Below are 454,849 nucleotides of genomic sequence, written 5' to 3'. Positions count from 1 at the left end.
CCAACCATCAAAAGCATCGATGCGATGCAGCCGATTGAGAATGTGACAGCGTCACTTAAAGCCGTGCTGCGTCAGTGGCTGGCAGGTCAGGCGGCATGAACTGGTATCCGTGGCTGAACCAGCCGTACCGACAGATCATTGCCCGCCATCAGAGTGGACAGGCACATCATGCGCTGCTGATTCAGGCCATCGACGGCATGGGCGACGATGCGCTGGTGTGGGGCGTCAGCCGCTGGCTGATGTGTCAGCAGCCGCAGGGACTGAAAAGCTGCGGCCAGTGTCACGGCTGCCAGCTGATGCAGGCGCACACCCATCCGGACTGGTATCGGCTGGAAGCGGAAAAGGGAAAAGCCTCGCTCGGCATTGATGCGGTTCGCGACGTCAGTGAGAAGCTGTACCATTTTGCCCAGCAGGGTGGCGCGAAAATTGTCTGGCTGCCGGATGCGACGCAACTGACCGAAGCCGCCGCCAACGCGCTACTGAAAACGCTGGAAGAGCCGCCCGCTAACTGCTGGTTTTTCCTCAGCGTGCGCGAGCCGTCGCGACTGCTGGCCACGCTGCGCAGCCGCTGTATGACGTGGCATCTGTCGCCGCCGGAAGAGACGCACAGCCTGCAATGGCTGCAGAAACAGCAGCCGCAGCCGGAAGCGATTCTGCGCGCGGCGCTGCGTCTGAGCAACGGTGCACCTGCTGCGGCGCTGGCCTTGTTACAGCCGGACCGCTGGCAGGCACGGCAAACGCTGTGCGACAGCCTGAACAGCGCACTGAGCGGCGATATTCTGCAGCTGTTGCCGGCGCTCAACAGCGACGATGTGGCGGTTCGCCTCGGCTGGCTGCTTTCGCTGCTGGTGGATGCGATGAAAGTGCAGCAGGGCGCCAGCAACTGGCTGAGTAATGGCGATCGCCCGGACGTGGTGACGCAGCTGGCGCAGCAGTTCAGCAGCAGCGCGCTGAATGCCAGCGTGCAGCAGTGGCTGCAGTGTCGCGAGCAGCTGCTGCACGTAGCGGCGCTTAATCGTGAACTGATTCTGACCGACTGTCTGCTTGCCTGGGGACGTTTGCTGTCTCCCGCGACGGTCGGCTAAGAGTAAAAGAGAGATCTATGTTTATTGTTGATTCGCACTGCCATCTTGATGGCCTTGATTATGAAACCCAGCACCGCGATCTGGATGACGTGATTGCCAAAGCGGCGGCGCGGGATGTGAAATTCATGCTGGCGATTGCCACCACGCTGCCGGATTACTACAAAATCAAACAGCTGGTCGGCGATCGCGACAACATCGCGCTGGCCTGCGGCGTGCATCCGCTCAATCAGGAAACGCCGTATGACGTGGAAGAGTTTCGCCGTCTGGCGGCGGAAGAGCAGGTGATTGCACTGGGCGAAACCGGGCTGGATTATTTTTACCAGCAGGAGACCAAAGCGCAGCAGCAGGCCTCGTTCCGTGAGCACATCCGCACCGGCATTGCGCTGAATAAGCCGATTATTGTGCACACCCGCGATGCGCGCGAAGACACGCTGGCCATTCTGCGTGAAGAGCAGGTAGAGCGGTGCGGCGGCGTGCTGCACTGTTTCACGGAAGACAAAGAGACGGCGGCGCAGCTGCTGGATCTTGGGTTCTACATCTCCTTCTCCGGCATTGTGACCTTTCGCAACGCTGAACAGATCCGCGAAGCAGCGCGCTATGTACCGCTGGATCGCATTCTGGTTGAAACCGATTCACCCTATCTGGCACCAGTACCGCATCGCGGCAAAGAAAACCAGCCGGCCTTCACCCGCGACGTAGCTGAGTATATGGCCGTGGTGAAGGGCGTCGATCTTGCTACCCTGGCGGCCGCCACCACGGAAAACTTCTCCCGCCTGTTTAAGGTGCCGATGAGCCGACTCGGCGGCTAACGCGCTTTATTTCAAACTCTGTAATTAATCTGAAATCACTCATCTGCGCTGCGTGTTTCGCGGCGCAGGCAGTGATTTATTGCTGTTTATAGCAGCAAGTCAGTAAGAAATGACTGAAATTTCAGCACTGTGTTTGGTGAAACGTGATAGCCGTCAAAGTAACGTGTCGTCATTTATTTTACCCTTCGTAATAAATCAAAAGACGCTCAGCGTCACCCCGGCTAAGGATCCTCCCCCTTTGCCATGCGCACTGCGCTAAAAAATGCACTCATACTCAGGAGCTTCTATGTTCAAGAACGCATTTGCGAACCTGCAAAAGGTAGGTAAATCGCTGATGTTGCCGGTATCGGTTCTGCCGATTGCCGGTATTTTGTTAGGTGTTGGTTCTGCTAACTTCAGCTGGCTGCCGGAAGTGGTTTCCCACGTGATGGCCGAAGCGGGTGGATCGGTGTTTGCTAACATGCCGCTGATCTTTGCGATCGGTGTGGCACTGGGCTTTACCAATAACGACGGCGTGTCGGCGCTGGCCGCCGTGGTCGCCTACGGCATTATGGTGAAAACCCTGGCTGTGGTCGCGCCGCTGGTTCTGCATCTGCCGGCAGCCGAGATTGAAGCCAAACACCTCGCCGATACCGGGGTGCTGGGCGGCATTATTGCCGGTTCGATTGCAGCCTATATGTTCAACCGCTTCTACCGTATCAAGCTGCCGGAATACCTCGGCTTCTTTGCCGGTAAGCGCTTTGTGCCGATCATTTCCGGTCTGACCGCGATTTTCACCGGTGTGGTGCTGTCCTTCATCTGGCCACCTATTGGTACCGCTATTCAGGACTTTTCGCAGTGGGCGGCCTATCAGAACCCGGTGGTGGCGTTCGGTATTTACGGTGTAGTTGAGCGTGCGCTGGTGCCGTTTGGTCTGCATCACATCTGGAACGTTCCTTTCCAGATGCAGATTGGTGAATTCACCAACGCGGCTGGTCAGGTCTTCCACGGTGACATTCCGCGCTACATGGCGGGTGACCCGACTGCCGGTAAACTGTCTGGCGGCTTCCTGTTCAAGATGTACGGTCTGCCGGCTGCGGCTATCGCCATCTGGCATTCTGCTAAACCTGAAAACCGCGCCAAAGTGGGCGGTATCATGATCTCCGCTGCGCTGACCTCGTTCCTGACCGGTATCACCGAGCCGATCGAGTTCTCGTTCATGTTCGTGGCACCGATCCTGTATGTGATCCATGCCATCCTGGCGGGCCTGGCGTTCCCAATCTGTATTCTGCTGGGCATGCGAGATGGCACCAGCTTCTCACACGGTCTGATCGACTTCATCGTGCTGAGCGGCAACAGCAGCAAAATCTGGCTGTTCCCGATTGTCGGTATCATCTACGGTCTGGTGTACTACACCGTATTCCGCGTGCTGATCGCTAAACTGAATCTGAAAACCCCGGGTCGTGAAGACACGGCGATGGAGCAGAGCAGCGCGACCGGCAGTGAAATGGCGGGCAAGCTGGTCACGGCGTTCGGTGGCAAAGAGAACATTACTAACCTTGATGCCTGTATTACCCGTCTGCGCGTTAGCGTGGCGGACGTAGCGAAGGTGGATCAGGCTGAACTGAAAAACCTCGGCGCGCGTGGTGTGGTGGTGGCCGGTTCCGGTGTGCAGGCGATTTTCGGCACCAAGTCCGATAACCTGAAAACCGAGATGGATGATTATATCCGCAGTATGTAAGTGACATGACGGCAGGCCGGGCCGGTGCGGTGAAGCGGCGTCAGATCGTAAAGACGCCAACACCATCCCTGGGGCTCGGCCCGCGACATCCCTGTCGCGGGACGCTTTACTCCTCTGCCGCCGCTTCACCGCACTGCAACTTCGGTGCGACAAAACCCCTCATCCGAGGGGTTTTTTATTTTACTGCCGCCAGACACCGCCGGCCGCGCCGCGCCAGCGTGAAAAAGTGATGCAAAGGCAGCCATTTAATGAAGAAAAGTGGTCCTGAGGTTGAAAGAAACGGAATTCCTCACGCATACTGCCTGACTGAACTCAGGCTTAAGGAACTGCACCATGGCTGAAGAAACCATTTTCAGTAAAATCATTCGTCGCGAAATTCCCGCCGACGTGGTTTATCAGGACGAACTGGTCACCGCCTTCCGCGATATCGCGCCCAAAGCGCCTACCCACATACTGATTGTCCCCAATGTACTGATTCCGACCGCCAACGATGTACAGGCGGCGCATGAGCAGGCGCTGGGCCGCATGGTGACCGCCGCCGCAAAAATTGCCCGCGATGAAGGCATCGCCGAAGATGGCTATCGCCTGATCATCAACTGCAACCGTCACGGTGGGCAGGAGGTTTACCACATTCATATGCACCTGGTCGGCGGACAGCCGCTGGGCCCGATGCTGGCCATCTAACCTCAGGCGGACCTTGTGATGCGTCAATGGCTGAGCGGCTTGCTGTTGCTGACCCTGGTGGGCTGCAGCAGCGATAAGCCGATGATCAACACCTCCCAGTCGCTGGTGATGGAGTCTGCCGTACTGTCGGCGGGCATCATCACCGATGAGCCTGCGCTGACCAGCCGCGACGGCCAGCAGCGCGCCGCCAGCGTGCTGCAAAATCTGCGTGAAACGCCGGTCACCGTGCACTATCGTTTCTACTGGTACGATGACAAAGGGCTGGAGATTGAGCCGCAGGAGCCGGCGCAGACTCAAACCGTACCGGCGCACGGCAGCGTAGAAGTGGCCTCGCAAATGGGTAACCCGACCGCCAGCAAGGTGCGTCTCTATCTTTATCTTTGAGGAGTAACCTGTGATTCGCAGTGTACAACGTTCCGGCGCGCTACTGTTTGCGCTGATGCTCACCGGTTGTGTGGTGAAACAACAAACCCCGGCGCCGGTTGAACCGACGCAGCCGACCACGCCAACCCAGCCAGAACAACCGCCCGCGCAGCCGGTGCCGCCGCCGCAAACTGTGCCGCAGCCGCCGAAGCTGAAAACCATCAACTGGAACGCCAGCGTCCAGCCGTTAGTCGCCAATATGGTGCAGTCGGCGGGCGTCAATCCGGGCAGCGTGCTGCTGGTGGATCGCATCAAAAACAGCACCAACGGCTCGCTGCAAACGGAAAAAGCCACGGCAGCGATTGAGAACGCGCTGGCCAATAACGGTAAGTTCAGCCTGGTCTCAAACGATCAGCTTAATCAGGCGAAGCAAACGCTCGGCCTGTCGCCAGAGGATAGCCTCAACTCGCGCAGCAAAGCGATTGGCCTGGCGCGCATCGTCAACGCGCAGTATGTGCTGTATAGCAACGCGCAGGGCGATGTGAAAGCTCCTACGCTGCAAATGCAGCTGATGCTGGTGCAGACCGGCGAAATCATCTGGTCGGGCAACGGCGTTGCACAACCCTGATCCCCGGCTGCAGCATCTGGTTCAGCAACAATGGCCGACGGCGCAAGCTGCCGGTCATTTTTTCGCGCTGCCAGGACTGAGCGGTAACAGCGTGCAGGTACGCAGCGAGCAGGGCGATCTGCTGGCGCGCCGGACACCGTCGCAGCCCATCCCGTTTGTCGATCGTCAGCGCGAATACCGCATCCTGCGTCAGTTGCGTACTACGGCGCTGGCGCCGCAGCCGCTGACGTGGCAGGCGCCGTGGCTGCTGCAGCGCTGGCTGCCGGGCGAGGTGCTGTCGCCGGATCAGTTCAGCGCGCAGCGCGCAGCGGTGCTGACGCTGCTGCTGCGCCTGCATCACCAGCCGCTGACCGGTTATCGCTTACGGCTGGCACCGTTGCTGCAGCGCTACTGGCAGCTGTGTCAGCAGCGGCACTGGCGCTGGCAGCGGCGCTTAAACCAGTTGCTGCAGCGCGGCGAACCGTCGCCGCTGCGGCTGGCACCGCTGCACATGGACGTCCACCCTGGCAATCTGATTGCCACACCGGATGGCCTGCGTTTAATTGACTGGGAATATGCTGCGGATGGCGATGTGGCGCTGGAGCTGGCCGCTGTCGGCGCGGTGGATGGCGCTGAACACGATCACTGGATAACCGACTATGCCGCCGAGGCGCGGCTGTCGGCAACGGCGCTGCGGCGTCAAAGCCGGCGCTGGCAGCCGTGGCTGCAGCTGCTGATGGCCAGCTGGTATCAGCTGCGCGCGGAGCAGAGCCATGACCAAACATTGCAACGGCTGGCGCAGGCCAGCTGGCAGGATCTTTAATTCAGGAACCGAAACATGACGATGACAACGCCCGGACCGCTGATGCTGGACGTCGAAGGCTACGAGCTGGACGCCGAAGAGCGCGAAATTCTGCAACATCCGCTGACAGGCGGACTGATCCTGTTCGCCCGCAACTTCCATGATGTTGCGCAGCTGGCGGAGCTGGTACGCCAGATCCGCGCGGCGTCGCGCAACCGGCTGCTGGTGGCGGTCGATCAGGAAGGCGGACGCGTGCAGCGCTTCCGCGACGGTTTTACTCAGCTGCCGGCGATGCAATCGTTCGCCGCGCTGCATGACATGGCACGCGCCGGCGAGCTGGCGCAGCAGGCCGGCTGGCAAATGGCGGCGGAAATGATCGCCATGGATATCGATATCAGCTTTGCGCCGGTGCTGGATATCGGCCACATCAGCGCGGCCATCGGCGATCGCGCTTTCCATGCCGATCCGGCGATTGCGCTGCAGATGGCGCGCCAGTTTATCCACGGCATGCACGAAGCCGGCATGAAAACCACCGGCAAGCACTTCCCGGGCCACGGCGCGGTCAGCGCGGATTCGCACAAAGAGACGCCGCGCGACACGCGCGATGTGGCCACGCTGCGCCAGCACGACATGGCAATCTTCCAGCAGCTGATTGATGAGCAGCTGCTGGATGCGGTGATGCCCGCGCATGTTATCTATACTGAAGTGGACCCGCTGCCGGCCAGTGGTTCGCCTTACTGGCTGCAAACGGTGCTGCGGCAGGAGCTGGGCTTCAACGGGGTGATCTTCTCAGACGATCTGTCGATGGAGGGCGCGGCAGTGATGGGCAGCTACGCGGAACGGGCTCAGCAGTCGCTGAATGCCGGCTGCGATATGATCCTGGTGTGCAATCAGCGTGCTGGCGCGGTGAGCGTGCTGGATAATTTGACGCCGATCCAGGCGACGCGCGTCACGCAGTTATACCATCAGGGACGTTTTGACCGTCAGAGTTTGCAGGCCAGCGAGCGCTGGCGGCAAAATCAGCGTCAGCTCAGTGACCTGCAGGATCGCTGGCTGGCGCACAAAGCGTCGGGCAGATAATCGCCGCTGCCCGGATCTCACTCCACGCTGAGGATAATCATGATCATCTATCTGCACGGTTTTGATTCCAACAGTCCGGGCAACCATGAAAAGGTGCTGCAGCTGCAGTTTATTGACCCGGACGTCAGACTTATTAGCTACAGCACCCGCCATCCGAAACACGACATGCAGTTTCTGCTGAAAGAGTGCGACAAACTGCTCCAGCAGGGCAGCGATGAGCATCCGTTGATTTGTGGCGTCGGCCTGGGCGGCTACTGGGCAGAACGCATCGGCTTCCTTTGCGGCATGCGCCAGGCGATATTCAATCCCAACCTGTTTCCCGATGAAAACATGGAAGGCAAGATCGACCGGCCGGAAGAGTATCTTGATATCGCCACCAAATGCGTCAGCAACTTCCGTGAAAAGAACCGCGACCGCTGCCTGACCATTTTGTCACGTCACGATGAAGCGCTGGATAATCAGCGCAGCGCGGCCGCATTGCACCCGTACTATGAGATCGTGTGGGACGAGGAGGCCAGCCACAAATTCAAAAATATTGCCCCGCATCTGCAACGCATCAAAGCGTTCAAAACCCTTGCCTGAGTGCTGCTGCGCCGTGTGATGCGGCGCACAAAACGTGTAACATTCTGATAATGCAGTGCAAAGATTGATGTACATCAATTTTCTTATGTCCGGATGATTATGCCGTGCTATTCTGCCCTCAGCTCGCGATTAAATGTCGCCAACCCTATGTTTATTAAGGTTTTATATAACCATTAATTAACTTTTGGTTTACAACTTTGAGGGGGTCTTCATTGACTACAAGCATGGAAAAAATCGTCATCGTCGGTGGCGGTGCCGGAGGGCTGGAGCTGGCAACGCAGCTCGGCCATAAACTCGGCCGCAAAAAAAAGGCGGAGATCATCCTGGTCGATCGTAACCACAGCCATCTGTGGAAACCGCTGCTGCATGAAGTGGCGACCGGTTCGATGGATGAAGGTATTGATGCGCTCAGCTATCTGGCGCATGCGCGCAACCACGGTTTCCAGTTCCAGCTGGGTTCGCTGACGCAAATTAATCGCGACACTAAAACCATTGAACTGGCTGAGATCCGCGACGCGGAGGGTGGGCTGCTGGTACCGCAGCGCGAACTGGCGTATGACCGTCTGGTAATGGCGCTGGGCAGCACCTCGAACGATTTCGGCACGCCAGGCGTGAAAGATCACTGCATCTTCCTCGACAACCCGCATCAGGCGCGTCGGTTCCATAATGAGATGCTCAACCTGTTCCTGCGCTTCTCTGCCAGCGAAGGGCAGCTGCAGAAAGTCAATATCGCCATTGTCGGCGGCGGCGCGACCGGCGTCGAGCTGTCGGCAGAACTGTATAACGCAGTGAAACAGCTGCACAGCTACGGCTATAAAGGTCTCGATAGCAGCGCGCTCAACGTTACGCTGGTGGAAGCCGGCGAGCGTATTCTGCCTGCGTTGCCACCGCGCATCTCCGCAGCGGCGCATCAGGAGCTGAGCAAGCTTGGCGTGCGCGTACTGACGCAAACCATGGTCACCAGCGCAGCAGCCAACGGTCTGAATACCAAAGGGGGCGAATTCATCGAAGCCGATCTGATGGTGTGGGCGGCGGGTATTAAAGCGCCAGACTTCATGAAAGAGATTGGCGGGCTGGAGACCAACCGCATTAATCAGCTGGTGGTCAAAGAGACGCTGCAGACCACGCTGGACGACGATATTTACGCCATCGGCGACTGCGCCTCCTGCGCGCTGCCGGGCGGCGGATTCGTGCCGCCGCGCGCGCAGTCGGCGCATCAGATGGCGTCGCGTGCGCTGGAAAACATCCTCGCCCAGCGCAAAGGCAAGCCGCTCAAAGCCTACGTGTATAAAGATCACGGCTCGCTGGTGTCGCTGTCCCGCTTCAGTACCGTCGGCAGCCTGATGGGGAACCTGATGCGCGGTTCGATGATGGTGGAAGGGCGTATTGCGCGTTTTGTCTACATCTCCTTGTACCGTATGCACCAGATTGCGCTCCATGGATACTTCAAGACCGGTCTGATGATGCTGGTCGGCAGCCTCAACCGCGTGCTGCGTCCGCGTCTCAAACTGCATTAATCGCTGGCGGGCGGTCACCCCCGCCCGCTGCGTGCCCGGCTGCCGTAACCGGCTGATTGCCGTTCATTCAGCGCCAGGTTACGGTGCAATGACACTGCCGCTCAGAACTCTCCTAAAAGCTGGTCCTGCTGGCTTTCCGCTGCGTTTCCTCCATTAATCTGATGTTGCATTTTCGGACCATCTGTAAAACTTATGCCAACGAACACGGCGCGGCGCGCACGCCGGTTATGCCTCGGTAACCCGGGATCGGGTTGCGGCAGGAATGCGCGGTAACAACTTCAGGAGGACATTCCTGTGAATAAATCAATGTTAGCGGGTATTGGAATCGGCGTAGCAGCAGCGTTGGGCGTGGCCGCCGTCGCCAGCATGGATGTGTTTGATCGTGGCCCGCAGTATGCTCAGGTGCTTTCGGCAACCCCAATTAAAGAGAGCATCAAGCAACCGCGTCAGGAGTGCCGCAACGTTACCCTCACGCACCGTCGTCCGGTGCAGGATGAGAACCGCATCGCCGGTTCCGTACTGGGTGCCGTGGCCGGTGGGGTGATTGGTCACCAGTTCGGCGGTGGCCGCGGCCGGGATATCGCGACCGTAGCCGGTGCGCTGGCAGGCGGCTACGGCGGTAACCAGGTGCAGGGTGCGCTGCAGGATCGTGACACTTACACCACCAGCGAGCAGCGCTGCAAAACCGTGTACGATAAACAGGAAAAAATGCTGGGTTATGACGTGACCTATAAAATAGGCGACCAGCAGGGCAAAATCCGCATGGAGAATGACCCTGGCACCCGCATCCCGCTCGACCGTAATGGTCAGCTGATCCTGAATTCGAATCAGGCCTGATTGGGCAAAGCTACTTCACAGCAGCAGTAACAAAAAAAGCGCCGCAAGGCGCTTTTTTTATGCTCAGGCTCCCGCACCGTACGCAGCAGCGCGTCGCATAGCGCTGCTGCGTAACGGCTGGGCGATCAAACCCGGTTCTTCGCCAGCTCGGCGACGAAATTCTGCACCCATTCCATGCGCGTTTTGCGTTCGCTCAGATCGCGGGTGAATTTCAGTCGCGTCGGGCCATCCAGCTTCCACTGCTTCGCATCTTTCTGCAGCAGGCCGATCAGCCAGCCGGGATCGACCTGATTCTGCGGTGCGAACTCAAAGAAGCCGCCTTTTTCGCTGGCTTCGATTTTGCGCAGCCCCAGCTGGCGCGCCACCAGGCGCAGCGCGGCGATGTCGAGCAGGTTACGCGCGGCGTCGGGCAGCTTGCCGAAGCGGTCGATCATCTCAATTTTCAGCTCGGCCAGCTCCTGTTCATCGGCCGCACTGGCGATGCGTTTATACAGCGACAGGCGCGTATTGACGTCCGGAATAAAATCATCCGGCAGCAGGGCAGGCATGCGCAGCTCAATCTCGGTCTGATTGCTGGTGAGATCTTCCAGCGACGGCTCACGTCCGGCCTTGAGTGCATCTACCGCGTTTTCCAGCAGCTCCATGTAGAGCGTGAAACCAATGGTCTCCATCTGACCGCTCTGATCTTCACCCAGCAGTTCACCGGCACCGCGAATCTCCAGATCGTGCGTCGCCAGCGCAAAGCCAGCGCCCAGATCCTCCAGCGAGGCAATCGCTTCCAGTCGCTTCTGGGCATCGGTCGTCATCGCTTTCGGGTGCGGCGTCAGCAGCCAGGCATAGGCCTGATGGTGCGAACGGCCGACGCGGCCACGCAGCTGATGCAGCTGCGCCAGACCGAAATGGTCGGCGCGCTCAATGATGATGGTATTGGCGCTCGGCACATCGATCCCGGTTTCGATGATGGTGGTGCACACCAGCACGTTGAAACGCTGGTGGTGGAAATCGTTCATCACCCGTTCCAGATCGCGCTCGCGCATCTGACCGTGGCCGATGGCGATGCGCGCTTCCGGCACCAGCTCGGCCAGCCGCTGCGCTGCTTTCTCGATGTTCTCGACGTCGTTGTAGAGATAGTAAACCTGGCCGCCGCGCAGCACTTCACGCAGGATCGCTTCGCGCACCACCAGGCTGTCATACTCGCGCACGAAGGTTTTCACCGCCAGACGGCGCGCTGGTGGCGTGGCGATAATCGACAGATCGCGCATGCCGCTCATCGCCATGTTCAGAGTACGCGGAATCGGCGTTGCGGTGAGCGTCAGAATATCGACGTCAGCGCGCATCGCTTTAATGCGCTCTTTGTGACGCACGCCGAAACGGTGCTCTTCATCGACGATCAGCAAACCGAGATCGCGCCACTTCAAATCGCTCATCAGCAGCTTGTGGGTGCCGATCAGAATATCAATTTTGCCCTCGCTGGCCTGTTCCAGCACCTGCGCCTGCTCTTTGGCGCTGCGGAAGCGCGACAGCATCTCAATGCGCACCGGCCAGTTGGCGAAGCGGTCGCGGAAGTTATCGTAATGCTGCTGCGCCAGCAGGGTAGTTGGCACCAGCACCGCCACCTGTTTGCCGTTCTCCACCGCAAGGAAGGCAGCCCGCATCGCCACTTCGGTTTTACCAAAGCCAACATCGCCGCACACCAGGCGGTCCATGGCCAGCGGCTGGCACATATCGCTGAGCACGGCGTTAATTGCCTGCGCCTGATCCGGCGTGGTTTCAAACGGAAAACCTTCGCAGAACAGCTGATACTGCTCGCGGTCGTGCTTAAAGGCAAAGCCGGCCTTGGCCGCGCGCTGGGCGTAGATGTCCAGCAGTTCAGCGGCCACGTCACGCACTTTCTCCGCCGCTTTCTGGCGCGCGCGTGACCAGGCATCGCTGCCCAGTTTGTGCAGCGGCGCATTTTCATCGGCGCCGCCGGCGTAACGGCTGATCAGATGCAACGATGACACCGGAACGTAAAGTTTGGCATCGCCGGCATAGGAGAGCATCAGATACTCGGCCACGATACCGCCGGCTTCCAGCGTGGTCAGGCCGATGTAGCGCCCCACACCGTGTTCAAGATGCACCACCGGCTGGCCCGGGTGCAGCTCGGCGAGGTTACGAATCAGGACGTCCGGATTGATGGTGCGGCGATTGTCCTGACGCCGCCGGCTGACGCGCTCGCCGAGCAGATCGCTTTCGCAAATCAACGCGCGCTGGCGCTGGGTGTCGATAAAACCGCGCTCGCTGGCGCCAATCATCAGGCTGTACGGCTGCTCATCGGCCTGCTCGAAGCGATCGATCGGCTGCGGGCGCAGTTTGATGCGGGACAGCAGCTCCTGCAGGCTTTCGCGGCGACCTTCGCTTTCTACTGAGAAAATCACCTGACCGGTAAACTGCTCGAGGAACTGACGCAGCAGATCGAGCGGCGCTTTGGCCTGCGCCTGCACCGTCAGCTCCGGCAATGGCTGATAGCCCAGATTACTGTTCGCGGCTTTCTCCGGCAGCGTCTCAGCGCTGAGCTGCATGCGCGGCCAGTTTTTCAGCTCGCTCAGCAGCGCATCCGGGCGCAGCCATAGCGTGGCCGGCTCCAGCAGCGGGCGCATAGGATCGATGCGGCGATTTTCATAGCGTGCGTTAGCATCCTGCCAGAAACGCTCAGCGCTGGCGTGCAGATCGCCGCTGTTCAGCACCAGCGTGCTGGCGGGCAGATAGCTAAACAGGGTAGGCAGTTCCTGCTCGAAAAACAGCGGCTGCCAGTACTCAATCCCGGCCGGCAGCGTGCCTTTGCTCACCTGCTGATAGACGTGCTCGGGTTCGCGCCGCACGTCGAAGGTTTCACGCCAGCGGCTGCGGAACAGCTCAATGGCCGCTTTGTCGGTGGGAAATTCATGCGCCGGCAGCAGGTTGATGGCGCTCACCGCCTCCAGCGTGCGCTGCGAGTCGACGTCAAACAGGCGCAGGCTGTCGATCTCATCATCAAAGAAATCGATGCGGTAAGGCTGATCGCTGCCCATCGGGAACAGGTCGAGCAGCGCGCCGCGCGTCGCGTACTCGCCATGCTCCATCACCTGATCGACATGGCGATAACCGGCCTGCTCCAGCTGGTCGCGCAGCGCATCGCGCGATAGCTTCTGGCCCTGCTGCATCACCAGCGCATGGCCGTGCAGGAAGCTGTGCGGGCAAACGCGCTGCATCAGCGTATTGACCGGCAGAATCAGCATGCCGCGCGTCAGGGTGGGCAGCTGGTACAGCGTAGAAAGACGGGCGGAAATAATGTCCTGATGGGGCGAGAAGCTGTCGTAGGGCAGTGTTTCCCAGTCAGCAAGATTGGTGACAGGCAGATCGGTAAATTGCCTGATCTCCTCCTGCAGCCGCAGGGCCGATTGCATATCCGGGGTGATCATTAACACCGGACCGCTGTGGCGTTCGGTGATGCTGGCACACTCAACCGCCTGCGCGGCGCCGACCAGCTGACCGAGCTGACGATGGTCGCCTGCTTTAGCAGGCAGGGTATAACGACGCTGTTCCGACATAAGGTCCGACATTCTCTCCTCAGTTTCCAGGGCGTCATCATTCCACATTCCGCCGTGAGGATCATCTCTCCTTTCTGAGTTTATGTCAGGGTGCATGAATGCGCACCTTACATCAGCGGCACCCTGAAGGGCCGCCAGTATGGCCAGTTGCCAGGTCGTCATTGATGGCGACCTGGCCGCGTCACGTTATTTACTGGATTGCTGTGTGTAGTGCATGCGTGGACGATCCACATTGGCCCATGACAGCTCGCGCTCGACATGGTAGCTGTTGTTGCCATCGTCCCACTTCACATAATAACCGGTTAGCGCGTCTCCCTGCTCAAAGACATTGACCACTTCGCCTTTAATCTCGCCAGATTTATGTTTAACGATACTGCCTTTAGGAAACCTGCTCATGGTAAGAACCTCCGTACTGCGCTTACTGTGATGCGAAAACCGGTACTGCAAGCTAAGTCTAACCCACCTGCTGACGAATAATCGTACTAATAGCGTCACTATTTTGTCGTAATTTTGTGCATTGTCGCGCAGCAGGACGCATTTTGACGCAACTTTGCAACTGACTCAGCGGGTTAGAGGTTTCATAAAGCAGACGGCTCCTTTATCATCGCTCTACTTAATTTTGGGCAACGGCCAAGACGGATCTCATGTATCAACCAGTCGCGTTATTCATCGGTTTGCGCTACATGCGTGGACGTGCTTCAGACCGTTTCGGTCGTTTCGTCTCCTGGCTCTCGACTATTGGTATCACGCTCGGCGTGCTGGCACTGGTGACGGTGCTGTCGGTGATGAACGGCTTTGAGCGCGAGCTGGAAGGCAACATTCTCGGCCTGATGCCGCAGGCGCTGGTGACCAGCGACACCGGCAGCATCAATCCGCAGCAGATGCGCGCACAGGATCTCAAACTGCAGGGCGTGACGCGGATCGCGCCGCTGACCACGGCCGATGTGGTGTTGCAGAGTGCGCGCAACGTGTCGGTGGGCGTGATGCTGGGCATCAACCCTGACGAACCGGATCCGCTGACGCCTTATCTGGTCAACACCCAGCAGAGCGTGCTGCAGCCGGGCCAGTATAAAGTCATTCTCGGTGAACTGCTGGCCTCGCAGCTGGGCGTGAAGCGCGGCGATCAGCTGCGCCTGATGGTGCCATCGGTCAGTCAGTTTACCCCAGTGGGGCGCGTGCCGAGCCAGCGCATCTTTACCGTTGCCGGTACCTATGCGGCCAATAGCGAAGTCGACGGCTATCAGATTCTGGTGAACCAGCAGGATGCCTCGCGCGTGATGCGCTATCCGCTCGGCAACATTACCGGCTGGCGCCTGTGGCTGGATAAGCCGCTGAATGTCGATGCGCTCAGCCAGCAGCCGCTGCCGCAGGGGCTGACATGGAAAGACTGGCGCGAACGCAAGGGCGACCTGTTCCAGGCGGTGCGCATGGAGAAAAACATGATGGGGCTGCTGCTCAGCCTGATCATTGCCGTGGCCGCCTTCAATATCATTACCTCGCTGGGCCTGCTGATCATGGAGAAGCAGGCGGAAGTGGCGATCCTGCAAACCCAGGGCTTAACGCGGCGGCAAATCGTCGCGGTATTTATGGTGCAGGGCGCCAGCGCCGGTATTATCGGTGCGCTGCTCGGTACGCTGCTGGGCGTGCTGCTGGCCAGCCAGCTCAACAATTTAATGCCGGTGATCGGCCTGTTCCTTGATGGCGCGGCGCTGCCGGTAGATATCAATGTCTGGCAGGTGATCACCATTGCGCTGGTCTCGATGGCCGTGGCGCTGCTGTCTACCCTTTATCCGTCATGGCGCGCTGCCGCCGTTCAACCCGCTGAGGCTTTACGTTATGAGTAATACCCCTTTGTTGCAGTGTCGTGACCTGTGCAAACGCTATCAGGAAGGCAGCGTGCAGACCGATGTGCTGCGCAATGTGGCTTTTAGCCTGCAGCCGGGCGAACTGACGGCCATCGTCGGCAGCTCCGGCTCCGGCAAAAGTACCTTACTGCACCTGCTGGGCGGGCTGGATGCACCGACCTCCGGTGACGTGGTGTTTGACGGGAAATCGCTCAACGCCATGTCATCGGCGGCCAAAGCAGAGCTGCGCAACCGGGAACTCGGCTTCATTTATCAGTTTCACCATTTGCTGCCGGACTTCAGCGCGCTGGAGAACGTAGCCATGCCGCTGCTGATTGGCAAAACCGGCAAAGCCGAAGCGGAAGCGCGCGCACGCGAGATGCTGGCGGCGGTTGGCCTGGAAAAGCGCGCGGCGCACCGGCCTTCTGAGCTGTCGGGCGGTGAACGTCAGCGCGTGGCGATCGCCAGGGCGCTGGTGAACCGGCCGCGGCTGGTGATGGCCGATGAGCCCACCGGTAACCTCGATGCGCGCAACGCCGATGCCATTTTTGAACTGCTCGGCGAGCTCAACGTGCAGCAGGGCACCGCGTTTCTGGTGGTGACGCACGACCTCAACCTGGCGAAGCGCCTGAGCCGGCAGATGGAAATGCGCGACGGCCAGCTGAGCGATCACCTGACGCTGGGAGCGATCTGATGGCGTCCTCTTTATCCCTGCTGCTCGGGCTGCGCTTCAGCCGCGGCCGGCGGCGCGGCGGCATGGTGTCGCTGATCTCCATTATCTCGACCATCGGCATTGCGCTTGGCGTGGCGGTGCTGATCATCGGGCTGAGCGCGATGAACGGTTTCGAGCGGGAGCTCAACAACCGTATTCTGGCCGTGGTGCCGCACGGCGAAATTGAGGCGGTTAACCAGCCCTTTCGCAACTGGCAGCCGATGATTGCGCCCATCGAACAGGTGCCGGGCATCGCCGCGGCGGCGCCTTACGTTAACTTTACCGGATTGATTGAGAGCGGTGCGAAGCTGCAGGCGCTGCAGGTGAAGGGCGTTGATCCGCAGCAGGAGCCGCGGCTCAGCGCGCTGCCGCGTTTTGTCAGCGGCGATGCCTGGTCGCAGTTCAGCGCCGGCAGGCAGCAGATCATTCTGGGCGGCGGCATCGCCAAATCGCTCAACGTGAAGCAGGGCGACTGGATCACCATCATGATCCCGAATAATGATGGCGAGAACAAACTGCTGCAGCCAAAACGCATTCGTCTGCAGGTGAGCGGTATTCTGCAGCTGAGCGGCATGCTGGATCACAGTCTGGCGCTGGTGCCGCTGGCCGATGCGCAAAAGTATCTGGATCTGGGCGACAGCGTCAGCGGCATTGCGCTGAAGATGAGCGATCCGTTCCAGGCACAGAAGCTGGTGCGCGATGCTGGCGAAGCCACCCACTCCTATGTCACCATCCGCAGCTGGATTGGCACTTACGGATATATGTATCGCGATATCCAGATGATTCGCGCCATCATGTATCTGGCGATGGTGCTGGTGATTGGCGTGGCCTGCTTTAATATCGTGTCGACGCTGGTGATGGCGGTGAAGGACAAGAGCAGCGATATCGCCGTGCTGCGCACGCTGGGCGCGAAAGACGGCCTGATCCGTGCCATCTTTATCTGGTATGGCCTGCTGGCCGGGCTGCTGGGCAGCGTCAGCGGTGTGGTGGTCGGCGTGCTGGTGGCGCTCAATCTGACGCCGGTGATGCGCGTAGTGGAGCACCTTACCGGGCATCAGCTGCTGGCGGGCGATATCTATTTTATCGACTTTCTGCCGTCCGAGCTGCACTGGCTGGATGTGGCCATCGTGCTGGCGACGGCGATTGGCCTGAGCCTGATTGCCAGCTGGTATCCGGCGCGGCGCGCCAGCCGCATCGATCCTGCCCGCGTGCTGAGCGGTCAGTAAAGACAAAACACGCAGCCGCCTTCGCGGCTGCGCACATTTTCAGCGTCTGCGGCATGCAGCCGTCATACCCAGCCGCTATTATCGGGTCTGAGTAACCCGGAAAACACCCGCAGCGCGGCGTTCAGCGCCGCAGATTAAGGAGCCTTTATGCGCCAACCGCGCCGCCGCCTTCGACTCGCCCGCTACAAAAAGAACCGCCGCAAAGTGCATCAGCGCTTTCGCCAGCGCATCTTTGAGCGCGATCGTCAGGTCGAACTTGCCGCCCATCCGCAGCCGCACGTGGTGGTGCTGACCGGTGCCGGAATTTCGGCAGAATCCGGCATTCGCACGTTCCGCGCGGAAGATGGCCTGTGGGAAGAGCATCGCGTGGAAGATGTGGCGACGCCCGAAGGCTTTCGCCGCGATCCGGCGCTGGTGCAGGGGTTCTACAACGCGCGCCGGCGTCAGCTGCAGCAGCCAGAAATCCAGCCTAACGCGGCGCACAAAGCGCTGGCCGAACTGGAGCAGGTGCTGGGCGATAATTTCCTGCTGGTTACGCAGAACATCGATAACCTGCACGAGCGCGCCGGCAGCCAGCGCGTACTGCATATGCACGGTGAATTGCTGAAGGTGCGCTGTGAGCACAGCGGTCAGGTGCTGGCGTGGACGGAGGATGTCGGTCCGGACGATCGCTGTACCTGCTGCCAGTTCCCGTCGCGGCTGCGTCCGCACGTGGTGTGGTTTGGTGAAATGCCGCTCGGCATGGAGGAGATTTATCAGGCGCTGGAACAGGCCGATCTGTTTATCGCCATCGGCACCTCAGGCCACGTCTATCCGGCGGCAGGATTTGTGCACGAGGCGAAACTGCAGGGTGCGCACACCGTGGAGCTGAATCTGGCCCCCAGTCAGGTCGGTAACGAATTTGCTGAAGCGCATTACGGCTTAGCCAGCGAAGTGGTGCCCGAATTCGTGCATACTTTTTTACGCGGCTTGTATAAATAGTCAGTGCGCTGCGCGTTTCCCCTCATCCCGGCCTTCTCCCGGCGGGAGAAGGGGAAAAACGCGCCGGACTGAAACTCAGGCTGAATCCAGTAGGGTCTTTCCCACAGGCTGAACCCGGCACGCATGAACCTTCTCCCAATGCCGAATCCGGCACAAATGAACCCTCTCCCTCTGGGAGAGGGCAGGGTGAGGGCCAGGCCGCACAATCTCCACCTCAGAACCTCACCGTCCCGCTTTCAGCTTCTGGAACAGCGTTTCGTACTGCACGCTGGCGGCACCGACATCGTTCTGCCACTCGCCGTTTTTGATCACTTCAGCCGGCGGATAGAGTGACGGATCGCTGGCCACCTCGGGCGATAGCAGCTTTCTTGCCGCCAGGTTGGGCGTCGGATAACCGATGGTTTCCGCCACTTTAGCCGCCACATCCGGGCGCAGCAGGAAGTTAATCAGCTTCAGCGCGCCCGCTTTATTTTTCGCATTCGCCGGGATCGCCAGGTTATCCATCCAGAAAATCCCGCCCTCTTTCGGCCAGATAATCTGCAGCGGCGTGCCAGCCTGGCGCGCTACCCAGGCGGAGCCATTCCAGATCATGCCGACGTTGACTTCGCCTTCCATAAACGGATTACCGGGATTATCCGAGTTGAACGCCAGTACGTTTGGCATCAGCTTTTTCAGCTCTTCATAGGCGGCTTCAATCTGTTTTGGATCCTGCGTATTACCGGAGTAGCCGAGCTTGCGCAGCGCCATCTGGAACACTTCACGCGCGTCATCGGTCAGCAGCAGGCTCTGCTTATACTGTGGTTTCCACAGATCGGCCCATTGGGTCAGGGTTTTCGCATCCACCTCGTCGGTGTTTACACCAATGGCGGTTGCGCCCCAGATATAGGGAATGGAATAGTCGTTGTTCGGATCAAACGGCTTGTTCAGCAGGGCGGGATCGAGGTTGCGGAAGTTGCTCAGCTGTGACTTGTCGATCTTCTGCAGCATGCCCTCGTTGCGCATTTTGGCGATGAAGTAGGTCGACGGCACCACCAGATCGTAAGCGCCTGTTTTCCAGGTTTTCAGCTTGGCGTACATGCTTTCATTGGATTCATAGGTGGAATAAATCACCTTGATGCCGGTCTCTTTGGTGAACTGCTCCAGCAGCCCGGGCGGCACATATTCGGTCCAGTTATAGAAGTAAAGCGTGTTGTTGTCATCCGCCTGAGCGCTTTGCATACCCAGTGCCAGCGCCCCAGCCGCCAGCCAGTGAGACCACTTTTTCATCGGTTATCCTCTATTTGGTTTTATCACGCAGCAACAGCTGACTGGCTGCCACCAGCAGCAGCGACAGCAGCATCAAAATGGTAGCCAGCGCGTTCACCTCCGGCGACACGCCCACTTTCACCATGGAATAAATTTTCAGCGGCAAAATTTCGAAGCCGGGACCGGTGACAAATGACGACACCACCACATCATCCATCGACAGGGTGAAACTCAGCAGCCAGCCCGCGGCCACTGCCGGCAGCGCCAGCGGCAGCAAAATCTTACGCAGAATAGTCACTTCGCTGGCGCCGAGATCTTTTGCCGCCTCCAGCATGCGCACATCAAAGCCTTTCAGGCGCGAATAGACGGTAATCACCACAAACGGCAGGCAGAAAGTAATGTGTGAAAACAGCAGCGACCAGAAGCCGAGCGAAACCCCCAGCAGCATAAACAGCACCAGCAGCGAAATCGCCATCACAATATCCGGCGACATCATCACCACAAATAGCATACCGCTGACAAACGGCTTGCCGCGAAAACGGTAGCGGTACAGCGCCACGGCGGTGAGCGAGCCGATCAGCGTCGCGCAGCTGGCCGACAGCACGCCCATGATCAGCGAATGCTGCGCCGCCTGAATCAGGCTGTCGTTATTGACCAGCAGGCGATACCACTGGGTGCTGAAGCCCTGCCAGTTGATGCCGAAGCGCGAGGCATTGAAGGAGTTGACGATCAGGATGATGATCGGAATGTAGAACCAGGCATAAATCACGGCCATGAAGCCGTAGCGTAATCCGCGCGCCATCATTGCAACGCCGCCTTGTGATTCAGCAGACGCGCTGCGCGCCAGTAAACCAGCAGCATCAGCCCCATCAGCAGCGTCATGACAATGCTGGTGGCGGCACCAAACGGCCAGTCACGAATATTGAGGAACTGGCTTTTGATTACGTTACCGATCAACAGGTTCTTTGCTCCGCCCATTAAATCCGCTACGTAGAACAGCCCCATCGCCGGGATAAATACCAGTAGCGCGCCGGCAACGATACCGGGCAGGGTCAGCGGCAAAATGATACGGATGAAGGTCTGTAGCCTGCTGGCGCCAAGATCGCGCGCCGCTTCCAGGCAGGATTTATCCAGCTTCTCAAGGCTGGAGTAGAGCGGCAGCACCATAAACGGCAGCAGAATATAGATCAGTCCGAGGATCACCGCTTCCGGGGTAAACATGATGCGAAACGGCTTGTCGATGACGCCGAGCCACAGCAGAAATTCATTGAGCCAGCCGCGCGTGCTGAGAAAAATTTTCAGACCATAAATGCGAATCAGAGAGTTGGTCCAGAACGGCACAATCAGCAGAAACAGCATCAGCGGACGCAGACGCGCCGGCAGTCTGGTCAGGCACCAGGCAAAAGGGTAGCCGAGCAGCAGGCAGCACAGCGTGGCGATGCAGGCCATGTTGAGCGAGTGCAGCAGCACGTCGGCATACAGCGGATCGAGGAGCCGGCCGTAGTTGTTCAGGGTGAACACCATGCTGACAAAGTGCGCGTCGTCGCGCGTCAGAAAGCTGGTGGCGAAGATCATCAGATTCGGCAGCAACACGAACAGCGTCAGCCAGCCGACGATCAGCGCCACAATGGCTTTCTGCAGACGATTACGCATCCGTTTCATACGGCAGCACCACCTCCCAGTTTGGCACCCAGCTGACCGCCATTTTCTGGTTCAGCGAGTGGTCAAAATCCGGATCGTCCTCATTAAAGAACTCGCTGACGGTGAGCAGCTTGCCGTTCTCCAGTTCGACGGTGGATTCCAGCGTCATGCCTTTATAGTTGCGTTCGCGCACATAGCCGATCAGGTTTTCGCTGCGGCTGTCGTGATCGATCTCCTCGACGCGCAAATCTTCCGGTCGCAGCAGCACATGCAGCCGATCGCCGGGTTTGACCGGGAACGGGCAGTGAATATCACACTCGCGGCCTTCGAGGCGAGCCCGTACCTGCGGCGCGTGCGCGCTGCCGATCACTTCCGCATCAAACACATTGATTTCGCCAATGAAGCGCGCCACAAACAGGTTCGCGGGCTCTTCGTAGATCTCGCGCGGCGTGCCGTCCTGCTCGATGCGCCCGTCGCGCATCACCACGATGCGATCGGACATGGTCAGCGCTTCTTCCTGATCGTGCGTGACAAACACAAACGTGATGCCCAGCTTGCGCTGCAGCGCTTTCAGCTCGTTTTGCATCTGGCGGCGCAGTTTGTAATCCAGCGCGGAGAGCGACTCATCAAGCAGCAGCACTTTGGGCCGGTTGACCACCGCCCGCGCAATCGCCACGCGCTGCTGCTGGCCGCCGGAGAGCTGGTGCGGCCGGCGCGCGGCAAAGCTTTCCAGCTGCACCATCGCCAGCGCCTCGTTGACGCGCTGCGTCAGCTCTGCCGCCGGGGTTTTCTGCATGCGCAGGCCAAACGCGACGTTTTCAAACACCGACATGTGCGGAAACAGCGCGTAGCTCTGAAACACGGTATTGATATGGCGATGCTCGGCGGGCGTTTCAGTGATGTCGCTCTCATCCAGATGGATACGTCCGCTGTCGGCGTTTTCCAGCCCGGCGATCAGGCGCAGAATTGTGGTCTTACCGCAGCCGGAGGGGCCAAGCAGGGTGATAAATTCGCCATGACCGATGGTCAGGTCAAAATCCGGGATGATGGTTTTGCCATCGAAAGCTTTACTGATGCCAGAAAGCGTAACCAGCGCCTGCTGCGCGCGTGTTTGCGTCATTTTAGTCACTCAGTCTGATGAGAATCAGGTTACAGCATAGCCGCCGGCGACAGCTTGCCGTGATGAAGGGCGCGATAATACCTGAAAAATGCGCCATTGCCATGTTCAGACACGGAATAACCTTGAAAAGTCTGCAAATTGCTGGAGTATGCTCATCGGGCCAGCCGGACGGGTGGCTGGCAGGGCGAATTTCAGCGCACGATTGGGCTGAGAGGGCTAACCTGAAGGATAATGATTTGACGCAACATGGCGATAATCAGGCCCCATGATAATAATGCAGGTTCTTTAGAGGGATGACAGATGGATCAATTACTTGAGCGTTTTCTCAGTTATGTGGCAGTAGAAACCCAGGCAAAACCTCAGGCGCGGCAGGTGCCGAGCAGCGAAGGGCAGTGGACGCTGGCGCGTCAGTTACAGGAAGAGCTTATTGCGCTGGGTTTTGTGGACGTCACCTTAAGCGATCATTGCTGTGTGATGGGCACTCTGCCGGCAAACGTCGACTGGCCGACGCCGGTGATCGGTTTTATTTCCCACATGGATACCTCGCCGGATTTCACCGCGAAAAATGTCAATCCGCAGATCATTGAAAACTATCGTGGCGGTGACATCGCGCTGGGCAACGGAGATGAAGTGCTCTCGCCGGTGATGTTCCCGGTGCTGCACAAGCTGACCGGGCATACGCTGATCACCACCGACGGTAAAACGCTGCTGGGCGCTGATGATAAAGCCGGTATCGCTGAGATCATGACGGCGATGGCCGAGCTGGCCAAAGGGGATGTGCCGCACGGCGCCATTCGCGTGGCCTTTACCCCGGATGAAGAGATCGGTCGCGGCACGTCGCACTTCGACGTTGAGGGGTTTGCGGCTGACTGGGCTTATACCGTTGACGGCAGCGATCTCGGCGAGTTTGAGTTCGAGAACTTTAATGCCGCGACGGCGCTGGTCAAAATCACCGGTAACAACGTGCATCCCGGCAGTGCGAAAAACGTGATGGTGAACGCGCTGGACCTGGCGATGCGCTTCCACGCCGAGCTACCTGCCAAAGAGAAACCGCAGTTTACCGACGGCTATGAAGGCTTTTTCCACCTGCACACTATTAAGGGATCGGTAGAGCACGCCGAGCTGATGTACCTGATTCGCGATTTTGATGCCGACAGCTACGAACAGCGTAAGCAGCTGCTGCAGGAGATTGGCCGCCGCGTCAGTAAAGGCCTGCAGGCTGAGTGCTCCATCAAGGTGGAGATCAGCGACAGCTATCGCAATATGCGGGAGAAGGTGGAACCGCATCCGCACATCATTGAGCTGGCGCTGCAGGCGATGCGCGACTGCGGTATTGAGCCGAACGTGAAGCCAATTCGCGGCGGCACCGACGGATCGGCGCTGTCATGGAAAGGACTGCCGTGTCCGAATCTGTTTACCGGCGGCTACAATTACCATGGTAAACATGAGTTTGCGTCGCTGAATGTGATGGCGAAGTCGGTTGAGGTGATTGTGCGCCTGGCCGCGCTCGCGGCGGAGAAGAAGTAAGGGCGGATAGGGGCTGAGCGGGGCTTGCCCTCACCCTAACCCTCTCCCGCTCGCGGGAGAGGGAACCGATCAAGCGGGTATCAGGTTTTGTTTATTGCCTTGAACCCTGTTTGTGCCCCTGTTTTCTTACGCATCTTATGGCCGGCGCTTTACTGTAATCGTCGCGCGGTTTTCTCCCTCTCCCGCGTGCGGGAGTGGGGACCGATCGAGCGGGTATCAGGCTCTGTTTATAGCCTTAACTCCTGTTTATGCCCCTGTTTTCTTACGCATCTTTTTGCCTGCACTTTACTGCAATCGTCGCGCGGTTTTCTCCCTCTCCCGCGGGCGGGAGAGGGCCGGGGTGAGGGAAACGGGCGCAGAGGACCTGATCAACTCAATCAGCAAAAAACCAGTACCCGCTGTTCACCAGTGCCGCCAGCTGAGCCAGCAGCGAAGGGTCATCCAGCGCATCGCCGAAATCTTCCAGCGTCAATACGTGTTTGTGTGCCAGCGCAGCCAGTACCGACGGATGCGCGCACTCAACGCGCTCACCGTTGACGTACACCGCGTCGCCCAGCGTCAGCACGCGCAGGCCGCCGAGGCGCGTCAGCGCATCACCCTGCTGCAGCGCGTCATAAATCTCATCCGGCTGATACGGCGGTTCCGGCGGAGCCACATCCAGCTCGTGACGCGACTGGGAAATAAATTCGCCAAACCACTGGTTAAACTGCTCCGGCTGATTAATCACATCCAGCATCACTTTGCGGATCCCTTCTACTTCCGACGGCAGAATCCGCGATGGGCAGTCACGCGCCGGCACATCCGGATCGCTGAAGCGGTAGCTGCCCAGCTCATGCGCCAGCATGTAATCCGCAAAGCCGCTGATTAGCTCGCGTCCGTTAGGTGCGCGGAAGCCGACTGAATAGTTGAGCGCGTTCTCCAGCGAATAGCCTTCATGCGGGAAACCCGGTGGAATATACAGAATGTCGCCTGGTTCCAGCTCTTCATCGATGATGGCGTCGAACGGTTCAACCTGCAGCAGATCCGGATGTGGGCAGTGCTGTTTCATCGGCACTTTTTCGCCTACGCGCCAGCGACGGCGGCCAGTGCCCTGAATAATAAACACATCGTATTGATCAAAGTGCGGGCCTACGCCGCCGCCCGGCACTGCGAACGAGATCATCAGGTCGTCGATACGCCAGTCGGGCAGAAAGCGGAACGGACGCATCAGCGCAGCAGAAGGTTCATGCCAGTGGTTCACCGCCTGTACCAGCAGCGACCAGTTGCTTTCACCCAGGTGATCGTAGCTTTCAAACGGACCATGGCTGACCTGCCACTTGCCGTTGTTGTGGCTGACGAGGCGGCTGTCCACCTCGTTTTCCATTGCCAGACCGGCCAGCTCATCCGGAGAAATCGGATCAATGAAGTTTTTGAAACCCCGTTTCAGCACCACCGGGCGTTTTTGCCAGTAGCGCTGAATAAAGTCGGGCCAGTTGATGTCGAGCTGATAGTCCATGCGAGGATTCCGGTTAGGGCCATAATTGCTGCCAAGTATAACAGCCCGCGTCCGGTTCTACTCGCGGTGATGTTCAACTTCCTGCCGCTGAAAAATCACCTCCATGCGTGCGCCGCCGAGCGGGCTGGTCGTGGCGATTACCTGACCGGCATACTGCTCGAGAATATCGCGCACTACCGCCAGTCCCAGTCCCTGACCGGGACGCAGCGTATCGGCACGCTGGCCGCGCACAAAAATCAGATCGCGCTTGCTTTCGGGAATGCCGGGGCCGTCGTCGTCAATGAACAGATGCAGCGCGTTTTCCGTCTGGCGCGCGCTGACCTCAATAAATTCGAGGCAGTATTTGCAGGCGTTATCCAGCACGTTGCCCAACACTTCCATAAAGTCATTTTGATCGCCGATAAAGGTCAGCTCCGGCGAAATATCCAGCGTGATCTCAACGCCCTTGCGCTGATACACCTTATTGAGCGCGGAACACAGGCTATCCAGCAGGGCCGAGACCGAATGCAGATCGCGCTGTAGCGGGTTGTGATCCGCCTGCATGCTGGCGCGATGCAGGTAATAGCCAATCTGCTGCGAGATGCGGCTGATCTGCTCGAGCATGACCGGCTCAGCCTGTTCGATGGTCAGCTCTTTGCCACCGCGCAGCGAGCGCAGCGTACTTTGCAGCACCGCCAGCGGCGTTTTCAGGCTGTGCGTCAAATCCGACAGCGTGGTGCGATAGCGCGTGTAGCGCTGCCGTTCGTTGGTGAGCAACAGATTGAGATTGCGCACCAGGCTGCGCAGCTCCTGCGGCGGGTTGTCGTCGAGATTTTCCCGGTGGCCGGTTTCCAGCTCGCGCACCTGCGAAGTCAGGTGGCCAATCGGACGCAGGCTCCAGTGTGCCGCCAGCCACAGCAGCGGAATCACCAGCAGCAGATTGGCCGCCAGCACATAGCTAAACCACGACCACACCACGTCTGAGTGCTGCAGCTCCTGCGGGATCGAGTCCACCACCACAATGGTCAGCGCCGGGAGATTGGTAGTCGCGTCGTAGCGGTTCACTGCCACCGAGTGGGTGAAGGTGTCATTGCTGTCACTGTCCAGCGCGTGCAGCCGCTGCTGTGCCTGCGGATTGTTACCCATCGCCGCCATACTGGTGCGATTGCTGGTATCGATCTCGTAAAAATCTGGCTTCATCAGCCAGTCGCGGCGAATGTTTTTGCGGATTTCCGGCACGTCGCGCTGCTGCCACAGCAGCTTACCGCGCTCGTCATAGATGAACACCAGCGTCGGGAAATTGAGCGTCATGCGTTCCGGCTGGGCGATGGTGAGCTTGTTGTCTTTCCACTGCGCGAGGGTGAAGAACAGATTGCTCTCGCCGCGCATCACGCGATAGGTATTTTTATCAAAGCTGACGACGTAGCCAATAACCGCCACCATGCCATACGACAGCGACAAAAACAGCACGATCGCCGCCGTCGCCAGCAGGAAACGCGCGCGTAAGGAGAAAGGGCGCTGACGGCGGAGCAGCTTCATAAATCAGAGATCAAAGCGGTATCCCTGGCCACGCACGGTGTTGATCACTTCGGTCGGGTGCAGCGCGAGAATTTTTTTGCGCAGCCGGCCCATCAGTACATCAATGGTGTGGCTTTCGCGCAGTTCCGCATCGGGATACAGCTGCAGCATCAGCGAGTCTTTGCTGACCACTTTACCGGCATTGCGGATCAGCGTTTCAACAATGGTGTACTCAAACGCGGTTAGCTTGACCGGCGCGTCGTTCACCGTAAGCTCGCGGCGCGACAGGTCAACCTGGAACGGCGGCATGGAGATAATTTGCGAGGCGTGTCCGCTGTTGCGGCGCATCAGCGCCTGTAAGCGGGCGGCGACCTCTTCAATGTGGAACGGCTTGGTCACATAGTCATCGGCACCGGCTTCCAGCGCTTCAACTTTCGCCTGCCAGCCTTCGCGCGCGGTCAGCACCAGAATCGGCTGACGAATGGCATCGCCACGCCAGCGGCGAATCAGCGACATGCCGTCTTCGTCGGGCAGGCCGAGATCGACCAGCGCGATATCGGGAATGTGTTCCTGCAGGAAATAGTCGGCTTCTTTGGCGTCTTCGGCGGCATCCACCTGATGACCCATGTCACGTAACTGGACTGCGAGGTGATGGCGCAGCAGGGCATTATCTTCCACAACCAGAACACGCATAGAATTTCCTTACCTTCAACTCAGTGATGATGGCGAAAAGTATACGCCACGCCAGCTAAACCGCAGATTAACACTCCGCTGTGATGCACTGGCAGGGGAACCTCAGCCGCCACGTGACGTGCGTGACTGAGGTAACACCAACTTGCCATAGCCTGAGTTTTCAGAGCAAGGAATTACTTCAGGTCGTCAACCATCTGAATCGCGCGGCCGAGGTAGTTGGCTGGCGTCATCTGCTTCAGGCGCACTTTCTCTGCTTCCGGCAGCTCCAGGCTGTCGATAAACGCCTGCATACCGGCTGCGTCCACGCGCTTGCCGCGCGTCAGCTCTTTCAGCTTCTCGTACGGCTTTTCAATGCCGTAGCGGCGCATCACGGTCTGGATCGGCTCTGCCAGGACTTCCCAGTTGTGATCCAGCTCGTCCAGCAGGCGATCGCGGTTCACTTCCAGCTTGGAGATACCTTTGAGCGTGGCCTGATAGGCGATCAATGCATAGCCGACGCCGACGCCGAGGTTACGCAGCACGGTAGAATCGGTCAGATCGCGCTGCCAGCGTGATACCGGCAGTTTGCTGGCCAGGTGCTGCATCACCGCATTGGCCAGCCCCAGATTCCCTTCGGAGTTTTCGAAGTCGATAGGGTTAACCTTGTGCGGCATGGTTGAAGAGCCAATTTCGCCAGCAATGGTTTTCTGTTTGAAATGGTTCAGGGCGATGTAACCCCAGATGTCGCGGTCAAAATCAATCAGGATGGTATTGAAGCGCGCGATGCAGTCAAACAGCTCGGCGATGTAGTCATGCGGCTCGATCTGCGTGGTGTACGGGTTCCAGCTGATGCCCAGTGAGGTCACAAACTGCTCGCTCAGCTGATGCCAGTCCACTTCCGGATATGCGGCGATGTGCGCATTGTAATTGCCCACCGCGCCGTTGATTTTGCCCAGCACTTCCACCTTGCTCAGCTGACGCAGCTGGCGTTCCATGCGATAGGCCACGTTGGCCATCTCTTTGCCCATGGTGGACGGCGTTGCCGGCTGACCGTGGGTGCGCGACAGCAGTGGAATGTCGCGATACTCCTGCGCCAGGCCCTTCACGGCGGTAATGATCTGGTTCCAGAACGGCACGACCACGTCGCGGCGTGCGGTTTCCAGCATCAGCGCGTGTGACAGGTTATTGATATCTTCGGAGGTGCAGGCGAAATGGATAAACTCAGACACCGCGTGCAGCGCCGGCACGTTGGCTACTTTCTCTTTCAGAAAGTACTCGACGGCTTTCACGTCATGGTTGGTGGTGCGCTCAATGGTTTTGATACGCGCTGCATCTTCTTCGCTAAAACCGGCGACAATTGCATCAAGGAAAGCGTTTGCGTCGGCATCAAATGCAGGAACTTCCTTGATCTCTGCGGTCGCGGCCAGTTTCTGTAACCAGCGAACTTCAACCTCAACGCGGAATTTCAGCAAACCGAACTCGCTGAAAATCGCACGCAGCGGGCTGACTTTATCGCCGTAACGACCATCGACAGGTGAGACGGCGGTCAGAGAGGATAATTCCATCAGTGCAACTCCTGAATCGTTAACAATATAGGGCAGGGCGGCGCTTAATACGCCGGACCCAGCCGGGATAAAAGGGTTTTCGCTTCGCGCAGCAGACGCTGGCGCGCAAACATCAGCTGCAGACGACCGCCGCCGACCTGCTGCCACAGCACCGCCGCGCGGATACCGGCCAGCAGCGCAGCGCGAACTTTGCTCTGCACCTGCGAATTCTGCAGCACCTGCGGTGAGCCGGTCACCTGAATGCGCGGGCCGAGCGGGCTGATCACATCGACGTAAATGCCGGCCATGGCGCTGGTGATGGTGTCTGATTCCAGTTCGTAATGCGCCAGCTGACGATCAAGCTGGCTGATGCGCTGTGCCAGGGTGTTTAGCGCGGTTTTGTTACCGTGCAGTTTACGCTCCAGCACCATCAGGCTCAGGGTGTAACGCGTCAGGTCGGCGCTGGCACCCTGCCGGCTGCCGCTGTTCAGCACCGCCATCAGTGCTTCCAGCCCGGGGCGCAGGTTGGCTTCATCGTTGCCAAACACCGCCAGCGTTGAGCCTGGATTTAAATCCAGCAGGCTGCGCAGCGACACCTGCAGCGCCGCGTTGTTGCAGTGCCCCTGGTGTGCCAGCTGTTGCACCAGATGGGCTGCCTGGCAAACGCCGGCCAGCGCCAGCGTTATCTCATAATAGTTTTTAGCCACGCTTCACTCCTGTAGACGCGTCGGCAGTGCCGACTCAGGCCTCTGTCAGCGGCAGGCGCTGTTCAATAATACCGCCACCAAGGCACACGTCACCGAGGTAAAATACCGCGGACTGGCCCGGAGTGACGGCCGCGACCGGCTCATCGAAACGCACTTCAATGCGATCGTCGCCGTGCGGAATGATCTCGCAGGGAATGTCGCTCTGACGATAGCGGGTTTTCACCGTGCAGCGTAGCGCAGCGGTCACTGGCTGGCGATCGACCCAGTGCAACTGCTGTGCTATCAGGCCCACCGACATCAGGCGTGGATGATCGCCGCCCTGTGCCACAATCAGCGTATTGCGCGCGACATCTTTGTCGACCACATACCACGGATCGTCATTGCTCTCTTTGCGTCCGCCGATGCCCAGCCCTTTACGCTGACCCAGGGTGTGATACATCAGCCCCTGGTGTTCACCGACCACTTCACCGTCAACGGTTTCGATGACGCCCGGCTGAGCCGGCAGGTAACGACCGAGGAAGTCGCGGAATTTACGCTCGCCGATAAAGCAAATACCGGTGGAGTCTTTTTTCTTCGCCGTAATCAGATCGAGCTGTTCGGCGATGCGGCGCACCTCAGGCTTCTCCAGTTCGCCGACCGGGAACAGGCTCTGTGCAATCTGCTGGTGGCTGAGCGTGTAGAGGAAATAGCTCTGATCTTTATTGCCGTCGAGACCGCGCAGCAGCTGGCTGGTGCCATCGACATCGGCACGGCGCACATAGTGGCCGGTGGCAATGTAGTCTGCGCCGAGATCGTCTGCAGCGAATTCGAGAAACGCTTTGAACTTGATCTCTTTGTTACAAAGAATATCCGGGTTTGGCGTGCGTCCGGCCTTGTACTCTTCCAGAAAGTGCTCGAATACGTTGTCCCAGTACTCAGCGGCAAAATTGATTTTGTGCAGTTTGATGCCGAGCTTGTCACACACGGCCTGTGCGTCAGCCAGATCGTCAGCGGCGGTGCAATACTCCTCGCCATCGTCTTCCTCCCAGTTCTTCATGAACAGGCCTTCAACCTGATAGCCCTGCTGCTGCAGTAACCAGGCGGAAACGGAAGAATCGACGCCGCCGGACATCCCGACGATCACTTTTTTCTGGCTGTTGTCAGACATGACGCACTCTTGATTACGATAAAAACAGGCGGCGCATTCTATCACGCGGAAGCGTTGTGCGCACCCTCATGAAACGGCCACTGATACGGGGCTATCAGCTGCAGCGGATAGCGGGCCCCCTGCTGCCACAGCCGCACGCTTTCGGCCACCAGCGGCGAACGCAGCGTCTCTGCGCTGAGAATCTGCGCGGGCGACAGCCACCAGCAGCAGTCAATATCGTTGTCGTGTGGCGTGGTGGTAACGGTGGCAGGCAGATCGAGGCCAAACAGAAAACGCACAAAAGGTGTATGGTCCGGGGCGATCCACTGCTGCACGCCGAGAAAATAGTCGGGCTGCGCGCTGATGCCGGTCTCTTCGTACAGCTCACGTTGCGCGGCTTCCAGCAACGTTTCATCGGCCTCAAGATGACCGGCTGGCTGATTCCAGGTAACGCGGCCGTCAACGCGCTCTTCCACCACCAGTAATTTGCCCTGCGCGTGCACCATACAGGCGACGGTTACATGAGGTTTAAACATCGTTCCTCCCAAATAGTTAACCTGACGTTATCGAAATGTATAAATTACGTCCGGTCGCTGATGTCGCGCCATTCGCCCGGTGCCAAATCCTGCAGCTGGTAATCACCCATGGCAAAACGGATCAGGCGTAATGTCGGAAAGCCAATGTGCGCCGTCATCCTTCGGACCTGGCGATTGCGCCCTTCATACAGCGTGATTTTCAGCCAGCAGGTGGGGATGGCTTTACGCTCGCGAATCGGCGGGGTACGCGGCCACAGCCACGCGGGTTCAGGCACCACTTCTGCGCCCGCCGGCAACGTTGGGCCATCGTTGAGGGTGATGCCACTGCGCAGGCGGGATAAATCTGATTCCTGCGGCACGCCTTCCACCTGAACGTAATAGATTTTGCCGGTGCGCTTGCCCGGCTGCGTCAGCTGCGCCTGCAATGCGCCATCGTTGGTCAGAATCATCAACCCTTCGCTGTCGCGGTCGAGACGGCCTGCGGCATACACCTCGCTCACCGGCACAAAATCTTTCAGCGTGCGGCGGCCAGCCTCATCGCTGAACTGCGGCAGAACATCGAAAGGTTTGTTAAAGAGTATGACGCGACGCGGACCTTTTGGCCGCGTGTCACGCCGCGCGGGCTGGCGCGCCGGGGCAGCAGGGCGCTTATGCTGGTGAATTCGTTGAGAAGTTTTTCGCATGGGCTTTGCAGTTGGTAACAATCGGCGCATTATAGCGCGAAACTGCGGTGATTGGCGTGGCGGAAATATTCAAGTAGTATTGACGCGCATCTTACAAATCATTAACAAAAAATCGCTCGAAGGAGAGGTTAATGGAAAGCAAAGTAGTTGTTCCGGCGGAAGGTCAAAAAATCACCCTGGATCAGGGCAAACTGAATGTCCCGAATAACCCGATCATCCCCTACATTGAAGGTGACGGTATTGGGGTTGACGTTTCCCCGGTGATGCTGAAAGTGGTTGATGCCGCTGTGAAGAAAGCCTACAACGGCGAGCGAAAAATTTCCTGGATGGAAATTTACACCGGCGAAAAATCCGTCGAACTCTATGGCCAGGATGTCTGGCTGCCGCAGGAAACCCTCGATTTAATCAAAGAGTACCGCGTAGCCATTAAAGGCCCACTGACTACCCCGGTAGGTGGCGGTATTCGTTCCCTGAACGTGGCACTGCGCCAGGAACTGGATCTGTACGTGTGTCTGCGTCCGGTACGTTACTACAAAGGCACGCCAAGCCCGGTTAAACGTCCTGAAGATACCGACATGGTGATCTTCCGCGAAAACTCCGAAGATATCTATGCCGGTATCGAGTGGAAAGCCGGTACGCCGGAAGCGGACAAAGTGATCAAATTCCTGCGTGAAGAGATGGGCGTGAAGAAAATTCGCTTCCCGCAGCAGTGTGGTATTGGCGTGAAGCCGTGTTCAGAAGAGGGCACGAAACGTCTGGTGCGTGCCGCGGTTGAATACACCATCACCAATGACCGTGATTCCCTGACGCTGGTGCACAAAGGCAACATCATGAAGTTCACCGAAGGCTCTTTCAAAGACTGGGGCTACCAGCTGGTGAAAGAAGAGTTCGGCGGCGAGCTGATCGATGGCGGTCCGTGGATGAAGTTCAAAAACCCGAACACCGGTAAAGAGATCATCGTTAAAGATGTGATTGCCGACGCCTTCCTGCAGCAGATCCTGCTGCGTCCAGCCGAGTATGACGTTATCGCCTGTATGAACCTGAACGGTGACTACATTTCTGATGCCCTGGCGGCACAGGTAGGCGGTATTGGTATCGCACCGGGCGCCAACATCGGTGACGAGTGCGCACTGTTCGAAGCCACCCACGGTACGGCACCGAAGTATGCGGGCCAGGATAAAGTGAACCCAGGTTCCGTGATCCTGTCTGCAGAAATGATGCTGCGTCACCTGGAGTGGTTCGAAGCGGCTGACCTGATTGTTAAAGGCATGGAAGGCGCAATCGCTGCCAAAACCGTGACCTACGACTTTGAGCGTCTGATGGACGGCGCTAAGCTGCTGAAATGTTCAGAGTTTGGTGACGCGATCATCGCGAATATGTAATTTGCCCTGAGCAAATGCAATATGAAAGGGAGCCGCAGGGCTCCCTTTTTTATGCTGGCAGCGGGAAGGACTTCATGTCACCGCCGGTTTGCCATGCATGACGACTGTGCGATGCGTGGCTTTATTCCGCCGGAGGCTGTAACTGACCGATCTGGCTATCGCGCGCCTGCGATAAACGCCAGAAATCATTGCCGGCCGGATGCTGGTAAATCCGCAGCGAAAACTGACCGACAATGGCGTAGATGAATTCAAATATCGCCGACTGGGAATTCTCGTAATCGACCCACAGCACCGAGGAGGTAAAGCAATAAACCTCTACCGGCAATCCCTCCGGTGAGGGTTTCATCGCGCGCACCACGATATACATATCTTTTTTAATATCGTCGCGCTGCGCCAGCCAGGCGGTGAGATAGTGACGGAACACCGTGAGGTTGGTAATGCCGTTTTCGGCAAACCAGCGGTCACCGACCACGCTGCTATCGCGGCCATCCATCAGGATTGAAAGCTGCTCACTGACGCCGCGAATCTGGCTCATCTGCTGCACCATTTGCTGATCGAGAAAGCGAATCGAGGTCTGGTCGAGATGAAAGCTGCGCATGATACGCCGCGCGCCGGAGGAGAACATCGCCTGCCAGTTGGTGTAGGTTTCAGTCAGGAAATTTTTGGTCGGGATGCGCGACAGCGTGTTGTCCCAGTTGCGGATGGTAATGGTATGCAGAGCGATATCAATCACTTCACCGCTGATGCCGTTATCCGGCATTTCAATCCAGTCGCCAAGCTGCAGCACATCGTTCGATGACACCTGAATATTGGCCACCAGCGACAGCAGGGTGTGCTGAAACACTAACATCAATACCGCCGCGACCGCACCCAGACTGGAGATAATGATCACTGGCGATTTGTTCGACATGATAGCCAGAATCATGATGGCGGAGATGATGTGCACCAGGATCTTACCGATCTGGATATAGCCTTTTATCGAGTGGTTCTTACGCTTCGACTTACGCGAATAGGAGTTATTAACGATCTCCAGCACTTCGTTAAAGAACAGCGACAGATAAACAAAAAACAGAATGCCGCAGATGGTTTTCACCGCGATCAGCAGATGCTCGGGCAGGTCCGGCATAAACTGCAGCAGGTAATAGACGGTGATCACCGGAATAAAATTCGACAGCTTTTCTGAGAGCCGGACGTCTTTATCCAGCGGCACCTGGTTTTTATGCGTGCTGAAGAACACGCGACGCACCACTTTCACCACAAAGAACTTACAGATCAGGTGGGTGACCATGCCGACAACCAGCAAAAGCAGCAGGCTGAAGGTGGCGGAGAGAACGGTGTTGCCTTCAATAAACGTTTGTATGTCGCGTAAGTAATTCATTTTAACCACATGCCGGCCGGTTGAGGCGGGAATTCAAACATAAAGCGGCTACGGACGATAAGCGACGCGTGCGCAATAGTGTTGCTACGAGACCAGCGCTTTGCGCGCCGCCTCGGCAAGAAAATGGCTGCGGCTGCTGTAGCGCGCATTATTACTGACCATCTTATCGATCTTCTCAATCAGCAGATGCGGCATAGTGATATTGATGCGCTCGGATTTGCCCAGATAGCGGGTGACATCAATATCAACGTAGATCCACACGCCGGGCTGGCTAAATTCACGCTGCCAGTGCTGCGCCGGCTCCGGAATCAATAAGCCTTTCTCCGCCATCAGTTCAAAGTGGGCATGCAGCGCAGATTGCGCATCCTGCAGCGTTTGCTCGGGCGTATCACCGGCAAAATAACAGCCGGTGACATCCGGGAAATAACCACTGGCCGAGCCGTCAGCGTCAATCTCTACCAAAGCGGGAAACAGCATCATGTCACCTCTGAGCAAGCGGAATAAAACCAGCATGGATCAATCCAGCCTGGCGTCTTTCAGAATCTGCATCAGCGTGCCTGTCTTCATATCCTTCTGCGGATGCGGCACGGTGATCAGATGAGCAAAATCCGGGTGCGAGAACTGATGATGACTGCCGCGTATGCGCTCCAGCTTCCAGCCATTCTTTTGCAGCAGTTTAATCAGCGTCGCGCTCTTCATCGGACTTCCTGTAGGTGAAATTATACACACAATACACACTGATGCAAGGCGGTCTCTGCCATCACATCGGCGGGTCATGGCCAAACTAACCGGGACGGCCGCGACAGGCACCCATTGATGCTGCGTTCTGCGTGCTGTTTTCCACGGCTTTTTCCCGCTGCGATAGTGGTTTGCGTAAAACTTTGAAATAGTTAACATCCCGGCACCGGCGCGCGTGCCATTTGCGGGCTGAACCGCTATCTTCAGCCTTCATCAATCCGGAGGTGCTATGCAAGGTGTGATCAAGTTTGTAAAAGGCTGGCTGATTTTTTCCCTGCTGTGGGGCATTTTCATGTGGTTTGTATCCTGGCAGGCACAGGGCAAAACGCCGGGCATGATGATTGTCATGAGCCTGTATGCCGGTTTGATTTATCAGGCATTAATGACCATGGTGGCGCGTTATAAAGCGCGGCGCGCACAGGCCTGATTATTCACAACTGCCGACATAGCTTTGCGTCGCGCTGACGCTAATTTGCATGCCATCCGGCAAGCTGAGCGCTCACTAATCAGCGTGTAAGGCGGGCAGGATGGGAAGAACGTTACTGACGGGATGGTTTTTTTTGCTGCTATCACTGGCGGCCAGTGCACAATTACCGGTGGGGCCTGTGGTGATAGCGGGGCAGCATGGGCGCCACCTTGCCGGGCACAGCAGTACGGCAGATGTCGCCGAGACGCCGGATGAACATATTCAGGAACGACGGGACGGCGTGCCGCAGCGGCATTGAGTATCGGGGCCGCACGGGCCCCGATCGCCGGGGATTATTTACGGCCCAGCAGGAAACCGACAATCACGCCGATGCTGGCGGCAACGGCCAGCCCGGTCGCCGGGTTGTCGCGTACCGATCTCACCACGCAGTCTGCTGCATCCTGCACCGCATAACTGGCCTGCGCCGGATAGCGTCGCGCGGCACCGCGTGCCTGATGGCGGCGTGAACCGGTGAACTCGCCAAATTTTTCCTGTACGGCACCCGCCGCTTCATTCAATTTTGCTTCCGCTTTATCGGTCATATTGACTCCCTGAGAGTGGTGAATGTCTCTTTCAGCGTAGACAGAGAAGTGCAGACCGGCAACCTGGTGGCTTTTCAGGATGTAACAGTGGTTTGCAGGAATCGGCATTGCTGTCCATACCTGGTAAGGACCACGTTAAGCTGCGCCAACCTCACGCAGCGCTCACTGAACGGAGGAGAAATGAAACGCGATATCCTGAATGAAGACGATTACGATGAAGTTTGCCGGGTGATTGGCGATGCGGTAATTGTCCTTTCCGAGTGCGGTCATGAAACCAGACGGGAGGAGATTGCCCGTTTGCTGCAGCGTACGCGCCACGATCGCGCCCACGACGAACGCGATGAACAGCGTATGCTGGAGCACGCGATTCGTCTGGTACGGCCGTAAGAGCAGGGCGTCACGCGGACGCCCTCACTGCTGGTCGCGATACGCCGGGTACCAGCTCACCAGGAAGTGGCGCAGATGATCAAAACACCATTCGGCATCGTCCGCCTGCTGGCAGTAATAGCGAATGGTGACCTTCTCATAGCGGCGATGGCGCTGCTGCAGCGGCGACCAGCTCCAGTCCAGCACCGCGCGCGCATAGTTGACCAGCGCGTCACGCGGCATGCTGTGCTGCTGCTCCTGGCGGCGCAGATACATCTCAAAGAACTGATCGAGGCTCTGTGTTTCTTCGCTGCTACAGTCCAGCGTGGGGCGGAACGCCACATCGAGAAAGCCGCACACGCCATCTGCGCGCTGCTGCCAGTCACAGGCCAGCGTCATAAACAGGCCATCCTGCAGATTGACCTCTTCCAGCAGACGACGCAAATTTTCAGAATGTTTACCGGCGGCGATCTCATCAATGCGATCGGTTTCCAGCGTCAGGTCAAAACCGCACGGGTTGACCGAGCCATCCGCGTCTCGGGTGGCCGGAAAGGGGAAATCGATATAACCGTTATTGTCCAGACTCTTTTCCATAATGCAGGTCCGCAGCATGACAAACGCTGACAATAAACCATCTGCGCGCGCCACGCACGGCTTATGGACACGTCCAGGTAATCATGGTGTTACGCGCCGGGTTGATCAGGCGGAACTGCTTGTCGCTCAGCCGCTGTGCATAAAAGCCTTCCGGCGTCACGGCAGATGGAACATAGCGGAAACGGTCGGTGGAGTGCAGTGCGCCGCTGCTCAGCGTTACGCCATCGCGCGCCACCGAAAACGAATTCACTAAATCGAAAATGCGCCCTTCGGTGTGGCCCAGCGGCTGACCATAGAGCGTTGCGACCTCGCCGGGGCAATCGATGCCTTTCGGCGTGGAGCTGCAGCCAGCCAGCAGGATAAGTGTGAGTAGAAAACTGAGTCTTAACATGGTCCTGTTCCTGGTGCATTCCCTGATTTATGCTGGCCTGACGATGCGCGCCACTGATCCGATCATAGCATGTCTGACGCCACTGCCCATTTGCCATTTGTTTAATCGTTAAGCGGTAAGCATGTAAAGGGGTGACTTTGCTAGCAGATAAACGTTATTCTTGCCAGCGTTGCGCACCAGGTAAGCAAAACAAGGGTAAATCCATGAGAGAAGAAGAAGCCAGTTTAATGATTCTTCAGCACGCGATTGATAAGTTAGACGCCGACAAAAAACAGCAGGTGATGAACTGCGTGACGGCGATCCATGAAGTTATGCAGCGTTTCGATCCAGACGATGCCGGACTGGCGCTGATGCTGGTGGCCGCGCAGGTCGCGGCAGAGTAGCGCCATCCCATCCCGGTCTTAACCATTTATTTCACCCACCAGCCAGCGGTGAATCACCCGCACCATATATTGCTGCTGCTCTGCCGTTAACGGCTGATGCGCAGCAATGCCATGCCATTTTGCCAGACAGCCGCGGCAGCAGGTTGCCGTGGCGTGCTGGGCGATAAATACCGGATGGCCGCGCATTGGCGTCTGTTTGCCATCATTCTTTGGTTCGGCTGCGGCCAGCCTTTGCTGGATAAAATCGGCCGCGTGTTGGTCGATCACCGCCGGGCCTTTCTCAATACAGTACTGTCGCTCTTTCGCGCCTAAATGGAAGCGGCGGCGAAACGGCGATTGCGCCAGCCGCGCGAATAATGCCTGTTCGTCTCGCATAACATCCTCCTGACGCGATCTTAGCGCATTTAACTTAACTCGTTACAAAGATATCCCGAACGCATAAAACCTCACAAAATCAGTGATGTGGAGGCGTTCTTCCTGCTCGCACTGGCTGACCCGCGGTCACAGATTACCGCACCGGCGGCGGTTGTATGTTACCCTCTGGCCAATTAAATTCCTGTAAAATCATGATCTAACCTCAGTGGAGAACACCCATGAAGGCGATAACCCTTGCTGCGCTCCTGATGGCCTGCCAGATTGCCCCCGCGTGGAGCGAAAGCGAATTCCAGATCACCTGCCCGGGCCGCCCCACCATGACGGTATCGCGTGCCGCTTACGGGCTCAGCACGCTGATGTGGCCAACCCGGCATTTCCAGATTGCCGCCGGGCAGCAGCGCACGCGTCTGCAGGACGGCGATAAGGTCGCCATTACCCGTTTCCGCAATGGCGATCAGTTGATCGTGAATAAAAACAGCGGCGAAACCTTTTTCGTCTACGCCGACAGCGATAAGCTGTTGCCATGCAACCGCACGGAAAAACGCGATGCTGATATTCTGTCGCTGGAACGCTACGACGACCGCCAGCACCCCTCTTCATAATGCCGCCAAAAGGAGCCGACCATGCAATTAAGCGTTACGGATAGCGTCACGCATCAGGATCTGGATGAAATGCGCCTCGGCCTGAACGCCTTCAACAGCCGCTTTATTGATATCAATGAGATGAAAGCCATCGGTGTGTTCATTAAAGACGGCGCCGGGAAAAAGCTGGCGGGACTGACGGGCTCAACCTACGGCAACTGGTTACGCATTGATATGCTGTGGGTCAGCGATGGGTTACGCGGGCAGGGCGCCGGCAGCCAGCTGATTCAGGCTGCCGAACAGGAAGCCCGCGCACGCGGCTGCCGTTACGCGCAGGTGGATACCGCCAGCTTTCAGGCGCGGCCGTTTTATGAAAAGCTTGGCTATACGCTACGTTTTAGCCTTGATCACTACCCGCGCGAACATCAGCGTCACTATCTGAGCAAGACTCTGTAATCACAGCAGTGGCTGCTGGCGCAGGTCCAGCGGCGACTGTTCCGCTTCATCAATCGCGGCCAGCCAGCTCTGTAAATCGACCTTCGCCCAGGAGAGATGCCCGCGCGTGGTGCTCATCAGCACCACATCCGGACGCAGCGAGCGGTACAGCTCCAGCGACTGCTGCAGCTCCGCAGGATTACTGTCCGGCACCAGCACGCTAATCCAGCGATGGTAATCCCGCGTCAGGGTGTCGCCGACAAACAGGTAGGTCTGGCCGAGCGGTGAGTGATACAGGTAGCTGCAGCTGCCCGGCGTGTGGCCCGGCGTGGGCAGCAGGTGAAAGTCGCCAAAGTGCACGTCCTGATGCATGAAGGTTTCGTCCGGCTCAATCACCAGGCTCACCGGGCCGAGCGATCGGCTGTGGCAATACAGCGCACTATTGAAGCGCTGCTGAATGGCCCGCGCGCCCGGCGCGGCTTCGTGCCAGTGGGTAAAATAGTGGCGAATCACGCCGCCCGCGTCCGCGAGCACTTCATGATCCAGCAGCTGCTCAACGCGACCAATCAACAGGTTGCCGCGCGGATGGCGCAGCATAAACCCGTGCATCATTAAATCATTTGCCGTCTCTTCGGCGGGAAATTCCGGCGTGGAGATCCACAAGTCTTCGTACAGCGGCTTCAATAGCGGTCTCCTGCGGCAACACGTCAGCGCAACGTCGGATGGCCGGTAAAGGCTAACCGCGCGGCGCCCTGGTCAATCTCAAGCGTGGCGCTGGCGCCGAGCGGCAGCGTCACGGTATCGGCATCATGGCCAAACGGCAGATCGCTGATCACCGCAATCTGGTACTCATCACGCAACCGCTGCCACACCGTGGCGAAATCAAAGCCGTTGTCGTAATCGGACAGGGCGGTGCTGGTGAAGCTGCCGGTGACAATGGCGCGCTGGCGCGCCAGAATACCGCTCTGCTGCAGCTGAATCAGCATACGCTCAATGCGGAACGGATGCTCATTCACATCCTCGATCACCAGAATGCCGTCTTCAATCTGCGGCAGCCACGGCGTGCCAATCAGGGAGCAGATCATCGCCAGATTGCCGCCCCACAGCGTGCCCTGCCAGCGGCCGCGATCCGGACTGGCGCTGTGCCACGCCAGATTGACTGTAGGAGATGTTAGCGCCTGCCAAAAGTGGCTGACGGTAAATTCAGATAAAGCCTCCGCGCCAAAATTGCCGGCCAGCATCGGTCCGCTGAAGGTGATCAGCCCGGTTTGCGCCAGCAGCGCCAGCTGAATAGCGGTGAAATCACTGTGGCCGCACAACGCGACAGGCTGATTAAGCAGGCGACGCTGCAGCGCCACATAGTCGAGGTGATCGAGCAGGCGAGAGGCACCATAGCCGCCGCGCACCGCCAGTACGATATCCGGCAGCGACGCCAGCGACGCCAGCGCATTCACATCCTGCAGGCGCTGCGCGTCATCACCGGCAAAACGCTGCCAGCGGCGCGTAATGGCTTCCGGGTTTTGCAGTTGATGGCCCTCCGCCTGCAGGCGCTCCACCGCGCGCCGGGCGGCGTCCTGATTGTGGCAATAACCGGAAGGGGCGATGAGGCGTATTGAACGAGGGGCGAGCATAACTTCCATCCTGCTGTCTGTTGGCCTGCCGATGATGACGAAATGCGTTACCGAAGTCACGGTAGCACAAGGTTTTTTACGTATTTAGGATAAACGGTAATTTTACCTTTTACCGTCATGGTTATGATAGCTTGCGCCAATCTTATAGCGGAACCGAAAATCATTGAAAATTCGACTACTTATGCTGTCTGCTTTGCTGCTGGCTGGCTGTGCCAGCGAGCCGGAAAAACCGGTGACGCCGGAGAAGAATACGCCATTAACCCAGGCGCCGCCGTCGAAAGTGAATGATGCATGGTCACTGTTTACCGAAGATGCCGCCAGTCATTATGGCGTTGATGAGAAGCTGATCAGCGCCATTATTAGTGTCGAATCCGGGGGCAACCCAACCGTGGTAAGCCGTTCTAACGCGGTCGGGCTGATGCAGATCAAAGCCGCCACCGCCGGACGCGAGGTGTATCGCGCACAGGGACGCCACGGCCAGCCGAGTAACTCCGAACTGCGCGACCCGGCGAAAAATATTGATATCGGCGCGGCCTATATCCGGATTCTGCAGGATTCCGCCCTGGCGGGCATTCGCGATCCGCTGACGCTGCGCTATGCCACCATTGTTTCCTATGCCAACGGTGCCGGCGCGCTGCTACGTACCTTCTCGCGCGACCGCGATCGCGCCATTGCAATGATCAACGCCATGACGCCGGATGAGTTCTACCAGCACGTGCAGAACAAGCATCCGGCCGCCCAGGCGCCGCGCTACCTGTGGAAAGTCACCACCGCCTATCGCACCATCGGCTAATGCCGCTGGCGGGACTCAGTGCTGTGCGCGCTCTGCCGCAGCCTCATTTGAGGCATCGCTGAGGTTAATGCGCGGCAGCACGCCGCCGGTGAACTCCACGCGGCGCATCGGGAAGGCGAAACGAATCTGTTTCTGCTCCAGCTGCGCCATCAGTTGCAGGTTAATCTCCTGCTGAATGTCCATGTATTTGTTGTAATCGGCGCTCAGCACGAAATAGACCACCTCAAACGTCAGCTGCGATTCGTCAAACGACAGGAAATGGGCGCGATCAAAACGCGTGTCCGGCACGCCTTCAATGATGCGTTGCACCATGCCGCCAATCTGCCGCACTTTCTCCGCCGGCGTGCCGTAATTAATCCCGAACTTAAACACGATGCGTCGCTGCTGCATGCGTTTGTAGTTGTGGATGGTTTGCTGCAGCAGAATAGTGTTGGAGCAGACAATCTGTTCGCCGCCGAGACTGCGCAGCCGGGTGGTTTTCAGGCCAATGTGCTCAATGGAGCCAGCGATGTCGCCGAACACAATAAAGTCGCCGTGCTCAAAGGGCTTATCGAAGCCAATCGCCAGCGAAGCGAACACATCGCTCAGCACCGTCTGAATCGCCAGCGCGATGGCGATACCGCCGACGCCGAGGCTGGCCACCAGCGCGGTGATATTGATCCCCATATTGGAGAGGATCGCCAGCAGCATCATTACCCACACCACGACGCGCAGCAGAATACCGAGGATCACCGTGGTGACCGGATTGCGCACGTGCAGCGGATCGCGCAGCAACGAGTGCAGCCACAGGCGAATGCCGCCGTCAATCCACAGCGTGAGCTGCAGAATCAGCGCCAGGAACCAGCCGTGGGCGATGGCGACGCTCCAGCTGTCCGGCAGGTCGACAAATTTCAGCGTGATCAGCAGCGAGAAGATCAGCAGCAGCAGCTGACTGGTGCTGCGCAGAATCTCCACCAGAATGCCGGTGAAGCGCACGTGGCGCTGTTCGCTGTAGTGGGCGATACGGTTAGAGACAAAACGAATGACGGTGCGCAGCAGCCAGTAAACAATCAGCGTGCCGAACACAATGATGGCGCTATTAATCCAGAAGTTTTGATTGAGAAAGATAAGTTGTAAACGATGGGCAGAAAGCCAGTTTTCCATTGGGGAGAATCTCCTTGCTGGGAGCCGGTGAAAAGAATGTGCAAGGAGAAAGCATAGACTACGCTGGCGTCGCGCGGGACGCCGGCGGTTTACTGGAAGCGATTGGCCTTGTCGCGCGCCAGCCGTTCCAGCGCAAAAATCACCTGCTGCAGCTGACGCTCCTGCACCGGTTCGATGGCGGTAAAACGGAAGCTGAGTCGCGGCGTGATGCGGGTTTCGTTCTTGCTGGTCACGGTGCTGCGCTCGCCGATGTGCAGCAGCTGTGCGGTCACTTCGAACTGGCCATACTCGCCCAGCTCAACGCGCAGCTTTTTGAAGGTATCGCCACGGTTAAGACCTTCCGGCAGCGCCTCATCCAGCAGCACGCCGACGCCGCCGAGCGACAGATCCTGCAGGCGAAAGCGCGCGGTGCTGCCGTCCGGCCACTGGCTGTGGCAATAAAATACCGGTTCGAGCGGCGCGTTGACGCGAAAGAATTCCCGGCGCTGAATCTGCCACACCAGGTCGGGCAGCGCGGCGGCAAAGGCGGGCAGGCCGTCATAATCGATGCGGGTTAATCCCTGCAGCCCAAACTCCACTTTGGCACCGTGGGTTTCGGCCGCAATATTCACTTCGCCACCCTGCAGTGCCAAATCATTGTCCAGCGCGTTGCTGCCAAGATCAAAAACCACCCGATCTTCATCCGCGGCCAGCAACCGGCTGATGAACTGACCACGGGAGAAATTGACCATCAGCAGGGTTTGATAACGCAACAAATCCTTCATCACGTTCAACACCGCCAGCGTACCGCGCTTGAGATATTGTTCTTTATCGGCGTCTTTCACGTCCTGCTCCACCTGTCCGATTGCTATTTTACGAGTGCCACTGCTCTTCGTCGGTTATCGACCGGGGCGGTAAAAGCTTTAGCCGGCGTGAACGAATTCATCATGATGTTGATGTAGCAGAGAAAAAATTCCCGGCTATACTTAGCGCGATGAACACCTTGATTCATAACGTAAGGAGCAGCAAATGGGTATTCTTTCATGGATTATTTTTGGTCTGATTGCCGGGATTATCGCTAAATGGATCATGCCAGGTAAAGATGGCGGCGGATTTATTTTGACCGTGGTACTCGGGATTGTCGGTGCGGTGGTGGGCGGCTGGATCAGTACCCTGTTCGGCTTTGGCCGGGTTGACGGCTTCAACTTTGGCAGCTTTGTGGTCGCGGTGATCGGTGCCATTGTGGTGCTGTGGATCTACCGTAAAGTCCGCAGCTGACGCCAAATCACGATTCAACAAGATCCGCAGTCCCGTCCGGGGCTGCGGATTTTTTTATGTCGTCAGAAATCGTAGCCGATTGTGGCGGTCAGCGTCCGCTCCGCGCCGCGATAGCAGTAACCGGTGCCGTAGCAGGCTGCCAGATACTTTTTATCCGTCAGATTGCGGGCATTCAGCTGCAGCCAGGCACCTTTCAGGCTCGACTGCCACGCGCCCAGATCGGCGCGCAGTGAGGCGTCAAACAGGGTCACCGACGGCAAACGGGTGGTGTTTTCGTTATCGGCCCACTGGCGGCCAATATAGCGCACCCCGGCACCCGCGCTCAGGCCGTAATCAAACTGATAATGCCCCCACAGCGACGCCATGCTATTTGGCGTGACGTACGGCGTATGGCCATCGTTGCCGTCCACGGAATCCTTAAAGCGCAGATGGTTGAGCGTATAACCGGCGACGGTGCTGAACCGTTCGCTCAGCTGGCTGCGCGCCTCCAGTTCAATGCCCTGTGCATGCACTTTGCCGGACGGGGTGTAGGTGCCGTCCTGCACGTTACGGTTGGCCACATCGTTCTGCGTCAGATCGTACAGGGCCACGCTGTAGAGATCGCGCGTGCCGTTCGGCTGGTATTTCACCCCGGCTTCATACTGTTCTGAGGTGGTCGGTTTTAGCTGATTCCCGTCGGGATCGGTCAGCGAAGCCGGGGTAATCGCCTGGCTCCAGCTGACGTACGGCGACACGCCATTATCAAAGGCGTACAGCAGCGCGGCGCGGCCGCTGACGTGATCGTCCTGACGACGACTATTGCCATTCTCTGACACGATGCGGTCATAGCGACCAGACAGATCCAGATGCCAGCGCTGCCACGCCATCTCATCCTGCAGATAGAGGCCGCTCTGATAGTAGCGGCGCGTCTGCGCTGTCCAGAGGTAATCCGGCTGGCTGCCGATGGCCTCGCCGTTCCAGGCATTCAGCGGTGAGGCAGCGCCGCTGGCGTCGCTCAAATCATTTTTATAGCGGTGATACTCCGCGCCGAGCGTGACGCGATGCTGCAGCGCACCGCTGGCAAACTCCGCCTGCAGCTGGTTATCGGTCGCCCATGCGCTGAGCGAAGAGCGCTCACCGGAGTAGTAGCGGTTGAGCAGGTCCGGATTGTCGCTGTTCCAGCCAATCTGGTACACCTGATCAAGCGCCACGTTGGAATGGCTGTAGCTGCCGGTGCTGTGCACCGACCATACCTCATCGAAACGGTGCGAGAAGTCGTAGCCGTAAATCTGCTCATGACGTTTGAACTGATCCAGCGCGCTGTCGCCCTCATAAAAACCGTCGCTCAGCCAGCGGCCATTGTGGCTGTACAGCGTGCCTTCCGCCGGCACCGAGCCATGATAGCCGCCTGAGGGATCCTTTTCCAGATAAGCACGCAGCAGCAGGCTGGTGTCTTCATCCGGCTGCCACAGCAGCTGGGGTGACAGCGCGTATTTCTCTTCGCGCGTGTGGTCGTACTGGGTATCGCTGTTGCGCGTGATGCCGGTCAGGCGGTACGCCCATTGATCGTTAATCGCGTCGGTGTAATCAAAGGCGGCGCTGTTACTGGCATTGCTGCCGGTGGCGAAGCGTAAATGGCCCTGTGAAGCAAACTGCGGCCGCTTCGTGACCATGTTCACCAGCCCGCCTGGCACCGTCTGACCATAAAGGGCAGAAGAGGGGCCTTTAATTACGTCGATGCGGTCAAGGAACCAGTTATCCACCTGCAGGATGTTGAAGCTGCCGCCGTCGCTCATCACGCGCAGACCGTCAAGGAAGGTGTTGTCGACGTCACCGCCGTGGAAACCGCGCAGCGAAATGGTGTCGTAACGCGTGGCCGCGCCACTAAAGTTGGTGAAAACCCCCGGGGTATAGCCCAGCGCCTGGTTCAGATCCTGCGCGGCCTGATCGTCAATCTGCTGACGCGTCACCACGGAAATGGACTGCGGCGTGGTGACGAGTGGACGATCGCTTTTCGTGGCGCCGCTGCGGGTGGCGAGATAGCCCGTCGTGGGCGAGGTGGCGCTCTCCTGCGGCTGTGCGGTGACCACCAGAGAGGGTTCGGCAACGCCGAGTGCCGGAAACGCCAGCGCCAGCGCGCACAGCAGCCGGCCACGGTTGAGGGGGTAAAGCGCGGTCATAATGATTCCTTTGGCAGAGAACAAAAGCCGCACCACACCAGCGCGGCGGCTAACGATGAGAAAAAGAGTCATTTTAAGATTGAGAATTATTATCTTTTAGTAAGGGGTGTTTCAAGGTGTAAAAGATAAGTAATGGAAAAGTGTGATGCGCAGGGGATGCCGCAGCGCCGGGCATGGTCATCGCCTGGCTGTGGCATCGGGCCTGAGAAGCAGGTGCGCACGGCGGCGCACCTGACGTCAGGGTTATTTCGCCGCGTTTAGCGTCGGCATTGATGGGATGTCGCGCGTGCTGTTACAGGTTTTATCTTTCGGACAATACTTATCCAGCAGCTTCAGCGTTACGCCGTTGGTCCAGCCAAAGCCGTCCTGCAGCGGATACTCACCGCCGCCACCACCGCCCAGTTGGGTACCGTCGACCACATACTTCTCGACCAGCTTGTGCTCGCGATCGTAAGTTTGCTGCACATTTTGCAGGAAGCGCTGACCGATCTGCTGTGCCAGCTGGTTCTGCTTGTAGTGCTCCAGACCTTCGACCGCTACCCACTGCAGCGGGGCCCAGCCGTTAGGCGCATCCCACTGCTGGCCGTTGTTTACCGTCGTGGTGACCAGCCCGCCTGGTTTCAGCAGCTGTTTTTCCACTGCGGCAGCGGTGCGTTCCGCCTGTTTGTCGCCCGCCAGCTGCATATACAGCGGGAACAGCGTGGCGGCGGTGAGCTGATTGTGCACCTGCTTTTTCTGGACATCGTAGTCGGCATACCAGCCCTGTTTGTCATCCCACAGGTAACGATTGATCGCCGCCTGGCGCTTCTCTGCATCCGCCGCAAACTGCTGCGCTTTGTCATTCTGCTTTGCCTGCTTCGCGGCTTTCGCCAGCGTCTGCTCCAGGTGGAACAGCAGGCTGTTGAGGTCCACCGGGGCCAGCTGGGTGGTGCGAATCGAGGCCAGATTGTGCGCATCGGTGAACCAGCGTGAGCTGAAGTCCCAGCCCGAGGCGGCGCCCGCGCGCAGATCGCGATACACCTGCTGTTTATTGCGCTCAGGCGCTTTTTTCGCGGTGTTGACATCGTCCAGCCAGGATTCGGTGCGCGGCACGTCACGGTCATCCCAGTAGCGATTGAGCAGGGTGCCGTCGCTCAGCTTCACCACGCGCTTGCTCGCCTGGCCGGCAGCCACCTTATCGCTGTCCGCCATCCAGTAATCATACTCTTTTTGCAGCTGTGGCAGATACTGGCGGTAGACATCATCTCCCTTGTGGCTGGCCAGCAAATCCACCATCAGGCTGAAGAACGGCGGCTGCGAGCGGCTGAGATAGTAGCTGCGGTTACCGTTAGGGATGTGGCCGTACTTGTCCAGCTCGCTGGCGAAGTTATCCACCATATCCTGCACCCGATCCCAGTGGCCGCTCTCTGCCAGCCCGAGCATGGTGAAGTAGCTGTCCCAGTAATAGACTTCGCGGAAACGCCCGCCCGGCACCACGTACGGTTTCGGCAGTGGCAGCAGCGAATCGTACTGGCTGGCCGTTGGCGTGCTGCGCGTCAGCACCGGCCACAGGCCATTAATGTGCGCGCGCAGGCTCTGGCCGGCGGGCGGCACGTATTTATCCTGCGCTTTGGGCAGGATGAAGTTGGTGTCCACGAAGCGCCTGAGATCGAAATTACGCTGATTTTTCTGCATCTGCCAGTCGGCGAGAATCGACGCCGGGTCATATTTGGGGACCGCATCGGCAAAGGTTTTCTGGTCCGGATAAAATCTGGCCTGCTGCACGGCACTGAATAGTGGGCCGAGTCGCACATCCGGCGGCTGCGGCTGGGCGCTGAGCATGCGGCTATTATCCTCAGCGTGCACAGCAGACGCGCTCAGCAGCGCCGCGCTGAGCAACAGGGTAAGACGCGCAGGCGTAAACACTACATTTTTTATCATCGGTTTTTCTCCTTGTCCGAAAAGGTGGTGCGCTAACGCATTGACCACCCGAACAACTTTAGACGTTAACGCGCCGCTTAGCCTTTTGCAGCGGCGGAAATGTGAAGCCTTCGCGAATAATCGCCGGAAAATTGCGGTGCCGCGCGGGTTTTTACTTGCCCTGCGCCGCTATTTGACTGAGGCTGAAAGAAAAAAAGGAGAGCAGTATGGAGATCATCTGGTATCACCCGTCACTGAATCCGCAGCCGTGGCTGGACGGCATGCGCCAGCGACTGCCGGAAGTGCGCATCCGCCACTGGCAGCCGGGCGACAGTGCGCCTGCCGACTACGCCATTGTGCGATCGCCGCCGGTGGAGATGCTGGCGGGACGGGCGCTGCGTGGCGTATTCGCCATGGGGGCCGGCGTGGACGAAATTTTGCGGCAGCTGCGCACGCACCCTGAGATGCTGGCTGCTGCGGTGCCGCTCTACCGGCTGGAAGACACCGGCATGGCACGCCAGATGCAGGAGTATGCGAACTGGTGCGTGCTGGGCTGGTTTCGCCGCTTCGCCGACTATCACCAGCAGCAGCGACAGGCGCTGTGGCAGCCGCTGCCGGACCGCGAACGTGCTAATTTTACCATTGGCGTGCTGGGGGCAGGCGTACTTGGCCGTAGCGTGCTGGAGAGCCTGCGCCAGTGGGGCTTCCCGCTGCGCTGCTGGAGCCGCTCGCCGAAGCAGATTGCCGGTGTCACCACCTTTCACGGCCGCGACCAGCTGGCGGATTTTCTCGCTGACAGTCAGGTATTAATTGATTTGCTGCCCGCCACGCCGGAAACCAGCAACCTGATCGATGGCACGTTTCTTAGCGCGCTACCGCGCGGCGCCTGTTTCCTCAACCTCGCGCGCGGTGCGCACGTGGTAGAGGCCGATCTGCTGGTGGCGCTGGAGAGCGGTCAACTGGCCGCCGCCGCGCTGGACGTATTCTAGGTGGAACCGCTGCCGGCCGCGAGTCCGCTGTGGTCTCATCCGCGTGTCATGATTACCCCGCATAATGCCGCCACCACCTTGCCGCATGAGGCGATGGACTATATCGCCGGTGCCATCACGGCACTGGAGCAGGGCCAACAGCCGCGCGGTCTGGTCGATCGCCAGCGTGGCTATTAATTCAGCAGAGGAGAAGAGGATGTATCCCGTCGATTTACATATGCACACCGTGGCCAGCACCCATGCTTACAGCACGCTGCACGATTACGTCGCTCAGGCGAAACAGAACGGCCTGAAGCTGTTCGCCATTACCGATCACGGTCCGGACATGGCCGATGCGCCGCACTACTGGCATTTTGTCAATATGCGCATCTGGCCGCGCGTGATTGACGGCGTCGGCGTGCTGCGCGGCATTGAAGCCAACATCAAAAATCAGCAGGGTGAGATTGATTGCAGCGGGCCGATGCTGGATGCGCTGGATTTGATCGTCGCCGGCTTCCATGAGCCGGTCTATGCGCCGCGCGACAAGGCTCACCACACCGAAGCGATGATCGCCACCATGGCCAGCGGACTGGTACACATCATCAGCCATCCGGGTAACCCGAAATTCCCGGTGGATATTCGCGCCATCGCGGAAGCCGCCGCGCACTACGATGTGGCGCTGGAGATCAACAACTCGTCATTTACCCATTCGCGTCCGGGCAGTGAACCTAACTGCCGCGCGATTGCGGAAGCGGTGCGTGACGCCGGTGGACGGTTGGCGTTTGGCTCTGATTCGCACACCGCCTTTACGCTCGGCGATTTCGAACACTGCCTGCGTATTACGCGCGAAGTGGATTTTCCGCAGGATCGCGTGTTAAATGTCACGCCGCGTCGCCTGCTCGACTTTCTCGAACAGCGCACTGGCAAACACATTGCGGAATTTGCCGACTTTTAACTTTTTTGCCTCAAGGAATTCTGTTGCATGAATGAGTTTTCCATTCTCTGCCGCGTCATCGGCTCGCTGTTTAATCGCCAGCCGCAGGACCCGCTGCTGGTGCCGCTGTTCACCCTGCTGCGCGAAGGCAAACTGAAAGATCAGTGGCCGCTGGAGCAGGATGAACTGCTGACCCGGCTGCAGCAGAATAGCGATCCGCAGGCGCTGGCGGCGGATTACAACGCGCTGTTCGTCGGCAGCGACTGCAGCGTACCGCCGTACGCCTCACAGTGGCCGAACGGACCGCAGGAAGCCGAGGTGCGGGCGTTTTTAACCTCACGCGGTATGCCACTGAGCGAGTCGCCGGCCGATCACTTTGGCGTGCTGCTGCTGGCGGCCTCCTGGCTGGAAGATCAGTCTGCGGAAGATGAGGCGGCGGCCCAGTTGGCGCTGTTCGATGACTACCTGCTGCCGTGGTGCGGCGCCTTCCTCGGTAAAGTGGAAGCCCACGCCACCACCGCGTTTTATCGCACGCTGGCGGCGCTGAGCCGTGAGGCGATTCAGGCGATGTATGACGAACTGCGTGAAGAGGGCGACGACGCCTGAGTCGTCACCAGCAGGGATGGCTGCTGCCGGGCAGCTGCGCCGGTGCCGCGCACAGCATCGGCGTACCGGGCAGATAAGCCGCGGCGCGCAGGCGCTCGCCAATTCCCCAGCGATTGATCTCCAGCGCGCTCAGCGCATCGTGCGGCTGCGGCGTAATGCCGCGCTGTTCGCCTTGTGGCGCTGCACCGTGCTGCTGAAGCAACAGCGCGGTACGCGCCAGCGACAAACGCGCCTGCCAGCCGGTGCCGTTAATTCGGCGCTGGCGTAATCCTTCCAGCACCGCGGCCGCCATCATATAGCCGGTGGCGTGATCCAGCGCCTGCACCGGAAGCGGCGTCGGTTTAACGCCTGCCTGCCAGCGCATACCCTGTTCGGCGATGCCGCAGGCCATCTGCACCAGGCTGTCAAAACCGCGCCGGTTGCGCCACGGCCCGTGCCAGCCCCAGGCGTTGAGGCTGATATCCACCAGCCCCGGCGCCAGCCGCTGACGGCTCTCCGCATCCAGCCCCAGCTTTTCCAGTGCGTCCGCGCGGTAGCCGTGCACCAGCACGTCCGCATGCTGTAGCAGCGTAATCAGCCGATCGCGCCCGGCGCGGGTTGTGATATCCAGCTGCGCGCAGCGTTTGCCGCAGTTGATCTCCTCTTCCAGCGTCGGTTCACGCCAGCCGGGCGGATCGATGCGCAGCACCTGCGCGCCGAGGCTGGCCAGAAAGCGGGTCGCTACCGGTCCGGCAATGATGCGCGTCAGATCCAGCACCCGCACGCCCAGCAGCGGTCGCGCCGGCAGCAGCGCCCAGCCCGGCGTGGGCGCTTCGCCGGTTGCCCGTTGGGCAATCAGCGCTTCTTCGCTTACCGCCAGCCCGTGCGCGTGCTGCTGCCACTGCTGTGCGCTGCGCATCCAGGCGGCACAGCCGCCGGCGTCGACCACGGCCTGCTCCAGCGCGTGTCCCTGCCAGCGTGCCACCACCGCCGCCAGCGATGACCGATCGGCGTGCTCGCCCAGCACGCTTGCCATGGCGGCGCGATGATGCGGTGCGTTGGTGTGCAGGCGGATCCAGCCATCCTCGCACGGATAGTCACCGGCCAGCGCGTCCCACTGGTCGGCTGGCGGACGGTTTAGCGGCGTCAGGCTGGGCTGAAACCAGCGCGAGGCCAGCCGGACGTTGACGCTGACCGGGGCCGGACGCCCCAGCAGATCGCTCAGCGCCTGGCTGGCGAGGCCGATGCTGGTGGCGGCGAGTTCGCTAACGGCAAAAGCCGAGGGGAAGCTGTCGGTCTGAAGAAAGTGGATCGTCGGCGCGTGTTCCGCACCCCGCAATCCCTGCCACAGTTGCTGCCACAATGCGGCAGCGCGTTGAGAATCCATGCTAAACCTCCGGAAAACACGCGAGCTTCAAGCATAGCAGAGTGGATTAGCGGCGGCGCAGACGCGGAAAGCGGGCATGCATGCGCAGGTTACGCAGGTTAATCACCGCAATCGCCGTCCCCAGCACCACCAGCGACGCACCCAGAATTTTGAAGCTGTTCATGCTGTCGCCCAGCACCAGCACGCCCATCAGTACCGCCAGCACCGGCGTCAGCAGCGAGTAGGGCATGATCAGGTTGACGTTATATTTTTTCAGCAGCGCGTACCACAGCGTGTAGGCGACAATTGACGAGGCGAGGGCGCTGTACAGGATGCCAAACCAGCCGCGCCAGCCGGCGTGGCTCAGCGCGGTAAACTGCTGCGATTCGGTCAGCCACGAGGCCGCGCCGACAATCGGCACCGCAAGGAAAGAGATCCAGCCGGTGAGCGTCAGCGGTTTAATCGGCGGTGACTTTTTCACAATCATGTTGCTCACCGCCCAGCCAGTGGCGCTGCACAGCAGAATACACAGCACCCACCACGCCGGAATTGTCGGGCTGCCGGAGAGCACTACCACCCCGGCCAGCGAGATGGCGATACCGCACAGCTGCACCAGCCGCAGTTTCTCCTTCAGCACTACCATCGCCAGCAGCATGGCAATCGGCGTGCCCAGCTGGACCACAATGGCCCCGGTGCCGGCATCGGTATAGCCCATGCCGACAAACAGCAGCGAAAAGTGCATGAAGCCAAAGGTAAACGCCAGCGTCAGCAGCCACGGCAGCTGGGCGCGCGTGATGCGGCAAAACGGCACCAGCACAATAGCCACCACCACAAAGCGCATCCAGGTCAGAAACAGTGGCGGAAGCTCCAGCAATCCCCATTTCACCGCCACGTTATTGAAGGCCCAGATGCAAACTACCATCAGAACCAGAAAAAAATGCCGCACCGCCACGCTGCTGTCCTTGGTTTGAGAAAGGTTGTCACCGTCTAATGATGGCACGAAGGCGATCGGTTAGCGCACGCGGGCGACGCTTTTTTTCGTAATGGCATTAGCTTATGCCGAAAAATCCAGGACAGGGGGCAAATTTACTGTCAGAGTGGATGTCCGAAACACGATCATTTGAGGACCGTATTCGGCATGACACAGACCCGCACCTTACCCCTTGCTCTGATTCAACTCGAAACGCCGCCGCCGCAGGTGGTGGCAAAAATTGGTGAACAACCGCAGTGGTTTATTGAAGCCCTGGCGCTACAGCCGGATGATTATGTCATTGTGCGGCCGCATCTCGGGGAAGAGCTGCCGGCTTTCTCTGGCATCAGCGGTGCGATTTTCAGCGGTTCGTGGGCGATGGTGACCGATCACGCCGACTGGAGCGAGCGTACCGCCGCCTGGATTCGTGCGGCCATCGACGCGCAACTGCCGCTGCTCGGCGTTTGCTATGGTCATCAGCTGATGGCCTATGCGCTGGGCGGTAAAGTGGGCGATAACCCCAACGGCTGGGAGCGCGGGCTTAAAACCCTGGCGCGCACTCCGCATCGCGATCCGTGGCTGGCACAGTTGCCAGAGGCCTTCCCGGCATGGTTGTCGCACCGCCAGTCGGTGCTGGTACCGCCGCCGCAGGCACAGGTGCTGGCGCGTTCAGCGCTGGATGGTTGTCAGATCCTGCGCTATTCGCCGCAGGCGCTGTCGGTGCAGTTCCATCCGGAATTCGACCATAACATCATGACCGCCTGTCTGCCTTCCGGCGTCAGCGATGATGGCGCGCAGATGTCAGGCGAAGACTGGGCGCGCGAGCTGCTGCGGCGTTTCTGGCAGCAGACGCGCCCGCAGGCGCAGGCTCAGGGCGCGTAATGCCGCGTGCAGCGATAAACCCAGGCGGGGGGCATATTTTTCAGCACCCGCTGGCGCTGCCAGGTGAAGTAGCGTGACAGGCTGGGCTGCGTCAGCGAGGTGTACTGAAACTGGACAAACACGCCGCGTGGTCCCAGTCCTTCATGCACCGCGCTGAGAATGGCGTCGCGCGTTGCGGGCGGCAGCGACAGCAGCGGCAGGCCGGAAAAAATCACGTCGTACTCCCCGGACAGATACTCTGCGGAGCAGGCGCGCACCTGCATGCGCGCATCGTTCCAGCGGCGTAACCCTTTTACCAGCTCGGGACTGATTTCAAACACATCCAGCTGCGCCTGCGGTGCCATATGTGCCAGCAGATGACGGGTCAGCACGCCGTCGCCGGCGCCCAGCTCGGCAATGCGCAGGCTGTGCTCCCAGTTGACCGTTTCACACATGGCGCGACACAGGGCGGCTGAAGAGGGCGTGATGCTGCCCATTTTGCGCGGATTGCGGATAAATTGCTGAACGAAGTTCGCTTTGGCGCGCATTACCATCAGGGCTGAAGCCAGCATCTTGTTCTCCTGTTCACGGGTCTGCTTCATATTGACCGCACAAATCGCACATGTTCCGCTTTTCATCACGCTTATGGCCAAACTCGGAATTATCTGTCTGCGACAGGCGCAGGTTAAGGCGTGATGGCAGGGCCGTTTCTTAATGCCCTCTTTTCCTTCGATGCGGTCACAGTTTCCCGCTGAGCGATCTGACAGGCTGGCATTGTTCGCTCAATGTTAATAGCAAGTTTAAATGTTGTTAATCGCTACTCTGTCCCGCAAGGAGAAACACCATGCGTTACGCTGCTCCGGGAGAAACCGGTTCTCTCATCCACCTGCAATCGCGTTATGGCAACTTCATCAACGGCGAATTTGTTCCGCCGGTAAACGGTAACTATTTTGTTAACACCACGCCGATCAACGGTTCGACCATCGGCGAATTTCCGCGCTCGGATAAACAGGATATCGACAACGCCGTGGCCGCCGCGCAGGCCGCTGCGGACGCATGGGGCAAAACCTCGCCGCAGGCGCGTTCGCTGCTGCTGCTGAAAATTGCCGACCGGCTGGAAGCCAATCTGGAAGCCATCGCGGTCAATGAAACCTGGGATAACGGTAAGCCGGTGCGTGAAACCCTGGCGGCTGATTTGCCGCTGGCGGTTGACCACTTCCGCTACTTTGCCGGCTGCGTGCGCGCCCAGGAAGGCACCGCGGCAGAGATCGACGAATTCACCGCCGCCTACCACTTTCATGAGCCGCTTGGGGTTGTCGGACAAATTATTCCGTGGAACTTCCCGCTGCTGATGGCGGCGTGGAAACTGGCGCCGGCGCTGGGTGCCGGTAACTGCGTGGTGCTGAAGCCCGCCGAACAGACGCCGCTCTCCATTACCCTGTTGATGGAGCTGATTAAAGACCTGGTGCCGCCGGGCGTGATTAACGTGGTGCACGGCTACGGCAAAGAGGCCGGCGAGGCGCTGGCTTCGCATCCGGGTATCGCCAAAATCGCCTTTACCGGATCGACCGCCACCGGCGGCCACATTCTTGAGCTGGCGGCCAAAAGCCTGATCCCGTCCACCGTCGAGCTGGGCGGCAAGTCGCCCAACATTTTCTTCGAAGACATCATGCAGGCGGAGGAGAGCTTCATCGAAAAAGCGGCCGAAGGCGTGGTGCTGGGCTTCCTCAATCAGGGCGAAGTCTGTACCTGTCCGTCACGCGCGCTGGTGCAGGAGTCGATTTTTGAGCCGTTTATGGCGGCGGTGATGAAGCGCATCCAGACCATTAAGCGTGGCGATCCGCTCGATACCGAGACCATGATCGGCGCGCAGGCCTCGCAGCAGCAGTTCGACAAGATTCTCTCTTATCTGGAGATTGCGCAGCAGGAGGGCGCACAGGTGCTGCACGGCGGCGGGGTGGAGAAAATCGGTGAGGCGTTTGCCAGCGGTTACTACATTCAGCCGACGCTGCTGAAAGGCGATAACAGCATGCGCGTCTTCCAGGAGGAGATTTTCGGACCGGTGGTCGGCGTGCTGACCTTTAAAGATGAAGCGGAAGCGATTGCCATCGCCAACGATTCGATTTACGGCCTCGGTGCGGGCGTGTGGACGCGCGATATCAACCGTGCTTACCGCGTAGGTCGCGCGATCAAAGCCGGTCGCGTCTGGACCAACTGCTATCACCTCTATCCGGCGCACGCCGCGTTTGGCGGCTATAAAAAATCCGGTATTGGCCGTGAAACCCACAAAATGATGCTCGATCACTATCAGCAGACCAAAAATCTGCTGGTCAGCTACAATACGCAGCCTCTCGGCTTTTTCTGATTTAACCGGCAGCGGTGCGCGCCGCTGCCGCCTTCATGGCAACGTCACACAGCCCTGTCACAGTGCTGACAGAAAAAACAGATTATTCCCCCTGTTATTAAGACGCGTCTTGTCGATATTAAGAGACGTGAGTTTATACAGTAACGCACCGTTTTTAAGGAGAGAAGATGAACACCCTGTACCACTTTCAGGAGCAGCACGACGAAGTGCTGGATGCGGTCGAAGAGAATATCATTACCGTAAATCTGCCGGGCCGCCAGGCGATCTACGTGATTGGCCAGAACGACGACGATGCCGATCTGTTGCTGGACGTGCAGCTGCGCGGTGTGTGAGCGCAGCAGGGGCTGGCAGACAAAAAAAATCCGCAGCTTTTACGCCGCGGATTTTTTTATTGCAGGCCGGCTTATTTCACGCAGGCAGCACACTGGTTGTGGATCTGCTGGAAGAAGTCGTTGCCTTTGTCATCCACCAGGATGAACGCCGGGAAGTTCTCCACTTCAATTTTCCAGATCGCTTCCATGCCCAGTTCGGCATACTCCACGCACTCCAGACTCTTAATGCTTTGCTGCGCCAGCACCGCCGCCGGGCCGCCAATACTGCCCAGATAGAAGCCGCCGTGTTTATGGCAGGCATCGGTGACCTGCTGGCTGCGGTTACCTTTGGCCAGCATCACCATGCTGCCGCCGTTAGCCTGCAGCAGATCGACGTAGGAGTCCATGCGGCCGGCGGTGGTCGGACCGAGTGAACCGGACGCGTAACCTTCCGGCGTTTTCGCCGGGCCCGCATAGTACACCGGGTGATCTTTGATGTACTGCGGCAGACCTTCGCCGTTGTCGATGCGCTCTTTCAGTTTGGCGTGCGCAATATCACGCGCCACGATGATGGTGCCGTTCAGCGACAGACGCGTCGCCACCGGGTAAGCGGAGAGCTGGGCGAGGATCTCGCTCATCGGGCGATTGAGATCGACGCTGACCACTTCGCCTTCGCCCTGCTGACGCAGCGCTTCCGGGATATAGCGACCTGGGTTGTCTTCCAGCTTCTCGATCCAGATGCCTTCGCGGTTAATTTTGGCTTTGATGTTGCGGTCAGCCGAGCAGGAAACGCCCATGCCTACCGGGCAGGATGCGCCGTGACGCGGCAGACGCACCACGCGGATATCGTGAGCAAAATATTTACCGCCAAACTGCGCGCCGAGGCCGAGTTTCTGCGAGGCTTCCAGCAGTTCCTGTTCCAGCTGCACGTCGCGGAACGCCTGACCGTGTTCGTTGCCTTCGGTCGGCAGCGAATCGTAATAGTGGGTTGACGCCAGCTTGACGGTTTTCAGCGTGCTCTCAGCGGAAGTGCCGCCAATCACAAACGCAATGTGGTACGGCGGACAGGCCGCCGTGCCGAGCGACATCATTTTATCAATCAGGTAGTTTTTCAGCTTCGCTGGTGTGATCAGCGCTTTGGTTTCCTGATACAGATAAGTTTTGTTAGCAGAACCGCCACCTTTGGCGATGCACAGGAATTTGTATTCGTCGCCGTCAACGCTGTAGAGATCGATCTGCGCCGGCAGGTTGGTGCCGGTGTTGACCTCTTTGTACATATCGAGCGGCGCATTCTGCGAGTAACGCAGGTTATCTTCGATAAAGGTGTTGTAAACGCCCTGAGATAGCGCGGCTTCATCGCCGCCGCCGGTCCAGACGCGCTGGCCTTTTTTACCCATGATGATGGCGGTACCGGTGTCCTGGCAGGTCGGCAGCACACCTTTGGCGGCGATTTCCGAGTTGCGCAGGAATTGCAGCGCCACATATTTGTCGTTCTGGCTGGCTTCATCGTCCGCCAGAATCGACGCCACCTGCTGCTGATGTGAGGCGCGCAGCATAAAAGAGGCATCGTGGAACGCCTGCTGCGCCAGCAGCGTCAGCGCTTTCGGGTCGACTTTCAGGACTTCTTCGCCGTCAAAGTTGGCCACCGAAACATGGTCGCGGCTCAGCAGATAGTACTCGGTATCATCTTTGGCGAGAGGAAAGGGATTCTGGTAGTAGAAGGGTTTGTTCGACATGTTGGCTCACTTAGCTTCGTGTTGCCCGCCAGCATGACGGGCGACAAATTAGGCGATCTGTTATTCGATTTTCTCTCGCCAGTCCGCGGCAAGAGCTGACTGGCGAGTATCATACCACTTTAACGTTATTACGCGGCTGCGTTTTTAACATCAAAGCAACATCATCAGAACATCATCACCATCCACGGGTAGGCAATGACCATCAGCGCCACCAGGAACAGGGCACCAAAGATGGTACCGAGACGCCAGTAGTCTTTGGTTGGCAGGTAGCCGCTACCGTAGTAAATCGGGCTTGGGCCTGTGCCGTACGGGGTGATAATGCCCATCACACCCAGTGAGGTACACATCATCAGGCAGAACACCGGCATGTTGATGCCCGGAATCGAGGCGGCAATGGTCAGCATGGCAGGCAGCAGGGCGGTGGTGTGCGCCGTGGTGCTGGCAAACAGATAGTGCAGCAGGTAGAAGGCCACCAGCAGTACCACCGCAGAAACCTGCGGGTCGTAGCCGTGCAGCAGCAGCGCACCCTCTTTACCCAGCCAGGCGATGAAGCCCACGCGCGCCAGTCCATCAGCCAGCGCGACCAGCGTGGCAAACCAGGCAAAGGTGTTCCAGGCGGCTTTGTTGCTGGTGATATCGTTCCAGTTCAGCACGCCGGTCCACAGCATCAGCACGATAACCAGCAGGGCGGCCATCGCCGGTTCAATCCACGCAGTGGCGAAGATCCACATCATCAGCGCGGCGACCACGAACACCAGCAGCAGAATTTCATTGCGCGACAGCGGACCCAGTTTCTCCAGCTCGGCTTTGGCCCAGCGTGGCACTTCGTCATTCACTTTTACTTCTGGTGGATAGAGCCAGTAAGCCAGCAGCGGCATGGTGAGAATCAGCAGGATACCCAGCGGCAGGAAGGCGAGGAACCACATGCCCCACGAGATATCAAAGCCAACCACGCTTTTTACCAGCGCCAGCGCCAGCAGGTTAGGGGCCAGCGCGGAGAGGAACATTGAGCTGGTGATACAGGCGGCGGTGATAGCAACCCACATCAGGTAAGAACCAATTTTGCGCGCGCTTGGGTCGTTAGGTTTAGAACCGTACAGCGGCGGCAGGTTGGCAATGATGGGGTAGATCGTCCCGCCGCTGCGCGCGGTGTTGGATGGCGTAAACGGTGCCAGCAGCAGGTCGGCAAAGGTGATGGCATAGCCGAGCGTCAGGCTGCGACGGCCGAGATATTTCACCAGAATCAGCGCCAGGCGGCGACCGAACTGGGTTTTATCGTAGCCGGCGGCAAACATGAAGGCGCCGAAAATCAGCCACACGGTGGAGTTGCCGAAGCCGCTCACCGCCCATTTAAACGCCTGTCCGGCCGTTTTGAACTTCGGATCGGCCAGTTCTGCCGGGCTGAACAGCACGTACTGGCTGAACAGCGCGATGATCACCACACCGGTCAGGCCGATGACCGCGCCCGGCAGCGGTTCGAAGATCAGGCCGACAATCACCCCGACGAAGATGGCGAAGAAGTGCCATGCATACGGCTCCAGCCCTGCAGGGGTAGGTACCAGCAGCAACAGCACGGCAACCACGATCGGCAGGCACAACATGACGAGCCGGTTCTTTTTCCCCGGTGCGGCAGGTGGCGCCTTTAGGGGTTCACTCTGGGTTGTTTGTGTATTCATAGTTTTGGTCTGCAAGTTATGGGAATGCGATTGACGGCCCGGTCGGGTTGATTTTTTTAGTTACGAAACGCTTGTAGCAGATCAACCGGGACGTTTTAAAGTGTCTTTTACATGAATCTTCGTTATTGCAATTTTGCTTCGCGAATTATCAATTGAATGACGCTATGATGCGATTAATTAAAATATCTATTTTGATCTGGATCAATAAATTTATTAGCGGGTTTTTTGTTTTAACGTTTTGCGCCGTAATAAATGAACCAACAGGTGTAAAATATGTGTTAAAAGTGAACGGAACGGCAAAAATAGCGCCAGAATCAGGCGAAAGGTGCTTTTTATCTCTTTGATATTACGTTATTTGTTTTAAATGTAAGGAAAAAGTTGATTTTTGTCAAGTATTGGTTAAAACTTAGCGGAGCGCGGATTTCAGCAATGAGCAATAAAAAGTATTTTCACGCGTAAAACTTATATAACTAACATTCTGGGTTATGTAACTAAATAAAATGGTATATTTACACCATGAAGTCGGACCACTTAAATTAATTATAAAGACCTCCGAACTGCCAAAGAATTGAATACACGATTTCTTAATTCTGGAGTTGCTCATCATGAATACGCTCACCCCGATTCTTAATCCGCTGACATTACCGAAAGGGGCGGTGCTGAAAAACCGCCTGGTGATGGCCCCGATGACCACCTGTACCGGCTATTACGACGGCGGCGTGACCAGCGATCTCGTTGAGTATTATCGCGTGCGTGCCGGCAGCATCGGCACCGTGATCGTCGAGTGCGCCTTTATCGATAACCGCGGTCCGGCGTTCCCGGGCGCTATCGGCATCGACAGCGACAACAAAATCCCTGGCCTGGCCAGAATCGCGCACGCCATCAAGTCCCAGGGTTCTAAAGCCATTCTGCAGATTTACCACGGCGGCCGCATGGTTGAGCCCGCGCTGATCGGCGGGAAAACCCCGGTCGCGCCCAGCGCTATCGCCGCGCCGCGTGAAGGTGCCAGCACCCCGCAGGCGCTGACGGCGGAAGAAGTGGAGGTGATGATCACCAAGTTTGGTGATGCGGTGAACCGCGCCATCAAAGCCGGCTTCGACGGCGTGGAGATCCACGGCGCTAACACCTACCTGATTCAGCAGTTCTACTCGCCTAACTCTAACCAGCGCGACGACAAATGGGGCGGCAGCCGCGACAACCGCGCGCGCTTCCCGCTGGAAGTGCTGGAAATCACCCATAAAATGGCGGAGCGCTTCGCCGCAGCGGATTTCATCATCGGCTATCGCTTCTCGCCGGAAGAGCTGGAAGTGCCCGGTATCCGCTGGGACGACACGCTGTACCTGCTGGAAAAACTGGCGGCGCGCGGGCTGGATTACGTGCACTTCTCTGTCGGCCAGCTGCTGCGTCCGTCGATTGTCGACACCCAGGATCCGACGCCGTTAATCAGCAAATACATTGAACAGCGCTCGGCAACGCTGGCGAAAGTGCCGGTGATTGGCGTTGGCGGCGTGGTGAACAAAGAGGATGCCGAACTGGCGCTGGCCTCGGGCTTCGATCTGGTGGCGATTGGTAAAGCCTGTATTGCCTATCCGGACTGGGCCGATCGCATCATCAAAAACGAGCACATGGATCTGTACATCGACAGCACCAAACGCGAAGCGCTGACCATTCCGGAACCGCTGTGGCGCTTCTCGCTGGTGGATGCGATGATCCGTGACGTCAGCGATGGCCATCGTAAGTACAAAGCCGGCGTTTACCAGGCGAAAGTGGAAGCCGAAGCGCTGAAGCTGAAAATCAACGTAACGCTCGACACCGACCGTATCACCGACATTTCGCTGGTGCCGGATCCTAACCTCGACGTCGATTTCACCAGCACCTTTGAAAGCCTGCGTGAACGTATTCTGGTGGCGAACAGTCCGCACGTCGATGCCATCACCGGTGCTACCACGCAGAGTGAGGCGCTGAAGAAAGCAGTATCGCGCGCGCTCACTACCTCCAGCAAAGAGTATGTGATTGAAGAGGGCGGTAACCCGAATGCGCCGGTCAATTACGATGTGGTGGTGGTTGGTACCGGCGGGGCCGGTCTGGCGGCGGCGATTCAGGCGCACGATGACGGCGCGCGCGTGGTGATCATTGAGAAGATGCCCACCATTGGCGGTAACACCATCAAAGCGTCGGTGGGGATGAACGCGGCGGAAACCCGTTATCAGAAACTGAAAGGCATCGAAGACAGCAAAGAGCTGTTCTACGAGGAAACGCTGAAAGGCGGCAAATTCAAAAACAACCCGGTGCTGCTGCGTGAATTCGTTGAGCGTGCGCCAGAAGCCATTGAGTGGCTGGCGGCGAAAGACATTGAGCTGAGCGATATCACCATCACCGGCGGCATGAGCATTGACCGTACGCACCGTCCGGAAGATCGCTCGGCGGTGGGCGGCTTCCTGATTAGCGGCCTGGTGAAAAACGTTAACCAGCGCAACATCGAAGTGCTGCTGGAAACCTCAGTGGCCGAGATCCTGTTTGAAAACGGTGCGGTGACCGGCGTGAAAGTGGTCGATGAATATAACGACAGCCGCATCCTGAATGCGAAAAGCGTGATTGTGGCCACCGGTGGCTTCAGTGCCAACCGCGAGATGGTGGTGAAATACCGTCCGGAGCTGGATGGTTTCGTCACCACCAACCACAAAGGCGCCACCGGCAGCGGTATCGCCATGCTGCAGAAAATTGGCGCTGAGACCGTCGACATGGGCGAAATCCAGATTCACCCAACGGTTGAGCAGACCACCTCGTACCTGATTTCCGAAGCGATGCGCGGCGGCGGGGCGATTCTGGTCAGCCAGGCCGGTAAGCGTTTCTACAATGAAATGGAAACCCGTGACAAAGTTTCTGCCGAGATTATCGCGCTGCCGGAAAAAAGCGCGTGGATCGTGTTCGATGAGCAGGTACGTGCCAACAACAAAGCGGCGGACGAATACATCGCCAAAGGCTTTGTGATTAGCGCACCAACGCCACACGAGCTGGCGGTGAAACTCAACATGGATCAGGAAACGCTGCAAAGCACGCTGGGCCGTTACAATGAGTTTGTGATTAACCAGAAAGACGAAGACTTTGGCCGTGCCACCGCACTGCGTCATCCGCTCAATCAGGGTCCGTTCTTCGCGATTCGTATCGCACCGGGCGTGCACCACACCATGGGCGGCGTGACCATCAACACCGAGACCGCAGTGCTTGACGCGCAGAAACAGGTGATTCCTGGTGCCTGGGCGGCGGGTGAAGTGGTCGGCGGCATCCACGGTGCGAACCGCATCGGCGGTAACGCCGTCGCCGATATCATTATCTTTGGTATCAAAGCGGGCCGTAATGCCGCTAAACTGGCGTTAGGTAACTAAGCTATCACGATGCCCGCGCCCTGCGGGCATCGTTCTCTTGCGGGGCCACAATGACAAGCGACGCTGGCGTCCATTCCTATTCTGCCGTCCTCATGGGTTCGCCCATTCTGCTCAAACTGTTCGAAGACAATCCTACGCTGGCCAGCCAGGTCTTTCGCCTGATCAAACAGCAGGAAAACCTGTTTACCGTCAACCGCGCCGAATCCGAAGTGATGGCCATTAATCAGGCCGCCGGACGCCATCCGGTGGTGGTGAGCGCGCCGGTTTTTGCGCTGATTAGCGTGGCGCACGCGGTGAGCATCCTGCCGGACAGCGCGTTTAACTTAACCATCGGTCCGGTGGTGAAACGCTGGAAGATTGGTTTTCAGGGACGTGAAGTGCCGCCTGCAGCGGAGATTGAGGCGCTGCTGCGCCTGACCGATCCGCATCAGGTGGTGCTGGATGCTGAACAGCACTCGGTGTTTCTGCCGCTGCCGGGCATGGAGATCGATCTGGGCGCCATTGCGAAAGGCTACATCGCCGATGTGGTGCAGGCATTTCTGCGTCAGCAGGGTGTTGCGCAGGCGCTGATTAATCTCGGTGGCAATGTGCAGACGCTCGGCAGCCCGCCGCATCAGCCGCAGGGCTGGGGCATCGGGCTCAAGAAACCGTTTGGCCGGGACGATGAACTGCTGGGTACGCTGCAGGTGCAGGGCAAATCGGTGGTGACGTCCGGGATTTATGAGCGCTACTTTGAACGCGACGGCCGCTGCTGGCATCACATCTTTGATCCGCGCACCGGCTATCCGCTGGACAATGCGTTATTGAGCGTGACGGTGATTGCCGATCGCTCGCTGGATGGCGATATCTATACCACGCTGCTGTACGGCATGGGCGTAGAGCAGGGGCTGGCGTATCTCGCCGGCCAGCCTGACATCGACGCGGTGTTTGTCACCCGCGATCGGCAGATTATCTGCTCGCCGGCGCGCCATTTCCGCTTCAGCCAGCTGGATTTCAGCTGGCAGCTGCGTCACTGACAGTACTGCTGCAGCAGCGAATGGTACTCCGGCTGCAGGCGATAGCGATACACCGGGCGCCCGGTGGCACCGTAGTGAATGCTGGTGAACAGAATATTAATCTGCGCCAGCCAGATCAGGTATTTGCGACACGAAACGCGCGAAATGTTCACCTCTGCCGCCAGCTCGTCGGTGGAAAACTCATGGCCGGGATGGGCGTCAATCCACTGACACAGCGTGCGCAGCGTCTGCGGCGTTAAGCCTTTCGGCAGCCGTTTGTTGTCGTGCTGGGTGGCCGGGCTGCCGTGCATCAGCAGATCGAGGTCCGACTGCTGATAGTAGTGCTGATTGTCCATCAGCGATTTTTTCTGCCGCCAGCCGGTCAGCGCCTCTTCAAAACGCGGGAACTGGAACGGTTTGATCAGGTAGTCGACTACGCCGTAGTGCAGCGAGGTTTTAATGTTCTCCGCGTCGGCCGCTGACGAAATGATGATCACTTCTACTGAACTCTGCGCCTGGCGCAGCTCCGGCAGCAGATCGAGCCCGTTCTCCTGCTGCATATAGATATCCAGCAGCACCAGGTCGATCGGCGTTTCGCTATTAAACAGGAACTCGCGCGCCTGCTGCAGCGTTGCGGCGGTACCCACGCAGTGAAAGCCCGGCACCTGGCCGATAAAGCTGCGGTTCAGCTCGGCCACCATGGCGTCATCGTCGACCACTAACACGTTAATCATGCGGTTTGGTTCCTCCATCCCACGGAAGTTGGACTAAAAATTGGGTGAACACGCCGGGCTCGGACTCCACGCTGACGCTGCCGCCGAGATGCTCCGTCTGCTGTTTCAGCAGGAACAGGCCGACCCCGCGATCCTCGCCTTTGGTGGAGAAGCCCTTGTCGAACACGGTTGCCAGATGCTGCGGCGCAATACCCGGTCCGTCATCGCTCACTTCACAGGTCAGCCAGCCGTTCTGGTAGTGCAGCATGACGTGGATTTCGCCCTCGGTCTGCTCGCTCATCGCATCCAGCGCATTCTCCACCAGGTTGCCGACCACGGTGATCAGCGCCGCCATCTGCTGCTCGTTGCCGCTGTCCGGCAGGTAACTGGCATCGCTGATGGTCAGGCGATGGCCGCAATCAGAGGCGCGGTTAATTTTGCTGAGCAGAAAACCGGCAATCACCGGTGATTTGATCTTCTCCAGCAGGAAGCCGATTTCCGTCTGATAGTTATTAGCGGTCTTCAGAATATAGGCTTCTACCTGCGCATAATTTTTCATGTGCAGCAGGCCGAGGATCACGTGCAGCTTATTCATGAACTCGTGCGAGCGCTCACGCAGGGCATCAACATAGTTTACCATGCCGGTCAGACGCTGCATCAGCTGGCTGATTTCGGTCTTGTCCCTGAAGGTGCAGACCGCGCCGATAATGCGTCCCTGACTGCGCACCGGCACGGTGTTGCTCAGCAGCAGACGGCCATTGACGTTGAGCTCCTCATCGCGCCGTGCGCGACCGCCGTTGAGCACTTCCTGCAGATGCTGATCAATCACTGAGGCATCATAAATGCGCGCGGTACTCACTATGCTGCTGCCCATTTTATCGCTCAGCAGCTGGCGCGCCGCCTGATTGACCAGCGTCACCTCGCCCTGATCGTCCATCGCCACCACGCCTTCCTTGACGGAGTTGAGGATCGCCTGGCGTTGCTCAAACAGGGTGGAAATTTCGTAAGGCTCAAGGCCGAACAGGATGCGCTTCAGCACGCGCACCAGGATAAAGGTGCCAACCGCGCCGGCAAAAGTGCCGATCAGAATGGTCCACAGAATGCTCCAGCGACTCTGGTTGATCTGGTCGGTGACCGCCTCCAGCGAGATGCCGATAGCCACCACGCCAATCTGCCGCTGCTGGGCGTCATACACCGGGGTAAACACGCGCAGCGATTTGGCCAGCGAGCCCTGATTCACGGAGACATTCTCGTTGCCGCGCAGCGCCGGTTCGATGTCCGGGCCGATAAAGTGTTTGCCCACCAGCTCCGGATTACGGTGCGAGTAGCGGATGCCATCCATGTTGGTGATGCTGATAAACAGCAGATGGTTGCTCTCTTCCACCGCTTTGGCGATGGGCTGGATAGCGGCCCGATCGGGCGGCAGGCGCAGCGCCTGCTGAATTTCGGGGGATTTCGCCAGCGTGCGCGCTACCGCCATGGCTTTATCCTCCAGCTGGCTGCGCGTCGCGGCCCCAATCTGGAAGAAATAAAACATGTGTACGCTCAGCAGCACCAGCACAATCACCGCGCTGAGCATTAGCGTCACCAGGGTGTTGAGCTTCATCGGTCGCCTGCGCGCCGGCGTGGCTTGCTGTGGAGAGGTCATGATCGTGCTCTGCGGAAAACGGGGGGCTATTATGACGGATAATCCGCAGCGGGTCGCGCTAAATGCAGGAAGGCCGTCAGCGATGACGACCTTCCGTGGGGGAGAGCGGGCGGGTTAACCCTGTTTCACCCGGTTAGCGAAGCTTTTACGCAGTTTCTGCAGCTTCGGCGGGATCACCGCCAGGCAGTAACCGTTGCGCTGGCCGGCACCATCCCAGTAATCCTGATGATAATCTTCTGCCGGGTACCAGGCTTTCAGCGGCTCGATGGTGGTCACCACCGGCACGCTGTGATCTTCCTGCGCGCGGGCAATTGCCGCAATCGCTTCGGCTTCCTGTTCCGCGTTAGCCGGGAAAATCGCCGAACGGTACTGGGTGCCGACATCATTACCCTGACGGTTCAGCTGAGTGGGATCGTGGGTGGCAAAGCTGATGTCCAGCAGATCGCCGTAGCTCACTTTCTCCGGATCGAAGCCTACGCGAATCGCTTCGGCGTGGCCGGTCGCGCCGCTGCACACCTGCTCGTAGGTGGGATTAGGACGTTCACCGCCGGTGTAACCACTTTCGACTGACTCGACGCCAATCACATCTTTAAATACTGCTTCGGTGCACCAGAAACAGCCACCCGCGATAATCGCATATTCGGTTGCCATTGTTTTACTCCTGTCAGGGCGAAAGCGTTAGAGTGGGGGTTCAGCACGCTGAATTCAAGCCGCTTTCTGTTAACATTTCTGGCGCAACCCGGCGCGGCTTAGCCCGCCGCTGCTCGCTCATCACGCGTAAACGGCCTGGGCTGGTGGCGTGCAGCATCACTTTGCCTTCACGCGCGGCACGTCACTAATACGCGTGGTGTAAGCCGGAGACAGCATGTCGCGTTTCATCGCCCAGGGTTTCTGAATGCCCTGACCGGCAAACCACAAGGCACCGCGCTGGTGGGCGTTGATCTTATCCATCAGCGCCATCAGCTGATCGCTGTTACGGCGCGGCTGATAGTCAGCAAACAGATCAAGCTGCGCCACCCCGTCGCTGAAAAAGTCGCCCAGCATTACGCCGCCTTTCAGGTAGCGCTTGCCGGGGATCCAGATGCGATCCAGGCAGTTGAGCGTGGCCTGAATGATGTCGCGGCTGTCGGCGGTAGGGGTAATCAGCGTCTGGCTGGCGGCATTGGCATAGTAGGGCTGATGCGGATCGTGCGGGCTGGTGCGGATAAAGGTGCCGATGTAGCGGCAATACTGGCGCTCGCTGCGCAGTTTCTCCGCTGCGCGTGCCGCATAGCTGGCGATGGCTTCGCGCATATCCTGATAGTCGGTAATGCGATCGCCAAACGAGCGCGAGCAGAGGATATTTTGCCGGTGCGGAATCACCTCTTCAAACGCCAGGCAGGGTTCGCCGCGCAGCTCGCGCACGGTGCGCTCCAGCACCACGCCGAAATGCTTGCGGATCAGCGCTGTGGGGGTCTCCGCCAGCTGCAGAGCGGTTTGAATGCCCATCAGGTTCAGCTTGTTCGATAAACGGCGGCCGACGCCCCACACTTCCTCTACGCCCACCCGCTGCATCAGGCCGCGCTGGCGCGCCGGATCAGAGAGGTCCATGACGTTTTCGGCTTTGGTCCAGCGTTTGGCCGCCCAGTTAGCCAGCTTGGCGAGGGTTTTCGTTGGCGCGATGCCGACGCCCACTTTCAGGTGCGTCTCTTTCCACAGGCAGTCACGTACCTGCTGTCCAAAGCGCGTCAGCGAGGTGTAGCCTTCAATTCCGCTGACATCAAGAAAGGCCTCATCAATCGAATAGACGTCTACGCGCGGCGCCAGCCGGTCGAGCGTCTCCATCACGCGCGCCGACATGTTGCCGTACAGCGCATAGTTAGATGAAAACACCACCACCTGATGACGCATCAGCTCGTCGCGATGTTTAAACCAGGGCGCACCCATTTTGATGCCGAGCGCCTTCGCTTCGCGGCTCAGCGAGATAATGCAGCCATCATTGTTTGACAGCACCACGATCGGCCTGCCGCGCAGATCCGGGCGAAACACGGTTTCGCAGCTGGCGTAGAAAGAGTTTACGTCGACCAATGCATACATCATCGGTACCCTGAAAATACTGTATATAAAAACAGTATGCGCCGGAAGTGTAGTAAAGATCAAGCGGCAGGATTGTGCATTGCCGAATGTGCGAGCTGGAGCAAGTTACTAACTGAACGGTCTCTGAGAGACAAAATTTTTATGACATTTCCGTATCCCAGTCTAATGCGTCGAAACGCCAGCAAGCCTGCCTGGTCGCATGCATTCCTGTGAAAAAATTAACAGTCTGAAGGATAATCAGTAGTAAACCATAAACCCACTTAACCGTGAGATTAAAAAGTAAAGTAACGCTATTTTGCTCAACGTTTTTGGCAGTATAAGTAATATAAATAAATAAGGTTTTTACTTACCTCTCGCTGAATTTAATTTCAAGGTCTCATTTGATTCCGATCATCTAAATCGGGATGTGTTTATCTTAAAATAGTTCTATATTTATTCGGTTGCAAGGCTATAGGTGTGAGCGATTTATCAATACAGGAAGTTCACGATTACTGTCTCAACTTAACGCAACGTATTATTAAAAGCTTTAACTGGAAAAATATCATCACAGACGTATTGAGCGAAGCGGATGAGCAATCCCTTGCCGCAGGCGTTACGGGGAGTAAGCTCAACTGGGCGTGGGGAATGGAGCGCTACCAGGGGACAGCAAATGACAAAGGGATATTAGATATAAGCCTCAAGGTCGTTGACTATGCAGACCCCGAGGCACTGCATGCTGTTATTATTTGTAAGTATGACATGCTGCGTGACGAGTTTGCTATTTGTATGCTGGAAAATTTTATTGCTGATAAAGAGACATCATTATCAGGTAAAGTCTTTATTATAGCGCTGGTATATGCCACGACTTTTTGTGCAATGGTGGGTTTGGATGACGTGCATATCTGCGATCCTGTTCCCGAGGCTCAGTCCCGATACCGATCGTATGGGTTTGCTTTCGTATTTGATGCTCCTGATAAAATGTCCTCATCGGTAGAAGAAATACAAGATAAAATACGCGAGAAAGTGAGGCGGTTTTTTTGAGGAAAAGTGAATCAATGCAGGGGTTCAGCATCCTGTTTGATAAATAAACAAGGGTAGGGTAAATTATGATCACAGCAGGAACTTCAGGAGGCATCATGATTAAGCAAAGTAAAAAAATTGATACATCCAGGGCGATGACTGCTGCCAAACGTTCAGTCGCTTTCTGGTCTTCCATTGATGGTGCGAAGCTTGCCAGAGTAGGTTTTGCAGAAAAAGACGCGGACGTTATTGGTCCGGAGAAGCCATCAGCGAAGGCACGAATCGCCAGTTAACAATATGCAATCGCATCGTTAGCAGAATCAAAGCTCCTGTCCCGGGAGCTTTTTTGCTTTACATGCCTGAGTTTTTAGCAGGCCGGACACAGGTATAAACACATCCCGGCGGAAAGCTGTTCGGAAGAATTTATGGCAGCAGGACGAAAAAAACGGCGTTCCCGTCAGGGAAACGCCGTGGGCCAGGGGCCAGTTACTGCGCGAGAAAAAACGTGTCACTGCCTGGTCTGACTGAACGTCAGGGCGACTTCTTGCTGCCCGCTTCCGCGCCGGTGATCGGATCGATCAGCGGATCGGATGCGGTGCGTGCGGCCAGTGCGTCAATGTCGCGCTGCTCATCCGGCGACAGTGTCACAGAAGGCAGACCATCGCCGCCATCCACCGCTGGTTGCGGATCGGCCACATAATCGAAGTTGTCATCGGAGTTCCAGCTACCACGCACGTCATCACCTTCCGACATGTTGTAGTAGTTGTGCGCATACTGCTCAATTGGCGGCAGCTTGCCCGGTGGGAAGTTGTCGCGAATGGAGTACAGCGCTTTCTCAAATGAAAGCTGGTGCGCGGCTTCACGCGTCATCAGGAAGCCTAACGCATCCTTTACGCCAACATCGTCAGTGACGTTGATCAGGCGTTCATAGATGATTTTGGCGCGCGCTTCGGCGGCGATATTAGAACGCAAATCCGCCGTCACTTCGCCGATGGTATCCACGTAAGCCGCGGTCCACGGCACGCCGCCGGAGTTGGTCAGCGGCGGACCACCGCCATAAAGAATCGAAGTCAGATGGCTATCGTTACCGGCACCCGTGATTGAGCGATACAGTTCGCCTTCCTCTTCAGTGCCTTCGGCCAGCTTGCCTTTGGCACCTTTATTAAGCATGCCAACCAGCGAGCCGATAATCTCAAGATGGCTGAGCTCCTCGGTAGCGATATCCATCAGCAGGTCGCGGCGTCCTAAATCCTCATCGCCGAGGCCCTGGGTAAAATAGCGCATGGCCGCAGCCAGTTCGCCCTGCGGACCGCCAAACTGCTCTAACAGCAGATTGGCCAGGCCCGGGTTCGGCGCACTGACGCGCACCGTGTACTGCAGTTTCTTAACGTGTCGAAACATAGCTCACCTCAAAAAGTCTCTTACGAAAAGAGAAAATCAGCGTTTCGCTTTCGCGTCCGGGTCTTCGCTGCGCAGCAGGAACTGATCGGTCAGTTCAGGCATGTGCGTTAACATCCAGTCCGCCATCGCGATCTCCTGTTCACAGATCTGTTTGAGAATGGCCACGCTCTCCTGATCCCCGGCACGCGTGGCGGCGCTAATCAGGCTGGTGTAGCTGCCAATCTCGGCATTCTCGAACACGTAGCCGCTGATAGCGCCTTTCACCACTTCGTCTTCCGCGAAGGTACCGCCAAAGGCCTGGCCCATGGCGGCCATTTTCCCCATGACGTCTTTCACGCTGGAGTGGGAAATGCCGTGACGGTCGAGAATGGATTCCAGCAAAGACTGCTGCTGGCGGGTTTCTTCGATGTGCTGCTCAATACGTGCACGCAGCTGCGGGTAGTTTTCCAGGCGTTTTGCCATCTGTTCGAGCATGGTTTCGGCCTGTTTTTCCATGGCATGAGCGTCGCGCAGCCAGTCGTGATAATGCGAAAGTGCGGATGTGGTCGTCATATATACCTCCGTTGTACGGCAGTCGCGTTACTGCTTTTCCGCGATATCCGTGAGTTTTTCATCGGTGGATTTTTCTTCGGCTAATGTGGCGGCCAGCAGCTCTGCGGCCTGGTTGAGCTCCAGCTTTTTCGCCATGGCCACCAGCGTGCCGTAGGTGGCGATTTCATAGTGCTCAACCTTCTGCGCCGCGCCGATCAGGCCAGCATCGCGCACCGGGCCGGCTTCGGTGGATTCAATCAGCTCCTGCGCTTCTTCTACCAGGCCTTCCAGCGCATGGCACTTCATACGCATGATACGCAGCTCATCGTGGCTCTCTACGACCTGATCGAGGCGCTCAATTTGTCCCTGGGTCTCTTCCAGATGTTGCTGAAAAGCGTTTTTTAAACTTTCATCGGAGGCTGCCCGGACCAGTTTGGGTAACGCACGGGTGATCTGTTTCTCCGCGCTGTAAACGTCCGAAAGATCGTGAATAAAAAGATCAAGTAGCGATTTAACTTTCATGGAATATTCTCCGAATCGGTGATTAACGGGAGGCTGAAGCCATTAAGTGATAACGCGATTAAAGAGAGGGAATGAAACGAAGCAATAAATCCCTGTCATCCTGTTGATGACGGAGCATTCCCTGCTCCGAGACATTCCTTACTCTGCGTTACAGCGCATCAGGAATCGCGATGGCTATTCTGTCCGCCTTTTTTGCCGGCTTCGGACGCTTTCTCACGGTCGTTTTTGAAATTACCGCCGCTGTTTTGTCCGCCTTTTTTACCCGCTTCAGATGCTTTCTCTTTGTCTTCTGCGAAATTACCTGAACCGCCTCTATGCTCTGTCATACTATTACCTCGTGATGAGTAATAAATAACATGACGCATCTGCCGCCATGCATGTTTTGCACACTTAATACTAATGCAGGCTGCCTCACTGACAAGCGCGACGGCTATATTTTTCACGCCTCGCTAACGCTATATTGATGAGAAGACTGGAGATTGTGGTGTAAAATAACCACGCTATTTTTAGCGAGCCGGCCAATATTACGGTCTCGCTTTTAACCTGCCTGATGATTATTTATGCTCAACACATTTTCCTCCGGTGGGAATTTTATCCGCCCGTCTTATTTATTTACGTTTAATCATTGAACGGCGAAGCGGCGCTAAATAGCGTCGAGCAGACGGTTCAATTCCGCCAGACTAAAAAGGGTTGCTTTGCGCACCACTTCTTCACCTTCACCTGAAAACCACTGCCGGCTGGTGTGCACGCTGCCATCTGCCAGACACCATGCAAACCACACGGTGCCGGCTGGCGTGCCGTCCTCACCGCCGTCCGGGCCGGCATAGCCACTGACGGCAATAGCCAGCGTATCCCTGGAGAGTTTTTTCGCGCCGCAGGCCATCTCCCGTACCGCGGCTTCACTGACGGCAGTATCAAGCGCCAGCGTCTCTGCGCTGACGCCCAGCACGCGCTGCTTCGCCTGATTGGTGTAAGTAATAAAGCCGCTGCTGTAAAAGCGGCTACTGTCGCTGGCGGCCGCCAGCGCGGAACCGACCCAGCCAGAGGTGCAGGATTCGGCGGTGGTGACGCTCAGGCCGGCGGCCAGTAATTTATTACCCACTTCGGTCGCTAAATTAACCAGTTCTTCATCCATATTCTGTATCCCTTGTCAGAGTGAAATTAATAAACGCCGTCTCTGCCGCTGCTCATATGCATTGCCAGCGGCGTGCATCCGAATTATAGGCGTAATTTCTGCACCGCTGCTCAGCCGAATTAAACTGTTACCGAAGCTCCCGGCGTTTACCGCTAAGCTTAAAATTCAGAACGAAGAGGGAATAACCGGAGCGACATGATGTCAGCTAATTAACTGCAAGAGGAATAACACCATGAAGAAAGATGAGTTAGCCAGCCGTGATTATCCGGTGCAGGAGGATATGCGCTGGCAACGCAGGGAGAGCGTTATACAGCGTATCGGTGAATACGTGCTAATGGTGATTGTGATCCTGGGTGCCTGCGGGTTGTTTTCCAAAGGCATATTAAGCGACGGGCAGGCGCAGTCGGCTGATGGTTCCGTCAGCATTCGCTATGAACGTTTTGGTCGCATCGACAGCAATATGAACCTGCGGATTCGCGTGGCACCGCAGAGCGGCGAGCATTTCACCGTCACGCTAGGCAGCGGCGCGTTAGACGATTTGCAGATCCAGACGCTACAGCCACAGCCACAGCAGGCCATCACGCGGGATAACACGCTGCAGCTTACTTACGCCAGCGAGGCGGCAGAAGGTCATGTGATCTGGCTGGGGATTCAGCCGCAGGCGGCGGGACGGGTTGCGCTGAGCGTGCACGTCAATCATCAGGTACCGGTAAAGGTATCGCAGTGGATTTACCCATAAAAGGAGAGCGTTATGGAAACGGTATTACGCGCAGCCGCCATTTATCTGTTGTTAATGGTGGTATTTAAAATTGCCGGTCGACGCACACTGCTGCAAATGACCTCATTCGATTTGATTCTGCTGCTGATTATTAGCGAAGCCACACAGCAGGCATTGCTGGGTGATGACTTTTCCGTTACCGGTGCCAGCCTCACCATCATTACCTTAATCACTATTGATATTGTGCTGGGCAAACTCAAAGCGCGCTTTCCGCTATTCGAACAAATGGCGGAGGGAGGACCGCTGATTCTGGTGGAGCATGGCCGGATATTAACGCAGCGGCTAAAAATGTCGGGCATCAGTCGGGAAGATATCCTCGAGGCCGCACGTTCAGGTCAGGGACTGGAACGCATCGATCAAATTAAATACGCGGTGCTGGAAGTGAGCGGTCATATTTCCATCATCCCGGAAAATTCAGATAAAACTGAAAAATAGCAACAATCTCTCAATACTTGTTTGTGATGTAGATCACACTTTTGTTAATTAATTGATTTTATACCACTAAAATTATTTTGTACAAGTTTGAGAAAAAAATCTTTACAAGCAACCCGCTATAAGCGCAGCGGTGAAAATAACCATTTGCGCATGGCTTTTTGTCAGCGCAAATATGCATATTAAATGTTGTTTTATCTCCAATCCCATCCATATTGTTCCTGTGTGGAGATATTCTGTCGTTTAACTACTTAATTATTTTTATCAATGGGGTGACATATGACACAACGACGTGGTGGTGCAGGTAATTTTGCAGAAAATACCGAGCGTGCTCGCGAAGCGGGTAAAAAAGGCGGCAGCGTCAGCAGCGGGAATTTTAAAAACTGTCCTGAAAGGGCAGTAGAAGCGGGCAGACGCGGTGGAAAAGTAAGTCGTCGCGGCAAAACCGCAGCGGCGGAAGCTTAAACCGCCTTCTTTAAGGTAAATGCAGTCAGCGTAATCCTTAAGCTGCCATGCAGGCAGTCTTAATCGCTAACGCAGCGGCGCAATTCAGGAAGTGAACCATTGCGCCGCACGCATTTTATATTATCAGCGGCTGCGCCGCAGGGTACTAAAGAATGAGATGCGGCAGTGCACATTAAGCGCAACGGCTGCAACCAGCAGTAACGGTTATTAGCGCGAGAGGAAATAAGTAACAGGCAGATTCGGTAGCACTGATAATGACGTAATACGCCAGCGACTCATTATTAAGGTGGACCTGATCGGGCAGCGGCGATGTTAAAAAATTTCACTTTGAGTGCGGGTTAATAACTTTTCGGTAGCACTTTTTGCAACAAAAATCCCCCATTCAGTTGTTTATCCTCTTGTACAGATTTTGAAAAACTTGTACAACTTAGCCAGAACATTTTTCTGACAACTTAATGTTAACGGGAGTCACTTATGCGCCAGAACGGATACACTCCGAACTCAGTCGAGGCGATTGCCAACTATTTTAGCAAAGCCACGCTGCCTTCGCAGCAGGAGACGCTGGGCCAGGTCGTGGTCGAAATCCTGCGTGAAGGCCGTAATCTGAACCGTAAATCGCTGTGTACTAAACTGCTGCGTCGTCTGGAGCTTGCTTCTACTACGGAAGAAGAGCACCACTATCACCAGCTGATTGGCCTGCTGTTTGAGCGCGAAAGCTGAGAGCGAAGCGAAAGCGTCCAGGTTGTACACACGAAAACGCCATTCTGATAACGTATCACTGCATGTATGACTTGTGACGGGCTGTATCGCGCCGCGGGATAGCGGCGCTGTTTTTCTGTCGCGTTCCCGGTTGGGGCAGGCAGCATGCAGAGATTTATTATGATATGAACAGAAGCGAACATCAGACTCTTATTGATGAGATCATCGGCGAAGCGGCGTTAACGCTGCTGCAGCGTTCCGGGCCAGTCACCACCCAGGCGTTGCTGGATGAGCTCCACATTATGCAGCAGCAGGCCAGCGATGATGCGCAGGCGGCTGCGATTCGCACGGCAATCGATGAAGTCCGGTCGAGCATGACGGCTGGACAAAAGCGGCGTGGCGAACAACCGGATCGCGATAACGTGCATCCACTGTTTGGCCACAACGGTCAGGCTGGCGGCAGCCGCAAGCATTAACTGACCGTTAAATTATAATCTGACTGTATTGCTCACAGTACGGGAAAAGAACGATGTCGGAGAATCACTCTCTCTATTCTGCGCTGCCGGACACGGAACTGGCGGCGCATTTTCGCGATGCCGGAGTGGCATTGAGTGAAGAAGCCGCGGTACTGAATGATGTCATTCGTAGCGTGCTGGCCAGCGAAGGCCGCGTCAGTAACAAATCCATCATTCTTTGTCTGATTATGGCGCTGGAAGCGACACAGGATGAAGCGCAGGCAAGTGTGCTGCGCAGAACGCTGGAAATTGTGGTGGGTTATACGCCAGACGACGCCTGACGCAGAGGTCCCCGCGCAGGCGGGGATCGGTTCAGTGCATAAGATCTGCCAGTAGCCTTATTGCGGCATCGCAGCGATGCCGGAAATCCTCATCACGCGCGTCTGCTTTCATCGTATGCAGCACCTGCGTCACGTCATGTATCCTGAACACGCTACCTTCCCTGATAAATTCCGTCACCGCGATGCCTATCAGCGCATACAGATCCGGTGCAGGACGGTTGACTTGTTTCACGTCACCTCCGGGACTTGTATATCCGTACAGTGTTGCACAGGTGATAACAACCCAACACCTTTTTCTGCTGTCAGTGAAAATGGCACAGGTTATTCGTCAGACAGATTGCCAGGTGTTATCACGCTGCGCGAATAGTAATACGCTGCTGTAGCAGATTCATGCAACTAAAAAATGGTTAAGCATGCCGATAACTCTATTTTAGCGCTGCGCTTATTGCGCCCGGAACATTCACCGACACGCTGCGCGGCGGGCGGGAATTATCGCGCCTGCTGCGACCGAGATTAAATTTATGCAGCCAGCTGCGATACTGCCTGATTAATTCCTGCGCATTTTTTTCATCACTGACGCGACAAATAAACAGCTGGCTCATGGTCTGGTGCTCAGCCGCCGTGGCGTAGATCTCGCAGGCCATCTCGCGTTGCTGCAGTTCAATCGCCGTAAAATGTAACTGCGGCCACTGCTGCAGTCGGTTAGCGAACATTTTATAGTCCATTTTAGGATCCTTTTATTTTTCTATTTTCTACTGGTATTACCTGTAAAAGGCACAATAGACCAAAAGTGAAAAAGCGCCAGTTTTGCGGGTCACGACCCATTAAATAGTGCACAAAATGAAAAAAATATTTACGTGTACAGCTTTTACCGCTGCGCTTATATTTTCGTGAAAGATTGAATAAGCGCAGCGGTTAATAGCAACAGTGCAGAAATACCGTCTGGCTCGCAGCATCGCCTATCCTCTATTAGGGTTAACTGATGGCTAACCAAAGGAGAAGAGGCATGACCAATCCGAGTGCCGCCGATGAACTGGCGCTGATCGATCGCTACTGGCGCGCCGCCAATTATCTGTCCGTCGGGCAAATCTACCTGATGGAGAATCCGCTGTTACGCGAACCGTTGCAGCCCGGGCATATTAAGCCGCGACTGCTTGGCCACTGGGGCACGACGCCCGGCCTGAACTTTATCTATGCGCACCTCAACCGCATCATCCGCCAGCGCGAGGTGGATCTGCTGTACGTCTGTGGTCCGGGGCACGGCGGTCCGGGGATGGTGGCGAACAGCTGGCTTGAAGGCAGCTACAGCGAGATCTATCCGCACATCAGTGAAGATGCTGCAGGCATGCAGCGCCTGTTTAAGCAGTTTTCGTTTCCTGGCGGCATTCCCAGCCATGCGGCACCGGAAACGCCGGGCTCGATTAATGAAGGCGGCGAGCTGGGCTATTCGCTGTCGCACGCGTTTGGCGCGGTTTTCGATCATCCGCAGCTGATCGTACCCTGCGTGATTGGTGACGGCGAAGCCGAAACCGGGCCGCTTGCCGCCAGCTGGCACGGCATCAAATTCCTCAATCCTCAGCGTGATGGTGCGGTGCTACCCATCCTGCATCTGAACGGCTACAAAATTGCCAACCCGACGCTGCTGGGGCGCAGCAGTGATGACGATCTGCAGCAGCTGTTCAGCGGTTACGGTTATGAGCCGCTGTTTGTCTGCGGGCACGAGCCGGCCGACATGCACCAGCAGATGGCGGCAGCGCTGGATAACGCGTTTGATAAGATTGCCACTTATCAGCAGCAGGCGCGCAGCGGCCAGACAGAGCAGGCGATCCCGCGCTGGCCGATGATTGTGCTGCGCAGCCCGAAGGGCTGGACCGGCCCGAAAGAGGTGGACGGTAAAAAAGTGGAAGATTTCTGGCGTGCGCATCAGGTGCCGGTGGCGGCATGTCGCGAAGACGCGTCGCATCGGCAGGTGTTAGAGCAGTGGCTGCGCAGCTATCAGCCGGACGATCTGTTTGACGAGGTGGGTAAACTCAGGCCGGAACTGCGTGCGCTGGCGCCGCAGGGGGATAAACGCATGAGCGCCTCGCCCTATGCCAACGGTGGCCGGCTGCAACGCACGCTCAACACGCCGGACATCCGCGAGTTTGCGCTCGACACCGGCGCGCCGGGCAGCCAGCGCGGCGAAGCCACTAAACAGTTCGGCCACTACCTCAGCGCGATTTTTCAGCGCAACGCCGATAACTTCCGGCTGTTCGGGCCAGATGAGACCGCCTCGAATCGCCTGACGCCGGTTTTTGACGTCACCAGCCGCAGCTGGATGGCAGATATCGAACCGTATGATGAGCAGCTGGCGCGTGACGGTCGGGTGATGGAAATTCTCAGCGAGCACCAGTGTCAGGGCTGGCTGGAGGGCTATCTGCTGACCGGACGACACGGGCTGTTTAACTGTTATGAAGCCTTTATCCATATTGTCGACTCGATGTTTAACCAGCACGCCAAATGGCTGAAGGTGACGCGCAAACTGGGCTGGCGTCAGCCGATTTCGTCGCTCAACTATCTGTTGTCTTCACACGTCTGGCGCCAGGATCACAACGGATACAGCCATCAGGATCCCGGTTTTATCGATCACGTGGCGAATAAAAAGGCGGATATCGTGCGCATCTATCTGCCGCCGGACGCGAACACCCTGCTGTGGGTGGGCGATCACTGTCTGCGCACCTGGGATCGCATCAACGTGATTGTCGCCGGCAAGCAGCCGTCACCGCAGTGGCTGGACATCGACAGCGCCATTGCCCACTGTGAGGCGGGTATGGGCGAATGGCGCTGGGCGAGCGATGACGGCGAGCCGGACGTGGTGATGGCCTGCGCCGGCGATGTGCCCACCATGGAGACGCTGGCGGCGGTGGATCTGCTGCGAAACTATCTGCCCGCGCTGCGCATTCGCGTGGTCAACGTGGTGGATCTGCTGGCACTGCAGACGCAGCAGCAGCACCCGCACGGCAAGTCGGAAGAGGATTTCGATGCGCTGTTTACCCGCGACAAACCGGTGATTTTCGCCTTTCATGGCTATCCCAGCCTGATTCATCGTCTGACTTATCAGCGCAGCAATCACGCCAATTTCCACGTGCACGGATTTAACGAAGAGGGCACCACCACCACGCCGTTTGATATGACGGTGCTCAACGAACTGGACCGCTATCATCTGGCGCAGGCGGCGATTTTGCATGTGCCGGGCCTGGCCGATCGCCATCCTGAATTGCTCGACGACCTGCAGCAGCGCATCGCGGAGCACCATCGCTACGTGCGCGAACACGGTGAAGACGTGCCGGAAGTGCGTGACTGGCTGTGGCCGGGCTAATCCGGGCCGGGCGAAAAAAAACCGCCTGAGAAGGCGGTTTATGGTTTATTCGGCCTGTTTATCCCCGGATTCAGGCGCGCTGGTTTCGTCATCTTTCGGCTTCGGCTCGGGGCTGTTTTTACGCGGATCGTAATCCGGCTGGTCGCCGTGAACGGGACGATCGGTCATTGTATACTCCTTAACGGTTACCATGTGAACCCGCGCCACCGTTGCCAGTTGCGCGGATGTAAAGGGCGGCTGCGCGGCTCAGCCCGGAACATTCTGCCGCTTCTCAGTTTGCTGATGTTTCCCCATAGCCAGTGCGCTGGCGCTGGCCGGATCGAACAGCGACAGGCTTTCAATCTGGTCGACCATCAGCACCTTACGGAACTCCAGCGCGCTTTTGGGTTTGGAGACAAAGCTAATCTCGTGCTGGTGATACCAGCGGCTGTAGTTATGCTCAATCGCCAGATTCAGCGTGCGCGAATCGCGGTAGCCGCTGAGCATCGGAATCAGCACGATATTGGCGGTGCTGGGATATTCAAAGGTGGCGGCGTGAATCATGCCGATGTAGATACGGCGCGATTTCAGCGTGACCCAGGCCAGTTCACCTTCTTCCATGCAGTGCAGCAGCAGTTGTTCAATACCGTTAGAGCGGGACAGGCGCTGATACAGCTCTTTACGACTGCCGGCGGTCAGCCGCGCGCTGCCGGCATTGGAACGATACACACAAAACAGCACGGCAAACGCCAGCATGATCACCACCGGTGCCTGAATGCCGAGAAAACTCCATGTCATGAAATCGACGTGCCAGCGCGCATGGAGATCGGCAGACAGCGCCAGGCTGTTATTGATGGCCGAGGCCGCCAGCAGTAGCAGCCAGACCAGGCCGGTGGCGACCACGCCCTGAACGACAAAAATGCAGCCGTACAGCGCAATGAGAAAATAGACGTCCCAGCCAAAGGAGCGTTTTATTTTCAGGCGGCTGGACATATCGCGACTGGTGTACCAGTAGCCGCAGACCATCAGCACCATAAATATCGCGGTTCCCATCAGATATCCTTTAAGCGCTTAATATGATCGGCGAAGTCTTGCTGTACCTGCGGACTGAGGGGATTAACCGAAGCGTTACCGTCTTCGTCAATAATAATCCGGTCACCTTCCTGAATGGATTCACGAATATCCTGGCGGCTCATCACCTGCAGTAATGATTCCGGACTGGAAAAAAGAGAGGTAAAATAGCGCAATATCACGTCAGGCTGTTCCTGTAAGGCAATAAATAGTTAATTGATCATATAACGTTTTCTGCCAGATTCAGGCGGTTTCAGAGTTATCTGTTAAACGTGAGGAAAGTCAGCGCAGGGTAAGACAATAATCCGGGGGGTAACGGCGCGCTCCCTGCGCCATGGCCGCCTCATCCTGTGCTGGCCGGCTAATCACGAGCCGCGATTGCTGCTCTGACCGCCTTTTTTACCGGCTTCGGACGCTTTTTCACGGTCGTTTTTAAAGTTGCCGCCGCTGTGCTGTCCGCCTTTTTTACCGGCTTCTGATGCTTTCTGTTTATCTTCTGCGAAATTACCTGAACCGCCTCGATGCTGAGTCATAATATATCCTCTTCATGAGTAATAAATAACATGACGTTGTTGCGCTGTCATGTGCGTGTTGCGTATTTAATACTAATCGCTGGTGCTATTTCTGCAAGCGTGACGGCGCATAAAAAGGGCATTTTTATTTTTTATCTTAGTTTGTTGAAATAACAATAATTCTGCGCTGGCGCTGCGCTTATTTAAAATTTTTGCGGCGGTGAAGTAATAAAATGAAACACTCCAGTGCACCCAACCGGCCGGGCCAGACAGCTGACCCGGCGCCGTGAGCCACGCTAAATAACCATGCCTAAAATCTGCAGGATGCTCTGCTGCGAAGCAGTAATAAAAGGAATGTCTTTGATGTGCTGCATGCCAAAGGCTTCATAAAATTTGCGTGCGCGCACGTTCTCACCCATCACTTCCAGCCACAGATAGCCTTCCTGCTTATCGCGTGCGGCGTGGATAATGCTTTCGAACATGCGCCGGCCATAGTTTTTACCGGTTTCCTGCGGATTGAGGTAGAGCTTATTCAGCTGGGCACCGCTCATGCCGGAGTCCGGTACCGGCGTATTCCAGGTCACTTTGGCAAAGCCGATGGGTTTGTTGGTTTCGGCAATCAGCCAGCTTTCGTTGGGGGCCACCAGGCTGCTGCGCAGTTCGGCCAGGCCGTACTCTTTGTCGATGAATTCATCCAGCTCGGCTTCGGAGACCCACATATGTTTGAAGTGGGCGCTGTAGGTCATGCGCCCCAGCTGATGCAGCAGTTCGGCATCATCAGGCTGCGCGTTGCGTATGGTGAATTCCATGCCAGTCTTCCTTCAGTTTTTATGTTTTATCCTGCGTTACGGCAGAGTGGGGGTGTCAGCGGGCATCCTGCCCGTACAGGTGACCCGTCATTATGCGCGAATCAAACCGGGTGTCATCCCTTTTGCGGTAAGGAAGTTGGCTGAATGTCTTGATTTTTTAACAGGAAAGGAGGCAGGCGCAGGATGTCCAGCGGGCTGAACATCCTGAATTGAGGCGGGAGGCGCGAATTAAAAGCCGTAGCTGGTGAGGCGATGGTAAAAATCCATGTGGTTTTTACACCCCAGCTTGCGTGAGATGGTGTTCTTGTAGTGGCTGATGGTCTTATTGCTGAGGTGCAGCGCATGCCCGATCTCCGTCATGCGGCGCGGACCCGCCAGCCAGCGCAGCAACGTGAACTCGCGCTCGGTCAGCACATCGGCGTTGCCGTGCGGTGCGGCGGCAACGTTTTCCGGCGTCAGCACCGCACTGACCAGCGTCGCCAGCGGGCATTTTTTACTCAGGATCAGCGCTTTCTTCAGGTGGCGGGCCACGTAATTCAGCACGGCTTCATCGCTGATGTCGGTGAGAATCACCAGCTCGACGCCCGGTGTTTTAAGCTGCATCAGCAGCAGGCTGCGCAGCGTCTCTTCCAGGTTTTTATTGGCAAAATGCAGCTCGCTGATTACCACGTTACGCCCGCGTCCGGTGGGGATCGGGTCATCCGGCGAGGTGAGCGTCAGGCAGCTTATCATCTGCCCGGAAAAGTAGAGGCGCAGACCTTCCGTAATCCAGCGGTCGCTATCCATAGTGAAGATGTTCAGCATTGTTTCCTCCTGTGCTCGCGGTTAACCCATTTGAACGGAAACCGCGCTGAGCCGATATCAGACGGCCAGCGTCAGGTTGTAGGAAAAGGCTGAGAAATGTCTGGGATGGCGGGTGGACTGCAGGGGCGGGGATCTCTTAAAAGCAGCCAGGTAGCGAAATTGTAAATGCAACCTGCCGGGAACAATCAAACAAGTACAAATGGCACAAACATCAACGTCGGAAAGTTGCGTGACGACAGGATGCGTCATCTGCTGTGCGTAAGGATCGGACCTCAGGTTGTGTTCACCCTTTCTTACCTGGATAAAATTAATGAGTAACGGTTGAGTACCATGGTAATCGTGCAGAATCTTTCAAAGTTTTCACATGTCAAAGTATTAGCATGACGCTGAGCTTAAATGACTACTCGAATTGATAGATGAGGGAAGGGTTTTAAAAATGATATTTACCCGGCGTTATAAAAACGTAAAGGTTATTTATGCTTTTTAATCAGGCATCCATTCTTAAATGAATCCTGTCAGGGTTCTCCTGTCGATTGTTTTTATTAAATAACTGACTATTCGTATGGATATAAGTGAAAAGCCATCACAGAAGCGCCTGATTAAGTACTTGTATTATTTGTGGTAATGGTTATTTGCCAGAATAATAAGTCATTATTAATATATTTAATAATATATATAACTATATTCTCAATTATTTGTGGATTATTAATCTGATAATTGCAGTTTAAAATGGATTTCTCGATCAAAATCTCAAATTTGATAGGTAAAAACATAGTTTATTCCGATCATAAGTGGTTTATTGATTGGTTAAAGTGATCATAAAATGAGAACAATCTGATGCTCATTATGGAATATGCTGCATATGTATCATTCCGAATCACTAATCTGTAATGCAGGTCGCGGATGGTTTGCTGAGCCGATTGTTGGAAGAGACGGCATGGTGCTAGCGGTCAGGATTCGAAAGAAGCGTGCCTTACCAGGGAAACTCTTCGGGTATTGGGGAGATGGAAGGACAACAGCAGAGCTGTTGAGGGAACAACTAAATCTGATCGAGAAAAAAAAAGAGTATTTCCTGAGTAAGGGTATTTTATGCTCCATTGAAATTGATTTCGAGAGGGCGTGCCTTTTAATACAGGATGCTGAAATTGCATCCTTAGCAAAACTACAGCCTTTTTTACGTTTAGAAATTTCGGAAGATTTCCCGAATCTCTCTGATGGGAAAAATAATCGTCTGCTGGAAATTCTATCCAATAATTATATTTTATGGTTGGGAGATCTTGGATCGGGCAGCGCGAATCTAAAGGCTTTACAGGAAAAGTTGTATGACGGGGTGAGAATAAGCAGCGATTTTTTTAATGCTTATTCTAAATCTGTCATATGGCCGGTGATCACTAAAAATGTCATGCGCTACTGCAACTTTATTATCGTTGCCGATATAAGCGATCAAAGTGAAATTGTTTCTCTTGAAAAAGAGATCAGCGCCATGCAGGGACAGTGTTTTAAAAGTGTGCCTCTGGAAGAGATAGAGCAGCTTGATACCTGGTTTGATATTCATTTCAAATAACCATTAGCTTTGCAAGTTCTGTATCCCATAAATACTGCAGCATGTATTTAAATTTTAAGTTAGTAAAAATAAGTGGAAAGAATAGCTTTGTTTCAAAGGTCATTGGTGCCAGTAAACCAGGGGCGGTAGCGTATCCGAAATTACTACAGCTCACTTAATTTTATCTCACCTTAAAAGGGAAGATCATGAGGAATTCATTAATTGTTGTATTTCTGATGGCGGTAGTTGTCAGCACGAACGCGATCGCGGAAGACGTTAACAGTAAAGATAGAGCCGCTTATATTCAGAATAATGGTGTAGCGGCCGGAGATGCTGCTACAGCCTACGCAGTGGGTAGCTCACTTGCTATCGGGATTTCTGCAATATCAGTGCTGACGGGAGTCGCCCTGGCAACATTGAATGCAGGAGGGAGTAACACGAGCACAACAACGACGACAAGCACCATCCCTGGGAAGTAACGACGATTCAAGGTCAGACGGAATTTTACTGAGGTTAAAAGACATGAGGATCTTATCCGAAGACCATTATTTTAATCTGGGGCTAAGCGAGTTGCTCAAAATTCATAAAGCGGGACTGGAAGGTGTAACCATTTCAATGAGTTCAGATCTAAAAACAATAAGGATGTATAAAAACATCAGTGTCTACTCTGATGATATATATTTTATTCAAAGTTTTCTTGCTGGTTTCATATTGAGCCATAATCTTAGTCAGGGTCTTACATCTCTGCTTCATAATATATACAAACTAATCGCAGAGAGACAAACTATGTATCTGACACCGCGAGAGATCGATGTTATGAGAGCATTACTTAAGGGCGAAAACATTTTGGAAATTTCTCGCGTGAGAGGATTAAGTCCTAAAACCATTAGTGCGCAAAAGAATTCAGCTCTAAGGAAGTTAAAAGTGAGTAACTTGCCGATGCTTCATCGGGATATGTCGGCCTTTAAAAACCTCTTGTATACGTTGCCAGAGAACTCTGGAATTAAAAATGCAGTTTTATGATGATGTTTGTCATGCCTGTTTATTTATTATTAAAGGTAAGTAGGGTATTTAATTTATTTAATAGGCTAATAATTTAACTCATGATTGAATCATCTTTACGTCTATGCGCAATCGCGCTGGCTGTCTCATTACTTTCCGCTTGTACGCTAATCCCCGGGCAGACTTTATCTACCAATAACAAAGATGTGGTAGAGCAAATGGATTCTTATACTAATATTGATGAATATGTTAGCGTTATACCTATGACTCCCGGATTAATTGAATCTCTCAAACCTAAAAGCGTTATTTCAAGTGAAAACACACAACTCGATGATGCAATTAAGCAATACCAATACCGTATAGGTATTGGCGATGTGTTGATGGTGACAGTGTGGGACCATCCTGAATTGACTACACCGGCAGGGCAGTATCGTAGTGCCAGCGATACTGGCAACTGGGTCAACACCGATGGCACCATTTTTTACCCTTACATCGGTAAAGTTAAGGTGGCTGGTCGGACAATTGAACAGGTACGTGACGAAATAACGTCGCGCCTGAAAACCTTCATTGAAAGCCCGCAAGTGGATGTCAGTGTTGCCGCGTTCCGTTCCCAAAAAGCTTATGTGACTGGCGAGGTGGTTCGTTCCGGTCAGCAGGCGATCAGCAATATCCCGTTAACCGTGATGGATGCTATCAATGCTGCAGGTGGCTTAGCACCCGATGCAGACTGGCGCAATGTGGTGCTGACACACAACGGGAAAGACAGTTTGATTTCCCTCCAGGCATTAATGCAGCAGGGGGATTTACGGCAAAACCGGTTATTGTCTCCCGGCGATATTTTATTCGTACCGCGTAATGATGATCTCAAGATCTTTGTCATGGGGGAAGTGAACAAACAATCGACGCTCAAAATGGACCGAAGTGGCATGACTCTCGCTGAAGCGCTGGGTAATGCACAAGGTGTGTCACAAGAAATGGCAGATGCATCGGGAATCTTTGTTATTCGCCCACTACGTAAAAATACAGGCAGCCGTAAACTGGCGAATATTTATCAATTGAATGCCAAAGATGCTGCGGCAATGGTTCTGAGTACAGCATTTCAACTGCAGCCTTATGACATCGTATATGTCACGACTGCACCGGTTGTACGCTGGAATCGTGTCATCTCACAGTTGGTTCCCACCATCGGTGGTGTCTATGACCTTGCCGATGCTGTGCGCGATATACGCCAGTGGTAATCACCATGTTTGAATCAATTTTGCTCATTTGCGCTGGGAACATCTGCCGGTCACCGATGGCAGAACGTATTTTGTCACAGGCATTTCCACACAAATTAATTGCCTCTGTCGGTCTTAAGGCGCTGGTCGGTCACCCGGCTGATGCCACCGCTGCACGCATTGCCGCCAGACTGGGCATTTCCCTTGAAGGGCACATCGCCCGACGTTTCGATATCACTGAGGCCAATCAATATGGCTTATTGCTGGTCATGGAACAGAAGCAACTGGAAAAGATTTGCCTTATGGCACCTCAGTTAAGGGGAAAAGTCATGCTGTTGGGGCGCTGGAACGGCAATCGGGACATCCCTGACCCTTACAAAAAAAGTGATGCCGCATACGAATCAGTGCTCAATCTGATCGTTCAGGCCTGCGATCAATGGGTCAGTAGACTCGGCAATAAAAAATCAGGAAATAAAGATGACCACAATGATGACCAATAAGCAAAGTGTCAGAAGCCCGGATGAAGGCGAACTGGGGAGATACATTGCTGAGTTATTGGACCACAGGAAACTCATCATTACCATTACCAGCTGTTGCACGTTACTGGCTGTACTGTATGGATTGCTGGCGACGCCGGTTTACCGGGCTGATGCGTTAATACAGGTTGAGCAGAAACAGGGAAATGCCATTCTTGACAGTCTTAGCCAGATGTTACCCGACAGCCAACCCATATCGGCACCGGAAATCTCCCTGATCCAGTCGAGAATGGTGGTAGGGCAAACGGTTGACGATTTGAATCTACGCATTCAGGTACATAAAAAATACTTTCCGCTGGTAGGTAAAGGGATTGCAAGATTGTCAGGGGAAGAGGCGGGCACGTTGACTGTCGCAAAACTGCGTCTATCCACCACTACAGACATCGAACCCGGTAAAGCGGTGATAACCGTTATCGATAGTCAGAATTTTAGCGTTGACTATGATGATCAAACTGCAACCGGCCGCGTCGGTCAGCCATTAAACAAGGCAGGACTCTCACTGTTAGTTGAACAGATTAATGCCCAGCCGGGGGAACGCTTTATCGTAAAGGAGTACACCCGACTGGCTGCGGTGGATAGATTGCAGTCAATTCTGACGGTGGCTGATCAGGGTAAAGATACCGGGATGCTCGAGCTTGAGCTGACAGGTGATGATAAAGAGAAGATTAGCAGGATTCTCGATAACCTGAGCTACCACTATCTGGCGCAAAATATTGATCGTGAAGCCGCTCAGGATGCGAAGAGTCTCCAGTTTTTAAATCAGCAGTTACCGCAGGTGCGTAGCGAACTCGATCATGCTGAAGATAAGTTAAATGCTTACCGCCAGCAGAAAGACTCGGTGGATCTATCGTTAGAAGCGAAGTCAGTTCTCGATCAGGTGGTCAATGTCGATAATCAGCTAAACGAATTGACCTTCCGTGAGGCTGAAGTCTCGCAACTCTATACAAAAGAGCACCCCACCTATAAAGCGTTGCTGGAAAAAAGAAGCACCCTGGAGCAGCAGAAAGCGAAATTAACTAAACAAGTATCGTTAATGCCATCAACTCAGCAGGAAGTGCTGCGTCTCAGCCGCGATGTGGAGTCAGGTCGCGCAGTCTATATGCAATTACTGAATCGCCAGCAGGAGTTGAGCATTGCGAAATCAAGTGCGATTGGCAATGTGCGAATTGTTGATGCTGCTGTCGCGGCCCCAAAACCCGTCCGGCCGCAGAAAATTCTGTTGACCCTGGCTGGCGCTGTGCTCGGGTTTATTCTTTCGGTTAGCGTGATACTGCTGCGGATTTTCTTTCATCGCGGGATTGATTCAGCCGATCAACTCGAACAGGCGGGATTGCATGTTTATGCCAGTATCCCTAAATCTGAGTGGTTAAAAAGCACACCTGGCGGTCGTATAAAGTCGTTCCGCCAGCAGGGGAAAAATAGTTTCAACTTTTTAGCAGCCGAGAATCCAGCGGATCTCGCCATTGAGGCAATTCGTAGCTTACGCACCAGTCTACATTTCAATATGCAGGAGGCGAATAATAATGTGGTGATGATCTCTGGCGCAACACCAGAGGCGGGTAAAACATTTATTAGCTCAAACCTCGCTGCCATTATGTCGCTGACGCGGCAAAGAGTACTGTTAATTGATGCCGATATGCGCCGGGGTACTGGACACAAGGTGTTCGGGGTCAGCAACGCAACGGGACTGGCTGAAGTGCTTTCGGGAGAGGCACCATTTCCAACGGCGATAACCCGCGTCCAAAAAGATAATTACGATTTTGATTTCTTACCACGAGGAAAAACCCCGGTTAATCCAGCAGAAAGATTGATGGGGCCGATTCTGCCGGAGCTCATAAAATGGGCGTCAAACAATTATGATCTTGTGATTATCGATACACCACCTGTATTGGCTGTTACCGATGCAGTGCTGATTGGAAAACACATTGGGACGTTACTGCTGGTGGCGCGTTATCAAACTAACACTGTGCGCGAAATTGAACTGAGTATTAAACGTTTCACTCAGTGCAATATCACTGTACAGGCTTGCGTACTCAATATGATCACTAATAGTTTCAGGAATTATTATACCTACGGTTATGGGAATAATACTTACGCATACGATGAGACCAGGTAACTTCACAGGCATTAAAAAAGGGATTAAAGAGCATCTGGTAGCTAATCAAAGATAAGTTCAGTGGAAAAATAAAACTGAAACTCCGGGAAATTTTATGTTGATATATTTACTTGCTGCTATTTTTTGCGTGTCTTTTGTTTACATTCAGGATAAAGCATTAAGTGGTCGCTCGGTTATTTTTCCATTGCTGGTATTAACACTTATTGCTGCATTGCGGGATTATACTATTGGCACGGATGCTAAAAGCTACACGCGAGACTTTCGTTTCCCTTTTAATCACTATCCGCTAACGCTAAATCCGGATGTGGAAAAGGGATATCAGATTTTGGCAATGTGGGTCAGAGGTATAGATAACGATTATTCTTTTTATTTCTTTATTATGGCTTTGGTGTGTGTATTTCCGGTGCTTTGGGTCTTAAAAAAACGCTCGCCTGATTATACATTGTCACTCTATATTTATATCACGTTTGGCCTGTACTTTGCGCTATATAACCAGGTTCGGCAAACCATCGCAATGGGGATTTGCTTTCTGGCTCTGAAGTTTTTAGTGGAGAAAAAACCATTAAAATACTCCATTTGTATTGCGATAGCGTGCCAGTTTCATATCAGTGCTGCGTTGATGCTTGTTTTTTATTTTCTCTGTCATGCGAAAGTAAGACTGGAGTTCAAGGTTTTAGGCACTTTTTTATGCGGTATGTTCAGCACCTCACTCATCATCACTATGATGGCAGCAGGTAATGAGCGTTATCAGCACTATACCGAGGGAGCGACAAACGGCAGGAATGGGCTTATGACTGTTGTTCTCTATGTACTGATAGCGATAGCTATTTATATATTCGGTAAAGCGTTACGAAGAGAAAATATTGAATACCGTGTGATGGAATGTAGCTATCTATGTGGAATAGCAGCACTGTTGCCGGTGACTATGCTGGGAACTGACCCGGCAGGACCGCAGCGAATAGCACAATATTTTGTTTATTATTTAATGCTTATCCTGCCAATCATTATTAATAAAATAAATAATAAACTCATTACTGCCGCGTTTTCCCTGTGTGCGTTGGTTTATTTTATCATGTTGATTTCGAGCAACATTGGTGGGATTTACCCCTACGTATTAAATGATGCGTTCACTATTTTCTAATGGCGATAATTTAAGGAATGAGCGATGAAAGTGCTTCATGCTGCTGAGACCATCAAGGGTGGCGTTGCCACGGTACTGGATAGTTTGGCGAGTTATCAAAAAGAGAATAACCAGGTAGCAAAGTTAAGCATCGTAGTGCCTGAGCAACATGTGTCCGAGCTTTCGGCCAGTTTGCGGCCTGATATCACCACATTTAATCGCAGTAAAAGGGGACTTTCGGGACTGTTATCGTTTGCCACTTGTTTTTATCGGCAGGTTAAATGTCAGGAACCAAATGTTGTTCATTTGCACAGTACTTTCGCTGGCTTTATTGGTCGGTTAATCATAATGATATTCTTCCGCAATAGAAAAATTCGGGTTATCTATTGTCCCCATGGCTTTTCATTCCTGGTCGATACCTTTTTTTTAAAACGCCTGATGTTCACGTTCTGCGAGCGGGTGTTTTCACACTTTACGCAGGGCATCATCTGTGTTGGTGAGTTTGAATACATAAAAGCTTTAGAAAAAGGGTTCGCCAGCAATAAACTTTTTTTGATCAGCAATGGGGTAGAGTTACCCAGCACAATGAATGCATTGACACATAATAAGCTGGATGAATATACCCTGTTGTATGTTGGACGCTTTGATTATCAAAAGGGCACCGATACGTTAATGGAGGCCCTGCGCACCCTGGACGAAAAAAACCTGGATTTTAAACTTAACGTTATCATGGTGGGTTCTTCGGTAAACCAGGCAAGTGACAAATCACACTATGTGTTCAAAAAAATTGCCATTACCTATACAGGATGGATCAAGAAAGAACAGATCAGTGAATATTACAGAAAAGCTAATTGCCTGATTATTCCGTCCCGCTGGGAAGGCTTCGCGATGGTGCCGCTTGAGGCAATAAGCTTCAACCTGCCCATCATAACCAGTGATATTGTCGCGTTTAAAGAGTTGAACAAAGTGAGCAAGCTTTTCTTTAATTGCGGCAACAGTGCTTCGCTGGCGAGTCTGCTTTCCGGAATCAACACTTATGATTTAGATAACGCGAAGAAAAGATTAATGCAAAAGCTGGTTGATAATTACACCAGAGACAGGATGAACAATATGACACTGGATCTATATTCGCGAAATTTTGAAGGAAAATGAAATGAATGATATGCCACTGGTTTCAATCTATGTGCCCACTTATAACAGAATTGAATTGCTCAAACGTGCTTTGCAATCAGTGCTTAGTCAAAACTACCAAAACATCGAAGTGATAGTCGTTGATGATAAATCATCTGATGGCACGCAGGCATTTTTAACTGAGCTGGTTAAAAAAGATCCGCGCGTCAAATCCATCCTTAAAGAGGTAAATTCCGGAGCCTGTATCAGCAGAAATCTGGCTATTGAAAGCGCCACGGGTGAGTTTATCACCGGACTTGATGATGATGACTATTTTTTGCCGGGCAGGGTTTCCTGCTTTGTCGAAAATCGCCATTTATTAAATAAGTACAGTTTTTTATACACTCACTTTTTGACATTGACTAAACGTGGGCAGTATAAAAAAACGAGATACCTCGATATGGTAATGCCAGATGAAATAACGCCACAGGATCTCTTGTTCAAGAATATTATAGGTAATCAGTGTTTTACTTATACCAAAAGAATAAAGGATGCCGGGAAATTTACCCCTGACATGCCAGCATGGCAAGATATGGACCTTTTCTATCGCCTGCTCATGAATACCGATCAAAAGAAGGCAAAGCTGTTAAGGCAATCTCTGTATGTTCAGGATACCTCACACGATTTAAACAGAATTACACTCAGTAATAAGGATAAAATTAACCGTGCTTTTACCTTGTTTTGCGAACGTAATCGGGTGTCCGGAAAATACCAGGATATATTGGAGGCTCAATTGGTAAGTTACGGTATTAAGGTTAGTAACGCATTGTTTTTAACCAGACTGCGTGCTAATAGCAAACCCTATTTTTACCTTGTTGATGCCTTCCTGCTTTTTAAAAATCAATCAAACAAATAAATTCAACTTTCTTAACTCATTATCCGGGTCACATAATGAAAAAGTTATGTCTATTGGCAATGCTAGGCGTGTTTATTAGTGGCTGCGTCAGAGCCTCTGACACTATGTATACCGGGGTGTTCTTTCAGCCGGAACGCATGATTGAACAAGGCGATAAGACCATTGAGATACTAAAAAAATATCATTTTAATTCCTACCGCAGCGGTTTTAGATGGCGACAGGTAGAGCAGGTGAAGGGGGTTTACCGTATACCTGACGAGAAACTGTCACAATTTGTTAACGATTCTTTGCAGGCAGGAATTACCCCACTCCTGGTGTTGGGCAACACCAATGCTTTGTATGGAAATGACAAGCCGGTCCGTGCCGATCAGCTTATGGCATTCAGTAAATTTGTCGCATGGAATGTTGACCAGTTTCCACGCAAAAAAGTGGTTTACGAAATCTATAATGAGTGGTGGCACGACGACATGAAAAATCATCCCGAAAGTTATGATGATATTTCAGCTCATCAATATGCAACCATGATCAAAATGGCAGCTAAAGTCATCAGGCAGCACAATCCCGATGCTGTGATTATTGCAGGCAGTATGAACCCTCTGTCACAACGCCATATTAACTGGTTAGATGTGATGCTCAGGGACGGGATATTACAGGACGTGGATGGTATTTCTATACACCCATATTCCACGCATACACCAGAGTCAGATTTTAAAGCAATTGAAGATTTCGAACAGCATCTCCGGACTATGAATGCGGGGCGAAAGGTAGATTTGTATATCTCCGAAATGGGATATTCAAACTCACTGCGTGGTAAGCTATTACCTTTCCAGCAAAGATCTTATACGAAAAGATATTATCAACTGGCTGCATCACAAGATTTCATAAAAGGCATTTGGTGGTACTCGTTACAGGACGTAAAAATTCCACACAATGCCTATGAATCAAATTTTGGTATGCTTGATGAGTCAGGCAATGAGAAAGACATTATGCGAGGATATCTTTCCTGGCTTTATGAAAAGAAATGATTGTAGGTTACGTTTTTAGTATTCGGCTCTCCTAGAAGAATTGTCAATTTTCATGATGCAGGATTTATTATGCGTACGATTATGGTGGTTGTATTAAGTGACTGCAGTGCCCTTGAATCAAATACACTTGAATCATTAAAGACATCAGAGCGTTGTTTAGATGAACTGCTAATTGTGAACAACGGTGGGGAAATAAGCACGATTGATCAAGACAAGATTCAGGATATGGGGTTGCAGGTTAAGAAAGTCAACGTTAAAAATTTCTTTGATGTCAGGCCACTCAGCTGGATCTATAATGGCGTGCTCAATGAGTATTATCAATACGATAGATTTATCTTTTTTAGTTATGATTCTTTTTTAGAAGGCAACTACATTGGTAACTTAATCGACTGTTATAGCGAAGGGGTCGATTTACAAATACCTAATATACGTGACAGCATCTCAAAGCAGATCATTTATCCACGTTTAAATAAAGTTACAAGGAAAATCCCGGATGGGATGAAAATTGATTCGCAGTATAATTTACTGTCCATGAATTCTGGACTGGTTATCTACCGGAGTTTGGTCGAAAAATTTTCTGAGTGCAACATTGAGGTGTTCGATAATCGGTTTGCTTTGTATGGTGTTGATTACAATTTTTTTAACCGCCTGGAAATTTTGAAAAAGGCCAAATATAAAATTTGTGTGCAAGTTGTCAATACCATTGAATCCTCAGTGCCAGTGACAGACAAGCAGAATGAACTCTCTCAGGAAGTGGAAAGACTTTATGACCGGGTGCTATCAGGGAAATATTATTCAAAGAATAAGCTTGTGATTTATTTAAGGTTGTTAAAGATTTCATTTCAGCAACTTATCAGGTTTAGATTCTCAAATTTAGAATTGATATTCAGAATTTACTTTGAAGGAAAGCATCCACGTTGTTGATTTGTCGATATAATATTTTGAGGATGATCAGGAAGAATTACCATGTGTTTATTGTTTAACTTTTCTTTGCCTGGCAGGAATAAACCGGATGTGGTTATTTCAATTGAAAGGTTGGTGCATCGATGAGTGTGTTGTCAAACGCCAAATGGAATGCAGTATCGCAATTTTTAAAAATGCTGGTGCAAGTTGTCAATCTGATCTATTTGGCTAAAATCATTCCCCCTGCGCAGTACGGCATCATGGCGATGGCAGTGGTCGTCATCAATCTGGGTGTTTTATTAAGGGATCTCGGGACTTCTGCGGCACTCATTCAGAAAAAAGAGCTGAGTAACCCGTTAATCAACTCAATCTTTTGGCTTAATGTTCTGCTGGGGGCGTTCTTGTGTGCTTTAGTTGGCTGCCTTGCGCATCCACTATCATTACTCTATCAACAACCGGAACTGGTACAGGTTCTCATACTGCTGGGATTAACCTTTCCGCTTTCCAGTTGCGCCGCAACTCACCTGGCATTATTAGAAAGAGACAACCAGTTCAAGTCAATTTCACGAGTAGAAGTTACATCATCTGTTTGTTCAGTTATTATTGCGATCATATTGGCTAATTGTGGCTTTGGTGTTTACAGTCTGGTGGCACAGGCATTAATTCAGAATTTGGTCTCAGCACTACAATTTTGGCAGTTATCCAAATGGCGGCCGTCACTCAGTTATTTTATTCGGATCTGCGATATCAAAGAGATCTTTACATTTAGTACGCAACTCTCTTTGTACAACTTCATCAACTATTTTTCCAGAAACACCGATAGTTTCATTATCGGTCGATATATGTCAGCAACGATACTGGGGCAATATAACCTGGCGTACCGCATTATGCTGTTTCCTTTGCAAAGTATGACATATGTGGCAACGCGATCGCTTTATCCGGTTTTGAGTCGTTTTCAGGATGATAATAAGCGTATCCAGGCAACCTATCTCAATACCATCTTTGTTGTTTTGGCTCTGACGGCGCCGCTCATGACGTTAATTGGGTATTACAGTTTTCCTATAATAAAAATATTCTTTGGTGAGCAGTGGCTCAAAACTGCAGAGATACTGAAATGGCTGGCACCCACTGCTATCATTCAGTCAGTACTCAGTACTACTGGTGCTGTTTTTATGGTGAAAAACCGAACTAACATCATGTTAAGGCTTGGGGTCTTAAACGCGGTTGTTATGGTTTCAACCTTCCTGTGTGGCGTAAGATTTGACATAACCACGTTTGCAGAATTTTACATGTTCGCCAACATATTTATGTTTTTTCCATTAATGCATTTTCTGATGAAAACAATATCGGGAAATTTAATCAATGTATTCCTCAAAGTCTATCAAATATTCATTGCCGTTGGCGTAATGATGATGACTATTTTTTCGATTGAATATGAATACCCTTTATCTGAGATAAAAAACTTTTTTGTGTTGGCACTGATCTGTAGCTGCTGTGTTATCACTTATATGGGTTCATTATTTTTGATCTCCAGAAGTACCCGATTATTTATTTTCCAGTGCTTAAAACTGCAGCGCTGATATCTCTTCTCTTATAAATATAAATTATTAACATCATCCTCGTAGAATAAATACCTGTGAGTATAACTTCATTCAACAGTTCATTTGACGGCTAAACCAGGCAGGTTGACGATTATGAATAAATTGCAGCATCGCGTCCACATTCACTCTAATATCTCAGTGATTTCTATTGTCCAGCGCCTCTCTGATATGGTTGTTATTTTTATCGGGCTATATCTGGTTTCTGTTCTGCATCACACTGCTTTTGATGATCAATATTTATTGTTACTGATGACGGCCTTTATTGCTTTTGTGACGATTGCAGGCTTTACGAATTTCTATCGCTCGTGGCGAGGTATACATATTTATGCTGAGCTATTGTCAGTCACCAGAAACTGGATAGTGACTGCGGCATCAAGCTGGCTGGTGCTTCGTTGCTTTCCGCATTTCTCTCTGTCACTTGAGGCCATGGTGCAATGGTTTCTGTTGGCTGTCATTGGATTTACCGCCAGCCGCATAGTGATCCGTTACGTTTCTGGCACATTGCGTAAGTATGGTTATAACAATCGCCGTGTCTGCATCGCGGGCAGCATGCCTGCGGGCATTTCGTTATTAAAAAGCTTTGCCCGTTCTCCCTGGCTGGGTTTTGCCGTAAAGGGCGTATATGACGATGTGATTTCTAATGATCTAAACGGTTTACCCTATGCCGGTAATTTTGCGCAATTAATCAGGGAAGCACGTGACGGAGGGATTGACCGTATTTATATTGCGATGCCTATGAAAGACGAATGGAAAATTAGTGAGTTAGTGAAGCAACTTGCTGATACTACCTGTTCAGTATTGCTAGTACCCGATGTTTCAGCGTTCAACATTCTGCAATCTTATCCTGAGAACATCAATGGCGTTCCCGTCGTGCCATTAGTAGATACACCATTTGATGGCATCAACCGGGTCCTGAAGCGACTTGAAGATATCGTATTATCCTCACTGATTTTATTGTTAATCTCTCCGGTTTTACTTGCTGTAGCGATCGCAGTAAAGCTCTCCTCACCAGGACCGGCGCTTTTCCGACAGACGCGCTATGGCGTCGATGGAAAACCTATCGTTGTCTGGAAGTTCCGCTCTATGCGCGTGATGGAAAACGATGCCGAAGTGAAGCAGGCAACGCGAGGTGATAGACGAGTGACGCGGGTTGGACAATTTTTACGTAAAACTTCGCTGGATGAGCTACCGCAATTCTTCAACGTATTGCGTGGCGAGATGTCAATCGTTGGACCACGTCCTCATGCCGTCGCCCACAATGAACAATATCGCATGCTGATTCATGGCTATATGCTGCGTCATAAGGTTAAGCCTGGTATTACTGGTCTGGCTCAGATTAATGGCTGGCGTGGTGAAACAGATACGTTAGACAAAATGCAAAAGCGTATTGATTTGGATCTGGAATATATTCGCAGCTGGAGTATTTTGGGTGATTTAAAGATAATATCCTTAACCGTATTCAAAGGTTTTGTTAACAAATCAGCTTATTGATACAACGCAATCCCTGTGCTTTTATCCTCATTTAATCGCATTTAAAAATATCATCCTCATCAGGCGTGGCTTCTATCCGTCTGATGATGTCTCCGGATTTGCTATCTATAGGTGTTCTCATGTTTTATTCGATTCAGTTTTTAAGGGGAATTGCAGCGTTGATGGTGGTGCTAACACACATTGCACATAAAGGGCAACAGTACGGAACTGGTTCGTTGCATTGGTTTCATGTAGGCGGGAATGGGGTAGATCTGTTTTTCATTATTTCCGGTTTTATTATGTGCGTAACCACACACAAAAACAATATAACCTTGCTCAATTTTCTTATTAATCGCACTCTCAGAATTATCCCTTTATATTGGGTTCTGAGTCTTGCTGCGTTGTTGATTTACCTGGTTCATCCCCAGCTGGTCAATTCATCTGGTGGTAAGACAGGCATTTTCCAATCTTTTTTTCTTATTCCGGATGGCGTTAAGTTTTTGATTCAAAACGGCTGGACCTTAAGCTACGAATTCTATTATTACCTGATCTTTGCCGCGTTCATTTTTTTGACTGATACAAAGCCTATCAGATATTTAGGTGTTTCATTAACCATTCTGGTGTTGTCACTTTCAGGGCTGATACTTCAGCCAGCAACGCCGCTGACTGTTTTTTTATTTAGTGATATGTTGCTTGAGTTTATGCTAGGTGTGCTTGGATTTGTGATTATCAGAAAAGTCAAACTGCCTCAGGTTTCTGCATGCCTGATGATATTGCTGGGTCTGGCGTGTGTTACTTATAATAATCTTTACGGTACGCCAGATCTTCCGCTTGGTAAGGTGATCAATTCCGGCCTGCCCATGTTTTTAATCTTTCTTGGTTCACTTAGTCTGGAACCGTGGTTTGCAGCGGGTAAAGGGCAACTTGTGCGCGCTTTTGAACATATAGGCAATTCCTCCTACTCGTTGTATTTAATCCATCCCTTTATATTGAGTCCTGTTGCGTTAGTTTTAAAGAAAGTGGGGTTATTAAGCCCGGGATTATTCACTGTGGCGTTACTGACAGGTTCAGTCATGTCCGGTTTGCTTACCTATCGTTTTATTGAAATGCCTCTTGGCCGGTTGACCAAAAAATGGGGAGCGAAGAGGTTAATTAAAAAGAATACGGCACAAGTTATTAGCTAATCTTTGAAGGTTAGATGCTCAAAATGATGATAAGTCAGAATTATATTAATAATTCAAAGGTGATGATATGAGAAAAGTTATCACTCATGTTCAAAATAAATTTATTGAAAGTGCAATTGAAAATCTTTCGTCAGAGATACCGTTTATTAGAGCCAACCTGCTCGTGTTTGATGTTCACCATTTCCTGCTGGCACTCAGCAGTAATAAATCATTGCCAAAACACCGTAACCTGATCGTTATTTACAGCAATGAATTAGAGGTTTTTATTCTGCAGTCTGTTTGTAATGTTTCATTTTACGCCCTCGATCTGCGAACCAACGATATTTTTGATTTCTTTAAAGGTGCGAAGCTGTTCAAAAAAATAAAGCCCTTAAAAGAAAGAGAAGATAGCGTCAGAATGCGGGTTTTCTTGTTGATTTTACGCGGCTGGGATGATGACCGGATCTGTCATGCTCTTTTTCTTACAATGAAAAAACTAAAGGAGTATAAATCTCAACTGACATGCTTATTCTTCGAGAAAAGGCGGAATCTCTTTTATCTGACATTGAACGATTTCATACAGTGTGACGCAATAGCGGCATGATGGTTTTCAGTTTTCATCAACCTGGAAAGGCAGGGTAGTCGTAGAATGAAAAAAATGTTTTGTATTCTTTGCCATAAAGTGACGAATCCTCTTATTTACACCGTGAACTATTTATCTTCTTTTGCAGAAAATACCATTCTCATTCATGTTGATGCAAAGTCGCCTGTTGAGAATTTCCAGCTATTTTCTGCCAGTAATGTTCATTTTGTTCAGAATCGCGTACAGGTAACCTGGGGAGATTACAGTCAGATAGCATCAACCCTGAATACTTTATCGGAAGCTCTACAATTCAATTTTGAGTATCTTTTTCTGATTTCAGGTGATGATCTTCCATGTAAAAATAATCAGTCGATGAATGAGCTATTATTTAGTATTGATAATAAAAATTTGGTTCATTTTCAAGACGAGCGCAATGGCTATGTTAACCCAACGGCACGGGTCAGGTATCGCTACCCTCAATTTTTCTACATCAGAAACAAAACGCCTTTCGATAAATTGAAAATCCTGGCGTTTAAATTTTTCAGATTTTTATACATCTCAGATAGTTTTAAACGACATTCGAATAAAATCAATGGTTTCTATAAAGGCACAAATTGGTTCTCATTAAATTACTTAACAGTTAAGGCCGTCATGGACTTTATTGAGGCTAACCCCTGGTATTGTGATTTGTATCGCTATTCCTTTTGTGGTGATGAGGTCTTCTTCCATACCGTTATTAAACACCTGAATATAAATGACCTTTATCATGATAGTGTTATGCTGAACGATGCTTTACGCTATATTGACTGGACAAGTGGCCCTGATTATCCCAGGGTTCTTGATGAGGGCGATTTGGAGAAAATCAGAGGCTCTGATTGCATTTTTTCACGAAAGCATGCTCCAGACATTGATCAAACCTTTTTCAATGATGTTCTCGGTGATTAGTCCAACTTAATGAAAAGCAATATCAGTATCGATGCTATGAGTTTTCCTGTTTTCAGCAATCTTTCATGGCACATCTTGTCTCTTTGAGGTTGTTTAGAGGCACAAGCCAATTGTTTGAAGGTTTATTCAATCAATGAATCTCTTTGTTGTTATTATAATTCCAGTTAATTTGTCAACTCTGATTATTCGGGGTTAACAATATTATAAGATAATGTTAAAATTCTTATTGTTAATGAGTTAGCGTAAGGGTAATCAGACCACTCTTCAACTTTGAATGGTTTGGTTGTTGCTTTCACAATTTTGTTAAATAGGTCGTTAACATGAAAAAGGCTATATCAAAAGATATGATGGCTACATTATTGAAAATTAATAAAGGCAAACTGTATAAATTGCGCGGGGATAAATCAATCGGCCTGGAGCTTAATCTTGATTTAGCAACCAGGAATAAACCAGGGAAAAACTGCCGAAGTCTTGCTCCACTGATGCGAAGGGGTTTTATAGAATTTGCTGATGTTGCATCAGATGTGTCGCGTTTCTATAGAGTACGGATCACAGAGGAAGGGATTGTTAAATTGTGCCAATCGTAGGTTGCAATGGTTGAAACGCTAAAAATTTAATATAAAGCTGTTTTTATAAATTCACATTCAGTTAATACACTCACCCTTAATTCGTCTTTAGCTACTAACTTCTCAGTTTTAATATTAAGATGAAGGCGGGGTGAGCTATTTTTTATTGCAGGTTGGTAGATCATTATCGCAGCAACAATCGGATAGATTGCCCTGAATCTGCTACTGCCTTTTGCACGTTTGCTCGCTGTGTTTTCCCCTTTTCTGCGTCCGTACGCCTTTTGCTACAGCTTACCGCTCATGGGCACCTTTCCTTGAGTCATCATAAATGGCTCTGAATTTGCAGGGGAAATGCTGGATAAATAGGTGTGCGAACGTGATATCCGGATTGACTTCCCATGACCGGGTACGCCCACAGATAATGCCACGGTGGAATCATTCAACGGCAGGCTGCGTCAGTAGTGTCTGAACGAAAATGGGTTTATGTCCATGGAGGATTCCCGGTGAAAAATCGAGGCCTGGCGCATACACTATAATCAGAGTGTCCCCATTCTGCACTGGGCTAAATTACCGCGTACGAATTCTCCTGTTTATTAGCAGGATATGCCATTGGTGTTTTGCAATTTCCGGTTTGCAGAAATGAAATTGCACATGGTTCGTTTATCCTTATTTTAAGTCATTATCCGATCCCGCCTTTTAATGCCTGGTTGCTCCATCCACCGGCTGGCATGATGTCATATGAAACGCGAATTTGTGCAGATCTGCTGGAGCGTTATCTAAAAACTTCTCTGTCTGAAATGATGGGATACGAATAACGTCTGCGCCTGGCACAAAGCAGATATGCTGGCAGGATAAGGTTCCGCTTTGAGCGGGAAGCAGTCATAACAACCTCACGCGTTGCACGGGTGAGTAAACCCACCCGGCCAGCGGCGGTAATGATCAAAGACCATCATCAAGGTATGACCCTGCCAGATATCTCAAGGTTTGGCGCAGGACCGATTCCGCCGGCGCGTTACTTAAGGTCCAGAGCGGCCATCACTGCTGCTACTTCTGCCACCTCTGCGGCCGATAAGGGTAACAGGGGGCGAGGCAGACAGTCTGCTTCGGTCAGCCGCAGTATGCCTGCTGCCGCTGCGATCACGCGGATACTTCCGCCATGCTTACGGAACAAATCCCATAAAGGTTGCAGGCGGTTTGTTAAGGCCGTAACGCGTTCAGCGTCGTTAATGGCTGCGGCCTGCGTAATTTGTTTAGCGGTTTCCGGGAAGATACCGCCGCAAACGGAATACCAGACTTCGCAACCGGCATTCAGCCCCAGCCCGGCACTGGCGTCACCACTAATACCCAGGGCCACGCCAGGACGAAGATGTTGTCGTAATGCAGCAACGCGTTCAGCTGCAGCGATGGGGGTATCCGGTACTCCCGGAATTTTAATTGAGCGAATCCCTTTCAGTGACGACAGCTGCCCGAGCAGTTCGTCGGTAAAGCGGAAATGCGTGGTGCGGGGGTTGTCATAAACACAAACCGGTACTGAAGCATGGCGGGTAACCGTCTCAAAGAGGGCATACACCTCTTCATCACGCAGCGGCTGGTAACTCATCGCCGGCAGCAGCAGCGCATCAACGCCTGCGGACTGCGCATCTTCAGCCAGATGCAGTACGGCATCGGTACTGATAGCACCCACGCAAACCATCACGGGAATCTCCCCGGCAACCTGACACGCCAGCGTTGCGCTGCGTTTGCGCTGTTCCCTGCTCAGGTAAGCATAGCTGCCGGTTGAACCCAGAACACCCAAAGAATCGACACGGGCTGCCGTCAGGCGAGCCAGGATCTTCGTGAATCCCTGTTCATCGACACCACGCGCGGTGACAGGCGTTAACGGGAAAGCAGACAAGCCGGTGAACATGCAGAGTCTCCAGAACTGATTTAAAGGCGTTACTCGCCGATGAGGGTGACGTTACACTGCCGTCCGGGCATCATTTCTTCAAGGCCGTCGGTCAGCATCTTTCCAGCTTCATGCAGCTGATCGGGCGGCATCTGCGGCAGACTTTCCAGAATAAACCACATGTGTTGCGCTTCAACGCTTAAGCGAGTCCTGATTCCCTGCCGCCAGTTCCAGCGACGGCAGGTTACGCCGGCATCATCACACCAGACGACTTCGCCAGGCGCAGGATACTCCACCGCCAGAACTCCTTCTTTCATGGTATCAAAGGGTTCCGTGCCTGTTGCCACCGTCAGGCGAGGTGCACCCTGGTACGCGGCAATATTTTCTCCCCCTACGGGCACGGCATAACGCAGACTGACAGCGTTATAAAGATCAACGACCGGATCGAGCGCGGGCAGGGTGCCATCGCGAAGCACGCGTTTGCGTAGCGCATCAGCAGAACAGGGCGTGCGTTTGGGTTTGGCACCAAACTTCTGAAACACATCTGCCCATGCGGCCAGATGGGATTCAGCCCAGGCGGGGGAATCTGACAGCACCGCCTCACAGGCCGCCTTGAGTGCCGTTACCCCGACGTGCGGATTCACCACAGGCGCTGCCTGTACACTGATGCTGAGCGCCCGAAAACCGGGGGCGATTTGATAGACTTCAGGGGAAATTGACGCAGATACGATTAACACGCGATAATCCTGTAATGACCATTTTATTTCATGATATCGACCAATGACCAAAAAAGTCAATTTAGTGACCTTTGCCGGCGCAGATGTCAACACGGTTAATGAAGCCGTATCCCTGCGGATTAAGCAGTTTCGTAAACAAAGAAAAATTTCTCTCGATGAGTTATCCCGCAAAGCCAGTGTCAGTAAGGGGATGCTGGTAGAAATTGAAGGGTGTAAGGCTAACCCCAGCATTGCGCTGCTATGCCGGCTTGCTGCTGCCATGGGCGTGTCCGTGGCGGATTTTGTTGATGTCAGCGCCAGGCCTGATGTGCACATCATCGCTGATACGGACATCCCCGAACTCTGGAAAGGAGACAAAGGGGGAAGCGCCAGGCTGCTGGCCGGCTCGGGTGGACCCGATATGCTTGAGCTGTGGCTGTGGGAAATGCGGCCAGGCGAAAAGTTTGAATCACCCGGGCATACCTCAGGCACGCTGGAGCTACTGCACGTAAAATCCGGAACCCTCACGCTTGGCGTGAAAGAGAGCGTATTTCAGGTAACGGCGGGATTCTCCGTTACAGCCAAAACTGATGTTCCACACTTCTACGCAAACCAGGGAGAAAACACGCTGAACTTTATCATGACGGTGAATGAAAAAGCGTCATAAACGTTTTTCAATGGACGGCCAAAGAAACCCTGATTTGTGTGCAAATAATCATCCTTGGTTTTCGCTATTCATGTCCGTTTCTGCCACCAGGCGGACTGCGTATTCGCCATGAGCGAGGAGCGGATATTAGCGACAAAGAGTCGGGGAATATCACACAGCGGCCAGGTCGATATCGCACATGGCTTGATCTAATAGCCGCTGGCGCCTTATTAAGGTATATAAAATATCCGGATCGCTACCCGAATGGATCGATGAGGATATCTGACTACACCGTTGGAATAGTACCGCCATCAATGACAAATTCAGTACCGGTGATCGCGGCAGCATAAGATGATGCGAGGAAGACAATGAGATTAGCTACCTCAATGGGTTGAGAAGGGCGTCCCAGCGGAATACCGCCAAGTGCCTTCATGATGATCTGCTTACCGCCTTCGTAATCTGTTCCTGCCTGCTGCGCCAGCCGTTCCGCCATGGCCACTGAAGCTTCGGTCTCGATCCAGCCGGGTGCCACGCGAACCACCCGAACCCCCTGTGACGCAACCTCTTTCGACAGGCTTTTACTGTAGGCTGACAGCGCCGCTTTCGCTGCTGCATAACCCGTGGTTGATTCTGGTAAGGGCAGTTCTCGCTGGATAGAAGTGACATGGATGATCACTCCGCCCCCCTGCTGCAGCATGGCAGGCAACAGCGCACGATCTAAACGTACCGCGGGCAACAGATTAAGATTGAGCTCCTGTTGCCACTCCTCTTCACCCAATGCTGCAAAGCCACCACCGGGTGCGGTAGAACCGCCGGCCACATGAACAATGATGTCGACGCCTCCCAGATGTGTCTGAACGGCTTCCGCGACTGAGTTACACCCTTCAACCGTGGTCAGGTCTGCCGTTACGAACGCGTCTGCCCTACATTCTGCGGATGCGTGGCGTGCGGTTGTTAATACTGTTGCACCCAGCTGTTTGAATAGCCCAACTACCGCTTTACCCACACCTTTGGTACCCGCAGTGACCAATATGCGTTTACCGTGGAAATTGAGATCACATGGCATTGGAGAATCTCCGGTCTGTTGAAGTGGCAGTACAATAATCAGTAATGCTGGCAATATCGCCACCCTTGCTGAGCGCGAAGTCGTCATAAATAGCGAGCGGTAATGTGGATGGCATAGACCTGTACTCCCTTTGTTTACAGTACGGTCATATTCCACATAGACTGTTAAATTGACAAGTACGCACAAAAAAGTGAGTTACTGAATGATGAGTAAGTTATACAGTCCGGAATCAGCCGCAAGCGGAGTGGAGCATGTTATTCAACTGCTGGAAGGGCGCTGGAAATTAATCATCCTTTTTCATCTGTTCGACGGCAAAGTACAGCGCTATTCAGATTTTGAAAAATTAATTCCCGGTATTTCGCAGAAGATGCTGGCGCAACAACTGAGACAGCTGGAAGCCGACGGTATAGTGTCGCGGATGGTGTATCCTCAGGTGCCACCGAAAGTGGAATATCGACTCACTGAATGGGGACAGGCACTTTGTCCTGCTCTTGATGCCATGCTGAAATGGGCGGAAAAACGCCCGACTTAACCGGCCAGGACGCTGATTCTGATCAAATTTAACCTGTTCAGGCTGGTGTTTAAGGTATAAAGCGTGCTTTTATTCGTAGTGACTGAGAATTTCATAAAATTAAATTTAACGTCCCTGTTATGAACCCGGGATTGCCCCGCGATAAAATAGTAAGAAAACGTGGTTTATAAACGGTAAGTTCAGGAGGTTTCTTTGCAGGCAGATACGACACGACTTCATCTACGAACGGTAATTGAATCTGACGCTGATGATCTTTTCAGAATTTATGGCGACCCTGCTACAAATACCTTCAATCCCGCAGGTCCGTATCCCGATATTGATTATGCACGTCAGGTGTTGGCTCGCTGGCTTCAGCACTGGGAAACTTACGGTTTCGGTAATTGGGCTATCGCGCTGACGGACAATCCGGGGAGAGTCATTGGTTTTGGCGGACTCAGCATCAGGAGCTATGCCGATTTATCAATCAATAACCTTGGATATCGCTTCTCTACAGAGGCATGGGGAAAAGGGCTGGCGACAGAGTTTGCTAAGTATACGGTCGACTATGGTTTTGGTGAAATAAAGTTGGCTGAAATATCTGCTGTAGTACGGGCAAATCATCTGGCCTCGCAAAAAGTTCTAATGAGGGCAGGATTGCAGTACTTACGAGAAATTCATGATGTGAAAAGTGCGCCCCCAAGCTTGCTTTTCACCTTGACTCAGGACAAGTGGAATAACAAATAAATATGCGGGGCACACTGTCTCCCGCCGGATACCATCAATTTCCGCTGTGCTCTAAAATTAATGCTGCGAATCCGGCAACGCTCCACCTTGAAGTGCAGCGATTATCGCGGCTTCCATTTTTTCCGGGGGCGTGATCGGTGCAAAGCGTTTCAGCGGCTGGCCGTCGCGTCCGATGAGAAACTTGGTGAAATTCCACTTAATCCGTCCGCCCAGCACGCCGGGTAGTTCCGCTTTCAGATAGCGAAATATCGGGTGCGCTGCGCTGCCGTTAACCTCGACTTTGCCGAACATCGGGAAGCTCACCCCGTAATTAACATGACAGGTTTGTGAGATGTCATCAGCGTTTCCCGGTTCCTGCTTACCGAATTGATTGCAGGGATAGCCAAGCACCACCAGACCCTGTGCGGCATATTTCTGATAGAGCGCTTCAAGGCCGGCGTACTGGGGCGTGAAGCCGCAATGACTGGCGGTATTCACCACCAGAACCACCTTGCCAGCGTAATCGGCCATAGAGATAGGTTGACCGGTCAGGCTGGTGGCCGAAAACTGATAAAAAGGGGGCATGTCAGTGTCCTCAAAACAGCACAGGTTCGATGTTGATGTTGCCACGCGGGCCCAATGGCGGGCTTCGTAGCCTGGCGCGCACAGCATAACTTTCTGCGCGCCGTTGTCACAATAACACTGACATCTAACCTTACAGACAGAGCCTGATCGCCGGCACAAAACTCTGTCTGCCAGTCTCACTCAGACGCCTCTGCCAGCAACGCCGCCTGCACAGCTGGGCGCGCATTGATCCGTGCCATATACGCCAGTAGCGCAGGCCAGCGATTCAGCGTCAGTTTGGTCTGGTGTGTTCGCCATCCGGTCAATCTTCTGTTGCCGCGCAGTCACTGCTGACGACGCTGCGTAAAGAAAGATAAGCCACGGTCCGGAGGTCACTTCATCGGCTGGCTAACCGTCAGTTTTATAATGAAGGACCTCGCCGCAATCTGTCAGCCGCATGAAAACCGGGAGGTTAATGAAAATCCGTGGCATCCGTGTGTTATGCCATCACGGCGCAATGACCGCCGACATCTGCTTCAACACTTCGTCACGTGCTCTCAGGCCAGCATTCGGCGTTAACACCTGTTCATCCTGAATCAGTTTGGCAAAAACAATTTTTTTCCTGCCTTTGGTCGCCCAGCCGACATACCAGCCATAGGCATGGTGCGGATCGTATTGATTATTTTTCCCCGGTGAGCCGGTTCCTGTTTTGCCGTGCACCGTCCAGCCCTTAACGCTGACGTCGTAGCGGGTAATATTATCTGTCATGTCATAGGCATGCTTGTTTACGCGCAGCTCACGGTTAACGACTTTCCTTAAAAAGCCAATCTGCTGAACCGGTGAGATCTGCAGGGATGACATAACCCACACCCCATTCTGACCGGGGGCGCTGACGTCAACGGCGGAAACATCTTCGTTTCCGTAAGCAAACGCCTTTACATAATCTTCAAAGCGATGTTGCCCGATTTTTTTAACAACCTGCTGCGAATACCAGAAGACCGAATATTTTAGCCACGCCGTAGGATCGATTTTATTCATCCAGTTTTTACCGCCCCAGTCCGGGTATCCTTGTTGGTAATCCCAGGCGGGTTCCTTTTCATTTTTCAGCACGCCGGCATCAAATCCCATCAGGCTGATGGCTATTTTAAAGGTGGATGCGGGTGTGACTTCTCTACTGCAGTCGTTGCCACTCTCCAGCAGGACTTTGCCTGATTCAGCGTCAACAATCAGGGTACACAGGTTTTTGGCGAACGCCTGCTGTGAAAAGAATATCGCAGCAACAGAGGTCATAACGGCCAGACGGGTTTTCATTGATGATTGAATCCAAAGTTAAATGCTAACGTAATTTACAACCTGAGAAAGGGCACTGAACGCGGTCTGGCCGTGCATCAAGAGACTGGTCACGCCACATCCCTTTATCATCTGCAAATTATCGCGTCCGGTGTGCTTATTAATAACCCTGAGCGGGGATAAATAAAAACGATTTAATCTGCGCCTGTTTTTTAGGAAAACTAAACGATGCGAAACCGTATTTCCGGATGACAAACGGCGCGAAAAAGACGCTATTGCGATCTGCACACCTGCGGCATTTTTCGTCTCGACGGCGATATAAGCGGTAATTAATGGGATGTAGTCCTGCGCCTACACAATCGGTAAGCACATCCGATGGTCAGGGATATTAATACGTGACAAGCTTATCCTCAGTTCACGGCAATCCTCTGCCAGACATAATGAGAATGTATTTTCAGGAGTGGTTATGCAGCCGGTTAAACGTTGGCAACGCGATGTCTGTCATTTAAATACCCGGGCGTTAACCTGGGTGGCGGCGGGCGCATTTTGCGCGGGCTGCTGGTTATTGATCAGCGTGCTGGTGCTAACCCTGTAACGCGTAGCCAGTGCGAAGAGAATTAGCGCCAGCCGGAAGGGAACCCGCACCAGGGCGTCAGGGATGAAATTTTTGTAGTGGTTGGGGGCGCGTTGCCCCCTTTTTTTTGCCTGCAGACAGGGGTAATGCAATGCGCAGCCCGTGCGATTACGGCCCGAGACGCAGCGTTTCGGCGCGTTTTGCTGTCTCGTAAACGTATTGCAGCATCGGTTCTAAATCGGCATCCGGTCCGGCGCTGATAATTTTGCCGCGCAGCCATTCAATTTCACTGGTGATATCAGGATGAAAGATGGTGTTGTTTTGCGCGTTGCGTAACCACTTCAGCAAAAAGTTATTTTTCCCGCGTACGCCGCCGGACTTCTTGCTGTTCACATAGAGTTTTAACGCAACCAGAATGCAGTAATAGAAATGGACGCGCTGACTATAATTCTGCAACATCTCTTGGCTCTTCATCTGCCGTTTTTCACGCCCGCCAGTGTGCATTGATGTGAAAAGCAGGTCAAACATAATTGGCCGCGCGCCTGTCACAATTGCGAGCGCAACCAACATTTTAAGAATTTCTTTAGCAGCAGATAAATTGCGCCCGCCAGCAGCTGGATGCTTTACCGGGCAGAATAGCCTGTGATTATTTGTTAATAATCACAAAAAAGCACAGCCGTATCTGATAATTAGATAGATCCGATTCTCTAAATGAATTTCCTCTCTGCATCGCCATCTGCAACTCTGTTCTCCGCGCTGGCCACCCTTGCGTTTTACCGGCCGGTGAAATTTTTATTTGCATCAACATGGCTGTCATAAACAGGAGGTGAATTATGACAAAACCTGCTCTGGCGTTCGCTGCGGCCTTACTGGCGCTCAATGCCACCGCATCCGTTGCGGCTCAGCCGCATCACGTTTATACCAATAAAGATTTCTATAAAAATGGCGTCTTCCAGAAAGAGGTGGCGAAAGATGCAATAGCGCAACTGCTCGCTTCTTACGGTCATACGCTGACGCCGGCCATGCGCCAGCAGCTGTGGGTCAATGATTTCGGGCTGGGCGATTATCAGCATGTTGGCCTGGCCAGCATCACCTGGGTCAATAATCTGGATTACGGTTATTACGCCATGACCATGTATCTGCTGCCGAATCAGATGATTCCGGAGCATCGACACATGCCGATTAGCGCGCCGCCGGCACGTCCGGCAAAACATGAATCGTGGCGCGTCCTTGATGGCTGGGTATATAACTTCTCAGAAATTGGCGCCGCATCAGCGGATATTCCGCCGACGCCGAAAAGTTTTGGTCCGGTGCAAAGCCACAATGTCGTCATTCAGCATCAGGGCGAAACGCTGTCGCTGAAAAAACTGGAGAGCTATCATTTCCTGATGGCCGACAGTAAAGGGGCGATTGTGGATGAATATGGCAACTGGCAGGATCGCCGCGGCTGGTTCAGCTCCAATCCTAAAGTCGCCCCTACGCCGTAAACCGTGCCCCATAATAAATAGTCGATGTGATTTCCCTGTAGCCACCGGAGGCGTTCGCGCCTCCTTTTTAATTAATGACCTTTATCGGGATGCGCAGAGAGCCGCTCAGCCGCGGCGATTTACCCGGTGCAGACGAATATCACGCTGTTTCATCTCCTCAACGGCAGCACAGGGGCAATCGTCATCGGTGATCACGCCGTCCAGCTGCTGCAGCTTACACACGGAATACACGCTGTAACGACCATATTTGCTGCTGTCAGCCACCAGATAACGCTGCGCTGAGGCGGCCAGCACCGCCTGATTCACCAGCAAGGTGTCTTCGTCGGGTGTCGAGAGGCCGTGCGTGACATCCCACGCGCTGGCGCTGAGGAAAGCCAGATCAATATTGAACGAGGCAAGGGCGGTCGCCGCCATGGCACCCACGCTGGCAATATGCCGTTTATCGACTTTGCCACCCGTATGAAATAGCGTGATGTGGCTGTGACGCATCAGCCAGGCGGCAATCGTAAAGTCGTTAGTCAGCACGGTGAGACTTGCCTGATCGCCTAACGCACGCGCAATTTCATAGCTGGTGGTACCGGCATCGAGGTAGACAACCTGGCCATCCTCTACTAGTGACGCAGCATAACGGCCAAGGCTTTGTTTGGCGTGCACGTTCAGCTGTGCCTTCTCCACATACGGCAATGCCTGATGGACCACTGCAGGCAACCTGACACCGCCGTGTATGCCAACCACCAGGCCGGCGTCCTGCAGGAATTTAATATCGCGGCGGATGGTCATCGCCGACACCGCCATCAGCGTGGCTAGCTCGTGAATGGTGGCCGATCGTTTCGCAAACAGGTAGCGATAAATAGCGTCTTTTCGGTCTTCGGGCAGCATGATGAGCTCGGGGTTAAAAGTGACGTTTTGCCTGCCATGCCACGCACGCATAGCATCCGGTACGGCAGCTTCGCTATGATAGCTCATCTGAAGTTGAATCAGATTCAACGAGGCAATGAGTCAGGAGACACGAAAATGCCCGCCCTGCAACGTAATGAACTGGCCGATCTGAATGTTTTTCTGCTGATTTGCCGGCGCAAGAGTTTCCGCCTCGCCGCGCTGGAACTCGGGGTCACCACGTCGGCCATCAGCCACACGTTGCGCAGTCTTGAAGCGCGTCTTGGCGTGCGCCTGCTCAACCGCACCAGCCGGGCGGTGGTGCCGACGGACGCCGGTGCCGCTTTTTTGCGCCATCTGGAAACCGGCTTTGCGCAGATTGAGCTGGCGCTGAACGATCTGCACCTGTATCGCGAATCACCCAGCGGCCGCCTGCGGCTGAACATCCCGCGTGATGCCGGGCAGCTGCTGTTTCGGCCGATCCTGACGCGCTTTATGGCGACCTATCCGGAGCTCAGCCTGGAAATTACGGTGGATAACAATCTGGTGGATATCATCGGCAGCGGCTATGACGCCGGGATTCGCTACGGCGCCAGCGTACCGAAAGACATGATCGCCATGCCGCTGACGCCCAAACTGCGCTGGATCGTGGTGGCGTCACCCGATTACCTGCGCGACGCGCCGCCGCTGCAGCATCCGGACGATCTGCGCAACCATCGCTGTATTCGCATGCGCCTTGGCAATGGCACGCTGTATAAGTGGCCGCTGGCGCAGGGCAAGGTGGCGTATGAGGTCGATGTGCCGGGCACGCTGACGCTCAATGAGAGCGACATGATTATTGATGCGGTCGCCGGCGGTTACGGTCTCGGCTACTGCCCGGAGCGCTACGTACAGGCGCAGCTGGCGAGCGGGCAGCTGGTGCGCGTGCTGACGGACTGGTGCAGCGAAGATGAACCGCTGGTGATGTATTACCCCGACCGTCGCCAGCTGCACCCGGGTTTACGCCGGCTGATTGAGATGATCCGCGCCGAAACGATGCGCTAACGCTGGACGCGTGCGGCGTAAATAATAAACGTCACCACGCCAAAAATTTCCAGCTCCTCCTCTTCACGCAGCCGGATGGGCTGATAGCGCGGATTCATCGGCATCAGCTGTACGCAGGGATGCGTCTGCAGCCGCTTGACGGTGAACTCGCCGTTGATGGCGGCGATCACGATGTCGTCGTGCCGGGCATTGAGTGAGCTGTCGACCACCAGCAGATCACCTTCGCGGATATTGGCATCGCGCATTGAGTCGCCTTCGACGCGCACAAAATAGGTGGCGCTGGGGCGGGTCACCAGCAGCTCATTGAGATCAATCTGGCGCTCAATGTAGTCCTGAGCGGGCGAGGGGAAACCACCGTGCACCGCGTCAAGGAATAGCGGGCGGGAGCGCGAAGGCGGTGAAAGCTGTGGCAAAAAGAAACGCGTCATAGCGAATATTCCATAGATACTGTTTTTATATACAGTATCAGGCGGTTTTTGCTATGATCAAGTCTGCCCGCGGTAAAAAAAGCGAAGCGTATGAAAAACAGCAGAATTCAGTTTTTTGCCGCGCAAACCGCTGAAAAGTGCACTCTCCGCTAAGCACTCTGTGCGCCCGTCTGGCGAAACTTCAATTGTTGTCTACACTTAATGTTGCCGATGTTCGTAGTGCGGTTGCAGTGTTGATGAAAATTTCGTTTAGTTCTGGAGCGTTACCCTTTCGATTCCCGTGTTTACGGAAAAACCTCCTCACTTCCTGCCTGCCTGCGAACAGACTGCCCGTTTACGTTCAGATACAGGAGGAGACGTGACCCCTGCGGTTAATGAGAACAGCACCCTGCCGTCGCTAAGTGGCGGACTTTACGCCTTCTTTTTTGATGTTGACGGCACGCTGGCCGCGCTTCAGTCGCAGCCCGAGTCGGTTTCCATCCCCGCATCGGTGCGCCAGCATCTGCAACAAATTTCTAATTTAAGTCACGGCGCGCTGGCGCTGGTTTCCGGCCGTCCGATCAGCCAGCTGGATGAGCTGGTCGCGCCGCTGGAAGCCCCGGCAGCGGGCGTGCACGGCGCTGAGCGCCGCGATGCCAGCGGACATCTGCATCGTCAGTCGCTGCCCGATGAGGTGGCGCAAACGCTGCAGGTTGAACTGCAGCAGACCCTTGACCAGTGGCCCGGTACGCTGCTGGAAGTGAAAGGCATGGCCTTTGCGCTGCACTACCGCAACGCGCCAGAGTATGAAAACGCCATCATGCAGCTGGCCGAAGAGGCGGTAACCCGCTTTCCGGCGCTGGCGCTGCAGCCAGGTAAATGCGTGGTGGAACTGAAACCGCAGGGCATCGATAAAGGTGCTGCGGTACGCGAATTTATGCAGGAAGCGCCATTTACCGGTCGCATTCCGGTATTTGTGGGCGACGATCTGACCGATGAGAAAGGCTTTCTTGCAGTCAATGCCATGCATGGCATCTCGGTCAAGGTCGGTGAAGGTCCAAGCCAGGCGCGCTATCGTCTGCCCGATGTGGCAGCAGTCTGGCACTGGCTGGAACAACTATTATTACAACTAGAACATGACAACGTCGGTAAGGAGTTTAGGTTATGAGTCGTTTAGTCGTCGTATCTAACCGTATCGCTATTCCTGATGGAAGCAAAACCAACGCAGGCGGTCTCGCCGTCGGCATTCTGGATGCGCTGCAGACCACCGGAGGATTGTGGTTTGGCTGGAACGGAGAGATCAGTGAGTTTTCCGGTGAAGAAGATGAGGAACTTACCCAGATCGAACAAGACGGCATTACCTATGCCTCATTCCCCCTCAATCAAAACGATTACGATCAGTACTACTGCCAGTTTTCTAACACGGTGATCTGGCCCGCGTTCCACTATCGCCTCGATCTGGTGCAGTACCAGCGTGAAGCCTGGGAAGGCTACTGCCGCGTGAATACCCTGCTGGCGCAGCGGCTGAAACCGCTGATCAAGCCGGACGATATCCTGTGGATCCACGATTACCACCTGCTGCCGTTTGCCGCTGAACTGCGTAAACAGGGCATCAATAACCGAATCGGATTCTTTCTGCATATCCCGTTCCCGACGCCGGAAATTTTCAATGCGCTGCCGCCGCATCAGGAACTGCTGGAAATGCTGTGTGAATACGATCTGCTGGGTTTCCAGACAGAATCCGATCGCGTGGCGTTTCTCGACAGCCTGAGCCAGCTGACGCAGCTGCAGAATAAAGGCGAGAAGAAGCATCGCGCCTTTGGCAACACCTTTATGACCGAGGTTTACCCCATCGGTATCGAGCCGGACAGCATTAAAGAGATGGCGGAAGGGCCGCTGCCACCGAAGATGGCCGCGATGAAGCGTGAGCTGGGCGATTTGCAGAACATTATCGCCTGTGAGCGTCTCGACTATTCCAAAGGCTTGCCGGAGCGTTTCCTTGCCTATGAAGCGCTGCTGGAAAACTTCCCGCAGCACCGCGGCAAAATCCGCTACTCACAGATTGCGCCGACCTCGCGCGGCGACGTGCAGGCCTATCAGGATATTCGTCATCAGCTGGAAACAGAAGCGGGGCGCATTAACGGTAAATACGGCACGCTGGGCTGGACGCCGCTCTATTATCTCAACCAGCATTTTGACCGCCGTCTGCTGATGAAGATTTTCCGCCTGACCGACGTGGGGCTGGTTACGCCGCTGCGTGACGGCATGAACCTGGTGGCGAAAGAGTATGTCGCGGCGCAGGATCCGGACGATCCGGGCGTGCTGGTGCTGTCGCGCTTTGCCGGAGCGGCCAACGAGCTGACTTCTGCACTGATCGTCAACCCGTACGATCGTGATGATGTGGCGGCGGCGCTGGACCGCGCGCTGACCATGCCGCGCACCGAGCGTATCTCGCGCTATAACGACATGATGGCCGTACTGCGTAAGCAGGACATTTCGCACTGGCGCGAAAGCTTCCTGAACGATCTGAACACGCTGCCGGCACGCAGCGCCAGCCACGGTAGCGATAACAAGGTCGCGACGTTTCAGAAGCTGGCGTAATTAGCCCCGCAAGGCGCGATTTTCCCCTCAGGCAATGCCTCTCCCGTACGCGGGAGAGGTATCCGTCAGACGACGCAGGCAGGACCGTGCTGCGTAGCGTTTTCACGCGATATCCTCACCGAATGAAATCGATTTCATTTTGTTAAGCGCTAACCCGCTGACCCGGCACCAAAAAACGCACGAATTGGTTAAAATTAAGCCAGTTAATCACTGAAACGCTGAATTTTTTCTTCCAACCCTAAAGATTTGGCTGGCCAGGCCGATAGTTCTAATACATCAGTGTGTTAGTTAGTCAATTCATTCATATCGCTAATGTAACGTGCTGTTACATCCCTTGTGACTCGCTAAACCCTCCCTACAAACTCTTTACACACCACAAGCGCGCTGCATCCACTCTTCACGCTTCGCTAGCACAGCGCCATTAGTCCTGCGTGGCAATATTCCCTGTAAGTGATTAATTTAAAAGCGAATAATTACAGCCATTTTTGGTGTTTTATGCTGCCTTTTTGGTTTATTTCGGGGTCTTGTCTTTGCCTAAAGCCAACGTAGCAGATAAAAGATCGTCCCATGGCGGCGATCTGCGACACACTTCAAAATTCAGACTTTTCCTGTGAAATATTAGCGAAACGTTTCAAAATCGCTCAAAAAAGGAACAACAGAAAAGCATTACTGAAGCTTCACTTGAAAAATTTGCCTTAAAAGTGTGACGCAGATCACACTTTATCTAAAATTTCATACCAATCACGTTGTATGTCGAAATCAGACGATATAGATTTGCCTTGTTTTCGGATTAGTCTTAAAAAACTGTAAGCAGACGTCACGGAAGATGGTTACAACTCAAGAAAAGATTGGCCTGGAGTTTTGACTACTACTGATCAATATCCCGGTGGGAAGTGAAACAGTTCAGTACGCGTTGGCTTATGCCTGATTATTTTTTGCCATCTTTAGATTTACCAACCAGCAACCCGAACCATAGAACACTTAATTCTGTGGCCGTATATATGTCGCGTCTATCAGGATGGAAAAAAATGGGTACATCAGAATTACTAAAACACATATATGACATCAATCTGTCATATTTATTGCTTGCACAGCGTTTGATAAACCAGGAAAAAGCTTCAGCAATGTTTCGTTTAGGTATCGATGAGCCAATGGCGGATGCATTGCAGCAATTGACTTTACCTGAGATGGTAAAATTAGCGGAAACCAATCAACTGGTTTGCCAGTTCCGCTTTACCGATCACAATCTTATTAACCGTTTAACGCAGGAATCACGTGTGGATGATTTGCAGCAAATCCACACCGGTATTTTATTATCCAGCCGTTTATTGCGCAGCGCATCGAAAGACGATGTCTCTGCTAAAAAGAGGGCGGTGTAATGACCGAAAAAAGTATCGTTCAGGAAGCGCGTGATATTCAGCTGGCAATGGAGCTGATTACATTGGGCGCACGACTGCAGATGCTGGAAAGTGAAACCCAGCTGAGCCGCGGTCGCCTGATTAAACTGTACAAAGAGCTGCGTGGTGCCCCACCACCGAAAGGCATGCTGCCATTCTCTACCGACTGGTTCATGACCTGGGAACAAAATATTCATGCGTCGATGTTCTGCAACGCCTGGCAGTTTCTGCTGAAAACCCGGCTGAGCAGTGGCGTAGAGGCGGTTATCAAAGCGTATCGCCTGTATCTTGAGCAGTGTCCGCAATCGGACGAGGGCCCGCTGTTGGCGCTGACCCGCGCCTGGACCCTGGTGCGATTTGTTGAAAGTGGCATGCTGGAATTGTCTGACTGTAAATGCTGTGGCGGAAGCTTCATCAACCACGCGCATCAGCCGCCGGGCAGCTTTGTTTGCAGCCTGTGCCAGCCGCCATCACGTGCCGTAAAAAGACGTAAACTTTCTGCAGATTCTGCCGATACCTTTCCACAACTGCTGGATGAACAGGTTAAACGCGCCGTTTAAGTTTGTTCGCATCGTGGAAAGCATCCAGCAGCGGTTAATACCGCTGCTTTTTTTTTGCCCACACCCTGTGAATAACACCTGCGGCTCTCTGGCTTAACTTCCACCAACACGTTACGGACGTAAGGATGTTTTTGTGCTGATTATTGTGGGTTATATCGTAGTCCTCGGTTCCGTGCTGGGCGGTTACATGATGGTAGGCGGCCATCTGGGCGCGCTTTACCAGCCGTCGGAGTTGCTGATTATTGGCGGCGCCGGCATTGGTGCGTTTCTGGTGGGCAACAACGGCAAATCGATTAAAAAGACGCTAAAAGCGCTGCCCTTGTTAATGCGCGGCTCAAAATATAACAAAGCCGTATACATGGATTTAATGGCACTGCTGTATCGCCTGATGGCGAAATCACGTCAGCAGGGCATGCTGTCGCTGGAACGCGATATTGAAGATCCCAGCCAGAGCGAAATTTTCGCTAACTATCCGCGTATTTTGTCCGATAAACCTTTAGTGGATTTTATTACCGACTATTTACGGCTGATGGTGAGCGGAAATATGAATGCTTTCGAGATCGAAGCCCTGATGGATGAAGAGATCGAAACCTATGAACACGAGTGCGAAGTACCAGCACAAAGCTTAGCGGCAGTCGGTGATGGCCTGCCGGCGTTTGGTATCGTCGCCGCGGTAATGGGCGTGGTGCACGCGCTGGCCTCCGCGGACCGCCCGGCGGCAGAACTGGGCGCGCTGATTGCGCACGCCATGGTGGGAACCTTCCTCGGTATTCTGCTGGCTTACGGCTTCATTTCGCCGCTGGCATCCGTGCTGCGCCAGAAGTGCGCGGAAACCACCAAGATGATGCAGTGCGTCAAAGTCACGCTGCTTTCCAGCCTGAACGGTTATGCGCCGCAGATCGCCGTCGAGTTTGGTCGTAAAACCCTGTATTCCACTGAGCGTCCGTCCTTTACCGAGCTGGAAGAGCACGTGCGCAACGCGAAAAACCCGGCTAAGCAGACTTCGGATACGCCTTCATGAAGCACGGTAATCGCCCGATTGTGCTGGTCAAACGGCGCAAACATAAAAAGCATGAAGGCAGCCATGGCTCATGGAAGATTGCCTATGCCGACTTTATGACGGCGATGATGGCGTTCTTCATGGTGATGTGGCTGATCTCGATCGCCAATCCGCAGGAGCTGGTGCAGATTGCCGAATATTTTAAAACGCCGCTCAAGGTCGCCCTGACCGGCGGTCAGCGTAGCAGCGACAGCGAAAGTCCAATTCCCGGCGGCGGCGATGATCCGACGCAGAAGAAAGGTGAAGTGCAAAAACAGGTCGATATGGATGCGCAAAAGCGCCAGCTGGATGACATTCGCCTGAACCGGCTGCGTGAAAAACTCGACCAGCTGATTGAGGCCGATCCGCGCCTGAAAGCGCTGCGTCCGCATCTGATCATCAACATGGTGGAAGAGGGGCTGCGCATTCAGATTATCGATAGCCAGAACCGCCCGATGTTTAAAACCGGCAGCGCGGAAGTGGAGCCGTACATGCGCGATATCCTGCGCGCCATTGCGCCGCTGCTGAATGATATTCCTAACAAAATCAGTTTGTCCGGCCATACCGATGACTTCCAGTACGCCAGCGGCGATCGCGGCTACAGCAACTGGGAACTGTCGGCGGATCGTGCCAATGCCTCACGCCGTGAGCTGGTGGCGGGCGGGCTGGACGGCGGCAAAATGCTGCGCGTGGTCGGCATGGCCGACACCATGAAACTGAAAAACCGCGGCGCCAACGACGCGGTGAACCGTCGTATCAGCCTGCTGGTGTTGAACCATGACACCGAAGCGGCGATTGAAAAAGAGAATGCCGAGAGCGATGCCGTTCAGGTGAGTGACCCGGCGCAGATTTTACCTAGCATTACCGCACCGGCTGGTCCGGCGGCGCCAACTGCCCCTACGGGTTCTACCGCAGCACCGGCCACACCGGCAGCCGCGGCGAATCCGCCGGCAGCGGCACCGCCCGCCGCCAGCGCGGTGACACCAGACCAACCCTCACAGCCGAGGTGATCCCGTGAGCATGGACATCAGCGATTTTTACCAGACGTTTTTTGATGAAGCCGATGAGCTGTTAGCGGATATGGAGCAACACCTGTTGGGACTGGATCCCCAGGAGCCCGATTCCGAGCAGTTGAATGCCATCTTCCGCGCCGCCCACTCCATTAAGGGCGGAGCCGGTACGTTTGGCTTTACGGTTTTACAGGAAACCACCCACATCCTGGAAAACATTCTGGATGGTGCGCGCCGTGGCGAAATGCAGCTCAGCACCGACATCATCAACCTGTTTTTGGAAACCAAAGATATTATGCAGGAACAGCTCGATGCCTATAAAACCGCGCAGGAGCCAAACGCAGAAAGCTTTAACTACATCTGTGAAGCCCTGCGCCAGCTGGCGCTGGAAGCCAAAGGAATAGCCCCGCAAGCCGCCGCACCGGTGGTGGCGCTCGCCGACGTGGCAGCACCTGCCGCGCCCGCCAGCAGCGGCCTGCGCCTGCAGCTGATCAATCTGAAAGAGAAAGAGCCGGATCTGCTGCTGGAAGAGCTGGGCAACCTCGGCACCCTGACCAATGTGGTGAAAGGCGCCAGCTCGCTGGAAGCCACCATCGACGGTGTCGGCAAAGACGATATCGTGGCGGTGCTTTGTTTCGTGATTGATGAAGCGCAGATTCAGTTCCCGCTGGACGCCGCACCCGCCACCGTTGCCGTTGCCGCCGCGCCAGTCGAAGAGGCCGAAGCCGAAGCGCCGGTGCAGCAAACGGCGACCGTCACCGACATTACCCCGGCGGTGAAGCGTGAGAGCAAGCGTGCTGCCGCGCCCGCCAAAAGCAGCGAATCCAGCAGTATTCGCGTGGCGGTGGAAAAAGTTGACCAGCTGATCAACCTGGTCGGCGAGCTGGTGATTACCCAGTCAATGCTGGCGCAGCGCTCCGGTGCGCTGGATCCGGTGGCACATGGTGACCTGCTCAACAGCATGGGTCAGCTGGAGCGTAACGCCCGCGACCTGCAGGAATCGGTGATGTCGATTCGTATGATGCCGATGGAGTACGTGTTCAGCCGCTTCCCGCGTCTGGTGCGCGATCTGGCCAGCAAGCTGGGCAAAGAGGTTGAACTGACGCTGCTCGGCAGCTCAACTGAACTGGATAAGAGCCTGATTGAACGCATCATCGATCCGTTAACGCACCTGGTGCGTAACAGCCTCGACCACGGCATCGAAACGCCGGAAAAACGGCTGGCCGCCAGCAAAACGGCGGTCGGCAATCTGACGCTGTCCGCGGAACACCAGGGCGGCAACATCTGCATCGAAGTGATCGATGACGGTGCCGGCCTCAACCGTGAACGTATCCTGGCGAAAGCGCTCTCGTCCGGTCTGCCGGTCAGCGACAGCATGAGCGACGAAGAAGTCGGCATGCTGATCTTCGCGCCAGGCTTCTCGACCGCCGAGCAGGTGACCGACGTATCAGGCCGCGGCGTCGGCATGGACGTGGTGAAACGTAATATCCAGGAGATGGGCGGTCACGTCGAAATCTCCTCGAAGCAGGGCAAAGGCACCACCATTCGCATTCTGCTGCCGCTGACGCTGGCGATCCTCGACGGGATGTCGGTGCGCGTGGCAGACGAAGTGTTCATCCTGCCGCTGAACGCGGTGATGGAGTCACTGCAGCCCACGGCTGAAGAGCTGAAACCGCTGGCCGGTGGCGAGCGCGTACTGGAAGTGCGCGGCGAGTACCTGCCGCTGGTTGAGCTGTGGAACGTGTTTGACGTGCAGAACGCCAAAACCGACGCCACGCAGGGCATCGTGGTGATCCTGCAGAGCGCAGGACGTCGCTATGCGCTGCTGGTCGATCAGCTGATTGGTCAGCATCAGGTGGTGGTGAAGAACCTGGAAAGCAACTACCGCAAAGTGCCGGGCATTTCCGCCGCCACCATCCTCGGCGATGGCAGCGTTGCGCTGATTGTCGACGTATCGGCACTGCAATCATTGAACCGTGAGAAGCGTGTGGCCGGTGCCGCAGCGTAACAGATAACGAAAGGGTAAAAAAATGACTGACATGGCAACCGTGACGAAAATCGCCGGCGAAACCGTCGGCCAGGAGTTCCTGGTTTTCACCCTCGGTGACGAAGAGTACGGCATCGATATCCTTAAAGTGCAGGAGATTCGTGGTTACGATCAGGTAACGCGTATCGCTAACACGCCGGAGTTCATCAAGGGCGTGACTAATCTGCGTGGCGTGATTGTGCCGATTATCGATCTGCGCGTGAAGTTCTCGCAGCCGGACGTGGAGTACAACGAAAACACCGTAGTGATCGTGCTGAATCTTGAGCATCGCGTGGTCGGCATCGTGGTGGATGGCGTGTCTGACGTGCTGTCGCTGACGCAGGATCAGATCCGTCCGGCACCGGAATTTGCCGTCACCATGTCGACCGAGTACCTCACCGGTCTCGGTGCGCTGGGCGAGCGTATGCTGATTCTGGTCGACATCGAAAAACTGCTGAGCAGTGAAGAGATGGCGCTGGTGGATACGCTGCGTAGCGCATAATCGTTCGCAGAGAGTCACGTGTCGCTGATGCGGCCCGTGACTATCACATCCTTTATTAAATCCTTATAAATCAATAGCAAAGCCCACAAATATTTCCTGCCTTCGCTCAATATTCCCGCCGTCAGGTCGATAACTGTATTGCACGATTTTTCTTCATTTCCCAGGGCAAACTATGTTTACGAAAATCCGCGTTGTGACCAGCCTGTTGCTGGTGTTGTTGGTGTTTGGCGTACTGCAGCTGGCTTCCGGCTCGCTGTTTTTTAAAGCGCTGAGTGACGACAAAAAAAGTTTCAATACCTCTCAGCTGGCGAGCAAAAACATTGCCGCCATCAATGATGCTTACATGAGCCTTAACCAAAGCCGCGTGATCCTGACGCGTATCCAGCTGCGTATTGCCACCAGTAAACTGACCGGCACCGAAGCTGACATCAGTACGCTGTTCGGGCAGAGCAGGACGTTCCAGCAGACGGCGCAGGACAAATTCACCCTGTTTAAAAACACGCCGGACACGCCGGGCCAGAACCTGCAGCTCAACCAGCAGCTGGAACAGACCTATAAAGCTTACGCCAGCGCGCTGGCTGAGATGCAGCAGGTACTGCAGCACAACGATACCGCCGCAGCCGGCAAAGTACCGGTGGCTCCGACGCAAAGTGCCTTTCTGGAAAACTACACCCAATGGCGCGCCGATCAGGATCGTCTGACGGCGGCAGGCGTAGCGGCGAACAGCGCCGCTTACGAGCACATGATGTGGCTGCTGGGGCTGGTACTGGCGCTGGTGGTGGGCGTGATCGTGCTGTGCTGGTTCGGCCTGCGTAAGGTGCTGATTAAGCCGCTCAACGACAGCATCCAGCACATTGAACACATTGCGCAGGGCGATTTAACTCAGACCATCACCGTCGAAGGACGTAATGAAATGAGCCAGCTGGCGAGCAAGCTGCAGGAGATGCAGCAGGCGCTGGTGCGCACCGTCAGCAACGTGCGCGACGGCTCGGACGCTATTTTTACCGGCGCCAGCGAAATCTCCGCCGGCAATAACGATCTCTCGGCGCGTACCGAACAGCAGGCGGCGTCGCTGGAACAGACTGCGGCCAGCATGGAGCAGCTCACCGCCACGGTGAAGCAGAACGCCGAGAACGCGCGGCAGGCCTCGCAGCTGGCGCTCAGCGCATCGGAAACCGCGCAGAAAGGCGGAGAAGTGGTCGAAGGCGTGGTGCGCACCATGCACGATATCGCCGGCAGTTCGAAGAAGATTGCCGACATTACCAGCGTGATTGACGGTATCGCTTTCCAGACCAACATCCTCGCGCTCAACGCCGCTGTCGAAGCGGCGCGCGCCGGGGAACAGGGCCGCGGCTTCGCGGTGGTGGCCGGTGAAGTGCGCAACCTTGCCCAGCGCAGCGCGCAGGCGGCGAAGGAGATCAAAGGACTGATTGAAGACTCGGTGCGTCGCGTTGACAGCGGCTCACAGCTGGTCGGCACGGCGGGCAATACCATGGGCGAAATCGTCAATGCGGTGACGCGCGTTACCGACATCATGGGCGAGATCGCCTCGGCGTCGGACGAGCAGAGTCGCGGTATCGATCAGGTCGGCCAGGCGGTGACCGAGATGGACCGCGTCACGCAGCAGAACGCCTCGCTGGTGGAAGAGTCGGCGGCGGCGGCGGCCTCGCTGGAGGAGCAGGCCAGCCGTCTCAGCCAGTCGGTGGCGGTGTTCCGCATTCCACGTGGCGCTCAGCCTGTCAGCAGCACGGGTGTGCGCCATCCGCAGATCGCCCCCCCGCAGGCCAGTGCGCCACGCAAAGCGCTGACCGCGCCGGTCAGCGACGCCAACTGGGAAACGTTCTAAGCTGAAACGGGAGCGGACAACGCGCCGCTCCCTTATCTCCTGCTTTCTTTACTTATAAAACGCTGTAAAAAAGCTTTAATTCAGCATTATCCCTCGTAAAGTCCGGTAAACCCTCTCAAATATTCAGCGCAGCGGTCGATAAACAGGGCGTAACCCCCTTTTTGGAGACACCATGTTAAAACGAATCAACGTCGTCACCAGCCTGATCGCAGTCCTGCTGGTGTTCGGTGCTATGCAATTACTGTCCGGTGGGCTGTTCTGGTCGGCATTACAAAAAGATAAAGAGGCGTTTGCTGTGGCACAAACGTCAAGTAATAACGTCGCTGCCATGTCCGATGCCTGGATTGAACTCAATCAAACCCGTACCGTGCTCAACCGCGCCATGCTGCGCATGCAGGGCAGCATGGCGTCACAGACCAACGGCGGCCAGCTTAACGCACTGATCGCGCAGACGGAGAAACAGCTCGACACCGCGGCCGGTCACTATCAGCGCTATCACGATTTGCCAGCGACGCCAGGACTGTCTGATGCGCTGCGCGACCGGCTGGAAGCGGATTATGCCGCATTCAATAACGGCCTGAAGGCGATGCTGGCCCGGCTGAAAGCCAACGATCTGCAGGGCATGTTTGATCAGAACATCGAAGCCAAGCAGGTCAAAATGAAAGCCACCTATGAAGAGTGGCGCAGCGCGCAGAGTGCTTTAGCCGCTGAGGGCGTGGCGCAGAACCAGCGTGCCTTCCACACCATGATGTGGCTGCTGGCGATCGTCGCAGTGATGGTGATCGCGGTAATTGTCGCCTGCTGGTTTGGCCTGCGCACGGTGCTGATTCAGCCGCTGCATCAGTTGCTCGGTCACATTCGCCATATCGCCGCAGGCGATCTGACGCAGACCATCACCGTTGAAGGGCGTAACGAAATGAGCCAGCTGGCCAGCAGTCTGCATGAGATGCAGCAGTCGCTGGTGCACACCGTCGGCAACGTACGCGACGGCTCGGACGCCATCTTTACCGGCGCCAGCGAAATCTCCGCCGGCAACAACGATCTCTCGGCGCGCACCGAGCAGCAGGCGGCGTCGCTGGAGCAGACCGCAGCCAGCATGGAGCAGCTCACCGCCACGGTGAAGCAGAACGCCGAGAACGCCCGGCAGGCCTCGCAGCTGGCGCTCAGCGCGTCGGAGACCGCACGCAAAGGTGGCGATGTGGTCGAAGGCGTGGTGCGCACCATGCATGACATCGCCGGCAGTTCGAAGAAGATCGCGGATATCACCAGCGTGATCGACGGCATTGCCTTCCAGACCAATATCCTGGCGCTTAACGCGGCGGTCGAAGCGGCGCGCGCCGGCGAGCAGGGCCGTGGTTTTGCCGTGGTAGCGGGCGAGGTGCGTAACCTGGCGCAGCGCAGCGCGCAGGCAGCGAAGGAGATCAAAGGATTGATTGACGATTCGGTCAGCCGGGTTAACGCCGGTTCGCAGCTGGTCGGCACCGCAGGTGACACCATGCAGGATATCGTCGGAGCGGTGACGCGCGTGACTGACATCATGGGCGAAATCGCTTCGGCCTCGGATGAGCAGAGCCGTGGCATCGACCAGGTGGGCCAGGCGGTGACCGAGATGGACCGCGTCACGCAGCAGAACGCCTCGCTGGTAGAAGAGTCGGCCGCCGCCGCGGCCTCGCTGGAGGAGCAGGCCAGCCGCCTGAGCCAGTCGGTGTCGGTGTTCCGCATTCCGCGCGCGTCGGCAGCGGCCCCTGTGCGTCCCCCGCTGACCACGACACCGCCGGCGGCGCGCAAAGCCGCTGCGGCCCCGGTGAGTGACGGAAACTGGGAAACGTTTTAATCACTGCCTGAATCGTCCCCTCTCCCGCAGCGGGAGAGGGTCGCGTGGCTGGCCCTTCACCGGTTTGCTGCTGGTCTTACCCCTTTCACCTCACATAAAGATCCGCGCCTGCGCGCCGATAACACCAGCGATCCGCCAATTAATGAGGTGTTTATGTTTAGTCGTGTTCGAGTGGTATCCGGCCTGCTGTGCGTGCTGGCGTTATTTGCCTTACTGCAGCTGTTTTCCGGAGGAATGTTTTTTTCAACGGTGAAAGCCGATAAAGATAATTTTGCGTACAACCAACGTCTTAGCACCCTGCAGCGGGCGATGGGCACCTCATGGGTTTCGCTGGTACAGGCGCGTAACACGCTGAACCGTGCCGGTATCCGCTATCTGCTGGATAGTCAGCAGGCCGGCTCCGGTGCCACGGTAAAAGATCTGGTGGCGCTGGCCAATACGGAGCTGAAAACCGCCGATCAGAGCTTTGCCGAGTTCAACGCTAACCTGTCGGAAAAGGGCAAAAGCGCAGAGAACGTGCTGACGCTGCAGGCCAACTACAACGCGTTTCGCGGGGCGCTGGCCGAGCTGATTGATTTTCTCAGTGCCGGTAACTTTAAAGGCTTTGTCGATCAGCCAACGCAGGGTTTTCAGGACAAATTTGAAAAGGATTACAACGCCTGGCTCGCCTACAACATTGTGCTGGCAAAACAGGGCATTGACGCCAACGAGAGCGCTTACCAACACGCGATTATGCTGGTAGTCGGCACGCTGCTGGTGACGCTGCTGGTGATTGCGCTGGTGTGGAGCGGCATGCGTACGGCGCTGATCCGTCCGCTGCAGCAGAGCATTGAGCACATCCGCCATATTGCGCGCGGCGATCTGACGCAGCCGGTCGATCTCAGTGTACGCAACGAAATGGGCGACCTGCTCAGTTCGCTGCAGCACATGCAGCAGGAGCTGGCGCGCACCGTACGCATCGTGCGCGACGGTTCGGACGCCATCTACACCGGCGCCAGCGAAATCGCCATGGGCAACAACGATCTCTCTTCGCGTACCGAACAGCAGGCCGCATCGCTGGAGCAGACCGCGGCCAGCATGGAGCAGTTGACCGCTACCGTGAAGCAGAACGCGGAAAACGCCCGTCAGGCGTCGCAGCTGGCGCTGAACGCGTCCGAAACGGCGCAGCAGGGCGGTAAAGTGGTCGATGGCGTGGTCAGCACCATGAAGGACATCGCCGGCAGCTCGAAGAAGATTGCCGATATCACCAGCGTGATTGACGGTATCGCCTTCCAGACCAATATCCTCGCGCTGAACGCTGCGGTGGAAGCGGCACGCGCCGGTGAGCAGGGGCGTGGTTTCGCCGTGGTCGCGGGCGAGGTGCGCAGTCTGGCCCAGCGCAGCGCGCAGGCGGCGAAGGAAATCAAAGGCCTGATTGAAGATTCGGTCAGCCGCGTCAATACCGGCTCGGTGCTGGTAGAGAGCGCGGGCGAAACCATGAGCGAGATCGTCAACGCGGTGACCCGCGTGACCGACATCATGGGCGAAATCGCCTCGGCTTCCGATGAGCAGAGCCGCGGTATCGACCAGGTTGGCCTGGCGGTGAACGAGATGGACCGCGTCACCCAGCAGAACGCCGCGCTGGTGGAAGAGTCCGCGACGGCGGCGGCGGCGCTGGAAGATCAGGCCAGCCGACTGAAACAGTCGGTGGCGGTGTTCAATATTGGTAAAGAATTTGTCGCCCAGGCCGTTAACGTAACTACAGCGCCAAAAATTGCGCGTCAGTCTGCACCGCAGGCGCTGGCGCCAGCGGCAGGAGCTCGTGGCGCTGACGATAACTGGGAAACCTTTTAACCCTTGTGGCCGCCGCAGGGCGGCCCGTGTGAATGGTGTGCACTGGCAGCACAGTAGCAACCGCAGTATCACAATTTAATCAGTTTGTTGCCGGGTGACCCGAAATGAAGAAATCGACGTTATTGGATCAAAATGAAGCCACGACGCTGCTCTCACAAATGGTGCAGCGCCTGCCGCTTTCCGATACACATTTTCGTCGTATCAGCCAGCTGATCTATCAGCGTGCGGGCATCGTGCTGGCCGACCACAAACGCGAGATGGTTTACAACCGTCTGGTACGTCGGCTGCGCATGCTGAATATTGATGATTTTGGTCGCTATCTGGCGCTGCTGGAGCAGGACCCGAACAGTGCCGAGTGGCAGGCGTTTATTAACGCACTGACCACCAACCTGACCTCATTTTTCCGTGAGGCGCACCACTTCCCGATTCTGGCAGAGCATGCGCGCAAACGCAGCGGCAACTACAGCGTGTGGAGCACCGCCGCTTCAACCGGTGAAGAGCCGTACTCGATTGCCATGACGCTGGCGGAAACGCTGGGCACCGGACCGGGGAAATTTTCTGTCCACGCCAGTGATATTGATACGCAGGTGCTGGAGAAAGCGGTAGCGGGCGTTTATCGCCAGGAGGAGCTGCGCACCTTATCGCAGTCGCAGCTGCAGCGCTTCTTCCTGCGCGGCACCGGTCCGCACGCCGGCATGGTGCGCGTGCGCAGCGAGCTGGCCAACATGGTGAACTATGCGCAGCTCAATTTACTGGCGCACGACTGGGCGTTGCCGGGGCCGTTCGACGCGATTTTCTGTCGTAACGTGATGATCTATTTCGATAAAGAGACGCAGGAACAAATCCTGCGCCGTTTTGTTCCCCTGCTGAAGCCGGGCGGTCTGCTGTTTGCCGGGCATTCGGAAAACTTCAGTCAGATCAGTAAAGAGTTCTGGCTGCGTGGACAGACTGTCTATGGACTGACCAAGGAAAGACGATGAGCAAAATCACCGTGATGTGCGTGGATGATTCCGCGCTGATGCGCCAGTTGATGACGGAGATCATCAACAGCCATCCCGATATGGAGATGGTCGCGACGGCGCCGGACCCGCTGGTAGCGCGGGATTTGATCAAACAGTACAACCCGCAGGTGCTGACGCTGGATGTCGAAATGCCGCGTATGGATGGCCTCGACTTCCTCGAAAAACTGATGCGCCTGCGGCCGATGCCGGTGGTGATGGTTTCGTCGCTGACCGGTAAAGGATCGGAAGTGACGCTGCGTGCGCTGGAGTTAGGCGCTGTGGATTTCGTCACCAAGCCGCAGCTCGGCATCCGTGAAGGCATGCTGGCCTACAGCCAGATGATCGCCGACAAGATTCGCGCCGCCGCGCGCGCCAAACTGCATGCGCGTGCCGCCACGCCGCAGCCGGTGATGCTGAAAGCGGGGCCGCTGCTGAGCAGTGAAAAGCTGATTGCTATCGGCTCTTCAACCGGCGGCACCGAGGCGATTCGCCATGTGCTGCAGCCGCTGCCGGCCACCAGCCCGGCGCTGCTGATTACGCAGCATATGCCGCCCGGTTTTACCCGCTCGTTTGCCGAGCGGCTGAACAAGCTGTGCCAGATCACCGTGAAAGAGGCGGAAGACGGCGAGCGTATTTTGCCCGGTCACGCCTATATCGCGCCGGGCGCGATGCACATGGAGCTGGCGCGCAGCGGTGCCAACTACGTGGTGAAACTGAACGACGGACCGCCGGTGAACCGCCATAAACCGTCGGTGGACGTCCTGTTCCGCTCGGTTGCGGTCAACGCCGGGCGAAATGCAGTGGGGGTCATTCTGACCGGCATGGGCAACGACGGCGCGGCCGGGATGCTGGAAATGCACCGCGCCGGCGCGTGGACCATCGCCCAGGATGAAGCCAGCTGTGTGGTATTTGGTATGCCGCGCGAAGCGATAGCGATGGGCGGCACCAGTGAAGTGGTCGATCTGGGCCACATCAGCCAGCATATGCTGGCCAAAATTAGCGCCGGACAGGCATTGCGAATTTAACGAGCCGGTCCTGCCGGACAAGACAACACAGGAGTAGATATGGCTGATAAAAACATGCGCTTTTTGGTAGTGGACGACTTCAACACGATGCGTCGTATCGTCCGTAACCTGCTGAAAGAGCTGGGATTCAATAACGTGGAAGAGGCCGAGGATGGCGTCGACGCCCTGACCAAACTGCGTGCAGGCGGCTTCGATTTCGTTATCTCTGACTGGAACATGCCGAACATGGACGGTCTGGAACTGCTGCAGACCATTCGTGCCGACGCCACGCTGGGCAAACTGCCGGTGCTGATGGTGACCGCCGAAGCCAAGAAAGAGAACATCATCGCCGCCGCGCAGGCCGGTGCCAGCGGTTACGTGGTGAAGCCTTTCACCGCCGCCACGCTGGAAGAGAAGTTGGGCAAAATCTTCGAAAAACTGGGTATGTAAGGAGATGTGATGAGCGACCTTCCGAAACCAACTGAAGAAGCTTCGGCACACGAGATTATTGCCCGGATTGGCTCTCTGACACGTATGCTGCGTGACAGCCTGCGCGAACTGGGGTTGGATCAGGCCATTGCCGAAGCGGCAGAAGCGATTCCGGACGCGCGTGACCGTCTGGATTATGTGGTGCAGATGACCGCACAGGCAGCGGAACGTGCGCTGAACTGTGTGGAAGCGGCGCAGCCACACCAGGACCAGATGGAAGCCGGCGCCACCCAGCTGAAAGGCCGCTGGGATGCCTGGTTTGAAAACCCGATCGAGCTGGCGGATGCACGCGAGTTGGTTTCGGATACGCGCCAGTTCCTTGACGACGTTCCGTCTCACACGGCGTGCACCAACAAGCAGCTGCTGGAAATCATGATGGCGCAGGATTTCCAGGACCTGACCGGTCAGGTAATCAAGCGCATGATGGATGTGATCCAGGAGATCGAACGCCAACTGCTGATGGTACTGCTGGAGAACATGCCGGAAGCCAATGCGGCGGCACGTAAAGAGGGCAACAGCCTGCTGAACGGTCCGCAGATCCATGCTAACGCGCCAGGTGTGGTTTCCAGCCAGGACCAGGTTGACGACCTGCTGGACAGTTTAGGTTTTTAATGCTGATCGGGTGTTCAACCCGCATCCGAACCCTCTCCCGCCCGGGAGAGGGGACCGCACGACGTGTTTTCCCGTCTGATCGCCCTGCATGCCCTTGGGTGGCGTAAATTCTGAAACATAGCAAGACAAGTCCTACGTTGGCGCGAGGATATGTTAAGGTAACCTCGTACAGTTTTGTGAGCTACTTCAAATTCTAAACTGAAACGACTACTCTTTTGCTATGCTGCCATTGGTTCTGACCCGCAAAATTTTCGCTGCTGTAACCTTCGGGGCCCCTGTACTGGTGGCCGTTGCGCCTGCGCAGGCCTTCACTGGCAACAGCGACGTCTCCGCAACACCGTTTGCCGATCCGGCACGTTTCCAGAAAATCGCTGATGGATTACCGGCGCTGGGCTATCAGGACGATACATCGGCGTTCAGTAAAAAGCTGGCGGGCATTGCCAAAAGCATCGGCGAGGCCAGCCAGAACAGCGACAGCGACAGCGATACCACGCTGGGTCAGCAGGCCGGTATCTGGGCGTTTAACCATTTTCGTGATGAGGTTGCCACCCGGGTGGCGGATGAAGGGCAGTCGCTGCTGTCGCCTTATGGCCAGGCACAGATCGATCTCAACGTCGATATGGAGGGCAACTTCAGCGGCAGCGGGGCTTCGCTGCTGACGCCATGGGCCGATCGCTACAATTACCTCACGTTCAGCCAGCTGGGCGTGCACCAGACCGATGACGGGCTGGTGGGCAATGCCGGGCTGGGACAGCGCTGGGTGGCCGGCAGCTGGCTGCTGGGCTATAACGGCTTCGTTGATCGGCTGTTCGACAGCGGCTTGCAGCGCGCTTCGCTGGGCACCGAGGCCTGGAGCGATTACCTGCGCTTATCCGCCAACTACTACACGCCGCTGTCCGGCTGGCGCAATCGCAACCCGTTCCAGCAGCAGCGGCTGGCGCGCGGGTATGATGTCACCACCCAGGGCTATCTGCCGTTTTACCGCCAGCTGGGCGTGTCGGTCAGCTGGCAGCAGTATCTCGGCAACAATGTCGATCTGTTTAATTCCGGCAACAGCTACCACAATCCTTCAGCGCTGACGCTGGGCGTCTCCTACACGCCAGTGCCGCTGGTCACCGTATCGGCCAGCCACAAAACCAGTAATGAAGGCGAGAGCCAGGATCAGCTCGGCTTACGTCTCAACTACCGCTTTGGCGTGGCGCTCAGTCAGCAGCTCAATCCGGATAACGTCGCCGCCGCGCGTTCGCTGCGCGGCAGCCGCTATGATTTGGTCACGCGCAGCAATACGCCGGTGCTGGAGTTTCGCCAGCGTAAAACCCTGTCGGTATTCCTCGCCACGCCGCCGTGGCAGCTCGATGCGGGCGAGAGTTTGCCGCTGAAACTGCAGATCCGCAGTGCTCATCCAATCAGTAAAGTCAGCTGGCAGGGCGATACGCAGGCGCTGAGCCTGACGCCGGGAGCCGATCCCAACGATCCACAGGGCTGGAGCATCATTATGCCGGCGTGGGATGCGTCGCCTGAGGCGAACAACAGTTATCGCCTGTCGGTGACGCTGGAGGACAGCAAGCAAAATCGCGTGACTTCCAACTGGATTACGCTGCAGGTGCAGCCGCCGGTGATGCTGGAGCAGGGGGGCGAAAACCGCTTCGACCTGCTGGCACCATAATCAGCGTGGCACCAGAGAAAAAGGGCAGCCGGAGCTGCCCTTTGCTGCATCCTCAGCCGACACTTGCCGGGATGCCATGAGGGTAAATCATCATCAGAACTGGTACACCAGACCTACCGCGGTAATATCGTCGGTTTTCAGGCGCAGCGCGTTGTCATCTTTCAGCAGGTTGATGCGGTATTCGCTGTAGACCGACATGTTCTTGTTGAAGTAGTAGGTGGCACCCACGGACGCGTATTTGAACAGCCAGGCGTCGCCGACGTTTTCAATATTTTTGCCCTTTGAGCTCACGTAGCCCAGCGACGGACGGAAACCGTTCAGGAACTGATACTGCGCCACGGCTTCAAAATTCACCGCTTTGTTGGCGAACCCGCTGTTACCGATTGGCGTAGCGTTGTGGGATTCGCCGTAGATGGTCGCCAGATAGAGCTGGTTAGCATCATATTTCACCCCGGTTTCCCAGTGTTCGGCTTTCTCACCTCTGCCGTAAGTGGCAAGGTTTTGCGCGCTGACGCGATTGAGGCTGGCATAGGCGGCAACCGCACTCAGGCCAAAGTCGGTGTCATACGAGGTGGAAAGGGCGAAACCATCACCGTTAGAGCGGCGTACCGCCAGGTTTGGCGTTGCCGCGCTGTCGCTGCGCTCGTTTTTCCCTTCGTACTGCGCTGCGACGTTCCAGCCTTTAACCAGACCGAAGAAATCTTTGTTACGCCAGGTCAGCACGCCGGTGGAGCGACCGGACAGGAAAGCATCGACATACCCGGAATCACCGCCGAAGAAAGGCAGCATATCGGTATAGCCCAGCACGTCATAAATCAGACCATAGTTACGGCCATAGTCGATCGAACCAAACTGCGCAAACTTCAGACCTGCATAGCCGAGGCGGGTTTTGTTACCGGCCTGCGCATCGGCACCTTCCGTGTTACGCAGACTGAACTGCGATTGCCAGAAACCGTAGCCGGTCAGCTGATCGGTAATTTTGGTTTCGCCCTTAAAACCGATACGGACATACGATGAGGTATCACCATCATTGGTGGTGTCATCGGAGAACAGGTGCGACACGTTAATTTTGCCGACCAGATCCAGCTTGTTACCATCCTTATTATAGATTTCAGCGGCCTGAGCCACAGAAAATCCCAGCAGCAATGGCATGACTGCTGCCAGTAAAGTGCGCTTCATCATTTATATTTTTACCCTGTGTTATTTTTTAATTTTTTAAGCCCCTGGTGGGGTGACAAGAAAATGACACAAAAGGATAAAGATCAGTAGTGCAATAGTTGTAACAAATAATTTCTTATTGGCTATTTGTGCGATTTTCATACGCCAATTCCATTATTCGGAAATGGGAATCGCTTTTACTTATCATGATTAAGTGAGCGTTTAATCGACGATTAATATTTATCTTATTGATAAATAATGATTAAACTAAGAAGGATATGACTTAATAAAAATAGCGCTTTATTGCCTTAAATAGCACAAGCCTATGCCTTAAAGTTCAATGCTTATGAATCAAAGCAGGCTGATAGTCACCCCGTAAATTATCCGCATTGACGCACTGTGTCGGTTTATTTCAGGCTAAATTATATCCCGATCTTTAATACGTTTAATTACCGGCCAGTCTGGCACAGGGTAGCCAAAATAAGTTAATCAGTTGTTACTTATAAGCGGCCGATCTGCACCACGCCGATGCCTGAACCGGGCTGTCACTTGCACCCGCTAAGCGCAGTGCGCCCCAAAATGGCGCAGCAGACGCCTCATTTTGGCGAAATATCTGCTGTGCGATCACAAAAGCAATATTTCATTTTGCGAATGCATAAATCTGCTAAACAAATTACTACGGTGCCGCTGTCATCGGATGGTTATTCACTTTTTATGCATTAAATGTGCATAGTGAAAGGGTGTAAATCATTGATATTTCGTTGTCTAACCTGATTTATGCATTTTTTCCTCTGGCTGGCACGTTAACTGCACTCTATAGTCGAGCTGCAACTCAGCAACTTTTAACAATTTTAAAACAAAAGCTTCACCCGAAGTGAGGCAGGAGAAATGGCTATGTCACTGCAGGTTTCACGTCACGATTTCGATCAATGGATGATGCCGGTTTATGCCCCTGCGGCTTTTGTGCCGGTGCGTGCCGAAGGTTCTACGCTGTGGGATCAGCAGGGCAAAGAGTACATCGATTTTGCCGGTGGCATCGCGGTGAACGCGCTTGGCCATGCCCATCCCGCGCTGCAGCAGGCACTGACCGAGCAGGCCGGTAAACTGTGGCACACCGGCAACGGCTACACCAACGAACCGATTCTGCGCCTGGCGAAGCAGCTGATTGATGCCACCTTTGCCGACCGTGTGTTCTTCTGTAACTCCGGGGCGGAAGCCAACGAGGCCGCGCTGAAGCTGGCGCGTAAAGTGGCGCACGACCGTTTCGGTGCCGAAAAAAACGGTATCGTCGCCTTCACCAATGCCTTCCACGGCCGCACCCTGTTCACCGTTTCAGCCGGCGGCCAGCCCGCCTATTCGCGCGATTTCGCCCCATTACCGCCAGCCATTCAGCATGCCACCTTTAACGATCTGGCCTCGGCGGCGGCCTTAATTAATGACCAGACCTGCGCGGTCATCGTCGAGCCGATTCAGGGCGAGGGCGGTGTATTACCGGCCGATCCTGCGTTCCTGCGCGGACTGCGCGAACTGTGCGACCGCCATCAGGCGCTGCTGATTTTTGATGAAGTGCAGAGCGGCGTCGGCCGTACCGGCTCGCTGTATGCCTATATGCATTACGGCGTCACACCTGATGTGCTGAGCACCGCCAAGGCGCTGGGCGGCGGCTTCCCCATCGGTGCGATGCTGACGCGTGAAGATCTGGCGCAGGTGATGGGCGTCGGTACGCACGGCACCACCTACGGCGGCAACCCGCTGGCCGGTGCGGTGGCCGGTAAAGTGATTGAGCTGATCAATCAGCCTGAGTTTATGGCTGGCGTGGCCGAGCGGCACCAGTGGTTTGTCACGGCGCTGCAGGAGATCAACCAGCGGCTGCCGGTGTTTAAAGAGATTCGCGGCCTGGGGCTGCTGATTGGCGCGGTACTGAATGACGATTTTGCCGGTAAAGCCAAACAGTTCAACCTGACGGCGGCGGAAGAGGGCGTGATGGTACTGATCGCCGGTGCCAGCGTGGTGCGCTTTGCGCCGGCGCTGAACATCAGCGAGCGTGAAGTAAAAGAAGGGCTGGCGCGCTTCGAACGCGCCTGCGCACGCGTGCTCAAAGGAGCCACATCATGATGGTGATCCGCCCCGTCGAACGTGACGATCTGCCGCAGCTGCTGGCGCTGGCGGGGAAAACCGGCGGCGGTCTGACCTCGCTGCCCGCCGACAGCGAGACGCTGAAGGCGCGCATTGAGCGCTCGCTGCAAACCTGGCAGGACGCGCTGCCGCGCGCTGAACAGGGCTACGTGTTTGTACTGGCGGATAGCAGTGACAATCGCGCCGTCGGCATCTGCGCCATTGAAGTGGCGGTAGGTTTGCAGGATCCCTGGTACAACTTCCGCGTCGGTACCCAGGTGCACGCCTCGAAAGAGCTGAACGTCTACGCCAGTTTGCCGACGCTGTCGCTGAGTAACGATCACACCGGCAGCAGCGAACTGTGCACGCTGTTCCTCGATCCTGACTACCGCGACGGAAAAAATGGCCATCTGCTGTCCAAGTCGCGCTTTCTGTTTATGGCGAATTTCCGCGAGCGCTTCATGAAGCACGTGGTCGCGGAGATGCGCGGCGTCAGCGACGAGCAGGGACATTCGCCGTTCTGGGACAGCGTGGGCAGCCGTTTCTTCTCCATGGAGTTTCGCCAGGCCGATTTTCTCAGCGGCACCGGGCAAAAAGCTTTTATCGCAGAACTGATGCCCAAGCATCCGCTGTATATCCACTATCTGTCGGAAGCGGCACAGCAGGTGATTGGTGAAGTCCACCCGAAAACCGCGCCGGCGCGCGCGGTGCTGGAAGCCGAGGGTTTCCGCTATCTCAACTATATCGACATCTTTGACGGCGGCCCGACGCTGGAGTGTGAGATCGACCGCATCCGCGCCATCCGCAAGAGCAAAGTGCTGACCGCCAGCGAAGGCGAAGCTGAGGCGCACTGGCCGCTGTGTCTGGTGGCGAACTGCGACTATGAGCAGTTCCGCGTGGCGCTGCTGCCGGTCGATGTCGCATCCGGTCAGGTTCTGATTAATCAGCAGCAGCGCACCGCGCTGCGCTGCGACTATGGCGATTCGCTGCGGGTGGTTACCCTGGGTCGCGAGGAGAATAACGCATGACGCATTTTATCAACGGTGAATGGCAGCCGGGCAGCGCGGAGACGCTGAGTAAACACAATCCGGTGAGCGGCGAGATCTTATGGCAGGGCAACGCTGCCTCTGCGGCGCAGGTGGCGGCGGCCTGTGAGGCGGCACGCGCGGCGTTCCCGGCATGGGCACGCCTGCCGTTTGCTGCCCGCCAGGCGCGGGTAGAGGATTTTGCCCGTCTGCTGGAGCGGGATAAAACCGAGCTTGCGGCAATCATCGCACGTGAGACCGGCAAACCGCGCTGGGAAGCGCTGACCGAAGTGCAGGCGATGATCAATAAAGTGGCCATTTCGATTAAGGCTTATCACACCCGCACCGGCGAAAAGGCCGAAGGTGAGAGTTCACTGCGCCACCGGCCGCACGGCGTGCTGGCGGTGTTCGGCCCGTATAACTTCCCCGGCCATCTGCCGAACGGACATATCGTGCCGGCGCTGCTGGCGGGCAACTGCGTGTTGTTTAAACCGAGCGAACTGACCCCCGCCACCGCAGAGAAAACCGTGCAGCTGTGGCAGGAAGCGGGCCTGCCGGCGGGTACGCTGGCGCTGTTACAGGGCGGACGTGATACCGGCCAGGCGCTGGCGCAGGCGGAGCAGATTGACGGCCTGCTGTTTACCGGTAGCGCGGCCACCGGCTATCACCTGCATCGCCAGTTCGCCGGACAGCCGGAGAAAATGCTGGCGCTGGAGATGGGCGGCAACAATGCGCTGATTGTGGAAGATCCGGCCGACATTGATGGCGCGGTGCATATCGCTATTCAGTCGGCGTTCATTACCGCCGGCCAGCGCTGCACCTGCGCGCGTCGTTTGCTGGTGAAACGCGGTGCGGCGGGCGATGCCTTCCTGCAGCGCCTGGTCGAGGTGAGTGCGCGCCTCAAACCGGCAGCGTGGGACGCCGAACCGCAGCCGTTTATGGGCAGCGTGATTTCGCCCGCCGCCGCCGGGCAGATCTTCGCCGCCTGGCAGCAGCGGGTTGAGCTGGGTGGCAAGGTGCTGCTGGCGATGCGCTGGCCGGATCGCGACAGCGCGATTATTACGCCCGGCATCATCGACATGACCGGCGTCGCCGGACTGCCTGACGAAGAGGTGTTCGGACCGCTGCTGCAGGTCATCCGCTACGACCATTACGCGCAGGCGATTGGCCTCGCCAACGACACGCGCTACGGATTGTCGTGCGGGCTGGTGTCACCACAGCGTGACCAGTTTGATCAGCTGTTGCTGGAAGCGCGCGCCGGCATCGTGAACTGGAATAAACCGCTGACCGGCGCCGCCAGTTCGGCACCGTTTGGCGGCGTAGGCGCTTCCGGTAATCACCGTGCCAGCGCCTGGTACGCGGCAGATTACTGCGCCTGGCCGATGGCCTCGCTGGAGAGCAGCAGCTTAGCGCTGCCGGGCAGCCTGTCGCCAGGGCTCGATTTTGCTGCTTCAGGAGCGACATCATGAAGGCGTTTGAAGCAAACTTTGATGGTCTGGTCGGCCTGACGCACCACTACGCTGGCCTGTCGTTTGGCAACGAAGCCTCCACGCGCAATCAGCTGCAGCCCTCCAATCCGCGGCTGGCGGCCAAACAGGGGCTGCTGAAAATGAAAGCGCTGGCCGACATGGGCTATGTGCAGGGGGTTATCCCTCCGCACGAGCGGCCCAACCTGCCGCTGCTGCGCCAGCTGGGATTCAGCGGCAGCGATGCGCAGGTGCTGGCCAAAGCAGCCCGGCAGGCACCGCAGCTGCTGTCAGCGGCCAGTTCGGCGTCGGCGATGTGGGTGGCCAATGCGGCCACGGTTTCGCCATCGGCCGACAGCGCCGACGGCAAAGTGCATTTGACCGTTGCCAACCTCAACAATAAGTTCCACCGGGCGATTGAAGCGCCGGAAACCGCCGATCTGCTGCGCGCCATCTTCCGCGATGGCCGCCACTTCAGCGTACACGACGCGCTGCCTCAGGTGGCGCTGTTTGGTGACGAAGGCGCAGCCAACCATAACCGCTTCGGCGCTGACTATGGCGCGCCCGGCGTTCAGCTGTTTGTCTACGGCCGCGACGGCCAGCAGCAGGGCAGCGCACCGGCGCGCTATCCGGCGCGCCAGACGCGTGAAGCCAGCGCGGCGGTGGCGAGACTGCATCAGCTGGATGACGCGCGCACGCTGTTTGCTCAGCAAAATCCGGCGGTGATCGATCAGGGGGTGTTCCACAACGACGTAATCGCCGTCAGCAATCAGCAGGTGTTTTTCTGCCACGAAGAGGCGTTTGTCGACCAGCCCCAGCTGCTGCAACAGCTGGCGGCTCAGGTGCCGGGCTTCCAGCCGGTTGTGGTGCCGCGCGATCGCGTGTCAGTGGCCGATGCGGTGAACACCTATCTGTTTAACAGCCAGCTGCTGCAGCATCCGGACGGCGGCATGCGGCTGGTGCTGCCGGAAGAGTCGCGCCAGCATCCCGGCGTGTGGCGCTACCTGAGCGAGCTGGTGGAGAGCGGCGGCCCGATTCGCGCGCTGCAGGTGTTTGATCTGCGTGAGAGCATGTGCAACGGCGGCGGACCGGCCTGCCTGCGTCTGCGCGTGGTGTTAACCGAGGCGGAGCGTCAGGCCGTCAATCCGGCGGTGCTGATGAACGATCGCCTGTTTACGCGTCTGAATGACTGGGTGGATCGTCACTATCGCGACCGCCTGACGCAGGCCGATCTGGCCGATCCGCAGCTGCTGAGCGAAGGGCGAAGCGCGCTGGACGAGCTGACACAGCTGCTAGACTTAGGCAGTGTCTACGCGTTTCAGCGTTAACGCCGGGGGCAAATGTGTTGCCCCCTGTGTCAGAAAGGAGTGAACATGCAGGACTTTTTACAGCAAACCTTGTCAGGCAGGCCGCCCGCGCAGCGGCAGGGCAGTAACGGCCACCTGCACTGGCAGTGGCATGATGAGGGCATACTATCCCTGACACCGCATACGCCCACGCAGCAGGCGCTGGTTCTCTCCGCCGGGATTCACGGCAACGAGACCGCCCCGGTGGAGATCCTCAATCTGTTGCTGACGCCGCTGCTGCAGGGGGAAAAACCACTGGCCGTGCGCCTGCTGGTGATCCTCGGCAACCCGGCAGCGCTGCGCAGCGGCAAACGCTACCAGCATTATGATATTAACCGGCTGTTCGGTGGACGCTGGCAACAGGTGGCCGACGTACCGGAGGCGCAGCGCGCGCTCCAGCTGGAGCAGGCGCTGGAGAACTTCTGGTGCGAGTGCCTCGATCACGAAATTCGCTGGCATCTCGATTTGCACACCGCGATTCGCGGTTCGTGGCATACGCGCTTTGGCGTGATGCCGCTCAACAGCCAGCCGTGGCCAGCGGATTTTTTACACTGGCTGGCAGCGGCCGAACTGGAAGCGCTGGTGTTCCACCGTGCGCCGGGCGGCACCTTCACCCACTTCAGCTGTGAACACTACGCAGCAGCCAGCTGTACGCTGGAGCTGGGGAAGGCGCTGCCGTTTGGCGAGAACGATCTCACTCAGTTCAGCGGCGTGCAGCGTGCGCTGGCGGCGCTGCTGTACGGTGAGGCGCTGCCGGCGGTGCGCGAGACGCCGCGCCATTACCGTGTGGCGCAGCAAATCACCCGGCACGGCGAGCAGTTTGTTCTGCATATGGGTCCGGAAACCCTTAACTTCACGGCTTTTCCGCAGGGCACGCTGCTGGCAGAAGAGGGTGAGCGGCGCTATTACGTGCAGCAGGCGCGTGAATATGTGCTGTTCCCCAATCCCAACGTGGCACCGGGCCTGCGCGCCGGGCTGATGCTGGTGGAGGAGAGTGAGCAGACCCAGGCGCTGGAGTTGTAATCGAAAGCTTTACCCGGCAGTCCCTCCTCTCCCTGTGACGGGAGAGGTCACGGGTGAGCAGAGAACGTGCCCAAATTAACGACATTTTCCCTTCCGCAAAACCGACAAAGCCATTACACTCCTCCTTAATTCCTGCGCTTTCCCCTTGATCGTCATACTCTTTTGCAATTCCTCACGCATTTCTTCGCAATCTCTCCATGATTGCCCGATATCTGTCTTTTATGCTTGCAGGGCTTTACTCAGCCTCTGAGTAGTTGACGTTCAGCGTCGTATGCTTGTTTCCGAAGACGCGACACAGGCTGTCGTCATTAAACTGAAAAGTAAGGACAATATTATGCGTAAACTGACCTCCCTGTTTCTGGCTACCGCAATGGCTTTCGGCGCCGCCAATATCGTCCATGCTGCGGCTGACAACCTGACGCCGCCGCCAGCGGGCAGTGAAAAACCGATGCACAAGCCGATGCGCCACCACGGCATGGACATGATGTTCAAAGACCTCAACCTGACCGACGCGCAGAAAACCCAGATTCGCGACATCCTGCGTGACAGCCATAAAGACATGAAGCGTCCATCGCTGGAAGAGCGTCGTGCTAACCACAGCATCATCGCATCCGACACCTTTGACCGTGCCAAAGCAGAAGCGCAGGCAGACAAAATGAGCGCCAATGCGAAAGAGCATGCGCTGAAGATGCTGGAAACCCAGAACAAGATCTATAACGTGCTGACGCCAGACCAGAAGAAGCAGTACAACGCCAACTTTGAGAAACGTCTGACAGAAAAAGGCCCGCATGACGGTAAAATGCCGCCACCGCCGGCTGATGGCGAATAAGCCGTTTAGCTCACCGGTTTGAGACCGCCGACGTTGTCCATGGCACACTGTGCTTTGGGCAGCGTCGGCGGTTTTGCGTTACAGCTCAATCAGCGGATAAACGCCGGACAGCAGCGGCCGGCAGAGAATTTTGTAGCCGTCATGGTCGAAGCCGTGACGCGCACGCTGCAGCTGACGCGCTTCCTGCTCACTGCTGACCGAACCCAGCCAGAACCAGTGATCGATGACGTGAATCTGCGTCATCTCCGTCCCGCGCTCCACCATACCCACCGGGCCCTGCCACGGCCAGCACACCACGCGCAGCTGCTCCAGCCCTGCCAGCAGGCGCTGCTGATGCGCCGCCAGCGGTTCCGCCCCGCAGCAGGCACCGGCACAGCGTTTAAGCGCCGCGCGGAAACAGCCGCGCCCCGGTTGCAGGCGCTCTAATCCCAGCAGGCCGTGACACAGGCGCAGCTCATCGGCGAGGCTTTTCAGCTTCTCTAACGCGGCAAAGCGGCTGCGGAATAACCCGTACAGGTCAGGCGAGGAGGAGAAATCGAGATCGCGCGCGTACACCACCAGTGGTGCGCCATCGCCCAACTGCAGCGAGCACAGCTGGCGGTTTTTGCGCAGGCGCTTATTGAACAGCGGCTGCTGTGTTTTGATCATCTGCGCTTCGAGCAGCTGTGCGCCCACGTCTCCGGCGGTGGGGATCCAGCTGACGCGGCGCGCCTGGCGCAGCATGCTGGCTTCATCCGCCGTGCGAAAATGGGCCATCACCCGGCTGCGCAGGTTGATACTCTTGCCGATGTACAGCGGCAGGTTGTCGTTATCACCGTGGAAAGTGTAAACGCCTGGCTGATTAGGCAAGCCTTCCAGCCACTGACGCAGATGTTCGGGATATTGATAGATAGCCGCCGCATCAAATTCGAGGCGATGGCGGTTTGCTCGTCTGACCAAAGAACGCTCCGCTTACTGGTTGTGCATACAGTATATCAGCGTGCGCGTTTTCTCGCCAGCGGGGACGTGAAGAGGCTGGCTTCCCGCCGGGAGAGCGGGAAGCCGCAGGGATTACTTCTTCCAGAAGTCGTCGAACACGGTGATCGGCGGACGACGTTTATGCTCGGTTTTGGTGTACCAGCCTTCAATGATTTTCGCCGCGTCGGCGTCGATGGTTTTGCCTTCGAGGAAATCATCAATCTGCTGATAGGTCACGCCCAGCGCCACTTCATCCTGCAGACCGGGACGATCGTCCTCCAGATCGGCGGTGGGGTGTTTGAGATAGAGGTGTTCCGGGCAGCCGAGCGCTTTCAGCAGCTGTTTGCCCTGGCCTTTGTTGAGGCGGAAAATCGGGTTGATGTCGCTGCCGCCGTCGCCGTACTTGGTAAAGAAGCCGGTCACTGCTTCTGCGGCGTGATCGGTGCCGACCACGACGCCTTTGGTCATGCCGGCAATGCTGTACTGGGCTTTCATGCGTTCGCGCGCTTTCTCGTTACCGCGCACAAAATCCGACAGGGCAATGCCCGCCTCCTGCAGCGCGCGCTCGCTGGCCAGTACCGCTTCTTTGATGTTAACCACCAGCGTGCGATCCGGCTGGATGAATGCCAGCGCATCCTGACAATCCTGCTCGTCAGCCTGCACGCCATACGGCAGGCGCACGGCGATAAAGCTGTAGTCGTGATCGCCGGTCTCTTCACGCAGTTCAGTAATGGCAGTCTGCGCCAGCTTGCCGGTCAGCGTTGAGTCCTGACCACCGCTGATGCCGAGCACCAGGGTTTTGATAAACGGATGGGCTTTCAGATAGGACTTCAGAAAATCGACGCTGACGCGGATCTCCTGCTGCGGGTCGATAACCGGTTTAACACCCAGGGCCTGAATGATTTCCTGCTGCAGTGACATGAACCTCTCCTCAAGTCGGTAGCCTGACGGCACAATGCGAATCATGTGCTAAAGCTAACGCCTCCGCAGAAAAACAACAAGCCGAACGGCTTGTTGTCCGGTGTTTCTGTGGCAATTCAGACGCTTTTTGGTTTCTGCGCCAGCAGCATGAACATCACGATGGCCAGCATAAAGCAGCCAAAGATGGTGGCCGTCATGCTGATGACCGAGGTGCCGCCGAGGCCGGTGATCGGTACGCTGAGCGCGCCGAGCGAGAACATCGCAACACCGATCACCGCCGAGGCACTGCCGGCGCGATGGCCCTGGCTCTGCATCGCCAACGATGACGCGGTGGTGGCGATCACGCCGTTACTGGCGATGGTGAAGAACAGCGCCACCAGCACCAGCGGCAGCGGCGCGCCGCTCACGCCGGCCAGTAGCAGGCAGCTGGAGGCGACAAACGCCAGCGTCAGGCCGCCCTTCAGCACGCGATATTCGCCCCACAGCGGACAGAGCCGGGCGCTGGTCTGGGAAGCAATCACCAGGCCAATACCGTTCGCCGCAAAGCACAAGCTGAACGCCTGCGGTGACAGGCCGTAAATCTGCTGCAGTACAAACGGCGAGGCGCCGATATAAGCAAACATGCCGGACATCATGAAGCCCTGCGTCAGGCAGAAGCCCATAAACGGCCGGTGGGTGATGACCTGGCCGAGCGCCGCCCAGGCGGAGAAGATCGATCCCTGGCTACGGCGTTCGGCCGGCAGGGTTTCGCGCAGCTTCCAGCGCGCCAGCAGAATCAGCAGCACGGCAATCGCGGCCAGCACTACAAAGATGCCGCGCCAGTTCAGCACTGTCATCAGCGCACCGCCCAGCACCGGCGCACCAATCGGCGCCAGGCCATTCACCAGCATCAGCAGGGCAAAAAAGCGCGTCAGCTCATGGCCGCTATACATATCGCGGGCAATGGCACGCGACAGCACCGCGCCGCCGGCACCGGCCAGCCCTTCAAACAGGCGCGCCACCAGCAGAGCGTGAATATCCTTGGCCAGCGCACAGCCAATCGAGGCGATGAACAGCAGCGCCAGCGACAGCAGCAGCGGACGAATACGACCAAACTTATCGCTCATCGGACCAAACAGCAGCTGTCCGGCGCCCAGCCCCAGCAGACCGGCGGTCAGACTTAGCTGGGCGGTGGCAGTTTCGCTACCGAGGTCGCGCGCCAGTTCAGGCAGGGCAGGCAGATAGAGATCGATACAAAGCGGACCGAGCGCGGCGAGCAGGCCGAGCGTAATGGCATAAACCAGCCGGTTAGGGTGTGCAGGTGTCATTGATCCTCTGTGTTATTTTTGGCTTTAAGATGTATCTTGCGCCGCGATTATACGGAGCCGGTGACGGCAACACAGCATCTTTACGTAATCCTGACGCTTCAGAACTGACCGAAAGCACCGCCATTGAGTTGATAAATCTGGAATTATGTTCCAGGCTTAGTGGGACATGGACAAAGTATGAGGAACAACAAGATGAATAAAGTGCTGGGATGTATCGCTGCCGCTATGACGCTGGCAGCCCTGTCTGGTTGTACAACTTACGATCGTGCGGAAAGCTACGTGACTAAGCCTGTGGTGAAGGATGTGAAAAAAGGCATGACGCGTGAACAGGTGCGCCAGATTGCCGGACCGGCGTCAACCGAGATCACCATGGTTCACGCACGGGGTACCTGCCAGACCTACGTGATTGGTGAGCGTGATGGCAAACAGCAAACTTACTTTGTGAGCTATAACGACACCGGTCGCGTCATGAACTACGGCTTCCAGAGCTGTAAGGATTACGATACCGATCCGCAAGCCGCGCAGTAACGGCAGCAGAATAACAAACGGCCCGTCTCAGACGGGCCGTTTTTCTTTGTGCGCTTACAGCCCATACGGCCGCGGCACCTCAATGTAGCTGCCGCTGATCTCGCGCTGATAGTAGTGACCATCCTGCACGTAATAGCGTTTGCCATTGTAATCCAGAACACGCATGGCGCTGGCCGGTGGGCCATCCGGTGGCTGGACCACCACGTAGGTGTCGCCCTGCCGCTGGTAGTAGCTACCGTTCAGCAGGTAGTAGGTCAGTCCGCCAATCAGCACGGCGGTCGCGGCCTCCGGCAGAAAACGCAGCGGTCCGGGATGGCCCCAGCGGGGTCCCGGACCACCCCAGTGCGGGCCAGGGCCCGGACCCCAGCCATACGGATGAGCAAAACTTACGGTTGGCGCTATCAGGGTTAACGCCAGCATTGAGGCGATAACGTTTCTCATGAGGGTTCTCCTGCGGTAACTCCCCGCAGCATTCGCCTTTCAGCGCGCAAACTCAAGCAAAAAACCGTCGATTTTGCCTTCGTTTACCACGCTTAACGCTTTCCTGACGTTAGCGCCATGATTGCGGAAAAAGTGCAGAAAACGGCAAAAAAAACGGCAGGCTTTGCGGCCTGCCGTTACGGGAAAACGGGTTAATTAGCGGTGCGCCAGTTCCGCGTGTTCGTCGCTCTCCAGCACTTTTTTGTCGGTCATACCCAGCCAGCGGCTGGTCAGTGAACCGGCGGTCATCGAGCCGTTAACGTTGAGCGCGGTACGGCCCATATCAATCAGCGGTTCGATGGAGATCAGCAATGCCACCAGCGTGACCGGCAGTCCCATCGCCGGCAGGACGATCAGCGCGGCAAAGGTCGCGCCGCCACCGACGCCCGCCACACCGGCTGAGCTCAGCGTGACAATACCGACCAGCGTGGCGATCCATACCGGGTCAAACGGGTTGATACCCACGGTCGGCGCTACCATCACCGCCAGCATGGTGGGATAGAGGCCGGCACAGCCGTTCTGGCCGATGGTCGCGCCAAACGAGGCCGAGAAGCTGGCGATGGATTCCGGTACGCCCAGACGACGCGTCTGCGTCTCCACGTTCAGCGGAATACTGGCGGCACTGGAACGGCTGGTGAAGGCAAAGGTAATCACCGGCCAGACTTTACGGAAGAAGCGCAGCGGGTTGATACCGTTGATTGACAGCAGCAGCGCGTGAACGCCAAACATGATCGCGAGGCCGAGATACGAGGCCACCACAAAGCCGCCCAGCTTGATGATGTCCTGCAGGTTGGAACCGGCAACCACTTTGGTCATCAGCGCCAGCACGCCGTACGGCGTCAGCTTCATGATCAGACGGACCAGCTTCATCACCCAGGATTGCAGGGTATCAATCGCCACCAGCACGCGCTCGCCTTTGGCTTTGTCATCTTTCAGCAGCTGCAGCGCCGCCACGCCGAGGAAAGCGGCGAAAATCACTACGCTGATGATCGACGTTGGATTGGCACCGGCCAGATCGGCAAACGGGTTTTTCGGGATAAAGGAGAGCAGCAGCTGCGGCGTACTCAGATCCGCGACTTTACCAACGTAGTTGCTCTGGATGGCGCTCAGACGCGCGGTTTCCTGCGCGCCCTGTACCAGTCCCTCGGCGCTGAGGTGGAACAGGCCGGTCACCAGCACGCCCACCAGCGCGGAAATGGCGGTGGTAAACAGCAGCACGCCGATGGTCAGCACGCTGATTTTGCCCAGCGACGAGGCGTTATGCAGCCGCGCCACGGCACTGAGGATTGAGGCAAACACCAGTGGCATGACAATCATCTGCAGCAGCTGAACATAGCCGTTGCCGACGATGTTGAACCAGCCAATCGACTCTTTCACCACCGGGCTGTTTTCGCCATAAATGGCCTGCAGTGCCAGGCCAAAGATCACCCCCAGCACCAGGCCGGTCAGCACTCGCTTCGACAGGCTCCAGCTCTGGTTGCCGACGCGGTTTAACGCAATCAGCAGCGCGACAAATGCCACGATATTGATGATCAGAGGAATATTCATTGTTAACTCCTGAAGGTCGCCACGCGATCGCGCCGCGTAACCGAAAATAGCAGAGGGATCCTCTGTAACTGTCGCGGCATGGTACCAGTTGGCCCTGCGGGAACAATATATCTAAATCGTCTGGGTTATAACTAAATGGAATTTAAGGCGATTATTTCAGCAATCGCTGGCAGAAGGAAAAATACATCAGCGCGTACTGCCGTTCACCAGCCGGCCAATGCCGTTCTGCAGATTGTTGAACAGCTGCTCCGGCCAGCCGTTAGCGCCAAACGACGGCATACCCGGCGGAAACCACAGCGCATAACCCACCAGGGCGAGGCACAGCGCGCGCTCCAGCTGGTTGCCTTGCTGGCTGTTGAGGATAGGCAGGCGAAAGCGCCAGCGGCACGGCCACAGCAGCGGCACGCCGGCGGGCGTCAGCATATCGGCGACAATGTGGCTCAGATAGCCGAGCGTCATGCCCTGCAGGACATCCGCTGGCAGGAACCAGTCGGCCGGCACGTTAATCTGAAACAGCCACAGGCTGACCGCCACCGCCAGCAGGCTATGGGTAAAGCCGCGATGGCCAAAAGCGCGGGCTATTGGCTGCGACAGCCACTTTAGCCGCTGGCCCAGCACCGATTTAGGGTGATCGATATCCGGCAGCAGGCAGGTCAGCAGCGCAGCCGGCACCAGATGCCACCAGTCGGCACTGGCCATCACCGGCGTCAGTTCGGCGCGTTTGGCAAATATCGCACTGGCGATGGCAAAAATGATATGGCCTTCGGCCGTCATGATGGAACCTGGCTGCAAAAACTGTCGATGCATCCAGTATAGGGATTTATCCAGTAAATGAGAACGGTGACGCTGTAACGAAGAGTGAATTTTTTGCTGACCCGCGCCTGAAAAAAGCGCGGGAAATTAACGGTCTGGCTTACTTTTGCGCCTGGCAACCGGGCGAAACCTCAGCCAGGCGTAACGCGCGATGCACAGCGATCAGTTAAACAGATGTCCCGCCTGCAGCTGCGTCAGGTTTTCCAGTTGCACATTGGCCAGTGCCCAGCGCGCATCGTGGCGATGTTCGGCGGCAGGCACCACGATGGAACGCATACGCGCAGCTTTGCTGGCGATCATGCCGTTGAACGAGTCTTCCAGCGCCACGCAGTTGAGCGGATCAACCCCCAGCTTTGCCGCAGCATCCAGATACACCTGCGGATGCGGTTTGCTGTAAGGCAGCGCTTCAGCCGAGGCGAGGGCGCTAAAGTAGTGACGCAGGTTGAACATCTCCAGCACGCGTTCCAGCATCGCCAGCGGGGACGCCGAGGCCAGCGCAATCCCCAGGCCCTGTTGCTGACACATCTGCAGCGCCTGCTCTACGCCGGGCAACAGCGGCCGGGTCTCTTCGACCAGCGCCAGCGCACGGGCAATAATACGCTGAGTGACTTCGGCCTGATCCGGTCCGTTCCACGGCAGCGCTTCGTACCACATGCGTACGGTTTGATCGATGCGCAGGCCAAGCGTATCCGGCAACTCGTGGCGGCGGCTAATATCCACATTCAGGCTGGCAAACACCTCCAGCTCAGCGCGATCCCATAGCGGTTCAGAATCAATCAGTAAGCCATCCATATCAAAAATAGCGGCCAGCACAGGGCGACGATAGGTCATACAACAGCTCCATTGACAGTTTGCCCTACCTTAACATGGGCGGCGACGAAAACCGACTTACGGCAGGTTACGCATTTTTCAGGAAAATTTGCTGTAGTGCAGGTAGACTTAGGGCAAAACTACTGTTTGTGAAGGGAAGACACCATGACGTATCAACAGGCTGGCCGCATCGCCATCCTCAAGCGAGTGGCTGGCTGGGTGATTTTTATTCCGGCGCTGTTATCCACCCTTATCTCCATCTTAGGCTTCATGTTTAAACACAGCGAAAAGCAGCCCGGCATTGACGCCGTGATGCTTGACTTCGTGCATGTGATGGTGGATATGATTAAGTTCAACACGCCGTTTCTCAATGTGTTCTGGAACAATTCGCCGGTGCCGGAATTCAACGGCGGGGCCAATATTGGCTTCTGGCTGATCTATATCCTGATATTCGTGGGCATCGCTTTGCAGGCCTCGGGCGCACGCATGTGGCGTCAGGCGCGCCATATCAAAGAAGGCATTGAAGACCAGATGATTCTGGAACAGGCGAAGGGCAGCGAAGGGCGCACGCGGGCGCAGCTGGAAGAGAAAATCCATGTGCCGCGCCACACCATTTTGCTGCAGATTTTTCCGCTGTACATTCTGCCGGTGATCATCGCCGTGGCCGGTTACTTCGTGTTGAAACTGCTCGGCATGCTGTAAGGCGTCAGGCCGGTCTGACCTGGCGCTGGCCCAGCGCATCCTCCTCCAGCAACTGGCCGATAGCGAACTGCGCTTCGCCGGCCCAGTTGCCGCCAAAGACGTTGGCGCGGTTGAGCAGATAGTAGAGTTGATATACCGGCTGACGCTGCGAGAAGCCTTCCGGCAGCGGCCACACCGCATGATACCCTTCATAAATCTGGCGCGGCAGATCGGCGTAATAGCTGAGCATCGCCAGGTCGCATTCGCGATCGCCCCAGTAGCAGGCGGGATCGAACAGCCACGGGCCACTGGCGCTGCCGGCGCAGTTGGCCGGCCACAAATCACCATGCAGTAACGACGGTTGCGGATGGTGATTAGCGAGGCTGCGCTGCACGCAATCCACGATCAACTCCATGTCACCGTAGTGCACGCCTTTCTCCGCCGCCAGCTGCAGCTGCCAGCCAATGCGCTGTTCGGCGAAAAACACCGACCATTTGCGTAACCAACTGTTGGGTTGCGGCGTGGTGGTAATGTTGTTGTCGAAGTCGAGACCAAACTGCGGTTGCTCGCTCCACTGGTGCAGATGGGCCAGCTGCTGGCCGAGCTGGAATGCGCTTTGGGCGTTGAGTGGCTGCGGGGGAATGTATTCCAGTAGCAGAAAGCTGGTGTCACGATCGTTACCGACGCCGTAGACCTTCGGCACGCGCACCGTGTGGGTACGCGCCAGCAGATCAAGCTGGTCGGCTTCCCAGCTGAACAGCGTCAGCATGTCGCGCGTGTTGCATTTAACGAACACCTCCAGCTCACCGTAGCGCAGGCGCCACGCCGGATGAATATCGCCACCGGACAACTCATGACGTTCGGTGATTTCGGCATCGCCGGCGTACTCGCTTAACAGACGACTAATGGCTGACCACATCGGGTAATCCTCTTTATTCGCTGCGTAAGATCGATTGTAACGCGCAAAACTTGCACAACTCCAGCGGCAATGCGCAATTTGCGGATTGCGTCAGGCTTGCGCTTTGAGAAACGCCTCCAGCGTGGTGACATCAGCGTCCGGCTGCTGATCGAGCGCCACTGCCGCCAGCCCGGCGGCGTGTTCCGCCAGCGCCTGCTTCTCCAGCGCACTGACAATGCCAAAGCTGTTGGTGCCCAGCTCGTGCGGATGACCGTCCGCATCGTGTAACGTGGTGCTGTAACCACCGTTAACCATCGCGCTATTCAGCGCCTGCAGATCGCCAAGACCCCTTTCCTGATAACGGAAGGTGACAACGTAACGCTTGAGATCATGATCGCTCATCTTTTCACCTCATTGTTATCGAACAGATTTCAGCGTAGACCAGCGCCTGCGATAGAGCGAATTCTGCACAATCGCCCGGCGGCGCACAGCGTAAAGTCCTGTCAGGGGCGGCAGAAAATTCTTGTAGCATTTAAGCTGTTATTTGGTTATTTGCCGCCTATAATGCGCGCCGGAAATGGGAAGATTCCCAATCCACAAGCGGTGCCAGCGCAAAACCTGGCGATTCTGGTGCTTTCATACTTTTTTACAAAACTTACCGTAAATTGCATTGATTGCCCGGGAAAATTCTCCAGACTCATCTCTTTTTCAACTGTCGTACGGGTTACCTTTTAATGAAAGCCTTCAATAAGCTGTCCGCTGTTTTGTTGCTCTCCGCCGGAGCATTTTGTCACCAGGCCTTTGCAGATAACGCTGTCTTCACCTCAATGGATGACCCTTCTACGGCAAAAAAACCGTTTGAAGGCACCGCGTCAGCCGGTTACCTGGCACAGACCGGTAACACCACCAGCTCATCGCTGACCGCGTCAACCAGCATGACCTGGTATCAGACCTCAACGGCGTACAGCCTGTGGGGTAACGCCGCGAATACCTCATCCAACGATGAGCGCTCGTCGGAAACCTATAACATCGGTGGCCGTAGCCGTTACAACCTCAACAGCGCTGACTACCTGTTCGGTCAGGCGAGCTGGCTGAGCGACCGCCTGAACGGTTATGATTCACGCGATGTTCTGACCGCCGGTTACGGTCGTCAGATCCTCAACGGTCCGGTGCACTCGCTGCGTGCTGAATTCGGTCCGGGTGTACGTTACGATGACTTCCACGATGGCGGCCACGAAACCAAAGCACTGGGCTACGGCGCGCTGAGCTATCAGTGGCAGCTGACTGACACCACCAAATTCATCCAGGGTGTGTCAGTGCTGAGCAGCTTTGGTGAAGACACCACGCTGAACTCCGAAACCGCACTGCAGGTGGCGATCAACGACCACTTCGCGCTGAAACTGGGCTACAACGTCACCTGGAATAACAATCCGCCAGAATCTGCGCCAGACCGTACCGACACCAAAACCACGGTCCAGCTCTCTTACGCGATGTAAACCAGAGCGCATTGTTACACCGTCGCCCGGCCTGTGCCGCGCGGCGGTTTTTTTTTGATCTCTCTTTGGCTTAGCGCATTTCTTCGCGGGTTTTGCTCACTGCGGAAAGCTGTTATCATCGTTGCCGCTTTACGCGCCTGGCGTCATTCCGACAGTGTGGGTCTGACATCGCGCCAGGTAAACCAAACAAAACTCAGTGTTGCATGTAGGCTTTCGTGTGGCTTACCACTGCAATTAAGGATATGAAATGCCAGTAATTACTCTTCCTGATGGCAGTCAGCGCGTATTTGACCGTCCGGTCAGCGTGATGGACATTGCGCTGGATATCGGTCCGGGTCTGGCGAAAGCCTGCATTGCCGGTCGCGTCAATGGCGAACTGGTGGATGCGGTTGATCCGATCACCAGCGATGCGCAGGTCGCTATCATCACCGCGAAAGATGAAGCCGGTCTGGAAATTATTCGTCACTCCTGTGCGCACCTGTTAGGGCATGCGATCAAACAGCTGTGGCCGAATACCAAAATGGCCATCGGTCCGGTTATCGATAACGGCTTCTATTATGATGTCGATCTCGACCATACGCTGACCCAGGAAGATCTTGAGCTGCTGGAAAAGCGCATGCACCAGCTGGCTGAGACCAATTACGACGTTGTGAAGAAGAAGGTGAGCTGGCAGGAAGCGCGTGACGTGTTTGCCGCGCGGGGCGAAAGCTACAAAACCACTATTCTTGACGAAAACATCAGCCATGACGATCGTCCTGGCCTGTATCACCATGAAGAATACATCGACATGTGCCGCGGTCCACACGTGCCGAATATGCGTTTCTGCCATCATTTTAAACTGCAGAAAATCTCCGGAGCCTACTGGCGCGGCAACAGCGACAACAAAATGCTGCAGCGTATTTACGGTACGGCCTGGGCAGATAAGAAACAGCTGGCGGCGTATCTGCAGCGCCTGGAAGAGGCCGCGAAGCGCGATCACCGTAAAATCGGTAAGCAGCTCGATCTCTACCATATGCAGGAAGAAGCACCGGGTATGGTATTCTGGCACAATGACGGCTGGACCATCTTCCGCGAGCTGGAAGTGTTTGTGCGCACCAAGCTGAAAGAGTACGACTACCAGGAAGTGAAAGGTCCGTTCATGATGGACCGCGTGCTGTGGGAAAAAACCGGGCACTGGGACAACTACAAAGAAGCGATGTTCACCACCTCTTCCGAGAACCGTGAATACTGCATCAAACCGATGAACTGTCCGGGTCACGTGCAGATCTTTAACCAGGGTCTGAAATCGTACCGCGACCTGCCGCTGCGTATGGCGGAGTTCGGTAGCTGTCACCGTAACGAACCGTCAGGTGCGCTGCACGGTCTGATGCGCGTGCGCGGCTTTACCCAGGATGACGCCCACATCTTCTGTACTGAAGATCAGGTGCGTGATGAAGTGAACAGCTGCATCCGCATGGTCTATGACATGTACAGCACCTTCGGTTTTGAAAAAATCGTGGTGAAACTGTCGACGCGCCCTGAGAAGCGCATTGGCAGCGATGAGATGTGGGATCGTGCCGAAGTGGACCTCGCCGAAGCGCTGAAAGAGAACAACATTCCGTTCGAATATCAGCCGGGTGAAGGCGCCTTCTACGGCCCGAAAATTGAGTTTACGCTGCACGATTGTCTCGACCGCGCCTGGCAGTGCGGCACCGTTCAGCTAGACTTCTCCCTGCCGAAACGTCTGGACGCCACCTACGTGGGCGAAACCAACGATCGTCAGACGCCAGTGATGATTCACCGTGCGATTCTGGGGTCGATGGAGCGCTTCATCGGGATTCTGACCGAAGAGTTCGCCGGTTTCTTCCCGAGCTGGCTGGCGCCGGTACAGGCAGTGGTGATGAATATCACCGACGGCCAGGCAGAATATGTCAGTGAATTGACGAAGAAATTGCAGAATGCTGGCATTCGTGTCAAAGCAGACTTGAGAAACGAGAAGATAGGCTTTAAAATCCGCGAGCACACATTACGTCGCGTCCCTTACATGCTGGTCTGCGGTGAGAAAGAGGTGGAAGCAGGCAAGGTTGCCGTGCGCACCCGCCGTGGTAAAGACCTCGGGAGCATGGACGTAGATGTGTTTGTTGAGAAGCTGCAACAAGAGATTCGCAGCCGACATCTTCACCAATTAGAGGAATAAGGTTATTAAAGGCGGAAAACGAGTACAACCGACGCGTCCGAACCGTATCAACGGCGAAATCCGTGCCACCGAAGTGCGCTTAACTGGCGTAGACGGCGAGCAACTTGGCATTGTCTCACTGCGCGAAGCGATTGAGAAAGCAGAAGAAGCTGGCGTAGATTTAGTTGAAATTAGCCCGAACGCCGAACCGCCGGTTTGCCGCATTATGGATTACGGCAAGTTCCTTTATGAAAAGAGCAAATCTTCTAAGGAACAGAAGAAGAAGCAAAAAGTTATCCAGGTTAAGGAAATCAAATTCCGTCCTGGTACCGATGAAGGCGACTATCAGGTAAAACTCCGCAGCCTGATTCGTTTTCTGGAAGAGGGCGATAAAGCCAAAATCACGCTGCGTTTCCGTGGTCGTGAGATGGCGCACCAACAGATCGGTATGGAAGTGCTTAACCGCGTGAAAGAAGATCTGAATGAACTGGCAGTGGTCGAATCCTTCCCGACGAAGATCGAAGGCCGCCAGATGATTATGGTGCTCGCACCTAAGAAGAAACAGTAGGCTTTCAAGTAATAATGCCGCGTAGCGTTCGCGCTGCGCGGATTTTTATTCGCCTGTCTGGTTCATTTTATTAACAATGCGAAGTGGATATTTGTAAAAATGCCAAAGATTAAAACTGTACGTGGCGCCGCAAAGCGCTTCAAGAAGACCGCTTCTGGCGGCTTCAAGCGTAAGCACGCAAACCTGCGTCATATTCTGACTAAAAAGTCTACCAAGCGTAAACGTCACCTGCGTCCAAAAGGCATGGTGTCTAAAGGCGATCTGGGTCTGGTTGTTGCCTGCCTGCCGTACGCATAAGTAAACCCTTTTTTTAATTCCCCGATAGATTTCGGGTTGCAGTCAGGCGGCAACGGAATGAATCCCTGCGCTTACATCAGTAAGTGACCGGGATGAATGAAGGCAGCCAACGCCACTGCAGCACGAAAGATGATGGGGAAATCACAGAATATGATATAGGAGAGCTCACATGGCTCGCGTAAAACGTGGTGTAATTGCTCGCGCACGTCACAAGAAAATCTTAAAACAAGCTAAAGGCTACTACGGTGCACGTTCACGTGTTTACCGCGTTGCCTTCCAGGCTGTTATCAAAGCTGGTCAGTATGCTTACCGCGACCGTCGTCAGCGTAAGCGTCAGTTCCGTCAGCTGTGGATCGCACGTATCAACGCTGCGGCGCGTCAGAACGGTATCTCTTACAGCCGTTTCATCAATGGCCTGAAAAAAGCGTCCATTGAAATCGACCGTAAAATCCTCGCTGACATCGCTGTATTCGACAAAGTGGCATTCACTGCACTGGTTGAAAAAGCAAAATCAGCTCTGGCGTAAGTCAGGTAAAAAAGGGAGCTTGCTCCCTTTTTTATTGCCTGCAACCCACGCAAATGATTGACATTTTAGCCGCAGGGCATTTCAATAGTGCGGTTTCTATCAAGACAAGGTAACGCAAGCATGCACGCTGCTATTTTCCGTTTCTTTTTTTACTTTAGCGCCTGATCGTCAGGGGCTTTTGCGCATAAGAAAAGAAACGAAAAATCGCGCTGAAAGCCTCCCTCGTGGAGGCTTTTTTGTTTCCGGCGACACTTAATCGGATCGCACGATCCCAACGAGAACTGACCAGCCCGGCTGGAAGAAGAGGAAATCATGTCCCAACTCGCAGACCTGGTGGCCCGTGCCACGGCCGCCATCGACGAGGCGTCGGATATCGCCGCCCTGGACGCCGTGCGCGTCGAATTTCTGGGTAAAAAAGGGCACCTGACGCTGCAAATGACCACCCTGCGTGAACTGCCGGCGGAAGAGCGCCCGGCGGCCGGTGCGGTCATCAACGACGCCAAACAGCAGGTACAGGACCGTCTCAACGCGCGTAAAGATACGCTGGAAAGCGCGGCGCTGAATGCCCGCCTGGCGGCAGAGACTATTGACGTATCGCTGCCGGGACGCCGTATCGAGAACGGCGGTCTGCATCCGGTGACCCGCACCATCGATCGTATCGAAACCTTTTTCGGCGAGTTGGGTTTCGCGGTGGCGACCGGTCCGGAAATTGAAGACGATTATCACAACTTTGATGCGCTGAATATTCCGGGGCATCACCCGGCGCGCGCCGATCACGACACCTTCTGGTTCGATGCCACGCGCCTGCTGCGCACCCAGACCTCCGGCGTGCAGATCCGCACCATGAAAAATCAGCAGCCGCCGATTCGTATCATCGCGCCGGGCCGCGTTTACCGTAACGATTACGATCAGACGCACACCCCGATGTTCCATCAGATGGAAGGTCTGATTGTCGATAAAGACATCAGCTTCACCAATCTGAAAGGCACGCTGCATGACTTCCTGAACAACTTCTTCGAAGAGAACCTGCAGATTCGCTTCCGCCCGTCCTATTTCCCGTTCACCGAACCGTCAGCAGAAGTGGACGTGATGGGTAAAAACGGCAAATGGCTGGAAGTGCTGGGTTGCGGCATGGTGCATCCGAACGTACTGCGCAACGTGGGCATCGATCCGGAAATCTACTCCGGCTTCGCCTTCGGTATGGGCATGGAGCGTCTGACCATGCTGCGCTACGGTGTGACCGATCTGCGCGCCTTCTTCGAAAACGATTTACGTTTCCTCAAACAATTTAAATAAGGGCAGGTTATCCAATGAAATTCAGTGAACTCTGGTTACGCGAATGGGTAAATCCAGCCCTGGACAGCGCCGCGCTGTCTGAGCAAATCACTATGGCCGGTCTGGAAGTCGACGGCGTCGACCCGGTGGCAGGGGCGTTTCATGGCGTCGTGGTGGGTGAAGTGGTGGAGTGCGGCCAGCACCCGAACGCCGACAAACTGCGCGTCACCAAAATCAACGTCGGTGGCGATCGCCTGCTGGATATCGTCTGCGGCGCGCCAAACTGCCGTCAGGGCCTGAAAGTGGCGGTGGCGACTGTTGGTGCCGTGCTGCCAGGCGATTTCAAAATCAAAGCGGCAAAACTGCGCGGTGAGCCGTCAGAAGGCATGCTGTGCTCGTTCTCCGAGCTGGGGATTTCTGACGATCACAACGGTATTATCGAGCTGCCAGCCGATGCGCCGGTGGGCACCGATATTCGCCAGTACCTGCAGCTGGATGACAACACCATCGAAATCAGCGTGACGCCGAACCGTGCCGACTGTCTGGGCATCATCGGTATCGCGCGTGACGTGGCGGTGATTAATGGCCTGCCGCTGCAGGCGCCGGTCATCGAGCCGGTTAAAGCCACCATAAGCGACACCTTCCCGATTCGTGTTGACGCCACCGATGCCTGCCCGCGCTACCTGGGCCGCGTGGTAAAAGGCGTAAACGTGAAAGCAGAAACGCCGCTGTGGATGCGCGAAAAGCTGCGCCGCTGCGGTATCCGCTCGATCGATCCGGTAGTGGATATCACTAACTACGTGCTGCTGGAGCTCGGCCAGCCGATGCACGCCTTCGATCTCGACCGCATTGACGGCGGTATCGTGGTGCGCATGGCGAAAGAGGGGGAAACCCTGACGCTGCTCGACGGCAGCGAAGCGACCCTCCACAGCGATACGCTGGTGATTGCGGATCACCACAAAGCGCTGGCGATGGGTGGCATCTTCGGCGGTGAGCACTCCGGCGTCAACGAAGCGACGCAGAACGTACTGTTTGAGTGCGCGTTCTTCGATCCGCTGGCGATCACCGGTCGTGCGCGTCGTCATGGTCTGCATACCGATGCTTCCCACCGCTACGAGCGCGGTGTCGATCCAGCGCTGCAGCATAAGGCGCTGGAGCGCGCCACTCAGCTGCTGCTGGCGATTTGCGGCGGCGAAGCCGGCCCGGTTATCGATCAGACCGATGCCAGCAAACTGCCGGCGCGCGCCACCATTACGCTGCGCCGTGAGAAGCTGGACCGCCTGATTGGCCACGTCATTGCGGATGAGCAGGTGACCGATATCCTGACCCGTCTCGGCTGTGACGTCACCGTCGGCAACGGCGAATGGCAGGCCGTCGCCCCGAGCTGGCGCTTCGATATGGCCATCGAAGAAGACCTGGTCGAAGAAGTGGCGCGCGTATACGGCTACAACAACATTCCGGATGTGCCGGTGAAAGCCAGCCTGCTGATGACCCAGCACCGTGAAGCCGATCTGTCTCTGAAGCGTGCCAAAAACCTGCTGGTGGATAAAGGCTATCAGGAAGCGATTACCTACAGCTTTGTCGATCCGAAAGTGCAGCAGCTGTTGCATCCGGGCGAAGAAGCGCTGATTCTGCCCAGCCCGATTTCCAGCGATATGTCGGCAATGCGCCTGTCGCTGTGGACCGGTCTGCTCGGCGCCGTGGTGTATAACCAGAACCGTCAGCAGAGCCGTGTGCGCCTGTTTGAGAGCGGTTTACGCTTTGTGCCTGATACGCAGGCCGATCTCGGCATCCGTCAGGATCTTATGCTGGCGGGCGTGCTGAGCGGTAACCGCTACGAAGAGCACTGGGATCTGGCGCGCCAGACGGTTGACTTCTATGATTTGAAAGGCGATTTAGAGTCGCTGCTGGATTTGACCGGTAAACTCGACGCGATTTCGTTCCGTGCAGAAGCCAATCCGGCGCTGCATCCGGGACAGAGTGCTGGCATTTATTTAGCCGGCGAACGAATCGGATTTATCGGGGTGGTTCATCCGGAGCTGGAACGTAAGCTGGATCTTAACGGCCGCACCTTAGTGTTTGAACTGCTTTGGAATAAGGTCGCAGACCGCGTCCTGCCTGACGCGCGCGAGATCTCACGCTTCCCGGCAAACCGCCGTGACATCGCTGTGGTAGTGGCTGAAAATGTGCCCGCAGCAGATATCATCGCGGAGTGTAAGAAAGTTGGCGTAAATCAGGTAGTTGGCGTAAACTTGTTTGACGTGTACCGTGGTAAGGGCGTAAACGAGGGTGAAAAGAGCCTCGCGATTAGCCTGATTTTGCAGGATACCAGCCGGACACTCGAAGAAGAGGAGATTGCTGCGACCGTTGCCAAATGCGTTGCAGCATTAAAAGAGCGATTCCAGGCAACCTTGAGGGATTGAACCTATGGCGCTTACAAAAGCTGAAATGTCAGAGTACCTGTTTGAAAAACTCGGGTTGAGCAAACGCGATGCCAAAGAGTTGGTAGAGCTTTTTTTCGAAGAAGTTCGCCGCGCGTTGGAAAACGGAGAACAGGTAAAACTGTCCGGATTTGGTAATTTTGATCTGCGTGACAAAAACCAGCGTCCGGGCCGTAACCCGAAGACGGGGGAAGATATTCCAATCACCGCCCGCCGCGTGGTGACATTCCGTCCGGGGCAGAAGTTGAAAAGTCGCGTGGAGAACGCGTCACCCAAGGATGCTGACTGATTTCAGTATGACAAAAAGGCCGCTCAGCGGCCTTTTTTATGCGCGCAATCCCGGCAGCACGCTGCAGGCGCGGCTTTCTTTTTAGCGTAATCTCTCTACAATCAAATCTCTGTTTTCTCAGCCAATCTTACTTATGACTCTGCTGGATCAGCTGGCCCAACAGGCCGACCGTCGCAGCCGGCGCTGGCTCGGCGCGCTTACTGCCGCAGTGCTGCTGCTGCTGGTGCTCAGTCTGTGCACGGGCGACAGCTGGATTTCTCCGCTGCAATGGTTTTCTGCCAGCGGCGATCTGTTCGTCTGGCAGCTTCGCCTGCCGCGCACCCTGGCGGTGCTGCTGGTGGGCGCGGCGCTGGCAGTCTGCGGCGTGGTGATGCAGGCGCTGTTCAACAACCCGCTGGCGGAGCCCGGGCTGCTGGGCGTATCGAACGGCGCCGGCATCGGGCTGGTGCTGGCGGTGCTGCTGGGTAACGGCGCACTGTGGAGCCTGGCGCTGGCAGCGATGGCGGGCGCGCTGCTGATCACGCTGATCCTGCTGCATTTTGCCCATCGCCAGCTGTCGGCCAGCCGTCTGCTGCTGACCGGCGTGGCGCTCGGCATTATCTGTAGCGCCATCATGACGTGGGCGGTGTACTTTAGCACCAGCCTCGATCTGCGCCAGCTGATGTACTGGATGATGGGTGGATTTAGCGGTATCGACTGGCGCTACGGCTGGATGATGCTGGCGCTGCTGCCGGTGACGCTGGCGCTGCTGGCCAGCGCCCGGACGCTTAATCTGCTGGCGCTGGGGGAGGTGTCGGCGCGGCAGCTCGGCCTGCCACTGCTGCTGTGGCGCAATCTGCTGGTGCTGGCGATGGGCTGGCTGGTGGGCGTCAGCGTGGCGATGGCCGGTGCGATTGGATTTGTCGGACTGGTTATCCCCCATCTGCTGCGCCTCAGCGGCCTGAGCGATCATCGCTACCTGCTGCCGGCCGCGGCGCTGGCGGGCGCGGCGGTACTGCTGGCGGCGGACATTCTGGCACGGCTGGTGCTCACCTCGGCCGAGCTGCCGATTGGGGTGGTCACTGCCACGCTCGGCGCGCCGCTGTTTATCATGTTATTAGTGAAGTCTTCGCGCTAGCTGCGGCTGGCACAGTGCAATCAACAACGGGAATCGACGATGAGCCTTTATCAGACAGAACTGGTTACGCTGGACGGTGAAAAAACCACGCTGGCACAGTATCAGGGCAAGGTGCTGCTGGTGGTTAACGTAGCATCAAAATGCGGCCTGACGCCGCAGTATGAACAGCTGGAGTCGCTGCAGAAGGCCTGGCAGGACAAAGATTTCAGCGTGCTGGGCTTCCCCTGCAATCAGTTTCTCGAGCAGGAGCCGGGCAGCAATGAAGAGATCAAAACCTTCTGCAGCACCACGTACGGCGTAACCTTCCCGCTGTTCGACAAAACGGACGTCAACGGCGAGCAGCGTCATCCGCTGTACCGTCAACTGGTCGCTGCGCAGCCGGAAGCCGAACGCCCGGCAGGCAGCGGTTTCCTTGAGCGCATGGAGAGCAAAGGCCGCGCGCCGAAAGCGCCGGGCGATATCCTGTGGAATTTCGAAAAATTCCTCATCAACAAACAGGGTGAGGTGATCGCGCGCTTCTCGCCGGACATGACGCCGGACGATCCGATCATTCTGAAGCGCATTGAGCAGGCGCTGGCGGCGTAATGCTGCTGCAGTGCCACGACCTGCGCGTGCCCGGACGGCTGAGCGCGGGGGAGCTGAAGCTCTGCCGCGGTGAGCGCGTGCACGTGGTCGGCCCTAACGGCGCCGGCAAGAGCACGCTGCTGACCGCGCTCGCTGGCCTGCTCGACGCCGAAGGGCAGCTGACGCTGGCCGGCCAGCCGCTGCGAAGCTGGTCGGGGGCCGCACTGGCGCAGCAGCGCGCCTGGCTCCCGCAGCAGCAGCCGGCACCTGCGGCGCTGCCGGTGTGGCACTATCTGCGGCTGCACAGCCCGCCGGGTGGCGACAACGCGCAGAAGACGCTCACTGACCTGCTGCAGCAGCTTGGCTTGCAGGATAAACTGACGCGTCCGCTGGCGCAGCTCTCCGGCGGTGAGTGGCAGCGGGTGCGCCTGGCGGCGGTGGTGCTGCAGATCCATCCGGCAATTAACCCGCGTGGTGCGTTACTGATTCTGGATGAGCCGCTCACCGCGCTCGACATCGCACAGCAGCGCGCGGTGGATAAGCTGCTGTTGCAGCTCAGCGAGGCCGGCATCGCCATTGTCGCCAGCGGACACGATCTCAACCACAGCCTGCGCCATGCCGATCGCGTCTGGCTGATGCATCAGGGCCGCGTAGTCAGTCAGGGCGGGGCGCGCGAGGTGCTGACCGCCGAGCGACTGGCACCGCTCTATCAGGCCGAATTCGTGCAGCTGGAGACGCCACAGGGGCCGCTGCTTTATCTTCCCTGACTTGCGCGCCGCGCCGCTTTGTCGCTACAGTGTCAGCCGGACGACGTTTTTAAGGACTATTCTGATGCGGCTGACCCTGTTTCTCCTCGTGTTGCTGCTGGCGGGCTGTAGCCATCATGCGCCGCCGCCCAATGGCCGTCTGTCTGACTCCATCACCGTGATTGCGCAACTTAACGATCAGCTCAGCCGCTGGCGCGGTACACCTTATCGCTATGGCGGGTTAAGCCGCGGTGGCGTGGATTGCTCTGGCTTTGTCTACCTGACCTTTCGTGACCGTTTTGACCTGCAGTTGCCGCGCTCAACGATTGATCAGACTGATATCGGCACGCGCATCGATAAAAGCGATCTGCTGCCCGGCGACCTGGTATTTTTCAAAACCGGCAGCGGCGAAAATGGCCTGCACGTCGGCATCTATGACACCGACAATACCTTCATTCACGCCTCCACCAGCCAGGGCGTAATCCGCTCCTCGCTGGATAATGTTTACTGGCGCAAAGTATTCTGGCAGGCGCGTCGCATCTAATCCGCTTAACCCATTAGTGTTAAAAAAGGCGTAATAAACAGGTGGGTTTTGATCCGATTTATTTGTTTTTTTTCCGCCAGATATAACTCTCATTTAAAATGGCACTTTACCGCAATCGGGTTTGCGACTAAAAATAGACGTCAGTGAATTTAATCAGTATGGACATTAACCTGGATCATTTGGCTTAAGTATTATTTGATGCAGAAAAGTCGGTAATTAGACAGAAAACGGCGTCTCTTCTAACGTTTGGTCCTATTGCCTGACCGTTTTCATTGATATACGATGCGCCAATTGCCACTGCATCTGGCTGTAAAAAATGAAAGTCCATTTATCTGCCGACTATCAGTCGGAAACCTGGTTTTATCCTGCCTATTCTCTGGCGGGCCAGCTGACTGCGGTTGAGCTGGTCACCCAGTTTGTTCACGACAGTGCGCCGATTACGCTGCCGCAGGACTTGCTGTTGCCGCAGCTTGACGATGCCCAGCAATTACGTTTGCTGCAGAGCCAGTTAGTGCTGCTGGAAAAGTACCGTGACTTTTTTGAGTTACATCAAATTATCGCGCTGGTTCGTATTGATGAATCTATGGCCACGACGCTATTGGCCAGTGAGTTTCTCTTAAGGAAATTTAAACAACTTCCCTTTATTGTTTTGGATATCAGTGAAACGTTTCCGCAATTATCAGCTGGTAAAAAGCAGCCGCTGTTAGCACGCCTGCAACAGGAATTTCGCTTATCGCTTTCTCAATTTGGGGCAGGAAAAGCCCCGGCTACGGCAGTATACGAAAATCTGTTTAGCGTGTTAAAAATGGACAAAGCGTTTATTCATGCGCTGGCGAAACGTGCCTCATTTACGCCATTTATTCAGACTGTTATCGATAATTTTTCCGCTTACGCCCCGCAAATAATTATTTGTGGCGTTGACGATAATGCCCTGCTGGAGAAAGTCAGTTCCCTGAGCGGCGCACAGCTGCAGGGCAGTCTGTTCCCGGTGGTTAAAGCGGAACGGTTAAGCGATCTCATCTATCCGCACGTCACGCTCACCACGCCTTCACAGCAGTAACCTTTCATCTGTCTTCTCCGTCACCCCGACGGTAGACTACGCTTTATCTTTAAACGCAATGCGGGTGGCGCACCGTTGCGCACCTTCCGGAGTGTCGATGCAATTTATTAATAGCTGGCAGCAGACGTTGCCGGGATTCTACACCGCGCTGGACCCAACGCCGCTTGCTGGCGGGCGGCTGTGTTATCACAATGCCCCGCTGGCGCAGGAGATGGGCCTGGATGCCGCGCTGTTTGCTGGCAAAGGCCACGGCGTGTGGTATGGCGCAGCGTTACTTCCTGGCATGTCGCCGCTGGCGCAGGTCTACAGCGGGCACCAGTTTGGCGTGTGGGCCGGCCAGTTGGGCGATGGACGCGGTCTGCTGCTTGGCGAACAGCAACTCGCCGACGGCCGCAAACTTGACTGGCATCTGAAAGGCGCGGGCCTGACCCCCTATTCACGCATGGGCGATGGCCGCGCGGTGATCCGCTCCAGCGTGCGCGAGTTTCTCGCCTCGGAAGCGCTGCACCATCTTGGCATCCCGACCACGCGCGCGCTGGCGCTGGCCATTGGCGACGAACCGGTCCAGCGTGAAACCCGCGAGCGCGGCGCGATGCTGATGCGCATCGCCGACAGCCATCTGCGCTTTGGTCACTTCGAGCATTTCTATTACGGCGGCGAGCCGGAGAAAGTGCGCCAGCTGGCGGACTACGCGATTCATCATCACTGGCCGCAGCTGGAGCAGGAGGCCGATCGCTACCTGTTGTGGTTTACCGATATCGTCAAACGCACCGCCAGCCTGATTGCCCAGTGGCAGAGCGTCGGCTTCGCGCATGGCGTGATGAACACCGATAATATGTCGATCCTCGGCCTGACGCTCGATTACGGGCCTTACGGTTTCCTTGATGACTACGATGCGGATTTCATCTGTAATCACAGCGATTATCAGGGGCGCTACGCCTTCAGCAACCAGCCGATGATCGGCTTGTGGAATCTCAACCGCCTGGCGCACGCGCTGTCCGGTTTGCTGAGCACTGAGCAGTTGAAACAAGCGCTCAGCCATTACGAGAGCGAGCTGATGCGGGTGTGGGGCGAGAAAATGCGCGCGAAGCTCGGGCTGCTGACCGCCGATGCGGGGGATAACGCCATTCTCACTGACCTGCTGGCGCTGATGACCGCAGAGCACAGCGATTACACCCTGACGTTCCGCCTGCTGAGCGAGACGCAGCAGGCAGAGACGCGTTCACCGCTGCGCGACGAGTTTATCGACCGTGACGCCTTTGACCGCTGGTATCACGGCTATCGCCAGCGCCTGCTGCAGGATGGCGTCAGCGATGCGCAGCGTCAGGCAGTCATGAAAGCGGCTAACCCGGCGCTGGTGTTGCGCAACTATCTGGCCCAGCAGGTGATCGATGAGGTTGAGCAGGGGGAAACGGCGGCGCTGGCCAGATTACATCTGGCGCTGCAGCAGCCGTTTAACGAGGCGGCCATCAGCCCGGAACTGCGCCAGCGGCCGCCGGAGTGGGGAAAAACGCTGGAGGTAAGCTGCTCCAGCTAGCAGGCATCAGAAGCGGCTGTCCACGGCAGCCGCCAGCAGCGCCAGCACCTCCGCGCTGTCATCCCAGCCGAGGCACGGATCGGTAATCGACTGGCCGTAGGTCAGCGGCTGGCCGCTCACCACTTTCTGATTCCCCTCCTGCAGGAAACTCTCAATCATCACTCCCGCCACTGCCCGCGAACCGGCACGGATCTGCGCCGCCACGTCCTGCGCCACATCGCGCTGGCGGCGATGCTGCTTCAGGCAGTTGCCGTGGCTGAAGTCGATCACCAGCTGTTCCGGCAGGTTGAAGTCGCGCAGGTTGGCGGCCGCAGCGGCGACATCTTCAGCGTGGTAGTTTGGCTGACGCCCGCCGCGCAGGATCACGTGACCGTGCGGGTTGCCGCTGGTCTGATAAATCGTCATCTGCCCGGTTTTGTCGGGTGACAGGAACATATGGCTGACGCGCGCGGCGCGAATCGCATCAACCGCGATCTGCACATTGCCGTCGGTGCCATTCTTGAAGCCCACCGGGCAGGAGAGCGCCGAGGCCATTTCACGGTGAATCTGGCTCTCGGTGGTGCGCGCGCCAATCGCGCCCCAGCTGATCAGGTCGGCAATAAACTGGCCGATCACCATATCGAGGAATTCCGTGGCGGTTGGCATGCCGATGGCGTTGATATCCAGCAGCAGCTGGCGCGCGATAGCGATGCCGCGGTTGACGTCGAAGCTGCCATCGAGATCCGGATCGGAAATCAGGCCTTTCCAGCCCACCACGGTGCGCGGCTTCTCAAAGTAGGCGCGCATCACAATTTCCAGCCGGTCCTTGTGCTGTTCACGCAGCAGATTGAGACGCTCTGCGTACTCCAGCGCGGCCTTGGGATCGTGCAGCGAGCAGGGGCCGATAATCACCAGCAGGCGTGGATCTTCACCGGTCAGGATGCGCGCGATACGCTGACGCGCGGCGGTAACGTTAGCGGCAATCGCCGCCGAAATGGGGTGTTGTTGCGCCAGCGCGGCCGGCGTCAGCAGCGTGCCGATGCGCGCGGTGCGCAGTTCATCAGTTTTGTTCATTGGGATTCTCAAAAATCTGTTCTTCGCAGCGGTGAAATACCGGGAAGTGATGATGATCACAATAAACCATTAGCCCGTGAATTCAACCAGCTAAATCAAAAGGCTATTCATTACTGACGGCAGCCAGGCTTTACAACCTGGCAGGTGAGGTCAGTACATGCTGCGGCGCAGGCCCATGATGTCGAGGATTTTGGTGGCGATCTCTTCGACAGAGTAATTGGTGCTGTTGAGATAGCGAATCTGATGGGTGCGGAACAGCGCTTCCACTTCACCGACTTCCAGCCGGCACTGACGCATTGACGCATAGCGGGTATTTTCAGCGCGCTCCTGACGAATCGCTGCCAGCCGTTCCGGATCGATGGTCAGGCCAAACAGCTTGTGCTGATGGGCGCGCAGCGCAGGCGGCAGCTTTAGGTTATCCATGTCATCAGCGATGAACGGATAGTTAGCCGCGCGGACGCCAAACTGCATCGCCAGATACAGGCTGGTCGGTGTTTTGCCGCAGCGCGATACCCCCAGCAGAATCACCTGCGCATCTTCCAGCCCGCGCAGCGAAATACCGTCATCGTGCGCCAGGGTGTAATCAATCGCGGCGATGCGGGCATCGTACTTGCCTAAGTTACTGGCGGTCAGGCCGTGGGTGCGGTGCGCCACCGGCATCGAGGCCACGCCCAGTTCACTCTGCAGCGGTGCCACCAGCGCCTGCACGATGTCCTGGCAGAAGCCTTCGCTCTCCAGAATGATGTCGCGCACCTCCGGCGTGACAATCGAGAAAAACACCAGCGGGCGCACGCCGCTCTGCTGGTAGAGCGCATTGATCTGGGCTTTCACCGCCTGGGCGCGCTGCACATTCTCCACGAACGGCAGCGTCACGCTGTTGGTATTCACCGGAAACTGTGACAGCACCGCGTGGCCCAGCACTTCCGCGGTGATGGCGGTGCCGTCAGAGATATAGAATACGCTGCGTTCAGTGCTCATGGTTGACCTCATGCTTTTGTTTACTTTTGCGTAACATTATCGTCTAAAATATTTCATTTTCACTAAGGGTAAAATGAAATATCCATATCTGGCCGGCGAATAATCTATTTTTACGCTGCGCTGATTACCCATCATAGATGAAATACCGGGTTGTTCAGAGCTAATTTCTCGCTTTTGCCCGCGCGGGCGCAAAATAAAAACGGCAAGCGTTGCGCAACAAAAAACGCGCCTAACCTCATGAAAAAGTGAAAAATATCGCATTGCCAATAGGTTGGCAAAAAATAGCTGCGTTGCGCAACTAGGCGCTTTTCGGGGAGTAATCCGATTTTAACGCTGATTTTCTGCTTTAACGATTCAACACTTAGTCTTTATTAATTGATTGTGCCAGGCTGATTTGGCGAATAGCAAAATGTTCCATGTGCTCCAATCATTTAAAAGGATAATCTCAATGTCCAATCAAGACCAACAGTCGCTAGTGCTCTGGTACAACCAGCTTGGCATGCATGATGTTGATCGGGTAGGGGGCAAGAATGCTTCCCTGGGAGAAATGATTACCAATTTGTCGTCGCTCGGGGTATCCGTGCCAAACGGCTACGCGACGACATCTTACGCTTTTAATCAGTTTCTCGACCAAAGCGGACTGAACCAGCGTATTTATGCATTGCTGGACAACACGGATATTGATGATGTTGCAGCGCTGGCGCAGGCCGGCAAACAGATTCGTCAATGGGTGGTGGATACGCCTTTCCAGCCAGAGCTGGAAGCGGCGATCCGCAGCGCCTATGAACAACTTTCTGCTGATGACGCCGAAGCCTCCTTTGCGGTGCGCTCTTCGGCCACCGCCGAGGATATGCCCGATGCCTCGTTTGCCGGCCAGCAGGAAACTTTCCTTAACGTGCAGGGCTTCGACGCGGTACTGGTGGCCGTGAAGCACGTATTCGCCTCGCTGTTTAACGATCGCGCTATTTCATACCGCGTGCACCAGGGCTACGACCACCGTGGCGTGGCGCTCTCGGCAGGTGTGCAGCGCATGGTACGTTCCGATCTCGCCTCCTCCGGCGTGATGTTCACCATTGATACCGAATCCGGCTTCGACCAGGTGGTGTTTATCACCTCGGCGTTCGGTCTTGGCGAAATGGTGGTGCAGGGCGCGGTCAACCCGGATGAGTTTTACGTGCACAAACCGACGCTGGCCGCTAATCGCCCGGCGATTGTGCGTCGTACCCTGGGCTCGAAGAAGATCCGCATGGTGTATGCCGATTCGCAGGAGCACGGCGAACAGGTGCGCATTGAGGACGTGGAACAGGAACAGCGAGACCGCTTTAGCCTGACCGATGACGAAGTGCAGGCGCTGGCGCGCCAGGCGGTGCTGATTGAGCAGCACTATAAGCGTCCGATGGATATTGAGTGGGCCAAAGATGGCCACACCGGCAAACTGTTCATCGTGCAGGCGCGGCCGGAAACCGTGCGTTCCAACGGACAGGTGATGGAACGCTACAGCCTGCAGGGCAAAGGCAGCGTGCTGGTGGAAGGCCGGGCCATCGGCCATCGCATCGGTGCGGGTGAAGTGAAGGTGATTCACGACATCAGCGAGATGCACCGCATCGAAAAAGGCGATGTGCTGGTCACCGACATGACCGACCCGGACTGGGAACCGATCATGAAAAAGGCGTCGGCGATCGTCACCAACCGTGGCGGTCGGACCTGTCACGCGGCAATCATTGCGCGCGAGCTGGGCATTCCGGCGGTGGTGGGCTGTGGTGACGCCACCGAGCACCTGAAGGACGGTCATAAGGTCACGGTGTCCTGCGCTGAAGGCGATACCGGCTATGTGTATAACGATCTGCTGGACTTTGAAGTCACCAGCTCGCAGGTTGATACCATGCCGGATCTGCCGCTGAAAATTATGATGAACGTCGGTAACCCGGATCGCGCGTTTGACTTTGCCTGCCTGCCCAACGAGGGCGTTGGTCTGGCGCGGCTGGAGTTCATCATCAACCGCATGATTGGCGTGCACCCGAAAGCCCTGCTGGAGTTTGATCAGCAGACGCCGGAACTGCAGGCGCAGATTGGTCAGATGATGAAAGGCTTTGACGATCCGGTGGAGTTCTACATCGCGCGGCTGACCGAAGGGATCGCCACGCTGGGTGCGGCATTTGCGCCGAAGCGGGTGATTGTGCGGTTGTCGGATTTCAAAACCAACGAGTATGCCAACCTGGTCGGCGGCGAGCGTTACGAGCCGGAAGAGGAAAACCCGATGCTGGGCTTCCGCGGCGCCGGACGTTACGTGGCGGACAGCTTCCGCGACTGCTTTGCGCTGGAGTGTGAAGCCGTGAAGCGCGTGCGCAACGAGATGGGGCTGACCAACGTTGAGATCATGGTGCCGTTTGTACGCACCGTCGATCAGGCCGAGGCCGTAGTGGCCGAGCTGGCGAAGCAGGGCCTGAAACGCGGCGAGAACGGACTGAAGGTGATCATGATGTGCGAGATCCCGTCCAACGCGCTGCTGGCAGAGCAGTTCCTGCAGCACTTTGACGGCTTCTCTATCGGCTCCAACGACATGACGCAGCTGGCGCTGGGGTTGGATCGCGACTCCGGCGTAGTGTCGGCGCTGTTTGATGAGCGTAACGATGCGGTGAAGGCGCTGCTGTCGATGTCGATTCAGGCAGCGAAGAAGCAGGGCAAATACGTCGGTATCTGCGGCCAGGGGCCTTCCGATCATCAGGACTTTGCTGCCTGGCTGATGGAGCAGGGCATCGACAGCCTGTCGCTCAACCCGGATACCGTGGTGGAAACCTGGCTGAGCCTCGCTGAGCTGGACGCGGCCAAAGCGTAATCTGTTATACCTGCCTGGTGCCCGGCAATCGTCGGGCACCTGTCTGTTCTGCCATCCCACTTTTCATCACTTAAGATTGCCATAAACCCAGCGCTGACGGCGTTCACCGCCGGGCCGCTCTGTTTATCGCTGAATTGCAGACAAAAAAAAGCCCATCACAGGGGATGGGCAAAGACTACACACAGCAATTCTTCACTTTACTCAGGGGAAAAAGGTTGTTTAAAAATCAGTGGCTTGATTTAAAACATAATGAACATGTTATTCACCGCCGCCGCTGGCGTCTTTAAGAATCCTCTTATTAGTTTAAAGCTGATAATCTTTCATTACGTTTTATGACCCATCCGGCACAGGAATCAGTGCGAAAAATAATCATTTTATCGGTGCGATCGGGCTTAAACGCTGAAAAGTGCGTTTTTTCTTAAAAATCACTAATGGAAAAAATTATTGTGCCGCGAAATTAAGTGGTACGGATTAATGAGTGTTTACCACGGCTGACTAATTCAAATCGCGTTGGGTGATGTGAGGGAAAAGCGGATAAGCAAACCGGGCTGGACGCCCGGTTATGCGCCGGAAGCGCGTTACGGCTGCGGCTCTTCGTGTTCCGCCAGTGCTTCGATGGCCGTTTCCGGATCGTCATCCGGCGCCGGCGCTTCATGCATCCACACCGAAACCAGCCGGTAAGAGACCGCCAGCACGACCGGACCGATAAACAGTCCAATCATACCGAAGGCGATCAGCCCGCCGATGACGCCGGAAAGTATCAGAATCATCGGTAAATCAGCGCCCATGCGAATCAGCATCGGACGCAGCACGTTATCCAGCGTACCGACCACGCAGCTCCACACCAGCAGCACCGTGCCCCAGGTGGTGTCGCCGCTCCAGTAGAGCCAGATAATTGCCGGCACCAGCACAATCAACGGTCCAAGCTGCACCAGGCAGGTAAGAATCATTAATACGGTCAGCAGCGTGGCATACGGAATGCCGGAAATCGCCAGGCCGATGCCGCCCAGCACGCCCTGCACCAGCGCGGTCACCACCACGCCGAGCGCCACGGCACGGATCGCCTGACCGGCCAGCAGCACGGCGGCGTCACCGCGCCGTCCGCCCATGCGGTAGGCAAAGTGACGGATGCCGAGACCAACCTGCTCACCGCGCCAGTACAGCAGCACGCTGAACAGCAGCATCAGAGCAAGGTGCAGCATGAAACGGCCAAAGTGTCCGGCCTGGGCGACAAAGAAGCCGGTGGTGCGGCCAATATAAGGCTGGACCTGGCTCATGATCGCTGCGCCGCCGCCGTCGATCAGTTTATGGTAGCTGGAATAGAGTTTGCGTCCGGCATAGGGAATATCGCGCAGCCAGGCGAGATCCGGCAGCACCAGATGGCGCTGGGTCGCCCAGGCGATGACCGGCGCGCTGTTATCAATCAGGCTGCTGACCAGCAGCGCGATAGGAATAATAAACAGCAGCAACAGCAGAATCGTCATGGCAATCACCGCCAGCGAACGGCGACCCCACAGCAGTTGCTGCAGACGAATCATCAGCGGCCAGGTGGCAATCACCACCATGCTGGCCCAGGCGAAGCCGAGAATGAACGGCTGCACCACCCAAAGACAGGCAATGATCATCAGCAAAATAAACATCAGCGAGAACAACATTTGCGGTAGATCCACACCGCGTTGCAGGCTTTTCATCACAACACAGACCTCAGTAATCCTTCAGGAGGGCGCTCCGCGGCGCCTTCACAATGATGATCTATTTCCTGAAAATTAAACAGAAAAAGCAGCGCGACGCGGCCGTTTTCCTGAAAAAACAGCGGGCGGCAAAAAAATGTGATACAACCAAGAGCTGAAAAAAATTAACCACGCAAACGTTTACAACATCCCGGTCACGAAATAATGATCCCACAGATTTCTCAGGCGCCAGGCCTCGTTCAACTGGTGCTGACATTCCTGCAGTCGCTGAAAGAACAAGGTTTTACCGGCGACACCGCGACCAGCTATGCCGACCGCCTCACGCTCTCCACCGATAACAGTATCTATCAGCTCCTGCCCGATGCGGCGCTGTTTCCGCGTTCAACGGCGGACGTGGCGCTGATCGCCCGACTGGCTGGTGAGCCGCGTTTCAACAGCCTGGTGTTTACCCCACGCGGCGGCGGTACCGGCACTAACGGGCAGTCGCTCAATCAGGGCATTGTGGTCGACATGTCGCGCTACATGAACCGCATCCTCGAGATCAACACCGAGCAGGGCTGGGTGCGGGTAGAAGCCGGCGTGGTGAAGGACCAGCTCAACGCCTGGCTCAGGCCGTACGGATTTTTCTTCTCTCCGGAGCTGTCGACCAGTAACCGCGCTACGCTGGGCGGCATGATCAATACCGATGCCTCCGGTCAGGGATCGCTGGTGTATGGCAAAACCTCCGATCACGTCGAAGGCCTGCGTGCCGTGCTGCTGGGCGGCGAAATTCTTGATACGCGCGCCATGCCCACCGCGCTGGCGGAACAGCTGGCCACGACGCCGACCGCTGAAGGGCGCATCTATAAAGCAGTGCTTAACCGCTGCCGCGACCAGCGTGAACTGATTCTGGCAAAATTCCCCAAACTGAACCGCTTCCTCACCGGTTATGACCTGCGCCATGTGTTCAGTGATGATTTGCAAACTTTCGACCTGACGCGCCTGTTGTGCGGCGCCGAAGGCACGCTGGCCTTTATCACCGAAGCCCGGCTGGATATCACACCCATTCCCAAAGTGCGCCGGCTGGTGAACATTAAGTACGATTCGTTCGATTCCGCACTACGCAATGCGCCTTTTATGGTTGAGGCGCAGGCCCTGTCGGTGGAGACGGTGGATTCGAAAGTGCTGAACCTGGCGCGCGAGGATATTGTCTGGCATTCAGTCAGCGAGCTGATCACCGATGTGCCAGGCAAAGAGATGCTCGGCCTGAATATTGTCGAGTTTGCCGGCGACGATGCGGCGCTGATTGCGCAGCAGGTGACCACGCTGTGCGCGCGGCTGGATGAGCTGATGGCGCAGCAGCAGGGTGGCGTGATGGGCTATCAGCTGTGTGATGATCTGGCGGGCATTGAGCGCATCTATAACATGCGTAAAAAAGCGGTAGGTCTGCTTGGCAACGCCAAAGGGCGCGCCAAACCGATTCCGTTCGTGGAAGACACCGCCGTGCCGCCGGAGCATCTGGCGGATTACATTGTGGATTTTCGTGCGCTGCTCGACAGCCACGGCCTGAGCTATGGCATGTTTGGTCACGTGGATGCCGGCGTGCTGCACGTGCGTCCGGCGCTGGACATGTGCGATCCGCAGCAGGAGATGCTGATGAAGCAGATCTCGGACGAAGTGGTGGCGCTTACCGCGCGCTACGGCGGTCTGCTGTGGGGCGAGCACGGCAAAGGCTTCCGTGCCCAGTACAGTCCGGCGTTCTTTGGCGAAACGCTGTTTAATGAGCTGCGTCGCATCAAAGCGGCGTTCGATCCGGATAACCGTCTTAACCCCGGCAAAATCTGTACGCCGCTGGGTAACGACGAGCCCATGATGCAGGTCGATGCGGCCACGCGCGGCAGCTGGGATCGCCAGATTCCGCTGACGGTACGCAATGACTGGCGCGGCGCGATGGAGTGTAACGGCAACGGACTGTGCTTTAACTTTGACGTGCGCAGCCCGATGTGCCCGTCGATGAAAATCACCCGCAATCGTATCCATTCGCCAAAAGGACGCGCCACGCTAACGCGTGAGTGGCTGCGCCTGCTGGCGGAGCAGGGCGTCGACCCGCTTAAGCTGGAGCAGGCCTTGCCAGCACAGGGCGCCAGCCTGCGCAGTCTGATTCAGCGCACGCGCAATTCGTGGCATGCGAAGCAGGGCGAATATGACTTCTCGCATGAAGTGAAAGAGGCGATGTCCGGCTGCCTGGCGTGTAAAGCCTGTTCGACCCAGTGTCCGATTAAAATCGATGTGCCAAACTTCCGATCGCGCTTCCTGCAGCTTTATCACACCCGCTATCTGCGCCCGGTCAGCGACCATCTGGTGGCGTCGGTCGAAAGCTATGCGCCGCTGATGGCGAAAGCACCGCGGGTGTTCAACTTCTTCCTGAAACAGCCGTGGATGCGCGACCTCAGCCAGCGCCACATCGGCATGGTGGATCTGCCGCTGCTCTCCTCGCCGAGCCTGAAGCAGCAGCTGAGCGGCCACCCGGCGATGCGGGTCACGCTTGAGCAGCTGGAAGCCATGGATGCGGCCCAGCGCGAACAGCACGTGCTGGTGGTGCAGGATCCGTTTACCAGCTATTACGAAGCGCAGCTGGTGACCGATTTCATCCGGCTGATTGAAAAACTCGGCTACCGGCCGGTGCTACTGCCGTTCTCACCTAACGGGAAAGCGCAGCACGTGAAAGGTTTTCTGCAGCGCTTTGCCCGCACCGCCGGCAAAACCGCTGAGTTCCTCAACCGGGTGGCGCAGCTCGGTGTGCCGATGGTCGGTGTCGATCCGGCCACGGTATTGTGCTATCGCGACGAATATCAGCAGGTGCTTGGCGAGCAGCGCGGCACGTTCAGTGTGCAGCTGGTGCATGAATGGCTGCACGGCGTGCTGGCCGGGCGCGAGGTGCAGATCGCCAGCGGCGAAGCCTGGTATCTGTTTGCCCACTGCACCGAGGTCACGGCGCTGCCGTCAACGCCTAATCAGTGGCAGGCTATTTTTGCCCGTTTTGGTGCGAAGCTGGAGAACATCAACGTGGGCTGCTGTGGCATGGCCGGCACTTATGGTCACGAGAGTAAAAATCTGGCCAACTCGCTGGGCATTTATGAACTGTCGTGGCATCCGCAACTGCAGAAGCTGCCGCGTCAGCGCTGTCTGGCGACCGGCTTCTCCTGCCGCAGCCAGGTGAAACGCGCCGAGGGCAACGGTATGCGCCATCCGCTACAGGCTTTGCTGGAATTGATGTAAACAAATTGTAGGAGCCGTCACAAAGCTGGATTAGAATATCCAGCCTGCGTGGCGGACGAAATCACTTTGCAGGCGGGTCGCCTGGTCCCAGTCGCCGCTGAGCGCCAGTTGATGACACAAACGGGTCAGCGACAGGCGCGCCAGCTGGTAAGCCTGAATACGGAACAGGCGATCGCGATCGGCATTGCCCATCTCCTGCACTAAGCGGTGGTGCAGCTTGCCCATCGCGTGCAGGTAGCTGTGATCGTCGCCGTTCAGCTGGCAGATTTCGGCCATGTCGAGACAGGTATCGTTAAAACGACGCAGTTGTTCAATGGAACAATCGGTGCGGTTGAGCTTTGCCTGAGCCAGATAGAAGTCGACGGTGATATCACGGACCGAAAACTTATATTCGTCGATTTTGTGTTGTAACCAGGCTGAGACGGAAAGCGTCATGTCGCCACCCAAAGTAGGTTAATGATAATCATTATCATATTAAACCGCGCCAGGAATGCAATTCCCGCCGTGAAATTTTATTGATTTCCTTTGCCTGTTACAAAAATCGGCAATAACAATCTCTTTACATTCAGCAAAGGCGTAACCTATCAATCAGAGCATAAACGTAAAAAGCGAACTGGAAAATTTACGGCTTATGAACAGGTTACGTTCTGACGGCGCGCGCGGGAATGGCGCGCACAAGCTGGTGGGAAGGGACTATGCTTAATAAAGCAGCAGTAAAAAACAGCACGAGATGATTATCCCTGCAAAACAAGAGGTTGAAGTGATATCTGATATCACTACCATAGGGGGATAGCCTGAAAAGGCCCAGACTTACGAGGTAGCACTATGTCATCAGTAAATGCAGCGTCTTTTTCACCTGACGAATTCGTCTGGAAAGGGCTCACGCTGACCGAGTCGGCAGCGAAACAGATTCTCAGCCTGGTGGAACAGGACCCGGAAGTTAAGGGCCTGAAACTGGGTGTGAAACAGTCCGGCTGTGCCGGTTTTGGGTACGTTATGGACCTGGTGAAAGCGCCTGCCGATGACGACCTGCAGTTCGAGCAATATGGCGCAAAACTGTTTGTGCCGCTTCAGGCGATGCCGTTTGTTGACGGTACCGAGCTGGATTATGTCCGCGAAGGCCTGAACCAGATTTTTAAATTCAACAACCCTAAAGCTCAGCACGCCTGCGGGTGCGGTGAAAGCTTTGGCGTCGAGTAAGTGAAATATGTCACGACACAGCGAAGCATCTGACGATGTACAAACCTGGGAAGGCAGCCTGAACTATAAAGAAGGCTTCTTCACCCAGCTGCAAACCGACGAACTGGCACACGGCATCAATGAAGATGTGGTGCGTGCCATTTCGGCCAAACGTAACGAACCCGAGTGGATGCTGGAGTTCCGTCTCAAGGCGTTTCGCGCCTGGCTGGAGATGGAAGAGCCACACTGGCTGAAAGCGCACTACGACAAACTCGATTATCAGGATTACAGCTACTATTCCGCGCCGTCCTGCGGCAATTGCGATGACAGCTGTGCCTCTGAACCGGGTGCCACCCAGACGTCCGGCAGCGTCGCCTCCAGCGATTACCTGACCAAAGAAGTGGAAGACGCGTTTAACCAGCTGGGCGTGCCGGTGCGTGAAGGCAGAGAAGTGGCGGTGGACGCCATTTTCGACTCGGTGTCCGTGTCGACCACTTATCGTGACAAGCTGGCTGAGCAGGGCATTATTTTCTGCTCCTTCGGTGAAGCGATCCACGATCATCCGGAGCTGGTACAGAAGTATCTTGGCACCGTGGTGCCGCACAACGATAACTTCTTTGCTGCGCTCAACTCGGCGGTGGCGTCCGACGGTACCTTCGTCTACATCCCGAAAGGCGTGCGTTGCCCGATGGAGCTGTCGACCTATTTCCGCATCAACGCCGCGAAAACCGGTCAGTTCGAACGTACCATTCTGATTGCTGATGAAGACAGCTACGTCAGCTACATCGAGGGCTGTTCAGCGCCGGTGCGCGACACCTACCAGCTGCACGCAGCGGTGGTTGAAGTGATCATCCACAAAAACGCCGAAGTGAAATACTCCACGGTGCAGAACTGGTTCCCGGGCGGAGAAGGCGAGGGCGGTATCCTCAACTTCGTGACCAAGCGTGCGCTGTGTGAAGGCGAGCACAGCAAGATGTCATGGACGCAGTCCGAGACCGGCTCAGCCATTACCTGGAAATACCCGAGCTGCATCCTGCGCGGTGATTACTCAGTGGGCGAATTCTACTCCGTCGCGCTGACCAGCGGTCGCCAGCAGGCCGATACCGGTACCAAGATGATTCACATTGGTAAAAACACCAAATCGACCATCATCTCGAAAGGTATCTCAGCCGGTAAGAGCCAAAACACCTACCGCGGCCTGGTGAAAATCATGCCGACTGCGACTAACGCGCGTAACTTCACCCAGTGTGACTCGATGCTGATTGGACCGGACTGCGGTGCGCACACCTTCCCGTACGTGGAAACGCGCAACAACAGCGCGCAGCTTGAGCACGAAGCCACGACGTCGCGCATCGGTGAAGATCAGATGTTCTACTGCCTGCAGCGCGGCATTAGCGAAGAAGATGCGATCTCGATGATCGTCAACGGCTTCTGTAAAGACGTTTTCTCCGAGCTGCCACTGGAATTCGCCGTGGAAGCGCAAAAACTGTTAGCGATCAGCCTTGAGCACAGTGTCGGCTGATGCCACACGCGTTGCCGGAAGCAATGTGAAGGAAAGAGTATGTTAAGCATTAAAGATTTACAGGTTAGCGTTGAAGACAAAGAGATTTTGCGCGGTCTGAACCTTGAGGTTAAGCCGGGCGAAGTGCATGCCATCATGGGCCCGAACGGCTCCGGCAAGAGCACCCTGTCTGCCACGCTGGCCGGTCGTGAAGATTATGAAATCACCGGCGGTTCCGTGACCTTTAAAGGCAAAGACCTGCTGGAGCTGGAGCCGGAAGAGCGTGCCGGTGAAGGCATCTTCATGGCGTTTCAGTACCCGGTCGAGATCCCGGGCGTCAGCAACCAGTTTTTCCTGCAGACCTCAGTCAATGCGGTGCGTAAATACCGTGAGCAGGAAGAGCTGGACCGTTTCGACTTCCAGGACTTCATCGAAGACAAGATCAAGCTGCTGAAGATGCCGGAAGATCTGCTGACCCGTTCCGTCAACGTCGGCTTCTCCGGCGGTGAGAAGAAGCGTAACGACATCCTGCAGATGGCGGCGCTGGAGCCTGAGCTGTGCATCCTCGATGAAACCGACTCCGGCCTGGATATCGATGCGCTGAAAATTGTTGCAGAAGGCGTAAACAGCCTGCGCGACGGCAAGCGCTCATTCATCATCGTAACGCACTACCAGCGCATCCTGGATTACATCAAGCCAGATCACGTGCACGTGCTGTATCAGGGCAAAATCGTGAAGTCTGGCGACTTTACGCTGGTGAAACAGCTGGAGGAGCAAGGCTATGGCTGGCTTACCGACCAGGAGTGATAATGCGCTGCAGCAGTGGCATCACCTGTTTGAGTCACGCGGCGAACAGCGTTCGCTGCAGGCACAACAGCACTGGCAGCAACTGATGCGTGTCGGCCTGCCGACGCGCAAGCATGAAAACTGGAAATACACCGCGCTGGACAGCCTGCTGGCACAGCAGTTCGTGCAGGCGGACGCGCCAGGCGTGAGCGCTGAGCAGGTGGCTGCGCTGGCGCTGCCGCTGGACGCGATTTGCCTGGTGTTCGTCGACGGCCGCTTCCAGCCTGAGCTGAGCGCGCGTGACACCGGTCTGTTTGACGTGCAGCACAGCCGTGCCGCTGAGCGACGTCCGTTACCGGCCGCAGTACAGCCGGAGGTGTTCCTGCACCTGACGGAAAGTCTGGCGGAAGAGGTGACCTCGATTCGTCTGCCGCGCGGCAAAGCTGCAGCGCAGCCGCTCTATCTGCTGCACATTACCAGCGGCCAGGCGGATGCGCTCAACACGGTGCATCACCGTCACCATCTGGAGCTGGAGTCCGGCGCGGAAGCGCAGGTGATCGAGCATTACGTGACGCTGAATGGCAGCGCCCACTTCACCGGCGCGCGCTTTACCTTTGCGGTGGGCGACAATGCGCAGCTGAAGCATACCAAGCTGGCGTTTGAAGAGAGCAGCAGCTACCACTTTGCGCACAACGACATCGTGATTGGCCGTGACGCGCAGGTGAGCAGCACCAGCTTCCTGCTGGGTGCCGGTTTGTCGCGTCATAACACCAGCGTGCAGCTGAACGGTGAAAACACCCAGCTGTCGCTGAACAGCCTGGTGCTGCCGGTAGGCAGCGAAGTGGCGGATACGCGCAGCTATCTGGAGCACAACAAAGGCCACTGCCTGAGTCGCCAGCTGCACAAAACCATTTCGCGTGACAAAGGGCGCTCGGTGTTTAACGGCCACATCAAAGTGGCACAGCACGCGCTGAAAACTGACGGCCAGATGACCAACAACAACCTGTTGCTCGGTCGCCTGGCGGAAGTGGACACCAAGCCGCAGCTGGAAATCTACGCCGATGACGTCAAGTGCAGCCATGGCGCGACCATCGGTCGCATCGACGACGAGCAGATGTTCTATCTGCGCTCGCGCGGCATCGCCGAAGACGCGGCGCAGCAGATGATCATCCATGCTTTCGCCGCTGAACTGACGGAAGCGCTGGAAGATGACGCGCTGCGTCAGGTGGTACTGCAACGTATTACCGACCGTTTCCCGGGAGTTGAGTCATGAGTTTCGATCTCGAACGAGTCAGAGCGGAGTTTCCGATTCTGAGTCGTGAGGTCAACGGACATCCGCTGGCCTACCTTGACAGCGCGGCCAGCGCACAGCGCCCGCTCGCGGTGATCAACGCGGAAAGTCACTTCTATCAGCACGGCTATGCGGCCGTGCACCGTGGCATTCACTCGCTGAGCGCGCAGGCGACCAGCGACATGGAAAACGTGCGCGCCCAGGCGGCGCGTTTTCTGCATGCCGCCGCGCCGGAAGAGATTATCTTCGTGAAAGGCACCACCGAAGGCATCAATCTGGTGGCTAACAGCTGGGGCGGCAGTCAGCTGCAGCCGGGCGATAACCTGATTGTCACTGAGATGGAGCATCACGCCAACATCGTGCCATGGCAGATGGTGGCCCAGCGCACCGGCGCGGAAATCCGTGTGCTGCCACTTAACGACAACGGCGAGCTGGCGCTGGAACAGCTGGCGGGGCTGATCGACAGCCGTACGCGCCTGCTGGCCGTGACGCACGTTTCCAACGTGCTCGGCACGGTTAACCCGGTGAAAGCCATCGTGGCGCAGGCGAAAGCCGCGGGCGTGGTGACGCTGGTGGACGGTGCCCAGGCTGTGATGCACCACCCCGTTGACGTGCAGGATATCGGCTGCGATTTCTACGTGTTCTCCGGCCATAAAATCTATGGGCCGACCGGGATTGGCGTGCTGTACGCGCGTAAAGCGCTGCAGGAGATCATGCCGCCGTGGGAAGGCGGCGGTTCGATGATCGATCAGGTCATGCTGCCCACCGGCACCACCTGGAATGGCGCACCATGGCGCTTTGAGGCCGGCACGCCGAACACCGGCGGCATCATTGGTCTCGGCGCGGCGCTGACGTGGATCAGCGAACTCGGTCTGGAGACGATCCATCAGCGCGAGAGCCAGCTGATGCGTTACGCGCTGGACAAGCTGGCGTCGGTGCCAGACCTGGTTATTTACGGCCCGGCCGAGCGCAGCGGCGTGGTGGCGTTTAACCTCGGTAAGCACCACGCGTTTGACGTTGGCAGCTTCCTCGACCAGTACGGCATTGCTATCCGCACCGGCCACCATTGTGCCATGCCGCTGATGCGTCATTATGCGGTGCCCGCGATGTGTCGCGCCTCTTTCGCGCTCTACAACAGCGAAGAGGAAGCCGATCGCCTGGCGGCTGGCCTGACGCGCATTCATCGTCTGCTGGGCGGTTGAGCAGATTTCAGGAGTTATGCATGGCAAACCTGCCAGAAAAAGAGAAACTGGTGCGCAACTTCAATCGTTGCGCCAACTGGGAAGAGAAGTACCTCTACATCATTGAACTCGGGGCAAAATTACCAGAATCCTCTGAAAGCTTGCATCAGCCGCAATACGTCATTTCCGGCTGTCAGAGTCAGGTATGGATTCGCATGACCCCACAGGCAGATGGCACCATTGCTTTTGAAGGTGACAGCGATGCCGCCATCGTTAAGGGCTTGATTGCCGTGGTATTTAGCCTGTATCAGGGTCTGAAAGCGCCAGAGATTCTGGCACTGGATGTCGCCCACTGGTTTGGCGAACTGGCCCTGACGCAACACCTCACCCCTTCGCGTTCGCAGGGGCTGGAAGCGATGATTCGCGCGATCCGGCATAACGCACAGTCTCTCAGCTAAGTTACACTCTCCAGACCCCGGCCATGACCGGGGTCTGTTCCATCCGACAAAGAGAAAATTGCATGAAACCTGCGCTTCGTTTAGCCGGTGCATTGCTGTTGTCCTGTTTCGGACTGTCTGCACCTGCGTTTGCTACGGAATACCCCCTGCCAGCCGCTGATAGCCGTTTGATTGGCGAAAACACCCTGACCACCGTCCCGGATGACAAACGGCCGCTGGAGAGCATTGCCGCGCGTTATAAGATAGGCATGCTTGGCATGCTGGAAGCCAATCCGGGCGTCGATCCCTGGCTGCCGAAAGCCGGAACGCAGCTTACCGTGCCGCTGCAGATGCTGTTGCCGGATGCGCCGCGCGAAGGCATCGTGATCAACCTGGCCGAACTGCGCCTCTACTACTATCCCAAAGGGGAAAATCGCGTCGTGGTTTATCCGATCGGCATCGGCCAGTTGGGTGCCGCCACGCCGGCTATGGTGACGAGTATCAGCCAGAAAATCCCTAACCCCACCTGGACGCCCACCGTCAATATCCGCAAACGCTACGCCAAAGAGGGCATCACGCTGCCCGCGATGGTGCCTGCCGGGCCGGATAACCCGATGGGGCTGTTTGCGCTGCGTCTGGCGCGCGGCAGCGGCCAGTATCTGATTCACGGCACCAACGCCGACTTCGGCATCGGGATGCGCGTCAGCTCCGGCTGTATTCGTTTGCGTCCGGACGATATCGAAGCGCTGTTCAACAGCGTGCCGCAGGGTACGCGCGTACAGGTGATTAACCAGCCGATCAAATATGCCATCGAACCCGACGGCAAACGCTACATCGAGGTACACCAGCCGCTGTCACGTAATGAACAGGACGATCCGCAGACCATGCCAATTGCGCTGAGCGCGCCGCTGAAAGCTTTTATAAAGAGTGCGAAGAGCGACAGTGCGCTGATAAAGGCGGCGATTGAACGTCGTTCAGGCATGCCGGTGCTGGTGAGCAGTGGGGAACCGGTGAGTGAGGCGACGCCACTGCCGGCAGTGCTGCAGACGCAGAAGGGGGCAACAGGCGGTGCGCAAGCCACCATCAGTCAGGCGCAGGGCGAAGCCGCTGCGACACCGTGATTCAGGGCCAGCGGACGGCAGAATCCGGACAAAAAAAATGGTGCCACAAGGGCACCATTTTTCAAACCAGAACTCTTACTTACGGTAAGAGTGAGCCTGGTTGTCCAGACGCTGGTTAGCGCGAGCTGCGTCGTCTTTAGCAGCCTGAACGTCAGAACGGATTGCGTTCACGTCGTTGCTCAGCTGGTCAACTTTAGCGTTCAGAGTCTGAACGTCTGAAGACAGCTGGTCGATTTTAGCGTTGCTTGAGCAACCAGCCAGCAGAGTTGAACCCAGGATTACCGCGCCCAGTACCAGTTTAGTACGATTCATTATTTATACCCTCTAGATTGAGTTAATCTCCATGTAGCGTTACAAGTATTACACAAAGCTTTTTAAGTTGAGAATAAATTTTTGATGAGAACATGCTTAAATTTGATCGTTCGCTCAAAGAAGCAGCGTTTCGCAGAACATGATGAAAATATTTAGCGAAAACAGAGAGATTTAATCGGATTAACCTTAATTCTGCGGGATATTGAATAGTTATTATCGATTGGAATTTTCCGCTTTCTGTCTCATGCGCGGAATAAAAAAAAGCGCCCCGAAAGGCGCTCTTTTAAATAAACATCACCGGCTCGATCAGAGTACGTGCACCGACGCGGTGTTGGTGGTTCCGCTCGGTACCAGCGCACCCGAAACCATCACCACGACATCGCCTTTCTGCGCGTAGCCACTCTGCAGCGCCATCTCTTTGCCGATGCGGTAGAAATCATCGGTCGAGGCGATTTCGCTCACCAGACGCGTTTCAATCCCTTTGCTGAGGATCAGCTGACGCGCGGTGGTCTGGTTAGTGGTCAGGGCCAGAATGGTGGCATCCGGGAAGTATTTACGCACGGATTTAGCTGACTTACCGCCTTCGGTCGCCACCACAATCACCGGCGCTTCCAGTTTCTCAGCGGTCTCAACGGCGCCACGGCACACTGCTTCAGTGATACGCAGCTTGCGCGAATCCTGCAGGGAATCGATGCGCGATTTCATCACGCGATCGGTACGCTCGCAGATAGTCGCCATGATGGTGACCGACTCCAGCGGGTATTTACCCTTAGCGCTCTCACCGGACAGCATCACCGCGTCGGTACCGTCGAGGATGGCGTTGGCCACGTCGCCGGCTTCAGCACGGGTAGGGCGCGGGTTCTTGATCATCGAATCCAGCATCTGCGTCGCGGTGATCACCACTTTGCGCGCTTTATTACACTTCTTGATCATCATCTTCTGCGCGAAGATCACTTCTTCAACCGGGATTTCCACACCGAGGTCACCACGCGCGACCATGATGCCGTCAGAGGCTTCCAGGATCTCATCGAAGTTGTTCAGGCCTTCCTGGTTTTCGATCTTGGAGATGATCTGAATGTGCTCACCGCCGTGGGCTTTCAGGTGCTCACGGATTTCCAGCACGTCAGAACGTTTACGGATGAAGGAAGCCGCAACAAAATCCACGCCTTGCTCGCAGCCGAAGATCAGATCGCGCTTGTCTTTTTCCGCCAGTGCCGGCAGCTGAATGGACACGCCTGGCAGGTTGACGCCTTTGTTTTCGCCAAGGTCGCCATTGTTCAGCACTTTACACACCACGGTGTTTTCGGTGACTTCGGTGACTTCCATGCCGATCAGACCATCGTCGACCAGCACGGTGTTACCAATTTTCAGGTCTTCGGTGAAACCGGCGTAAGTAACGGCAACGCGCTCGCTGTTACCAATCACTGACTGATCGGTGGTGAAGGTGAAGGTCTGGCCAGCTTTCAGGGACACATCATTGCCACCGTCCAGTTTCATGGTACGGATTTCCGGGCCTTTGGTGTCCAGCAGAATCGCGGCCTGGCGACCGGTTTTTTCCATGACGGCACGCATGTTGGTGATGCGCTGACCATGTTCGGCATAATCCCCGTGAGAGAAGTTCAGGCGCATGACGTTCATGCCCGCTTCCAGCAGTTGAGTCAGCATCTCTTCGGATTCGGTTTTCGGACCGATAGTACAAACGATCTTGGTCTTTTTCATGTCAGATTTCTGTAAGTTGTGATGGATGATAAAGGTCGGGGTTCGATGCGCCTGGCACCGAAGTAAAAATCTGTTTGGTGTTGGTACGTTTGACACAGAAGTAAGAATAGGTGACGACGGCTAAGCGTGCAGAGAAGTTATGCGCCGGGCGGAGAGACCGTAGCGACGGCGTTGCGCAAATGATGTAAGTGGCTGGCATAGGCACGTTAGCGCTGAAACCTTTCAGGTGGAACAACGCGGCATAGTATAGTCGCTAAGTATGCGAAAACCAATATAAAAGCAGAGGGAGAAAACGGACTCAGATCAAGGAAAGGCGAGTTGCGCAAGGGAGATAACAGCAAAAGTGGTGCGCTCTAATGGACTCGAACCATCGACCCCCACCATGTCAAGGTGGTGCTCTAACCAACTGAGCTAAGAGCGCATTTCAGAAATCTGGTGCGTCCGAGTGGACTCGAACCACCGACCCCCACCATGTCAAGGTGGTGCTCTAACCAACTGAGCTACGGACGCACTTGGTGCGCTCTAATGGACTCGAACCATCGACCCCCACCATGTCAAGGTGGTGCTCTAACCAACTGAGCTAAGAGCGCAACACGCTGTCAGGGCGACAGCGGGGACGAATATTAACGGCAGGCCGTGATGCTGGCAAGCGGAAAAGTGATTTTTCCTGACGACTGACCAGCAACTGTGCTATGCGTCGTTTTTTTCGCCATTGCGGGCCAAATAAACGCCCGCTCAGCCACTTAGCGCGCGGCGCGTGCCACAATCACCTGCGCCGGTAAACGCTGCAGACGACGGATGCGCCAGATCATCATCACCGCCGCCGACGTCAGACCGACGATAAATCCGCACCAGAAACCGGCCGGCCCCAGCGGTGCCACCACCCAGTCGGTCAGCGCCAGCACGTAACCCACCGGCAGTCCCAGCACCCAGTAGGCGATCAGGGTAATAAAGAAGATCGAGCGCGTGTCCTTATAGCCGCGCAGGATACCGCTGCCGATCACCTGAATCGAATCCGAGAACTGGTAGATGGCCGCCAGCAGCATCAGCTGTGCCGCCAGGGTAATCACTTCCGGGTTAGCGGTATAGAGCGCGGCAATATCGTGGCGGAAGGTCACGGTAAACAGCGCGGTGATCGCCGCCATGGTGATACCCACGCCCTGACCGGTCCACGCGGCGATGCGGGCCTGTTCGGCCGAGCCCTGGCCCAGACGGTAGCCGACGCGAATGGTGGTGGCGACGCCGAGCGACAGCGGCAGCACAAACATCAGCGAGCTAAAGTTGAGCGCGATCTGATGACCAGCGACTTTCACAATGCCGAGCGGCGATACCAGCAGCGCCACCACGGCAAACAGCGTGACCTCGAAGAACAGCGCCAGCGCGACCGGTAATCCCAGCGTGAACAGGCGCGTCAGAATGGCGCGCGACGGTGGCGACCAGCGGCTATGCATGCGGATATCGCGCATGGCCGGCATGCGCTTCAGCCAGAAGCGCATCACCAGATACATCACCCAGTAAACCGACGCGGTGGCGACGCCACAGCCCACGCCGCCCAGCGCAGGCATACCGAAATGGCCGTAAATAAACACATAGTTCAGTGGAATGTTGGTCAGCAGGCCGAGGAAACCCAGCAGCATCGCCGGCTTGGTCTTCGACAGCCCTTCACACTGATTACGTGCCACCTGGAAAAACAGGTAGCCCGGTGCGCCCCACAGCAGCGCGTGCAGATAACCTTCTGCTTTGGCCGCCAGCTGAGGATCAATGTCATGCATGGTGTGAATCAGGTAGCCGGCGTTCCACAGCACCACCATAATCAGCAGCGCCACGCCCGCCGCCAGCCAGTAACCCTGGCGCACCTGTTCTGCGATGCGTTCGCGTCGCCCGGATCCGTTGAGTTGCGCAACGGTTGGCGTCAATGCCAGCAGCAGACCATGACCAAACAAAATGGCGGGAAGCCAGATAGAGGTGCCGACAGCAACGGCGGCCATATCCGTGGCGCTCACCGCACCGGCCATTATGGTATCCACAAATCCCATCGCGGTCTGTGCCACCTGAGCAAGGATGACCGGGATCGCGAGGGCCAGCAATTGACGCGCTTCTGTTAAATACTTCTGCACGTATCACCTGCGTAATTTAAGAAGAGAGCGGGGCGGAATCCCCAAAGAATGCGCGACCTAGTGTAGCGGTAGCCCGCACTTCCGCCAAACATTGATCGCATTTGGTTGCGCCATTTGTGTAAAGTTTGCGCGCCGGCAAATTAAACCTTGCGGCGCAAGCTGTGATAAACTGCCACAAACTTCGCAGAGGCTGAAATTATGTTTACCGGAATTGTGCAGGGCACGGCAGAAATTGTCGCCATTGAAGAAAAAGAGTTGTTCCGCACCCACACCGTGCGCTTGCCTGCTGAGCTGCTGCCCGGCCTGGCGCTGGGCGCCTCGGTAGCGCACAACGGGTGCTGCCTGACGGTGACCGCCATTGACGGCGATCGCGTCAGCTTCGATCTCATCAAAGAGACGCTGCGCATCACCAACCTCGGTGAATTACAGGTTGGCGACATCGTGAATATTGAGCGCGCCGCGAAATTCAGCGATGAAATTGGCGGACACCTGATGTCCGGCCATATTATGACCACCGCCGAAATCTGTAAAATTATCCAGTCAGAGAATAACCGCGAAGTGTGGTTTAAATTACAGGACGCTGAGCAGATCAAATATATTCTGCATAAAGGATTCGTCGGCATCGATGGTATCAGCCTGACAGTCGGTGATGTCACCAAAAGTAAGTTCTGCGTGCACCTGATCCCGGAAACGCTGGAGCGCACCACGCTGGGCGCGAAGAAGCTGGGGCACCGGGTCAATATCGAAATCGATCCGCATACCCAGGCGATTGTCGACACCGTTGAACGTGTGCTGGCGCAGCGTGATGCCGCGGCCGCGCTGGTGGCACAAACGCTGCCGGACGCGGAGTAATCGCGAATAAAAAAGGCGCGGTAAGCGCCTTTTGTCCTGACTCGGAAATCAACGCGCCACGCGCAAACCGCCTTCGGCGCCGCGGCTGAAAACTACCTGCCACAGCTGAATATCCCGCGCGCGAAACGCACCGGCGCAGGCGTTGAGGTAATAGCTGAACATCCGTTCGAAACGCTCGCCATACTTCTCTGCCAGCTGCGGCCATGCCGCCTGAAATCGCTCGTACCAGGCCATCAGCGTGGTGTCATAATCCGCGCCGAAGTTGTGCCAGTCTTCCATGATGAAGTGGGATTCGCTGGCATCGGCGATCTGCCGTACCGACGGTAAACAGCCGTTGGGGAAAATGTATTTATCGATCCACGGGTCGACGTTCATGTCGGTTCTGATCGCCCCAATGGTGTGCAGCAAAAACAGGCCTTCCGGTTTCAGGTTACGATCAACCACATCGAAGTAGGTGGCATAGTTTTTCGGCCCGACGTGTTCGAACATGCCCACCGATACGATGCGGTCAAACTGCTGGTTCAAATCACGGTAATCCTGCAGCAGAATGGTCACATCCAGACCGGCACAGCGCTGCTGCGCCATTTTCTGCTGCTCGGCAGAGATAGTCACGCCATGCACTTTCACCCCGTAATGACGCGCGGCGAATTCCGCCAGTCCGCCCCAGCCGCAGCCGATATCCAGTAGCGTCATGCCCGGCTCAAGCTGCAGCTTGCGGCAGATCATATCCAGCTTGTCCTGCTGTGCCTGCTCCAGCGTTTCCGCGCTTTTCCAGTAGCCGCAGGAGTACTGCATAAATGGATCGAGCATCAATGAAAACAGGTCGTTGCCAAGATCGTAGTGCTCTTTACCAACAATCCAGGCGCGTTTCTTTGACTGCAGATTGGTGAGGCGCGCCGCAGCAATGCGCAGCGTATCTTTAAAATGGTGCGGTAACTGCTTATCCAGATGATGTTTCAGCACGCGGTGGAAGAACATATCCAGACGTTCACACTCCCACCAGCCGTCCATGTAGCTTTCACCGAGGCCCAGCGATCCCTCCTGCAGGACCCGTTTGAAAAAATCCGCATGTCTGACCTGAATATCCCAGGGGCGTGTGCCGTTGATGTGAATGTCCGCCCGCTCCAGTAATTCATGGGCGATACGAAACCATTGGTTTTCTTCAAGGCTCACTTCTTCTATACACGATGAACTCATAGCTTCTCCATCACCTTTCCGATTTGAACCTGAGAAAAAGAATAGTCAAATTCCTCAGGCCTGTGAGAGAACTCACGGAAAATCCGTGCGCCAGATAGCCGACGTATTACAGAGGTATGAATCTGAATAGAAATGTCTGCCACAACTCCGGAGGTGAATATCGTGCAGACGCCATCCCAGCGACAGTGTCGCTAAAAAATACGCTCATTATGTTATTGATTTGTTGCAGAAATGCTGACCCACTGAGTATATGCTCACGCAGGTCAGTATTCAATGGCTTATCGTTAGTTTGCTAACGATAATCGTTGCCTTAGCAATTATCTTCGCAGGGACGGGAAGCGTGAGCAATATCACTTTGTGCGCTGGCGCTGCGCTGCCACAGGAAACCGGCCCAGGCGAGGATCACCGTGGCGACCATGACCAGCGTGGTATGTAACAGCGCCTGCTGCAGACCGGCGGAAACAATCAGGCTGGCGAGGAAGCATAAGCCCAGCTGCAGCAGATTCTGCAGGCCGGCCGCTTTGCCGGTGGCCTGCGGGAACGGGGCGAGGGCGCTGGACACCACAATCGGGTAAATCGCGCCATTGGCCAGCGCCATGCCGCAGAACGGCAGCAGCAGAGCCACCAGCGGCGGCGTGGTCATCAGCGCCACCGCAAACAGACCCAGAATGCTCAGACTGTAAATCATCAACAACCACGGCAGCAGCTGCGCACCCTGAAAGCGGTTCAGCAGGGCGCGACAGCCAAACCCGCCCAGCAGGAAGGCGATGGTCTGCGGAATATAGCTCAGGCCAATGTCCGCCGGGCTCAGACCCGCGGCGGCGAGGATAAACGGCGAGCCGGTCAGCCAGGCGAAGAAACTGGCGGAGCAGGCGGCATAAATCACTACGTTACCGCTGTAAATACGCGTCGCCAGCAGCGTCAGCCAGCTGGGCTGCGGCGTGCTTTCGTGGCGCGCACGCGGCGCGCTGGCCAGTTTCAGCGTGCCGAACAGCAGCACCAGCGTCACCAGCGTGAGCGCGAGGAAGATGGCGCGCCAGTGAAAATGGGCCATCAGCCAGGCACCCAGCAGCGGTGCCAGCGCCGGTGACAGCGCCACCAGCGGCATAATCGTGGCAAATACTTTGTTGGCTTTGGCCTGCGGATAGCGATCAACCACCAGCGCCTGCCAGCTCACCGCTGCGGCGCACACGCCTACCGCCTGCACAAAACGCAGCGCCAGCATCAGCCAGACGTTAGTCACCCACAGCATGGCAAGACAGCTCAGCGCAAACAGGCTCAGGCCCGCCAGCAGAATGGGTTTACGGCCGAAGCGGTCCGACAGCACGCCCCACAGCACCTGCGCACAGGCAAAGCCGCCCAGAAACAGGCTCAGGCTGGCGCTGATGGTGCCCGGTGCGGAAGCAAAGTCGCGCTGCATGGCGCCGAAGGCGGGTAAATACATATCGGTGGCCAGAAAGCCGAGCATGCTCAGCACGGCAAGGTAAGGCAGAAATCCTTTGGATGACAGCATGGTTTTTCTCATTCGGCAGGTTGAACGGCGGGGAGTGTAAAAGGGTGCAGCGGGCTTTGTGAAACGCTAATATTTGCAGGGTGCTGTTAAAATTTTTGATGGGAAAACTATGTGGTCGGAATATGCACTTGAGGTGGTGGACGCGGTAGCGCGCACCGGCAGTTTTAGCGCGGCGGCGCAGGAGCTGCACCGCGTGCCCTCTGCCATCAGCTATACCGTGCGCCAGCTGGAAGGCTGGCTGGCGGTACCGCTGTTTGAGCGGCAGCATCGCGAAGTGGTGCTGACGGCAGCAGGCGAGCATTTTGTGCGTGAAGGGCGTTCTGTTATCAAAAAAATGATGGCCACGCGCCGCCAGTGTCAGCAGCTGGCTAATGGCTGGCGCGGTCAGCTCAGTATCGCGGTAGATTGCATCGTCAAACCGCAGCGCACCCGCCAGCTGGTAAAGGATTTTTACCGCCATTTCCCCGATATGGAGCTGATCATCAGCTACGAAGTATTTAACGGCGTGTGGGACGCGCTGGCTGATGGTCGTGTCGATGTGGCGATTGGCGCCACCCAGGCCATTCCGGTCGGCGGCCGCTTCGCCTTTCAGGATATGGGCGCGCTCAACTGGCGCTGCGTGGTGAGTCCGCAGCATGCGCTGGCCCACAGTCCGCAGCTGGACGACGAAACCCTGCGCGCCTGGCCGTCGCTGGTGCTGGAAGATACGTCGCGCGCGCTGCCGCGCCGCATGACGTGGACGCTGGATAACCAGCGGCGGCTGGTGGTGCCGGAGTGGGAAACCGGGCTGGATTGCCTGCAGGCTGGATTGTGCGTGGGCATGGTGCCGGGGCACCTGGCGCGCCCGCTGCTGGACAGCGGCGCGCTGGTGGAGCTGGCGTTGCCGCAGCCGTTTCCGGACAGCCCGTGTTGCGTCAGCTGGTCTGAGCAGCGCGCGTCACCGGCGCTGGCGTGGTTACTGGAATATCTGGGCGATGCGGAGACGCTGAACCACGAGTGGCTCAGCGAGAAGGTGGCTTAACGGCGGTAATCGCGGAACGGGCCATCGGCCACGGAGCGGCGCTCAATCAGCGTGGGCTGCACTTCAATGGTCTGCGGCTCTTCGCGTTTGCTGGTGATGCGGTCCAGCAGCATCTCCAGTGCCTTTTCCCCCAGCTGCGCTTTCGGCTGGTGCACGGTTGTCAGCGCCGGGGTGAAGTAGCGCGCGTTACGCACATTGTCATAGCCAATTACCGAAATATCCTGCGGCACGCGCAGTCCCATCTCGTCGGCCGCGCAAATCGCGCCCATCGCCATGATATCGCCGCCGCAGAACACCGCCGTCGGGCGCTGTTTCTGGTTCAGGATCTGCTGCATTGCCTGATAACCTGACTCCGGTTCGAAGTCACCCTGCACAATCCACTCGGGACGGACGCTGATGCCCGCTTCCTGCATCGCCTGCAGAAAACCCGCATGACGGCCGCCACCGGTGTTGCGCTCCATCTGGCCAGGGATAGCACCGATATCGCGATGGCCGCGCTCAATCAGGTATCGCCCGGCGAGGTAACCGCCGTGGAACGCATTGTCCTGCACGGTATCGGTAAAGTCCCCGCGCGATTCGCCCCAGTCCATGACCACCATCGGGATATTGCGGTTCTCTTCCAGCATCTGCAGCAGATCGTCGGGATATTCGGAGCACATGACCAGCAGGCCATCGACGCGCTTTTGCGCCATCATCGACAGATAGGCGCGCTGTTTTTGCAGATCGTTATGCGCGTTGCCGAGAATCAGCGTGTAACCACGCTCAAAGCAGTGATTCTCCACGGCTTCAATAATTTCGGCGAAGTAGGGCGCTTCGCTGGAGGTCGCCAGCAGGCCCAGCGTCTTGGTGTGATTCACCTTCAGGCTGCGGGCCACCGCGCTCGGTGAATAGTGCAGCGCTTTAATCGCTTCCCATACGGCGTTACGCGTCTCTTCCGCGACAAAACGCGTTTTGTTGATGACATGCGAAACCGTGGTGGTTGAGACCCCGGCGCGTTTCGCCACATCTTTAATGGTTGCCATGAAAATGGTACTCCTGGGCTTATCGCAACTTACTGATAAGTATATTGTTAAACGTTTGCGTCTGCTAATGGTTTTGCGCCCTGAATATCAGGGCTAATCTGCTTAATCGGGCAGGGAAACATCCTTCAGCAGGCTGTCAATGCAGCATGCGCTAAATCTGTTGCGCAACGAAAGGCGGCGATTCTAGCAAGCCGGGGCGGATAACACGAGATTTTTGCCCATCACTGTGCGAAAATTATTTAACCATGCAAACTGTGTGACTAAGGAGTTGTGATGAGTACCGATTTGAAACTGGCATTGACCACCACCGCCGCTGCTCTGCTGATGATTATTGCCTTTAGCTTTACCGCCATTCTGCATTAATAAAAAAGCCGGTGCTGCTGAACAGCCACCGGCTTTTTTGTTGCGCAACGCTGAGGTTAGCGCACGGTTTTCGGCGTCATCATACGGCGCGCGCCAACGTAATGCTTCTGCCAGTAATCCTCGCCCAGCGCGCTAATCTGAATATCCTTCCCGGTGCGCGGAGACTGAATGAATTTACCATTGCCCAGATAAACCCCGACATGGTCGGCGGTGCCGCGGTTGTTGATGCGGAAGAACACCAGATCGCCTTTCTCCAGCATCTCACGCTTGATCGGCGCGGCGTCGCGCAGGTGATACATCTCATTGGCGGTGCGGGGAAATTTAAACTTCACCAGATCTTTGTAGGCGTACCACACTAAACCACTGCAGTCGAAACCGGTGTGCGGTGAGGTGCCTCCCCACTGATACGGTTTACCCAGCTGGCCCATCAGTTTCGTCATCGCGGTTTCACGTGCTTTTTGATAGCGCAGGCGGTGGGCCTTGCTCATTTTAATGCCGCTCAGCTGCTGCACTTCATCATCAACGGCAACGTCACGCGATTTCTTCGCCAGCCGCTGATGACCATATTTTTTCGCACTGAGCTTGAGTGAGGATTTGCGCTGCGTGGTGTGCTGAAGAGCCGTTTCGCTTTTCTGCTGTTTTTTCAGCCTGAACTTCTGCACCGACGTCAGGCGTGACTTTTTGCTGGTGGTTTTCACCGGGCGTCGTTTGCGACGCTCATCTTCACGCGCGTTCTTTTTCTCCGCTTTCTGCAAACTGGCATTAACCGGCGCATGCGGAGAAGCCGCCGCCACATTAAAGAACAGTTGGGCAAAAGCCAGTATGAAAAGCGTAATCAGTAAACGCATAGTCCGGTTACAGGTTAAGCCGTCGGCAGGAAGCCAGACCGCGGTAAAGTTAGAAAAATCTGATCGACGATCAGCACCAGGGCAATTCTAATCCACTTTTTTTGCAAAAGGTAAGGTCTTTTTCCATTAATCTGTCACAGTACTGAAAGTGGGGCAAAAATGAGCGATTTCAGCTGTTTAACCCAGCGGAATTATTGCTAATTATTAATTGATTAATGCTTATTAATGATATGAAAATGTTATTCGTGGCGCGCGAACTTAACAAACATGGCGATATGCGCCGGCTAAGGCAAAATCCCGTTTTCAGTCGCGGGGCGAAGTCGCTACAATAAACAAACACGAAGTGAAGGATTAAGGAAGGCAAAAATGAGTACTGTTGAAAAAATTCAGCGCCAGATCGCAGAAAACCCGATCCTGCTGTACATGAAAGGTTCGCCGAAACTGCCAAGCTGCGGTTTCTCTGCGCAGGCGGTACAGGCGCTGTCTGCCTGTGGTGAGCGCTTTGCGTACGTAGACATTCTGCAAAATCCGGATATCCGCGCTGAGTTACCGAAATACGCCAACTGGCCAACTTTCCCGCAGCTGTGGGTGGATGGCGAGCTGGTCGGCGGCTGTGACATCATCGTTGAGATGTTCCAGCGCGGCGAACTGCAACCGCTGATCAAAGAGACCGCTGAGAAGCACAAAGAAGCAGAATAAGAAAAAGGCCGACAGCAGTGTCGGCCTTTTTTTTTGACTGCGGTCTGATGGGCCTCAGGCCGAGGCATCGTCTTCGGCCGGCTCTTCACTCACCGCCAGCGGCCAGCCGCCGAGGCGTTTCCAGCGATTCACCAGTTCGCAAAATAGCGTGGCGGTCTGTTCGGTATCGTACAGTGCCGAGTGCGCCTGAGTGCTGTCAAAATCTATCCCCGCCGCTTTACAGGCCTTCGCCAGTACCGTTTGTCCCAGCACCAGCCCGCTCAGCGCGGCGGTGTCAAAGGTGGCGAACGGGTGGAATGGGTTACGCTTCATGCCGGTGCGCTCTGCTGCCGCCATCAGAAAATTATGATCAAAGGTGGCATTGTGCGCCACGATAATCGCCCGGTTACAGCCGCTGTCTTTGGTGCCTTTACGCACCATTTTGAAAATGGCGTGCAGCGCCTCATATTCACTCACCGCGCCGCGCAGCGGATTACTGGGGTCGATGCCGGTAAACGCCAGCGCTTCGGGATTGAGAATCGCCCCTTCGAACGGCTCCACGTGGAAATGCAGGGTTTCATCGCGGTGCAGCCAGCCATCCTCATCCATTTTTAACGTAGTGGCGGCGATTTCCAGCAGCGCATCGGTTTGCGCATTGAAACCGGCGGTTTCAACGTCAATCACCACAGGATAAAAACCACGGAAGCGTTGATGGAGAGCGTTTAAGGCGTTCGATTCAGACATCAGGATCTCATTGCAGGAAATGGGGCAGCGCGCATTATGGCAAAAATCGGCGCAGGGTGCAGTAGGAGAGGGAAGTCAGCCCGCAAATTAGCAGGCTGACTAACGGCATTAGTTGCCGAGGCCGTGACCGGCGTGTTTGTTTTCGATCAGCTCGATTTTGTAGCCGTCCGGATCTTCCACGAAAGCGATGATGGTGCTGCCGCCTTTTACCGGGCCGGCTTCACGTGTGACGTTACCGCCCGCCTGACGAATACGGTCGCAGGTTGCCGCGACATCATCCACGCCCAGCGCGATGTGGCCATAGGCATTGCCGAGGTCGTATTTATCCACCCCCCAGTTGTAGGTCAGCTCAATGACCGCACCTTCGCTCTCTTCGGTGTAACCCACGAAAGCCAGGGTGTATTTGTATTCGGTGTTTTCGCTCTGACGCAGCACGCGCATGCCCAGCACGCGGGTGTAAAAATCGATGGAGCGCTGCAGATCGCCAACGCGTAACATAGTGTGAAGTAAACGCATAACATCCTCTTTTCAAAAGTCATCAGGGAACCCGCTTAGTATAGCGAGGGAATGCCCTGAAGAAAGCACGCGGCCGCACATCCGCTGCGGCCGCGTTTGACTTACAGTGTCGGGTAGTCGGTGTAACCTTCCGCGCCGCCGCCGTAGAAGCTCTCCGGGCGCTGCGGGTTAAGCGGTGCATCCTGCTTCAGGCGCGCCACCAGATCCGGGTTGGCGATGAAGTCACGGCCAAAAGCCACCGCGTCAATCAGGCCACGCGCAATCAGATCGTCCGCTTTTTCCACGGTGTAGGCACCGGCACCGATAATCACGCCCGGGAAGGCGGCACGCACTTTCTGGCGGAACTCATCGGTGTAAGGCTTACCGCCCGCCCAGTCAGGCTCAGACAGGTGCAGGTAGGCGAGGCCGCGCTTGCCCAGTTCCCTGATGTACCACAGTGCCGCTTCTTCTTCATCCGGACCGTTTTCCAGATTCTGGAAGGCACCGATTGGCGAGATACGGATACCGATGCGATCGGCTGACCAGTTAGCAATTGCCGCATCGACCACTTCCAGCGCGAAACGGCCGCGCTTCTCAATCGAACCGCCGTATTCATCGGTACGCTGGTTAGAACCCGGTGCGAGGAACTGATGCATCAGATAGCCGTGCGCAGAGTGCAGTTCCAGCAGATCAAAATCGGCGTCGCGCGCATTGGCTGCCGCCTGGCCGAAATCTTTAACGATCTGCTGAATCTCTGCCACGCTCAGTTCACGCGGCATGGAGGTATCTTCACGGTATACGCTGCCGTCGGCGGCGCGCAGCGAGGTGCGGGTGCCAGCGGCGATCGCGGACGGTGCAACCGGCGCTTTGCCATCCGGCTGCACGCTATTATGCGAGATGCGGCCGGTGTGCCACAGCTGAACGGCGCTGTGACCGTGCGCGGCGTGAATGCCTTCGTTAATCATTTTCCACGCAGCAATTTGCTCTGCGGTGTGTAAACCCGGCGCACCGGCGTAGCCTTTCGCCTGGAACGAAACCTGGGTGGCTTCGGTAATGATCAGACCCGCGCTGGCGCGCTGCTGATAATACTCCGCCATCAGCGGGGTAGGAATATCGCCCGGTTCAATGCTGCGCAGACGCGTCAGCGGCGCCATAAATACACGGTTAGGTACGGTAATCGCGCCCACTTTCAGCGGGGTGAACAGCTGTTTACTCGCCATGATGACTCCTGTAATAGACCGGTCGTCTAGAAATTGCCGTTTTTAAAAATCAGCGGTGATTAAGCCACTGTTCGATGGTGTCGAGCGCCAGGCTAATCGGCCCGGGCTCACGTGAAATCTTGCTCTGCAGGCTGGCTCCCAGCCACAGCAGATAACAGCGTTGCGCCAGCTGCTGCGGGCTTTGCCCATAGGGCAGCGGCTGTTCGGCTGCAACCTCCGTCAGACAGCGTGCATAAGCCGCCGTGATGGCCGTAGCACCGCGCTGCAGCGCATCGCGCATCGGCTCTGACAGATCGCACACTTCGCCGGAAAGCTTAACGCCCAGACAGCCGACGATATGACCCTGCTCAATAAACAGCCGTTCCGCGTAGCGAAAATGCTGCAATAAGCGTTCGCGTGCAGTAACGCCGGGCTGGGTCAGCTGCTGTTCAACCTGCTGCTGATAGTTGACGAAATAGCGCTCCAGCAGCGCCACACCGAACGCTTCTTTTGAGCGGAAGTAGTGATAAAACGAGCCTTTCGGCACTTCCGCCAGCGCCAGCATTTCGCTCAATCCCATGCCGGTGAAACCGCGCTGCAGGCAGACCTGCTCGCCGGTGGCGAGCAGATGTTCACGGGTTTCGTTGCGTTGCACTGTCTTGTTCATGGCAGGCAGAGTATTAGACCAGTCGGTCTAATGCAATCCTCAGGCGCGATTCTGGCACGATTTGATCATATCCAGCTGTGGCTGATACTGCTGCGTCTGGATGTTGAACAGGCCGAGCACCGTGTGGAACAGATTATCCTGCGACACCGCTGTCTCTGCCGCCTGCTGGCGCAGACAGGCCTGATCAATGTGATATGCCGCGGCGTAGCCCGGCGACATCCACAGCAGCAGCGGGATGTGTGTCTGCTGCGACGGCGCAAACAGGTACGGCGCACCATGCAGGTACATGCCGTGTTCGCCCAGCGATTCGCCATGGTCGGACAGGTACACCAGCGCCACGTTAAAGCGATCGCTCAGGCCTTTCAGCTTATCGATGGTGCGACTCAGCATATCGTCGGTATACAGCAGCGAGTTATCGTAGGTGTTGACCAGCGCCTGGTGATCGCAATCCTGTATCTGATTGCTGTCGCAGGTGGGCGTAAAGCGCTGGAACGCGGCCGGATAGCGCTTAAAGTAAGCCGGACCGTGGCTGCCCATCTGGTGCAGTACGATGATGCCGTCATTGTGCAGGCTGTCGACATAGTTATCAAAACGATGCAGCAGGACGTCATCGAGGCAGAAGCCATCGTGGCAGTACTGCGGCAGCTGCCACTGCGTCATATCGGTATGCGGCACGCGGTCACAGGCACCCTTGCAGCCGCCGTCGTTTTCGCGCCACAGCACGCTGACTCCGGCATGGGCCAGCACATCCAGTACGCCTTCCTGATGATGGGCGAGGTTCGCGTCATAATGCTCGCGTGGCATATTCGAGAACATGCACGGCACCGAAATGGCGGTTTCCGTGCCGCAAGAGCTGGCGTTGGGATAATAAATCACCTGCTGCTTTTCCAGCTGTGGGTTGGTGTCGCGCGCATAGCCGCCGAGGGAGAAGTTCTCCGCGCGCGCAGTTTCGCCCACCACCAGCACCACCAGCGTCTTCTTCGGCCCGGCGGTGATTAGCGGTCCTTTCTTCGCATCTTCGCCAATCTTCACCAGCGCCTGGCTGCCCTGCAGATAGCGCTGATCGACATAATGGCCGGTGCCGCTGACAATATTGGCTGGGGTGATCATCTTCACCAGGCCTTTGTTATTGCGGATCAGCGAAGCGTAGTCTTTGTAGAACAGCACAGCCATCAGCAGAATCACCAGTACGGCACCGAGCGCACTGGCGAGGCGCTGCAGCAGGTTCCACCACCAGCGCTGGCGATTGCTGATACGGACGCTGCACACCAGCGCCACCGGAAGAATGCCCATCAGCAGCATCCAGATGACATAGTTGCGGCTCATCAGCGCGCCGGTTTCCTGCGCATTCGACTCAAACACGTTTTCAATCATGTTGGTGTCGATGACCGTACCAAAGCTGTGCATAAAGTAGTTGGCGGCGGCGCTGGCGAGAATCAGCACAATCAGCAGCGGTTTGCGTATCCACGGCCAGGCCAGTAGCGAGAAGAGCAGATAAAACGCCGCGACCAGCACCACCGGCATGCTGGCAGCGAACAGGTAATCATGCACGCGGGTGTAGGGAATAATTTCCCACGCGCGCAGTAAAAAAAGGGCATTGAGGACAAAGGCAAAGAATAACGCGGCCAGTAAATTAAAACTGTTATCGTGACACTGTAACTTAGAGATCAGTTTCATGGAGACTCATCGGAATAACGGAATATGACAATCGTATGAATTGAAGATGAGGAAAACCTTAACCGCGTCTCCTTACCTGATTGATTCCCTGACTATTGCCACGGTGTCGGAAGCTGGCGTGGTTGTCGCCGTGTACAGTACCAGTAATAACGGTTTATGCCTTGCACTATGTCACTAAGCTGTTATCAATAAGAGTGGATAGGTTCATTGCGGAGGTGATGTGGCTGAGCAATTAGAGTTTTTTCCGGTTCCGAGCCCCTGTCGCGGTATCTGCCAGAGCGATGCGCGCGGCTATTGCCGTGGCTGTCTGCGCAGCCGGGAGGAGCGCTTCAACTGGATGAAATTCAGCGATGCGCAAAAACGCGAGGTGCTGCGCCTGTGTCGCCAGCGCCTGTTGCGCCTGCAGCGTCAGCAAAAAGTGGATGAAAATCCTGATCCACAGCAACCGGAGCTGTTTTAAGAAAACGCGCCGTGCGCATTTGGTTATACTCGCGCTTTTGCTATTGCGCAGAAGGGAGTTTAACCATGTTACAACCGCACGCTATTGCCCCACAGGGACCCGCTTTTTCGCCGCTGATCGCCGGTTACTGGCGGCTGATGGAGTGGGGCATGACGCCACAGCAGCTGGTGCAGTTCATTGAGCATCATCTGGCATTGGGCATCACCACCGTTGACCACGCCGACATCTATGGCGACTATCGCTGTGAAGCCGCGTTCGGCGAAGCGCTGCGCCTGGCACCGCAGCTGCGTCAGCAACTGCAAATCGTCACCAAGTGCGGCATTGCTACCCGCGCGAAACCGGAACATAAAATCGGTCACTACATCACCGAAGCCAGTCACATCCTGCACAGTGCGGAAAATTCGCTGCGCCACTTTGCCACCGATTATCTCGATCTGCTGTTGATTCACCGTCCGGATCCGTTAATGGATGCGGATGAAATCGCCGACGCCTTCCTGCAGCTGCACCAGAGTGGCAAGGTGCGTTATTTTGGCGTGTCCAACTTTACCGCTGCGCAGTTCACGCTGCTGCAATCCCGTCTGCCGTTTAGCCTGGTCACCAATCAGCTGGAAATCTCACCGCTGGAGCAGTCGGCGCTGCTCGACGGCACGCTCGACCAGTGCCAGCAGACGCGTATGCGCCCGATGGCGTGGTCGTGCCTCGGTGGCGGCCGCCTGTTTAACGATCCGCACTACCAGCCGCTGCGCGATGAGCTGGAACAGGTGCGTCAGGAGATCGGTGCCAGCAATATCGAGCAGGTGGTGTATGCCTGGGTAATGAAACTGCCCAGTCGTCCGCTGCCGATTATCGGTTCCGGTAAAACCGCGCGCGTCAGCGACGCGGTGAAAGCCTGTGAACTGACGCTGGATCGCCAGCAGTGGTTCCGTATTCGCAAGGCGGCGCTCGGCTACGATGTGCCCTGAAGCGTAAATCTGCGTCAAACTACGGCAGCCTGGGCAAAAGCGGTCCAGGCTTAGAGGGAATCTGAACCGTAAGGAGACGTTATGAAAAAAACCATTATGGCCGTGCTGACGCTGGTGTGTGCTGCCGGTGCACACGCGGCGTCAGAAGACGTGACGCTGCATCAGGTGACGGCGCAGGGTATCGGTGAGTCGATCGGTAAGGTGACCATCAGCGAAACCCCGTATGGTCTGCAGTTCGCGCCGGCGCTGAGCGGGCTGAAACCTGGCATTCATGGCTTCCACGTCCACGCCAAAGGCAGCTGTGAGCCCGGCGAATCCGCCGGCAAAACCGTGGCGGCAGGCGCGGCGGGCGGTCACCTCGATCCGCACAACAGCGGCAAGCACCTCGGTCCCTACGCTGACGGTCACCTCGGCGATTTGCCCGCGCTGTATGTCACCGACGACGGCAAAGCCAGCTATCCCGTGGTGGCGCCCCGTCTGAAATCGCTGAGCGAGATCAAAGGCAAAGCATTGATGGTGCATGTCGGCGGCGATAACCATGCAGACCATCCGCAACCGCTTGGCGGTGGCGGGGCACGTCTGGCCTGCGGCGTGATCTGACCACCGGGCGGCGACGGGCCTGACCCGCCGCCGCCGCGCAGAAAAATTCTGACCCATTTTCCTGCTACTCAGCGGCAACATTCCATCCTATGATGTTGATTCAGGAACGGAACCGCTCAGGGGCAGGCATGAAAACGCGTGGGATTTTGCTGTTGTGTTTAGCGCTGGTGGGCTGCGATCGCCCGAATGATACCCAGCTGCGACTGGAGGCCAGCCGTCAGCTGCAGCGAGATATAGATACCAATCCGCTGCGCGCCAGTTGTGAAAATATTGCCCGCGGCCGCGAATGGCTGACGCAGCATACCCTGCAGCGGCTGCAAGCCAAAGGCTGTCAGAACGTCCTGCGCAGCGCTACCGAAACCAATTTCACCCATACCGAAATCCGCCGTCACAGCATCACCGTGGTGTGCGGCGGCATTCAGGGCACCAGTTTTACCGGCAGCACGCTGGCGCGGCGCTTTATCTACTCGTCGGACGAGAAAGCGCTGGTGATAGAACCGATGTCCGAGCAGGATAAAACCCGCTTTGAAGGGCAGAAGACCCTGCAGCAGCTGCACGATGACTTTGATCGGCAGTTTACCCAGTACTGTGAATGATCAATCCGGCACCGCCTGACGCAGCTGCGCCAGCGAACAGCGCAGGCGCCACAAAATACCCGCCAGGGTATTCGCGTCGCTCTCCGGCTGCCCCTGAAGCTGATCAATGGCATGCTGCAGCGTATCCAGCGCGGTCTGCAGCGAGTCGTGACGCACACCGCGCAAACTCATAATGCGCTGCAAATCCTGCAGACTGCTGTCGCGCAGCTGCGCCAGCGCCGGTGAGCGGGGTTGCCAGGCGCGCAGCTGCCAGACAATGTGCGAACAGTTCAGCAGCACCACGCCCCAGCGCAGCAGCCACAGGCGCGCCTGCTCATCACGGCTGTGGCTCAGCTGGCTGATGTGATGATAAATCTGCGATTCAAACCGGCTTTCACTCAGGCGCGGCTGGCGACGTAGCTGATCGAGAAAAGCGTGGCGCAGCGCCCGGATATGGCGTCGGCTGCGGCGCGCATCAGAACCCGGCTGTAACACCTGAAACGCCAGCCACGCCAGCAGGACGCCACACACTTTTGCCAGGTTATCGTTAAGGAAGCTCTGGAAATCCCAGTCTGGCGGATTACTTACCGCGATAAACGATCCCATAAACACGATAAACTGGCCCCAGAGCGCGGCGCGTTGCTTCTGTTGCAGCTTAAACAGTTGCAGCGTCAGCAGCAGCGGGAACAGCAGCAGCAAAAACTCCCACAGCGCGCTGATTTGCACCATCAGACCAAACTGCAGCACAAAGCTGAACAGCGACAGCCACAGCAGCGTTTTCAGCAGCAGCGACACGCTGCTGCCGGGCGAAGGCGATGACGAGTAGAGCACGCAGGCAATAGCGGTAAGCGTCAGTGCGGCGGCGCCAGCGTCCCACTGGGTCCCGATCCAGAACGCGCAGCCCAGCATGATCACGCTAAACGTGCGCAGCGCACTCCAGCCAGCTTCGGCACTGTCGCTGGCACGTGCCAGTGCCGGCGCGTACGGCGGCTGGAAACGGGTGTCAGCGTCGGCGCGCTCAATCAGGCGAATCCAGCGCTCCACATTCAGCCACACCCAGCAGAAGTAGCGCAGCCGCTGGACAAAAGCACGCTGGCGGAAATCACCGTGCACGTCCGGTGTGATGCTGCGCAGAATCTGCGCCAGCCGGTATTTATCACACTGCGGCTGCGCCAGTTCGTGCAGCAGCTGTTGCATTGCGCTGTACAGCGCCGGTGGCGCGTCGGGCCAGTTAAGCAGCATGCGCCGCAGGCTGGAGAGCACGCTGGTCAGGCGCAGCTGCTGATGCAGCACGTAGTTAAGCACGTTATTTTGCCGGCGGAAGCGATAGTGGCTCCAGAAGGCCTGAATGCGCAGCAGATTCATGGTGAGGATCTGGCTGATCACCATTTCGTGGGCGGTGCGCACATTTTCCGTGCTGCTCTGCTGCAACAGCAGCACCGCGTGGTCGAGCAGGCGGGTGTGCATCTGGCGCAGCGATAGCATCAGTGCGCTGCCGTCCGAGGTGCTGGGCAGGATCATCATCATCAGCCCGGCGCAGAGAATCCCGACGATCACTTCGCACACGCGCGCCTGGGTGATGTCCCACAGCTGGCTGACGTCGCTAACGTTGACGCTGCTGAAGGCGATAATCGCGGCGGTGTAACCGGCCAGTGAAAAGGCGTAGGCCACATTGTTTTGAAAATGGCTGGCGACCCAGGTGCAGAGCGCCAGCCAGCCGGCCATGAAAAAGGCAAACAGCCACGGTTCGTTGAGCGTATGGCCGGCGATCAGCAGCGCGGCGCTGGCACCGAGCAGGCTGCCGACGATGCGGCCCAGGCTTTTGCTGATGGCGCCGCCAACGGTGGGAAAACTCACCACCGCGGCGGACGTCATGGCCCAGTAAGGCTGATCCAGCTGCAGCGCATACGCCAGGGTGAGCGCCAGACACATCGCGATTGCATTACGTAACGCATAGCGCCACTCGCCGCCGGTTGCCTTTATCCACGGCAGATTGTGCCAGGCCAGCCACTGCAGATTCATGCCGGCCTCAGTGCGCGACAGAGATGGTGCAGGTGGTACCGGCCACCAGCGGCACATTTTCCGGTACCGCGTTTAGCCGGATACGCACCGGGACGCGCTGCGCCAGCCTGACCCACGGCACGTTGGGTTTGATATCGGGCACCAGACCGCCGTCGCTGGCGATGCTTTGATCGTAAATGGCACGCCCGATGCTCTCCACCTGGCCCTGCAGTCGTGCGCCGTTGCTATACAGCACGATTTGCGCCGCCGCGCCGGGCTGGATGTGGCGCAGTTTGGTCTCTTCGAAATAGCCCATCACATAGTAAGAGTGGCTGTCGACCAGCGCGAACAGTGGCGTACCGGCGGTCGCGTAATTGCCGGCACGCAGCGTCAGGTTACTGACCCAGCCGTCGGTCGGCGCCGTCACCGTGGTTTGCTGCAGGTTCCAGCGCGCCTGATCGAGCATCGCCTGTGCGGCTTTTGCTGTGGCGGCGGCCGCATTCGCGTTGAGGCGCGCCGCGTCCATATCTTCAGCGGAGATCACGTTACGCGGCAGGCTGGCACGGCGATCCGCCTCATGCTGCGCTTTGGCGAGGTCGGCCTGCGCCTTCGCCAGCTGGGCCTGCGCATTGGCCAGCGCAATCTGCCACGGCACCGGATCCAGCGTCAGCAGCACCTCGCCTTTATGCACGAACTGATTGTCGCGCACGGCCAGCGTGCTGATACGGCCGGAAACCTCGGGCGTCACGTCCACCAGTTCAGCGCGCACTTTGCCATCGCGCGTCCATGGGGCCTGCATGTAGTAGTTCCACATCCACCAGCCTGCGAGCAGCGCCAGGGTAAACACCACAAGGGTAGAAAAGTACTTAAAGGGGTTGAATTTCATGGTGATTTATCCGAGGCTCAGTATCCACAGTGCGCCGCTCACGCACAGAACAAACAGTGAGAGATCCATTAAGGTGGGGTGCCAGACATCGCCGGAGTAGATCCAGCCGCGCAGCAGCGGATGAATCAGCAGCCAGAAAAAGAAGCCCAGCAGCACCGCTTTGAACAGCGGCGGGAAGAACAGTGAGGCACCGAATACCAGATCGGTCAGCGGCGCTGTCGCGGTGAGCGCGAAGATTGACACGTGGCATCATCCTTTTTACCCGGGCACGGTTAAATCAAGTGTAGACAGCGGGCGTGCCGTCTGGCCCGGGATTTGTAATTTGTCCTGTAAACTCGCAGAATAGTGTAAAATCTGGCTTGATAGCTAGCAAGCTAATTATAAGGAGATGAAATGGATACGCCGCTTGGAACAGATCTGTCTCGCCTGGTGCGCATCTGGCGCGCGTTGATCGACCAGCGTCTGAAGCCGCTTGAGTTGACACAAACCCACTGGGTGACGTTGCACAATATTCATCAACTCCCGCCAGAGCAGTCGCAGATTCAGCTGGCGAAAGCCATCGGTATTGAGCAGCCGTCGCTGGTGCGTACGCTGGATCAACTGGAAGAGAAGGGGCTCATCACCCGCGCCACCTGCGCTAACGATCGCCGCGCCAAGCGCATCAAGCTGACCCGCCAAGCTGAGCCGATCATTGAGCAGGTCGAAAACGTGATAGACGCGACGCGTGACGACATCCTCTCCGGCATCAGCCTCGAAGAGATCAATCAGATGGTGACGCTGATTGCCCGGCTGGAAAAAAACATTCTCGAGTTGCAGAACCGCGAGAAATAAAAAAACCGACGCACTGGCGTCGGTTTTTTTTATCTGTGCGCTTAGCGCGGAGAGACGGTGACCTGGCTGCCGTTGGAGGCCATCACCACGCGCTGGCCGACTGAGTAACGGCTGGCGGACTGCTTCTGCACCACCATAATGGTATTGCCGTCATCCTTACGGATCTCCAGCTCTACGCCGTCAGATTTGTTGAGCGCACCCTGCACGCCCTGACCGGCTACGCCGCCCAGTACCGCACCGCCGGCTGTTGCCAGACTGCGCCCCGCGCCGCCCCCGATGGTGTTTCCGAGGAAACCACCCAGCACCGCACCGCCAATGGCACCGATCACATTACTGTCATCGCCGCCCTGAATTTTTACCGGACGCACGGAGACCAGCGTACCGTATGAGACGCTTTGAACCTGTTTGGCTTCGCTGGCGCTGTAAACATCGCCGGAAAGGGTATCGTTATTAACACAGCCAGCCAGCGTGATACCCGCCAGGGCTACGGCTACGAAACGCTTAATCATGAGAAAGCTCCTTAATGCAAAAAAACGCCATATTCTCGTCCTGTACTGCAACAGTATAAGTCAGAAAATGGTCAATTGACGCGATGTCCGAACAATATGCGGCTGGGCCGAAGCATAGACCACCGCCCATCAACAAAAATTCAATTGCCGGATGAAAATAGTTTGCTGCCGGAATGCGTGTCGCAGCGCAGTTGAAAAGCGGAAATTTATCATAGAATTAGCCCCGGTAATTTGCCAGGCTAAACACAGATGCATTGCAGGCCCGCAAACGGGTAAGGAAGCGCTATGAAATCAGGACGCTATATCGGCGTGATGTCCGGCACCAGCCTGGACGGCGTAGACGTCGTGCTGGCCGCGATCGACCAGCATATGGTGGCGCAACAGGCCAGCTACTGCCATCCCATCCCGCTGGCGCTGCGTCAGCAGGTGCTGGCGATTTGTCAGGGACAGACGCTGACGCTGTCGCAGCTCGGTCAGCTTGACACCCGGCTCGGCCAGCTGTTTGCTGAAGCCGTGCTGACGCTGATGCAGCAGCAGGCGCTGGAGGCCAGCGATATCATGGCGATTGGCTGCCACGGCCAGACGGTGTGGCACGAGCCGCAGTCGGCGGCACCAAATACGCTGCAAATTGGCGACAATAACCAGATCGCTGCCGCGACCGGCGTCACGGTGGTGGGCGATTTTCGCCGCCGCGACATGGCGCTGGGCGGCCAGGGCGCACCGCTGGTACCGGCTTTTCACCAGGCGCTGCTGATGGACAGCGTTGAACGGCGCATGGTGCTGAATATTGGCGGCATCGCCAATCTGTCGCTGCTGATCCCCGGTCAGCCGGTGCGCGGCTTTGATACCGGACCGGGCAATATGCTGATGGATGCGTGGATCTGGCGCCACAAAGGCCTGCCGTTTGATAAAGATGCCGGCTGGGCGCGCAGTGGCCAGGTCGTGCCCGCGCTGCTGGAGCAGATGCTCGGCGATCCGTGGTTTGCGCTGCCGCCACCCAAAAGCACCGGTCGGGAATACTTCAACCTGGGCTGGGTGGAACAGCAGCTGCAGCGCTTCCCGGCACTGGCCCCGCAGGATGTGCAGGCAACGCTGTGCGAGCTGACCGCGCTGACCATCGCCCATCAGGTACAGCTCAACGATGGCTGCGATCGTCTGCTGGTGTGCGGCGGCGGCAGTCGCAATCCGCTGCTGATGGCGCGGCTGGCCGCGCATCTGTCTGGCACTGAGGTGGGCACCACCGATCAGGCCGGTATCAGCGGTGATGATATGGAGGCGCTGGCCTTTGCCTGGCTGGCGTTCCGCACCCTGTCCGGGCTGCCGGGCAATCTGCCGGCGGTAACCGGCGCGCGCGAACTGAGCGTGCTGGGTGCCATCTATCCCGCCAATCCCCACGCAATACGTTAAGGAGCAAACATGAAGAAGATGATCGTGCTGGCCGGCACCCTGACCTTACTCAGCGGCTGTGGTATCTGGCATAAACCCGCACCCGCGCCAGAGACGTTACATTACCAGTGTGGCACGCTGCCGCTGACGGTCACTCTGGACAACGCGAAGCAGCAGGTAAGCTTTATTCTGGACGGCAAACCGCTCACGCTGACCCAGACGGTGTCTGCCTCCGGCGCGCGTTACAGCGATGGGACCTACGTTTTCTGGTCAAAAGGCAATGGCGCCTTTGTTGAACGCAACGATAAAATCGTGATTAATGATTGTGAACTGCAGAACGCGGATGCCTCCGCACAGTAAGAGAGAACCGGGATACCAGCATGAGCGACAGTGACAGCTTGCAACACATTGCCCACCTGCGTCGGGAGTACACGCGCGGCGGGCTGCGGCGCAAAGATTTGCCAGATACGCCTCTGGCGCTGTTTGAGCAGTGGCTGCAGCAGGCGTGCGCCGCGCAGCTACCCGATCCCACCGCCATGACGGTGGCGACGGTGGACAGCAGCGGCCAGCCCTATCAGCGCATCGTCCTGCTTAAACACTACGATGAGCAGGGCATGGTGTTTTACACCAACCTCGGCAGCCGTAAAGCGCTGCAGCTGGCGGACAATCCGCGCATTTCCCTGCATTTCCCCTGGCACTTCCTTGAGCGTCAGGTAATGGTGCTGGGCGAAGTGGAGAAACTGTCGCCGCTGGAAGTGCTGAAGTACTTCCACAGCCGTCCGCGAGACAGCCAGATTGGCGCCTGGGTATCGAAACAGTCGAGCCGGATTTCCGCGCGCGGCGTGCTCGAAGGCAAATTCCTTGAGCTGAAGCAGAAGTTTCAGCAGGGGGAAGTGCCGCTGCCGAGTTTCTGGGGCGGATTCCGCGTCAGATTCCACACCATGGAGTTCTGGCAGGGCGGCGAACATCGCCTGCATGACCGCTTCCTTTATCAGCGTGATGGCAGCGGCTGGACAATCGACCGTTTAGCACCGTAAAACTGCGTTTTATCCCCTTTCAGCGCTGGCGCACGGCTCGTCAGCGCTTTATGCTATAGCCCTCATTTTTTTCGTATCCGCACGTCAGCGGACAGCTGTGTACCAGCATAGGTGCAGTCTGATCAATTTGGAGTCAGTGATGACCAGCAGTAACCTGATACAACAATTGCAAGAGAGAGGCTTAGTAGCCCAGGTAACGGACGAGGAAGCGTTAGCAGAGCGGCTGGCGCAAGGGCCAATTGCACTCTATTGCGGCTTTGATCCCACCGCTGATAGCTTGCACTTGGGCCATCTGGTGCCGCTGCTGTGCCTGAAACGTTTCCAGGATGCCGGCCACAAGCCGGTGGCCCTGGTCGGCGGTGCCACCGGCCTGATCGGCGATCCCAGCTTTAAAGCGGCCGAACGTAAACTCAATACCACGGAAACCGTCAACGAGTGGGTAGAGAAGATCCGCAAACAGGTTGCGCCTTTCCTCGATTTTGACTGCGGCGACAACAGCGCCATCGCGGCCAACAACTATGACTGGTTTGGCGGCATGAACGTGCTGACCTTCCTGCGCGATATCGGTAAGCACTTCTCGGTCAACCAGATGATCAACCGTGAAGCGGTGAAGATGCGCCTGAACCGTGAAGATCAGGGCATCTCCTACACCGAGTTTTCCTACAACCTGCTGCAGGGTTACGACTTTGCCGAACTGAACAAGCGCTACGACGTGGTGCTGCAGATTGGCGGCTCCGACCAGTGGGGTAACATCACCTCCGGTATCGATCTGACGCGTCGTCTGCATCAGCAGCAGGCGTGGGGACTGACGGTGCCACTGATCACCAAGTCGGACGGCACCAAATTTGGTAAAACCGAAGGTGGCGCGGTATGGCTGGATGCGAAGAAAACCAGTCCGTACAAGTTCTACCAGTTCTGGATTAACACCGCCGACGCCGACGTCTATCGTTTCCTGAAGTTCTTCACCTTCATGAGCATTGAAGAGATCAATGCACTGGAAGAAGAAGACAAAACCAGTGGCAAAGCGCCGCGCGCGCAGTATGTGCTGGCAGAGCAGGTGACGCGTCTGGTGCACGGCGAAAGCGGTCTGAGCGCGGCGAAGCGCATCACCGACAGTCTGTTCTCCGGCAGTCTGAGCGACATGACCGAAGCGGACTTTGAGCAGCTGGCACAGGATGGCATGCCGACCATTAGCCTGAATGCAGACGACGATCTGCAACAGGCGCTGGTGGCGGCGGAACTGGTGCCGTCACGCGGCCAGGCGCGCACCATGATTGGCTCCAACGCGGTGTCTGTCAACGGTGAGAAACAGTCTGATGCCGAGTATCGTTTCAGCGACAGCGACAAACTGTTTGGTCGTTACACGCTGCTGCGTCGCGGCAAAAAACACTACTGCCTGATTAGCTGGCAGTAAGGTGCAAGGGCCGGTCTCCGGCCCTTTTTTATGGCAAGCAGTACAGGGCAATAATGAAAAATATCCTCGCAATCCAGTCTCACGTGGTTTATGGCCACGCCGGTAACAGCGCGGCCGAATTCCCGATGCGACGCATGGGCGCTAACGTCTGGCCGTTAAACACCGTGCAGTTTTCCAATCACACCCAGTATGGTCACTGGACCGGCACCGTGATGCCCGCCACCCATCTGACCGATATCGTCAGCGGGATCGCCGCCATCGATCGTCTGAAAACCTGCGATGCGGTGCTGAGCGGCTATCTCGGCTCGGCGGAGCAGGGCGAACAGATCCTGGAAATCGTGCGTATGGTGAAGGCGGCGAATCCCGACGCCTGGTATTTCTGTGACCCGGTGATGGGCCATCCGGAAAAAGGCTGCATCGTCGCGCCCGGCGTAGCGGAGTTTCATTGCAAGCAGGCGATGCCGGCCAGCGATCTTATCGCGCCGAACCTGCTGGAGCTGGAGATGCTCAGTGACCAGACGGTCGCTAACGTGGAGCAGGCGGTGGTTGCCGCTCGCGCATTGATTGCGCAGGGGCCGCGCGTGGTGCTGGTGAAACATCTGGCGCGCGCCGGACGCCGTAGCGATCGCTTTGAAATGCTGCTGGTCACCGCCGATCAGTGCTGGCACATCAGCCGTCCGCTGGTGGATTTTGGTGTGCGTCAGCCGGTGGGGGTTGGCGATCTGACCAGTGGCCTGCTGCTGGTTGACCTGCTGCACGGCAAATCGCTGCAGGGTGCGCTGGAACATGTCACGGCGGCAGTATATGAAGTGATGCTGAAAACCCACGAAATGGGCGAGTATGAACTGCAACTGGTGGCGGCGCAGGATGCGATTGCGCAACCCACGCAGCACTTTGCGGCAGAACAGCTGTAATCGCTGCTAATTAACAGGCCGGCCAGCACGCCGGCCTGTGGCGTCAGACCAGACCTTCAGCCTTCAGTGCGGCCTGAACCGCCGGCCGCGCGGCCACCCGCGCAAACCATGCCTCCAGCGCGCTCAAACCTTCCAGATTCAGTTTGATGGCTTTTGCCCAGCGTGTAACCACAAACAGATAGACATCGGCGACGGTAAAGCGTAACCCCATCAGCCACTGTTTATCCTGCAGCGCGTCGTTAACGCGCTGAAATTTCTGCTCCAGCTGTGCACGCACTATGGCTTTGTACTCTTCCGGCGTATCCGGACGGAACAGCGGGGAAAAGGTTTTGTGCAATTCGCTGCTGATGTAGCTCAGCCACTCCAGCGTGTGATAGCGCGTCAGGCTGCCGGTCGGTGCCAGCAGATTGCGATCCGGCTTGAGATCCGCCAGATACTGCACAATCGCCACGCCTTCCGTCAGTATGCTGCCGTCATCAAACTGCAGCGCGGGAACCTGTCCTTTGGGGTTTATCTGCCAGTAATCTTCTCCGCGCTCGGTGACTTTCTTCTGCAGATCGACATTGACCTGCGTAAAATCCAGCCCGCATTCGCGCGCAACGATATGCGGCGAGAGCGAACAGGCACCGGGCTTACAATAGAGTTTCATCATGGCCTCTCCTGATGAGTTGTTGTGATGACAGCAGCATAAAACTGCCAGAAATTTTTACCAGTGACAGCGATCAGGAATTGCGGGTGGGCGCGGGAAATTCAGCGGCCGCCTGCAGTCGCGGCGGCAGTGCCGTGAGCGCGAAATCCCAGAAACAGCGTACTTTGGGCGCCATATTTTTCACCCGCTGCGCCACCAGATGCACCGGCAGCGGTGCCGGCTCCCACTCGCTCAGCAGGCGGATCAGCGTGCCTGCCTGCAGTTCATCTATCACCTGATAAGACAACAGACGGCCAATGCCCTGGCCACTGCGCAATGCATCCAGCTGGCTGGCGATATCATTGACGCGCAGGCGTGGGGTGATGCGCACACGCAGGTCGTGCGCGAAGCGCCACTCACGGGTATGGCGTACGCCTGCCACCAGCGCATGCATGCTGAGCTCAGCCGGATGGGCCGGGATTCCGGCGTGGCGAAGGTAGTCCGGGCTGGCGACCAGCATCGAGCGTACGCTACCGACGTTGCGCGCCACCATCGACGAATCCTGCAACTCGCCAATGCGCACCGCAATATCCAGCCCGTTTTCAATCAGGTCCTGATAGCTGTCGCTGAGAATCAGTTCGATTTGCATTTCCGGATGCTGTTGCAGAAAGGCATTGACCAGCGGCATCACGTGGCGACGGCCACACATCACCGGGGCGGTAATGCGCAGCAGGCCGTGCAGTCCGCTGTGGTGGGCGCTGTCGAGCGCGCTCTGGTAATCGTTAAGCAAGCGCTGCGCCTGCTCAAACAGCTGCCAGCCGCTCTCGGTGGGAGCCAGCTGGCGCGTGGTGCGTTCAATCAGGGTGGTGCCGAAACGTGCTTCCAGCGCATTCAGCGTGCGGGTTATAACCGGCGGCGAACGCTGCAATACGCGCGCCGCGCCAGCAAGGCTGCCCTGCTGAATCACCGCAACAAACACCTGCAGCTCGTCAAATCTGTCCATGAGCCATTCCCGATCTTAGCCGTGCAAGGCGAGCATAAAAAGCGTGTTGCTTAAACTACAGCGGAAAGCGGGGGATGTGAAGGGGGATAAAAAAAGCCGGGCTTAGCCCGGCTCAGAAACGATTACTGGTTAGCGCTGGCGCGCTTCAGTTCTGCCTGCGCATCATCCTGCGTCATGCGGTTGAGCAGCGGGGCGGTAATCAGCATCAGCATGGCGATTACGCCAGTGGCGATACCAATCTGCTGGAACACCTGGCTATACACGGCCAGTGAGGCGTGTGGATCGGTGACGTTTTCCGGCACCGCCATCAGGTTCGCTACCTTACCGGCAATCATCGCGGCGCCAGCGGTGGTGAGGAACCAGGAGCCCATAATGAAGCCCATCAGACGTTGCGGCACCAGCTGCGCCACCATCGCCAGTCCGAGACCGGAGATCATCAGCTCACCGATACTCTGCAGCGCGTAGCTCAGGATCAGCCAGTTCACCGAAACGATACCTGCCTGGTTCGCGAATTTCGCGCCAAACGGCAGCACCAGAAACGCTGCAGAGCACAGCACCATGCCAATGGCAAACTTGTGCGGCATCGGCAGCTTATCGCCAAGCTTGTTATAGACTGCCGCCAGGATCGGGCTGGCCACCATGATCCAGAATGGATTGAGCGCCTGGAACTGTTCCGGCTCAAAGGTGATACCGAGAATCGCGTGCTCGACGTTACGGATGGCGAAGAAGTTCAGCGAGGTTGGCATCTGCATGTACAGCACGAAGAACACAATGGCTTCGACCATCAGCAGGAATGCAACGATCATTTTGCGGCGTGCCGCACCGTGCAGCGCAAAGGCTTCTTTGGCAAACACCAGCACGATACCGATCGCGATCACGCCCAGCGTCATGCGGGCAATGCTCTGATGATGCAGCAGCCAGGTGGCCAGTGCGATCAGCGCAACCACGCCGACAAGGGTCATCAGCAGCTTACCGACCTGCAGCGGCGCAAAGTCTGGTTTGGAGCCGTAATTCTTCACCAGGCGCTGGCAGAACAGGAAGTTCAGCAGGGTGATCACCAGGCCCACCACCGACAGCGAAAACGCCGCGCCCCAGCCATATTTGGCCGCCAGCCACGGAGTCAGCATCATCGAGAACAGCGAACCGATGTTGATCGACATGTAGAACATGGTGAAGGCACCGTCGATGCGCGGATCGTCTTTCTCGTAGCAGGTCGACAGCAGTGAAGAAGGGTTAGCCTTGAACAGCCCGCTACCCACGGCGATGGTCGCCATGCCGACATACACCATGGTGGTGTCATGACCGGAGAAGGCAATCATCGCATAGCCCAGCGCCAGCACAATGACGCCGAGAATAATCACGCGTTTGGTGCCGAGCACTTTGTCGCCCAGCCAGCCGCCAATGGCAACCAGGCCGTAAACCAGTGCGCTGAACGAAGTGAACAGGGTGATGGAGTCCGCTTCGGACATCCCCAGCTGTTTCACCAGATAGACCGCCATGATGGCTTGCAGACCGTAGTAGCCAAAACGCTCCCACAGTTCGATGGAGAAGATCAAATAGAACGCTTTCGGCTGACGGAAGGCGTTAAGGCTTACCGCCTCATCAGTGTGTTTGTTTGCAGTTGACACGTATACCTCAGTTTATACATCGCCTGTTTTACAACAGGAATTAAGTCTGCGTCGGGCTGGGTAATCCCGCGCAACATTGTTATTAGAAAGGAAAAACGGCGCCTAATTTGGCTGAATCAGGCCAACAGGGCAAGCATTTTCTGCACACTGAAATACTTGTTACAGGCAGGGTTATAACCAGGATAATAACTTGTAAATCAGTGTTAAATATCACTGCGTGACATTATAGCAGGATAATTGTTCTTGTTGCAGATCGGTTGATGGATTTTCCTGAGATAAACTGCTTTTCCTGCTCCGGGCAGGACATTATATTACCCAGCCCATTCAGCTGGATGAATCCCCTGATTTTTGCCGAAGAAGTAAGCGCAATTGTCTGATTGTTGAGCACAATAAGCGGCTGACAGTTCGCCGCAGGCTAATTTGTTGATCCTGCGCACAAAATTATCAATTAATTAGAAATGTAAAAAAAGAAAACGATTGCTGCTCTCCCGTTTGCCGACAATTTCACCACTTAATCGCGGCTTTCATTGTATAAGCTCTGCAACGCCCCCGGCGGCAGTGACCTGTTGCGCCAGGCAGGGGAAAGATGGATAGCCGATCGCCAGCCCTTAGACAGCCTGAAGAAATTGCTGTAACCTCGTTTTTTCCCTGCAAGGAACTCATCATGAAGCAGTCCGTTCGTGTCGCTCTCGTGGGCGATTACCGTGCCAGTGCTGTCGCGCACCAGGCTATTCCTCCCGCTGTTCAGCTTGCCGCAACCTCTCTCTCAATTAACGTAACCGCCGACTGGATCGCGACGCCGGAAATCGATCTGCCGCGTCTGCACGACTATGATGCCGTCTGGGTGGTGCCTGGCAGTCCCTTCCTGAATGATGCCGGCGTGTTCGACGTCATTCGCTGGGCGCGCGAAAGCGGTAAACCCTTTTTAGGCTCGTGCGCCGGCTTTCAATATGCGGTGGTGGAATACGCGCGCAACGTGCTGGGCTGGGAGGATGCTGGCCATGCCGAGACCGATCCTGACGCGCGCTGGGTGATTGCGCCACTGGCCTGCTCGCTGGTCGAGCAGCGCGGTGAGGTCACGTTTGAGCCGGGTTCGCGTATTGCTCTGGCCTACGGCGCGCTGCAGAGTAACGAAGGCTATCACTGCAACTTTGGCGTTAACGCTGAGTTCAGCGAGGCGCTGGCCACGCGCAATCTGCGTATTACCTCATGGGATCTGGAGGGGGATGTGCGCGGGGTAGAGCTGACCGATCATCCGTTCTTTGTCGCCACGCTGTTCCAGTCTGAACGCGCCGCGTTACAAAACCGGCTGTCGCCGCTGGTCGTGGCGTGGCTGCAGGCGGCGCGATAACGGTTAATAAGCAATCTACGGCGCGCAGGGTCGCGCCGTTATTGATCAGTCGGTCTTTTCCGTGAACTCACACAAATCTTCAATCAGGCAGGAGCCGCAGCGCGGTTTACGCGCCACGCAGGTGTAGCGACCGTGCAGAATCAGCCAGTGATGGCAGTCGACCTTAAAGTCGGCCGGCACCACCTTGAGCAGCTTCTGTTCTACTTCCTCAACGTTTTTACCCGGCGCAAAGCGGGTGCGATTGCTGACGCGGAAAATGTGGGTATCCACGGCAATGGTGGGCCAGCCAAAAGCGGTATTGAGCACCACGTTGGCGGTTTTACGCCCGACGCCGGGCAGGGCTTCCAGTGCCGCGCGGTCTTCCGGCACCACACCGCCGTGCTGCTCCAGCAGAATGCGGCAGGTTTTGATGACGTTTTCCGCTTTGCTGTTAAACAGGCCAATGGTCTTGATGTACTCTTTAACGCCTTCCACGCCGAGCGCCAGCATTGCCGCTGGCGTATTGGCCACCGGATAGAGTCGGGCGGTGGCTTTGTTGACGCTGACATCGGTTGCCTGTGCCGATAACAGCACAGCGATCAGCAGCTCAAACGGTGAGCTGAAATTCAGTTCGGTGGTCGGATGGGGATTGGCGTCACGCAGCCGCGTGAGGATCTGCAGGCGTTTATCCTTATTCACACAGCCTTCCCGGTTTCGCCCTGCGGCGTGGCAGCAGCAGCGTCCAGCTGACGTGCGGCGCGCTGCTTCATTTTCTGATCGATCAGGTATTTGCCGGCCAGCAGCATACCGAGGCCGATAAACGCACCCGGCGGCAGCATCGCCAGCAGCATCGGTGAATCAAAATGCACCACTTCAATACGCAGCGCTTTAGCCCACGGCCCCAGCAGCTGGTCAGCGCCATTGAACAGCGTGCCGTTACCGATCAGTTCACGAATCGAACCCAGTGTCACCATCGCGCAGGTTGCGCCCATGCCGATGGCAAAGCCATCCAGCGCGGAAAGGGGAATGCTGCTTTTCGATGCCACCGCTTCCGCACGTCCCACCACAATGCAGTTGGTAACGATCAGCGGGATAAAGATGCCCAGCGACTGATACAGGCCATAGGCATAGGCGTTGATCAGCATCTGCACGCAGCTCACCACCGAGGCGATGATCATCACGTAGATCGGAATACGAATTTCACCCGGCACCCAGCGGCGCGAAGCGGAAATCGCACTGTTGGTGATGGTCAGTACCAGCGTGGTTGCCAGTCCAAGGCCCAGCGCGTTAGTGGCGGTTGAGGTCACCGCCAGCAGCGGACAGAGCCCCAGTAGCTGCACCAGCGCCGAGTTGTTCTTCCACAGTCCGCCAATCAGTAAATTTTTCGCTTCACTCATGGTGCATCTCCACATTCAGGCAGCGAAGCGAGCTTCGCTGGCAGCGTTTCAATCAGCAGCGCCGTGCGTTTGGTGGCGTTGACCACCGCGCGCGGCGTGATGGTCGCGCCGGTGAACTGGTCAAATTCGCCACCGTCTTTTTTCACGGCAAAGGCTTTATCGTCGGCACCGTGCACCACTTTGCCGTTAAAACTGTTGATCCAGTCGGAAATTCGCAGCTCGATTTTATCACCCAGACCCGGCGTCTCATGATGTTCAATTACGCGTACGCCCAGCACTTTGCCGTGAAAATCGGCGCCGACCAGCATCTGTATCGCGCCAGAATAGCCGTCAGGGGCGGTGGTCTCAAGTGCGGCGGCCACCGGTTGATCTCCTTTGCGCGCCACATACAGATGATGCGGTTTGTCGTTGCCGAGCGCGCGGGCATCGGTCACCAGCAGACACTCCTGCTGAATATTGTTGTCGTACAAATCGGTGGGCACCACCTGGTCGAGCAGGTTTTTCTGCTGCAGCGCAGTCTGGTGATCGACCGTCGGTTTGGTGACGTAGTTGACCACCGCCGTCACGCCGGTGGTGATCACGGCAAACATGCCCAGCGTGAAGGCGTTTTTACGAATGGTTTCGATCATCATCAATCCCTGCGATGTCCATACACGCGCGGCTGCGTGTAGTAGTCAATCAGCGGCACGCAGATGTTAGCGAGCAGCACCGCAAAGGCGACGCCATCCGGATAGCCACCGAAGCTGCGAATCAGCCACACCAGCAGGCCAATCAGCGCACCGTAAATCAGCCGGCCACGGTTGGTGGTGGACGCGGTGACCGGATCGGTGGCAATAAAGAAGGCACCGAGCATGGTCGCCCCGGAGAACAGATGCACCAGCGGCGAGTTCAGCGACTGCGGCGCGAACAGCCAGCCGAGCGTGGCGCACAGCGCCAGCGACAGCAGGAAGCTGAACGGGATATGCCAGCGAATGGCGTTCTTCGCCAGCAGCAGCATGCCGCCGAGCAGATAGCCGAGATTGACCCACTGCCAGCCGAGGCCGGCCAGTACGCCGCCGTAAATCGGCTGGGCCAGCAGCTGTTCGGCGCTGTGTCCGGCGCGCAGGCCGGTTTTAAAGGTATCCAGCGGCGTGGCCTGGCTCACGCCATCCACACCCAGCTGCAACTGCTGCATGGTGTCACCGGCCAGCGTGTGGCCGGTAAAAATCATACTGAGTGAGTCCATCAGGCCAGGTTTGATCGCCTGCAGGACATCCGGCGGCAGCCAGCTGGTCATCTGCACCGGGAAGGAGATCAGCAGTACCACATAACCGACCATGGCCGGATTGAACGGGTTCTGGCCGAGGCCGCCGTACAGTTGCTTGGCAATAACCACGGCAAATACGGTACCGAGCACCACCAGCCACCACGGTGCCAGCGGCGGCAGGCTGATGCCCAGCAGCAGCGCCGTCAGCAGGGCAGAGTTATCCGCCAGCGTCGGCACTACCGGCGCGTGACGCAGGCGCAGAATCGCGCCTTCGGTGAACCATGCGGTAGCGACCGCCAGCAGCACCTGAATCAGGAAGCCGATGCCGAAGAAATACCACTGTGCCGCCATGCCGGGCAGCGCGGCCAGCACCACCAGCAGCATGATGTTGCCGGTGCTGCGGCGGTTATGGGTATAAGGCGAACTTGCAATACGAAAAGCCATTTAGTCCTCAGTCGTCGAAGGCTGCTGCTGCGCTTTACGCGCTTTGGCACGGGCGACCGCTGCGGCAATCGCCGCTTTGCGTGGGTCGGCGGAGTCAGGAGAGGCAGCAGCCTCCACTTCAGGGGATGCGGCGGGCGCGTCGGCTGTCTGCTGCGCTGCGGCCGCGGCTTTCTTCGCTTTGGCACGGGCGATAGCGGCTTCGACTGCGGCTTTGCGCGGATCGACCTCAGCTGCGGGTGTTTCCGCTGCTGGCTCAGCGTCGGCCGACGTCTGCGCGGCCGCGGCTTTCTTCGCTTTGGCACGGGCGATAGCAGCTTCGACTGCGGCTTTGCGCGGATCGACCTCAGCCGCTGGCGTTTCCGCTGCCGGCTCAGCGTCGGCCGGCGTCTGCGCGGCCGCAGCTTTCTTCGCTTTGGCGCGCGCAATAGCAGCTTCAACCGCCGCTTTGCGCGGATCGACCTCAGCCGCTGGCATTTCCGCTGCCGGCTCTGCGTTCGTCGACACCTGCGCGGCCGCGGCTTTCTTCGCTTTGGCACGCGCAATAGCCGCTTCAACCGCCGCTTTGCGCGGATCAACCTCAGCTGCTGGCGTTTCCGTTACCGGTTCAGCGTCGGCCGGCGTCTGCGCCGCCGCAGCTTTCTTCGCTTTGGCGCGCGCAATAGCGGCTTCAACCGCCGCTTTGCGCGGATCGCTTTCTGCGGTCGTGGTGTCAGCGGCTGGCTGTGCCGGCGCGGCCACTTTTTTCGCTTTAGCACGCGCAATGGCGGCTTCCACGGCGGCCTTGCGCGGGTCAATGGCCTGGCGGCTTAGCGGTTCGGTTTCAGCCTGCTTCTCAGCCTGCTGCGCCAGCGCCTGCGCATGGCGCGCTTCGCGTTCGGCGGCTTCCTGTTCCGGCGTCTTCGCCTGACGCGCTTTCACGCGCCCGGTTGCCGCTTCCAGCTCGGCTTTATCGCTGCGCGCAACCCGCTGTTTGGCCTGCTCGTGGCGCGCTTCCCGCGCCAGTTTTTCCCGCTCAAGGCGTGCCTGACGCGCTTCAAAGCGTGCTTTGGCTTCGGCGGTGCGTTTGGCCTCCAGATCGATGGCGCGCAGTTCGGCTTTTTCCTGACGGTAATACTGCACCAGCGGAATATTGCTGGGACAGACATACGCACAGGCACCGCACTCAATGCAGTCATCAATGTGATGGGCGCGCGCTTTGTCATGATCGCCACCCTGGCTGTACCAGTACAGCTGCTGCGGCAGCAGTTTTGCCGGGCAGGCGTCAGCGCAGGCGCTGCAGCGGATGCAGGACTGTTCTTCCTGCGGTTGCCCCATCTCGCTGGCCGACGGTGCCAGAATACAGTTGGTGATCTTCACCACCGGCACGTTGAGGGACGGCAGGGTAAAGCCCATCAGCGGCCCGCCCATGATCACCATCTGGCGCGCACCCGGCGTGAAACCGACCTGTTGCAACAGATGGCTTACCGGGGTACCGAGACGGCCCCAGACATTACGCGGTCGGGCAATGGCCTCGCCGGTCAGCGTCACCACGCGCTCCGTAATCGGTTCGCCATCGACAATGGCGCGCTTCACTGCCCAGGCGGTGCCGACGTTCTGCATCAGCACGCCAATGTCGGTGGAGCGTCCGCCGTGCGGCACTTCCCGCCCGGTGAGAATTTTGGTCAGCTGTTTGGCGCCACCGGAAGGGTACTTGGTTGGGATCACCCGCAGCTGCAGCTCGCGGTCACCGGCCAGCGCCTGTTTCAGCGCGGCAATCGCCTCCGGCTTATTATCTTCAATGCCAATCAGCACGCGTTCCGCCTGCAGCACCCAGGCGAGGATGCGGCAGCCTTCCAGCACTTCCGCCGCACAATCCTGCATCAGGCGATCGTCCGCCGTGATGTAAGGTTCGCACTCGGCGGCGTTGATGATCAGCGTGTTGACGCCGCGCAGTCCGCCGCGCAGTTTGGTGGCGGTCGGGAAGCCCGCGCCGCCGAGGCCTGCAATACCGGCATCGTGGATGCGTTTCACCACCGCGTCCCGACCCAGCGCGCGATAGTCCGGCTGCGGATCGAGTGGCATCCAGCGGTCTTCGCCATCGGCGCGCAGGAAAACGCACAGCTCGGACAGGCCGGAAGGGTGCGCCGTCATGTGTGGCGCGATAGCTTCAATGGTGCCGGAAGTGGGCGCGTGCACCGGCAGCATCCGGCCGCTGCCAAAGGTCAGCGGCTGGCCGCGCAGCACCTTATCGCCCGGCGCCACACAGATTTCGCCTTCGTGGCCGATATGCTGTTTCAACGGAATAATGAACTGTTCAGGCAGCGGGAGCTGGCTGAGCGGCGTGCCGCTGGACTGGGTTTTCATTTCCGGCGGGTGAATGCCGCCTGCGAAATCCCACAGCTTCTCTTTGCGCAGCAGCGATAACAGATTAAGCATGATGTTCTACCGGGATTACCCGTACAGGTATGGTGTCGAGATCCCACTTCCAGTTGGCCGTGGTGGTGGCAACCGGGCGCATCTCAATACAGTCGGTGGGACAGGGCGCGACGCACAGGTCGCAGCCGGTGCAGACATCGCTCAGCACGGTGTGCATGGCGCGCGTCGCACCGACGATGGCGTCAACCGGACAGGCCTGAATACATTTGGTGCAGCCAATGCAGTTGGCTTCGTCAATCCACGCCACGGTGCGAACCGGCGTCAGCACCTCCGCGCCGCCGTCCAGCGGCTGCGGTTCAACGTTGAGCAGTTCGGCCAGCTTCAGCATGGTCTGTTCGCCGCCCGGCGCACATTTGTTAATGGCCTCACCGTTATTGCCTACCGCATCGGCGTACGGACGGCAGCCAGGATAGCCACACTGGCCGCACTGGCTCTGCGGCAGAATCGCATCGATCTGCTCAACAATCGGGTCTTCTTCTACTTCAAAACGGCGCGAGGCGTAGCCCAGCAGGGCACCAAACACCAGCGCCAGCGCCGCCAGTACAGCTATAGCAATCCAAATCGCGGTCATATCAGAATTTCACCAGACCGGTAAAGCCCATGAACGCCAGTGCCATCAGGCCAGCGGTGATCAGGGCAATGGAACTTCCTTTGAACGGAGCCGGCACGTTGGCCAGCACCAGACGTTCGCGCATGCCGGCGAACAGCACCATCACCAGCGAAAAGCCGAGTGATGCACTGAAACCGTACAGCGCCGCCTGCAGGAAGGTGTGATTGAGGTTAACGCTCAGCAGCGGCACGCCCAGCACCGCACAGTTGGTGGTGATCAGCGGCAAAAAGATGCCGAGCAGGCGATACAGCGACGGGCTGGTTTTACGCACCACCATTTCGGTGAACTGCACTACCACGGCAATCACCAGGATATAGGCCATGGTACGCAGGTAGACCAGATCGAGCGGCAGCAGAATCAGGTGATTGACCAGCCAGGCGCAAATCGACGCCAGGGTGATGACGAATGTGGTGGCAAGTCCCATGCCAATGGCCGTTTCCAGTTTTTTTGACACGCCCATAAAAGGGCAAAGGCCGAGGAATTTGACCAACACGAAGTTGTTCACCAGCACGGTGCCAATAAAGAGCAGTAAGTAGTCGGTCATTTTTTAACCTGGGAAGCCTAAAGGCGATTATTATCCGGAATTGAGAGGTGCATCTCAACCTTTGCGCGATTCGTGCGCTGGCTGAGAGCACTCAGAATTAAATTCCTGACGAAAAGCGCGCCATTACGGCTGGGTAAAGGTCTGTTTCACCCGCTGTGAGCGCTTAAAGTAGGGGACAAAGACCGCGGCAGACAACAGCGCCAGCAGCAGCGTCTGGATCGCTTTACCATCGGCCACCGGCGTGAAGGCAAAGGTTTTCAGCGCCAGCAGCACCGTCATCAGCAGCCAGATGATGTAGTGACGCGGCAGACGGCGCGAGCGCTGACAAAAGATCCAGCACACCCAGATGCTGTATAGCCACACCGCGGCGGCGGTGAGTAAAGACACCAGCCACTGCGTCATTAAAATACTGGCGTGAGAAAACAGCGTGGTGCGCAGTTCCGTGTCAAACAGCGGCCGCAGATAGAGCGCCACCACCAGCGCGCTGGTCAGCATCGTCATAATCAGCCAGGCCAGCGGCAGCAGCAGCCAGCCGGCAATACGCGGCGGGTTTACCGATTCGGACATGTTATTCATCCTGATGTAAGAAATAAGACGAGGCAGAGCGTACCATGTCCAAACGGGTCACGCCCGATTCGGACAGCGCACCAGGGGCAGAAACAGAGATAAGCGCGCTTTACACCACGTAGCGCCAGACGGATTTCGGCACACAGCCGAGGTCATACAGACGGCCACCTGAGGCGAGTTCAGCACGGCGGTGATCGGCGGCGCGGTACATATTGATGATCTCGTTATCATCAGTGAGCGAATAATTGAGGTGATCGTAGAGTTTTTCCAGACTCTCAAGATTATTCACTTTACGAAATTTCAGCAGGTAATCGAGCGCAGTCATGATTGCCATAAAAGATAGAGAACGGGGAAGTGCTCAAGTATAGGGAGCACGCGGCCAGAGTCCAGACACCGCGGTTAAAAAAATTCAAAATTCAGACAACGTGCGCTAATTCGCTCATCAAAAGGGACTTTTTTACGCTTTTATCTTTTTTAACGCGCATTTTCCTGCGCGTCAGGCGCGTTTTTGGCCCCGTTAACCGGGGGCTGGTGAGAAAATTTAACAGCTGCCTTAAGCGGTATTCCAGACGCTGTTTTCGCACTTTTGTTGCGCTTATTTTGAAACGCAGCAGACGCTAAAAAGCGATTTATCTGTAACGGGTGACGCACAAGGGTGCAGCTGTGATGAAACGTCAAATCGCAAGTGTGCGAACTATCACAAAACAGAACATTGCCTGCCGCGCGCATGAATAACCATTCTTTACGTGCCCGTTGTAATCGTTTCCAGTGCCTGCGGTCATAACCGCTTCTGTTTATTACAGTTATTTAACCTCCGCTGACATAAAGTTCAGGCGTTTTGTCCATAAGCTGAGTCAGCTGTCTGACACGCTGATACGCGTAACCCCTTTAATTCATTCTGTTTTGTGAGGTGTGTCGCGCTTGTTTTAGCGCAATTGCGCCAGGCTTGAAGCGCGTTTGTACCCCTACAGCACACTCCCTTCAGAGGAATGAAAATTATGTGGAAACGTTTACTCTTGACCACCATGGTCAGCGCCGCACTCAGCACATCGGTTCTGGCTGCCGACATGACGGTGGGCTTCTCGCAGGTCGGTTCTGAATCCGGCTGGCGTTCGGCCGAAACCAACGTGGCAAAAAGTGAAGCGCAAAAGCGCGGTATCACCCTGAAAATTGCCGATGGTCAGCAGAAGCAGGAGAACCAGATCAAAGCGGTGCGCTCGTTTATCGCTCAGGGCGTTGACGCCATCTTTATCGCGCCAGTGGTTCAGACTGGCTGGGAACCGGTGCTGGAAGAGGCCAAAGACGCCAAAATCCCGGTGTTCCTGCTGGACCGCGCCATCGTGGTGAAAGATAAATCGCTGTACATGGCGGTGGTGACGGCCGACAACGTGCTGGAAGGCAAACTGATTGGTGACTGGCTGGTGAAAACCGTCGGTGACAAGCAGTGTAACGTGGTGGAACTGCAGGGTACCGTCGGTGCCAGCGTGGCGATCGACCGTAAGAAAGGCTTTGCCGAAGCCATCGCCGGCCACAACAACATCAAAGTGATTCGCTCGCAGTCCGGTGACTTTACCCGCAGTAAGGGTAAAGAGGTGATGGAGAGCTTTATCAAAGCCGAGAACAATGGCAAAAACATCTGCATGGTGTATGCCCATAACGACGACATGGCGATCGGCGCCATCCAGGCAATTAAAGAAGCCGGCCTGAAGCCGGGCAAAGACATTCTCACCGGTTCGATTGATGGTGTACCGGATATCTACAAAGCGATGCTGGCCGGCGAGGCCAACGCCAACGTTGAGCTGACGCCGGACATGGCTGGCCCGGCTTTTGACGCGCTGGAGAAATTCAAAAAAGACGGCACGCTGCCGCCGAAGATCATCAAAACCGAATCAAAACTGTTCTTACCGGCTGACGCTCAGGCGGAGCTGGATAAGAAAAAAGGCATGGGTTACTGATCCCCGCAACCGCCCTTCGGGGCGGTTTTTATGACGTAAGCGAGGCAGAATCTGATGAGCAGCTACGATGAAACACCCCTGCTGAGCCTCAACGGCATCAGCAAAGGCTTTCCCGGCGTCAAAGCGCTGGATAACGTGTCGTTCAGCATCCGCAAGGGCGAAATTATGGCGCTGCTGGGTGAGAACGGCGCGGGGAAATCGACCCTGATTAAAGTGCTGACCGGCGTCTACACGCGGGATGCCGGCACCATCACCCTCAACGGCGCGGTGATTGCGCCGCACAGTACCGCCGATGCGCAGCAGATGGGTATTGGCACCGTTTATCAGGAAGTGAATCTGCTGCCGAATATGTCGGTGGCGGATAACCTCTACATTGGCCGCGAGCCGCGCCGCTTCGGCATGATCGATCGCAAGCGCATGGTGCGCGACGCCGATGCGCTGATGCGCAACTACGGTTTTGCGCTGGATGTGACGCGTCCGCTCGGCCACTACTCGGTGGCGATGCAGCAGATCATCGCGATCTGCCGCGCGGTCGATCTCTCCGCGCAGGTGCTGATTCTGGATGAACCAACTGCCAGCCTCGATGCCAGCGAAGTGGAGATGCTGTTTACCCTGATGGCGCAGCTGAAAGCCAAAGGTATGAGCCTGATTTTCGTCACCCACTTTCTCGACCAGGTGTACCGCATCACCGATCGCATTACCGTACTGCGCAACGGTCAGTTTATCGCCACGCGGGACACCGCCTCGCTGCCGCAGATTGAGCTGATCAAGCTTATGCTGGGGCGAGAGCTGCTGGAAACCGCACTGCAGCGCCAGGGCAGCACATTACGCAGCAATCAGCCGGTGGTGTCATTTGAGGATTACGGCAAGAAAGGCACCATTGAACCGTTCAGCCTGCAGGTACGGCCGGGCGAAGTGGTGGGGCTGGCCGGGCTGCTCGGCTCCGGGCGCACCGAGACCGCCGAGGTGCTGTTTGGCATCCGCCGCGCCGATCGCGGTACCGCCACCATCAAAGGCAAAGTGCAGCACATCCGCACGCCGGCCAAAGCCTCGCGTCTCGGCATGGGCTTCTGCCCGGAAGATCGTAAAACTGACGGCATCATCGGCGCGGCCTCGGTGCGGGAAAACATCATTCTGGCGCTGCAGGCGCAGCGTGGCTGGCTGCGGCCGATCAAACGCCGTGAGCAGCAGGCGATAGCCGAGCGTTTTATCAAGAGCCTGGGTATTCGCACGCCGCACGCCGACCAGCCGGTGGAGCTGCTGTCGGGTGGCAACCAGCAGAAGGTGCTGCTGTCACGCTGGCTGGTGACTAAACCACAGTTTCTGATTCTGGATGAGCCGACGCGCGGTATCGACGTGGGCGCCCACGCCGAGATCATTCGGCTGATTGAGTCCCTGTGCGCCGACGGACTGGCGCTGCTGGTCATCTCCTCTGAACTGGAAGAGCTGGTGGGCTATGCCGATCGCGTGCTGATCATGCGCGATCTGAAGCAGGTCGCCGAAATTCCGCTGGAACAGCTGTCGGTGGCGTCGATCGTCAACGCCATCGCGGACGGAGGAGCACAACATGCTTGAATCGCCTATGACACACGAAAAACCGGAACGGCGGAAGCCGAAGCTGCCGCCGGGCATGCCGCAGATCGTCGCGCTGATTCTGGTGCTGCTGATCGACAGCCTGGTGGCGAATAACTTTTTTGCTATTCACATTCAGGACGGGCGGTTATTCGGCAGCCCGATTGACATTCTCAACCGCGCCGCGCCGGTGGCGCTGCTGGCGATTGGTATGACGCTGGTGATCGCCACCGGCGGGATCGATCTGTCGGTGGGTGCGGTGATGGCGATTGCCGGCGCGACGGCGGCGACGCTGACGGTGGCGGGGCACAGCCTGAGTTTTATTATTCTGGCCACGCTCGGCACCGGGCTGCTGTGCGGCCTGTGGAACGGCGTGCTGGTAGCGCTGCTGAAGATTCAGCCGTTTGTCGCCACGCTGATTCTGATGGTGGCCGGGCGCGGCATCGCGCAGCTGATCACCCAGGGACAGATCGTCACCTTTAACAGTGACAGCCTCGCGTGGTTTGGCAGCGGTTCGCTGTGGCTGCTGCCGGTACCGGTGTGGATTACCCTGCTGGTGGCCGTGGCGGTGTGGCTGCTGACGCGCAAAACCGCGCTTGGCCTGTTCATCGAAGCGGTAGGCATCAACCTGCGCGCGGCGCGCAATGCCGGGGTGACCGGCTGGCTGGTGGTGATGTCCAGCTACGCCATCAGCGGCGTGTGTGCGGCGGTAGCCGGGCTGATTGTCGCCGCCGATATTCGCGGTGCCGATGCCAATAATGCCGGGTTGTGGCTGGAGCTGGACGCCATTCTGGCGGTGGTGATTGGTGGCGCCTCGCTGATGGGCGGGCGTTTTAACCTGGTGCTGTCGCTGGTTGGCGCGCTGATAATCCAGTCAATGAATACCGGAATACTGCTGTCAGGTTTTCCGCCGGAGCTGAACCAGGTGGTGAAAGCGGTGGTGGTGATGTGCGTACTGCTGCTGCAGTCGCCGCGCTTTATCGCCATGCTGAAGGGGAGACGTAAACCATGATCAAGCGTCATTTACCGTTAATGATTACCCTGCTGGTGTTTGTCGCAGGTTACCTGTTCTGCCTCAGCCAGTTTCCCGGCTTTGCCTCAACGCGGGTGATTTGCAACATTCTCACTGATAATGCGTTTCTCGGCATCATCGCCGTCGGCATGACGTTTGTAATTTTGTCCGGCGGCATCGATCTGTCCGTTGGCGCGGTGATCGCCTTCACCGGCGTGTTTCTGGCGCGCATCATCGGCGACTACCATGTCGATCCGCTGCTGGCCTTTGCCCTGATTCTGGCGGCAGGCGCACTGTTTGGTGCCATGATGGGCTGGCTGATTGATGCGTTAAAAATCCCGGCCTTTATCATCACGCTTGCCGGGATGTTTTTCCTGCGCGGCTGCAGCTATCTGGTGTCGGAGAACTCGATTCCTATCGATCATCCGCTGTATACCACGCTGTCGAGCCTGGCGTGGAAAATTCCCGGCGGCGGACGTCTCAGCCTGCTGGCGGTGATTATGCTGGTGGTGGTAGCGGGGGGCATTCTGCTGGCGCACCGTACGCGCTTCGGTAATCAGGTGTACGCCATTGGCGGCAATCTGACGTCGGCTCAGCTGATGGGCGTGTCGACGCGCGCCACCACGATTAAGATTTATATGCTGTCGACCACGCTGGCGACGCTGGCAGGCATCGTATTTTCCATTTACACCTCGGCCGGCTACGCGCTGGCCGGGCTGGGCGTCGAGCTGGATGCCATCGCTTCGGTGGTGATTGGCGGCACGCTGCTGTCGGGTGGCGTCGGTACAGTGCTGGGCACGCTGTTCGGGGTGCTGATTCAGGGGTTGATTCAGACATGGATTAACTTCGACGGCACGCTGAGTTCGTGGTGGACCAAAATCGCCATCGGTATCCTGCTGTTTGCCTTCATTGCGCTGCAGCGTCTGCTGACGGTGATGTGGGACCGCCAGCAGAACGCGCCGGTTAAGCGTTTAACGTCTTAGTCGTGATCGCATGAGTGTGTTTTAAGAGGTGCGCAAACTGGCGCACCTTTTTTTATGCACAGATTCGTGGATGTTGGGTGGGGTTGCTGTTTTAGCGCTCAGAGTCGTGAAAGTTTGGTGGGTTTGCTGTTAATTGGGTGCCCGGCCCCATTAAGGCCAGCCCGATCGCAAAGAAACCCCGCATCCATGCCGATCGGCCGCGCCATCCCTGGCGCGGACGCTTTGCTATTCGGGCTGGTCTTGATGGGGCAAGTGGGACTGTCATTGCTGTAGTCAGTACGACGCTTAATGGCTGATGCAAATTCGGCTCCGGTAAAAGCGCAACCAACCAGCATTAAGGAGATCAAGGCGGCCGGGGCGACAGGGAGGTATTCACGCCGGCTTTACGTAACGCCTGCCTTTGTTGACTGGACCGCAGTTTCGCCATAAAAAAAGCCGCGAAACACTCGCGGCTTACTTCAACATTTCAGGCAATTAACGTTTCAGGCGGTAGTACGCGTCGTTCCAGCGCAGCGCATCTTTGAAGGCCGGCAGGCGCGTCTCGTCATCAATCACCAGCACTTCGATGCCGTGCAGTTCACCGTACAGGTACATATCCTCAACGTCCAGCGCCTGGCTGAACACCGTATGGTGCGCGCCGCCCGCCAGGATCCACGCTTCAGAAGCGGTCGCCAGCGACGGCTGTGCGCGCCACAGCGCACGTGCCACCGGCAACTTCGGCAGCGCCTGCGGCTGTTCAATGGTATCGACCACGTTGACCAGCAGACGGAAGCGGTCGCCCATGTCGATGACGCTGGCGTTCACCGCGCGACCCGCCGGCGTCGAGAAAATCAGACGTGCCGGATCGGCTTTACCGCCAATGCCGAGGAACTGCACATCAATCAGCGGCTTCTCCTCTTTGGCGATCGACGGGCACACTTCCAGCATGTGCGATCCCAGCACCAGCTCATTGCCCGGCGCGAAGTGGTAGGTGTAATCCTCCATAAACGAGGTGCCGCCGGCGCGCGTGCCGGCCTGTACTTTCAGGATGTGCAGCAGCGCGGCGGTTTTCCAGTCGCCTTCACCGGCGAAACCGTAGCCCTGAGCCATCAGGCGCTGAACCGCCAGACCGGGCAGCTGGGTCATACCGTGCAGCGTCTGGAAATTGGTGGTAAAGGCTTTACAGCCTTCGCTATCGAGGAAGCGCTTCAGGCCCAGCTCAATGCGTGCGGCATCCAGCACATTCTGCCGCTTGTCGCCGTTTACAGACGCCGCTGCGCTGAACAGATACTGGCTCTCGTATTCGTCGACCAGCGCGTTGACATCACCGTCGCTGACGCTGTTCACCACCTCAACCAGATCGCCGACGCCCCAGCCGTTAACCGCATAGCCAAACTGAATCTGCGCTGCCACTTTATCGCCTTCGGTGACCGCCACTTCGCGCATATTGTCACCGAAGCGCGCCACTTTCAGCTGCTGGCTGGCCTGCTTCGCCAGGGCGGCATTGATCCAGCGCGCAATCCGCTGCTGGCTGGTTTTATCCTGCCAGTGACCGGTCACTACGCTGTGCTGCAGACCCATGCGCGCGCCAATGAAGCCGAACTCACGGCCGCCGTGCGCGGTCTGGTTCAGGTTCATGAAGTCCATGTCCATGCTGTCCCACGGAATTTCCGCATTGAACTGGGTATGAAACTGCAGCAGCGGTTTATGCAAAATACTCAGTCCGCCAATCCACATTTTTGCCGGCGAAAAGGTGTGCAGCCAGGTAATGATACCGACGCACTGGCTGTCGTGATTGGCCTCGCGGCACAGCGCCAGCGCTTCATCCGGTGATTTCACCAGCGGCTTCAGCTCAAGCGGCACCGGCAGCGTACCGGCCTGGTTCAGGCCGTCCATCACCTGGCGCGCATGCTGCTCAACCTGGCGCAGGGTTTCCGCTCCGTAGAGATGCTGTGTACCAATCACAAACCAGACTTTCTGTTCCATTCATCGCTCCTTTACTTAGCGGATGCGGCGCGCGCGGCGTACTGCGGTTCAGCCGCCTGGCACCAGTGTTGATAACGTTGATAAAGCTGCTGATAAGTCGCCACGCGCGCGCTGTCCGGCTGCAGGGTGACGGCAATCGGACTGGCCATCACCTGCTGCGCCGCCGGCACATCGGGGTAAACGCCGGCGGCAACGGCGGCAAAAATCGCCGCGCCCAGCGCGCAGCACTCATCGGAAGCGACAATGTCCAGCGGCCGGTTCATCACATCGCAGCAGGCCTGCATGATGGCAGGGGATTTGCGCGCAATGCCGCCGAGCGTCAGGATGTTCTGCACCGGAATCTGCTGCTGCTCGAAGCACTCCATGATGGCGCGTGCGCCAAAGGCGGTGGCGGCAATCAGGCCACCGAACAGCGCCGGCGCATCGGTGCCGAGGTTGAGGTCGGTAATCACGCCTTTCAGGCGCTGGTTGGCGTCCGGCGTGCGGCGACCGTTAAACCAGTCCAGCACCACCGGCAGGTGATCGAGTTGCGGATTTGCCGCCCAGGCGTCGGTCAGCTGGCGGATCAAATCCTGCTGCAGCGCGGCCAGCTGTGGCTGTAATTCAGGATGGCGCTGCGCCGCCTGCTGTAAAGGCCAGCCGAGCAGGCGACTGAACCAGGCATAGATGTCGCCGAACGCCGATTGTCCGGCTTCACAGCCGATGGCGCCCGGCATCACGCTGCCGTCGACCTGACCGCAGATGCCTTTGATCGCGCGATCGCCAACCTGTTCGCTGTCGGCGATCAGGATGTCGCAGGTCGAGGTGCCGATGACTTTCACCAGCGTGTACGGCTGTGCGCCCGCGCCAACCGCGCCCATGTGGCAGTCAAAGGCGCCACCGGACAGCACCACCTGTTCTGACAGGCCAAGACGCTGCGCCCATTCGCCCGACAGCGTGCCGACCGGCACATCGGCGGTAAAGGTATCGCTGAACAGCGGCGAATCGAGCTGTTCCACCAGCATGGGATCGAGCGCGCGAAAGAACGCCGCCGGCGGTAAACCCTGCCATTCCGGATGCCACAGTGATTTGTGCCCGGCGGCGCAGCGTCCGCGCCGCAGATCGGCCGGTGCGGTGGTGCCGCTCAGCAGCGCGGGCACCCAGTCGCACAGTTCTACCCACGACACCGCCGCCTCACGTACCGCGGCATCGGCACGCGACACGTGCAAAATTTTGGCCCAGAACCATTCGGAGGAGTAAACGCCGCCGATGTAGCGGGTATAGTCGGTGAACTGGCCGCTGCGGCACAGGCGGTTGATCTCTTCGGCTTCTTCTATGGCGGTGTGATCTTTCCACAGCACAAACATAGCGTTGGGATTGCTGGCGAATTCCGGACGCAGCGCCAGAACGTTGCCGTCGCGATCGATGGGGGCCGGCGTCGAGCCGGTAGAATCGACGCCAATACCCACCACCGCGGCGCGCTGCGCCGGACTTAACGCCTGCACCACGCTGACGATCGCCTGTTCCAGCGCATCAATATAATCCTGAGGATGATGACGAAAGCGGTTGGCGTGTGCATCGCAGAATTCACCCTTTGCCCAGCGCGGATAGTTGACCACCGCCTTTTCCAGCTCTTTACCGCTGTGGCACTCCACGGCCAGCGCCCGTACCGAGTCACTGCCGAAATCCAGCCCAATTGTTATGGCACCCGCGCTCATCGGGATTCTCCTGTGTGAGTTGTCTCGCTCTATCCTGGAATGGGGCGCGGGCAGCGGTTAGTCATCAGCGGCTGAGAATATGCACTTTTCTGTCATCGGCGGGGTTGTGTGATCGACAGCAAAAGTTAATGTCCGGTTAATTTTGCTGAATATATGGAGGATTTAGTCATCGTTTTGGGATGTGATACCGCTCTACATTTTTCCGCGCTTTTCCCGCTACAACTAGCCCAGCGTTTGCACAGCCTTTGTACAACCTTTGAGCTAACGCGCTGATTTTGCGCTGTACCCGAACGTGAAATCTGATTGGTAGCGTTTACACCGATTCGTTGATAACAGCGATAAAACACCATTGTGCCGGAGAGCATCATGCATAAATTCACTAAAGCACTGGCGGCCGCAGGCCTCGCCGCGCTTATGTCACAATCCGCTATCGCCGAGACCATGAAGCTCGGTTTTCTCGTCAAACAGCCGGAGGAACCCTGGTTCCAGACCGAGTGGAAATTCGCCGATAAGGCCGGCAAAGATCTCGGCTTTGAAGTGATCAAAATTGCCGTGCCGGACGGTGAAAAAACCCTGAACGCTATCGATAGCCTGGCGGCGAGCGGCGCCAAAGGCTTTGTCATCTGTACCCCGGATCCCAAGCTGGGCTCGGCCATCGTCGCCAAAGCACGCAGCTATGACCTGAAAGTGATTGCCGTGGACGACCAGTTTGTCACCGCCAAAGGCAAGCCAATGGATACCGTACCGCTGGTGATGATGGCGGCGACCAAAATCGGCGAGCGTCAGGGCCAGGAGCTGTACAAAGAGATGCAGAAGCGCGGCTGGGATGTGAAGCAAACCGCCGTCATGGCGATTACCGCGAACGAACTGGACACCGCGCGCCGCCGCACCGGTGGCTCGATGGCCGCGCTGAAAGCCGCCGGCTTCCCGGAGAAGCAGATTTATCAGGTGCCGACCAAATCTAACGATATCCCGGGCGCGTTTGACGCCGGTAACTCGCTGCTGGTGCAGCATCCGGAAGTGAAGCACTGGCTGATTGTCGGCATGAACGACAACACCGTGCTGGGCGGCGTGCGCGCCACCGAAGGCCAGGGCTTCAAGGCCCCGGACGTGATCGGCATCGGCATCAACGGCGTGGATGCGGTAAGCGAGCTGTCGAAAGGCGCGCCAACCGGCTTCTACGGTTCCCTGCTGCCGAGCCCGGACGTGCACGGCTATAAGAGCAGCGAAATGCTCTACAACTGGGTGACCAAAGGGCAGGAGCCAGCGAAATTCACCGAAGTGACCGACGTGGTGCTGATCACCCGCGACAATTTCAAAACCGAGCTGGCGAAGAAAGGGCTGATGTAAGTCGGTTTTAAGCCGTCCTCAATGTGATGTTAATTAACAGGCAGCCGGCATAGTTCGTGCTGTAGCAAGGCGGCAAACACGTTTATCCCCGGGAGCTTACTGAGGTCAGTGACCGGGGTAAATGTGCGCAGCCAACGCCGCTACGGTGCGAAACATAGAGGCTCAGGAGTTCCCATGAACACGGATCCAGCATTTCTGTCATTTCATGGCATCAGCAAAACCTTCCCTGGCGTGAAAGCGCTGCAGGATATCTCTTTTCAGTGCCGCGCCGGGGAAGTGCACGCGCTGATGGGAGAAAACGGCGCGGGCAAATCCACGCTGCTGAAAATCCTCAGCGGCAGCTATCAGCCCAGCGGCGGCGAAATCCGCATCAAAGGCACAGCGAAAAGCTTCAGCAATACCGTTGATGCGCTGGATGCCGGCGTGGCGATCATTTACCAGGAGCTGCATCTGGTACCGGAAATGAGCGTGGCGGAGAACATCTATCTTGGCCAGCTGCCGCACAAGCGCGGGCTGGTTAACCGCAAGCTGCTGCGCTACGAAGCCGGTCTGCAGCTGAAAAATCTTGGCATGGATATCGACCCCGACATGCCGCTGAAATACCTGTCGCTCGGTCAGTGGCAGATGGTCGAAATCGCCAAAGCGCTGGCGCGCAACGCGCGCATCATCGCCTTTGATGAGCCGACCAGTTCGCTGTCGGCGCGCGAAATTGAGCATCTGTTCCGCGTGATTCGCCAGCTGCGCGAGCAGGGCCGGGTGGTGCTGTACGTGTCGCATCGCATGGAAGAAATTTTCGCGCTGAGCGATGCCATTACCGTGTTTAAGGATGGGCGCTACGTGCGCACCTTCACGGATATGGCCAATACCCACCATGACGATCTGGTGGAGGCGATGGTCGGACGCAACCTCGGAGATATCTATGGCTACGCGCCACGTGAGCTGGGCCCCGTGCGTCTGCAGCTGGACCAGGTGGAAGCGAAAGGCGTGCGGATGCCGATATCGCTGACGGTGCGCGCCGGAGAAATTGTCGGTCTGTTTGGACTAGTCGGTGCCGGCCGCAGCGAACTGATGAAAGGGCTGTTTGGTGCCACCCGGCTGCGCGCAGGCACGGTCACGCTGGACGGTAAACAGCTCAACATTCGCGAACCGATTGATGCCATCCGCGCCGGCATCATGCTGTGCCCGGAAGATCGCAAAGCCGAAGGCATCATCCCGGTGCACTCGGTGCGCGAGAACATCAATATCAGCGCGCGCCGCCACAACCTGAGTGCCGGCTGTCTGATCAAGCCGGGCTGGGAAGCGAAAAACGCGGACCACCACATTCGCTCGCTGAACATCAAAACGCCGGGCGCGCATCAGCTGATCATGAATCTGTCCGGTGGCAACCAGCAGAAGGCAATTCTGGGCCGCTGGCTGTCGGAGGAGATGAACGTGATCCTGCTCGACGAACCGACGCGCGGCATTGATGTCGGCGCCAAACATGAAATCTATAACCTGATTTATCAGCTGGCGAACAAAGGGATCGCGGTGCTGTTTGCCTCCAGCGATCTGCCCGAAGTGATGGGACTGGCCGACCGCATCGTAGTGATGCGCGAAGGTGAGATTGCCGGTGAACTGCCCCACGACGCCGCCACGGAGCAGCTGACGCTGAGCCTGGCCATGCCGAAAACCACTCAAGCGGCCGCCGTGGCCTGAGGTAAAGGAGAGTAAAAATGGCTTCATCTACCACGTCCAATACGCCACCGGTGCAGCGCAGTGGCCTGCAGCTCGGGCGCATCTGGGACAACTTCGGCATGCTGGTGGTGTTTGCGCTGCTGTTTATCGTCTGCGCCATCTTCGTGCCTAATTTTGGCACCTTTATCAACATGAAAGGGCTGGGCCTGGCGATGTCGATGTCCGGCATGGTGGCGTGCGGCATGCTGTTTTGCCTCGCCTCCGGCGATTTCGACCTGTCGGTGGCGTCGGTGATTGCCTGCGCTGGCGTCGTCACCGCCGTGGTGATTAACATGACCGAAAGCCTGTGGATCGGCGTCGCCGCAGGCCTGCTGCTCGGTATGGCCACTGGCTTCGTTAACGGCTTCGTGATTGCGCGTCTGAAGATTAACGCGCTGATCACCACGCTGGCGACCATGCAGATTGTGCGCGGCCTGGCCTATATCTTCTCCGACGGTAAAGCGGTGGGGATTGAGGATGAGCGCTTTTTCACCCTCGGCTACGCCAACTGGCTGGGCGTGCCGGCACCGATCTGGCTGACCATCGCCACCATGATCGTGTTCGGTTTCCTGCTGAACAAAACCACCTTTGGCCGCAACACGCTGGCGATTGGTGGCAACGAGGAAGCGGCGCGGCTGGCCGGGGTGCCGGTGGTGCGCACGCGCATCATCATCTTTATCCTTTCCGGGCTGGTATCAGCGGCGGCCGGCATTATCCTGGCTTCGCGCATGACCAGCGGTCAGCCGATGACCTCGCTCGGCTATGAGCTGATCGTCATCTCCGCCTGCGTGCTGGGCGGCGTGTCGCTGAAGGGCGGTATCGGCAAGATTTCCTACGTGGTCGCCGGGGTGTTGATTCTGGGTACCGTCGAGAATGCGATGAATTTATTGAATATCTCGCCATTCTCACAGTATGTGGTGCGCGGTTTGATACTGTTAGCGGCGGTGATCTTTGACCGTTACAAACAGAAAAGCAGAACCGCCTGATCCCGCGGGCGCAGCCGCAACGCTGCGCCCCAACGTCACGCGAACCGGGAGATCCTTATGTACCACCGCGAAGCGCCGAGTGAACAGCAAAATCCTTTACTGCCGGGCTATCCGTTTAACGCCTGGCTGGTGGCCGGGCTGACGCCGATCAACGCCGGCGATCAGCTCGATTTTTTTATCGATCGCCCGCACGGCATGAAAGGTTACATCCTCAATCTGACCATTAAAGGCCAGGGACGGGTATTTGACGGGGCGTCAGCGTTTGACTGCGAGCCGGGCGACCTGCTGCTGTTTCAGCCAAAAACGCCGCACTATTATGGCCGCGCGCCGGACAGTCCGTGCTGGCATCATCGCTGGGTCTATTTCCGTCCGCGCGCCTACTGGACCGACTGGCTGCAGTGGCAGGATCAGAACCAGGGCGTTGGCCGGCTGCGGCTGCCGGATGCGCTGCGCGCCGAGTTTGATCGCCTGTTTGCCAGCATCGAACAGACGCACAACTCCGGACGTCGCTTTGCCGAAGAGCTGGCGATGAATCTGCTGGAGCGCCTGCTGCTGCGTGCGGTGGAAGAGGATCCGCGCAGCCATCAGCAAATTCGCGACCCGCGCGTGATTGAAGCCTGCCAGTACGTCACCAATCATCTGGCCAGCGAGGTGAAAATCGAGGAAGTGGCGCGCCACGTCTGTCTGTCGCCGTCGCGTCTGGCCCACCTGTTCCGCGAGCAGATGGGAATCAACCTGTTGCGCTGGCGCGAAGATCAGCGGGTGATCCGCGCCAAGCTGCTGCTGCAAACCACTCAGGAACCGATCGCCTCGGTGGGGCGCGAGGTCGGCTACGACGACCAGCTCTACTTCTCGCGCGTGTTCCGCAAGCGGGTGGGCGTCAGTCCGAGCGATTTCCGCCGCCGCAGTCAGGATGCGCACGACGCGCTGGTGGCCCAGGAGAGCTGGCAACCGGCACGGAGTGCGATCTCCTGAGCTTTCAGGTGATTCCGCCTTGTTCTTACTGACTGATTCGTCTTAAATCAGTCAGGTCACGAACAAGAGGAATGAGAATGAGCGATAAACTACGTGTCGGCCTGATTGGCTACGGATTTGCCAGCAAAACCTTCCATGCGCCACTGATCGCCGGTACGCCAGACGTTGAGCTGGCGGCGATCTCCAGCAGCGATGCCAGTAAAGTGCACGCTGACTGGCCGTCGGTGCAGGTGGTGGCCGATCCTCAGGCACTGCTGGATGACCCGACGCTGCACCTGATTGTAATTCCTACCCCGAACGACACCCATTTCCCGCTCGCCAAAGCGGCACTTAATGCCGGCAAGCATGTGGTGGTCGATAAACCGTTTACCGTGACGCTGTCACAGGCGCGCGAGCTTGATCAGCTGGCCAAAGCCAAAGGGCTGCTGTTGTCAGTGTTCCACAACCGCCGCTGGGACAGCGATTTCCTGACGCTGAAAACGCTGCTGAACGACGGCACGCTGGGCGAGGTGCGCTATCTGGAGTCGCACTTTGACCGTTTCCGTCCGGAAGTGCGTCAGCGCTGGCGCGAAATGAAAGGCCCGGGCAGCGGAATCTGGTTCGATCTTGGACCGCACGTGCTGGACCAGGCGTTGCAGCTGTTTGGACCGCCGGTGGCGATCAACGTCGACATGGCTGAACTGCGTCCCGGCGCGCAAACCACCGATTACTTCCACGCGGTGCTGACTTATCCCACCCGGCGCGTGGTGCTGCACGCCAGCATGCTGGTGGCCGCGGAATCGGCGCGTTTTGTGGTGCACGGCACGCGTGGCAGCTACGTTAAGTACGGGCTCGATCCGCAGGAGGACCGTCTGAAAGCGGGTGAACGTCCGCCGCGTGAAGAGTGGGGCTACGACATGCGCAACGGCACGCTGACGCTGGCCGAGGGCGACGTGATGGTGGAGAAAGAGCTGCTGACGCTGCCGGGCAACTATCCGGCCTATTATGCGGCGATCCGCGACGCCATTGCCGGTAACGGTGCCAACCCGGTTACGGCGGAAGAGGCGATTCAGGTGATGGAGCTGATTGAGCTTGGCTTGCAGTCGGCGGAGAAACGCCAGACACTGTCCCTGAAGTAAACCGGACGGCGTTATCGCCAGCCGATCAACAAGGAGCGCAATCTGCGCTCCTTTTTTATGGCTTATGCCGCCACGCGCTGGCGCAGCGCGGCTTTCTCCGCCTCGGTTAAAAAGGCGATGGCAATGCCGTTCTCCTGCGCCTGGCGAATCTCGGCGGCGCTCAGGCCCGCCTGCGGTGCAGCGACCTCATATTCATGTGCCAGCTCAATGCCCTGTACCGCCGGATCGTCAGTGTTGATGGTTGCCAGAATGCCGTGCTGCAGGAACGTCTTCAGCGGATGGCTGGCCAGCGAGGCTACGGTGCTGGTCTGAATGTTCGACGTCAGGCAGGATTCAACGCCAATGCGCTGTTCGGCGAGGAAATCCATCAGCGCGCGGTCTTCAATCGCTTTGACACCGTGACCGATGCGCTCAGCGCCCAGCTCGCGGATCGCCTGCCAGATGCTCTCCGGTCCGGCGGCTTCACCGGCATGCACGGTGATGCGGAATCCGGCATCGCGGGCGCGGTTAAAGTGGCTGAGGAATTCGCTGCCCGGGAAGCCCAGTTCGTCACCGGCCAGATCGACGGCGGTGATGCCGTCGCGGTGCGCCAGCAGACCTTCCAGCTCGCGCAGGCAGGCTTCTTCGCCGAAGGTGCGGCTCATGATGCCAATCAGCTTCACATCAACGCCGTACTGCTGCACGCCCGCGCGCACGCCATCAATCACCGCTTCCACCACGCCAGCAATCGGCAGCTGATGGTTCATCGCCATATAGCCCGGTGAGAAGCGCAGCTCAGCATAATGGATACCGGCCTGCGCGGCGTCAGCGACGTTTTCCAGCGCAATGCGGCGGCAGGCATCGAGATCGCCCAGCACTTTGACGCCCCAGTCAAGCTTCTGCAGGAAGCTCACCAGGTCCGGCTGGTTGGCGGTCACCTGCACGTGCGGACGCAGCGTATCCAGCGTATCGGCGGGCAGCGCAATATTGAACTGGCGACCTAAATCAAGGATGGTCTGGGCGCGGATATTGCCATCGAGGTGGCGGTGAAGGTCGGTGAGGGGAAGTTTCGCATCAATCATGTCGCACTCGCTGAATTAACGTAAAGTGCAGACCATTATAAAAACATCTTGCGCAACCACGCCAGTGATTTGCGCAAAGCGGATAACGGATGCTGAATTAATCAGCATCCGCTGTGGTTCAGAACGATTGCAGTGCGGCAATCAGCCGGTCCAGCCCGTCATCCAGCTTGCTGCGCGGGCAGCCAGCGTTGAGACGCAGATAGCTGCGGCTGGCGCTGCCGTAGGTGCTGCCTGGCATAATCGCCACCTTATGCTGCTGGATCAGCCGCTGCTGCAGCGCGACGTCATCAATGGCCAGCGGCGCGGTGTCAATCCATGCCAGATAAGTGGCCTGCGGCGGTTGCCAGTTGAGCCCGGCAAACGCCGCGTTGAGCCGTTGCGCAATGTGCTGCATATTGGCGCGCAGATAATCGCGCAGCGCGTCGAGCCAGGGTGCGCCGTGACGGTAGGCGGCAATAGTCGCAGCCAGCGCCATCACCGCCGGTGACGACAGCCCGTCCTGCTGCTTCAGCGCATGAAACCACGCATGGCGGTCGTCCGCGTCCGGGATAATGCCCCAGGCGCCGGTCAGCGCCGGAATATTGAAGCTCTTCGAGGCCGAGGTAAACAGCGTCCAGCGGCCTTGTGCCACCTCGCACCATGGCGTGTGGCGCGCCGCGCTCAGCACCATATCCATATGGATTTCATCGCTGATCACGCTCACGCCATGCCGTTCGCACAGTGCCGCCATCTGCTGCAGCTCTGCGCGCTGCCACACTTTGCCGGTGGGATTGTGCGGGCTGCACAGTAACATCACCTTACAGCGCGGCCGCGCCAGCAGGGTTTCCAGCTGAGCCATATCACAGCGCCATGTGCCGCCAGCGCGCTGCAACGGTAACTCCAGCACCCTGCGCTGATTCCCGATGATTGTCTGGTAAAACGCATCATAGGCGGGCGTGTGAATCAGTACTTCATCCTCCGCCTGCGTCCAGTGGCGCAGCAGCTGCGCCACCATATAAATCACCGACGGGCCGTACACCAGTGACTCTGCCGCGATCTCGCTGGCAAAGCGGCTGCGCATCCAGTGCTGCAGGGCGGAGAGGAAATCCTCGTGCTGCCAGCGGCTGTAGCCCAGCACGCCGTGATTCAGCCGCTGCTGCAACGCGTCAATGATGCAGGGAGCGGTGGCGAAATCCATGTCCGAGATGGTGAAGGGCAGCAGATCTGGCACGCCAAAGCGGTCGGCGACAAAGTCCCACTGCGTGCACCAGCTGCCATGGCGATCCACTACCCGATCAAAATTAAACGCCTGCATGTTTACACCGTCGCGCTCATCAGATGGGCCATTTCATCTTTGACCGACTGCACCTGCGGGCCAATGACTACCTGCAGATTGGTCTGATTGAGGTGCACCACGCCGATGGCGCCGTTGGCTTTTAGCGCGGCATCGTCGACCTTGCTCATGTCGGCCACCGACAGGCGCAGGCGCGTCAGGCAGTTATCCAGCGAGGTGATGTTGTCAACGCCACCCAGCGCCGCGAGAATCGCTGGCGTGTTGTAGCCGGATTTGCCCACGCCGGCGCGGCTGACCTGCTGCTCAACGCGGCTGGTTTCTGCTTCGCGGCCAGGTGTTTTGATGTTGAAGCGGGTGATGGCGAAACGGAAGATGGCGTAGTAACCCACAAACCACACGGCGGCAATCACCGGCACCCAGTACCATTTGGTAGAAAGGCCGTGCAGCACGCCAAACACGAAGAAGTCGATCACGTTACCGTCGGTATTACCGATGGTCACGCCAAGCATCGCCATCACGGTGAAGCCGAGACCGGTCAGCAGCGCGTGGATCAGATACAGTACCGGTGCGACAAACAGGAACAGGAACTCGATCGGTTCGGTGGTGCCGCCGACCACGCAGGCAACCACGCCCGAAATCAGCAGGCCTTTAATTTTGTGTCGGTTTTCCGGGCGCGCGCAGTGATAAATCGCCAGCGCTGCCCCCGGCAGGCCGCCAAGGAATGCCGGCATTTTACCCTGCGACAGGAAGCGGGTAGCGCTTTCCGCGAAACCGTGAGTTTCCGGACACGCCAGCTGCGCCTGGAAGATGGTCAGCGCGCCGCTGACGCTGTGACCACACACCTCCATGGTGCCACCGGCATCGGTGAAGCGAATAATCGCCACCAGAATATGCTGCAGGCCAAACGGCAGCAGCAGACGTTCACCGGTGCCGAAGATCATCGGGCCGAATTCGCCCGCGCTGTTGATCATCCAGCCAAGACCGGTGATCGCGCGCGCAAAGAAAGGCCAGATCAGCGGTACCACCAGCCCCAGCAGGCCCATCACCACGGTGGTGATAATCGGCACAAAGCGCGTGCCGCCGAAGAATGCCAGCGCATCCGGCAGGCGAATATTGTGAAAACGCTCGTGCAGCCAGAACACCACAATGCCGACAATCACCGCGCCGAGAATACCGGTGTCGATGGACTGAATGCCGAGAATGTTCTGCACGTTATTGGCTTTCAGCACCGCCGCATCAGTAGTCGGCAGAATCCCGTTGATGTTCAGCCAGAAGTTAACGCTGAGATTGAGCACCGCAAAGCCGACGAAGCCGGCAAACGCCGCCACGCCTTTGTTTTCCCGCGCCATGCCCAGCGGAATGGCGATGGCAAACATCACCGGCAAATAGCTAAAGGCAAAGGAGCCGATTTTCGCCATCCAGATAAACAGGTATTGCAGGAACGGCTGGTCAAGCAGCGGAATCAGCGTCAGCACATCATGGCTGCTGAGTGAACTGCCGATCCCTAGCATGATGCCGCAAAACGATAGCAGCGCCACGGGTAGCATGAAGGTTTTCCCCAGGCTCTGGAAAAATTCCCAGAGCGACATTTTGGGTTGGCTGTGAGGCATAGTCTCTCCTGGCTAAAAAGTAACAAGCGGGTAAAGTGGTGGAGGATGATAAAACGTTTTATCACGGCTTTTTGTGGTGATAATCACAAAGCGTGACGAGCCTCAGGCTTTATTTTTATGCGAATCAGTGTAACGTTTTACCTCTTTGAATTTTCCGGCAACGAAAAGCGTCACACTATGTCCCAGCAGAAAATCACCATCCATGATGTCGCGCAGGCCGCTGGCGTATCGGTCAGCACGGTATCGCTGGTGCTGTCCGGCAAAGGGCGCATTTCACCTGCCACCGCCGCGCGGGTGAATCAGGCGATTGAGCAACTCGGCTATGTGCGTAACCGCTCGGCCTCCATGCTGCGCGGCGGTGAGAGCGGGGTGATTGGCCTGATCGTGCGCGATCTCAGCCAGCCCTTTTATGCAGCAATGACGGCGGGACTGAGTGAGGTGCTGGAGCAGCAGGGCAAAGTGCTGGTGCTGACGCAGAGTGGTCAGCACGGCCAGCATCTGCAGCGCTGTTTTGATTCACTGGCGGCGCAGGGTGCCGATGGCATTGTGCTGGGCGGCGCGGTGGCGCAGGCGGAATCGCTGCGGCTGCAGGCGCAGGAGCAAAATATTGCGCTGATCTGCGCCGCGCGCGCCAGCAGTCTGGAGAAAGTCGATTCGCTGCGTCCGGATAACAACCAGGCGGCGCGGATGGCCACCGAGTATCTGATCAAACAGGGACATCAGCGCATCGCCTGGGTGGGCGGTCTGGGGTCCTCACTGACGCGCGCCGAACGTATCGGCGGCTATTGCGCCACGCTGCTACAGTACGGTTTGCCGTTTCGCCCGGACTGGATTATCGAATGTGACGATCGCCAGCAGAGCGTCTCCGCGCTGACGCAGGCGCTGCTGCATCAGCATCCGCGTATTACCGCTATTCTGGCCCACAATGCCAGCACCACGCTCGGCTGCTATTTCGGCGCGCTGCGCAGCGGCCGCACCCTCGGGGAAGATGCCGTGGACAGTTACTACACCCAGCAGCTGGCGCTGGTCGGCTTCAACGACGATCCGCAGCCTGAGCTGAACGATCCGGCATTGACGTTTGTCAGCAGTGAAGCGCGCATCGTCGGGCGGCGCGCGGCAGAACGCATATTACAGCGCCTGGCGCAGCCACAGGCCGATGTGCAGACGTTAATCGTGCCGCCGCAGCTGGTGCAGGGCCGCTAAGCCTGTCGCCCGCCCGGCGTCAGATCATTACTCGCCACGTTTCTGTTACCGCTGCTTACCGATTTTCAGCCGGCCTGTGATCGTCGTTCTGCTTATGCATGGCGGGCCAGCAGAAAATAAAGATTAAGCTTCAACATCAAATATTGACACGAAATTGTCATAATATGGCCAGCGTTAAATGAAAATCAACGCGTTAGCCACTTTTATAAATTCCGCGAATTTTGTATTGATTAATATTCTTTACCGGACGCGCCTGTATTTTATTCAGGCTGGCTGATGTTATTACCTGTCACAAAATGTGTATTTTCTTATTGTTTAGCGCGGGTTTACTTGCTCGCTGGATTTGTGACTGGCGAGGAATATACTGCCAGCTATGCTTATTTTTCCTGTGCCGGGGCACGTATGAAAATAATCGTAAATGGGAAAGGTTATCCGGAAAAGAGAAATATCATCGTCAACGATTCACACCATTATCTCAATCTGAAATATAAAAATATCTGGTTTTATCGTAACGCCGTCAGGCAGAAAATCCGCAAAGCCAATAAGTTGTTTATTTTCGCGCCGCTACCGTTCTCGGTGCCGGACGATGCGCAAATCATCCATCTTTTTAATGAAGTGGCCTGCACGAAAAAACGCTGGATGGCGACATTTGAAACCGAAATTCCGCGCGTGCTGCCGGTGCCGGGCATGGCCAAACTGCATAATCCACAATTGCAGAAACAACTCAAACTGATCGCGGCACCGCAGTGTACGGCGCTGCTGGCCATTTCCGACGCGACGAAAAAGATTCAAATCAAGCTGTTACAGGCGTTTCCGCAGCAGGCTGCAGCCATTTTACCCAAACTACACACCCTGCATCCGCCGCAGGCAATTATCTGTGATCGGGTCAGACCGGTGAATCAGGCGAAGCTGACGTTCAGCTTTGTCGGCAATGAGTTTTATCGTAAAGGTGGGGCGGAAGTGGTGCTGGCCTTTAGCGAGTTGCTGGCAGAAGGCATCATTCACCCCGACAGCGTGCAGGTGAATTTAACGGGCAACCTGAAGCATCGCTATAATATCGCGCACGGCGCGCAGCAGGATGACGCGCAATTTCATCAGCGGATTGAAGACCTGATTAATCAGCAGGCAATCTTCAGGCATGAAACATTTTTGCAAAATGATCGGCTGATGAAAATGCTCGAACAGACCGATGTGGGATTATTACCGACCTGGCAGGATACCTACGGCTTTTCAGTGCTGGAAATGCAGGCGTGCGGCTGTCCGGTCATTACCACTAATGTGCGCGCACTGCCGGAAATAAACCCGGCTTCGGCCGGCTGGCTTATTGACTGTCTGCTAAATGATATGTTTGAAATCACCATCGCTTCAGCGCAGGAGAAACAGGCGATCAGGGACAGGATTATTGCGCAGCTCAAACAGATCATCACACAGATAATGGCGCAGCGCGAGGCGATCAGCACCCGCTCGGCGCGGGCGCTGCAAAGAATTAAAGACCAGCACGATCCGGCGCGCTTTCGCGCCCGTCTCGACGCCTTTTATCAGCAGACAGCACAGGTGAATCGTGCCCCGGGCGTCAGCGCTAAAGAGACTTGACGCATGAATCACGCCGGGTGGATGAAGCGGATCCCCGGTTATCGCCGGTGGCGCTGACGCAACGGCCAGCGCGCACGGCATTAGCGGGCTCTGGCCGTCAGACTAAAATAGGGATGTTTTCCTGCCAGCAGCAGCAAAAACTCATATTCTCCCTGACTGAGCGGCGACGGTTTTGCTGCGGACTCCTTCATCTGCCAGACCCGCAGGCTGAGGTCGAAGCGTTCAGCCGCGTGCAGTTGGGTCATGCCCGTGGCGATGCGTAAGTCACGCACATCAGTCTGAACCGGAACGATGTGCTGCAATGATTGATGGCTCATAAGTTCTTCTCTTTCTGTGGCCTGTCCCTGGCGGTATGGTTATCGGCTGCGAGCTATGCCGGGTCAGAGACGGCAAGCTTTTCTGTCGCGAAGCTGCCGGTGGCTGAAACGGGGCGCTGGCCGGCGGGCTGAGCGCTGTCCAGCGGGCTGTCAGAAAAGTTAAAATGACTGATCACCGCAGCCAGCGTTCCGGTACGGCCATTCAGGCTGCCGGCCGAGGCGGCAATCTCTTTCACCAGGGCGGCATTCTGCTGGGTGACGCGATCCAGATCGGTCACGGCCAGCGTAACCTGGGCAATGCCTTTGCTCTGTTCGTCTGACGCCAGCGCAATCTGGCCAATCAGCGACGTGACGGCGGAAACGCTTTGCGTGGCGCTGTCCATGATGGCGCCGGCGCGCTGCGCGGTCTGCGCGCCCTCGCCAACGCGCTTCACGGTGCCATTAATCAGCCCTTCGATCTCCTTCGCGGCGCTGGCGCTGCGTTGTGCCAGTGTGCGCACTTCAGCGGCCACCACGGCGAAGCCGCGTCCCTGCTCGCCGGCGCGGGCGGCTTCAACAGCCGCGTTCAGTGCCAGAATATTGGTCTGAAACGCGATGCTGTTAACCGTGGCGGTAAACTGACGGATTTTATCGGCTTCGGCGGCGATATCGGCCATCATCGCTGACACGCTTTTGACCAGCGCTTCGCCGTCGCGTGTGGTGCGCGCCGCATCCTCAGCCAGCTCGCGCGCTTCGCCGGCGCTGTGGGCATTTTTCTCTACGGTGGCGCTAAGCTGCTCCATGCTGGCCGAGGTCTGCTCGAGCGCAGCCGCCTGGCGGGTGGTGCGGTCGGACAGATCGGCGTTGCCGCTGGCGATATCCGCAGACTCCTTGCGTAGCACGTCGGTGTTGTCATGCACGGCACGCACCGTGGTCAGCAGGCTCTGCTGCATCAGCCTGACCAGCGGAATCAGCTGACCCACACAGTTGCGGCCAAAATCCTGCGGTTCCCGCGTAAGATCGCCAGCGGCGATGCCGCGGAAATGTTCCCGCAGCGCCCCCAGCGGCCGTACCAGATGTGTGACCAGAAAACGGTCACAGAACAGCAGCAGCGCGAGCATCAGCAGTGCAGCAATGCCAAAGGCCATTTGCAGACGCTGGCGATCGGACTGGTCGGCATGGTTATTCGCTGCGATGTCGCGCTGCAGGAAATGCAGGCGCTCAGCCGCAGGCACCGCAAAGTCAGCCGGCGATGCGGTGAGGGCGGTACGCAGCGGCGCCCAGTCGCTATCGGCCGGGGCATCGGCCGCTACAGCCGCTTTCGCCGCCGTGGTTCCCGATGCCATCACTAAACTTGCGCGATTGAGAAACAGCAGCTGGCTGGTCAGGGTGGCGTTATGCAGTTCGCGCTGATGCATGTCGCGCAGCACCGTGCTGCCATAGATCCCGGCCAGCGCCACAATCAGTAGCGCCGCGACCAGGATGCACTGCACAACCCGGCGAATGGTGAAGTTTTTAAGAAATTGCATGGTGAGTTTCCCCGGTGTCGTTTAAGACACAATGGTGTCGAGCGTTATTATTTATTGTTCGCGATAATATCGCGTACTATGGTTTAGCGTTTTAAGCATGGCAGGGAATTCTGAAAAAGAAAATGAATCGTCGATAAAATATTTCTTTCCCAAAGATATGCCAGATTAATTTACAAGAGGGTTATTTCGCCTGGCCGCGGCAGTAAAGCTCGCCGGCGGATAAATAAACTTTCATTGTTTTTGCCGTTTGCTGAAATTGAGCGTTCAGTGCCCGTTAATTTAGCTTAAGTCACGCCGCAATGATTAACAGCACTCCGCCTGCAACACGCTGGGCGTCAACAAATAATAAACGCTGCCGTGTTAACGCTAATTTCACCCGTGACCATCACCGATTATAAATTCACACTGTAAAGCACCGGGCCCGTTGGACGTCCGGTTGGCGAACCGCCGTGCGGCTCGAGACTGATCGCCAGCGTCGCCTTAACCAGCGACTGCTGTTTCTCAATCGGATACTGCTGCGGCGCACTTCCGGTGACCAGACCGAGTGAAACGGGCGCCCGGCCGGGCGGAATCAGCCACAGTTCCAGACTCTGATCCGCCCTGACCGCGCTAACCTGCAGCGGCGCCAGACTGATCACGTCCTGCCGGCGGCTGGCGCTCACCACCCATTGCTGACTGTGTTGCGCATCGGTCAGCACCGCCAGCGGTGTCATAACCGGCTCGCGCAGCCAGTAAGCCGACAGCGCGAAGCCCAGCGCGACGCAGGCGGCAGCCAGCCACGGCAGCGTCCGGCGTGCGGGGGCGACGTGCTTGTCGGGCGGCAGAGAAAGGGCAATTTTTTTCCACAGCGTTTCCGGCGGCGTGACGGGCGGCTGAGCCTGATCGAGACCCGCCAGCAGCGTCTGCCAGCGGGCGACCTGCGCCGCCAGCACCGGCTCGGCCTGCAGTCTGCGCTGAAAGCGCAATCGCGCGCTGCCGCGCAGCGTGCCGAGGGCGTACTCCGCCGCCAGGGCGTCATCCCGCTGCACCTTGTCACTCATCGTCCAACACACTCCCGCAGATGGTCCAGGCCACGTCGAATCCAGCTTTTAACCGAGCCGACCGGCTGCTGCAGCCACCCGGCAATGTCGCTATGTGATAAGCCCTGATAATAGGCCAGCGCAATCGACTGGCGCTGTTCACTGCTCAAATGCTGCAGACAGTGGTGCAGGCGGGCAACCTCGCGATCGTGCTGCTCATCCAGACTGACGTCACCCGGCGTGCTGCTTAAATCGTCGAGCCAGGCCTCGTCGGCATGGAATTGTCTGGCATAGCCGCTGCGCAGCCAGTCAATACAGCGGTTGCGTACAATGTGCGTCATCCAGGTCAGGGGAGAACTGAGCGCGCTATTAAATGACGCGGCGTTGTGCCAGACCGTGATGTAGCATTCGTGCAGAATCTCTTCCGCCCACGCCCGCTGGCGTAACATGCGCAGCGCTACCGCAAACAGATGCGGGGAAGTCAGCCGGTACAGCTGTTCAAAAGCCAGGCGATCGCGCTTCGCGACCGCCTGTATTAAGGCTATTTGTTGCTCAGCCTGAGAGGCGTCCATAATACTCCTGGCCGGTTTGTTTAACCTTACCGAGTATAGACAGTTATTCAGGCATCAAAACGGTATCAATAACGTCAATGACGCCATTTTTCTGATTTACATCATAAGTGCTGATATTCGCCACATTACCCTGACCATCTTTCAGCTGAATATTATGTGGCCCGTTGCTCATAATCCACAGCGGCTGACCATTCACCGTTTTCAATTCGGCTTTACCGCCACCCTGTTTAATTTTTTGCTCCAGCGCTTTCATATCATATTTACCGGCGACCACATGGTAGGTCAGCACGCTGGTGAGTTTGGCTTTGTTTTCCGGTTTGAGTAGTGCATCAACGGTGCCGGCAGGCAGTTTGGCAAAGGCGGCGTTAGTCGGCGCAAACACCGTAAACGGGCCTTTGCCCTGTAAGGTATCGACCAGACCCGCGGCTTTAACGGCGGCGACCAGCGTAGTGTGATCCTTCGAGTTCAGGGCGTTTTCAATAATGTTTTTTTGTGGATACATTGCCGCGCCGCCTACCATCACCGAATCGGCGTGCATGGCCGCCATCGCAGCGTTCGCGCCAAGCAGGGCGGCAGACAGGACGGCATCACTGATTAACTTTTTCATCATATATCCTCATTGAAGGAGCAGAAGGGTGCTCACAAAGGGATATACGTACGGTGCGGCTGAACGGATGCAGAAAAGGGTGAAATTTTTTTGCCGGGGGAAAACGGCAGCCCGGAGCGGGCTGCCGCGGGGATTACTCTGGCATGCCTTCGCTGGTTGGCGCGCCTAACATGTAGCGCGACAGGAACTGCTCCAGCGTCATTTTGTCGCCATTCATGGTGACCTGACCGTTAGCGTATTGCAGGCTGGTGGTGATGTTATCGTCCTGCTGCTGCGTCAGACGGAACATCTGGCCCATCGCCGCCAGACCTTTCACCTGCTGATCGGCCAGCTTCTGCGCATCATCACCCTGATAACCTTCCGCCAGCCCGACGTGACGCATCACTTCGGTCGCCATCGGCATATTAATGCTCAGCTTGCCGTCGAGCGTTTTCAGCACGCGATCCACGGCGGCACCCAGACTCTGCGGTTCACCGGTGACGGTCGCCGGATCGTTAAAACCGACGTTAAGGTTAAACGTGCTCTCGCCCTTGTCATTTTTCCAGCTCAGCGGCGCCACGCTCACGGTCGGCGAACCTTTCAGCAGGGTCGGCAGGTTATTTCTCAGGATGGTCTGCACGCTGGCCTGGTAGCGGATAGGATCGTCCACCACGCCAGGCTGGTTCAGCAGATCCTGCATCTGCGCATTGTACTGGTCAGAGAAGGTTTTCACCGCCTGAGCATCAAACTGCGCAAATTTCATTGCCAGTTTGGCTTCACCGAACGGCTGTTTCTGCAGGCTGATGTTGTCGACCTGATAATCAATCTGGCCGCCAATCTTGCCGTCTTTGTTGTCGAACGAGGACTTCCCGTCCAGCTTCTCCAGCGTCAGGCCTTCCTGACCGTTGATGCTGGCGTCGAGCTTATCCAGCGTGATGGTCTGGTCGCCGACGCGCACGCCTTCCGGACTCAGGTGGGTGTCACCGCCCAGCTTCAGACCGTTAAGGGTAAACAGCACCGGCTGCTGCAGCTGGTTTTTGCTGGTGACGGCGATGCTGGAGAAGTCGCCCTGCAGACTCACTTTGTCGCCTTTGCTGTCCGCGCTGACGTTGAGCGTGCCGCCGTTGGTGGCGAGACGATCACCGGTCTGCGCATTGCTGTAATCCACCGGCAGCAGGTGCAGCGCGGTATCGGTCGCGCCGCTGTAACCAACGCGGGTATCGGCATTAACCAGCGATTTGCCCTGAGTCAGTTCAAACAGTTTCTTCACCGCATCGGTGTTTTCCAGTTCGGTGTGCACCGAGGCCATGCTGGGGATCAGGTTGCCGCGCTTCAGCTGAGCAAACGGGAAAGGACCGTGGTCGATGGTTTCGTTGAGCACGATGCTTTGGCCCGGCTTCAGCAACGGATTGTCTTCGGTCTGCGAACTGGCCTGAATTACCAGTTTGGTTTTGCTGCTGAATACGCCACGCTGGTAATCCTGATAGCTGAGCGTCAGACGGCTATTCGGCGCGTACGCGTTGATCTGGCTGTTGGCATTTTGCAGCATCTCATCCATGTGGCTTTCCAGCTGTTTACCGGTAAACCACGCTGCGCCAGTCCAGATTACGCCGAGCGCCACAATCACACCTACGGCAACCTTGGTCTTTTTCATCGCTGAGTCGTCCTTATCCTTGCGTGCGCATACCGTTGGGCCGCGCGACGGGTGAAGAAAAACGCCCGCAGGCGTTTTTTAATTAATAGTTTGAAATAATAGCAGTTAATGCTGCAGGCGTCAGCCGCCTCACGTCAGCGCGTTGAACACCCGGGCGAGACGGCCGGTCCCCGCCGCGCTCACCGGCGACTCGCTGGCTGCGATAAAGCAGGATTCGCCCGGTTGCAGTACCAGCTGCTGCCCGGCCTTTTCAATCACCGCCTGGCCTTCAATGCAGAACAGCAGGGCGGCACTGTGCTGCGCCAGCGTTTGCGGCGTGGCTGAAAGCGTATGGATGGCGAAGGCAAAATCTTCAACCGGGATCGGGAAAATCAGGCTGTCGCCCTGCGTCTGCGGCTGCGTGAGCAGCGTCGCCGCCGGTTTGGCCTCGAACTTCAGGTTGGCCAGCAGTTCCGGGATATCAATGAATTTCGGCGTCAGGCCGGCGCGCAGCACGTTATCCGAATTCGCCATCACTTCCAGCGCCACGCCTTTCAGATAGGCATGCGGCGTTTCGGCGAACAGGAACATCGCCTCACCCGGTTGCAGGGTGATGACATTCAGCAGCAGCGGTGAGAACAGGCCATTATCGTCCGGATAGTCGCTGGCGATGGTTTTGATGGTCTGCCACGGTTCGCCTTCGCGCGCGTTCAGCGCGGATTTCAGCACGCCGAGCGCGTGGGTTTTGCTCTCGTCTTTCAGCGACAGCAGGGTAGCGAACAGTTTAGCCAACGCGGCTTCGCTGGCGTTTTCGAGGAAATGGGCGATCTGCGGATGCGCGCCCGCGACCGGCTCCAGCAGCGAGACAATCTCAGGCAGTTCGCGAAAGCCGTTCATCGCCTGGAATGGCGTCAGGGCATAGACCAGCTCGGGCTTGTGGTTAGCATCTTTATAGTTGCGCTCGGCGGCGCTGAGCGGAATGCCCGCCGCGTTTTCACGCGCGAAACCGGCTTCTGCGGCAGTTTTACTGGGATGCACCTGAATCGATAACGGCTGATCGGCGCACAGCACTTTAAACAGAAACGGCAGCTCACCGAAACGCTGCGCTACCGCGGCGCCCAGCGTCGCGAGCGGATCGTCATTGATCACGTCACGCAGCGAACGGGTGACGCCATTCACTTCAACGGTAGAGGGGCTTTTCGGGTGCGCGCCCATCCATAATTCCGCCATCGGCAATCCCTGCGGGTTTTCGATGCCGTAGAGTTCGGTCAGCGCGGTTTTGCTGCCCCATGCGTAATTTTGCAGCGAATTGTTCAATTTTTGCATCGTTTACCCTTAATAACGGTAAGTAAATAAGCGTATTAAAGCAGAAAGTGCCATAGAAAATACACGAACAAGTGCAATAAACGCGATGGGCTCGCATAATGTTAATTTCTTGTATGTGACAATCTTGCTCGCTCTAAGGCGTCGCGGGAAGACGACTTAGGCGGAAACCTCAAAATCTGAGCTAAGGAGACGTAGTCATGGCAGCCAACCGCATTGAAAAAGATTCAATGGGTCCGATCGAAGTTCCGGCAGATAAGTTGTGGGGCGCACAAACGCAGCGTTCGCTGGAGCACTTCCGTATCTCCACCGAGAAGATGCCCGTGGCGCTGGTGCACGCGCTGGCGCTGACCAAGCGCGCCGCCGCCCAGGTTAACCGCGATCTGGGGCTGCTGCCGGCTGAACGGGCCGGGGCGATTATCGACGCCGCTGACGAGGTGCTGGCCGACCAGCACAGCGACGAGTTCCCGCTGGCCATCTGGCAGACCGGCTCCGGCACCCAGACCAACATGAACATGAATGAAGTGCTGGCGAACCGCGCCAGCGAACTGCTGGGCGGCGAGCGCGGCATGTCGCGCAAAGTGCATCCTAATGATGATGTTAACAAGAGCCAGAGCTCCAACGATGTGTTCCCAACGGCGATGCACGTTGCCGCGGTGATTGCGCTGCGCGAACAGCTGATTCCGCAAATTGAGGTGCTGAAAAATACCCTGAGCGAGAAGTCCGCCGCGTTTAAAGACATCGTTAAAATTGGTCGTACCCACCTGCAGGACGCCACACCGCTGACGCTCGGCCAGGAGATTTCCGGCTGGGTTGCCATGCTGGAGCACAATCTGAAGCACATTGAACACAGTATTCCGCACGTCGCCGAGCTGGCGCTGGGCGGCACCGCGGTCGGTACCGGCCTGAATACCCATCCGGAATATGCGGTGCGCGTGGCGAAGGCGCTGGCCGACCTGACGCAGCAACCCTTTGTCACTGCGCCCAACAAGTTTGAAGCGCTGGCGACCTGCGATGCGCTGGTGCATGCGCACGGCGCGCTGAAAGGCCTGGCCGCCTCGCTGATGAAAATCGCTAACGACGTGCGCTGGCTGTCGTCCGGTCCGCGCTGCGGCATCGGTGAAATCAGCATCCCGGAAAATGAGCCCGGCAGCTCGATCATGCCAGGCAAAGTCAATCCTACCCAGTGTGAAGCGCTGACCATGCTGTGCTGCCAGGTGATGGGCAATGACGTGGCGGTGAACATGGGCGGTGCATCCGGTAACTTCGAACTCAACGTCTACCGGCCAATGGTGATCCACAACTTCCTGCAGTCGGTACGGCTGCTGGCCGACGGCATGGACAGCTTCAATCACCATTGCGCGGTGGGCATTGAGCCCAACCGCGAGCGCATCGATCAGCTGCTCAACGAGTCGCTGATGCTGGTTACCGCGCTGAATACCCATATCGGCTATGACAAAGCGGCGGAAATTGCCAAGCAGGCGCACAAACAGGGGCTGACGCTGAAGGCCTCAGCGCTGCAGCTCGGCTACCTGACTGAAGCGCAGTTTGACGAATGGGTGCGGCCGGAAGAGATGGTTGGCAGCATGAAGCAATAGCTTTACTGCCGGACACTACAGCGCGACCTGTCGCGCTGTTTTTTTGCCTTACAGACGGTCACTCCATAAATGCAGCCGCGGGATGATCAGATGCAGCGGCTGCGCCAGCGGCTTGTAGCGGTGCGCGATGTTTTCAGCATCGTAATCCAGCAGTTCACCCAGCGTCGGCACCTGCGTACGATCGCGGCACAACACCAGCAGCGGCGAGGGGCAGGCCAGCTGCAGCTGTTTTTTCTCGCTGGCGCGCCACAGCCGCGCGATAGGTTGCACTTTGACCGGCCGCTTGATCTTCAGCTGCGCGCCGTCCGGCAATGACCGCACCCGCTCCAGCTCCTGCTGCACTTTCTCAGCCCACTGTTCGCGCGTCCACGGCGCCTGCGCGCGGTTCGCCTTCAGGCTGCGCTCCAGCTGCTCGACGATGGCCTCGCGCGTCACCTTCTTGATGATGTTTTTATTCGCCCAGCCAAAACGCAGCGTATCCGGCGCCTGCAGTAGCGTGACGCTGCGGTAGGCATTGAGCGTGATCAGGCCACGCAGATGCTGGTGCACAAACTCAAAACGCGCCTCGCTTGGCAGGCCGGAGTCGACGGTAATCAATTGCTCCAGCCGCTGCTTGAGGGTGTTGATGGTCGTGACCTGCTGCTCCAGTCGCTGGCTGGCTGCCTCATCCGCCTCAATGCAGAGGGCGCCAGGCAGACGCACCGCCGCTTTGGTGCTGAGTTTTTCTGACTGATGCTGCATAAACAGGCGACAATAGTGGGCGAGGGCCATTTCGCGCGCGCGTTTACCGAGATGCTGGGTCACCGCGATGCGGTTGATTTCATCATGCTCTTTGCCTTTCTCGATCTCCGGCAGGCTGAAGACGCGCGCCAGCAACAGCGGCTGCTGTTCAACCGACGCGCGCAGTGCAGTGAGTTCGCGCTCCAGCGTATTCACGCATTCGTGTAAATCAGCCACTAAATCATAGCGAGCCATCGCGGTTCTCCATAGTTACAACATACCAAAGGGTGGCACTGAATGACGCGGCGAGCAAGCAGGCATACTAGTTACAACATACTGTAATAAAATTTATCCATCCAGTCGCTGAAGCCCCGGCGTGGAATTCGGCTCAACAGGGCGCGCGGGCATTTTTCCTGTCGGATGAACATGTTATAACCGTGATTTACCTGTTAACGGATATTAGCTGTGGAGTATCAGCCAAAACCGGGCGCGCCCGCTATCGTCACGCTCGGCGCCGTGCAGATCCTGTCATGGGGCGGATCGTTTTATCTGATGGCCGTGATGGCTAACCCGATCATCGCGGAAACCGGCTGGTCGCAGCAGTGGGTGTATGGCGCACTTTCGCTCGGCATTCTGGTCTCGGGCCTGCTGGCACCGCTGTGCGGCCGGCTGATTGCCCGCGCACAGGGTCGCCGGCTGCTGGCGGCGAGCGGGGCGGTGATGGCGCTCGGGCTGGTGATCATGGCGCTGAGCCACAATTTGCCGCTGTTTCTGTTCGCCTGGCTGATTATCGGCGCGGGCATGGCGATGGGCCTGTATGACGCGCTGTTCGCCACGCTGGGCACCTTATATGGCGGCCAGGCGCGCGGCGCGATTACCGGTATTACGCTGATTTCAGGATTCTGCACCTCGCTGGTGTGGCCCGGCATCGCGCTGCTGATCCACTGGCTGGAGTGGCGCGGCGCCTGTCTGGCTATTGCCGCGCTGCTGTGTCTGGCGGTGCTGCCGGCTTACCTGTATGCGCTGCCGGCGCCGCGCACGCCATCGATGCCAAAAACCAGGCAACAGCATACCGCACAGAATTCACTGGCTCCCACGCTGTTCTGGCTGCTGTGCAGCATATTTACCCTCGCGTCGGTGATCATGACGGCGATATCGGTGCAGCTGATTACCCTGCTGCAGGCGAGCGGGCATTCGCTGAGCGCCGCGCTGGCGATCAGCACGCTGCTGGGGCCGTGCCAGGTGGCGTCGCGCATTGTCGATATGGCGTTCAAACGCGGCCATCCCATCTGGACCACTTTCTTCTCGGTCGGGCTGGTGGCACTGGGATTACTGCTGCTGGCCTGTTATCCCGCGTGGGCGCTGGTGAGTATGGTGCTGTACGGTGCAGGGAATGGCTTGCGGGCTATCGTGCGCGGTACGCTGCCGCTGGCGATGGTAAAACCGGAAGAGTACGCCATTGTGGTTGGCCGCATGGCGCGACCGGCGCTGATTGGTCAGGCGCTCACACCGCTGATTGGCGGCTATATTTTCCAGCATTCCGGTGCGCAGGCTACGCTGTGGCTGTTATGTGCGCTGGCGCTTATCAACGTGCTTTTGGTGGTGGTGCTGAAGCGGAAATTGCCGGCAGGCGCTCCGGAATCCGCAGGTTGAAATCACCACTGACGGCTAACGGGCAGAGATGGCCGCTGCTGCGCTTTAGTGGCGATCCGTCAGATATTGCAGCAGGCAACACAACGCGCTTAACAGCAGAGTGCAGCCAGCCGAGACAATGAAAGGCAGCGGTGCCATCCGTACGCATTGCCATAAGGTTGGTGCGTTCAGGCAGCTGGTTGCCGCCGTGATGATGCCCACCGTCAGCGGGAGAACGGTCAGCAATAACGCGCCAACGACCGGGGATAATACAGACATTATTTCGCGCCTTGAAAATAGTAACGGCGCGCATTTTGTGCAAAAAATAGCAAGGGAATCATGACCCGGATCAATATTATTCCTTTCAGAAGACGGTTTATCGACCCTGACGCCGCCCCCTTCGCCGGTGTGTTTTTGTTTCTTACACAGAAACAATGGCTTGTCTGAAGGTCGGTTGCGCACACGGCGCGACACCCGTGCAGAAATAAACGTCCCTTTGTCACAACGTCCTTCACCAGCCCGCAGCTACAGCGGTGGGGGCAAAAAAGTGACACATCGCTCATATTGTTGCGCAAGGCTCAGAGTGCTAAAGCGGCCAGTGGCATGTCATACTGGAATATTTTCATATAAATTCAATAGCTTAAATCGATATCAAAGCGGGTATTAGCGCAGGTTAGTCACGGGTGGAAAGCATTTTCGGTATTCTAAAAAGCAACAGTGTTTGTTATATTTATTGCTCATTGATTATTCACTGCCGCGGTATGAAAACAAGAAGATAGGCCGCAACTCAGGAAACAGAAATGCTAGATTACCGCTTCCCGACAGCTTTGCAGATGGTTTTGAGCGTAGCGATGGCGGAGCAATTGGGTAAACGCTCGACCAGTGCCATTCTGGCGTACGGTCTTGAAGCGAACCCCAGTTTCATTCGGAAACTCATGGTTCCGTTAACGCGCGATGGCATCATTGTCTCGACGCTTGGCCGTACCGGCTCGATCCATCTGGGTCGTCCGGCCGCTGAGATCACGCTGCGCGATATCTACACCTCAGTGATTGAAGACAAAAAACTGTGGGCGTCGCGCCCCGATGTCGCACCGCGCTGCCTGGTCAGCGCCAACCTGTGCTGGTACTTCAAATCGATCGCGGAACAAGCGGAAGAGGCGTCGCTTAAAGTGCTGGAAACCCGCACCGTCGCCGATGCCCTTAACGAGCTGAAAAAGCACGATACCAGCAACTGCGAACCGCTGCCTGACCTCGAAATCGCCGAACTCTGCAAAAAAGACCGCTAACCTCGCGTGCGCATTGCTGATGCGCACCTTTCCATTCCGCTTCTGCACGCGCAATCTACCCCTGTAAATCCTGTGAAATCCCGCTGCTGTGCTCTGGCGCAGAGGCGCACTGTTGCTGTGTAATATCGTCATGCCGCGGCAGGCAAAAAAAATCCGGGCACGATGGCCCGGATGGGTTTTACTCCTTAGCGTTTACACCGTCTGCGTTTCCACCGCCGGCTGCTGTTTGCGCGTCACCAGCTTACGCAGCGTCACGTAGAACACCGGCGTCAGGAACAGGCCAAACAGCGTAACCCCCAGCATGCCCGAGAACACGGTGATGCCGGTGACGCCACGCACTTCGGCGCCCGCACCTTCGCCCAGAATCAGCGGCACGGTGCCGGCGATAAAGGCGATGGAGGTCATAACGATAGGGCGCAGACGCAGGCGACAGGCTTCCAGCGCCGACTCCACAATCCCTTTGCCCTGCATCTCCAGTTCGCGGGCGAACTCGACGATCAGGATGGCGTTCTTACATGCCAGCCCCATCAGCACCACCAGACCGACCTGGACAAACACGTTGTTATCGCCGCCGGTCAGCCACACGCCGACCAGTGCGGACAGCATCGTCACCGGTACGATCAGGATCACCGCCAGCGGCAGCGTCCAGCTCTCATACAGCGCCGCCAGTACCAGGAACGCCAGCAGCACCGCCACCGGGAACACGATAAACGCGGTGTTGCCCTGGGTTGCCTGCTGATAGCTCAGGTCGGTCCATTCGATATTCATGCCGTTCGGCAGCACCTGGCTGGACATCGCCTCGAGTTTCTCCATCGCCTGCGCAGAAGAGAGCACGCGCGGATCGGCATCGCCAATCAGGTCGGCCGCCGGATAGCCGTTATAGCGAATCACCGGGTCCGGACCGTAGGTGGTGGTGATGTTCACCATGCTGCCAATCGGCACCATCTCACCGCGATCGTTACGGGTGCGCAGGTTCGCGATATCCTGCACGCTGTCGCGGAAATCCCCGTCGGCCTGCGCCATCACACGCCAGGTACGACCAAACTTGTTGAAGTCGTTGACGTAAGACGAACCCAGATACACCTGCAGCGTCGTGAACAGATCGGTCAGCGATACGCCCTGTGCTTTGGCTTTGTCGCGATCGACCTGCACATCCAGCTGCGGCACGTTGGCCTGATAGGAGGAGATCGGGAACATCATGCCTGGCGTCTGCATCACCGCACCGGACAGCGTATTAATCGCGGTTTGCAGTGCGCCATAGCCGAGGCCCGCGCGGTCCTGCACATACAGCGAATAGCCCGATCCCTGGCCCAGACCGAGGATCGGCGGTGGCATGATGGAGAAACCGAAGCCCTGCTGGATTTTGGAAATTTTCGCGTTGATCTCAGCATTGATTTCCGCCGCAGTGCGGCTGCGCTCGCTGAATGGTTTCAGACCGAAGAACACCGTGCCGGTATTGGGCGTATTGGTGAACTGCAGCGCATTCAGGCCGGGGAAGGCGACGGAGTAGGCCACGCCTTCGGTGTCCATGCCGATTTCGCTCATCTTACGAATCACTTCATCGGTACGCGCCAGCGATGAGCCTTCCGGCATCTTCACGCCACCAATCAGGTACAGCTTATCCTGCGTCGGAATAAAGCCGCCTGGCACGGTGTGGAACATGAAGCCGGCACCGGCCAGCAGCAGCACGTATACGCCAAACACCGCACCGCGCCGGCGCAGGGTTTTGCCGACCATCGATTCATAGCCGTCTGAGCTGCGCTGGAAGAAGCGGTTAAACGGCCGGAACACCCAGCCCAGCAGACGATCGATCAGGCGCGTCGGCAGGTCCTTCGGCGCACCGTGCGCCTTCAGCAGTTTCGCCGCCAGCGCCGGAGAGAGCGTCAGCGAGTTAATCGCCGAAATCACCGTCGAAATGGCAATGGTCACGGCAAACTGTTTATAGAACTGACCGGTTACGCCCGAGAGGAAGGCCATCGGCACAAATACTGCACACAGCACCAGCGCGATGGCGATAATCGGCCCGGAGACCTCGCGCATCGCCTGGTGAGCCGCCGCCACCGGTGTTAAGCCCTGTTCAATGTTACGCTCGACGTTCTCCACCACCACGATGGCGTCATCGACCACGATCCCAATCGCCAGCACCAGCCCGAACAGACTCAGGGTATTGAGCGAAAAGCCCAGCAGATAGAGCACGCTGAAGGTACCGACCACCGACACCGGCACGGCCAGCAGCGGGATGATCGAGGCGCGCCACGTCTGCAGGAACAGAATCACCACCAGCACCACCAGCACGATGGCTTCGAACAGCGTCTGGACCACGGCGCGGATCGAATCACGCACGAAAACCGTCGGGTCATAAGGCGCGGCCCACTGCACGTCATCCGGGAAGCGCGTTGCCAGCTCGGCCATCTTGGCGCGTACCGCATTCGACAGGTCGATGGCGTTTGCACCCGGCGACTGGAAGATACCGATACCAACCGCATCCTTGTTGTTCAGCTGCGAACGCAGGGCATAGCTGCCGGAGCCCATCTCGATGCGCGCCACGTCACGCAGGCGCACCAGCGTGCCGTCATCGGCGGTTTTCAGGATGATGTTGCCAAACTGCGCCTCATCTTCCAGCCGCCCCTGGGTGTTGATCGACAGCAGGAAATCGCTCTCTTTCTTCGTCGGCTCTGCGCCCAGCTGCCCGGCAGAAACCTGCACGTTCTGCTCCTGCATGGCGCTGACCACGTCGCCGGCGGTCATGCCGCGCGCCGCCACTTTATTCGGGTCGAGCCAGACGCGCATCGCGTAGTCACCGGCACCGAAGATCTGAATCTGGCCGACGCCCGGCAGACGCGCCAGCTCATCTTTCACCTTCAGCGTGGCGTAGTTACGCAGATAGAGCGAATCGTACTTGCCGTGGGGCGAGAACAGATGCACCACCAGCGTCAGGGTAGGTGACTGCTTCTGGGTGGTCAGGCCGAGCTGACGCACCTCTTCCGGCAGACGCGCTTCAGCCTGTGCCACGCGGTTTTGCACCTGGACCTGCGCCTGATCGGGATCGGTCCCCGGGCGGAAGGTCACGGTGGTAACCAGCACGCCATCTGAGCCGGCCACCGACTTCATGTACATCATGTTTTCCACCCCGTTGATCGCTTCTTCCAGCGGCGTTGCCACCGAATCAGCAATCACTTTGGGGTTGGCACCGGGATATTCTGCGCGCACCTGCACGCTGGGTGGTACCACGTTGGGGTATTCACTGATCGGCAACAGCGGAATGGCGATCAGTCCGGTGGTAAATATCAAAATCGACAGGACCGCGGCGAAAATCGGTCGGTCGATAAAAAAGCGGGAGAAATCCATAACGGGCAGTCTCGATTATTATTGAGCGGAGCGCATGGCCACCGGCTGCGCTTTTACCGGCATACCGGGCATGAACACTTTCTGCAGACCGTTGACAATCACCTTGTCGCCTGGCTTCAGACCCTGCTGCACAATACGCAGGCCGTTAGCCAGATCGCCCAGCTGAACATCGCGGCGTTCGGCTTTGCCCTGCGCATCAACCACGTAAACGTATTTACGATCCTGGTCGGTCAGCACCGCGCGGTCGTCGACCAGCAGCGCGTTAAATTCTGCGCTGCCCGGCAGCCGCACGCGGGCAAACAGGCCTGGGGTAAACTGACGCTGCTGATTGTCGAGCGTGGCGCGCATGCGAATGGTGCCGGTGCTGGCGGTCAGCTGGTTATCGAGAAAATCAACGGTGCCGCGGTGCGGATAGCCCTGTTCGCCGGTCAGCGCAATCTCTACCGGCAGCGAACCGCGGTTCTGGCCCTGACGCGCCATCGCCTGGTACTGCAGATAAATCGCTTCGTCGACGTCAAAGTAGACGTACATGCGGTCCTGCGAAACCAGCGTGGTGAGAACGCTGGCGCTGTCGCCGGCGGTCACCAGGTTACCGGTGGTGATCATCGCCCGACTGGCGCGACCATCAATTGGCGCGGTGACGCGGGTAAAGTCGAGGTTCAGCTGCGCCATATCGACTGCCGCCTGGGCGGCCAGCACGCTGGCCTGCGCCTGACTGGCGGTCGAACGCCGCTGTTCCCACTCTTCGCGCGACACCACCTGGGTGCCGATCAGCTTGTCGGTACGGGCCGACTCGCTGCGGGCCAGCGCCGCCTGGCTACGCGCGCTGGCCAGTTCGGCCTGCGCCTGCTCCAGCGTGGCGCGGTAGGTGCGGTCATCAATGGTAAACAGCACCTGACCTTTCTTCACCTCATCGCCTTCGCGATAGTTAACCTGATCGATGTAGCCCGAGACGCGCGGACGCAGCTGCACGCTCTGCACCGCTTCAATGCGGCCATTGAAGCTATCCCACTGGCTGACTTTTTGTTGCACCACCTGCGCGACACTCACTTCGGGCGGAGGCGGCGGCGCATTTTGCGCCACACCGCGATCACAACCGGCCAGCAGGCTTCCCAGCAACATCACTCCTGACAGGCTTACGGCCCGACGAACCCCATATGTTTGCAGATGCATTGTTGTTATTCCGCGTTGGTGAAAAAGAAAGGAGACGTACGAAAAATCTGCAACTTTTAAGATTGCATTAAAACCACAGGAGTGTAGGCTTGGGCGAACTGCATCTGCAAGAATATCTGATACACTTTATGTGCGGTTTTGATCAATTCGTAACAGGTAGCGAAAGCCCCTACGGCGAGTGCGGCATTTAATGCAATAATAAAACTTGCATTAAGTGCGATAGTCAGTCACCCTTAAAGTGTAATTGCAACTGATACTGATACTGTTCGCCATGGCGACGGGAGAGAATGGGATGATGAGCGACGCTTTTATTCACGATCTGATCGACTGGATTGATAACAACATTGAAGCACGTCTGGATCTGGACACCGTAGCGGGGCGCGCCGGCTATTCGAAGTGGCACCTGCAGCGTATGTTCAAAGAGCACACCGGCTATCCGCTGGGTGAGTACATCCGGGCTAAGAAGCTGAAAAAATCGGCCGACCGCCTGACCACCACCAACGAACCGATCCTTAACGTGGCCATTTCGCTGGGGTTCGATTCACAGCAGTCGTTTAACCGCAGCTTCAAGCGCCAGTATGGCGTGGCTCCGGGCGCATGGCGTCGTCACGCCGCGCACACCCCGAGCGCGATGCAGCAGTAAACCTCCGCCAGGGCCAGCCATGCTGGCCCGCGTTTTTCCCCGCCTGAAACCTGCTATTATCGGCGTCCTGCTTTTCAGGATGTCACTATGTCGAAAAAACTCTGGATTGGATTACTGTTTGCGCTGGTGGTTTGCTGGATCGGGCTGAAGCCCCATCTGAGCGGTACTGCACCAGAAAAACAGACGGATATTGCGCAACTGACCGATGCACATCGCGTGGCGCGCTGGCTCCAGCAGCACCACCGTTTGCCTGATTTTTATCTCACCAAAAGCGCGGCACGTCGTCAGGGCTGGAACCCGGCGCAGGGTAACCTGTGTGAGGTGTTGCCAGGACGGGCGATTGGCGGCGATCGCTTCAGTAACCGCGAACGGCGGCTGCCGATGCAGGCGGGACGGCAGTGGTATGAAGCGGACGTCAATTACGACTGCGGCCACCGCGATGCCGATCGTCTGCTTTACTCTTCTGATGGGCTGATCTTTCTCACTACCGATCACTATCGCAGCTTCACGCCGGTACCCTGACTATGCTGACACTCCATTTTGATTTTCGCACGCTGGGCACGCGCCAGGCCTTTTATCAGGCGCTGGTCGAACAGAGCGGCTGCGGTGAATGCTTTGGCTACAATCTGGATGCGCTGTGGGACTGGCTAACCGGCGGCATGGCGCTGCCGGCAACGCTGCATCTGCAGCATGTCGCCGAGGTCAGCGCCAGTGCGGAGTTTGCCCCGGTGCTGGCGCTGCTGGAAGAGGCGGCGCAGCAGCTGGCGGGCGAGCTGCGCCTGATTACTCACTGACTACGCGTGCAGCGGCAGCAGCATAATCGCCAGCGTCTGGCGTGCGCTGGCCGGCAAATCGCCGCCGCCGGTGTAGCCGTTATTCTCGACGATCAGCGAATTTAACCCCACCAGCCAGTCATAAATGTAATAGGCGGTGTGGTTAGCCGGCGCGGCAGACAGCCGCGTCAGACGCTGGCCTGACGAAAAGCTGACGCTGGGCGCCGGCGGGCGGGCGAAAATCGGGCTGCCGCGATTGACGCGACTCTGCGGCCGTTCACGTTCATCCCGCTGCAGGAAGCCGAGCCAGGCGACAAAGTCACCCAGCACCGTCATGGCACGCGACACCTGGCGATCGGTGCGCGCTTCATGGGCACTGACCTGCGTCTCTGTTTCGTTGAGCGCGCTTTGCAGTTTGCTCAGCACCTGCAGACGGAAGCTGGCGGTAATCAGCTCCTCCACCAGCAGTTCCAGCGTTGGCTTATCAACGTTGAGCAGCGCCAGCAGGCTCTGGCTCTCCGGCAGCTGACGCAGGTGCGCCAGCCACAGCGCGAACACCTGCTGAGGAAACTGCTGATCGCGCTGGCCGCTGCTGCTGCGCGGTTCGGCGGTGGTTACCGGCTCATCGTTAAACAGGTCAAACTCAAAACCAATACCAAAATAGCTCTGCTCCACCGCGGCCGGCTGACCGCCGGTGGACGGCGTGCTGCCGTGGCTCTGACTCAGCCACAGCTGGCGCACCGCTTCGCGCGACGGCTGCAGACGCTCAAGCAGCTCGCCATGCAGGCCGGTGCGATGCTGTAAACACTTCAGCAGCGTATCGGCGATGGCCTGTTTCCGCGCGGCCTGTTCCGGCGTGGCGCTGGCTTCGGTCCACGGCTGCAGACGCTCCACCAGTTTCTGCTGCAGCGTGCTGAGCTGTAGCGCCAGCCGGTCGCGCCGTGCCTCCGGCTGCATCTCATCCTGCAGCCAACTGCTCATGCGGTCGACGCCGGCGCGATCGCGCGCCAGCATGGAACCCCAGCTCTGGCCAGGCTGACCAATCTGCCGCTGTACCGCTTCATCGACGTTGATTTGCGACTGCTGATAGCGCGCATCGTGCGGCGTAATCGCCCAAATCAGGCGCGGCTTGTCTGCGCTGGCCGTCGCGCTCTGTTGCAGTTGCCACTCGCGCAGCGCGCTGGCGGCGAGATCCGCATCCTGACGCTGGCTGGCGGCGGTACAAATCAGCATTAAATCGATGCCCTGACGGGCGGCATAGAAGCCCGGCAGCAGGGCACGTTTCTGCTCCAGCAGACTGGCGCGCAGCGCATCACGCGCCTGCAGCCTTGCGCGCTCATCCTGCTGATCGCGGTCGGCGGGCGTGCCCGGCGCGGGCAGTTCCAGCATATCGGCTTCGTCATACAGCGCCTGACGCGGCGTCGAACTGAGCGGCAGGGTGATTTCCAGCGTCAGCAGCGCCAGCCAGCCGAGCGGTACCGACTGCGGTTTGCCCACGCGGTTGGCGACAACCGGACACACTTCAATCAATTCGTTCAGGTCGGCGTCATGGCCGATGAGCTTTTCAGCGGGCAGCGAGGCGTCATCCACCAGCAGGCTGAGCGGCGCCAGCACGCGCGGCGCGTGCCGCAGCTGATGGCGCAGATGCAGCAGGCTGCGCAGGGTTTCATTCAGCGCCGGACGCTGCGGCCACAGCAGCGCAAACAGTTGCACGCGGTCGTCCACGTTGAGCCACGGTGCCAGCTCAATCGCCTGCGGCCAGAAATGACGGTCCAGCACCTCGGCGTGATCGGGCTGGCGGCGATGCCACGCCCACAGCGTCACCAGCGCGTCGCTGTCGAGGCCGGGCTGCATCTCGCTCTGGCGATGGCGCTGCAGGCGCTGCAGTGCGGCATCAATCGCCGCGCTGTCCGGCTGGGTGTCCGCGCTGGCACCGGCCAGCATCAGACGAATCAGCTCGGCTTCGCTCAGCAGCGTCATCTCCAGCGGCCACGCGCCTGACTGCGCTTCACGCTGATGGCTGAAACGGGTGGCGATGGCAAAATCGAGATTGCCGGGATTGATGTGCTGAAAATAGTTCAGGGTTTTGTCGCCGAGACGGGCGATCAGCTGGCCCTGCGCGTCGCCGACCATTTCACTCAGCAGCCAGGCTTTACCCGCCTGCGACTGACCAAACAGCGCCAGGGTGACCGGCCGTGCCAGCTGTCGCGCCAGCGCGTGGCTCTCAACGCGGGCGCGCCGCAGCTGGAGCCGCAGCGTATCGGCTTCCAGCGCCAGACGCGGCGAGTGCGCCTGGTGGCTCTCCACCCAGTTCAGCGCGCCGTCAACCGTCTCCTGCAGCAGGCCCAGGCGTTTAGCAGGCGTCGCCGGCGTGGCTTTTTTGGCAGTTCTCATCGTTTACACACGCTCCCGCTGTCGATCCAGTATTGCGCATTGGCGTTGCCGGTGGCCGACAGCGTATTCAGTTTCAGACTCAGTTGCTCCAGCGGCACGCGCGTGCCATCGTCCATGCGCGCCTCGCTCAGTACCAGCCGCTCCGGGCCGAGGTTATCCGGTCCCGGTTGTACCGCCAGCCTGATGCGCAGCACGCTTTCGCCCGCTACCTGGCGCGCCAGTTGCGGATCGGTAATGCTCAGGCTGTAGAGCGGTGTCGCCGGCCAGCGGTCGTTCTCCAGCTGGCGGAAACCGAGGCAGACGTTACCGCGAATGCGGAAGCTGCTTTTACGGTCCAGCGCGAAGCTGTGGCTGTCGAGATCAATCTCGCTGTAGCACAGATTGTCATCGCTCAGCGTGGCGTTTTCATCCAGTACGCCAAGATAGCGAATGGTCGAGTAGGGTTCAAAATCGCCGGCGCGGAACCAGAAGCTGCTGAGACGCAGATCGAGTGCCAGCAGACACAGCATGGCACCGACCGCCGCGGTGGATTTCGGGTTATCAATGCGTCCCTGTTTGTTGAACGGATACCAGTCGCTGGTGTGATACCCCTCCAGCGACAAAATGCGGCTGCCCGGCAGCGGCTGCAAATGACGCACCAGCGCCTGAATGCCCGGGAAGCGCGACGGGCGACCGGTCAGCAGCAGCACATCGCACTGATAGAGAGAAACCACTTCGCACATGGCGCGCAGCGCCGGGATGATCGCCATCCGGTGCTGCAGGAACTCAGCATGCAACTGCGCCATGCTCACCACCAGCGGCACGTCAAGCAGATCGAAACGGCTATCGCCGCCGAGCGTGCGCTGAATCTCTCCGTTGACAAACGCCAGCACGCTGCTGGCTGGCTTCTGCGGCACCAGCTCGCCAAACAGCGCGTTAATTTCGCTGTGGCTGTCGAGCGGATTCCAGTTTTCATAGCGCTCCAGCACCGCCTGCGCCAGCGGAATAAACAGCTGCAGGGTGACCTGCTGGCGCAACGTGGCCTGACCGTCCATGCGGCTGTCGTGTCCAAACAGCTTGTTCATCAGCGGTTCCGCCAGCGCCAGGCCGGCTTTTTGCAGACTCTGCTGTAGCGCGGGCAGGATCCACAGCTGAATCACGTCCAGCAGAATGTCATCGCCGGCCACTTTAAACCCTTCCCGGAACAGCAGGCGCGGGGTGATTTTCACGTTGTTGCCCTGACCATCATCCAGACGATACTGGGTGATGGCGAGGTCGGTAGTGCCGCCGCCGATATCAATCGAGGCGATGCGCAGGCTTTTGCCCGGCAGCTCATCCGCTTCGCGCGGGCGATCCGGGCGCGCCATGCTACTGAAGAAATCTTCCGCGCGACCGGCAAAATTCACCTGGGTTTCGTTGAACAGCCACACCATCTGACCGCAGGTGGCTTCATCCCACTCCATCTGCACATCTGGTACCGGCCGCAGGCTGTGTGCCTGGCTGGCGGCGTCAAACGCGGCGTCGGCCGGATGCCAGCCTTCGGCTTTCCACACCAGCGCGATGGCTTCCTGCATGCGGCGACGGAAAATTTCCCGCTCCGGCTTCGGCATGGCCGACGGCAGCGTCAGGATCACATGACGCAGCTGGCGCGGCGCCTGGCTTTGCGGCATACGCTGGCGCTGGGCCACGCTGTTCATCTGCATCATGGCCTGCGCCAGCAGTTCACACAGCATAAAGGTCATCAGCGAGCTGCGGCTGTAGCTGGCAGAAAACACCGGCAGGCGGTCATCTTCCGGCAGGGCATGCAGCGGCTGCCCCTCATCGTTGAGCAACAGGGTAAACGGCAGCGCGGTGGCCTGCGGCTCGTCGCTGCCGCCGCTGGCGTTGAAGCGCCAGCCTGGCTGATAACGCGCTTCGTCCCATAAGTAGCGGCGCGGGCTGGAGAGGCCGGTGCTGCCCTCAGTGCCGGCGCGCTGCAGCGCCAGGCGGCTGGCTTCGCGACCGACGCGGGTCAGTGAGGGCCACATAAACGCGTTTTCACGACCGCTCTCCAGCGAGAAGTTGGCTTTGCCAAAGTGCGTCTCGGCAAACTCCAGTCGGCTGTCGAACAGCTCGTTGTAGACCTGGTGCGGCTGCGACAGATCGCGCAACTGCAGCTCATAGGTCTGGCGCAGGCCGTTGCTCTCTTCGGGGTGATCTTCCACCAGAATGCCGCAGGTATGCGAGTTGCCGACGTCGAGAATGATATCCACGTTGACCGCCGGCGTTTGCGGTGAGGCCGCCTGGATAGTGATTTCTGCCAGATCGAGCTGTTCGCCCAGCAGTTCCAGCACGTTGAGATAGTGCGCCTGATATTCAAATTCGCGCAGCGCCTGGTTTACTTCCTGCTCGCGGCGTGATTCCAGCGCATACACCTGCTGGCTGAACGTCTCGCGCAGCCAGCCGTCAACCCAGGTGAGGTCGAGGAACTCGCCCAGTTCATAGTTGTGCCACGCCAGCGCAAAGCTGACGCCGTTCTGCGCATCGGCTTTGCTCAACCCCAGCTGCTCACCGCCGTCCGTGTCGGCCACCAGGCGCGTATCGAAGGCGAGGGTGATGCGATGGGTATTGCCCGCCGCGTCGGGCTGGCTGAGCGGCGCAAGGCGCAGACGCGCCCAGTTATCCGGGCCACCGATGAAACGACGGCCACTGGAACAGCGCAGCACCGGCAGCGGCAGCCACTGCCCGGCCAGCAGCGTCAGGGAATCGGCCAGCGCGATATCGGTTTCCGGACGCACCACCTCAGCGGCACCGCCATCCTGCGGATAGAGCAGAAACTTGCCGCTGTTGCCATCAACGTTGAGACGCAGCAGCGGGCCGTTGGCGGTCTGGCGCACAAACTGCCGCCGCGCCTGTAGCGCGGGCAGGCGCAGACCAAAATCAAGAAACTGCACACCGCTGTCTTCGATCAGCGTGATTTTCTGTTTGTCATCAATCAGGGGAGCCAACATGGTTACTTACTCTCACGCTTAATCGTCAACGGGAACACCTGATCGGCGCCATACTGCGCCGTACAGCTGGCAATGCCATCACCGGCTTTGCACACCAGCTCCGGCATGCGATAGCGTGATTTATCGCTGCAGCTGGCAGTATAGCGGCTGCGCACTACCATGGTGCCGGCGCTGGTCATGGCGGCGGTGACATCGGCTTTACAGCGAATATTGTCGCCCTGGGTAATCACTGCGCTGCCTTTACCGTTGCGGATCTGATAGCGCAGGCTCGGCGGCTTGCCGGTCGGCAGATTGGTCTGACGCAGCGTCACGCGCCAGGTACCATTGATAAATTTCACCGAGCCGAGGCGCGCGTCATCGGCGGTCATCACCAGATCGTCCGCTTTGGCCGGTTCGGTATGTTCCGCTACGACCTCCGGCGGTGCCGGTGGGGCAGCCGGTGCCGGCGCAGGCGTCACCGTCGCACTGCTGTGCGGCAGCGTGGTGGCCAGCGTCTGTGCTTTCGCCAGCATCGCCGGGGCCAGCGTGGGCGCGGCGCTGACCACAGGCGCGGTTTCGGTTTCTGCCGGCTGGACCGGCGCGTCGTGTAACCAGAAGGCCACGCCCGCTGCGGCGACAGCGGCCAGAGGCAGCACCAGCAGCAGCGGGCGCAGTGCGGATTTCTTCCGCGCGGGCGTGTCGGCGACAACGCTCAGCGGTGCGGGTTCGGGCTGTGGTTCGGGTTCCGCCAGCCGTTCCGGCTCGGGCTCCGCCACAACGGGGGCCGCAACCGGTTCAGGCGCGGCAGCCCTTTCTGGCTCCGGCGCGGGCACCACCAGCGGCGGCAGTTCTTCATCAAGGCTGTCGCGCAGGCAGGCCAGCGCATCATCACGCGTGCGCGCCTGCGGGTCGACAAAGCCCCAGAAGGTGATCACCGGCTTGCCATCCACCAGATAGACGTATTGCTGATCGGGAAACTGCAGCGTCTTCGCCAGCAGCGCCCCAAACAGGCGCATCGCCGGATTGTCGGCATCCCGGGCGCGCAGGCTGAGCGCCTGCAAATCCTGCTGATTAAGGGTGAGCTGATCCAGAGCCTGACGCTTTTCGCGATCGCTGGCCGCCAGCCAGGATTTCACTTTGCCGCTGAATGGCGCGTACCAGTCAAGGCGGTCACCGCGCTCGTTGGCCTGCGGGATCGCGAGGCAGTTGGCCAGTGTCGTCTGGCGGCGCAAACGTAACGTTTCGCGAATTTGCAGGGCAGAAGCCCAGACCGGCTGGCCGTTCTCCCCCAGTGCCAGTAACGCGTCAAGATTGCCGCTGCGCAGAAAAGTTTTTGCCACTCGTTGGGCCCTTATCGGTGGTTATCTGAAGCCAAACATCGGGTGTGATGGGCGATGGTAGTGATCTTAAGCCAAATGCGCCGCAATCAAACGGGGGAAAAAGGGGGGAAAACAGGGCGTTATTCCCCCCACGGTACGCGGGGTGATGAAATGTTAACCGTTCCGGCGCGGGCTGAGCAGCAAATGGGTGAGGACGCCCCCGATCAGGCCCCAGAACGCCGAGCCGACGCCGAGCAGGGAGATGCCGCTGGCGGTGATTAGAAATGCCACGATGGCGCTGTCGCGCTGCGCGGGTTCCGCCAGCGCGCGCTGCAGGCTGCCCGCCAGCGTGGCCAGCAGTGCCAGACCGGCCAGCGTAGCGATCAGCACCGGCGGCAATGCGCTGAGCATCACGGCGATCAGCGCGCCGGTAAAGCCGGTCAGCAAATAGAACACGCCCGCCAGCGCGGAAGCCACCCAGCGGCGCGCCGGGTCCGGATCGACATCATCGCCCATGCAGATCGCGGCGGTGATGGCGGCAATACACACCGAAAAGCCGCCGAACGGCGACAGCAGTAGCGCGATCAGGCCGGTCCAGCCGGTGAGCGCGGAGACCGGCGGCCGGTAACCATGCGCCTGCAGCGTGGCAATACCGGGCGCATTCTGCGACGCCATGGTCACCAAAAAGTAGGGCAAGCCGACGCCAATCAGCGCGGCAGGATTAAAGTGCGGCATGATAAATTCCGGCACGCTCAGCGTTAGCGCATGAGGCGGAAAGTGGATGGCGCGCTGACCCAGCGCCACCAGCACGCCCGTCACCAGCGCCAGTAGAATGGCATAACGCGGCAGCCAGCGGCGGCCCAGCAGCCACACCAGACACATGCTGCCGCACAGGGCAAAATGATCCTGTAAGCCGCTGAAGGTGCCGATGCCAAAACGCAGCAGAATCCCCGCCAGCATCGCGGCCGCCAGCGACTGGGGAATGTGGTTCATCAGCCGGGCAAACAGGCCGGTCACGCCGCTCAGCACAATTAGCAGATTGGTCGCGACAAACACCCCGACCACTTCATTCAGCGTCAGGCCGTGCACGCTGGTGGCCAGCAGCGCGGCACCCGGCGTCGACCAGGCGGCGAGCACCGGCATCCGCGTCCACAGCGACAGGCCGAGTGACGCCAGCCCCATGCCCACGCCCAGCATCGACAGCCAGCCGCCAATCTGCGCCGGTGAGGCGCCTGCAGCCTGCGCCGCCTGGAAGATCAGCGCCGCGGTGCTGCTGTAGCCGACCAGCACGGCGATCAGGCCGGAAATCAGCATCGGAAAGGAAAAAGCCGGACGAACAGTTGCAGTGGTCATGGAATCACATCCTGTTGTGCGTTATAACGCACATTGTGGCACGCACGGTATGGCGCGCACAAGTGGTACACTGCGCGCCCGCTTTTCAGGAGAATTCATGGAAAATCTGCATCAACATCTCAGCCAGGCGCTGAAGCAGCTGCGTCAGGCCAATGGCTGGAGCCTGACGCTGGCGGCGGCGCGCACCGGCGTGAGTAAAGCTATGCTCGGTCAGATTGAGCGCGGCGAGTCGAGTCCAACGATCGCCACGCTATGGAAAATCGCCACCGGCTTTAATGTGCCGTTCTCCTTTTTTGTGCAGAGCGGGGCGCAGCCGTCGGGCGATGTGGCGACCTTCAGCCAGCCCAATGCACAAATGCAGGTGAAGCCGCTGCTGCCGTATGACGCGCGTTTGCGCTTCGATCTACTGGAAGTGACGCTGGCGGCGGGCGCGCAAAGCGATTCGTCAGCGCACGAAAGCGGGGTGATTGAGCAGGTGGTGGTGCTGGAAGGTGAGTTGTTGCTGGGCATGGCGGGCAGCTGGCGTCGCCTGCAGGCCGGCGAGGCCAGCCAGTTCGCCGCCGATCAGCCGCACAGCTACCGCAATCCGCTGGCCAGCCCGTTGCGCTTTCATAGCCTGATTCACTATTTGCAGCGCAGCTGAGCGGCGGGATGTGCAATTACAAATTGATACGAAGGCAAACTACACAGTTTACCTGCGTATTTATATACTGCGGTCTCATCAGTAAAGGAGAAGGGCGATGAGCGAGCTGATTAGCGCCGCTGCCGCGTTACGCAGCATCAATGGCAAACTGATGCGCCGCCTGCGTGAATCGGCCCCGCCGGGCGATCTCACCTGGCCGCAGGTTTCCGTGCTGGGGTATCTGGTGCGCGACGGCGCAATGACGGTGACCGAGCTGGCCGCGCGCGAAGGGGTGCGCAGCCAGTCAATGAGTGCCACGGTCGCCAGCCTGCAGACGCTGGGCCTGGTACAGGGCGTGGCCGATGCGCAGGATGGCCGCAAAACCCGTTATCAGCCTACCGCTGCCTGCCTGCAGCTCATCGCCAGCAATCGCGCCCAGCGTGACGACTGGCTGCTGCACAGCATCAGCAGCCTGCTCAGCCCGCAGGAGCAGCAAACGCTGCTGGCCGCCATTCCCTTACTGCAACGACTCGCTGACCACTAATTTGAGAGGACTCACCATGGCTGTCACCACGTTAGATGCCCAAACCGCCCTGATTGTCATCGACCTGCAGCACGGCATCGTCCGCCTGCCGGTTACGCCGCGCCATCCGGATGAAGTGATTGCACGCGCCACGCAGCTGACGCAGGCGTTTCGCGCGAAACAGCTGCCGGTGGTGCTGGTGAACGTGGCGGGCGGCGCGCCGGGCCGCAATCAGCAGCCGCGTCACGATGCTGCTCTGCCGGCAGACTGGGCGGTGCTGGTGCCGGAAATGACACCGCAGCCGGGCGATATCAGCGTAACGAAAAAAACCTGGGGCGCGTTCCACAATACCGATCTGCACCAGCAGCTGCAGCAGCGTGGCGTAACGCAGGTGGTGGTGTGCGGGATTGCCACCAGTATCGGCGTGGAATCCACGGCGCGTCAGGCATACGAGCTGGGCTACAACGTTACGCTGGCGACTGATGCAATGAGCTGCCTGAACGCCGAAACCCACCACAACAGCATTGAGCGCATCTTCCCGCGCCTCGGCGAAACCGGCACCACTGAGGAAATCCTCGCGCTGCTGAACTGATCTTTTCCCTCCAGGGCTGGTACTGCCGGCCCTTATCTTTGCCGCTCGCTGCCACTGGTTATTCTGCTGCGCCTCGCTTTCCCTGCCGCCGTTGAGAGTTGGTTGTAACAGCGCTGGTTACTGTCACAGTATGCACAGCAACACGATAACCAATATTTAGCCTGACTTTACGTTTTTATTAACACCAGAGAGCAGCAGGATCGGGTAGAGCAGTACAGTGCTATTCTGCTGCAGGGAGGTAGGGATGCTAAAAAAATTAAACGTGCTTTATCTCATCGCCAGCCTGTTTTTTCTGGGCACCGGTATTACCTTAGGTCTGGTGTTGTCACCGTTAATTACCGCGGAAGTGAATGCCACGCAAAAGGAGGTTGATCTGGCGAAACAGCAGGCGCTATATAGCGGCGAGTTTGATCGCCATCAGCCGGGCAGTGATGCGCTGTACTGGGCCAGCGGCAAGGTCTATCTCAATGAAAACGTCATCGCCTTTGAGGGGGAAATTGCCCCCGGGCCACACTATAAAATTTACCTCACCAAAACTCAGGCGTTTGATCAGCACTCATTTCTGCAAATAAAGCATCAGTCGGCGTTAATTGGCGATTTAAATAACTTTGGTGATTTTATTAAATCACTGCCGGAAGGCATCGATCCGCAGGAATATTGCGCCGTGCAAATCTGGAGTGAGCAATTTTCGAAATTTGTCGGATCAGCGCGTTATCGCACCTGAATAAGGCACCGACGTGCGCCGGTGCCTGATTTAGATTACTGGAAAGCGTAACTTAGCGTCAGGCCGACGCTGTAATTACGCCCCGGTGCGGGTTCGTAATACCGGCCATTGCTCTCATTAACGATGACCGAGCCAATATAGTGGCGATCGAGCAGATTATCCACGCGACCAAACAGATCCAGCGTCCAGTTCTGCACCAGCCATTTATAGCCGCTGTTCAGTCCCACCACCGTATACGCCGGCGCTTTGACATCATTCTGGTCGTTGGCCGCAATGTCGCTCAGGTAGCGCAGGTCGCCGCCGGCATACCAGCCTTGCTCCGGCGCGTAGGCCAGTCCGGCATAGGCCATATTGCGTGCTATACCGGGGATGCGCTTGCCGTCACAGCTGTCGCTGCCGCAGGCGTTACTGCGGTAGCGCGCGTCGAGCAGCGTCCACGCAGCTTTCAGGTGCCAGTCATAGCCAAACTGCTGATCGAGCCCGAGTTCCAGGCCACGGCGGCGCGTCTCACCGGCGTTTTTGTAGCTGGTGCGGCCTTCGTAACTGCTGTCTGACACGATCTCGTTTTTGGTATCGGTCTGAAACAGCGCGGCGGTCAGTAGGCCGTTGCCGAGGCGTTTTTTGCTGCCGAGCTCCACGGTATTGCTGGTGGCTGGCTGCAGGTTGAGATTGAGCCCGGCCTGATCCGCCGCTCGGTAGGAGAGTTCATTGAGCGTCGGCGTTTCAAAGCCGCGACCGGCGGAAACATAGGCGTTCCAGCCATCATCAATCGCGTATTTGAGCGAGGCCGCAGGCAGCCAGCGGTGGTAGCGGCGATTGCCGCTGTCATCCGGATCGCTGGCGGTCACGTAATAGTCGTTAGCATCGAAATTGACCGTGCTGAAGCGCACGCCGGCGTCCAGCGACCAGCGATCGCTCAGCTGCCACGCGGTCTGCAGATAGGGATCGAGGTTCCACATCAGGTTGCGCTCGTTGCGGCGCAGATCACCCCGCACGCCGTAGTCGGTGGCACCATCACTACGGGTAAAGTTCTGATAGCCTTTGCGCTTCTCGCTCATGGTCTCATAGTCGAGGCCGCCGGTCAGGGTCACCGGCAGCGTCAACAGCGTAGCGCGGTGCGTCCAGCGGGTATCAATGCCCTGGTAGTGGCGCGCCAGTGAAATGACACCACCGGGATAGCCGGCTTTCAGCTGGGTCGCCAGCGGGATGGACTGATACTGGGTGGTTTCGCGCTCACCGGCATAGAGCATCACGCTGAGATCGTCGTTGTCGCTCATCTGGCGCTGGTAGTGCAGGCCCGCCTGGGTCTGGTCGACGGTTTTACGCGCGTTGTACAGCGTGACGTTGCTGGCCACCTGGCGCGGATTATCACGCCACTGATCCGGCGTCAGGCCGCCCGGATCCTGCGCCTCAACGTGAACGCTGTTGAACAGCAGCGTCAGGGTGCTGACATCGTCAATGCGCACGCCAAGCCTGGCATTGCCGAGGTTTTTCTGCGCGGCGCTGTGGTCACGATAGCCGTGCGTGGTGAAGCGCGAAGCCGACACCGTATAGTCAACATCGCCGGCATGGCTGCCATCACCGGTGGCACCGCTCGCTTTCACGCTGTTGCGCCAGCTGCCGTAGCTGCCGTACCAGCTACTGGCTTCCAGCGTGGTCGGCTGCTGGCCGCGCTGGGTTTCCACATTGATCACGCCGCCCGATGCGTTGCCGTACAGCGCGGAGAACGGGCCGCGCAGCACTTCCACGCGATCGATTGAACCGATATCGATATTCGAGGTTTGCCCCTGACCATCCGGCATGCTGGCCGGAATGCCGTCAACGTACAGGCGAATGCCGCGCAGGCCGAAGGTGGAACGCGAACCAAAGCCGCGCACTGAAATCTGCAGGTCCTGCGCATAATCCTGGCGGTTCTGGATTTGCAGACCCGGTACGCTGGTGAGGTTTTCAGACAGGTTAACGCGCGGTGCGGCGTGGCGCATATCGTCGCCGCTGACGACGCTGACCGCCGCCGGGGTATCCAGCTCAGAGAGTCCACTGGCCGCGGGCGCGGCGCTCACCACCAGGGTATTGCTGGCATTGTCCGCCGCCAGCAGCGGCAGCGGCAGGAGTGCAGGCAGCATCAGCAACGGCGCCTGTCGCAAAAGAGCAATTTTCATTTTAATAACCGTAAAAGACGTGAAATGAACCAATCGGGACATTTATCGCGCGTATGTTAATCGTTTTAGCGCGGGTTTGAAAAGCGTTAATAGTAGGGCAGAACCCTGTTAAGTGTGGCGGGAAAAATGTCCTTTCACCGCACCTCTGGCCTGGCTGTCAGCCCCAATTTCTGTCAGTGTGATCGTTTTGCCTGCGGTAAGAAGAAGGAGAAAACATGAGTCAGCAACCTGTAGTGGCGGTACTGGGATTAGGCGCGATGGGACACGCATTTGCCGCCAATCTGTTGAAGAAAGGCTTTATCGTGCGCGGCTGGAACCGCACGCGTGCCAAAGGTGAAGATCTGGTGGCCGCAGGCCTGACGCTGAGCGACAGCGCCGCGCAGGCTGTGGAAGGCGCAGACGTGGTGATTGCCATGCTGGCGGACGGCGCTACCACGCGCGCCACGCTAAGCCAGGTGCAGAACTCAATGCAGCAGGGGGCTACCGTGGCGCAGATGGGCACCATCGGCGTTGAAGCGACCGACGCGCTGATCGCCGAGCTGGCGGCCGCACGGCCGGACGTGGTGTTTATTGATGCGCCGGTCTCCGGTACCAAAGCGCCGGCTGAAAACGCGCAGATTCTGGTGATGGCCAGCGGCGACCGGCAGCGCGCCCAGGCGGCGGAGCAGGTGTTCGCCGCGATTGGTAAAGGGACGCAGTGGCTGGGTGCCGCCGGTGCCAGCTCGCGCATGAAGCTGGTGGTGAATAGCTGGCTGATTGGCCTGATGCAGAGTCTTGCCGAAAGCACCCGGCTGGCAGAGCAATTCGGTTTCACTACCGACGATCTCTGGCAGGTGCTGGAAGGCGGTCCGCTGGCAGCGCCGTACGCCAAAATGAAACTCGGCATGATTGCAAGCGGCGACTTTACGCCGCAGATGCATTTGATCTGGGCGCTGAAGGATGCGCGGCTGGCGCTGGACGCAGCCGGCGACGCTTCTCTGCCGGCGCTGGAAAACATCGTCGATGTCTGGCAGCAGGCGGTCGATGCCGGTTATGGCGAGCAGGATCTGGCGGCGGTTTATCAGTACCTGAAACGCTAAATGAGTCAGCGGCTCGACTTTGACTTCTCGCAGCGTCCGCTGGTGCCGTATGCGCACGATTACGCGCACGGCGATGCGGAGCCGTGGCACTATCACCACTGCGCGCAGCTGATCCATACCCTGAGCGGCGTGGTGAAAGTGGAAACGCAACACGGCAGCTGGATTGTGCCGCCCAGCCGCGGCGTGTGGCTACCGGCCGGCACGCGTCATGCGCTGCACATCGTTGGCAGCGTGGCGGCGCGCACGCTGTTTGTCGATCCGCTGGCGCGCGCCGATCTGCCCGCCAGCTGTCAGGTGGTGCAGATATCGCCGCTGCTGCGGGAGCTGATTGTCAGCGCGCTCACGCTGCCGGAGCATTACGCGTCCGGCAGTCGCGCCGAGCGCATTTACGAGCTAATTCTCGATGAAATTCGCGTGATGGACGTGCTGCCGTTCGGCCTGCCACTGCCGCACAGCGACCGGTTGCTGGCGCTGTGCCAGCAGATTCAGCAGGCGCCGGGCGAGAGCTGGACGCTGGCGCGCGCGGCGGCGCAGCTGTGTGTGGCGGAGCGGACACTGGCGCGCCATTTCAGTCGCGAAACCGGTTTGCAGTTTAGCGACTGGCTGCGGCGTGCCCGGCTGAGCGTGGCGCTGACCCGGCTGGCACAGGGCGATACGGTGCTGGCCGTGGCGCTCGATCTCGGCTACGACAGCCCGAGCGCCTTCAGCGCCATGTTTCGTCGCGTGCTGGGCGTTACGCCAGCGAACTACTTTCCGGCGGCAGAAAAGCGCCCGCCGCGTTAAGCAATGCCTGCAGCGAGGCGCGCGTCACGTCATTATCAATACCCACGCCCCACGCACGCTCGCCACGCGGCGTGATGCAGCTGATATAGCACACCGAACGGCTGTCGCTGCGTTTGCCCAGCGTGTGTTCATGGTAATCCTCAATGGTTACGGTCAGATCGTAGCGCTGACGCAGCGCGGCCACCGCCGCTGACAGCAGACCGTTGCCGCGCCCTTCCAGGGTCAGCTGCTGCGGACCCTGCTGCAGGCGCGCTTTAATCCGCGTCTCGCCCTGATCATCGCTATGGCTCTCTGCCTGCAGCAGGCGACACCGTGGCTGTTGCAGGCCGTACTGCTGACAGAACAGCTGCCACAGCGCGTGGTGCGTCATCTCCTGGCCGTGAGCATCGGTCTGCTGCTGCACGCAGCGGCTGAAATCCTGCTGCAGGCCGCGCGGCAGTTGCAGGCCGTGATTTTGTTCCAGCAGCCAGGCGGCACCGCCTTTACCGGACTGGCTGTTCACGCGGATCACCGCTTCATAGCTGCAGCCGATGTCCAGCGGATCGAGCGGCAGGTAGGGCATTTGCCATACCACTTCATTATGCGCGCTGCGTTCGGCAAAGCCTTTGCGAATGGCATCCTGATGCGAGCCGGAGAAGGCGGTAAACACCAGTTCGCCGGCGTAAGGATGGCGCGGATGGACCGGCAGTTGGTTACAGCGCGTCACCACTTCCAGCACCTCGCGCATATCGCTAAAGTCCAGCTCAGGCGTCACGCCCTGGGTATAGAGATTCAGAGCCAGCGTCACCAGATCGACGTTGCCGGTGCGCTCGCCGTTACCAAACAGACAGCCTTCAACGCGATCGGCGCCGGCCAGCAGCGCCAGCTCGGCGCAGGCGATGCCGGTGCCGCGATCGTTATGTGGATGGACGCTGATGGCCACCTGCGAGCGCTGGCTGAAGTGGCGACAGAAATACTCGATCTGGTCGGCATAGACGTTGGGCGTGTTGACTTCCACCGTGGCGGGCAGATTGATGATCATCGGCCGCTGCGGTCCCGGCTGCCAGATGGCGGCGACCGCTTCACAGATTTCCAGCGCAAATTCCGGCTCGGTAAAGCAGAAGGTTTCCGGCGAGTACTGAAAGGTCCAGTGTGTGGCGGGCTGCGCCGCACAGCGTGCGCGGATTTGCCGCGCGGCGGCGCAGGCCAGCTCGACAATTTCAGCTTTGCTTTGACGAAATACGCGCTCACGGAACAGCGGGGCGGTGGCGTTATACAGATGGATAATCGCCTGCGGCGCGTCACGCAGCGCTGCAAAGGTGCGATCGATTAAATCGCCGCGCGCCTGGGTTAATACCTGAATAGTGACGTCGTGAGGGATGTGCTGCTGTTCAATCAGCAGGCGCACAAAATCAAAATCGGTTTGCGAGGCGGCGGGAAACGCTACTTCAATCTCTTTAAAGCCGCAGCGCAGCAGCAGTTGCCAGAATGCTAATTTGCGCGCGCTGTCCATCGGCGTAGCCAGCGCCTGATTGCCATCGCGCAAATCGGTTGAGAGCCAGCGCGGCGTGCGGGTGATCTGGCGTGACGGCCACTGGCGATCCGCCAGATTGATGACAGGCCACGGGCGATATTTTTCAGCAGGTTGAGTCAGCATGGGGGTCTCCTTGAGGTCTGCCTGTAGTCTGCAGTAACCTGCCGGACGCGGCTCACGCATAGCTGACAACCCGGCGTGCAAAACTGACAGCTGCCGCAGCGATACCCGTCAGTTAAACCCTACTGTGCTTCGATCCCGTGTTTTTTCATCATCGCGCGCAGCTGATGATAAGTAACGCGCAACAGTTCAGCGGCGCGGCGCTGGTTGTATCGCGCCTGTTGCAGACTGGCTTCGACCAGTGCGCGCTCCTGCTGGTTTTGCCACTGGCGTAAATCCAGCGGCAGCGCCGGCAGGGCGTTTTCACGCTGTTCTGCTGCTGGCTCTGTTACCGCAGGAGCGCTGCGTGGCGCAAACGGATTGATGATGATGGTGTCGAGCGCCTGTTCGGTGCTGTGATGACGGTACACCGAGCGCTCCACCACGTTTTTCAGTTCACGCACGTTGCCCGGCCAGCTGTGCTGTAACAGGGTGAGCTGAGCGCGCTCGCTAAAGCCGGGAAACAGCGCCAGGCCCAGCTCGCGGCACATCTGAATGGCAAAATGCTCGGCCATCACCAGGATATCGCTGCGGCGCTCGCGCAGCGGCGGCAGCTGGACGACATCGAACGCCAGACGATCAAGCAGGTCGGCGCGAAAACGGCCGGCGGCGGCCAGCGCGGGCAGATCCTCATTGGTAGCGCACACCAGACGCACGTTAACCTGCAGCGACTGATTGCCGCCAACGCGTTCCAGCTGGCCATACTCAATCACGCGCAGCAGTTTCTCCTGCACCAGCATCGGCGCAGTGGCAAGCTCATCCAGAAACAGCGTGCCACCATCGGCGCGCTCAAAGCGGCCAAGGTGGCGCTTCTGGGCGCCGGTAAAGGCACCGGCTTCATGGCCGAACAGCTCGGAATCCAGCAGGTTTTCATTCAGCGCGGCGCAGTTAAGCGAAATAAACGGCCCCTGCCAGCGGTCGGAGAGGTAGTGCAGGCGGCTGGCAATCAGCTCTTTACCGGTACCGCGTTCGCCAGTCACCAGCACCGGTTTCTCCAGCGGCGCCAGTTTCGATACCTGTTCCAGCACCTCTAAAAAGTTATTCGACTCGCCCAGCAGATTGTCTTTACCGTTTGCCATGATGAAATTCACCACTGATTAATTAATTTCACTACCTTAACGGATTGCGCGGCGCGTGTAAAACAGTCAAACCCAGTAAAATCAGCACATTAAAAACTGGCACGCATCTTGTATTAGTCATGAGCGTAAAGACATGACAACCAGAGGAACATCATTATGGGTATTTTTTCTCGTTTCGCCGATATCGTGAACGCTAACATCAACTCGCTGCTGGAGCGTGCCGAAGATCCGCAGAAACTGGTACGCCTGATGATTCAGGAAATGGAAGACACGCTGGTGGAAGTACGTTCCACCTCGGCCCGCGCGCTGGCAGAAAAGAAACAGCTGCTGCGCCGTATTGAGCAGGCCGAAACTCAGCAGGCCGAATGGCAGGAAAAAGCTGAGCTGGCGCTGAGTAAAGAGAAAGAAGATTTAGCCCGTTCGGCGCTGATTGAGAAACAGAAGCTGACCGATTTGATCGCTGCGCTGCAGCAGGAAGCCAGCCACGTTGAAGAGACGCTGGATCGCATGAAAGGCGAGATTGGCGAGCTGGAGAAAAAACTCAGCGAAACCCGCGCCCGTCAGCAGGCCCTGACGCTGCGTCACCAGGCGGCTTCATCGTCACGCGATGTGCGTCGTCAGCTCGACAGCGGCAAGCTGGATGAGGCGATGGCACGCTTCGAGTCGTTTGAACGTCGCATCGATCACATGGAAGCAGAAGCGGAAAGCCAGCGCTTCGGTAAAAGCAAAACGCTGGACCAGCAGTTTGCCGATCTGAAAGCCGATGACGAAATCAGCCAGCAGTTGGCTGCGCTGAAAGCCAAAATGAACCGCAGCGAGTGATCGCCCCGGGCCTGCTAACGGGCCCGGATTGCCGGGTGTACTGAAAAAGGAGAGTCAATGAGCGCACTATTTCTGGCCATACCGTTAACGATCTTCGTGCTGTTTGTGGCACCGATCTGGTTATGGCTGCACTACAGCAACAAACGCAACGGCGGGACGCTTTCGTCCGGTGACCTGCAGCGCCTGCAGCAGCTGACGCAGGAAGCGCGCCGCATGCGTGATCGGGTCGAGGCGCTGGAAGCGATCCTCGATGCCGAACACCCGAACTGGAGGCAGCCATGATGAACGGACGCAAACTGTGGCGTATTCCGCAGCAGGGCAAAGTGCGCGGCGTGTGTGCCGGGCTGGCCGAGTACCTGGACATTCCGGTGCGGCTGCTGCGTGTGATTGTGGTGCTGTCGCTGTTTTTAGGTCTGTTTATGATCACCGTGACCGCCTATTTTATCCTTGGCTACGTGCTGGATGAAAAACCGCTGGACGCACCCTCTGAGCGCACACCAACGGCGCGCGAACTGCTGGATGAGCTGGAAAATACGCTCACCGCGGATGAGCGTAACGTACGCGATATTGAGCGTTACGTGACCTCAGAAACCTTCAGCGTACGCAGCCGTTTCCGCCAGATTTAATCCCTGTCGCGGGCCCGTCAGCGGGTCCGCTGCTCTAAGAGAGGCGCTATGCATACGCAACGTTTAACTGCTCTGCGCCGCCGCGCAACGCCTGCGTTGAAGTCGGCGGGAAAATTCATCATCATCAGTGCAGTAACTTATGCGCCCGGCGGCCTGGCCGGCTGGGCAGTGAAATCGGTGGCGCGCCGTCCGCTGCGCCTGTTGCTGGCGGCCGCCCTGGAACCGTTGCTGAGTAAGGCGTTTAACCGCCTGTCGGCACGTTTCATCAGGGAGAGCGATGAAAAGACTGCAAAATGAATTGATGGGGCTGATGAACCGCGGCGTGGATCGCCATCTGCGCCTCGCCGTCACCGGCCTGAGCAGCAGCGGTAAAACCGCGTTTATCACCTCGCTGGTTAACCAGCTGCTCAATGTCCACAGCGGCGCGCGTCTGCCGCTGTTTTCCGTGGTGCGCGAAGAGCGGCTGCTGGGCGTGAAGCGCGTACCCCAGCGTGAGCTGGGCACGCCGCGCTTTACCTATGATGAAGGGCTGGCCCAGCTGTACGGCACGCCGCCGATGTGGCCGACCCCGACGCGTGGCGTCAGCGAGATGCGCCTGGCGCTGCGCTACCGGCCGGATCAGTCTCTGCTGCGCCATTTCAAAGATACCGCCACCCTTTACCTCGAAATTGTCGATTATCCCGGCGAGTGGCTGCTCGATCTGCCGATGCTGGCGCAGGATTATCTTAGCTGGTCACGCCAGATGGTCGGCCTGCTGCAGGGCGATCGTCAGCAGTGGGCCGCGCGCTGGCACAGCCTGAGCGCCGATCTCGACCCGTTCGCGCCCGCCGATGAAAACCGCCTGGCGGAGATCGCCGCCGCCTGGACCGACTACCTGCATCAGTGCAAAACCGAAGGATTGCACTTCATCCAGCCGGGACGTTTTGTTTTGCCGGGTGACATGGCTGGCGCGCCGGCACTGCAGTTTTTCCCGTGGCCCAACGTTGATGAACAGCAGGCCGGCAAGCTGTTACAGGCGCCGGCCGGCAGCAATTTCGCCATGCTGCAGCAGCGTTTTCACTACTACTGTCAGCATGTGGTGAAAGGGTTTTATAAAAATCACTTCCTGCGCTTCGATCGCCAGATCGTGCTGGTCGACTGCCTGCAGCCGCTCAACAGTGGACCGCAGGCGTTCAATGATATGCGGCTGGCGCTGACCCAGCTGATGCAAAGTTTTCACTATGGCCAGCGCACGCTGTTCCGCCGTCTGTTCTCGCCGGTCATCGATAAGTTGCTGTTTGCCGCCACCAAGGCCGATCACATCACTGCCGATCAGCACGCCAATATGGTGTCGCTGCTGCAGCAGCTGGTGCAGGACGCGTGGCAGAACGCCGCGTTTGAAGGCATCAGCATGGATTGTCTGGGGCTGGCGTCGGTGCAGGCGACCGAGAGCGGGCTGGTGGATCATCGCGGAGAAAAATTACCGGCGCTGCGCGGTCATCGCCTCGCCGACGGTGAACCGCTGACCTTTTACCCGGGCGAAGTACCGCCGCGCCTGCCGGGCAATAGCTTCTGGCAGCAGCAGGGGTTTCAGTTTGAACAGTTCCGGCCGCAGCAGCTGGATGTCGATCGGCCGTTGCCGCATATCCGCATGGATGCTGCGCTGGAATTTTTACTGGGAGATAAATTGCGATGAGCGACGAAACGCCACTCAAACCACGGATAGATTTTGCCCGTCCGTTGCAGGAGCCTGCGGAGCCAGCCCTGCGCGCGGCACACACCTTTAGCAGCGACGCGCAACAGGGGTTTCTGGTGACGCCTGACGCGGAGCCGCTGGAAGAGGGCGCCGGCGAGAAAGTGGTGGAAGCCGCGCTGCGGCCAAAGCGCAGCCTGTGGCGCAAAATGGTGGGCGTCGGGCTGGGTATCTTTGGCATTAGCGTGGTGGCGCAGGGCGCCCAGTGGCTGCACGATGCCTGGCTGACGCGCGACTGGTTTGCACTGGGCAGCGGCGTGGCCGGTGGGCTGATTGTCGCCGCCGGCGCGGGCGCGCTGATTGGCGAATGGCGTCGGCTGTATCGTCTGCGTCAGCGGGCGGAAGAGCGTGACGTGGGCCGTGAACTGCTGGCCAGCCACGGCATCGGCAAAGGCCGGGTGTTCTGTGAAAAGCTGGCGCGCCAGGCGCAGCTGGATCAGGCGCATCCGGCACTGCAGCGCTGGCACGCGGCGCTGCACGAAACCCATAACGACCGCGAAATTGTCACGCTGTATGCCCAGCTGGTGCAGCCGGTGCTGGACCGGCAGGCGCGGCGCGAAATCAGCCGCCACGCGGCAGAATCGACGCTGATGATTGCCGTCAGCCCGCTGGCGCTGGTGGACATGGCGTTTATCGCCTGGCGCAACCTGCGGCTGGTGAACCGCATCGCGGCCATCTACGGCATTGAACTCGGCTACTTCAGTCGCATCCGGCTGTTCCGGCTGGTATTACTGAATATGGCGTTTGCCGGGGCGTCAGAGCTGGTGCGCGAAGTCGGTATGGACTGGATGTCGCAGGACATCGCCGCCCGTCTCTCGGCGCGTGCGGCGCAGGGCATTGGTGCCGGGCTGCTAACCGCCCGGCTGGGGATCAAAGCCATGGAATTATGCCGTCCGCTGCCGTGGCTGGCGGAGGACAAACCGCGGCTCGGCGATTTCCGCCGTGAACTGGTGGGACAGCTTAAAGAATCGCTGGCCAAAAGTGGTGATAAAGCAGGTCAGGCTGCTAAATAATCTCACCTTGTCTGCCTTTCACGCTGCCGATGGCGTGAAAGGTGAAATTATCTGTGCTCAGAGTGATTTCTGGCGGGGTTATTGTTGGTTGTTCCGCTACACTTCTCTTCGTCACCTGCCTCAGAGTGTCAACTTTTCATGACAGAACCCTTCTGAGGCGCTGCAAGTTAGCGTATTATCTCTAAAATCAAAACCTGACTAAGGCTCATCGCAATGCGTTTGGAAGTTTTCTGCCAGGACCGTATCGGTCTGGCGCGCGAGCTACTCGACCTGCTGGTTGCCCGTAATATTGACCTGCGCGGCATTGAAATTGCCTCGCTGGGCCGCATCTACCTTAACTTTTCTGCGCTGGAATTTGACGCATTTAGCAACCTGATGGCGGAGATTCGCCGTACACCGGGCGTGACAGACGTTCGCACCGTGTCTTTCATGCCGTCTGAACGTGAACATCGCGCGCTGAGCGCGCTGCTGGTGGCGATGCCCGAGCCGGTGTTCTCCCTCGACCTGAAAGGTAAAGTCGAACTGGCGAATCCGGCGGCGCAGAACCTGTTTAACCTTGACGAACAGAAGATTCGTAACCAGAACGCCGGCACGCTGATTGCCGGCTTTAATTTCCAGCGCTGGCTGGAGAGTGAACGTGTTGACGCGCAGGCGCAGCATGTGGTCATCCAGGGGCGTGATTTCCTCATGGAAGCGCGCCCGATCTATCTGGCGCAGGAAGATGAGCAGAACGACCAGCCGGTAGGCGCGATGATCACCCTGAAATCCACTGCACGCATGGGGCGGCAGTTGCAGAACCTCAGCGTCACCGATGACTCCGAATTCGATCACATCGTGGCGGTGACGCCGAAAATGCGTCAGGTGATCGACCAGGCGCGCAAGCTGGCGATGCACGATGCGCCGCTGCTGATTGTTGGCGACACCGGCACCGGTAAAGATATGCTGGCACGCGCCTGCCATCTGCGCAGCGCACGCGGCAAAAAACCGTTCCTGGCGCTCAACTGCGGATCGATCCCGGATGACGTCGCTGAAAGCGAGCTGTTTGGTCACGCGGCGGGCGCGTATCCCAACGCGCTGGAAGGCAAGAAGGGCTTCTTTGAGCAGGCGAACGGCGGCTCGGTGCTGCTGGATGAAATCGGCGAGATGTCGCCGCGCATGCAGACCAAACTGCTGCGCTTCCTGAACGATGGCACCTTCCGCCGCGTCGGCGAGGATCATGAAGTGCATGTGGATGTGCGCGTGATCTGCGCCACGCAAAAGAATCTGATTGAGCTGGTGCAGCGCGGCGAGTTCCGCGAAGACCTGTTCTATCGTTTGAACGTGCTGACGCTGAATCTGCCACCGCTGCGCGAACGTCCGCTGGATATTCTGCCGCTCACCGAAATGTTTGTGGCGCGCTTTGCGGATGAGCAGGGGCTGCCGCGCCCGCGTTTGTCACCGCAGCTGACGCCGTTCCTGACGCGCTATAACTGGCCGGGCAACGTGCGCCAGTTGAAAAATGCGCTGTATCGCGCGCTCACGCAGCTGGAAGGTTATGAACTGCGTCCGCAGGATATCGTGCTGCCGGAGCAGGCGCTGGATGTGTCGCTGGGCGAAGAGGCAATGGAAGGGTCGCTGGATGAAATTACCAGCCGTTTTGAGCGTTCAGTGCTGACTCGTCTCTATCTGTCGTATCCCAGCACGCGTAAACTGGCGAAACGCCTTGGGGTGTCACACACCGCGATTGCCAACAAGCTGCGCGAATATGGCCTCGGTCAGAAACGCAGCGAAGGCGAATAATCCGCGTTCTGTATCAACAAGCCGTCTGTGACAGACGGCTTTTTTATCAGCAATAGCCTTACTTCAGCGCTGCCAGTGCCGCTTCATAGTTCGGCTCTTCGGTGATTTCATTCACCAGCTCGCTGTACAGCACCTTGTCGTTCTCATCCAGCACCACCACGGCGCGAGCGGTCAGGCCTTTCAGCGGGCCATCGGCGATGGCAACGCCGTAACCTTCAATGAATTCTGCACCGCGCAGCGTAGACAGGGTCACTACGTTGTTGACGTTCTCGGCGCCGCAGAAGCGCGATTGCGCAAACGGCAGATCGGCAGAGATGCACAGCACCACGGTGTTGTCAGCTTCGCCAGAACGCTCGTTGAATTTGCGCACCGACGCGGCGCACACGCCGGTATCAATGCTTGGGAAAATGTTCAGAACTTTGCGTTTGCCTGCATACTGAGAAAGGGACACATCACTGAGATCTTTCGCTACCAGGTTGAACGGTTTTGCCTGCTCGCCAGCCTGCGGGAAGTGGCCGGCAACCGGCACCGGATTGCCCTGAAAGTGAACATTCTGCGACATACAATTTCCTTTTAACGATGAAAAATCTGGCGTTAACCCCACCAGAACAGGTATAGCGTTTGTTTATGACATAAATTTTAAGGGTTTACGAGCCTAATTCAACGTGGAGTTGCACCAGCACGTTATGACGTCATGGATTTGAGGAGTCAGTATGAGAACAGTGAAAAGTTATCCGGAAGCCTGGCCGCTGCACTCGCCGTTTGTGATTTCGCGCGGCAGCCGCACCGAGGCGCACGTGGTGGTGGTGGAGATTGAGCAGGATGGCCTCAAAGGGATTGGCGAGGCCACGCCCTACGCGCGCTATGGCGAAAGTGAGGCTTCGGTGCTGCAGCAGATTGCTTCACAGCTCGGTGCGTTACAAAACGGCATGACGCGGGCGGCGCTGCAACAGGCGTTGCCGGCCGGTGCCGCGCGCAACGCGATTGATTGCGCGCTGTGGGATCTGGAGCGCCAGCAGCAGCGCACCAGCCTGGCGGCGCTGTGTGAGGCGGTGCCGGCACAGGAGATCGTCACGGCGCATACCGTCAGCATCGATACGCCAGAAGCGATGGCCAGCAGCGCGCTGGCGCTGTGGCAGCACGGCGCGCGCCTGCTGAAAATTAAGCTGGATAACCATCTGATCAGCGAACGGCTGGTGGCGATCCGCAGTGCGGTGCCGGACGCCACGCTGATCGTCGATGCCAATGAGTCCTGGCAGGCAGAAGGGCTGGCGGCGCGCTGCCAGCTGCTGGCGGATTTGCAGGTGGCGATGCTGGAGCAGCCGCTGCCTGCCGCGCAGGATGCGGCGCTGGCCCATTTTATCCATCCGCTACCGATCTGTGCGGATGAGAGCTGCCACACGCGCGACAGCCTGGCAGCCCTGCACGGGCGCTACGACATGGTGAATATCAAACTGGATAAAACCGGTGGGCTGACCGAAGCGCTGGCGCTGGCCACGGCCGCGCGCGCGCAGGGATTTGCCATCATGCTGGGCTGTATGTTGTGTACCTCGCGCGCCATTCGTGCCGCGCTACCGTTAACGCCGCAGGCCACGTTTGCTGATCTCGACGGTCCGACGTGGCTGGCGGCCGATGTGGAACCGTCGCTGCACTTCTCGCACGGCGTGCTTAAGACGACGGCTGCCAGCGCAGCAGGTTGATCATCGCATCGAGATACACCTCGGTGGCTTCGTCCACCGAGATGGCCGGCATTTCGGCGGTGATGCAGGGCAGACTGAGATCGGCGCACCAGCTGCCAAACGAGCCCGGCGTGGCGTAGCCGACGCTGCTCACCACCGGCAGACCGGTTTGTTCCGCCAGCCAGCTGGCCAGCGGGCTGTGGTGCGGATCATCAATACAGGCCAGCGGTTCGTGCCAGGAGACGACCCAGCGCGGCCGGATACGATGAATCAGCTGGCACAGTGCGGCGGTTTCCGGCTCTGACGCCGGCGCGTTTCCGGTTGAGAGCAGCACATCGCGCGCGTCGGCCACGCTGTTCCAGCGATAGACGGTATCGCCGGCTTGCCAGTTGGCGGCAGGGAAGTTGCGGTTGAGATCGACACCGTTGACATTGGCGCGCAGCCCGAGCTGGCAGCCGTCCGGATTGACCGCCAGAATCACATGGTGACGCCGCAGCGTGTCCGGCAGCGTGCGCATGGCGGCGGAGAGCGTGGCCACCGCCGCGTTTTCATCGCCGTGGGTGCCGGCGATAATCAGTCCGCTGTCCTCGTCGGCCGCCGGTGCCGGAAACCACAGCAGCGGCGCACCCAGCACCGAATGTCCATATTGTTGCCAGACGGCGTCAAGCTTACCGCGCAGCGGGCGCGGGTGGTGTGTCGACATAACCTTCCTCTCTGTCATGCATCGCGTTCAGCCGCAAAAATTGTGAGCTGCCATCCAGCCTCAACATAACGGTAAACAGCAGACGGGGAAATAGCTATTTATCAATCAGCGATTTGCGATAAAGTGCGAAAAGTTGCTGGCGACGCATTGGTTTGGCCGTCGCCCTTTTTTCGGGTCAAGGAGTCGTGATGAAACTAACTTTCCGCACCACGCTGGCCGCGCTCATCATCAGCAGCGCTCTCTCATCCGCCTATGCCGCCAGTGTGCCAGCCGGGGCGCAATTGGCCAGCAGCCAGGAAATCGTCCGCCATATCAAAGATGAACCGGCCTCGCTTGATCCGCTCAAAGCGGTCGGTCTGCCGGAGATTCAGGTGCTGCGCGATCTGTTTGAAGGGCTGACCAACCAGGACGCGCAGGGCAAAATCGTGCCGGGCGTTGCGCAGAGCTGGAGCAGCAATGACAACAAAACCTGGCTGTTCACGCTGCGCAAAGATGCGCGCTGGTCCAGCGGTGAACCGGTGACCGCACAGGATTTTGTCTATAGCTGGCAACGTCTGGTGGATCCCAAAAATAGCTCGCCTTTCGCCTGGTTTGCTGCGCTGAGCGGCATTGAGAATGCTGAAGCCATCACCAAAGGGCAGATGAGCCCGGACAAGCTGGGCGTGGTGGCGACCGATGAAACGCACCTGAAGGTGACGTTGTCACGTCCGCTGCCGTGGTTCCCCAGCATGGTGGCTAACGTGGCGATGTTCCCGGTGCCGCAAAAGGTCATCGCGCAAAACGGCGATGGCTGGACTGCGCCGGGTAAACTGGTGGGCAATGGCGCTTATCAATTGCAGGAGCGCGTGGTTAACGAAAAGATTGTGCTGGTGCGCAACCCGCACTACTGGGATAACGCCCATTCGGTACTGACGAAAGTGACCTTTATTCCCATCAATGAAGAATCCAGCGCCACCAAGCGTTACCGCGCCGGGGATATCGATATCACGGAATCCTTCCCAAAAAATATGTACGGGCTGCTGAAAAAAGAGCTGCCGGGGCAGGTGTATACGCCGGATCAGCTTGGCACCTACTATTACGCGTTTAATACGCAGAAAGGGCCGACGGCGGATGTGCGGGTGCGTAAGGCGCTGTCATGGAGCATTGACCGCCGCATTATCGCGGAAAAAGTGCTGGGCACCGGCGAGAAACCGGCCTGGCACTTCACACCGGACGTCACCGCCGGCTTTACGCCGCAGCAGAGCTATCTGCAGCAGCACAGCCAGCAGGAACTGAATGCGCAGGCCAAAGCCCTGCTGACCGCCGCCGGTTACGGCCCGGCTAAACCGCTGCACCTGACGCTGCTGTATAACACCTCTGAAAGTCACCAGAAAATTGCGATTGCGGTGGCCTCGATGTGGAAAAAGAATCTCGGCGTTGACGTGACATTGCAGAACCAGGAGTGGAAAACCTATATCGACAGCCGCAACAGCGGTAATTTCGATGTGATTCGCGCTTCGTGGGTGGGCGATTACAATGAGCCGTCGACCTTCCTCAGCCTGCTGACCGCCAGCCACAGCGGTAATATTTCCCGCTTCAGTAACGCGGAATATGATGCGGTGCTCAGTAAGGCCAGCAATGAAACCAGCGTGGCGGCGCGCAATGCCGATTACAACAAAGCCGAGCAGATCATCGCTGACCAGGCGCCGATTGCGCCGATCTACCAGTACACCAACGGGCGGCTGATCAAGCCATGGGTTAAGGGCTATCCCATCACTAATCCGGAAGACGTTGCCTACAGCCGGGAATTGTGGATTGAGAAGCACTGACGCTGAACCGCCACGGAGGGTGGTGAACGACCCGGTTGTGCTGTCATTTTTACTCACACCCTGGTAATTGCAACTGTCCCGCGCCGCGCTAGACTGTATCGTATTGTTTTTGCTAGTGAGGCGAGTACGTGAACGTCATTGAAGGAAAAGCGCTGCAGGTGTCGGATGCGATTGTCGCCTGCCAGTTCGACGGCAAGGGTGGCGTTATCGCCATTGAAGATAAAGATGTCATCAACTGCGAGCGTCACTGCTGGCTGCATCTGAACTACACCCAGCGGCAAAGCGCCGACTGGTTGCAGCACACGCCGCTGATCCCTGATGCGGTGCGGGATGCGCTGGCCGGTGACAGCATGCGACCGCGCGTGACGCGTCTCGGTGACGGCTTTATGATCGTGCTGCGCAGCGTGAATCATAACGCCGATTCGCGCCCGGACCAGCTGGTGGCGATGCGGGTATTTATCAATGACAAGCTGATTGTTTCTACCCGCCGTCGCAAAGTGTATGCCATCGATGAAGTGCTGACCGATCTGCAAAACGGCAACGGCCCGGTGGACGGCGGCAGCTGGCTGGTGGACGTCTGCGATGCGCTCACCGATCACGCCAGCGAATTTATTGAAGAGATGCACGATAAAATTATCGCGCTGGAAGATGCGCTAATGGATCAGCAGGTCCCGGCGCGCGGAGAGCTGGCGCTGCTGCGCAAACAGCTGATCGTGATGCGCCGCTATATGGCGCCGCAGCGTGATGTCTATGCGCGGCTGGCAAGCGAGAAACTGCCGTGGATGAGCGATGACGATCGCCGCCGCATGCAGGATGTTGCGGACCGGCTGGGGCGCGGACTGGATGACCTTAATGCGGGCGTGGCGCGTACCGGCATTCTGGCGGATGAAGTGGCCTCGCTGCTGGCGGAATCCATGAACCGGCGCACTTACACCATGTCGCTGATGGCGATGATTTTCCTGCCCGCCACGTTTCTCACCGGGCTGTTTGGCGTCAATCTCGGTGGCATTCCCGGTGGCAGCTGGCCGCACGGCTTTACCATGTTCTGCGGGTTGTTACTGGTGATGGTGCTGGGGGTCGCGCTGTGGCTGAAACGCCGCAACTGGCTGTGATGTTACTACGGAGTTATCTGCAGGTCATGAACGGGTAATTGTGGCGGTGCAGGGGAGAAAAGCGGAAAAAACCTGATCGACATCAATAAGCGCATAGCCCAACCGGGGCAAACTCTCTCCCGCAGGTGAATGCAACGTCAAGCGATGGGCGTTGCGCTCCATATTGTCTTACTTCCTTTTTTTGAATTACTGCATAGCACATTTGATTCGTACGACGCCGGCTTATCCGCCGGCTTTTTTTTTGCCGTTTGGCTTGCTGCCGCATCCTTTCCTATGCTTAACAGACATTCAGCGAACAGGAGAACGGCATGCGCATGATTCACGCCAGCGAACCTATCCCGACCGATCCGCCACCGATTCCCGAACCCGTGCCGCAACCGCAGCCCATTCCCGAGCCTGAGCCGCCGCACGATCCTGAATTTCCGCCGATTAGCGATCCTCCACCGCACCGCTAATAAAAAAGGCGCGTTGCCGGAGCGACGCGCCTTTATGCTGCAAAGTCACCGCGTTATTTAATTTCCAGCACGTCGAGGCGAGCGCTCAGGTCCGGCTGATCGTCCTCGTCAGCCTGCCAGCCGACCGGCTGCGCTGGCAGCGATTCGCGATCGAAACCAATGTCCCCGCCGTCAACCACCGCATCACCATGCTTAATGCCTTTGAAATCAAACAGATTAATATCAGCCATATGCGAGGGCACGATGTTCTGCATGGCGCTGAACATGGTTTCAATGCGGCCCGGATAGCGCTTGTCCCAGTCACGCAGCATATCAGCAACCACCTGGCGCTGCAGGTTCGGCTGTGAACCACACAGATTGCACGGAATGATAGGGTACTGGCGCGCTTCGGCAAACCGTACGATATCTTTTTCGCGGCAGTAGGCCAGCGGGCGAATCACGATATGTTTACCGTCGTCGCTCATCAGTTTTGGCGGCATGCCTTTCATTTTGCCGCCGTAAAACATGTTGAGGAACAGCGTCTGCAGGATGTCATCGCGGTGGTGACCTAAGGCAATCTTGGTGCAGCCCAGTTCAGTGGCGGTACGGTAAAGAATACCGCGACGCAGGCGCGAACAGAGCGAGCAGGTGGTTTTGCCTTCCGGTATCTTCTCTTTAACGATGGAATAAGTGTCTTCGTTGACGATCTGATACTCCACGCCCAGCGTGTCGAGGTAAGCCGGCAGCACGTGTGCCGGGAATCCCGGCTGTTTCTGGTCAAGATTCACCGCCACCAGCGAAAAATTGACCGGCGCGCTCTGCTGCAGGTTACGCAGAATTTCCAGCATGGTGTAGCTGTCTTTACCGCCGGACAGGCACACCATGATGCGATCGCCTTCCTCAATCATGTTGAAATCCGCAATCGCTTCACCGACGTTACGGCGCAGGCGCTTCTGCAGTTTGTTCAGGTTGTACTGCTCTTTTTTATTAACTTCTTGATGTTCAGACATGAATTTCGGTCTCGGTGATCGCTGGTCAGCTGCGGATGTCGCGTTGATGCGGCCCTGCTCAGGCCTGCATTAACTGTGTCCGCGCACGCTGCGGGTCGCTGCGCTGGCCTTTATGGGTGCCGGCTGACCGCAGTCAGCAGGAAAAGTCTGTGGCGTATGGTACGGATTACAGCGCCAAATTCCAGCACGATTTATGGGTTTGCCGGTGATGCGCTCTGTGCGCCGCGCGATCGCGGTCAGAGACCTGTTGCGCTATTCACAATTTTTAGTTTGTCGCGGATTTTGCAAGCGGTACACTGCCTGCTTCCCCAGGGAGGAATAAGCGATGAAAAATGTTGTGTTAAGCATGCTGGCGAAGATTTCACAAATTGATGCCACCACCAAGCAGTTGACCGCGCGCGTTGAGGCTCAGTCGCTGCTGATCGGTGCGCTGGTACTGGCCGTCAGTAAGAAAGGCGGTGTCACTGAAGTTATTGAAAGCGCCAACAAAGCCATCAACATGGTGATTGAGTCAGCCGAGGCTGACGATATGCTTAAGTCGGACGCCGCTATTCTGCTGAGCGAGTTCCAGGATCTGTTGACGATTTCGCGTGCGGTTGACAGCGCCGATGATGTCATCAACCAGCAGGCGCTGGAAGGTATTACCGGTGTGAGCAGCGCCAGCGATGACGACAAAAAGGATCCGTCTTAATCACGCAGCGCCGCAGTCGGCTACCATTGCGCACATTTTGCCAGCGGTAACTGCATATTTATTGATCTGGGTAAAGATTTCTTCTCACTGCGCTGACAGGATGGATTCAGCGCTTTTTTTAGTTTTTAAAGGTGAGGAGAGGAATAATGCAAACGTACGATATGGTGTTTGAGGAGGCGTGCCGGCTGGTGGGGCAATGCTATCTGGAACTGGCGCAGCGCGGTGCCGCTACCGAAAAAGAGGTGCTGGCCAGCGAGTTGCGGAACCTGCAACTGCGCTATCGGGAATTAACCGGCGCGCCCAATCGCGCTGTTGAAATGGCGATTGGACAACTCAAACCCTGCTAACCCAGCCGCCCGGCCTTCAGTGCCGGGCTTTTTATCTTCCCTCCACGGCAGCGGTTAACCCGCCAGCGCCAGCGCAGTCAAACCATTTCCAGCGACTGCACACCTTTGATTTCCATCACTTTGTCATAAATGCTGTGCATAGGAAATCTGCGTGACAACGTCACCTCAACGCTCAGCTCGCACAGGCCGCTCTCTTCGTTACGATTGACTACAGCGATGTGGCCATAGCGCAAATTTTCGCGCTGCAGTACCAGCAACACCAGCGGTACGCTTTTGGCTTTGAGATGGACGATAAGAGTGTGATGGCGGCCAATCAGCCAGTGGCTGATTCGGCGGAACGTTTCCAGCACCACCAGCGCCAGCACCGTGCCGTAAATACCGATTTCGTACATGCCGCTACCGATCACCAGGCCAATCGCGGCGGTCACCCACAGGCCGGCGGCGGTCGTCAGGCCTTTCACAATCTGCTTTTGAATGATGATGGTGCCGGCGCCAAGAAAGCCCATGCCGCTGACCACCTGCGCCGCAATACGGCTGGGATCCAGCGCCACATGGTCGTTAGTCAGCATATCGGCAAAGCCATATTTTGACACCAGCATGAACATGGCGCTGCCAATGCCGACCAGAATGTGGGTGCGCAGGCCCGCTTCTTTAGCGCGCATCTGGCGCTCCAGGCCAATCAGTCCGCCCAGTATTCCGGCTAATGCGATGCGGATGAGCATGTCGGCTAACATCCTTCCTCCTTATTGATTGATGTTTTTTATGAACAGGCAGAGAAAAGAGGCAAAACGCTGCAATCAGGATAATTCTGCTTGCCAACGACGATATTAAATTTTGTAAAAAGCTGTGTCGCCTATCGATCGCGCACCGCTGCTGACATATGCTGGTGCGACTTTTCCGCTCACACTCCCGGAGCCCGACCGATGAAAGCCGCAACTTTACTGCTGGCCGGCGCAGCGCTGTTACTCTCTGCCTGCAGCAGCAACAGCGACAATGAACCGCCGCAACAGGCCACCGCCGCGCACGTGCAGCCGCACGTCGTGATGTCGTCCATGGCAGAAGCCAACTGCAACAGCGCAGGCGGCACGCTGGCGTTCTCGCGTCAGTTAGACGGTTCACGCATCGGGATGTGTCAGCTGGCTAACGGTCGTCGCTGCGACGAACAGGCGCTGATCGGCGGTGCCTGCGCCCGCTAACGCAGGCGCAGAACCTTACGCCTTAACCTGATTCGAACAGGTTTCCCCGCGTGACAGCTGCTGTAAATTACTGAGCGTGGTTTCTGAAATCGCCGTCAGCGCTTCGGCGGTGAGAAAGGCCTGATGGCCGGTAAACAGCACGTTGTGGCAGGCCGACAGGCGGCGGAACACGTCGTCCTGAATCACGTCATTCGACTTGTCTTCAAAAAACAGGTCGCGTTCGTTCTCATACACGTCCATGCCGAGCGAGCCGATTTTCTGCTGTTTCAGCGCCTCAATCGCCGCCTGTGAATCAATCAGCCCACCGCGGCTGGTATTGATAATCATCACGCCATCTTTCATCTGGCTGAACGCCTGTGCGTTGAGCAGATGATGGTTTTCCGGCGTCAGCGGACAGTGCAGGGTGATGACATCGGACTCCGCCAGCAGCGTTTTCAAATCAACATATTCCGCCCCGAGCGCCAGCGCGGCGTCACTGGGGTACGGATCGTACGCCAGCAGACGCATGCCAAAACCTTTCAGGATGCGCATTGTCGCCACACCAATCTTGCCGGTGCCGACCACGCCAGCGGTTTTGTTATGCATGTTGAAACCGGTCAGGCCGTCCAGCGAGAAGTTGGCATCGCGCGTGCGCTGGTAAGCGCGGTGAATGCGGCGGTTGAGCGTCATCATCAGGCCTACCGCGTGTTCCGCCACCGCTTCCGGCGAATAGGCGGGCACGCGTACCACCTGCAGTCCCAGCGCGGCGGCTGCGTCGAGGTCGACGTTATTGAAACCGGCACAGCGCAGCGCGATATATTTCACGCCCAGCGCCGCCAGCTCCTCCAGCACCGCTTTGCTCCCGTCATCGTTAACGAAGATACAGACCGCATCACAGCCAGCGGCGTTTTTCGCCGTGGTTTCGCTCAGCAGGAAGTCAAAAAACTGCAGCTCAAATCCGTAGCCTTCGTTAACGTGCTCGAGGTATTTCTGGTCGTAATGCTTGGTGCTGTAAACCGCAACTTTCATTGTTTCGCTCCTGAAAAATGTTACGTCGGTATCACATCAGGATAACGTTTTCCGCGTCATTTTGCTGTTCTTCAGCCAGACTAAAGCGGTAACGCCTTCATTTGCCGGGCGTAACATGCCATCATCTCTGTCAGGATTGGGTAAAGAACAGGAACGTTAACAGCCATGACGCGGGGCCTCCGTCGACTACTTGCTGCGCTACTGGCGCTGATACTGCTGCTGCTGGGATTGCTGCTGACGCTGACGCACTGGCTGCCGCGGCTGGCAGGTATCTGGCTGCCGGAAAATACCCGCGTCGAGCTACACGGCGCGCCGCACTGGCAGCAGGGCCGGCTGGTATTTCCTGATGTGCGCTATCTGGCCGGTGACTGCCTGCTGGCGCAGGTCGCGGACGTGGGGCTTGGCCGGACGCAACAGCGCTGGCAGCTTGATGCGCGCGAGGTGGCGCTAAACAGCGATTGCCTGCAGGCGCTGCCGCACAGTGCCACGCGCGATGCGCCGCGCAGCCTCGCAGAGTGGCAGCAGATGCTGCCCGGCGCGGATATCCATCTGCAACAGCTCAGTATTTTGCCATGGCAGCAATATGCCGGCCGCTTCGATCTGACTTTAGACAAAGACCTTCAGCAGCTGCGTTATCAGGGCGACAACCTGCGCGTCGCCGCGCGCCTGCAGGGGCAGCAGCTGCACATTGATCAGCTGCAGCTCAGCCATCCCATTCTGCCGCAACCGGTCGAACTGCATGGCAATCTGACGCTGCCAACTTTTGCCGATGGCCTGCCGGTGGCGGGTGAGCTCAGCGGTGCGCTTAACCTGACGCAGTGGCCGCAGCCGCTGGCGCTGACGCTCAACTGGCAGCAGCAGCAGGGCGAACTGGTGGTGCGCCAGCAACAGGAACCACAGCCGTTGTTGCAGTTGCCGTGGCAGGTCGATGCGCAGCAAATCCGCATCACTGCCGGTCACTGGCGCTGGCCATTCGGGTCGCAGCCGCTGTCGGGCGGCGTGGCGCTGACGCTGGATGACTGGCAGCAGGGGCTGGAACAGACGCAGATCCGCGGCCGCTTCAATTTACTGACCGCCGGACGCGGCGGGAAAGGCAACCTGGTACTGAGTGTTGGGCCGGGCAAGCTGAGCCTGACTGACAGCGCACTGCCGTTCCAGTTAACCGGCGAAAGCAAGTTTGCCGACCTGCAGCTGTACGGCACCATTCCCGGACAACTACATGGCATGCTCAGCGATCCGCAGCTCAGCCTGCAGCCGGGCGCACTGCTGCGCCTGCGCGGACGCTTACTCTCGACGCTGGAAGTGGATGAAGCGCGCTGGCCGCTGGCCGGCGTCAGCGTGGCCTCGCGCGGCATCAACGGCCGGTTACAGGCGATTCTCAACGCGCACGACCCCAGTTTCGGCCGCTTCAGGCTGCATCTCGACGGACGCGCCAGCGACTTCTGGCCAGACAGCGGACGCTGGAACTGGCGTTACTGGGGCGAAGGCGTGATGGCGCCGCTTAGCGCCAAATGGGATGTGAAGGGCACCGGTAGCTGGCACGACACCCTGATCAGTCTCGATACGCTGAACACCGGGTTTGATCAGCTGGCGTACGGCATGGTGCAGGTGGATAAGCCGCGCCTGACGCTGACCGCGCCGGTGCGCTGGCAGCGCGATGTGGCACAGCCGGCGTTTAACGGCGGGTTTGCGCTGCGTTCCGGCCAGACCCGCTTTAGCTACGGTGGCTGGCTGCCGCCGTCCGAACTGCATTTCGATGCCAAAGGGCGCGACCCGGGGCATTTTCTGTGGCGCGGTCAGCTGACCGCTGAAGACATCGGACCGCTGCGCGTGCACGGCCGCTGGGACGGCGAGCGGCTGCGCGGCGAAGCCTGGTGGCCGGCGCAGTCGCTCAGTGTCTTTCAGCCGCTGCTGAGCAGCGATCTGAAGATGCGTATCCAGTCTGGCGAGCTGCGCGCGCAGATGGCCTTTTCCGCCGTCAGCGGCCAGGGGTTTGAGGCGGGCGGTTTCTGGGCGGTGAAACAGGGCAGCGTATGGATGCCGGACAGCGAAATCAACGGCATCGATTTTATCCTGCCGTTCCGCCTGAAAGATCATCAGTGGCAGTTGGGGCGCCGCGGGCCGGTGTCGCTGCGCATCGCCGAAGTGAAAAACCAGTTTGCGCTGCAGAACATTACCGCGGATCTGCAGGGCCACTATCCGTGGCAGGAGCGCCAGCCGCTGACGCTCAGCAACGTCAATCTCGATCTGCTCGGCGGGCACGTCAGCATGCCAGCATTGCGTTTACCGCAGCATCAGCCGGCGCGGATTTCGCTGCGTGACATTGATCTCAGCCGGCTGGTGACGGCGCTCAAGCCGAAGCAGTTTGCCATGTCCGGTAAAGTGAATGGCGAATTGCCGCTGTGGGTGAACAATCCGCACTGGCTGATTGAAAAGGGCTGGATCGCTAACAGTGGCCCGCTGACATTCCGCATGGACAAAGACATGGCGGATGCGATTGTCAGCAATAACGTGGCCGCCGGGGCGGCGATGGACTGGCTGCGCTACATGGAGATTGCCCGTTCGTGGGCGACGCTGGATCTGGATAACTTCGGTAACCTGATTCTGCAAAGCGAGGTGAAAGGCACCAGCCAGTTCAGTAACCGCCGCCAGTCCGTCAATCTTAATTACCGTCATCAGGAAAACCTGTTCCAGCTGTGGCGCAGCCTGCGCTTTGGCGATAATTTGCAATCCTGGGTGGAGCAAAACGCCACCCTGCCATCCAACAAGGACCCGAAACCATGAGCCTGAGGGCATTACTGGTGCTGACAGCGGGACTGCCGCTGCTGGGCTGTGTGCCGCGCATCGAAGTCGCCGCACCCAAAGAGCCAATCACCATCAACATGAACGTAAAAATCGAACATGAAATCCACATCAAGGTGGATAAAGACGTCGAAGCGCTGCTGAAGAATCAGAGCGGACTGTTTTGAGGAGAGGCCCGATGAAACGCAAGGGGATAGCGCTGTTGCTGGCGTTTTTGCTGGTGCCGTCGGCCTGGGCACTGACGCTGGATCAGGCGCGCCAGCAGGGGCGCGTGGGCGAAACGCTAAGCGGTTATATCGCCGCTCGTCAGCAGGATGACGAGACGCTGGCGCTGGTTAAGCGCATCAATGAAGGCCGCAGCCAGCAGTATCAGCGCGTGGCGCAGCAGAACAATCTCACCACCGCCGAGGTGGCGCGCATCGCCGGCGAGAAGCTGGTTAACCGTGCCCGCAGCGGCGAATATGTGCGCGGGATTAATGGCCAGTGGGTGCAGAAATAGCTGCTTCCACGACAGCGCAGGCATAAAAAAGCCGGGCACTCAGGCCCGGCAAGACAGATAGCATTGTTTTAATGATGATTACGCAGCAACAATCTGTTTGATGGCGTCTTTGGCATCGCTGGCGGCTTTGGTTGCCACTTCCGGACCGTAAGCAATGCCTTCGGCGAACACGAAGTCAACGTCGGTGATGCCGATGAAGCCAAGGAACAGTTTCACGTACGGGGTCAGCAGATCAGTCGGGGTGTCTTTGTGAATGCCGCCACGGCTGGAGAGGATCACCGCACGTTTGCCTTTCACCAGACCTTCCGGGCCTGCTTCGGTGTAGCGGAAGGTGACGCCGGCACGGGCAATCAGGTCAAAGTAGTTTTTCAGCTGAGTAGGAATGTTGAAGTTGTACATCGGAGCGGCGATAACCACGGTATCGTGCGCCTGCAGTTCAGCAATCAGTTCATCGGACAGGGCCAGCGCGTCCTGCTGACGTGGCGACAGCGGCGCGTCTGAAGGACGCAGGGCGCCAACCAGTTCACCGTCCAGTACCGGAATCGGCTGGGCAGCCAGATCGCGTACCGTGACTTCGTCGCCTTTGGCGCGGGCTTCATCAGCGTAGAAGTCTGCCAGCTGGTTAGACTGTGAATAACCGGCAAGGATGCTTGATTTCAGAACTAAAACTTTGCTCATGGTATTTTCCTGTACGTTACGCGGTTGGCTTACCGCTCAATGCGTTACACTCTACGGAGTTCGTCCGGCAGGTAAAAGCGCAATATTTCGAGGCCTATGTTCGAAATTATTGAATAAGGCGGCACGTCCGGTCAGGTGAGATGTTCCAATCTGTGCTAAGATGGCGGGCATTAATCGATTGAATCCGCCGGAAAATTCTGCCCGGCGCCGAGCCGCAAGTGCCGGCTCACTGCAACAACAGGTAATTCATCACTATGTCATCATCCGTTACGTCACCTCTGGCCCCACTCTGGTCGCGGCTCGATAACCTGATGCTGCGCGACCGCAAAGCGCTGCAGCGTCGTCTGCACGGTGCGGCAAAGGTGAAAAATCCGGCTGCGCAGCAGGCGATTCTGGCCGAGCTGGAGCCGGTGTTCGCCGCGGCAGAACAGCGCGTGGCGCAGCGCGCCGCCGCGACGCCGCGCATTACGTTTCCGGACAATCTGCCGGTCAGCCAGAAGCAGCAGGACATCGCTGCCGCGATTCGCGATCATCAGGTGGTGATTGTCGCCGGTGAGACCGGCTCGGGTAAAACCACCCAGCTGCCGAAGATTTGTCTGGCGCTCGGGCGCGGTGTGAAAGGGCTGATTGGACATACCCAGCCGCGTCGTCTGGCGGCACGCACCGTGGCGAACCGCATTGCCGAAGAGCTGGAGACCACGCCCGGCGGCACCGTCGGTTACAAGGTGCGGTTTAACGATCAGGTGAGCGAAACCACGCAGGTCAAACTGATGACCGACGGTATTCTGCTGGCGGAAATCCAGCAGGATCGTCTGCTGCTGCAGTATGACACCATCATCATCGATGAAGCGCACGAACGCAGCCTGAACATCGATTTCCTGCTGGGTTACCTGCGCGAACTGCTGCCGCGTCGTCCCGATCTGAAAGTGATCATCACCTCCGCGACCATCGATCCGCAGCGCTTTTCGCGCCACTTCAATAATGCCCCGGTAATCGAGGTTTCGGGCCGCACGTATCCGGTCGATGTACGCTATCGTCCGGTGGTAGAAGATGCCGAAGACACCGAACGCGATCAGCTGCAGGCAATTTTCGATGCGGTTGACGAACTGAGCAGCGAAGGGCGCGGCGATATCCTGATCTTCATGAGCGGCGAGCGCGAAATTCGCGATACCGCCGATGCGCTGATGAAGCGCGATTTACCGCACACCGAGATTCTGCCGCTCTATGCGCGCCTGTCCAACGCCGAACAGAACCGGGTGTTCCAGGCGCACAGCGGCCGCCGCATTGTGCTGGCGACCAACGTCGCCGAGACCTCGCTCACCGTGCCGGGCATTAAATATGTCATCGATCCCGGCACTGCGCGCATCAGCCGTTACAGCTACCGCACCAAAGTGCAGCGTCTGCCGATCGAGCCGATCTCGCAGGCGTCGGCTAACCAGCGCAAAGGGCGCTGCGGCCGCGTGTCGGAAGGGATCTGTATTCGCCTCTATTCGGAGGATGATTTCCTCAGCCGCCCGGCGTTTACTGACCCGGAAATTCTGCGTACCAACCTGGCGTCGGTGATTTTGCAGATGACGGCGCTTGGACTGGGCGACATCGCCGCATTCCCGTTTGTCGAAGCGCCGGATAAGCGCAACATTCAGGACGGCGTGCGCCTGCTGGAGGAGCTCGGCGCGATCACCCTGAGCGAGGAAGGTGCGTACAAACTGACGCCGTCCGGGCGCAGCCTGGCGCAGCTGCCGGTCGATCCGCGCCTGGCGCGCATGGTGCTGGAAGCGCAGAAATTTGGCTGCGTGCGCGAAGTGATGATTATTGCCGCTGCGCTGTCGATTCAGGATCCGCGCGAGCGTCCGGTGGAGAAACAGCAGGCATCTGACGAGAAACACCGGCGTTTTGCTGACAAAGAGTCGGATTTTCTCGCCTTTGTTAATCTGTGGAACTACCTGCAGGAACAGCAGAAAGCGCTGTCTGGCAACCAGTTCCGCCGCCAGTGTAAAAGCGATTATCTCAATTACCTGCGCGTGCGCGAATGGCAGGACATCTACACCCAGCTGCGTCAGGTGGTGCGGGAACTGGGCATGCCGCTCAACAGCGAGCCGGCACCGTACCACGAAGTGCACTGCGCGCTGCTCACCGGTTTGCTGTCACACATCGGTCAGAAAGATGCGGAAAAGCAGGAGTTTACCGGCGCACGCAATGCGCGGTTTGCTATTTTCCCCGGTTCCGGCCTGTTTAAGAAGCCGCCTAAATGGACCGTGGTGGCGGAACTGGTGGAAACCAGCCGCCTGTGGGGCCGCGTTGCGGCGCGCATCGATCCGGAGTGGATCGAACAGCTGGCCCAGCATCTGCTGAAGCGTAGCTACAGTGAACCGCACTGGGAGAAAGCGCAGGGCGCAGTCATGGCGACGGAAAAGGTCACGCTGTACGGGTTGCCGATTGTGCAGGCGCGCAAGGTCAATTACAGCCGCATCGATCCGCAACTCAGCCGGGAGCTGTTTATTCGTCATGCGCTGGTGGAGGGCGACTGGCAGACGCGTCACGCCTTCTTCCGCAACAACCTGAAACTGCGCAATGAAATCGAGGATCTGGAGCACAAATCGCGGCGGCGCGACATTTTAGTCGATGACGAGACGCTGTTTGCGTTTTACGATCGCCGCATTGGCAGCGAGGTGGTCTCAGCGCGGCATTTTGACAGCTGGTGGAAACAGGCCAGTAAGGACAATCCGGATCTGCTGAGCTTTGATAAGCAAATGCTGATCAAAGACGGCGCGGAGAAGGTCAGCCAGCTGGATTACCCGAACTTCTGGTATCAGGGCAACCTGAAACTGAAGCTCAGCTACCAGTTCGAACCGGGGGCCGATGCGGATGGTGTGACGGTGCACATCCCGCTGCCGCTGCTCAACCAGGTCGACGAAGCCGGCTTCGAGTGGCAGATCCCCGGCGTGCGCCGCGAGCTGATCATCGCACTAATTAAGTCGCTGCCCAAGCCGGTGCGACGCAACTTTGTGCCGGCACCCAACTACGCTGAAGCCTTTCTTGGCCGCGTGACGGCGCTGGAGCAGCCGCTGCTGGATGCGCTGGAGCGTGAGTTCCGCCGCTTGTCTGGCGTCACCATTGAGCGCGACGCCTGGCAGTGGGATCAGGTGCCCGATCACCTGAAAATGACCTTCCGCGTGGTGGATGAGCACAACCGGAAGCTGCAGGAAGGCAAAGACCTGCATCAGCTGAAGCAGGTGCTGAAAGGCAAGGTGCAGGAGACGCTGTCCAAGGTGGCGGATGACGGACTGGAGCAGAGCGGATTACACCTGTGGAGCTTCGGCGATCTGCCGCAAAACTATGAGCAGAAGCGCGGCAACTATCAGGTCAAAGCCTGGCCGGCGCTGGTGGATGAAAAAGACAGCGTCGCGATTCGTCTGTTTGACAGTGAACGCGAGCAGCAGAAGATGATGTGGCGCGGCCAGCGGCGGTTACTGCTGCTGAACATTCCTTCGCCAATCAAGTATCTGCACGAGAAGCTGCCGAACAAAGCCAAGCTCGGGCTCTATTTCAATCCGTACGGCAAAGTGCTGGAGCTGATTGATGACTGTATCGCCTGCGGCGTGGATAAGCTGATGGCGGACGCCGGTGGGCCGGCGTGGCAGCAGGAAAACTACGAGCAATTGCGCGATAAAGTACGCGCCGAACTCAACGACACGGTGGTGACCATCGCCAGCCAGGTCGAGCAGATTCTCACCAGCGTGTTCAACATCAACAAGTTCCTCAAGGGGCGGGTGGACATGACGCTGGCACTGGCGCTGGCGGATATCAAAACGCAGCTGAGCGGCCTGGTGTATCGCGGTTTTGTCACCGGCAACGGCTATCAGCGGCTGGGCGACACACTGCGCTATCTGCACGGTATTGAGCGCCGGCTGGAGAAGCTGCCGGTCGATCCACACAGCGATCGGGCGCGGATGCTGAAAGTGCAGGCGGTGGAGCAGGCGTGGCAAAGCTGGCGTAACAAGCTGCCGCCGCAGCGTCAGGACGATGAAGAGGTACAGGCGATTCGCTGGATGCTGGAGGAGCTGCGCATCAGTTATTTTGCGCAGCAGCTGGGCACGCCGTATCCCATCTCCGACAAACGTATCCTGCAGGCGATGGAGCAGCTGGGCTGACTTATTGCGCCAGCGCTTCCAGCTTGTCTTTAAAGGATGTGACGGCAATGGCGCGGTTATCGGCGCGATAGCGATCGGCCGGTGCCGGCGCCGAGCTCTGTACCGCAATCAGCTGCCACTCGCCGTCGCGCTTCAGCAGCAGCGGTGAACCGCTGTCGCCGGGCAGGGTGTCGCACTGGTGCGACAGCACGGCACGCTGCGCCCAGCCGGTGATCAGGCAATCGCTGTGCGAGTAGAGCGTATCCAGATGGTCAGCGGGATAACCGGCCTGTGTCACTTTGCGGTCGGTGGTTTTCAGCGCGGCGGTTAAATCGCTGCGTGAACCGTCAAACAGCGGAATCGGCACGATACCGGACGGCGGATTGTGCAGAATCACCAGGCCGTAATCGTAAGGTGCCGCGTCTGGCGGCACGATCCAGCCTTCACCATCCGCCTGCAGACGCCGCGCCAGCGAAGGCTCTACGCGCGCGTCAATATCATGAATTTCGTAGCGCCAGCCTTTGGCACCCGCCATAAAGCGCAGCGCGACCGGCTTGTCGAATTTGCCCGGGGGCGTCAGTAAGCAGTGTCCGGCCGTCAGCGCCAGATGGGCCGAAATCAACGTGGCACTGCACAGATTGCCGCTTTCCGTCTCTAACTGACCAATGGCATCCCACGGCGCCGCACTGACGTCGGTAATGGCTTTACGATGATCTTTGCCGAAGAACAGGGTCTTAATCTCTTCCGGGCTGGGGCCGTCTTCATCATCGGCATGGGCTGTGAGGTTAAAGCTAAAAAGACCTACAAATAACAGGATAGCCAGGCGCATAGTTCTCTCAATGGCGAGAATAAATAGAGGTTATGGTCATCACGCTTGAGCGATAACTATAGTCGGTGAGCGGTAAAAAAGGGAGAAATATTGGAGTAATCAGCACGCTACAACGACTAGATAAAAAAGCTGGCCGCAATAATGCCGCACAGAATCATGACAATCAGGATAATTTCGAAGCGATAGCGACGCACCATTTTTCGCTACTCCAGTAAATAAACACCCGGCAGAACCGGGTGTTTTCAATCATTAATGCGGTGTTGGCGCGCAAGGCAACCTTATTTAGCAGCTTTTTTCGCTTTGTGGTGCTTTTTAGCAGCCTGAGCTTTCTGAGCAGCAGGTTTGGTTACTTTTTTGTGGTGCTTTTTAGCCGCCTGAGCTTTCTGTGCAGCTGGCTTGGTGGCTTTGTGGTGTTTTTTAGCAGCCTGGGCTTTCTGAGCAGCTGGCTTGGTGGCTTTCTTGTGGTGCTTTTTAGCGGCCTGGGCTTTCTGAGCAGCTGGTTTGGTGGCTTTCTTGTGGTGCTTTTTAGCCGCCTGCGCTTTCTGAGCCGCTGGTGCTTTCTTCTCTACTTTCTTGTGCTTTTTGGCAGCCTGCGCTTTCTGAGCAGCGGCTTTTTTGTGGTGAACAGCTTTGTGCTTAGCCGGTGCAGCGGTAGTTGCAGCAGCAGCAGGAGCAGCAGTTGTTGTCTCAGCAGCGAAGGCTACAGAAGACAGACCCATAGCAGCGGCGATCACCAGCGCAAATAATTTTTTCATTGCAAAACCCTCGAACTATTTTTTCATGTGTAGCCCACTGCGGGGCCGGTGAATGCACTATATGTAAAACAATTCGTGCCTTCAGTGAGGGAATGGTATCGGCGTGTAACGGATTGTACAAAGCAGGAAAACCGGGCGAGGGCGCTGCAATCGCGGGCGACTGTACGGGTAAAAAACGGCGGCCAGCCCGGCCGCCGCACGGTTATGCAGAGAGATAACGCTGTTCCAGATGCTGACGGAAATAGTGTGGGTTGAGCGCTTCGCCAGTGGCGTTGACCAGCAGCTGCTGCGTTGGGAAGCGGCTGCCGTGCTGCCAGATGTTCTGCTGCAGCCAGTCAAACACCGGTTGCAGTTCACCCTGCTGAATCAATTGGTCCACCTGCGGAATGGCGCGTTTTACCGCCTGGAACAGCTGAGCGGCGTACATCGCACCCAGCGTGTAGGTCGGGAAGTAGCCGAAAGCACCGTCGGTCCAGTGAATATCCTGCATACAACCGTCGCGGTAATTACCACGCGTATCGATACCCAGCGACTGCTGCATTTTTTCATCCCACAGCGCCGGAATATCCTCGACTTCAATCTCGCCTTCAATCAGCGCCCGCTCGATTTCGTAACGTAAAATCACGTGGGCCGGATAGCTCAGCTCGTCGGCATCGACGCGAATGAAGCCCGGCTGCACGCGCTGGGTCAGACGAATAAAATTGTTGCGCTCCAGCGCCGGCTGGTCGCCCATCAGCGCCACTACCTGGGGATGAATATGCTGCAGGAACGCGTGGCTGCGCCCCAGCTGCATCTCCATAAACAGGCTTTGCGATTCATGCATCGCGGTCGAGCGCGCCAGCGCCACTGGCTGTCCGCGCCACTGCTGTGGCAGATTCTGTTCATAGCGCGCATGGCCGGTTTCGTGGATCACGCCCATCAGCGCGCTGAGAAAATCGTTTTCGTTGTAGCGCGTAGTGATACGCACATCTTCCGGTACGCCGCCGCAGAACGGGTGCGCGCTCACGTCCAGCCGGCCGTGATTAAAATCAAACCCTAACGTCGCCATCACGCTCAGGCCGAGCTGCTTTTGTGATTCGATGGCGAAGGGGCCGACCGGCTGGGCAATCGGCGTTGCCTGCTGGCGGGCTACCGCTTTTTGCAGCAGATCCGGCAGCCAGCTTTTCAGATCGCCAAAAGTGCTGTCGAGCTGCGCGCTGGTCATGCCTGGCTCAAACACATCCAGCAGCGCATCGTAGCGTGATACGCCGAGCGCATCGGCGCGCAGCTGTGCCTCTTCGCGGCTCAGCTTCACCACTTCTTTCAGGTTAGCGCTGAAGCCCTGCCAGTCATTGGCCGGACGCTGACTGCGCCACGCGTGTTCACAGCGCGAGCCGGCCAGCGATTTGGCTTCCACCAGCGAGGCCGGCAGCAGCGTTGCCTGGCGCCACGCGCGCTGCATTTCGCCCAGATTGGCCTGCTCCACATCGTTCAGCGACTCCTGCTTGGCGGCGTCAAACAGCCCGCCGAGGCGCTTGTCGGTCAGCAGCTCGTGCATAAATACGCTCAGCTCCGCCATCGCTTCTCCACGCGCCTGGCTGCCGCCCGGCGGCATGGTGGTTTGCATATCCACGCCGGCAATCGCGCCCAGATGGCCAAAACGCGCCAGGCGCTGAAAGGTGCGGCTAAGTTCCTGATAAGCTGCGGTCATGTAACAAGCTCCTTATGAAGGTAAGCGCGGCGTCACGTCGCGCAAGGGGAGATCAACTGGCCAGCAGAAGCGCACGCAGGCGCCGCCCAGCGGACTGCTCTCAATCGAGACCTGGCCCTGCAGCGCCTGCGCAATAGAGTGCACAATCGCCAGACCGAGGCCGCAGCCACCGGTGGCGCGATCGCGGCTGGGATCGAGCCGTACAAAAGGCTCGAATACCCGCTGGCGTTCATCCGGCGGAATGCCCGGACCATCATCTTCAACCTGCAGATTGCCGATGGCGCCGTCAAACCACAGGCTGACACGCAGCCGCTGCTGCGCATAGCGCAGGGCGTTATTAACGAGGTTATCCAGCACCCGCTCCATCAGGCGCGTATCTGCCGCGCCAATGTTTTCCAGCTGCGGAATATCCAGCGTAATGTGCGTTTGCGGATTCATGGTCTGCACGTCAGCGATGTGCACGCGCAGCCACTGGGCCAGATCGAAAGATTGCAGATTGAGGTCAACGCGCGGCCGGTCGAGGCGCGCATAGGTCAGCAGCTCCTCAATCAGGCTCTCCAGCTGGCCGACGTCACGGTTCAGCGCCGCGGATTCTGCCGCGCTGAGGTTTTCACTCATCTCCAGCCGGTAACGCAGCCGGACCAGCGGCGTGCGCAGCTCGTGCGCGATACCGTCAATCAGCTGTTTTTTACTCGCCACCAGGGTATTGATGTTGTCCGCCATCTGGTTGAACGCCACGCCAAGGCTGTGCAGGCTGGAGGTGTTTTCAAAATGGGTGCGCACGTCAAGCTCGCCGCGACCAAAGCGCTGAGCCGCTTTCTCCAGCCGCTGCATCTCCTGCCAGTGCGGCCGCAGCCAGATAAACACCGGCAGCGCCAGCGACATGCCAATAAACGCCAGCAGGGCGATATCAAGGATGCGCATCTGGTGCAGATAAAACAGGTAAGGAATCGGTCCGACCGACAGCACATAGTGGCTGCGCGGGATGTGCTGCAGGAAGGTGTACTGATCGTCGAGGGCGACGATCTCACCTGCGCGCAGCCGCTTCATGTCGGCTTCGTCCAGCTGATATTTGCTCATCGGTTCGATGTGCAGCTCAAAGGATAAATCGAGATCGAGGTTGCGGATGGTTTTATTCCAGTCGCGCGGCGGGATCTCACGCAGTTCGCTGCGCATCAGAAACAGCGAGCTGGCCATCAGGTCGTTCATCGACTGGCGTCCGGCGCGCTCGGCGGTGAATTTGTACACCAGACCCACCAGCAGCGTCATCACCAGGAAGCAGACGAACAGCAGCAGATAGAACTGAATGAAGAGCTTTCTCATCAGGAGCGGGTATCCCAGGCCTGCGGCGCGAACAGATAGCCTTTGTTACGGATGGTTTTGATGCGGAACGGCTCGGTGGCGCTGTCGTACAGTTTCTTGCGCAGGCGTGAAATGGCGACGTCGATGCTGCGATCCATGCCGTCATAGCTCACGCCGCGCAGGGTTTTCAGCAACGCGTCACGGTCGAGAATTTCTCCGGCGTGGCTCGCCAGCTCCCACAGCAGGTCAAAATCGGCGGTCGAAAGGGTGATGGGTTCGTCGAACAGGATCACCTGGCGGTTGAGCGCATCAATGGTGAGCGAACCAAACCGCAGCACCTTTTGCGAGCTCTGCACGGCGGGTGCGGCTTCCGGTTTGGCCACGTGCGCCTGGCGCAGATGCAGGCGCAGGCGCGCCAGCAGCACCGCCGGCGGCGTGGTTTTCAGAATATAGTCATTGGCGCCCATTTCCAGCGCCAGAATGTGGTTCATGTCGCTGTCGAGCGAGGTCAGCAGCACAATCGGTCCCTGCCAGTGGGCACGCAAATCGCGGCACAGCGTCATGCCATCTTTGCCCGGCAGCATGATATCCAGTAATACCAGATCCGGATCGGCGGCGAGAATGGTCGCTTCCGCGCGATCGCCGCGCGTCTCAACCAGCACCTCAATATCGTGGCGGCCAAGATAAGCCGCAATCAGTTCGCCGACTTCCGGCTCATCTTCCACATAGACAATTTTGTTCATAATGCTCTGTCATGGCTGAGAATGTCAGCAGCATAGCTTTTCCTGGTCCTGAGCTCTACGCTACCGCACGAATTATCCTTGTCTTACTGGTATGTACACCGTGAAATGTGCCATTATTACCGGCGCGTTCTGGCGCAAGGTTCGGAATCGTACTGAAAACAGGAGGAGTGCGAGGGTGTCTGATAAAGAGCTGGCTTCAGCCGGATACAGTGACCGCATCTGCTTCAACTACAGTGACTTCCTTTCCGCTTCCTGCAAAAAACGCTGGAGCTTTGTCGATGCCATTTACGGCGTGATGCCAATTTTTGGCATGGTGACGCGCAAGTCCGGGCACAGTTTACAGGCCAGCGACGACCATCTGAAAGAATTAGCATTACAAATCATTTCAACCCAGGTCAGCGACGAAATTAACATTGCCCGCCTGATTACCCTGGCCGAACAGCAGCACATCAGCCGCTTCGATATCCAGCTGCCTTATCCGCTGTCCGCTGAGCAGCTTGACGCCATCCATCTGGAATACCGCAAGCCGCTCAATCTGACACAGCAGAATGATCTGCTGTGCGTTTCCATTCCTTTACAACCACACTGATTAGCGCGTCAGCTGCCACAGCGCGGGCAGTGAGGCGGCAATTAACAGCACGATGGCGATGCGCTCCAGCGCAAACAGCGGTTGATCGCCGCGGCCACCGCGTCGTGCATACAGGAACAGCAGCAGACCCGGCGCGTAAAGCACCACTGACAACAGCAGATGCAGCGGCCCCGAGGCGTAGAGCAGCCACAGTCCATAGGCGCTGGCACCGAGACCGGTCAACAGGGCCAGCGGTTTGTGCTGACCACGTACCACTTTGACCAGATACAGACCGACCAGCAAATAGGGCACGAGGATCATTTCTGAGGCGATAGTCAGCAGCGTGTTGTAATCCGCGCCGGTAACCGCAATCAGAATCAGGCACACCTGCACGCTGCCGTTAGTCAGCCACAGTGACGCCGCCGGCGCGTTATGGCGGTTCTGCCGGGCAATGCTGCGCGGAAACGCACCCTGCTGCGCGGCGAGGAACGGGACTTCCGCCGCCATAATGGTCCAGCTGAGATAGGCCCCGCACACCGAGATAATCAGGCCAACCGCAATCACCGCATCGCCCCAGTGACCGAGCAGCCGTTCCATCAGACCGGCCATCGACGGATTGCGCATCTGCGCCAGTTCCGCACGCGGCACCACGCCAAGCGACAGCAACGTCACCAGCAGGTAGACCAGCAGCGCGGCCAGCACCGCCAGCAGCGTGGCGCGCCCGACATCTTTCTTGTGGCGCGCGCGGGCAGAGACCACCACCGCGCCTTCCACGCCAATAAATACCCACAGGGTGATCAGCATGGTCTGTTTAACCTGCTGCCACAGCGGCTGGCCGAGCGCCGCGCCATCAAAGTCAAAACGGAAGCGATCGTAATTAAACGCCAGCAGCGCCAGCACCACGAACAGCAGCAGCGGCACCAGTTTGCCCAGCGTCGCCAGCAGGTTGATGCTGGCCGCGGTCTGTACGCCGCGCAGCACCAGCCAGTGCACCAGCCACAGCAGCACGGAAGCGCCAAGCATCGCCTGCCAGGTGTTGCCATCGCCAAACACGATGCGATCCGGCGTATCGGTAAAGAAGCTCAGCGCTGAAAACACAATCACCAGATACGAGACGTTGGCAATCACCGCGCACAGCCAGTACCCCCATGCCGAGCAGAAGCCGGTCAGCTCGCCGAAGCCGGCGCGCGCGTAGGTGAAGATGCCGCCATCCAGTTCCGGGCGCAGACGCGTCAGCAGCAACATCGCCAGCGACAGAAAGAGGATACCGACACCGGTGATCAGCCAGCCGATCAGCAGCGCCGCCGGACCGGCAACCGCCGCCATATTTTGTGGCAGGCTAAAGACGCCCGCGCCGAGCATCGAGCTGAGCACCAGCGCAGTGAGCGCGCTAAGACCTAATTTTTTATCCAAAACGCCATTCCTGAGCAGCAGAGTGTGCTGGGTAGTAGTTGTTCAGCCAGAGTGTAACGTGGCAATCAGTCCCGTTTAAAACGGAATACCCTGAAAACAGGCGGCAGATTTTACGGAGAGCGAACGGTGAAGGCAATGCAAGACTATGCAGATTTGCACACGGATTATGCAAACGGCAGGGCGACGGGCGCCGCCCTGCGCGGGGATTATTTAAACAGGTCAGCGGTGACGGTCAGGTTGCCGCCGCTCTGGTTCTGCCACTGGCGCGTAATGTGATAGTACTTCGCGCCTTTGGCGATGGCGCGTTTGCCCACGGCTTCTGAAATCTCGGTTGGCGTGCCGAAGTGATCGGAGAAGGAGATGGTGTCAAACGGTTGCATCTGTGCGGCCGTGATCGCATTGACTTCCTGCACGCTGCGGCCATCCGGCTGCGTCACAGTATAACGCTGACCGGTAGAGCTTTGGGTTTCAAAGAAACGACCCACGCTGGTGCTCGGCGTATCCGAGGAAGCAACGCCAGGGATTGCCACTTTCTTCGCCGCTGCGCCGCCCGCAGCCAGGGCTGCTTTACCGGCTTCTGAATCAGCCGGAATGGAGTCAGACGTATCCTGTACCACGCGCGCTTTGGCATCGGCTTTATACACGTAGGCGGTCACGTACTGGTTGCCACCGTTGTTAGCATCCACCTGACGCACAATAAAGAAGGAGGCCGCGCCTTTGTTTTTTGCCGCTTTGGCGATAGCTTCGTTCACGTCCGGCTGGCTGGAGAAGAAGCCGCTGACGGACACGGTATCAAACGGTTCCAGACGATAGGCTTCGGCTTTTGGCAGCTCTTTCACGCCGTTGAACATCCGGTATTGCGTGCTTTGTTCCACTTTCGCTGCATTGGCTTTGTACAGATCGGCGGTAACGCGCCAGTTGCCACCGTTACCGTTGCTGTCGTTGATGCCCTGCACGTAGAAAGAGTCCGCGCCTTTGGCGTCGGCGGCTTTAGACACGGCGTCTGTTGCATCGCCAATTGCATTAAAACGGCCGCTAATATTGATGCGTTCGAATGGTTTTAACGCGGCCGCTTGTTCTGGCGTTAACTCTTTGGCAGCAAACGCATTGGCTGCCAGCAGTGATAACAGGGTCGACGCCAGAATGGTGTTCTTCAGCTTCATAAAAATGATCCTTCGCCTTACGCAAATTGAGTACGAAAACGTGCTGGACTCTTGATGTATAACAGATTAGCCGCTGATTATTGCATGTAATAATCGGCCTGTCTCAGCCAATTTATGCGCATAACATTGACAATCCCAGCATTTTATTCATCGGCCTGTCATCTTTCGCTGTTATGGCTTTTTTTTGGTCAGCTTACCGCTTTAACCGGTATCGCTTAGTACCATAATAGTTAAGGCATTGTTAAATATAGGTTTTTAAAAACAGTTAATTCGTCATGACACGATTAGGCACAGCAGATTATTTTCCATAATGCCGCAAACCTGGTCGCATCCCACGGTATTCATCGCTGGCATCTGAATATCTGTGTGAATGTCATAAGTGTGCGTTATGGCGCTAGATCGTCCTGGGCATTTTCAGTAGGTTATAAAGACTTTGTTACATAGTGCATTTCGCTCATAAAAAGCTGAAACAGCGTTTCGGCTTTTAAGCATGTGCCCCTTACAGAACCTCATCCTTTAATCATGGAAAGGAAACAGTATGTTAATTGGGATACCCAAAGAGCGGTTAGCCAATGAGTCCCGCGTCGCAGCGACGCCAAAGACCGTTGAGCAGCTCATCAAGCTGGGATTCAGCGTCACCGTTGAGCAGGGCGCCGGGTTGCGCGCCAGCTTTGATGATGACAGTTTTATCGCCGCCGGTGCCAGCATCAGTCATCCGCAGGATGTCTGGCAGTCCGACATCGTGCTGAAGGTAAACGCGCCAGACGACAGCGAGATCGCCCTGATGCGCGCGGGCAGCATGCTGGTGAGCTTTATCTGGCCAGCGCAGAACCCGGCGCTGCTGGAGAAATTAGCCGCACGCAACATCACCGTGATGGCGATGGATTCCGTACCGCGTATTTCACGCGCGCAGTCGCTCGATGCGCTCAGCTCGATGGCGAACATCGCCGGTTACCGTGCCATCGTCGAAGCAGCCCATGAGTTTGGCCGCTTCTTCACCGGGCAAATCACCGCCGCCGGTAAAGTGCCACCGGCAAAAGTGATGGTCATCGGGGCTGGCGTGGCCGGTCTGGCGGCGATTGGCGCGGCGGGCAGCCTCGGTGCCATCGTGCGCGCCTTCGATACCCGTCCGGAAGTGAAGGAGCAGGTGCAAAGTATGGGCGCCGAGTTCCTTGAACTCGATTTTGAAGAGGAAGCGGGCAGCGGCGACGGTTACGCCAAAGTGATGTCCGAGGCCTTTATCAAGGCGGAGATGGCGCTGTTCGCGGCGCAGGCGCAGGAAGTGGATATTATCGTCACTACCGCGCTGATCCCGGGCAAACCGGCACCGAAGCTGATCACCGCAGAGATGGTGGCCAGCATGAAGCCGGGCAGCGTGATTGTTGATCTGGCGGCAGCCACCGGCGGTAACTGCGATCTGACTGTCGCCGACCGCGTCACGCTGAGCGGCAACGGCGTCAAAATCATCGGCTACACCGATCTGCCGAGCCGGCTGCCAACGCAGTCCTCGCAGCTGTACGGCACCAACCTGGTGAACCTGCTGAAGCTGCTGTGTAAAGAGAAAAACGGCGAGATCGTGGTTGATTTTGACGATGTCGTGGTGCGCGGCGTCACAGTGATTCGTGACGGAGAAGTGACCTGGCCTGCGCCACCAATTCAGGTTTCTGCTGCGCCACAGGCCGCAAAACCTGCCGCACAGCCGCAGGTGAAAGCGGCAGAGAAGCCCGCTGCGCCGTGGCGCAAGTATCTGCTGCTGGCGCTCGCGGTAGTGCTGTTCGGCTGCCTGGCCAACGTCGCGCCGGCGGAATTCCTGTCGCACTTTACCGTGTTCGCGCTTGCCTGCGTCGTCGGGTATTACGTGGTGTGGAACGTCAGTCACGCGCTGCATACGCCGTTAATGTCCGTCACCAACGCCATCTCCGGCATTATTGTGGTGGGCGCGGTGCTGCAGATGGGCCATGGCGGCTGGGTCACCTTCCTGGCGTTTATCGCCGTCCTGATTGCCAGCATCAATATCTTCGGTGGTTTCACCGTCACCCAGCGCATGCTGAAAATGTTTCGTAAGAATTAAGGGGTAACAACATGTCTGGCGGATTAGTGACTGCAGCATACATTGTTGCCGCAATTCTGTTTATTTTCAGCCTGGCCGGGCTCTCGAAGCATGAGACTTCAAAGCAGGGCAATATCTTTGGTATCAGCGGCATGGCGCTGGCGCTGCTCGCCACCATTTTTGGTCCGCACAGCAGCAACGTGGCGTGGATTCTGCTGGCGATGGTGATCGGCGGTGCGATTGGCGTGCGTCTGGCGAAGAAAGTCGAAATGACCGAAATGCCGGAGCTGGTGGCGATTTTGCACAGCTTTGTCGGTCTGGCGGCGGTGCTGGTCGGGTTCAACAGCTACCTTGACCACGCGCCAGGACTGTCAGCGGTGATGGAAAATATCCATCTGACCGAAGTGTTCCTCGGCATCTTTATCGGCGCGGTGACCTTCACCGGTTCGGTGGTGGCGTTTGGCAAACTGCGCGGCAAGATCTCCTCAAAAGCGCTGATGCTGCCGCATCGCCATAAAATGAATCTGGCGGCGCTGGTGGTCTCATTCCTGCTGATGCTGTGGTTTGTGCGTACCGACAGCACCGCCGCACAGGGCGTTGCGCTGCTGCTGATGACGGTGATTGCGCTAGTGTTCGGCTGGCATCTGGTGGCGTCGATTGGCGGTGCGGATATGCCGGTGGTGGTCTCGATGCTCAACTCTTACTCGGGCTGGGCGGCGGCGGCGGCAGGCTTTATGCTGAGCAACGACCTGCTGATCGTCACCGGTGCGCTGGTGGGCTCTTCCGGTGCCATCCTGTCGTACATTATGTGTAAAGCGATGAACCGTTCCTTTATCAGCGTGATTGCCGGCGGGTTCGGCACTGACGTGAGCGGTGCAGACGCGGGAGAAGAAGCGGGTGAACACCGTGAAATCAGCGCGGAAGAGACGGCAGAACTGCTGAAAAACTCGACCTCAGTGATCATCACGCCGGGCTACGGTATGGCGGTCGCCCAGGCGCAGTATCCGGTGGCAGAGATCACCGAGAAGCTGCGCGCGCGCGGTATTAAGGTGCGTTTCGGTATTCACCCGGTAGCCGGTCGTTTGCCGGGGCACATGAACGTGCTGCTGGCGGAAGCCAAAGTGCCGTACGATGTGGTGCTGGAGATGGATGAGATCAACGATGATTTCAGCGATACCGACACCGTGCTGGTTATCGGTGCCAACGACACCGTGAACCCGGCGGCGCAGGACGATCCGCGCAGCCCGATTGCCGGCATGCCGGTGCTGGAAGTGTGGAAAGCGCAAAACGTTATCGTGTTCAAACGCTCAATGAACACCGGTTACGCCGGGGTGCAGAACCCGCTGTTCTTCAAAGAGAACACCCAGATGCTGTTTGGCGATGCCAAAGCCAGCGTTGAGGGCATTCTGCGCGCGCTGTCATAAAAGAAAAGGGCGGTGATATCACCGCCCTGACAAGCCTGAACCACCGGGGCGGCTCATCATGGCCGCCCCGTTTAATTTAATCTTCGTCATCTTCCTCATCGTCGAGGTCAATCGGCGATTTGAAATCATCCGGCTTAATCGCCAGCAAATCACAACGCAGGTGATCGATCACCTGTTCAGCGGTATTGCCGAGAAACGCAGCTGACAGACCGGTACGACCGATGGTGCCCAGCACCACAATCCCGGCGTCGAGATGCGAAGCGATATCCGGGATGACTTCTTCCGGCAGGCCCTTCGCCACGTGGGTAAACTCCTCGCCGATGGAGAATTTCTGGCGCAGCGCTTTCATCGCCACCAGATGCTGGCCGCGAATGGCATCGTTATAGACGCTGGGATCAAAATCCGGCAGTTCGATGGCAATATTAATCGGCGTGACAGGATAGGCGCCCACCAGATGCACCTCGGTGTGATTCACCATTTCAGCCAGCTGCGTGGTCTCGCGGATCAGTTTTTGATTAAGCTCATCATGATGCGGTTCCTCGCTGGCGAGGTTTACCGCCACCACCGCTTTGCCGCCTTCCGGCCACGGCTGGTCTTTTACCATCCATACCGGGCACGGGCACTTACGCAGCAGGTGCCAGTCGGTGGGTGTGAAAATCACTGCTTCCAGACGATCGTGCTGGTGCGCCATCTTCAGGACCAAATCATGCTGATGCGCCAGCACTTCCTGAATGATGGCTTCGTACGGCCGGTTATGCCACACCACTTTGATCTCGATATCCACGCCGGCTTCCAGATAGGCCTGCGCCTGTTCGCGGATCCATTCGGTACGCTGGCTAATCACCCCTTTGCGCATGTTGACGCGCTCGTCGGGCGACAGCAGGGTGGTCATTTCGTAGGAGAAGTCGTAGATAGGCAGGAAGGCTTTGATTTTTCCGCCGATACGTTGATTGAGATACACCGCACGCCGCAGCGCCGGCTGGTCGTCCTGCTGAGCATCAATCGCCACCAGAATATGCTGATACCGGGACATAAGGCACTCTCCTCAAACCAAAGCGAAGTTGGATTAAAGATAGCCTAAGATGGCGCAGGGCAGAAGCGGAAAAGTTGTTGCCGGATCAATAAAATAACATTTATCGACCCGGCAGGCGGTTACGCTGCCTGATCGGTCTGGCCGGCCAGTTCAGCCAGCAGCGCATGGTTTTCGATGGTGATATATTTGCCTTTCACCGCCAGCATGCCGCTTTTCTGGAAACGTCCCAGCAGACGGCTGATGGTTTCGACGGTGAGTCCCAGATAGTTACCGATGTCGCCGCGCGTCATGGTCAGGCGGAATTCACGCTGTGAGAAACCGCGCTGGCCGAAGCGACGCGACAGGTTCCAGATAAACGCCGCCAGACGCTCTTCCGCGTTCTTTTTCGACAGCAGCAGGATCATATCCTGATCGCCTTTGATCTCGCCGCTCATCAGACGCATCATCTGCTGACGCAGCGCCGGCATTTTACCGGACAGATCGTCGAGGGTTTCAAACGGGATTTCACAGACCATGGCTGTTTCCAGCGCCTGAGCGAAGCTCGGATGATGCGCGCTGACGATAGCGTCAAAGCCCACCAGATCGCCCGCCAGATGGAAACCGGTGATCTGTTCATCACCCTGTTCGGTAATGGTGTAACTTTTAATGGTGCCGGAGCGGATAGCATAAAGGGATTTCAGTTCATCACCGGCTTTGAACAGCGTCTGGCCTTTCTGAATCGGCTTTTTGCGTTCAATAATATTGTCCAGCTGATCCAGTTCATGTTCGTTCAGCGTGAAGGGAATACACAACTGGCTGATACTGCAATCCTGACAGTGGATGGCACAACCGCCAGACTGAATACGTCGAATGCTGCGTTTTTCCGGGATCATATAGGTACGCTCGATGATTATTGACTGTCGTCAATTTTAACATTTTTCTTTGTCATGTGAACTCATCCGAGCAGTAATAATGATCAAAACCGCACAAATGCTGGGTATTCGCGGCTTTGATGTCTGCAAATGACCAGCCGGTTTTTGATCTGGAACGTTTTCTTTCCATATTTACATCCGGACACAACCTGATCCCGCGCAGAAAGTGACGGATGTGATAGCCGATAACCTTTGCTACTATTTTGCTTTCGGGTGGCATGTTGCGCCCGATTCACCACCAGGCGTGAGGAAAACACCATGAACCTTGATGATGAAGACCTTTTCCGCGATGCCATGGGTGATGTAACCCCGTTAAAAGATTGCGCCAACACCCAGTGGCTGCGCGCGCCGTCTACCAAAGCGCCGCGCCAGCAGCCGCATGACGACGCACCGGAAAACTTCCTGACGCGCGGCTTCCTTGAGATTATCCCGCGCGACACGCCGCTGGAATATAAAGCCGATGGCATTCAGCAGGGCGTGCTCGATAAGTTGCGGCTGGGCAAATATACGCTGGACGCCAGTCTTAATCTGTTACGCCAGCCGGTGGAGACCTGCCGGCAATCGCTGTTCAGCTTTATGCTGGAAGCGCGCAAACAGGGCCTGCGCAATCTGCTGATTATTCATGGCAAAGGGCGGGATGATGAAGCGCACGCCAATATTGTCCGCAGCTACGTGGCACGCTGGCTGCGTCAATTTGACGACGTTCAGACCTTCTGCAGCGCGCAACCGCAGCACGGCGGCAGCGGCGCAGTTTATGTCGGGCTGCGCAAAACCGATCGCGCGCGCCTCGACAATCGCGAACGTCACGCCAAACGCAGCCGTTAACTGTGAAATTTGCGGATGGTGGCCATCAGCACTTCCGCGCTTAACGAGAGAGAGTGGCCGCTGCGGGTAATAATGCCCACCGGTTCGCCGGGGCCGGGCGATGCGATGGGTAGCGCGCTGAGCGCATTGTGACTTAAATCTTCCTTCACCGCGCCGGATGGCACAAACCACACATAGTCATAACGCAGCGCCAGCTGGCGGGCCAGCGAGGTGGAAGAGGTTTCGACACAGTTGCCCGGCAGCGAGCAGCCTTGTTCATCCAGCATGTGCTGGGCAATGCGGCGCGGCGCGGTGCCTTCAGGCGAAATCACTACCGGCCACTGCATAGCGCGGGAAAGTGTGACATTGTCACTTAACAGCGGGTGCTCCGGTCGCACCACCAGCTTGAGCGATTCGAGAAACAGCAATTCGTAGGTCAGGCCGGTCATCATTTCGCTGTCCGCCATACGGCCAATGCCAATATCAAACTCCCCGGCGCGCAGGCCAGCCAGCAGCACATTATTGTGCAGCGTGGCTACCTGTACCGTGGTGTTCGGTTGCTGTTCGTGGAAGCGATCCAGGATCTGCGGCAGCATCCCCATGGCGGCGGTGGTGAGGGCGCCAAGGCGGATCACGATCGGGCGTCCGGAAACCGGCGAGTTGAAACTTTGTCCGGCGTGGTTAAGCGCATCCAGTACTTTCACCGCGTGGGTCAGGAACTGTTCTCCCAGTGTCGTCAGCTGAGCACCGAGGCGACCGCGCTCAAACAGACGTGCACCCGCCAGTTCCTCCAGCTCATTCAGCGTCTTAGACAGCGCCGGCTGACTCAGATTGAGGGTTTCCGCCGCGCGGCCCAGCGTGCCCTGTTGCGCGACTGCCACAAAGGTGTGTAAATGGCGCAGACGAATGCGCTGATTAAAGAGATGATTTTTGTCCATAAACGCCAGCGTAATGAGTCAGAGTGGTCAGCGGCAAGTGGCTGATCGAGATTCTGTTAACTTACCTGCAAAATTATATTAACAAAAACAGTCAGCGTGAGAAGTTTTAGTAAGTGGCTGTATTGGTTGGCTTTATAAATAACCGGGTATCCAGGCGCGTTTCTGTACTCAGCGTTATCAGTAGCTTAGCGGGTAAAATGTTGAATAATTCTCAATTTCACTTAAAAATCCTGCCCGTTATTGTTAACGATGAGCTATCATAAGCGCCGTTTTTTTTACCAAAACTGATGACCTATTCGTGATAATCCTGCAGGAGTGGTACCGTGACCAGCGCTGAAGCCATTGACGTCCGCCAGCTCATCAACCAGAGCGCGTTAAGCAGCTGGCAGAAGCGTTTAATTGCGCTGTGTTTTGTCGTGGTGGCGCTGGATGGCATGGATATCGCGCTGATGGGCTTTATCGCGCCGACGCTGAAAGCCAGCTGGGGCGTGACCAATCATCAGTTGGGGATGGTGATCAGCGCGGCGCTAATTGGGCTGGCGCTGGGTGCCATGGTGGCTGGACCGCTGGCCGATCGCTACGGCCGCCGCGTGATGATTCTGCTCAGCGTGCTGTTTTTTGGCCTCTGGACGCTGGCGACCGCCATGGCGCAAAACATCGAACAGATGATGCTGTTCCGCTTCCTCACCGGTCTGGGGCTGGGAGCGGCGATGCCCAACGTCGGCACGCTGGTGGCCGAATACGCGCCCGAGCGGCGTCGCTCGTTTATTATCACCGTGGTGTTCTGCGGCTTCACCTTTGGCGCGGCCTCCGGCGGTTTTGCCGCCTCGTGGCTGCTGCCGCGCTATGACTGGCATTCCGTGATGCTGATGGGCGGCGTGCTGCCGCTGCTGGTGCTGCCGTTTCTGCTGCGCGGCCTGCCGGAGTCGGTGCGCTTTCTCATCAGCCAGCGCGCGCCCGCTGCACGCATTCACGCTATTCTGGCGCGCATGCTGCCGGGCAGCGTCCGGCCTGACAGCCATTTTCAAAGCAGTGAACCGCTGGCCGCGCGCCACGGTGCAGTGGCCACCGTCGTCTCACCCCGCTATCTATTTGGCAGCCTGATGCTGTGGGGCGGCTACTTCATGGGACTGTTTCTGGTCTACCTGATTGGCAGCTGGCTGCCATCGCTGATCAACACGCTGGGCATGTCTGTCACCGAAGCGGCTATCGTCACCGCCATGTATCAGGCGGGCGGCACCGTTGGCTCACTGTTTGCCGGCTGGCTGATGGACCGCATCAACGCCAATCTGGCGCTGGCCATTATTTACTTTTGCGGTGGCATCGCCATTGTGGCGCTCGGGTTTTCCCCGGCGCAGGTCGGGTTGATGAGCGCCATCGCCTTCTGCAGCGGCTTCTGTTTTAACGGTGCCAACACCGGCATGAATGCACTCTCGGCCAGTTACTATCCCACTCATGCCCGCGCGACCGGCTCCAGCTGGATGCACGGCGTTGGCCGCATCGGCGCAATCATCAGCGCCTTCGTCGGCGCTGAGCTGCTGTCTCTCGGCTGGGCGTTTAGCCAGATCTTTCTGCTGCTGGCGTTGCCGGCGGCGCTGACCACGCTGATGCTGGTACTGAAATGCCGCTTTGGTGACCAGCCGCGCGCCACCGAGTGACAGGGCGATCACAGTTCCGCGAAAATGTTACCCGCCGCTAAAGGGTTGATCTACAGTAGCAGCAACCCTTTAGCCCAAGGTGATGACCATGGATAACTTTCTCACCCGCGATGCCATCCGCACGCTGTTCTCTCAGGCCATGTCGGCCATGTACCAGCAGGAGGTGCCGCAATATGGCACCCTGACGCAGCTGGTTACCGCCGTTAACGAACGCACCTTAGAAGCGCAGCCGGCGCTGAAAAACCGTCTGGCCGCCGCCGATGAGCTGAGCCGGCTCGGCGTGGAGCGTCACGGTGCCATTCGCGTCGGCACTGCCGCAGAGCTCAGCACGCTGCGGCAGATGTTTGCCGTGATGGGGATGGAGCCGGTGGGCTATTACGATCTGTCACAGGCGGGCGTGCCGGTGCACTCTACTGCCTTTCGCCCGGTCAGCGACAGCGCGCTGCGGCGCAATCCCTTCCGTGTTTTCACCTCGCTGCTGCGGCTGGAGCTGATCGACGATGCCGCACTGCGCGACAAAGCCGCGGCTATTCTGGCGGCGCGCGACATATTCACGCCTGGCTGCCGGGCACTGATCGCGCAGCATCAGCAGCAGGGCGGTCTCAATGCTGCCGATGCGGCTCGCTTTGTTCAGGAGGCGCTGGAAACCTTTCGCTGGCATGCGCACACCACGGTGGACAGCGCCACCTACCGCGCGCTGAGCCAGCAGCATCGCCTGATTGCCGACGTCGTGTGCTTCCGCGGCTGCCACATAAATCACCTGACGCCACGCACGCTGGACATCGATCGCGTGCAGGCGCTGATGCCTTCGCGCGGCATCGAACCGAAAATCCTGATTGAGGGGCCGCCGCCGCGCGCGGTGCCGATTTTACTGCGCCAGACCAGCTTCAAAGCGCTGGAAGAGGCGGTGCATTTTAATGATGGCACGCCGGGCACCCATACCGCGCGCTTCGGTGAAATTGAGCAGCGCGGCGCGGCGCTCACGCCTAAAGGCCGCGCGCTGTACGACCGGCTGCTGGCGCAGGCCGGTACCGGCAGCGATAACCAGCAGCATCAGCAGCACCTCAGCGCGGTGTTTCGTGATTTTCCTGATGATGAACAGACGCTGCGCGAGCAGGAGCTGGCGTGGTTCCGCTACCGTCTGACGCCGCAGGGCGAGCATCAGCCGCCGCGCGCCGGGGAAACCGTGGCACAGCTGCTGGCCGCCGGACGTTTACAGGCGGAACCGATTGTCTACGAAGATTTTCTGCCGGTGAGCGCGGCCGGCATCTTCCAGTCTAATCTGGGCAACCAGACTCAGGCCCGCAGCGCCGGCAATGCCAGTCGTGCTGATTTTGAAGCCGCGCTCGGTGCCGCCGTGCAGGATGAGATGGTGCTGTATCAGCAGACGCAACAGCGCAGTCTGGCGCGCTGCGGCGTGCAGGAGTAGGGCGTAAAAAAGCGGCCTGAAAAGTGACAGGATCACTTTTACAGGCCGGCTGTTTTTCTTTCAAATGATTATTGCAGGCGTGCGTCGTGCACCAGCGTATATTTTCCGGCACCCAGGAACAGGATGGCCAGCGCGCCCAGCAGGTAAAGCGCTTCCGTTTCCAGCGACCAGGCGCCGACATCGGTGCGATGCCAGAGTGCGCCCATTTTCACCAGCAGCGTTGCGACTACCATGTTAACGGCAATGATAAAGGCCGCCGGGCGCGTCAGCAGGCCAACGATGACCATGATGGGTGCCACAATTTCCCCGATGTAAGCACCGTAAGCGATGAAACCTGGCATGCCTTTGACGCTGAGCAGATGGGCGATCCAGCCGACGCCATGAATCGCCTTAAACTCGCCATGAAACAGCAACAGCCCGCCGAAGGTTAAGCGTAACAGCAATTTACCGAAATCCGGGTGATCGCTCATCCGGGTGAACAGCTGATTGATGCCAGCAAACATCGCGTCTCTCCGTCACGCCAGGTTAACTTGCAACCTTAAAACAGAATGCGCCGCTGCAGTTAACCAAAAAATTTGATGAAGTTGTTCAATGAATCGGTCGCTTATTCGGCTTAATCTGCAAATGCTTGCAGAACATAGACATTCCACTGAGGCCTGCAAATAATGGAATCAGGCTTTACCAGGAACCCGCAATGAAAAATGAACGACGTCTGAGGATCATGACGGCAGAAGGTGAACTCAGAGGCCTGATGGATGATGAACTGTTTACCTTTAAAGGAATACCTTATGCAGCGCCGCCGGTTGGCGCACTGCGCTGGCGTCCGCCGCAGCCGGTGGTACCGTGGCAAACACTGCGCGATGCCACCGCGTGGGGCGATGCCAGCTGGCAAAATCGTGACTACTGCGTGGCGGCCGGCGGTGGCGATCCGGGCCGCTTCAGCGAAGATTGCCTCTATCTGAATGTCTGGACGCCCGATGTCGAACCCGTTACGCCGTTACCGGTGATGGTATGGCTGCACGGCGGCGGCTTCAGCATCGGCGCCGGCAGCCTTGATCCCTATCGCGGCAAAGCGCTGGCAGCGCAGGGCGTGGTGGTGGTGACACTCAATTACCGCCTTGGCCATTTCGGCTTTTTCGCGCATCCGGCGCTCGACGCCCAGTATCCACCGGGCAAGGTGGTCAATAATTTTGCGCTGCTGGATCAAATTGCCGCGCTGCAGTGGATTCAGCGCAACATCCCGGCGTTTGGCGGCGATCGCCATAACGTCACGCTGTTTGGCGAATCGTCCGGCGCGCGCAGCGTATTGTCGCTGTGCTGCTCGCCGCTGGCCGAAGGGCTGTTTCATAAGGGCATCGTGCAAAGTGCCTACAGCCTGCCGGACGTGCCGCATAAGCAGGCGCAGCAAACAGGCCTGCAGGTGGCAGCGCATTTCAATCTGGCCGCGGATGCCAGTGCGGAACAGTTGCGCGCACTGCCGGCCGATAGTTTCTGGCCGCTGGAGCGACCGCTGGCGCTGGGGCCGGTGGCCATCAGCGGCGATGCGGTGCTACCCAGACCGATGCTCGACACCTTTATGGCGGGTAAACAGCATCGCGTGCCGTTGATGATTGGCAGCAACAGCGATGAAGCCAGCGTGCTGGACTACTTCGGCGTGGATGCCCGCAGCGTGTTACAGCAGCTGCGCAGCAAAAGTCGCCTGAGTTATCGCCTGCTGAAGTGGCTGTACGATATCCATGATGACAGCCTGCTGGGGCGCGCGGTGGCGCGCGACATGGCGTTTACCGTCATGCCGCTGCTGGTGGCGCAGTCGCAGCACAGCATCGGCATGCCTGCGTGGCGTTACTGGTTTGATTATGTGTCAGAAAACGCGCGCCATCTCTACCCGCACGGCACCTGGCACGGCAACGAAATTCCTTATGTCTTTAATACGCTCGCGACGCTGCCGCCGCCGGGTGACTGGCATTACAGCGCCAGCGATATCGCCTTTGCCGGCCGCGTCAGCGCCTGGTGGGTGGCCTTTGCGCGGGATGCCAGTGAGTTCAGCCATCGGCTGCGGCTCGACGGGGAGCCTGACTGGCCGGTATGGCGGCCAAGTGAAGATTTGACTCTCGCTTTTGGCCACGACGGTAAAGCGGAATCGGTGCTGAAGGCGCGATTTATGCGCGGCCGTCTGCGTCTGTTTCGCCTGATGATGCGCAGCCACGTTAAACTTTAATAAGCCTGCTAATCATGTAAAAACATCAATGTTTTTTTAAGGCAAATTGGCCGCTATCTGCCTGATTTTACGACCGCTCAGCCGCCCCGCGCGGCACCCCATCCTGCAATTAATTAGCTTACAAAACATTTATCTTTTCCCGGTTCGCTGCCGATAAATACCCTAAGCCCTGTTTTATCCGGGCTGCCAGCGTTCACACCAGGGGATTATGTATGGGTATGTTAAAAAACTTCACGATTCGCGCCGTTATGCTGACCATTCTCGGGCTTTTCTGCCTGTTATGGTGTGGCGTAGGGCTGTTCAGCGTCCACTCGCTGAATGCGCTCGGCGAGGGTAACGAGATTGATCGTCAGCTGGTAAACCAGATGACGGCGCTCAGCAAAGGCAACGATCAATATTTCCGCGTGGTCACGCGTCTGTCGCGGGTAATGGAAGGCCGCACCGCCGGTAACGCGCCGACCGCGGAAGCGTTCGCGCCGGTGCAGCAGGCACTGGATAACATGAAACAGCAGTTAAGCCAGTTCAAAGCCATGGCGCCGGGTCCGATGGACAGCGAGACGGTGAACAATGTGATCAGCAGCTGGCAGAAACTGCTGGATGAGGGTATCGCACCACAGGTGGCGCTGGCGCAGCAGGCTTCACTGGATGCATGGCGCGCGCAGGCCAACAATGTCACGCCGCCGCTGAGCCGGGCGTTTGGTGCCAGCGCAGAAGCGTTTAATCAGGCCGCCAGCAGCAAGCTGGATGAGACCCGCGTGACCGTGGATACGCTTACCAGCATGACCAAAGTGATTATTGTGTCGGCGGTGGTGTTCGGCTTATTGATTCTGCTGTTCACTGACCGTTACCTGGTGACGATGCTGGTGAAACCGCTGGATCGCATCCGTAACCATTTCACGGTGATTGCGCAGGGCGATCTCAGCCAGCCGGTGGAAGAATTTGGCCGCAACTGCGTCGGCAAACTGGTGCCACTGCTGCGGGCGATGCAGGACAGCCTGCGTGAAGCAGTCAGCGCCATCCGCAGCGGCACGGAGAACATCTATCGCGGCGCGGCAGAAATTTCAGCCGGCAATAACGATCTTTCATCGCGCACCGAAGAGCAGGCGGCCGCGCTGGAACAGACCGCGGCCAGCATGGAGCAACTGACCGCCACGGTGAAATTCAACGCCGACAACGCACGTCAGGCCAGCGCGCTGGCGGAGACCGCCACCGGCACCGCGCAGCAGGGCGGCCGTCTGGTTGGCGAAGTGGTGACCACCATGCAGGGCATTTCCGGCAGTTCGAAAAAGATTGCCGAAATCACCAGCGTGATCAACGGCATCGCCTTCCAGACCAACATCCTGGCGCTCAACGCGGCAGTCGAAGCGGCGCGTGCCGGTGAGCAGGGGCGCGGCTTTGCCGTGGTGGCCAGCGAAGTGCGCAACCTGGCGCAACGCAGCGCCGGCGCCGCAAAAGAGATCGCCACGCTGATTGAAGATTCGGTGTCACGCGTTGAAAAGGGCTCGGAGCTGGTCAGCAGCGCTGGCAGCACCATGCATGACATTCTGAAGTCGGTGCAGGATGTGAATGAGATCATGAAGCACATCGCTGCCGCGTCGGAAGAGCAGAGCAAAGGGATTTCGCAGGTCGGCACCGCCGTCACCGAAATGGACAGCGTCACCCAGCAGAACGCGTCGCTGGTGGAGCAGGTGTCGGCGGCGGCCAGCGCGCTGGAGCGTCAGACCGAAGAGTTGCAGGCGTCGGTGGCGAAGTTCCGTCTGTCCGACAGCGCGCCGCGCGCGCAGGCCGCAGCATCCGCTGCCGCGCCTGCGCTGCGCCGGCCGGTGTTATCTGCCGCTGCAGGCGCTCAGGGTAAACCCGCCAGCAGTGAAGAGTGGGTTTCTTTCTGAGGCTGACACAACCACGCCACCAGCTGCGGCAAAAACGGTGGCGCATCTTTTTCCGCCCGCTGTAACAGGCTGTAGCTCGCCCCGGTTGCCACACTCGCGGCAAACGGGGCGATTAACCGCCCATTCGCCAAATCATTCTCCACCAGCGTAATATCCGCCACCGTCACGCCAAACCCCTGAATCGCCGCGCTGATCGCCAAATCCATGGTGGCGAAGTGCTGATTGCGCGCCATCGGCAACTGCTCCGCCTGGCCGGACAGCCACAGCTGCCAGTCGCGCGTATCGCCGGTCGGGTGCAGGAAGGTGAATTTGGCCAGTTCGCTGACATGGCGCGGTGCCGGCACGCTGCTGGCCAGCACCGGCGTCAGGCGCTCGGCAAACAGCGGAATGGCACCGGCAGGCGGCGTGCCGAATACAATTGCCGCATCAAAGTTCTCCAGCTGCGACGCATGATCGAGCGTGGTGGTCAGCGCCACGTGAATGTCTGGCCGCTGCTGCTCCAGCGCCACCAGACGCGGCACCAGCCAGCGCATGGCGCAGGTCGGGGCTTTCAGCCGAATCGAGGCGTTGCTGCGGCTGGCTTTCTCAGTGGCATTGACCAGCAGATTGAATCCCTGCTGCAGCTCCGGCAGCAGCGCCGCGCCCTGATCGGTGAGATGCAGACCGCGCGCGTGGCGTTCAAACAGGGCAAATCCCAGCCAGCTCTCCAGCGCCGCAATTTTGCGGCTTACCGCGCCCTGAGTGATGCACAGTTCGCTGGCGGCGCGCGTCAGGTTGAGATGACGCGCGGTGACCAGAAAGGCGTGAATGGCGTTGAGTGGCAGAGCAGAGCGGGACATAACGGCCTCGAGCTATGATTTTTTATCATGGCTATTATGACAACAATTCGCTTGTCGACTCAAGCGTCGCGCCGTTGAATAGAAATCTACTTCCGATACGTGGTTATGCAACCTGTGGAGCAATGATGACCCTGAACAGCAGCGTAAAGCTCTCCTCCAAACAGCCGGACGTCGGCACCACCATTTTTAGCGTGATCGGCCAGCTGTCCGCACAGCACCAGGCCGTTAATCTCTCTCAGGGCGCGCCCAATTTCCCGTGTGACCCGCAGCTGGTTGAGCTGGTCAGCCAGGCGATGCGCGACGGCCATAACCAGTACGCCGCGATGACCGGTTTACCGGCGCTGCGTGAAGCGCTGGCGGAGAAGGTGCACCGCCTGTATGGCCAGCAGTACGATGCCGCCAGCGAAGTCCTTATCACCGGCAGTGCCAGTCAGGGCATCTACATGGCGATTTCGGCGCTGGTGCATCCGGGTGATGAAGTGATCTTCTTTGAGCCAGCCTTTGACAGCTACGCGCCGGTGGTGCGGTTACAGGGCGCGACGCCGATCGGCCTCAAGCTGCAGGTGCCGGATTTTGCGATTGACTGGGACGCACTGCGTGCCGCGATCACGCCGCGTACGCGCATGATTATCATCAATACGCCACATAACCCGAGCGGACAGGTACTGAATGCCGCCGATCTCGACCAGCTGGCGGCCCTGACGCGTAATACCGACATCGTGGTCTTGTCTGATGAAGTCTACGAACACATCGTGTTTGACGGCCAGACGCACTGCGGCATGGCCACGCACGCGGAACTCGCACAGCGCAGCGTGGTGGTGTCCTCCTTCGGTAAAACCTTCCACGTCACCGGCTGGCGCGTCGGCTATGCGCTGGCGCCTGCTGCGCTGATGGCGGAGATCGTCAAGGTGCATCAGTTCATGATGTACGCCGCCGATACGCCAATGCAGGTTGGCTTCGCGCAGTATCTGCAGAACCCGCAAAACTATCTGCAGCTGTCGTCGTTTTATCAGGCGAAGCGCGATCGGCTGCAGACGCTGCTGCAGGATTCACCGTTCAGGCTGTTACCGAGCGCCGGTTCGTTCTTTATGTTGGCCAGCTACGGACATTTCAGTGACGAAAGCGACAGTGAAATGGTAAAACGTCTCATCGTCGATCACGGTGTGGCTACCATTCCGCTGTCGGCGTTTTATATGGATGGCACTGACAATAAATTAATCCGCCTTTCTTTTGCTAAAGACGACGCAACGCTCGAAGCCGGCGCGCAGGCGCTGTGCCGGGTTAAAGGGTAATTAGGGGAAAAATAATGAAAAAACTGAACGCACTGTTTATCGCACTGGGCATGATCACCTCCGTGCAGGCGCTGGCGCAGGAGAGCCTGCGCTACGGTCTGGAATCACAATATCCGCCGTTTGAAAGCCGCAATGCTCAGGGCGAACTGGAAGGCTTCGACATCGAGCTGGGTAAAGCTATCTGTCAGGTCGGCCATTTTGACTGCAAATGGGTTGAGAGCAGCTTTGATGCGCTGATCCCGGCGCTGCAGGCGAAAAAATTCGATGCGATTAACTCGGCGATGAACATCACCGAGGCGCGGGCGAAAAGTATCGACTTCACCAACCCGATCTACCGCATTCCCACCATGCTGATTGTGAAGCAGGGCGAGAAACTCGAGCCGACGGCGGCGTCGCTGAAAGGAAAAAATATCGGCGTGCTGCAGGGCTCAATCCAGGAAACCTACGCTAAAAAGCACTGGGAATCCCAGGGCGTGACGGTGACGTCGTATCAGGATCAGAACCAGGTATACAACGACATGGTCGCTGGCCGTCTTGACGGTACGCTGGTGATGTCCGCCGCCGGTCAGTCTGGTTTCCTCGATAAGCCGCAGGGCAAAGGTTTCGCCTTCGCCGGTAAGCCGGTGGAAGACGACACCATTCTCGGTTCCGGCATTGGTTTCGGTCTGCGCAAAGGCGATAGCAAGCTGAAAGGTGAACTGGATGCGGCCATCGCCAAAGTCCAGGCCGACGGCACCGTGACTAAACTGGCGGCGAAATTCTTCCCGGGCATTGACGTCAGCGTCAGCAAGTAAGCGGGTGTCAGCCTGACCGGCAGTCGCCGGTCAGGCATCTTCGGCGATTCCCTGCAACCGCGCTTATTTAGCCGCCAGATAACACAGCGCTTCCGCCACCTGATACGACTTCACAAACGACGGGATCGGCAGGAATTCAAAGCGCGAATGGAAATTGTGCGCGCCGGTGAAGAAATTCGGCGTCAGTAACCCTTTGGCCGACAGCGCAGACCCATCGGTGCCGCCGCGCATCGGAATCACTTTAGGTTCCACGCCCACCTGCTGCAGCGCAGCAAAAATCAGATCGATTGCCCGCCGGTCCTCACCTATCGCGTTACTGATGTTGCTATAGATATCATTGATCTTCAGCGCGACGTGACCAGTCGGATAGTGCGCGGCGATCTGATCGGCGACTTCCACCAGCTGCTGCTTCTTCGCATCAAAACCCTTTAAATCGAAATCGCGAATCGACGCTTTCAATACCGCCTGGCTGGCATTGGCCTGCATATCATTGAACCAGATATAGCCTTCGCGCCCGGCGGTATGTTCGGGCGTGGCAAGCCGGTCGAAGCGGGCGATGAAGTCGTGCGCCATCAGCAGCGGATTCACCAGCACGCCTTTGCCCGACATGGGATGCGCCGGCACGCCGGTGAAGGTAATTTCAGCGGAGGCGCCGTTGAAGCATTCATACACCACTTCGCCCAGCTCGCAGCAGTCGATGGTCCAGGCGAAATCGACGTTAAAGCGCGTCTCCAGGTCCAGCGCCTTGGCGCCGCGCAGGCCGATCTCTTCATCCGGCACAAACGCCACCACCACATCACCGTGCTCGCCACGCAGGTTCTCCACCAGCGTCATCACCACGCTGACTGCCGCTTTGTTGTCGGCCCCCAGCACGCTGGTGCCGTCGCTGAACACAATCTCCTGACCGACATACGGCAGGATTTCCGGATGCTCCGCCACCCGCAACCAGATGTCCTGCTGCGCATTCAGACACAGATCCGCGCCCTCAAAGCGCAGGGTTTGCGGATGGATATCCGGCGATAGCCCGACATCGACGGTATCAATATGGGTGATAAAGCCCACGCGCGGCGCGCCAGGCCGGTTGCCTGGTTTCACGGCGGTCACCGTGGCATGCTGATCAATCACCACATCCTGCAGACCGAGATCGCGCAACTCCTGCGCCAGCAGTTCCGCCATGGCGTGTTGCGACGGCGTACTGGGCAGCGTGCTGGATTTGGCATCGCTCTGGCTGGAGACCGCCAGATAACGGTAAAAACGCTGGGTCAGCTGACGGGCAAGTTGGTCTGTCATCACAATTCCTTATTAGCTTTGCGCCACTGGAGATACGCCAGACGGCTAAATCATGTTATTTATGAAATAAATACCGATGCTGGCTCATGGAAGTCAATAAAAAGCGAGAAGACGATGAAAAAGATGATAGGAAAACTGGCGCTTAGCGCACTGGGGTTAGCGGTTGCAGGCGGCGTCTCGGCGAAGACGCTGGTTTACTGTTCTGAAGGCTCGCCGGAGAACTTCAACCCGCAGCTCTATACCTCCGGTACCAGCGTGGACGCCAGCGCCGTGCCGATTTTTAACCGCCTGGTGGATTTCAAACCGGGCACCACCGAGCTGGTGCCCAGCCTGGCGGAGCGCTGGGAGATCAGCCCGGACGGCAAGGTCTATACCTTCCATCTGCGCAAAGGGGTTAAGTTCCAGAGCAATAAACTTTTTACGCCGTCGCGCGATCTCAACGCCGACGACGTGATCTTCTCGTTTATGCGCCAGCTGGATACGAAAAACCCGTATCACACCGTTTCGGGCGGTAACTATGCCAACTTTGAAAGCCTCGAGCTGGCAAAACTGATCACCCGTATCGATAAGGTGGATGATCTGACAGTGCGGATTACGCTGGCCCATGCCGAAGCGCCGTTTCTCGCCGATCTGGCGTGGTATTTCGCCTCGATTCACTCGGCGGAATATGCCGACCAGATGCTGAAAGCCGGTACGCCGGAAAAAGTGGACATGCAGCCGATTGGCACCGGACCGTTTGAGCTGGTGCAGTATCAAAAAGATTCCCGCATTCTCTACAAAGCCTTCCCGCAGTACTGGCAGGGCAAAGCAAAGATCGATCGTCTGGTGTTTTCCATCACCCCGGACGCCTCGGTGCGCTATGCCAAACTGGAGAAAAACGAGTGCCAGGTGATGCCGTTCCCTAATCCGGCCGATCTCGACAACATGCGCCACAACCCGAACATCACGCTGGAACAGAAATCTGGCCTCAACACCGGTTTCCTGTCGTTCAACACCACCAAAGCCCCGCTGGACAACGTGAAAGTGCGCCAGGCGCTGGCGATGGCCATCAATAAGCAGGCGATCATTGATGCCATCTTCAAAGGTACCGGCACGGTGGCGAAGAATATTCTGCCGCCGGATGTGTGGAGTGCTGATAAAGATCTGCAGGATTACGCCTACGATCCGCAACAGGCCAAAGCGCTGCTGCAGCAGGCCGGCATTCAGCCGGGCACCGAAATTTCGCTGTGGGCGATGCCGGTCCAGCGGCCGTATAATCCCAACGCCCGCCGCATGGCTGAGATGATTCAGGCCGACTGGGCAAAAGTGGGCATCAAAGCCAACATCGTCAGCTATGAGTGGGGCGAATACCTCAAGCGCGTTAAGGGCGGCGAGCATCAGGCGGCGCTGATGGGCTGGACCACCGCCACCGGCGATCCGGATAACTTCTTCGGGCCATTGTACAGCTGCACCTCGGCGAACGGCGGCTCCAACTCGTCCAAATGGTGCTATGCGCCGTTTGAGAAAATCATCACCGAGGCGCGCGCCGAGCAAAATCACGACAAGCGCGTGGCGTTATACCGTGAGGCGCAGGAGATGATGCATGACCAGATGCCGGCGGTAATGATTGCGCACTCAACGATTTTCGAGCCGGTGCGTAAATCGGTCAGCGGCTACCAGGTGGATCCGTTCGGCAAGCACATCTTCTATCCGGTGGATATCACGCCTTAATCGCAGCGGACAGCGCGCTGAGCTGCTGTTGCAGAAAGGTCAGAAACAGAGTCAGGGCGGCGCTACGGGGTCGCCCTGACTGCGTCTGCAGCTGCAGCGTACGCTGGCTCAGCTGATCGATATTGACCGCGCGCATCACCAGACCCTGCTGCTGGGCCTCTTCCGCCAGGGTAAAACTGCTGCAAATGGTCACCGCCAGCGGCGTGCGCAGTAGAAAATGAAACAGGGTGGAGAAGTTGTCGCAGGTCAGCACCGGTTCAATCAGGTGGCCACTCATGTGGCTGGCCAGCTCAAACAGCTGGCGTACCGTGGTGTTTTGCTGCGGTAGCGCCAGCGGATAGTGGCTAAGATCGGCCAGCGCCACCTGCGGCACGCCCGCCAGCGGATGGCTGTCATGCATCACCAGCAACACCGGCGCCGGCCATGAGCCCACCACCTCAACCGCACGTTCCGCGTGCAGGCTAAACTGCAATGCCACGTCGCACTCGCCGCTGCGCAGCAGTTCAGCCACGCCCTGCGCGCTAGCCACCCGGACGTCAAACAGCACGCCGGGATGATCGCGGCGAAAGGCGGCAATCAGCCGGGGCAGCAGGGTAAACGCCAGCCCGTCGGTACAGGCGACACGAATCAGCGTGCGCCGCACCGCCTTCAGGCCTTTGATCTCCGCCAGCGCATACTCCATATCCAGCAGATTTTTGCGCACGTGATGGGCAAAAATCTCGCCGGCCTCGGTCAGCACCATGCCGCGCGCATGACGGGCAAACAGCGTCACGCCCAGCTGCTGCTCCAGCCGCTGAATCTGGCGGCTAATGGCAGAGACCGCCACAAACAGCTGGGCGCTGGCCGCGCTGAGCGAACCGCAATCGGCTACCGCGAGAAAATAACGCATTTCCGTGCTTAACATGCCATGGCCTCCGTCTGTGCCTGCCTCGAAATCGGGCAACGCAGCTTTGCTTTAAAGGCAAATCTTACTCGATAAATTGATAATTGTGGCAAAGCTGCCTTTCCGCAAAGATGAAAAAACAGCAGACCTATAACAGGCAGGGCAAACATGACAGCACAACAGGCGGTTCAGCAGGCCACCGCATATTTCGACAGCGGGGAATTTCAACGTATCCTGGCGCGCCGCGTGGCGTGGCGCACCGAGAGCCAGCGCGACGATCGCGATGCGGCGCTACAGGACTATTTGCAGCAGGAGATTGCGCCGCAACTGCAGGCGCTGGGCTTCACGCTACAGCTCATCGATAACCCACACGCCGCCGGCCGGCCATTCCTCGTGGCGGTGCGCATGGAAGATCCCGCCTTACCGACCTTGCTGAGCTACGGGCACGGTGATGTGGTATTCGGCGATGACGAAAACTGGCGCAGCGGGCTGTCGCCGTGGCAGCTGACCGAAGAGGGTGATCGCTGGTACGGGCGTGGCAGCGCCGACAACAAAGGTCAACACTGCGTCAATCTTGCGGCGCTGGAGCAGGTTTACCAGGCGCGCGGCGGCCGTCTCGGCTTTAACTGCAAATGGCTGTTTGAGATGGGCGAAGAGATCAGCTCGCCGGGGCTGGCGCAGCTGTGTCAGCAGCAGGCGGAACTGTTGCAGGCTGACCTGTTCATTGCCTCAGACGGTCCGCGGCTCAACGCCGTGCGGCCGACGCTGTTCCTCGGTTCGCGCGGTGCGGTAAATTTCCGTCTGACCATCAACGCGCGTGACAATGCTTATCACTCCGGCAACTGGGGCGGACTGCTGAGCAATCCCGGCACCCGGCTGGCCAGCGCCATCGCCACGCTGGTGGACGCACAGGGCGTGCTGCAGGTTGAGGCGCTGCGGCCCGATTCGCTGACCCCGCAGGTGCGCGCCATTCTCAGCGATATCGAGGTGGGTGGCATGCCAGGCGATCCCGCGATTGACACCAACTGGGGCGAGCCAGGCCTGACGCCTGCCGAACGCCTGTACGGCTGGAACACGCTGGAAGTGCTGTCGTTTCTCACCGGTAACCCGGCGCGCCCGATGAATGCCATTCCCGGCAGCGCGACAGCGGTGTGCCAGCTGCGTTTTGTGGTCGGTACCGACTGGCAGCTGCTGGCGCAGCACGTCAGCGCGCATCTGGCGCAGCACGGCTTCCATGATGTTGAGGTTGAATTTTTGCGTGGTTCACCCGCCACGCGTCTGGATCCTGACGATCCGCTGGTGCACTGGGTGCTGAACAGCATGGCGGCAACCAGCGGCAAAAAACCGGCGCTGCTGCCCAACCTTGGTGGATCGCTGCCAAATGAGGTGTTTGCGGAGATTCTGGGCCTGCCAACGCTGTGGGTGCCACATTCGTATCCCGCCTGCGGTCAGCATGGCGTGAATGAGCACATGCTGAAATCGATTGCCCGCGAAGGGCTGCAGATCATGACGCAGCTGCTGTGGGAGCTGGGCGAGCAGGGCACGCAATGGCTGGCGCAACACCGCGCCTATGCCGGAGGTGGCGCATGAGCAGCCTCAGCCATAGCGCGCCGCTGAGCGGCGTGAAGCCAAACCTGCACAAAACGCTGTTTGCAACCTGCATTGGTAATGCGCTGGAGTGGTTCGACATTGCGGTGTATGGCTTTTTCGCCAGCTATATCGCCCACGCCTTCTTTCCCACCAGCGATGCGTCGGTCTCGCTGCTGCTGACCTTTGGCAGCTTCGGCGTCTCGTTCCTGATTCGCCCGCTGGGTGCGGTGGTGCTGGGCAACTATGCCGATCGCCACGGGCGTAAAAAAGCGCTGCTGCTCTCCATCAACCTGATGATGCTTGGCGGAGCCATCATCACGTTTATGCCGGGCTACGACAGCATCGGCCTGCTCGCACCGCTGCTGATCCTGCTGGCGCGCCTGGTGCAGGGCTTCTCTGCCGGTGGCGAATTTGGCAGCTCTACGGCGTTTCTGGTCGAGCATTTTCCCGAGCGCAAAGCCTTTATCGCCAGCTGGCAATTCGCCACCCAGGGCGCCAGCACGCTGATGGCCTCGGCGTTTGGTCTCGGTCTGACGCAGATCCTGAGCGAAGGCCAGATTCAGGCGTGGGGCTGGCGTATTCCGTTTGCCTTCGGCCTGCTGATTGGCCCGCTCGGGCTGTATATCCGCCGTCACGTGCACGAGCCCGCCAGCTTTGCTGCGCAGACACCGGAAGCGGCCCCGCTGAAACGGCTGTTTGGCCGGCAAAAAGCGCTGATGCTGCTGGCGATTGGCCTGATGGTGATCTCAACGGCGGTCAACTACATGCTCAACTACGTGCCGACCTACGCAACTAAAAACCTGCATCTGCCGGGCTCGGTGGCCTTTACCGCCACGTTGCTGGCCGGAGTGATTCTGACGGTGGTGACGCCGCTGATGGGATGGTGGGCGGAGCGCATTGGCCGCCTGCCGCTAATGTGGGGATCGCTCATACTGCTGATGGTCACCATCTATCCGGCCTTTCGGCTGGTGGTCAATCACACCACGCCGGCCACGCTGATTGTGCTGGTATGCTGGATGGCGCTGCTGAAATCGATCTATTTTTCTACCGTACCCTCGGTGATGGCGGATCTGTTCCCGATTGGTACGCGCGCCAGCGGCATGGCCATCAGCTATAACATTGCGGTTACGGTATTTGGCGGTTTTGCACCGCTGATTTGCACGCTGCTGATCAGTGCCACCGGCACCAGTCTGGCGCCGGGCTACTACCTGATGGCGATGTCGCTCTTTAGCGGGATAGCGCTGCTGCGCAGTCAGAAACGGATACGCTAAGTGGCAACCGGTGCGCGCACTGCGCACCGGTGTTTACGCATCAGGCAAACTGCAGATAGGCGACGTGCGTTTGCAGATACTCCTCCAGCCCGTGGCGGCCATCGGCACCGCCGATGCCGGATTTGCGCCAGCCGGCATGGAACCCCTGCATCGCTTCAAAATTTTCGCGGTTAATGTAGGTTTCACCGAATTTCAGCCGGCGCAGCGCGATCATCGCGGTGTTCAGATCGCGGGTATACAGCGATGAGGTCAGGCCATAGTCGCAGTCGTTAGCCAGCGCGATGGCTTCATCCAGCGTGTTAAAGCGCATCACCGGCAGCACCGGGCCAAAAATCTCCTCACGCATGATCGCCATCTCCTGACGTACCCCGGTGATGATGGTCGGTTCAAAATAAAAGCCGCGTTCACCGGCGCGTTTGCCACCCAGCACCACCTTGCCGCCCTGCGCGACGGCGCTGGCGACCTTTTGCCCGACGCGGTCGCACGCGGCTGCGCTAATCAGCGGCCCCATATCCACATCGGCCTGCTGCGCCGGATCGCCAAATTTCACCTGCTGCATCGCCCCGGTCAGGGCGCTGATAAAGCGATCGTAAATGCCGTCTTGCACATACACGCGCTCGGCGCAGTTACACACCTGACCGCTGTTGATAATGCGCGAACTGACGATAGCCCTGACGGCCAGATCGAGGTCGGCGTCGTCCATGACAATTGCCGGCGCTTTACCGCCCAACTCCAGCGACACTTTGGTCACATTCGGCGCCGCGGCGGCCATGGTGGCGATGCCGGCGTTGACGCTGCCGGTCAGGCTCACTAACCCGACTTTAGAATTGGCGGCCAGTTCCTGTCCCACCTCCGGGCCATAGCCGTAAACGATGTTAATTACCCCGGGCGGCAGGCCGATGTCGTCGATAATGGCGGCGAACAGGGCGGCGTTGTTCGGGGTGATCTCACTCGGCTTCAGCACGATAGTGTTGCCGGTGATCAGCGCCGGTGCCGCTTTGCGCGCAATCAGGAAGAAGGGAAAATTCCACGGCAGAATGCCGGTGGTCACGCCAATCGCTTTCTTAAACACAAAGATGTTTTCGTTTGGGCGATCGCTGTTGACGATTTCCCCTTCGTAGCGTCGCGCCCATTCCGCCATGTAGTCGAAGTAGTCAGCGGTAAACAGCACTTCGGTTTGCGCCAGCGCCTGGGTTTTGCCGCCCTCCGCGACGAGGGTGGTGCTCAGCTCAGGCTCGCGCTGGCGAATTGCCGTGGCGATGCGGTGCAGCCAGTCGCCGCGCGCCACCGCCGGTAACGCTTCCCAGCCGGGCTGAGCGGCTTCTGCGGCGGCAATTGCTGCCGCCGCCTGCTGTTTGCTGCCCTGGGGCACGCGTGACAGCAGGGTCTCCGTCGCCGGGTTAATCACTTCTATCCAGCTATCGTTATGCGCCTCGACAAACGCGCCATTAATGTAGTGTTGATGATGAAGGGTCATGTGCAGGGGCTCCACGCTCGGTTTTGTTAAACTGATGTGAAGGAAGAGTGAAGCAGATGAACGCTGGCGACCTTTTTATCACTGCCAGCACTGGCAGGGCGCTGGCAATAGCGGCAAGAATCACGCGACTGACGCAGCATTCTGCGTCAGTGGACCTTTCAGGAACCTGGCATCATAGCGCCGCTGGCAATAAACCAGACCAGAAAACTGACACCGGCAACGATAATGGCGATGGGGAACAGCAGACCGATTTTCATATGCATCCTGAGCGTTAAGCGAGCTGGATTAGCGCGCGGTGGGTTTTCATCATACTGAATAGCTGAAATTGTGTCGCGTCATCGACCTGACGCAGATGTTCGCCTTTCTGATACTGAATCTGATGCACATGGCCGAGCTGACGCCACACCACAATGGCTGACGCCAGCAGCGCGCAGTTCTCTTCACTCTGCACGCAGTCCAGCGTGGCGTAGTGAGTAGTATCTAAGCCATTAATGAACACATCCAGCGCCTCGGGCGGCACAATGGCGCGGATGTCATCCAGCATCACGCGGCTCACCGCCTGCGACAGCACCAGCGTTAACCGTTTGCTCTTCATCTCAATCCCTGGTTCCGATGATTTTTCCCACGTTATACGGATTTAACCCCGTCGGGGGAAGTGATTCGCGCAGCTTTGTGTGAGTGCCATGTTAAGCGGCGCGCTGGCAACAGAGGAAAAACTGTGCCGATCAACACAACATAAATCAAAAATATGCCGAATAATAAGCAACTTAAAGAACTTATCCGGCATAACAGCGGCAAATGCGAATTTGTGATCCTTATGTTGCATACCCCCCCGATTTTGCCAGTCAGCCTGGCTTTACGGCAACCATCCAAAGGCTGAGTCCACACAGTGCGCCATAGACTGCCACTAATCGGAAACCGCAGGTGTTTCCGTCTGGCCTCAACCTTACGAAGGAATAACAATGAACAGTGCCATTCTTGCAGGTATCTTCTGGCATCTGGTGGGTGCCGCCAGCGCCGCCTGTTTTTATGCTCCGTTTAAACAGGTTAAAAAGTGGTCATGGGAAACCATGTGGTCGGTCGGTGGCGTGATGTCGTGGCTGATTCTGCCCTGGGCAGTCAGTGCCGCGCTGTTACCGAACTTCTGGGCGTACTACAGCAGTTTCAGTTTATCGCAGCTGCTGCCGGTGTTTCTGTTTGGTGCCATGTGGGGCATCGGCAACATCAACTATGGTCTGACTATGCGCTATCTGGGGATGTCGATGGGGATTGGCATCGCCATTGGCATTACGCTGGTAGTGGGGACGCTGATGACGCCGCTGTTGCAGGGCCGATTCGTTGAACTGTTCAGCTCCGCCGGCGGCCGCATGACACTGCTGGGCGTGCTGGTTGCGCTGCTGGGTGTGGCGATTGTGTCGCGTGCCGGGCTGCTAAAGGAGCGGGCGCTGGGGATCAACGCCGAAGATTTCAACCTGAAGAAAGGCCTGGTGCTGGCGGTGCTGTGCGGCATCTTCTCTGCCGGCATGTCATTTGCCATGGATGCGGCGAAGCCGATGCATGAAGCCGCTGCCAGTCTGGGCATCAATCCGCTGTATGTGGCATTGCCGAGTTACGTGGTGATCATGGGCGGTGGCGCGCTGATCAACCTCGCGTACTGCTTTATCCGCCTGGCGGTGAAGCCGGAGCTTTCGCTGCGCCGCGACTTTTCCGTGGCAAAACCGCTGCTGATCGCCAACATCGCCTTCGCCGTGCTGGGGGGAACCATGTGGTATCTGCAGTTCTTCTTTTATGCCTGGGGCCACGCAAAAATTCCTCCGCAGTACGACTTCGTAAGCTGGATGCTGCACATGAGCCTGTACGTGCTGTGCGGCGGCCTGGTAGGACTGGTGCTGAAGGAGTGGAAATCGGTGGGGCGTCGACCGGTGAGCGTGTTATCGATTGGCTGCGTGGTGATCATTATCGCGGCAAACATTGTCGGTCTCGGTATGGCCGCCTGACCGCGCTTAACATCACACCGCCTGACGCGTCTCTGCGCGCGTCAGGCTTTTTCTTTGTCTGCCATCGGTTCGCGCGGCGACAAAAAAAGCTGACGCCACGCGCTGGGTGTTAACCCGGTTTCGCGCGTAAACACCACGGAAAAGTAGTTGCTGTCATCAAACCCGCAGCGTGCCGCCACTTCGCTAATCAGACATGCCTGCGTGCGCAACAGATATTTTGCCTGACACAGCTGCAGCTGACGCAGGTAGTGGCCGATGGTCATGCCGGTTTGCTGACGGAACAGCTGTTTCAGCGACCGTTCGCTGAGCTGATTTTGCTGGCAGAAATGGGGCAGATCGAAGGGGCGGCTGATATCGCCGAGCAGCGCCGACATCAGCAGATCGAGCTGTTCGCCCTCCGGCAGCACCCACGGGCGATCGGCGGCGTAGCCGTGACGGCGCAATATCAGTGCCAGCTGCAAAAACAGCGCTTCCGACAGCTGAATCGATAGCGAATCACTTTTGCGACTTTCGCGCTCCAGCTGGCTGATGACGCCGCGCGCCAGCGCCATGCCGCGCGTGGTCAGACGCCAGCTGGCGGGTGTCTCTTCATCCTGTGGCGGCAGCAGCTGCTGCCAGTCGAGCGCCAGGCTGAAGCGATCGCGGCAGTAGAGAATATTGTCGAGCGCCAGATCGTTGACGCTATCAAAGCTGTGGCAATCACTGTCGCGAATGTAAAACACATCGCCACAGGTGATCAGCCACGGCCGATCGTTGAGGATATGCAGGCCATTACCGCGCCAGACAATCACGATCTCGCTGAACTCATGCCGGTGCGGTGGGAAAGAGGGCTGCGGCATGCGTTCTGCCACGGCAATAGGCAAATTGCTGGCCGGGAAGTAATCCTCGCGCGTCAGTAACAGCGGCATGTCAGCCCTCCGGTTACCCCATCTGCTGGCGCGCCATGCGCGGCGCGCAGCCAAATTCCCGCCGGAACAGGGTGGAGAAGTGATTACTGTCACCAAACCCACACTGATAGGCGATGTCCGTGATGCGCATCTCGCTGTGGCGCAACAGGTGCCGCGCCTGCGATAAACGCAGCCGATTGAGATAGCGCTGCGGCGTGCTGCCGGTCTGCTGCTTCATCTGGCGATGCAGGGTACGCAGCGACAAACAGAAGCGATCGGCCAGCGCTTCCCACGCAATCTCCTCACTGTAGTGCGCATTCAGCCAGTCCAGCAAGCGGTGCAGGCGGGCATCCTGGTCCTGCGCCTGATCGTTGTGCGCCGCCTCGCGCAGCAGCACCAGCAGCTGCAAAAAGTGCTGTTCCTGCTGCGCCTGACGTTCCAGCGACCAGCTGTCCGGCTGCTTCATCTGCGTCACCAGCTGCAGCGCCTGCGCCATCACTTTATGGTTGATCCGCCAGTGTGAAACATACTGGCCGTCCTGTTCGCGCGGCAGCAGCGCCTGCAGACCGGACAGAAAGCGGAACGCCGCCGGACTGCGATACAACACATTCGTCAGGCACAGATTGTCGGTTTGCTCGTACAGATGGCGATCGTGATCGCGCACAAAACAGACGCAGCCGGCGCTGAGCGCCTGCGGCTGACCATTGAATACGTGGATGCCCGAGCCCTGTTCCACCAGCACAATTTCATGAAAATCATGGTGATGCTCCGGAAACGCCGACTGCGGTACACGCGGTTCAATGGCTATCGTGTAATCGCCGGCCGGAAAGAAATCAGCACTGTGTAATACCGTCATCATGCGCCCTCAGTTAACAAAACCGTAACCGAGTCTACGCAGCCGCCTGCCACCTTACCTTGAATTTTGCACCGGGCAGCGCAGGAAAATCGCCAATTATTCAAGATCGCCTAAGTGATTGATGGAATTGCGGCAAGGCTCACAACTCTGCCGTTATGCGGTTCTGTGAGCTCACTCACGAACACCTTTGCAAACCTGCCAGCGGTGATGACCCGCTGGCACTCGCGGGAAGGTGTCTGCGGCGCAGGATTTTTACTCTGTCGCCATGTCTTCACAGGGAGTACTCGCCATGAGTCTGCGTAATATTGTTGCCATCGATTTAGGCGCATCCAGTGGCCGCGTCATGCTGGCCAGCTGGCAGGCTGACCGTCAGCAGCTCAGCCTGCGCGAAGTGCGGCGTTTCGCCAACCCGCGCGTGCAGCGCGGCGATTATGACTGCTGGGACCTGGACCGGCTGGAACAGGAGATTCGCGCCGGACTGCAGCAGCTGGATGAGGAGGGCATTGTGCCGGACAGCCTCGGCATTGATACCTGGGGCGTGGATCTGGTGCTGCTGGACGCGCACGGCGAGCGGGTGGGTGAAGCGGTCAGCTACCGTGATAAACGCACCGACGGCCTGATGGCCCAGGCGATGCGTGAACTCGGGAAACCGGCGCTCTATCAGCGCACCGGCATTCAGTTTCTGCCGTTCAACACGCTGTATCAGCTGCGCGCGCTGCATCTGCAGCAACCGGACTGGCAGGCGCAGGTGAAGCACGCGCTGATGATTCCGGATTATCTGCACTATCGCCTGACCGGTGAACTCAACTGGGAATACACCAACGCCACCACCACCCAGCTGCTCAACATCCACAGCGGCGAATGGGATCGCGAGCTGCTGGCCTGGGCGGGCGCAGACGCCAGCTGGTTCGGCACGCCGCGTGCGCCGGGCAATACCGTCGGTTACTGGCGCAACGCCAGCGGCCAGCGCATCCCGGTGATCGCCGTCGCCACCCATGATACCGCCAGCGCGGTGCTGGCCACGCCGCTGGAACAGGACGATGCTGCCTATCTCAGCTCCGGCACCTGGTCGCTGATCGGCATCGAAAGCCTGCAGCCCTGCGTCAGCGAGGCGGCGCTGCAGGCTAATCTGACCAATGAAGGCGGTGCGGAAGGCTATCGGGTGCTGAAAAACATCATGGGCCTGTGGCTGTTGCAACGGGTGTGCAGCGAACTGCACATCAGCGATCTCACTGCGCTGATCGCCGACGCCGCGCTGGAACCGGCCTGCCGCGCCCTGATTCACCCTAATCATCACCGCTTCATCAATCCGGCCAGTATGGTGCAGGAGATCCAGAACGCCTGCGCCGAACAGGCGATGCCCGTGCCGCACAGCCCGGCGGCGCTGGCGCGCACCATCTTTGACAGCCTGGCGCTGCTCTATTCGCAGACGCTGCAGGAGCTTAGCCACCTGCGCGGCGCTGCGCTGCGTCAGTTACATATCGTCGGTGGCGGCTGCCAGAATCCGCTACTTAACCAGCTGTGCGCCGATGCCTGCCAGCTGCCGGTGTTTGCCGGCCCGGTGGAAGCCTCGACGCTGGGCAACATCGGCTGCCAGCTGATCGCGCTGGGTGAGTTGCGCGACGTGGCCGATTTACGCCGCTGCATTCGCCACAATTTCCCGTTAGAAAAATTTATCCCGCTGAATCACAGCGTCTTTGCGGCCCATCAGGCTCGCTTTGCGGCGCTGAGCCTACCTGCTAAGGAACTTGCATATGACAAAGCTGATTGAACAGGCCTTTGAACTGGCCAGACAACGCTACGCCGCCATTGGGGTAGATGTGGAACAGGTGATGGCACAACTGGATACCATTCCGGTGTCGATGCACTGCTGGCAGGGCGACGATGTACGTGGGTTTGAGAATCCGCAGGGGGCGCTCACCGGCGGCATTCAGGCGACCGGCAACTATCCGGGGCGGGCGCGCAACGCGGTTGAACTGCGTGCCGATCTCGACAAAGCGATGTCGCTGATTCCCGGCGCCAAACGCCTCAACCTGCATGCCATCTACCTTGAAAGCGACCGCCCGGTGGAACGTGATGCGATTGAACCGCAGCACTTCAGCAACTGGCTGGAGTGGGCGAAAAGCAGGCAGCTGGGGCTGGATTTTAACCCAACCTGTTTTTCTCATGCGCTTAGCGCAGACGGGTTTACGCTGTCGCATGCCGATCCGGGCATTCGCCAGTTCTGGATCGACCACTGCACCGCCAGCCGCCGTATTTCTGCCTGGTTTGGCGAGCAGCTGGGCACGCCGTCAGTCATGAATATCTGGGTGCCGGACGGGATGAAAGATCTCACCGTCGATCGCCTCGCGCCGCGCCAGCGTCTCGCCAGCGCGCTGGATGAGATCATCCGCGAACCGCTGAATCCGCAGCACCACATTGATGCGGTAGAAAGCAAACTGTTTGGCATTGGCGCGGAGAGTTACACCGTGGGTTCCAGTGAGTTCTGCCTCGGTTACGCCACCAGCCGCCAGACCGCGCTGACGCTGGATGCCGGCCACTTCCATCCTACCGAAGTGATCTCCGACAAAATCTCCAGCGCCATGCTGTTTGTGCCGCGCCTGCTGTTGCACGTCAGCCGTCCGGTCCGCTGGGACAGCGATCACGTGGTGCTGCTGGATGATGAAACCCAGGCGATTGCCAGTGAGATCGCCCGACAAAAGTTGTTCGACAGGGTGCACATCGGTCTCGACTTCTTCGATGCCTCGATCAACCGCATTGCCGCCTGGGTGATCGGCACGCGCAATACCCAAAAAGCCCTGTTGCGGGCGCTGCTGGAGCCAGGCGAACAGCTGCGTCAGCGGGAGCGTGAAGGGGATTTCACCGCCCGTCTGGCGCTGCTTGAAGAGCAGAAGTCGCTGCCGTGGCAGGCGGTATGGGAAGCGTGGTGCCTGCGCCACGATGTGCCAGCCGATGCCAGCTGGCTAAGCGAAGTCCGTCACTACGAACAACACGTGCTGCGTCAACGTTAAGGAATCGATTCATGCAAACAATTCTCTCCGCGTGGTTTGTGCGCGACATGGTTAAAGCCACCAGTGACATGTGGCTGAAAGGCTGGGATGAACGTAACGGCGGCAACGTCAGTCTGCGTCTGTTGCCGGAAGAGGTCAGCGCGTATGCCAGCGATTTTTATCCGGCACCGCGCTGTATTGAACTGAGCAAGCCGGCGCCCGCGCTGGCCAACGACTGGTTTCTGGTGACCGGCTCCGGGAAGTTCTTTCGCAACGTGCAGCTCGATCCGGCAGACAGTCTGGTGCTGCTGCAGGTGGATGACAAAGGGCTGTCGTACAAAATTCACTGGGGGCTCAGCAACGGAGGGTTGCCAACGTCCGAGCTGGCGGCGCACTTTCAGTCGCACAGCGTACGCAAGACACTGAGCCACGGCGCGGACCGGGTGATTATGCACTGTCACGCCACCCACTTTATGGCGCTCAGCTATGTGGTGGATCTGGATGCGGCGCGCTTTACCCGCCTGCTGTGGGAGGGCAGCACCGAGTGCCTGGTGGTGTTCCCCGATGGCGTCGGCATTTTGCCCTGGATGGTACCGGGTACCGATGGCATTGGTCAGGCGACGGCAGAAGCGATGGCCAGCCATAGCCTGGTGATGTGGCCTTTCCACGGAATCTTTGGCACCGGACCGACGCTCGACGAAACCTTTGGTCTGATTGATACCGCTGAGAAGTCATCGCAGGTGGTGGTCATGGCGCTGTCGATGGGCGGCATTCGTCAGAGCATCACCACCGAACAGCTGATTGCGCTGGGCGAGCGCTTTAACGTGAAGCCGTGGCCGGCGGCGCTGCAGGCGGAGCGCAGTGATGTTGCGTAAAGCGTTCGTCATGCAGGTCTATGCGCACTGCCATGCGGAGTATCAGCGCCGTCACACGCCAATCTGGCCGGAGCTGGAACGGACGCTGAAAGCGCATGGCGCCCATAACTACGCGATCTGGCTGGATGCTGAACGCAACCTGCTGTTTGCCAGCGTCGAGGTTGAATCCGAAGCGCGCTGGCAGGCCGTGGCGCAAACCGAGGTGTGTCAGCGCTGGTGGGCGTCTATGCGTGACCTGATGCCATCAAATCCCGACAACAGCCCGCTGAGCAAAGCCCTGCAGCCGATGTTTTTCCTGCCTTAGCCGGCCATGTCAGCAGCGGTGCCGCCAGGGGCGCCGCTGCCTGTGAAACGCATTAGCCGTTGGAGCGCAGCTGCGGATAACGGCGGAAAATGGCGATACACCAGAACAGTCCCGCCAGGCCAATGATGGCGCCCACGTTGCCCACGTCTGCCATCTGCAGATGCAGACTGACCTGGTTACCGAGTAGCGCGCCTGCGCCAATACCGATGTTATAAATACCGGAAAACAGCGACATGGCGACGTCGGTGGCGTCCGGTGCCAGCGATAGCACGCGCACCTGCATCGCCAGGCCGATCATCATCATTGCCATTCCCCAGATAATACACAGCACGGTAATCGCTGCCGGGCGTACCGCAGCAAACACCAGCAGACCCATACACAGGGTAATCAGCGCAATGGCGGCGATCAGCAGCGCGGACGGGAATTTATTGCCCAGCGTGCTGAACAGAATGCTGCCCAGAATGCCGGCTGAGCCGAACAGCAGCAGTAACAGGGTGGTGAAGTTCTCATCGGCGCTGGCTACCACCTGCATAAACGGCTCGATATAGCTGTAAGCGGTGTAGTGCGCGGTCACCACGACGGTGACCAGAATGTACATCGCCACCAGCGCCGGGCGGCGAAACAGCATCGGCACGCTGCTGAGTGAACCGGTGTGCTCACTCGGCAGGCGCGGCAGTATCCGCACCAGCATAATCAGCAGTACCAGTGCTGACAGGCCGATCATACCAAAGGTGGTACGCCAGCCCAGATACTGACCCACAATACGACCAATCGGCACGCCCAGCACCATCGCCAGCGCCGTGCCCGTGGCCAGCATACTCAACGCCTGGGTTTTCTTGCCGGCCGGCGCAACGCGAATCGCCAGCGAGGCGGTGATCGACCAGAACACCGCATGCGCCAGCGCAATACCAATGCGCGACAGCACCAGCGACGTGAAATCCCACGCCACGGCCGATAACAGGTGGCTGGCAACAAACAGAATAAACAGGATGGCCAGCAGCAGGCGGCGCTCGACGTTGCGCGTCAGCAGCATTAACGGCAGCGATAACAGCGCCACGACCCAGGCATAGATGGTCAGCATGATACCGACATCAGCGGTTTTCATTGCAAAGCTGCTGGCGATGTCCGACAGCAGGCCAACCGGCACAAATTCGGTGGTATTGAAGACAAAAGCAGCGATAGCCAGCAGCACCACGCGCAGCCAGGCTGTTTTACGGGAAACGGTTGTTGATTGCATTGAATTCTAATCGGCTAAACGACGAGTGAGGGGGTCAGAATGCACCCGGTAAAGTGACCTCGATCACAAATTTCCGCTATTGTGGAGCATTAGTCAGCCGATGAAAACCGTTAACCCGGGTTTTATCACTGAATATTTCTTATCGCGCTGAGCGTGGTAAATAGCCTGCGGTTATGGAGAGTTGTTGCGGCTGCGTGCTGCCGGCCCGCGAGTCTGCCGTACCAGCACAGGCTAAGTCAGGTGTTTCTGTAACAGAAAAATCGCTTAGCCGTGCTGAGGGCGGGTATCGTGCGGACGGGTGTGGTTCAGACCAGGATTATCAGAGTCACGCCATATGCTTTAGTGCCACGCTAAAGTTGTGGGTCGGATTTTTTTTTACGCCCACCGGGCAGCAGTGTTCGCAGCCCAACGCAGTGGCGTAAAATTTACGCGCCTGCTGGATTGCGGCACCGGGCGTGTAAAAAGTCCCCAGAAAACGGCGACCGCCGTCGGAAGGCAGGAACGGACAGCCCTTCGCATGCACCACATGATTGTCGTTATAACCGGCATGCTTATCGACATAATAGTAAAGCTCCATCTGACTACCTCATTGCTGTGTAAAAAATAAGTCTATGTATTATTGGAATAGAACGAATTATAGCGATGAATTGCTATTTTGTTTTAAGTGGTACGGCGCGAATGCCTGATTATTCGAATCCAGCGGAGCAGGCGGGACGCTGAGGTCCCGCGCTAACGATGAAGGGTATTACAGTTTGCGGCCCTGTAAACGCAGGCCAACCAGCAGTGCCAGCACCAGCAGGGCGCTGATAAACAGGGTTACGCCCGGCCAGCCGTATCGGTGCCAGAACACGCCGCCCAGGGTGCCGGCCACGCTGGAGCCCACGTAGTAGCTGAACAGGTAAAGTGATGATGCCTGGCCTTTCGCCCGGCGCGCGCGCGGTCCAATCCAGCCGCTGGCCACCGAATGGGCGGCAAAGAAGCCGGCAGTAAACAGCATCATGCCCGGCAAAATCAGCCACAGCGAACTAAAGGCGGTCAGCAGCAGACCGGCCAGCATGATCGCCGTGGCGCCCGTCATCACCGGACCGCGACCAAAGCGGCTGGTCATCGCGCCGGCTTTCGGCGAGCTCCACGAACCGGTGAGATACACCACGGACAGCAGCCCGACCACCGCCTGGCTCAGTGACCACGGCGCGCTCAGTAAACGGTAGCCGATGTAGTTAAACAGCGTGACAAACGCGCCCATCAGCAGAAAGCCTTCGGCAAACAGCAGCGGCAACCCTTTGTCGCGCCAGTGCAGGCGGAAGTTGATCAGCAAACTGCGTGGCCGCAGCGAGGCAGGGCGAAAATGGCGCGACGCGGGCAGAATTTTCCAGAACATCAGCGCGCCAGCCAGCGCACAGCAGCCAATGACGCCAATGGCAATACGCCACGAGAAAAAGTCGGTCAGTACACCGGAGAGTAAACGACCGCTCATGCCGCCAATCGAGTTACCGCTGATGTACAGCCCCATGGAGAAGGCGATGACCCGCGGGTGCATCTCTTCGCTCAGGTAAGTCATGCCCACCGCCGCGACGCCACTGAGCGACAGACCGGTCAGCGCGCGCATCAGCAGAATCCCCTGCCAGCTGCTCATGGTGGCGGAGATCAGCGTACAAATCGCCGCCAGCATCAGCGCGGTCACCATCACCGATTTACGCCCAATCGCATCTGACAGCGGGCCGGTGAACAGCAGGCCCAGCGCCATCAGCCCGGTGGAGAGCGACAGCGAAATACTGCTTTCGGCAGGCGTCACGCCAAACTGCTGTGACAGCACCGGCAGAATCGGTTGTACGCAATAGAGCAGGGCGAAAGTGGCAAGACCGGCAGAGAACAGCGCCAGCGTCACGCGCATAAACTGCGGCGATCCACGTTCAATCCATTCAGTAGCGGTATCGGCGGTAACAGGCTTCGTGGACAAGCTGTCCTCATCAAGCGTCACAGCCTGGGAAGAGCGACTCACAGTACATCCTCAATTCAGCAAATGTCTGAATACTGTAGGAAAGGCTAAATAGGTTGTACAATATATTAATAATCTCAAATGAGACGTTTAAGATATGATGATTGAGCTGCGCCATCTGCGCTACTTTATTGCCGTTGCGGAAGAGCTGCACTTTGGCCGCGCCGCACAGCGGCTGCACATTTCTCAGCCGCCGCTCAGTCAGCAGATTCTGCAACTGGAACAGGCGCTGGATGCGCAGCTGTTCACCCGTACTAATCGCAGCGTACAGCTCACGCCGGCCGGCCAGTCGTTTTTACAGGATGCGCGCGCGGTTTTATTGCAGGTAGAGCAGGCGGCCGGCCGCGCGGCGCGCATTCATCACGGTCAGCAGGGAGAGTTGCGTATTGGCTTTACCTCCTCGGCGCCGTTTACCGGACTGGTGTCGGATGCGCTGTATCACTATCGTCAGCGCTGGCCGGACGTGCATATTCAGATGCAGGAGTACAACACGCGGCAGCAACTGGCACCGCTGCACGAGGGGCGACTCGATCTGGGCGTCATGCGCAATACGCCGCTGCCGGAGGATCTTCAGCACCGCCTGTTGCTGCGTGAACCGCTGTGCGCGGTGGTGCACCACGCGCATCCGCTGGCACAGGCCACGTCAATTAGCATCCGGGCGTTAGCCAGCGAACCTTTTGTTTTCTTTGATGCGCAGGGCGGCACGGCCCTGTACGGTGAAATTCTGGCGCTGCTGCATCGCTACCAAATCAAACCTTACATTACCCAGGAAGTGGGTGAAGCCATGACGATACTCGGCCTGGTGGCAACCGGCCTTGGCGTGTCGATTTTACCCGCCTCGTTTGCCCGCGCGCGACTGGCGGAAGTCGCCTGGATTCCGCTACAGGAAAGCGATGCCATTTCTGAGGTGTGGCTGGTGTGGTCAGCGCTGCGCCAGCCGAGTGCGCAGATGAGCAATATGATGGCGCTGCTGCTGCACAATGCCGAGGAATGAACCCGCGGGTACAGAAAACCGCGTTCTTTGTGTGCGATAAATCACATTTCTAATCAAATATTTGACGCTGCGCGCCAATCTGCATCACCATAGCTGCTGTTTATTTAGAAGCGCGAAAATATCCGGGAGCAGGGCGTGAATCTGGACAGTCAGCCTGGCCATATTGACCAAATAAAACAGACCAATGCCGGTGCAGTGTATCGTCTGATTGACCATTACGGTCCGATTTCGCGGATTGAGCTGTCGAAACGTGCCCAGCTGGCCCCGGCCAGCATCACCAAAATTGTGCGCGAAATGCTGGATGCGCATCTGGTGCAGGAGACCGAGTTTCAGGAGCCAGGCAGTCGCGGACGGCCGGCGATAGGGCTGATCCTCGATACCCTGGCCTGGCACTATCTGGCTGTTCGCCTCCAGCCGGGGTTCATCACCCTGACACTGCGCGATCTCAGCAGCCGCGCGCTACAGGAAGATCGCCTGCCGCTGCCCGCCAGCGCCGACACGCCGCTACTGCAGACGCTGCAGGAGCTGGTCAACGCCTTTTTCATTCGCCATCAGCAAAAACTTGAGCGTCTCACCGCTATCGCCATTACCCTGCCGGGACTGATCAACGCCGCCTCCGGCGTGGTGCACCGTATGCCGGGCTATGACGTACAGGATATGCCGCTGGGCGAAACCCTGGCGCAGCGCACCGGGCTGCCGGTATTCGTCCAGCACGATATCTCCGCATGGACGCTGGCAGAGGCACTGTTTGGTGCCTCACGGGGTGCGCAGGACGTGATTCAGATTGTTATTGACGAAACGGTGGGCGCCGGGGTGATCAGCGGTGGCCAGCTGTTGCACAAAAGCGGACGCGCGTTGGTGGAGATCGGTCATACGCAGATCGATCCTTACGGCCAGCAGTGCTACTGCGGCAACCATGGCTGTCTGGAAACGGTGGCCAGCACCGGCAGCCTGCTGCAGCTGGCGGCACAGCGTTTATCGTCGCAGCCGGACAGCCAGCTGCACCAGCAGCCGCTGACGCTGGCCTCGCTGTGTGCCGCTGCGCAGCAGGGCGACCGGCTGGCGCGTGACGTCATTGCCGGCGTCGGTCATCATATCGGACGCATGCTGGCGATGATGGTCAACATTTTTAATCCTCAACAAATTCTTATCGGTTCACCGCTTAACCAGGCGGCGGACGTGCTGTTCCCGGCAGTCAGCAGCACCATTCGCCAGCAGGCCCTGCCGGCATACAGTCACGCTATCCAGCTAACCCCCGCGGCTTTCAACGATCCCGGCACGCTGGGCGGCGCGGCGCTGATCAAAGACGCGCTCTATAGCGGCCATTTACTGATAAAACTGTTGCAGGGTTAACGCCAGCCCGCCTTAAGTTTGCGCTAACGCAAGCTCTCGCCTGGGACAAATCCTTAAACTGCCTCCTTTGCAGGTTACACATCGCTTTAATGAAGGAGGAGAAAGGTGAAAACGATTTTTGTCACCGGTACCGACACCGCGGTGGGTAAGACCGTGGTTTCCCGCGCACTATTACAGTGCTTTGCCAAAGCGAATCTGTGTGCCGCTGGCTACAAGCCGGTTGCCAAAAGCGCGCAGCACACGCCGGAAGGGCTCCGTAATAAAGATGCCGTACTGCTGCAGCAGGCATCAGGCCTCACGCTGAACTACAGCGACGTCAATCCCGTGACGCTGGAAGAGGATGAAATCAGCACCAGCCCGGCGCAGCGCATCGATTATCCATTACTCAATCGCGGGCTGGCTGGCTTACAGGATCGCGCTGCACGCGTGGTGGTGGAAGGCACGGGCGGCTGGCGCAGCCTGATGAACGACTTACGGCCGCTGTCGCAGTGGGTGCAGCAGGCGCAACTGCCGGTGGTGCTGGTGGTGGGCATTAAAGAGGGTTGCATTAGCCACGCTTTACTGACCGCCGAAGCGATTGCCGCCGATGGCCTGACGCTGGCGGGCTGGGTCGCCAATCGTATCAATCCAGGTCTGGCGCACTATGCTGAAATCATTGATGTTCTGCGCGATAAGCTGAACGCGCCGCTGTTGGGTGAACTGCCTTATCTGCCGCGCGCCGAACAGCGTGATTTGAGTGGTTATCTGGATATTACGTTACTCGGGGGGGATGCGCTGCACAGCGAGAGTGCAAAGCCCGCCGCCTGATGAAACAAAATGCGGCATATCGCACGCAGCTGAATCCGAAGTTTCAGGAGCGGCTGCTTTTTTTTATGCCGTAAACCTGTTTATATTCAATCATCTGTCCTGAATTCTTCCTGCCCGCTGTCGCCCTGGCGCGTTTCATGCATCAGGCAAACTGATAAATCGTTTGCCGGAGCCCTGCTATGTCGCACCCAGAAGAAGAGAAAGGTTTGTTGTACGGGCTGGATGCCCGCATCGGTCCTGCACCGGCGTTCTTTGCCGCCCTGCAGCACGTGCTGGCCAGCGTGGTCGGTATCATCACGCCGCCGCTGATTATCGGTTCTGTGCTGGGGTTACAGGCCTGGATTCCGTATCTCATTAGCATGTCGCTGCTGGTTTCCGGACTCGGCACCTTTCTGCAGGCGCGTCGTTTCTGCGGCATTGGCGCAGGCATGATCTGTCTGCAGGGCACCAGCTTCGCCTTTCTCGGCGTCATTCTCTCGGCGGGGATGACGGTGAAAGCGCAGGGCGGTTCACCGCAGGCGATCCTCGCCATGATTTTTGGCTGCAACCTGGTGGCGGCGCTGATCCCGATGCTGATTAGCCGCTGCATCACACCGCTGCGTAAAGTGCTGACCCCGGTGGTGACCGGTACGGTGATCACCCTGATTGGTATCAGCCTGATAAAAGTCAGTATTACCGACTGGGCGGGCGGGCATAACGCCCGCGATTTTGGCGCGCCGGGTAATCTGGCGCTGGGGGCGGTGACCCTGCTGGTGATTATCGTGCTTAACCGCTCCCACTCGCGCTGGGCGCGGCTGGTGGCGGTGGTCGCCGGCATTGGTGCGGGCTGCATCGCGGCGGCGCTGAGCGGTCATCTGCCGCTGAAGCCGATGGCGGAGACGCACTGGCTGGTGCTGCCTTCGCTACTGCATTTTGGCTTTGATTTTAGCTGGACGCTGTTTGTGCCGATTGCGCTGGTCTCGGTGATCTGCGTGATTGAGGCGGTGGGCGATCTGACCGCCAACTGTCTGATTTCACGCCAGCCGCTGGAAGGCGACGGGTTTCAGCGCCGGCTGCAGGGCGGGATTCTGGCCGATGGCCTCAGCTGTCTGCTGGCGGCATTGTTCTCGGCGTTTCCCAATACCACCTTTGCGCAGAACAACGGGGTGATTCAGATGACCGGCGTCGCCAGTCGCTACGTGGGGATGGTGATTGGCCTGATGCTGGTGCTGCTGGGCATCTTCCCGCTGGTCGGCAACCTGCTACAGCAGATTCCGCCGCCGGTGCTGGGCGGGGCAACGCTGGTGATGTTTGGCAGCGTGGTCGCCGCCGGTATTCGCGTGATGACGCAGGCCCCGCTGGGGCGGCGTGAGATGCTGATTGTGGCGGTGTCGTTTGGCATTGGCCTCGGGGTGGAGGCGGTTCCGGACGTGCTGAAACAGTTCCCGCCGCTGGTCAGCAATCTGTTTGGTCATGCAGTCACCACCGGCGGGATTCTCGCTATGCTGCTGAACGTGGTGCTGCCGAATGAAGCTAAAACGGTTGCGGCGGTCGGCGCGGTCGAAGAGAGCCACTGACGCACAATTTACCTGGAGAATCGCGCCCTCCGTGGCGCGGTTCGGTCGGGATTACGGGTTGAGACGACGGCGCGTGCGACCGGAGCTGAGGTAATCCGCGATGTAATCCTGCGAAATTTCGCCGCTGTAGCGACCTTCCTCATCGACAATCGGCATCCATACCGTGTTGTGTTCATACAACTTCGACAGCACCACGCGCAGGTTCTCCTCCGCTTTGCCGGTGACCTTAAAGGTGTGCAGCATCTCCTCGCAGCGGCCGGTGGCGCCGCGCGCTTCACGACGTTTGACAAAGCCCAGCGGTTTGCCATCTTCGTCGACCACCGTGACCGAACGCATGTCATTGTCGTCCATGGTCGCGAACGCCTCCTGCAGCGGGGTACTGCGCTGCACGGTGATGGTCGGCTGCTGATCGGTGACGTCGCCCGCCTGCACCAGCAGCAGACGTTTCAGCGTACGGTCCTGACCGACGAACGAGCCGACAAATTCGTTGGCCGGCTGCGCCAGCAGTTCGTCCGGGCTGGCACACTGCACGATTTTGCCCTGGCCAAACACCGCGATGCGGTCACCGAGCTTGAGCGCCTCATCAATATCGTGGCTCACCAGCATCACAGTTTTCTTCAGCTGGCGCTGCATATCGAGGAACTCGTTCTGAATCACCTCGCGGTTGATCGGGTCGACGGCACCGAACGGTTCATCCATCAGCAGTACCGGTGGATCCGCCGCCAGCGCGCGGATCACGCCGATGCGCTGCTGCTGGCCGCCCGACATCTCACGCGGGTAGCGATGCAGAAACTTCGTCGGGTCAAGCGCCACCATGCTCATCAGCTCCGTCGCCCGTTCCCGGCAGCGTTTTTTGTCCCAGCCCAGCATGCGCGGCACCACGGTAATGTTCTCTTCAATGGTCATGTTCGGGAACAGACCAATCTGCTGAATCACATAGCCGATATTGCGGCGCAGCGTGACGGTATCCTGGCCGCTGGTGTCTTCGCCATTAATTAAAATCCGCCCGCTGCTGGCGGGGATCAGACGGTTAATCATCTTCAGTGTGGTGGTTTTGCCGCAGCCGGACGGACCCAGCAGCACACACATCTCCCCGGCAGGCACTTCCAGGCTGACGTTATCAACGGCATTGAACGTGGTGCCGTTTTTTTGCGTAAAGGTTTTCGTCAGGTTTTCCAGTTTTATCATTATCGAATCCCCTTAGGAGTCAGCGCCGACTGCAGACGGTGCAGCAGCCAGTCAAGAATAATCGCCAGTAAACAGATCATCAGTGCGCCGGCTATCAGCATACGCACATCGCTGCCGCTGATGCCGTCCAGCAGTTGCAGGCCCAGGCCGCCGGCACCGATCACCGCCGCAATCGCCATCACGCCCACGTTCATCACCACCGCGGTGCGGATGCCGCCAAAAATCACCGGCAGCGCCATCGGAATTTCCACCCAGCGCAGGCGCTGCCAGAAGGTCATGCCGATACCGCGACCGGCTTCGCGCAGCCCGGGCGGCAGATTTTCCAGCGCGGTATGGGTATTACGCACAATCGGCAGCAGTGAATAGAGGAACACCGCGGTAATCGCCGGCAGGGCGCCAATCCCCTGACCGATCAGTGAAAACAGCGGAATCATCAGACCAAACAGCGCAATGGTCGGGATGGTCAGCACGATGGTGGCGATGCCCAGCACCGGTGTTGCCAGCCATTTGAAGCGGACAATCAGAATGCCCAGCGGCACACCGACGAGGATGGCAAAACCTACTGCCACCAACACCAGCCAGGTATGCTGCCAGGTCAGCGCCAGCAGGGTGTTCCAGTTATCCATGATGTAATGCAGGGTATCCATTGCGCCTCCTTACAGCATGTTTTTGGATTTGAGGAAATCACGCGCCACCTGCTGCGGCGACAGGTGATCGATATCGACGCGCTTGTTCATCTCGGTGATCGCCTCATCGGTGATCAGCGGTGACAGCTGATTAAGCGCAGCCTCAAGGCCGGGATGGCTTTCCAGCACATCCTGACGCACCACCGGCGTGACGTTGTAACTTGGGAAGAAGTGCTTATCATCTTCCAGTACCTTGAGTTCAAAACCCTTAACCCGGCCGTCGGTGGTGTAGATCAATCCGGCATCGACAAAGCCGTCACGTACTGCGTTGTAGACCAGACCGGGGTCCATCTGGCGAATCTGCGGGCGATCCAGCGGCATGTTGTAGGCTTTCTGCAGCGGTTTCAGGCCATCCGAACGGCCGGCAAATTCCAGATCGAGACCGAGTTTCCAGTTGTGATCCGGGTCGGTTTTGCGCACCTGTTCCAGCTTCGCCACCAGCTGTGACATGGTGCTGATGCCTTCCGCCTCAGCGCGCTGGCGCTGCATGGCAAACGCGTAGGTGTTGTTCATCGGGGCAGGATTGAGCCACACCAGTCCCAGCTTCGCGTCCAGCTGTTTAACGGTTTTGTACGCCTCTTCAGACGACATCGGCTTGTTGATATGGTTAAAAATAATCAGCGAGGTGCCGGTATATTCCCACGTCATATCAATCTGCTTGTTGATCATCGCGTTACGCCCGATGGTGGTGGCGATGTTGGTTTTCGGGATGACCTGAAAACCTTTCTTTTGCAGCCACATCACCGTCATCGCAGACAGGATATGCTGCTCGGTAAAGCTTTTGGTCGCCATTACGATGGGCGTGGCGGCGAGCGCGCCGTGACTGAGGGTTAAGGTGGCGGTCAGGGCCAGCGCGGTGCGTTTGACCCAGCGCGCCAGCAGATTAGCAGTGGCCATGATTACATGCTCCGGGTTAAGCCGCAGAGTGCGGGCTGAGGACGCGTCCCAATGCTGCCAGCAGCATGTCGAGGATCAGGGCAAACAGGGCGGTGGCCACTGCGCCGAGGATCAACGTCGGGAAGTCGTTGAGATAAATACCAGGGAAAATCAGCTCGCCGTAGCTGCTGGCACCAATTAAAAAGGCCAGCGGCGCGGTGCCGACGTTAATCGCGGTCGCGATGCGTACCCCGGCCAGGATCACCGGCAGCGCATTCGGCAGCTCGACGCGACGCAGCCGCTGCAGTTTGGTCATACCGATACCGTTGGCCGCTTCAATCAGCGACGGCGGTACCGCGCTCAAACCGGCGTAGGTATTGCGCACAATCGGCAGCAGGGAGGCGAGGAACAGCGCGATCAGCGCCGGACGGTCGCCAATGCCGACAATCACCATCGCCAGCGCCAGCACGGCCAGCGGCGGCAGCGTGTTACCGACGTTGAAGATTTGCATCACATATTCAGCCCAGCGACGGGCGAAGGGACGGCTGAGCAAAATCCCGCTCGGGATGCCAACCAGTAAAGCGCATAACATCGACCAGAACACTAAGTACAGGTGTTGCTGCCCAAGGTAAAGTAAATCCACCTTGCGGTCGCGCAGCGTATCCAGCCCTAATCCCCACACCAGCAGGGCTATCACCACCACGATGGCGAGCAGTGCCAGCCCGGCACGTCGGGCGAGCGATGCATTGTGCATAGCGTGCGTCTCCCTGATTGAAAAAATCGATTGATTTTATAACGTTATTTTCAGCGTACCGGCGTTATGCGGTGCAATACACAGACGAAAATCCAGCACGCTGTCAAATTGCAGTTAAAATGTCTGTTTCCCGGCTTTTTCACAGTGAAAAACCAGAAACTGCCTTTAGAGCTATAGCAACGCTTGATGATCATTGCCAGTTTTCACGGCAAAATCAGGTAGATACAAAAGTGGTAAAACTAAGCGAAACCCGCATGAAATAAGGTGTCGCTCGACAATAAAAAATTTTCATCAAGATATGTGACATTGTCACAAACAGGCGCACGCAGAGGAAACTGAGTCGGCGAAATTTCGACTAGCCTTGTAAGAAAAAGGGAGACGTATGACTGAAAGCGCACAATTACAAACGGAACATCGCCACTGGATTCTGATTGCCTGCATGCTGGCGATGTTTATGGCTGCCATTGAGGTCACCATTGTGGCCACGGCAATGCCAACCATCATTGCCGATCTTGGCGGTTTCGCGCAGTTTGGCTGGGTATTTTCCATTTATCTGTTAACGCAGGCGGTAAGCGTCCCGTTGTACGGCAGACTGGCGGATATCTGGGGTCGCAAACGATTATTTTTCATCGGCGTAACGCTGTTTTTGCTGGGCTCGGTGCTGTGCGGTTTTGCCCATAGTATGACGTGGCTGATTGTGTTTCGTGCCTTTCAGGGCCTGGGTGCCGGGGCGATTATGCCGCTGACCACCACCATCGTGGCGGACATCTATTCGCCGCGCGAGCGCGCCAGCGTGCAGGGCTGGCTCTCCAGCGTCTGGGGCGTCGCGGCCGTCATTGGTCCGCTGAGCGGCGCCTGGCTGGTTCAGCACTTTAACTGGTCGGTGATTTTCTGGGTAAACGTGCCGATTGGTCTGCTCTCCATGCTGCTGCTGGCGCGTTTTCTGCCGGCGCGCGAACAGCATCAGGGTGCAACGCTGAATCTGACCGGCAGCTGCTGGTTGATGATCAGCGTCACCGCACTGCTGGTGGCGCTGTTACAGGCGGAAGCGCTGGGTTTCTGGCTGGTGCCGTTCCTGGCGCTGGCGCTGCTGGCCGGCTGGCGGCTGAAACACCATGAGCAGCGCGCCGATGCGCCGCTGTTTCCACTGGCGCTGTGGCGCAGCCGCCTGATTGTTGCCGGTAATGCCGGGAACCTGATTATCGGGGCCACCATGATGGGCATCAGCGCGTTTCTGCCGACGTGGATTCAGGGCATTACTGGCGGCACGCCACTGCAGGCGGGCAGCGCGCTGGCGATGATGTCAATTGGCTGGCCGCTGGCCAGTACGCTCAGCGGGCGCCTGATGCTGATCACCTCGTATCGCTTTACCGCGCAGCTCGGCGCGTTTTTACTGATTGCCGGCAGCGCGCTATTACTGCTGCTGCGCGCCGACAGCAGCATCATGCAGGCCGGGCTGACGGCGTTTGTTATTGGCACCGGGATGGGCATGACCAGCACCACCTTTCTGGTGTCGGTACAAAATCATGCGCACTATGAAATTCGTGGCATCTGCACCGCCTCAATTATGTTCAGCCGCATGCTGGGATCGGCGATCGGCACGGCGATAATGGGCGCGGTGCTCAATCTCAACCTGTCGCTGCGGCTGCCGCAGGCCAGCGATCCGATGCAGAAAATTATGGCACCGGAGAGCCGTCAGGCGCTGCCGCAGGAACAGTTACACTTCTGGACCGGGCAGATTGCCAGTTCGCTGCACTGGGTATTTGTGGTGTCATTGCTGATTGCGCTGCTGACGTTGTGGATTGCGTGGCTGATGCCGCGTCAGCGGCCGGAGGCGGAATAAAGCAGGGCGGCCGACCAGCCGCCCGAAGAGATTACTGTGCGGGAGCATCCTGCGAGCTGCCCGCGCTGTCCGGCACGCTGCTATCCGCATCGCGACCGTTTTTCTTGTAAACGATTTTCTGCGTGTCGTTTTCACAGTGGCCAACGACCTGACCGCCTGCCTGATCAACCTGATCGTTCGGCACGATATCCAGCGTAAAATCTGATTCCGCCACGCCATTGTTGATGATCTTTTTGCTGATGTCGGCGCGCACGCTTTCGCAGGACGCCTGCACCGCCAGCGGTAACGCCAGCGCCATTAGCAACACAACTGCATTACGTTTTTTCATCACTCACTCCTTGTTGCGTCATTCCCGTGAAAACTATAGCAGCTGGCGCGCATTACGGCGCCAGCGGACGGCCGGTGCGGCGATCGAGGCAGCGCAGGGTGTTCGGTTCCCAGTACGCATTAACGTTGTAGCTTTTTTCGCAGGCGTCGCGGGTATCAAAGGCCCGGTCTGCCTTGTCGAACTCTTTCTCCACGCGGGTATTCACCTTGTTACGCAGGTTGCGCGTATCGTTCCACTGCTCTTTGCTCTGACGCGCCGCCTCGTTGCTGGCCGCGTTGTTGCCATCTTCAATAATCAGGCGATCCGTCTTGGCGACAGCTAGCGGCGCAGTCAGCAATACGCTGGCGGTCAGCGTGGTAGCCAGCAGGGCGGAAAACAGTTTTTTCATCGTCATTTCCTTTCGTTAACTCCAGCACAGCGCGCAGGGCGGCTGTCACAACACTGTCTGCCAGTATATCATCGCTGCTTCTTTGCTCACCAGCGGTGAGCGGTTTGTTTAACGATCAGAGAGACTTTGTATGCTGGTGAAAACCGCGCTGCTGTTTTTTATCACTGCGATTGCCGAGATCACCGGCTGTTTTCTGCCGTGGCTGTGGCTGAAGCGCGGCATGAGCGCCTGGCTATTGTTACCGGCCGCAGCCAGCCTGGCGCTGTTTGTCTGGCTGCTGACCCTGCATCCGGCAGCCAGCGGTCGGGTTTATGCGGCTTATGGCGGCGTGTATGTGTTAACGGCGCTGATCTGGCTGCGGCTGGTCGATGGCGTCAAACTGAGTGCGTGGGATTGGGTCGGTGCGCTGGTGGCGTTCAGCGGCATGCTGATTATCGTTATCGGCTGGGGCAAGGCCTGAACCGGCCGCGCAGGGCGACCCGACGGGCCGCCACGCGCAGCTTGCTTATCCTTTAAACACTTTCAGTCCGGCGGTGGTTTGCGTCACCGGCATGATTTCCAGCGTGTTAATGTTGACGTGCTTCGGCAGCGTGGTCACCCAATAGACCGCTTCCGTCACGTCTTCCGCCGTCAGCGCGGTGGTGCCTTCATACACCGCATCCGCGCGGCCATCGTCACCTTTGAAGCGCACGTTCGAAAACTCGGTACCGCCCACCAGGCCAGGCTCGATATCGGTGACGCGCAGCGCGGTGCCGTGCAGGTCGGTGCGCAGGTTGAGGCTGAACTGGCGCACAAACGCCTTGGTTGCCCCGTACACGTTGCCACCGGCGTACGGCCAACTGCCGGCAATCGAGCCAATGTTGACGATGTGACCGACGTTGCGCTCTACCATGGCAGGCAGCACGGCGCGCGTCATATACACCAGCCCTTTGTTGTTGGTGTCGATCATATTTTCCCAGTCTTCAACGCTGGCTTTATGCGCCGGTTCGACGCCCAGCGCCAGCCCGGCATTGTTCACCAGCACATCGATATCACGCCATTCGGCGGGCAGGGCGGCGATGGCTTCTTCGATAGCCGCGCGGTTACGCACATCCAGCTGCACGGTATACAGGTTGTCGCCCAGTTCCTGTTTTAATTCCTGCAAACGCTCAGCACGGCGTCCGCTGGCGATCACTTTGTGACCTGTAGCAATGAAGCGGCGGGTGATACTTTGACCAAAACCGGCGGTCGCACCGGTAACAAAAATAATCATCTCACTGTTCCTTATACGATTTCAGGTTCTCTGCCACACCTTAGCATTAACCCCGCAGCGGCGCTCATGAAAAGCGTGAGCGGCGTGTTGCAGAATCTTTCCTGCACGTTTGCGGTGCAGCCCTGCACCATGAGCGTGCCCGATCAGGCACCTTTTCCCGGCGTAAAACGCCAGCGCAATGCGCAAGGGCAAAACCACGAACAGGCAATCGGTTACGCATACGATTGCCTGCAATTTTTGCGACGATAATCGCGCTGAAATTGGGTATTTAACTGAATTTAAAGTGATTGTTGGGTGGACTTGCCTGGCATGCGGTTTGCAATATCTTTGCTATATCTATCTGAAACCTGCATTACACCCTGAAGGAAGCGTCATGTCTGACTCTGTTGTAACCCGTCTGCGCGCCAGTTTTTTTGATTTCCCCGCGCTGGCCGACCAGCCCGATGGCCTCGCCGACCGGGCGCGCTATATTGAAGATGGTCTGCTGACGCTGCGCGACGGCAAAGTGGTGAGTCTGGAGCGCTGGCAGCCGGCACATCAATACCTTGAATCAACGCAGGTGATCGAACTGCGCGGCAAGCTGATCCTGCCGGGGTTTGTGGATACCCATATTCACTATCCGCAGACCGAAATGATCGGCGCGTTCGGTGAACAGCTGCTGGAGTGGCTCAATCAGTACACTTTTCCGGTCGAGAGCCAGTACCACTGTGCGGCGCACGCGGCGCGCATGTCAGCGTTTTTCCTGCAACAGCTGCTGGCCAACGGCACCACAACTGCGCTGGTGTTTGGTACGGTGCATCCGCAATCGGTAGACGCGCTGTTCAGCGCCGCCGAACAGCTGGAGATGCGGCTGATTGCCGGCAAGGTAATGATGGATCGCCACGCACCGCCGGAACTGACCGAAACGCCGGCGCAAAGTTATCAGCAGACGCGTGAGCTGATTCAGCGCTGGCACCAGCGCGGGCGTCTCGGTTATGCGCTGACGCCGCGCTTTGCGCCGACCTCATCGCCGCAGTTGCTGGAGAAAGTGCAGCAGCTGAAAAACGAGTTTCCCGATACCTGGCTGCATACCCATCTCAGCGAAAATCAGCAGGAGATCGCCTGGGTAAAAACGCTGTTTCCCGCCCATGACGGCTATCTTGATGTGTATCACCAGCATCAGCTCACCGGCAAACGCAGCGTATTTGCCCACTGCCTGCATCTGGAGGATCGCGAATGGCAGTGCCTGCATGACACCGATTCGGCGATGGCCTTTTGTCCGACCTCCAACCTGTTCCTCGGCAGCGGGCTGTTCAATCTTAAACGCCGCTGGCAGCAGCGCGTGCGCATGGGCATGGGCACCGATGTTGGCGCCGGCACTACCTTCAATATGCTGCAGACGCTGGGTGAAGCCTATAAGGTGGGGCAACTGCAGCAGTACAAACTCAGCGCTGCAGAAGCGATTTACCACGCTACGCTGGGCGGCGCCCATGCGCTGGATCTTGATGACAAAATCGGCAACTTCAACCACGGTAAAGAGGCAGATTTTGTGGTGATCGATCCTGCCGTATCACCACTGCAGCAGCTGCGCATGGCCAACAGCGACGATATCCATCAGCGTTTGTTTGTCCTGATGACGCTGGGTGATGACCGTAACATCGCGCAAACCTGGGTCAACGGTAAGTGCGTGTGGCAGCGGGAAAGCCATACGCACGCGCAAGGTTGTTGCCAGGCGACGAAACTGCCAGGATAAAAGCATACCGCCGCAGGTGGCTGCGGCGTTGCTGATTATCAGGAGCGATAATGACTTCACGTGCCAATCCGTTTTTTAACGTCAGCCCGTTGCCGTACCAGACACCGCCGTTTGATCTGATCGACGAAGCGCATTTCCTGCCGGCGCTGGAAGCCGGAATCGCCGAAAAGCGCCAGGAAGTGGCGGCCATTGCCAGCAACCCCGAGCCGGCAACCTTTGCCAATACCTATGAAGCGCTGGAGCGCAGCGGTAGCCTGCTAAACCGGGTGTACCCCGTTTTTGCCGCGATGACCTCAGCCAATACCAGCGAGCGGCTCCAGCAGGTTGATGAGCTGATCACGCCGCAGCTGACGGCGCTCAATGACGAAATCTACCTTAACCCGGCGCTGTTTGCGCGGCTCGACAGCGTGTATCGGCAGCGCGGCTCGCAGTGCCCGGATGCCGAAGCGATGCGGCTGGTGGAAGTCACCTGGCAGCGCTTTCAGCTGGCCGGCGCCAGCCTGAGTGAGAGCGATAAAGCGCAACTGCGCGCCTGTAACCAGGAGCTGGCCAGTCTGGGCACGCGTTTCGGTAACCGGCTGCTGGCGGCAACTAACGCCGCGGCTTATACCGTCAGCAGCGCGGCGGCGCTGGACGGCCTGTCGCCGGCGGCGCTGGCACAGGCGAAGGATGCCGCCGAGGCGCGCGGGCTGCACGACGCATGGCTAATCCCTCTGCAAAATACCACCCAGCAGCCGGTGCTGCAGTCGCTGACGGTGCGCGCCACGCGCGAAGCGCTGTTTCAGCAGGCGTTGACGCGCAGCGAGCAGGGTGACGACAACGACACGCGCGCCATCGTGTCGCGCATGGCGCAACTGCGTGCGCAGCAGGCCAGTCTGCTGGGCTTCGACAGCTTCGCAGCATGGAGCCTGCAGGATCAGATGGCGAAAACGCCGGAAGCCGCCCAGTCCTTTATGCGCAACATCGTGCCCGCCGCGACGGCGCGCGCCGGGCGTGAAGCGGCGGATATTCAGCAGCTGAGCGCCGATCAAAACCACAGCTTCCCGCTGCGCGCCTGGGACTGGAATTACTATGCGGAACAGGTACGCACCGCGCAATACGCGCTGGACGAAGGGCAAATCCGCCCCTATTTTGAGCTCAACACTGTGCTTGAAAGCGGCGTGTTCTGGTGTGCCAGCCAGCTATATGGCATCCGTTTTGAACAGCGCCACGATCTGCCGGTCTACCATCCGGACGTCAACGTTTATGAGATTTTCGATGCCGACGATGCACCGTTAGCGCTGTTCTACACCGATTTCTTCACGCGGGATAATAAGAGCGGTGGCGCATGGATGGGCAATTTCGTCGACCAGTCGACGCTGCTGGAAAGCCGGCCAGTGATTTACAACGTCTGCAATTACAGCAAGCCGCAGCCCGGTCAGCCGGCACTGCTCAGCTGGGATGAGGTGATCACACTGTTCCATGAGTTTGGCCACACGCTGCACGGCCTGTTCGCCACCCAGCGCTATGCCAGCCTGTCCGGCACCGCCACACCGCGTGATTTTGTCGAGTTTCCGTCGCAAATCAACGAACACTGGGCCAGTCAGGATCAGGTGTTTGCCCACTATGCGCGTCATTATCAGACCGGTGAAGCGATGCCCGCTGCGCTGCGCGACAAAATGGTGCGCGCCGCGAAATTCAACAAAGGCTATGACATGACCGAACTGCTGGCGGCGGCACTGCTTGATTTGCAGTGGCACTCGCTGTCACCGCACGATAAACCGCAGGATGTCAGCCATTTTGAGCAGCAGGCGCTGGCGGCGGAGAATATTGCCCTGAGTGCCGTGCCGCCGCGCTATCGCTCCAGCTACTTCCGTCATATCTGGGGTGGCGGCTATGCGGCCGGGTATTACGCCTATATCTGGACGCAGATGCTGGCCGACGATGGCTATCAGGCGTTTGTCGAGCGGGGCGGTCTGACGCGCGAAAATGGTCAGCGCTTCCGTGAGCAGATTCTGTCGCGCGGTAACAGCAGCGATCTGCAGCATCTGTGGCTGGCCTGGCGCGGTAAAGCGCCGGACATCGGGCCGATGCTGAAACACCGCGGCCTCGACGAGGCGTAACGCGCCGTAACCGAAGGGCCAGCCAGCGGTGCAGCTGGCTGGCCTGCACGCTTATCCCAGCGGACCGCCTTCAATGGTGTCACACATGCCGGCCAGCACGCGCTCGCCGGTTTCCTCTTTCAGTCCGGCATACCATTCCGCGGTGACCGCCGCATCTTTGGCGTGGGTGACATCACAACGCTTGCGCGCTTTCAGCACCAAATCACGGGTGCGCTCGACGCGCCGCGCCTCATAGCGCAGCAGGCCGTCCTCAATGCCCAGCGAATGTGCAGTCAGGGTTTGCGCCAGTACCACCGCATCTTCCATGGCCGCACAGCCGCCCTGACCGATATCCGGCGTGGTGCTGTGTGCCGCATCCCCCAGCAGCGCCACACGTCCTCTGACAAAGCGGCTGAAGGGTTCGATATCATGAATCTCCACGCGATTGGTGGTTTGTGCGTCAATGCTGGCGATCAGCCGCTGGACCGGTTCGGCCCAGCCGGCAAAATAGCCGCGCAGATCGTCTTTCACCGTTGCGCGATCCTGCGCCAGCCCTTTCGGCAGCGGGACATCAAAGAAAAAGTAGAAGCGGTTACCGCTCACCGGCATCAGCGAGACGCGCTTGCCCTCGCCGACAAACGTGGTCCACTGATCGGCGGGCGCGATGCTCTCATCGATGGTGACCAGGCCATTCCAGTTAACGTAGCCTGCGTAGCGGCGCTCGACGTGTTCGCCCAGCACGTGATGGCGAATCACCGAGTGGGTGCCGTCGGCGGCCACCATAAAATCCCCTTCAGCCTGGCTGCCGTCATCAAACCAGGCGGTCACGCCGCTGGCATGCTGCTCCACCCGTTCAACGCGTTTGCCAAAGCGGATGCGTTCGCGGCCGTAGCTGTCGATCAGCAGCGCCTGTAACTCTGCGCGTGCGACCGGATAAGGATACTCACCGACCTGCTGCACCAGCGGTGACAAACTGAAGCGGGTCAGGGTGCTGCCGCTGTGGCCATCGTTGTAAGCCATAAACGCCATATTGCCGCCGAGCGCGCGCAGCTGTGCCTTGAGACCCAGCGCATTGAGGCACTTCACACCGTTAGGCCAGATAGAGATGGCCGCGCCGACCGGTTTCATCTCTTTCACCGCTTCATACACTGCGGTGCTGAAACCCGCTTTTTCCAGCGCCAGCGCCGCGCTCATGCCGCCGATACCCGCTCCAATCACAATCGCTTTCATTACCGTCTCCTTTACTGTGCACCCTAAACCCTGCAACTTTTGTACCATCTTGCAGGGCCAGGATGGCAGTGAGTTAAAGTATTGAAAATAATGATTTATATTCTGGTTGGGTCATGCGCTGCTTCGGCAATGGGCGCAGATGCTGCACCTTAACAGGGCATCACCCGGGAGAAAGTGAACCAAAGGTTTCACGCTGGCAATCATCCGGCCAGCGTTCATACTCTCTACATCCATCCTGCGAGGACTGAATGATGAAATGGATAATGATGTTATGGCTGCTGGGCAGCCTGAGCGCAGCGGCGCAAACGCCGTGGCAGCCGGAGAGAAAAGGGGATTTGCCGCAGCTCACGCCGGTAGCAGCGAAGTGTGATGTCTCTTCCTGTCAGCAGAACTGTTACGTGCAGCAATCGCAGTGCAAGAATGACAACGGCGGCGGCTGTGGCTCGCTGGCGCAGATTTGCGTACAAAACTGTGCCAGCCAGTGCCGCTAGACCGTTTACGGATCGTCTTTGATACGGCGATCTATGGCGAAGGGAGCGGAGGTCGCTGTGGCAATCAGCGCGGCCGCGCCCGGATGATCGGGGTTAAACAGCGCATTATCTTCGCCGGTGAGGATGCTGGGCACCGTCATCAGCAGGGGAAAGCCATTGTGCGGATCGAGAAACGCCGCGCCGATGGCCTGCGTCTCCTCCTGCTGCTGATATTTTTCCCAGCCGGCCGGCAGTTTACTGCTGTCGAGGGCGATGATGTCGGATTCCGGTACCGCCACGGTAAACACCACAAAGCGGCTTTGCTCCAGCAGCGTTTTCCCGGCGTGCACCACCAGTTCCAGCGTCGCCAGCGCTTTAGAGCTGCTGAGGTAAACCGCTTTCATCCCGGGCGGATTCCAGCGGCCACCCCATTTTTCTGCGCCAGCACCGTTAAACGCCTGGCTGGCGTACTCCGCTTTGACAATTCGATAGAACACCCTGACGGGTGCGGCCGGATCCTTCCGTCGTGTCATCAGACAATCACTCCGTGCTCCAGGCGGCCAATCAGCGTCAGCACCGCGTCGCAGCCGGCGGGCGTACTGAGCATGTTAATCGGCTGCGCGTTGTCGAGCGCCAGCGCGGGCTGATACATCCAGTGCATCGCCACTTCCGGATCGCCAGCGAACAGCTGGATCACCGCATCCAGTACTTCAAACACCTGATAGATGCGCGCGCCCTGTTCGACCGAGAGCTGCGATCCGGACTTCTCGCGGCGCCGGTAGGTGTTGCGGTCAATCGAGACCATTTGTGCGATGTCGATCGGCGTCGCTTTCAGAATCGTGGCGGCGCGTTCGACAATGCCGACATCCATGCCGTCGGTGATCAACTTATGCGCCTTAAGCCGGTTACGCGGCAGCCCCATCTGATCCATAAAAGAGGGGCGGGCGTGCTGAATCAGCGACGGATCAAAGATGCGCGATCCGCTGGTGGGATTAAAAGCCGATGCGGTGGACATCACAACCTCCTGATAATGTTCATGTGAACATTTTTATGCATCAAGTGTACAGCATTTGTCCACCGGTGTCATGGTTTGTTCACGCCGCACCACCATTAACTGGCGGTGCACCAGATGTCGCTCATCGCCAGCTCAAGTTTTTTAAACAGCCGGTAGCGGGTGTCATGAAAAGCGAAGCGCGCCGCGCGGGGCTGCAGCGCCTCCGGCGCAAGGGTAACCGCCTGCTGCACGGCGGCAGCCAGATTCGGCCACTGACCCACGCCCACGCCCGCACACAGGGCCGCACCCAGCGCCCCGGTTTCGTGGCAGGTTGCGACGCGAATCGGCATCCCCAGCACATCCGCAAACATTTGCGGCCAGACACTGCTGCGTGTCGCGCCGCCGGAGAGCGTGGCCTGGTTGACCGTAATGCCTGCCGCGCGCAGCCGGTCAATGTGCGCCCGGTGGGCAAAGGTCACGCCTTCGAACAGGGCAAACAGCATGTCAGCGCGCGTATGCCAGCCGCCGAGGCCGTAAAAGCCGGCTTTGGCGGGTTCGGCTTTCCGCCCTGAATAGAGGTAAGGGTGATACAGCGGCAACTGCGCGTCAGGCCTGACCTGTGCCACGCTGTCGCTGCTGCGCGCCGCGCCCTGGCCGGCGCGGCCATCATCAAATTCACGCAGGAACCAGTCAAGATTGGCGGCAGAAGTGGCGCTGGCCTCGATCGCCATGTAGCGGTCGCATTCGATGATCGAATTCATAAACACCGGGCGCAGATAGTCAGGTTTGTCGACCACCACCTGATTGATGCTCCAGGTACCGGCGACAATGGAGGCCTCACCGCAGTTCACTACGCCCGAGCCGACCGCGCTGGCAACCACGTCAAACATGCCGGCTACCACCGGGATGCCGGCCGGTAAACCAGTGAGCTGTGCCGCGCGGGCCGAGACCACGCCGGTAACCTCGTAGGATTCACGCAGCGGTGGCAGCAGGGCGAGCGCCTCTTCGATGCCGTACAGCGCCAGCAATTCGCCACTGTAGCCGCGCTGGCGATAATCAATCAGCCCGGCACCGGCGGCATCAGAATAGTCCGCGCTGACGTTGCCGCACAGAAAATGGGCGATGACATCTTTGGCACACAGCAGATGGCCGATCTGCGCCCAGCGTTCCGGCTGATGCTGACGTATCCAGCTGATCAGCACCGGCGTGGCGGCGGGCCACGGTTTTTGCAACGACAGCGCGTAAATCTGCTGCGCCGCACCGCTGGATTCCAGCGCCTGTACCGTGGCGCTGGCGCGATGATCAATCGACTGGATGCCAAACAGCGGGCGCTGCTGACGATCCAGCGCATACAACCCGTTGCCGTGTCCGGCGGCTCCGACGGCAATCACTTCGCTGCCGCGCGTGCCGGCTTGCTGCAGGCAGCGACTTACCGCGTTGCTGACGCCGCGCCAGATATCTTCAACTGGCCGTTCAGCATAGCCTTCCTGCGGCTGATGCGTTTCGCCGGCGCACTCCGCTACCGACAGCACGCGGCCGCTCAGGTCAAACAGTACCGCTTTGATCATGGTGTTTCCGGCATCGATGCCGAGAATCTGGCTCATATCCGACTCCGTTTCAGGCGAAGACGGCGCACCGCTTAAGCGCCGGTGCAGGTCACGCTTAACCCTGCTGGTAGATGTCCAGCGCATCCGCGCCGCTGACACCCTGATGGATAATCGCCATCAGCGCGCTGACCACGCGTGACGGATTATCATGTTGATAAACGTTGCGGCCATATACCATGCCGCTGGCACCCTGCGCCATCAGCGCGGCGCTTTTCGCCAGCACCGCGCCCAGTTCCCCTTTGCCGCCGCCGCGCACCAGCGTCGGACAGCGCGCCGCCTCCACCACACGATGGAAATCCTCTACGTTATCCGTGGGGTCGGCTTTAATGATGTCGGCGCCCAGCTCCCGCGCCAGCCGCACCAGCGGCACGATTTGTCTGACGTCACCGAGCGAGCCGTACGCCGCGCCCTGGCCGGCGGGGGCCATCACCAGCGGCTCCACCATCAGCGGCATGGCATAGCGATCGCAGGCATGGCGCAGGCGGCCAATGTTCTCCACGCACATGCGAAAAATGCCCGGTTCATCCGGGATCTGGTAGAGATTAACCACCACCGCGGCGGCATCCATCTGCAGCGCGGCAAGAATCGGTGCCTCCGGATTGTGCAGCACCGCCCACATCTCGCGGTGGCGCGCCGCGTTATAGGCATTGCCGACGTCGGTGCGCATCACCAGCGCCGGTTTGCGCCCGGCAACGCGCTGCAGCAGATCGGCCTGACCATAATTGACCTGGATCGCATCCGGCTGTGCGGCAATCAGGTTGCGCATCACGCTTTCAATATCTTCCAGCCCCAGCAGAAAATCGGGCTCGTTGGCGATGCCGTGATCGATCGCCACATCCAGGCACTTGCCGTGGTGAAATAACCGGTTGAGGCGAACTTTAGGGGTGAGTGACATCCTGAACTTCCTCCTGTGAAAACGCGGATGCGAGCGCATGCAGCCCATGGCGCTGCGCCAGGCTGATTGCGGTGTGCTGCAGATGACCAGCGCGCTGGCTGTCCTGCCAGCCGAGCGAGTCGGCCAGCAGCTGCGAAATTTCCTGCATGAGCGGCGGCGTTAATTCACCGCAGATAGCCAGTGACGTGCGGCGCACCAGCACATCTTCCAGCTGGCACACCTGTTCATGCTCAATCAGATAGCGCAGTTCGGTGGCGCTGTAACCGGCATGATGCTGCAGCGGCTGTTCGCCGTGCTGCTGAATCTGCTGCAGCAGCGGCAGGGCCCGGCTGCCGTAGCGTTTCACCAGTTGCGTCACGCGCACCAGCGGAAGGTCATAGTGCTGCGCCAGCGCACTGAGCCAGGCGGGCTGGGCGGACGGCGCCGGAAAATCCCGGCCGCCGCCAATCGGCAGGTCGCTGCTGGAGACGCGACGCTTTTCTCCCAGCAGGCGCAACACGCGGTCGGCGGCCTCTTCCCCGAAGCGGCGGAAGGTGGTCCATTTACCGCCGACCAGACATAGCGTGCTCCAGGCACGCGCGTGGTCAGGCGGCAGCAGCACCAGCGAATGGTTACGCGAAATCTGACCATTCACTTTAGCCTCGCTGGCCGGCAGCGGGCGCACGCCGCAGAAGGTATAAACCACCGCGGATGCTGGAACCACGATGTCAGGAAATACAAAGCGCAGCGACTCAAGAATGTAAGCCTGCTCTTCGGCTTCGCACACCACGCCCTCAGGGTCATCAACGCGGATATCGGTGGAGCCCACCAGCACTTTGCCGAACCAGGGAAACATAATGCACACCCGGCCTTCCTGATTTTCGAAATAGACCATTTCACCGTCCAGCATCTGTAACAGCTGGGGATGATCGAGGATCAGATGCGACCCTTTGGTGCCGCCTATCAGTCTGGTCGGTGGTGAATGCACGGCCAGCTGCTGATTCAGCTGGTCGATCCACGCGCCGCCGGCATTCACCAGCACGTGCGGCTGCAGGCTAAAGCGCTCACCGCTCAGCGTATCTTCCAGCAGCACCGTCTCGTCGCTGGCGCTGACCACCCGCAGATAATTGAGCGCCAGCGCCTCCGGGCAGGCGCGTTCCGCATCTTCAATCAACTCAAACCCGAGTCGCTCCGGCGCGCTGATCCACGCATCGTAGTAGCTGGCGCTGTATTTCACCCAGGGCGCGAAGCCAGGCCAGCGATCGCGCGTGGCGGCTTCGTTACGCAGCTGGTGGCGCGGCATAGCGCCATACTGTCGCGTGTAGAGGTCGTACAGGCTCAGGCCGGTTTTGATCAGCAGCGCGCCGCGCCGGGTGGGCTTATCGCTCAGGCGCAGGAAACGTCGCGTGGCGTTAACCAGTCCACCGCCGAGATTATCGATCGGTACGGTGGTACGCAGCGGAAACACATAGTGCGCGGCGTTTTTCAGCAGGCGATCGCGCTCCATCACCGACTCCTTCACCAGGCCAAACTCGCCGGTCTCCAGATAGCGCAGGCCGCCGTGAATCATGCGCGACAGCGCGCCGCTGGCCGCCTGGCACCAGTCACCTTTCTCCACCAGCACCGCAGGAATGCCCTGTAATGCCAGCTCACGAAAAGTACTGATGCCGTTGATGCCGCCGCCGACGATCAGCACCGGCAGCGAACTGCGCGCGCGCAGGCGGCTAAGCCGTTGTTCGCGGGTCAAAACCTGTTCCATTGTCAGCTCCTTGCGATGAACGCTTACTTGTCAAAGGTATAGGAGCGGGCGCAGCAAACGGCAAATCAGGTCATAAAGGATGTGATTTTGTTCACTACCAATGAGAATTGTCGGGAAGCCTGGCAGGGGTAACGATATACTGCCGGTCAGACATCATGGTTAACCTGCAGGAAAAGGAATTTTCATGTTTTCATGGGCCCGATTAAGCGCACTCGCGCTGCTGGTCAGCGGCAGTGCGCTGGCAACGACATCACCAGACAGCATCATCAAACCGCTGATGCAGCAGTATCAGATCCCCGGTATGGCGGTAGCGATTCTGCACGACGGCAAAACCGAATTTTATAACTACGGCGTGGCATCGAAAGAGAGCGGACAGCCGATCAACGAGCAGACGCTGTTTGAAATCGGCTCGCTGAGTAAAACGTTTACCGCCACCTTAGCCAGCTATGCGGCGCAGCAGAACAAACTGAAATTCAGCGACGCGGCCAGCCAGTGGCTGCCGGAACTGAAAGGCAGCGCTTTTGATCGCGTCTCGCTGCTGAATCTGGCGACGCACACCAGCGGCACGCCGCTGTTCGTACCGGATGACGTGACCAATACCCGCGAGCTGATGCGCTGGTACAAACAGTGGCAGCCAGATGCCCAGCCGGGCACGGTGCGCGTTTATTCGAACCTCGGTATCGGTATGCTCGGCATGATTGCGGCTAAAAGTCTGCATCAGCCGTTCATCAGCGTGATGGAAAAGCAGCTGCTGCCGGCGATGGGCATGACGCACAGCTATGTGCAGGTGCCTGCATCGCAGATGGGGCGCTACGCCCAGGGTTATAACAAGCAGGATCGCCCGGTGCGGGTGACGCCAGGCCCGCTGGATGCGGAATCCTATGGCCTGAAATCCACCTCTGCCGATCTGATTCGCTGGCTGGCCATTCAGCTGCAGCAACAGCCGGTCGCGCCCGCATGGCAACAGGCGGTGGCCGCGACGCATCAGGGCTATTACCACACCGAGGCCGCTTTTACTCAGGCGATGATGTGGGAATATTACCCGTTGCCGGTGACCACGCAGCAGCTGGTAGATGGCAACAGCGGCGCGCGCATTATGAAGGGCATGAAAGCCACGCTTGTTACGCCGCCGCAGGCTGCGCCGCAGCAGGAGTGGTATAACAAAACCGGCTCCACCAACGGATTCGCCACCTATGCGGTCTTTATTCCGTCGCAGCGGGTTGCGCTGATTATGCTGGCAAATAAGTGGTTCCCGAATGACGAACGGGTGGTGGCTGCGGAAAAAATCATCAGCAACATCGGGAAGGGCGAATGATCACCATCAGAGCGCTGCGCGCAGAAGATTTTATGCCGTGGCTGGCGCTGTGGCAGGGTTATCAGCGCTTTTATCAGACCACCATTGACGATAACACCACCGGCGAGAGCTTTCGCCGCTTGCTGTCCCGCGCGGAACCCATGCACTGTCTGGTGGCCGAGCAGGACGGCGCGATGGTCGGGCTGGTGCATTTCCTTACCCATCGCTCAACCTGGACTCAGGGCGACTACTGCTATTTGCAGGACCTCTACGTCAGCGAAGCCGCGCGCGGTCTGGGCGCCGGCAAGGCGCTGATTCTGGCAGTCTATGAACAGGCAGAGAAGCTCGGCTGTTCGCGCGTTTACTGGCTGACGCAGGCGTCTAATAGCCACGCGCGGGCGCTGTATGATCGGCTGGCGCAACAAACCGACTTTGTGCAGTACCGTCATTTATTCGATCAGCCATAATTTTCCCGGGCTGCCATGGAGGGCGGCCCCCGCGTGCCTGATCAAGGCGCGCTTGCGTTATTCATCCCACCGTTTCGCTCCCTGAACCCTTTCAAACGAAAACTCCTCAGATAAATAACTGTGATCATGCTCGCTATTTTTTGGCTGTGTGCTGTCTTTTTGTTCGCCTGGTGTTATGAATGAACATGTAATGTGTTTCGAATGAAGCTTAAGCGTAAACAGACGGAGTGCGAGATGAACACCACTTTTACCTCAGAACAACAACCCGACGATTTTAAACAGCATGTGCGCCTGATGAAGCAGGCGCTCAGAGCACAGATTGGCGATGTCGAAGGCCTGTTTGAGCAGGTCAGAAGTAAGATTGTCAGTGAAATCGCGGCCGCGCGCGCCGAAGAGAAGCAGTACGGAACGGCGTGGCCGCAGGTCAGCTTCGCGGATCTGGCCGCTGGCCGCATCAGCGAACAGACCAAAGATCATATCCGCCGCCGCGGCTGCGTGGTGGTGAAGCAAACCTTCAGCCGCGAGCAGGCGCTGGCGTGGGATGCTGACATGCTCAACTACCTCGACGACAATGATTTCGACCGTGTCTATCAGGGGCCGGGCGACAACTTCTTTGGCAACCTCGACGCCTCGCGGCCGGAGATCTATCCCATTTACTGGAGCGATGCGCAGATGTCGGCACGCCAGAGTGAGGCCATGGCGCAAACCCAGGCGTTCCTCAATCGCCTGTGGAAATTTGAATCCGCCGGTACGCGCTGGTTTGATCCGGACGTGAGCATCATCTATCCGGATCGCATCCGTCGCCGGCTGCCGGGCACCACCTCCAAAGGGCTGGGCGCGCACACCGATTCCGGCGCGCTGGAGCGCTGGCTGTTGCCGGCCTATCAGCAGGTGTTCAGCAAGATCTTTTCTAACCAGTTCGATCAGTACGATCCGTGGGACGCGGCGCACCGCACGGCCGTGCAGGAGTATCAGTCTGGCACCACCACCAAATGTTCGGTGTTCCGCACGTTCCAGGGCTGGACCGCACTCTCTGATATGCAGCCCGGTCAGGGACTGCTGCACGTGGTGCCGGTGCCGGAAGCCATGGCTTATCTGCTGCTGCGTCCGTTACTGAAGGATGTGCCGGAAGAGGAACTGTGCGGCGTGGCGCCCGGCAAAGTGCTGCCGGTATCAGAGCGCTGGCATCCGGAATTAATTGCCGGCCTGTGTTCGATCCCGGCGCTGCAGGCGGGCGATTCGGTGTGGTGGCACTGCGACGTGATTCATGCGGTGGCGCCGGTAGAAAATCAGCAGGGCTGGGGCAACGTGATGTACATTCCCGCCGCGCCGATGTGCGATAAAAACGCCGACTATGCGCAGCAGGTGGCGCAGGCGCTGGCGACCGGTGTCTCACCGGGCGATTTCCCCAAAGAGGATTACGAAGCCAGCTGGCGCGGCCGTTTTACGCCGCAGGATCTGAATGAAAACGGCCGGCGCAGTCTGGGATTAGCGTAATTTCTGCTAAGCTGGGCAAAAACTTTTTAACAGCAGGCTCTATGAACGCACGTCATCAGCACATTATTCAACTGGTCAGCGAGCGCGGCAGCGTCAGCGTCAATGAACTGGCGCAAACCACCGGCGTTTCGGAGGTGACGGTGCGTCAGGATCTGAACCTGCTGGAGAAGGGTGGCTTTCTGCGCCGCGTGCACGGTTCCGCCGTGGCACCGGAAAGTGATGACGTAGGCGCGCGCATGCAAACCCGTTTTGCGGTGAAAAAACGCCTGGCGGAGTACGCCGCCGGGCTGGTTAACCCCGGCGAAACGGTGTTTATTGAAGGCGGCAGCACCAATGCGCTGCTGGCGCGAGAGCTCAGCCATCGGCAGGACATCACCATCATCACCGTCAGCCATTACATCGCCGGACTGCTGCGTGAGCAGGGCGGCGATGTGATTATTCTCGGCGGGCTGTTTCAGAAAAGCAGTGAGTCAGTGGTCGGGCCGTTAACGCGGCTGTGCATTCAGCACCTCAACTTTCATAAGGCGTTTATTGGCATTGACGGCTGGGATGAGGCGACCGGTTTCACCAGCCGCGACATGCTGCGCTGCGATGTGGTGAACGCCATCATGGAAAAGCCTACCCACACCGTCGCGCTCACCGACTCCTCCAAATTTGGTCAGATTCATCCCTATGCGCTGGCGCCGCTACAGCCGTTTAAGCAGGTGATCACCGACGCGGAACTTGCCGCAGGCTGGCAGCAGCAGCTGCGTGCGCAGTCGCTGCTGCTCAGTCTGGTTTAACCTTTATTGCGTTTAACCTATCCCTCAGGCTTAGCGTAATCAGCCATTGATTGCATCGCCGCATCTTTCATGTAATAAATAAAGTTACATGAAGGCAACCAATCGGGACAATGATGACGCAAAATACCAACGATATCTTCAACGAAGAGTTTGCGCGGCAGTACGACGCGTATAACGGCAAACATCAGCCAATCGCCGATAATCTGCATCTGCTAATTTCACTGGTGCTGGACAACGCGCCGCCGCAGGCGCGGGTGCTGTGTGTGGGCGTCGGGACCGGCAGCGAAATTATCCGGCTGGCGCAGCAGCACCCGAAATGGCAGTTTACCGGTGTCGATCCTTCACCGGACATGCTGGCGGTCTGCACAGAAAAACTCAGCGCCGCCGGGATACGGGCGCGCTGCCAGCTGCATCAGGGCTACCTTAACGACGTACCGGTTACCGCCGATTACGATGTGGTGCTTTGCCTGCTGGTGACGCATTTTATCCAGCATCCGCAGCGGGCGGGTATTTATCAGCAGATGCAGCAGCAGCTGAAACCGGGTGGACGCTTAGTGACGGCAGAAATTGCCGGTGATGTGCAGGATACCGGCTTTGATGAACAACTGCTGTTCTGGAAAACCATGCATGAGAGCGCCAGCGGCAGGGCGCAAAATCTGGATGAGATGAAGCAGATGCTGACGCAGCGGCTGCTGTTGCTGCCTGCTGCCCAGACCGAAGCGCTGATGGCGCAGGCCGGTTTCACGCCGCCGCAGCGCTTCTTTCAGTCGCTGCTGATACATGGCTGGACGGCGCGCAAGCGCTAAACCGCTGAATAAGGTTGAGTGAGCTGACGATTCATGAAGTTAGCAGCGCCTGCGCCGTCAGCTCGTCGGTGATCAAACCGGTGACGAGTCCGCTGGCCAGCACCGCGCGGATCGCCGCCACTTTACTCGGTCCGCCGGTCAGCGCCACGATCTCTGCGCGCTGCGCCAGATCCAGCGGCACCGACAGCGTGCGTGCCGTCAGCGAATTGTGAATCATCTGCCCGTCGGCGGCAAAAAAGTGCCCCAGCAGTTCGCCCACCGCGCCGGCTTCCGACAGGGCGCGGATCTCGGCTGCATCGATCATCCCGGCTTCCACCAGCTGGGCGGCCGGTTCCACGGTGCCAATGCCCACCAGCTTCACTTCACTGTGCGCGGCCATGCTGAACACTTCGCTGACACCACGCTGCGCCAGCAGCACATCGCGATCCTCTTCGGTGTTGGCAAAAAACGGTACCGGCATCATGTAGGCCTGCGCACCGGTTTTTTCGGCGATGCGATGCATCACGTCATGCGGATTGAGCGCGTAGTTGCGCGTCAGGCAGCCGAGCAGGGAGACAAAGCGCAGGTGCGGCGCGTCGATACGTGCCAGCTGGTGAATCGCTGCCGACAGCGTCCGGCCGTGGCCGAGACCCAGCGTGATCGCCGGCGTGGAGGCCAGAAGATTACGCAAATAGTCGGCACCGGCCATGCCCAGCGCGCGCACCGGCAGGCCTTCTTCGCCGAGATCGGGTGCCACCTGACAAAAGTTCAGGCCGTAGCGGCTGCGCAACTGCTCTTCCAGCGTCACGCAGGCGACAATCGCGCCGTCGATGGTGACTTTCACCGCGCCTTCGGCCACCATGCGCGCAATCAGCCGATGGGTTTTCACCGACGGCAGGCCGAGCCGTTTGGCCACTTCAGCCTGCGTCAGGCCGCCGACATAGTGCAGCCAGGCCGCCCGCAGGGCCAGAGAGTCATCGCGTTCAGCGGAAGTCGGTGCGGATTTCATCGGGTTGTCCCTGTCTGGTTGAGGGGTGCTGCGGGCTGACGAAAGCCCTCAGCACGACATGCTCACGCGAGATGCAAATCCTGCACCCCGGTATCAATATGGTCGGCCCAGAACGCCACGCTTTCAGCAATCTCCGCCACCACATTGCTGTCGGTGGGTTCGCGCTCTTTGAAGCTTAGCTCGAGGCAAATCTCGTTATCCTGCGCGCCGCCGCGCGCCAGCGCCTCAAGCAGCGGCTGCGGCTGAATGCGACCGCCGGCATTGTACTGCAATGTAAAGGGCCTGTGCCCGCCTTTATCCATCATGCTCTGCTTTATATGGATGATGGGCGAAAAGCGCGGCACCGCTTCAGCCCACGCGTAAGGATCGTAGTCACGCGGATCGTCAGAGGTGACATCGCCATGATCGATATCCGCCATCATCCACATCGGCAGGGCAAACTGTGCCGCGCTCAGCCGCTGCTGCAGCGCCATACAGGCGGGAATGGTTTCGCCAAATTCGCGTCCGACGCTCATCGGTTCCCAGAACAGGTAACGCAGACCGGCCGCTTTGGCGTGTTCCGCCACTTCCGCCCAGCAGTCAATGGCGATGGCAATCAGCGCTTCACGCCGCGCCGCATCGTTAAAATCCCGTTGAGTGAAGATGGCAAACTGCGAGCCCACCGCGACGCCGCCCAGTTCCGCGGTGATGTCGGCAAAGGTCTTGAACCAGTCAATGTAGTAGCGACGTACCGCCGCATCCGGATGACCAAAATGGTTGAGGCGGCCATACGGGCCGGTCATGCCGGAGGTGACGCGCACGCCGGTGGCACGCAGCGCCTGCTGCATGCGGCGCGTCATGTGGCTGAGGGTGGCGGCGGGCCAGCCGGGATTGATAAATTCATGCGTCAGCTGCAGATCGCGAATGCGGATCTGCTGCGCCACGGTGTGAATCAGATCGCCGGGATCGGCGAAGCGGTTCACCAGCGGATTGGTATTCAGCGAAAGCGTTAATGGCATGCGGCACCTCTCAGCCAGCGTGGGCGCGCAGCGGCGCGGCAGGGTGGAAAGTCTGTTCGAACCACTGGCTGAACGCGGTGCGCTGTGCGGCGCTCAGGTGCAGCTGATGTTTGGTGCGACGCCACAGGATATCTTCCGGCTGCTGCGCCCATTCGTACTGCACCAGATAGCGCACCTCGGCCTCATACAGCTGGCCGCCAAAATGCTCACCGAGATCGCTCAGCGCGCTGGCGGTGCCCAGCAGCGTGCTCATCCGCGCACCGTACAGACGCGCATAGTGCTTGCGCAGCGGCTGCGGCAGCCACGGCCAGCGCGTTTTGATCTCTTCCAGGAAGCTGTCAAAATCGGCATGGGCGATCTCGCCGCCCGGCAGCGTGGCACTGCGCGTCCAGTCCGCGCCCATGTTGGGGAAAAACGGCGCCAGCTGTTGCAGCGCATGCTCGGCCAGCTTGCGGAACGTGGTAATTTTGCCGCCGAACACGTGCAGCAGCGGCGCATCCTGTTGATTATCCAGGTCGAACACATAATCCCGCGTCACCGCCGAGGGATTGCCTTTGCCGTCGTCAAACAGCGGCCGTACGCCGGAGAAGCGGGTAATTACATCGCTGGCGCGCAGCTTAACCTTGAAGTAGCGATTCACCACGTCAATCAGATACTGCTGCTCGCTATCATCCGCACTGACATCTTCCGCTTTGCCCTGCCAGGGAATGTCGGTGGTGCCGATTAACGCTTTATCACCCTCATAAGGATTGATAAAAATCACCCGCTTGTCGGTGTTTTGCACCAGATAGGCCTGCTGGCCCTCCCAGAATTTGGGCACGATGAGGTGCGAGCCTTTCACCAGCCGCACGCTGCGCTGGCTTTGCGTGTGGCTAACCTGATTGACGATATCCAGCACCCACGGCCCGGCGGCATTCACCAGCGCGCGGGCGAACACCGTGCGCTGCGCGCCGCTGGCCTGATCCTGCAGGGTAATCTGCCATTTGCCCGGCAGACGCTGCGCTGACACGCAGCGGGTGCGCGGCAGAATGGTGGCGCCGCGCTCGGCGGCATCCAGCGCATTGAGCGTCACCAGCCGGGCATCGTCGACCCAGCAATCGGAATACTCAAAGCCTTTCTGGTAGCTGTCCAGCAGCGGTGCGCCTTCAGGATCGCGCGTCAGATCGAGCACGCGCGTGCCCGGCAGTTTTTTGCGTCCGCCAAGGTGGTCATAGAGAAATAGCCCCAGCCGCACCAGCCACGCCGGGCGATCGGACGGGCTGTGCGGCAGCACAAAGCGCATCGGCCAGATAATGTGCGGCGCCGCGTTCAGCAGCACCTCGCGTTCAATCAGCGCCTCGCGCACCAGGCGGAATTCGTAGTACTCCAGATAGCGCAGGCCGCCGTGCACCAGTTTACCGGAGCGTGAGGAGGTGCCTGCGGCAAGATCGTCTTTTTCACACATCATCACCGACAGCCCGCGCCCGGCGGCATCGCGCGCGATACCGGCACCGTTAATGCCACCGCCGATCACAAACAGATCCAACGTGTTGTCACTCATGCGTTACTCCTTAAAACTGTTTAATGCCTGCCAGGCGGCAGGAAGATCGCGGCGGATCTGCTGATACTGGGGGAACAGCTGCTGGTAGCGCTGCATCAGCGCAGGCGACGGCGCTTCGGCGTCGTCCAGCAGCGGGCGCACCCAGCGTTCAACGCACTGCGCCATGTCCGGATACGCGCCAATCGCCACCGCTGCCATCATGGCCGCACCCGCTGCGCCGGCTTCCTCGCGCTGGCTGATGCGCACCGGCGCGCCGATACAGGCGGCAAGGATTTGCCTGAGCGGCTGCGATCGCACCGCACCGCCGGTAAGGCGAATTTCTCCCGGCAGCGTGGCGCCCATCGCCTGATAACAGTCGCGAGCTGCCATGCCGATGCCTTCAATCACGCCGCGCACCAGGTCGCCAAAGTTGTGCTGGTAGTTAAGGCCGGTGAAACTGGCGCGCGCATCGGCGTTGACAAACGGTCCGCGTTCACCGGCCAGTGAAATGTAAGGATGGAACAGCAGGGTGCCCGGCTGCGCGTCGTTGAGCCAGCGATCGATCTGCTGCACCAGCCGCGCATGATCGGTTTCACAACCAAAGCTGCTCAGCAGATCGCTGGCCACGTTCAGCAGCCAGTCGAGATTGAGCGTGGAGGCCATGTTGGTTTGTACCTGAGTGACATAACCTGGCCACGGCAGCGGGATCACGTAGCCGGTTTGCGCCGGGTTGAGCCATACCTCGTCAATGGTGACGCTGCGCAGATGCACGCCGGTTGAGCCGACAATCGAACAGGCGGTATTGGCTTCACCGGTGTGCACCCCGGCACCGAGCGCGGTCATCGCCATATCGACATAGCCGAGACACACCGGCGTGCCAGCCAGCAGGCCGGTTTGCCGGGCGGCGTCAGCGGTCAGGCCATGGGTGATTTGCGTGCCGTCGATAATCTCCGGCAGCAGGTGGCGCCGGTGGTTAAGCCCCAGCGCGTCAATCACCGTATCGTCGTAGCGCTGGTGGCGATAGTTGCCAAAGGTAAAGCTGGCTTCAGACGGGTCGGTGGCGCGCACACCGGTCAGATTGAGATAGAGCCAGTCCTTGCAGTGCAATGCCACTTCGGTGCGCGCCAGCAGTTCGGGATAGTGCTGGTCCATGTGCGCCAGCTGCGCACCCTGCTGGCAGGTGTTAAGACCGGTGCCGGTGGCCTGAAAGCGTGCGGCGGCCAGCGGCTGCTGATTGAGTTTTTCCACCGTGGCGGCGGCGCGGGCATCCAGCCAGATCCACGCATCGTCCACCGGCTGATTATCAGCACCGACCAGCCAGCTGCCGTCGCCCTGGGCGGTCACCGCCACGGCCACCACGCGCGCCGCCAGATTCTCCACCCGATCGCCGAGCTTGTGAATCGCACTGACCGCATCTTGCCAGGTTTGCGTCATTGACTGCTGGGCGGCACCGCCTGCGCTGCGGTAATAGCGATTGCGCGCCGACGCGCACGCCAGCTGGTTACCTTCCAGATCAAACGCCACCGCTTTAACCACCGAGGTGCCGGAATCCAGACCCAGAATGATATCGCCACTCTCCACATACACCTCCGTTCGCTGCTCCCGGAGCGGGAACCCCTGTTTGGTTTATCCGCAGCCTTGTTAATGAGCTGTGATGATTTTGCTAAATACTGTCTTACACCACTTCTCATGGAGATAACATATCTGATGTATTATTTTTCCCAAAAAAGAATAAATTTCACACCGGATGGCGAGTTCGATCACAAAATCAGCGGGGATTGCGGATGCACCTGCACACTGTGAAAGGTTTTTAATGATTGTATTAAAGGGGTTTTTAAACGGATTTGGGGTGATTGCAGGCAAATAAGCGATCCAGATCGCGCTGTGCGAAAAATTGCGCGCCACCTGTTGACAATTTAGTCACAACAGCACAATTCTCATCACACAAGTTATCACATTTATAACATTGCACAGCGATGAATATCGTCGCTGTTCACCCTGAGAGGTCACGTTATGTCCGAGGTCTCAATCTTAACGCAGCAGCTGGCACGCAAACGTCGGCGGCGCTACACGCTCAGCGGTGTGGTGATCGTGGCGCTGGTAGCCGCCATGGCGCTGGATACCAAAGTAGTGCGCATCGGTTCGGCAGACGACGCGCGTCAGCAGGGCTTCTCCGCAGACAGCTACGGGCAAAAAACCTTTCCCGGCATCCAGCAGGATGTTGAAGCGCGCGCGGTGGATGCCGCCACGCTTGCGGCCGCACTGAACAGCGATCGGCAGCAGGCGGTGGCCAGATACGGTGTCGGCTCGCCGCTGCCGGTGCTGCCGGTCAAACTGCAGGGCGTGGTGCAGCCGGGGCAAATGGGTGTTTTCCCGTTACAGGTCGCCGGTCTGCCGGCGGGCACGCAGCTGCGGTTGCAAACCGGCCCGGCGATTACCGGCACCGATCTGCGTGATGCCAGCGGCAAAATTCAGTTTGGTGATTTTACTAATCAGATCGAATACCAGAACGCCGGGGCGGCGATTAACCGTGCCATGAAAGCGGCGGTGCTGGAGAAACTGGACCGCGACGCGCTGCCGGGCAAAACCGTGCAGGTGGTCGGCGTGTTCCGTCTGCTCAGCCCGACCAACTGGCTGATTACGCCGGTGCGCGTGGAGGTGCAATGAAACCGTTCAACGTCAATCCGGCGCTGCTGAAAGGAGAAGTGATTCTGCAGGCGCGCAACGTCAGCAAAGTGTATGGCTCCACCCATGCGCTGAAAGGCGTCAATTTTGAAATCCGCCGCGGCGAAGTCACCACGCTGTTCGGTGAAAACGGCGCCGGTAAATCGACGCTGATGAAAATTCTTTCTGGCGTGATTACGCCAACATCCGGGGAAATTCTGTTAAACGGCGAAGCAAAGGTGTTCCGTTCGGCCACCGAGGCGCGCGACTGTGGTATCTCGATTATTCATCAGGAGCTGAATCTCGCGCCCAACATGAACGTGCGCGACAACATTTTTATGGGGCGCGAAATCATGCGGCCCGGCGGGGTGGATTACGCCGAAGAGGCGCGGCTGACCCGCCATCTGATGGCGGCGCTGGAGGAGGAGATTGATCCGCTGACGCCGGTGGAGAACCTGCGTCTCGGGCAGCAGCAGATTGTGGAAATCGCCCGCGCGCTGTCGGTGAATTCACAAATCCTGATCATGGATGAACCGACCTCGGCGCTCAGCGCGGCGGAAGTGGCGGTGCTGTTTCAGGTCATCCGCGATCTGACCAGTCAGGGCGTGGCGATTGTGTATATCTCACACCATCTGGAGGAAGCACTGGAGATCACCGATCGCGCTGTGGTGCTGCGTGACGGCGTGATGACCGCTTATGCCCGGCGCGACGAGATCGACCTCGAATGGATCGTGCGCAACATGGTGGGAGAGCACTTCGACCTCGGTTCACCGCCCGGCGGCTATGCCTTCGGCGGTGACGCGCTGACGGTGCAGGCGTTAACCGTGAAAAGCAAAACCGGCATCCGGCTGGTGGATCAGCTGTCGCTGACGGTGCAGGCAGGTGAGATTGTCTGCATTTATGGCCTGATGGGCGCGGGGCGCACCGAGCTGCTGGAGTGTCTCGCCGGACGGCTGAAGCAGAGCAGCGGGCACATCCTGCTGCAGGATACCGAGATCTCCGCGCTGTCGCTGTCGCAGCGCATCAAAATGGGGCTGGCGCTGGTCCCGGAGGATCGCCAGCGCGACGGGCTGGTGCAGACCATGACGGTGGGCGAGAACCTGTCGCTGGCCAGCATCAGCGAGTTTGTGCGCGGACTGGTGCTGTCAACGCGACGGGAGAAACAGCTGATTAGTGACAGCATTCGTAACGTGACGGTCAAGACTGCCGGCGGTGAGGCGGCTATCGGTTCCCTGTCCGGCGGCAATCAGCAAAAGGTGGTGATCGGCAAAATGCTCGCCACCCGACCCAAAGTGATTCTGCTGGATGAACCGAGCCGCGGCATCGATATCGGTGCCAAAGCCGAAGTGTTTCGTCTGCTGGCGGAGAACGCCAGCAAAGGGCTGGCGGTGGTTTACACCACCTCAGAAGTGGGCGAGTGCCTGAGTATCGCGCACCGCATCGTGGTGATGAGTAAAGGGCGCATCTCGGCCATCTTCGACGCCAGCGTGAGCAAAGAACGCATTATGGCCGCTTCGGGCGAGTCTCTGGTGGCATGACATGAAAAACGGAGCAAACGGTATGACTGACAGAACCCAAACGCTGGATAGCGCACCGCGGGTGGCGAAACCGGCCAGCAGCAAGCGCCTCAATCTGGCGCGGCTGCTGCTGGAAGGGCGTGCTTTTATTGCGCTGCTGGTGATTATCGCCACTTTCTCCCTGCTATCGCCCAACTACTTTACCGGTGCGAACTTCCTCACCATGGCGTCGCATGTGGCCATCTTCGGTTTGCCGGCGATCGGCATGCTGCTGGTGATCCTCAACGGCGGGATTGATTTGTCAGTCGGCTCGACGCTGGGCCTGGCCGGGGTGATGGCCGGCTTTATGATGCAGGGCATCAACCTTGAAGCGCTTGGCGTGGTGCTCTATCTGCCAGTGTGGGCGGTGGCAATTCTGACGCTGGTGCTGGGCGCGCTGGTAGGGCTGGTCAACGGCGTGCTGATTGCGATTTTTCGCGTCCCGGCGTTTGTCGCCACGCTCGGCACCATGTATGTGGCGCGCGGTATCGCGCTGCTGATCACCAACGGTCTGACCTACAACAAACTATCCGGCAGCGAAGCGCTGGGCAATACCGGTTTCGACTGGCTCGGTTTTAACCGCCTGTTCAACATCCCGGTCGGTGTGCTGGTGCTCGGCGCAGTGGCGCTGGCCTGCGGTTTCCTGTTGAGTCGCTCGGCGTTTGGCCGCTGGCTGTATGCCTCGGGCGGTAACGAGCGCGCCGCCGATCTTTCCGGCGTGCCGGTGAAACGCATCAAAATCAGCGTCTACGTGCTGTCGGGTATCTGTGCGGCGATGGCCGGGCTGGTGCTCTCTTCGCAGCTGACCTCCGCCGGTCCGACCGCGGGCACCACCTACGAGCTGACCGCCATTGCAGCGGTAGTGATTGGCGGTGCGGCGCTGACCGGAGGACGCGGTAACGTGCGCGGCACGCTGCTGGGCGCGTTCGTGATTGGCTTTCTCTCTGATGGCTTAGTGATTATCGGCGTTTCTGCCTACTGGCAGACGGTGTTCACTGGCGCCGTGATTGTGCTGGCGGTATTGCTCAACACCCTGCAATACGGCCGGCGCGGTCGCTAACCCTGTGCGCGCTGGCCGGCTGGCGCGCGAGTAACCGTAAAACAAACCTGTACCCTAATAATAACGGAGCACCTATGTTCAATAAACGTCTGTTTATCGCCGCCGCCGCGATGGCCATCTCCACCTTTGCCTTACCCAGCTGGGCCAACAACGGCCTGATGACCATCATCGTCAACGATCCCTCCAACCCTTACTGGCTGACTGAGGGCCAGGTCGCGCAGAAGGCGGCGGAGAAGCTGGGCTACAGTGCCAAAGTCAGCGCGCACAAAGGGGATACCAACACCGAAAGCCAGCTGATTGATACGGCGATCACCAATAAATCGAAGGCGATCATTCTCGATCCGGCTAACGCCGACGGCTCGATTGGATCGGTGAAGAAAGCGATTGCCGCCAATATTCCGGTGTTTGTGATCAATGCCGAACTGAATCAAAGCGGGCTGGCTAAAGCGCAGCTGGTGTCGAATAACGCGCAGGGTGCGGCAGTAGGCGCGATGGAGTGGGTGAAGCAGGTGGGTGACAGCGCCAGCTATGTCGAGCTGGTGGGACCGCCGTCGGATAACAACGCCGCCACGCGCGCCAACGGTTTCGATACCGTGCTGTCTCAGTACCCGACGCTGAAGAAAGTCGGCCAGGAAGTGGCGAACTGGGATCGCACCCAGGGCTTCAATAAAATGCAGTCACTGCTGCAGGCTAATCCGAACATCAAAGGGGTGATCAGCGGTAACGATGAGATGGCGCTGGGTGCTATCGCTGCGCTGAAGGAAGCCGGCAAACTCAGTCAGGTGAAAGTGGGTGGGTTTGACGGTTCACCGGATGCGGTCGACGCGGTTAAAGCCGGTACGCTGGCCTATACCGTGATGCAGCCGGTAGCGCAGTTTGCGCAGAAGGCGGTAGAGCAGGCGGACACTTTCCTCAAAACCGGCAAAACCGGCGTAGCACAGGAGAAGCAGCTGTTTGACTGTATTCTGATCACCAAAGACAACGCCGGTGATTTCGTTTCGCCGTTTGTCCTGAAGCAGTAAGTCAGATTACCGATGGCGGCATTCTGGCCGTCATCGGTTGCCTGCTGCGCGCCTGATTTGCAAAAGAAACGTTTACGCGCTGTAATCAAAGCCGAAACTGCATTTCCGCTTCACTTTCCGGACGAAACATGGCGCATAACCCGCAAGAGACCTCCGCTGGTCACTTCCTGAATGAAACCTTACCGGGCGACAGCCGTCAGGCGCGTCAGCTGGCACGACGCCAGCTCATAGCCGAAGCCGTGATGGCCGAAGGCGCGGTACGTATCGAAGATATTACCGAGCGTTTCGGGATCAGCCTGATGACCGCCCATCGCGATATTGATGAGATGGTTGAGCGCGGGCTGCTGCATAAATCACGCGGCGTGGTCTCTGCCACACCAACCAGCCTGGTGGAATCCAGCGATCTCTACCGTGCCACGCGCCAGCTGGAAGAGAAGCAGGCGATTGCCGAAGTGGCCGCTGGCTACCTTGAACCCGGCCAGGCGCTGTTTCTGGATGATTCCACCACCGTGCTGCAGATGGCGCGGCTGCTGCCGGCCAAAGCGCCGCTCACGGTGATCACCAACTCGCTGACGTTAATGAATGAATTACGTAACGGACGCGATATCACTCTGATGGGTCTCGGCGGCCAGTTTCATCACTGGTGTAACGCCTTTATGGGACGCATGACGCGAGACGAAATCGCCAGCCTGCGCGCCGATGTGTTTTTTGTCAGCATGTCGGCGATTATTGATGATGCGGTGTTTCATCAGTCGGCCGAGACGGTGGAGACCAAGCGCGCCATGTTTGAGGCAGCGCAGAAGCGCATCCTGATGATGGATAACACCAAGTTTGAGCGGCGCGCGCTGCATCGCTTTGCTCACCTGAGCGAGTTTGATGTGGTGATTGTTAATCAGGGCACGCCGGTGCCGGTGCTGCGTCGCCTGCAGGAGCTGGGGGTGAATGTGGTGGTGGCACCGATGAAAACCGGGCAGGGACGCACAGAGGCGTAATGCCCGGTTTGCGCCTTAGCCAAGGCCGATGAAGAAGCCGGCAATGGTGGCGCTCATCAGATTGGAGAGCGTTGCGGCGATCAGCGCGCGCAGGCCCAGCCGCGCGATTTCCGGGGTGCGCTCTGGTGCGACGGCAGAAAAGGCGCCGACCACCACGCCAATCGAACCAAAGTTAGCAAAGCCGCACAGGGCGAACGAGACGATGGCGATGGTTTTGCCGTCGAGCGCGCCCGTCTGATGCAGATAAGGTGAAAAGCTGATGTAGGCAACAAACTCGTTCACCACCAGTTTCTGACCTATCAGACTGCCCGCCAGCGCCGCATCGTGCCACGCCACGCCCATCAGCCACGCCAGCGGGGCCAGCGCGAAGCCGAGTATTCCCTGCAGGCTGATGTCGCCGTGACCAAACCAGCCGCCGATGCCGCCGAGTATGCCGTTGAGCATCGCGATGATACCGACAAACGCCATCACCACCGTCGCCAGACCGGCGGCTATTTTCATCCCGGTAATAGCTCCGCTGGCGGCGGCTTCAATCAGGCTGCGTGCTGGCGTGTCGCTAAACGACAGGTGGGTAAAAGTCACCTGCGACGCTTCCGTTGCCGGACTGAGCAGGCGGGCGAACAGAATGCCGCCGGGAATGGCCATCAGCGAGGCGGCCAGCAGATATTCAATCGGTACCCCCAGCCCGGCATAGCCGAGCATAGTGGAACCGGCTATTGAAGCCATGCCGCTGCAGATGGCGGTGAACAGTTCGTTGCGATTGAGACGGTTGACGAAGGGTTTGACGATGGCCGGGATCTCATTCTGGCCGAGGAAAATGGTGGTGACCGCCACGAAGGATTCGATCTTACTGATATTAAGCGCGCGCTGAAAGATGCCGCCCAGCAGGCGAATGATGGCGCCCATCACGCCAATATAGTAGAGCACGCTAACCAGCGCGGTGATAAAGATGATGGCCGGCAGAACGTGAAAAGCAAACACAAAGCCGGCGCCGTTAAACACCTTGTCCATTTGTGGTCCGGCCAGCGCGCCAAATAGAAACGCGCTGCCCGCATCACTGTAAGCCAGCGCCTGATGCACGCCGCTGGCGACTTTTTCCGCCAGCCATTTGCCCGGCGGCAAATAGAGGATCGCGCCGCCGAGGGCAATCTGAATCAGTAACGCGGCACCGGTGGTGCGCAGACTGATGTGTTTTTTATTTACTGACAGCAGAAACGCGATCGCCAGTAATACCACCATACCCAGAACACTTCTCATTATATCCATCATGATATTTCCTGATGTCAGCCTGGTGAGGTTGCATAGCGGTATGGGCGACCACTTTCTGCCCATATTGTGGGGTTAAAGGATTAGCGGTACCTGCGCACGCAGTCTTCGACTAAATCCCAGAACCAGGCGGTATCCAGCGTGATGCCCACTTTGATGTTTGCCGGTTTCCCCAGCACACCCAGCGCATCACACACCGTGCGGCCATAGCAGGGACCGCTGTTGACATCGATTTCGACAAACATCGGCTGAACGTTGAAGGCATCCGGATTAATCAGATAGGCGACGCAGGTGGCGTCATGCACCGGGCCGCCCGCCAGACCGTAATTGTCGTGCTGGGTTTTCAGCGTAAAATTCATCATATCGCTGAACAGCTTGCCGGCAGGGCCGCCAGCCTTTTCCATGCGGGTAATGATGTCCGGCGTGCACACCGTCTGGTGCGTTAAGTCGAGGCCCATCATCACCAGCGGGGCGCCGGCGGTAAATACCACGCGCGCGGCTTCCGGGTCGGCAAAAATATTAAACTCCGCCGACGGGGTAAAATTACCGGTGCCGTAAGCGCCGCCCATCAGCACAATTTCACGGATTTTAGGAATGATTTTCGGCTGCATGCGCATCGCTACTGCAATATTAGTGAGCGGGCCGACCGGCACCAGCGTGATATCCCCGTCGCTGTTCATCAGCGTATCGATAATAAAGTTCACCGCGTGCTTTGTTTCCGCTTTACGTGTCAGCGGGCCGAACACCGGGCCGTCAAGACCGGTTTCGCCGTGAATATTATCGGCGACGATCTGCTGGCGCATAATCGGCTGCGGCATGCCGGCATAAACTGGCGTGTCGATATTCAGCGTCTGGCAAACGTTCAGGCCGTTAACCAGCGTTTTGTCCAGAATTTGATTGCCCGCCACGATACTGATGCCGAGTAATTCAATCGCCGGATGTTTTGCGGCCAGCATGATGGCGATGGCATCATCATGACCGGGATCACAGTCCAGAATAATTTTACGTGCTGTCATGGTTTACTCCTCAGCTTTTTTATTTATCACCTTAATTTCATTGCAGAAATTTTCCGGTGCGGTAGGGTAGAGGCCTTCACCTTAGCAGCGGCGTGACACGCCAGAGTATGAGAAATCTCATAGTGGACATCGAATGATGAAAGAAATAAATAATGACGCGCTAAAGCAGCAGTTAATAATGGCGTCCGGCTATTGCGATAAATTTTCAGCCGATGTGATCCCGCACACACATTTATTTCATATTCTTGCCGGGGACTATATTGTGCGCGAGGGCGCTCTGCCGGCGTATATGTTTTATCTGGCGCGCGGTCGCACCAAACTGTATGTCACGCTGGCCAATGGCCGTATTTCGCTGGTGGATTTCTTTAATGCGCCCTGTTTTATTGGCGAGATTGAAGTGCTGGATGAAACGCATGCTTCACGCGCGGTGCAGGCGATTGAAGCCTGCTGGTGCCTGGCGTTGCCGGTGAAAACCTGCCGCACGCTATTGTTAAATGATGCGCAGTTCCTGCGCCACGCCTGCCTTGGCCTGGTGAAAAAGAATTTCCGCAATATTGTCACCTCAACGCGCAATCAGGCGTTTCCGCTGGTTAACCGGCTGGCGGCCTTTATCCTGCTGACTCAGCATGACGGTGTGTATAAAGAGAAGCATACGCAGGTAGCGGAGTACCTTGGTGTGACCTATCGCCACCTGCTGTATGTGTTTGCGCAGTTCAGCGCAGAAGGGGTGCTGCGTAAGCAGCAGGGGGGTTATGCTATCGGTAACCGCGCGGCGCTGATGGCCTTAGCCGAAGAGATGGAGCCCGGCGCAGCGCTGCCGGGTCACTGAGGTTTATGCGCCCTGGCGGGTGACCGCCAGCACGATTTCCCGCACGCAGACCGACTGCGGCTGCGAATAGGCGTAATCGATGGCGCTGGCCACATCGTCTGCGCTGAGCACTTTGCCGCCCATTTCGGCTTTCCACGCGTGATAACCGTCCTTGATTGCTTCGCTGGTGGTGTGACTCAACAGCTCGGTTTCAACTGCGCCCGGCGCGATAACGATCACGCGTACATTGTGCGGCGACAGCTCTTCGCGCAAGTTCTCTGACATGCCATGCACAGCGAATTTAGTGCCAACATACACCGCGTGATTAGGAAACGTCTTCCGTCCGGCCACTGAGCTGATATTAATGATCGTGCCCCTTTTACGGTCAATCATGCCTGCGGTGACCGCCTGCACGCCATTGAGCAGGCCTTTCACGTTGACGTCGAACATCTTGTCCCATTCGCCGGCATCCTGTTGTTCAATCGCGCCGAGCAGCATCACGCCCGCATTGTTAATCAGCGCATCGACCGGGCCAAACTGCTGCTCAGCATCTTGCACTGCGGCGGTAAATGCGTGGCGATCGGTCACATCAACCGCGCGGCACAGGGCGTTGGGCAGATTCAGTGCCGTCATACGATCGATACGGCGAGCCAGCAGCAGCAGGGCATGTCCACGCGCCGAAAGCAGTTTCGCCGTGGCAAGACCGATACCGGAGCTGGCACCGGTGATGACGATTAAAGGTTTAACATTCTGCGTCATAATGACTTCCTCATAGATAAAATTAATGGCGAAGCTGAGGCGTGCACTTTAAATCGCGCAGCGATTGGTGAAAAATGGTTTATTTCTTTCGCCGATATAATGATTTTCTATGGATAAGCGACAGCTAAAAGCTTTTATCTGCGTGTTTGAAGAGCGCAACATCACGCGCGCCGCACAGTTACTCAATCTGACGCAGCCCGCGCTCTCGGCCACGATCAAACTGCTGGAAGAGGAGCTGGCCACCACGCTTTTTATCCGCAGGCCGCGCGGCGTGGAGGTCACGGAGGACGCTCGCGTCCTTTATCCGCAGGCGCGCAAGATGCTCAGCGATATGCAGGCGCTGGTCACACGCTTTCGCCAGCCGTCGGATTGCCTGCCGCTGAAGATTGGCGTCGAAGGGGATGTCGCGCCCGCCCAGCTGGCGCAACTGCTGACGGCCATCCGGCAACATTTTCCCACGGTGCTGCTTAACGTCGAGCCCGGTTGCGTGGGCGATATCCGGCTGGCGTGTGAAAGCCTGCGCTGCGAAGACGAGCTGTTTATGCCGCTGTTTGAAGAGCACTACGTGCTGGCGTATCCCGCCAGTCATGCGCTAAGTCAGCTGGAGACGCTGACCCATGACCAGTTGCATCCGCTGCCGTGGGTGATGGTGCCGACTGATGAGTCGCATCAGCGGCTGCTGCCGTTTTACGGTGCGGGTGCGGCCGCGGCCAACGCCGGCAGCTACGCGCTGGCGCTGGATCTGGCGGAAGCCGGCTTTGGCGTCACCATTGCGCCGGCGCCGCTGGTTGCCGCGCGGCATCGCCTGGCCTGGCGCGCTTTACCCGGTCAGCCGCTGATGCGGCGTGTCGGCATTTGCTATGCGGTTCAGGCGCAGGCCAATCCAGCGGTAGAACGGGTGCTGGCATACTTCAGCCACGGCATTTCTTTGCGAACGTTATGATAGATCCGGTGCGCTGCCAGGCGCATCGGATCAAAGCGGATTAGCGCGGATTCATCATGTCAAATATGGCGTCAAAATTGCCGTCGCGTTCGGCCCAGCGCCGCGCATGGTCACGCTCCAGCAGCAGTTCGCCGCGCGCGACCGGGCCATTTTCCAGCATCTGCAGAATCTGCACTATATAGTCGTCCAGCTGCATGGCGCGGGGATCGTTAAGCTGTTGATCGCCGGTCAGCGCCGTCTGTAAATACGGCGGCAGCATTTCCAGCACCTCGACCGGGGTATTACGCAGCTGATGACGCAGCGAAACCAGCCAGGAATGCAGAAAAGCTTTGCTGGCGCAGTAGGTGGGAAAACTGGCCAGCGGCAGGAAGGCCAGCGCGGAACTGGTTGCCATCAGCGTGGCCTGCGGCTGACGGCGCAGCAGCGGTAAAAAAGCGGCGGTGACGCGAATCACACCGAGAATGTTGGTCATCACGATTTGCTCAGCAATATCACTGGTCCATTCGTCTGCCGTCACCGTTTCCGGCTGTGAGATACCGGCGTTGGCGATCAGCACGTTGATATGCGGGAACTGCGCGTGAATCGCTGCGGAACAGCGGGCGAGGGCGGTGGCGTCATTAACGTCCAGAGCAAAACCGGTAATGGCCGGGCGCTGGGCGGTGATCTCATCGAGCAGCGCCTGACGTCTGCCGGTGATAATGACGCGGTTACCGCGATCGTGAAAAACCTCGGCCAGCCGGCGGCCAATACCGCTGGTTGCGCCGGTGATGAGCAGGGTGTTGTTGGTCAGTTTCATAGTGTGCCTTGTCAGTCAGAGAATGAAAGGCCACGTGCAGTGATGCACTGCTAGCTATCCCGATAAACAGGATGCGTAGAAAGCGTGAACGATGCCGTGGCGCTGTTCCGGTTTTCCTCTGCGCAGAGGCCCATTCCGGTTCAGGGCGCGTTGGATGACGGTAACGCCCACGGCAAGTCAGAAGTGAGATGCGCGCTTACTATATAGCGAGCCGGGGAGGGATGTCTATCCTGTCGTCCTGTTCCTGCAGACAGTGGCGTTTCGTTTTCTGACCATGATCAGTTATGCTGATTTGTATTAAAAATCATAAAGGAATTATAAAGTGCGCACCCGCGATTCGGCTCGTTTGCTTATTATAAATCCTCTTAATCAGGTTTTATTATTCTGGTTTAAGCATAAAAATAATGCCCTGTCAGGCAGAGAATACTGGGCCACACCCGGCGGAGGCGTTGAACCGGGAGAGACTTTTGAACAGGCAGCTATCAGAGAGCTCAGAGAAGAAACAGGCTTTTATGTCGATGATGTGGGTCAGCCATTAACTGAGCGTATTTTTGAAATGACGCTTCCCAGCGGTGAGGTGGTTTTGGCAAATGAACGATTTTATTTAATTAAAGTTGGAGATGAAGATATCCGTACCAGTGGTTGGACTGAAAATGAAAAGTTAGTCATTGATAGTTATCACTGGTGGGATCTTACTGAGCTGCGAAACACTCGCGACGTCGTTTATCCAACAAATATTGCTGATCTCTGCGCATTGTCGGATTAATTACGCGACGTGTCATAGCGTTGAGCGTATGAATCTATCATTGCCGCTTTCAAATGGAATCTTATTGCAGGTGATCAGAGTATGTTCAGTGGAGCCGACACATGCTCAGGAAAGCAAAGTTTGAAGCATGAACTCACGGCAATGCTTGCAGAATTGATACAGGTATTTCAGGATTTTCAGCAGGTAGCCTAAAGCGGCCTGGTCAGCTTAGCTCACAGCGATCAGGTCAGCTTTGCCTCTGTGATCAAATGGCGCATAATGTATATTATGTTAAATAGGGTGTCCCGTCAGGTATCGCAATCCTTCAGTTTCGCCCTTCACGCCTCTTACCAGGCCCACAACGCATTCCACCACGGCTTCAGTGAAAACTTATCCCACCAATCTGTTTGATGGACACTACGGCGTTATCCTGGTGCGCATCAATGCGCACCCTACAGCTGACTGCCCGGTTAGCTTCGCACTTTGTGGCTTTAATCATGTCTTTAGCTCATCCAACATGACAACGCTACGTGAAAACTTCCCGGTTATCCCTCAGCGCTTTTGTCAGATTTCACGTAGCGCGATCGGTCTGTTTGCTGGATACCACTCACGAGTAACTTTGGTGCGCATCAATGCGCACCCTGCAATGCTACTCCGCACTGCACAATCGCAGGGGCGCCATTCATGGCGACCGAACCCGGCGCCGTCAGCGGATTGCCAGCCTCATTTATCTTTAAAATAATCTTCCGGCATTTGTCCCGGCGGCATGTTGATTACGGCATCATTATCCGGACCTTCATTCTTCATGTAGGTCACTTTGGCAAACTCAGGAATCACTACGTACGGATACGCAGGCCCTTCATCACGGAAACGATGCATATCTTCGATAAATTCATTCTGATAGCAGATGGTTTTTTCTGGATGCTGTCCTTCGCCGGCAATCCACTGCGGGAAAAAGATGGTGCCGTGAATCACCTTACGGTTGATATCAAACAGCAGACTGACGCAGGTGCCGGTCGGCTCGTGCCAGTCGACTTTATAAATGCCCGGTGCAAACTGCACCGCATTCATGCTTTGATTGGTCACCCAACGGCCACCAACCAATCCCTGATGGATACGATAATCACAGGTCGTCGCGTTGCGCGCGTACCACTCATATTTCCAGCCATTATCATAGGTATAAACGAAATGTGTCCCGACAAACGCAGACAAATCTTCGGAAAATTCATCCGTTATCATGGTGTTATCCATTATTTTACCTCATCAGCAGTTTGTTGAAGCAGGAATAGTAAGTTATAGCGCCTGTGAGAAAACCAGACGGCAAATTAACAAAAAAATCCGCTTCCTGAGCGTGCAACCAGCTTGACAGTGCCCGTCCCCTGCTCTTTTATCTCCTCTGTACGCCGGGCCAGCTGTCGCTGTTACATTCTGAAGGCGTCGTCTGGCCGTTTTCCTGCTAAATCTCGCTGCAATCTTTGCAACAGCGAGGTCAAACGTTCGGCGATGTAATCGGTAAATTCTGCCCGTCCCAGCGTTCTGGCAAATACCTGCTGGGGTATGAAACGGCGCATCTCGTTGTAAAAATGTCCGTCTTTGACGATGTTTTCGATACCAGCCAGCCGCTGTTTTAATAACTTTTCATAGTCAGGAATCCGGTAATCCTCGATTTTTTGCCGAATCCAGCCCACATCATACGCAGCGCCTTGCTGCATCAGCCAGGGTAAATCCCAGACATCGCGGTAACGAAGGTATTTGGTGGTCGCAACCAGGGAAATGAGCTTGTCACTCATGATCTCGTCGAGACTTTCACACATCACCAGCGTATCGCTGTAGCCATCCGGCAACACCGGATAATTGCGGCTCAGCGGTAACGGTTTGCGACTGTAAGCGGGAATATTAGCAACTTCGACCTTGATGCGTTGCTTAGGCATATCGCGCTTTTCGGGTGCCGTCGTCACGGAGACCTGCCATTTATCGACTCTGATCTCTTCATAGCCCGGCTGGCGGCGAAGTTCTGCCGGCTCTTTGACCGTAACTTCTAAACCGTAACGCGTGCCGAGATAGTCTTCGATACAGACCTTCATGTTTTTTAAATCTGCACCGGAAAAGTTGATGCCGCCGGCGAAATCCAGGTCCTCGCTAAACCGATTGCCGTCATAACATAGCCGCAAAGAGGTACCGCCCTGAAACGTCAGATTTTGCAGCAGACCCGCTTTATCCAGACAGTAAAGGATGTCGTAGTGTAAAAGCTCTTTTTCCACTACGTTACGCATACCCTCGAGTTGCGCTGAAGCCATGGCCTTAGCGACCAGTTCAGTGAAACTGACTTTCTGATTCATCGTTCGTTTCCGCCTCATCAATCAGATGCGTATTACGCCCCACCCGACGTAAATCGCGCAGTGCGGCTTTTTTGGTTGCCAGGCGCAAAGGTGACTCGCCCAAAATGGTGTCCTGCAAAATTTGTTCAGGCGATCGTTTGGTATGCGTGAATTCGATCACGCCATAAGGCGTAATGTGTTCTTCAGAACGGCCCGTGGTCATAACGGTAAGACGCCCCATCGGGATTTGTGAAATTACACCGTAAGCCGATAACGCCGATTCCAGGCTCAGGTAGCTGTATTCTCCTCTGCGCAACGTCTGTACGATTCTTTCCAGCGTGTAAGCGTCTTTACTTCTCGCATAGGCGTAAACATAGACGCCACGGCTGGCACGCTGCAGGATGCCGTCCTTCACCAGACGGTTCAGGCCAGCATTGAAAGCTTTGTCACTGTCGTCATAAAAAACTTTGGCTAAATCACGAACAGCAAAGACATAGCGCCCCTGCCTGTCAAACGCGTTAAGCCGCTCGATTGCCGTCATTTTGTTCATATAAGTCTACGGAAAAACCACATTTATAGAGTATTCATGTGTACATGATTTGCCCTGCACTTTCAAGTGCACATGAATACCAGCAATAAGTAGTATTCGAGTGAACTTAGTCCACCCACTTCAAATCGGAAAACCCTTCGTCGATGTTACCAAAATCGCATGCCGGTTAAATGCAGGGTTCTGGCGATGCCACCAACGGCGATCAACGCCAGCACAATGCCCAACCCCGCCATCGCTTCAAATCCAAGGTGCCTGAACAGCAGATAGCCGACAACGCAGCCGGACAGAAATGAGAAAATCGTGACCAGATGAGTAAAAAGCACGGTTCGGTGGCCATCGCGATCGGCAGCCTCGCTTTGACTGAAGGATGCGCGTAGCCAGGATCCCAGCGCGATGCCGGCGTCGGTCAGTGTGCCGGTCACGTGCGTGGAGCGAACACGACCGGAAGAAAGCTGGGTTGAGGTTGAGTTATGGATGCCCATCAGCAGACTCAGCGTAACCAGTATTTCGCCATTGTTTCGTTCGGAATACCACAGGATTTCTACCAGGGAAGTCAGCAGCAGGAAAATACCCTCTGCCAGCAGCACCAGACAGTAAATGGTGCGCAGATTCCGCTTCAGGCCGTAAGCTACCGTCAAACGCGCCAGCATGGCACCACAGACAAAAGCAAAAATCAGCACGGCCAGAAACAGCAGATCGTGCAGGTCAGAACCATTCACCTCTGCCGAAATTTGCGAGGTATTGCCGGTCATATGGGAAGGGAAAAAACCAAATGCGCCAAACGCCATGGCGTTGAGGATACCGGCCGTGGTGGCCAGCGTTAACGCCAGCAGGCGGTCTTCGCTGTGAGAGCGGATTTTCTTCTTGCGCAACAGCATAATCTATTTAGTACTCCTTTGAGAGATTCTCGGGTTGGTCGGGTCTCATCCTTATCAAGCATAGCGGCTATGCTCCGACTCACGGCTAATCCTCTGCTTTTATTACTTTTAAATCCTCCGCTGCCACATCGTGTCGCTGTCATTTTTTTGTCATTTCCACGTCAGCGGAATGTTGGTCCCCGGCGCTTACAGTGGTGCATGAACCCCGATTAATTATGAGGATCGATCATGACATTACGCAAAATCACGGCGCTGACGGCGCTGGTAATCTCAGCCCTGAGTGCCGGACTGGCGCACGCCGATAGCGCTGCCGCGCCGCAGGAAGTAAAAAATATTGTGCTGGTCCATGGCCTGTACGCTGATGGCTCCAGCTGGGGCAAAGTCATCCCACTGTTGCAGGCGAAAGGTCTGCACGTCACCGCGGTACAAAACCCAACGACGTCGCTGAATGATGACGTGGCGGCGGTGAAACGCGCGCTGGCACAGCAGGATGGACCGGTGATTCTGGTTGCGCACTCCTACGGCGGCATGGTTATCAGTCAGGCGGGCGATGAACCTGAAGTGAAGGGGCTGGTGTACATCGCAGCGCGCGCGCCGGAGGCCGGTGAAGATTATCCGGCGCTCACCAAAAAGTTCCCTGCAGCACCGGTTGCCGCTGGCCTGAAGTGGCGTGACGATGGCTTTGGAGCGCTCAGTGAACAGGCGTTTATCCATGACTTTGCCGGCGATCTGCCAGAAAGCGAAGCGCGGGCTTATTACGCCGTTCAGCAGCCGATGGGTAAAGCAATTACCCAGGCGAAAACCAGCGTGGCGGCCTGGCATAGCAAACCGAGCTGGTATGCGGTGTCGACGGAGGATCACACTATCAATCCGGATCTGCAGCGCTTTATGGCGAAACGCATGCATGCGCAGACCATCGAACTCAAGGCCAGCCATGTGTCGCTGATTTCCCAGCCGCAGGCGGTGGCAAATCTGATCATGAAAGCCGCGCACGTACCAGGGTATTGAGCGCACCCTTACCGGGTGCATGTTTGATAGCGGCGCAATTTATTGCGTGATAAATCGCGCCGCTAGAAAGGGTGCGCGCCCTGCCTCACGAATGCGCTGGAGGACTCTTGATATCCAGTTCATAAACCACACAGGGCTGGTCGTAATGCTGCTCGATACCGCGATAGCGCATACCTAGCCGCTGCATCACCCGATGGGATGCAAGGTTTTCCGGATGTGCCACCGCCACCAGATAATCCACGCCAATCTGCCCGGTAGCAAACTGCACAATCGCCGTGGCGGCTTCGGTGGCATATCCTTTACCCTGACTGCTGCGCAACAGTCGCCAGCCAATTTCCAGCGGCGCCTGTTCCTGATGGGCCAGATGCTGCAGACAAGCCGCTCCGACGATGTCATCGCTGCTCTTCTCGCGCAGCGCCCACCAGGAAAAACCATAGCGCTGCCAGCGTTGCTGCACGCGCTCAATGGTCGCCAGCGTCTCGTCCTCGCTCTTCACCTGTCCCTCGTTGATATAACGCATGATTTCCGGGTCATCATCCATCGCGCGCAAGCCGGCGAGGTGGCTTAGCGCAAAGGGTTCCAGTCGTAAGCGTTCTGTTTCAATCACTGCCTGCATGATTCCCTCCCCGGGTTGTCCTGATCGCCACAGTTAATGGGTCTGTAGTTAGCGCATCATCGCCTTTGTGCGCGTCCGTTACCGGACAATCTCCTGACATTAACGGACAACATTGCCAGCGTCATCACAATTTCCAATGACCGGTCAGCTTGTAACCTCATCAACCTCGTGACAATATCGCTACATGTATATACATGTATGTTTCGTGACATTTACCACTGACTAACAAGAAAAATCAATGACTAACCACCTTTAGCCGTTCCAGCGAGGAAACTATGTCCGCTCAGATACCTGCCGCAGATTATTCAGGCGCAGAGAAACAGCGCCTGTCAGAAACACGTTCTATTGATTACATCCCGCTCAGCGAGCGTCACGGGCATCCGTTTAGCCAGTTCACGTTGTGGTTTGGTGGCAATTTGCAGATTACCGCCATTGTTACCGGTGCGCTGGCGGTGGTGCTGGGTGGCGATGTGGTGTGGTCGATTGTCGGTCTACTGGTGGGACAGATTGTCGGCGCGGCCATCATGTCGCTGCACGCGATTCAGGGCCCGCGGCTTGGCCTGCCGCAGATGATCACCAGCCGTATGCAGTTTGGCGTGTTTGGTGCGGTGATCCCGCTGGTGCTGGTGTGCATTATGTATGTGGGCTTCTCGGCCAGCGGCACGGTACTGGCCGGCCAGGCGCTGGCGAAGCTGGTCAACGTCAGCAATGCAGCCGGCATGATCATTTTCAGCGCCATCATCATTGTGATTGCGGTGCTTGGCTATCGGGTGATTCATAAACTCGGCAAAGTGGCCAGCGTCATCGGCGTGCTGGCGTTTGTTTACCTGTTCATCACCCTGCTCTCCAGCCACGATTTAGCGGCCGTCTGGCAAAATCAGCACTTCAGCGTTGCCAGTTTTCTGCTGGCGGTATCGCTCTCCTCGTCATGGCAGATTGCGTTTTGCCCTTATGTGTCGGACTACTCGCGCTATCTGCCGGTGGATGTCTCCGCGAAAAAGCTGTTCAGTTCGGTGTTTTTTGGCACCGTGCTGGGCACGCAGGCATCCATGACGCTTGGCGTCATTGTGGCAGCGATTGCGGGTAAAGCGTTCTCCGGTAATGAAGTGGGCTACATCGTCGGGCTGGGCAGCAGCGCCACTATGGCGATGGTTATCTACTTCGCCATCTGCTTTGGCAAAATCACCTTCACCACGCTCAATGCCTACGGCAGCTTTATGTCGCTGACCACCATTGTCTCCGGTTTTCGCCAGCAAACCGCGATCAGCCGTGGCGGACGTATCCTGTTTGTGGTGCTGATGGTGACGCTCTCCTGCATCATTGCGCTGCTCAGCGAACCGGCGTTTCTCAAATCATTTACCCACTTCCTGCTGTTCCTGCTGGCCTTTTTTGTGCCGTGGAGCGCCATCAGCCTGACGGATTTTTATCTGATTACCAAAGGGAAAGTCGATGTGCCCGCGCTGTCGCAACCGGATGGCCGCTATGGTCGCTGGAACTGGGCCGGCATTATCATTTACTTCCTCGGGGTGCTGGTACAGCTGCCGTTCATTGATAACCCGCTGCATCATGGTTCCCTGACGTGGATTTTTGCCGGCAACGATGTGTCATGGATCATCGGCTGGTTTGTTACCGCATTGCTGTGGCTGGCCGCACGTCGCTTTGATCGACGCGGGAAACTGGCCGACTCGGTTTACCCTCAGTGACGTTGTCACATACTAATGCTGCGGCGCGTGTTTTCGCGCCGCCCTCATCGGCAATATCCTGATAATGCCGTAAACGCTGCGGCACGCTACACTGCTGATCGCCCTTTCGAGAATGCAGGAGTCATGGATGCCAGCCTCAGCGCTTTCACTGTTCACCCCGGCCACGCAACAGTGGTTTCGCCGCACTTTCCCGGCGGCGACCCCCGTACAACAGGAAGCCTGGCGCGCCATCGCCAGCGGACAACACTGCCTGGTGATTGCCCCAACCGGCTCCGGCAAAACGCTGGCGGCATTTCTGCATGCGATCGACGCGCTGTTTCGCGAGCGCAGTCGTGACGAACCCGTAGCGCGCAGTCATAAGACGCGCATTCTATATATCTCACCGGTTAAAGCGCTTGCGGCTGACGTGCAGCGTAACCTGGCGCTACCGCTGGCGGGCGTTGCCGCTCAGCGCGCGGAATTGGGTGAGGCGGATATCACGCTGGAGGTCGGCATGCGCTCCGGCGACACGCTCAGCGCCGAACGGGCAAAGCTGCAGCGCCGGCCACCGGACATCCTGATTACTACCCCGGAATCGCTTTTCCTGCTGCTGACGTCAAAAGCCCGCGAAACGCTGCGTGGCATCTCGACCGTGATTATTGACGAAGTTCATGCGGTGGCGGGAAGTAAACGCGGCGCCCATCTGGCGCTCAGCCTGGAACGGCTCGATGTATTGCTGGCGCAGCCTGCTCAGCGCATTGGCCTGTCGGCCACCGTGCGACCGCCAGAAGCGGTGGCGGCTTTCCTCGGTGGCGCGGGTATTGCGCGCATTGTCAACCCGCCGGCGCAGCGGCCGCTGCAGCTGACAATTACTGTGCCGGTAGAGGACATGACGGACATCCAGCAGCGTCCCGATGCGCGCGCCGCGCAGGAGAGCAGCCTCGCCGCCGGTTCCATCTGGCCGCATATTGAAGCCGGCATTCTGGATGAGGTATTGCGCCATCGCGCGACTCTGGTGTTTACCAATTCGCGTGGGCTGGCGGAGAAACTCACCGCACGGCTCAACGAACTTTATGCGCGACGCTCCGCGCCGGAACAGGGCGTAACGGAGCCCGCCCTCGCCTATGGCTCTTTTAGCGGCGGAACCGAAAAACGCGCCACGCCTGCTGAAGCGTATATTGCCCGTTCGCATCATGGCTCGGTGTCGAAAGAGCAGCGGCTGGAGATTGAGAACGCCCTGAAGGCCGGCGAACTGCGCTGCGTGGTGGCGACATCCAGTCTTGAACTGGGAATCGACATGGGTGATATCGATCTGGTGATTCAGGTCGGGGCACCGCCTTCGGTGGCCAGCGCGCTGCAGCGTATTGGCCGTGCCGGTCACCAGGTCGGCGGTACGCCGAAAGGCATTATCTGGCCGCGCACGCGCCGCGATCTGGTTGATGCGGCCGTGACGGTGGACGCAATGCTGGCAGGTGAACTGGATGCTATCGCTTTGCCACACAATCCGCTCGATATTCTCGCCCAGCATACGGTGGCGGCGGCGGCCATGGATACCCTGTCCGTCGAGGCGTGGTATCAACAGGTACGCCGTGCCGATCCGTTCAAAACGTTACCGCGTAACGCCTTTGATGCAGTGCTGGATATGCTGTCTGGCCGCTACCCTTCGGACGAGTTTGCTAACCTGCGCCCGCGCATCATCTGGGATCGACAACAGCAAACCTTAAGCGGCCGCCCGGGCGCGCAGCATCTTGCAGTCACCAGCGGTGGCACCATTCCGGATCGTGGCATGTTCAGCGTGATGCTGCCGGAGGGCGAAGAACAGTCTGGTGCGCGCCGGGTCGGCGAACTGGATGAGGAGATGGTGTATGAGTCGCGGATTAACGACATCATCACGCTTGGCGCCACCTCGTGGCGCATCCAGCAAATTACGCACGATCAGGTGGTAGTGGTGCCGGCACCCGGTCGCTCGGCGCGCCTGCCCTTCTGGCACGGCGACAGTCTCGGGCGTTCGGCGACACTCGGCGAAGCCATTGGCCGCTATTTGCGACATGCCGCCAGCGGGATGTTGCCCGGCAGCGACAACCTTGACGCCAATGCCCGACACAACATTCGTGCGCTCATCGACGAACAGATCGCCGCCACAGGCCTGGTGCCTGACGATCGCAATTTGCTGATTGAGCGTTGTCGCGATGAAACCGGCGACTGGCGCGTGATTTTGCATTCCCCTTATGGTCAGCGCGTGCATGCGCCATGGGCGCTGGCCATCGCTGAGCGGATTGGCCGTCAGATGGGGCTCGATCCGGCCGTGGTCGCCAGCGATGATGGGATTGTCGCGCGCTTCCCTGACAGCGAAGGCCGGGTGCCAGGCGCTGAACTGTTTTTGTTTGCGCCGGACGAACTCCAGCGACAGGTGACGGCTGCGGTGGGACATTCTGCGCTGTTTGCCGCCCGCTTCCGCGAATGCGCCGCGCGCGCCCTGCTGCTGCCGCGCCGCAATCCCGGTAAACGTTCTCCGCTGTGGCAGCAGCGGCTGCGTGCCGGGCAGCTGCTGGAGGTGGCGCGGCAGTTCGATGATTTCCCGATTTTGATCGAAACCGCGCGTGAATGTCTGCAGGACGTGTATGACCTGCCGGCGCTGCATCAGCTGATGGCGCGGATACAACAGGGCGAGGTTAAGCTGACTGAAGTTACCACCGATACGCCCTCACCGTTTGCTGCGCCGCTGCTGTTTGGCTATGTCGCCGAATTCATGTATGCCAGCGATGCGCCGCAGGCGGAGCGGCGCGCGTCAATGCTGGCGCTGGACAGCACGCTGCTGAGCGATCTGCTGGGCCAGGTTGAGATGCACGAGCTGCTGGCACCCGAGGTGGTGGCACGCGTTGAGCAGGAGCTTCAGCGCACCGTCCCCGATTATCAGGCCAGCACTCAGGAAGCTGTGGTTGATCTGCTGCGCGAGCTGGGGCCGCTCACTGTGCCGGAAATCACGGCGCGCTACAACGGCGAGGCGGCGCTGATGCCGCTGCTAACCGCGCTGCAACAGGCGCAGCGCATCATTCAGGTTACGATTGCGGCAGAGGCGCGCTGGGCTGTCGCCGAAGATGGCGTGCGGCTGCGCGACGCGCTGGGCACGGCGCTGCCAGCTGATCTGCCCGCCGGGCTGCTCGCGCCGGTGGCCCGTCCGCTGCATGACTTACTTAATCGCTATCTGCGCACCCACGCTGTCGCCACCAGTCTGCAAATCGCTGCCCGCTTTGGTCTGGGCCGCGCCGTGGTCGACGACACGCTGGAGGAGCTGCGTCAGCAGCAACGCGTACTGAAAGGCGATTTCCTCTCGCCTGCGGTCGATGCGTCAACGCAGTGGGTAGCGGAAAGCGTATTTCGTCGTTTGCGCGTGCGATCGCTGCAGGCGGCGCGTGAGGCCACCCGACCGGTCGAAGCGCCGGCGTACGTGGCTTTTCTGCTTGAGCGTCAGGGATTACTGAGCGACGTCGCAGCATCCGCGGCACAGGGCGCCTTTGCCGGTATCAACGGCGTGGTGCGGGTGATTGAACAACTGGCTGGCGTTGCGCTGCCGGTTTCGCTGTGGGAAAGCCAGATTTTGCCGGTGCGGGTGCGTGACTATCAGCCTGCGATGCTGGATGAGCTGCTCTCTTCCGGTGAAGTCATCTGGAGTGGCCAGCGGGCACCTGGCGCGCAGGACGGACTGGTCTCACTGCACCTGAGCGAGTTTGCCAGTGAAACGTTACCGGTGCCTGATGAAGGTAATAATGTGACATTGTCACCTTTACAGCAGGCGATTGTGGCGCAGTTACAGGATGGCGGCGGCTGGTTCGCCCGCGAGCTGCTACCGCGCGTGATGGCGCAGCCTGAACAATCTGTCGATCCCGGCGAAGTCTTTGCCGCGATGTGGGAACTGGTATGGCGCAGCTATCTGACCATGGATACCTGGGCCGCGCTGCGCCAGCTCAGCACCACCAGCCACACGCCGCGTCCACGCCCGGCCCGTCCTGCGCGCAGTCGCCACAGTCGGGCCAGTTTCGCGGCCAGCCGCAGTGCTGCTGCGCAGCCCTCGCTCAACAGCATGGCCGGACGCTGGTCGCTGATTGTGCGGCAGCCGCTGGCCGATACCGAGCGCGCCCTGGCGCTGACTGAAAATATGCTCGACCGCTTTGGCGTGATCACGCGCGGTGCCGCCGTGGCAGAGCAGATTCCCGGTGGCTTTCCGGCGCTGCAGCCGCTCTTGCGCGGTATGGAGGATGCCGGACGGCTGCTGCGCGGCCGCTTTGTTGCTGGCATGGGTGGCGCGCAGTTTGCTGAAAATCCGGCCATCGATCGGCTGCGCCAGCTCGGCAGTGCGCAGGCCACGCATCCGCCGGTGGCGCTGGCAGTACTGGATCCTGCCAATCCCTTTGGCGTGCAGCTGGCGTGGCCGCTCAGCGTCGGTGGCGTGCGGCCTACCCGCCGCAGCGGCGCACTGGTGGTGATTGGCAATGGGCGCGTTATGCTGTGGCTGCCGCCGGGTGGTAAAGAGCTGTTAACTTTTGGCGACATTAGTGAGGAGCAACGCCAGGCCGCGATCGTGGCGCTGGGCCAGGCCTTACGCCGGGAGAAGACCCACAGCTTCATTCTCGAACGGGTGGACGATCAGCCGGCCAGCCAGTCATCACTGCTACCGGCCCTGAAAGCCATCGGCTTTTCCCGCGTGCCGAAAGGTTACAGCTGGTATGGCTAAGCCTGCAGGCGGTAACGATGCTGCTGCAGGCGTTCGGCCTGACGCGGCGTGGCCACCGGCCAGCTAAGTTGCGGAAACAGGTATAACCGGATGCTGAACAGATGAAACAGCGGCAGCAGCAGCGCCTCGTCACGCTGCGCCAGCTGTTCCAGCTGCATCAGCAGCACATCGAGCTCCTCCTGCAAATCCTCATGCGGCGGCGTCTGCAGCGACTTCAGCCTGCGCTTAAGAAACAGTCCCAGCTCGTGAAACATCTGCCCGCTGTCCAGCTGATAACGGCTCAGCAGCGCCTGATGGCGCGCGTAGTAGTCAAAGCTATTAACCCCCAGCCACACCTCGGTCAGCAGCATTCCTGCCGGCGCCATATCGGACTGCGGATCAAGGTGCAGGCGTGGCAGCACCACGTTGACCTTATCCAGCATCAGGCCAATAAAACGCTGGCGTCCCAGCAGCGATGAGCCGTTGCGCTCAATCTCCTTGATAAAGCGCAGCAGTTCACGCAGGCCGTGACGCACGGCACGGCGCGCGGTCCACGATGGCCGCTTGTTGCGCATCAGCGCGGTCAGGATCACCGCAAACAGCACGCCGGCCATTGAAGCAATCGCGTTATTCACCAGCAGCACCAGATCGGGTTTCAGATGATGTCCGAGCCCGATAAAGCCGGGGATCTGGATCGCCACGCTCAGACCGATCATGTTGCTGGCCGGTCGCGCAATCATCAGCCCGAGTAGCAGCAAACCCGGAGCCAGGCAGAGGATCAGCGCCTCGAACGAGGTTGCCTGCGGCAGCAGCAGCGCGACATAAATCACGCTGATAAAGATCGCCACGATCACCCCACGAATAAACAGCTTCATTGAGGTCAGCGGCGTATCGAGGCTGGCGAAGAAGGAGCTGAGAATCGCGGCCATCACTGGCGCTGATGCCCCGTCGCGCCAGCCGGTCGCCATCCACAGCAGGCAGGAGCCAAAGGTGGCGCAAAATGCCGTCAGCGCCGACAGCCGAATCAGCCCTTTGTCGAAAAAGCGATGCGTGCGTTTACCGCGCGCCAGCGTGGTGTCGCCTGACAGATCGCTGACCAGCCCGCCCACGCTCTGGTAAGCCCCGGCGATACGCACAAAATCCACCAGCCGCTCCAGCAGGCCGGTAAACAGCAGGCAGTGTTCGGTAGACAGCTCGCCGTTGCGCCACGCCGCATTCAGCCGATCCTGACAAAGGCTCAGTTCCAGCTGAATGCCAATGACATCGCCCACCGCTTCGCCGTCATTCAGCCACAGCAGGAACTGCTGCAGGGTCTGCTCAACCCAGGCAGGAAAGGCAATCTGGCGCGCCGCCAGCCGCTGCAGCCGCATCTCAATCGCCGTCAGCGTGGGGATTAAGTATGAAAGATGCTGATACTGCGTGCTGACCAGGCGAATCAGACGCCGGGCCGCGTCGCCCTCGTACACGCAATGAGTAATCAGGATCTCGACCTGCTGCGGATTAGTGGCCATGCGGGTCAGGATTTCGTCGCGTTCTGGCGATCGGTCAGCGGAAATACCAGAGAGTAAATCGCGGCACAGCTTGCGCCCGTTGAGATACCACTGGCTGACGCTCTGCTCCAGCAGACTGCGCATCGAGACCGGAAACAACAGCGCGTGCACCAGGCTACTACAGACAATGCCCAGGGTAATTTCTTCAATGCGCGACAGCACGGTGCTGGTGATACCGAGCGGCGTCGTCACTTCCGGGAAACCCATAATCGCGGCGCTGTAGCCCGCCAGCATAAAAACATAGCTTTTCGGCGTGCGGTCGTGCAGCGACAGATAGAGACACAGGCTCACCCACAGTGAGATACACAGGCTGAACAGCAGCGGATGCGCCACGGTGAGCGGAAAGATAAAAAAGATGAAGACGCCACCGAGCAGCGTGCCGAGCAGGCGGAACAGCGATTTGGAGATGGTGGAGGCCGAATAAAGCTGCGATGCCACAAACACCGTGGTCAGCGCCCAGGCGGGACGATCAACATTCAGTTCAAGAGCCAGATATAATGCCAGAAAGGCGGCCAGACAGGTTTTTACAGCAAAAAAAACGGCGTTTTTCGAAAACCACTGCATGTCACGGAGACCAGAAGGCGCTAAGTGCGGCGTATCCTGCCAGAATCTGGCGGGCGCTCATCCCGATAACTACGACAAATTGTTTCGTAATCGAAAACGGTGTTCATACGCGCCTGACAGCAGGCACAGAATGCTTTAAGGAAACTAATCGAACGCAGCGATCGGCGGGTCGCCGGCGGGATATCTGCGCTGTCACTGCCGCAGAAAGCAGCAATCTGCCTTCAGCGGCAGAAATGTGTCGCAGATCACACTTTGCTGCCGGACGATGCTATCCATAAAATAATTTCGCGCAATAAGGCGCAGTTTCCTGCGCCCGATCATTTTAATAGCTGACGATGGTCACCCAGTTCGCGTCCCGGCCGGCTGGCGCCTCGCCCACCCGCTGCAACGCCCCGCTGCGCGCCTCAATCGCGTAGCTGCCAATAACCGCACTCTTCTCACCGCTCACCACCAGCCAGCGACCATCGGGGCTGATCGCCATGCCGCGCGGCTGTTTCTCCACCGGCCAGCTGCCAATCAGCGTCAGTTTGCCATCCTGCTGGTTAACACGATAACCGCTCACGGTACTGCTGGTGCGCTCGCTGACATACAGAAAACGCCCGTCCGGCGTCAGCTGGATATCCGCTGACCAGATGCGCGGCGTGCTGTCGCTGTAACCCGGCGGCCGTTCACGCCCATGTTGCAGATGATACTGCGCCGCCACCGCGTTAGGCGTTTCCGCCACTTTGATCAGTTCGCCGCTGGTTTCGCGCCGGAACTGGGTAATGATGCCGCCCATTTCACCAATGTTGTACAGATAGCGATTATCCGGCGACAACACCGAGTGACGCGGACCGTTGTCGGCGGCGGTTGCTACCCCGCCCTTACCAAGGGCGCTGAGCGTGCCGTTTGCGCCCAGCCGGAGCTGCAGCACGCGATCGGTGCCAAGATTGCCCACATAAGCGTGACGACCGCTGGCATCGACAATCACCGAATGTGCCGCATGACCGGTTTTATAGCTGCCGACCGGCGGCGTAGCGATGGTGCCGCTGGCCGTCAGACGATAAACCTGCACCACGTCGCCGTCATAAGAGGCCCCCAGCAGAAAGCGTCCCTGACGGTCAGTGCTGATGTAGGGGTAACTGGCCGCAGCCGGCACGGTGCGCCGGTGGTTAAGCTCGCCGCTCTGCGAGTCAATCTGCCAGCTCGCCAGCTGCAGCGGTTTACTGCGAATCGCCGCGTACAGCGTTTTGTGATCCGCACTGAGCGCCATCGGCATCACTTTGCCCCCGGCCTCAGTGTGGCCAAGCAGCTGCAAAGCGCCGCTGCGCGCGTCCAGCGTATAGCGCGCGATGGTGCCGTCGTCGGCGGCGGATACGTACACAAAGGTCTGCGCCAGCAGTGGCGCGCTCACCGTCATTGCCGCCAGCAGCGTAACGGTGCGCAGGCTGTTTATCATGGTGTTCTCCTTGATGAGGGTAATCAGACCCGGTTATACGCAGTAAAGCACGCGCCTGTTATGTGAGTTTGCCCGACGTCACCTGGGCACTTCTCCAGCAAGCCAGGCTAATCAGGCAATTAGCGCGCCGGCGAACCTGATGTTTTGTCCGGGTTTGTGCGCGGGCTCACCTGGCGTGGCCGCGATGTGATGCAGGATTTTGCGGTGATGATTCTGGCTACGGTGGGTATACCACACAACTGGCTGAACACCTGACAGCGCGTCAGGTGTTCAACCGTGTCACAGGTTTTAACCTGCCGATTGCGCGACAGGTGCACAGCTTACTGCAACTTCACGCCTTTGGTTTCTGGCGCTAACCAGACCACCACCATCGCGGCAAGAAAGGCGATCACCGTGGTGGCCAGCCCGGCGGTGAATCCTCCAACGCTGGCCACAAAGCCAATCAGCAGCGGCGCGATAAAGCCGCCCAGGCGCCCGCCGTTATACGCCAGCCCCATTAAAAAGCCGCGTGACTGCGTGTCGCCAATGATCTCGGCGAGGAAAGGACCGGAGCCGGCAAAAATACCGTTTACGCCAAACCCTGCCATGAAGATGGCCACCATCAGAATCAGCGGCTGAGTGGTCGCCAGATACATGCCGACCGCCACCGCACCGATAAACAGGTAGAGCAGAAACATCGGCCTGCGCCCCCACTTATCGGCCAGCAGTGAGAACACCAGGAAGCCTGCAATGGCACCGGTTTGCAGGGCCAGCACAAATTTCAGGCTGTGAAGAAAATCAAGATGCTTAACTTCACGAAGATAGGTTGGCGTCCAGGTGAATACGCCCCAGAACAGGTACTGAATGAAAAAGATAAAGGTAAATGCCAGCAGCAATCCTTTGAGGTTGATTTTGCCGGTACCTGCCGTTTTGTTCTGGCGGTGAGCGCGTTCCTGCTGGCGCGCCAGCCAGACAGGTGATTCAGGCGTGATATAAGCAATGACCATCATGATAAACACCGGCAGTGCGCCAATCATGAAAAGGGAGCGCCAGCCGCCGTTTTCCAGCCCGCCGGTCAGGGCCGTCACCAGCGCCGTCAGGCCAATCGCCAGGATCGCCCCCACCGGTAACCCCATTTGCATCAGCGCGCCACCGCGTGCACGACGTTCCGGACGCCATGTTTCGGCGATCAGTGCCGCTCCTGACGTCCACATGCCGCCCATACCCAGCGCACCGCAGAATCGCAGCGCAGCAAACGCCTGAGGATTGTGGGAGAACGCCAGCAGTCCGGAGAAAAGTGAATAGATGGCGATACAGATAAAGGCCGTTCTGACGCGTCCGATCTTATCGGCAACCAGCCCAAACAGAATGCCACCAATAATCTGCCCGCCTGCCGTGGTGCTGATAAACACGCCAAGTTCCGTTTTGCTGACATCAAATACCACGCCCAGTACCGGTAGTAACAGCGAGAGCAAAAACGAGTCATAGCTTTCAAACGTCCACCCTAACCCGCCCAGCGCCAGCGTCCTTTTTTCTGCCGATGTATACGAGATCGCTGCAGCGGACTCATCCTGCGCCAGGGGAGGCGCTTCATGCAGTCTTGATTTGATATTCATCCATATTCTCCAGGGAGGATAAGCGATAGCGTGCAGCCGTGGTGCGCCAGAACAGCTGTTCTCTTTCGGTCGGCGAAGCGTGCTCAGCCAGCCTTTTACAGGCATTCCAGAATACGCCGTAGCTGAACATCCCTTTGTCGACCGGGAAGTTGCTGGCAAACATACAGCGCCCGACGCCAAATGCGTCAACCAGGGTTTCAAACTGCGGCCGCCAGGCCTGCGAAAGCGTCTGCGAGTCCGGCGGTATGGCGTGCTGGGCGAAGGAGTAGCCCATGACGGTCATGCCGAAACCGCTGATTTTGATGCTCACGTTTGGCAACGCCGCCAGCGCAATGATGGCCTTTTTCCATTCCTGGAAGGTGGCATCCCGTTTGTCGGCATACGGCCCGCTACCGATCGGCCCGCCGCAATGGTCCACAATAATGTGCAGATCGGGTAGCGCCCGTGCCAGCTCAGCGATTTCATCGAGTTGGGTGTGATAAACCCAGACATCCAGCGACAGTCCCTTGCGGGCCAGGCATGCGGCACCGCGCCGGAATGCGGCACTGGCCGCCAGACCGGCGGGCGGCGTCGCGGGACTGGATACCACGCGCGGGTCATCGTGCCAGGCCAGCGGATTACGCATCCCGCGTAACCGTCCGCCTGAACGTTCCGTCATGCTTTCAATCACCGGCAGCAGGTCATCGCCAGCCAACAGGCTGGCACCGCCGACAATCGCTTCACAGCCTGCCGCCGCGCCGTAATGGCCGCTGTTAAACATTGCCGCGACGCCGCTGGCAAACTCCACCTCACCGACGGGTTTGAAGGCCTCCGGTCCGTTGCGGCGCAGCATTGAACGGCACTGAATGTAGACGGTGGAGAGTATCCGGTGGCCGGACGTTTCGATATCGTGGCTGAATTCAGGCGCCAGATAACGCCCTGACTGGCGGTCCCATAAGTGATGATGCGCATCGACCATCGGCAGGTCGGGCATCAAAGCGGGTTCATGATGCAGTGCCAGCCAGTGCTCTCTGACTGGCAGATGCGGTGCGTTAACGATCTCCATAGTATCCCCTCTTAACTGCCTGATTTCAATCAGGTCTGAAACGCTGCTGGCGTGCCTCATCGCCAAAGTCATGAGTTTCACCAGATAAAACACAGTTTTACATAGTAAATTGACTATAGATTCACCGCATAACTGATAGCTAGCAAAAAGGGGATGTTAATGATGTAAGTAAGATGTTAATCACAAATGTCCTGCTACACCGTCAGGTTTCAATCTTTGGCAGCAGCGTCAACCTCAATGTGTGTCGCCTCGACCTGACGAACAAGACTACGCCTCTCGGGTTTTAAGCGCTTTCAGGCGCGCCGGAAGCGCCCGCTCTGTCGCTTTGCGATGGTAAGGCGAAAGCTTGCGCCAGCTTTGGGTTTCACCACGGGTGCGTCCGCATCCTTCGCACCAGCCGGTTTTCGTATCAAACACGCAGAGATCGATGCACGGCGATTTTGCGGCCATATCCAGCCTCCTCTAAAATAGAGCCTCAGGCACGCAGCCGGCTTAATGATAATTATCGGGAACAACGATGCTCTGGCTAATCTCAAAATACGCGTTAACCGCCTTTATGGTGGTACTGATCTCAGAAGCCGCGAAACGCAGCGATCGTCTGGGCGGCCTGCTCGCCGCTTTACCGCTGGTCACCCTGTTGGTGCTTATCTGGATGAAAATAGAAGGACAAACGCAGGAAAAGATTGCCGCTCACGCATGGTATACGTTCTGGTATGTGGTGCCGACACTGCCGATGTTTATCCTGTTTCCGTTTTTTTACCAGCGCGCCGGCTTCTGGCTCACGCTGTTACTCTCCTGCGTGATTACCGTGGTGCTGTTCGCCCTTTGGGCGCTGTTGCTGAAGCGGTTTGGTATCATTCTGATGTAAACGCAAGCCGCATCAATTCCTGCGGGTTTATGGGCCGGCTCATCTGCTCTGTTCATCTTGACCTTTCATTTCGATTAACCTCGCCCTGTCCTGCGTCCCGGGACACAGGACAGGGCGGTTTTCTTTCGCGCAGGAAAGCAACAAAAACTTTGCACTGCTTAATCCACGGCTACCAGCAAAATAGCGGGCATGTTGACCCGCAGACACCGTTCAGGAGAAAGCCTCTTAAGGCGCGATAGTAAATCCAGCCCCGCATCAATCATCCATTCCCTGCCCGGTCATTGGCTACACTTGCTGTTTTACCCGCGCAGAAACAAGGAAATGCTATGACTCAACACGCTTCACTCAATCACGCCTGGCTGCTGGCGTCACGCCCGGACGGCGAGCCGGTGAAAGAGAACTTCCGCTATGTCGAACAACCGCTGCCGCAGGTGCAGGCGGGACAGATGCTGCTGCGCACCCACTATCTGTCGCTCGACCCGTATATGCGTGGCCGCATGGATGACAGCAAATCCTACGCGCCGCCGGCGCAACTCGACCAGCCGATGGTCGGCGGCACCGTATGCCAGGTGGCGGAATCGCAGCATCCGGATTTCAGCGCCGGTGACTGGGTACTGGCGGCCAGCGGCTGGCAGAGCTATGCCCTGTCCGATGGCACTGGCGTGACTAAAATCGGTCATCTGCCCCATCCATCCTGGGCGCTGGGCATTCTGGGTATGCCGGGCTTTACCGCCTACATGGGCCTGATGGATATCGGTCAGCCTAAAGCCGGTGAAACGCTGGTTGTCGCCGCCGCCACCGGACCGGTGGGTGCCACGGTCGGGCAGCTCGGTAAGCTGAATGGCTGCCGCGTCGTCGGCGTGGCCGGCGGTGAGGAGAAGTGCCGCTACGCGATTGACACCCTCGGTTTTTCCGCCTGTATCGATCATCATCGTGACGATTTCGCAGAACAGCTGGCGGCCGCCTGCCCGGACGGTATCGACATCTATTTTGAAAACGTCGGCGGCAAAGTATTCGATGCCGTCTTCCCGCTGCTCAACACCGCCGCGCGCGTGCCGGTGTGTGGCCTGGTGTCGGGCTACAGCAGTCGCGAACTGCCACCCGGCCCCGATCGCACGCCGCTGATCATGGGCGGGATTCTGAAACGCCGCATCCGTATGCAGGGCTTCATCATCTTCCAGGATTATGGCGATCGCTATCCGGAATTCCTGCAGGCGATGACGCCGCTGGTCGAGCAACAAAAAGTGTTGTACCGCGAACACATGGTAGAAGGGCTGGAGCATGCGCCGCAGGCGTTTATTGACATGCTGAAAGGCAAAAACTTCGGCAAAACCGTGGTGAAAGTGGCGTAGCCAGCGGTTCTCTCCCCGACTGTGAATCCGGCCTTAGTGTGCGAGCACTAAGGCTTTTTTGCGCTTTGCTTAACCGCTATTGAGATATAAGCCCTCCGCGTGCGCATGCGATGATGCCCTCCTCTATCCTCTTCTACCGGAGAAGTCATTATGTCGCTGACCTTAGCCGACTCCGCGGCGCTGCCGCGTAAAGTCAATACGCAACAGACGGAAGCACCGGTGCCATTACCGGCTGGCGCCGCGCATATCATTCGCGACGATGCGGAAGCTATCGCCGTAGCCCATCAGCTGGCGGCCAGCTTCGCGCGCGAGGCGGCACTGCGCGATCGTGAGGGCATTCTGCCCCTCAAAGAGCTGGATGCGTTCTCGCAAAGCGGCCTGTGGGCAATGGCCATCCCCAAAGCCTGGGGCGGAGCGGGCGTGTCGTGGACCACCGTGGCCAGGGTGATCGCCATCATTTCAGCTGCCGATCCGGCGCTCGGTCAGCTGCCGCAAAACCATCTGGCCGGTGTGGCCCATCTGCTGGAAGACGGTAGCGAAGCACAAAAACAGGTACTGCTGAGCGAGGTACTGGCCGGGCTGCGCTGGGGTAACGCCTTCTCGGAGAAGCATGGCCGCACGGTCGCCGATTTTCAGACGCGCTTTCGGCGTGACGGTGATGAGGTCGTGATTAACGGGGAAAAATTTTATGCCACTGGCGCGCTGCTGGCGCATCGAATCCATGCCGTGGCGCTGGACGAGCAGGACCGGGCGCATCTGATTGTGCTCGATCGCGACACGCCAGGCATCAGCGTCATTAATAACTGGTCGGCCTTTGGTCAGCGCACGACGGCCTCCGGTACCGTACTGCTGGAGAATGTCCGCGCCCCGCTGTCGCGCGTTATTCCAACCTGGCAGGCGTTTGAGCGGCCAACCGCTGCCGGGCCGATTTCACAGATCATTCAGGCGGCGGTGGATGTCGGTATTGCGCGCGGCACCATTGAAGACACCCTGCAATTTGTTCGCGAACGCTCGCGGCCGTGGATTGACAGTGGCCAGGCGCGCGCTGCCGATGACCACTTCACGCTGGCGGCAGTCGGTGATTTGAAAATCCGCCTGCACGCTGCCGAAGCGCTGCTGTGGCAGGCCGGTGCAGCGATTGACGCCGCGCTGACGCAGCCCGATGAGACCAGCGTGGCACGCGCGACCGTGGCCACCGCCGAGGCCAAAGTGCTGACGACGGAGATCGCTCTGCTTGCCGGTAACAAACTGTTTGAGCTGGCTGGCACCCGCGCCACGCTGCAGGAGTTTAATCTGGACCGCCACTGGCGCAACGCGCGCACCCATACGCTGCACGATCCGGTGCGCTGGAAGTATTACCACGTGGGTAATTATTATCTCAACGGCACGCCGCCGCCGCGCCATGCGTGGAGCTAAGGGCGGCGGAAGCGCGTTGCCGGATGGTCAGCTGCCAGGCGCGGCTGACCCGTGAGACGTTCACGCAAGGTTAACGGCTGTGCTGGCTGAGGACGCACCCGCCCGCGCTGGCGCAGCACCGGCATGACCCAGGCAATGAAATCGTTGAAGCTGCCCGGGCTAATAGCCCAGCCCAGATTAAAGCCGTCCACGCCCGATTCTGCCGCAAACTGATCCAGCCGATCGGCAATGGTTTCGCCGCCGCCCACCAGCAACGGATGCAGACCACCGATACCGATGTAGCGTGCTGCCTCACGCAGCGTCCAGCGTTTTTGATCGTCAATTCGCGTCAGGCTGGCCAGCGCCGAACGGCAGGCGTCGGTTTCGCGAAAGGCCAGCGGCATGTCCGGATCCTCCTGCGACCAGTCGATACCGGTCCACGCCGAGAAGAGCGCCAGCGCAGCCTCTTCACTGATGTATTGCTGATAATCCTCAAGTTTGGCCCGGGCGGCGGCATCATCTTCGGCCGTGATCACCGTGATGGCTGTGACAAAACGCAGCGACGCCGGATCGCGCCCTTCTGCCACGGCCAGCTGACGAATGCGCTGAATATCGCTGGCAATCGCCTGCGCGGTGACGCCACCGAGGAAAATGACTTCTGCGTTACGGGCAGCAAACTGCGCACCGCGTGCCGAAGTGCCAGCCTGAAACAGCACCGGGGTGCGCTGTGGGCTGGGCTCACTGAGATGTGCATCCGGCACCTGATACCAGCGACCATAATGCTGAATAGCGTGCACTTTTTGCGGATCGCTATACAGGCTGTTGGCTTTATCGCGGCTAACCGCATCTTCCTCCCATGAGCCTTCCCACAGCTTCGCGGTCACATCCAGAAACTCCTGTGCGCGATCGTAACGCTCATCATGCGGCAGCTGCCGGGTCAAACCCAGATTGCGCGCCGCGGAATCAAGCATGGAAGTCACCACGTTCCAGGCGATACGCCCGCGGGTGAGATGATCAAGCGTCGTGAACTTGCGCGCCAGCAAATAAGGATGTTCGTACGTGGCAGAGACCGTAATACCGAAACCGAGGTGCTGCGTGACGGCTGCCATGGCTGAGACCAGCAGCAGCGGATCGTTCACCGGCATCTGAGCGGCCAGGCGCAACGCCGCGTCCGGCTTGCCCTGCCATACATCCAATTGTCCCAGCGCATCAGCAATAAACAGCGCATCAAAACCTGCGGTATCAAGCTGCCGCGCGAGGGTCGTCCAGTAATCCAGCTCGGTATAGCGGTGCGCCTGATCCTGGGGATGTCGCCACAATCCGGCAGAGAGATGACCAGGGACATTCATCATGAACGCAAACAGCAAAAACGGTGAAGGCATCCGTTACTCTCCTCAGACAGGGCGACGCGCACGCAGCGCACCCACGGTCAGTACCACAAAGATCAGTGCGCCGGTTGCCACCTGCTGCCAGTAAAAGTTCCAGCCGACCAGCAACAGTCCGTTGGCGATGAAACTCAGCAGCACGACACCCAGCAGCGTACCCGGCACATTCGGGCGGCGCGAAGGCGTGAAGGTCGCGCCAATAAAGCTGGCACCGATGGCATTCAGCAGATAGGCATTGCCCGATAACGGTACCCAGGCTTTGACATTGGCGGCGAGAATTAACCCGACGATACCGGCGACCAGTGCACTGAATATGAATGCCAGCGCGGTGAGACGTTTGACCGCCACGCCAGAATGATGCGCTACGCTGAGCTGTTCACCCATCATGCGCAGTGCGCGACCGCTGGCGCTGCGGTGCAACAGTTGATACAGCACCAGCACCACGCCCAGCAACAGCCAGAGCGGTAGTGGAACGCCAAGTAGCGTGCCGTGACCAATAGCGGTAAAACCCGCCGGCAGCGTCTGGCTTAGCAGATAGACCGGCTGCCCACCGTTGGAAGACAGCTGCTGTACGCTCTGACCAATAAACAGCGTGCCAAGCGTGGCGAGAAACGGCTCAACGCCGAGTTGTGTCACCAGAAAAGCGTTGAACACGCCTACCAGCAGTGCCGCCGTCAGCGCACCCAACAGCGCCAGCGGCAGCGCGACCTGATGCAGTACCAGCGTCACCAGCACCAGGCAGGCGACATCAATCGCCGTACCGACGGACAGATCGATCGCGCCGATACGCGTGACCAGCGTCATGGCCAGCGCCACAATCGCCAGCGGTGCGACATTATTCAGCAGCACGCTACGAATGTTGGCGACAGTGGCAAACGCGGGCGCGGCGATGATGAAAAACAGCAGCAGCGCAACAAAGGTCAGCACCATCAGGCTGCGCAACAGCCCCGGCACTTTTTTACCGCTCAGGCTCAGTTCAGACATGAGATGCCCTCCCCGCCTGACGGCGCCGCAGTAGCGCGGTCAGCGCCACAACCAGCAGGATGAGCACACCCTCGACGCCGTTAATCCAGTAACTTGAGACGTTAACCAACTGAAAGCCGTTGGCTATCAGACTCAGAAACAGCGCGCTGATCAGTGCACCGCCCAGGGTCGGCACCAGGCGACGCGAAAACACCACGCCGAGCAGCGCGGCGGCAATCACCATCAGCAGATTGTCGTTAGCGCCCGGCGAACTGCCGCTGAGCAGCGCCACCGAGGCAATGGCTGCCAGTGCAGCGCTGAAGCCGCACAGCACATAACTCAGACTTTGATAGCGCGCCACGCTAATGCCCGCCGCGTTGGCGGCCTGCGGATGGCTACCCACCGCCTGCAGGCGCAGGCCAAACGCGGTGAAACGACTGAGCGCGAGTGCACTCAACGCCAGCAGCAGAAATCCCCAGCCGAGCCAGGAAACGCCCAGTGGTCCGCTGGCTATCAGCAGGTTTTGCAGCGCGCTGCTGGCTGAAATCGACGCGTTTCCGCTCAGTACCATCTCCAGTCCCATGGCGATGTTCATGCTGGTCAGCGTCGCCAGCAGGGGCAAAATACCAAGCCAGACAATCGCCAGGGCATTGAATATCCCCACGGCGATGCCGGTGAGCAGCGTGAGCAGCAGCGCATAAGTGACAGAGTGTTGCTCAGCGATCTGCGACGCGAATACCGCGGCACACAACCCCATATTAGCGGCAATGGATAAATCAATGCCGCCGCTAATCCCCTGAACACCGCCACCGCTTAGCACCAGCGTCAGACCCAGCGCCAGCGTTCCCACCACCGCCGTTTGCTGCAATACGTTACCGAGGTTGATCACGCTGAGGAAAATAGGCGACAGCCAGGCAAATACCGCCAGCACCAGTACAATAATCAGCAGCGCGACGTGCTGCAGCCACGGCTGCCCCTGCGGTTTGCCTGCCGCCGTCACCACCGCCGGTTGGCTCAGTTCACTCATAGGATTTGCTCCGTCAATGCGCCCGTGCCGGAAGCCAGGGACAGAATCTCTTGGTGACTGGTGTGCCGGGCGGACAGCGTGGCGACCTGCTCGCCGCGCGCCAGCACAATAATGCGGTCGGCGAGCGTTTGCAGTTCCAGCAGATCGGTGGAAAACAGGATAATCACCGCCCCGGCGGCCGCCAGCTGCTGCAGGGTTTGATAAATGGCGGCCTTGGCGGCAATGTCGACGCCAACCGTGGGCTCATCCAGCAGATAGAGCGTGGCGTGGGTGTTGAGCCATTTCGCCAGCACCGCTTTTTGCTGATTTCCGCCGGATAGCTGACGCAGCGGTGCCAGCTGGCCCGGTGTGCGGATCGCCAGCTGGCGGATGTTGTCCGCCACTAGCGCGGTCTCGGCGGTTGCGGAGACGCCGCCCCAGCGCAGCAGGCGCTGCACGGTCGTCAGGGTGATGTTGTCGCGCAGGCTCACATCGAGCGCAATGCCGTTGGCGCGGCGATCTTCCGGCACCAGCGCGATGCCACGTTTCACCGCGGCATGTGGCGAAGCCGGTACGCCGTGCGTCTCACCTACGCGCAGCGTCCCGCTCACGCCACGTTCCAGACCAAACAGTGCGCTGATTAACGCCTTCCCTCCGGAGCCCAGCAGGCCGGTAATGCCAACGATCTCGCCACGTCGTGCGCTGAAACAAACATTGTGAAAGCGACCCGGCGCGCTCAGGGCGTCTACGGTCAGCACCGGCTCGCCGTCAGGTGGCAGACCGCGCGGTGCAATCGCCTGCTGCGTCTCACCGATCATGGCATTAATCAGCGCATGCGGAGAAAGGGCGTCGCCGGTAAAATGCGCGACGTCTTTACCATCGCGCAGCACCGTAACCCGCTGGCACAGTGCCTGGATTTCATCGAGATAGTGAGAAACGTAGATCAGTGCGATCCCCTGCTGACGCATACGTTCAATAACGCGAAACAGCGCCTGCACCTCGTGGCGCGCCAGCGCGGCGGTCGGTTCATCCAGTACCACCACGCGCGGCGCGCGCTGTAATACGCGACAGATCTGCACCAGTTGCTGTTCCGCCACACTTAACCCGGCGATCAGCGCATCGGGATCGATCTGCAGATCGAAGTGCTGTTGCAGTAGCTGCCGCGCCTGCTGCCGCATACGCCGGCGATCGATAAACGGTGTGCTGCCAATCCGTGGCTCATTACCGAGCAGCAGCGCTTCCGCCACCGTCAGCGTGCCGGGCAATAGCCGCTCCTGATGAACAATGGCGATGCCCTGCTGTTGTGCCTGAGCCGGACTGGTCAACACCAGTGGCCGGCCTTCCAGCGTCACGCTGCCCTCATCGGCAGCGTGGATGCCGCCCAGCACTTTGATCAGCGTCGATTTTCCGGCTCCGTTATGCCCAATCAGCCCATGCACTTCGCCGGCGTGGACATCAAGCGATACCGCCTGCAGCGCGGGAATGCCGTCAAAAGCTTTACTGATCTGGCGTAGCTGCAGTCGCACTGTCTTATTTACCATCGCTCTGGCCCAGCGTTTGCTGCGCCTGCGCCGCATTCTCTTTGGTGACCAGAATGGCCGGAACATAGGTGGCAGGCGGAAGTGAGCGATCGCCGGCAAGGTATTTCGCCACATTTTGTACCGCAGTCTGTCCGATCAGGTAGGGTTGCTGCGCCACCACCGCCGCCGCGCTGGATTTCGGATCTTTCACCAGCGAGACCACGTCCGGGCTGCCGTCCACGGCGTAAGTTTTGATTTCACTGCGACCGGCAGCATCAACCGCCTGAGTGGCACCAATCTGCGGTACGTCCCATGCCGCCCAGATAGCCTGTACTGACCCTTGCGGATACTTGTTAAGCAGCTGACTAATCTGCGCATAGGCATCCTGCACGGTATTGGGAATGACGTCGCGCAGTTCGGGCTGAATGATTTTAATTTTCGGATACCATTTCAGCACGGCTTTTAACTGGTCATAGCGCATCGCCACCACCGGCACGCCATAAAAACCATTAAACACCAGAATATTGCCTTCGCCGCGCAGATCATTGACCAGTTTTAATGCCAGCTGCTCGCCAATATAAAAGTTATCGGAGGTCGTGACGTTAATACTGGATGGGCTGGCGGTATCCACGGTAAATAAGGGAATGCCGGCGTCGCGAATTTTTTTCAGCCAGGGTTCCAGCACTGAGGCGGTGCCCAGCGTTTCAATAATGGCATCCGGTTTTTGTGCAATCAGCGTTTGAATTTGCGCGATCTGCTGTGACTCTTTGCGTCCGCCATCCAGGGCGATAGGCGTGCCACCCAGCCGCTTTACTTCATCAATTTGTCCCTGATAGGCTTTCAGATCCCAGTAGTGATCGGTACCGGCCACGGTAATACCGATACGTTTACCGGCCAGTGAGGGAATGGATGCGTCAGCGGCGCGAGCGTGCAGCGACAAGCCGGCGAGCAGCGATGCAGAGGCCAGTAATAGTCCGGCCAGGCGGTGTTTATGCATTGTTTATATCCCTGGAAAAGGTTCAGCTAAATAAGGTGAGTGACGCCTGCTATTCGGCGTATAGCTGAAAATTATCACAGTCACTATTTATCCCTAATGCCATTTTCTCCTTTGGATATGCAGCGGATTTGCATATTGATTGCGTGAAAAAGCATGACCGGGCGCAGATATTCTGACGCCCGGTTATAAATAATAAAAACGTGGCTGGAATGAAGACGTGCGGCGCTAAAGATACGTGATGGTCGCGGGCGCCGCGGGTGTGATTTTAACGCCCTTTTTTCTTGCGTCCCGGCTGAGTAAAGCGCTTGCGGTTCGCGCCCTGACCCGCTTTGTCACTCTGTTTCGGTGCGCTGACGGCCGGTTTTTTCGCGGCGGGCGTCGCCGCTTTCTTCTTCGCCTGTGCCTGCTGCGTTTTTTGATCTTCTGACGACGAATCCTCAATCAGCTTAAACAGGTCGATCAGTTCATCGTCCGTCAGATCGCGCCACTCACCGAGCGGGATACCTTTCAGGCTCACGTTCATGATCCGCGTGCGCTCCAGCTTCGTCACTTCATAGCCAAAGTGTTTGGCCATGCGGCGAATCTGCCGGTTCAGTCCCTGCACCAGGATAATACGAAATACAAAGGTCGACTCCCGCTTCACTTTGCATTTTTTCGTCACTGTGCCGAGCATCGGTACGCCCGCCGCCATACCGGCAATAAACTCGTCGGTGATCGGCTTATCCACCGTGACCACGTACTCCTTTTCGTGATTGTTACCGGCGCGCAGGATTTTATTCACCAGATCGCCGTGATTGGTGAGGAAAATCAGCCCCTGCGAGTCTTTATCCAGCCGGCCAATCGGGAACACGCGCTTGCTGTGGTTGACGAAGTCACCAATGTTGTCACGCTCGCCCTCTTCCATGGTGGTGACAATGCCCACCGGCTTGTTGAGGGCGATTAATACCAGATCGTCTTCGTTGCGCGGTTCAATCAGCCGCCCGTTGACTTTGACCTCATCCCCGGCGAACACCTGCGCACCGACGCTGGCGCGTTTGCCGTTAATGAAAACGTTGCCTTGTTCGATGTAACGATCGGCGTCACGGCGCGAGCAGATTCCGCTCTCGCTGATGTATTTATTCAGGCGCGTGGATGAGTTGGGCAGCATGGTTCCTCCGAAAAAAAACGGACTATACAGCATGTGCGCGCGTTGCGTAAGGCTGGGTTAAGCGTCCGGTGGCGGTTGTTCTTGGCGGTGTGATATGGCGAAAAAGCGGTGCCGGGTGTCATAGCGATTTATGGCACATACAAATCCCTCCTGTCGGTTAAAATAGCCCGCACGCCCCTGAGCAAACTCCGGGAATTGTGAACACCTCTCCGTTAACCAGGCATGAAAATGTACAACGTAAATCATCTTTTCGTCAGCCGGGAAATGAATGTGAAAAAGCTGCTGGCTTACGGTTTCCGCAAGGATGGGCCGGATTACGGCTACCGCTGTGATGTGATGAATAAGCAGTTTACCCTGCAGGTAAACATCACCACCCAGGGTGACATTGCCGCCACCATTATCGATAAAGTCACAGGAGAAGATTACATTCTTCACCGTATTACTTCTGCCACCGGTGCCTTTGTGGGACAGATTCGTGAAGAACATGACGCTATCTTGCTGGATATCGCAGAAAAATGTTTCCCGCAGAAGCATTTCAAAACAGCGCAGGCCGATGCGATTGTTCAGCACTTAAAACAGCAATATCAGAGTGAGCTGGAATTCTTATGGCCGCGCTTTCCTGAAAACGCCATCTTTCGCCGCAAAGATAATCAAAAGTGGTTCGGCGCGCTGTTGACGATTCACAGCAGCAAGCTGGGCCGACCGGATGATAGCCTGATTGAAATCGTCAATATTAAAGTCTCGCCGCAGGCCATCGCTTCGCTGGTCGATGGCGAGGTTTATTTCCCGGGCTACCATATGAACAAAAAGCATTGGGTTTCCCTGTGTCTGGATGGATCAGTCCCGACGGCCGAGATTTTGTTGCGCATTGACAACAGTTTTAACCTGGCCGGCTAGCCATCGGCGCGGCACCGTATACCTCTTCGCGGCTGATTTCGCCGCCCCATCCCCGCAGCCGCAACGTCTCGCCCGTCAGTTCCACCACCGCAAAGGGCACGCGCGACGGGCCATCAAGCATCCCCTGCAGGGTTATAAACACGGTATCCGCGCGCCGATGATAGCCGCCGCGATGATCGTGGCCGGCAAAACAGGCGCGCACGCCATAGCGGCAGAACAGCGCTGCCAGCTGCGAACCGTTGAGCAGACTGTGGCTGTAGCCCGGTGCCAGCGGATAATGGCCGAACACCACCACCTGCTGGCCGCAGGTGCGGGCCTCGATAAGCTGCGTTTCCAGCCATGCCAGCTGCGTCGCACCGACCGCGCCATTCCACGGCTGCGCCTGCGGTTGCTGGCGCGCCTGTAAATCAGCCAGCAGTGCGGCCGCGCGCTGGCGATCGTCGCCGTTGTGTTGATTGCAGTACAGGCTGATATCGTTGCCGTCGTAGACAATAAAGCGCCAGCCCGGCAGCTGAAAGGCATAGTAACTTTTTGGCAGCGGCAGCGCGTCATTGAGGTGCTGCGCGATGGTCTGGGCGTCGTGATTCCCCAGCACCACGGCATGCGGATGGAGTAGCCGATCGTAGAGCGGCAGCAGCGTGGCATAGCTGGCCCAGTGGCGATCCACCAGATCGCCGAGCGTAACGACAAAATCCAGCGGCTGCTGATTGAGCGCGTTTATCGCCTGCGGCAGCTTATGCAGAGCATGACGATAGTAAAGATTCGCCGGGACATCCGCCTCAACGTCAGCATATTGCGGATCGGCCAGCAGCCCGAAGCGCAGCGTGCCGTCGAGCGGTGCCGCGCGTAAATCCGGTAACTGATACAGCTCAGCGACATCACCGAGCCGCTGGCGTTGCGCTGCGGTTAGCGCATGGGCATATCCCATCTCTGGCTCTCCTTAGCGAATACCGGCACGCATGAATGACTGAATAAACTGCCGCTGGAACAGCAAAAACAGCAGCAGCAACGGCAAGGTGGTCATCAGCGTTGCCGCCCCGATCAGCGCCCACTGCACGCCCTGCTCCGGCGCGGAAAACAGCTGCAGCCCGACGGTTAACGGACGCACCTGAACCGAGTCGGTGATCACCAGCGGCCAGAGAAAATCGTTCCAGTGGAAGCTGATCGAGACCAGCGCGAATGCCACATAGATTGGCTTTGCCAGCGGAATGTAGATGTGGCGCAGAATGTAAAACCGGCTGGCTCCTTCAACGGTTGCCGCCTCTTCCAGCACCAGCGGAATGCTTTTGAACGTCTGCCGCAGCAGAAAGATGGCGAACGCCGAGGCAAAGTACGGCAGCGCAATGCCGGTCAGGGTATCGCGCAGCCCGAGCGCGCTGATGGTGCGGTAATTATTCAGAATCAGCACATCCGGGCTAATCATCAGCTGCAGCAGAATCAGCGCGAAGAGGAAACCGGAAAATTTCAGGCGGAACCGCACCAGGGCATAAGCGGCCAGCGTGGCCAGCACCAGTTGGACCACCACAATCATCAGCACCAGCAGCGTGGTATTGAGGAAGTAGCGGGCAAACGGTGCCGCGTGCCAGGCATTGATGAAGTTCTCCAGCGTCAGCGGCGCCAGCAGCGAAAAGTGCCCCTGTCCGGCGGCCGGATGAATGGCAATCCACAGCGCCACCAGCATCGGCAAGCTCCACAACAGCGCGGCCAGCCAAATCAGCAGGTTGAGCGCAAAACCGCCCGGAGAGGATGCAGCTTTCATTGATAATGGGCTCGCTTATCCAGCAGATGAAATTTGATCAACGCAATCGATCCGAGGATCACCAGCAGCACTACCGTCATGGCCGACGCGGCTGGCATGTCCCAGAAACTGAACGCGGTACGATAGATATAAAACAGCAGCAGGCTACTGCTGTTGTTTGGGCCGCCATTGGTCATGGCAATCACCTGATCGACAATGCGGAAGGCGTTCATCGAGGCGTTGATCAGCACAAACAACGTGGTTGGCAGCAGCAGCGGCCACTGCACGCGACGGAAAAAGTAACCGCGCGATGCGCCTTCAATGGCGGCGGCTTCGCTGAGGCGCGGATCGATCTGCTGCAGCGCGGCGAGATAAAAGATCATGAAAAAGCCCGCCTCGCGCCATACCGAAACCGCCATCAGGCAGTACAGCGTGGTATCCGGCTCGCCGAGCCAGTTGACCGCCGGTAGCGAAAACCATGCCAGCAAGCTATTCAGGATGCCAAGCTGTGGCGTGTAGAAAAACAGCCACAGATTGGCGATGGCGATCATCGGCAGCAGCGACGGAATGAAGAAGGCCGCACGCACCAGCGCGTTGCCGCGCAGCCGACGATTGACCGCCAGCGCCATCAGCAGCGCCAGCGTCACCGCCAGCGGAATGGTGATCAGCGCATACAGCAGGTTATTCCACAGCGACTGCATAAAGATGTCGTCATCCAGCAGCGCGCGATAGTTATCCAGCCCGACAAAATGGGCCGGATGCGAAGCGCGCGCGGCGCTGAACAGGCTCTGCCACAGCGTGGCCAGTGCCGGGTAATGGGTAAACAGCAGCAGGAAGCTGAGCGCGGGCAGCAGCAGCAAATAGCCGCTGAGCTGCAATGACCACCCGCGCGGGCGCAGCGTGGCGGCGCTGCCAGAGAATGAGCTCATCACGCGGCCGTCACTGATAGTTTTTCAGCAGGCGGTCAGCCTGTTTCTGCGCATCGGCCAGCGCCTGGGCCGGGGTTTTGCTCTGCGTCACCGCTGCTTCAATGGCGTGATTGAGCGCGTCCTGAATCTGCACGCTGTTGTAGGTCGAGAGCTCCGGCTGAGCATATTTCAGCTGCTCACGCGCCACCAGTGCCTGAGGCACCTGCTGCACATAGGCTTTCATTGCCGCTGTGTCCCACGCTGCCGGCGAGGTGGCAACATAGCCGGTAGCGATACTCCAGCGCGCGGCCTGTTCTGGTGCGGTGACCCAGCGGATGAAGCGCATCGCCGCCTGCTGCTGCGCCGGTGAGGCGCTTTTGAACACGTACAGGTTGCCGCCACCGGTCGGGCTGCCGCGCTGGGTTTTCTCCGGCAGCATGGCGACGCCAAACGGGAAGGTCGCGTTATCGTGCACGTTGGTCAGGTTACCGGTGGTAGTGACCATCATGGCCGTTTTACCACTGATAAAGTCCTGCGGCGTGGTGCCCCAGGCAATCGCACCCTTCGGCGAGACTTCCTCTTTCTGGCCGAGGTCGGTCAGCCACTGCAGGGTTTCCACGTTGCCCGGTGTGTTGAAATACACGGCGTTGCCCTTGCCGTTATCCAGCCGTCCGCCATTGGTGGCAGCCAGCCCCTGGAAATTCCAGTAGCCATTCGGCGTGGAAGGGATCTCAATGCCCCACTGGCTGACGCCGCTGGCCTGTTTCAGCGTCAGTTTTTTGCTGAATGCCACCACCTGCTGCCAGGTGGCGGGCGGCGTATTCGGATCGAGGCCGGCTTTCTCAAAGGCCTGTTTGTTCCAGTACATCACCACGGTTGAGCGCTGAAAAGGCACGCCCCACACTTTGCCCTCAATGCGACGCAAAAAGGCCGGATAGAAGCTGTCGATCCACTGTTTGCCCTCTTCACCCGGGGCTAAATCGCTGGCGGCGACGATGGCACCGGCATCCATCAGCGACCAGGCTTCAATATCGCCCATTACCGCCAGCTGCGGTGCGTTACCGCCGCGAAACGCCGTCAGCGCTTTGGTCACGGTGGTGGCGTAATCGCCGGTGTAGACCGGCTGAATGCTGATCTCAGGGTGCTGTTTTTCAAAATCCGCCACCAGGGCTTCCACGGTGTGGCTGACTTTACCGCCGACCGCAATCGGATAGTACATCTGTAACTTCACCGGCTCAGCAGCAAACACTGACGCGGAGGCACACAGCATAACGACACAAGCCAGAGGCGAGAAACGGATCGCAGACATGATTTTCCCTTGAATAAACGACAACGGTTAAACAGCGTTTTTTTTCTCAGCGAGCAACATCGGGTGTTCAGCAGCGACACAGCGCTGGCCGCTGGTGGTGGAAAACAGGTATTGCCGGCTGGTGGACCACTGCAGGCCGACCAGGCTGTCATCCGTGAAGCGCTGCAGGCCGGGCACTTTGACGGTCAGTGATTCCGTGATGCCGGGCAACCGACAGACCAGCAGCGTATCCGCGCCCATGTATTCGTAGCTCACTACCCGCGCACTCAGCGCGGCCTGCTGCGGGGCGACCAGCTGGATATCCTCCGCGCGCAGGCCCAGACTCAGCGCCGTTTCGCCGGCATAGCTCAGCAGCGGTGTGCTGAGATGGCTGAGGTAGTGATGCGCGCCTTTGCTGTGCAGTGGCAGGATATTCATTGGCGGTGCGCCAATAAACTGCGCGGCAAAACAGCTCGCCGGCTGGTTGTAGAGCTGGTCTGGCGTGCCGTGTTGCTCAATGCGGCCATCGTTGAGCAGAATGATGTGATCGGCCATGCTCATCGCTTCGGTCTGATCGTGGGTGACGTACAACATGGTCAGCCCGAGCTGCTTTTGCAGCGCGCGGATTTCGCGCCGCATGCTCTGACGCAGTTTGGCATCCAGGTTGGATAACGGCTCATCCATCAGGCACAGCGTATTGTTGGCGATCACCGTCCTGCCCAGCGCCACGCGCTGCTGCTGCCCGCCGGAGAGCTGTGAAGGCAGGCGCGCCAGCAGCGGTTCCAGCTCAAGCAGTGCGCTGACCTGCGCCAGCCGGGCGGCAAACTGTTGCTTATCTTCACCGCGCGCCTTCAGGCCAAATAGCAGATTCTCCCGCACGCTCAGGTGAGGAAACAGCGCGTAAGACTGAAACACCATCGACAGCTTGCGCTGCGCCGGTGGCAGAAGCGTGACGTCGGTGTGATTGAAATAAATGCGGCCGCTGTCGGCCGTTTCCAGCCCGGCGAGGGTGCGCAACAGCGTCGATTTACCGCAGCCTGAAGGCCCCAGCAGTGCGACGAAACTGCCTTGCGCCACGTCGAAGCTGATATCCTGCAGCGCGATTTTATCGCCCCAGGTTTTGGTGATGTGTTGCAGCGAGAGATGGCTCATGCATCCGCAGTCCTGAAATCAGAATGGCGGTAAGCTAGCTGAGGCGGATGAAAGATTTATGGCGCTGACGTGACGGTTGGGTGATGGGCGGCGACCTGGCGCAGCATCCCCCTCACCCGGCACGCCCGCAGGCCGTGCCGGGCAAGCGTTTATGCGTTACTGCGACATGCTCAGAATGGTGCGGATGTTCTGCGCCGTGGTGGCAATGATATCGATAGCGCCGGTGCGCAGCGCGCCGAGGATCGCCATGGCTTTGGTGTTTTCAGCGGCAATGGCAATCACGCAGGGAATTTTACGCAGCTCGTCGATACTGAGGCCAATTACCCGGTCGTTCATCACCGTATCCACGTGCTGGCCCTGGGCATTAAAAAAATCATAGCCGGCCACATCACCGGTCACGCCCTGATTGACGCTGGCATCAATGATTTCATGCGGTGTGAACCAGCCGAGCTTCACCATATAGCTGTTTTCGTTCATGTCGCCGATGCCCACCAGTGCCACATCCGCTTTCCGCGCGCGGTCGAGCGTCTCTTTGATGGTGCCGTTTTGCATGAAAGCGTCGCGCAGCGCCCGGTTTTCGACGTAAGCCGGGGCGTACAGGGTTTCGCTGATGCCGCCAAACTTTTTGGCCAGCCGGCGGCTGATGTGGTCCGCGTTGATGGCATCCCCCGGACGATGGGTGCCGCCGATGCCGCTGATAAACAGGCAGTTGCGCGTCGGCACCTGACCGGGATAATCGGCGACGGCCGCCACGTTGCGCCCCTGACCCACGGCGACAATGGCGTTGTCTTTCAGCGACTGCGCGAGATGCGCCGACACCAGCGCCGCCACCTGACGCCGCTGCTCGTCGCTGTCTGGCGAATCGAGGGCAATCAGCGCGCGCTGCAGATGGGGAAAACGCGTCTGCAACTGCTGCTCCAGCCGCGTACTGAACACCGGATGGTAGCGCACATTGATCTCGACGATGCCCTCTTCACGCGCGCGTTTCAGCAGTCGCCCCACCTTGATACGGGAAATCCCAAACTTACGCGCAATCTCCTCCTGGGTGATTTCGTCCTGATAGTAGGCGACGGCAATTTCCGTCAGCAGCTCGGAGTCCTGAGAAAGCGTGTTTTTTTCCATCCGTTACCTGTCTTGTATCGTCGTGCGGAGTGCTCAGCAGGGAGTTATATCATTGATGCGACTCGCTTCGCCAGCCAGCAACGCCGCGAGTCGCCGCTGCTGTCACGCTTAACGCTGAATGGCGTCAATTTTCAGCATGCGGGCAATAACCTTATCCAGCTCTTGCTGATCGAAGATCTGTTTCCAGTCCGGCTTGATGATCTTCTCGCGGCCATACTCCATGGCGATCATGCAGGCGTCCGAGAACGGGTTGGTGGCGCGGAAAGCCACCGCCAGCGCAATCTGAATATGGCCGTACAGCATGGCCTTCGCTGCCTCTTCCGGGACGCCGCTGTGTTTCACCGTTTCATCCAGCGCCTCTTTCATGAAGGCACCGACCATGCAGGCGACGGTTTCGACCAGCGTCGGTTCCAGATACGCCAGCTGCGTCACCGTGACCCAGTGCACCTGATCAACCGGGCCGTACATCACGCTAATCACCTTACTCAGCTCTGCCTTCTGTTCAGCGCTGCCGCTTTCCCAGGCTGCCGCGACGTGCTGGACGGCAGCAACGCCACCAAACGCATCGGCGTGCTCCTCTTTGGTGTAGCGGGCAAGAAATACCGACGGATGGCACGGGTGCGCGACCGCGTATTCAATGCCGTCACGCTGGGCGATCAGGTTGGCGTAGGCCGCGGCCGGATCGAGCGTCAGCAGCACCGCACCGCTTTGCATCTGTGGCACCACGCTTTGCGAGACTTTGCCCAGTACGATATCCGGCACGGCGAGGATCACCACGTCACTCAGCGGCACCACCGACGCGGCATCCGACAGCTCGCGTCCCTGTGCAATCACCTGCTGCTGCGCCTGCGGTGAATTCTCGCAGTAAAACACCTGATAAGCGCTGTGCTGCAAATTAGCGGAAATACGCATGCCCATTTTGCCGCCTGCGCCGATCACGGTGATGGTTTTCAATGCCTTGCTCATGTTAACGACTCCTGATCTTGTTTACTGCGTAGGAATTCAACGGCGCGGCGGGTCCATTCGGCTTCCCGCGCGCAGGTCTGCGCGGCATCGTCCTGCCACGGCAACCAGTGTTCGATGATTTGGTTGATGTCGCGATCGGCTGGCCGCACGCTGGCGATCAGCCGGTCATAATCCAGCTTCCCTTCGCCCATCGGACAGCCGGCCAGGGTAAAACCGACCCAGCCGGCACGGCGGGTAAAGGCGAAATCTTTGATGTGCAGATTGCCGACGCGCGCAGCGGTATTGGCGATCACCTGCTCCTGCAGTTCCAGTCCGGCGACGCAGTTGGCCGGATCGAGACAGACGCACAGCCACGGCGAGAGAAAGCGGTTGATCACCGACATCATCGCCGCGCTGCTGACCTGCTCGTAGGTCTCCAGGCACAGCCGCACCTGCTGACGGGCAAAATCCGGCAGCACGGCTGCAATCAGATTGGCCGCTTCATCCAGCGATGGCCGGTGATCGGCGGTGTTGAACATTGAGCGCACCACGCGCGCATCGAGAATGGCGGCGATGTGCAGATAGCGGCGCAGGTGCGCGCTGCCGAGACCGCGCGTGCCGAGCTCCAGCGTAATGCCGAGCGCGTCCGCCTGCTGACGCAGCGCCAGCAGCTGTTCATCTGACCACTGCTCAATCGCCGGGTAGTCGCAGATCTGAAATACTGACACGTCGAGATCGGCGGTGTGCTGCAGCATCTGCGCCAGCGTGAGCGGCTGTGGCACCTGGGGCGACATGCGCCAGAAAAACGCATAGGTACTGAGTCCAATGCGGCTCATGACGGCAGCTCCCCGGCCAGCTCACTGGCTTCCTGCACGATTTGCGCCAGCGCCTGCGGATCGTGGGCAAAGCGGCCGAGGAACAGGCCGTTGACGTCGCCGCCGAGGCGCTGAATCAGACCCGGCCCGGCGCTGCCGCCGTAAATCACCCGCAGCGTGATGCCGTCGGGCGTCGTCAGCTGCTGTAGCCCGCTGCACACCGCGCGGATATAGCTGTCCGGCGCCGGCTGCGGCGCACCAATTGCCCACTGCGGTTCGTAAGCAAACAACACCTCACCGCTGAGCGCCTGTTGCGCGGCCTCCGCCAGCGCCTCCTGCAGCTGCTGCTGACACAGCGCAATCGCCTGCTCAGGCGTGCCCTGCTGCGGTTCACCGATGCACAGCACCGGGGTCAGGCGATAACGCAGCGCCATCGCCACTTTGGCGGCAATCTGCGTTTTATCTTCATGAAAATGGCGACGGCGTTCAGCGTGACCGATCTCCGCCAGTGAGCACCCCAGCTCCTGCAGCATGCTGGCGCTGACCTCTCCGGTCCAGGCGCCGTTTTCCGCCTGACACACGTCCTGCGCGCCGACGCGCACCGGCGTGCCGGCAAAGATCTCCGTTACCGCCGGGATGGCCGGATAAGCGGGCAGCACAAACAGCCCGACATCACCGCGCTGCACCGCCGGATGCTGCGCCAGCGTCGCAACCTCGCGACACCACGCCAGCGTTTGCTGATAGCCGAAATACATTTTCAGGCTGACGCCAAGCCAGATTTTAGGCTGAGCCATAATTACGCTCCCTGTTCAGATGCACTGTGTTCTTTTAACAGATTGCCAACGGTGTTGACGATCATCGCCAGTGAAACCGCACCGGCGTCCGGCGTGCCAACGCTTTTTTCTGCCAGCGGCCGCGCACGCCCCACTTTCGGTACCAGCTGTGCGGTGGCCTGCGCGGCCTGCTCCGCCACCGCTGCCGCACGTAACCAGGCTTCGGTGAGTGATGCGCCCTGCGCCACCGCAGCGCTCAGCGTGTCGCTAAACGGAACCAGCACGTCAACCATGGTTTTATCACCGACGCGCGCTTTGCCGAAGTGCATAATGCCCTCTTTTGCATCCCGGACGCCGGCAGCGACGCGTGGTGCATCCGCTGCCGCGCTGTCGCCCAGCGCGGTGCCGAGCGCGGTCAGTGCCACGCCCCACAGGGCTCCGGACGTGCCGCCCGCTTTATCCGCCCAGGCATCGGCGGCGCGACACAGCAGACTGCCAGCGCCGGCGCCACGCGCGGCCACCTCACGCGCCTTTTCCACCGCGCCGAGTACGCCGCGCTCCATACCAATGCCGTGATCGCCGTCGCCCGCTACCGCATCAATGTCGCCCAGCTGGCCGGCATGACGCTGAATCATCACCGCCACCGCTTCCAGCAGTTCAAGAACGCGCCGGGCGCTGTGTTGTGATGCAGTGCTGGCCTGCGGTAACGTCTCTTCACTGATCTCTTCGCACTCGGCGGCGCTGAGCGGCTCGGCAATCAGGACGCTGCCTTTGCGGTAGGCCGGCGTATTGGCCGGCGCGCCCCACAGCGTTTCCAGCTCATCATCGAGCCACATCAGCGTCAGCGAGACGCCCGCCATGTTAAAACTGGTGACGAATTCGCCGACATCCGGCTCCACTACCTGCAACTGCGCCGCCGACAGCAGCTGGGCGATGCGGCGATACACCACAAACAGCTCTTCATACTTGACTGAACCGAGACCGTTGAGGATTACCGCCACGCGCTGTCCCGCCACCTGCGCCACATCCGCTGGCCGCTCACTCAGCAGCCGGTCGATAAAGATTTCTGCCAGCTCGTCGGCACGCGGCACCGCCGTTTCGCTGATGCCCGGCTCACCGTGGATGCCCAGCCCGAGCGCCATGCGCCCTTTCTCTACCTCAAACAGTGGATGCGCAGCGCCCGGCAGCGTGCAGCCGGAAAATGCCACGCCGAAGGTGCGGGTGCGATCGTTGGCGTGCTGCGCTTTTTTCAGCACCGTAGCCAGATCGTCTCCCGCTTCTGCCGCGGCCGCAGCCACTTTAAACACACACAGATCGCCGGCTACGCCGCGTCGCTTCATACGCTCATCGTGGCTGGCGCTGGACACATCATCCGTTACCGCCAGCACCTCACAGGCAATACCTTCAGCGCGCAGCCGCTCGCACGCCTGACCAAAATGCAGCACGTCACCGGCATAGTTTCCAAACAGCAACAGCACACCCGCGCCGTTATGCGCCGCGCGCGCGACGTTATAGATTTGCTGCGCCGACGGCGAAGCGAACAGATTGCCCATTGCCGCCCCGTGCGCCAGGCCCTGGCCGACCAATCCGGCAAAGGCGGGATAGTGACCGGAACCGCCACCGACAATCACCGCCACGGTATCCGGCTGGCTGCGCGTGCTGCGCACCACACCACCGCTCACCTGGCGTACTTTATCGGCGTTGGCGGCCACAAAGCCTTCGATCAGTTCCGCGGCAAACGCGGATGGCTGGTTAAACAGGTACGTCATGTTATTGCTCCTGTACAAATGAGGCTGGCAGAGGCTGCGCGCGACGGCGATTGAGGAACAGCATCAATACAGCGGAGAGCAGCATAAAACCGCCGACCACGAACATCGGTAACACATAACTGTGAGTGGCATCATGCAGTGCGCCGGTGATGTAACCGGCGGAAAAACCCGCCACGTTGCCCAGGGTGTTAATCAGCGCAATCGCCGCCGCTGCCGATGCGCCGGTCAGGAACTGCGTTGGCAGCGTCCAGAAATTGGGCAATGCGGCGAAGATGGCACTGGCCGTTACGGCGATCACCATGATGGTGGTAAACGGTGAATCCATGTAGAGCGCCAGCGGTACGCTGACGCCGCCCGCGACCGCAGGAATCGCGATGTGCCAGGTTTTACAGCCGCGCCGCGCGGCATCCCGCGACCAGAAAAACATCACGACGGCGGCGATCAGGTACGGCACGCCGGTGATCAGCCCTTTCTGCATCACGTTGAAGGTGGTGCCAAACTGCTGCTGGAAGCCGGCGATAATGGTCGGCAGGAAGAACGCCAGCGCGTACAGGCCGTAAATAAAGCCGAAGTAGATCAGGCACAGCATCCACACGCGGCTGTTGCCCATCACCGAACGCACGCTGTGCGGGTGCTGGCCCTGCTTGTGCTGATGTTCCGCCTCCAGTTCGGCTATCAGCCAGTTTTTCTCGTCGTCATTCAGCCACTTCGCCTGACGCGGCGAGTCCACCAGCCAGAACAGCGCCACAATCCCGATGAGGATTGCTGGCAGCGATACGCCCATAAACATTACGCGCCAGCCCTCCAGGCCAAACAGCCCGTGCTGCTCAATCAGCGAGGCAGCCAGCGGTGCGCCAAATACCACCGTCAGCGGTTGTGCCAGGTAGAACAGCGAGAGAATTTTGCTGCGGTGGCGCGCCGGCACCCACAGGCTGAGATAAAGGATGGCGCCCGGGAAGAAACCGGCCTCGGCAATCCCCAGCAGCAGGCGCAGCGTGTACAGCCCTTCGACACTGCTGACCCAGGTAAACAGCAGCGAGACGATGCCCCAGCTGATCATGATGCGCGCCAGCCAGCGCCGCGCGCCGAACTTATGCAGCGCCAGGTTGCTGGGCACTTCCAGCAGGATGTAACCAATAAAGAAGATGCCGGAGGCGAGACCAAACTGCAGCGCACTGAGGCCGAGGTCCTGCGTCATGCCGTTTGGGCCGGCAAAGGAAATGGCGGTGCGATCGAGGAAATTGATAAAGAACATCAGCGCCACAAACGGTACCAGGCGCCAGGAGATTTTGCGGATTGCGGTCTGCTCAACCGCGCTGACAGCAGAGTGATTCATAACGCACCTCCGAAACGTGCGCAGTGAGACGGTGTTGGCCAGGCGCAAAACCGGCGCTGGCGACAGACAAAATGCGAGGTAAGAAGCAAATGACACATGTTCGAGTCCTCAATGGGTCTTCTTGTACATGGATAGGGTCATGCGAACAAATGAACACTACACGGATATTTGCTCACTCCTCAAGCGCAGTTGGCGAAAGTGTGACAGTGCGCATGAGATTTGATTTCAGCGACATTTTCAGGATTTTTCGCAGCAGAGCGGCGCTGCGCGATCGTTACATCAGGGGTGCGCGAGATTTTGCGTGGCCGATCGCTAAATCATATGAACACGTATTGAACATATGTTTGATTTTGTGGCAGGCTGTCAGTGAACATCTAATCGCCTGACGAACATATGTGCAGGTGTCAGACCCTGTATCACTGGAGAGACGTGATGAAAACTATCGCTATTGGTGCCGATGATGCGGCTATCGATTTGAAAAACATCATTAAAAAGCTGCTGGAAGAGCAGGATTATCAGGTAACTGATTACAGTAACGACGCGCAAAATGACCGCCCGATGTATCCGGACGTGGCGTTTGCGCTCGCTACGGCGGTGCAGCAAAAGCAGTTTGAGCGCGGCATTTTGCTGTGTGGCACCGGCATTGGCGTCGCGATTGTTGCCAATAAAGTGGAAGGCGTGCGCGCCGCGCAGTGCCATGACACCTTCTCCGCCGAGCGCGCGCGCAAAAGTAACAATGCGCAGATCATGACCATGGGCTCACGCGTAATTGGGCCGGAGCTGGCGAAAAACATCGTTAACGCCTGGCTGGCATCCGAGTTTGAAGGTGGCGGTTCGACCGCCAAAGTGGAGAAGATCGGTTACTACGAACAGGTGTCACACGCGAAATAATGGTTATCGGGCGCTGAGTTGCAGAGCCGGCAGCGCCTGAGTGGGTGATATCGCCAGCGGCACGCTGACACGACTGGCCACTTTGGTGCATGCCAGCCGTGTCATACCCGGTGTTTTAACTGCCGCTTAGCGTACCGCTCAGCACCGCAGGCGCATTCTGCTGCACCAGAAAGGCGACCAGCAGGGCGTCGCGTTCACCGTGGATAGCCGGCAAGGCAGCGCTATCGCTCACCGCATCGCCCTTTTGCAGTCGCACATCCCCGGTGCGTGCAATGCCCTCCAGCACCGTGACCCAGCTGGCATAACCCGGCAAATGCGGCACCTCGATCTGTGCGCCACGATCCAGCCTGACGTCATAGATGTAAACGGCCTGACGCAGCGTCAGCGGCGCCTCACTGTGCTGCGGACCGGCCAGCAGCGTCCACTGGTTAAGTGCCGCCCCTTCTGCCCGGTACACACTCTGCACCTGCCCTTCACCGCCGCCGGATGCCGGTCGGATGTACGCCTGCAGCATTTCGCTTTCAATCAGCGGTGCTGACTCTTCATGACGTACCCCACTGCCCGCATTCACCAGCAGTGCGCGTTTGCCGTTGAGAGCGAGAGTCTCTCCCTCCTCGCATCGGTACTGCACCGAGCCGCGCCAGACATAGCTGAAAATCTCATCATCCTGATGGCGGCGCATCGGTACCACCGCGCCGGGCTTCAGCGTCATCTGGTCGACAATCGCCAGCGCGCCCAGTGGTTCTCCCGGCCGCTGCCGGCGAATGGTAAAGGGACCGTATTCAAACAGCTGGTCACGCTGCGCTTTAATCACGTTCATCAGTGGCTTCCTCAAAAATCAGGTTCTGATGACCATCATAAAGGCTGCAAAATTGCGTAACAGTAGGGCTTTTTGTTGGCTTAAATCAGTGGTTTTGAATGACCTTCGTCCGCGCCTTTAGCCTGCTGCAGTACGAAGCTGAGCGCCAGGTGCGAGCTGGTAAGTGGCCGCTGTGGCGCAGGAAAACGCGACGCGGCCCCGGCCATCGACACCTGCGCTAACGCCACCTGAACCGCGCCCTGCTGCTGTCCCTGAGCGACGGCATCGGCGATCAGCGTGTAATAGTCGTCCAGCCGGCCAGCTTTGAATGCGGCCCAGGCATCCGGGATAAGCCTGACTTGCGGACGCTGGTCAGGTGCCAGACTCTCCGGGCAAAACAGCTGGCGCGTACTGTGCAGCGTAGACTCCGCGGCACACAGCACCAGCGCGGGTGTGCCACGGCGATGCACTTCGTCCGCCAGCATACGGTCAGTGCGATAAACCGCACAGCGCTGTTGTGGATCGCGCAGGCTGTCCGCGGCGGCACCTAAGGTAGAGCAGGTAATCAGTATCGCGTCGAACCACGGCGTCAGGCTGAGTAACAGCTGCTCCAGACGCTGCTGCTGGGCCAGCGTCATGCCACCGCTGAGTTCTGCTTCTGCCAGTAGATGTGGCATCACCAGATGGCTGATTTGCTGAGGCGGAATGCCGAGCGACTGCGCGGCGTCATCAAAAATAGCAATATTACTGGCGGCGGTATGCAGGCAGGCAATGGTCACAACGATTCCTTATCGCTTCAGGTTCAGTAGGTTGCACTATAGCCGCAATCGGTGACGGAATGCAGCTTTACCGCTGCCTGGCAGGTTTCGCCGGATGCGGTGCGAGGCCGTTTCAACGCCTCACACCGTGCAACCTTCCTTCAGCCAGTCAGCGTGAAGTGCGATCTCAGAACCACACTTCTGCCTGTACGCCAAAGTTCCAGCTACCGCCAGCGGTAAAGCCCGCGCTGCCGAAATCATCGTTCAGCGCATAGTTGTCCAGCGCTTTAGACCAGTTCATCCAGGTCGCGAACAGGCGAATCTCCGGCCGCACCAGCATGTCGTTGATGTTGCCGACTTTAAACGTTGGCGCAAAGGTCAGCTTATATACATCGCCCTTCACCGCGTTGTACGTCGCGATGCTGCCGCCATCCTGATAGCTGCGGCCATTGGGTTTGAGGTCCATATACAGCCACGACGCTTCATATTGCAGCGCAAAGTTCTCCGTAATCGCCTGGGATGCGCGCAGGTTGATGGTTGCCCAGTCATAGCGATCGCCTTTGCGGTAGCGATCCTCGCTGTGCTGCGCCAGCAGCGATGGGGCCACCGACCAGCGATCGCTCAGTGGCATCACGCCAAAGGTGGCCAGTCGCAGCGCGCTGGCGTTGCGCGTTAAGTCGCCGTCGCCACCGATCTGCCGGGTTTCTGCGCCCAGCCCTTTCCCCCACTGAATGGCGTGAGTGCTGCTGCCCGGTGCCAGTCCGTAGAAGCGGTTTTTATCGTGCCAGGCCAGCATGGTAAATACGCCATGCTTTGCCGTATCGTCACTGCGCAGCGCATAGCTGCCGGTGGTCGATGCGCGCCCTTTCAGCTCGTCGTTGCCGTTTGCGCTCATGCCGGTCAGCATCCACTGCCAGTTACCGTAAAACTGGTTCGAGGTCAGCAGCAGGTTTTGCACATTGTTATCGTCGTAGCGACTGCTGCCCAGGTCGCCAAAACTGCGGCCATAAATGGAGAAATCGCTGCGCCATTGCTCGTTCCATTGCAGGTTGCTGATGCCGCCGCCGGTGCCGCCAAGAAAGACGATATCGGTATCGGTGAAGTGCAGATCAAAATTGTCGCCGTCAAAGCGTTTGCCCGCCCACAGCGAGGCATGTTGCGCGGCGCCCCCAAAGCTGGGCAGATCCCCCATTTCGACATATACCTGGCGGATATTCAGGTTGTTGTCATTATTCTGCACCCACGGGTCCGGACTGGATGAGCCATCTGCCAGCAGCGCTTTGAAATTGGCCCACGAACCATTACTGAACCGGGTTTGATTATGAAAGCCCAGCTCGATGTAGTGATCTTTTTCATTACCTAACCGGCCAATATGCGCATCGCCGCCGATCGAACTGGCAGGCGAAATAGCAGGTCCGGCACGTCCGCCGCGCCCTTTATCATTAACCAGCAGGCCGGAACGGGCGTAGCCGGAAAAGCGGAACGTGTTGGTTGTTCCGGCGCTCGCCTCCTTTTGCTGCTGCTCATCGCGCGCGATTTTCTCTTCCAGCTGGGCCAGACGCTGCTCCAGCGTTAATGACTGTGCCGCTGCACTGCCACCCACCATCATCCCCGCGATAGCCAGCGCCAGGCGCGCGGTTTTAGCCTTATGCATCACCATATTTATCTCTCTTATTATGTCCATTCATTAATTACAACGGGATTGCCTTTGACGCAGCGAGAGCATAAATAAGCGGATTGTGGTTCTTTTTGATCAATATCATTAAATTAAAAAGTGATATTTTACATGAAGTTATAAAATGATTGATTAATTCGAGGTCTGTTTTTACTTAAATGGAAAAATCCCTTGCGACCTGTCTTAAAAGACAGGTGAATTAATTTTTCTTTTCCGATCCCATTCGCAGAATGGCGCTTTTTCCGGCACGGAAAATCTGCTTAGCCAGCAGCAGAAATAAAAAGCAAATTTGCGAGCTGTGCCGCATCGCTTAATGCGGCAACCAGATGAGACGGCGCAATTATTCGGGCAAGCCTGCGCCTCGCTGCTACGCTTAGTGGTTGGATTATCCTTACAAAAGCTGGAGATATTATGAGCAATGACGATCGCAAGCCGACCACCACGGATGCTGGCATTCCGGTAGCCAGCGACGAACATTCTTTGTCCGTCGGTCCAGACGGCCCGCTGATGCTGCACGATCACTACCTGATTGAGCAGATGGCTAACTTCAACCGCGAACGTATTCCAGAGCGTCAGCCGCACGCCAAAGGCAGCGGTGCATTTGGCTATTTTCAGGTGACAGAAGATGTCAGCCGTTACACCAAAGCAGCGGTATTTCAGCCCGGCACCAAAACCGATGTGGTGATGCGCTTCTCCACCGTGGCCGGCGAGCGTGGCAGCCCGGACACCTGGCGCGATCCGCGCGGCTTCGCGATCAAGTTTTACACCAGCGAAGGCAACTACGACATGGTGGGCAATAACACGCCGGTGTTCTTTATCCGTGACCCGATGAAGTTCCAGCACTTTATCCGCTCGCAGAAGCGCCGTGCCGACAACAATCTGCGTGATAACGATATGCAGTGGGATTTCTGGACGCTGTCGCCAGAGTCGGCGCACCAGGTGACCTGGCTGATGGGCGACCGCGGCATTCCGAAAAGCTGGCGCCACATGAACGGTTACTCCAGTCACACCTATATGTGGGTTAACGCCGCCGGGGAAAAATTCTGGGTTAAATACCACTTCAAAACCGATCAGGGCGTGGAGTTCCTGACGCAGGATAACGCCGATCTACTGGCCGGTCAGGACGGTGATTACCACACGCGCGATCTGTTCACCGCCATCAAAAATGGTGATTTCCCCAGCTGGACGCTGTACATGCAGATCATGCCGTTTGCCGAGGCGGAAACCTACCGCTTCAACCCGTTTGATCTGACCAAGGTCTGGCCACACAGCGATTATCCGCTGATTAAAGTCGGCAAACTGATGCTGAACCGCAACCCGACCGACAACCACGCGCAGATTGAACAGGCGGCGTTTGAACCAAACAACCTGGTGCCCGGCATCGGCCTGAGCCCGGATAAGATGCTGATTGGCCGGGTGTTTGCCTATGCCGATGCTCACCGCGCCCGTCTTGGCGTTAACTACAAGCAGATTCCGGTCAACGCCCCGCAGGCACCGGTGCACAGCTACAGCAAGGATGGCGCGATGCGCATCAACCCGGTCAGCGATCCGGTTTATGCGCCGAACTCGAAAGGCGGTCCGGCGGCGGACGGCGAGCGCTACCCGACGGATTCCACCTGGGAAGCGCACGGCAACATGGTGCGCGCACCCTACACGCTGCGTCAGGATGATGATGACTTTGGCCAGGCCAATACGCTGGTCAATAAAGTGCTGGATGAGGCGGCACGTGATCGTCTGGTGAATAACGTCAGCGGTCATCTGCTCAACGGCGTGGAGGAGCCGGTGCTGTCGCGCGCGTTTGAGTACTGGCGCAACATCGACCAGACGATTGGCGATCGCATTGCCCAGCGGGTACAAACCGAGCGCGCCAAGCGTTAATGCGCTGATTTATAAATATAAAAAAGGCGCCCGCGGGCGCCTTTTTTGCATCGACAGGATTATTTCAGACGGAACGCCACCACGCTGTCGCCGGCTTTGGTGCCGAGCGAACCGTGACCGCCTGCGGCAATCACCACGTACTGCTTACCGTCGCTGCCCATGTAAGTGGATGGTGTCGCCTGCGCGCCGGCGCTAAGCTCCTGCTGCCACAGCAGTTCGCCGGTGGTGCTGTCATAGGCGCGAATGAAGTTATCTGCGGTCGCACCGTGGAACACCAGATCGCCGGCCGTCAGCAGTGGCCCGCCGTGCGCCACCATGCCCATCGGGAAGCCAATCGGGAAGCGGCCCGGCAGGAAGCTGGTTTTCAGGTTTTTCGTGGTGCCAACGCGACGCAGCCATTCGGTTTTGCCGGTTTTCAAATCCACGCCGACCATGCGGCCCCACGGCGGTGCAATGCAGGGAATGCCGAGATCGGAGGCCAGCTGCTGGATGTGGATGGCGTAATCACCGTGGAAGTTTTCGTTCCAGTAAGGCTGGCCATCTTTGGTGAACAGGCGCTCCGTCGCCGTGGCGGGCGTACGCTTGATCAGGTTGTATTTGTAGGCGAGGCGCACCGGTGCGGCAATCAGCATCTGACGTTGCGGATCAACCGCCACCGATCCCCAGTTAAACACCCCGATATTGCCCGGGAACACCAGCGAGCCGCCTTCTGTGGCTGGCGTCCACGGATTGCCGTCATAGCGCAGGCTACGGAAATCCATACGGCAGGCCATTTGATCAAACGGTGTGATGCCCCACATTGACTTCTCAGTCAGCGGCTGCGGAATAAAGTTCAGACTGGATACCGGCTGGGTGGCGGCGAATTTCTCGCCCGGCACGCCGCCTTCCGTCGAAACCTTCACGTCGTTAACCGGATAAACCGGCTGGCCGGTCAGGCGATTGAGCACAAACAGGTTGCCGGTTTTGGTCGGCAGGATCACCACCGGCTGTTTCTGGCCCTGATAATCCATATCGACCAGCGACGGCTGTGACGGGTTATCGCGGTCCCACAGATCGTGATGGGAGCTCTGATAGCGCCATTTGAATGCACCGGTCTGCAGATCGAGCGCCACTAACGCATCACGGAATTTCTCTGTATTGCTATTGGCATCGCGCTCGATGCCCAGTTCATCCGGCGAGGCGTTGCCAAACGGCACATACACCAGGCCGTTTTTCAGGTCAGCGCTCAGCGTACCCCAGGCCACCGGCGTATCCTGCGGATAGGCCTGGCCAGCAGCAATCGGCGCGGTATTTTGCGGATTAGCCGGATCAAAGTTCCACACCAGACGACCACTTTGCACATCATAGGCGCGAATTACGCCAGAGGGGTTACCGCTGTTGAAGCCGTTATCCATAACCGAGCCGCCGACAATCACCAGATTGCCCGCGACCAGCGGCGCGGCGGTCTGCATCAACGCGTGTGGACGAACCTCACCCATATTGGCATGCAGATCCACCACTCCGTTGTTGCCAAAATCGGCGCACGGTTTGCCGCTGTCGGCATCCAGCGCAATCAGCCGGGCGTCAGTGGTGGCGTTAAAGATGCGCTTGCGGCACATCGCCGGCGTCGCCGCCGTGTCCTGTGCGGCAGCCGGTGCGCCCGCGTAATAGCTGACGCCACGGCAGGTCTGATGCTGCTGCAGATAAGAACGATCTTTCGCCGGCGTGTATTTCCACTTCACCGCACCACTCTGCGGATCGAGCGCGTGGACCTCATTGTGCGGCGTACAGAAATAGAGCATGCCGTTGGCTTTCAGCGGCGTGGCTTCGAAGGTGTATTCGGTGGCATCGTTATCCTGACGCAGATCGCCGGTGTGATAGGTCCAGGCCACTTCGAGATTGCGCACGTTCTCTTTGGTGATCTGATTCAGGGCGGAGAAACGCAGGCCGTCGGCGGTGCCGCCGTAGGCGGTCCAGTCAGCGCTCGCGCCCTGCTCGCTGTTTTGTTCACGCGCATTGGTGATGGTGCCGGCCTGCGGCAGCGGATCGTAAAAGCACAATCCAATCACCAGTACAATCATGATGGCCACCGTGCTGCCGAGCAGGCCGTGGAAGCGACGCTGTCCCTGATACAGCGGTTTGACCACCCACGGCATCGCCAGCCACAGGCCGATCACGCCAAACAGATCGCCGCGCGGGATCCACTGCCACTTGTCGAAGCCGACTTCCCAGATCATCCATGCCAGCGTGATCCACATCAGCACCGCATACAGGCTCAGCGCGCTGCGCTGATTGCGGAACAGTAAAATGGCGGTGATCAGTAATCCCACCGCCATCAATGCGTAAAATGCGCTGCCGCCCATCATCAGCAGCTTGCCGCCCATATAGAGCAGCGCAACACCCAGAATCGCCAGCACGAGACTGGACAGTTTGTTTATCATGCGAATCCCTCAACGCTCATCATTATTAACCACCCCAAACTAAAGACACATAAACTCAACAAAATCTTAACTTACGTAACCGTCAGTTAAAAATCTGCCTGGCGGCGTGTCGTTAGTGCCGCTTATCAATGTAGCTCTGCTCCTTCATGCTGCGCCCCGCTTCGCTCGTAGTGTGAGTGAAATCACGTTTCAATTTTGTTGGAGGAAATTAATCAATCATCAGGAAAATCCGCATTTTTTGATAACGCAGCGTGCGATATGACTAAGGGCGCGACAGGCGTGCTGCCGGGCAGCCTGCAATTTGTCGGCGCATGTATTTCTGGTGAAATTATTTAATTGATTAGTGGCGTACAAATGCGATTTGTCCTGGTCATGTCAGAACCTGATGCTAAAAAAGCAGGCAACGCTGCGCTTTGCCCTAAAAATAGCGTCTTTCCGGCACGGTGACATTGATAAATGAAATAGCGTATTTATTATTTTGAGAGTTTCCTTAGCCTGTCTGCCAAATTAATCGGTGATATACATTATCTGACTGCTCTGCGGCAAAGCCGCTTATAAAAAGAAGGTTATTATGATCAGCGCAGACGCTTTTTATCGCAAATTACGTTTTCCATTTAAACTCACACATGCTGCCATTAAATTTCCCGTGGCCAATGCGCACGCCCGGCAATATCAGGTCCTGTCAGCAGAACAGACCATCGATCTGCTGCTCAGCGATGACCGGCTCTCAGTGTGCCGCTATGGGGATGGGGAACTGGAAATGACGCTATTTAAGAATATTGGCTTTCAGTCTTTTGATGAACGCCTTTCCATTCGCCTGAAAGAGATCATGCGCCGTGGCACGCAGAGCGATAATCGCTGTCTGCTGTGTATGCCTGATGCCTTTCGCGGCACCGGGAATATGCGTTTTGGCTCAGCGCTTTTCTGGTTTTTTCATAAAGCGTTTTTCTTTCGCCACTATGAGCATTTATTAAAGAAAGGCTATCGCTATGGTAATACTTCGGTAACGCGACCTTATCATGATTATAAAGATAAACAGCCGGCGGCACGTATTTTTGCCAAATTTAAACAGCTGTTTCACGATAAAAAAATTCTGATTGTTGAGGGTAGCGGCACGCGCCTTGGTCTCGGTAACGATCTGCTGGATGGCGCACGGCAGATCCGGCGCATTACCACTCTCAACCGTAACGCGTTTTCGGTTTATAACGAGCTATACAGTAATGTACTGGCGCACGCGCGCGAGTTCGACATGGTATTGATCTCCCTTGGACCGACGGCAACCGTGCTGGCTTACGACCTCAGTCAGCACGGCATTCGCTGCATTGATACCGGCCATATCGATATTGAGTATGAGTGGATGCGCAGCGCGGCACGCACTAAGGTGCAGGTCGCGGGGAAAAATGTGAATGAGGTCGGTTTATTACAGAGTGACGAACAGCAGGAAGCGGATGCGCATTATCGCAGCCAGATTCTGCTGCACGTCGGTTTAGGTCAGGAGCCACTGCGCAGTGCCGCGGTGGTCACGCAGCCGATAGTGTGATGCAGCGCACCGTAACCGATCGTGCCGGCGATCGGTTTGGTGCAGTACGCTCAGATAGCGGGTATTTATTAGCCAGCGCGATGGTTCTGACTGCGACGGCGCGGGCACTATGGCATGGCGGACACTAATTAGTTAGCAGCCTTAGCAATCTGGCATTACCTTTGCTTAATGATTCCTGTGTTCATTTTCAGGAGTCGCATGATGAAAGCGTCCTCAACCCGCTACACCATTTTCTCGCTGCTGTTTCTCATCGCACTGATTAACTACATCGACCGCGGTGCGCTATCGTTCGCCGCCAACGCTATCTCGCAGGAATTTCACTTCAGTAAAGTGCAACTCGGTGCCGTGCTGGGCTACTTTGGCTTTGGCTATCTGTTCGGGTCACTGTGCGGCGGCTTCCTTGCCGATCGGCTGGGCACCAAAAAGGTCTGGCTGATGGCCGGCATTCTGTGGTCGCTGCTGGAGATCGCCACCGCCTGGGCCGGAGAGCTGGGCATGGCGCTGTTTGGCGGCTCGGCGATCATGGGGTTTGCTGCACTGCGCGTGCTGTTTGGCTTCAGCGAAGGGCCGGCCTACGCGTTGATGAACAAAACCATCGCCCACTGGGCACCGGATAACGAACGCGGTTTCGCGCTGGGAATTGGCCTGCTGAGCACCCAGGTGGGCTCGCTGCTGACCGCACCGATTGCCGTCGGACTGCTGCTGCTCACCAACGACTGGCGCATGATGTTTATGCTGCTCGGCGCGTTTTCACTGCTGGCGATGCTGCTGTTTGCCCGCCACTTTACTGATACGCCACAGCAGCATCCCCGTGCCAATGCCGTCGAGCGTCAGCTGATCATTACCGGGCAACGCCAGCAGCCGCAGGACGAAGGCGCGCTGCCGTGGTGGCGCTTCTTCACCAGCCGCACGCTGGTGTGCAACGCGCTGGGCTATTTCAGTTTCCTCTACATCACCTTTACCCTGGTGACCTGGCTGCCGAAATATCTGCAGGATAATTTCCACTATGACCTGCACTCGCTGTGGTATGTGGCGATGATCCCGTGGAGCGGTGCCTGCCTGACGGTGCTGCTGGGCGGGCGCATCGCCGATCGCCTGCTGGCGCGCTTTAACAATCTGCGGCTGGCGCGCAACCTGTTTGCCGCCGTGACGCTGTGCGCCACCGCCTGCTGCTTTATGGCCATTCCCTGGGTCGGATCTGCTGCCGGGATTATCGCGCTGATGACGCTCGGCAACGCGCTCAATGCGCTGGTGAATAACGTCTACTGGTCGGTCGTGATTGACGTGACGCCGAAGGCATCGGTCGGCACCTTCAGCGGCATGACGCTGGCCATCGCCAACCTCGCGTCGATCATTTCACCGATGCTGTGCGGCTGGCTGGCGCAGTACTACGGTTATAACGCCATGTTTACCGTCACCGCCTGTATCGCCTTTGGCAGCATGCTGGCCATGACACTGCTGCAGCCGGAGAAACGTCTGCAAGCCGATGCGCCGCCAGCCGCCGCGCAGCAGGCTTTGTAAGCGTTATCGCCCGTGCCGCTGGCAGAAGGCGGCGATATCCGGCGACTGAAAATCCGCCAGGTGCGCCATCAGCTTCTCCAGCGGCCAGTTCCACCAGGCAATCGCCTGCAGCTGCGCCGCGATGTCGGCGCTGAAACGGGCGCGAATCGGTTTCGCCGGCACACCTCCGACGATGGTGTAAGGCGGCACATCTTTACTCACCACCGCCCCGGCCGCCAGCACGGCGCCGTCACCGACCGTCACGCCAGGCAGGACAATCACGCCGTGACCGATCCACACATCGTGACCAATGATCACCCGATCGGCACGGCGTCCGGCGAAGAAACCGGCATCGCGCTGCGCGTGGCTGTCGTAATACTCCGGGCAGTAGGTGAAGCGATGCTGTGAGGCGCGATCCATCGGATGATTCGGTGCCCCGATACGCACCTGATTGGCGATGGCCGTGAAGCGGCCAATCTGCGCATCCGCCACGCAGCAGTGTTCCCCAAGGTAGGAAAAATCACCCAGTTCGCTGTATTCCAGATAACTGTGCGCCAGAATTTCACACTGCTGGCCAATCTGCGTGTCGCGCAGACGGACGCTGGGATCGATCGCGGTGTGTTGCAGTTTAGCGGGATGCTGGGTGGCAGAAATCATAAAGCAGGTGCTCCGTTGTGGTCAGATGTCTGGATAAGTGGTTGCCTCAACGCAACCGCGAGCCACAACACTAGAGCGGGAAGATGACAGGAATGCTATCGTGTTGCTCCACCGGGAGATCTTCAGGAGAAAATGGAATGAAAGCGTCCCTGCCGTTATTAGCCTTGCTATTCAGTACCGCCCCCGCCTTTGCCGCCCTGCCGCCCGACATCAAAGCCGGAGAAATTGTGCAGGTCGAACTGGCGCAGCTGCATCCCACTCAGGCCGCCATTGGTTATCGCCAGCTGGATTACAAGCAGCATCGTTATCAGGCCGATCCGGAAAAGCTGTTCGATGACTATTGCGAAAGCATGGGACAAATTTCACGCCGCGCTCCACCCTGCGCGATCCGGCCAGTTTCAGCTGTAAGGCGCCGGTCGGCAGCGAACCCGGCCCGATGAAAACCGCGGTGATCGGCCCGGATAATCAACTGTACCTGACTGATGGCCACCATACGTTCAGCAACTTTGCTGACATGGCCGGCCTGTCAACGCCGGTGCAGGTGCGCATTACCGATGATTTCCGCCCGCTGAAAAGCCAGGCTGCTTTCTGGCAGAAAATGGCGGCGGCACATCTGGTGTGGCTGGAGACGCCAAACGGTAAGATCGCCCCCGAAGCACTGCCGCAGGAGCTGGGTCGCCAGCATATGCAGGATGATGAGTATCGTTCGCTGATCTACTTTGTGCGCGATATCGGCTTCGATAAGCCAGACAACCCGCCGCCGTTCCTTGAATTCTTCTGGGGACAGTGGCTGAGCCGGGAACTGCCGCTGAAAGCGTTCAACCTGCGCGACCGCGACGGCTACGCCGCAGCGGTGAAAAAGGTGGCGGAGAAGATGGTGAGCGTGCCGAAGGATACGGTGATTGCGCAGAGTGATAGCGGTCCGCTGACGGCGCAGGCGCTCGGTGCCAGAGACGCGGTGAACCAGAAGGCGCTGAACAAGTTAAGCGCCGATAACGGTAAGCTGAGCTGGGCGTTTAAACGTTAAGCGGGCTGGGTAGTGTTGGGTTTATCCAGGTGCGCATCAATGCGCGCCCTACAAAATTACACACTATTGCTGCTGGTGCGCATCAATGCGCACCCGACAAAATCACACACCATTGTTGCTGATGCGCAGCAATACGCACCCGACAAAACCCCATACCATTGTTGCTGGTGCACGGGCATGCGTCTTTCACCGTTGTGGCAGGGTCGCCATGGATGGTGACCGAAAACGGCGGTTATACCAGCTCGCTGTTTTTAACATCCGCGGACGGTGCCAGCAGGTTTTGATCGAAGGCGCGCAGTGGCTGGCCGTGGCGAACGCGCTGTGGCCAGTCCGGATTGGCCAGCGCGCTTTTGCCCAGCGCCACATAATCTGCGCCCTGATACAACGCCATGCCGGCGCGTTCGGCATCTGACAGCGATCCGTTGATCACCACCGGCAACTGTGGCGCAGCCTGGCGCGCCAGCTGCAGCAGCGACTCTGCCGCGTCCGCGAACGCTGGCTGCAACGCATCGTGCTCGGTCAGATGCAGATAATCGATACCTGATTCAGCCAGCAGCGCAAATACCTGGCGCGCTCCGGCAGCGCCCTCCTGCCATTTATGCGTAAAATCATTCACTTTCCCCTGAGAAATCCGCACGCCCAGCGTGACGTTGGCACCGATGCGCTGTCGCACCGCGGCAATCACCTCCCGCGTCAGCGTCAGTCTTGCGATAATATCGCCGCCCCAGCGGTCGCTGCGCTGGTTGGTGTAATCGGTAAAGAACTGATCGAGCAGATAACCGTTGGCCGCGTGAATTTCAATGCCGTCAAAACCGGCTGCCTCAATGGCGCGCGCCGCGCTGTCAGCAAAGGCGTCAATTACCTGCTCAATCTGCGCATCACTTATGGCGCGCGGCAACGGATAAGCGCCGTGACCATGATAAAACCGCAGCTGTTCGCCGCGTGGCGGGATCGCCGAAGGCGCCAGCGTATCGCGCCGGTAAATGTTGCCCTGCGATATCGCACCGGCGTGCATCAGCTGTGCAATGATTTTGCTGCCGTGCTGGTGCACGCTGTTGGTGATGGCCCGCCAGCCGGCGATCTGCTGGCGATTGACCAGCCCGGCCTGAAAAGCGTAAGTCTGTGACCAGGCTTCATCGATGTAGAGACCTTCGGTGATTACTGCGCCAAAGCCACCGCGGGCGAAACGCGTATAGTACTGCTGCATACGCTCGCCCGGGACACCGTCCACACTGGCGGAGATGCGCGTCATCGGTGCCACCATCAGGCGATTGGTTAAATCGAGGTGGTTAAGCGTACTGCTCTGAAACAGGTGTTTGTCGGACATTTGGCGCTCTGAGGTAAATTATCATCAGGAGCCATTATAGTGAGTCGCTATTGTGGCAAAAATGACCGATTATGATACGTCTGCTTAACGGAAACCGTTACAATGAACTCCCGGGATATTGATGTTTTTCTGATGGTGTCGCAAACCCGCAGCCTGACGCAGGCGGCGCGGCGGCTCGGCACCACCACTATGACCGTGTCGCGCCGGCTGGCCTCACTGGAGGAGGATCTCGGCGTACGGCTGCTGCATCGCACCACGCGCGCCATTGCCCTTACCGATGAAGGCGAAGAATTTCTTCCCTATGCCAGAACGCTGGCCGAGACCGAACAGAGCGCACGCAACCTGTTCGCGCCCGATAAACAGGGGGCCACCGGCCAGCTGCGCATCACCGCGCCCACGGGGTTTGGCCGCCGCACCATCATTCCGCTGCTGCCGTCACTGATGGAGCAAAACCCCGGGCTGCGCGTTGAGTTTCAGCTCAGCGACGATGTCACGGACATTGTCGGGCTGGGCTTTGATGTCGCGATTCGCATCGCCCCGCTGCGCGATTCCCGCCTGGTGGCACACCGTCTGGCCGACAACCCGCGCCGGCTGTGTGCGGCTCCGGGCTATCTGCAACGCTTCGGCACGCCGCGTCATCTGGCGGAGCTGCATCAACACCACTGTCTGCGCCTGTCGAATGTGGTGCAGTGGAGTTTTATGGTGGACGGCCATCTCTCCAGCCTGAGCGTTGACGGACGCTTCAGCGGCAGCAATGTCGAAGGGGTGCGTGCGCTGTGCGTGGCCGGCAGCGGCATCGCGCAGCTTTCTGAGTGGGACGTGTGGGAAGAGCTGGCATCCGGCGAACTGGTGGCGCTGGAACTGGAGGACGCGCAGCCGCAGATGCTGGGCGTGTGGGCGCTGTTTCCCACCACCCGCCACCTGCCGGCGCGCGTCAGCGTATTTGTTGCGGCGCTCAGGCAGGCGATGCAACAGCAAAGCCGGCCCGGCGCGTGACGCGGGCGTACGAAAAAAGGCGGAGGGGTGAGCTCCGCCTTGTTTCAAGTTCCGGTCAGTGCGCCTGACCGGTCAGTTGCAAAAGGGCAACGATGATTTGCAGGATCACCCGGACCAGGTCCAGGAGTAATCGAACAAGTTCCATCACTTTCCTTCTCCTCTGACAGGAGCGCGCTGTTCAGCTTTCGGGGCCCTGACTCTACCCGCCGACCGCCTAAGCACATCTGTGAGGAGCGCTGAGCGGCACTCATTGTGAAAGCCACAGGCCAGCACCACCTGAAACCTGCCGGGGTTTGACTATCCGCGCCCCTGGAGTCATCAGAAAACAATAAGCATCCGCCGCGCCCAACACCTGTATAACCATACAGTATTTTAGCGAAACTTGAAATCTTTCGCTGCACATTTTATCATTCCTTTTGTGAGGAGTGCTGAGCACCCCGTTCCGAGCGCGGTTACCAGCCGGGTGACGAACATAAAAAAAGGATTTGGCGATCTGGCCAAATCCTTTTTTATTGCCTGCGATTATCCTACTGTGCGGCGCTTATACGCCAGATCGCGTTGCCGGCATCGTCGGCAATCAACACCCCGCCCTGATTATCCGTCGCCAGTCCTACCGGCAAACCGCGTACCTGCTTCTGATCGTCGGTGAGGAATCCTGACACCACCGTCTGCGGTTGCCCGACCGGTTTGCCGTTTTCAAATTTCACCCAAATCACTTTATAGCCGTTGAGCGGCGTGCGGTTCCAGCTGCCGTGTTCACTGATGAACGCGCCGCCGCGGTACTGCGGCATATTATCCGCGCCATAGAACAGCAGGCCGAGCGGTGCCACGTGTGAGCTCAGCGCATAGTCCGGCTTGATGGCTTTCGCCACCAGATCCGGCCGCTGCGGCTGTGCGCGCTCGTCGACGTGCTGACCAAAGTAGCTGTACGGCCAGCCGTAGAAACCTTTGTCCTGCACGGAGGTCAGGTAATCCGGCACCAGATCCGACCCGATTTCGTCACGCTCGTTGGCGATGGCCCACAGCTTGCCACTTTGCGGCTCCCACTGCAGACCGGTAGGATTGCGGATGCCGCTGGCATAGATGCGGCTGGCACCGGTTGCGGCGTCCACTTCCCACACCGCCGCGCGGCCATACTCTGCGCCGATGCCGTTCTCGGTGATGTTACTGTTGGAGCCGACACCGACGTACAGTTTGCTGCCGTCCGGACTGGCGAGCAGCGCTTTGGTCCAGTGGTGATTCAGCTCACCGCCCGGCAGCGACGTCACCTCTTCCGGCGGCGTACGGATTTCGGTTTCGCCGGTCTGGTAAGGGAATTTCACCAGGCTGTCGGCGTTAGCCACATACAGCGTATTGCCAATCAGCTGCATGCCAAACGGCGCATTGAGGTTTTCGATAAACCGGTGCTGTTCCCACTTGCCGTTAACGTTGCGCAGCAGCGTGATGCGGTTGCCGCCCGGGCCACCTTTGCCGGAAGATTTCTGCACCAGGCTCATGATCAATTCTTTCGGTGCCGTGACCGGGTTTTTCACCCCGTTGGCTTCTGCCACCAGCACGTCGCCATTCGGCAGCACATACAGCTGACGCGGGTGCATCAGGCTGGCCGGGATTTTCTCGATCTTCAGGCCGTCGGCCACTTTTGGTGTCTCGCCCTCTTTCCACGCGGTGCCTTCCGGCACCTGCATCGGCGGCATAAAGAAGTTTTTGGCCTGCGGCAGCTGCGGATCAGGGCCGATTTGCCGTTGCGGATCGAGGTCCGATCCGCTGTCGCAGGCGCTCAGCAGTACCGCAATTCCCAGCGCACTCATTACACGAAATTTCATGGGCGACCTCCCTGTAAACGACGCTCGCGCAGCGCCAGCTGCAGATTCGCTATCAGCAACACCACCACCACCAGGGTGGAGAGCGTCACGCCCATCGGCACCACCGCATAGGCATCGCGGCTGTGAATGAATGCGTTGACGATGGCCAGCACGATCGCCAGCAGCGACAGCCAGAAATGGGTCTTCTCTGCGGCAGGTGCGCCACGGAATAAATGAATCAGGCTGATTAGTCGCGGCACAATAGCCAGCACCAGCCCGATGGCAATCAGCCAGCTGGCGGCTTTGGTCCACATGACGATGAAGGTTTGCAGATAGATAATATCAAACAGCCAGGCAGCAAAGAAAAAGCCCAGCGGCAACGGCTCAAGCAGGGTAAACAGCGTCACGCCAACAACCGAGCGTCCCGAGGTATGGTACATCGCACTCTCCCTATCACAGTTTTTCCAGGCGAGAGCGATCCGGCCAGGCATCGCTTCGCACGCCTGAGAAATATTAGTAAAGATAAAGAGTCATGCGCACAGCCCGCACAAAAAGTTAACCGTGCCGACGGAACTGGTTCAGTTCCTGCGCGTCGTGGCTGCAGAACAGTTGCACCTCTTGCGCGTGCTGCAGTGACAGTTCACGCAGCCGCTGCTGATTGCTGTGCCAGGCGGCGCGGTCACTGCACATCAGGCGCTGATAGCCGCGCAGGCCCGGCGTACAGTGGCGCTGGCTGTGGTACATTTCACCGCGATAAAACCAGGCGTCGCCGCCATGCAGCAGCCAGCCGCCCTGGTGACGAATCGCCACGCCCGCATGGCCCAGCGTATGTCCCGGCAGCGGCACCAGCAGAATTTCATCGCTGAGATCGTCGACCGCCTTCACCGCATCAAAGCCATACCAGCGCTCGCCGCCGCTGGCATAACCGCGCCAGCCATCGTGCGCAGTCCACTGCTGCGGGCGAAACCGCTGACGCGCCAGCCAGCTGCTGTCACCCGCCTGGGTTACGGTATCCAGTTCACGCTGCAGCAGATGAATGCGGGCGGCCGGAAAATCACTGATGCCGCCGGCGTGGTCAAAATCGAGGTGGGTCAGAATAATGTGGCGCACATCTTCCGGACGAAAACCCAGCAGCTGAATCTGTGCCAGCGCGCTGAGCTGCTCGTTATAGCGAATATTATTCAGCGTGCGGAAAAAGCCCGACAGGCGGCGGTCAGGATGGCGCATGTCCTGCGTGCCCAGACCGGTATCCACGAGGATTAAACCGTGACGGTCAGTTTCCAGCAATAAGCAGTGGCACACCAGTTTAGCGAACGGACCTTTGCTGAAACCGTCGAATAGTGCGCCACCGAGCGGGCACATGCAGCCACAGTTGAGGTGATGAATTCGCATTGTTCTCCCCCAAAATAAAATGGCGCGAGCGCGCCGTTATTAAATGAATAAATAAAAAGTGATTAAACATATATGTGCCATGATGATGGTAATTGCAAATAATCCAGAATTATTCATTTATCGATTTATTTATTACTCATTTAATTTCAATGCATTGAAATATTGTGTGCGGATTTTTAATGAGCAAAAAAAATAACCGCAGCGCAAGGTTATTCACGCTACGGTTATTTAACGCGGTCGGTTACCGTTATTGATTAATCAGGCAACGCGTGCCGCCCACCACAGGCGCAGCTTTAGCCCCCAGCTGCTGGTCCAGCCGCTGCTGGTGCTGACCACCTTGCCCTGATGCAGCACGATGAACGTCGGCGTAGCGCTGACTTGCCAGCGCTGTCCCAGCGCCCCGCTTTCATCATTGACGGCGAATCCCCGTACTCCTTTTTTATCCAGCCAGGTGGCAACGCGCGCATCGCTGCCGGATCGCAGAGCCACACTGACCACCTGCGTGCCGTGCTGACTGAGCGCGGCCACCGTCGGTGTGGTGAGTTTGCACACGCCACACCAGCTGGCCCAGACGTAAACCAGCACCGGCCGCTGCTGGCTCAGCGTCGCCAGGTTCACCTCGCCCTGCTGCGCGCTGAGCGGCTGCCGGGCCACATCCGCGGGCAGCTGCGGTGCACGCAGCCAGTCCATGGCCAGCAGCAGCGCCGCTGCCATCAGCAACAACAGCACGCCTTCGCGCAGCCAGCGCGTTAACCGGCTCATGGCTGAGCCTGCAGCGCACCTTTCACCGCGGCTTCCAGCTGTGCATAAGGCACTGCCCCGCTGATCAGCTGATTGCCCACCAGCGTGGCGGGCGTACCCTGCACACCCAGCTGCTGCGCCAGCGTCAGGTTGAGGTTGATGGTGTCGAGGCTGGCGGTGCTCGGCGCCGATAAGCTGATGCCACTTTTGTCGAGCGCGGCGGCGATGCTGGCTTCATCATGGTTGCCTTTCTTTGCCATCAGCCGTTCATGCAGCTTAAGAAAGTTATTCGGCTGCTGCTCCCACACCGTCAGCGCCAGACGCGCCGAACTGAGCGAGCTTTCAGCGCGGTACGGCAGCGGCTTCAGCACCACGGCCACCTGCGGATAGTTGTGCAGCAGTTTTTCGATATCCGCCTCAAACTTTTTGCAAAAGACGCAGTTGTAGTCGGTGAAATAGACCAGCGTCAGT

At 57.7% G+C, this 454,849-nt stretch carries 431 protein-coding genes, 3 tRNA genes, 1 other RNA gene, 4 pseudogenes and 1 other annotated feature (2 of these 440 cut by a window edge); of the genes and pseudogenes, 225 read left to right on the top strand and 214 right to left on the bottom strand.

Annotation, left to right across the window (positions count from 1 at the left end):
* The 12 genes from tmk to OXR61_RS03275 all read left to right on the top strand — a co-directional run.
* Positions 1 to 99, top strand: the 3' portion of a protein-coding gene (gene tmk / locus OXR61_RS03330; RefSeq protein WP_021506401.1) for a dTMP kinase. The gene continues 537 nt to the left of window position 1, outside the view; only the last 99 of its 636 coding nucleotides appear in the window; its start codon lies beyond the left edge, outside the window; its stop codon occupies positions 97 to 99.
* Positions 96 to 1,085: a DNA polymerase III subunit delta' gene (gene holB, locus OXR61_RS03325; protein ID WP_021506400.1), complete on the top strand. Its 990-nt coding sequence runs from the start codon at positions 96 to 98 to the stop codon at positions 1,083 to 1,085. The genes tmk and holB overlap by 4 nt, the downstream gene beginning before the upstream one ends.
* A gap of 17 nt (positions 1,086 to 1,102) precedes the next feature.
* On the top strand, positions 1,103 to 1,894 hold the full coding sequence (locus tag OXR61_RS03320) for a metal-dependent hydrolase (protein ID WP_021506399.1): 792 nt from the start codon (positions 1,103 to 1,105) through the stop codon (positions 1,892 to 1,894).
* 286 nt (positions 1,895 to 2,180) lie between these two features.
* Positions 2,181 to 3,614 (top strand): PTS glucose transporter subunit IIBC, encoded by a 1,434-nt coding sequence (gene ptsG, locus OXR61_RS03315; protein ID WP_021506398.1) that lies wholly within the window; start codon positions 2,181 to 2,183, stop codon positions 3,612 to 3,614.
* A 333-nt stretch (positions 3,615 to 3,947) separates the two neighbouring features.
* The gene (gene hinT / locus OXR61_RS03310) at positions 3,948 to 4,298 is read left to right on the top strand and encodes a purine nucleoside phosphoramidase (protein WP_021506397.1); all 351 of its coding nucleotides are present in this window, start codon (positions 3,948 to 3,950) and stop codon (positions 4,296 to 4,298) included.
* Between the two features lie 18 nt (positions 4,299 to 4,316).
* The gene (locus OXR61_RS03305; protein ID WP_021506396.1) at positions 4,317 to 4,682 is read left to right on the top strand and encodes a YcfL family protein; all 366 of its coding nucleotides are present in this window, start codon (positions 4,317 to 4,319) and stop codon (positions 4,680 to 4,682) included.
* 10 nt (positions 4,683 to 4,692) lie between these two features.
* Positions 4,693 to 5,289, top strand: coding sequence for a penicillin-binding protein activator LpoB (lpoB, locus tag OXR61_RS03300; RefSeq protein WP_127833923.1), 597 nt, complete (start codon positions 4,693 to 4,695; stop codon positions 5,287 to 5,289).
* Positions 5,276 to 6,091 carry a thiamine kinase gene (thiK, locus tag OXR61_RS03295; protein ID WP_058775433.1) on the top strand — a complete coding sequence of 272 codons (816 nt, stop codon included), beginning with the start codon at positions 5,276 to 5,278 and terminating at the stop codon, positions 6,089 to 6,091. The genes lpoB and thiK overlap by 14 nt, the downstream gene beginning before the upstream one ends.
* A gap of 15 nt (positions 6,092 to 6,106) precedes the next feature.
* Positions 6,107 to 7,150 (top strand): beta-N-acetylhexosaminidase, encoded by a 1,044-nt coding sequence (gene nagZ, locus OXR61_RS03290; RefSeq protein WP_267410767.1) that lies wholly within the window; start codon positions 6,107 to 6,109, stop codon positions 7,148 to 7,150.
* 39 nt (positions 7,151 to 7,189) lie between these two features.
* Positions 7,190 to 7,732, top strand: coding sequence for an alpha/beta hydrolase YcfP (gene ycfP, locus OXR61_RS03285; protein WP_267410766.1), 543 nt, complete (start codon positions 7,190 to 7,192; stop codon positions 7,730 to 7,732).
* A 212-nt stretch (positions 7,733 to 7,944) separates the two neighbouring features.
* Positions 7,945 to 9,249, top strand: a complete 1,305-nt coding sequence (locus OXR61_RS03280) for an NAD(P)/FAD-dependent oxidoreductase (protein WP_031279261.1) — start codon at positions 7,945 to 7,947, stop codon at positions 9,247 to 9,249.
* A 294-nt stretch (positions 9,250 to 9,543) separates the two neighbouring features.
* Positions 9,544 to 10,086: a glycine zipper 2TM domain-containing protein gene (locus tag OXR61_RS03275; protein ID WP_031279257.1), complete on the top strand. Its 543-nt coding sequence runs from the start codon at positions 9,544 to 9,546 to the stop codon at positions 10,084 to 10,086.
* 125 nt (positions 10,087 to 10,211) lie between these two features.
* Here OXR61_RS03275 and mfd read toward each other — a convergent pair whose 3' ends face one another.
* Positions 10,212 to 13,655 carry a transcription-repair coupling factor gene (gene mfd, locus OXR61_RS03270; protein ID WP_021506389.1) on the bottom strand — a complete coding sequence of 1,148 codons (3,444 nt, stop codon included), beginning with the start codon at positions 13,653 to 13,655 and terminating at the stop codon, positions 10,212 to 10,214.
* 186 nt (positions 13,656 to 13,841) lie between these two features.
* On the bottom strand, positions 13,842 to 14,051 hold the full coding sequence (locus OXR61_RS03265; RefSeq protein WP_021506388.1) for a hypothetical protein: 210 nt from the start codon (positions 14,049 to 14,051) through the stop codon (positions 13,842 to 13,844).
* Positions 14,052 to 14,299: 248 nt separating this feature from the next.
* On the opposite strand from OXR61_RS03265, the gene lolC reads away from it, so the two are divergent.
* From lolC to cobB, 4 genes are all read left to right on the top strand, one after another.
* Complete coding sequence (gene lolC / locus OXR61_RS03260) at positions 14,300 to 15,499, top strand: lipoprotein-releasing ABC transporter permease subunit LolC (protein WP_021506387.1); 1,200 nt, start codon at positions 14,300 to 14,302, stop codon at positions 15,497 to 15,499.
* Positions 15,492 to 16,193, top strand: coding sequence for a lipoprotein-releasing ABC transporter ATP-binding protein LolD (gene lolD, locus OXR61_RS03255; RefSeq protein WP_021506386.1), 702 nt, complete (start codon positions 15,492 to 15,494; stop codon positions 16,191 to 16,193). Before lolC ends, lolD begins: the two co-directional genes overlap by 8 nt.
* Complete coding sequence (gene lolE, locus OXR61_RS03250; protein ID WP_021506385.1) at positions 16,193 to 17,437, top strand: lipoprotein-releasing ABC transporter permease subunit LolE; 1,245 nt, start codon at positions 16,193 to 16,195, stop codon at positions 17,435 to 17,437. The genes lolD and lolE overlap by 1 nt, the downstream gene beginning before the upstream one ends.
* Before the next feature lie 147 nt (positions 17,438 to 17,584).
* On the top strand, positions 17,585 to 18,418 hold the full coding sequence (gene cobB / locus OXR61_RS03245; RefSeq protein ID WP_010617227.1) for a Sir2 family NAD+-dependent deacetylase: 834 nt from the start codon (positions 17,585 to 17,587) through the stop codon (positions 18,416 to 18,418).
* Between the two features lie 222 nt (positions 18,419 to 18,640).
* Here the strand turns inward: cobB and potD are convergent, their stop codons facing one another.
* The 4 genes from potD to potA are packed head-to-tail and all read right to left on the bottom strand — an operon-like array spanning position 18,641 to position 22,424.
* Positions 18,641 to 19,684, bottom strand: coding sequence for a spermidine/putrescine ABC transporter substrate-binding protein PotD (potD, locus tag OXR61_RS03240; protein WP_021506384.1), 1,044 nt, complete (start codon positions 19,682 to 19,684; stop codon positions 18,641 to 18,643).
* A gap of 10 nt (positions 19,685 to 19,694) precedes the next feature.
* Positions 19,695 to 20,468 (bottom strand): spermidine/putrescine ABC transporter permease PotC, encoded by a 774-nt coding sequence (potC, locus tag OXR61_RS03235; protein ID WP_021506383.1) that lies wholly within the window; start codon positions 20,466 to 20,468, stop codon positions 19,695 to 19,697.
* Positions 20,465 to 21,316 carry a spermidine/putrescine ABC transporter permease PotB gene (gene potB, locus OXR61_RS03230; RefSeq protein WP_127834748.1) on the bottom strand — a complete coding sequence of 284 codons (852 nt, stop codon included), beginning with the start codon at positions 21,314 to 21,316 and terminating at the stop codon, positions 20,465 to 20,467. The genes potC and potB overlap by 4 nt, the downstream gene beginning before the upstream one ends.
* A complete protein-coding gene (gene potA, locus OXR61_RS03225; protein WP_021506381.1) occupies positions 21,309 to 22,424 on the bottom strand; it encodes a spermidine/putrescine ABC transporter ATP-binding protein PotA in 1,116 nt (371 codons plus the stop codon). The genes potB and potA overlap by 8 nt, the downstream gene beginning before the upstream one ends.
* Positions 22,425 to 22,724: 300 nt before the next feature.
* On the opposite strand from potA, the gene pepT (OXR61_RS03220) reads away from it, so the two are divergent.
* Positions 22,725 to 23,951 carry a peptidase T gene (gene pepT / locus OXR61_RS03220; RefSeq protein WP_021506380.1) on the top strand — a complete coding sequence of 409 codons (1,227 nt, stop codon included), beginning with the start codon at positions 22,725 to 22,727 and terminating at the stop codon, positions 23,949 to 23,951.
* A 373-nt stretch (positions 23,952 to 24,324) separates the two neighbouring features.
* On the opposite strand, the gene OXR61_RS03215 is transcribed toward pepT (OXR61_RS03220), so the two are convergent.
* From OXR61_RS03215 to rluE, 8 genes are all read right to left on the bottom strand, one after another.
* Positions 24,325 to 25,446, bottom strand: a complete 1,122-nt coding sequence (locus OXR61_RS03215; protein ID WP_104186862.1) for a cupin domain-containing protein — start codon at positions 25,444 to 25,446, stop codon at positions 24,325 to 24,327.
* 57 nt (positions 25,447 to 25,503) lie between these two features.
* Positions 25,504 to 26,964, bottom strand: a complete 1,461-nt coding sequence (gene phoQ, locus OXR61_RS03210; protein ID WP_021506378.1) for a two-component system sensor histidine kinase PhoQ — start codon at positions 26,962 to 26,964, stop codon at positions 25,504 to 25,506.
* 3 nt (positions 26,965 to 26,967) lie between these two features.
* Positions 26,968 to 27,636, bottom strand: coding sequence for a two-component system response regulator PhoP (gene phoP, locus OXR61_RS03205; protein WP_010617222.1), 669 nt, complete (start codon positions 27,634 to 27,636; stop codon positions 26,968 to 26,970).
* A gap of 173 nt (positions 27,637 to 27,809) precedes the next feature.
* Positions 27,810 to 29,180 (bottom strand): adenylosuccinate lyase, encoded by a 1,371-nt coding sequence (gene purB, locus OXR61_RS03200; protein ID WP_267410748.1) that lies wholly within the window; start codon positions 29,178 to 29,180, stop codon positions 27,810 to 27,812.
* A 44-nt stretch (positions 29,181 to 29,224) separates the two neighbouring features.
* Positions 29,225 to 29,866 carry a high frequency lysogenization protein HflD gene (gene hflD / locus OXR61_RS03195; RefSeq protein ID WP_088517707.1) on the bottom strand — a complete coding sequence of 214 codons (642 nt, stop codon included), beginning with the start codon at positions 29,864 to 29,866 and terminating at the stop codon, positions 29,225 to 29,227.
* Positions 29,867 to 29,900: 34 nt separating this feature from the next.
* A complete protein-coding gene (mnmA, locus tag OXR61_RS03190; protein ID WP_058780735.1) occupies positions 29,901 to 31,013 on the bottom strand; it encodes a tRNA 2-thiouridine(34) synthase MnmA in 1,113 nt (370 codons plus the stop codon).
* Positions 31,014 to 31,054: 41 nt separating this feature from the next.
* A complete protein-coding gene (locus OXR61_RS03185; protein WP_267410747.1) occupies positions 31,055 to 31,528 on the bottom strand; it encodes an NUDIX hydrolase in 474 nt (157 codons plus the stop codon).
* Positions 31,529 to 31,572: 44 nt separating this feature from the next.
* The gene (gene rluE, locus OXR61_RS03180; RefSeq protein ID WP_072208614.1) at positions 31,573 to 32,241 is read right to left on the bottom strand and encodes a 23S rRNA pseudouridine(2457) synthase RluE; all 669 of its coding nucleotides are present in this window, start codon (positions 32,239 to 32,241) and stop codon (positions 31,573 to 31,575) included.
* A 101-nt stretch (positions 32,242 to 32,342) separates the two neighbouring features.
* Here rluE and icd point away from each other — a divergent pair, with 101 nt between their 5' ends.
* A complete protein-coding gene (gene icd / locus OXR61_RS03175; protein WP_010617214.1) occupies positions 32,343 to 33,593 on the top strand; it encodes an NADP-dependent isocitrate dehydrogenase in 1,251 nt (416 codons plus the stop codon).
* Between the two features lie 121 nt (positions 33,594 to 33,714).
* On the opposite strand, the gene OXR61_RS03170 is transcribed toward icd, so the two are convergent.
* The 3 genes from OXR61_RS03170 to OXR61_RS03160 form a co-directional block, all read right to left on the bottom strand.
* The gene (locus OXR61_RS03170; RefSeq protein WP_267410746.1) at positions 33,715 to 34,971 is read right to left on the bottom strand and encodes a mechanosensitive ion channel domain-containing protein; all 1,257 of its coding nucleotides are present in this window, start codon (positions 34,969 to 34,971) and stop codon (positions 33,715 to 33,717) included.
* A gap of 84 nt (positions 34,972 to 35,055) precedes the next feature.
* The gene (locus OXR61_RS03165) at positions 35,056 to 35,448 is read right to left on the bottom strand and encodes a type II toxin-antitoxin system HicB family antitoxin (RefSeq protein ID WP_267411252.1); all 393 of its coding nucleotides are present in this window, start codon (positions 35,446 to 35,448) and stop codon (positions 35,056 to 35,058) included.
* A gap of 39 nt (positions 35,449 to 35,487) precedes the next feature.
* Positions 35,488 to 35,670, bottom strand: a complete 183-nt coding sequence (locus tag OXR61_RS03160; RefSeq protein ID WP_058757609.1) for a type II toxin-antitoxin system HicA family toxin — start codon at positions 35,668 to 35,670, stop codon at positions 35,488 to 35,490.
* A gap of 268 nt (positions 35,671 to 35,938) precedes the next feature.
* On the opposite strand from OXR61_RS03160, the gene OXR61_RS03155 reads away from it, so the two are divergent.
* Positions 35,939 to 36,136: a DUF6404 family protein gene (locus OXR61_RS03155; RefSeq protein ID WP_021506369.1), complete on the top strand. Its 198-nt coding sequence runs from the start codon at positions 35,939 to 35,941 to the stop codon at positions 36,134 to 36,136.
* Between the two features lie 332 nt (positions 36,137 to 36,468).
* Here OXR61_RS03155 and OXR61_RS03150 read toward each other — a convergent pair whose 3' ends face one another.
* On the bottom strand, positions 36,469 to 36,717 hold the full coding sequence (locus OXR61_RS03150) for a DUF883 family protein (RefSeq protein WP_021506368.1): 249 nt from the start codon (positions 36,715 to 36,717) through the stop codon (positions 36,469 to 36,471).
* Positions 36,718 to 36,897: 180 nt separating this feature from the next.
* Here OXR61_RS03150 and OXR61_RS03145 point away from each other — a divergent pair, with 180 nt between their 5' ends.
* Positions 36,898 to 37,104, top strand: a complete 207-nt coding sequence (locus tag OXR61_RS03145) for a DUF2767 family protein (protein ID WP_021506367.1) — start codon at positions 36,898 to 36,900, stop codon at positions 37,102 to 37,104.
* A gap of 24 nt (positions 37,105 to 37,128) precedes the next feature.
* Here OXR61_RS03145 and OXR61_RS03140 read toward each other — a convergent pair whose 3' ends face one another.
* Positions 37,129 to 37,677, bottom strand: a complete 549-nt coding sequence (locus tag OXR61_RS03140) for a hypothetical protein (protein WP_058757703.1) — start codon at positions 37,675 to 37,677, stop codon at positions 37,129 to 37,131.
* 61 nt (positions 37,678 to 37,738) lie between these two features.
* Positions 37,739 to 38,068: a hypothetical protein gene (locus tag OXR61_RS03135; RefSeq protein WP_267410740.1), complete on the bottom strand. Its 330-nt coding sequence runs from the start codon at positions 38,066 to 38,068 to the stop codon at positions 37,739 to 37,741.
* Positions 38,069 to 38,271: 203 nt separating this feature from the next.
* Here OXR61_RS03135 and OXR61_RS03130 point away from each other — a divergent pair, with 203 nt between their 5' ends.
* Entirely contained in the window at positions 38,272 to 38,451 is a 180-nt protein-coding gene (locus OXR61_RS03130) for a hypothetical protein (RefSeq protein ID WP_031279245.1), read from the top strand.
* 18 nt (positions 38,452 to 38,469) lie between these two features.
* On the opposite strand, the gene OXR61_RS03125 is transcribed toward OXR61_RS03130, so the two are convergent.
* Positions 38,470 to 38,826 carry a DUF4186 domain-containing protein gene (locus tag OXR61_RS03125; RefSeq protein WP_010617204.1) on the bottom strand — a complete coding sequence of 119 codons (357 nt, stop codon included), beginning with the start codon at positions 38,824 to 38,826 and terminating at the stop codon, positions 38,470 to 38,472.
* A gap of 218 nt (positions 38,827 to 39,044) precedes the next feature.
* On the opposite strand from OXR61_RS03125, the gene OXR61_RS03120 reads away from it, so the two are divergent.
* Positions 39,045 to 39,428 (top strand): hypothetical protein, encoded by a 384-nt coding sequence (locus OXR61_RS03120; protein ID WP_058757612.1) that lies wholly within the window; start codon positions 39,045 to 39,047, stop codon positions 39,426 to 39,428.
* Positions 39,429 to 39,449: 21 nt separating this feature from the next.
* On the top strand, positions 39,450 to 39,863 hold the full coding sequence (locus OXR61_RS03115) for a GNAT family N-acetyltransferase (protein ID WP_058757613.1): 414 nt from the start codon (positions 39,450 to 39,452) through the stop codon (positions 39,861 to 39,863).
* On the opposite strand, the gene OXR61_RS03110 is transcribed toward OXR61_RS03115, so the two are convergent.
* Together OXR61_RS03110 and ldcA are read right to left on the bottom strand one after the other, a co-directional pair.
* A complete protein-coding gene (locus OXR61_RS03110) occupies positions 39,864 to 40,526 on the bottom strand; it encodes an MBL fold metallo-hydrolase (RefSeq protein ID WP_260641332.1) in 663 nt (220 codons plus the stop codon).
* A gap of 23 nt (positions 40,527 to 40,549) precedes the next feature.
* Positions 40,550 to 41,473, bottom strand: a complete 924-nt coding sequence (ldcA, locus tag OXR61_RS03105; protein ID WP_058776494.1) for a muramoyltetrapeptide carboxypeptidase — start codon at positions 41,471 to 41,473, stop codon at positions 40,550 to 40,552.
* Between the two features lie 163 nt (positions 41,474 to 41,636).
* On the opposite strand from ldcA, the gene emtA reads away from it, so the two are divergent.
* Complete coding sequence (gene emtA, locus OXR61_RS03100) at positions 41,637 to 42,266, top strand: membrane-bound lytic murein transglycosylase EmtA (protein WP_072208977.1); 630 nt, start codon at positions 41,637 to 41,639, stop codon at positions 42,264 to 42,266.
* Between the two features lie 15 nt (positions 42,267 to 42,281).
* Here emtA and OXR61_RS03095 read toward each other — a convergent pair whose 3' ends face one another.
* Both OXR61_RS03095 and OXR61_RS03090 read right to left on the bottom strand, forming a co-directional pair.
* Positions 42,282 to 43,409, bottom strand: coding sequence for a mechanosensitive ion channel family protein (locus OXR61_RS03095; protein ID WP_088517699.1), 1,128 nt, complete (start codon positions 43,407 to 43,409; stop codon positions 42,282 to 42,284).
* 89 nt (positions 43,410 to 43,498) lie between these two features.
* A complete protein-coding gene (locus tag OXR61_RS03090; protein WP_021506356.1) occupies positions 43,499 to 44,233 on the bottom strand; it encodes a flagellar brake protein in 735 nt (244 codons plus the stop codon).
* Positions 44,234 to 44,417: 184 nt separating this feature from the next.
* Between OXR61_RS03090 and OXR61_RS03085 the strand changes: the two genes are divergently transcribed.
* Positions 44,418 to 44,666 (top strand): GlsB/YeaQ/YmgE family stress response membrane protein, encoded by a 249-nt coding sequence (locus OXR61_RS03085; protein WP_021506355.1) that lies wholly within the window; start codon positions 44,418 to 44,420, stop codon positions 44,664 to 44,666.
* A 62-nt stretch (positions 44,667 to 44,728) separates the two neighbouring features.
* On the opposite strand, the gene OXR61_RS03080 is transcribed toward OXR61_RS03085, so the two are convergent.
* The gene (locus tag OXR61_RS03080) at positions 44,729 to 46,825 is read right to left on the bottom strand and encodes a TonB-dependent siderophore receptor (RefSeq protein WP_021506354.1); all 2,097 of its coding nucleotides are present in this window, start codon (positions 46,823 to 46,825) and stop codon (positions 44,729 to 44,731) included.
* Positions 46,826 to 47,068: 243 nt separating this feature from the next.
* Positions 47,069 to 48,745 (bottom strand): alpha,alpha-trehalase TreA, encoded by a 1,677-nt coding sequence (gene treA / locus OXR61_RS03075; RefSeq protein ID WP_021506353.1) that lies wholly within the window; start codon positions 48,743 to 48,745, stop codon positions 47,069 to 47,071.
* Between the two features lie 206 nt (positions 48,746 to 48,951).
* Here treA and ghrA point away from each other — a divergent pair.
* The 3 genes and pseudogenes from ghrA (at position 48,952) to OXR61_RS03060 (ending at position 51,232) form a co-directional block, all read left to right on the top strand.
* A pseudogene (gene ghrA / locus OXR61_RS03070) lies at positions 48,952 to 49,890 on the top strand (glyoxylate/hydroxypyruvate reductase GhrA).
* A 19-nt stretch (positions 49,891 to 49,909) separates the two neighbouring features.
* On the top strand, positions 49,910 to 50,647 hold the full coding sequence (locus OXR61_RS03065; protein WP_021506351.1) for a phosphatase: 738 nt from the start codon (positions 49,910 to 49,912) through the stop codon (positions 50,645 to 50,647).
* A gap of 27 nt (positions 50,648 to 50,674) precedes the next feature.
* On the top strand, positions 50,675 to 51,232 hold the full coding sequence (locus OXR61_RS03060) for a molecular chaperone (RefSeq protein ID WP_021506350.1): 558 nt from the start codon (positions 50,675 to 50,677) through the stop codon (positions 51,230 to 51,232).
* Positions 51,233 to 51,236: 4 nt separating this feature from the next.
* Here OXR61_RS03060 and OXR61_RS03055 read toward each other — a convergent pair whose 3' ends face one another.
* Positions 51,237 to 52,598, bottom strand: a complete 1,362-nt coding sequence (locus OXR61_RS03055; RefSeq protein WP_021506349.1) for a CoA transferase — start codon at positions 52,596 to 52,598, stop codon at positions 51,237 to 51,239.
* A 46-nt stretch (positions 52,599 to 52,644) separates the two neighbouring features.
* On the bottom strand, positions 52,645 to 53,529 hold the full coding sequence (locus OXR61_RS03050) for an EamA family transporter (RefSeq protein ID WP_021506348.1): 885 nt from the start codon (positions 53,527 to 53,529) through the stop codon (positions 52,645 to 52,647).
* A 186-nt stretch (positions 53,530 to 53,715) separates the two neighbouring features.
* On the opposite strand from OXR61_RS03050, the gene OXR61_RS03045 reads away from it, so the two are divergent.
* A complete protein-coding gene (locus OXR61_RS03045) occupies positions 53,716 to 54,429 on the top strand; it encodes a glutamine amidotransferase (protein WP_021506347.1) in 714 nt (237 codons plus the stop codon).
* Here OXR61_RS03045 and OXR61_RS03040 read toward each other — a convergent pair.
* Positions 54,417 to 54,980, bottom strand: a complete 564-nt coding sequence (locus tag OXR61_RS03040) for a methyltransferase (protein WP_021506346.1) — start codon at positions 54,978 to 54,980, stop codon at positions 54,417 to 54,419. The two genes, OXR61_RS03045 and OXR61_RS03040, sit on opposite strands and share 13 nt — an antisense overlap.
* 272 nt (positions 54,981 to 55,252) lie before the next feature.
* On the opposite strand from OXR61_RS03040, the gene OXR61_RS03035 reads away from it, so the two are divergent.
* Together OXR61_RS03035 and OXR61_RS03030 are read left to right on the top strand one after the other, a co-directional pair.
* Positions 55,253 to 56,773 carry an aldehyde dehydrogenase family protein gene (locus OXR61_RS03035; protein ID WP_267410728.1) on the top strand — a complete coding sequence of 507 codons (1,521 nt, stop codon included), beginning with the start codon at positions 55,253 to 55,255 and terminating at the stop codon, positions 56,771 to 56,773.
* 167 nt (positions 56,774 to 56,940) lie between these two features.
* Positions 56,941 to 57,105 carry a hypothetical protein gene (locus OXR61_RS03030; RefSeq protein WP_021506344.1) on the top strand — a complete coding sequence of 55 codons (165 nt, stop codon included), beginning with the start codon at positions 56,941 to 56,943 and terminating at the stop codon, positions 57,103 to 57,105.
* A 71-nt stretch (positions 57,106 to 57,176) separates the two neighbouring features.
* On the opposite strand, the gene fumA is transcribed toward OXR61_RS03030, so the two are convergent.
* Together fumA and OXR61_RS03020 are read right to left on the bottom strand one after the other, a co-directional pair.
* Complete coding sequence (gene fumA / locus OXR61_RS03025) at positions 57,177 to 58,820, bottom strand: class I fumarate hydratase FumA (protein ID WP_058769655.1); 1,644 nt, start codon at positions 58,818 to 58,820, stop codon at positions 57,177 to 57,179.
* Between the two features lie 164 nt (positions 58,821 to 58,984).
* On the bottom strand, positions 58,985 to 60,496 hold the full coding sequence (locus OXR61_RS03020; RefSeq protein ID WP_058769656.1) for an anion permease: 1,512 nt from the start codon (positions 60,494 to 60,496) through the stop codon (positions 58,985 to 58,987).
* Between the two features lie 605 nt (positions 60,497 to 61,101).
* Here OXR61_RS03020 and OXR61_RS03015 point away from each other — a divergent pair.
* Positions 61,102 to 63,882, top strand: a complete 2,781-nt coding sequence (locus OXR61_RS03015; RefSeq protein WP_021506341.1) for a flavocytochrome c — start codon at positions 61,102 to 61,104, stop codon at positions 63,880 to 63,882.
* A gap of 50 nt (positions 63,883 to 63,932) precedes the next feature.
* Positions 63,933 to 64,898: an FAD:protein FMN transferase gene (locus tag OXR61_RS03010; RefSeq protein WP_031279235.1), complete on the top strand. Its 966-nt coding sequence runs from the start codon at positions 63,933 to 63,935 to the stop codon at positions 64,896 to 64,898.
* Here OXR61_RS03010 and dcuR read toward each other — a convergent pair.
* The 4 genes from dcuR to umuC form a co-directional block, all read right to left on the bottom strand.
* Positions 64,892 to 65,611 carry a two-component system response regulator DcuR gene (gene dcuR / locus OXR61_RS03005; RefSeq protein WP_021506339.1) on the bottom strand — a complete coding sequence of 240 codons (720 nt, stop codon included), beginning with the start codon at positions 65,609 to 65,611 and terminating at the stop codon, positions 64,892 to 64,894. The genes OXR61_RS03010 and dcuR overlap by 7 nt on opposite strands.
* Positions 65,604 to 67,238 carry a sensor histidine kinase gene (locus tag OXR61_RS03000; RefSeq protein ID WP_031279232.1) on the bottom strand — a complete coding sequence of 545 codons (1,635 nt, stop codon included), beginning with the start codon at positions 67,236 to 67,238 and terminating at the stop codon, positions 65,604 to 65,606. Before OXR61_RS03000 ends, dcuR begins: the two co-directional genes overlap by 8 nt.
* A 114-nt stretch (positions 67,239 to 67,352) precedes the next feature.
* A complete protein-coding gene (msrA, locus tag OXR61_RS02995; protein ID WP_021506337.1) occupies positions 67,353 to 67,889 on the bottom strand; it encodes a peptide-methionine (S)-S-oxide reductase MsrA in 537 nt (178 codons plus the stop codon).
* Positions 67,890 to 68,045: 156 nt separating this feature from the next.
* Positions 68,046 to 69,314: a translesion error-prone DNA polymerase V subunit UmuC gene (gene umuC / locus OXR61_RS02990; protein ID WP_021506336.1), complete on the bottom strand. Its 1,269-nt coding sequence runs from the start codon at positions 69,312 to 69,314 to the stop codon at positions 68,046 to 68,048.
* Positions 69,315 to 69,770: 456 nt separating this feature from the next.
* On the opposite strand from umuC, the gene OXR61_RS02985 reads away from it, so the two are divergent.
* Positions 69,771 to 70,334 carry a hypothetical protein gene (locus OXR61_RS02985; protein ID WP_021506335.1) on the top strand — a complete coding sequence of 188 codons (564 nt, stop codon included), beginning with the start codon at positions 69,771 to 69,773 and terminating at the stop codon, positions 70,332 to 70,334.
* Positions 70,335 to 70,429: 95 nt separating this feature from the next.
* A complete protein-coding gene (locus OXR61_RS02980) occupies positions 70,430 to 70,606 on the top strand; it encodes a hypothetical protein (protein ID WP_021506334.1) in 177 nt (58 codons plus the stop codon).
* 238 nt (positions 70,607 to 70,844) lie between these two features.
* Here the strand turns inward: OXR61_RS02980 and OXR61_RS02975 are convergent, their stop codons facing one another.
* From OXR61_RS02975 to OXR61_RS02955, 5 genes are all read right to left on the bottom strand, one after another.
* Positions 70,845 to 71,714 (bottom strand): manganese catalase family protein, encoded by an 870-nt coding sequence (locus OXR61_RS02975; protein ID WP_021506333.1) that lies wholly within the window; start codon positions 71,712 to 71,714, stop codon positions 70,845 to 70,847.
* Between the two features lie 36 nt (positions 71,715 to 71,750).
* Positions 71,751 to 72,266, bottom strand: a complete 516-nt coding sequence (locus OXR61_RS02970; RefSeq protein WP_021506332.1) for a DUF892 family protein — start codon at positions 72,264 to 72,266, stop codon at positions 71,751 to 71,753.
* A 27-nt stretch (positions 72,267 to 72,293) separates the two neighbouring features.
* Positions 72,294 to 72,767 (bottom strand): ferritin-like domain-containing protein, encoded by a 474-nt coding sequence (locus tag OXR61_RS02965; RefSeq protein ID WP_021506331.1) that lies wholly within the window; start codon positions 72,765 to 72,767, stop codon positions 72,294 to 72,296.
* Between the two features lie 158 nt (positions 72,768 to 72,925).
* Positions 72,926 to 73,093 carry a general stress protein gene (locus tag OXR61_RS02960; protein ID WP_021506330.1) on the bottom strand — a complete coding sequence of 56 codons (168 nt, stop codon included), beginning with the start codon at positions 73,091 to 73,093 and terminating at the stop codon, positions 72,926 to 72,928.
* 317 nt (positions 73,094 to 73,410) lie between these two features.
* Complete coding sequence (locus tag OXR61_RS02955; RefSeq protein WP_267410727.1) at positions 73,411 to 73,902, bottom strand: nicotinamide-nucleotide amidohydrolase family protein; 492 nt, start codon at positions 73,900 to 73,902, stop codon at positions 73,411 to 73,413.
* Between the two features lie 232 nt (positions 73,903 to 74,134).
* Here OXR61_RS02955 and OXR61_RS02950 point away from each other — a divergent pair, with 232 nt between their 5' ends.
* From OXR61_RS02950 to OXR61_RS02925, 6 genes are all read left to right on the top strand, one after another.
* Entirely contained in the window at positions 74,135 to 74,641 is a 507-nt protein-coding gene (locus OXR61_RS02950) for a hypothetical protein (protein WP_021506328.1), read from the top strand.
* 12 nt (positions 74,642 to 74,653) lie between these two features.
* Positions 74,654 to 75,115: a YetF domain-containing protein gene (locus tag OXR61_RS02945; RefSeq protein WP_021506327.1), complete on the top strand. Its 462-nt coding sequence runs from the start codon at positions 74,654 to 74,656 to the stop codon at positions 75,113 to 75,115.
* 276 nt (positions 75,116 to 75,391) lie between these two features.
* Positions 75,392 to 75,577, top strand: coding sequence for a general stress protein (locus OXR61_RS02940; RefSeq protein ID WP_071813571.1), 186 nt, complete (start codon positions 75,392 to 75,394; stop codon positions 75,575 to 75,577).
* A gap of 474 nt (positions 75,578 to 76,051) precedes the next feature.
* Entirely contained in the window at positions 76,052 to 76,297 is a 246-nt protein-coding gene (gene ycgZ / locus OXR61_RS02935; protein WP_021506325.1) for a regulatory protein YcgZ, read from the top strand.
* Positions 76,298 to 76,461: 164 nt separating this feature from the next.
* Positions 76,462 to 76,752, top strand: coding sequence for a hypothetical protein (locus OXR61_RS02930; RefSeq protein ID WP_021506324.1), 291 nt, complete (start codon positions 76,462 to 76,464; stop codon positions 76,750 to 76,752).
* A gap of 53 nt (positions 76,753 to 76,805) precedes the next feature.
* Positions 76,806 to 77,072 carry a biofilm development regulator YmgB/AriR family protein gene (locus OXR61_RS02925; RefSeq protein WP_021506323.1) on the top strand — a complete coding sequence of 89 codons (267 nt, stop codon included), beginning with the start codon at positions 76,806 to 76,808 and terminating at the stop codon, positions 77,070 to 77,072.
* 31 nt (positions 77,073 to 77,103) lie between these two features.
* Here the strand turns inward: OXR61_RS02925 and OXR61_RS02920 are convergent, their stop codons facing one another.
* Entirely contained in the window at positions 77,104 to 77,304 is a 201-nt protein-coding gene (locus OXR61_RS02920) for a hypothetical protein (RefSeq protein WP_021506322.1), read from the bottom strand.
* 193 nt (positions 77,305 to 77,497) lie between these two features.
* The gene (locus OXR61_RS02915) at positions 77,498 to 77,797 is read right to left on the bottom strand and encodes a hypothetical protein (protein WP_021506321.1); all 300 of its coding nucleotides are present in this window, start codon (positions 77,795 to 77,797) and stop codon (positions 77,498 to 77,500) included.
* 281 nt (positions 77,798 to 78,078) lie between these two features.
* On the opposite strand from OXR61_RS02915, the gene OXR61_RS02910 reads away from it, so the two are divergent.
* A complete protein-coding gene (locus tag OXR61_RS02910; RefSeq protein ID WP_021506320.1) occupies positions 78,079 to 80,430 on the top strand; it encodes a phosphoketolase family protein in 2,352 nt (783 codons plus the stop codon).
* Positions 80,431 to 80,475: 45 nt separating this feature from the next.
* Here OXR61_RS02910 and OXR61_RS02905 read toward each other — a convergent pair whose 3' ends face one another.
* The 6 genes from OXR61_RS02905 to OXR61_RS02880 all read right to left on the bottom strand — a co-directional run bounded on the left by OXR61_RS02905 (position 80,476) and on the right by OXR61_RS02880 (position 83,605).
* Positions 80,476 to 80,598, bottom strand: a complete 123-nt coding sequence (locus OXR61_RS02905) for a hypothetical protein (protein WP_021506319.1) — start codon at positions 80,596 to 80,598, stop codon at positions 80,476 to 80,478.
* Between the two features lie 78 nt (positions 80,599 to 80,676).
* Entirely contained in the window at positions 80,677 to 81,462 is a 786-nt protein-coding gene (locus OXR61_RS02900; protein WP_021506318.1) for a hypothetical protein, read from the bottom strand.
* Positions 81,462 to 81,659, bottom strand: a complete 198-nt coding sequence (locus OXR61_RS02895) for a hypothetical protein (protein WP_031279223.1) — start codon at positions 81,657 to 81,659, stop codon at positions 81,462 to 81,464. The genes OXR61_RS02900 and OXR61_RS02895 overlap by 1 nt, the downstream gene beginning before the upstream one ends.
* A gap of 186 nt (positions 81,660 to 81,845) precedes the next feature.
* The gene (locus tag OXR61_RS02890; protein WP_021506316.1) at positions 81,846 to 82,013 is read right to left on the bottom strand and encodes a general stress protein; all 168 of its coding nucleotides are present in this window, start codon (positions 82,011 to 82,013) and stop codon (positions 81,846 to 81,848) included.
* Between the two features lie 275 nt (positions 82,014 to 82,288).
* Positions 82,289 to 82,801 carry a GNAT family N-acetyltransferase gene (locus OXR61_RS02885; RefSeq protein WP_021506315.1) on the bottom strand — a complete coding sequence of 171 codons (513 nt, stop codon included), beginning with the start codon at positions 82,799 to 82,801 and terminating at the stop codon, positions 82,289 to 82,291.
* Between the two features lie 228 nt (positions 82,802 to 83,029).
* The gene (locus OXR61_RS02880) at positions 83,030 to 83,605 is read right to left on the bottom strand and encodes a LuxR C-terminal-related transcriptional regulator (protein ID WP_021506314.1); all 576 of its coding nucleotides are present in this window, start codon (positions 83,603 to 83,605) and stop codon (positions 83,030 to 83,032) included.
* Positions 83,606 to 84,467: 862 nt separating this feature from the next.
* Here OXR61_RS02880 and OXR61_RS02875 point away from each other — a divergent pair.
* The 18 genes and pseudogenes from OXR61_RS02875 to OXR61_RS02790 all read left to right on the top strand — a co-directional run.
* Entirely contained in the window at positions 84,468 to 85,169 is a 702-nt protein-coding gene (locus OXR61_RS02875) for a hypothetical protein (protein ID WP_058757643.1), read from the top strand.
* A gap of 185 nt (positions 85,170 to 85,354) precedes the next feature.
* A complete protein-coding gene (yjbE, locus tag OXR61_RS02870) occupies positions 85,355 to 85,627 on the top strand; it encodes an exopolysaccharide production protein YjbE (protein ID WP_058785630.1) in 273 nt (90 codons plus the stop codon).
* Positions 85,569 to 86,171: a LuxR C-terminal-related transcriptional regulator gene (locus OXR61_RS02865; protein ID WP_241492993.1), complete on the top strand. Its 603-nt coding sequence runs from the start codon at positions 85,569 to 85,571 to the stop codon at positions 86,169 to 86,171. The genes yjbE and OXR61_RS02865 overlap by 59 nt, the downstream gene beginning before the upstream one ends.
* Positions 86,172 to 86,251: 80 nt before the next feature.
* On the top strand, positions 86,252 to 87,388 hold the full coding sequence (locus OXR61_RS02860; RefSeq protein WP_031279219.1) for a polysaccharide export protein: 1,137 nt from the start codon (positions 86,252 to 86,254) through the stop codon (positions 87,386 to 87,388).
* Positions 87,389 to 87,393: 5 nt separating this feature from the next.
* Positions 87,394 to 87,867 carry a hypothetical protein gene (locus tag OXR61_RS02855; protein ID WP_021506310.1) on the top strand — a complete coding sequence of 158 codons (474 nt, stop codon included), beginning with the start codon at positions 87,394 to 87,396 and terminating at the stop codon, positions 87,865 to 87,867.
* Positions 87,845 to 90,019 carry a polysaccharide biosynthesis tyrosine autokinase gene (locus OXR61_RS02850; RefSeq protein ID WP_021506309.1) on the top strand — a complete coding sequence of 725 codons (2,175 nt, stop codon included), beginning with the start codon at positions 87,845 to 87,847 and terminating at the stop codon, positions 90,017 to 90,019. Before OXR61_RS02855 ends, OXR61_RS02850 begins: the two co-directional genes overlap by 23 nt.
* A 94-nt stretch (positions 90,020 to 90,113) precedes the next feature.
* Positions 90,114 to 91,160, top strand: a complete 1,047-nt coding sequence (locus OXR61_RS02845) for an EpsG family protein (protein WP_021506308.1) — start codon at positions 90,114 to 90,116, stop codon at positions 91,158 to 91,160.
* A gap of 24 nt (positions 91,161 to 91,184) precedes the next feature.
* Positions 91,185 to 92,291: a glycosyltransferase gene (locus tag OXR61_RS02840; RefSeq protein ID WP_021506307.1), complete on the top strand. Its 1,107-nt coding sequence runs from the start codon at positions 91,185 to 91,187 to the stop codon at positions 92,289 to 92,291.
* A 1-nt stretch (position 92,292) separates the two neighbouring features.
* Positions 92,293 to 93,165, top strand: a complete 873-nt coding sequence (locus OXR61_RS02835; RefSeq protein ID WP_021506306.1) for a glycosyltransferase — start codon at positions 92,293 to 92,295, stop codon at positions 93,163 to 93,165.
* Positions 93,166 to 93,200: 35 nt separating this feature from the next.
* On the top strand, positions 93,201 to 94,190 hold the full coding sequence (locus tag OXR61_RS02830; RefSeq protein ID WP_058776235.1) for a cellulase family glycosylhydrolase: 990 nt from the start codon (positions 93,201 to 93,203) through the stop codon (positions 94,188 to 94,190).
* A gap of 69 nt (positions 94,191 to 94,259) precedes the next feature.
* Entirely contained in the window at positions 94,260 to 95,114 is an 855-nt protein-coding gene (locus tag OXR61_RS02825; RefSeq protein WP_021506304.1) for a hypothetical protein, read from the top strand.
* Between the two features lie 122 nt (positions 95,115 to 95,236).
* Positions 95,237 to 96,673 (top strand): lipopolysaccharide biosynthesis protein, encoded by a 1,437-nt coding sequence (locus tag OXR61_RS02820; protein ID WP_031279211.1) that lies wholly within the window; start codon positions 95,237 to 95,239, stop codon positions 96,671 to 96,673.
* 114 nt (positions 96,674 to 96,787) lie between these two features.
* Positions 96,788 to 98,185, top strand: a complete 1,398-nt coding sequence (wcaJ, locus tag OXR61_RS02815; protein WP_021506302.1) for an undecaprenyl-phosphate glucose phosphotransferase — start codon at positions 96,788 to 96,790, stop codon at positions 98,183 to 98,185.
* 119 nt (positions 98,186 to 98,304) lie between these two features.
* Positions 98,305 to 99,348 carry an acyltransferase gene (locus tag OXR61_RS02810; RefSeq protein ID WP_071813576.1) on the top strand — a complete coding sequence of 348 codons (1,044 nt, stop codon included), beginning with the start codon at positions 98,305 to 98,307 and terminating at the stop codon, positions 99,346 to 99,348.
* 67 nt (positions 99,349 to 99,415) lie between these two features.
* Entirely contained in the window at positions 99,416 to 99,931 is a 516-nt protein-coding gene (locus OXR61_RS02805; protein WP_021506300.1) for a hypothetical protein, read from the top strand.
* A 45-nt stretch (positions 99,932 to 99,976) separates the two neighbouring features.
* Positions 99,977 to 100,855, top strand: coding sequence for a beta-1,6-N-acetylglucosaminyltransferase (locus tag OXR61_RS02800; protein ID WP_021506299.1), 879 nt, complete (start codon positions 99,977 to 99,979; stop codon positions 100,853 to 100,855).
* Positions 100,856 to 101,175: 320 nt separating this feature from the next.
* The gene (locus OXR61_RS02795; protein WP_072208589.1) at positions 101,176 to 101,442 is read left to right on the top strand and encodes a hypothetical protein; all 267 of its coding nucleotides are present in this window, start codon (positions 101,176 to 101,178) and stop codon (positions 101,440 to 101,442) included.
* Positions 101,443 to 102,011: 569 nt separating this feature from the next.
* A pseudogene (locus OXR61_RS02790) lies at positions 102,012 to 102,236 on the top strand (LysR family transcriptional regulator); the annotation flags it as partial.
* 197 nt (positions 102,237 to 102,433) lie between these two features.
* Here the strand turns inward: OXR61_RS02790 and OXR61_RS02785 are convergent.
* Entirely contained in the window at positions 102,434 to 103,327 is an 894-nt protein-coding gene (locus tag OXR61_RS02785; protein ID WP_021506298.1) for a dihydrodipicolinate synthase family protein, read from the bottom strand.
* 29 nt (positions 103,328 to 103,356) lie between these two features.
* The gene (locus OXR61_RS02780) at positions 103,357 to 104,043 is read right to left on the bottom strand and encodes a B3/4 domain-containing protein (RefSeq protein WP_031279204.1); all 687 of its coding nucleotides are present in this window, start codon (positions 104,041 to 104,043) and stop codon (positions 103,357 to 103,359) included.
* A gap of 43 nt (positions 104,044 to 104,086) precedes the next feature.
* Between OXR61_RS02780 and OXR61_RS02775 the strand changes: the two genes are divergently transcribed.
* Positions 104,087 to 104,689 carry a helix-turn-helix transcriptional regulator gene (locus tag OXR61_RS02775; protein WP_021506296.1) on the top strand — a complete coding sequence of 201 codons (603 nt, stop codon included), beginning with the start codon at positions 104,087 to 104,089 and terminating at the stop codon, positions 104,687 to 104,689.
* 265 nt (positions 104,690 to 104,954) lie between these two features.
* On the opposite strand, the gene OXR61_RS02770 is transcribed toward OXR61_RS02775, so the two are convergent.
* Complete coding sequence (locus OXR61_RS02770) at positions 104,955 to 105,734, bottom strand: SDR family oxidoreductase (protein WP_021506295.1); 780 nt, start codon at positions 105,732 to 105,734, stop codon at positions 104,955 to 104,957.
* Between the two features lie 205 nt (positions 105,735 to 105,939).
* On the opposite strand from OXR61_RS02770, the gene OXR61_RS02765 reads away from it, so the two are divergent.
* On the top strand, positions 105,940 to 106,266 hold the full coding sequence (locus OXR61_RS02765; protein WP_031279203.1) for a winged helix-turn-helix transcriptional regulator: 327 nt from the start codon (positions 105,940 to 105,942) through the stop codon (positions 106,264 to 106,266).
* A gap of 192 nt (positions 106,267 to 106,458) precedes the next feature.
* A complete protein-coding gene (locus OXR61_RS02760; protein WP_021506294.1) occupies positions 106,459 to 106,989 on the top strand; it encodes a GNAT family N-acetyltransferase in 531 nt (176 codons plus the stop codon).
* A 57-nt stretch (positions 106,990 to 107,046) separates the two neighbouring features.
* Here the strand turns inward: OXR61_RS02760 and OXR61_RS02755 are convergent, their stop codons facing one another.
* Positions 107,047 to 107,553 (bottom strand): glutathione peroxidase, encoded by a 507-nt coding sequence (locus OXR61_RS02755; protein ID WP_021506293.1) that lies wholly within the window; start codon positions 107,551 to 107,553, stop codon positions 107,047 to 107,049.
* 176 nt (positions 107,554 to 107,729) lie between these two features.
* Positions 107,730 to 107,828 (bottom strand): annotated as a pseudogene (locus OXR61_RS02750) (glutathione transferase GstA); the annotation flags it as partial.
* On the opposite strand from OXR61_RS02750, the pseudogene OXR61_RS02745 reads away from it, so the two are divergent.
* A pseudogene (locus OXR61_RS02745) lies at positions 107,811 to 107,909 on the top strand (LysR family transcriptional regulator); the annotation flags it as partial. The pseudogenes OXR61_RS02750 and OXR61_RS02745 overlap by 18 nt on opposite strands.
* A 130-nt stretch (positions 107,910 to 108,039) precedes the next feature.
* Here the strand turns inward: OXR61_RS02745 and blaOXA are convergent.
* Together blaOXA and OXR61_RS02735 are read right to left on the bottom strand one after the other, a co-directional pair.
* Complete coding sequence (gene blaOXA, locus OXR61_RS02740; protein WP_021506292.1) at positions 108,040 to 108,843, bottom strand: class D beta-lactamase; 804 nt, start codon at positions 108,841 to 108,843, stop codon at positions 108,040 to 108,042.
* A gap of 721 nt (positions 108,844 to 109,564) precedes the next feature.
* On the bottom strand, positions 109,565 to 109,855 hold the full coding sequence (locus OXR61_RS02735; RefSeq protein WP_031279201.1) for a hypothetical protein: 291 nt from the start codon (positions 109,853 to 109,855) through the stop codon (positions 109,565 to 109,567).
* A 374-nt stretch (positions 109,856 to 110,229) separates the two neighbouring features.
* Between OXR61_RS02735 and OXR61_RS02730 the strand changes: the two genes are divergently transcribed.
* Positions 110,230 to 110,883 carry a hypothetical protein gene (locus OXR61_RS02730; protein ID WP_021506289.1) on the top strand — a complete coding sequence of 218 codons (654 nt, stop codon included), beginning with the start codon at positions 110,230 to 110,232 and terminating at the stop codon, positions 110,881 to 110,883.
* 105 nt (positions 110,884 to 110,988) lie between these two features.
* On the opposite strand, the gene OXR61_RS02725 is transcribed toward OXR61_RS02730, so the two are convergent.
* Complete coding sequence (locus tag OXR61_RS02725; RefSeq protein ID WP_031279197.1) at positions 110,989 to 111,762, bottom strand: DeoR/GlpR family DNA-binding transcription regulator; 774 nt, start codon at positions 111,760 to 111,762, stop codon at positions 110,989 to 110,991.
* A 135-nt stretch (positions 111,763 to 111,897) separates the two neighbouring features.
* Between OXR61_RS02725 and OXR61_RS02720 the strand changes: the two genes are divergently transcribed.
* Positions 111,898 to 112,803 carry a LysR family transcriptional regulator gene (locus tag OXR61_RS02720; protein WP_021506287.1) on the top strand — a complete coding sequence of 302 codons (906 nt, stop codon included), beginning with the start codon at positions 111,898 to 111,900 and terminating at the stop codon, positions 112,801 to 112,803.
* Here the strand turns inward: OXR61_RS02720 and umuD are convergent.
* Entirely contained in the window at positions 112,800 to 113,231 is a 432-nt protein-coding gene (umuD, locus tag OXR61_RS02715; RefSeq protein ID WP_021506286.1) for a translesion error-prone DNA polymerase V autoproteolytic subunit, read from the bottom strand. The two genes, OXR61_RS02720 and umuD, sit on opposite strands and share 4 nt — an antisense overlap.
* A 358-nt stretch (positions 113,232 to 113,589) precedes the next feature.
* Here umuD and otsB point away from each other — a divergent pair, with 358 nt between their 5' ends.
* The 16 genes from otsB (at position 113,590) to OXR61_RS02635 (ending at position 132,630) form a co-directional block, all read left to right on the top strand.
* Positions 113,590 to 114,378 carry a trehalose-phosphatase gene (gene otsB / locus OXR61_RS02710; protein ID WP_021506285.1) on the top strand — a complete coding sequence of 263 codons (789 nt, stop codon included), beginning with the start codon at positions 113,590 to 113,592 and terminating at the stop codon, positions 114,376 to 114,378.
* A complete protein-coding gene (otsA, locus tag OXR61_RS02705; protein WP_021506284.1) occupies positions 114,375 to 115,811 on the top strand; it encodes an alpha,alpha-trehalose-phosphate synthase in 1,437 nt (478 codons plus the stop codon). The genes otsB and otsA overlap by 4 nt, the downstream gene beginning before the upstream one ends.
* 1,028 nt (positions 115,812 to 116,839) lie before the next feature.
* The gene (gene flhD / locus OXR61_RS02700) at positions 116,840 to 117,190 is read left to right on the top strand and encodes a flagellar transcriptional regulator FlhD (RefSeq protein ID WP_021506283.1); all 351 of its coding nucleotides are present in this window, start codon (positions 116,840 to 116,842) and stop codon (positions 117,188 to 117,190) included.
* Complete coding sequence (gene flhC / locus OXR61_RS02695) at positions 117,190 to 117,768, top strand: flagellar transcriptional regulator FlhC (RefSeq protein ID WP_021506282.1); 579 nt, start codon at positions 117,190 to 117,192, stop codon at positions 117,766 to 117,768. Before flhD ends, flhC begins: the two co-directional genes overlap by 1 nt.
* Positions 117,769 to 117,901: 133 nt before the next feature.
* On the top strand, positions 117,902 to 118,789 hold the full coding sequence (gene motA / locus OXR61_RS02690) for a flagellar motor stator protein MotA (protein WP_021506281.1): 888 nt from the start codon (positions 117,902 to 117,904) through the stop codon (positions 118,787 to 118,789).
* Positions 118,786 to 119,817 (top strand): flagellar motor protein MotB, encoded by a 1,032-nt coding sequence (motB, locus tag OXR61_RS02685; RefSeq protein WP_021506280.1) that lies wholly within the window; start codon positions 118,786 to 118,788, stop codon positions 119,815 to 119,817. The genes motA and motB overlap by 4 nt, the downstream gene beginning before the upstream one ends.
* Positions 119,818 to 119,827: 10 nt before the next feature.
* Positions 119,828 to 121,825: a chemotaxis protein CheA gene (gene cheA, locus OXR61_RS02680; RefSeq protein WP_021506279.1), complete on the top strand. Its 1,998-nt coding sequence runs from the start codon at positions 119,828 to 119,830 to the stop codon at positions 121,823 to 121,825.
* Between the two features lie 22 nt (positions 121,826 to 121,847).
* Entirely contained in the window at positions 121,848 to 122,345 is a 498-nt protein-coding gene (cheW, locus tag OXR61_RS02675; RefSeq protein ID WP_021506278.1) for a chemotaxis protein CheW, read from the top strand.
* 172 nt (positions 122,346 to 122,517) lie between these two features.
* A complete protein-coding gene (locus OXR61_RS02670) occupies positions 122,518 to 124,191 on the top strand; it encodes a methyl-accepting chemotaxis protein (protein WP_021506277.1) in 1,674 nt (557 codons plus the stop codon).
* Between the two features lie 172 nt (positions 124,192 to 124,363).
* Entirely contained in the window at positions 124,364 to 126,025 is a 1,662-nt protein-coding gene (locus tag OXR61_RS02665) for a methyl-accepting chemotaxis protein (protein WP_021506276.1), read from the top strand.
* 153 nt (positions 126,026 to 126,178) lie between these two features.
* A complete protein-coding gene (locus OXR61_RS02660) occupies positions 126,179 to 127,858 on the top strand; it encodes a methyl-accepting chemotaxis protein (RefSeq protein WP_031279193.1) in 1,680 nt (559 codons plus the stop codon).
* Between the two features lie 104 nt (positions 127,859 to 127,962).
* Entirely contained in the window at positions 127,963 to 128,838 is an 876-nt protein-coding gene (gene cheR, locus OXR61_RS02655) for a protein-glutamate O-methyltransferase CheR (RefSeq protein WP_031279190.1), read from the top strand.
* Positions 128,835 to 129,884, top strand: coding sequence for a chemotaxis response regulator protein-glutamate methylesterase (locus OXR61_RS02650; RefSeq protein ID WP_021506273.1), 1,050 nt, complete (start codon positions 128,835 to 128,837; stop codon positions 129,882 to 129,884). Before cheR ends, OXR61_RS02650 begins: the two co-directional genes overlap by 4 nt.
* Positions 129,885 to 129,923: 39 nt before the next feature.
* Positions 129,924 to 130,313: a chemotaxis response regulator CheY gene (gene cheY / locus OXR61_RS02645; protein WP_021506272.1), complete on the top strand. Its 390-nt coding sequence runs from the start codon at positions 129,924 to 129,926 to the stop codon at positions 130,311 to 130,313.
* 9 nt (positions 130,314 to 130,322) lie between these two features.
* Positions 130,323 to 130,964 carry a protein phosphatase CheZ gene (gene cheZ / locus OXR61_RS02640; RefSeq protein ID WP_021506271.1) on the top strand — a complete coding sequence of 214 codons (642 nt, stop codon included), beginning with the start codon at positions 130,323 to 130,325 and terminating at the stop codon, positions 130,962 to 130,964.
* Between the two features lie 220 nt (positions 130,965 to 131,184).
* Complete coding sequence (locus OXR61_RS02635) at positions 131,185 to 132,630, top strand: YchO/YchP family invasin (RefSeq protein ID WP_267410709.1); 1,446 nt, start codon at positions 131,185 to 131,187, stop codon at positions 132,628 to 132,630.
* A 93-nt stretch (positions 132,631 to 132,723) separates the two neighbouring features.
* Here the strand turns inward: OXR61_RS02635 and OXR61_RS02630 are convergent, their stop codons facing one another.
* Positions 132,724 to 133,812, bottom strand: a complete 1,089-nt coding sequence (locus OXR61_RS02630; RefSeq protein ID WP_031279188.1) for a porin — start codon at positions 133,810 to 133,812, stop codon at positions 132,724 to 132,726.
* An 870-nt stretch (positions 133,813 to 134,682) separates the two neighbouring features.
* On the opposite strand from OXR61_RS02630, the gene OXR61_RS02625 reads away from it, so the two are divergent.
* The 6 genes from OXR61_RS02625 to spy all read left to right on the top strand — a co-directional run bounded on the left by OXR61_RS02625 (position 134,683) and on the right by spy (position 141,592).
* Entirely contained in the window at positions 134,683 to 135,903 is a 1,221-nt protein-coding gene (locus tag OXR61_RS02625) for an aspartate aminotransferase family protein (RefSeq protein WP_021506268.1), read from the top strand.
* Positions 135,900 to 136,931 carry an arginine N-succinyltransferase gene (astA, locus tag OXR61_RS02620; RefSeq protein ID WP_267410707.1) on the top strand — a complete coding sequence of 344 codons (1,032 nt, stop codon included), beginning with the start codon at positions 135,900 to 135,902 and terminating at the stop codon, positions 136,929 to 136,931. Before OXR61_RS02625 ends, astA begins: the two co-directional genes overlap by 4 nt.
* Positions 136,928 to 138,397 carry a succinylglutamate-semialdehyde dehydrogenase gene (astD, locus tag OXR61_RS02615; protein ID WP_021506266.1) on the top strand — a complete coding sequence of 490 codons (1,470 nt, stop codon included), beginning with the start codon at positions 136,928 to 136,930 and terminating at the stop codon, positions 138,395 to 138,397. The genes astA and astD overlap by 4 nt, the downstream gene beginning before the upstream one ends.
* Positions 138,394 to 139,722, top strand: coding sequence for an N-succinylarginine dihydrolase (gene astB / locus OXR61_RS02610; RefSeq protein ID WP_021506265.1), 1,329 nt, complete (start codon positions 138,394 to 138,396; stop codon positions 139,720 to 139,722). The genes astD and astB overlap by 4 nt, the downstream gene beginning before the upstream one ends.
* A gap of 45 nt (positions 139,723 to 139,767) precedes the next feature.
* On the top strand, positions 139,768 to 140,763 hold the full coding sequence (gene astE, locus OXR61_RS02605; RefSeq protein ID WP_021506264.1) for a succinylglutamate desuccinylase: 996 nt from the start codon (positions 139,768 to 139,770) through the stop codon (positions 140,761 to 140,763).
* 334 nt (positions 140,764 to 141,097) lie between these two features.
* Complete coding sequence (gene spy, locus OXR61_RS02600; protein WP_021506263.1) at positions 141,098 to 141,592, top strand: ATP-independent periplasmic protein-refolding chaperone Spy; 495 nt, start codon at positions 141,098 to 141,100, stop codon at positions 141,590 to 141,592.
* 78 nt (positions 141,593 to 141,670) lie between these two features.
* Here spy and cho read toward each other — a convergent pair whose 3' ends face one another.
* From cho to OXR61_RS02585, 3 genes are all read right to left on the bottom strand, one after another.
* Entirely contained in the window at positions 141,671 to 142,531 is an 861-nt protein-coding gene (gene cho / locus OXR61_RS02595) for an excinuclease Cho (RefSeq protein ID WP_021506262.1), read from the bottom strand.
* Positions 142,532 to 142,642: 111 nt separating this feature from the next.
* Positions 142,643 to 143,470: an ammonia-dependent NAD(+) synthetase gene (gene nadE, locus OXR61_RS02590; RefSeq protein ID WP_021506261.1), complete on the bottom strand. Its 828-nt coding sequence runs from the start codon at positions 143,468 to 143,470 to the stop codon at positions 142,643 to 142,645.
* A 116-nt stretch (positions 143,471 to 143,586) separates the two neighbouring features.
* Positions 143,587 to 144,777, bottom strand: a complete 1,191-nt coding sequence (locus OXR61_RS02585) for a multidrug effflux MFS transporter (RefSeq protein WP_021506260.1) — start codon at positions 144,775 to 144,777, stop codon at positions 143,587 to 143,589.
* A gap of 192 nt (positions 144,778 to 144,969) precedes the next feature.
* Between OXR61_RS02585 and osmE the strand changes: the two genes are divergently transcribed.
* Positions 144,970 to 145,305 carry an osmotically-inducible lipoprotein OsmE gene (osmE, locus tag OXR61_RS02580; protein ID WP_021506259.1) on the top strand — a complete coding sequence of 112 codons (336 nt, stop codon included), beginning with the start codon at positions 144,970 to 144,972 and terminating at the stop codon, positions 145,303 to 145,305.
* A 54-nt stretch (positions 145,306 to 145,359) separates the two neighbouring features.
* Here the strand turns inward: osmE and OXR61_RS02575 are convergent, their stop codons facing one another.
* The 4 genes from OXR61_RS02575 to hxpB all read right to left on the bottom strand — a co-directional run bounded on the left by OXR61_RS02575 (position 145,360) and on the right by hxpB (position 148,977).
* Positions 145,360 to 145,746 (bottom strand): DUF6515 family protein, encoded by a 387-nt coding sequence (locus OXR61_RS02575; protein ID WP_031279187.1) that lies wholly within the window; start codon positions 145,744 to 145,746, stop codon positions 145,360 to 145,362.
* A gap of 195 nt (positions 145,747 to 145,941) precedes the next feature.
* Complete coding sequence (locus OXR61_RS02570; protein WP_021506257.1) at positions 145,942 to 147,333, bottom strand: L-cystine transporter; 1,392 nt, start codon at positions 147,331 to 147,333, stop codon at positions 145,942 to 145,944.
* Between the two features lie 186 nt (positions 147,334 to 147,519).
* The gene (locus OXR61_RS02565) at positions 147,520 to 148,107 is read right to left on the bottom strand and encodes a metal-dependent hydrolase (RefSeq protein ID WP_021506256.1); all 588 of its coding nucleotides are present in this window, start codon (positions 148,105 to 148,107) and stop codon (positions 147,520 to 147,522) included.
* Between the two features lie 201 nt (positions 148,108 to 148,308).
* On the bottom strand, positions 148,309 to 148,977 hold the full coding sequence (gene hxpB, locus OXR61_RS02560; RefSeq protein WP_021506255.1) for a hexitol phosphatase HxpB: 669 nt from the start codon (positions 148,975 to 148,977) through the stop codon (positions 148,309 to 148,311).
* 144 nt (positions 148,978 to 149,121) lie between these two features.
* Here hxpB and OXR61_RS02555 point away from each other — a divergent pair, with 144 nt between their 5' ends.
* Positions 149,122 to 149,658: a YniB family protein gene (locus tag OXR61_RS02555; protein WP_021506254.1), complete on the top strand. Its 537-nt coding sequence runs from the start codon at positions 149,122 to 149,124 to the stop codon at positions 149,656 to 149,658.
* A 4-nt stretch (positions 149,659 to 149,662) separates the two neighbouring features.
* Here OXR61_RS02555 and OXR61_RS02550 read toward each other — a convergent pair whose 3' ends face one another.
* Together OXR61_RS02550 and ghoS are read right to left on the bottom strand one after the other, a co-directional pair.
* On the bottom strand, positions 149,663 to 150,556 hold the full coding sequence (locus OXR61_RS02550; RefSeq protein ID WP_021506253.1) for a fructosamine kinase family protein: 894 nt from the start codon (positions 150,554 to 150,556) through the stop codon (positions 149,663 to 149,665).
* Positions 150,557 to 150,646: 90 nt separating this feature from the next.
* On the bottom strand, positions 150,647 to 150,937 hold the full coding sequence (gene ghoS, locus OXR61_RS02545) for a type V toxin-antitoxin system endoribonuclease antitoxin GhoS (protein WP_021506252.1): 291 nt from the start codon (positions 150,935 to 150,937) through the stop codon (positions 150,647 to 150,649).
* Between the two features lie 332 nt (positions 150,938 to 151,269).
* On the opposite strand from ghoS, the gene OXR61_RS02540 reads away from it, so the two are divergent.
* From OXR61_RS02540 to OXR61_RS02470, 15 genes are all read left to right on the top strand, one after another.
* Complete coding sequence (locus OXR61_RS02540) at positions 151,270 to 152,031, top strand: DUF481 domain-containing protein (protein ID WP_031279185.1); 762 nt, start codon at positions 151,270 to 151,272, stop codon at positions 152,029 to 152,031.
* A gap of 247 nt (positions 152,032 to 152,278) precedes the next feature.
* Positions 152,279 to 154,207 carry a threonine--tRNA ligase gene (gene thrS, locus OXR61_RS02535; RefSeq protein ID WP_021506250.1) on the top strand — a complete coding sequence of 643 codons (1,929 nt, stop codon included), beginning with the start codon at positions 152,279 to 152,281 and terminating at the stop codon, positions 154,205 to 154,207.
* A 4-nt stretch (positions 154,208 to 154,211) separates the two neighbouring features.
* On the top strand, positions 154,212 to 154,754 hold the full coding sequence (gene infC, locus OXR61_RS02530; protein ID WP_058757673.1) for a translation initiation factor IF-3: 543 nt from the start codon (positions 154,212 to 154,214) through the stop codon (positions 154,752 to 154,754).
* Between the two features lie 99 nt (positions 154,755 to 154,853).
* Positions 154,854 to 155,051: a 50S ribosomal protein L35 gene (gene rpmI / locus OXR61_RS02525; protein WP_006118955.1), complete on the top strand. Its 198-nt coding sequence runs from the start codon at positions 154,854 to 154,856 to the stop codon at positions 155,049 to 155,051.
* Between the two features lie 169 nt (positions 155,052 to 155,220).
* Complete coding sequence (gene rplT, locus OXR61_RS02520) at positions 155,221 to 155,577, top strand: 50S ribosomal protein L20 (protein WP_010616241.1); 357 nt, start codon at positions 155,221 to 155,223, stop codon at positions 155,575 to 155,577.
* Positions 155,578 to 155,692: 115 nt separating this feature from the next.
* Positions 155,693 to 155,818: a sequence feature (Phe leader region), on the top strand.
* The gene (pheM, locus tag OXR61_RS02515) at positions 155,698 to 155,742 is read left to right on the top strand and encodes a pheST operon leader peptide PheM (protein WP_121626058.1); all 45 of its coding nucleotides are present in this window, start codon (positions 155,698 to 155,700) and stop codon (positions 155,740 to 155,742) included. It overlaps the preceding feature by 45 nt.
* 71 nt (positions 155,819 to 155,889) lie before the next feature.
* Entirely contained in the window at positions 155,890 to 156,873 is a 984-nt protein-coding gene (gene pheS, locus OXR61_RS02510; RefSeq protein ID WP_021506248.1) for a phenylalanine--tRNA ligase subunit alpha, read from the top strand.
* A 14-nt stretch (positions 156,874 to 156,887) separates the two neighbouring features.
* Positions 156,888 to 159,275: a phenylalanine--tRNA ligase subunit beta gene (gene pheT, locus OXR61_RS02505; protein ID WP_021506247.1), complete on the top strand. Its 2,388-nt coding sequence runs from the start codon at positions 156,888 to 156,890 to the stop codon at positions 159,273 to 159,275.
* Positions 159,276 to 159,279: 4 nt separating this feature from the next.
* On the top strand, positions 159,280 to 159,582 hold the full coding sequence (ihfA, locus tag OXR61_RS02500; RefSeq protein WP_021506246.1) for an integration host factor subunit alpha: 303 nt from the start codon (positions 159,280 to 159,282) through the stop codon (positions 159,580 to 159,582).
* Positions 159,583 to 159,715: 133 nt separating this feature from the next.
* A complete protein-coding gene (gene btuC, locus OXR61_RS02495) occupies positions 159,716 to 160,699 on the top strand; it encodes a vitamin B12 ABC transporter permease BtuC (protein ID WP_021506244.1) in 984 nt (327 codons plus the stop codon).
* A gap of 39 nt (positions 160,700 to 160,738) precedes the next feature.
* Positions 160,739 to 161,284, top strand: a complete 546-nt coding sequence (locus OXR61_RS02490) for a glutathione peroxidase (RefSeq protein WP_021506243.1) — start codon at positions 160,739 to 160,741, stop codon at positions 161,282 to 161,284.
* Positions 161,284 to 162,030: a vitamin B12 ABC transporter ATP-binding protein BtuD gene (gene btuD, locus OXR61_RS02485; RefSeq protein ID WP_021506242.1), complete on the top strand. Its 747-nt coding sequence runs from the start codon at positions 161,284 to 161,286 to the stop codon at positions 162,028 to 162,030. Before OXR61_RS02490 ends, btuD begins: the two co-directional genes overlap by 1 nt.
* Before the next feature lie 64 nt (positions 162,031 to 162,094).
* The gene (locus OXR61_RS02480; protein ID WP_021506241.1) at positions 162,095 to 162,553 is read left to right on the top strand and encodes an NlpC/P60 family protein; all 459 of its coding nucleotides are present in this window, start codon (positions 162,095 to 162,097) and stop codon (positions 162,551 to 162,553) included.
* Between the two features lie 316 nt (positions 162,554 to 162,869).
* Positions 162,870 to 163,613: an EAL domain-containing protein gene (locus tag OXR61_RS02475; protein ID WP_021506240.1), complete on the top strand. Its 744-nt coding sequence runs from the start codon at positions 162,870 to 162,872 to the stop codon at positions 163,611 to 163,613.
* A 97-nt stretch (positions 163,614 to 163,710) separates the two neighbouring features.
* Positions 163,711 to 165,150 (top strand): protein adenylyltransferase SelO, encoded by a 1,440-nt coding sequence (locus tag OXR61_RS02470; protein WP_021506239.1) that lies wholly within the window; start codon positions 163,711 to 163,713, stop codon positions 165,148 to 165,150.
* Between the two features lie 6 nt (positions 165,151 to 165,156).
* On the opposite strand, the gene OXR61_RS02465 is transcribed toward OXR61_RS02470, so the two are convergent.
* Positions 165,157 to 166,203, bottom strand: a complete 1,047-nt coding sequence (locus OXR61_RS02465) for a 3-deoxy-7-phosphoheptulonate synthase (RefSeq protein WP_021506238.1) — start codon at positions 166,201 to 166,203, stop codon at positions 165,157 to 165,159.
* Positions 166,204 to 166,353: 150 nt separating this feature from the next.
* Entirely contained in the window at positions 166,354 to 167,181 is an 828-nt protein-coding gene (locus OXR61_RS02460) for a pyruvate, water dikinase regulatory protein (RefSeq protein WP_021506237.1), read from the bottom strand.
* Between the two features lie 448 nt (positions 167,182 to 167,629).
* Between OXR61_RS02460 and ppsA the strand changes: the two genes are divergently transcribed.
* Positions 167,630 to 170,017: a phosphoenolpyruvate synthase gene (ppsA, locus tag OXR61_RS02455; RefSeq protein WP_031279179.1), complete on the top strand. Its 2,388-nt coding sequence runs from the start codon at positions 167,630 to 167,632 to the stop codon at positions 170,015 to 170,017.
* A gap of 140 nt (positions 170,018 to 170,157) precedes the next feature.
* Here the strand turns inward: ppsA and rprA are convergent.
* Both rprA and ydiK read right to left on the bottom strand, forming a co-directional pair.
* Positions 170,158 to 170,265, bottom strand: an RNA gene (gene rprA / locus OXR61_RS02450) — antisense sRNA RprA.
* 330 nt (positions 170,266 to 170,595) lie between these two features.
* The gene (ydiK, locus tag OXR61_RS02445; protein ID WP_021506235.1) at positions 170,596 to 171,708 is read right to left on the bottom strand and encodes an AI-2E family transporter YdiK; all 1,113 of its coding nucleotides are present in this window, start codon (positions 171,706 to 171,708) and stop codon (positions 170,596 to 170,598) included.
* Positions 171,709 to 171,912: 204 nt separating this feature from the next.
* Here ydiK and OXR61_RS02440 point away from each other — a divergent pair, with 204 nt between their 5' ends.
* Positions 171,913 to 174,966: an FAD-binding and (Fe-S)-binding domain-containing protein gene (locus tag OXR61_RS02440; protein ID WP_021506234.1), complete on the top strand. Its 3,054-nt coding sequence runs from the start codon at positions 171,913 to 171,915 to the stop codon at positions 174,964 to 174,966.
* Positions 174,967 to 174,996: 30 nt separating this feature from the next.
* Here the strand turns inward: OXR61_RS02440 and OXR61_RS02435 are convergent, their stop codons facing one another.
* The gene (locus OXR61_RS02435; protein ID WP_021506233.1) at positions 174,997 to 175,401 is read right to left on the bottom strand and encodes a hypothetical protein; all 405 of its coding nucleotides are present in this window, start codon (positions 175,399 to 175,401) and stop codon (positions 174,997 to 174,999) included.
* Between the two features lie 390 nt (positions 175,402 to 175,791).
* On the opposite strand from OXR61_RS02435, the gene sufA reads away from it, so the two are divergent.
* The 7 genes from sufA (at position 175,792) to OXR61_RS02400 (ending at position 182,462) form a co-directional block, all read left to right on the top strand.
* Positions 175,792 to 176,166 (top strand): Fe-S cluster assembly scaffold SufA, encoded by a 375-nt coding sequence (gene sufA / locus OXR61_RS02430; protein ID WP_010616252.1) that lies wholly within the window; start codon positions 175,792 to 175,794, stop codon positions 176,164 to 176,166.
* A 7-nt stretch (positions 176,167 to 176,173) separates the two neighbouring features.
* Positions 176,174 to 177,667 (top strand): Fe-S cluster assembly protein SufB, encoded by a 1,494-nt coding sequence (sufB, locus tag OXR61_RS02425; RefSeq protein WP_021506232.1) that lies wholly within the window; start codon positions 176,174 to 176,176, stop codon positions 177,665 to 177,667.
* A gap of 39 nt (positions 177,668 to 177,706) precedes the next feature.
* Positions 177,707 to 178,453 (top strand): Fe-S cluster assembly ATPase SufC, encoded by a 747-nt coding sequence (gene sufC / locus OXR61_RS02420; RefSeq protein WP_021506231.1) that lies wholly within the window; start codon positions 177,707 to 177,709, stop codon positions 178,451 to 178,453.
* Positions 178,428 to 179,705, top strand: coding sequence for a Fe-S cluster assembly protein SufD (gene sufD, locus OXR61_RS02415; protein WP_021506230.1), 1,278 nt, complete (start codon positions 178,428 to 178,430; stop codon positions 179,703 to 179,705). The genes sufC and sufD overlap by 26 nt, the downstream gene beginning before the upstream one ends.
* Complete coding sequence (sufS, locus tag OXR61_RS02410) at positions 179,702 to 180,925, top strand: cysteine desulfurase SufS (protein ID WP_021506229.1); 1,224 nt, start codon at positions 179,702 to 179,704, stop codon at positions 180,923 to 180,925. Before sufD ends, sufS begins: the two co-directional genes overlap by 4 nt.
* Before the next feature lie 20 nt (positions 180,926 to 180,945).
* A complete protein-coding gene (gene sufE, locus OXR61_RS02405) occupies positions 180,946 to 181,362 on the top strand; it encodes a cysteine desulfuration protein SufE (protein WP_021506228.1) in 417 nt (138 codons plus the stop codon).
* 62 nt (positions 181,363 to 181,424) lie between these two features.
* On the top strand, positions 181,425 to 182,462 hold the full coding sequence (locus OXR61_RS02400; RefSeq protein ID WP_031279174.1) for a L,D-transpeptidase family protein: 1,038 nt from the start codon (positions 181,425 to 181,427) through the stop codon (positions 182,460 to 182,462).
* A 75-nt stretch (positions 182,463 to 182,537) separates the two neighbouring features.
* Here OXR61_RS02400 and OXR61_RS02395 read toward each other — a convergent pair whose 3' ends face one another.
* The 6 genes from OXR61_RS02395 to OXR61_RS02370 form a co-directional block, all read right to left on the bottom strand.
* Entirely contained in the window at positions 182,538 to 182,774 is a 237-nt protein-coding gene (locus tag OXR61_RS02395) for a major outer membrane lipoprotein (RefSeq protein ID WP_007374746.1), read from the bottom strand.
* Between the two features lie 306 nt (positions 182,775 to 183,080).
* Positions 183,081 to 184,493 (bottom strand): pyruvate kinase PykF, encoded by a 1,413-nt coding sequence (gene pykF, locus OXR61_RS02390; protein ID WP_021506226.1) that lies wholly within the window; start codon positions 184,491 to 184,493, stop codon positions 183,081 to 183,083.
* A 344-nt stretch (positions 184,494 to 184,837) separates the two neighbouring features.
* Positions 184,838 to 184,914, bottom strand: a tRNA-Val gene (locus OXR61_RS02385).
* A 12-nt stretch (positions 184,915 to 184,926) separates the two neighbouring features.
* Positions 184,927 to 185,003: transfer RNA gene (locus tag OXR61_RS02380), tRNA-Val, on the bottom strand.
* Between the two features lie 3 nt (positions 185,004 to 185,006).
* Positions 185,007 to 185,083: transfer RNA gene (locus OXR61_RS02375), tRNA-Val, on the bottom strand.
* Between the two features lie 153 nt (positions 185,084 to 185,236).
* A complete protein-coding gene (locus OXR61_RS02370; protein ID WP_031279168.1) occupies positions 185,237 to 186,610 on the bottom strand; it encodes an MATE family efflux transporter in 1,374 nt (457 codons plus the stop codon).
* 198 nt (positions 186,611 to 186,808) lie between these two features.
* Between OXR61_RS02370 and OXR61_RS02365 the strand changes: the two genes are divergently transcribed.
* A complete protein-coding gene (locus tag OXR61_RS02365) occupies positions 186,809 to 187,462 on the top strand; it encodes a riboflavin synthase (RefSeq protein ID WP_021506224.1) in 654 nt (217 codons plus the stop codon).
* Between the two features lie 48 nt (positions 187,463 to 187,510).
* Here OXR61_RS02365 and cfa read toward each other — a convergent pair whose 3' ends face one another.
* A complete protein-coding gene (cfa, locus tag OXR61_RS02360; protein WP_021506223.1) occupies positions 187,511 to 188,659 on the bottom strand; it encodes a cyclopropane fatty acyl phospholipid synthase in 1,149 nt (382 codons plus the stop codon).
* A gap of 310 nt (positions 188,660 to 188,969) precedes the next feature.
* The gene (gene punC / locus OXR61_RS02355) at positions 188,970 to 190,172 is read right to left on the bottom strand and encodes a purine nucleoside transporter PunC (protein ID WP_021506222.1); all 1,203 of its coding nucleotides are present in this window, start codon (positions 190,170 to 190,172) and stop codon (positions 188,970 to 188,972) included.
* A gap of 109 nt (positions 190,173 to 190,281) precedes the next feature.
* Here punC and punR point away from each other — a divergent pair, with 109 nt between their 5' ends.
* A complete protein-coding gene (gene punR / locus OXR61_RS02350; RefSeq protein WP_021506221.1) occupies positions 190,282 to 191,193 on the top strand; it encodes a DNA-binding transcriptional activator PunR in 912 nt (303 codons plus the stop codon).
* Here punR and purR read toward each other — a convergent pair.
* Complete coding sequence (gene purR / locus OXR61_RS02345; RefSeq protein ID WP_021506220.1) at positions 191,190 to 192,215, bottom strand: HTH-type transcriptional repressor PurR; 1,026 nt, start codon at positions 192,213 to 192,215, stop codon at positions 191,190 to 191,192. The genes punR and purR overlap by 4 nt on opposite strands.
* A 273-nt stretch (positions 192,216 to 192,488) precedes the next feature.
* Here purR and OXR61_RS02340 point away from each other — a divergent pair, with 273 nt between their 5' ends.
* On the top strand, positions 192,489 to 192,578 hold the full coding sequence (locus OXR61_RS02340; protein WP_021506219.1) for a YnhF family membrane protein: 90 nt from the start codon (positions 192,489 to 192,491) through the stop codon (positions 192,576 to 192,578).
* Positions 192,579 to 192,634: 56 nt separating this feature from the next.
* On the opposite strand, the gene OXR61_RS02335 is transcribed toward OXR61_RS02340, so the two are convergent.
* Entirely contained in the window at positions 192,635 to 193,426 is a 792-nt protein-coding gene (locus tag OXR61_RS02335; RefSeq protein ID WP_021506218.1) for a C40 family peptidase, read from the bottom strand.
* A gap of 366 nt (positions 193,427 to 193,792) precedes the next feature.
* On the opposite strand from OXR61_RS02335, the gene OXR61_RS02330 reads away from it, so the two are divergent.
* Entirely contained in the window at positions 193,793 to 194,125 is a 333-nt protein-coding gene (locus OXR61_RS02330; RefSeq protein WP_021506217.1) for a Grx4 family monothiol glutaredoxin, read from the top strand.
* A gap of 54 nt (positions 194,126 to 194,179) precedes the next feature.
* On the opposite strand, the gene rnt is transcribed toward OXR61_RS02330, so the two are convergent.
* From rnt to eptA, 5 genes are all read right to left on the bottom strand, one after another.
* Positions 194,180 to 194,848: a ribonuclease T gene (rnt, locus tag OXR61_RS02325; protein WP_021506216.1), complete on the bottom strand. Its 669-nt coding sequence runs from the start codon at positions 194,846 to 194,848 to the stop codon at positions 194,180 to 194,182.
* 108 nt (positions 194,849 to 194,956) lie between these two features.
* The gene (gloA, locus tag OXR61_RS02320) at positions 194,957 to 195,364 is read right to left on the bottom strand and encodes a lactoylglutathione lyase (protein WP_021314698.1); all 408 of its coding nucleotides are present in this window, start codon (positions 195,362 to 195,364) and stop codon (positions 194,957 to 194,959) included.
* A gap of 101 nt (positions 195,365 to 195,465) precedes the next feature.
* Positions 195,466 to 196,563: an alkene reductase gene (locus OXR61_RS02315; protein WP_021506214.1), complete on the bottom strand. Its 1,098-nt coding sequence runs from the start codon at positions 196,561 to 196,563 to the stop codon at positions 195,466 to 195,468.
* A gap of 49 nt (positions 196,564 to 196,612) precedes the next feature.
* Positions 196,613 to 197,209: a TetR/AcrR family transcriptional regulator gene (locus OXR61_RS02310; protein ID WP_031279165.1), complete on the bottom strand. Its 597-nt coding sequence runs from the start codon at positions 197,207 to 197,209 to the stop codon at positions 196,613 to 196,615.
* A gap of 39 nt (positions 197,210 to 197,248) precedes the next feature.
* The gene (eptA, locus tag OXR61_RS02305) at positions 197,249 to 198,886 is read right to left on the bottom strand and encodes a phosphoethanolamine transferase EptA (RefSeq protein WP_021506212.1); all 1,638 of its coding nucleotides are present in this window, start codon (positions 198,884 to 198,886) and stop codon (positions 197,249 to 197,251) included.
* A 220-nt stretch (positions 198,887 to 199,106) separates the two neighbouring features.
* Here eptA and OXR61_RS02300 point away from each other — a divergent pair, with 220 nt between their 5' ends.
* The 4 genes from OXR61_RS02300 (at position 199,107) to OXR61_RS02285 (ending at position 201,504) form a co-directional block, all read left to right on the top strand.
* Positions 199,107 to 199,346, top strand: coding sequence for a DUF1289 domain-containing protein (locus tag OXR61_RS02300; RefSeq protein WP_021506211.1), 240 nt, complete (start codon positions 199,107 to 199,109; stop codon positions 199,344 to 199,346).
* A gap of 65 nt (positions 199,347 to 199,411) precedes the next feature.
* Positions 199,412 to 200,308, top strand: coding sequence for an aldo/keto reductase family oxidoreductase (locus OXR61_RS02295; protein ID WP_021506210.1), 897 nt, complete (start codon positions 199,412 to 199,414; stop codon positions 200,306 to 200,308).
* 81 nt (positions 200,309 to 200,389) lie between these two features.
* The gene (gene sodC / locus OXR61_RS02290) at positions 200,390 to 200,908 is read left to right on the top strand and encodes a superoxide dismutase family protein (RefSeq protein ID WP_021506209.1); all 519 of its coding nucleotides are present in this window, start codon (positions 200,390 to 200,392) and stop codon (positions 200,906 to 200,908) included.
* Between the two features lie 128 nt (positions 200,909 to 201,036).
* Positions 201,037 to 201,504: a hypothetical protein gene (locus OXR61_RS02285; RefSeq protein ID WP_021506208.1), complete on the top strand. Its 468-nt coding sequence runs from the start codon at positions 201,037 to 201,039 to the stop codon at positions 201,502 to 201,504.
* Here OXR61_RS02285 and OXR61_RS02280 read toward each other — a convergent pair whose 3' ends face one another.
* From OXR61_RS02280 to OXR61_RS02270, 3 genes are read right to left on the bottom strand one after another with little or no spacing between them, the layout of a single operon-like run.
* Positions 201,505 to 203,505 carry an FUSC family protein gene (locus tag OXR61_RS02280; RefSeq protein ID WP_021506207.1) on the bottom strand — a complete coding sequence of 667 codons (2,001 nt, stop codon included), beginning with the start codon at positions 203,503 to 203,505 and terminating at the stop codon, positions 201,505 to 201,507. It lies immediately after the preceding gene.
* A 7-nt stretch (positions 203,506 to 203,512) separates the two neighbouring features.
* Positions 203,513 to 204,370 carry an HlyD family secretion protein gene (locus tag OXR61_RS02275; protein WP_031279163.1) on the bottom strand — a complete coding sequence of 286 codons (858 nt, stop codon included), beginning with the start codon at positions 204,368 to 204,370 and terminating at the stop codon, positions 203,513 to 203,515.
* A 6-nt stretch (positions 204,371 to 204,376) separates the two neighbouring features.
* Positions 204,377 to 204,613, bottom strand: a complete 237-nt coding sequence (locus OXR61_RS02270; protein ID WP_021506205.1) for a DUF1656 domain-containing protein — start codon at positions 204,611 to 204,613, stop codon at positions 204,377 to 204,379.
* 150 nt (positions 204,614 to 204,763) lie between these two features.
* Between OXR61_RS02270 and slyA the strand changes: the two genes are divergently transcribed.
* Positions 204,764 to 205,201, top strand: coding sequence for a transcriptional regulator SlyA (gene slyA, locus OXR61_RS02265; RefSeq protein ID WP_010618966.1), 438 nt, complete (start codon positions 204,764 to 204,766; stop codon positions 205,199 to 205,201).
* 41 nt (positions 205,202 to 205,242) lie between these two features.
* Here slyA and slyB read toward each other — a convergent pair whose 3' ends face one another.
* The gene (gene slyB / locus OXR61_RS02260) at positions 205,243 to 205,710 is read right to left on the bottom strand and encodes an outer membrane lipoprotein SlyB (protein ID WP_021506204.1); all 468 of its coding nucleotides are present in this window, start codon (positions 205,708 to 205,710) and stop codon (positions 205,243 to 205,245) included.
* Between the two features lie 285 nt (positions 205,711 to 205,995).
* Here slyB and anmK point away from each other — a divergent pair, with 285 nt between their 5' ends.
* The 5 genes from anmK to pdxY all read left to right on the top strand — a co-directional run bounded on the left by anmK (position 205,996) and on the right by pdxY (position 210,461).
* Positions 205,996 to 207,117, top strand: a complete 1,122-nt coding sequence (anmK, locus tag OXR61_RS02255) for an anhydro-N-acetylmuramic acid kinase (RefSeq protein ID WP_021506203.1) — start codon at positions 205,996 to 205,998, stop codon at positions 207,115 to 207,117.
* Between the two features lie 9 nt (positions 207,118 to 207,126).
* Positions 207,127 to 207,456 carry an MliC family protein gene (locus tag OXR61_RS02250; RefSeq protein ID WP_021506202.1) on the top strand — a complete coding sequence of 110 codons (330 nt, stop codon included), beginning with the start codon at positions 207,127 to 207,129 and terminating at the stop codon, positions 207,454 to 207,456.
* A 20-nt stretch (positions 207,457 to 207,476) separates the two neighbouring features.
* Positions 207,477 to 208,133, top strand: a complete 657-nt coding sequence (gene pdxH, locus OXR61_RS02245) for a pyridoxamine 5'-phosphate oxidase (RefSeq protein ID WP_021506201.1) — start codon at positions 207,477 to 207,479, stop codon at positions 208,131 to 208,133.
* Positions 208,134 to 208,272: 139 nt separating this feature from the next.
* Complete coding sequence (gene tyrS, locus OXR61_RS02240; protein ID WP_058769710.1) at positions 208,273 to 209,547, top strand: tyrosine--tRNA ligase; 1,275 nt, start codon at positions 208,273 to 208,275, stop codon at positions 209,545 to 209,547.
* Positions 209,548 to 209,600: 53 nt separating this feature from the next.
* Positions 209,601 to 210,461 carry a pyridoxal kinase PdxY gene (gene pdxY, locus OXR61_RS02235; protein WP_021506199.1) on the top strand — a complete coding sequence of 287 codons (861 nt, stop codon included), beginning with the start codon at positions 209,601 to 209,603 and terminating at the stop codon, positions 210,459 to 210,461.
* 43 nt (positions 210,462 to 210,504) lie between these two features.
* On the opposite strand, the gene gstA is transcribed toward pdxY, so the two are convergent.
* The 3 genes from gstA to dtpA all read right to left on the bottom strand — a co-directional run bounded on the left by gstA (position 210,505) and on the right by dtpA (position 213,720).
* Positions 210,505 to 211,110 (bottom strand): glutathione transferase GstA, encoded by a 606-nt coding sequence (gene gstA / locus OXR61_RS02230; RefSeq protein WP_031279159.1) that lies wholly within the window; start codon positions 211,108 to 211,110, stop codon positions 210,505 to 210,507.
* A 73-nt stretch (positions 211,111 to 211,183) separates the two neighbouring features.
* Positions 211,184 to 212,092 (bottom strand): LysR family transcriptional regulator, encoded by a 909-nt coding sequence (locus OXR61_RS02225; protein ID WP_021506197.1) that lies wholly within the window; start codon positions 212,090 to 212,092, stop codon positions 211,184 to 211,186.
* Between the two features lie 122 nt (positions 212,093 to 212,214).
* Positions 212,215 to 213,720, bottom strand: coding sequence for a dipeptide/tripeptide permease DtpA (gene dtpA, locus OXR61_RS02220; protein ID WP_021506196.1), 1,506 nt, complete (start codon positions 213,718 to 213,720; stop codon positions 212,215 to 212,217).
* 664 nt (positions 213,721 to 214,384) lie between these two features.
* Between dtpA and OXR61_RS02215 the strand changes: the two genes are divergently transcribed.
* Entirely contained in the window at positions 214,385 to 215,071 is a 687-nt protein-coding gene (locus tag OXR61_RS02215) for a CTP synthase (RefSeq protein WP_021506195.1), read from the top strand.
* A gap of 45 nt (positions 215,072 to 215,116) precedes the next feature.
* Here OXR61_RS02215 and nth read toward each other — a convergent pair whose 3' ends face one another.
* The 9 genes from nth to ydgT all read right to left on the bottom strand — a co-directional run bounded on the left by nth (position 215,117) and on the right by ydgT (position 222,598).
* Positions 215,117 to 215,749, bottom strand: a complete 633-nt coding sequence (gene nth / locus OXR61_RS02210; RefSeq protein WP_021506194.1) for an endonuclease III — start codon at positions 215,747 to 215,749, stop codon at positions 215,117 to 215,119.
* Positions 215,746 to 216,447: an electron transport complex subunit E gene (locus OXR61_RS02205; RefSeq protein ID WP_021506193.1), complete on the bottom strand. Its 702-nt coding sequence runs from the start codon at positions 216,445 to 216,447 to the stop codon at positions 215,746 to 215,748. The genes nth and OXR61_RS02205 overlap by 4 nt, the downstream gene beginning before the upstream one ends.
* The gene (rsxG, locus tag OXR61_RS02200; protein WP_031279157.1) at positions 216,444 to 217,076 is read right to left on the bottom strand and encodes an electron transport complex subunit RsxG; all 633 of its coding nucleotides are present in this window, start codon (positions 217,074 to 217,076) and stop codon (positions 216,444 to 216,446) included. The genes OXR61_RS02205 and rsxG overlap by 4 nt, the downstream gene beginning before the upstream one ends.
* Before the next feature lie 2 nt (positions 217,077 to 217,078).
* A complete protein-coding gene (rsxD, locus tag OXR61_RS02195; RefSeq protein WP_021506191.1) occupies positions 217,079 to 218,137 on the bottom strand; it encodes an electron transport complex subunit RsxD in 1,059 nt (352 codons plus the stop codon).
* The gene (rsxC, locus tag OXR61_RS02190; RefSeq protein WP_021506190.1) at positions 218,138 to 220,552 is read right to left on the bottom strand and encodes an electron transport complex subunit RsxC; all 2,415 of its coding nucleotides are present in this window, start codon (positions 220,550 to 220,552) and stop codon (positions 218,138 to 218,140) included.
* Positions 220,545 to 221,123: an electron transport complex subunit RsxB gene (gene rsxB / locus OXR61_RS02185; RefSeq protein ID WP_021506189.1), complete on the bottom strand. Its 579-nt coding sequence runs from the start codon at positions 221,121 to 221,123 to the stop codon at positions 220,545 to 220,547. The genes rsxC and rsxB overlap by 8 nt, the downstream gene beginning before the upstream one ends.
* Before the next feature lies 1 nt (position 221,124).
* A complete protein-coding gene (gene rsxA, locus OXR61_RS02180) occupies positions 221,125 to 221,706 on the bottom strand; it encodes an electron transport complex subunit RsxA (RefSeq protein WP_021506188.1) in 582 nt (193 codons plus the stop codon).
* A gap of 123 nt (positions 221,707 to 221,829) precedes the next feature.
* Positions 221,830 to 222,273, bottom strand: coding sequence for a DUF2569 domain-containing protein (locus tag OXR61_RS02175; RefSeq protein ID WP_021506187.1), 444 nt, complete (start codon positions 222,271 to 222,273; stop codon positions 221,830 to 221,832).
* Positions 222,274 to 222,382: 109 nt separating this feature from the next.
* Complete coding sequence (gene ydgT, locus OXR61_RS02170; RefSeq protein WP_010618950.1) at positions 222,383 to 222,598, bottom strand: transcription modulator YdgT; 216 nt, start codon at positions 222,596 to 222,598, stop codon at positions 222,383 to 222,385.
* A gap of 673 nt (positions 222,599 to 223,271) precedes the next feature.
* Here ydgT and ytfQ point away from each other — a divergent pair.
* From ytfQ to yjfF, 4 genes are read left to right on the top strand one after another with little or no spacing between them, the layout of a single operon-like run.
* Positions 223,272 to 224,228: a galactofuranose ABC transporter, galactofuranose-binding protein YtfQ gene (gene ytfQ / locus OXR61_RS02165; RefSeq protein ID WP_021506185.1), complete on the top strand. Its 957-nt coding sequence runs from the start codon at positions 223,272 to 223,274 to the stop codon at positions 224,226 to 224,228.
* Between the two features lie 54 nt (positions 224,229 to 224,282).
* Positions 224,283 to 225,803 (top strand): sugar ABC transporter ATP-binding protein, encoded by a 1,521-nt coding sequence (locus tag OXR61_RS02160; RefSeq protein ID WP_021506184.1) that lies wholly within the window; start codon positions 224,283 to 224,285, stop codon positions 225,801 to 225,803.
* Positions 225,796 to 226,812, top strand: a complete 1,017-nt coding sequence (gene ytfT, locus OXR61_RS02155) for a galactofuranose ABC transporter, ATP-binding protein YtfT (RefSeq protein WP_021506183.1) — start codon at positions 225,796 to 225,798, stop codon at positions 226,810 to 226,812. Before OXR61_RS02160 ends, ytfT begins: the two co-directional genes overlap by 8 nt.
* Entirely contained in the window at positions 226,809 to 227,795 is a 987-nt protein-coding gene (gene yjfF, locus OXR61_RS02150; RefSeq protein ID WP_021506182.1) for a galactofuranose ABC transporter, permease protein YjfF, read from the top strand. The genes ytfT and yjfF overlap by 4 nt, the downstream gene beginning before the upstream one ends.
* A gap of 474 nt (positions 227,796 to 228,269) precedes the next feature.
* Here yjfF and araA read toward each other — a convergent pair whose 3' ends face one another.
* A complete protein-coding gene (gene araA, locus OXR61_RS02145; protein ID WP_021506181.1) occupies positions 228,270 to 229,760 on the bottom strand; it encodes an L-arabinose isomerase in 1,491 nt (496 codons plus the stop codon).
* Positions 229,761 to 229,771: 11 nt separating this feature from the next.
* Positions 229,772 to 231,457, bottom strand: a complete 1,686-nt coding sequence (locus tag OXR61_RS02140; protein WP_021506180.1) for a ribulokinase — start codon at positions 231,455 to 231,457, stop codon at positions 229,772 to 229,774.
* A gap of 366 nt (positions 231,458 to 231,823) precedes the next feature.
* Between OXR61_RS02140 and OXR61_RS02135 the strand changes: the two genes are divergently transcribed.
* From OXR61_RS02135 to OXR61_RS02115, 5 genes are all read left to right on the top strand, one after another.
* Positions 231,824 to 232,807: an arabinose ABC transporter substrate-binding protein gene (locus OXR61_RS02135; RefSeq protein WP_021506179.1), complete on the top strand. Its 984-nt coding sequence runs from the start codon at positions 231,824 to 231,826 to the stop codon at positions 232,805 to 232,807.
* 174 nt (positions 232,808 to 232,981) lie between these two features.
* The gene (gene araG / locus OXR61_RS02130) at positions 232,982 to 234,502 is read left to right on the top strand and encodes an L-arabinose ABC transporter ATP-binding protein AraG (RefSeq protein WP_021506178.1); all 1,521 of its coding nucleotides are present in this window, start codon (positions 232,982 to 232,984) and stop codon (positions 234,500 to 234,502) included.
* A 17-nt stretch (positions 234,503 to 234,519) separates the two neighbouring features.
* Complete coding sequence (araH, locus tag OXR61_RS02125; protein WP_021506177.1) at positions 234,520 to 235,506, top strand: L-arabinose ABC transporter permease AraH; 987 nt, start codon at positions 234,520 to 234,522, stop codon at positions 235,504 to 235,506.
* A 57-nt stretch (positions 235,507 to 235,563) separates the two neighbouring features.
* Positions 235,564 to 236,481 (top strand): arabinose operon transcriptional regulator AraC, encoded by a 918-nt coding sequence (araC, locus tag OXR61_RS02120; RefSeq protein ID WP_021506176.1) that lies wholly within the window; start codon positions 235,564 to 235,566, stop codon positions 236,479 to 236,481.
* A 77-nt stretch (positions 236,482 to 236,558) separates the two neighbouring features.
* Positions 236,559 to 237,599, top strand: a complete 1,041-nt coding sequence (locus OXR61_RS02115; RefSeq protein ID WP_021506175.1) for an oxidoreductase — start codon at positions 236,559 to 236,561, stop codon at positions 237,597 to 237,599.
* A gap of 62 nt (positions 237,600 to 237,661) precedes the next feature.
* On the opposite strand, the gene add is transcribed toward OXR61_RS02115, so the two are convergent.
* From add to malX, 3 genes are all read right to left on the bottom strand, one after another.
* Positions 237,662 to 238,660, bottom strand: coding sequence for an adenosine deaminase (add, locus tag OXR61_RS02110; RefSeq protein ID WP_021506174.1), 999 nt, complete (start codon positions 238,658 to 238,660; stop codon positions 237,662 to 237,664).
* 118 nt (positions 238,661 to 238,778) lie between these two features.
* Positions 238,779 to 239,954, bottom strand: coding sequence for a MalY/PatB family protein (locus OXR61_RS02105; protein ID WP_021506173.1), 1,176 nt, complete (start codon positions 239,952 to 239,954; stop codon positions 238,779 to 238,781).
* Between the two features lie 2 nt (positions 239,955 to 239,956).
* Positions 239,957 to 241,543 (bottom strand): maltose/glucose-specific PTS transporter subunit IIBC, encoded by a 1,587-nt coding sequence (gene malX / locus OXR61_RS02100; RefSeq protein WP_031279154.1) that lies wholly within the window; start codon positions 241,541 to 241,543, stop codon positions 239,957 to 239,959.
* Between the two features lie 177 nt (positions 241,544 to 241,720).
* Here malX and malI point away from each other — a divergent pair, with 177 nt between their 5' ends.
* Together malI and OXR61_RS02090 are read left to right on the top strand one after the other, a co-directional pair.
* The gene (gene malI / locus OXR61_RS02095; protein WP_267410570.1) at positions 241,721 to 242,746 is read left to right on the top strand and encodes a Mal regulon transcriptional regulator MalI; all 1,026 of its coding nucleotides are present in this window, start codon (positions 241,721 to 241,723) and stop codon (positions 242,744 to 242,746) included.
* Between the two features lie 276 nt (positions 242,747 to 243,022).
* Entirely contained in the window at positions 243,023 to 244,339 is a 1,317-nt protein-coding gene (locus OXR61_RS02090; protein WP_330134852.1) for a glycosyltransferase, read from the top strand.
* Positions 244,340 to 244,419: 80 nt separating this feature from the next.
* On the opposite strand, the gene OXR61_RS02085 is transcribed toward OXR61_RS02090, so the two are convergent.
* The 7 genes from OXR61_RS02085 to manA all read right to left on the bottom strand — a co-directional run bounded on the left by OXR61_RS02085 (position 244,420) and on the right by manA (position 251,300).
* The gene (locus OXR61_RS02085) at positions 244,420 to 244,656 is read right to left on the bottom strand and encodes a hypothetical protein (RefSeq protein ID WP_021506169.1); all 237 of its coding nucleotides are present in this window, start codon (positions 244,654 to 244,656) and stop codon (positions 244,420 to 244,422) included.
* Positions 244,657 to 244,709: 53 nt separating this feature from the next.
* Positions 244,710 to 246,164, bottom strand: coding sequence for a methyl-accepting chemotaxis protein (locus tag OXR61_RS02080; RefSeq protein ID WP_021506168.1), 1,455 nt, complete (start codon positions 246,162 to 246,164; stop codon positions 244,710 to 244,712).
* Between the two features lie 392 nt (positions 246,165 to 246,556).
* On the bottom strand, positions 246,557 to 247,204 hold the full coding sequence (locus tag OXR61_RS02075; protein ID WP_021506167.1) for an anti-sigma factor: 648 nt from the start codon (positions 247,202 to 247,204) through the stop codon (positions 246,557 to 246,559).
* Positions 247,201 to 247,755 (bottom strand): sigma-70 family RNA polymerase sigma factor, encoded by a 555-nt coding sequence (locus tag OXR61_RS02070; protein ID WP_021506166.1) that lies wholly within the window; start codon positions 247,753 to 247,755, stop codon positions 247,201 to 247,203. Before OXR61_RS02070 ends, OXR61_RS02075 begins: the two co-directional genes overlap by 4 nt.
* A 43-nt stretch (positions 247,756 to 247,798) precedes the next feature.
* The gene (locus OXR61_RS02065) at positions 247,799 to 248,362 is read right to left on the bottom strand and encodes a fasciclin domain-containing protein (RefSeq protein WP_267411205.1); all 564 of its coding nucleotides are present in this window, start codon (positions 248,360 to 248,362) and stop codon (positions 247,799 to 247,801) included.
* A gap of 133 nt (positions 248,363 to 248,495) precedes the next feature.
* On the bottom strand, positions 248,496 to 249,995 hold the full coding sequence (locus OXR61_RS02060) for a YdgA family protein (protein WP_021506164.1): 1,500 nt from the start codon (positions 249,993 to 249,995) through the stop codon (positions 248,496 to 248,498).
* A 129-nt stretch (positions 249,996 to 250,124) separates the two neighbouring features.
* Entirely contained in the window at positions 250,125 to 251,300 is a 1,176-nt protein-coding gene (gene manA, locus OXR61_RS02055) for a mannose-6-phosphate isomerase (RefSeq protein ID WP_021506163.1), read from the bottom strand.
* Positions 251,301 to 251,497: 197 nt separating this feature from the next.
* On the opposite strand from manA, the gene fumC reads away from it, so the two are divergent.
* Positions 251,498 to 252,895: a class II fumarate hydratase gene (gene fumC, locus OXR61_RS02050; protein WP_021506162.1), complete on the top strand. Its 1,398-nt coding sequence runs from the start codon at positions 251,498 to 251,500 to the stop codon at positions 252,893 to 252,895.
* Positions 252,896 to 252,943: 48 nt separating this feature from the next.
* Here fumC and tus read toward each other — a convergent pair whose 3' ends face one another.
* Positions 252,944 to 253,870, bottom strand: a complete 927-nt coding sequence (gene tus, locus OXR61_RS02045; RefSeq protein WP_021506161.1) for a DNA replication terminus site-binding protein — start codon at positions 253,868 to 253,870, stop codon at positions 252,944 to 252,946.
* Between the two features lie 210 nt (positions 253,871 to 254,080).
* Between tus and OXR61_RS02040 the strand changes: the two genes are divergently transcribed.
* A complete protein-coding gene (locus OXR61_RS02040; RefSeq protein WP_021506160.1) occupies positions 254,081 to 255,268 on the top strand; it encodes an MFS transporter in 1,188 nt (395 codons plus the stop codon).
* A gap of 45 nt (positions 255,269 to 255,313) precedes the next feature.
* Here the strand turns inward: OXR61_RS02040 and OXR61_RS02035 are convergent, their stop codons facing one another.
* Positions 255,314 to 255,709: a hypothetical protein gene (locus tag OXR61_RS02035; protein WP_155519904.1), complete on the bottom strand. Its 396-nt coding sequence runs from the start codon at positions 255,707 to 255,709 to the stop codon at positions 255,314 to 255,316.
* A 338-nt stretch (positions 255,710 to 256,047) separates the two neighbouring features.
* On the opposite strand from OXR61_RS02035, the gene OXR61_RS02030 reads away from it, so the two are divergent.
* Positions 256,048 to 256,533, top strand: a complete 486-nt coding sequence (locus OXR61_RS02030; RefSeq protein WP_031279147.1) for an Rrf2 family transcriptional regulator — start codon at positions 256,048 to 256,050, stop codon at positions 256,531 to 256,533.
* Between the two features lie 192 nt (positions 256,534 to 256,725).
* Here OXR61_RS02030 and oqxB read toward each other — a convergent pair whose 3' ends face one another.
* A complete protein-coding gene (oqxB, locus tag OXR61_RS02025; protein WP_021506157.1) occupies positions 256,726 to 259,881 on the bottom strand; it encodes a multidrug efflux RND transporter permease subunit OqxB in 3,156 nt (1,051 codons plus the stop codon).
* A gap of 18 nt (positions 259,882 to 259,899) precedes the next feature.
* Positions 259,900 to 261,054, bottom strand: a complete 1,155-nt coding sequence (locus OXR61_RS02020; protein WP_031279145.1) for an efflux RND transporter periplasmic adaptor subunit — start codon at positions 261,052 to 261,054, stop codon at positions 259,900 to 259,902.
* 292 nt (positions 261,055 to 261,346) lie between these two features.
* Here OXR61_RS02020 and OXR61_RS02015 point away from each other — a divergent pair, with 292 nt between their 5' ends.
* From OXR61_RS02015 to OXR61_RS02005, 3 genes are all read left to right on the top strand, one after another.
* The gene (locus tag OXR61_RS02015) at positions 261,347 to 261,697 is read left to right on the top strand and encodes a helix-turn-helix domain-containing protein (RefSeq protein ID WP_021506154.1); all 351 of its coding nucleotides are present in this window, start codon (positions 261,347 to 261,349) and stop codon (positions 261,695 to 261,697) included.
* 87 nt (positions 261,698 to 261,784) lie between these two features.
* Positions 261,785 to 262,219, top strand: coding sequence for a ribonuclease domain-containing protein (locus OXR61_RS02010; protein ID WP_021506153.1), 435 nt, complete (start codon positions 261,785 to 261,787; stop codon positions 262,217 to 262,219).
* A 2-nt stretch (positions 262,220 to 262,221) separates the two neighbouring features.
* Entirely contained in the window at positions 262,222 to 262,491 is a 270-nt protein-coding gene (locus tag OXR61_RS02005; RefSeq protein WP_021506152.1) for a barstar family protein, read from the top strand.
* On the opposite strand, the gene OXR61_RS02000 is transcribed toward OXR61_RS02005, so the two are convergent.
* From OXR61_RS02000 to OXR61_RS01985, 4 genes are all read right to left on the bottom strand, one after another.
* Positions 262,492 to 264,864: a virulence factor SrfC family protein gene (locus OXR61_RS02000; RefSeq protein WP_021506151.1), complete on the bottom strand. Its 2,373-nt coding sequence runs from the start codon at positions 264,862 to 264,864 to the stop codon at positions 262,492 to 262,494.
* Positions 264,861 to 267,833 (bottom strand): virulence factor SrfB, encoded by a 2,973-nt coding sequence (locus OXR61_RS01995; protein WP_021506150.1) that lies wholly within the window; start codon positions 267,831 to 267,833, stop codon positions 264,861 to 264,863. The genes OXR61_RS02000 and OXR61_RS01995 overlap by 4 nt, the downstream gene beginning before the upstream one ends.
* A gap of 2 nt (positions 267,834 to 267,835) precedes the next feature.
* Complete coding sequence (locus OXR61_RS01990; RefSeq protein ID WP_021506149.1) at positions 267,836 to 269,152, bottom strand: SrfA family protein; 1,317 nt, start codon at positions 269,150 to 269,152, stop codon at positions 267,836 to 267,838.
* Between the two features lie 153 nt (positions 269,153 to 269,305).
* A complete protein-coding gene (locus OXR61_RS01985; protein WP_021506148.1) occupies positions 269,306 to 270,484 on the bottom strand; it encodes a benzoate/H(+) symporter BenE family transporter in 1,179 nt (392 codons plus the stop codon).
* A gap of 97 nt (positions 270,485 to 270,581) precedes the next feature.
* Here OXR61_RS01985 and OXR61_RS01980 point away from each other — a divergent pair, with 97 nt between their 5' ends.
* The 4 genes from OXR61_RS01980 (at position 270,582) to OXR61_RS01965 (ending at position 272,945) form a co-directional block, all read left to right on the top strand.
* A complete protein-coding gene (locus tag OXR61_RS01980; protein WP_021506147.1) occupies positions 270,582 to 271,127 on the top strand; it encodes a helix-turn-helix domain-containing protein in 546 nt (181 codons plus the stop codon).
* A gap of 97 nt (positions 271,128 to 271,224) precedes the next feature.
* Positions 271,225 to 271,650 carry a MarR family transcriptional regulator gene (locus tag OXR61_RS01975; RefSeq protein WP_021506146.1) on the top strand — a complete coding sequence of 142 codons (426 nt, stop codon included), beginning with the start codon at positions 271,225 to 271,227 and terminating at the stop codon, positions 271,648 to 271,650.
* Positions 271,651 to 271,666: 16 nt separating this feature from the next.
* On the top strand, positions 271,667 to 272,221 hold the full coding sequence (locus OXR61_RS01970) for an isochorismatase family protein (RefSeq protein ID WP_021313413.1): 555 nt from the start codon (positions 271,667 to 271,669) through the stop codon (positions 272,219 to 272,221).
* A gap of 244 nt (positions 272,222 to 272,465) precedes the next feature.
* Positions 272,466 to 272,945 carry a DM13 domain-containing protein gene (locus OXR61_RS01965; protein ID WP_021506145.1) on the top strand — a complete coding sequence of 160 codons (480 nt, stop codon included), beginning with the start codon at positions 272,466 to 272,468 and terminating at the stop codon, positions 272,943 to 272,945.
* A gap of 35 nt (positions 272,946 to 272,980) precedes the next feature.
* Here OXR61_RS01965 and pqqU read toward each other — a convergent pair whose 3' ends face one another.
* Complete coding sequence (gene pqqU, locus OXR61_RS01960; RefSeq protein ID WP_267410552.1) at positions 272,981 to 275,104, bottom strand: TonB-dependent receptor PqqU; 2,124 nt, start codon at positions 275,102 to 275,104, stop codon at positions 272,981 to 272,983.
* A 215-nt stretch (positions 275,105 to 275,319) separates the two neighbouring features.
* On the opposite strand from pqqU, the gene OXR61_RS01955 reads away from it, so the two are divergent.
* Together OXR61_RS01955 and OXR61_RS01950 are read left to right on the top strand one after the other, a co-directional pair.
* Positions 275,320 to 276,183: an NAD(P)-dependent oxidoreductase gene (locus OXR61_RS01955; RefSeq protein ID WP_021506143.1), complete on the top strand. Its 864-nt coding sequence runs from the start codon at positions 275,320 to 275,322 to the stop codon at positions 276,181 to 276,183.
* Positions 276,184 to 276,966, top strand: a complete 783-nt coding sequence (locus OXR61_RS01950) for a helix-turn-helix transcriptional regulator (protein WP_021506142.1) — start codon at positions 276,184 to 276,186, stop codon at positions 276,964 to 276,966. It begins immediately after the preceding gene.
* Here OXR61_RS01950 and leuA read toward each other — a convergent pair.
* Together leuA and pspF are read right to left on the bottom strand one after the other, a co-directional pair.
* A complete protein-coding gene (gene leuA / locus OXR61_RS01945; RefSeq protein ID WP_021506141.1) occupies positions 276,917 to 278,602 on the bottom strand; it encodes a 2-isopropylmalate synthase in 1,686 nt (561 codons plus the stop codon). The genes OXR61_RS01950 and leuA overlap by 50 nt on opposite strands.
* 119 nt (positions 278,603 to 278,721) lie before the next feature.
* Complete coding sequence (gene pspF, locus OXR61_RS01940) at positions 278,722 to 279,717, bottom strand: phage shock protein operon transcriptional activator (RefSeq protein ID WP_021506140.1); 996 nt, start codon at positions 279,715 to 279,717, stop codon at positions 278,722 to 278,724.
* A gap of 156 nt (positions 279,718 to 279,873) precedes the next feature.
* Between pspF and pspA the strand changes: the two genes are divergently transcribed.
* From pspA to tyrR, 7 genes are all read left to right on the top strand, one after another.
* Entirely contained in the window at positions 279,874 to 280,539 is a 666-nt protein-coding gene (pspA, locus tag OXR61_RS01935; RefSeq protein ID WP_021506139.1) for a phage shock protein PspA, read from the top strand.
* Positions 280,540 to 280,596: 57 nt separating this feature from the next.
* Positions 280,597 to 280,821: an envelope stress response membrane protein PspB gene (gene pspB, locus OXR61_RS01930; RefSeq protein ID WP_021506138.1), complete on the top strand. Its 225-nt coding sequence runs from the start codon at positions 280,597 to 280,599 to the stop codon at positions 280,819 to 280,821.
* Positions 280,818 to 281,165 (top strand): envelope stress response membrane protein PspC, encoded by a 348-nt coding sequence (gene pspC, locus OXR61_RS01925; protein ID WP_021506137.1) that lies wholly within the window; start codon positions 280,818 to 280,820, stop codon positions 281,163 to 281,165. Before pspB ends, pspC begins: the two co-directional genes overlap by 4 nt.
* A gap of 48 nt (positions 281,166 to 281,213) precedes the next feature.
* The gene (gene pspD / locus OXR61_RS01920; protein WP_021506136.1) at positions 281,214 to 281,462 is read left to right on the top strand and encodes a phage shock protein PspD; all 249 of its coding nucleotides are present in this window, start codon (positions 281,214 to 281,216) and stop codon (positions 281,460 to 281,462) included.
* A complete protein-coding gene (locus OXR61_RS01915) occupies positions 281,443 to 282,840 on the top strand; it encodes a YcjX family protein (RefSeq protein WP_031279138.1) in 1,398 nt (465 codons plus the stop codon). The genes pspD and OXR61_RS01915 overlap by 20 nt, the downstream gene beginning before the upstream one ends.
* Complete coding sequence (locus OXR61_RS01910; protein ID WP_021506134.1) at positions 282,837 to 283,910, top strand: YcjF family protein; 1,074 nt, start codon at positions 282,837 to 282,839, stop codon at positions 283,908 to 283,910. The genes OXR61_RS01915 and OXR61_RS01910 overlap by 4 nt, the downstream gene beginning before the upstream one ends.
* A gap of 213 nt (positions 283,911 to 284,123) precedes the next feature.
* Positions 284,124 to 285,689 (top strand): transcriptional regulator TyrR, encoded by a 1,566-nt coding sequence (gene tyrR, locus OXR61_RS01905; RefSeq protein WP_021506133.1) that lies wholly within the window; start codon positions 284,124 to 284,126, stop codon positions 285,687 to 285,689.
* 58 nt (positions 285,690 to 285,747) lie between these two features.
* On the opposite strand, the gene tpx is transcribed toward tyrR, so the two are convergent.
* Positions 285,748 to 286,251, bottom strand: a complete 504-nt coding sequence (gene tpx / locus OXR61_RS01900; protein ID WP_021506132.1) for a thiol peroxidase — start codon at positions 286,249 to 286,251, stop codon at positions 285,748 to 285,750.
* 151 nt (positions 286,252 to 286,402) lie between these two features.
* Here tpx and ycjG point away from each other — a divergent pair, with 151 nt between their 5' ends.
* On the top strand, positions 286,403 to 287,389 hold the full coding sequence (ycjG, locus tag OXR61_RS01895) for an L-Ala-D/L-Glu epimerase (RefSeq protein WP_021506131.1): 987 nt from the start codon (positions 286,403 to 286,405) through the stop codon (positions 287,387 to 287,389).
* Here ycjG and mpaA read toward each other — a convergent pair.
* Entirely contained in the window at positions 287,358 to 288,071 is a 714-nt protein-coding gene (mpaA, locus tag OXR61_RS01890) for a murein tripeptide amidase MpaA (protein WP_021506130.1), read from the bottom strand. The genes ycjG and mpaA overlap by 32 nt on opposite strands.
* A gap of 188 nt (positions 288,072 to 288,259) precedes the next feature.
* On the opposite strand from mpaA, the gene OXR61_RS01885 reads away from it, so the two are divergent.
* The 3 genes from OXR61_RS01885 to OXR61_RS01875 all read left to right on the top strand — a co-directional run bounded on the left by OXR61_RS01885 (position 288,260) and on the right by OXR61_RS01875 (position 291,446).
* Positions 288,260 to 289,879, top strand: coding sequence for a peptide ABC transporter substrate-binding protein (locus tag OXR61_RS01885; RefSeq protein ID WP_021506129.1), 1,620 nt, complete (start codon positions 288,260 to 288,262; stop codon positions 289,877 to 289,879).
* A gap of 128 nt (positions 289,880 to 290,007) precedes the next feature.
* Positions 290,008 to 290,991, top strand: a complete 984-nt coding sequence (gene zntB, locus OXR61_RS01880; RefSeq protein ID WP_021506128.1) for a zinc transporter ZntB — start codon at positions 290,008 to 290,010, stop codon at positions 290,989 to 290,991.
* A 308-nt stretch (positions 290,992 to 291,299) separates the two neighbouring features.
* Entirely contained in the window at positions 291,300 to 291,446 is a 147-nt protein-coding gene (locus OXR61_RS01875) for a hypothetical protein (protein WP_021506127.1), read from the top strand.
* Between the two features lie 53 nt (positions 291,447 to 291,499).
* On the opposite strand, the gene ttcA is transcribed toward OXR61_RS01875, so the two are convergent.
* Positions 291,500 to 292,435 carry a tRNA 2-thiocytidine(32) synthetase TtcA gene (gene ttcA / locus OXR61_RS01870; protein ID WP_021506126.1) on the bottom strand — a complete coding sequence of 312 codons (936 nt, stop codon included), beginning with the start codon at positions 292,433 to 292,435 and terminating at the stop codon, positions 291,500 to 291,502.
* A 325-nt stretch (positions 292,436 to 292,760) separates the two neighbouring features.
* On the opposite strand from ttcA, the gene iraP reads away from it, so the two are divergent.
* Together iraP and OXR61_RS01860 are read left to right on the top strand one after the other, a co-directional pair.
* Positions 292,761 to 293,126, top strand: a complete 366-nt coding sequence (iraP, locus tag OXR61_RS01865; protein ID WP_010618425.1) for an anti-adapter protein IraP — start codon at positions 292,761 to 292,763, stop codon at positions 293,124 to 293,126.
* Positions 293,127 to 293,272: 146 nt separating this feature from the next.
* Positions 293,273 to 293,473, top strand: a complete 201-nt coding sequence (locus tag OXR61_RS01860; RefSeq protein WP_010618426.1) for a DUF2767 family protein — start codon at positions 293,273 to 293,275, stop codon at positions 293,471 to 293,473.
* 77 nt (positions 293,474 to 293,550) lie between these two features.
* Here the strand turns inward: OXR61_RS01860 and OXR61_RS01855 are convergent, their stop codons facing one another.
* Positions 293,551 to 294,207 carry an MgtC/SapB family protein gene (locus OXR61_RS01855; RefSeq protein ID WP_021506125.1) on the bottom strand — a complete coding sequence of 219 codons (657 nt, stop codon included), beginning with the start codon at positions 294,205 to 294,207 and terminating at the stop codon, positions 293,551 to 293,553.
* 189 nt (positions 294,208 to 294,396) lie between these two features.
* Here OXR61_RS01855 and OXR61_RS01850 point away from each other — a divergent pair, with 189 nt between their 5' ends.
* Positions 294,397 to 294,669 (top strand): DUF333 domain-containing protein, encoded by a 273-nt coding sequence (locus OXR61_RS01850; protein ID WP_021506124.1) that lies wholly within the window; start codon positions 294,397 to 294,399, stop codon positions 294,667 to 294,669.
* Between the two features lie 15 nt (positions 294,670 to 294,684).
* Here OXR61_RS01850 and OXR61_RS01845 read toward each other — a convergent pair whose 3' ends face one another.
* Complete coding sequence (locus tag OXR61_RS01845) at positions 294,685 to 295,677, bottom strand: 2-hydroxyacid dehydrogenase (protein WP_059008751.1); 993 nt, start codon at positions 295,675 to 295,677, stop codon at positions 294,685 to 294,687.
* A gap of 165 nt (positions 295,678 to 295,842) precedes the next feature.
* Between OXR61_RS01845 and OXR61_RS01840 the strand changes: the two genes are divergently transcribed.
* The 3 genes from OXR61_RS01840 to OXR61_RS01830 are packed head-to-tail and all read left to right on the top strand — an operon-like array spanning position 295,843 to position 298,978.
* A complete protein-coding gene (locus OXR61_RS01840) occupies positions 295,843 to 298,461 on the top strand; it encodes a YdbH family protein (RefSeq protein ID WP_267410544.1) in 2,619 nt (872 codons plus the stop codon).
* Positions 298,458 to 298,646 (top strand): YnbE family lipoprotein, encoded by a 189-nt coding sequence (locus tag OXR61_RS01835; protein ID WP_010618431.1) that lies wholly within the window; start codon positions 298,458 to 298,460, stop codon positions 298,644 to 298,646. The genes OXR61_RS01840 and OXR61_RS01835 overlap by 4 nt, the downstream gene beginning before the upstream one ends.
* 11 nt (positions 298,647 to 298,657) lie before the next feature.
* Positions 298,658 to 298,978, top strand: coding sequence for a YdbL family protein (locus OXR61_RS01830; RefSeq protein ID WP_059008755.1), 321 nt, complete (start codon positions 298,658 to 298,660; stop codon positions 298,976 to 298,978).
* Positions 298,979 to 299,056: 78 nt separating this feature from the next.
* Here OXR61_RS01830 and azoR read toward each other — a convergent pair whose 3' ends face one another.
* Complete coding sequence (gene azoR / locus OXR61_RS01825) at positions 299,057 to 299,656, bottom strand: FMN-dependent NADH-azoreductase (RefSeq protein ID WP_021506120.1); 600 nt, start codon at positions 299,654 to 299,656, stop codon at positions 299,057 to 299,059.
* 254 nt (positions 299,657 to 299,910) lie between these two features.
* Here azoR and hrpA point away from each other — a divergent pair, with 254 nt between their 5' ends.
* Positions 299,911 to 303,807, top strand: a complete 3,897-nt coding sequence (hrpA, locus tag OXR61_RS01820; protein ID WP_267410540.1) for an ATP-dependent RNA helicase HrpA — start codon at positions 299,911 to 299,913, stop codon at positions 303,805 to 303,807.
* Position 303,808: 1 nt separating this feature from the next.
* Here the strand turns inward: hrpA and OXR61_RS01815 are convergent, their stop codons facing one another.
* From OXR61_RS01815 to rstA, 5 genes are all read right to left on the bottom strand, one after another.
* Positions 303,809 to 304,615 carry a serine protease gene (locus OXR61_RS01815; protein ID WP_021506118.1) on the bottom strand — a complete coding sequence of 269 codons (807 nt, stop codon included), beginning with the start codon at positions 304,613 to 304,615 and terminating at the stop codon, positions 303,809 to 303,811.
* Positions 304,616 to 304,893: 278 nt separating this feature from the next.
* A complete protein-coding gene (asr, locus tag OXR61_RS01810) occupies positions 304,894 to 305,370 on the bottom strand; it encodes an acid resistance repetitive basic protein Asr (protein WP_071813568.1) in 477 nt (158 codons plus the stop codon).
* A gap of 202 nt (positions 305,371 to 305,572) precedes the next feature.
* Positions 305,573 to 307,060 (bottom strand): carboxypeptidase M32, encoded by a 1,488-nt coding sequence (locus tag OXR61_RS01805; RefSeq protein ID WP_021506115.1) that lies wholly within the window; start codon positions 307,058 to 307,060, stop codon positions 305,573 to 305,575.
* Positions 307,061 to 307,072: 12 nt separating this feature from the next.
* The gene (rstB, locus tag OXR61_RS01800) at positions 307,073 to 308,383 is read right to left on the bottom strand and encodes a two-component system sensor histidine kinase RstB (protein ID WP_021506114.1); all 1,311 of its coding nucleotides are present in this window, start codon (positions 308,381 to 308,383) and stop codon (positions 307,073 to 307,075) included.
* A complete protein-coding gene (gene rstA / locus OXR61_RS01795; RefSeq protein WP_021506113.1) occupies positions 308,383 to 309,105 on the bottom strand; it encodes a two-component system response regulator RstA in 723 nt (240 codons plus the stop codon). Before rstA ends, rstB begins: the two co-directional genes overlap by 1 nt.
* Positions 309,106 to 309,280: 175 nt before the next feature.
* On the opposite strand from rstA, the gene OXR61_RS01790 reads away from it, so the two are divergent.
* Positions 309,281 to 309,694, top strand: a complete 414-nt coding sequence (locus tag OXR61_RS01790) for a hypothetical protein (protein WP_021506112.1) — start codon at positions 309,281 to 309,283, stop codon at positions 309,692 to 309,694.
* On the opposite strand, the gene OXR61_RS01785 is transcribed toward OXR61_RS01790, so the two are convergent.
* Together OXR61_RS01785 and ydgH are read right to left on the bottom strand one after the other, a co-directional pair.
* On the bottom strand, positions 309,695 to 311,086 hold the full coding sequence (locus OXR61_RS01785; protein ID WP_021506111.1) for a basic amino acid/polyamine antiporter: 1,392 nt from the start codon (positions 311,084 to 311,086) through the stop codon (positions 309,695 to 309,697).
* Between the two features lie 206 nt (positions 311,087 to 311,292).
* Positions 311,293 to 312,249, bottom strand: coding sequence for a DUF1471 family protein YdgH (gene ydgH / locus OXR61_RS01780; RefSeq protein ID WP_021506110.1), 957 nt, complete (start codon positions 312,247 to 312,249; stop codon positions 311,293 to 311,295).
* Between the two features lie 538 nt (positions 312,250 to 312,787).
* Here ydgH and pntA point away from each other — a divergent pair.
* Positions 312,788 to 314,320, top strand: a complete 1,533-nt coding sequence (gene pntA, locus OXR61_RS01775) for a Re/Si-specific NAD(P)(+) transhydrogenase subunit alpha (protein ID WP_021506109.1) — start codon at positions 312,788 to 312,790, stop codon at positions 314,318 to 314,320.
* Between the two features lie 11 nt (positions 314,321 to 314,331).
* Positions 314,332 to 315,723 (top strand): Re/Si-specific NAD(P)(+) transhydrogenase subunit beta, encoded by a 1,392-nt coding sequence (pntB, locus tag OXR61_RS01770; RefSeq protein WP_021506108.1) that lies wholly within the window; start codon positions 314,332 to 314,334, stop codon positions 315,721 to 315,723.
* Between the two features lie 76 nt (positions 315,724 to 315,799).
* Here pntB and uspE read toward each other — a convergent pair whose 3' ends face one another.
* Together uspE and OXR61_RS01760 are read right to left on the bottom strand one after the other, a co-directional pair.
* Positions 315,800 to 316,756 carry a universal stress protein UspE gene (gene uspE / locus OXR61_RS01765; protein WP_021506107.1) on the bottom strand — a complete coding sequence of 319 codons (957 nt, stop codon included), beginning with the start codon at positions 316,754 to 316,756 and terminating at the stop codon, positions 315,800 to 315,802.
* A 119-nt stretch (positions 316,757 to 316,875) separates the two neighbouring features.
* Positions 316,876 to 317,628 carry an FNR family transcription factor gene (locus tag OXR61_RS01760; protein ID WP_031279133.1) on the bottom strand — a complete coding sequence of 251 codons (753 nt, stop codon included), beginning with the start codon at positions 317,626 to 317,628 and terminating at the stop codon, positions 316,876 to 316,878.
* Positions 317,629 to 317,925: 297 nt separating this feature from the next.
* On the opposite strand from OXR61_RS01760, the gene smrA reads away from it, so the two are divergent.
* The gene (smrA, locus tag OXR61_RS01755; RefSeq protein WP_021506105.1) at positions 317,926 to 318,492 is read left to right on the top strand and encodes a DNA endonuclease SmrA; all 567 of its coding nucleotides are present in this window, start codon (positions 317,926 to 317,928) and stop codon (positions 318,490 to 318,492) included.
* On the opposite strand, the gene OXR61_RS01750 is transcribed toward smrA, so the two are convergent.
* On the bottom strand, positions 318,489 to 319,409 hold the full coding sequence (locus OXR61_RS01750; protein ID WP_021506104.1) for a LysR substrate-binding domain-containing protein: 921 nt from the start codon (positions 319,407 to 319,409) through the stop codon (positions 318,489 to 318,491). The genes smrA and OXR61_RS01750 overlap by 4 nt on opposite strands.
* A 323-nt stretch (positions 319,410 to 319,732) precedes the next feature.
* Here OXR61_RS01750 and OXR61_RS01745 point away from each other — a divergent pair, with 323 nt between their 5' ends.
* Together OXR61_RS01745 and OXR61_RS01740 are read left to right on the top strand one after the other, a co-directional pair.
* Positions 319,733 to 321,067: an aromatic acid/H+ symport family MFS transporter gene (locus OXR61_RS01745; protein WP_021506103.1), complete on the top strand. Its 1,335-nt coding sequence runs from the start codon at positions 319,733 to 319,735 to the stop codon at positions 321,065 to 321,067.
* 88 nt (positions 321,068 to 321,155) lie between these two features.
* Positions 321,156 to 322,496, top strand: coding sequence for a VOC family protein (locus tag OXR61_RS01740; RefSeq protein WP_021506102.1), 1,341 nt, complete (start codon positions 321,156 to 321,158; stop codon positions 322,494 to 322,496).
* Positions 322,497 to 322,564: 68 nt separating this feature from the next.
* Here the strand turns inward: OXR61_RS01740 and OXR61_RS01735 are convergent, their stop codons facing one another.
* Entirely contained in the window at positions 322,565 to 322,999 is a 435-nt protein-coding gene (locus tag OXR61_RS01735; protein WP_021506101.1) for a DoxX family protein, read from the bottom strand.
* 191 nt (positions 323,000 to 323,190) lie between these two features.
* Here OXR61_RS01735 and OXR61_RS01730 point away from each other — a divergent pair, with 191 nt between their 5' ends.
* Both OXR61_RS01730 and OXR61_RS01725 read left to right on the top strand, forming a co-directional pair.
* Positions 323,191 to 324,714: a carboxylesterase/lipase family protein gene (locus OXR61_RS01730; protein ID WP_021506100.1), complete on the top strand. Its 1,524-nt coding sequence runs from the start codon at positions 323,191 to 323,193 to the stop codon at positions 324,712 to 324,714.
* A gap of 212 nt (positions 324,715 to 324,926) precedes the next feature.
* The gene (locus OXR61_RS01725) at positions 324,927 to 326,603 is read left to right on the top strand and encodes a methyl-accepting chemotaxis protein (protein ID WP_021506099.1); all 1,677 of its coding nucleotides are present in this window, start codon (positions 324,927 to 324,929) and stop codon (positions 326,601 to 326,603) included.
* Here the strand turns inward: OXR61_RS01725 and OXR61_RS01720 are convergent.
* Positions 326,561 to 327,442, bottom strand: coding sequence for a LysR substrate-binding domain-containing protein (locus tag OXR61_RS01720; RefSeq protein ID WP_021506098.1), 882 nt, complete (start codon positions 327,440 to 327,442; stop codon positions 326,561 to 326,563). The two genes, OXR61_RS01725 and OXR61_RS01720, sit on opposite strands and share 43 nt — an antisense overlap.
* Before the next feature lie 125 nt (positions 327,443 to 327,567).
* Between OXR61_RS01720 and OXR61_RS01715 the strand changes: the two genes are divergently transcribed.
* Both OXR61_RS01715 and OXR61_RS01710 read left to right on the top strand, forming a co-directional pair.
* Positions 327,568 to 328,734 carry a methionine aminotransferase gene (locus OXR61_RS01715; protein ID WP_021506097.1) on the top strand — a complete coding sequence of 389 codons (1,167 nt, stop codon included), beginning with the start codon at positions 327,568 to 327,570 and terminating at the stop codon, positions 328,732 to 328,734.
* Between the two features lie 14 nt (positions 328,735 to 328,748).
* Positions 328,749 to 329,528 (top strand): transporter substrate-binding domain-containing protein, encoded by a 780-nt coding sequence (locus OXR61_RS01710; protein WP_021506096.1) that lies wholly within the window; start codon positions 328,749 to 328,751, stop codon positions 329,526 to 329,528.
* Positions 329,529 to 329,591: 63 nt separating this feature from the next.
* On the opposite strand, the gene pepT (OXR61_RS01705) is transcribed toward OXR61_RS01710, so the two are convergent.
* Positions 329,592 to 330,818 carry a peptidase T gene (pepT, locus tag OXR61_RS01705; protein WP_021506095.1) on the bottom strand — a complete coding sequence of 409 codons (1,227 nt, stop codon included), beginning with the start codon at positions 330,816 to 330,818 and terminating at the stop codon, positions 329,592 to 329,594.
* Between the two features lie 114 nt (positions 330,819 to 330,932).
* On the opposite strand from pepT (OXR61_RS01705), the gene OXR61_RS01700 reads away from it, so the two are divergent.
* Positions 330,933 to 332,528 carry an ABC transporter substrate-binding protein gene (locus OXR61_RS01700; protein WP_021506094.1) on the top strand — a complete coding sequence of 532 codons (1,596 nt, stop codon included), beginning with the start codon at positions 330,933 to 330,935 and terminating at the stop codon, positions 332,526 to 332,528.
* Here the strand turns inward: OXR61_RS01700 and OXR61_RS01695 are convergent.
* Positions 332,518 to 333,432, bottom strand: coding sequence for a LysR family transcriptional regulator (locus tag OXR61_RS01695; RefSeq protein WP_021506093.1), 915 nt, complete (start codon positions 333,430 to 333,432; stop codon positions 332,518 to 332,520). The two genes, OXR61_RS01700 and OXR61_RS01695, sit on opposite strands and share 11 nt — an antisense overlap.
* 147 nt (positions 333,433 to 333,579) lie before the next feature.
* On the opposite strand from OXR61_RS01695, the gene OXR61_RS01690 reads away from it, so the two are divergent.
* Together OXR61_RS01690 and OXR61_RS01685 are read left to right on the top strand one after the other, a co-directional pair.
* Positions 333,580 to 335,001, top strand: coding sequence for a M20 family metallopeptidase (locus OXR61_RS01690; RefSeq protein WP_021506092.1), 1,422 nt, complete (start codon positions 333,580 to 333,582; stop codon positions 334,999 to 335,001).
* On the top strand, positions 334,998 to 336,272 hold the full coding sequence (locus OXR61_RS01685; protein ID WP_021506091.1) for an MFS transporter: 1,275 nt from the start codon (positions 334,998 to 335,000) through the stop codon (positions 336,270 to 336,272). The genes OXR61_RS01690 and OXR61_RS01685 overlap by 4 nt, the downstream gene beginning before the upstream one ends.
* Positions 336,273 to 336,312: 40 nt before the next feature.
* On the opposite strand, the gene aldA is transcribed toward OXR61_RS01685, so the two are convergent.
* The 3 genes from aldA to OXR61_RS01670 form a co-directional block, all read right to left on the bottom strand.
* The gene (gene aldA, locus OXR61_RS01680; protein WP_021506090.1) at positions 336,313 to 337,749 is read right to left on the bottom strand and encodes an aldehyde dehydrogenase; all 1,437 of its coding nucleotides are present in this window, start codon (positions 337,747 to 337,749) and stop codon (positions 336,313 to 336,315) included.
* A 158-nt stretch (positions 337,750 to 337,907) separates the two neighbouring features.
* Entirely contained in the window at positions 337,908 to 338,006 is a 99-nt protein-coding gene (locus OXR61_RS01675; RefSeq protein WP_021313714.1) for a YoaK family small membrane protein, read from the bottom strand.
* A 14-nt stretch (positions 338,007 to 338,020) separates the two neighbouring features.
* Positions 338,021 to 338,344, bottom strand: coding sequence for a hypothetical protein (locus tag OXR61_RS01670; protein WP_021506089.1), 324 nt, complete (start codon positions 338,342 to 338,344; stop codon positions 338,021 to 338,023).
* Positions 338,345 to 338,711: 367 nt separating this feature from the next.
* Between OXR61_RS01670 and rhaT the strand changes: the two genes are divergently transcribed.
* Entirely contained in the window at positions 338,712 to 339,746 is a 1,035-nt protein-coding gene (gene rhaT, locus OXR61_RS01665) for an L-rhamnose/proton symporter RhaT (protein ID WP_021506088.1), read from the top strand.
* 41 nt (positions 339,747 to 339,787) lie between these two features.
* On the opposite strand, the gene rhaR is transcribed toward rhaT, so the two are convergent.
* Positions 339,788 to 340,654 carry an HTH-type transcriptional activator RhaR gene (gene rhaR / locus OXR61_RS01660; protein WP_021506087.1) on the bottom strand — a complete coding sequence of 289 codons (867 nt, stop codon included), beginning with the start codon at positions 340,652 to 340,654 and terminating at the stop codon, positions 339,788 to 339,790.
* A gap of 13 nt (positions 340,655 to 340,667) precedes the next feature.
* Positions 340,668 to 341,489 (bottom strand): HTH-type transcriptional activator RhaS, encoded by an 822-nt coding sequence (gene rhaS / locus OXR61_RS01655; RefSeq protein ID WP_267411198.1) that lies wholly within the window; start codon positions 341,487 to 341,489, stop codon positions 340,668 to 340,670.
* A 289-nt stretch (positions 341,490 to 341,778) separates the two neighbouring features.
* Between rhaS and rhaB the strand changes: the two genes are divergently transcribed.
* Genes rhaB through rhaM form a run of 4 tightly spaced genes read left to right on the top strand, consistent with a single transcriptional unit; the run spans position 341,779 to position 345,658 of the window.
* Positions 341,779 to 343,260, top strand: a complete 1,482-nt coding sequence (rhaB, locus tag OXR61_RS01650) for a rhamnulokinase (protein WP_021506085.1) — start codon at positions 341,779 to 341,781, stop codon at positions 343,258 to 343,260.
* The gene (locus OXR61_RS01645) at positions 343,244 to 344,500 is read left to right on the top strand and encodes an L-rhamnose isomerase (RefSeq protein ID WP_021506084.1); all 1,257 of its coding nucleotides are present in this window, start codon (positions 343,244 to 343,246) and stop codon (positions 344,498 to 344,500) included. The genes rhaB and OXR61_RS01645 overlap by 17 nt, the downstream gene beginning before the upstream one ends.
* Before the next feature lie 11 nt (positions 344,501 to 344,511).
* Complete coding sequence (rhaD, locus tag OXR61_RS01640; RefSeq protein WP_021506083.1) at positions 344,512 to 345,354, top strand: rhamnulose-1-phosphate aldolase; 843 nt, start codon at positions 344,512 to 344,514, stop codon at positions 345,352 to 345,354.
* Positions 345,344 to 345,658: an L-rhamnose mutarotase gene (rhaM, locus tag OXR61_RS01635; RefSeq protein WP_021506082.1), complete on the top strand. Its 315-nt coding sequence runs from the start codon at positions 345,344 to 345,346 to the stop codon at positions 345,656 to 345,658. Before rhaD ends, rhaM begins: the two co-directional genes overlap by 11 nt.
* Positions 345,659 to 345,710: 52 nt before the next feature.
* On the opposite strand, the gene OXR61_RS01630 is transcribed toward rhaM, so the two are convergent.
* The 3 genes from OXR61_RS01630 to OXR61_RS01620 all read right to left on the bottom strand — a co-directional run bounded on the left by OXR61_RS01630 (position 345,711) and on the right by OXR61_RS01620 (position 348,897).
* Complete coding sequence (locus OXR61_RS01630; protein ID WP_031279126.1) at positions 345,711 to 346,895, bottom strand: sugar transporter; 1,185 nt, start codon at positions 346,893 to 346,895, stop codon at positions 345,711 to 345,713.
* Between the two features lie 325 nt (positions 346,896 to 347,220).
* Complete coding sequence (locus OXR61_RS01625; protein ID WP_021506080.1) at positions 347,221 to 347,472, bottom strand: hypothetical protein; 252 nt, start codon at positions 347,470 to 347,472, stop codon at positions 347,221 to 347,223.
* Positions 347,473 to 347,640: 168 nt separating this feature from the next.
* Entirely contained in the window at positions 347,641 to 348,897 is a 1,257-nt protein-coding gene (locus OXR61_RS01620) for an MFS transporter (protein WP_031279123.1), read from the bottom strand.
* A gap of 94 nt (positions 348,898 to 348,991) precedes the next feature.
* Between OXR61_RS01620 and OXR61_RS01615 the strand changes: the two genes are divergently transcribed.
* The 4 genes from OXR61_RS01615 to OXR61_RS01600 all read left to right on the top strand — a co-directional run bounded on the left by OXR61_RS01615 (position 348,992) and on the right by OXR61_RS01600 (position 353,604).
* Positions 348,992 to 349,888 carry a LysR family transcriptional regulator gene (locus OXR61_RS01615; protein WP_021506078.1) on the top strand — a complete coding sequence of 299 codons (897 nt, stop codon included), beginning with the start codon at positions 348,992 to 348,994 and terminating at the stop codon, positions 349,886 to 349,888.
* A 135-nt stretch (positions 349,889 to 350,023) separates the two neighbouring features.
* Positions 350,024 to 351,241 carry an ROK family transcriptional regulator gene (locus tag OXR61_RS01610; RefSeq protein WP_021506077.1) on the top strand — a complete coding sequence of 406 codons (1,218 nt, stop codon included), beginning with the start codon at positions 350,024 to 350,026 and terminating at the stop codon, positions 351,239 to 351,241.
* 105 nt (positions 351,242 to 351,346) lie between these two features.
* Positions 351,347 to 352,048, top strand: a complete 702-nt coding sequence (gene bioD, locus OXR61_RS01605; protein WP_021506076.1) for a dethiobiotin synthase — start codon at positions 351,347 to 351,349, stop codon at positions 352,046 to 352,048.
* Positions 352,049 to 352,227: 179 nt separating this feature from the next.
* On the top strand, positions 352,228 to 353,604 hold the full coding sequence (locus tag OXR61_RS01600; RefSeq protein ID WP_211726195.1) for a nucleobase:cation symporter-2 family protein: 1,377 nt from the start codon (positions 352,228 to 352,230) through the stop codon (positions 353,602 to 353,604).
* A 51-nt stretch (positions 353,605 to 353,655) separates the two neighbouring features.
* Here OXR61_RS01600 and osmV read toward each other — a convergent pair whose 3' ends face one another.
* The 4 genes from osmV to OXR61_RS01580 form a co-directional block, all read right to left on the bottom strand.
* Positions 353,656 to 354,792 carry an osmoprotectant ABC transporter ATP-binding protein OsmV gene (gene osmV / locus OXR61_RS01595; RefSeq protein ID WP_021506074.1) on the bottom strand — a complete coding sequence of 379 codons (1,137 nt, stop codon included), beginning with the start codon at positions 354,790 to 354,792 and terminating at the stop codon, positions 353,656 to 353,658.
* Positions 354,792 to 355,439, bottom strand: coding sequence for an osmoprotectant ABC transporter permease OsmW (osmW, locus tag OXR61_RS01590; RefSeq protein WP_021506073.1), 648 nt, complete (start codon positions 355,437 to 355,439; stop codon positions 354,792 to 354,794). Before osmW ends, osmV begins: the two co-directional genes overlap by 1 nt.
* A 9-nt stretch (positions 355,440 to 355,448) precedes the next feature.
* Entirely contained in the window at positions 355,449 to 356,330 is an 882-nt protein-coding gene (locus OXR61_RS01585; RefSeq protein WP_309787468.1) for a glycine betaine ABC transporter substrate-binding protein, read from the bottom strand.
* Positions 356,331 to 356,391: 61 nt separating this feature from the next.
* A complete protein-coding gene (locus OXR61_RS01580; RefSeq protein ID WP_021506071.1) occupies positions 356,392 to 357,108 on the bottom strand; it encodes an ABC transporter permease in 717 nt (238 codons plus the stop codon).
* Positions 357,109 to 357,490: 382 nt separating this feature from the next.
* On the opposite strand from OXR61_RS01580, the gene OXR61_RS01575 reads away from it, so the two are divergent.
* Complete coding sequence (locus OXR61_RS01575) at positions 357,491 to 358,951, top strand: MDR family MFS transporter (protein WP_021506070.1); 1,461 nt, start codon at positions 357,491 to 357,493, stop codon at positions 358,949 to 358,951.
* A 31-nt stretch (positions 358,952 to 358,982) separates the two neighbouring features.
* Here OXR61_RS01575 and OXR61_RS01570 read toward each other — a convergent pair whose 3' ends face one another.
* Together OXR61_RS01570 and OXR61_RS01565 are read right to left on the bottom strand one after the other, a co-directional pair.
* On the bottom strand, positions 358,983 to 359,279 hold the full coding sequence (locus OXR61_RS01570; RefSeq protein WP_058769782.1) for a DUF1161 domain-containing protein: 297 nt from the start codon (positions 359,277 to 359,279) through the stop codon (positions 358,983 to 358,985).
* Positions 359,280 to 359,331: 52 nt separating this feature from the next.
* Positions 359,332 to 359,667 carry a DUF1283 family protein gene (locus OXR61_RS01565; protein WP_010618460.1) on the bottom strand — a complete coding sequence of 112 codons (336 nt, stop codon included), beginning with the start codon at positions 359,665 to 359,667 and terminating at the stop codon, positions 359,332 to 359,334.
* Between the two features lie 133 nt (positions 359,668 to 359,800).
* Between OXR61_RS01565 and OXR61_RS01560 the strand changes: the two genes are divergently transcribed.
* A complete protein-coding gene (locus OXR61_RS01560; RefSeq protein ID WP_031279118.1) occupies positions 359,801 to 360,127 on the top strand; it encodes a YnfA family protein in 327 nt (108 codons plus the stop codon).
* Between the two features lie 45 nt (positions 360,128 to 360,172).
* On the opposite strand, the gene ydfG is transcribed toward OXR61_RS01560, so the two are convergent.
* Positions 360,173 to 360,919 carry a bifunctional NADP-dependent 3-hydroxy acid dehydrogenase/3-hydroxypropionate dehydrogenase YdfG gene (gene ydfG, locus OXR61_RS01555; RefSeq protein WP_010618462.1) on the bottom strand — a complete coding sequence of 249 codons (747 nt, stop codon included), beginning with the start codon at positions 360,917 to 360,919 and terminating at the stop codon, positions 360,173 to 360,175.
* A gap of 66 nt (positions 360,920 to 360,985) precedes the next feature.
* Here ydfG and OXR61_RS01550 point away from each other — a divergent pair, with 66 nt between their 5' ends.
* The 3 genes from OXR61_RS01550 (at position 360,986) to dcp (ending at position 364,753) form a co-directional block, all read left to right on the top strand.
* The gene (locus tag OXR61_RS01550) at positions 360,986 to 361,168 is read left to right on the top strand and encodes a hypothetical protein (protein WP_155519903.1); all 183 of its coding nucleotides are present in this window, start codon (positions 360,986 to 360,988) and stop codon (positions 361,166 to 361,168) included.
* Positions 361,169 to 361,292: 124 nt separating this feature from the next.
* Positions 361,293 to 362,651, top strand: a complete 1,359-nt coding sequence (gene guaD, locus OXR61_RS01545) for a guanine deaminase (protein WP_021506067.1) — start codon at positions 361,293 to 361,295, stop codon at positions 362,649 to 362,651.
* A gap of 50 nt (positions 362,652 to 362,701) precedes the next feature.
* Positions 362,702 to 364,753 carry a peptidyl-dipeptidase Dcp gene (dcp, locus tag OXR61_RS01540; RefSeq protein ID WP_021506066.1) on the top strand — a complete coding sequence of 684 codons (2,052 nt, stop codon included), beginning with the start codon at positions 362,702 to 362,704 and terminating at the stop codon, positions 364,751 to 364,753.
* Positions 364,754 to 364,804: 51 nt separating this feature from the next.
* Here dcp and hpxO read toward each other — a convergent pair whose 3' ends face one another.
* On the bottom strand, positions 364,805 to 365,962 hold the full coding sequence (gene hpxO, locus OXR61_RS01535) for an FAD-dependent urate hydroxylase HpxO (protein ID WP_021506065.1): 1,158 nt from the start codon (positions 365,960 to 365,962) through the stop codon (positions 364,805 to 364,807).
* 251 nt (positions 365,963 to 366,213) lie between these two features.
* Between hpxO and OXR61_RS01530 the strand changes: the two genes are divergently transcribed.
* The gene (locus tag OXR61_RS01530) at positions 366,214 to 366,453 is read left to right on the top strand and encodes a hypothetical protein (protein WP_031279112.1); all 240 of its coding nucleotides are present in this window, start codon (positions 366,214 to 366,216) and stop codon (positions 366,451 to 366,453) included.
* A gap of 5 nt (positions 366,454 to 366,458) precedes the next feature.
* Here the strand turns inward: OXR61_RS01530 and OXR61_RS01525 are convergent, their stop codons facing one another.
* The 5 genes from OXR61_RS01525 to OXR61_RS01505 form a co-directional block, all read right to left on the bottom strand.
* The gene (locus OXR61_RS01525) at positions 366,459 to 366,965 is read right to left on the bottom strand and encodes an RES family NAD+ phosphorylase (protein ID WP_031279110.1); all 507 of its coding nucleotides are present in this window, start codon (positions 366,963 to 366,965) and stop codon (positions 366,459 to 366,461) included.
* Positions 366,965 to 367,447 carry an antitoxin Xre/MbcA/ParS toxin-binding domain-containing protein gene (locus OXR61_RS01520; protein ID WP_021506062.1) on the bottom strand — a complete coding sequence of 161 codons (483 nt, stop codon included), beginning with the start codon at positions 367,445 to 367,447 and terminating at the stop codon, positions 366,965 to 366,967. The genes OXR61_RS01525 and OXR61_RS01520 overlap by 1 nt, the downstream gene beginning before the upstream one ends.
* Positions 367,448 to 367,542: 95 nt before the next feature.
* A complete protein-coding gene (locus OXR61_RS01515; protein WP_021506061.1) occupies positions 367,543 to 369,030 on the bottom strand; it encodes an FGGY-family carbohydrate kinase in 1,488 nt (495 codons plus the stop codon).
* A gap of 58 nt (positions 369,031 to 369,088) precedes the next feature.
* Positions 369,089 to 369,928, bottom strand: a complete 840-nt coding sequence (locus OXR61_RS01510; protein WP_021506060.1) for an aldolase — start codon at positions 369,926 to 369,928, stop codon at positions 369,089 to 369,091.
* On the bottom strand, positions 369,912 to 371,666 hold the full coding sequence (locus OXR61_RS01505; protein WP_021506059.1) for a glycerol-3-phosphate dehydrogenase/oxidase: 1,755 nt from the start codon (positions 371,664 to 371,666) through the stop codon (positions 369,912 to 369,914). The genes OXR61_RS01510 and OXR61_RS01505 overlap by 17 nt, the downstream gene beginning before the upstream one ends.
* Positions 371,667 to 371,850: 184 nt before the next feature.
* Here OXR61_RS01505 and ampC point away from each other — a divergent pair, with 184 nt between their 5' ends.
* The 5 genes from ampC (at position 371,851) to OXR61_RS01480 (ending at position 376,512) form a co-directional block, all read left to right on the top strand.
* Positions 371,851 to 372,981: a class C beta-lactamase gene (gene ampC / locus OXR61_RS01500; RefSeq protein ID WP_021506058.1), complete on the top strand. Its 1,131-nt coding sequence runs from the start codon at positions 371,851 to 371,853 to the stop codon at positions 372,979 to 372,981.
* Positions 372,978 to 373,427 carry a GNAT family N-acetyltransferase gene (locus OXR61_RS01495; protein WP_021506057.1) on the top strand — a complete coding sequence of 150 codons (450 nt, stop codon included), beginning with the start codon at positions 372,978 to 372,980 and terminating at the stop codon, positions 373,425 to 373,427. The genes ampC and OXR61_RS01495 overlap by 4 nt, the downstream gene beginning before the upstream one ends.
* Positions 373,428 to 373,661: 234 nt before the next feature.
* Entirely contained in the window at positions 373,662 to 374,924 is a 1,263-nt protein-coding gene (locus OXR61_RS01490) for a DUF1479 domain-containing protein (RefSeq protein WP_021506056.1), read from the top strand.
* A 41-nt stretch (positions 374,925 to 374,965) separates the two neighbouring features.
* The gene (locus tag OXR61_RS01485; protein ID WP_021506055.1) at positions 374,966 to 375,706 is read left to right on the top strand and encodes a DNA-binding transcriptional regulator YciT; all 741 of its coding nucleotides are present in this window, start codon (positions 374,966 to 374,968) and stop codon (positions 375,704 to 375,706) included.
* 110 nt (positions 375,707 to 375,816) lie between these two features.
* Positions 375,817 to 376,512 (top strand): class I SAM-dependent methyltransferase, encoded by a 696-nt coding sequence (locus OXR61_RS01480; protein ID WP_021506054.1) that lies wholly within the window; start codon positions 375,817 to 375,819, stop codon positions 376,510 to 376,512.
* Between the two features lie 31 nt (positions 376,513 to 376,543).
* On the opposite strand, the gene OXR61_RS01475 is transcribed toward OXR61_RS01480, so the two are convergent.
* The 4 genes from OXR61_RS01475 to OXR61_RS01460 all read right to left on the bottom strand — a co-directional run bounded on the left by OXR61_RS01475 (position 376,544) and on the right by OXR61_RS01460 (position 381,598).
* A complete protein-coding gene (locus tag OXR61_RS01475) occupies positions 376,544 to 377,500 on the bottom strand; it encodes a sugar-binding transcriptional regulator (protein ID WP_058758545.1) in 957 nt (318 codons plus the stop codon).
* A 62-nt stretch (positions 377,501 to 377,562) separates the two neighbouring features.
* A complete protein-coding gene (locus tag OXR61_RS01470) occupies positions 377,563 to 378,498 on the bottom strand; it encodes a TIM barrel protein (protein WP_021506052.1) in 936 nt (311 codons plus the stop codon).
* A gap of 10 nt (positions 378,499 to 378,508) precedes the next feature.
* Positions 378,509 to 380,038, bottom strand: a complete 1,530-nt coding sequence (locus OXR61_RS01465; RefSeq protein ID WP_021506051.1) for a glycerol-3-phosphate dehydrogenase — start codon at positions 380,036 to 380,038, stop codon at positions 378,509 to 378,511.
* A 3-nt stretch (positions 380,039 to 380,041) separates the two neighbouring features.
* The gene (locus OXR61_RS01460) at positions 380,042 to 381,598 is read right to left on the bottom strand and encodes an FGGY-family carbohydrate kinase (RefSeq protein ID WP_021506050.1); all 1,557 of its coding nucleotides are present in this window, start codon (positions 381,596 to 381,598) and stop codon (positions 380,042 to 380,044) included.
* Between the two features lie 432 nt (positions 381,599 to 382,030).
* Here OXR61_RS01460 and OXR61_RS01455 point away from each other — a divergent pair, with 432 nt between their 5' ends.
* From OXR61_RS01455 to OXR61_RS01435, 5 genes are all read left to right on the top strand, one after another.
* On the top strand, positions 382,031 to 382,684 hold the full coding sequence (locus OXR61_RS01455) for a DUF2291 domain-containing protein (protein WP_021506049.1): 654 nt from the start codon (positions 382,031 to 382,033) through the stop codon (positions 382,682 to 382,684).
* Entirely contained in the window at positions 382,681 to 384,219 is a 1,539-nt protein-coding gene (locus OXR61_RS01450; RefSeq protein ID WP_021506048.1) for a sugar ABC transporter ATP-binding protein, read from the top strand. The genes OXR61_RS01455 and OXR61_RS01450 overlap by 4 nt, the downstream gene beginning before the upstream one ends.
* Positions 384,220 to 384,241: 22 nt before the next feature.
* Entirely contained in the window at positions 384,242 to 385,297 is a 1,056-nt protein-coding gene (locus OXR61_RS01445; protein ID WP_021506047.1) for an ABC transporter permease, read from the top strand.
* Between the two features lie 74 nt (positions 385,298 to 385,371).
* Positions 385,372 to 386,319, top strand: a complete 948-nt coding sequence (locus OXR61_RS01440; protein ID WP_021506046.1) for a D-ribose ABC transporter substrate-binding protein — start codon at positions 385,372 to 385,374, stop codon at positions 386,317 to 386,319.
* 128 nt (positions 386,320 to 386,447) lie between these two features.
* Entirely contained in the window at positions 386,448 to 387,311 is an 864-nt protein-coding gene (locus OXR61_RS01435) for a DeoR/GlpR family DNA-binding transcription regulator (protein ID WP_021506045.1), read from the top strand.
* A gap of 15 nt (positions 387,312 to 387,326) precedes the next feature.
* Here the strand turns inward: OXR61_RS01435 and OXR61_RS01430 are convergent, their stop codons facing one another.
* Both OXR61_RS01430 and rihB read right to left on the bottom strand, forming a co-directional pair.
* Positions 387,327 to 388,577 carry a NupC/NupG family nucleoside CNT transporter gene (locus OXR61_RS01430; protein WP_031279101.1) on the bottom strand — a complete coding sequence of 417 codons (1,251 nt, stop codon included), beginning with the start codon at positions 388,575 to 388,577 and terminating at the stop codon, positions 387,327 to 387,329.
* Between the two features lie 83 nt (positions 388,578 to 388,660).
* Positions 388,661 to 389,593 (bottom strand): ribosylpyrimidine nucleosidase, encoded by a 933-nt coding sequence (gene rihB / locus OXR61_RS01425; RefSeq protein WP_021506043.1) that lies wholly within the window; start codon positions 389,591 to 389,593, stop codon positions 388,661 to 388,663.
* A 136-nt stretch (positions 389,594 to 389,729) separates the two neighbouring features.
* On the opposite strand from rihB, the gene yeiL reads away from it, so the two are divergent.
* Entirely contained in the window at positions 389,730 to 390,422 is a 693-nt protein-coding gene (yeiL, locus tag OXR61_RS01420; protein WP_031279098.1) for a transcriptional regulator YeiL, read from the top strand.
* A gap of 3 nt (positions 390,423 to 390,425) precedes the next feature.
* Here yeiL and OXR61_RS01415 read toward each other — a convergent pair whose 3' ends face one another.
* Positions 390,426 to 391,160 (bottom strand): SDR family oxidoreductase, encoded by a 735-nt coding sequence (locus OXR61_RS01415; RefSeq protein WP_021506041.1) that lies wholly within the window; start codon positions 391,158 to 391,160, stop codon positions 390,426 to 390,428.
* A 109-nt stretch (positions 391,161 to 391,269) separates the two neighbouring features.
* Here OXR61_RS01415 and OXR61_RS01410 point away from each other — a divergent pair, with 109 nt between their 5' ends.
* Positions 391,270 to 392,103, top strand: a complete 834-nt coding sequence (locus OXR61_RS01410) for a LysR family transcriptional regulator (protein ID WP_021506040.1) — start codon at positions 391,270 to 391,272, stop codon at positions 392,101 to 392,103.
* 40 nt (positions 392,104 to 392,143) lie between these two features.
* Here OXR61_RS01410 and OXR61_RS01405 read toward each other — a convergent pair whose 3' ends face one another.
* Entirely contained in the window at positions 392,144 to 392,899 is a 756-nt protein-coding gene (locus tag OXR61_RS01405; RefSeq protein WP_021506039.1) for an SDR family NAD(P)-dependent oxidoreductase, read from the bottom strand.
* A 322-nt stretch (positions 392,900 to 393,221) separates the two neighbouring features.
* On the opposite strand from OXR61_RS01405, the gene OXR61_RS01400 reads away from it, so the two are divergent.
* Positions 393,222 to 393,665, top strand: a complete 444-nt coding sequence (locus OXR61_RS01400) for an NUDIX domain-containing protein (protein ID WP_267410494.1) — start codon at positions 393,222 to 393,224, stop codon at positions 393,663 to 393,665.
* 702 nt (positions 393,666 to 394,367) lie between these two features.
* Here the strand turns inward: OXR61_RS01400 and OXR61_RS01395 are convergent.
* The 4 genes from OXR61_RS01395 to OXR61_RS01380 all read right to left on the bottom strand — a co-directional run bounded on the left by OXR61_RS01395 (position 394,368) and on the right by OXR61_RS01380 (position 397,390).
* Positions 394,368 to 394,883: a phenolic acid decarboxylase gene (locus OXR61_RS01395; protein ID WP_031279095.1), complete on the bottom strand. Its 516-nt coding sequence runs from the start codon at positions 394,881 to 394,883 to the stop codon at positions 394,368 to 394,370.
* 182 nt (positions 394,884 to 395,065) lie between these two features.
* Complete coding sequence (locus tag OXR61_RS01390; RefSeq protein WP_021506035.1) at positions 395,066 to 395,983, bottom strand: nucleotidyl transferase AbiEii/AbiGii toxin family protein; 918 nt, start codon at positions 395,981 to 395,983, stop codon at positions 395,066 to 395,068.
* On the bottom strand, positions 395,958 to 396,512 hold the full coding sequence (locus OXR61_RS01385; protein ID WP_021506034.1) for a hypothetical protein: 555 nt from the start codon (positions 396,510 to 396,512) through the stop codon (positions 395,958 to 395,960). The genes OXR61_RS01390 and OXR61_RS01385 overlap by 26 nt, the downstream gene beginning before the upstream one ends.
* A gap of 146 nt (positions 396,513 to 396,658) precedes the next feature.
* Entirely contained in the window at positions 396,659 to 397,390 is a 732-nt protein-coding gene (locus OXR61_RS01380) for a YoaK family protein (RefSeq protein WP_021506033.1), read from the bottom strand.
* 228 nt (positions 397,391 to 397,618) lie between these two features.
* Between OXR61_RS01380 and OXR61_RS01375 the strand changes: the two genes are divergently transcribed.
* Entirely contained in the window at positions 397,619 to 398,398 is a 780-nt protein-coding gene (locus OXR61_RS01375; protein ID WP_021506032.1) for an alpha/beta hydrolase, read from the top strand.
* A gap of 85 nt (positions 398,399 to 398,483) precedes the next feature.
* Here OXR61_RS01375 and OXR61_RS01370 read toward each other — a convergent pair whose 3' ends face one another.
* Positions 398,484 to 399,014: a GNAT family N-acetyltransferase gene (locus tag OXR61_RS01370; protein WP_021506031.1), complete on the bottom strand. Its 531-nt coding sequence runs from the start codon at positions 399,012 to 399,014 to the stop codon at positions 398,484 to 398,486.
* Positions 399,015 to 399,289: 275 nt separating this feature from the next.
* On the opposite strand from OXR61_RS01370, the gene OXR61_RS01365 reads away from it, so the two are divergent.
* Both OXR61_RS01365 and OXR61_RS01360 read left to right on the top strand, forming a co-directional pair.
* Positions 399,290 to 400,717, top strand: coding sequence for a cytosine permease (locus OXR61_RS01365; protein WP_021506030.1), 1,428 nt, complete (start codon positions 399,290 to 399,292; stop codon positions 400,715 to 400,717).
* A 112-nt stretch (positions 400,718 to 400,829) separates the two neighbouring features.
* Positions 400,830 to 405,428, top strand: a complete 4,599-nt coding sequence (locus OXR61_RS01360) for an ATP-dependent helicase (RefSeq protein WP_031279091.1) — start codon at positions 400,830 to 400,832, stop codon at positions 405,426 to 405,428.
* Here the strand turns inward: OXR61_RS01360 and OXR61_RS01355 are convergent.
* The 5 genes from OXR61_RS01355 to OXR61_RS01335 all read right to left on the bottom strand — a co-directional run bounded on the left by OXR61_RS01355 (position 405,425) and on the right by OXR61_RS01335 (position 412,049).
* Positions 405,425 to 407,521: an FUSC family protein gene (locus tag OXR61_RS01355; protein WP_058774673.1), complete on the bottom strand. Its 2,097-nt coding sequence runs from the start codon at positions 407,519 to 407,521 to the stop codon at positions 405,425 to 405,427. The genes OXR61_RS01360 and OXR61_RS01355 overlap by 4 nt on opposite strands.
* A gap of 322 nt (positions 407,522 to 407,843) precedes the next feature.
* Positions 407,844 to 408,959 carry a beta-propeller fold lactonase family protein gene (locus OXR61_RS01350; protein WP_267410493.1) on the bottom strand — a complete coding sequence of 372 codons (1,116 nt, stop codon included), beginning with the start codon at positions 408,957 to 408,959 and terminating at the stop codon, positions 407,844 to 407,846.
* Between the two features lie 320 nt (positions 408,960 to 409,279).
* Positions 409,280 to 410,554 (bottom strand): MFS transporter, encoded by a 1,275-nt coding sequence (locus tag OXR61_RS01345; protein ID WP_241797924.1) that lies wholly within the window; start codon positions 410,552 to 410,554, stop codon positions 409,280 to 409,282.
* A complete protein-coding gene (locus OXR61_RS01340) occupies positions 410,529 to 411,599 on the bottom strand; it encodes an amidohydrolase family protein (RefSeq protein WP_267410492.1) in 1,071 nt (356 codons plus the stop codon). The genes OXR61_RS01345 and OXR61_RS01340 overlap by 26 nt, the downstream gene beginning before the upstream one ends.
* 267 nt (positions 411,600 to 411,866) lie before the next feature.
* Positions 411,867 to 412,049 (bottom strand): DUF1289 domain-containing protein, encoded by a 183-nt coding sequence (locus OXR61_RS01335; RefSeq protein ID WP_021506023.1) that lies wholly within the window; start codon positions 412,047 to 412,049, stop codon positions 411,867 to 411,869.
* Positions 412,050 to 412,116: 67 nt separating this feature from the next.
* On the opposite strand from OXR61_RS01335, the gene OXR61_RS01330 reads away from it, so the two are divergent.
* The 3 genes from OXR61_RS01330 (at position 412,117) to OXR61_RS01320 (ending at position 415,235) form a co-directional block, all read left to right on the top strand.
* The gene (locus OXR61_RS01330) at positions 412,117 to 412,467 is read left to right on the top strand and encodes a DUF3147 family protein (RefSeq protein ID WP_021506022.1); all 351 of its coding nucleotides are present in this window, start codon (positions 412,117 to 412,119) and stop codon (positions 412,465 to 412,467) included.
* 326 nt (positions 412,468 to 412,793) lie between these two features.
* The gene (locus OXR61_RS01325; RefSeq protein WP_241797927.1) at positions 412,794 to 413,819 is read left to right on the top strand and encodes an NADP-dependent oxidoreductase; all 1,026 of its coding nucleotides are present in this window, start codon (positions 412,794 to 412,796) and stop codon (positions 413,817 to 413,819) included.
* Between the two features lie 150 nt (positions 413,820 to 413,969).
* Complete coding sequence (locus tag OXR61_RS01320; RefSeq protein ID WP_058780555.1) at positions 413,970 to 415,235, top strand: SfnB family sulfur acquisition oxidoreductase; 1,266 nt, start codon at positions 413,970 to 413,972, stop codon at positions 415,233 to 415,235.
* Here the strand turns inward: OXR61_RS01320 and OXR61_RS01315 are convergent.
* The 6 genes from OXR61_RS01315 to rluF all read right to left on the bottom strand — a co-directional run bounded on the left by OXR61_RS01315 (position 415,232) and on the right by rluF (position 422,232).
* The gene (locus OXR61_RS01315) at positions 415,232 to 416,596 is read right to left on the bottom strand and encodes an LLM class flavin-dependent oxidoreductase (protein WP_104092956.1); all 1,365 of its coding nucleotides are present in this window, start codon (positions 416,594 to 416,596) and stop codon (positions 415,232 to 415,234) included. The two genes, OXR61_RS01320 and OXR61_RS01315, sit on opposite strands and share 4 nt — an antisense overlap.
* A gap of 12 nt (positions 416,597 to 416,608) precedes the next feature.
* Positions 416,609 to 417,583: an ABC transporter permease gene (locus OXR61_RS01310; protein ID WP_150361869.1), complete on the bottom strand. Its 975-nt coding sequence runs from the start codon at positions 417,581 to 417,583 to the stop codon at positions 416,609 to 416,611.
* Positions 417,576 to 418,589, bottom strand: coding sequence for an ABC transporter permease (locus tag OXR61_RS01305; protein ID WP_267410491.1), 1,014 nt, complete (start codon positions 418,587 to 418,589; stop codon positions 417,576 to 417,578). Before OXR61_RS01305 ends, OXR61_RS01310 begins: the two co-directional genes overlap by 8 nt.
* Positions 418,586 to 420,109, bottom strand: a complete 1,524-nt coding sequence (locus tag OXR61_RS01300) for a sugar ABC transporter ATP-binding protein (RefSeq protein WP_267410490.1) — start codon at positions 420,107 to 420,109, stop codon at positions 418,586 to 418,588. Before OXR61_RS01300 ends, OXR61_RS01305 begins: the two co-directional genes overlap by 4 nt.
* Positions 420,099 to 421,085 (bottom strand): sugar ABC transporter substrate-binding protein, encoded by a 987-nt coding sequence (locus OXR61_RS01295; protein ID WP_021506015.1) that lies wholly within the window; start codon positions 421,083 to 421,085, stop codon positions 420,099 to 420,101. The genes OXR61_RS01300 and OXR61_RS01295 overlap by 11 nt, the downstream gene beginning before the upstream one ends.
* Before the next feature lie 265 nt (positions 421,086 to 421,350).
* Complete coding sequence (rluF, locus tag OXR61_RS01290; protein ID WP_021506014.1) at positions 421,351 to 422,232, bottom strand: 23S rRNA pseudouridine(2604) synthase RluF; 882 nt, start codon at positions 422,230 to 422,232, stop codon at positions 421,351 to 421,353.
* A gap of 228 nt (positions 422,233 to 422,460) precedes the next feature.
* On the opposite strand from rluF, the gene OXR61_RS01285 reads away from it, so the two are divergent.
* A complete protein-coding gene (locus OXR61_RS01285; RefSeq protein ID WP_021506013.1) occupies positions 422,461 to 423,129 on the top strand; it encodes an MmcQ/YjbR family DNA-binding protein in 669 nt (222 codons plus the stop codon).
* On the opposite strand, the gene OXR61_RS01280 is transcribed toward OXR61_RS01285, so the two are convergent.
* From OXR61_RS01280 to OXR61_RS01230, 11 genes are all read right to left on the bottom strand, one after another.
* Positions 423,113 to 424,057 (bottom strand): metallophosphoesterase, encoded by a 945-nt coding sequence (locus OXR61_RS01280; RefSeq protein ID WP_021506012.1) that lies wholly within the window; start codon positions 424,055 to 424,057, stop codon positions 423,113 to 423,115. The two genes, OXR61_RS01285 and OXR61_RS01280, sit on opposite strands and share 17 nt — an antisense overlap.
* A 12-nt stretch (positions 424,058 to 424,069) precedes the next feature.
* Positions 424,070 to 424,888: a carbohydrate ABC transporter permease gene (locus OXR61_RS01275; RefSeq protein ID WP_021506011.1), complete on the bottom strand. Its 819-nt coding sequence runs from the start codon at positions 424,886 to 424,888 to the stop codon at positions 424,070 to 424,072.
* Positions 424,885 to 425,796 carry a sugar ABC transporter permease gene (locus OXR61_RS01270; protein ID WP_021506010.1) on the bottom strand — a complete coding sequence of 304 codons (912 nt, stop codon included), beginning with the start codon at positions 425,794 to 425,796 and terminating at the stop codon, positions 424,885 to 424,887. The genes OXR61_RS01275 and OXR61_RS01270 overlap by 4 nt, the downstream gene beginning before the upstream one ends.
* Before the next feature lie 10 nt (positions 425,797 to 425,806).
* On the bottom strand, positions 425,807 to 427,084 hold the full coding sequence (locus tag OXR61_RS01265) for an ABC transporter substrate-binding protein (protein ID WP_031279080.1): 1,278 nt from the start codon (positions 427,082 to 427,084) through the stop codon (positions 425,807 to 425,809).
* 27 nt (positions 427,085 to 427,111) lie between these two features.
* Complete coding sequence (locus tag OXR61_RS01260) at positions 427,112 to 428,215, bottom strand: ABC transporter ATP-binding protein (protein WP_021506008.1); 1,104 nt, start codon at positions 428,213 to 428,215, stop codon at positions 427,112 to 427,114.
* Between the two features lie 156 nt (positions 428,216 to 428,371).
* Positions 428,372 to 429,337, bottom strand: a complete 966-nt coding sequence (locus OXR61_RS01255) for a sugar-binding transcriptional regulator (protein ID WP_021506007.1) — start codon at positions 429,335 to 429,337, stop codon at positions 428,372 to 428,374.
* Positions 429,338 to 429,445: 108 nt separating this feature from the next.
* Positions 429,446 to 430,303: a phosphogluconate dehydrogenase C-terminal domain-containing protein gene (locus OXR61_RS01250; RefSeq protein WP_021506006.1), complete on the bottom strand. Its 858-nt coding sequence runs from the start codon at positions 430,301 to 430,303 to the stop codon at positions 429,446 to 429,448.
* Positions 430,300 to 431,118, bottom strand: a complete 819-nt coding sequence (locus tag OXR61_RS01245; protein ID WP_021506005.1) for a TIM barrel protein — start codon at positions 431,116 to 431,118, stop codon at positions 430,300 to 430,302. Before OXR61_RS01245 ends, OXR61_RS01250 begins: the two co-directional genes overlap by 4 nt.
* On the bottom strand, positions 431,115 to 431,891 hold the full coding sequence (locus OXR61_RS01240) for a triose-phosphate isomerase family protein (protein ID WP_021506004.1): 777 nt from the start codon (positions 431,889 to 431,891) through the stop codon (positions 431,115 to 431,117). The genes OXR61_RS01245 and OXR61_RS01240 overlap by 4 nt, the downstream gene beginning before the upstream one ends.
* Before the next feature lie 2 nt (positions 431,892 to 431,893).
* On the bottom strand, positions 431,894 to 433,639 hold the full coding sequence (locus OXR61_RS01235; RefSeq protein ID WP_021506003.1) for a dihydroxyacetone kinase family protein: 1,746 nt from the start codon (positions 433,637 to 433,639) through the stop codon (positions 431,894 to 431,896).
* A gap of 1 nt (position 433,640) precedes the next feature.
* Positions 433,641 to 434,975: an MFS transporter gene (locus OXR61_RS01230; protein WP_021506002.1), complete on the bottom strand. Its 1,335-nt coding sequence runs from the start codon at positions 434,973 to 434,975 to the stop codon at positions 433,641 to 433,643.
* A 432-nt stretch (positions 434,976 to 435,407) separates the two neighbouring features.
* Here OXR61_RS01230 and OXR61_RS01225 point away from each other — a divergent pair, with 432 nt between their 5' ends.
* Entirely contained in the window at positions 435,408 to 435,866 is a 459-nt protein-coding gene (locus OXR61_RS01225) for an RpiB/LacA/LacB family sugar-phosphate isomerase (protein ID WP_021506001.1), read from the top strand.
* Positions 435,867 to 435,981: 115 nt separating this feature from the next.
* Here OXR61_RS01225 and OXR61_RS01220 read toward each other — a convergent pair whose 3' ends face one another.
* The 3 genes from OXR61_RS01220 to OXR61_RS01210 all read right to left on the bottom strand — a co-directional run bounded on the left by OXR61_RS01220 (position 435,982) and on the right by OXR61_RS01210 (position 439,077).
* Positions 435,982 to 436,686 (bottom strand): pirin family protein, encoded by a 705-nt coding sequence (locus OXR61_RS01220; RefSeq protein ID WP_021506000.1) that lies wholly within the window; start codon positions 436,684 to 436,686, stop codon positions 435,982 to 435,984.
* An 80-nt stretch (positions 436,687 to 436,766) separates the two neighbouring features.
* The gene (locus OXR61_RS01215; protein ID WP_021505999.1) at positions 436,767 to 437,444 is read right to left on the bottom strand and encodes a hypothetical protein; all 678 of its coding nucleotides are present in this window, start codon (positions 437,442 to 437,444) and stop codon (positions 436,767 to 436,769) included.
* A 166-nt stretch (positions 437,445 to 437,610) separates the two neighbouring features.
* A complete protein-coding gene (locus OXR61_RS01210; protein WP_081035964.1) occupies positions 437,611 to 439,077 on the bottom strand; it encodes a carbohydrate porin in 1,467 nt (488 codons plus the stop codon).
* 432 nt (positions 439,078 to 439,509) lie between these two features.
* Here OXR61_RS01210 and OXR61_RS01205 point away from each other — a divergent pair, with 432 nt between their 5' ends.
* Positions 439,510 to 440,976: a catalase gene (locus tag OXR61_RS01205; RefSeq protein WP_021505996.1), complete on the top strand. Its 1,467-nt coding sequence runs from the start codon at positions 439,510 to 439,512 to the stop codon at positions 440,974 to 440,976.
* 59 nt (positions 440,977 to 441,035) lie between these two features.
* Here OXR61_RS01205 and OXR61_RS01200 read toward each other — a convergent pair whose 3' ends face one another.
* A complete protein-coding gene (locus OXR61_RS01200; protein ID WP_021505995.1) occupies positions 441,036 to 443,396 on the bottom strand; it encodes a membrane-bound PQQ-dependent dehydrogenase, glucose/quinate/shikimate family in 2,361 nt (786 codons plus the stop codon).
* A 571-nt stretch (positions 443,397 to 443,967) separates the two neighbouring features.
* Between OXR61_RS01200 and OXR61_RS01195 the strand changes: the two genes are divergently transcribed.
* Positions 443,968 to 444,936 carry a GT-D fold domain-containing glycosyltransferase gene (locus OXR61_RS01195; RefSeq protein ID WP_021505994.1) on the top strand — a complete coding sequence of 323 codons (969 nt, stop codon included), beginning with the start codon at positions 443,968 to 443,970 and terminating at the stop codon, positions 444,934 to 444,936.
* Positions 444,937 to 445,137: 201 nt separating this feature from the next.
* The gene (locus OXR61_RS01190) at positions 445,138 to 446,457 is read left to right on the top strand and encodes an MFS transporter (RefSeq protein WP_021505993.1); all 1,320 of its coding nucleotides are present in this window, start codon (positions 445,138 to 445,140) and stop codon (positions 446,455 to 446,457) included.
* A 3-nt stretch (positions 446,458 to 446,460) separates the two neighbouring features.
* Here OXR61_RS01190 and OXR61_RS01185 read toward each other — a convergent pair whose 3' ends face one another.
* Complete coding sequence (locus OXR61_RS01185; protein WP_021505992.1) at positions 446,461 to 447,093, bottom strand: DapH/DapD/GlmU-related protein; 633 nt, start codon at positions 447,091 to 447,093, stop codon at positions 446,461 to 446,463.
* A 137-nt stretch (positions 447,094 to 447,230) separates the two neighbouring features.
* Here OXR61_RS01185 and OXR61_RS01180 point away from each other — a divergent pair, with 137 nt between their 5' ends.
* Positions 447,231 to 447,533: a ParB-like protein gene (locus OXR61_RS01180; protein ID WP_267410489.1), complete on the top strand. Its 303-nt coding sequence runs from the start codon at positions 447,231 to 447,233 to the stop codon at positions 447,531 to 447,533.
* The gene (locus OXR61_RS01175) at positions 447,530 to 448,120 is read left to right on the top strand and encodes a ParB/Srx family N-terminal domain-containing protein (RefSeq protein WP_267410488.1); all 591 of its coding nucleotides are present in this window, start codon (positions 447,530 to 447,532) and stop codon (positions 448,118 to 448,120) included. The genes OXR61_RS01180 and OXR61_RS01175 overlap by 4 nt, the downstream gene beginning before the upstream one ends.
* Positions 448,121 to 448,352: 232 nt before the next feature.
* Here the strand turns inward: OXR61_RS01175 and OXR61_RS01170 are convergent, their stop codons facing one another.
* Positions 448,353 to 449,447, bottom strand: a complete 1,095-nt coding sequence (locus OXR61_RS01170) for an NADH:flavin oxidoreductase (RefSeq protein WP_021505990.1) — start codon at positions 449,445 to 449,447, stop codon at positions 448,353 to 448,355.
* Positions 449,448 to 449,549: 102 nt separating this feature from the next.
* On the opposite strand from OXR61_RS01170, the gene OXR61_RS01165 reads away from it, so the two are divergent.
* Complete coding sequence (locus tag OXR61_RS01165) at positions 449,550 to 450,443, top strand: LysR family transcriptional regulator (protein WP_021505989.1); 894 nt, start codon at positions 449,550 to 449,552, stop codon at positions 450,441 to 450,443.
* A 527-nt stretch (positions 450,444 to 450,970) separates the two neighbouring features.
* On the opposite strand, the gene OXR61_RS01160 is transcribed toward OXR61_RS01165, so the two are convergent.
* The 5 genes from OXR61_RS01160 to OXR61_RS01140 form a co-directional block, all read right to left on the bottom strand.
* On the bottom strand, positions 450,971 to 452,266 hold the full coding sequence (locus OXR61_RS01160) for a sorbosone dehydrogenase family protein (RefSeq protein WP_021505987.1): 1,296 nt from the start codon (positions 452,264 to 452,266) through the stop codon (positions 450,971 to 450,973).
* Positions 452,263 to 452,685, bottom strand: coding sequence for a DUF2231 domain-containing protein (locus OXR61_RS01155; RefSeq protein WP_021505986.1), 423 nt, complete (start codon positions 452,683 to 452,685; stop codon positions 452,263 to 452,265). The genes OXR61_RS01160 and OXR61_RS01155 overlap by 4 nt, the downstream gene beginning before the upstream one ends.
* 115 nt (positions 452,686 to 452,800) lie before the next feature.
* Positions 452,801 to 453,637 carry an MBL fold metallo-hydrolase gene (locus tag OXR61_RS01150; protein ID WP_031279071.1) on the bottom strand — a complete coding sequence of 279 codons (837 nt, stop codon included), beginning with the start codon at positions 453,635 to 453,637 and terminating at the stop codon, positions 452,801 to 452,803.
* A gap of 258 nt (positions 453,638 to 453,895) precedes the next feature.
* Positions 453,896 to 454,399 carry a thioredoxin domain-containing protein gene (locus OXR61_RS01145; protein WP_021505983.1) on the bottom strand — a complete coding sequence of 168 codons (504 nt, stop codon included), beginning with the start codon at positions 454,397 to 454,399 and terminating at the stop codon, positions 453,896 to 453,898.
* A protein-coding gene (locus OXR61_RS01140) for a DsbA family protein (RefSeq protein WP_031279069.1) crosses the window boundary here: on the bottom strand, positions 454,396 to 454,849 show its 3' portion. Its footprint extends 269 nt past the window's final position; 454 of the gene's 723 nt are visible here — the last part of the coding sequence; its start codon lies off the right edge, out of view; the stop codon is at positions 454,396 to 454,398. The genes OXR61_RS01145 and OXR61_RS01140 overlap by 4 nt, the downstream gene beginning before the upstream one ends.

Origin of the sequence: Pantoea sp. GM_Pan_4, from assembly GCF_026541005.1 — a bacterium.
In the GTDB taxonomy this organism is placed as follows: domain Bacteria; phylum Pseudomonadota; class Gammaproteobacteria; order Enterobacterales; family Enterobacteriaceae; genus Pantoea; species Pantoea dispersa.
The sequence above is the reverse complement of the archived record's forward strand: the minus strand, read 5'-3'. Positions and strand labels throughout refer to the sequence as shown.

Excerpts from the sequence above, each read along its gene's own strand:
- holB (WP_021506400.1), top strand. The coding sequence starts at position 96 with ATGAACTGGTATCCGTGGCTGAACCAGCCGTACCGACAGATCATTGCC.
- OXR61_RS03320 (WP_021506399.1), top strand. The coding sequence starts at position 1,103 with ATGTTTATTGTTGATTCGCACTGCCATCTTGATGGCCTTGATTATGAA.
- ptsG (WP_021506398.1), top strand. The coding sequence starts at position 2,181 with ATGTTCAAGAACGCATTTGCGAACCTGCAAAAGGTAGGTAAATCGCTG.
- hinT (WP_021506397.1), top strand. The coding sequence starts at position 3,948 with ATGGCTGAAGAAACCATTTTCAGTAAAATCATTCGTCGCGAAATTCCC.
- OXR61_RS03305 (WP_021506396.1), top strand. The coding sequence starts at position 4,317 with ATGCGTCAATGGCTGAGCGGCTTGCTGTTGCTGACCCTGGTGGGCTGC.
- nagZ (WP_267410767.1), top strand. The coding sequence starts at position 6,107 with ATGACGATGACAACGCCCGGACCGCTGATGCTGGACGTCGAAGGCTAC.
- ycfP (WP_267410766.1), top strand. The coding sequence starts at position 7,190 with ATGATCATCTATCTGCACGGTTTTGATTCCAACAGTCCGGGCAACCAT.
- mfd (WP_021506389.1), bottom strand. The coding sequence starts at position 13,655 with ATGTCGGAACAGCGTCGTTATACCCTGCCTGCTAAAGCAGGCGACCAT.
- OXR61_RS03265 (WP_021506388.1), bottom strand. The coding sequence starts at position 14,051 with ATGAGCAGGTTTCCTAAAGGCAGTATCGTTAAACATAAATCTGGCGAG.
- lolC (WP_021506387.1), top strand. The coding sequence starts at position 14,300 with ATGTATCAACCAGTCGCGTTATTCATCGGTTTGCGCTACATGCGTGGA.
- lolD (WP_021506386.1), top strand. The coding sequence starts at position 15,492 with ATGAGTAATACCCCTTTGTTGCAGTGTCGTGACCTGTGCAAACGCTAT.
- lolE (WP_021506385.1), top strand. The coding sequence starts at position 16,193 with ATGGCGTCCTCTTTATCCCTGCTGCTCGGGCTGCGCTTCAGCCGCGGC.
- cobB (WP_010617227.1), top strand. The coding sequence starts at position 17,585 with ATGCGCCAACCGCGCCGCCGCCTTCGACTCGCCCGCTACAAAAAGAAC.
- potD (WP_021506384.1), bottom strand. The coding sequence starts at position 19,684 with ATGAAAAAGTGGTCTCACTGGCTGGCGGCTGGGGCGCTGGCACTGGGT.
- potC (WP_021506383.1), bottom strand. The coding sequence starts at position 20,468 with ATGATGGCGCGCGGATTACGCTACGGCTTCATGGCCGTGATTTATGCC.
- potB (WP_127834748.1), bottom strand. The coding sequence starts at position 21,316 with ATGCGTAATCGTCTGCAGAAAGCCATTGTGGCGCTGATCGTCGGCTGG.
- potA (WP_021506381.1), bottom strand. The coding sequence starts at position 22,424 with ATGACGCAAACACGCGCGCAGCAGGCGCTGGTTACGCTTTCTGGCATC.
- pepT (WP_021506380.1), top strand. The coding sequence starts at position 22,725 with ATGGATCAATTACTTGAGCGTTTTCTCAGTTATGTGGCAGTAGAAACC.
- OXR61_RS03215 (WP_104186862.1), bottom strand. The coding sequence starts at position 25,446 with ATGGACTATCAGCTCGACATCAACTGGCCCGACTTTATTCAGCGCTAC.
- phoQ (WP_021506378.1), bottom strand. The coding sequence starts at position 26,964 with ATGAAGCTGCTCCGCCGTCAGCGCCCTTTCTCCTTACGCGCGCGTTTC.
- phoP (WP_010617222.1), bottom strand. The coding sequence starts at position 27,636 with ATGCGTGTTCTGGTTGTGGAAGATAATGCCCTGCTGCGCCATCACCTC.
- purB (WP_267410748.1), bottom strand. The coding sequence starts at position 29,180 with ATGGAATTATCCTCTCTGACCGCCGTCTCACCTGTCGATGGTCGTTAC.
- mnmA (WP_058780735.1), bottom strand. The coding sequence starts at position 31,013 with ATGTCTGACAACAGCCAGAAAAAAGTGATCGTCGGGATGTCCGGCGGC.
- OXR61_RS03185 (WP_267410747.1), bottom strand. The coding sequence starts at position 31,528 with ATGTTTAAACCTCATGTAACCGTCGCCTGTATGGTGCACGCGCAGGGC.
- rluE (WP_072208614.1), bottom strand. The coding sequence starts at position 32,241 with ATGCGCCGATTGTTACCAACTGCAAAGCCCATGCGAAAAACTTCTCAA.
- icd (WP_010617214.1), top strand. The coding sequence starts at position 32,343 with ATGGAAAGCAAAGTAGTTGTTCCGGCGGAAGGTCAAAAAATCACCCTG.
- OXR61_RS03170 (WP_267410746.1), bottom strand. The coding sequence starts at position 34,971 with ATGAATTACTTACGCGACATACAAACGTTTATTGAAGGCAACACCGTT.
- OXR61_RS03165 (WP_267411252.1), bottom strand. The coding sequence starts at position 35,448 with ATGCTGTTTCCCGCTTTGGTAGAGATTGACGCTGACGGCTCGGCCAGT.
- OXR61_RS03160 (WP_058757609.1), bottom strand. The coding sequence starts at position 35,670 with ATGAAGAGCGCGACGCTGATTAAACTGCTGCAAAAGAATGGCTGGAAG.
- OXR61_RS03155 (WP_021506369.1), top strand. The coding sequence starts at position 35,939 with ATGCAAGGTGTGATCAAGTTTGTAAAAGGCTGGCTGATTTTTTCCCTG.
- OXR61_RS03150 (WP_021506368.1), bottom strand. The coding sequence starts at position 36,717 with ATGACCGATAAAGCGGAAGCAAAATTGAATGAAGCGGCGGGTGCCGTA.
- OXR61_RS03145 (WP_021506367.1), top strand. The coding sequence starts at position 36,898 with ATGAAACGCGATATCCTGAATGAAGACGATTACGATGAAGTTTGCCGG.
- OXR61_RS03140 (WP_058757703.1), bottom strand. The coding sequence starts at position 37,677 with ATGGAAAAGAGTCTGGACAATAACGGTTATATCGATTTCCCCTTTCCG.
- OXR61_RS03135 (WP_267410740.1), bottom strand. The coding sequence starts at position 38,068 with ATGTTAAGACTCAGTTTTCTACTCACACTTATCCTGCTGGCTGGCTGC.
- OXR61_RS03130 (WP_031279245.1), top strand. The coding sequence starts at position 38,272 with ATGAGAGAAGAAGAAGCCAGTTTAATGATTCTTCAGCACGCGATTGAT.
- OXR61_RS03125 (WP_010617204.1), bottom strand. The coding sequence starts at position 38,826 with ATGCGAGACGAACAGGCATTATTCGCGCGGCTGGCGCAATCGCCGTTT.
- OXR61_RS03120 (WP_058757612.1), top strand. The coding sequence starts at position 39,045 with ATGAAGGCGATAACCCTTGCTGCGCTCCTGATGGCCTGCCAGATTGCC.
- OXR61_RS03115 (WP_058757613.1), top strand. The coding sequence starts at position 39,450 with ATGCAATTAAGCGTTACGGATAGCGTCACGCATCAGGATCTGGATGAA.
- ldcA (WP_058776494.1), bottom strand. The coding sequence starts at position 41,473 with ATGCTCGCCCCTCGTTCAATACGCCTCATCGCCCCTTCCGGTTATTGC.
- OXR61_RS03095 (WP_088517699.1), bottom strand. The coding sequence starts at position 43,409 with ATGGAAAACTGGCTTTCTGCCCATCGTTTACAACTTATCTTTCTCAAT.
- OXR61_RS03085 (WP_021506355.1), top strand. The coding sequence starts at position 44,418 with ATGGGTATTCTTTCATGGATTATTTTTGGTCTGATTGCCGGGATTATC.
- OXR61_RS03080 (WP_021506354.1), bottom strand. The coding sequence starts at position 46,825 with ATGACCGCGCTTTACCCCCTCAACCGTGGCCGGCTGCTGTGCGCGCTG.
- treA (WP_021506353.1), bottom strand. The coding sequence starts at position 48,745 with ATGATAAAAAATGTAGTGTTTACGCCTGCGCGTCTTACCCTGTTGCTC.
- OXR61_RS03065 (WP_021506351.1), top strand. The coding sequence starts at position 49,910 with ATGTATCCCGTCGATTTACATATGCACACCGTGGCCAGCACCCATGCT.
- OXR61_RS03060 (WP_021506350.1), top strand. The coding sequence starts at position 50,675 with ATGAATGAGTTTTCCATTCTCTGCCGCGTCATCGGCTCGCTGTTTAAT.
- OXR61_RS03055 (WP_021506349.1), bottom strand. The coding sequence starts at position 52,598 with ATGGATTCTCAACGCGCTGCCGCATTGTGGCAGCAACTGTGGCAGGGA.
- OXR61_RS03045 (WP_021506347.1), top strand. The coding sequence starts at position 53,716 with ATGACACAGACCCGCACCTTACCCCTTGCTCTGATTCAACTCGAAACG.
- OXR61_RS03040 (WP_021506346.1), bottom strand. The coding sequence starts at position 54,980 with ATGCTGGCTTCAGCCCTGATGGTAATGCGCGCCAAAGCGAACTTCGTT.
- OXR61_RS03035 (WP_267410728.1), top strand. The coding sequence starts at position 55,253 with ATGCGTTACGCTGCTCCGGGAGAAACCGGTTCTCTCATCCACCTGCAA.
- OXR61_RS03030 (WP_021506344.1), top strand. The coding sequence starts at position 56,941 with ATGAACACCCTGTACCACTTTCAGGAGCAGCACGACGAAGTGCTGGAT.
- fumA (WP_058769655.1), bottom strand. The coding sequence starts at position 58,820 with ATGTCGAACAAACCCTTCTACTACCAGAATCCCTTTCCTCTCGCCAAA.
- OXR61_RS03020 (WP_058769656.1), bottom strand. The coding sequence starts at position 60,496 with ATGAATACACAAACAACCCAGAGTGAACCCCTAAAGGCGCCACCTGCC.
- OXR61_RS03015 (WP_021506341.1), top strand. The coding sequence starts at position 61,102 with ATGAATACGCTCACCCCGATTCTTAATCCGCTGACATTACCGAAAGGG.
- OXR61_RS03010 (WP_031279235.1), top strand. The coding sequence starts at position 63,933 with ATGACAAGCGACGCTGGCGTCCATTCCTATTCTGCCGTCCTCATGGGT.
- dcuR (WP_021506339.1), bottom strand. The coding sequence starts at position 65,611 with ATGATTAACGTGTTAGTGGTCGACGATGACGCCATGGTGGCCGAGCTG.
- OXR61_RS03000 (WP_031279232.1), bottom strand. The coding sequence starts at position 67,238 with ATGACCTCTCCACAGCAAGCCACGCCGGCGCGCAGGCGACCGATGAAG.
- msrA (WP_021506337.1), bottom strand. The coding sequence starts at position 67,889 with ATGGCAACCGAATATGCGATTATCGCGGGTGGCTGTTTCTGGTGCACC.
- umuC (WP_021506336.1), bottom strand. The coding sequence starts at position 69,314 with ATGTATGCATTGGTCGACGTAAACTCTTTCTACGCCAGCTGCGAAACC.
- OXR61_RS02980 (WP_021506334.1), top strand. The coding sequence starts at position 70,430 with ATGATTAAGCAAAGTAAAAAAATTGATACATCCAGGGCGATGACTGCT.
- OXR61_RS02975 (WP_021506333.1), bottom strand. The coding sequence starts at position 71,714 with ATGTTTCGACACGTTAAGAAACTGCAGTACACGGTGCGCGTCAGTGCG.
- OXR61_RS02970 (WP_021506332.1), bottom strand. The coding sequence starts at position 72,266 with ATGACGACCACATCCGCACTTTCGCATTATCACGACTGGCTGCGCGAC.
- OXR61_RS02965 (WP_021506331.1), bottom strand. The coding sequence starts at position 72,767 with ATGAAAGTTAAATCGCTACTTGATCTTTTTATTCACGATCTTTCGGAC.
- OXR61_RS02960 (WP_021506330.1), bottom strand. The coding sequence starts at position 73,093 with ATGACAGAGCATAGAGGCGGTTCAGGTAATTTCGCAGAAGACAAAGAG.
- OXR61_RS02955 (WP_267410727.1), bottom strand. The coding sequence starts at position 73,902 with ATGGATGAAGAACTGGTTAATTTAGCGACCGAAGTGGGTAATAAATTA.
- OXR61_RS02950 (WP_021506328.1), top strand. The coding sequence starts at position 74,135 with ATGAAGAAAGATGAGTTAGCCAGCCGTGATTATCCGGTGCAGGAGGAT.
- OXR61_RS02945 (WP_021506327.1), top strand. The coding sequence starts at position 74,654 with ATGGAAACGGTATTACGCGCAGCCGCCATTTATCTGTTGTTAATGGTG.
- OXR61_RS02940 (WP_071813571.1), top strand. The coding sequence starts at position 75,392 with ATGACACAACGACGTGGTGGTGCAGGTAATTTTGCAGAAAATACCGAG.
- ycgZ (WP_021506325.1), top strand. The coding sequence starts at position 76,052 with ATGCGCCAGAACGGATACACTCCGAACTCAGTCGAGGCGATTGCCAAC.
- OXR61_RS02930 (WP_021506324.1), top strand. The coding sequence starts at position 76,462 with ATGAACAGAAGCGAACATCAGACTCTTATTGATGAGATCATCGGCGAA.
- OXR61_RS02925 (WP_021506323.1), top strand. The coding sequence starts at position 76,806 with ATGTCGGAGAATCACTCTCTCTATTCTGCGCTGCCGGACACGGAACTG.
- OXR61_RS02915 (WP_021506321.1), bottom strand. The coding sequence starts at position 77,797 with ATGGACTATAAAATGTTCGCTAACCGACTGCAGCAGTGGCCGCAGTTA.
- OXR61_RS02910 (WP_021506320.1), top strand. The coding sequence starts at position 78,079 with ATGACCAATCCGAGTGCCGCCGATGAACTGGCGCTGATCGATCGCTAC.
- OXR61_RS02905 (WP_021506319.1), bottom strand. The coding sequence starts at position 80,598 with ATGACCGATCGTCCCGTTCACGGCGACCAGCCGGATTACGATCCGCGT.
- OXR61_RS02900 (WP_021506318.1), bottom strand. The coding sequence starts at position 81,462 with ATGGGAACCGCGATATTTATGGTGCTGATGGTCTGCGGCTACTGGTAC.
- OXR61_RS02890 (WP_021506316.1), bottom strand. The coding sequence starts at position 82,013 with ATGACTCAGCATCGAGGCGGTTCAGGTAATTTCGCAGAAGATAAACAG.
- OXR61_RS02885 (WP_021506315.1), bottom strand. The coding sequence starts at position 82,801 with ATGGAATTCACCATACGCAACGCGCAGCCTGATGATGCCGAACTGCTG.
- OXR61_RS02880 (WP_021506314.1), bottom strand. The coding sequence starts at position 83,605 with ATGCTGAACATCTTCACTATGGATAGCGACCGCTGGATTACGGAAGGT.
- OXR61_RS02875 (WP_058757643.1), top strand. The coding sequence starts at position 84,468 with ATGTATCATTCCGAATCACTAATCTGTAATGCAGGTCGCGGATGGTTT.
- yjbE (WP_058785630.1), top strand. The coding sequence starts at position 85,355 with ATGAGGAATTCATTAATTGTTGTATTTCTGATGGCGGTAGTTGTCAGC.
- OXR61_RS02865 (WP_241492993.1), top strand. The coding sequence starts at position 85,569 with ATGCAGGAGGGAGTAACACGAGCACAACAACGACGACAAGCACCATCC.
- OXR61_RS02860 (WP_031279219.1), top strand. The coding sequence starts at position 86,252 with ATGATTGAATCATCTTTACGTCTATGCGCAATCGCGCTGGCTGTCTCA.
- OXR61_RS02855 (WP_021506310.1), top strand. The coding sequence starts at position 87,394 with ATGTTTGAATCAATTTTGCTCATTTGCGCTGGGAACATCTGCCGGTCA.
- OXR61_RS02850 (WP_021506309.1), top strand. The coding sequence starts at position 87,845 with ATGACCACAATGATGACCAATAAGCAAAGTGTCAGAAGCCCGGATGAA.
- OXR61_RS02845 (WP_021506308.1), top strand. The coding sequence starts at position 90,114 with ATGTTGATATATTTACTTGCTGCTATTTTTTGCGTGTCTTTTGTTTAC.
- OXR61_RS02840 (WP_021506307.1), top strand. The coding sequence starts at position 91,185 with ATGAAAGTGCTTCATGCTGCTGAGACCATCAAGGGTGGCGTTGCCACG.
- OXR61_RS02835 (WP_021506306.1), top strand. The coding sequence starts at position 92,293 with ATGAATGATATGCCACTGGTTTCAATCTATGTGCCCACTTATAACAGA.
- OXR61_RS02830 (WP_058776235.1), top strand. The coding sequence starts at position 93,201 with ATGAAAAAGTTATGTCTATTGGCAATGCTAGGCGTGTTTATTAGTGGC.
- OXR61_RS02825 (WP_021506304.1), top strand. The coding sequence starts at position 94,260 with ATGCGTACGATTATGGTGGTTGTATTAAGTGACTGCAGTGCCCTTGAA.
- OXR61_RS02820 (WP_031279211.1), top strand. The coding sequence starts at position 95,237 with ATGAGTGTGTTGTCAAACGCCAAATGGAATGCAGTATCGCAATTTTTA.
- wcaJ (WP_021506302.1), top strand. The coding sequence starts at position 96,788 with ATGAATAAATTGCAGCATCGCGTCCACATTCACTCTAATATCTCAGTG.
- OXR61_RS02810 (WP_071813576.1), top strand. The coding sequence starts at position 98,305 with ATGTTTTATTCGATTCAGTTTTTAAGGGGAATTGCAGCGTTGATGGTG.
- OXR61_RS02805 (WP_021506300.1), top strand. The coding sequence starts at position 99,416 with ATGAGAAAAGTTATCACTCATGTTCAAAATAAATTTATTGAAAGTGCA.
- OXR61_RS02800 (WP_021506299.1), top strand. The coding sequence starts at position 99,977 with ATGAAAAAAATGTTTTGTATTCTTTGCCATAAAGTGACGAATCCTCTT.
- OXR61_RS02795 (WP_072208589.1), top strand. The coding sequence starts at position 101,176 with ATGAAAAAGGCTATATCAAAAGATATGATGGCTACATTATTGAAAATT.
- OXR61_RS02785 (WP_021506298.1), bottom strand. The coding sequence starts at position 103,327 with ATGTTCACCGGCTTGTCTGCTTTCCCGTTAACGCCTGTCACCGCGCGT.
- OXR61_RS02775 (WP_021506296.1), top strand. The coding sequence starts at position 104,087 with ATGACCAAAAAAGTCAATTTAGTGACCTTTGCCGGCGCAGATGTCAAC.
- OXR61_RS02770 (WP_021506295.1), bottom strand. The coding sequence starts at position 105,734 with ATGCCATGTGATCTCAATTTCCACGGTAAACGCATATTGGTCACTGCG.
- OXR61_RS02765 (WP_031279203.1), top strand. The coding sequence starts at position 105,940 with ATGAGTAAGTTATACAGTCCGGAATCAGCCGCAAGCGGAGTGGAGCAT.
- OXR61_RS02755 (WP_021506293.1), bottom strand. The coding sequence starts at position 107,553 with ATGCCCCCTTTTTATCAGTTTTCGGCCACCAGCCTGACCGGTCAACCT.
- blaOXA (WP_021506292.1), bottom strand. The coding sequence starts at position 108,843 with ATGAAAACCCGTCTGGCCGTTATGACCTCTGTTGCTGCGATATTCTTT.
- OXR61_RS02735 (WP_031279201.1), bottom strand. The coding sequence starts at position 109,855 with ATGTTGCAGAATTATAGTCAGCGCGTCCATTTCTATTACTGCATTCTG.
- OXR61_RS02730 (WP_021506289.1), top strand. The coding sequence starts at position 110,230 with ATGACAAAACCTGCTCTGGCGTTCGCTGCGGCCTTACTGGCGCTCAAT.
- OXR61_RS02725 (WP_031279197.1), bottom strand. The coding sequence starts at position 111,762 with ATGCTGCCCGAAGACCGAAAAGACGCTATTTATCGCTACCTGTTTGCG.
- OXR61_RS02720 (WP_021506287.1), top strand. The coding sequence starts at position 111,898 with ATGCCCGCCCTGCAACGTAATGAACTGGCCGATCTGAATGTTTTTCTG.
- umuD (WP_021506286.1), bottom strand. The coding sequence starts at position 113,231 with ATGACGCGTTTCTTTTTGCCACAGCTTTCACCGCCTTCGCGCTCCCGC.
- otsA (WP_021506284.1), top strand. The coding sequence starts at position 114,375 with ATGAGTCGTTTAGTCGTCGTATCTAACCGTATCGCTATTCCTGATGGA.
- flhD (WP_021506283.1), top strand. The coding sequence starts at position 116,840 with ATGGGTACATCAGAATTACTAAAACACATATATGACATCAATCTGTCA.
- flhC (WP_021506282.1), top strand. The coding sequence starts at position 117,190 with ATGACCGAAAAAAGTATCGTTCAGGAAGCGCGTGATATTCAGCTGGCA.
- motB (WP_021506280.1), top strand. The coding sequence starts at position 118,786 with ATGAAGCACGGTAATCGCCCGATTGTGCTGGTCAAACGGCGCAAACAT.
- cheA (WP_021506279.1), top strand. The coding sequence starts at position 119,828 with ATGGACATCAGCGATTTTTACCAGACGTTTTTTGATGAAGCCGATGAG.
- cheW (WP_021506278.1), top strand. The coding sequence starts at position 121,848 with ATGACTGACATGGCAACCGTGACGAAAATCGCCGGCGAAACCGTCGGC.
- OXR61_RS02670 (WP_021506277.1), top strand. The coding sequence starts at position 122,518 with ATGTTTACGAAAATCCGCGTTGTGACCAGCCTGTTGCTGGTGTTGTTG.
- OXR61_RS02665 (WP_021506276.1), top strand. The coding sequence starts at position 124,364 with ATGTTAAAACGAATCAACGTCGTCACCAGCCTGATCGCAGTCCTGCTG.
- OXR61_RS02660 (WP_031279193.1), top strand. The coding sequence starts at position 126,179 with ATGTTTAGTCGTGTTCGAGTGGTATCCGGCCTGCTGTGCGTGCTGGCG.
- cheR (WP_031279190.1), top strand. The coding sequence starts at position 127,963 with ATGAAGAAATCGACGTTATTGGATCAAAATGAAGCCACGACGCTGCTC.
- OXR61_RS02650 (WP_021506273.1), top strand. The coding sequence starts at position 128,835 with ATGAGCAAAATCACCGTGATGTGCGTGGATGATTCCGCGCTGATGCGC.
- cheY (WP_021506272.1), top strand. The coding sequence starts at position 129,924 with ATGGCTGATAAAAACATGCGCTTTTTGGTAGTGGACGACTTCAACACG.
- cheZ (WP_021506271.1), top strand. The coding sequence starts at position 130,323 with ATGAGCGACCTTCCGAAACCAACTGAAGAAGCTTCGGCACACGAGATT.
- OXR61_RS02635 (WP_267410709.1), top strand. The coding sequence starts at position 131,185 with ATGCTGCCATTGGTTCTGACCCGCAAAATTTTCGCTGCTGTAACCTTC.
- OXR61_RS02630 (WP_031279188.1), bottom strand. The coding sequence starts at position 133,812 with ATGATGAAGCGCACTTTACTGGCAGCAGTCATGCCATTGCTGCTGGGA.
- OXR61_RS02625 (WP_021506268.1), top strand. The coding sequence starts at position 134,683 with ATGTCACTGCAGGTTTCACGTCACGATTTCGATCAATGGATGATGCCG.
- astA (WP_267410707.1), top strand. The coding sequence starts at position 135,900 with ATGATGGTGATCCGCCCCGTCGAACGTGACGATCTGCCGCAGCTGCTG.
- astD (WP_021506266.1), top strand. The coding sequence starts at position 136,928 with ATGACGCATTTTATCAACGGTGAATGGCAGCCGGGCAGCGCGGAGACG.
- astB (WP_021506265.1), top strand. The coding sequence starts at position 138,394 with ATGAAGGCGTTTGAAGCAAACTTTGATGGTCTGGTCGGCCTGACGCAC.
- astE (WP_021506264.1), top strand. The coding sequence starts at position 139,768 with ATGCAGGACTTTTTACAGCAAACCTTGTCAGGCAGGCCGCCCGCGCAG.
- spy (WP_021506263.1), top strand. The coding sequence starts at position 141,098 with ATGCGTAAACTGACCTCCCTGTTTCTGGCTACCGCAATGGCTTTCGGC.
- nadE (WP_021506261.1), bottom strand. The coding sequence starts at position 143,470 with ATGTCACTGCAGCAGGAAATCATTCAGGCCCTGGGTGTTAAACCGGTT.
- OXR61_RS02585 (WP_021506260.1), bottom strand. The coding sequence starts at position 144,777 with ATGACACCTGCACACCCTAACCGGCTGGTTTATGCCATTACGCTCGGC.
- osmE (WP_021506259.1), top strand. The coding sequence starts at position 144,970 with ATGAATAAAGTGCTGGGATGTATCGCTGCCGCTATGACGCTGGCAGCC.
- OXR61_RS02575 (WP_031279187.1), bottom strand. The coding sequence starts at position 145,746 with ATGAGAAACGTTATCGCCTCAATGCTGGCGTTAACCCTGATAGCGCCA.
- OXR61_RS02570 (WP_021506257.1), bottom strand. The coding sequence starts at position 147,333 with ATGAATATTCCTCTGATCATCAATATCGTGGCATTTGTCGCGCTGCTG.
- OXR61_RS02565 (WP_021506256.1), bottom strand. The coding sequence starts at position 148,107 with ATGACGGCCGAAGGCCATATCATTTTTGCCATCGCCAGTGCGATATTT.
- hxpB (WP_021506255.1), bottom strand. The coding sequence starts at position 148,977 with ATGACCTATCGTCGCCCTGTGCTGGCCGCTATTTTTGATATGGATGGC.
- OXR61_RS02555 (WP_021506254.1), top strand. The coding sequence starts at position 149,122 with ATGACGTATCAACAGGCTGGCCGCATCGCCATCCTCAAGCGAGTGGCT.
- OXR61_RS02550 (WP_021506253.1), bottom strand. The coding sequence starts at position 150,556 with ATGTGGTCAGCCATTAGTCGTCTGTTAAGCGAGTACGCCGGCGATGCC.
- ghoS (WP_021506252.1), bottom strand. The coding sequence starts at position 150,937 with ATGAGCGATCATGATCTCAAGCGTTACGTTGTCACCTTCCGTTATCAG.
- OXR61_RS02540 (WP_031279185.1), top strand. The coding sequence starts at position 151,270 with ATGAAAGCCTTCAATAAGCTGTCCGCTGTTTTGTTGCTCTCCGCCGGA.
- thrS (WP_021506250.1), top strand. The coding sequence starts at position 152,279 with ATGCCAGTAATTACTCTTCCTGATGGCAGTCAGCGCGTATTTGACCGT.
- rpmI (WP_006118955.1), top strand. The coding sequence starts at position 154,854 with ATGCCAAAGATTAAAACTGTACGTGGCGCCGCAAAGCGCTTCAAGAAG.
- rplT (WP_010616241.1), top strand. The coding sequence starts at position 155,221 with ATGGCTCGCGTAAAACGTGGTGTAATTGCTCGCGCACGTCACAAGAAA.
- pheS (WP_021506248.1), top strand. The coding sequence starts at position 155,890 with ATGTCCCAACTCGCAGACCTGGTGGCCCGTGCCACGGCCGCCATCGAC.
- pheT (WP_021506247.1), top strand. The coding sequence starts at position 156,888 with ATGAAATTCAGTGAACTCTGGTTACGCGAATGGGTAAATCCAGCCCTG.
- ihfA (WP_021506246.1), top strand. The coding sequence starts at position 159,280 with ATGGCGCTTACAAAAGCTGAAATGTCAGAGTACCTGTTTGAAAAACTC.
- btuC (WP_021506244.1), top strand. The coding sequence starts at position 159,716 with ATGACTCTGCTGGATCAGCTGGCCCAACAGGCCGACCGTCGCAGCCGG.
- OXR61_RS02490 (WP_021506243.1), top strand. The coding sequence starts at position 160,739 with ATGAGCCTTTATCAGACAGAACTGGTTACGCTGGACGGTGAAAAAACC.
- btuD (WP_021506242.1), top strand. The coding sequence starts at position 161,284 with ATGCTGCTGCAGTGCCACGACCTGCGCGTGCCCGGACGGCTGAGCGCG.
- OXR61_RS02480 (WP_021506241.1), top strand. The coding sequence starts at position 162,095 with ATGCGGCTGACCCTGTTTCTCCTCGTGTTGCTGCTGGCGGGCTGTAGC.
- OXR61_RS02475 (WP_021506240.1), top strand. The coding sequence starts at position 162,870 with ATGAAAGTCCATTTATCTGCCGACTATCAGTCGGAAACCTGGTTTTAT.
- OXR61_RS02470 (WP_021506239.1), top strand. The coding sequence starts at position 163,711 with ATGCAATTTATTAATAGCTGGCAGCAGACGTTGCCGGGATTCTACACC.
- OXR61_RS02465 (WP_021506238.1), bottom strand. The coding sequence starts at position 166,203 with ATGAACAAAACTGATGAACTGCGCACCGCGCGCATCGGCACGCTGCTG.
- OXR61_RS02460 (WP_021506237.1), bottom strand. The coding sequence starts at position 167,181 with ATGAGCACTGAACGCAGCGTATTCTATATCTCTGACGGCACCGCCATC.
- ppsA (WP_031279179.1), top strand. The coding sequence starts at position 167,630 with ATGTCCAATCAAGACCAACAGTCGCTAGTGCTCTGGTACAACCAGCTT.
- ydiK (WP_021506235.1), bottom strand. The coding sequence starts at position 171,708 with ATGAAAAGCCTGCAACGCGGTGTGGATCTACCGCAAATGTTGTTCTCG.
- OXR61_RS02440 (WP_021506234.1), top strand. The coding sequence starts at position 171,913 with ATGATCCCACAGATTTCTCAGGCGCCAGGCCTCGTTCAACTGGTGCTG.
- OXR61_RS02435 (WP_021506233.1), bottom strand. The coding sequence starts at position 175,401 with ATGACGCTTTCCGTCTCAGCCTGGTTACAACACAAAATCGACGAATAT.
- sufA (WP_010616252.1), top strand. The coding sequence starts at position 175,792 with ATGTCATCAGTAAATGCAGCGTCTTTTTCACCTGACGAATTCGTCTGG.
- sufB (WP_021506232.1), top strand. The coding sequence starts at position 176,174 with ATGTCACGACACAGCGAAGCATCTGACGATGTACAAACCTGGGAAGGC.
- sufC (WP_021506231.1), top strand. The coding sequence starts at position 177,707 with ATGTTAAGCATTAAAGATTTACAGGTTAGCGTTGAAGACAAAGAGATT.
- sufD (WP_021506230.1), top strand. The coding sequence starts at position 178,428 with ATGGCTGGCTTACCGACCAGGAGTGATAATGCGCTGCAGCAGTGGCAT.
- sufS (WP_021506229.1), top strand. The coding sequence starts at position 179,702 with ATGAGTTTCGATCTCGAACGAGTCAGAGCGGAGTTTCCGATTCTGAGT.
- sufE (WP_021506228.1), top strand. The coding sequence starts at position 180,946 with ATGGCAAACCTGCCAGAAAAAGAGAAACTGGTGCGCAACTTCAATCGT.
- OXR61_RS02400 (WP_031279174.1), top strand. The coding sequence starts at position 181,425 with ATGAAACCTGCGCTTCGTTTAGCCGGTGCATTGCTGTTGTCCTGTTTC.
- OXR61_RS02395 (WP_007374746.1), bottom strand. The coding sequence starts at position 182,774 with ATGAATCGTACTAAACTGGTACTGGGCGCGGTAATCCTGGGTTCAACT.
- pykF (WP_021506226.1), bottom strand. The coding sequence starts at position 184,493 with ATGAAAAAGACCAAGATCGTTTGTACTATCGGTCCGAAAACCGAATCC.
- OXR61_RS02365 (WP_021506224.1), top strand. The coding sequence starts at position 186,809 with ATGTTTACCGGAATTGTGCAGGGCACGGCAGAAATTGTCGCCATTGAA.
- cfa (WP_021506223.1), bottom strand. The coding sequence starts at position 188,659 with ATGAGTTCATCGTGTATAGAAGAAGTGAGCCTTGAAGAAAACCAATGG.
- punC (WP_021506222.1), bottom strand. The coding sequence starts at position 190,172 with ATGCTGTCATCCAAAGGATTTCTGCCTTACCTTGCCGTGCTGAGCATG.
- punR (WP_021506221.1), top strand. The coding sequence starts at position 190,282 with ATGTGGTCGGAATATGCACTTGAGGTGGTGGACGCGGTAGCGCGCACC.
- purR (WP_021506220.1), bottom strand. The coding sequence starts at position 192,215 with ATGGCAACCATTAAAGATGTGGCGAAACGCGCCGGGGTCTCAACCACC.
- OXR61_RS02340 (WP_021506219.1), top strand. The coding sequence starts at position 192,489 with ATGAGTACCGATTTGAAACTGGCATTGACCACCACCGCCGCTGCTCTG.
- OXR61_RS02335 (WP_021506218.1), bottom strand. The coding sequence starts at position 193,426 with ATGCGTTTACTGATTACGCTTTTCATACTGGCTTTTGCCCAACTGTTC.
- OXR61_RS02330 (WP_021506217.1), top strand. The coding sequence starts at position 193,793 with ATGAGTACTGTTGAAAAAATTCAGCGCCAGATCGCAGAAAACCCGATC.
- rnt (WP_021506216.1), bottom strand. The coding sequence starts at position 194,848 with ATGTCTGAATCGAACGCCTTAAACGCTCTCCATCAACGCTTCCGTGGT.
- gloA (WP_021314698.1), bottom strand. The coding sequence starts at position 195,364 with ATGCGTTTACTTCACACTATGTTACGCGTTGGCGATCTGCAGCGCTCC.
- OXR61_RS02315 (WP_021506214.1), bottom strand. The coding sequence starts at position 196,563 with ATGGCGAGTAAACAGCTGTTCACCCCGCTGAAAGTGGGCGCGATTACC.
- OXR61_RS02310 (WP_031279165.1), bottom strand. The coding sequence starts at position 197,209 with ATGAACAAGACAGTGCAACGCAACGAAACCCGTGAACATCTGCTCGCC.
- eptA (WP_021506212.1), bottom strand. The coding sequence starts at position 198,886 with ATGAAACTGATCTCTAAGTTACAGTGTCACGATAACAGTTTTAATTTA.
- OXR61_RS02295 (WP_021506210.1), top strand. The coding sequence starts at position 199,412 with ATGTTACAACCGCACGCTATTGCCCCACAGGGACCCGCTTTTTCGCCG.
- sodC (WP_021506209.1), top strand. The coding sequence starts at position 200,390 with ATGAAAAAAACCATTATGGCCGTGCTGACGCTGGTGTGTGCTGCCGGT.
- OXR61_RS02285 (WP_021506208.1), top strand. The coding sequence starts at position 201,037 with ATGAAAACGCGTGGGATTTTGCTGTTGTGTTTAGCGCTGGTGGGCTGC.
- OXR61_RS02280 (WP_021506207.1), bottom strand. The coding sequence starts at position 203,505 with ATGAATCTGCAGTGGCTGGCCTGGCACAATCTGCCGTGGATAAAGGCA.
- OXR61_RS02275 (WP_031279163.1), bottom strand. The coding sequence starts at position 204,370 with ATGAAATTCAACCCCTTTAAGTACTTTTCTACCCTTGTGGTGTTTACC.
- slyA (WP_010618966.1), top strand. The coding sequence starts at position 204,764 with ATGGATACGCCGCTTGGAACAGATCTGTCTCGCCTGGTGCGCATCTGG.
- slyB (WP_021506204.1), bottom strand. The coding sequence starts at position 205,710 with ATGATTAAGCGTTTCGTAGCCGTAGCCCTGGCGGGTATCACGCTGGCT.
- anmK (WP_021506203.1), top strand. The coding sequence starts at position 205,996 with ATGAAATCAGGACGCTATATCGGCGTGATGTCCGGCACCAGCCTGGAC.
- OXR61_RS02250 (WP_021506202.1), top strand. The coding sequence starts at position 207,127 with ATGAAGAAGATGATCGTGCTGGCCGGCACCCTGACCTTACTCAGCGGC.
- pdxH (WP_021506201.1), top strand. The coding sequence starts at position 207,477 with ATGAGCGACAGTGACAGCTTGCAACACATTGCCCACCTGCGTCGGGAG.
- tyrS (WP_058769710.1), top strand. The coding sequence starts at position 208,273 with ATGACCAGCAGTAACCTGATACAACAATTGCAAGAGAGAGGCTTAGTA.
- pdxY (WP_021506199.1), top strand. The coding sequence starts at position 209,601 with ATGAAAAATATCCTCGCAATCCAGTCTCACGTGGTTTATGGCCACGCC.
- gstA (WP_031279159.1), bottom strand. The coding sequence starts at position 211,110 with ATGAAACTCTATTGTAAGCCCGGTGCCTGTTCGCTCTCGCCGCATATC.
- OXR61_RS02225 (WP_021506197.1), bottom strand. The coding sequence starts at position 212,092 with ATGGACAGATTTGACGAGCTGCAGGTGTTTGTTGCGGTGATTCAGCAG.
- OXR61_RS02215 (WP_021506195.1), top strand. The coding sequence starts at position 214,385 with ATGAAGCAGTCCGTTCGTGTCGCTCTCGTGGGCGATTACCGTGCCAGT.
- OXR61_RS02205 (WP_021506193.1), bottom strand. The coding sequence starts at position 216,447 with ATGAGTGAAGCGAAAAATTTACTGATTGGCGGACTGTGGAAGAACAAC.
- rsxG (WP_031279157.1), bottom strand. The coding sequence starts at position 217,076 with ATGATCGAAACCATTCGTAAAAACGCCTTCACGCTGGGCATGTTTGCC.
- rsxD (WP_021506191.1), bottom strand. The coding sequence starts at position 218,137 with ATGGCTTTTCGTATTGCAAGTTCGCCTTATACCCATAACCGCCGCAGC.
- rsxC (WP_021506190.1), bottom strand. The coding sequence starts at position 220,552 with ATGCTTAATCTGTTATCGCTGCTGCGCAAAGAGAAGCTGTGGGATTTC.
- rsxB (WP_021506189.1), bottom strand. The coding sequence starts at position 221,123 with ATGACCGCGATTTGGATTGCTATAGCTGTACTGGCGGCGCTGGCGCTG.
- rsxA (WP_021506188.1), bottom strand. The coding sequence starts at position 221,706 with ATGACCGACTACTTACTGCTCTTTATTGGCACCGTGCTGGTGAACAAC.
- OXR61_RS02175 (WP_021506187.1), bottom strand. The coding sequence starts at position 222,273 with ATGTCCGAATCGGTAAACCCGCCGCGTATTGCCGGCTGGCTGCTGCTG.
- ydgT (WP_010618950.1), bottom strand. The coding sequence starts at position 222,598 with ATGACTGCGCTCGATTACCTGCTGAAATTTCGTAAAGTGAATAATCTT.
- ytfQ (WP_021506185.1), top strand. The coding sequence starts at position 223,272 with ATGTGGAAACGTTTACTCTTGACCACCATGGTCAGCGCCGCACTCAGC.
- OXR61_RS02160 (WP_021506184.1), top strand. The coding sequence starts at position 224,283 with ATGAGCAGCTACGATGAAACACCCCTGCTGAGCCTCAACGGCATCAGC.
- ytfT (WP_021506183.1), top strand. The coding sequence starts at position 225,796 with ATGCTTGAATCGCCTATGACACACGAAAAACCGGAACGGCGGAAGCCG.
- yjfF (WP_021506182.1), top strand. The coding sequence starts at position 226,809 with ATGATCAAGCGTCATTTACCGTTAATGATTACCCTGCTGGTGTTTGTC.
- araA (WP_021506181.1), bottom strand. The coding sequence starts at position 229,760 with ATGGAACAGAAAGTCTGGTTTGTGATTGGTACACAGCATCTCTACGGA.
- OXR61_RS02140 (WP_021506180.1), bottom strand. The coding sequence starts at position 231,457 with ATGAGCGCGGGTGCCATAACAATTGGGCTGGATTTCGGCAGTGACTCG.
- OXR61_RS02135 (WP_021506179.1), top strand. The coding sequence starts at position 231,824 with ATGCATAAATTCACTAAAGCACTGGCGGCCGCAGGCCTCGCCGCGCTT.
- araG (WP_021506178.1), top strand. The coding sequence starts at position 232,982 with ATGAACACGGATCCAGCATTTCTGTCATTTCATGGCATCAGCAAAACC.
- araH (WP_021506177.1), top strand. The coding sequence starts at position 234,520 with ATGGCTTCATCTACCACGTCCAATACGCCACCGGTGCAGCGCAGTGGC.
- araC (WP_021506176.1), top strand. The coding sequence starts at position 235,564 with ATGTACCACCGCGAAGCGCCGAGTGAACAGCAAAATCCTTTACTGCCG.
- OXR61_RS02115 (WP_021506175.1), top strand. The coding sequence starts at position 236,559 with ATGAGCGATAAACTACGTGTCGGCCTGATTGGCTACGGATTTGCCAGC.
- add (WP_021506174.1), bottom strand. The coding sequence starts at position 238,660 with ATGATTGATGCGAAACTTCCCCTCACCGACCTTCACCGCCACCTCGAT.
- OXR61_RS02105 (WP_021506173.1), bottom strand. The coding sequence starts at position 239,954 with ATGCAGGCGTTTAATTTTGATCGGGTAGTGGATCGCCATGGCAGCTGG.
- malX (WP_031279154.1), bottom strand. The coding sequence starts at position 241,543 with ATGCCTCACAGCCAACCCAAAATGTCGCTCTGGGAATTTTTCCAGAGC.
- malI (WP_267410570.1), top strand. The coding sequence starts at position 241,721 with ATGTCCCAGCAGAAAATCACCATCCATGATGTCGCGCAGGCCGCTGGC.
- OXR61_RS02090 (WP_330134852.1), top strand. The coding sequence starts at position 243,023 with ATGTTATTACCTGTCACAAAATGTGTATTTTCTTATTGTTTAGCGCGG.
- OXR61_RS02085 (WP_021506169.1), bottom strand. The coding sequence starts at position 244,656 with ATGAGCCATCAATCATTGCAGCACATCGTTCCGGTTCAGACTGATGTG.
- OXR61_RS02080 (WP_021506168.1), bottom strand. The coding sequence starts at position 246,164 with ATGCAATTTCTTAAAAACTTCACCATTCGCCGGGTTGTGCAGTGCATC.
- OXR61_RS02075 (WP_021506167.1), bottom strand. The coding sequence starts at position 247,204 with ATGAGTGACAAGGTGCAGCGGGATGACGCCCTGGCGGCGGAGTACGCC.
- OXR61_RS02070 (WP_021506166.1), bottom strand. The coding sequence starts at position 247,755 with ATGGACGCCTCTCAGGCTGAGCAACAAATAGCCTTAATACAGGCGGTC.
- OXR61_RS02065 (WP_267411205.1), bottom strand. The coding sequence starts at position 248,362 with ATGAAAAAGTTAATCAGTGATGCCGTCCTGTCTGCCGCCCTGCTTGGC.
- OXR61_RS02060 (WP_021506164.1), bottom strand. The coding sequence starts at position 249,995 with ATGAAAAAGACCAAGGTTGCCGTAGGTGTGATTGTGGCGCTCGGCGTA.
- manA (WP_021506163.1), bottom strand. The coding sequence starts at position 251,300 with ATGCAAAAATTGAACAATTCGCTGCAAAATTACGCATGGGGCAGCAAA.
- fumC (WP_021506162.1), top strand. The coding sequence starts at position 251,498 with ATGGCAGCCAACCGCATTGAAAAAGATTCAATGGGTCCGATCGAAGTT.
- tus (WP_021506161.1), bottom strand. The coding sequence starts at position 253,870 with ATGGCTCGCTATGATTTAGTGGCTGATTTACACGAATGCGTGAATACG.
- OXR61_RS02030 (WP_031279147.1), top strand. The coding sequence starts at position 256,048 with ATGCTAGATTACCGCTTCCCGACAGCTTTGCAGATGGTTTTGAGCGTA.
- oqxB (WP_021506157.1), bottom strand. The coding sequence starts at position 259,881 with ATGGATTTCTCCCGCTTTTTTATCGACCGACCGATTTTCGCCGCGGTC.
- OXR61_RS02020 (WP_031279145.1), bottom strand. The coding sequence starts at position 261,054 with ATGCATCTGCAAACATATGGGGTTCGTCGGGCCGTAAGCCTGTCAGGA.
- OXR61_RS02015 (WP_021506154.1), top strand. The coding sequence starts at position 261,347 with ATGATGAGCGACGCTTTTATTCACGATCTGATCGACTGGATTGATAAC.
- OXR61_RS02010 (WP_021506153.1), top strand. The coding sequence starts at position 261,785 with ATGTCGAAAAAACTCTGGATTGGATTACTGTTTGCGCTGGTGGTTTGC.
- OXR61_RS02005 (WP_021506152.1), top strand. The coding sequence starts at position 262,222 with ATGCTGACACTCCATTTTGATTTTCGCACGCTGGGCACGCGCCAGGCC.
- OXR61_RS02000 (WP_021506151.1), bottom strand. The coding sequence starts at position 264,864 with ATGAGAACTGCCAAAAAAGCCACGCCGGCGACGCCTGCTAAACGCCTG.
- OXR61_RS01995 (WP_021506150.1), bottom strand. The coding sequence starts at position 267,833 with ATGTTGGCTCCCCTGATTGATGACAAACAGAAAATCACGCTGATCGAA.
- OXR61_RS01985 (WP_021506148.1), bottom strand. The coding sequence starts at position 270,484 with ATGACCACTGCAACTGTTCGTCCGGCTTTTTCCTTTCCGATGCTGATT.
- OXR61_RS01980 (WP_021506147.1), top strand. The coding sequence starts at position 270,582 with ATGGAAAATCTGCATCAACATCTCAGCCAGGCGCTGAAGCAGCTGCGT.
- OXR61_RS01975 (WP_021506146.1), top strand. The coding sequence starts at position 271,225 with ATGAGCGAGCTGATTAGCGCCGCTGCCGCGTTACGCAGCATCAATGGC.
- OXR61_RS01970 (WP_021313413.1), top strand. The coding sequence starts at position 271,667 with ATGGCTGTCACCACGTTAGATGCCCAAACCGCCCTGATTGTCATCGAC.
- OXR61_RS01965 (WP_021506145.1), top strand. The coding sequence starts at position 272,466 with ATGCTAAAAAAATTAAACGTGCTTTATCTCATCGCCAGCCTGTTTTTT.
- pqqU (WP_267410552.1), bottom strand. The coding sequence starts at position 275,104 with ATGAAAATTGCTCTTTTGCGACAGGCGCCGTTGCTGATGCTGCCTGCA.
- OXR61_RS01955 (WP_021506143.1), top strand. The coding sequence starts at position 275,320 with ATGAGTCAGCAACCTGTAGTGGCGGTACTGGGATTAGGCGCGATGGGA.
- OXR61_RS01950 (WP_021506142.1), top strand. The coding sequence starts at position 276,184 with ATGAGTCAGCGGCTCGACTTTGACTTCTCGCAGCGTCCGCTGGTGCCG.
- leuA (WP_021506141.1), bottom strand. The coding sequence starts at position 278,602 with ATGCTGACTCAACCTGCTGAAAAATATCGCCCGTGGCCTGTCATCAAT.
- pspF (WP_021506140.1), bottom strand. The coding sequence starts at position 279,717 with ATGGCAAACGGTAAAGACAATCTGCTGGGCGAGTCGAATAACTTTTTA.
- pspA (WP_021506139.1), top strand. The coding sequence starts at position 279,874 with ATGGGTATTTTTTCTCGTTTCGCCGATATCGTGAACGCTAACATCAAC.
- pspB (WP_021506138.1), top strand. The coding sequence starts at position 280,597 with ATGAGCGCACTATTTCTGGCCATACCGTTAACGATCTTCGTGCTGTTT.
- pspC (WP_021506137.1), top strand. The coding sequence starts at position 280,818 with ATGATGAACGGACGCAAACTGTGGCGTATTCCGCAGCAGGGCAAAGTG.
- pspD (WP_021506136.1), top strand. The coding sequence starts at position 281,214 with ATGCATACGCAACGTTTAACTGCTCTGCGCCGCCGCGCAACGCCTGCG.
- OXR61_RS01915 (WP_031279138.1), top strand. The coding sequence starts at position 281,443 with ATGAAAAGACTGCAAAATGAATTGATGGGGCTGATGAACCGCGGCGTG.
- OXR61_RS01910 (WP_021506134.1), top strand. The coding sequence starts at position 282,837 with ATGAGCGACGAAACGCCACTCAAACCACGGATAGATTTTGCCCGTCCG.
- tyrR (WP_021506133.1), top strand. The coding sequence starts at position 284,124 with ATGCGTTTGGAAGTTTTCTGCCAGGACCGTATCGGTCTGGCGCGCGAG.
- tpx (WP_021506132.1), bottom strand. The coding sequence starts at position 286,251 with ATGTCGCAGAATGTTCACTTTCAGGGCAATCCGGTGCCGGTTGCCGGC.
- ycjG (WP_021506131.1), top strand. The coding sequence starts at position 286,403 with ATGAGAACAGTGAAAAGTTATCCGGAAGCCTGGCCGCTGCACTCGCCG.
- mpaA (WP_021506130.1), bottom strand. The coding sequence starts at position 288,071 with ATGTCGACACACCACCCGCGCCCGCTGCGCGGTAAGCTTGACGCCGTC.
- OXR61_RS01885 (WP_021506129.1), top strand. The coding sequence starts at position 288,260 with ATGAAACTAACTTTCCGCACCACGCTGGCCGCGCTCATCATCAGCAGC.
- OXR61_RS01875 (WP_021506127.1), top strand. The coding sequence starts at position 291,300 with ATGCGCATGATTCACGCCAGCGAACCTATCCCGACCGATCCGCCACCG.
- ttcA (WP_021506126.1), bottom strand. The coding sequence starts at position 292,435 with ATGTCTGAACATCAAGAAGTTAATAAAAAAGAGCAGTACAACCTGAAC.
- iraP (WP_010618425.1), top strand. The coding sequence starts at position 292,761 with ATGAAAAATGTTGTGTTAAGCATGCTGGCGAAGATTTCACAAATTGAT.
- OXR61_RS01860 (WP_010618426.1), top strand. The coding sequence starts at position 293,273 with ATGCAAACGTACGATATGGTGTTTGAGGAGGCGTGCCGGCTGGTGGGG.
- OXR61_RS01855 (WP_021506125.1), bottom strand. The coding sequence starts at position 294,207 with ATGTTAGCCGACATGCTCATCCGCATCGCATTAGCCGGAATACTGGGC.
- OXR61_RS01850 (WP_021506124.1), top strand. The coding sequence starts at position 294,397 with ATGAAAGCCGCAACTTTACTGCTGGCCGGCGCAGCGCTGTTACTCTCT.
- OXR61_RS01845 (WP_059008751.1), bottom strand. The coding sequence starts at position 295,677 with ATGAAAGTTGCGGTTTACAGCACCAAGCATTACGACCAGAAATACCTC.
- OXR61_RS01840 (WP_267410544.1), top strand. The coding sequence starts at position 295,843 with ATGACGCGGGGCCTCCGTCGACTACTTGCTGCGCTACTGGCGCTGATA.
- OXR61_RS01835 (WP_010618431.1), top strand. The coding sequence starts at position 298,458 with ATGAGCCTGAGGGCATTACTGGTGCTGACAGCGGGACTGCCGCTGCTG.
- OXR61_RS01830 (WP_059008755.1), top strand. The coding sequence starts at position 298,658 with ATGAAACGCAAGGGGATAGCGCTGTTGCTGGCGTTTTTGCTGGTGCCG.
- azoR (WP_021506120.1), bottom strand. The coding sequence starts at position 299,656 with ATGAGCAAAGTTTTAGTTCTGAAATCAAGCATCCTTGCCGGTTATTCA.
- hrpA (WP_267410540.1), top strand. The coding sequence starts at position 299,911 with ATGTCATCATCCGTTACGTCACCTCTGGCCCCACTCTGGTCGCGGCTC.
- OXR61_RS01815 (WP_021506118.1), bottom strand. The coding sequence starts at position 304,615 with ATGCGCCTGGCTATCCTGTTATTTGTAGGTCTTTTTAGCTTTAACCTC.
- asr (WP_071813568.1), bottom strand. The coding sequence starts at position 305,370 with ATGAAAAAATTATTTGCGCTGGTGATCGCCGCTGCTATGGGTCTGTCT.
- OXR61_RS01805 (WP_021506115.1), bottom strand. The coding sequence starts at position 307,060 with ATGACCGCAGCTTATCAGGAACTTAGCCGCACCTTTCAGCGCCTGGCG.
- rstB (WP_021506114.1), bottom strand. The coding sequence starts at position 308,383 with ATGAGAAAGCTCTTCATTCAGTTCTATCTGCTGCTGTTCGTCTGCTTC.
- rstA (WP_021506113.1), bottom strand. The coding sequence starts at position 309,105 with ATGAACAAAATTGTCTATGTGGAAGATGAGCCGGAAGTCGGCGAACTG.
- ydgH (WP_021506110.1), bottom strand. The coding sequence starts at position 312,249 with ATGAAGCTGAAGAACACCATTCTGGCGTCGACCCTGTTATCACTGCTG.
- pntA (WP_021506109.1), top strand. The coding sequence starts at position 312,788 with ATGTTAATTGGGATACCCAAAGAGCGGTTAGCCAATGAGTCCCGCGTC.
- pntB (WP_021506108.1), top strand. The coding sequence starts at position 314,332 with ATGTCTGGCGGATTAGTGACTGCAGCATACATTGTTGCCGCAATTCTG.
- uspE (WP_021506107.1), bottom strand. The coding sequence starts at position 316,756 with ATGTCCCGGTATCAGCATATTCTGGTGGCGATTGATGCTCAGCAGGAC.
- OXR61_RS01760 (WP_031279133.1), bottom strand. The coding sequence starts at position 317,628 with ATGATCCCGGAAAAACGCAGCATTCGACGTATTCAGTCTGGCGGTTGT.
- smrA (WP_021506105.1), top strand. The coding sequence starts at position 317,926 with ATGAACCTTGATGATGAAGACCTTTTCCGCGATGCCATGGGTGATGTA.
- OXR61_RS01750 (WP_021506104.1), bottom strand. The coding sequence starts at position 319,409 with ATGGACAAAAATCATCTCTTTAATCAGCGCATTCGTCTGCGCCATTTA.
- OXR61_RS01740 (WP_021506102.1), top strand. The coding sequence starts at position 321,156 with ATGGATAACTTTCTCACCCGCGATGCCATCCGCACGCTGTTCTCTCAG.
- OXR61_RS01735 (WP_021506101.1), bottom strand. The coding sequence starts at position 322,999 with ATGTTTGCTGGCATCAATCAGCTGTTCACCCGGATGAGCGATCACCCG.
- OXR61_RS01730 (WP_021506100.1), top strand. The coding sequence starts at position 323,191 with ATGAAAAATGAACGACGTCTGAGGATCATGACGGCAGAAGGTGAACTC.
- OXR61_RS01725 (WP_021506099.1), top strand. The coding sequence starts at position 324,927 with ATGGGTATGTTAAAAAACTTCACGATTCGCGCCGTTATGCTGACCATT.
- OXR61_RS01720 (WP_021506098.1), bottom strand. The coding sequence starts at position 327,442 with ATGTCCCGCTCTGCTCTGCCACTCAACGCCATTCACGCCTTTCTGGTC.
- OXR61_RS01715 (WP_021506097.1), top strand. The coding sequence starts at position 327,568 with ATGACCCTGAACAGCAGCGTAAAGCTCTCCTCCAAACAGCCGGACGTC.
- OXR61_RS01710 (WP_021506096.1), top strand. The coding sequence starts at position 328,749 with ATGAAAAAACTGAACGCACTGTTTATCGCACTGGGCATGATCACCTCC.
- pepT (WP_021506095.1), bottom strand. The coding sequence starts at position 330,818 with ATGACAGACCAACTTGCCCGTCAGCTGACCCAGCGTTTTTACCGTTAT.
- OXR61_RS01700 (WP_021506094.1), top strand. The coding sequence starts at position 330,933 with ATGAAAAAGATGATAGGAAAACTGGCGCTTAGCGCACTGGGGTTAGCG.
- OXR61_RS01695 (WP_021506093.1), bottom strand. The coding sequence starts at position 333,432 with ATGTTAAGCACGGAAATGCGTTATTTTCTCGCGGTAGCCGATTGCGGT.
- OXR61_RS01690 (WP_021506092.1), top strand. The coding sequence starts at position 333,580 with ATGACAGCACAACAGGCGGTTCAGCAGGCCACCGCATATTTCGACAGC.
- OXR61_RS01685 (WP_021506091.1), top strand. The coding sequence starts at position 334,998 with ATGAGCAGCCTCAGCCATAGCGCGCCGCTGAGCGGCGTGAAGCCAAAC.
- aldA (WP_021506090.1), bottom strand. The coding sequence starts at position 337,749 with ATGACCCTTCATCATCAACACTACATTAATGGCGCGTTTGTCGAGGCG.
- OXR61_RS01675 (WP_021313714.1), bottom strand. The coding sequence starts at position 338,006 with ATGAAAATCGGTCTGCTGTTCCCCATCGCCATTATCGTTGCCGGTGTC.
- OXR61_RS01670 (WP_021506089.1), bottom strand. The coding sequence starts at position 338,344 with ATGAAGAGCAAACGGTTAACGCTGGTGCTGTCGCAGGCGGTGAGCCGC.
- rhaT (WP_021506088.1), top strand. The coding sequence starts at position 338,712 with ATGAACAGTGCCATTCTTGCAGGTATCTTCTGGCATCTGGTGGGTGCC.
- rhaR (WP_021506087.1), bottom strand. The coding sequence starts at position 340,654 with ATGCCGCTGTTACTGACGCGCGAGGATTACTTCCCGGCCAGCAATTTG.
- rhaS (WP_267411198.1), bottom strand. The coding sequence starts at position 341,489 with ATGACGGTATTACACAGTGCTGATTTCTTTCCGGCCGGCGATTACACG.
- rhaB (WP_021506085.1), top strand. The coding sequence starts at position 341,779 with ATGAGTCTGCGTAATATTGTTGCCATCGATTTAGGCGCATCCAGTGGC.
- OXR61_RS01645 (WP_021506084.1), top strand. The coding sequence starts at position 343,244 with ATGACAAAGCTGATTGAACAGGCCTTTGAACTGGCCAGACAACGCTAC.
- rhaD (WP_021506083.1), top strand. The coding sequence starts at position 344,512 with ATGCAAACAATTCTCTCCGCGTGGTTTGTGCGCGACATGGTTAAAGCC.
- rhaM (WP_021506082.1), top strand. The coding sequence starts at position 345,344 with ATGTTGCGTAAAGCGTTCGTCATGCAGGTCTATGCGCACTGCCATGCG.
- OXR61_RS01630 (WP_031279126.1), bottom strand. The coding sequence starts at position 346,895 with ATGCAATCAACAACCGTTTCCCGTAAAACAGCCTGGCTGCGCGTGGTG.
- OXR61_RS01625 (WP_021506080.1), bottom strand. The coding sequence starts at position 347,472 with ATGGAGCTTTACTATTATGTCGATAAGCATGCCGGTTATAACGACAAT.
- OXR61_RS01615 (WP_021506078.1), top strand. The coding sequence starts at position 348,992 with ATGATGATTGAGCTGCGCCATCTGCGCTACTTTATTGCCGTTGCGGAA.
- OXR61_RS01600 (WP_211726195.1), top strand. The coding sequence starts at position 352,228 with ATGTCGCACCCAGAAGAAGAGAAAGGTTTGTTGTACGGGCTGGATGCC.
- osmV (WP_021506074.1), bottom strand. The coding sequence starts at position 354,792 with ATGATAAAACTGGAAAACCTGACGAAAACCTTTACGCAAAAAAACGGC.
- osmW (WP_021506073.1), bottom strand. The coding sequence starts at position 355,439 with ATGGATACCCTGCATTACATCATGGATAACTGGAACACCCTGCTGGCG.
- OXR61_RS01580 (WP_021506071.1), bottom strand. The coding sequence starts at position 357,108 with ATGCACAATGCATCGCTCGCCCGACGTGCCGGGCTGGCACTGCTCGCC.
- OXR61_RS01575 (WP_021506070.1), top strand. The coding sequence starts at position 357,491 with ATGACTGAAAGCGCACAATTACAAACGGAACATCGCCACTGGATTCTG.
- OXR61_RS01570 (WP_058769782.1), bottom strand. The coding sequence starts at position 359,279 with ATGAAAAAACGTAATGCAGTTGTGTTGCTAATGGCGCTGGCGTTACCG.
- OXR61_RS01565 (WP_010618460.1), bottom strand. The coding sequence starts at position 359,667 with ATGAAAAAACTGTTTTCCGCCCTGCTGGCTACCACGCTGACCGCCAGC.
- ydfG (WP_010618462.1), bottom strand. The coding sequence starts at position 360,919 with ATGATTATTTTTGTTACCGGTGCGACCGCCGGTTTTGGTCAAAGTATC.
- OXR61_RS01550 (WP_155519903.1), top strand. The coding sequence starts at position 360,986 with ATGAAAAGCGTGAGCGGCGTGTTGCAGAATCTTTCCTGCACGTTTGCG.
- guaD (WP_021506067.1), top strand. The coding sequence starts at position 361,293 with ATGTCTGACTCTGTTGTAACCCGTCTGCGCGCCAGTTTTTTTGATTTC.
- dcp (WP_021506066.1), top strand. The coding sequence starts at position 362,702 with ATGACTTCACGTGCCAATCCGTTTTTTAACGTCAGCCCGTTGCCGTAC.
- hpxO (WP_021506065.1), bottom strand. The coding sequence starts at position 365,962 with ATGAAAGCGATTGTGATTGGAGCGGGTATCGGCGGCATGAGCGCGGCG.
- OXR61_RS01530 (WP_031279112.1), top strand. The coding sequence starts at position 366,214 with ATGAAATGGATAATGATGTTATGGCTGCTGGGCAGCCTGAGCGCAGCG.
- OXR61_RS01525 (WP_031279110.1), bottom strand. The coding sequence starts at position 366,965 with ATGACACGACGGAAGGATCCGGCCGCACCCGTCAGGGTGTTCTATCGA.
- OXR61_RS01520 (WP_021506062.1), bottom strand. The coding sequence starts at position 367,447 with ATGTCCACCGCATCGGCTTTTAATCCCACCAGCGGATCGCGCATCTTT.
- OXR61_RS01515 (WP_021506061.1), bottom strand. The coding sequence starts at position 369,030 with ATGAGCCAGATTCTCGGCATCGATGCCGGAAACACCATGATCAAAGCG.
- OXR61_RS01510 (WP_021506060.1), bottom strand. The coding sequence starts at position 369,928 with ATGTCACTCACCCCTAAAGTTCGCCTCAACCGGTTATTTCACCACGGC.
- OXR61_RS01505 (WP_021506059.1), bottom strand. The coding sequence starts at position 371,666 with ATGGAACAGGTTTTGACCCGCGAACAACGGCTTAGCCGCCTGCGCGCG.
- ampC (WP_021506058.1), top strand. The coding sequence starts at position 371,851 with ATGTTTTCATGGGCCCGATTAAGCGCACTCGCGCTGCTGGTCAGCGGC.
- OXR61_RS01495 (WP_021506057.1), top strand. The coding sequence starts at position 372,978 with ATGATCACCATCAGAGCGCTGCGCGCAGAAGATTTTATGCCGTGGCTG.
- OXR61_RS01490 (WP_021506056.1), top strand. The coding sequence starts at position 373,662 with ATGAACACCACTTTTACCTCAGAACAACAACCCGACGATTTTAAACAG.
- OXR61_RS01485 (WP_021506055.1), top strand. The coding sequence starts at position 374,966 with ATGAACGCACGTCATCAGCACATTATTCAACTGGTCAGCGAGCGCGGC.
- OXR61_RS01480 (WP_021506054.1), top strand. The coding sequence starts at position 375,817 with ATGATGACGCAAAATACCAACGATATCTTCAACGAAGAGTTTGCGCGG.
- OXR61_RS01475 (WP_058758545.1), bottom strand. The coding sequence starts at position 377,500 with ATGAAATCCGCACCGACTTCCGCTGAACGCGATGACTCTCTGGCCCTG.
- OXR61_RS01470 (WP_021506052.1), bottom strand. The coding sequence starts at position 378,498 with ATGCCATTAACGCTTTCGCTGAATACCAATCCGCTGGTGAACCGCTTC.
- OXR61_RS01465 (WP_021506051.1), bottom strand. The coding sequence starts at position 380,038 with ATGAGTGACAACACGTTGGATCTGTTTGTGATCGGCGGTGGCATTAAC.
- OXR61_RS01455 (WP_021506049.1), top strand. The coding sequence starts at position 382,031 with ATGTCCGAGGTCTCAATCTTAACGCAGCAGCTGGCACGCAAACGTCGG.
- OXR61_RS01450 (WP_021506048.1), top strand. The coding sequence starts at position 382,681 with ATGAAACCGTTCAACGTCAATCCGGCGCTGCTGAAAGGAGAAGTGATT.
- OXR61_RS01445 (WP_021506047.1), top strand. The coding sequence starts at position 384,242 with ATGACTGACAGAACCCAAACGCTGGATAGCGCACCGCGGGTGGCGAAA.
- OXR61_RS01440 (WP_021506046.1), top strand. The coding sequence starts at position 385,372 with ATGTTCAATAAACGTCTGTTTATCGCCGCCGCCGCGATGGCCATCTCC.
- OXR61_RS01435 (WP_021506045.1), top strand. The coding sequence starts at position 386,448 with ATGGCGCATAACCCGCAAGAGACCTCCGCTGGTCACTTCCTGAATGAA.
- OXR61_RS01430 (WP_031279101.1), bottom strand. The coding sequence starts at position 388,577 with ATGGATATAATGAGAAGTGTTCTGGGTATGGTGGTATTACTGGCGATC.
- rihB (WP_021506043.1), bottom strand. The coding sequence starts at position 389,593 with ATGACAGCACGTAAAATTATTCTGGACTGTGATCCCGGTCATGATGAT.
- yeiL (WP_031279098.1), top strand. The coding sequence starts at position 389,730 with ATGAAAGAAATAAATAATGACGCGCTAAAGCAGCAGTTAATAATGGCG.
- OXR61_RS01415 (WP_021506041.1), bottom strand. The coding sequence starts at position 391,160 with ATGACGCAGAATGTTAAACCTTTAATCGTCATCACCGGTGCCAGCTCC.
- OXR61_RS01410 (WP_021506040.1), top strand. The coding sequence starts at position 391,270 with ATGGATAAGCGACAGCTAAAAGCTTTTATCTGCGTGTTTGAAGAGCGC.
- OXR61_RS01405 (WP_021506039.1), bottom strand. The coding sequence starts at position 392,899 with ATGAAACTGACCAACAACACCCTGCTCATCACCGGCGCAACCAGCGGT.
- OXR61_RS01395 (WP_031279095.1), bottom strand. The coding sequence starts at position 394,883 with ATGATAACGGATGAATTTTCCGAAGATTTGTCTGCGTTTGTCGGGACA.
- OXR61_RS01390 (WP_021506035.1), bottom strand. The coding sequence starts at position 395,983 with ATGAATCAGAAAGTCAGTTTCACTGAACTGGTCGCTAAGGCCATGGCT.
- OXR61_RS01385 (WP_021506034.1), bottom strand. The coding sequence starts at position 396,512 with ATGAACAAAATGACGGCAATCGAGCGGCTTAACGCGTTTGACAGGCAG.
- OXR61_RS01380 (WP_021506033.1), bottom strand. The coding sequence starts at position 397,390 with ATGCTGTTGCGCAAGAAGAAAATCCGCTCTCACAGCGAAGACCGCCTG.
- OXR61_RS01375 (WP_021506032.1), top strand. The coding sequence starts at position 397,619 with ATGACATTACGCAAAATCACGGCGCTGACGGCGCTGGTAATCTCAGCC.
- OXR61_RS01370 (WP_021506031.1), bottom strand. The coding sequence starts at position 399,014 with ATGCAGGCAGTGATTGAAACAGAACGCTTACGACTGGAACCCTTTGCG.
- OXR61_RS01365 (WP_021506030.1), top strand. The coding sequence starts at position 399,290 with ATGTCCGCTCAGATACCTGCCGCAGATTATTCAGGCGCAGAGAAACAG.
- OXR61_RS01360 (WP_031279091.1), top strand. The coding sequence starts at position 400,830 with ATGCAGGAGTCATGGATGCCAGCCTCAGCGCTTTCACTGTTCACCCCG.
- OXR61_RS01355 (WP_058774673.1), bottom strand. The coding sequence starts at position 407,521 with ATGCAGTGGTTTTCGAAAAACGCCGTTTTTTTTGCTGTAAAAACCTGT.
- OXR61_RS01350 (WP_267410493.1), bottom strand. The coding sequence starts at position 408,959 with ATGATAAACAGCCTGCGCACCGTTACGCTGCTGGCGGCAATGACGGTG.
- OXR61_RS01345 (WP_241797924.1), bottom strand. The coding sequence starts at position 410,554 with ATGAATATCAAATCAAGACTGCATGAAGCGCCTCCCCTGGCGCAGGAT.
- OXR61_RS01340 (WP_267410492.1), bottom strand. The coding sequence starts at position 411,599 with ATGGAGATCGTTAACGCACCGCATCTGCCAGTCAGAGAGCACTGGCTG.
- OXR61_RS01335 (WP_021506023.1), bottom strand. The coding sequence starts at position 412,049 with ATGGCCGCAAAATCGCCGTGCATCGATCTCTGCGTGTTTGATACGAAA.
- OXR61_RS01330 (WP_021506022.1), top strand. The coding sequence starts at position 412,117 with ATGCTCTGGCTAATCTCAAAATACGCGTTAACCGCCTTTATGGTGGTA.
- OXR61_RS01325 (WP_241797927.1), top strand. The coding sequence starts at position 412,794 with ATGACTCAACACGCTTCACTCAATCACGCCTGGCTGCTGGCGTCACGC.
- OXR61_RS01320 (WP_058780555.1), top strand. The coding sequence starts at position 413,970 with ATGTCGCTGACCTTAGCCGACTCCGCGGCGCTGCCGCGTAAAGTCAAT.
- OXR61_RS01315 (WP_104092956.1), bottom strand. The coding sequence starts at position 416,596 with ATGCCTTCACCGTTTTTGCTGTTTGCGTTCATGATGAATGTCCCTGGT.
- OXR61_RS01310 (WP_150361869.1), bottom strand. The coding sequence starts at position 417,583 with ATGTCTGAACTGAGCCTGAGCGGTAAAAAAGTGCCGGGGCTGTTGCGC.
- OXR61_RS01305 (WP_267410491.1), bottom strand. The coding sequence starts at position 418,589 with ATGAGTGAACTGAGCCAACCGGCGGTGGTGACGGCGGCAGGCAAACCG.
- OXR61_RS01300 (WP_267410490.1), bottom strand. The coding sequence starts at position 420,109 with ATGGTAAATAAGACAGTGCGACTGCAGCTACGCCAGATCAGTAAAGCT.
- OXR61_RS01295 (WP_021506015.1), bottom strand. The coding sequence starts at position 421,085 with ATGCATAAACACCGCCTGGCCGGACTATTACTGGCCTCTGCATCGCTG.
- rluF (WP_021506014.1), bottom strand. The coding sequence starts at position 422,232 with ATGCTGCCCAACTCATCCACGCGCCTGAATAAATACATCAGCGAGAGC.
- OXR61_RS01285 (WP_021506013.1), top strand. The coding sequence starts at position 422,461 with ATGTACAACGTAAATCATCTTTTCGTCAGCCGGGAAATGAATGTGAAA.
- OXR61_RS01280 (WP_021506012.1), bottom strand. The coding sequence starts at position 424,057 with ATGGGATATGCCCATGCGCTAACCGCAGCGCAACGCCAGCGGCTCGGT.
- OXR61_RS01275 (WP_021506011.1), bottom strand. The coding sequence starts at position 424,888 with ATGAAAGCTGCATCCTCTCCGGGCGGTTTTGCGCTCAACCTGCTGATT.
- OXR61_RS01270 (WP_021506010.1), bottom strand. The coding sequence starts at position 425,796 with ATGAGCTCATTCTCTGGCAGCGCCGCCACGCTGCGCCCGCGCGGGTGG.
- OXR61_RS01265 (WP_031279080.1), bottom strand. The coding sequence starts at position 427,084 with ATGTCTGCGATCCGTTTCTCGCCTCTGGCTTGTGTCGTTATGCTGTGT.
- OXR61_RS01260 (WP_021506008.1), bottom strand. The coding sequence starts at position 428,215 with ATGAGCCATCTCTCGCTGCAACACATCACCAAAACCTGGGGCGATAAA.
- OXR61_RS01255 (WP_021506007.1), bottom strand. The coding sequence starts at position 429,337 with ATGGAAAAAAACACGCTTTCTCAGGACTCCGAGCTGCTGACGGAAATT.
- OXR61_RS01250 (WP_021506006.1), bottom strand. The coding sequence starts at position 430,303 with ATGAGCAAGGCATTGAAAACCATCACCGTGATCGGCGCAGGCGGCAAA.
- OXR61_RS01245 (WP_021506005.1), bottom strand. The coding sequence starts at position 431,118 with ATGAGCCGCATTGGACTCAGTACCTATGCGTTTTTCTGGCGCATGTCG.
- OXR61_RS01240 (WP_021506004.1), bottom strand. The coding sequence starts at position 431,891 with ATGGCTCAGCCTAAAATCTGGCTTGGCGTCAGCCTGAAAATGTATTTC.
- OXR61_RS01235 (WP_021506003.1), bottom strand. The coding sequence starts at position 433,639 with ATGACGTACCTGTTTAACCAGCCATCCGCGTTTGCCGCGGAACTGATC.
- OXR61_RS01230 (WP_021506002.1), bottom strand. The coding sequence starts at position 434,975 with ATGAATCACTCTGCTGTCAGCGCGGTTGAGCAGACCGCAATCCGCAAA.
- OXR61_RS01225 (WP_021506001.1), top strand. The coding sequence starts at position 435,408 with ATGAAAACTATCGCTATTGGTGCCGATGATGCGGCTATCGATTTGAAA.
- OXR61_RS01220 (WP_021506000.1), bottom strand. The coding sequence starts at position 436,686 with ATGAACGTGATTAAAGCGCAGCGTGACCAGCTGTTTGAATACGGTCCC.
- OXR61_RS01210 (WP_081035964.1), bottom strand. The coding sequence starts at position 439,077 with ATGCATAAGGCTAAAACCGCGCGCCTGGCGCTGGCTATCGCGGGGATG.
- OXR61_RS01205 (WP_021505996.1), top strand. The coding sequence starts at position 439,510 with ATGAGCAATGACGATCGCAAGCCGACCACCACGGATGCTGGCATTCCG.
- OXR61_RS01200 (WP_021505995.1), bottom strand. The coding sequence starts at position 443,396 with ATGATAAACAAACTGTCCAGTCTCGTGCTGGCGATTCTGGGTGTTGCG.
- OXR61_RS01195 (WP_021505994.1), top strand. The coding sequence starts at position 443,968 with ATGATCAGCGCAGACGCTTTTTATCGCAAATTACGTTTTCCATTTAAA.
- OXR61_RS01190 (WP_021505993.1), top strand. The coding sequence starts at position 445,138 with ATGAAAGCGTCCTCAACCCGCTACACCATTTTCTCGCTGCTGTTTCTC.
- OXR61_RS01185 (WP_021505992.1), bottom strand. The coding sequence starts at position 447,093 with ATGATTTCTGCCACCCAGCATCCCGCTAAACTGCAACACACCGCGATC.
- OXR61_RS01180 (WP_267410489.1), top strand. The coding sequence starts at position 447,231 with ATGAAAGCGTCCCTGCCGTTATTAGCCTTGCTATTCAGTACCGCCCCC.
- OXR61_RS01175 (WP_267410488.1), top strand. The coding sequence starts at position 447,530 with ATGAAAACCGCGGTGATCGGCCCGGATAATCAACTGTACCTGACTGAT.
- OXR61_RS01170 (WP_021505990.1), bottom strand. The coding sequence starts at position 449,447 with ATGTCCGACAAACACCTGTTTCAGAGCAGTACGCTTAACCACCTCGAT.
- OXR61_RS01165 (WP_021505989.1), top strand. The coding sequence starts at position 449,550 with ATGAACTCCCGGGATATTGATGTTTTTCTGATGGTGTCGCAAACCCGC.
- OXR61_RS01160 (WP_021505987.1), bottom strand. The coding sequence starts at position 452,266 with ATGAAATTTCGTGTAATGAGTGCGCTGGGAATTGCGGTACTGCTGAGC.
- OXR61_RS01155 (WP_021505986.1), bottom strand. The coding sequence starts at position 452,685 with ATGTACCATACCTCGGGACGCTCGGTTGTTGGCGTGACGCTGTTTACC.
- OXR61_RS01150 (WP_031279071.1), bottom strand. The coding sequence starts at position 453,637 with ATGCGAATTCATCACCTCAACTGTGGCTGCATGTGCCCGCTCGGTGGC.
- OXR61_RS01145 (WP_021505983.1), bottom strand. The coding sequence starts at position 454,399 with ATGAGCCGGTTAACGCGCTGGCTGCGCGAAGGCGTGCTGTTGTTGCTG.